A 338,058-nucleotide genomic window follows, 5' to 3' on the forward strand; every position below is an offset into this window, starting at 1 on the left:
AATCGGGATCGAACACCTCATCCTTTTCCACCTCGCTACCAACCCCATCGGGGATCCAGCTGGCGTGAACGCCAAGGCCATCCCGTTGCGCCAGGTAGGCGATGCGATAGAGATCGCCGATCCCCTGGGTACGGATCAGGCTGTCGATGGTTTTGCCGGCGATGGCGCCGATCTTGGGGTCCACCGGCTTGTAGCTCGGTGACAGGTGGGCATTTCGGATCAGGAAAAGCTGGGGCTGACCGACTACGCCGAGGCGCCGCTCCAGCGCACGCCAATCCACCTGCGACGGATAGAAGAACAGCTGCGCGGTGGCCCCGCCGTCCACGTGCATCTCGTCAAAGCGCTGGTCGTCGCCTGCGGTGACCGGCACATAGACCGGTGGAAACAGTCCCGGCAGCGAGGCTGAAGCCAGGAACAGCTGACGGATAAGCTGGGGTGCTTGCGGGTGTTCGGTCGCGGCGATGCGGGTGATATTCCACATCACAGGTCGTGCTGCGTCCAGGTTGGTGGTGCCAATCAGCAGGGTGCGGCCCTGGTAGTAAGCCTCAGCCAGGGCCTGGATCATCTCATCGTCCAGGTAGGATTCAATCAGCGCAGCCAGCGGCGTGGAATCGGCCAGCGCATCGCTGCCCAGCATCGAAAACAGCCCTTTTTGCCGGAAGATGTCGTCGCTGCCCATGGTGGTATAGAGCTCTTTCAGAGCCGGGTTGTACGCCTCCCCTAAAAAAGCAAAGGGGGCAATCAGGGCACCGGTGCTGATCCCCGTCACCATGGTGAAACGGGGCCGGTCGCCGCGGGCACTCCAGCCCAGCAACAAGCCGGCACCATAGGCACCGTTGTCGCCACCACCAGAGAGGATCAGGTAGTTGTGTGACTGGTTGCGGATCCCCTCCAGCCGCTGCTCCGCCTCGGCCTTGGCCATCAGTTGCTCCCAGTTATCCTGCTCAAGCTGATCCGCCCAGTGGCGCAGGTCGTCCCGGCCTAGAACCTGGGCTTCAGTCTGGTACTGCGGCGGCAACGGGGTGCGGGACACGGCGTTGCACCCCACAAGAATCCACACCAGCGCCAAACTCAGCCATCGCACCATCGTCCCTGTCTCCTTGGTAGCCCTGGCATTGAGTGTAATCAGCCCTGCCCACTTCGCCACTGTGGCTATTGATATCAGCTCACCAGTGGCATCGTGACTTAGGGTGACAGGATGAGCATTTAGCCGGCTCGAATATTAAGCCAGGTGAAATAACGCTTCGTAGATAATTACCCGGATGCGGTCGAAAGATATTAAGCGGGCTTGATCTATTCCGGCTCAGCCAACTTTATTCCATCAAATAATCGATCCTTTTTAGCCCGAAAGGATCGAAAACGAAAAAAAGGATCCCGAAGGGATCCTTTTTGTGATCTTGATAAGCTATTGATTAGATTATCTAGTTAGCAGCTTATGCGGCGACAACCCGGGCTTGCGATCGTTTTGCGATCGGAATAAGACGATCGTTCATCACCTTGATCAGATCAAATTGATCCATGGATCGCTTGTTCGACAAGCTGCAATCGGGGCCGAGCAGCATCAGCAGGCTGGACTGATCGCCCGCTTCCACCACCACGAAGCTCTGTCGCTGAGTGTCGGTGCACAACTCCACCACGGTGCCACTGCGGCCGTAGGCGATGCGGTCACTGGATTTGAAGTGCCAAGACTTTGGCATCATCGGCAGAGCGAAGAAGTGAGCGGCGGTCAGGTTAAGGGCAATCTGCACTAGCGCCGCCTCGCTGACCGACAGGTAACGACTCAGTTCCTGCAGTACCGATTGGTAGTAATCGGCGTGGCTGGCGGTAAATCCCTGGCCATCGAGGCTGTCCGGCGTCAGTTGTTTTGGCCCATAGGGTGTGACAAACACCAGCTCCTGCCCCAAGGCAATGGCCAGCTTTTGCTCTTCCTGATGATAAAACCAATTCCAACTTTGTTCTGGCATTAAGCACATAACAGCGTCCCCTTCCCTGATGCCGTTAATGCTAGAACAAATATCGGACAATTTGCAATTAAATTAGTCAATTATTTGACGAGAGAAGAATAAAAGCCAAAAACAAAAAAGGGCCAATTTGGCCCTTTTTATGATCCCTTACCCGAGACGATCTTATTTGCGTTTAATAAACTCTTCGGTGATCGACTTGATCAATTCCGGACCGTTATAGATAAAGCCGGTGTAGATCTGCACCATCTTGGCGCCCACCTCGATCTTCTCCATGGCGTCGGCACCGGAGTCGATACCGCCGCAGCCCAGGATCGGGATGCGGGTGTCCAGGTGCTGATGCAGCTTCTTGATCACCTCGGTGGCGCGCTCACGCAGCGGCACACCGGACAGGCCACCGGCCTCACCGTGCTCAGGCAGGTGCTCTACCCCTTCGCGGCTCAGGGTGGTGTTGGTGGCGATCACGCCATCGAAGTTGTGGCGCAGCAGCGCATCACAGACCGATTTGATCTCTTCGTCGCTCAGATCCGGTGCCACCTTCAGGGCCACCGGTACGTACTTGCCGTGCTTCTCCGCCAGCTCCGCCTGCTTGGCCTTGAGTGAGCCGAGCAGATCGTCCAGCATCTCACCGTACTGCAGGGTCCGCAGACCCGGGGTGTTGGGAGAGGAGATGTTCACCGCAATGTAGCCAGACACCTCGTACACCTTCTCCATGCAGATCAGGTAGTCGTTCTTGCCCTCTTCCAGCGGGGTGTCCTTGTTCTTACCGATGTTGACACCGATAACGCAATCACCCGGGTTGGCGGCCTTGATGTTGGCTACCAGGTTGTCCACGCCCTTGTTGTTAAAGCCCATGCGGTTGATAATGGCGCGCGCCGGCTTAAGGCGGAAGGCACGGGGCTTGTCGTTGCCCGGCTGCGGACGCGGGGTCACGGTACCGACCTCAACGTGGCCAAAGCCCATCTCGGCAAAGCCGTTGATCGCTTCGCCGTCCTTATCCATACCTGCCGCCAGACCCACCGGGTTGGGGAAGGTCACGCCCATGAACTCTACCGGTGCGTGCGGCACCTTCTGGCGGTAGAAACAGGACAGCGGGGTGTGGCTGGTGGCACGGATCCCGGTCATGGCGATGGCGTGGGCCACCTCGGGGTTGGTTTGGAACAGTACTTTCTGGGCAAGGCGGTAAAACATCATCTCTCCTGTTCTAAAAAAAGCCTCGGTGGGGACCGAGGCTTCGCACGCTTTCGACGTTGGCGCTGAGGTTACGACTCGGTGGCCGTGTCACAACGCATGATCAGCAGGTTCAGCTCCCGCAGGGCCACAGAGAACTTGGCGAACTCGTGACTCTTGGAGGTGCGGAACTCCGCCATCATGTGCAACCAACGATCCAAGGTGGCTTCGTTCTCGTTGACCCATTGTTCGATAATGGAATCGGCATCGCATTCACTCTGGCAGTTGCGCAAGACTACCATGGTCAGCCGGCGCTGCAACCAGTCCAGCTCCTCACGGAAGGCCGCTCGTGCCATCGCCTGCCAGTGGTTGGAGACCACCTGGCGGTTGATCTGGTCGAGGAACCAGTGCAACTCGATGCGGGCCCCAAGCCGGAAGTAGGTCTGTGCCACCAGCGGTACGCCGTGATCCTGGCTCTCGGCGATCTCTGCCACATCCAGCGCAGAGAACAGGGTGCTCAGGCGGGCAATGTGCTGGGCCAGGGAATCCGGGACCCCCTGCTCCTGCCACTGCTGAGCATCAGCACCAAGCTGTTGGTTCTCCTCGGCGGAGAGCAACTGTTCGAACTGGCTCTGCAGCTGCGCCAGAACCGGGGCAAAGCCCTCCACCAGGCTGGCGATCTCCAGCTGGCCGCTGCGATGGCGCAGGAACCAACGGGTCGCCCGACGCACGGTGCGCTGCAGCTCGTACAGCATCTCGTACTGACACTGGCTACTGACCTTGCCGTCCAGGGCAATGATTTCAGACTTAACTGATTCCAAACCGAAAATTTGGGCGGCGGTAGTGTAACCGATGGCAACCTCAGAGACTGAGGCACCGGTCTCATCCCGCATACGCTGGATAAAGTTGAGTCCCATGTCGTTGATGATGCCGTTGGCCAGATCGGTGGCGATGATCTCGCCCCGCAGCGGGTGTTGCGGCATCCAGTCGCTGAACCGCTCCTGCAGACGTTGGGGGAAGTAGCCCACCAGGCTCTGGGCAAAGAAGGGATTGTCGGTGATGGCCGGATCCAGCAGCTGCTCCTTGAGCACCATCTTGGCGTAGGCCACCAGTACCGACAGCTCCGGACGGGTCAGACCCTGGCCGGCGGCCATCCGCTCGGACATCTCATCGTCGCTGGGCAGGAACTCCAGCGGACGATCCAGCTTGCCCTCTTTCTCCAGGTGGTGGATAAAGCGGATCTGCTCCTTGAGCTGATCGCCATTGCGGGTCTCGGTGACGGAGATGGAGAGAGTCTGGTTACGGCAGTCCTCCAGCACAATCTCGGTCACCTCGTCGGTCATCTCCACCAGCAGGGCGTTGCGCTGCTTGATGGTCAGCTCGCCCTCCGCCACCAGGCGGTTGAGCAGGATCTTGATGTTGACCTCGTTGTCAGAGCAATCCACCCCGCCGACGTTGTCGACGAAGTCGGTATTGATGCGACCGCCGGTCTGGGCGTATTCGATGCGACCGAGCTGGGTCAGACCCAGGTTACCGCCCTCGCCCACCACCTTGGCCTTGAGCTCAGCACCGTCGATGCGCACCGCGTCGTTGGCACGGTCGCCCACATCCACATGGGTCTCCGACTCGCCCTTGACGTAGGTGCCGATGCCGCCGTTCCACAGCAGGTCGACCTCCATCTTCAGCAGTGCGTTGATCAGCTCGTTGGGGGTCATCTGGGTCCGCTTGGTGCCCAGCATGCTCTTCATCTGGCTGGTCAGCTTGATCGACTTGGCGCTGCGCAGGAACACGCCGCCCCCTTCGGAGATCAGGCTGGTGTCGTAATCTTCCCAGCTGGAGCGTGGCAGCTGGAACAGGCGCTCCCGCTCCACATAGCTGCTGGCCGCATCCGGGTTGGGATCGATGAAGATGTGCATGTGGTTAAACGCCGCCTGCAGGCAGATATGACGACTGAGCAGCATGCCATTACCAAACACGTCGCCGCCCATGTCCCCCACCGCCAGCACGGTGAAGTCGGTGGTCTGGCAATCGACGCCGAGTTCACGGAAGTGGCGCTTGACCGATTCCCAGGCACCGCGGGCGGTGATCCCCATCTTCTTATGGTCATAGCCGTACTGACCACCGGAGGCAAAGGCATCGCCGAGCCAGAAGTCGTACTCCTCGGAGATGGCGTTGGCGATGTCGGAGAAGGTGGCGGTGCCCTTGTCCGCCGCCACCACCAGGTAGGGATCCGGCTCATCCAGGCAGGTGACGCCCTGGGGCGGGGTTACCTCTCCCTGGACGATGTTGTCGGTCAGATCCAGCAGGCCGCGGATAAAGGTGCGGTAGCACTCCTGCCCTTCCGCCAGCATCCCTTCGCGGTCCGCCGGCAGTTGTTTACAGACAAAGCCACCCTTGGCGCCACTGGGCACGATCACCGTGTTTTTCACCTGCTGGGCTTTAACCAGGCCCAGCACCTCGGTACGGAAATCCTCCCGACGATCGGACCAGCGCAGGCCACCCCGGGCCACCTTGCCACCGCGCAGGTGAACGCCCTCCACCCGCGCGGAATAAACGAAGATCTCGTTCTTCGGCACCGGCTTGGGAAACTCGGGGATCAGCTCAGGCTCGAACTTAAAGGAGAGGTAGGGCTTGGGTGCCCCCTGTGCGTCCATCTGGTAGAAGTTGGTCCGCAGGGTGGCGAAGATCAGCTCCAGGTAGCGACGGATAATACGGTCGTCATCCAGGTTGGCCACCTCATCGAGCAGGGTGATCACCTTGTCCTGGATCTTGTCGGCGCTCTTACGGCTCTTTGGTCCAAAGCGCAGTCGGAACGCCTCCATCAGCAGCTGGGTGATCTCCGGGTAGCGGTCCAGGGTATCGGCGATGTACTGCTCGGAGAAGGTGGTGCCGATCTGGCGCATGTACTTGGCGTAGGCGCGCAGTACCGTGACCTCCAGCCCGGTCAGGCCGGCGGACAGCACCAGGTGGTTGAAGGCATCGTCTTCGAACTGGCCGCGCCAGGTGGTGGCCAGGGCCTCCTCAAAGCGCTTCTGGTAGGCGGAGATCGGCTCGTCGCTCTGACCGCTCAGGGTCATAACGAAATCGAGGATCCAGAACTCCACCCCATCGGCGGAGACCAGCTTATAGGGGCGTTCACCGATCACCCGCAGGCCGAAGTTTTCCAGCATCGGTAGGATGTCGGACAGCGGGATCGGCTCATGCTTGTGGTAGAGCTTGAGATTGACCTGGTTGGGGTGGCCCAGCTCCTGGGGCTGGTAGAACTGCATCCCCAGGCTGTGGCTGTCATCCAGCGCCAGCATCTGGTCGATATCTTCCAGCGCGGAGTTGGGCAGCACGTCCTCTTTGTAGCTGCGCGGGAAGGCTTCAACAAAGCGACGGTACAGCGCCTTGCCACGGGCCTCGCCGTGACACTCCAGCAGCGCCGCATCCAGTTTGTCTTCCCAGGTTTTTGCCAGTTCCACCAGGTTGGTTTCCAGCTCGGTGCGATCGATCTCCATCTCGTTGTCTTCAACCTTGACCAGATAGTGGGTCCGAGCCAGGGTGGACTCAGAGAAATAGGTGGTGAACTCCACCGGATCCTTGGTTTGGAAATAGTCCGCCAGCAACGCTTGGGTGCGTACCCGCAGGTGGGTGTTGTAGCGGTCTTTGGTGGTGTAAACCAGGGCGGAGACGAAGCGGCCAAACAGGTCGCGACGCAGGAACAGCTTGACCCGGTCCCGGTCCTGCATGTGCAGGATCCCCATGGTGGCGTCGTGCAGCTGCTTCTCGGTGGCTTGCACCAGTTCATCCCGGGGGAAGGTCTCAAGGATGTGCAGCAGTGCCTTGTGATCATGGCTGCGCGGCGGCAAGCCGCTGAGCTCCATCACCCGCTGCAGCTTCTGACGGATGCGGGGGATCTGGCTGGGGCTCTGGTTATACATGGTGGAGGCGTACAGGCCAATAAAGCGGTGCTCGCCCACCACCTGGCCCTGGTCATTGAATCGCTTCACACCGATATAGTCGATGTAGGCGGGCCGGTGTACCCGGCTCTTGGCATTGGTCTTGGTCAGGATCAGGTAATCCGGACCCAGCGCGTGTTTGCGCGCCGCTTCCGGCAGCTGCGACAGCAGCATACGTTGGTGCTGGCTGGGACGAATGGCCAGGGTGCCCAGGCTGGTTTCCGCCACCGGCTCCAGCGCCATGTCGCCCTCCACCTTCTCCAGGTTGTAGTAGCGGTAACCCAGGAAGGTGAAATGGTGATCGGAGATAAAATTCAGAAACGCCAGGCTTTCCTCGCGATCGGCGTCATGGCCGACCTTGGGCCCCTGCTCCACCTCTTTGATCACCGTGGCCAGCTGCTTCTGCATGGTGCGCCAATCCTTGACCGAGGCACGCACGTCCTCCAGTACCGAGCCCAGCTCCTTGGAGAGAGCCTTGCGGCGCACTTCACGCTCCTGGTTGTCGATCTCCACCAGGAATACCGACAGACGCTCGTCGTCAGGCTCGGCGTCCATCACCGCCCGCACCTCGATGATCTTGCCGGACTCATCCCGGGCGATCGCCACCGGGGTGTGGATCATCAGATGGCTCTCAATGCCGTAGCGGTTCAGTGCCATGGAGACCGAGGTCACCAGGAATGGGATATCCGGTTGCACCATCTCGATGATGGTATGGGGGGAGGACCAACCGTGGGTGCTCTGGGCCGGGTTGAACACCTTGTTGATGCTCTGGTTGGCCGAGGTGTTCTGCATGCTGTGCCAAAGGCTCAGGGTGGCGCCGTAAAGTTCGGCATCCTTGCGTTGGTTCAGCTCCTCTTTCGAGAGCGTGCCGAGAAAGATACGGGCAAAACGCTCCAGCAAGGGTGCTTCCTGCTCTGAGTTCTTCTTGTGGATCAAGGCCACAACGTTTTCAAGCAGGACTGAGGGGGTGGATTGTGCTGTCGCCATAGGGGGAATTCCTTCGCACGGGCTTATTCATTTTTATTGTCGCTATCGGTGGGACACCGAACCTGCGCTGCGAAGTGTATCACCCTTTTTCTCTCTATGTGAGCCAAAACACACCACTGTAAATACCTTGTTGTGTCAGCATTTTAGTGTGTTGAAAAAACAAGCGCATGGGGTGTGTGACTATGCAGTTTGCCGGCCCTTTAGGGGCTGACTATGCAGCCTCTTATTGACTGTTCAGAGCAGTTCCACAACCAGCCGCCCCCCGGGCTTCGCTACACCGACTTACCGTCGGCGAAGCCCTGCCACCCCCACTTTATCGCTCCTTTTCTCGATCCCGATCACAAAACAACCAGCCCAATACACCTATTCGTTGCCTTTAGAAGCTTTAAAGCACAACATTCACGCCATCGAATGACTTCACGCCGCTTTTAGACCCCCATTCGTCTTATTGGTAAGCCTGAAGATCAATACAAACGGACGCCACGCCGAGTGGCACCAGGAACCAGGAGAACGCCATGAGCAGCAAAGACAACGAATCCAACAAGCGCACCCCGCCGGTTCAGGACCTGCTGCTAGGTCTGGTTCTGGTGCTGTTTTTCATCTTTCTGTCTGCCTGAAAGCCTGAGTTCGAACCGTCAGAGGAGCGCACAGCATGCCCATCTTCACCTGTGACCAGACCGGGATCCAGATCCCCTTCCTGCCCAGCCGTAAACGAAGCCTGCAGTTTCGTCAGTTGCAGACGCTGGCTAGCCAGTTGGCGACTCATCCGCAACTGGGCCCCTCTCGCTCAGCCTTGCTGAGCCCGGGAGTGAAATCTATCCGGGTTCAGTGCCGACACTGTCAGCAAGAGGGACAGGTGGCGTTCCGCCAGCTCAAAAGTGGTAAGGGCAGCGTGGGATGTGACTGCCAACAAGAGGAGTGCGTGGCATGAAGCGTGCAGACAAACCGCCGGCGCCAACCTGGGCCAACCTGACCCTGCTACTGGCCTGCCTGGTCTGTGCCGGCATCACCCTGGCGATGAAACAGGGGGTGATTAAAGGACTTGAGACGGTACCGCCGATCAGCACCCAGGAGGAGTTTATCTCCGTTTACGGCGCGTTAGAGGGACAGTCTCGATACCAGGAGTACCGGGGGATCACACGGTGACCACCATCGTCAGAGAGGATTGCCGCCTGCAACAGGCACTGAAGGCGCTGAGAAAAGCCAACAACCATCTGGTGGTTAGCCATGGGCTGGAGGGCAATGCCCGGGAGTCCAGCGTCTTTCAGGCACTGACCCTTGCGAGCCACGCCCAACGCTTGCTGACCGAGTGGCTGGCGGTGGGCGAGCAGGAGTACAGCATGGACGAGGAACTTATCTGGTGGGAGCCATCAGAAACGGGCCAGGCCCAAACGTCATTGCAAGAGACGCCCTTACTGGCTCCGCCAAAGGCGGTACAACCCAAGCGATAGCGCAACGACAGCTAACACATTACGCAACTGGGTCAGACACACCAACGTGGCCTCGAAGTAACAGACAGGTTGGAAGCGACCCCTTAAACCCTTAGGCGCCTGACGTCAGGGCGCACCCATTGAAACCGCACGGCAGCGCTTGCCCCTGATGGGCAGGCCGGGATTGCTGCGCGCAAAATTTGAGAGAACGACCGATGAAACTGAACGCTGTTATGACCCTGGCCATGGTATCCACCCTGTCTGTACCGGCACTGGCCAGCAACGATTCCCGCTGGCATGGCGAACTGATCCTGGCCACCGGCTACCTGTCCACCAACTCTAACCTGAGCACCGAAGGGGACCGCCATCTGACGGATCTCGATGGCAAGGGCAGCCACACTAACGATTTTATCGTCATGCCGCTGGGCAGCCTCAACTACGAGCTGAACGACCAGCGTAACCAGCGCCTCTACCTGGGTACCTCCCGGGATGACCTGGCGGTGGGCGATCTGGCCTTTGAGGTGGGCTACCAGTATGACTTCGCCAACGGTACCCAGTTGGACTTTGCCATCCTGCCCACCGTGGTGCGCGGTGAGGTCTGGGCCAACCCCTATGACACCGACAATCGTCGTCGCAAGGAAGACGTCGAGGGGATGGCCTACCGGTTCAAGGTCAACAACCTGATGAACTCCGGCTTCTCCCTGGACATGGGCTTTGCCACCATGGAGGTGGACAACGAAGGGATCGAGCCGCAGAGCCTGCACCGGGATGCGGACACCTACTACCTCAAAGGCAGCTATCGGTCGATGTTCAGCGCCACCTCGGGCCTGATCACCGCCTTTGCCTATACCCATCATGACGCTGAGGGCGACGCCGCCAGCTTTGACCAGTACAAGGGGGAACTGACCTACTTCCGCCACAGCAATGGTCACAGCCTGGCACTGACCGGCAGCTACGCCTATCGCGAGTACGATGCCATTAACCCGATCTTCGATACGCGACGCAACGACGACCGTTACCGCCTGTTCCTGGCCTACGAGCAGGCCAACTTCCTGGGTTGGCAGAACTGGAGCCTGGTGTCCTTTAACGGCGTCCAGTTCAACACCTCCAGCATCGGCTTCTACGAGAACGAGGAGTACCTGACCTCGCTGGGTTTGAGCTACCGCTTCTGACCCGGCTGACGTAGCAGCCGGCCAAGCCAACCCCCATCTGAGCCCACGGCATTGACCGTTGGGCTCCTTCCCCCACCGCTGCAGTAAAGCTCCTCCGGTTGACGGCAGGAGCCAGCACCCCGGGCCCGAGATAGGAACAGATCATGAAACGCGTCACGCTGTCATTGTCACTTTGCCTGGCCTGCGGCTTGGCTTCGCCCTGGGTTCAGGCCGAGCCGTCCGAGTTTGAGATCTATCAGACTGAGACGGTTGAAGCTGAGCTCGATACCGTGGTGATCCCCATCGTCGGGGCGATGAGCAGCACCGGGCTTATCGGCGGTGCGGTGGCGTCGGTCACCGGGCTCGGCCAGCCCCACGCACAACTGGTGGGGTTCGGTGCCTATTCGGTCAATGACAGCTACATCAGCTTCCTGGGCTACTACAACTACGCTTTGACCGAGCGTTGGGCGATGGACCTGTCTGCCCTGCAGGCGGAATTCACCGACAGCACCCTCTACCTGGATCCCAGCGCCAATCCCCAAACCGCTGCGCCTGCCACTACCGGCATAGACGCGGCCTACCTGCAGAGGGACCTGGCTCTGACCCTGCGCTACCGCCTGTACGAAGACACTGCGGCGGCCTCCCGGGTAAAGCTGGAGCAGGGTTTACCGGTAGGTTCTGAGTCCATCAACCGGGTTCTGTTTGAGATAGAGCCGTTCTATCAAACCCGGGATCTGCGCACCGTAGAGAGCGACAACATTGAGGGCCGAACCTACGGCGTCAGCACGACGTTGGAGTTCGATAGCCGTGATTTCTGGCCCACCCCCAGCATTGGCCAGCACAGCTACGCCACCGTTTTGCGGGACTGGGGCGGCAGCGACCGTGCCGCCTATACCCGCTGGGAAGCTCAACACAGCCGCTACCTTGACCTGGGCAGCAGCGGCTGGAGCCGCCAGCAGACCCTGGCATTGACCGGCTACCTGTCCGACATCCCCACCTGGGACAACACCGATCCCTCCAGCCAACCCGACTGGTTCGCCCAATCGGTGCTGGGCGGTTCAGAGCGGCTTCGCGGCTACGGCAATGATCGATTCAGTAATCGCAGCGCGCTGTTTTACGCGGCGGAGTATCGCGTCATCCCTAATTGGCAACCGCAACAACAGATCCCACTGCTGAACCGCTACGACTTTCCCTGGTGGCAGGCCGCGCTGTTTGCTGAGTTGGGCAAGACAGAGGACCGGCTCAGCCTCAGTGCACTGCACCGTGACATGGAGTGGAGTGCCGGATTCGGCCTGCGTTTCTTTATCGAGAGGATGGTGGCCCGGGCAGATTTTGGCTTTAGCGATGAGGAGAGCCTGTTCCATTTCACCGTCAACCAGGCTTTTTAATCCCAGCCAAGGGCACCCTGAGCCGGGCCGCCGCGTGACCCAGATCACACACCACAAAACACGAAGCCAAAAATCAACCTTTAGTATTGTTTAGACTCCTATTCGTCCGTATTATCACCACAACTTTAGCCCAGTCGCCTCCGATTGGGTTTACCCAGACCCAACAAGAGAGACGCTGAAATGAAACTGACTCCCGTCACCTGTGCATTGGCCCTGACCTTGCCCTCCCTGCTGATGGGCTGCAGCGAGGCACCGCAACTGACCCAGAGCCAAGCCCCTATCCGCCCGGCCCTGGTAGAGACCGTGAATGCCGAGGTGAGTGCCAGCCATCAGTTCTACGGTGCCGTACGCGCCGCCCACCGTGCCGACCTGGCGTTTCAGACCGGCGGTCGCCTGATCGCCGTCAAGGTAGACAAAGGCGATCGTGTGGTCGCTGGCCAGGTACTGGCCCAGCTGGATGCCAAAGAGGTAGAGCTGGCGCTGGCTTCGGCACAGGCCGAACTCAACCGTATCCGGGCGGATTATCAGCGTGCCCTGGCCATCTTTGAGAAAAGCCAGGCCATCTCCCTGGCAGACCTGGAAACCATCAGCACCAAGCTGGAGCTGGCTGGCCTGCGGGTGATGGAAGCCCAGCGTGCCGTGAAGGACACCACCCTGACCGCCCCGTTCGACGGCATCATCGGCGATCGCCTGGTGGACAACCACACCCAGGTCCCCGCCAATCAGACCGCCTTTGTTATCCACGACCTGGAGCAACTGGAGGTGGCCATCGACGTACCGGATCGGATCGTGGCTGCCGGCGGTTACCAGGTAAACGGCGTGGCGGAGATCAATGCCCTGCCCGGCCGCCAGTTTGATGTGGCGATGACCAGCTACAGCACCACCGCCAACGAAGCCAGCCCCACCTACCAGGTGATCTTCAGCTTCTCTGGCCTGGACGATGCCGTGGTACTGCCGGGTATGGCGGCCAAGGTGATCCCCTTTGCCGATGATTCGCAAAAGGCGGTAACCGTGCCGCTGACCGCGCTGGTGCCGGACAACCTGGGCAGTCACTTTGTCTGGGTAGTGGACAGCGACAACACCGTTCACCAGCGCAATGTGCAGGTGGGAGAGATCAGCCACAACCGGGTGGTGGTTTCACCGCTGGATAACGGCGAGCGGGTCGTTACCGCCGGTGTCTCCGCCCTGGCCGAAGGCCAGACCATCCAACCGACCGAGCAGATCTGAATCCACTGCTCACCTGATTGCAGATATGGCGTTGTTTTTTGGCGCCAAAATGAATTACCCCACTGAGGCAACCCAATGAACATCGCACAATCAGCCATTGCCAAGCGCACCACCACCTGGGTACTGGTGCTCCTAGTCCTGTTAGGCGGGTGGATCAGCTACGAAAAGCTGGGCCGCTTTGAAGACCCGGAATTTGTTATCCGCCAAGCGGTGGTCGCTACCCAGTATCCCGGGGCGACCGCCCAGGAGGTGGATAATGAGATCACCGACGTCATTGTGGGTGCCCTGATGGGGATGCAGGAGGTGCATGAGATCACCTCCACCTCCAAGCCCGGCGTGTCCGAGGTGATCGTCGAGATGGACCGTGCCTTCACCTCCGGTGAGGCGGAGATCCAGCAGGTCTGGGACAAGCTGCGCCGCAAGGTAGCGGACGCCGCCATGGCGCTGCCTCCCGGTGCTGGTCAGCCCTACGTCAACGACGACTTTGGTGACGTTTACGCCATGTACTACGCCGTGACTGGCGAGGGCTACAGCTTCAAGCAGATCCAGGACTACGTGGACATGCTGGCACGGGAGCTGTCACTGGTACCCGGTGTGGCCACTGTAGCTACCCAGGCCGAGCAGGCGGAACAGATCTTTGTCGAGGTCGACAGCGCCCGTGCCAAGGCACTGGGGATCTCCCTGGACCAGGTGTACGACGTACTGGCCAAGCAGAACAGCGTCACCATGGCCGGCACCCTGCAAACCGGCAGCATGAACGTCAACGTCATTCCGGTGGCCAGTGTCAGCGACTTCGATGACCTCAAGCAGCTGCAGATCGCCTTGAACGACTCCGTCGTTCGCCTCGGTGACATCGCCACCGTAACCCGCGGCTACGCCGACATGACCGAGCTGGTGCGCTTCAATGGCCAGCCGGCCATCGGCCTGGGCATCTCCAACGTCTCTGGCGGTAACGTAGTGGTGATGGGCGACGCGGTTCAGGCTCGCCTGGCCGAGTTGGATGATCGTCGTCCCGTGGGGATGACCCTCAACCCCATCTCGCTGCAATCGGTTAGCGTGGCCGAGGCGGTGGATGCCTTTGTGCTGAATCTGATCGCCGCCGTGGTGATCGTCTTTACCGTGCTGTTCTTCTTCCTGGGCTTGCGCTCCAGTGTCATCATCGGCGGCGTGCTGGTATTGACCGTGGCCGGCACCCTGATCGTGATGCTGATCGATGACATCGCCATGCAGCGGATCTCGCTGGGTGCGCTGATCATCGCCCTGGGTATGCTGGTGGACAACGCCATCGTGGTCACCGACGGGGTACTGACCCGCCTGCAGAAGGACCCAAGCGCCGACCGCAAACAGGTGATCGGTGAGGTGGTGAAGGCGACCCAATGGCCGCTGCTGGGCGGTACCGTAGTGGGGATCCTGGCGTTCAGCGCCATCGGCCTGTCCCCCTCCAACATGGGGGAATACGCCGGCTCACTGTTCTGGGTGATCCTCTACTCCATGATGCTGTCCTGGATCTTTGCTATCACCGTGGTACCGCTGCTGTGCCACGACTTCCTGACCGTGAAGGCAGACCAGGCCCAGAAGCCCAGCCGCATCCTCAATGCCTACAAGGCGTTCCTGGTCTGGGTCCTGCACAACCGTAAGAAATCCCTGGCCACCATCCTGACCGTGATGGTACTGGGTGTGCTGTCACTGCAGTTCGTTCCGCCGGGCTTTATGCCGGAGTCTGAGCGTCCCCAGTTCGTGGTGGACATCAACCTGCCCCAGGGTTCGGACTTCCAGCGCACCGCCGAGCTGGTGGCCCAAATTGAGCAGGACGTGTTGGCCGAAGAAGGGGTCAGCGGAGTGACCAGCTTCATCGGTGCCGGTGGCCTGCGCTTTATGCTCATCTACAGCCCGGAGCCGGCCAACACCGCCTACGCCCAACTGCTGGTGGACGTAGACGAGTTTGAGCGCATCACTCCGCTGATTGAGCAGCTGAATCAACAGCTGTCCGCCCGCTACCCGGATGCCGCCATCATGGCCTGGAAGTTTATGTTGGGCCCCGGCGGGGGTAAGAAGATCGAGGCTGCCTTCTCCGGTCCAGACGCCGCCGTGTTGCGCCAGCTGTCAGAGCAGGCCAAGAGCATCATGGCCAGCAACCCGATGTTGATGGCAGTGCAGGACGACTGGCGTGACCAGGTACCCACCCTGCGCCCGGTCTACGATGCCCAGTCGGCCCAACGTTTGGGCCTGACCACTCAGGAGATCAACGCCGCCATCGCCCAGACCCTTAATGGTCGTGAGGTGGGGGTCTACCGGGAAGGCAATGACCTGATCCCGATCCTGGCCCGTGCCCCGGAGGCGGAGCGTCAGCATCAGCGTGCGGTAGAAAACACCGAGGTGTTCAGCCCGTCACTGGGCAGCCACGTCCAGGTGGCGCAGCTGGTGGAGTCGGTCAACGTCACTTTCGAGGATGGTCTGATCAAGCGTATTGACCGGGTTCCCACCATCAAGGCCCAGGCAGACCCCGCCAACGGCGTGCTCTCCTTTGAAGCCTTTGAGTCTATCCGTGCCCAGCTGGAGTCCGAGCTGACCCTGCCTGCCGGCTACAGCCTGCAATGGCATGGCGAGTACAAGGATGCCAAGGAGGGTAATGAAGGTCTGGCCATCAGTGCTCCCTACGGCTTCGCGGCGATGGTGCTGGCGGTGGTCTTTATGTTCAACGGGATCCGCCAGGCCCTGGTGATCTGGCTGACCGTACCGCTGGCCCTGGTGGGGGTTTCCGCCGGCCTGGTGCTGTTCCAGACCCCGTTCGAGTTTATGGCCACCCTGGGGACCCTGTCGCTGGTGGGCATGATGGTGAAAAACGCCATTGTGCTGGTGGACCAGGCCGACCAGGACGTCAAAGCGGGCATCACCCCCTATGACGCCATTATCGGTGCTGCCCTGAGCCGGGCCCGCCCGGTGGTACTGGGTGCCACCACCACCATCCTGGGGGTGGCACCGCTGGTAGGCGATGCCTTCTTCAAGTCGATGTCGGCGGTGATCATGGTGGGCCTGCTGGTCGCCACCGTGCTGACCCTGGTGGTGATCCCGCTTTACTACAGCCTGATCTTCCGTGTGAAGAACCCGGCATAAGCACAGTTTGGCGTGGCCGTGGCCACGCCCCTGGACAGGCTCTTGGTCTGACAGGTTGAGAGTAATGAAGAGGCCAAGATGACCCGTACGCACCGCTACGCCACCACAGAAGAGGCGCAGATCCTCAAGCAGATCCAACAGGACACCGGCATGACCACCGCCCAGATCGCCGCGCTGGTCTGCACCACGCCGGAAACGGTTCGGCGTTGGCGGCGCGGCGCCATGCGCGCTCGCGGGCCCGCACTGGGGCTGTTGCGGGTGCTTGGCATGAACAGCGACGGCGGCGTCGGTGATGCCCTGCTGATCGGCCAGTTCAACCTGGCCCACCCCAAAGCGATCGATCATCCCAATGTGATTGAGATCCTGTCAAAGGTAAAACGACAGCAGTAAGCCACTGACAGGGAGAGCAATCCCGCCTCCGTCACCGCACTTTGGCTCATCAGGACGTGATCAAGGGCTGACATTTTAAGGGCGTAACGTTGTATAATTGCGCCTAAAAGACCTAAGAGAGAAACCCAATGGCCAGAAACCCTGCGTTCGCCGATACCGAAGAAGCCCAGATCCTTAAGCACATTCGGGACAACACCGGCATGGACACCGCCCAGATCGCTGCCTTTCTCTGCACCACCCCGGAAACCGTGCGCCGTTGGCAACGTGGCACCATGCGCGCCCGCGGCCCGGCGCTGGGCTTTCTGCGTATCCTCGGCATGAACACCAACTGGTCGGTACGCAACGCCATTAAGATCGGCAACTTTAACCTGGCCCACCCCAAGGCCGTGGACACCCCGGACGCCATGGACAAGCTGGCTGAGCTGGGCGAGTCGATGGAAGAGGCCTGGTCTTCCCGCCGCTAATAGCGAGTTGCGACACAAAGAAAAAGCCCCGGTATCCCGGGGCTTTTTGCGTTTTAGTCTGCTTAGGCTGCCTTATCGGTGCCCGATGGCAGGTCGACCTTGGGCTCCGGGCTTTGCTGTTGCTTGGCCCGTGACCAGAACAGGTTGACCAGTGCCGGTAGCACTACCACCGCCGCGATCATGTTCACCAGGAACATGAAGGTCAGCAGCACGCCCATGTCCATCTGGAACTTGAGGCTGGAGAACACCCAGGTGGAAACCCCCACCGCCAGGGTGATGCCGGTGAAGATCACCGCGTTACCCCGCTCGCACAGCGCCTGCAGGTAGGCCTCCTGTACCGGAACCCCCTTACGCAGCAGCGGCGACATGGTGGAGAGGATATAGATGCCGTAGTCGACACCGATCCCCACCCCCAGCGCAATCACCGGTAAGGTGCTCACGGTCAGGCCGATCTGCAGTTGCGTCATCAGCGCCTGGGCCAGGGTCGATACCACGTACAGCGGCAGGATCACCGCCAGGGTGGCTCGCAGGGAGCGGAAGCTGATCAAACAGAGCAGGAACACCGCGCCGTAGACATAGAGCATCATCGGCGTCTGCGCTGCGGCCACCGCTTCGTTGGTGGCGGCCATCACGCCGGCCGGGCCCGAGGCCAGGCGGAAGGTGACGTCGTCGTTGTTAAAGCGCTCGGCTTCCGCCTTAACCGCCGCGACCACGGTATCCAGGGTTTCCGCCTTGTGATCCTGCAGGAACAGGTACACCGGCATCACCGAACAGTTGCCGTTGAGCAGGCCGGACGAGGTGGGGATCCGCGAGGTGGCCTGCACCAGGGTGGCGGTGGTACGGGGCAGCACCCGCCACTTGGGGTTGCCCTCGTTGTAGCCGCCATTAACCATCTTCGACACCGAGCTCAATGAGGCTGAGGATTGCACCCCCGCCACGTTGGTCATGCGCCACTGGAACTGGTCAATCCGATCCATCACCCGGTGGTAGGTACAGGCCTCCGGGAAGGTCTCGACGATCACCGTCAGCACATCGGTGGTGATGGAGAAGTTGTCGGTGATGAAAAAGGTGTCCTGGTTGTAGACCGAGCTCTCTTTCAGCGACGGTGCACCGGCGTGCAGATCGCCGATCTTCATGGTCTGGGCCTGCATCGCCCCCAACACAAACAGCACCGCGGTCACCGCCAGCACCACCCGGGCGGTCTTGGCGGAGGCAAAGCCGGAGACCTTGCGCCAGATCGGCATGGTACGGGCGTGGCTGCTGCGCAGCTTGTCCAGATAGCCCTCGCTAAAGTGGGCGTAGGAGAGCAGCACCGGCAGCAGTACCAGGTTGGTGAGGATGATTACCGCGACACCCAGTGAGGCGGTGATCGCCAGCTCACGGATGATGCCGATGTCGATGGCCAGCAGGGTCATAAAGCCCACGGTATCGGACAGCAAGGCCACGCCACCGGGGATCAACAGGGCCCGGAATGCCGCCTCTGCTGCCACCTTGGCACTGACTCCTTCCGCCACCTTGTGACCGATGGCGTTGATCATCTGCACGCCGTGGCTGACGCCGATGGCAAACACCAAAAACGGCACCAGGATCGACATGGGATCCAGGCCAAAGCCCAGCACCGTCAAGCCACCCAGTTGCCACACCACCGCCACCAGCGAGCAGGCCAGCGGCAGCAGGGTCATCAATACACTGCGACAGAAGGCGTATACCATCACCGCAGTGATGGCGATCGCCACCAGGAAGAACAGCAGCACATCACGGGCGCCGTCGGCCACATCGCCGGCCATTTTGGCAAAGCCGATGATGTGGATCTGGATATCCTCATCCTGGTATTGAGTGCGGATCTCCTGCTCCAATTGACTGGCGAAGCCCAGCACGTCCATCGGCCGTGTGGTGGGGCCGCCTTCGACCTGCTCCTCGTCCGGTACCGGCACCCAGTCCAGCAGCTGCGCAGTGACCATGGCGGCGTTGAAATCGTCGGAGACCAGCCGGCCAATGATGCCTGCCTTCTCTACGTTGGCCCGCACCTGGGCTAACCCCTGGGCATCGGCCCGGAAGTCTGCCGGGATTACCGGGCCACCGCGGAAGCCATCCTCTACCACCTCGGTAAAGCGGGTGGAGGGAGAATAGAGCGATTTCACCTGGGTGCGATCTACGCCAGGGATAAAGAACAGCTGGTCATGCACCTGCCGCAGCACCTCGAAGAACTTGGGATCAAAGATGTCGCCGTTCTTGTGCTGCACCGCCACCATGATGCTGTTGGCGCCACCGAACTGTTCGCGGTGCTCCATGTAGGTCTGCATATAGGGGTGGTTGAGGGGAATGTTCTTGGTAAAGGCTGCGTCCATCCGCAGCGACGTGGCACTGTAACCCAGCGCCACCGTGGCCAGCGCAAACAGCGCCAGCACCACGGGCCGGTGGCGGAACAGCGCCACCTGAATAGCTTGAATCCATTTCTCTAACATACTGCGTTCCTGTTATGGCAAGGCGATCCGCTGGATCCCTTCGCTGGTGGCCAGGGTCAATCCGCCCCCCTGCCCTTCAGACAGGGTCACCAGATCCACACCCTTGGCCAGGATCTCGGCTTCGAAGCTGCGGCCGTTGTCTTTACTCACCAGCAGGTAACCGCCATTGGCGGTAAGCACCACGGTGCCATCCTGCAGTTGGGTACCGGCATTGATGGTGGACTCCACCGGTGAGTCCAGCTCCTGCCATTGGTTACCATCCTCACTGAGGAACAGGTGACCACGCAGCCCCATCGCCAGCAAACTGCCATCGGACAGCTCAATCAGATCGTACAGTGAACCGAAATAGAACGGCTCCAGTGCCTGCCAGTGTCGGCCCTGGTCTTCAGAGACGGCGACAAAGCCCATCTCGCCCACCATGTAGAGGCGACCGTCGGCCAGCTGGGTGATGCGGTTGAAGTGAGGCAGAATGGCACTGCGCTCATCCAGGTAAAGCGCCTCGTCTTCCGCTTTCAGCTCCAGCAGGTAGTCCCGATCTTCCGGGAACAGCAGTTCATCATGGAACTCCTCCTGCCAGCTCTGGCCGCCATCCTCGCTGCGGAACATCAGGCCGTAGGCGCCCACCGCCAGCAGGTGTTTGTCGTTCAGGGCAATCACATCCAGCAGGGGCTTGTCCCGCTCAGGCAGGGAGAGGGTCTGGCTCCAGCTGGCGCCATTGTCATGGCTGGTCAGGATGGTGGCATCGTGGCCCACCGCCCAGACACCGCCATTGTGGCCGGTCACCGCCGTCAGCATCACCCGGGACGGCACCTGCATCTGACGCCAGCTGTCGCCTTCGGCGCGCAGCACATGACCGCGGTCGCCCACCGCCAAAACAGCGCCGTTGTGCTGGGTCAAATCCAGCACCGGGGCGTCCAGTGCCTTGTCGGCAATAAAACTCTGCTCCGCGAACGCGGAGCTGTGAAGGGTGGCCAACAGGCCAATAATCAATCGATACCGCATAGTAGAATCCAACAGGGCGCCCTGGGGCGCCCTTTTTCTATCTCAATGACTTAGCGTCGACCGGACCGGCGCAGCGCTTGCGGGGTGAAGTCGCTGGTCTTCAACTCGGCGTCGAAGTTGGCGACCTTACCTTGGTTATCCAAGCCCATCGCGATGTAGCGACGCGAGTTTAGATCGTAGAACACCTCGAGGGTGGTCCACACCAGCGGCATGTCATAGTAGTTGATGGCGTGAGCCATACCGACGCGGTACATCTCGTCCCGGTTGTCGTACAGGTCGACCAGGGCGATCTGCCAGCTGTCCTCGTCCAGGTAGAAGGTTCGGGTCTTGTACAGGTGACGTACGCCGGACTTGAGTTTGGCCTCCACTACCCATACGCGGTGCTTCTCCCAACGAACCAGGTCCATGTTGATGTGGCCCGGCTTGAGGATCTCGTCGTACTGCAGCTTATCGCTGTGCAGCTCGTAGTCGTTGTAAGGGATGTAGATCTCTTTCTTACCCACCAGGGTCCAGTCGTAGCGCTCCGGAGAGCCGTTGTAGAGATCGAAATCATCGGTGGTACGCATGCCATCGGACGCGGTGCCGGGGGTGTCGAACGCCACGTTGGGGGCACGACGCACCCGGCGCTGACCGGTGTTGTAGGTCCAGGCCTGACGGGGCTGCTTGCTCTGATCCATGGTTTCATGCACCAGCAGAGCGGTACCGGCCAGACGAGACGGCGCGGTCACCACCTGCTTGAAGTAGAACAGCAGATTTTCTTTGGCCAGCACCGCCGCATCGGCCTCCGGGGTACCGTAACGGAACATGATCTGCTCGTTGGTCTCCACCAGGGTGTACTTGCCGGACGGGGTCGGGGCCGCCTGGTTACGCTGGATCTCAGCGTTATTGCCGCGGTAACGCAGGATGTGGTTCCAGATCGCCTCCAGGCCATTGGCCGGGATCGGGAATGGGACGCCCTGGGCGGCGCCAATAAGACCGTTACCGCCATCCACCAGCTCGGCGCTGGTGGCATTGCGCTTGGTGGCGTCGTAGTAGAACTGCGGGTAGGCCGCGCTACGACGGGTCGGGTAGATCTTCATCTTGAAGCTGTCCGGGTAGCTGGCGAACATCTCCTTGACCCCGGGGGTCAGGAAGGCTTCGTGCTCAGACAGGTTGGCACCGGTGACGGTGGCCAGCACAGGATCATCGGCATAGGGGTTGGGATGGAACTGGCCCTTGCTGTAGCCCGCCGGCGGTGTGGTGATGCCGCCATCCCAGGCCGGGATGCTGCCGTCAGCATTGCCGGCCATCTCTGCGCCGAGGGGGGTCAGATCCTGGCCCAGTCGGGCTGCTTCTTCCGGACTCACTTTGGCCCAGGCGCCGGCCGATAAGGCCAGGGTCAGTGCCGTTGCGATCAAGGTCTTTGTTTTCATTGTGTACGACTCCGGCTTAGATAGAGAACTTAACGTTAAAGGAGACAAAGTCTTTGTCTTCCAAGGAGTTGGTAGAGCCTTTGCCGCCCCAGAAGGCGTTGTAGCTCAGATCCCATGACCAGGTGTTGAGGTAATCCGCCGACAGGGTAACCGCCGCAGACTGACGATCCTCAACAAACAGGAACAGCGGATCCGGCGTGGTGCCGCTGACGTCGTGGGAGAACACCACCCGCGGCGACAGGTTCCAGCCAAACAGTGCGTTGGTGTAATCCGCCTTGGCCACCAGACGGTAACCCCAGGCGTTATCGGTGGGGAAGGCATCCTCTTCTGGCCCGTTGTGCAGCAACTGCAGCACACCGGCGCTGTCTTCACGGCCTTCCAGCCCTGCCCGCTCGGTACCCGGGCCATTGAGGCGCAGCACGGCTTGATCCGGCATATCGTGGATCCAGACACCCCCCACCTCTGCCAGGAAGGTCAGGTTATCGGAGCCCAGGGTCGGGCCGAAGATGTGGGTGAAGGTCACCTGGGCCTGGCTGGTGTCAGACAGCACGAATCCCGGTGCGTACTCCCCCGGGCCCAGACGGGAGCCGTCGGGTCGGGTGTACTGGGACAGGTTCTCAAACACGCTGTAGGTGACAGGATCGGCGTTGTAGAGCTGCTCCGGCATGGCGGCGAACAGCAGTTCCACGTCGTCGATCTGCAGCGGCTCATCCTGGCGGAAGGCAAACTCACCGGCCACCGAGGTGGTGCCGATGTTGGTGTTGAAGGAGGCACCATAGAGCTTGATGTCTTCCGGGTACTCTACCGTCGCCTTGGAGAAGCTTTGCAGATCCAGCAGGTCGTTACGGGTCACCTGGCCGCCGGCCTGGGCGATCGCCCCCAGGGTCATCAGATCCGCACCGATGGCTTCAGCGGTGAAGTTGGCGGTGGTACCGGAGATGAACGGACGCTTTGAGTGGTAGTTGAGGTAGTACAGGCCAAACTCGGTGTCGTTCAGCGCCGGAGCAAAGTAGCTCAGCTTGATACCGTACTGGCCCTGGTCGTCCGGCTCAGCCTGGTGATCGATCAGGGTGGTCTTGGTGGGGTACGCCAGCGCCAGCGGCGCCAGTTGACCCAGCGCAGCGCCAAGCTGCTCCGGCGGAACACTGCCGGAGACCGCACCGGCGGTCATCGCCAGCTTGTTGTACTCGTTGAGCAGGTGATTGAGGGTGATGTCCGGGTTGGCGGTAAAGCCCAGCTGAGCGTTGTTGACGTAACCACCGGCGCCGGCAAAGTCGTTGCTGGAGAAGTAGGTGCCAGTGACCGGCAGACGGGTCTCCTCCCAGCGGTACTGGTAGTAGGCCTCAATACCGATGTTGTCGGTAATGCCCAGGCTGGCCCATACCATCCCCACCGGGATGAAGGCTTCCTTGAGCTCGGAACCCGGCGCCTGCAAGCGAGCCAGATCCACCGGGTTGATGCTGTTGATGCCGTGGCTGATCAGGGTGCTTTCACCCCAGCTCACCACCTGCTCACCGACACGGATGGAGAACGGCATGTTGCCCAAGTCCCAGTCGGCAAAGAAGTAGGCGTCCAGCAGACGGATATCGGAGCAGGCGTACTTGGCCGCTTCGCTGTCGGCGCAGACATCAAACTCTTCGCCGGTCATCGGGTTGCGGTAGCTGAAGCTGCCGTTTTCCAATTTGTTATCGTAGAAGTAGAAGCCGCGAACGAACACACCCATGTTCTTATAGAGCAGTTCCAGCTCGTGCAGGCCCTTGAAGATCTCCGAGAAGGTATCACCCTTGTCGTAGAGCATGTTGGCCAGGTCGCCGTTGTTGGAGTAGGACCCGGGCATGGCGAATATCTGGCTGCCTTCCAGGCCGCCGTCATTAAAGCCGCCCACCAGGCCATTTTCGCCGGTAACAAAACCGTACTCAGGCCATTGGAAGCGGTTGCTCTTACCGATGTTGTCCAGGTTGCGGTCGGATACACGCCAGGCAGCGCCGACGGTCCAGGTGGAGTCAAAGCTCCCCTCAATCTCTCCCCAGTTGAATGACACGGCCTGCACGGGTGCAGCCAGAACGGCGGCTACACTGACCGCCAATGCGGATCTGCGAAAGCACGATGCGGATGCGCTCATTATCGCTTCTCTCCCTGAATTATTGTGATTGTTCCATCCCCTTTTCACAGGGGTTACACAATTGTTATCCCATACGCCTGCGAGTATCAACCTATTTACGGGCGAAATGGTCTTAAATTTAAGGAGTTAGCGAGAAATTCAAACGACCATTTAAAGTCGGGGATTTGAATGGGCAGGTAAAGGGCCGGTTTAACAGCGGAAGAAGAGGATTAGTTCTATGAAAAATAAAGGATTTTGGATTTTCACACCGACTGACGGCCTGGTTAAAATACCGAAATCCGTTTGAAGTTAATGCTCTATTCTGACTCTTTGCGAAGTTCGACAAACTGACCCTGTGAGTTCAAGCGCAGCAGGAACCAGCCATTGACACCGTCGCGGGTCAGGTGGGGTCGAAAGTAGCGTGGATGAATGTGCATCACCCGGCCCTGGGTATCCTGGCACACCACCACCTCGGCCTGGCCCTGGTAGTAACGGGCCATGGCTTGCCAGGGGATACTGAGGTGAAATCGGTACTCTTGCATCGGAAAACGGGGGAGCGCGACTGCCCTCCCCCTGTTCAGTTAGCCCAGCGACTTGCTGACCTTCTCATACAGGTCACGGCTGAGGTCCGGCAGATCCGCCAGACGCTGCAGCTGTGCCTTCATCAGCCCCTGTCGGGTCTCATCCAGCTCGCGCCAGCCCATCAGCGGCGTCATGATCCGTGCCGCACACTGGGGGTTGATGCCGTTGAGTTCGATCAGGCAATCGGTGAGGAAGCGATAGCCGCTGCCATCGATGGCGTGGAAGGCGTTGCGGTTGCCGGAGGCAAAGGCCCCCACCAGCGCCCGCACCCGGTTGGGGTTGGCCATATCAAACGCCGAGTGGCCCATGGCAGCGCGGATGGCATCGAGCACATCGGAGCGCGGCGCCATCGCCAGCTGGCTGAACCACTTGTCCATCACCAGCGCGGAGTCCTGCCAGCGTTGCTCAAACTGGGCCATCAGCTGCGCCGCGACGGGCAGGCGTCCCTGGTTGACGGCGTTGAGCGCCGCCAGGGTGTCGGTCATGTTGTCGGCAGCGTCGAACTGGCGCTGGCACAGGGCCTGGGCATCCGCCTTGCCGCCCAATGCCAGCAGGAACAGACAGCGGTTCTTCAGTGCCCGCTCGCCAATGGCCTTGCCGTCGTTGCGGTAAGCCTGGTTGGCGTACTGCTGGTAGCGCGCCTGCAGTTCGTCCTCCAGGGCCAGGCCAATCTGGCTCATTACCGCACGGCGAGCCAGGTGCAGCTCCTCCACATCCAGACCGGCAACCTCCTGGGCCAGGGCCTGCTCCGGCGGCAATGCCAGCATCTCTGCCACCAGGGCAGGATCCAGACCCGGCTCCAGCAACACCGGCCGCAGGGCATCCAGCACGGTCAGCGGCAGCTGTTCCAGCTCGCCATTGACCAGGGCAACCACCTGCTTGGCCAGCAGTCGCTGGGCGGCATCCCAACGGACAAAATCGTTGTCGGCGCTGGTCATCAGCAGCGCCAGCTGCGCATCACTGAGGCTTTGCTCCAGCTTCACCGGGGCGGAAAAGTCCTCAAACAGAGAGGCCACCACCGGCTCAGAGACCTGTTCAAACTCCCAGCTTTGCTCGGCCTGCTGCAGGTTGAGCACGTTATTGGCTGGCTCGCCGTTGATCACCAGCGGCACATTGTTGCCCTCGCCGTCGAGCAGCTGCAGCTTCACCGGGATATGCAGCGGCTGCTTATCGGCTTGATCCGCAGTGGCCGGGGTGTGTTGGCTCAGGGTCAAACGATAGCGCTGGCTGGCGGGATCGTACTGCTCCTGCACCGACACCACCGGGGTGCCTGATTGGCTGTACCACAGACGGAACTGGCCCAGGTCGACGCCGCTGGCGTCCTCCATGGCGGCGACGAAGTCATCGCAGGTGACGGCCTGTCCATCGTGACGCTCGAAGTAGAGCGCCATGCCCTGCTGGAAGCGCTGCTCACCCAGCAAGGTGTGCATCATCCGGATCACCTCTGCGCCCTTGTCGTAGACGGTAACGGTGTAGAAGTTGTTCATCTCGATCACCGAATCCGGGCGGATCGGGTGCGCCATCGGGCCGGCGTCTTCGGCGAACTGGTGGCTGCGGATGGTCTTCACCGCCAGGATGCGGTTAACCACCGGTGAGCCCATGTCGGCGGAGAACTCCTGGTCACGGAACACCGTCAGGCCCTCTTTCAGCGACAGCTGGAACCAGTCGCGGCAGGTCACCCGGTTGCCGGTCCAGTTGTGGAAATACTCGTGGCCGATGATGGATTCGATGCGATGGTACTCGTCGTCGGTGGCGGTGGTGGGATCCGCCAGTACCGCCTTGGAGTTGAAGATGTTCAGCCCCTTATTTTCCATCGCGCCCATGTTGAAGAAATCCACTGCGACGATCATGTAGATGTCCAGATCGTACTCCAGGTTGAAGCGCTGCTCGTCCCAGGCCATGGAGTGCTTGAGCGAGGCCATGGCGTGTTCAGCCCGGCCCAGGTTGCCCTTATCCACGAACAGCTCCAGCGCCACCTCGCGGCCGGAGCGGGTGACGAAGGTATCCCGCAGGCAATCGAAGTCCCCGGCCACCAGGGCGAACAGGTAACTGGGCTTGGGAAAGGGATCCTGCCACTCGGCGAAGTGGCGACCGCCCTCCAGCTCCCCTTCCGCCACCTTGTTGCCGTTGGACAGTAGGAAGGGGAAACGGGCTTTGTCCGCCTCGATGCGGGTGTGGTAGCGGGCCAGCACATCGGGTCGGTCGAGGAAATAGGTGATGCGACGGAAGCCTTCCGCCTCACACTGGGTACAGAAGGCGCCACCGGATTGGTACAGCCCTTCCAGGGTGGTGTTGTTGGCGGGATCGATCTCGGTGACCAGTTCCAGCTCAAAGGCATCAAGGTCAGCAGGAATATGCAGTTGGCCCTCAGCCAGGCGGTATTGCTCCTGGCCCAGGCTCTTGCCGTCGATGGCGACCGATTGCAGGGTCAGCGCTTCCCCGTCCAGCACCAGGGTGTCGGCTCCGGGGCGTTGACGACGCACACTGGAACGGGCGGTAACCCGGGTGTGGTGATCGTCCAGTTCAAACACCAAAGACAGGGTATCGATGGTGTAATCGGACGGTTGGTAATCCAACCGTTGTTTAGCTTGCATTGCCTGCATGAGCGGCAGCCTCCTTACTACGTCTGGCCCGAGTGACGGGCGCCTTGGCGGCAGTATAACAAGCCAAGGCGGCCCAGCCCCATGCGGTTTTACCGATTGGGTAGTAAGTGAACAGCCGCGTCGCTACAGGGTCATCAGCCCGGACAGCTGCAGGAACACCAGGGTGATCGCCACCGGGGCCACATAGCGTACCGACACACGCCAGATACGGAAGATCACCGGGTGGGTGTCGATCATCCGATGGGCGATCGCCTTATCGACGAAATAGCCGGTAAACAGCGCGGTGATAAAGCCGCCGATGGGCAGCATTAGGTTGGAGGTCAGGTAGTCGATGGCATCGAACAGGTGGAAGCTGCTTTCGCCCCACTGGAACTGGGTCCAGCTGGCACCGGACTGGGAGAAGATGGTAAGCAGGCTAAGCAGGCCGATGCCGGTCCCGGCGGTCATCGCCGCCCCCATCCGGGTAAAGCCACGGCGCTCCACCAGCCAGGCCACCGAGGACTCGATCAGCGCCAACGCCGAGGTGAACGCCGCCACCACCAGCATCAGGAAGAACAGGCCACCGAACAACTGGCCCAGCGGCATGGTGCCGAAGGCGATGGGCAGGGTCAGGAAGATCAGGCCCGGTCCGGCCCCCGGCTCCAGGCCGTTGGCAAACACGATGGGGTAGATCGCCAGACCTGCCAGCATCGCCACCACGGTGTCCATCACCGCGATCCAGACCGAGGTCTTCACCAGCGAGGTGTTGTCCGGCAGGTAGGCGCCGTACATGGTCATGATGCCGCTGGCCAGTGACAGGGTGAAGAAGCTGTGGCCCAGCGCCACCAGCACCCCGCTCCAGCTCAGGGCGGAGAAATCGGCGTTGAACATAAAGCTGACCGCCGCACCGAAGTCACCGCGATTGGCGGCGTAGAGCACCATCACCACCAGCAGCACAAACAGCGCCGGCATCATCCAGTTCACCGCCCGCTCCAGACCGTGGCGTACGCCCTTCCCCACCACCAGGATGGTGATGGCCAGCAGGGCAAAACTCCAGCCCATCGCCTGGGGCGCACTGGCGTTGAGATCGGAGAACAGGGTGTTGAAATCCGAAGCTGAGCGACCATCAAACACCCCGGTAAAGCCATAGAAGGTGTAGGCCAAGGCCCAGCCGGCGATAACGATGTAGAAGGAAAGGATCAAAAAGCCGGTGAGCACACCAAACCACCCCACCACCGCCCAGCGCGGGCTGCTGCCGGAGGCCTCGGCCAACAGCTTGGCGGATTTGGCCGGGGCCTGGCGGCCAAACTTGCCGATCACCACCTCGGACATCATCACCGGGATACCGATGAAGAAGATGCAGAACAGGTAAACCAGGACGAAGGCGCCACCGCCGTTCTCGCCCATGATGTAGGGGAACTTCCAGATATTGCCAAGTCCCACGGCTGCCCCGGTCGCTGCCAGCACATAGGTAAAGCGGCTGGACCAACGCGCGTGGGTCACATTCTCTCGGCTCATATCACATCCTTGATGTTATTATTTTGTAATCCCTCACATTTTTTACACGTTGGCCGCCCCTTGGGCAAGCGCTCATAAAAAAACGCCACCCGAGGGTGGCGTTTTTCAATGACATTCATATCACTGGTTCTTGGACTGTTTGGCGGTCAGGGTCCAGTCCACCATATCCAGGGTGATGGCCCCGGCTTCGTCCAGCAGGAAGTCCGGCACCTCGATGTCGTCATCGGCGTCGGCCAGGTCTTCCACCGGATCCATGCCGTGCAGACCGCGGCGCAGGTTGAGGCGGTCCAGCTGGCGCTGGTCATCTTCCGCCTCTTCCGCTTCCCGCTCAGCACGGACCAGGGTAATCCAGCCCTTGTCCTTGTTCTTGCGGTAGCGCTGGATGTCGTCTTTGAGCAGGTCAAACTCCTGTTCCTCAACGATGCGTGAGTCGTGACGCTGGGCCAGGTAGCTCACCATGTCGCCGGGCACCCGATCGACGGTACCGTAGCGGGCCTTAGGCACAGAGTCCCAGGGCAAGGCATTGGTCTCCTGGGATTCACCAAACTCACCGTCCACCACGAAGCTGGGGAAGGACAGGTCCGGCATCACACCTTTGAGCTGGGTACTGCCGCCGTTGATGCGGTAGAACTTGGCAATGGTGTAGGTGACGTTACCCATCGGCTTATCGTACAGATCGTAGATCCGACCCAGCTGGCGGTGCTGCTGCACCGTGCCTTTACCAAAGGTTTGCTCACCCACCACCAGGGCACGACCGTAGTCCTGCATCGCCGCGGCGAAGATCTCGGAGGCGGAGGCACTGTAGCGGTCCACCATCACGGTGAGCGGGCCGTCATAGGCCACCCGACCGTCGTTATCGCCGTTGACCGAGATACGGCCACGCTGATCGCGGATCTGCACCACCGGCCCCTGGGGGATGAACAGCCCGGTCAGCAAGCTGGCTTCGCTCAGGGCGCCGCCACCGTTGCCACGCAGGTCGATGATCACCCCTTCCACGTTCTGCTCTTCCAGTTTGGCCAACTCAGTGGCGACATCCTGGCTGATGTTCATGTAGAAGCTGGGGATGTCGATCACGCCCAGGCGGCGAGCCTGACCGTTGCCCTGATCCACTTCGAGTACCTCGGACTTCACTGCCCGGTCCTCGAGGCGCACCTTGTCGCGGACGATCTGGATCTGCTTGGCCCGGGCATTGTTGCCGTCTTTGGCCGCCAGCACCTCCAAGGTGACCACGGAGTCCTTGGGACCCTTGATCAGGTCCACCACGTCATCCAGGCGCCAGCCGATCACATCAACGATCTCTTCGTCGTCCTGACCGACACCGATGATGCGGTCATCCGGCTTGAGGTCGCCCTGCAGATCCGCCGGACCACCGGTCACCAGGGAGCGGATCACGGTGTAGTCGTCGGTCATCATCAGCACCGCACCGATCCCCTCCAGCGAGAGATTCATCTCGGTCTGGAAGCGATCTGCATTGCGGGGAGAGAGGTAGCTGGTGTGGGGCTCAACCGTGTAGGCAAAGGCGTTCATCACGCTCTGGAACACGTCTTCGCTCTGGGTTTGGGTCAGACGCTTGATGGCGTTGTTGTAACGCTTGCCCAGCATCTCCTGGATCTCCGGCCACTCCTTGCCGGTCATCGCCAGATTCAGGGCATCGTACTTGACCCGTTGACGCCAAAGCTCGTCCAGTTCCGCGGTGGTCTTGGGCCAGTCGGCGTCTTCCCGGTCGAAGTGGTACTTGTCATCCGCGACGTCGAACTTGATCTCCTCATCCAGCAGCGACAAGGCGTAGGAGAGGCGCTCGTAGCGACGCTGCAGCGACAACTGATAAAGGGCATAGGCCTGGCCCAGCTCGCCCTTGGTAACCTCGGAGGCAAAGCGCTCTTCCAGGCCATCAAACTTGGCGATGTCGGACGCCAGCAGGATGCTGCGATTGAAATCCAGCTGCTGCAGGTAGCGCTCGTAGGCCTGCTCGGAGAACTCGCCATCAAACGCCACCTGGCGGTAGTGGGAGCGAGTGAACAGATCGGCCACGCGCTTGCTGGCCACCTTGTGTTGTGACTCCTGCTGCAGCTCCGGCAGCTGATCCGCACCCAGGGTGGGGGTCAGCGCCAGGGCGTGGGCACTGAGTAGCGCGCCGGCAACAAAGGCTGAGAGGGTTCTTTTGATCATCAACTCGCTACTCCTTGTGACACATCCCTAAAGATTACTTGCGAATGTGTTCAGCTTTGACCTTAACGGTAAGACCTGACTCTAAACGCACCATGACATCATCCCGGTTCAGATCGACGATAACGCCTTTGGCCGGGGTACGGCCCAGCTTCACCATCACGGTCTGGTCAACGCGCAGTTCTTCTGCTGAGACTTTCTCAAGTGGCGGCAGGTTCCGCGGTTGTTCGGATTTTTGTTTAAGCTTAGCCGGTTTTGCCTGGGCGGCACGCTCTGCACGGGCGCTCGGACGACGGGGCTTGGCCTTGGCTTTGGGATCCTTGGCCTGCTTCTCCTGACGGGCCTGACGGGCCTTCTCCTGGCTCTCCTTCAGGGCTTGCTGAGCGTGTTCAATGTGTTCCGCTTCCAGCTCACCGCAGTCGTTACCATCCAGGTCGACACGAACCGCGCCGGGCTTAACCGCACGCAGGTAGCGCCAGCTGTTGGTGTAGCGACGTACCGCTTGGCGCAGTTGAGTCTTGCTGACCTTTGAATCCCCTTCCAAACGCTCAGCCAGCTCCTGGAACAGGCCGATCTTCAGCGGCTTTGCATCACCCTCAACGGAGAAGCACTGGGGAAAGCGTTCTGCCAGATAGGCGATCACTTCCTTCACGTCCTTCAGTTTCTCTGGGTTTTCCGGGGTGTTGTTTTGTTCAGTGGTCATCAAAAATCTTCCTGGCCCTGTTTGGGGTCAAAATGGGTAAATAGTGCTTCGACGAAGGCATCAAGCATATCGTCGTCCAGCTCTAGCAGCTGGGGATTGAACTGCCACGTAGGCCACACCGACTCCAGCATCTGCTCCAGCAGGGCGACGTCGATGTCATTATCGGCCATATCGTATACCGCGTGGTAAAGGCGGTTGATGTTTTCTGCGGCCAACGCTTCTTGCCCTTCCCACTCACCGACCTCGTAAGGCTCCATCAGGTAAGTGTGAACGGCGACAAACTCTTTCAACTGTGTTGCTCCAAATGGGTTTCCAACACCGACACCAGGGCCTGAATGCCATTGGCGTCCGCTTCACTGAAGCGGTTTTGGATCGGGCTGTCGATGTCCAGTACACCGATGATGCGACCGTTTTGCCGGATCGGCACCACCAGCTCGGATTCGCTGGCAGCGTCACAGGCGATGTGGCCCGGGAAGGCATGCACATCGTCGATGCGCTGCACTTCACCGCTGGCCACGGCGGTGCCGCACACCCCTTTGCCCACCGGAATGCGAACACAGGCGACCTGGCCCTGGAACGGACCCAGCACCAGGGTGTCGGCGTCGTCCAGCAGGTAAAAGCCGGCCCAGTTCACTTGCTCCATGGCGTGATAGATCAGGGCAGAGAGATTGGACAGGTTGGCAATCAGGTTGGGCTCGCCGGCCATCAGGCCTTGCGCCTGTTGTGCCAGCAACGCGTAATCTTGGGATTGAGGCGACAGCATGTTGGAAATTTACAGTAATTATCAGCCTGCCATTAACCCAGTTTCCACCCCAAGAGTCAAGCCGCGAACCGCATGGGAAGCCCAGAGTGCGCACTCCGTCGCCAAGTGGGCGTTCTGCCGGGGAGATGGTAAGATAAGTGTCTTATTCAGAAGCAAATAGAGTCACTGACGTCTTGGCCATTGCCCCCATCCTCTGCCCCACCTGTGATGCCCAGGTTCGGCACCGCGCCCTGCCGGTCGGTTTGAAGGCGGATTGCCCCCGCTGTGGTAGCCGATTGTACGACCGCCCCTTTTGCGATCTGGGCGGACTGGCGGCCCTGACGCTCTCGGCCCTGATGATCTACTTCCCAGCCAACCTGATGCCGATCATCGAGATCAACCTGGTGGGCAATCTGCGGGCCACCACGGTGCTGCATGGCGCCCTGACGGTGATTGAGCAGGGCTATTACCTGGTGGGGCTGGCGGTGATCCTGGCCGGGATCGTCGCGCCACTGCTACTGCTGTTGTCGGTACTGGCGCAGTTGGTGCTGTTGGAGCTGCGCATCGGCCAGGGCCTGCTTAAGCAGCTGCTGCTGCACCACCCTACCCTCAATGAGCTGAGCATGGTGGAGATCTACATGATCAGCATGCTGGTTTCTGTATTCAAGCTGACCGACATTGCCGACCTGACTTTTGGGTGGGGAACGCTATGTTATATATTGTTGTTTATTATGATTTTCTACGTGCAGTACGAATATAACCCGCAGCGGATGTGGCACCATTATGAGCAACGCTTCTCCTGAGGCGCCCAGCTGGGTGCGCTGCGGCGGTTGCGGCCTGACCTGCACCAGCGCCAGCCATTGCCCCCGTTGCGGCAGTGCCCTGCACCTGCGCAAACCCAACAGCCTGCAATACAGCTGGGCGCTGCTGATCACCGCCGCCTTCTTGCTGTTCCCCGCCAATGTGCTGCCCATTACCCAGTTGACCAACCAAGGGGTCACCACCTACGACACCATCTACAGTGGCATCCTCTCACTGGTGGAGAACGAGATGCCCGCCATCGCGGTGATCGTTTTTACCGCCTCGGTGGCGGTGCCGGTGGCCAAGGTAGTGGGCCTGCTGGTGGTACTGACCACCATTACCCTTAGGCTGTCGCTGCCACGACGGCGCCTGACCGCCTACTTCCACATTATTGAGTTTATTGGCCGCTGGTCGATGCTCGACCTGTTTGTTATCTCCATCATGGCCAGCCTGATCAACATGGGGCAGCTGCTTTACGCCAAGCCAGCCCCGGCGGCCACCTATTTCGCCCTGGTGATCCTGTTCACCCAACTCTCTGCCAAGGTGCTGGATACGCGCCTGCTCTGGGACCTGGAAAAAGACACTGATGAGCTCTGATTTTCAACAGCCGACCATTCACGGCAAACGCACCCTGTCACCCATTTGGGTTTTGCCTGTGCTGGCCTTCGCCCTCGGCCTCTGGCTGCTGTACAGCTACATCCAGGAACGTGGCACCACCATCGAGGTGCGCTTCCCCACCGCCAACGGCATCGAAGCCAACAAGACGCTGGTGCGCTACCAGGGCCTGGTGGTGGGTCAGGTCACCAAGGTCAACCTGGCACCGGATCATCAGTCGGTGGATGTGGTGATCAACATGCAGCATACCGTCGACAGCCTGCTGCGCGAGCAGACCCAGTTCTGGGTGGTGGCGCCCAAGGCGTCACTGACCGGGATCCAGGGCCTCGACGCGCTGTTTACCGGCAACTACATCGCCATGGAGCCGGGCCCGGGTCCACGACGCACCAATTTTACCGGTTCGCTGGAGATGCCGGTCTCTGCCCAGGACCGCGAAGGCCTGCAACTGCAGCTGGCCGCGCCCAAGCGGGGCTCGCTGAGCATCGGCAGTGGCGTCTACTTCCAGCAGGTACAAGTGGGTGAAGTGGTGGACTTTGCCCTGCAGCCAGATCAGCAACAGGTGCTGTTTGATGTGGTCATCGAGCCGCGCTACCGCTCGCTGGTGCGCCAGGAGAGCCGGTTCTGGAACACCTCCGGAGCGGAGCTCAGTGCCAGCCGCCAGGGCATCAAGGTGGAGCTGGAGAGCCTGGCCAGCCTGCTGGCCGGTGGCATCACCTTCTCCTCACCGGAGGAGAGCGCCGCGGCCATCGACGGTACCGAGTTCGCCCTGTTCAACAGCGCCGATGACGCCAATCCCGTGGTCCCCATCCATCTGCGTGCCGACGACGCCGAGGGGCTCAATGTGGGTACCGCCATCCTTTACCGTGGCCTCGAGCTTGGCCAGGTAACCCAGATCGCCCTGACTGAACAGGGGGTGGAGATCGATGCCCAGATCCTCGCCACCTACCAGCACCTGCTGCGTCAGGACAGTCAGTTCAGCCGGGTTGGCGCTAAGCTGGGGCTGGACGGCGTCGCCCACCTGGATACCCTGATCTTCGGTGACTTCATACGGCTATGGCCCGGTGACGGCGAGCCCGCCGCCCATTTTGTCCTGCACAACGACATCCCCGATGGCCTGCAGGAGGGTCGCTACTTTACTTTGAGCCACCCCCACCTGGCCGGGATCGCCCCCGGCGCCCCGATCCGCTACCTGGGGGTCACCGTGGGCGAGGTTGCTGACGTGGCCCTGGCGGCGGACGGGGTCGAGCTGACAGCCTGGATCGACGCACCACACCACCAACTGGTGACCGAGCAGAGCAAATTCTGGCGCAATGCACCGGTGGACGTGCAGGCCGACCTGTCCAATCTGCGCGTGCAGGCCCAACCGCTGGACCTGCTTACCGGCGGCATCGCCTTTAGCAGTGCCGAGGGCAACCCCGCCAGTGCTGGCCACCGCTTTGCCCTGGCCGCGGATGAGGCCAGCGCCCACGCGGGTACCCCGCTGCGCTTTGAGCTGACCAGCCCGCACCTGTCCGGGTTAAGCGAAGGCGCCCCGGTGCATTTTCGTGAGCTGGCGGTGGGCCGGATCGAAGCAATTCGTCTGGTCGAGGGCAGTATGGCAATCACCGTGGCCATCGATGCCGAGCATCAGCAATTGGTCAACCAGAGTTCTCGCTTCTGGCATCACAGCGGGGTCAAGGTGAAAGGCTCCCTGGCCGGGGTTGAGGTGGACACCGCCCCGTTGGCAGCGATGCTGCGTGGCGGCCTGAGCTTCGACAACAGTGATACCGAGCTGGCCCCGGGTCTACCCAGCGATCGTCGTATTCATCCGGACGCGGACAGCGCCCGTCACGACAGCCATAGCCTGACCCTCTACCTGCCGGCCCGCGCAACCATCAATGTCGGTGCGCCGATCCGCTACCAGGGCCACGACATTGGCCGAATTGAAGGCATTGAGCTGGAACAGAGTCTTAAGCACCAGGTGCTTAACGCCCGACTGCATGGCCGCTGGGCCGATGCCTTCCGCATCGAAGACGCCCGTTTTCACCTGGTGCAGCCGGAGATCGGCCTGTCCGGGATCCGTAACCCCGGTGCCCTGCTCACCGGCAACTTTATCCAGGCTCAACCCGGTCAAAGCGCGGCACCACGCCAGTCCTTCTATGTGTCCGAGCAGCCGCCCCGGCACCAGCCCTACGACGGCGGTCTGACCCTGGTGCTGAACCAGAACCGCCTGGGTTCGCTGAAGATTGGCAGCCCGGTGCTGTTCCGCCAAATCAAGATTGGTGAGGTGATCGCCACCGAGCTGGCCGCCGACGGCGACGGCGTCGACATCCATGTGGCCATTCATCCGGAGCGGCAGCACCTGGTCAATCAGTCCAGTCGTTTCTGGAACGCCTCCGGCTTGCACGTGGACATCGGCATCTTTACCGGTACCGAGATCAACACCGAGTCGCTGGAAACCCTGATCGCCGGCGGCATCGCCGTGGCCACCGAGCAGCCCACCACAGACCAGAACCGGCTGGCTGAGGGGGCACGGTTACCACTGAAGGCCAACGTCGACAAACGCTGGCTGGAGTGGCAGCCGAAGCTGTAACCGCTATCGCGCCTAACCGAAGAACCAGTAGGTGACGGCGATGGCCGCCAGGATCCCCGCCAGATCGGCGGCCAGGCCACAGGGGATGGCATGGCGGGTACGGCGGATCCCCACCGCCCCGAAATAGACCGCCAGCACATAGAAGGTGGTCTCGGTGGACCCCTGGAACACCGAGGCCAGGCGGCCAGCAAAGGAGTCCGCTCCCTCCGCCGCCATGGTCTCCAGCATCATCGCCCGGGCGCCGGAGCCGCTGAAGGGCTTCATCAAGGCGGTGGGCATCGCCTCAACGAAGCGGGTATCGCCGTTAAACGCCAGCACCATAGACTCGATCAGCCATAACACGCCGTCCAGCACCCCAGAAGCACGCAGCGAGCCGATCGCCAGCAACATCGCCAGCAGGTATGGCAGCAGCTTGACCGTGGTGTGCAGCCCCTCCTTCGCCCCCTCGACGAACTCATCAAACACCGCCACCTTGCGCCAACTGCCCGCTATCAGGATCAGCATGATCAGGGCGAACAGCGCCAGGTTGCTCCACAGCACCGAGAAGGCCTGCAACTGGCTGGCACTGTAAGCTGACAGATTCAGCAGCAGCGCCAGCAGAAGCGCCAATGCGCCCCCGAACCAGGCCAGCAGCACGCCATCGCGCCAGTTGATCCGCTGCACCAGGCACACCGTCAGCAGGCCCACCAAGGTGGAGGCACTGGTGGCCAACAGGATAGGGATAAACACGTCGGTGGGATTGGCCGCCCCTTGCTGAGCGCGGTACAGCAGGACCGCGATGGGGAACAGGGTGACCGAGGAGGTATTGAGCACCAGAAACAGGATCTGGGCGTTACTGGCCCGCTCCGGGGTAGGATTGAGGCCCTGCAGTTGCTGCATCGCCTTGATCCCCATCGGGGTGGCGGCGTTGTCCAGTCCCAGCACGTTGGCCGACAGGTTCATGGTAACGCTGCCCAGGGCCGGATGACCGCTGGGCACCTCTGGCATTAGCCGACGAAACAGCGGCGACAGGGCCCGGGCCAGTGCCTCGATCAGCCCTGAGCGCTCGCCGATCTTCATCAGCCCCATCCACATCGCCATCACCCCGGCCAGGCCGATGCCGATCTCCACCGCCAGCTTGGCCATCTCGAACAACCGCTCCAGCCAACGGGCAAAGACCTCGGGGTCGCCCATCATCCACTGGGCCAGACAGCCCAGGGCAGACAAAAAGAAAAAGCCTGCCCAAACCCGATTTAACACCCGCAATGCTCCCTGCTTAAATGCGCCAAGTCCGCGCCATCAGTGCATGCCTTAGCGCGGCACTGTGCTATAGTTGCCGCCGCTTTTTTTGTCCCTCAGGAACCGAACTATGGTCCAGTTTCCGCAGGAGTTTCTTGAACGTATTCAAGCCATCTTACCTGCCCACCTCAACCTTGACGACTTTGTTCGCATCAGCGGCGAGCCACTGCGTCCTGCCATCCGGGTTAACACCCTGAAGATCCCCGTGACGGACTTTGTTGCGCTGATGGCGCCCAAGGGCTGGCGACTGGACCCTATCCCCTGGTGTGCCGAGGGGTTCTGGCTGGAGCGGGAAGACAGTGAGGGGCAGTTGGGCAACACGCCGGAACACCTAGCGGGGCTGTTCTACATCCAGGAGGCGTCTTCGATGATGCCGCCCCAGGCCCTGTTCCATCTCTGCGCTGTACCAGACAGGGTGCTGGATGTGGCCTCAGCCCCCGGCTCCAAGACCACCCAGATTGCGGCGCGGATGGGCAACCAGGGCCTGCTGATAGCCAACGAATACTCCTCCAGCCGGCTGCGTGGCCTGCACGCTAATCTGCAGCGGATGGGCGTGCACAACACCGCCCTGACCCACTTCGATGGTCGTCAGTTGGGGCCGGTGTTGATCGAACAGTTCGATGCCATCCTGCTGGACGCCCCCTGCTCCGGCGAAGGCACCATCCGCAAGGATCCCGATGCGATGAAAAACTGGAGCATGGCCTCGATCGAGGCCATCGCCGAGGTGCAAAAGGGCCTGATCGAGTCTGCCTTTGCCGCCCTTAAGCCCGGTGGCGTGCTGGTCTACTCAACCTGTACCCTGCTGGGCGAGGAGAACCAGGCGGTGTGTCACCATCTCAAGCAGCAGTATCCGGACCAGGTCGCGTTTGAGTCGCTGGCTGAACTGTTTGACGGGGCGGAACAGGCGCTGACCGAAGAGGGTTTCCTGCATATCTGGCCGCAGATCTACGATTCGGAAGGGTTCTTTGTGGCAGCGCTGCGCAAAACCGGTTCTGTGCAAACCGAGATAAGCCCTAGCCGCAAGGCACGCTTTCCCTTTGTCCCCTGCCCTCGTTCGCTCGCGTCAGAGGTCGAAGCCTACCTGGCCGATACCCTGGGGCTGACACTGCCGCAAGGCGGCAGTTTGATGCAAAGAGATAAAGAGATCTGGTGGTTCCCCAACGGCTTAACCGAGCTCACCGACAAGGTGCGGTTCAACCGCTTGGGCACCAAGTTGGTGGAACAGCACAAGCACGGCTTCAAGCCCCAGCATCAGGCCGCCGTCACCCTGCCACTGAGCCTGTCCCGCGCCGTGGCGCTGGATCGCGAGCAAGCCCGGCACTACCTGATGGGTCGAGATGTGGCGATGAACAACCCCGGTGCCAAAGGTGAAGTGGTGGTTTATTGGCAGGATCAAGCGCTGGGATTGGCAAAATGGGTAGGAAATAAGCTTAAAAATTCGTTACCTAGGGATCTCGTGAGAGATAACGTCGGAAAATAACCAAACAAGGCGTCGTTTCTTTTCCCGCGACGCCTTTTTCTGGTCTAAGCTTTGGCGTAATCGCCTCATCACGGCGAATACGCTTCCCCTAAGCCTGTGACACCGGAATGGTTGCGGGCTTTTTTTTGTCCGCTCGAAAAAATTAAGCTAAAGAAAACAGTTTCTTATAGTTTTCACCCGTGGCCTGAGCCAGGGCTTCGTAACGCACACCCTTCAGATCCGCGACAAACTGCGCTACCTCCCGAACATAAGCCGGCTGGTTGGTTTTGCCCCGGTAGGGTACCGGCGCCAGGTAGGGGCTGTCGGTCTCCACCAGCAGTCGATCCAGTGGGATCTTACGTACCACGTCACGCAGCGCTTCCGCATTACGGAAGGTCACGATGCCGGAGATGGAGATGTGCAGACCCAGATCCAACGCCGCTTTGGCCATTGCCCAGTTCTCGGTAAAGCAGTGCAACACGCCCTGCTCTGCCTGGCCGTCGCGCAACATGGCGATGGTGTCCTCCCGCGCATCCCGGGTGTGGATGATCAGCGGCTTATTCAACCGACGGGACAGCTCAATGTGGCTGGCAAACGCCTGCTGCTGCAGGTCAATGGTGTCCTTGTTGTAGTAGTAATCCAACCCGGTCTCACCGATGGCCACCACGTGGTACTGGGCCGCCTTGTCCGCCAGCCAATCGGGATCAAAGCCATCCTGCACGTCCAGCGGATGAATGCCGCAGGAGATCACCACATCCTGGTGGGGCGCCGCCAGGGCCTCCATCCGTTCAAACCCCGCCTGACTGACGGAGACACAGAGAAACTGTTCAACCCCGCGGTCGCGTGCTTGATCAAGGATGGGGGCAAGGGCTTGGGGGTCATCGCCTTCGACCAGGCGGTCGAGGTGACAGTGGGAATCGATTAACACTATGGGATCCATGGATTGCAGTTCAGCGGCACAGGATACCAGCTATCGTCGGTGCACTGAACTGGCGGCTATCTCTGGGTGTAAAGCCTACATGGTGGAGGTCAGTTGATCCGAGCCCAGCTCACCGGCCAGCAGGGTCTCAATGGCGGGCTTGAACGGGTTGTCCTGCTGAAGAAATGCCAGCCCTACGCCGGGTGGACGGCCGCCCTGGGAACCCAGCGGGTTTATCCAGACCACCTGCCCCTCGAACTCGTGCCAATGGGCGGATTCCGGCAGGCGAAACCGCGCCGTTAACCGCTCACCCAACTGGTGCTCACTGGTGGTCATAAAAAACAGCCCACCGTAACGGATAAACGGCATGTAGGCCCGGTACAGCTGAGCGCTGGTTTCAAATTCCGTTTGCAGAATCACGATAAACTTCCTTGTATTCGCGCAGGATCGGCGGCCTAGGCTCCGCCGTGCTGACGTGGGATCTTGGCCAGCAGTTGCTGACACAGCGGTGTCAGGTTAAAGCCAGACTGCCGCTCTAGCAGTGCCGCGGTGTCCTGAAGCTCCGACAGCAGCGGGGCAAACAGCACCGCCCGCTCCGGCCGCTTTTTGGCCGCGTCCAGCAGTTCGAAGTAGAGCACCTTGAGCATCACCGCGCCCTGCTCCGGAGCGACACTGCCTAGCTCCGGTTCCAGTAAACCATGTTTTAGTGAGGTGCGCCACGCCTGGCGCCACTGCAGGATCTTTGGCGTCATCCCCTCCTCTACCCACTGGGCCAACACCCGTGGACCGCCGAGCAGGCGTTGCCAATAGGGCCATTCGGACAGGGCGTCAGCATCCATCCCCAGGTACTGCTGTACCTCGGCGGCAGTGGGGTCCGGTACCACCAAGCGCTGGCAGCGGCTACTAATGGTGGGCAGCAACACGCTGGGCTGATCTACCAGCAGCAACAGGTAAACCCCGGGCATCGGCTCCTCCAGGGTTTTCAACAGCGCATTGGCCGCGGCGGTATTCATCCGCTGAGCCTGGTGCAGCACCACCACCCGGGCACCGCCCTGGTGCGCGGTCCCCTCCAGTTGCCCAATCAGCTGACGCACGCCGTCTACCTTGATCTGCTGGCCATCGGGCTTGAGGTCGAAGCGATCCGGGTGGCTGCCGTTGGCCAGCAGTTGGCAGGCCTTACAGTGGCCGCAGCCCTCGCCGGTCTGACACAGCAGACGGGCGGCGATCTGCTCCGCCAGCTCCGCCTTGCCCACCCCGGCACGCCCCATCACCATCAGGGCGTGACCGAGGCGGCCCGCTTGCCGGCGCTGTTGCCATTGCGACAGCACCGGGGTCAGCCAGGGCATCGCCCTCACAGTCGCGACTCCAGCGCGGTGACGATCGCCTGGTGCACCGCTGCCATCGGCTGCGACGCGTCGATCTCAAGGATATTATCGTCTTCGGCAGCGGCGCTTTGGTAGCACTGGCGAGCCCGCTGGAAGAAGTCCAGCTGCTCCTGTTCAATCCGGTCCAACTCACCGCGCTGTCGGGCCCGTTCCAGGCCAATGGCAGGGTCGATGTCCAGGTAGAGGGTCAGGTCCGGTTTGAAGGTGCCCAGGGTGATGCCGGACAGCGCCGATACCGGCTCCGCCAGGCCGCGACCGCCGCCCTGGTAGGCCAGGGAGCTGAGGTCGTGGCGATCGCCTAACACCACCGCGCCGCGGGCCAGGGCCGGCTTGATCACCGTTTCCACCAGCTGAGCGCGGCAGGCGTACACCATCAGCAGCTCGGTCATGGGCGCCATCGGCTCCTCACGGGGGGCCTTCCAGATGGCGCGGATCTCCTCCGCCAACGGGGTGCCGCCGGGTTCGCGGGTGTTGACCAGTTCCCGCCCGGGGAAGCGCTGCTCAAGCCACTGCTGGATGACGCTCAACGCGGTGCTTTTACCAGCGCCTTCCAGTCCTTCGATAACGATAAACAGGCCGTCGTGTTTCATGGTGTCCGATTTCTGATGTAGCGGTTCACTGCGTTGTTGTGCTCACGCAGGGTTCGCGAAAATTGGTGGCTACCGTCGCCCTTGGAGACGAAGTAGAGGTAGTCGCTCTGGTCCGGGTGCGCCGCCGCCTCCAAACTCGCCAGCGAGGGGTTGGCGATGGGGGTCGGGGTCAGGCCATTGATGCGGTAGGTGTTGTAAGGCGTCCAGGTATCCAGGTGCTTGCGGGTGATCCGCCCCTGGTAGTCCTCCGCGCCGTAGATCACCGTCGGGTCCGTCTGCAGCCGCATCCCCAGGTTCAAGCGGTTAACGAATACTGAGCTGACCAGCGGGCGCTCCTCCGGGGTGCCGGTCTCCTTCTCGATGATGGAGGCCAGGATCAGCAACTCGTAGGCGTTTTTCAGCGGGATCGAAGTGTCGCGCTCCTGCCATACCCGTTCCAGCTCTGTGGTCATGCGGCGGTATGCGCGCAGCAGGATCGCCCGGTCTTCGGTGTCCGCGGTAAAGGCGTAGGTGTCCGGGAACAGCCAACCCTCAGGGTTGCTCTGCTCAGTGGCCAGCAGCGCCTGCAGTTGGTCAACGTCCTCAATGGTGGTGGTGACCCGGGGGTGCTGGTGCAGCTGCTCCAGCCACTGCGTCACCGTGCCCCCTTCCACCAGGGTGATCTGAAACTGCAGCTCATCGCCGGCAACCAGGTGGGTCAGTGCATCACGCAGACTCATCTGCGCGTCCAGGCCGTAGGTGCCGGCCTTGATCGCGGTCAGTTCCGGCTCCAGCCGCAGCGCCAGGCGCGCCCACCAGGCGGAGTCGATCACCCCGGCCTGTTCCCATTGGTTGAGCAGACTGCTCAGGCTCTGCCCCGGTGCCAGGGTCAGCTCGGTGGTCTGGCCCAGCGCCAGTGGGCGCTCCAGGGTCTGCTGGGTTTGGTAATAGAGATAGCCACTGCCAGCAAGGGCAGCGGTGATAGCCAGGCTTCCTGCCCAAACGGCTCCTTTTATCCAAGGCTTCAACGCCATAAGGTTCCCGCTTCGGTAATAGTTTGAATCGTTGGGTGAATAGGGAGGGGTCGACCGTCCAGCTCAATCAGCGGTACCAGCCCCATCAGGCAGTTGCTGATAAAGGCTGCCTGACAGTCCTTCAGCTGCGCGACGGACAGTGGTGCCACCCGCACCGGCAGGCCGAGACTTGGCAGCAAGCTCAGCAGGTGCTGGCGCATTACCCCGGCGATGCCGCAATGACTCAACGCCGGCGTGTGCCACTGACCGTCCAGCCAGACAAACAGGTTGCCGGCGGTGGCCTCGATCACCTCTCCCTGCTGGGATAAGACGACCAGTTCCGGCAGTTGCCGAAGCTGGGCCTCACGCTTGAGCAGCACCTGCTCGGTCCGCCCCAGGGTCTTGTGTCCCACCAGTGCGCCACCTTGGGCAAGACGCTGATGGGCCACCGCGGCCCGGATCCCATCCCGCTGCCAACTTGCGTAATGGCTGGGATACTCACTCAGGGCCAGCACCCGCCGTGGGGTCACACCGAACTGGCCCTGGTAACCGCGGCCGGCACTGCCCCGGGTCAGGGTCAGGCGCAGACAGCCCTGGGCCACCTCGGCACAAGCGGCCTTTAGCTCCGCTTCAACCTGCGCCCAGTCCGGCTGGGCCAGGCCCAGCAGGCGATTGGTTTGAGTCAGTCGTTGCCGATGCAGAGGCCAGAGGCAGACCTGCCCCTGCGCTACCCGCATGGTGGTGAAGTGGCCATCCGCCAGGGTCAGGCCGCGGTCATCCGCCGCCAGTGTCCCCTGCGGCTGACCATCTACCCAGAGCTTCATCAGCTGTCTTGACTGATGCGGCTGGCCACCGCGCCAGACTGGCCCTTGTACTTGGCGTTGGCTCGCTTGCTGTAGGGGCGCGCACAATCGCGACTGAGCAGTTCAAAGTTCAGCGCCCCGATGGGCATACCCGGTCGCAGTGCCAGCGGCAGCTTACCGGAGTTGAAGAACTCCAATACGATGTTGCCGGACCAACCCGGATCGATGCGGTGGGCGGTCACGTGCACCATCAGCCCCAGCCGTGCCAGTGAGGAGCGGCCATCCAGCCAGCCCACCACGTTGGCTGGCAGGGTCACCGACTCCAGGGTGATCCCCAACGCCAGCTCACCGGGGTGCAGGAAGAACGCCTGGTCCTCCGCCAGCACCAGCTCGTCGCTCATCACCGTCTCCAGCGCCGCCTGCACCTCCTCACGAGGGCCAGACAGGTCGATGAAGGGGGCGGTGTGATCCTGGAACACCCGGAACTTGTTGCCCAGGCGCACGTCAACACTGACGCCGCTGATCTTGCTGGTGTCCGGGCGAGGATCCATCTGGATCTTGCCGCTGTTCAGAAACTCTTCAATCTCGATGTCGGTCAGGCGCATCCCTATCCCCTGTTCTCTCGTTGTTATGTGTGCAGCAATCGATGGATGTTGTCTTTGAGGATATCGATGGCGATACGGTTCTTGCCCCCACGCGGCACGATGATGTCGGCGTATTGCTTGGAGGGCTCAATAAACTGCAGGAACATCGGCCGCACGGTTTGCTGGTACTGCTGGATCACAGATTCCATTGAGCGGCCACGCTCCTCCACATCCCGGGTCAGACGACGGATAAAGCAGATGTCCAGCGGGGTGTCCATGAACACCGAGGCGTGCATCTGTTCCCGCAGCGCCGGATCGGTCAGCAGCAGGATCCCCTCCAGGATGATCACCTTCTTCGGCGACACCGGCACGGTTTCCGCCATGCGGGTGTGCTCGACGTAGCTGTAGGTCGGCACCTGGACGGTTTGCCCCGCCTTGAGCGCCTTGAGGTGCTCACACAGCAGGGTATGGTCCAACGCCTGGGGGTGGTCGTAGTTGGTCTTGACCCGCTCCTCCATGGTCAGGTGGGACTGATCCTTGTAGTACGCGTCTTCATTGATCACCTCGATCTGGTCGGTGCCCAGGTCACGCCTCAGCTCCTTGTAGATGGTTCGGGCGATCAAGCTCTTGCCGGAGGCGGACGCGCCGGCAATGCCAATAATGACGCATTTCTGTTTGGAGGTCATACGCTTAGGGGTCTCGTTGTACGTTGTTTCAATCTCGGGGTCAGGCCCCTACTCCATGGTGATCTCAATGGCCAGATCCTGTGGCTCTGAGCGGTGCAGCAGGCTGGCTGCTGTCTTGCGGGCAATGGCCCGGTAGGCGGCGCTGATGTCACCATCGGGCTCGGCCACCACGCTGGGGTTGCCACTGTCGACGTGCTCGCGCACGGCCACGTTCAGGGGCAACTCCCCCAATAGCGGCACATTGTAGCGATTGGCCGTCGCCAGTCCACCGCCGGTGCCAAAGGGGTGCTCCTTGGAGCCGCACTGGCTGCAGAGGTGGTAGCTCATGTTCTCGACAATACCCAGTACCGGGATATTGACCTTGTTGAACATGGTGATCCCCTTACGGGCATCGGCGGTGGCGATCTCCTGCGGGGTGGTCACCACCACCGCGCCACTGACCGGGATCTTCTGTGACAGGGTCAGCTGGATATCACCGGTGCCCGGCGGCATGTCCACCACCAGGTAGTCCAGCTCCGGCCAGCGGGTCTCGTTAACCAGCTGAACCAGGGCGCCGGCAGCCATCGGGCCACGCCAGACGGTAGCGTTGTCTTCGGTCACCATAAAGCCCATGGACATGGCGGCGATGCCGTGGGCATAGGCCGGCTCCATGGTCTTGCCATCGGTGCTGGTGGGACGGAAATCGGTACAGCCGAGCATGATCGGTACGGAGGGGCCGTAGATATCGGCATCCAGCACGCCCACCCGGGCGCCTTCGGCGGCCAGGGCCAGGGCCAGGTTGACCGCGGTGGTGGACTTGCCGACCCCACCCTTGCCGGAGCTGACGGCGATAACATTGCGGATGTTGGGGATCGGCGCCAGGCTGCCCGCTTGGATGCTGGGTACCGCCAGGCCAATCTCGCACTCCACTTCGTCGATCTCGGGCAGATCGGAGAGGCGATTGGTGAGGGTCATCACCAGGTCACGGTACTGGCTTTGACAGGGATAGGGGGTCAACAGGCCAACCTGCAGGCAGCGCCCATCCAGCGCCAGGGCGCGGACCATACCGGCACTGACCAGGCCCTGTTCCAACTCCGGGTCAACCAACCCTTCCAAACGTTCCAATACCTGGCTGGACAACGGCTCACTCAGGCTGTTGCGGATCTCTATCTCGCTCACTCAAAAGCTCCATCTAGGGGAATTGGGCCAAGTGTACCAGAACCGGTTGAAAAAGATGGTGGCAAAGCGTGCAAGGGGCCGCCGGATGGATGAAAAACCCCCTTGTATCCGTTAGACTTGCGCTTTACTCCGCAGCCCCCCTGGCTGCCAACCTCAATAAGACGTTTCGAGACACGATGGCAACCGATAGCAGAAAAATGTTGGTGACCTGTGCATTGCCCTACGCAAACGGGTCGATTCACCTGGGTCATATGCTGGAACACATTCAGGCGGATATCTGGGTTCGCTTCCAGAAGTTGCGTGGCAACCACTGCACCTTCGTCTGTGCCGATGACACCCACGGCACCCCGATCATGCTCTCCGCCCAGAAGATGGGCATCACCCCCGAGCAGATGATCGCCCAGGTTGCCGAGGAACATAAGGCGGACTTTGCCGACTTCCTCATCGATTTCGACAACTACCACTCTACCCACTCCGACGAGAACCGCGAGCTGGCGTCCGAGGTGTACTCCCGTCTCAAAGACAACGGCTACATCCAGTCCCGCACCATCGAGCAGTTGTACGACCCGGAGAAGGGGATGTTCCTGCCGGATCGCTTCGTCAAAGGCACCTGCCCCAAGTGCAAAACCGAAGACCAGTACGGTGACAACTGCGAGAACTGCGGCAGCACCTACAGCCCGGCGGATCTGATCGATCCCAAGTCGGTGATCACCGGTGCCACCCCGGTACTGAAAGAGTCCGAGCACTACTTCTTCGACCTGCCCCAGTTCAAGACCGTACTGGAGGAGTGGACCCGCTCCGGTGCCCTGCAGTCCGAAATGGCCAACAAGCTGGCGGAGTGGTTTGAGCAGGGCCTGCAGCAGTGGGATATCTCCCGCGACAAGCCCTACTTCGGCTTTGAGATCCCCGGCACCAACGGCGAGAAGTTCTTCTACGTCTGGCTGGACGCCCCCATCGGCTACATGGGCAGCTTTAAGAACCTGTGTGACCGTCGCGATGACCTGAACTTCGACGAGTACTGGCAAGCTGACTCCAGCGCCGAGCTGTACCACTTTATCGGCAAGGACATCATCTACTTCCACAGCCTGTTCTGGCCGGCGATGCTGCACGGTGCCAACCTGCGCAAGCCCACCAACGTGTTTGCCCACGGCTACGTCACCGTCAACGGTGAGAAGATGTCTAAGTCCCGCGGTACCTTTATCAAGGCCCGTACCTACCTGGACAACCTGCACCCGGAATACCTGCGTTACTACTACGCCGCCAAGCTGAACGATCGCATCGACGATCTCGACCTCAACCTGGAAGATTTCGCCCAGCGGGTGAACTCCGACATGGTGGGCAAGCTGGTCAACATCGCCTCCCGCACCGCCGGCTTCATCGCCAAGCGCTTTGACGGCACCCTGGCCGAGGGGATCGACAACCCGGAGCTGCTGGCTGAGTTCCAAAACGCCAAGGGCAGCATTGCGGCCCTGTACGAAGGCCGTGAGTTTGGTAAGGCGATCCGCGAGATCATGGCACTGGCCGACAAAGCCAACGCCTACATCGCTGAGCAGGCGCCCTGGGCCCTGGCCAAGCAGGAAGGGATGGAGCAGAAGACCCACGAGGTGTGCTCCATGGGCATCCACCTGTTCAAGGTGCTGATGACCTACCTCAAGCCGGTGCTGCCGAAGATGGCCGCCGATGTCGAGGCCTTCCTCAATACCGAGCTGACCTGGGACAGCCTGGACGACGTGCTGACCGGCCATGGCATCAACAAGTTCAAGGCGCTGATCCAGCGCATCGAGCCGGCCAAGATCGAAGCCATCGTCGAGCAGACCAAGGCCGAGGTGGCCGCCGAGCAAGCCGCTTCTGCCCCGGCCCTGGAGCTGGAGCAGAACGACGAACTGGAGAAGGATCCCATCGCCGAGACCATCAGCTTCGATGACTTCGCCAAGGTCGACCTGCGTGTTGTTCGTATCGCCAAGGCCGAGCACGTCGACGGCGCCAAGAAGCTGCTGCAGCTGACCCTGGACCTGGGCGGTGAGACCCGCAACGTGTTCGCCGGCATCAAGTCCGCTTACCAACCGGAAGATCTGGAAGGCAAGCTGACCGTGATGGTGGCCAACCTGGCCCCGCGCAAGATGAAGTTCGGCATGTCCGAAGGGATGGTGCTGGCAGCGGGCCCGGGCGGTGAGGATATCCACATCCTCAACCCGGACGACGGCGCCAAGCCGGGCCAACGCATCATGTAAGGCCAACGCCTGAGTCAAAAAACCGGAGCAAAAAGCTCCGGTTTTTTTGTGTGGTGTTGCCGGGTTGCCGGCAGCAAATAATTGGGGCTGCACCCAAACAGCAACGACGCCCATCACCCCCTAGCTAGAATCGGCGCATCCTCAAGCGGGCATCGGCACTAGAGCGCCAATTACCGTATTGATGCTCAGCGAAACAGTGCCTTACCAAAGTCGTCCACGGTTGGAGAGCAGGTAAAGAGCACCAGGTAATGCAGCCCTTCGGCCACCGGGCCGTCGACCTTGCCGCTACGATTCAGATTAGGCAGGACGAAACCGGAGGCCAGGTCATCCTCGGCCACCCCATACTTGTCGCCGATCGCCTCGTACAGCTCCTCATACTCCTCTTTATCCAGGGTACGTCCATCGCAGGGCAGCCAGCCCCGCAGTTGCAGGCGCCGTTCGTTCTCCTCGGTCAGATCCCCCGCCCAAAGGATCACCCTTCCGACCAATCGGGACATCGCTGCCTCCTTATCCTTGTGTAAACCCTGTCACTACAACTCTAGTCAAAGGAGACTAGTTGGTAACCGGGCGCTTGGCGATCCGAGTTGGCCTGCCAGGGTCGGATTTTATCCCCTCGACACCGCCAATTTTGAGCTAGCTTTCAATCATCTTCAGCCAAAAACCGGAGTCGCCCCTGCCCTACTCCAGCGTGATGATGCTGTGCCTGATCGGCCTGCTCTCCCTGCTCTGCCAATGGCTGGCGTTTCGGGCCCGGCTACCGGCGATCCTGCCACTGCTGTTGATGGGCCTGCTACTTGGGCCAGGCACGGGTGTTTTAAATCCGGACGCCCTGCTGGGGGATCTGCTGTTTCCCATTGTCTCCCTGGCGGTGGCGGTGATCCTGTTCGAGGGCAGCCTGACCCTGGACCTGGCCCGACTTCGCGGCCAAAGCCGTATGGTCCGTAACCTGGTGCTGCCCGGCATGCTGGTTACCTTTGTCATTGCCGGGGTCTCTGCCCATTGGCTGCTGGGGCTGGAACCGGGGATCGCCGCCTTGCTTGGTGCCCTGGTGGTGGTCACTGGCCCCACGGTGATCGCACCGCTGCTGCGTACCCTGCCGATCCCGCAGCGCCTCGGTACCCTGCTGCATTGGGAGGGGATCCTGATCGACCCCATCGGCGCCCTGCTGGTGGTGCTGGTGTACGAATACCTGATGCTGGGCCAAAGCGCCGCCTGGCAGATCTTCGCCCTCACCCTGGCCACCGGCATGGCCACCGGCGCCCTGGCCGGGTTGGCGATGGCCTGGCTGCTCAAGCACCGGGTATTCCCCCGTCGGCTTGAAACCGTGGCCACTCTGCTGCTGATGCTGGGCGCCTTTGGCATCAGCAATGAGCTGATGCTGGAGTCCGGCCTACTTACCGTCACCGTGATGGGGATCTGGCTGGCCAACACCAAGGGGTTGGATCTGGAGCCGATCATCGAGTTCAAGGAGACCCTCAGCGTGCTGCTGATCTCGGCGCTGTTTCTGCTGCTGGCGGCACGCCTGAACCGGGCCGATCTGGCTCACCTTGATGGTGCGGCCTGGGCCTGGCTGCTGGTTCTGTTGTTGGTGGCACGGCCGGTGGCAGTGGCGCTCTGCGCCCTGGGCAGCGATCTGAGCCTGAAGGAGCGCTGGCTGGTGGGCTGGATAGCGCCCCGTGGCATCGTCGCGGCGGCGATCTCCTCGCTGTTCGCGCTGAAGCTGAGTAAGGAGGGGATTGAAGGGGCGGAACCCTTGGTGGCACTGGTGTTTATGGTGATCATCGTTACCGTGATCCTGCAAAGCACCCTGACCAAGCCGCTGCTGCACCTGCTTGGCCTGGCTGCGCCACCGCGCAACGGCTATCTCATCTTCGGTGCCAGCGAGTTTGCCGTGGCCCTGGGCCAGGCGCTGCAGAAGTGGTCGGTGCCGGTGCTGCTCAGTGATACCCACTGGGGCAACCTCAGTCAGGCCCGGATGGCGGGCCTGCCGGTGTACTATGGCAACCCGGTGTCGGAGCACGGTCAGGAGACCATGGATCTGTCGCAGATCCGCCGGGTGCTGATCCTCTCCCCCTACCGGCAGTGGAACACCGAGGTGGCCTACCACTACCAGGACCGGCTGGGCCCGGACCGGGTGTTTGCCCTGGCGGAGGCCGGCAAACCACCGCGGCCGCGCTACCAGAGCGTACAGCAGCTGCAGCCACTGTTTGCCGATGGCGTCAATTACGGCACCCTGCAGCGCCGTCTTAGCCAGGGGGAACAGATCCGACAAACCAAGCTATCGGAGGCCTACCCCTGGAGTCAGTTCCAGACGGATAACCCCGACGCCCTGCTGCTGATCGCCCGGGATGAGCAGCAGCGGCTGCATACCCTCACCGCTGGCCAGTCACCTCAACCCGCCGCCGGCTGGCAATTGCTCTACCTGGCGCCCCCATCCGAGGCCAACGGCTCAGACCGGGTTGGGGGTGTCGACGAAGTGGACCTCTAGGCCAAACTGTTGCGCCAGGTGTTCCCCCAGGGCCAGTACACCGCCCCGCTCGGTGGCATGGTGACCGCAGGCAAAGTAATCGATGCCCTGCTCTACCGCGCTGTGGTAGGTACGCTCTGACACCTCGCCGGAAAGGAAGGCATCGATCCCAGCCGCCGCCACCTGGTCGATGTAATCCTGGGCGCCTCCGGTACACCAGGCCAGTGTCTGGATCGGCCGGTCATGGCCGGCGATGTGCAGCGGCGGACGCTTCAGCTGCTGGTGAATATGCTGGCTCAGCTCATGACCGCTCAGCGGCTGGCTCAATCGGCCCTTGAGGACCAAGCAGGTGTCGTTACCCGCCTCCAGCGGCTCTACCGCCTCCAGCCCCAGCAGTTGTGCCAACTGCGCGTTGTTGCCCAGTGCCGGGTGGATATCCAGCGGCAGGTGGTAGCCAATCAGGTTGATGTCGTGACGCAGCAAGGCCTGCAGACGGCGCTTCTTCATCCCGGTGATCACCGCCGGCTCGTTCTTCCAGAAGTAGCCGTGATGCACCAGCAGGCAATCCGCGCCGGCTTCCACCGCGGCGTCTACCGCAAACTGGTCAGCGGTAACGGCGGTGATCACCTTGTGGATCTCATCCTTACCCTCCACCTGAAGCCCGTTGGGGGCGTAGTCTTTCACCAGGTGGGGTTGCAGTAGGGTGTCTAGGTGCGCCAACAGCTCCTGTCGCTTCATCGTCTCTCGTTCTCTTTCTTGGTTAAAACAGCTCGTTACCGGTCTTGTCGCCGGCAAAGTGGGCATCCAGATTGGCCAGGGTGGTCTGGGCGATCTCGGTCAGCGCCTCACGGGTGAAGTAGCCCTGGTGGCCGGTAACCAGCACATTGGGGTAGCTCAGCAGCAGCGCAAACACGTCGTCGTGCATGACCTGATCCGACAGATCGCGGAAGAACAGATCCCCTTCCAGTTCATACACATCCAATCCAAGGTATCCGATTCTACCCTGTTTCATCCCATCCAGGGCATCTTGTGCGTTCACCAACGCGCCGCGGGAGGTGTTGATGATCATCACCCCGGGCTTCATCTTGGCCAGGCTTTGTTGATTGATCAGGTGATAGCTCTCCTCGGTGAGCGGGCAATGCAGGCTGATCACATCGCTGCGTCGGTACAACTCATCCAGCGGCACGTACTCCCCCAGCGCCCTGCCGGCATCGCTGGGATAGGGGTCATGACACAACAGCTCGCAGCCAAAGCCTTTAAGGGCCCGCAGGGTGGCCAGGCCGATCTTGCCAGTACCGATGATCCCCACCGTTGCCTGGGACAGGTTAAATCCCATCAGCCCCTCCAGGTCGAAGTTGTGCTCCTTGACCCGGTTGTACGCCTTGGTGATCTTGCGGTTGAGCGTCAGCATCATCGCCACCGCGTGCTCCGCCACCGACTCCGGTGAATAGTTCGGTACCCGCGCCACCTGGATCCCCAATCGCTGGGCGGTTTCCAGATCGACGTTGTTAAAGCCGGCACAGCGCAACGCAATGATCCCGACCCCCTCCGCCAGCAGTGCCTCCAGCACCGACTGGTCCACCTTGTCGTTGACGAAACAGGAGACACCATCGTAGCCCTCCACCAGCTTGAGGGTCTCCGGCCTTAGCCGGGTTTCAAAGTAATCCAACTGGTAGCGTGGCGGCGTGTTGGCCTCATCAAGAAAGGTACGGTCGTAGCTCTTGGTAGAAAAAACAGCGATTTTCTTCATAGCTAATTTCCAGTAATTCAGTCTTTTACGGTACGAATGTGCACAATTCCAAGGACGGAAAGTAAAAACTGACTGCACCCTCCGTATCTTTCAAACTTCCTAACGATCAAAAGGCCCGGTTTTGCTCTCCACCAGCGCCAACACCGGTCACACCTTGAGGGCCCGCCGGTTGAACCCAACCCTGGGAATGGGTATTATTGCGCGCTGATAAATCAAGCAATCACAGTCTATCCTATGTCAAAACTGAACAAGGAAGAGGTGATCGCGCAGTTCACTGCCGCGTACCTCGCCAAAAACGGTAAAGAGCCGCAAATCGAACAAAAAGGCAGCTGGTTCAAGGTCGACGGTGGCAAATCCGTTCGCCTGGGCGAGCTGGCCGAGATGATCAACGAACTGGGCGGCGCCGAAGCCTCTGCACCAGCCAAGCAACCGGAAGCGGCCAAACCCGCTGACAAGCCGGTCGCCAAAAAGGCTGCTGCAAAGCAAAAACCGGCTAAGAAAAAGGCCGTGGCCACCAGCGGTAACGGCGGCCTGACCGCCAAACAGCTCTGGGCTCAGAAAGTGGGCCAAGGCAACCGCCTGCCGCGCGGCTGCTGAGCAAAAGGACCGACCCCCTGGGGTCGGTTTTTTTATGCCTATCCCCCTGCGCCACCCCATCCTTCGCGATCTTCACTGGATCCTGACCCAGCCCCCCATGGTGGACCAGGCCCCCACCTTCTTCGACCACGGCTTTCTCAAACGCTTTGCCCAACCGCTGCTCCCTCGCCTGCACCGTATCGAACAGGAGTGCCTGTCGGTGCTGGTACGCTTTAAACGCCATGGCCGGCTGGGCTTCTACTATGAGCAATTGTGGCAGCTGGCACTGGATCTTCACCCCGACTACCAGGTTTTGGCCCGGGACTGGCCGGTCAAGCGCGACAAGCAAACCCTGGGCGCACTGGATCTGCTGGTGCGGCATCGGCCCAGCGGCTCGATAGAGCATTGGGAGCTGGCGGTGAAGTTCTTCTTGGGGGTGGGCGATCTGCGCGATCCCCATCGCTGGATAGGCCCAGGTCAGAAGGACCGGCTCGGCGACAAGCTGACGCGGCTGATATCCCACCAACTGCCGCTGGTGCGGCGCGATGAGGCCCAGATAGAACTAGCAAAACAGGGCTGGACGGTCAGCCACAGCCGTGCCCTGGTGCAGGGACGGTTGTACGCCCCGGCTGGAGCCAGCACAGTGCCCCAACAGATCCATCCCCACGCCCTGCAGGGACACTGGTACCCCCAGTCAGCGCTGCCGCAACGGCCCTGGCGAGTGCTGTCGCGCTTTGATTGGCTGGCGGGACGTCCTTGGCAGGTGCTGCCCCGCTTTGCCCCGCCTGATCCCATCACCTGGCCTGTGCACCTGTGGGACCCCAGCGGCGCGGGTCATGCCTTTGTGGTGCCGGAGCAATGGGCCGCCAACGCTGGCGAGCAGGCATGAAAAAGGGGAACCCAAATGGGTTCCCCTCTCTCCGGATAACTAAGCGTAATGCTTACTTAGCCAGGGCGTCTTTCGCCTTTTCAACCAGAGCGGCAAATACCACTTTGTCGAATACAGCGATGTCGGCCAGGATCTTGCGATCGATCTCAACAGAAGCCTTCTTCAGACCGTTGATGAAACGGCTGTAAGACATGCCATTCTGACGAGCAGCAGCGTTGATACGGGCGATCCACAGCTGACGGAACACGCGCTTTTTCTGGCGACGGTCACGGTAAGCGTATTGACCAGCCTTGGTAACGGCTTGGAATGCTACACGATAGATACGGCTGCGGGCACCGTAGTAACCCTTAGCTTGCTTGAGAACTTTCTTGTGACGGGCACGAGCGGTTACACCGCGCTTTACACGAGCCATGATTTATCTCCTAACTAATGAATTAAGCGTACGGCATGCAGCGGCGTACGGACGCCACGTCAACCTTGGCAACCATCTCGCCTTTACGGAGATGACGCTTACGCTTGGTGGATTTCTTAGTCAGGATGTGGCGCAGGTGAGATTGCTTGCGCTTGAAGCCACCAGAGGCGGTCTTCTTAAAGCGCTTCGCAGCGCCCTTGTTGGTTTTCATCTTCGGCATGAAGAAAAACTCCGCATTGTTAAATTAAACGAACTGCAAGGCGAACAAAAAACAGCCGAGGCAAGCCCCGGCTGGCTTGTTACTTGTAGGGCCTTACTGTTTCTTTTTCGGTGCGAGGACCATAATGGCCTGACGCCCTTCCATTTTCGGGAAGGATTCCACCTGGGCCAGCTCTACCGTGTCGTCTTTAATACGATTCAGCAGATCAAAACCCAGCTGTTGGTGCGCCATTTCGCGACCACGGAAACGCAGTGTAACTTTCACTTTGTCACCGTTTTCCAAGAAGCCACTCAGGTTGCGTAGTTTTACCTGATAGTCGCCTACATCAGTTCCAGGACGGAATTTAACTTCCTTAACCTGGATCTGTTTGGTTTTCTTGCGCTGCTCGTTAGCAGCCTTACTCTTTTCGTACAAGAACTTACCGTAGTCCATGATACGGCATACCGGCGGCTCAGCATTGGGGCTAATCTCCACCAAGTCCAAGTCTGCCTGTGATGCCATACGCATCGCGTCATCCAGTGTTTGAATACCGGCCTGTTCGCCTTCGGCGTCGATCAGGCGCACTTCACGTGCGCGGATTTCGCCGTTGATACGGTTGCGGTCCTTATTAATCGGACCCTGCTTCTTTCCGCCTTTTATAGCTTATTCCTCCAGCATATTAAGACTGCGGCTGTTGATCTCTTTGGACACCGCATCGGCAAATTGCTCGATGCTCATCTTGCCCAGGTCAACGCCGTTTCTTGTACGAATCGCGATCTCGCCATTTTCCATCTCCTGGTCACCACAGACCAGCAGATACGGCACGCGCTTCAAAGTGTGTTCGCGGATTTTAAAGCCAATCTTCTCGTTTCTCAAGTCGGCTTTGGCGCGAACGCCTCGGTCGTTCAACATTTCCACAACCTGACGGACGTAATCCGCTTGGTTATCCGTGATGTTCATGACCTGAACCTGGGTCGGACAGAGCCAGGTCGGCAGTTTACCGGCGAACTCCTCAATCAGGATACCGATGAAGCGCTCAAGGGAGCCAAGGATAGCACGGTGGATCATCACCGGCACCTTGCGGCTGTTGTCTTCCGCGACGTAGCTCACATCCAGACGCTCCGGTTGCGGCATGGAGAAGTCCAGCTGGATGGTGCCACACTGCCAGGCGCGATCCAGGCAATCGTGCAAAGTGAACTCGATCTTCGGACCGTAGAACGCGCCCTCGCCCGGCTGCAGCTCGTAGCTCAGGCCGTTGGCTTCCAGCGCATCCGCCAGCGCCTGCTCGGACTTGTCCCAGATCTCATCGGAGCCGATGCGCTGCTCCGGACGGGTAGACAGCTTCACCGCAATCTCTTCGAAGCCGAAGGTCTTGTAGGTGTCGTACACCATCTTGATGCAGCTGGTCACCTCATCGAGGATCTGCTCATCGGTACAGAACACGTGGGCGTCGTCCTGGGTAAAGGAGCGAACCCGCATCAGACCGTGCAGAGAGCCGGAAGGCTCATTACGGTGCACCAGACCGAACTCCGCCATGCGGTACGGCAGGTCTCGGTAGGACTTCAGGCCCTGCTTGAAGATCTGCAGGTGACCCGGGCAGTTCATCGGCTTCACCGCGTAGGTGCGCTTCTCAGACTCGGTGGCGAAGATATTTTCCGCGTACTTGTCCCAGTGACCGGAGCGCTCCCACATGGTGCGGTCCATCACCAGCGGGGTGCGCACTTCCTCGTACTGGTACTTGCGCAGCTGTTGGCGCATGTAGTTTTCCAGCTCCTGGTACAGGGTCCAGCCGTCGTTGTGCCAGAACACCATGCCCGGGGCTTCTTCCTGCCAGTGGAACAGGTCCAGCGCCTTACCGATCTTACGGTGGTCACGCTTGGCGGCCTCTTCCAGGCGCACCAGGTGCGCCTTAAGCTGTTTCTTGTCGGCCCAGGCGGTACCGTAGATGCGCTGCAGCATCTTATTGTCGGAGTTACCGCGCCAGTAGGCACCGGCCACGCTCATCAGCTTGAAGTGATGGCAGTGGCGCATGTTCGGCACGTGCGGGCCACGGCACATGTCGATGTATTCTTCGTGGTGGTACAGGCCGGGACGGTCATCCTTGCTGATGTTCTCGTCCAGGATCTCCACCTTGTAGCTCTCACCACGGGCCTCGAAGGTGTCCCGTGCTTCCTGCCAGCTGACGGTCTTCTTGATGACGTCGTAGTTCTTCTTGGCCAGTTCCAGCATGCGCTTTTGCAGGGTCACCAGGTCCTCATCGGTGAGGCGGTGCTCCAGATCAACGTCGTAGTAGAAGCCGTTGTCGATCACCGGACCGATGGCCATCTTGGTCTCGGGCCAAAGCTGCTTGATCGCGTGCCCCAACAGGTGAGCGCAGGAGTGACGGATAAACTCCAGCCCCTCTTCGTCACGGGTGGTGATGATCGCCAGTTCCGCGTCCTGCTCAATCAGTTCGCAGGCATCCACCAGTTCACCGTTGACTCGGCCGGCCAGACAGGCCTTGGCCAGGCCCGGACCGATGTCCATGGCCACGTCCATTACGGACACTGGGTTATCAAAGTGACGTTGACTGCCGTCGGGGAGGGTAATAGTTGGCATGCTGTACTCCATCAGTGGTGATCCACACCAAGGATCACATGAGTGTCGTTAAGAAATAGGGAAAATCCATTGTGGCGCTTGGCGTTACCAGGGCTAAGTCAGCCACAAGGGAAGCCAAAGTGTATCGAGACACCGGCTAAGGCTCAAGGGCTCTCTGCCCTATCGGCCGCCGTTACGACCACTTTATTCACCCGGTGCGAAAGCCGTCGGGACTGGCGCGGAGATCCAGTAACCCGCTGGGCTACGTTATGAGCCGCGAAAGCGCGTCCCTTAACGGGTTCAGATCAATCCGGGGTGCAACCGGACTTGGCAAGCCAGGGTACTGAAGTAATATAAAGTTTGAGGACTGTCAGGGGGAGATCGGTCATGTGGAACGCCATCAGCCAGCAGCTATCGGACGCCTTGGGGCGGGAGTTCAAGATCCAGCAGCGTGAGAGCATCACCGGGGGGGACATCCACCGGGCCTTTAAGGTCGCCGATCACCACTGCAGCCTGTTTGTGAAGGTCAATGAGCGCGATAAGCTCGAGCTGTTCCAGACCGAAGCGTTGGGCCTCAACCTGCTCAATCGCAGCGAGCTGATTGTGCCGGAGGTAGTGGCCATGGGCACCACCTCAGACCAGGCCTTCCTGGCGCTGCAATACCTGGATCTGGGCAACGCCACCAACGCCCAGTGGTACCAGTTCGGCCAGGCCCTGGCTCGACTGCACCGGGACAACGCCCAATCCCAGTACGGCTTCGACGAGGACAACTTCATCGGCCGCACCCCACAACCCAATCGCTGGCAGAGTAACTGGTCGCAGTTTTTCGCCGAACAGCGTATCGGCTGGCAGTTGAAGCTGGCCCAGGACAAGGGCCACCAGTTTGGCAACATCGATCGCTGGATCGAGGCCTGTGCCCAGACCCTGCGTCACCATCAACCTCAGCCCAGCCTGCTGCACGGCGATCTGTGGCGTGGCAACCTGGGCTTTGTCGAGGGCCAGGGGGCGCTGTTTGACCCTGCCAGCTACTACGGCGACCGGGAAACCGATCTGGCCATGACCGAGCTGTTCTCCCCCCTGCCTCAGGACTTCTACCGCGGCTACGACGCCGAGTGGCCCATCGACAAGGGCTATGCCAAACGCAAACCGATCTACCAGCTGTACCACCTGTTAAATCACCTCAACCTATTTGGCGGCAGTTACCTGCAGCAGTGCCAGATGCAGATGCAGGAGCTTTTCTGTGATGCCCACTAAGGTCGCTCTCACCACCGGCAGTGCCCGCCGTATCGGTGCAGCCATCAACCAGATGCTGCACCAGCGCGGCTTTAACCTGGTGATCCACTGCAACAGCTCGGCGGCCGAAGCCCAGGCGCTGGCCGAACAGTTCAACGCACTGCGGCCCGATTCGGCGGTGGTGATCCAGGGCAGTCTGAGCGATCCCCAGGGGATCCCGGGGCTGGCCGAACAGACGCTGGCGCCCTGGGGACGGCTGGACCTGCTGGTCAATAACGCCTCGGCCTTCTTCCCTACCCCCATTGGACAGATCGACGACGCCGCTTGGCACTCGCTGGTGGGCTCCAATATGCAGGGGCCACTGCTGCTCAGCCAGGCGCTGGCACCGGCACTGACCCAGACCCAGGGCGGCATCGTTAACCTGCTGGATGTGCACGCTCAATCGCCGCTAAAAGGGCATACACTGTACTGCATGGCCAAGGCGGCGCTGTCGATGATGACCCGTTCGCTGGCATTGGAACTGGCCCCGGAAGTCCGCGTTAATGCCGTGGCCCCCGGTGCCATCCTATGGCCTGAAACCGGCGGTGATGCCGCAGCTCAGCAAGGGGTGTTGGACCAGGTTCCCCTTGGCAGGCTGGGAACCCCTGAGGACATCGCCCAGGCTGTTGGCTTCCTGGCCCTGGACGCCCACTACATCACCGGCCAGATCCTGGCGGTGGACGGTGGCCGTTCAATCGCCCCGTTGGAGGGAGCCTGAACCAAGAGAGTTCAGCTATGAAACTAGGCAATAACCAACACACCATTCTCTGCCCGCACTGTGGCTTCCATACCCGCGTCGACGTGGACTCCAGTGGCGGTGACCAGGAGTTCTACCAGGATTGCAGCGCCTGCTGCGCGTCCATCCACCTTCGCCTGCACATCGACGAGCTGCACCAACAGGTGCAGCTGTTCGTTGACGCCGACGACGAGCAGAACTACTGACAGTCAGCTCAGCGGACCTTCCCGCCAAGCCTGCCGCTGGCTTGGCCTGCACAGCCGGTCATTGCGACTCGGCCATATCTTTGCTTCGCCCTTCCATTCACCTGTGATTTTTGTGCTGTGGCGCACAGCGGCGCCCTGTACCCCGCATAGAATGAAAACCACGGACAACCGGATAGGCGCTGCCGTCAACAACAAGAAACCCGATTCTGGGCTGGGATCAGGGCAGGAGTTGCCGGTCTTTGCCACACTCTCCAGTGTGGCTTAACGATCGCCAAATCCACCGGGGTAAACCGGACAAAGTTGTTGGCGAGCCATTGATCAAGCTGGAAAAGTGTTGCGTATCACAAAGTGAGCCGATGGCCGCTGGTCATCGACCGGACAGTCAGACTGGGTTAAGTGGCCTCGGGGCACACTGCCCGGCCTGGTGTGAACAGCAACAGATTGATGCAAGCCAGCATCGATCGGGCTGCCACCGGACATGGCCGTTCGGACTGAGACGCAAGGAGATGAACATGAAGCAACTGAACTTTCACGACGTGCTGCTGATCATCCTGGCGCTGATCATGGTGCTACTGATAACAGTGCCGATCCAGAGCCCACAAGCGATGGTGCCGTCAGAGGCTCAGCCACTGGTCCCGACCCCGGTTACCGCTAAGGCAGAATCAGCCGGTCAGACGGCGCCGATGCCGGCTTCATCCAGCGTATCGGCGCCCTAGCGTCACGCTATCCCCTACCCCTGTTCTCGGGCCGCCAGCACCCGCTCCACCGTGTCCACGATGGTCTGGGTCTGGCTGTCGATCTCGATATTAAGACGGTCACCCACCTGGCGCTCTGACAGGGTGGTTAACTGCAGCGTTTCCGGGATCAGGTGCAGGTTGAAACCGTCATCAAACACCTCCCCCACGGTCAGGCTACAGCCATCCACCGCGACAAAGCCTTTGTGCAGGATGTACTTCATCCACTGCGAGTCCACCTTCAGCCGCAGCCGACAGTTGGTCTCGGTTTCCTCACGCTCGGCGATCATGGCACTGGTGTGAACATGACCGGACACCAGGTGACCACCAATCTCCTTGCCGAAGGTCAACGAGCGCTCCACGTTGACCAGGCTACCCACCTGCAGATCCGCCAGGTTGGTCAGGCGCAGGGTTTCTTCCATCACGTCAAAGAAAACCGTATCATTCTCGACACTTGTCACCGTCAGACAGACCCCGTTGTTGGCCACACTGGCCCCCAACTCCAGATCCTCAGCTAACCCATTGGGCAGCGACACCGCCAAGGTGCGCAGGCCCTTTTGTTCGTGGATCTGTGTGACTGTCGCTGTGCCCTGCACTATGCCTGTAAACATACTGATTTCCGATTTCTCTACCACTTTGGCTGTACAAAATGCATAACCCCGGCTTCCAAGTCAAAAAACTGGTGCAACTGGCCCTGCCCGTGCTGCTGGCACAGGTTGCCCAAACCATGATGGGCTTTATCGACACCGTGATGGCGGGACAGGTCGGTGCCGTGGATATGGCCGCCGTGGCGGTGGGGGCCAGCCTGTGGCTGCCCACCATCTTGCTGTTCTCCGGCATCATCTGGGCGGTACCGCCACTGGTGTCTCATCTGCACGGGGCCAATGAAACCGACAAGGTGCGTCCACTGGTGCACCAGACCGCCTACCTGGCAGCAGGGTGTGCGCTGATCGCCATGCTGCTGCTGGCCCAGGCCAACCTGGTGCTGGAACGGATGGATCTGGAGCCGGAGCTGCAGCACCTGGCCACCGGCTACCTCAATGCGGTGCTTTGGGGCGCCCCCGCCTTTCTGCTGTTCCAGGTATTGCGGGTATTCCCGGAGGGGCTCTCCCACACCTTTACCTCCATGGTGATCAGCTTTGTCGGCCTGGCGATCAACATCCCGGCCAACTACATCTTCATCAATGGCCACTTTGGCATGCCCGCCATGGGCGGTGCGGGTTGCGGGGTGGCCACCGCGCTGGTGTTCTGGGGGATGAGCCTGTGCATGATCGTCTACCTCAAGTGGGGCAAACGCTTTCGTGATTACCAGCTGTTCAGCCAGTTCAAGGCGATCGACTGGACGGTACAGAAGCGGATCTGGGGCCTGGGCCTGCCGGTGGCGCTGGCGGTGTTCTTTGAGGTCACCCTGTTTGCCTTTGTCGCGGTGATGATCGCGCCGCTCGGATCTATCGTGGTGGCGGGTCACCAGGTGGCTGCCAACTTCTCCAGCATCATCTTTATGTTGCCACTGTCCATCGGGGTGGCTGCCACCATTCGCATCGGCTATTACCTGGGCCGGGAACAACCAGAAACCGCCCGCATGGTGGCCAGGCTGGCGATCTGGTTGGGCGTGGCGGTTGCTCTGGCCACCGCGGTACTGACCCTGGTGGCCCGTGGCCCCATCGCCCAGATGTACACCGACGATACCCAGGTGCTCGCCCTGGCCGTGCAACTGATGCTGTTGTGTGCGGTGTACCAGATCTCCGACGCCATCCAGGTCGTATCGACTGCGTGTTTGCGTGGCTACAAGGACACCGTGATGATCCTGTGGATCGCGTTGTTCTCCTACTGGGGGATCGGTATGACCGTTGGCTACGTATTGGGACTGACCGATCTGGCCGTCCCCCGAATGGGCGCTGCCGGCTTTTGGATCGGCTTTATCTCCGGCCTGTCGACGGCCGCGGTGCTGCTCAACTGGCGCTTAAGGATCGTACAGAAACGACATGAGACTGCGATGGCTTAGCCTTACCCTGGTGTTGCCCCTGATGACTGGATGTCAGCGGGGGCCAGAGACTGTGCTGGACGACTACCTCACCCGGCTGGAACGGGTACTGGAGGTGGAGCGCCCCGCTCCACAGCCCCCCGCCCTGCCCAGCCGCCCGGCCCGGGCAGCCCTGCAGCCGCCGGCCAGCAGCCGAGTTGCCCTGCTCGACCCGCTCAGCCTTAAGCCCTGCCAGGTATTGCCTCTCATCGCCGAGCACAACGCCCCCATGGGCAAACTCGCCCTTCCCTCCGGCCAATACCGCTACCAGCGCCAGCTGCTGCATCGCCTGCACCGCTGCGATCCCAGTGAGCTGGAACCCGAGGGTGTGGCCCTGCGCCAGCAGGTGGTGGAGGATCGCACCCCGCAATTGGCCCAACGCTTTGGTCGTATGCTGCTGCTCAGCGAAGAGCTGTGGTACAAGCTCGACAGCAGTGAAGCCCCATGGCAGTGGCAAGGCGACGTGGAGACCGAACAGCTGCTCAGTCAACTGGCCCAGTATCGGACTCAGAGCCTGGCGCTGGATTATCCCCACGACAGCGACGGCCAAGAGCTGGAAGCCCTGCTTAACCAGGTGCGAGCCAGCGCCCAACCGGCCAGCCTGCACCGCAGTATGATCGCGTTGATGACCACGCTGGATCAGGCCAGTGCCATGCTGGCCGCCTCCGGTTTGGACAGCTGCAGCCGACAAGAGGCGGAGATCCTGCCCAACCTGTTGGTCGCCATCTATGGCAAACGGGTTCAGCCGCTGCTCGCCCAGGTTCAACGCAGTGACCAGGCCTTAACCGGCCCGCTTAGGGATCTGCTCCAGCCGGTGCCTGACAAAGCCTTCTTCACTTTTTACTTATCATCAGAAAACAGCAGCTTGCGCGCAAAATATCGTTCGTCGGTGGATCGTCACACCGACCACTGGCAGAGAAAAATTGCCCAGTGCGGAGGCCTTCCCGGTCAACAAAGCGACAATCGCCCGGGCACTTGAACAAAGCGGCAGCAATCAAGCCTGTTTCAGCGAAAATCCCCTTGCCAGCTAGCCGAGGGCTGATTACTATACGCCTCGCTGTTTAGCACAGCACAGTGCGTCCGTAGCTCAGTTGGTTAGAGCACCACCTTGACATGGTGGGGGTCGGTAGTTCGAATCTACTCGGACGCACCAAGATTCTTGATTGAAGCGACACACGCGGTTCAATCATCGATATGGGTTGCCGTGGCAACCGGTATCACAACCTGTTTATGTGCGTCCGTAGCTCAGTTGGTTAGAGCACCACCTTGACATGGTGGGGGTCGGTAGTTCGAATCTACTCGGACGCACCATCTTTTCGATAAACACAACCCTCGGTTTCTGTTTATCGCCGATGTCGCCTTCGAAGCAGCATCACAACAAGTTAATGTGCGTCCGTAGCTCAGTTGGTTAGAGCACCACCTTGACATGGTGGGGGTCGGTAGTTCGAATCTACTCGGACGCACCACATATTAGGGCTGGAGAGCAATCTCCAGCCCTTTTTCGTATCTGTCAATCAGGACCCAGTCTCCTGGTCGCCGTCATATTCGTCACTCTCCCAAGCGACACCACCGTCTCCTCTTCGCAATAAGCGACACTCCGATGCCCGTTGCTGCTCTGAACCAGAGTTGAACCACTTCCGACTTAATCGTCAATTAAGTAACGGTAACCCAAACACTTTCTCTACATTCGAAGCGACAGACACCCCGCCGGTGGAGGGCGATTAGCACACATGCCCTTCCCCGCCGGCGGCCACCATCCTTCACACAATGGGGAGAGTCTCTATGGTTGCGACACAACTGCGTCCACATCGCCGTTGCAGAAACGGCCGCCGCCACTACTCAGCGGGCAATACCCAACTGGGGATCCCAAGGCCATCAGCGTCCATCTCGATGGGTATGGGTTCAGGAGGCAAGTCATGAGGAAACTTTTCTGGATTGTTCTGGGCCTCGGCCTTCCCGTTACAGCCGGTGCCAATACCTTTGGTCTGGTGGTTCAACCTCAAGAAGGCCAATCCGATCACGACATCAATGCCGCCATCTACCACTGCGAGCAGTTGGCTTCGCAGGTCCAGCAGCCGGAGGTGGACGGCGCGCTGCAGGATGGTGTGAAATCCGCCGCCCGTGTGGGCACTGTCGGTGCTGCTGCCGGCGCCATCTCCGGTAACTCGGGCTCTTCCGCCGCTAAAACCGGCGCGGCAGTGGGCGCTTCTGTTGGCTTGTTGCGGGGCAGCGCCAACCGCCGCGGCGCACAAAGACACCATGAGGCAGAGCAAAAACACGTTGTTCGTCAATGCTTGAGCAACGATGGCTACACAGTGCTGAACTGAGGAAACCGTCATGAAAACCAATCAACAGAGGGGTTCGATACGTCGTTGGCTTGCGCTATGTGTTCACCGGCTGCTCATCGCCGCGGGCGCGGCCTTCACCATGGGGATGGTCATGGCATCAGCACAGGCCAGCGAGCGGCTGTCACTGGACCTGAGGGCATCGCAGGTGGTGGAGGAGCGTGGGCTGATGTACTGCTGGTACAGCAACCCGGAGAAAACCGTCAACGAGATGCTGGTGGTCACCTGGGGGCCAGGCAAAGAGTGTCCTATCGGCATCCTGGCGATGCCCTAAGCCCCCATGTTATCGCTGAGGTGGCACCATCGGCTGGCGGATCAGGGTTTTTAATCGCTCCGGGGCGGTACGACGGAAGTCACTGAGATAGATCTCATGGTGCTTGCCACGCAGCTGGCTGCCCTGCTGTTCGATGTAGGCATGCAACCGGGCCACCGTCGGCCCCTCCTCGGCAAAGGGGCCAACATGCAGGGTTTGGGCACACAATCCCTCGCTATAGGGGGCGTAGCGGACCAGAGGCAGTGCCGGCAGGGCTTTCTTGGCCCGAACCTGTGCCATCGCCTGCTCCACCAGGCTCTCGTCCACCAGATCCGGCTGCATGATCATCATGGTCCAGCGCCAGTTATCCCGGTTGCCGTTGACGAAATCGGCCATCTCATCCGCCCACCAAAGCCCCTCCAGCGGCAGCACGCCGTAATCGATGCCCAGCTCGCCCCGCTTCACCAGGAACTTGATGGCGTAGGCCACCGAGAACAGCGCCTCAATCGCCTGCTGGTGGGTTTCACACCCCGGCGCGCCTTGGCCACCCACCATCAGGTAGTGCAGTGTTGGCACCTCCAGGGTAGCCAGCTTGGTCGCACTGCCGTGGTACAGGGGTTTTAGCAGCTTCTTGTAGTCTCGTTTCTCACTGGTACCGGCCATGGTGACTCCTTCTGGCTCATCCAACATGGATTCAGGCTTTACGGTGTGGCTTGGCTTAGTGCCGTAGATCTACAGGTACTTCTCTACTGGCAACAACTGCCACATGCGGGATTTAGCCCGCGACCATCGCCCCATCTCCGGCTCACTGGTCCAACTTGACTCCCCCGACGTCCACCGCAGTTGGCCCTGCTCAAGCTCCAGGTGCCAGCTGTGGGTTTCATCCATCGCCTCCTCCATCTTCGCTGCCAGTTCCGTTGCCAGTTGCTCACTGTCAATGAGCAACACGGACTCGGTGTTGAGATAGATGGAACGAAGGTTCAGGTTGAACGAGCCGATCGCCAGGATCCGGTGGTCGAATACCGCGGATTTACTGTGCAACCCGTAGGCGGCCTGTGGCGCGCATTTGGCCTCGTCCCGGGTGGATTCCGTACACAAGTTGGTATCCGGTTTGAGTTCAAACAGGTCCATGCCGTGGGTCAACATCCCCTTGCGTCGTCCGGCGTAGCCTGAGTGGTTGGGGAGCAGGTCGTTCGACGCCATCGAATTGGTCAGGGCTTTGACCTCAATCCCCCGGTCCGTCAGTCGTTGCAGTTGTTCAAGCTGTCGGTCATCCAACACCAGGTAGGCGGACTCGATCAAGATGGAGTGCTGCGACCCTTGAGCCAGGTCATTGAGCACCCGGGCCGTCTTTTTGGGCTGGTTGCTGTCATTCACATCCGCGGGCACGGGTTGGTCTGCGACATATTCGGTCTTGGCCCAGGTCATCTCATCCATTAACGCCGCCAGGAAGCGTTCCGACGCCACTTGGCCCTGGGGCAGCGCCGCTAGGTTCTGGTAAACCGGTGCCTTTGCCAGGCTCAACTCTGGCAACTCGGGTCGGACGGTACCACCAAGCAGGTCAATGGGGTACGCCCAGGGGCTGCTCCAATACTGGCTATAACCTGCCTCGATATCGTCAACCACCGGGCCCATCACCAGCACATCGAGATCACGGAAATTGATCTGATCGGACAGATCAAAATACTCATCGCCAATATTACGGCCCCCGACGATGGATGCCCGACCATCGACGGTGAAGGTCTTGTTGTGCATACGACGATTCAACCGGGAAAAATCCCCGAGTACCCGGAGCCATTTTGCCACCCCCTGTCGGCTGGGAATGGGATTGAAGATCCGCACCTCGATGTTGGGGTGTTGATCCAGCGTGGCCAGCAGATCCTCCCGCTCATCCACATTGATGTCATCCAACAGCAGTCGGACCTGAATCCCCCGGTCCGCTGCGGCGACCAGCCGACTGAACAGGTAGAGCCCGGAGGCATCGGAGTTCCAGATGTAGTACTGGATATCAATGCTATGCTGAGCCGTCTCGATCAGAGCCAGGCGCTGGGCCAGCGCATCCCAACCGCTCTGCTGCAACACCACCTGGCTCAGGCCAAGGTCATGCTGCGCCTGCCAGTGCTGTTGCGATTCCCAGACCTTGGCCACCGCCGGGTCATCCCGATGTTCAATTTCGGGGGGCAACGAGGCGCATCCGGACAGAAAAACGAGAGCGATGGCGAGGAGCCGACAGCGGTCTAGCACGGGCATGGACTGCATATCCTTGTAGCGAGTGAAGGTGATAATGGGTTGCTGCCAGTCTTGGCGCAGCATGGCCTTGCCGAAGGCTTTGCGCCTACCTGACGCTATCCATGATGCTCGTCCCCGGCTAACCAGCTGTCTGATGGGGCAATACCGTAGCAGCGTCGCAATCCTGCTAGACTCTCGCGAGCGACGCAACAGAGCGGATCACGTTTGTGACCCCCACTATCGACAGCGCGCACTATCTGGGCGGCCTGTCGCCCGAATAAGGGCTCTTACCCTCATAGCAGGCCAACTCCGCAGCTTTGATCTTAACAACAAAAGGCGCTAAGCACTGCGAGGCCCTTAGCCCAGCACCTGCCTGAGGAATGAAGAGATGTCGTCCAGTTGCGCCATGCACAGCTCGTGGGCCATGGCGTAGCTGCGGGTCCTTGGCGCCAGTCCCATCTGGGTCAGGCGCTCAGCCGCCTTGTGCGCCAACTGAGGCGGCACCATGGGGTCCTGGCTGCCATGATGGATCTCCACCGGCAGTTGGCGATTGGCATCGGAGAGCGTCAGGGAGTCCGCTGTCGCCAGGTAGGTTGATAACGCCAGCAGACCCGCCAAAGGCTGCGGATGGCTCAACGCAGTCTGGTAGGCCACAGCACCGCCCTGTGAGAAGCCGATCAGCACGATGCGGCGGCTGTCGATGCCCTGCGCCACCTGCTGCTCAATCATCTGGCCAATGGTCTGCGCAGAAGCCAGCAGATGTTCACTGTCCACCTCCCGCTCCAAACCAAGCGACAGAATGTCGTACCAGGCGGGCATCACCATGCCCTGGTTGATGGTGACCGGACGACTGGGAGCCTGGGGAAACAGGAAGCGGATGTCACCACAGCCCGCCAGGTTCAAATGAGGGATCACCGGGACAAAATCATCGGCGCTGGCCCCCAGTCCGTGCAACCAGATCACCGCAGCTTGTGGCTCAGGGCCCGTTTCTCTGACCAGGGTGTCGCGCATACGCTCTCCTTTACCGCACCGCATTGGTTGGCCGGATAGGGTCCGATTCCGGCCCCGTACCAACCTCTCATTGGAAAGCGCTAGCCTAACCTGCCACCCCACCACCGCGTCAATGGACAACCACAAGCGATCAGCGCTGAACTAAAAACCAAAGTGCCAATGACAAACCAAGCCAGAGAACGGCATTAGAGCAACGATCGGGTGGACCGCCGCAGATCTAGCGCATGCGACGCAGCGCCACCACCTCACCGGCCCGCACCTCGGCCACAAAAGCCTCCTTGCCACCGACGCGAAAGTAGTAACGCGTACTGGCGACTCCGCCTTCGGGGTATTGCAGCGATTCGGTCAGTTGTGGGCGTCCGCACGCCGAGAGCAGCGCGCCGGTAGAGTCGCCAACCTTGATAAGCCCGGTTGCCGTGCATCGCACCGACGGTACCTGCCACTCCACGGCCTGCCCCTGGACACTGATAATCAGAGCGGCGCAGGCTGCCAGGCACAACGTGGTGTTGACTCGATGAGTCCTTGCTTCGTTCATCTTGCCCCCCGTCCGCTTTGCTTAGCCAGTGGGGTGCCTTGTTGGATTCCCACCGTATCCAGATGAGGCTGATAAATGGTCACCCCCTCGGGTAAACTGCCTCGCCAGCGGCGAAGCTGCCGTGCATCGGGCCCGGGGTGCATCCCTTGCCAGTCCAGCAACATGATTGCGAGGACATTGCGGTGCTCTCCGTAGACGGGATCCAGGCTACCCGTAGTGGAGGGGATCATCCCGGCGTCCCGATCAATGGTGGCCTGAAGCGCGCTTTGCAGACGGGCCACCATGGGCTCGGAGTCCAGCCCCGCCAGCAAAAAAGCGATCCCCACCTCGGCCAATACATCGGCCTTGGCCCGGCGGAGGATCTCCCCTTCGTTGGCGCGGAAGTAATCAAAAATCCAGCGGTAGGGCTCAGGCCGCACCGGGTACTGGTAATACTGGGAGGAGGCAAACAGGATATGGGTCAGGCCATACAGCTTGTTGTGATACTGCAACTCGTCCAGAGCGGCGTCCATGTCATCGGGATAGACCTTCCGAAACGCCTCAATAAAAAGCTCCGTCATGTCCCCCTGCCCCAACTGCTTCAGCCAGAACACCTGGTTGGCCAGTTGCGCCGCCCAGGCCTGGATCATCTCCGGCTGGGTCACAAAGCGTTCAAATTGCTGCGCCTCGATGTAGCGACGAAACGCGTCTTCTCCCTGGTGGCGCAAACCATACTCCTGCAGCCGTGCCAGTGATGCGATCAGATCAAATCCCAGGATCAGATATTCCGGCTGCAGGCGAACAGTGTCGTAACGAAGCTGGCCCCTGGGCTGCTTAAAGTGACTGTAACGCTCAACCCGCGCTTCGATGTGCCGGGCCAGACCCGCCGGATCCGACATCAGCGGAAACAATCGATTCAGACGCTGAGCATGAAACTCCAGGTCGTTAAGCACCCAATGGCCATATACCTCCTCGCCGGTTTGCCGGTAGAGTCGCAGGCCATAGTGCCCCTGCTTACGCGGAGGCAACTGCTGCAACGCCTGTTCAAAAGTGTGCCGCAACAGCGCCGCATCCTGCTTTGGCGGTGGCATGGCTTCGGCGGCGTGCAGCAGTGGCGCGCACAGCAAGATGGCAGCTAACCATGGGTGGTTCATGACGTAATCCCTGTACATTGACCCGAGGCAGTGTGGTCAAGTATTAGCCAGTTTGCCGAACGAGTGACTCAATGGTGGGAAATCCAGGGCTCTAACGCTGACTTTTGAGGTCATTGCGCTAAGATGTGGCCACTTTGATTTAGACAGAAGATGACGTCATGAGCGAGAAAACCCCATTGCCCCAAGAGCTGCAGCAGGTACTGAACTACATGGAGGTATCCGAAGAACAGCACGAAGGGCTGCTGAGCATCTACAACGCTGTCGAAGCACCGCTTCGCGCCAGCTGGGATCAGCAACCGCAAAGTGCCCGCAATGTCATGGAGAGCTTTGAGCAGTTCCAGGCGATCGTGACCTACACCCTGGCTGGCCCAACTGCCGAGTTACTGCAAATGGCGCAGCAGAATAACGAGGGTGAAGAGCTCAGCGAAGAGCAGGCTGATGCCATGCTGCAGCAGCTGTTTTCCCAGGGCATCAAGATGATGATCAAGGACCTCAAGTCCGCGCGTCGCGACGCCTCTTTGCGTAACGAGTTCCTGTCACCGTTCCGCGCCTGAGTCTATTTATTGCCCAGCTGGACAAATGGTAATGCCAGCCAGCTCGGACAAAGAAATGCCCCACTTCGTCACTGCGAGGTGGGGCTTTTTTCTGGCATACTGCCATCGGCGCCTCGTTCAAAACCTCAGGCTGTTATCGAACCCTCGACGAGACTCGTCGTTCTGTCGGCTGGGTTCGCTTGATTATCCACTCCGGAACGAACCCGCATTTATTGGACGTCACCACACGTAACCACACCAATAAGCCGCAATTGGCCAGCACCATTACAGTATGCGTTACATCGTGTAATTCACCCGGAAAGGCGCAGATTGGTCAGGTGCTGCTGCCACTGCTGCAGGTTTTGACGGATCTGTTGCTCAGTCAGGGGGTTGAGTTGCGCCTTGTCCAAAGGCAACGCTGCCTCCGCCAGGGCGCTACCCTGCCCCACCAGCCAGTCACGACCGAAACGGCAGATCCGGTCTGCGGTAAATTGGTCTGGTAAAGAGAGATGTTCGCGAACCGCCGCCATCAACTCACTGGGATAGCGATGTGGCATCGGTTTCTCCGGATGCTGCATGGCCGGAAACACCCACACCGATTGACCGCTTTGTCGCCGCTGCAGTTTGAGGATCTCCATCGCCGCCGGTGTCACCGGCACCACCTTCTCCTGCCCCCGTGTTGTCTTGACCTGAACCAGGCCACGTTCCCAATTGACCCCGGCCCAGGTCATCCGGCACAGCACAGAAAACGGCACCAACAGAGAAAGCTGAAGTAACAGCAACGGCTGAACCTGCTCATGCAGTGGCAGCCCCAACAACGCCTTGTGGTAACGGCCAATCTCGCTGGCCATCAATGGCATGCGGTGACTGATCACCTGAGGCAGACGGATCGTTTCACAGGGGTTGGCGAGATTGGGATCCAGCCAGGCCTCGGGCTGAATCGCGATATGGCCCCTGGCCACATCAAACAGGTGACGGAGCGTCGACAGTGCCGCCCCTTTTGCCCTCTGGCCATGACTGCCCCGCTGCTGCGCCCCCTGCTCTACCTGGCGCAACACCGCCTCGATATCGTCCGGGCCAATCTTTGCGGCATCCAATCCCTGCCAAAGCAGCAACGCATGTCGCTCAAGGATCTGCTGCTCCCGGCGCCACTGGCTCCGGTGCTGACGCGCATACGCCAGGTACAGCTCAACCAGGCGTTCCACCGGCATCTCTACCTTGGCCACGACTGACTGGCCCTGCAGCTCCGCCCGAGCTTCAGCCCAGGCCTCCCTGGCCTGGGCAACAGACATCTCGGGAAAGTGACCTAAGGTCCGCTGTTTGGTGGACTTGGCCCCTTTTGGCGTGTAGCGCAGGATCCAGCGCCGCTTGTGCTTGGCGACCTTAAACACCAGGCCAGGGTACTGTGGATCCGAGACGTCTGCGGCCGCCTGCTGGTAAAAGCGTTCGTCATAGCCGCTGCGTCCCTCAATCTCATTTTTCGCCTGCTTGATCACCTCGGCGACCCGTCCACGGATCCCGGTGGCCAAACACTGATCGAGCAAAAGCAGAACCTGTTGCTTTGGTGGGATTTTCGTCATGCGTGTTTCCTTGTTAGCTAACCGGATCCTTTCAGATCCCAAGGCCGATGCAAAGGGGAAAAGATCCCGATTTAACAAACGTTTTTTGGTTTTTCCTTGCGCCCAGGGACGAGTTGAGCAAGGATCCAATCAGCCTTAATGAGGAATCCGAAATGAGCACAATCCAACCCGAAATCCAGCGTTTTGTCGATGCCGTCACCGAGCAGGGCCAGATCTGGGTACTGAGCACCGAAGGCGAGTACGTGGTCTGCGACTCCGTCGAGTTCGAGCAGACCGACGTAATGCCGCTGTTCTCCTCCGAGCAAGCCGCCAAGGCGCTGTGCCAGGAAGATTGGTCTGAGTACGAGGCCAAAGCGGTATCCGTCGACGACTTCTTCGAGCAGTGGCTGCCGAGCCTGGACGAAGACAAGGTGATGGTGGGTCTGGACTGGGATGAAGAGCTTAACGGCGTTGAGTGTGACCCGTTTGAGCTGGCCAAGCTGCTGGCAGACAGCGGGATCTAATCCCCGTCACCACAACGCCTGATTGGAAGCCGACCCCTGGGTCGGCTTTTTGATGCCCGGGCGCCAATAATGTGTTCAAGCCTTGCGCAATGGGGGGTGTCCTGTTCCGTCACTGACAGTAGCCAGGCAAAAGGCACATTGGTGGTGGCATAAACTTTAGTGAGGGACAGGGATGGACCGCTCGCAAGCTCGCTCGCCGCTGCGCGGCGTCACTCCCTACGGTCGTTGCGAACCCTAGCAGGGTTCGGCACCCATTCTCACCGGGTGATATACGCAAAAAGGCCTCCAATTCTGGAGGCCTTTTTGCGTATATGGCGGTGGGACAGGGATTCGAACCCTGGATAGGCTATTAACCTATGCCGGTTTTCAAGACCGGTGCATTCAACCGCTCTGCCATCCCACCGACGCCGGGCATAGTAGGGATTTCCGCAGGCGCTGTAAACCCCCTACTGACCGGACGGGCAGGATTCGAACAAAGCGGTCAGAAATCAGGCCCCGTGGCCATCTTTGCCTTTGTTCGCTCTCAGCCTTTCCTGATCCTTATACAGCCACTGCTGCAGCAAGGTATGTTCCTGTCCCTGGTTAAACCACTGGGGATAGGTGGTTTTGAGCATTTCGTTGTAGCGCTCGCCAACCGGGATCTCCTCCTCTCCCACCAGCAGGCGAAGCCGACCATTGCGCTGCTTACGGGTGGAGGAGACTCGCTCGGGGTTCACCAGGTAGCTGCGGTGAACCCGGCACACCTTGTCCGGCGCAAACATGCTCTCTACCTGGTGCAGGTTGACCCGGAACAGGAAGCACTGGCCGTTGTGATGAAACAGCTCCACGTACTGGTTGGCTGCCTTGATGTACTCGCACTCCTCCAGCAGATCGCGGATGTCTGCCAGTGCCTGAAAGTCCGATTTGTTGATCCGACCGCGGTTGGCGGCGGTGATCAGATCCGCTGCCGCCGACACCCATTGATACATCTGGTGCAGTTTGACCGTGCTGGGTGCACTGCTGGCGTAGATCCGACCGGCAAGGATGTTGGAGCAGCTGAGCTTACCGCACTCCCGCTCCAGAGTTTGGTAGGGAGGCATGGCGCTGCCACGCCAATACCAAACCAGTTGATAGCCTGGCCAGATGGCGGCAAACAGCTGAGACACCTGATAAAGCTGCTCTGAGGTCTGGTGGTGACTGAGAATTGAGCCCATCGACATCACCAGTTGATGGTAGCCCCCCTGGCAGTCGTCCGGATGTTGATGGTTATCGGCTTCGGATGGATGATTGGCAGCCACGACACTTCCCTCTCGTTACGGTGTGCCCACACAAACGAGAAGGAATCAAAAAACGGCTCATTTATTTTCGGCCATCCCGGACGGAGGACTCAGGGCTGGGTCAGTTTTCGAAAACCATCGGAGTGGCGCAGTGGCGCCAACATCGGGTAGCGCTCGATCTGCGCCAGGCTAACCCCCTGCTCCATGGCGGTCTCGATCCAGGCCAGGGCCTGCTGCTCCTCGCCCAACTGATAGCTCAGATCCGCCAGTAAAAAGGCGCTGGAGGCACTGACAGTTCCCAGCGCCAGCAAACGATCGCGAAAGCGCCGGGCATCTTCCCCCTGGCCCAGGTAGGCGTGGTAGATCGCCACCTGCCCCAGCAAGGTACGGTCCGATGGCAGTAAAGAAAGCTCCGCCTGGGCGATGCGCAGGGCGTTTTCCAGCGCCTGGCGTGAACCGTCGTCCTGCTCACCATGCTGCAAACGCAGGCTCAAGCCTAAGCTGGCCCAGGCCGGGTAGCGTGCCGGCGCAAGCTCTGCAGCACGACGATAATGAACCACCGCATCCGGATAGGCCTTCTGATAAAAGTGCAGGGTCGCCAGATTAAAGTGCAGTTCGTAATCCTCGCCGTACTCCAGTGCCTCCTGGTACAGCGCCTGGGCACCTTCCGAGTCCCCTAAATGGGTCAAGGCTGCGGCCAGGTTGGCCAGCACCGCCGGCGCCCGGCCGGACAGCTCAAGCGCTTGCTGGTAGGCATTCAGTGCCTGGTCACGATCGCCCCGGCGCAGGTGGTAGCTGCCCAGGGCATCAAAGGTCTGCCAGCGGTTGGGGTAACGTTCCTGAAGCCTGAGCAGCTCCAGGTAGGCTTCCTGATCACGCTGCAACAGCTCATGGGTACGCGCCAGTTGGCGACGCGCCTCAAAGTGCTCAGGAAAGCGCTCAAGTGCCAGGGTAAAGGCCGCCGCAGCCGCCCCCAACTCTCCCTTGAGCCGGTGGTTGCGGCCCATTTCCACGTAGGCCTCCACCAGCTGGCTGTTTTGCTCCAGGGCCCGATTGAGTTGCTGCTGTGAGGCCTCCAGCCACTGTCCTTGGTGGGTAAGCTGGAAACGGTAGCGTGAAGCTTTGGCCAGGGAGAGTTGATACAGAGCGGTATTCTCCAACGCCAGGGCCGCTTCCAGGCTATCGCTGGCGTCCATCAGCGCATTCCAATGAGTCAGGCTGCGATGAGCCTCAAAGGTCAGCAGCTTGGCCGCCCCCTCCAGGTACAGCTCATAACCGACCGGATCGAGGATCCGCTCCTGCTGGATCAAGGTGGCCTTTGGCGAACTGGGCAGTTTCAGTTGGCTTTGCAGCGCATTGAAGATCGCCACCGGCGCCAGGCTCAGTTGAGACTCGGAGAAGCTCTGCTGCCAAAAGGGCCCATCCTGGCCCAGGTAACTCAGGCGAACAGCCACGCTATCGTCCTGGGCCTCGAGCTCCATGACAACCTCCCGGTTGGCGCCGTGCAGCCGCTGCGGTGCGTTGGTACTGCCCAGGTAGCTAAACTGCTCATCCCCACCGGCCAGGATCCCCAGCTTCTGATCCAGTTGATTGAGCCATACCGTCGAGGCGGGATGTGCTCCGCTGCCCAGTTGCAGCGCCAGCCGTTGTGGCTCCCGCTCGGCAAACTGGCTCCAAAGCCCAGCCGTCACCGCTCCCAACATCATCAGCGCCCCGGTGGCGGTGAGCCAACGACGTCGGCGCGGCCGGCCCAGATCAAAATCCGGTGACTGGATCGCTGCAACCCGTTGTTCACGTTGATCCGGTTTTAGGGCCAGCAAGGCACGCAGCAGCGACTCCGCCGCCTCGGGCATGCGCAATTGATTAATCGCGGGGTTTTGTGCCCAGACAAAAGCATTAACCGGCTGCGACCAGCCCAGGGCGACCGCCAGCTCCAGCATCACCACCCCGAGCGACCAGTAATCCGTCGCACCGGTAAGGGGCTCCGCCCGGATCTGCTCGGGGCTCATATAGGGGGTGGTACCGATGGGGATCCCGGTATGATCGCCATCCTCCTCCAGCCAGGCCGCGGCACCAAAATCCAGTAAACGCACGCTGTCGTCCGGCATCACCATGATGTTGCCCGGCTTGATATCCCGGTGCAGCACGCCTTGTTGGTGGGCATAGCGTAACGCCTCCACCAACTGGCTTATCCAGCGCATCACCGACTGCGGCTGAACCGTTTCAGACTCAATGCGTTTATCCAGGGTTTGACCATCGTAGAAGGCCATCACCATGGCATCCTGGCCCAAGGGGGTCTGGGTCAGCCCATAGAGGGTACCGATAAAGGGGTGCTCAAGCTGACTGGCCATCCGTGCTTCGCGCAGGAATCGCGCTCGTGCCTGCTCAGACAGGAAGTGGCCCGGAGCCAACAGCTTGATCGCCACCGGGCGATCCAGCTTGGGATCCCAGCCCTGGTACACCACGCCCATCCCGCCTTGGCCGATCAATCGAGTGATCTGGTACTCGCCGATCTGCTGGCCAATAAGATCCAGCGGATCCTCGGTCTTTTGCTTGGCGAACAGGGACTGGCCAAAGTCAGAGAAATAGGCCTCGCCGGGCTGATGATGCGACAGCAGCGCCCGCAACTCCTCAGCGGTTTCCGGAGAGAGTGTCGACAGCCACTCGCTGCGGCCAGGCTCAGCCAGGCTGAGGGCCTGTTCAAACAGCGCCTTGATGTCGATGCTGGGTGGGGACTGGGCCAATCCGTAGCTCCTTGCGAACCGTTAGCGAGAGCGGCTGATGCTCTTATGCAACCAGGCCTGGGCGAAGGCCCAATCTCGCTTCACCGTCGCCGGTGAGACTCCCAGCACAGAGGCGGTCTCCGGTACCGTCATGCCGCCGAAGATGCGGTGCACCGCTACCTGGTGTTCGCGGGGATAGCGATGCTCGAAGCGGTTGAGGGCGTGGTCGATCTCCGCCAGTTGCTCCAGCTTCTCTTCCGGAAACCACTGATCGATCCCAAGCCCACTGGCATCGCGCTTATTGGCTTTCTTTTGCCGCAGGTAGTCGATCAACACATGGCGCATGGCGGTACTGGCAGAGGCGAGGAAGTGCTGCTCATCCACGTACTGATGCGGCTTGTCCGCCAGCTTGGCGTACATCTCATGGATCAGGGCACGGGAATCGAGCGTGTGGCATTGAGGCAGGCGCTGTTTTACGCTGCGGGCACGCTGACGCAGTGCCTGGTAAAGCACTGGCAACATCGCTTCCGCGTCCCAAAGCTCGGGATTGGCGGGGGATTGGAGCGCATTGGGTTCCAATATCCTGGCCTTATCTCAGAAAAGTTCTTTTAATTTCAGTGTCATGCACATGCTGTCACAGTTTGGCCGGGCTGTTAAGCCCCCCCCAAGTATGGCGCAGTGCTGGTACGTCAGTGCAATCAAGCCCCGCTGCAGCGGTACGATCCAGCTAACACTCTGGGAAAAAAGGTTGGACAGCTCACTGCCAGATTCGTAGATTGCCGCTTTTCCTGTCCGGTGTTCCACCGGTCTTGCCTATTCCACAGTGTAAAGGACGCTTCATGATCCACGTATTTGGCCACCAGAGCCCCGACAGCGACAGCATCTGCAGTGCCGTATTGGCCGCTCACTGGCTTAATGCCCGCGGTAAAGACGCCCAGGCCTTCCGTCCTGGCGAAGCCAGCCGTGAAACCCAGTACATCTTTGACCAGGCCGGTCTGGAACTGCCTGCACTGCTGGACAAGCCGCTGAAGGACGAGTCCATCTACCTGGTGGACTTCTGTGAAGCAGAACAGGGCCCGGCGGATCTGGATGAAGCACGCCTGGTAGGCCTGGTGGATCACCACCGCATGGGTACCCTGACCAGCCGTGGCCCGCTGGAAGCCTGGATGATGCCGCTGGGCTCCACCGCCTCTGTGCTGTTCGAGCTGTTCCAGATCCACCAGGTGAGCCTGAGCAAGGCCCACGCTACCCTGATGCTGGGTGCCCTGCTGAGCGACACCGTAGGCCTGAAGTCCCCCACCACCACCGAGCGTGACGTCGAGCTGGTCGACCTGCTGGCCCCCATCGCCGAGGTTAACGTGGAAGAGTTCACCGCCGGCTTGCTGGTGGCCAAGACCGATCTGGATGGCATGAGCGTCGATCAGCTGCTGGACAAAGACGTGAAGAGCTTTGAGTTTGGCGGTAAGTCCCTCACCGTGGCTCAGCTGGAACTGGCCGACTTCGCCCAGACCGACGCCTTTGAAGCTGACTTCGTCACCACCCTGGAAGCCCGTGTGGCCGCCAGCGGTATCGACGTTGCGGTACTGATGCTGACCAATATCCGCTCTGAGCAGACCCGCCTGCTGGCCGCTGGCCCGGCCGCGCAGATGCTAAAAGACGCCAAGGGCGGCGAGATGCTGTTCGAGAAATGCCTGAGCCGTAAGAAGCAGATGTTGCCTTGGCTGAACCAGGTGTTCACCGCCTAAGCACGAATCGCTGCAACGTAAAACGGCACCCCATGGGGTGCCGTTTTTTGTATCAGGCTCGGCAGCCTGGCGCTCCCGTTCCGCCTCCTTGCAGAGCTCTGCAGCACACTTTTTCTGCCCTGCCACGAACTTAGCCTCGCTTTTCCTTATTGATTCTATTGCCAACCAAAGACAAACTGGTATGTAGGTATCATTGTGCTTTGTCACCCGTTCAGTCAAGGAGCCCGGATGACCCCTTTAACCCAGCTCGAGCCTTTGTTTGAACAGTGCCAACGGGCACGCAGCCAGTTAATTCAGGCCATCACCGAACAGGGGCCGCGCCAGGCGCAGCTGTATCGGCTGCCGGAGTTTCTGCAAACCCGGCCACTAGAAGCGATCGAACAGATTGAGCCAGAGCTGGTGGAGGGCAGTGAAGCCCATCCCATGGCCGCCAAGGCACTGGGGGATCTGCACCGCAAGAGTGATGATCTGCAGAGCCAGCGGGTGCGGCGTTACCCCGGCCTGCTGCGCTTTGATAAAAGCGGTGAGCTGCCAAAGCTTATCGAGCAGTTGGATCAGCGACTGGTGCGCTTCAAGACGGCCCTGCATGCCCTGACCGACGGCGCTGCCAATGTGCAGGATGCCCGTTTCGAGTTGCTACATGCCCTCTCCCCCAACCTGTTCACCATGCACTTCTACCGCACTCCGGTATGGCTGGGGCAGCGGGTCAGCCGGGTTCGCTTTGGCTGGGTGCCCAAGCGCATCGTGGCCAAGACCGACCGGGCCAGCATCCTCAGTAAACTGAATAATGCGCTGACTAATCCAGGCCAGCCGGTCAATGACATGGATGCCTGGCAGGCGATCGTGCTTCGAGAGATCAAGGCTATCCAGGCTCTACCGGATTCGATACCACTGCGGATCGACCGGCCCGGCGGGCTGCGCCCTACCGCTTTTGTTCAGTTTGAGCAGGGTGGCCGGCGCCAACTGCCAGCCAACCTGCCGTTGCTGCTGGCCCAGCCCACTCCTGTGCGCACCGTTGCCCTGCCCGTCTGGCAGCAAAGTGCCTTCCCGCAGGCCAAGGGCACCTTGCTGATCCCAAGGCTACATCTCTACCGGCTCGACTGATTCCTGCTCACGCTGCTGCAAGCGCCACAGGCGAGCGTAATGGCCATCGCTGGCAAGCAGATCGTCGTGGGTACCCTGTTCAACGATCTGGCCCTTATCCAGCACCAGGATCCGGTCCGCATCCACCACGGTAGAGAGCCGATGGGCGATCACCAGGGTGGTTTGCTCCCGCGAGATCTCTTCCAGCGCTTGCAGGATCGCTTGCTCTGAGCGGCTATCCAGTGACGAGGTCGCCTCGTCAAACACCATGATCGGCGGCCGCTTCAATAGCGCCCGGGCAATCGCCACCCGCTGCTTCTCACCGCCGGACAGCTTCAAGCCGCGCTCGCCCACCTGGGTCTGTACCCCCTCGGGCAACTGCTCGATAAAACCATCCAGGTGAGCCAAGCGGATCGCTTCCATTACCTCGTCGTCGCTGGCCTCCACCTTGCCGTAGCGTACGTTCTCCAGGATGGAGGTGTTAAACAGCACCGTATCCTGGGGCACCACGCCAATGGCACGTCGCAACGAGGTCTGGGTAACCTGGCGGATGTCCTGGCCGTCGATCAGCACCCGCCCCTCCGCCGGGTCAAAGAAGCGCAGCAGCAACTTGGACAGGGTGGATTTGCCGGCACCACTGGCCCCGACGATCGCCACCTTCTGCTTGGGCTCAACGGTGAACTCCACCCCTTTGAGGATCGGCCTCTGTGACTGGTAGTGGAACTTGATCCCCTCGAAATGAATGGCACCGGGGCCGGCCAGCAGCGGCTGGGCATCAGCCTGGTCCGTCACCTGCGGCTTCTCCTTCAGCAGGGCAAACATCTTCTCGATGTTGGCCAGAGAGCCTTTCATCTCACGGTAGACAAAGCCCAGGAAGTTCAGCGGCATGAACACCTGCATCATAAAGGCATTAACCAGCACGAAATCCCCCAGGGTCATCTGACCGCGGGTGACATCGTAAGCGGCCAGCACCAGGGCGCTGGTCATGGCGATGGCAATAATCAGTGCCTGCCCGCCGTTCAGGGCAAACAGCGACAGGCGATTCTTACGCCGGGCCAGCTCCCACTCGGCCAGCCCTTTGTCGTACAGTCGCGCCTCCTCCTTCTCATTGGCAAAGTACTTCACCGTTTCGAAGTTGAGCAGGCTGTCGATGGCGCGGGTGCTGGCCTGGGATTCGGCGGTGTTCATCTGGCGAAGGAAGTGGGTGCGCCACTCAGTGGCTACCACAGAGAAGGTGACGTAACAGACCACCGCCACCCCGACGATCAGGGCGAAGCCGACGTGGTAGTTCCACCACAGCAGCCCCATCACCAGCAACACCTCCAGCAGGGTTGGGCCGATGTTGAACACCATAAAGCGCATCAGGAAGCTGATGCCGGCGTTGCCCCGCTCGATGTCCCGGGACAAACCGCCGGTCTGGCGATTGAGATGAAAATCCAGGTCCAGCGCATGCAGGTGCTCAAACACCTTTAAGCCCACCCGGCGCATCGCCCGCTCGGTCACCCGGCCAAACAGGGTGTCGCGCAACTCGCCAAACAGCACGTTGGCAAAGCGCACTGCGCCGTAGGCGATCAGCAGCCCCAGCGGCATCAACATCAGCGCGTCGTTGCGCTGGGTATCCAGCGAGTCGACCACGTCCTTGAGAATAAAGGGCAGCCCCACACTGGCGATCTTGGCCGCTATCAGGCACAGCAGCGCCAACACCACCCGGGTGCGAAACTCCATAAGGTAGGGGACAAGGCTGGCCAGGGTACGCCAGTTGACCTCATTAAACTTCACTTGCTGATAACTGCGACCGCGCATTCCATGCTTCTTATTGTGGACAGGCCACAACAATTTAACACGAAGGCAGGCCCGCGAGGCGGTGCCAGCTCACAAGCGGCGAAAGATCGGACAATGGGTTGGAGCTGGGTGCTAGGGGCTAGGGGCTAGGGGCTAGGGGCTAGGGGCTAGGGGCTAGGGGCTAGGGGCTAGGGGCTAGGGGCTAGGGGCTAGGGGCTAGGGGCTAGGGGCTAGGGGCTAGGTAGGCCTAGTGTGGCTATTGGGATTAGTAGGGTGCGAAAGCCTTCGTCGTCAAAAAGAAAGCACCGGATGGAGCATTCCTTGTGAGCCGATAGGGCTCGGTACCCTGTCCCGCCGCTGTCTATATACGCAAAGAAGGTACCTTGGTGGCATAAGAGAGTCTGGTGAGGGACAGGGATGGACCGCTCGCAAGCTCGCTCGCCGCTGCGCGGCGTCACTCCCTTCGGTCGTTTCGAACCCAACAGGGTTCGGCACCCTGTCCTATCGCTGTCTATATACGACAAAAGGCACCTTGGTGGTAGCACAAGGTTTCGTGAGGGACAGGGATGATCGCCTGCGGCGTTAGTCGCTGCGCTCCTTGCGAACCGATAGCGTCCGGCACCCTGTTCCGCCGCAGTCTATATACGCAAAAAGGCCTCCATTTCTGGAGGCCTTTTTGCGTATATGGCGGTGGGACAGGGATTCGAACCCTGGATAGGCTATTAACCTATGCCGGTTTTCAAGACCGGTGCATTCAACCGCTCTGCCATCCCACCGACGGATTGGGATAATAGTGATAGACCCCGGAACTGTAAAGGATAAATTCCCCTAAACTCAGCTAACTGGCTGGGTTTTAATCAAAAAGTTGAAGCTGAACCCAAGCTTTCCCAGTGACGTAGAAAAACGGGTGAAACCCTTGCCATTTAAGGTACTCTAAGGCAGTAATTGACTCACTATCCCTACAAGGAGCTTTGTCCCTATGGAAACCCGTCGTTTTGAAACGGCCAGTGCCCATCAAGGTATCGCCATCAATAAGGTGTTGCGTAACACCTACATGCTGCTGGCCATGACTCTGACTTTCGCAGCCGTGGTGGCTGGCACCGCCATGGCCTTTAACCTGCCCCACCCGGGCCTGATCATCACCCTGGTTGGCTTCTACGGCCTGCTGTTCGCCATCCATAAGAAGGCCAACAGCGCCATGGCGATCCCGCTGGTGTTCGCCCTGACCGGCTTTATGGGTTACACCCTCGGTCCCATCCTCAACGCCTACCTGGGCGCTGGCATGGGTGACGTGATTGCCATGGCCTTCGGCGGCACCGCGCTGGTGTTCTTCGGTCTGTCAGCCTACGTGCTGATCACCGGTAAGGATATGTCCTTTATGGGTGGCATGATGCAGGCGGGCTTCTGGGTGATCCTGGCGATGTTCGTTGCCAACATCTTCCTGAACATCCCGGCCCTGTCCATGGCCCTGAGCGCCGTGTTCATCCTGTTCTCCTCCGGTGCGATCCTGATGCAGACCAGTGCCATCGTTCACGGCGGTGAGCGCAACTACGTGCTGGCCACCGTGACCCTGTTTGTGTCTCTGTACAACATCTTCCTCAGCCTGCTGTCGCTGCTGGGTATGAACAACGACTAAGCCAACCGGATCGGATACACTAAGGCCCCATCACGGGGCCTTTTTTCTTTCTCTATGAGCCAATTTCTACTGTTTGTGAACGGCGCCCCCTACGGCAGCCAACACGCCTACAGCGCCCTGCGCTTTGCCGAAGCGGCTTTGGCCGAGGGTCATGCCATTCGCCAGGTGTTCTTCTACCAGGATGGGGTCCACAACGCCTCCCGCCTGCTCTGCCCCGCCAGTGACGAGCTGGACTTGAGCGCACGCTGGCAGGCGCTGCACAGCCAGGGGGTGGAACTGGTCAGCTGCGTTTCCGCCGGCCTGCGCCGCGGAGTGATCGACGCCGAAGCCGCCGAGGATGAGGAGCGCGACAGCACCAACCTGGCCGCCAACTTCCTGCTGGGTGGCTTGGGCGAGTACGTCACCGCCGCCAGCGAAGCGGACCGTGTTATCCAGTTTGGCGGTTAGGAGCCCAGTCATGAGTACCACCATTGTGTTTCGTACCGTGCCCCATGGCGATGCCCGTGGCCGCGAAGGCCTCGATCTGCTGCTGCTGGCCGCCAGTTACGAGGTGCCGCTGACCGCCCTGTTCATCGGCGACGGCGTCTACCAGCTACTGGCCAACCAGCAGCCGGAACTGATCGACAGTAAGGATCACATCAGCACCTTCAAGGCGCTGCCGCTGTATGACGTCGAGGAGATCTGGGTCTGCGCCGACTCCCTGGCCGAACGGGACCTCACCTCGGAGCAGCTGATCCTGCCGGTGCAAACCGCCAGCCCAGACGCCATCCGCCAGCAACTGGCCAACAGCCAACAGGTACTGACGTTTTGACCACACTCAACACCCTTAGCCGTGCCTGCACCAGCCCGGCGGCCCTGGCCGATACCCTGCGCTACCTCAACGATGGTGACACCCTGCTGCTGATCCAGGATGCGGTAGTGATGGCCAGCCAAAGCCGCTTTGCCAGCGAGCTCAAGCGCTTTCGCCTGGTGGTGCTGGCGCCGGATCTGCAAGCCCGCGGCCTGTCTGTCCCTGAACAGACAGAACAGGTAGACTACGCCGGTTTTGTGCAACTGAGCCTGCAACATCAGAACCAGGTGACATGGTAACCACGATGATTTTTAACGGACACGAGATCGAGACCGACAAGCAGGGCTACCTCAAGGACGCCAGCCAATGGCAGCCGGAGATGGCACCGCTGCTGGCCGAGCAGGAGGGGATCACCCTCAGCGACGCCCACTGGGAGGTGGTCAACTTCGTGCGGGAGTTCTACCTGGAGTTCAACACCAGCCCGGCGATCCGGGTACTGGTAAAGGCGATCGGCCAGAAGCTGGGCGAGGACAAAGGCAACAGCAAGTACCTCTACAAACTGTTTCCCAAGGGGCCCGCTAAGCAGGCCACCAAGATCGCCGGGCTGCCTAAGCCTGCCCGCTGCATCTAGTTCGACGATGCCTCAACACCCCCGAATCCCTAACCGGCCTGCTGGCCGGTTTTTTTGTGCCTCCGATTCCCTTCGCGCGATTTTGATGAAATAGTAATAAAATTAACCCTGCGTTAACGTTGGACTGCGCCATGGAATATCAGGTAGCCAGCCTCATCTTGCAAGTGATGCCAGGCTCACAAGACACCGTACATCAATACCTTGACACCATTGAGGGGGCACAGGTTCATGCCCAATCCGCCGATCACCAGATGGTGGTCACCCTCGAGGGCGAAGGTGACGTACTGTCGCCATTGGAGTCCCTCAGCAGCATCCCGGGGGTCCTGTCGGTCTCCCTGGTCAGCCATCACATCGATCACGAATGATCCCTCAAGGAGCAGATTGTGAGCTTGAATCGTCGCGAATTTCTTAAAGCCCAGGCGGTCGCTGCCGCAGCCTCCGTCGCCGGCGTCAGCCTGCCAATGGGGCTGGCCAACGCCGCCCTCGCCCCCAGCAACATCACCTGGCAAAAAGCGCCATGCCGCTTCTGTGGTGTCGGCTGCTCGGTGATGGTGGGCACTCAGGGCAACCAGGTGGTGGCCACCCACGCCGATCCTCACTCCCCGGTGAACGAGGGGCGCAACTGCGTAAAGGGCTACTTCCTGCCCAAGATCATGTACGGCGACGATCGCCTGCAAACCCCGCTGCTGCGGATGAAAAACGGCAAGTTCGACAAATCGGGTGAGCTCACCCCCATCAGTTGGGATCAGGCCTTCGACATCGCCGCCGAAAAATGGAAGGCCGCGCTCAAGGCCAAGGGCCCCAATGGCGTCGGCATGTTCGGCTCTGGCCAGTGGACCATCTGGGAAGGCTACAGCGCCGCCAAACTGATGAAGGCGGGCTTCCGCTCCAACAACATCGAACCCAACGCCCGTCACTGTATGGCCTCCGCCGTGGTCGGCTTTATGCGCGCCTTTGGCATCGACGAGCCGATGGGCTGTTACGACGACTTCGAGCACGCCGATACCTTTGTGTTGTGGGGCTCCAACGCCGCCGAGATGCACCCCGTGCTATGGCAGCGTATGTCCGCCCGCCGCATGAGCCACGAAGGGGCCCAGGTGCACGTGCTCTCCACCTATCAGAACCGCAGCTTCCAGCTGGCCGACAACGCCATGGTGATGAAGCCGCAGTCGGATCTGGTGATCCTTAACTACATCGCCAACCACATCATTCAATCCGGCGCGGTCAATCAGCAGTTCATCAAGGATCACGTCGCCTTCACCAAGGCCGCCGAGGACATCGGTTACGGCCTGCGTCCTGAGCATCCGCTGGAGCAGGCGGCCAAGAACCCGGGCGATGGCAGCATGAGCCCCAGCGACTTCGATGCCTACGCCGAGATGATGAGCGAATACACCCTGGACAAGGCCCACGAGATGTCCGGTGTGCCCAAGGGGCAGCTGGAAGCCCTGGCCAACGCCTACGCCGATCCCAACACCAAGGTGATGAGCCTATGGTGCATGGGGATCAACCAGCACGTGCGGGGGGTGTGGGCCAACAACTCCATCTACAACCTGCACCTCCTCACCGGCAAGATCGCCGAACCCGGCAACTCGCCCTTCTCTCTTACCGGTCAGCCCTCCGCCTGTGGTACCGCCCGCGAGGTGGGTACCTTTGCCCACCGCCTGCCCGCCGACATGGTGGTGGCCAACGACAAGCACCGGGCCAAGGCCGAGGAGATCTGGAAGCTGCCGGAGGGCACCATCAATCCCAAGCCCGGCCCCCACGCGGTGCTGCAAAACCGCATGCTCAAGGACGGTGAGATCAACGTCTACTGGGTGCAGTGCAACAACAACATGCAGGCCGGCCCCAACACCAACGAGGAAGCCCTGCCCGGCTACCTCAACCCCGACAACTTCATCATCGTGTCGGATCCCTACCCCACGGTGACCGCCATGGTGGCGGATCTGGTGCTTCCCACTGCGATGTGGGTAGAGAAGGAAGGGGGCGTCGGCAACGCCGAGCGCCGTACCCATTTCTGGCACCAGATGGTGAAAGCCCCGGGCCAGTCCCGCTCCGATCTGTGGCAGGTATTGGAGTTCTCCAAGCGCTTCACCACCGACGAGGTGTGGGATACCGAGCTGCTGGCCAAGAAGCCGGAGTACAAGGGCAAGACCCTGTACGAGGTGCTGTTTGCCAATGGCACCATCGACAAGTTCCCCCGCGCCGATTGCAGCTCGCCGCTCAATGACGAATCGGATCACTTCGAGTGCTACATCCAGAAGGGGCTGTTTGAGGAGTACGCCCAGTTTGGCCGCGGCCATGGCCACGATCTGGATGACTTTGACGCCTACCACACAAACCGCGGCAAGCGCTGGCCAGTGGTGGACGGCAAGGAAACCCCCTGGCGCTACAACGGCGAGTATGACCCCTACGCCAAGGGAAAGCTCGACTTCTACGGCAAACCCGATGGCAAGGCACTGATCATCGCTAACCCCTACGAGCCACCGGTGGAAGAGCCGGATGACGAGTACGATCTGTGGCTGACCACAGGTCGGGTGCTGGAACACTGGCACACCGCCACCATGACCGGTCGTGTGCCCGAGCTGAAAAAAGCCTACCCCAACGCCAAGGTGTATATGCATGCTAAGGATGCCGAGGCCCGTGGGCTCAAGCATGGCGACGAGATCATCATGGCCAGCCGCCGTGGTGAGGTGCGCTCCCGCGTCGCCACCAAGGGCCGCAACATGTGTCCCGAGGGTCTGGTGTTCATGGCCTTCTTCGACGCCAGCCAGTTAGTGAACAAGCTGCTGATCGACGCGACCGATCCCCTGTCCAGAGAGACCGACTTTAAGAAGTGTGCGGTCAAAGTGAGGAAAGCCTGATGACTTCTCGACTCGCACTTCTGTTGCTCGCGGCAACGGCATTGACCACCGGCTGCAGCCCGGCGGACACCCAGGAAGCGGTGGCGGTGCCCCCGCCGCCGGTGTTCTCCCAGCGTGGCGAGACCCCGGTGGCCGACAACGCCCCGGCACCGGAGATGGCCAGCTACCCCAGTAAGGGCACGGCCATCGCCCGGGACTTTAAGAACCAGCCGCCGCTGATCCCACACAAGCCGGATTACCCCATCACCGCCAAGCGCAACACCTGTCAGGGCTGCCACGCCATCGATGCCAAGATGGACGTGCAGGTGACCCACAGCTCGCACTACCTGGCGGACGGTACCCTCAATGGCGCCTATTACTTCTGTAACGAGTGCCATGTGGCCCAGGCCGATGCGGTGGAGCCTGGCGGCAACCACTTCGCCGCTCCGGGCTATCCGCAGTAAGCTCAGCCGCAGTAAACCCAGTCACTACAGATCCCAAAGGGCCGCAGTCGCGGCCCTTTTTATTGCCCTTCCCCGCCCTGGATTACGCCCAGGGTTACGCACTGCGTTCCCAGAGCACCCTCAGCTCTCATTAAGCCATTTAATGCCTTAACCAACGCCAAGCCCCTGCGCATCTCTCGGTGTGCCCCATCAGCATTTGCCTCTGATTCGGCTCGATAGGTCGCCCTGATCGCAAACCCGGCCAGAGACAAAAAACCCGAAGCCAATTGGCTTCGGGTTTTGCTTTGGGTTGGGAGCTAGGACCGTGTCACCCGGGTCAGTTCACCTCGGAGACCGTCAAGGTCGGGCTGTCCATGCTCGGTCCGGTGACGGTAAAGCGCAGAGTACTTGCCGCCTCCAGGTTCAGGGTCATGTTGGCCCCTTTTACTGCCAGGGGCTTACTGGCGTCCAGGACAACCGCTTCATCACCACCGGCGGCACCGAAGTCCACGGTGTTCCAATCGGCGGTGGCGATCTTGAACTCGTAATCGCCCGCCGCCAGCGCGATATCCACGCTGTAAACCGACATGCCCTGGTAAGCCAGCATGTCTACCTCGCCCCAGCCGTTCATGCTGCCACGGATGTACACCGTGTTGCTGCCGAACATCTCGGCCGGCTGCACCGACAGCAGACGCTCAGAGCGGTCGGAGGCATCGAAGATAAAGGCGTAGGTGGTGTCCATGGTAGCGGTAAAGGTCATGTTGGCCCCACCCACACCCAGCAACTCCTCCTGGCCTTCGGTGACCGCCGGATCCGACTCGGCAGAGCCGTAATCCACGGTGGCCCAATCCTCGGAAGCGACCTTGAACTCGTAGTCACCGGCGGTCAGCGCTACATCGACACGGTAGATCCCACCACCAAGGTAGGCCAACTCGTTATCTGTGCTCCAGCCGTTGAGGCTGCCACGCAGATACACCGGGGTGCCGACGAAGGGCTCTTCGTTGTAAACCACCAATACCGGGTTCTCACTGTCACTGGCATCGAGGGAGAACACGTAGGTAGCATCCATCGCCGGGCTGAAGCGCAGGTTGGCGCCACTGCGGGTCAGGGCCTCATCGGTGCCCTCCTCCACGTCGGCCTCGCCGTCGGACAGGCCACCAAAGTCCACGGTGCTCCAGTCAGCCGAGGCCACCTTGAACTCGTAGTCGCCGGCAGTCAGCGCAATGGCGATGCGATACTCGCCGTCGCCGACGTACTCGAAGCGGTCTACCTCACCCCAATCGTTCATGCCGCCACGAACAAACACCTCGGTGCTGCCGTAAGGAACCACATCCGGCGCACCCACGGTGGCGGTGGCGGCCAGGCCGGTGCCCTGCTCGCCTTGCTGCGGCTTGATGAACACCGCGCTGGTGTAGGCCGGCACGGTAAAGGTGCCCTCGCCTTCGCCGGCACTGAAGCTGCTGCCCTGTACCCGGGTATCCAGCGAAGCGGCCAGGGTGGGATGCAGCACAAAACCTTCGGCAGTGGGGATGGTGTGGGACTGCTCGCTGCCACTGGCGTTGACCATCACCACCAGCGCATCCGCCATGGGATCGAGATCCGCCAGGCCGATGCCATCATCCAGGCTCATTACGATCAAACCTTGGGTCTGGCGCTTGCCCACGTTGTGGAAGCCCAGGCGGGCGATGATCGCTTCCTCGCTGTCCAGACGCAGCAGCGGGGTGTCGCGACGGATGCTGAGCATCTCCTGGAACAGGGTTGCGGCAAAATCGATCTCGCTCATCGACGCTTGGGCACTGGGGTTGAGGGCGATCCCGGCGATGGTCTCCCAGTTATCCTGGTTCTTGTCCGCCGAGGGCAGGCCCACGTTCCAGTTGTTGGTCTCCTTGGTGAAGTCGACGTAGTTGTACCAGTCACCGGCGTCGTAGCTGTCGCGATCCATCGACTTGGAGCGCAGCAGATCGACACCCAGCTGGAAGAAGGGGATCCCTTGGCTGAGCAGCGGCAAGGTAGCGGACAGATGATGGATCCGGACCCGATCCTCCAGGCTGCGGCCCACCGGATGGCTGTACTGCAGTTGATCCCACAGGGTTTCGTTGTCGTGCTTGGAGACGTAGTTGATCGCATCCACCGGGCTTAAGGTGTAACCGGTCGGCTGACCGTTCCAGCTGAAGCTGGCGCCGGTGGCGGAGTTGCCGTTGAAGTCCTTGAGCACGTAGTTTTGCAGGTTGCCGGCCATGGACAGACGCAGGGTGTCCTGATCCTGCAGCCGCTCGTTGGACTCCTCCTCGGCAAACAGACGGCCCTGGCGTACCGCTTCGCGGATCCGATCGTTGAAGGTGCCGATCTCAGAGCCGGCCATGTTGGCCTGGGTTCCTTGCTCGAACAAACGATCGTTCACCACGTCATCGCCGAAGTTCCAGCCTTCACCGTAGAAGAAGTTGTCGGCGTCCACCATCTGTACCGCGTCACGGGCCGCCAGCAGGCTGGGCTTGGGAATGTGGCCCATGATGTCGAAGCGAAAGCCGTCATAGCCATACTGCTGGGCCAGCAGCACCAGCGAGTCGCTCATCAGCTTGTCCATCATGCGGTGCTCGGTGGCGGTGTTCTCGCAGCAGGTGGAACGCCAGATCTCACCACTTTCCTCGTCGTAGCGGTGGTAGTAACCGGGCACCAGCTTATCCAGTACCGAGTTGTCCCATAGCCCGGATGAGGCGGTGTGGTTGTAAACCACGTCCAGAACCACTCGCAGGCCCATCTCGTGCAGCGCCTGGTTCATGGCACGCAGCTCGAGGATCCGCGCCACGCCGTCCGGATCGCTGGCGTAACTGCCTTCAGGGGCGAAGAAGTGCTGCGGATCGTAGCCCCAGTTGAAGCCATCCAGGCCACGCAGTGCGTCCACCAGCGCCTGGGCATCGGCGGAGCCGGGCAGGAAGTCCGCCAGCAGGCTTTCGATGGTGGCACCGTGATCCTCAGTCAGACAGGCCGCCGCGGCGTTGTCGATGCGCTCACACAGCATCCCCAGGGTGTCGGTGATCTCCACCCGCTCGGAACGTTCCTCGTTAACCGTGGCCATGTCGGTGACCGGCAGCACGTGGAAGTGGGTTACCCCAGCCTCCGCCATCGCTTGCAGGTGCATCACCGGCGCGGTGCCGGTTTCGGCAAAGGCCAGGTAGGTACCACGCACCGCCTCCGGCGTGCTTTCGTCACGGATGCTGAAGTCACGAACATGGCCTTCCAGGATCACCGCATCGGCAGTGTTCATCACGGTAGGCACGGCATGGCCATCCCAGCCATCGGGCTTGAGATCGTCATCGTTCAGATTGACAAACTGGCTGTAGCGGCCGTTGGCGGACAAGCTCAGCGAATAGGGATCGGTGGCTTCAATGGTCTCAATCAGGCCGGTGACCGGGTGGAACACCTTGACCTCGAAGCGGTAGAACTGGCGATCCAGGCTGGCATCGCCCTGGTAGCTCCAGATCCCGGTCATCTCATCCAGGGTCATCGCCTGGCTGGAGCTGAGGTTCTTATCCGCATCGTACAGGTTGAGCATCAGCGATTGTGCCGTGGGGGCCCACACCGATACCGACACGCTGTCGCCATCGTACATCACACCCAGTTGCGCCTCGTCGGCGTCCATCTCACCGAAGGTGTAGAGCGCATCCAGCGCCTTGGCGATCTGCACATTGGTGGCTGCCACCGGCACCTCTTCGGCGTTGTAGGCCGCCATCACCAGCTGGCCACGGGCCACCTCTTTGGCCTGCTCGGCGCTCAGGCCGGTGCTGTAGGCGGGCCATTCGGCAAGATGCGGGGCACGTGCCTTCTGCTCGTCGGTCAGCTCGCTGGGGGTCAGTGCCACCACCTCACCGTTGACGATGCGATCAGGCTCCGGCAACACCTCCAGATCCGCCATTTTGGCGTGATGCAGCTTAAACATCGAAACCGCAGTGGGGTCGAGGTTCCACACCAGGGTGTCCGCATCGAGCCAGTGGGCCGCTGCGCCGTCGATCTTCAGCGGCTGAACACCCAGGGTATCGATGGGGTACTCATAAACGGTGGGATGACCGTGGAAGGTAAAGCCCATGCGCTGGGCCCGCTCATCTTCCTGGTTCAGCACCATCTTGGCGTCGAAGTCGCCCAGCGCCTTGCCGGAGCCCTCGGTGCCGATGTGGATGATGAAGTTGGCGCAGTCGCTGTAGCCCTCTTTGAGGTTGAGGATCCAATAGGCGCCGTAGGTAGGGTCGATGCCGTCGTGGATATGGCCATTGGCCCAGTCGGTGGCATCGTGAGGCGGCGCGTAGGCGTCACACTCGTCGTTATTCCAGGTGTGCAGGCGATAACCCTCGTAGCTGGAATCCGGCTCGCCCGGGCGGTTGTAGTAGAGCACCGCCTCCAGCTCGCCCGGGACCGCCACCGGGGTGGGCAAGTCCGGGTTGTAGCCGATGATGCACTGCTCGTTCTTATCATCGGGGAAGCTCGGCGCCGGGCACTGGATCGGCTCCGGTGCCACACACTGGGTACCGGCAGCATTGGGCACATTGGGGGCGTCACAGGTCAGCAGCACGTCGCCGGACTCGGCGCCGTCTCCACAGCCCCAAAGCAGCGCACTGCCCAGCGCGATGGCCGCCAGCTTGGCGGTAGAGGGGAGTCGTGTCATGAATCCATTCTCCAGGTTGTATGGGCGCACGGGCGCAGTGGTGTCGGCGACTTGGGTTCTGGTTTGAGATGTCGTCCAATCACAGCGCATAGGTCACCCCGAGGAAGTATTCCCGGCCAAAGTACTGCAGGGTGCCGGTGCGGCTCTCGTTGCCGAAGTAGCTTTGAGTCGGTTCGTCGGTCAGGTTGTTGACCTGGAACAGCACGCCAAAGTGGTCGTTGATCTGGTAGGAGGTTTGGAAGTCCACCACGGTCTCGCCGTCGAAGTTCACCACCTGCTCGTTCACCGCCACCTGCTCAGACACGAAGTCGTCACGGTAACGGGCACTGACCCGGGCATCGAAGCCGGCGTAGCTGTAGAACAGCGTGGCGGTGGCGACGTTTTCGGACAGACCCGGCAGTGCCTGCGGAATGCTCTCGCCGCCCAGATCGGTTTGGGACTCCACCTCAGACTCGGTGTAGGAGTAGCTGGCATTCAGACCAAAGCCGGACCAGGCCCCCGGCAAGCCGGTGAACACCTGGGTGTAGGCCAGTTCCAGACCGCGAATGTAGCCGCCCTCAGCGTTGTTCACCGCGGTGGTGTAGGTGCCGTTGGTGGTCTCCACCTGCTCGCCACTGACCGGATCGACGATGAAGTCCGGCACGTTGAAGCCGTTGCCCTTAAAGTCGAAGTTTTCGATGGCGATGGTGTCGATAAAGGAGTCGATGTTCTTGTAGAACAGCGCTGCCACGATGGCCCCATCCGGCAGGTAGTACTCGTAGGAGATGTCGTACTGATCGGCGTAGAACGGCTTGAGGAAGGGGTTGTTGGTACTGGAACCGTTGATCTCACCGTCGTCATTCACTGACGCACTGGCGTCACCGGCCAGGCGGTTGATCGGCGGACGGGACATCACCCGAGCCGCGGCAAAGCGGATCTGGCTGTCGTCGGTGATGCGGAAGTTCAGGTTAAGGGACGGCAGGTAGTCGGTGTACTTCTCACCCTTGATGGTGGGTGCGTACAGACCGTTGACGATGCCGATCTCATCAACGATGAACTGGGCCCCCAGGGCGGGATCGCCACCAACGTTCTCCAGCAAGGTGGCGGACTGATCCGTTTCCACCGCACGGATACCGATGTTACCGGTGACCGGCACCGAGCCGATCTCGGCATCGATGTTGAGCATCAGGTAGGCCGCCAGGATCTTCTCGTACACCTCGCCGCTTTGCAGCACCGACCAGGAGTAGTTGGTGGTGTAGCCCTGGGAGTCGAGCACGCCATCGGCGTTACCCCAGGTTTGTACCGGCTGCGGCACCCCACCGGGGAACCAGGCATCCAATGCCTTGTTCAAGTCGATCGCCAGGTAGGACGGGAAGTAGCCAAAATCGCCCTTCCAATCCACCACGTTAACCATGTCTTCGGTCAGGCGCAGCGGCGGCTCGGTGGTGGAGAAGGCGCCATCGTTGCCGTACTCGAACACCGAGCGGTCGTTGGAGTATTCGCGATCGGAGTAGCGCACCCCAAACTCCACTGAGCTGAGGAAGTCGTTGTCCAACGCATAGTTGAAGTCGAGCCGGTAGGCGGTGACCTCATCCTCGTTCACATAGGGGTAGATCCCGTATTTGCTCACCATCACCCGGTTGATGTCGGAGAAGGCGTCAGCCTGGCTGAAGCCCACGTCCGGCAGGTTGAGGCCGTTGAGCAGGTAGTTGATGGAGACGTTCTGATCGAACACCGGGTTGGCTACGGTGGCGTCCTCCGCCACGTTGGCCCACAGCAGGCCGTTGCGGAAGTCACTCTTGGCGGAGGAGAAGGAGACGTCGGCGTTGACGGTGAGGTTGTCGGTCACCTGCCAGTCGGCGTTGATGCCGTAGCTGTCCACTTCGTCGAAGTCGCGGTTATCGTCGTTGACGATCTCCACCCGGGTGTAGCTGTTGCTGGTGCGGGTGAAGTTGCCGCCGATCACGGCATTGCCGTCCAGTACCGGATTGGACACCGCCACGTTGGGGCCGCCCAGCTTAACCCGGTATCCCCGGGCAAAGGCTTCGGAGTCGAAGCGGGAGAGGAAGGCATCGGCCTTGAGCACGAAGCGGTCATTGGGGGCCCACTCGATGGCGCCCATGTAGCCGTTACGGGTCTCGACCCCGCCCAGGTGCTGGATCTCAAAGCCTTCGCTGATGTACTCGTTACCCGGGTTCTCCTCCGGGCCATCCATGTCATCCGCCAGGCCATCCACGTCCTTGCTGTCGTTGTAGTGCAGGCCGATAAACTGGGTGGCCACCGAGGGCTGATCCAGTCGGGCATAGCCCAGGGCCAACCCTAAGGTTTCGTCCAGAAACTTGCCCTGGTAGGAGAAACTGAGGCGGGAGCCGAACTCGTCGGCGCCTTCCACTTCGTCGGCCCGGTCGTTGTACATGCCCCGCACGTTGGCAACAAAGTTGTGAGTCTTGTCTGCGGCCAGCGGACTGGCGGTGGCCAGTTCCACCGTACCGGCCACCCCACCCTCAATCAGCGAGGCCTTGGGGGATTTGTATACCGCGGCAGAGGTGATGAGCTCGGAGGGGTACTGGTCAAATTCGATGCTGCGGCTGCCACTGGTGGAAACCTGCTCGCGCCCGTTCAACGTGGAGAACACAAAACCACCGGACATACCCCGGATATTGATCTCCGCCGCCTGGCCGCCGGTCCGTACTGCCGAGATCCCTGGCAAACGGGTCAGGGCGTCCGCCATGGACACATCCGGCAAGGCGCCGAGATCATCCGCGCTGAGCTGCTCTGACACGGTATCGCCGTAGCGCTTGGCATCCAGCGAGTCGATCAGGCTGCGGCTGTAGCCAGTCACCTCGATACGCTCAATCTCCTCCTCATCGTAACCGGCCTGCTCAGTGGCAGGCTCGGCAACTTGTTCGGCTGGAGGGTCGGTCTCTGGGGTGTCCGCTTCCGCGGCGTGGAGTTGCCAGGGGGCAACGCTGGCACCGATGCCCGCGGCGGCTAACGCCAGGGCGAGGATACTGGGTCTGAATTGTGGCATCTGCTTCCCTTCCGTCTTTGCGACTGTGAGTTGCCCAATGCCCGCTTATACGACCCTGATTAACCTGAACATTAGGCTTATTGTTAAACGCTATGTTAGGCATGGTTAAATTTTGGTAACAACGGCATGCATACGTATTCATTGCAACTTTATGAAAACGGATGAAAACAAAAAAGCCACGCGAATGCGTGGCTTAAAGTGGCTAAGATGCAGCAACGTGCTGGCTTAAGCAGCGAACCGCACAGGTGTTAAGCGGTGGGATTGCAAAGGGACTGGCTGAGGACTCAGACAGACCAATGGCTAATTCTTGAGCAGTGGATTCACAGGCCAGACAGCCAGATGTTAACGAGTCGTAAGGATAACCAGGCGCCCACCAGGGTCAGTACCAGCAGCAACCAGGCCATCAAATGGTACACCGCCCGAACCGTGCGAACCTTGAAACGAGCCCAGCGGCCATCAGAGGCGGAAGGCGTATCAGGGACGAAAGGAAAGGTAACCACCATGGCATACCCCGCCAACGCCCAAATCAGCAATACCACACTGGGGATTAGCCCTGTATCCCCCTCACTGCCCTGCCCCAGCAGCACGGTGTAGCTGAACCAGGCAACAGCACTAACGGCCACCACCAGCGAAACTGGCCGTAACCACAGCGCCTTACGGGACAGGGTCTTTAGTCGGTCAATCATTTCGGCTCAGGCCTTTTTGACGAACTTGGCGGTCACCATCATCTCGCCGGCACCATCTACCTTGCAGTCGAGTTGGTGATCTTTGCCATCGTTGATCCTTCGTACCAGCGCCTTGGTACCGATCTTCAGCACCAGGGAGCTGCCCTTCACCTTGAGATCCTTGGCCAGGGTGACACGGTCGCCCTCTGCCAACAAACTGCCGTTGGCATCCTTAACCACTATCTTCTCCGCTTCCGCCTGCTCCACCGGGTTCCATTCGTAGCCGCACTCGGGACAGATCAGCTGACTCTGATCCTGGTAAACGTACTGGGATTGGCAGGCGGGACAAGGTGGCAAAGACATGGCGAACACTCAAAGCAGAAAACAGAGGGGGCATTGTAAGGGCAAGCGGGGCTAGGCGCGACCAATCAGGCGTTGGATTTGGGCCTCAGCGGGTTTGCAGGTTTAAGCCATCAGCATCAACCGCTTTGGCTGTTTACCTGGCTTTCCTCTTCATGGCACACCAACTCTATATTGTGCCCGTCCGGGCCAATCACATAGGCCGCATAATAGCGTCCGCTATAGTCAGGACGCAGACCGGGGCCGCCATTGTCTTTGGCCCCCGCTTGCAGAGCCAAACGGTGAAAGCTATCCACTTGATCTCGGTGCTTAGCCACAAAAGCGATGTGCAAAGGCGAGGGATTGGCTTGCGGTTGGCGGCGAATGCAAAGGGAACTCTTGCCGTCTGTACTTAACTCGACCCCCATCTCCCCTTCAGAGAGCACCTTGATGCCCAGCGGTGCCAGGGCCGTCAGGTAGAACGCCTTGCTCTGCTCATAGTCAGTGACGCCGAACACGACATGATCAAACATCCACCGCTCCCTGGTTAAGCCGAGTCATCCCCGCACCTTGAGGTACCACCACACCAGCGGGATCATGATGACAATCTCAATACCCACGTTGATCCACTGTTTCATCACCGGCCCATCCAGAGCCATGCCAATTAATCGAGCCACCAGCAAGCCAAACAGCAGTGAGCAACCGGCGGCAGCCAGGGATTGATTCCAGGGCTGAAGTTGATGATGAAACAGCAGCAAGGTTCCAAAGCCGATAAGCAGCCCCCACCAGATCCGCCGCTCCGTAGCTTGGAAAGGGTCTGTCGGTACCGGCTTATTGCTCACCAGCTCCGGATCCCACACCAGTACGAGACCGGCCAGGATAAGCAAAACACCAACGGCTCTGAGTATCAGGCTGAGCTCCATCGCTGGCTCCTCGGGTTAGGGCGAAATCACTTGGCAGGCACCAAGCGTAGGATTTTACCGCTGTCCGTAGAGAAGTAGATGAAACCATCCGGCCCTTGGCGCAGCGAGCGGATCCGCTCTTCAAAGTCTTCCAGCAACCGTTCTTCACCCTGTATCTCGCCCTTGTCATCCACCGCCACACGGTTGATGTGAGTCAGCTTAAGCGCGCCGGAGAACAGGTTTCCTGACCAAGCAGGGAACACCTCACCGGTGTACAACATCAAGGAACTGGGCGCTATCGATGGGGTGTACACCTTCTTTGGCTGCTCCATCCCCTCCTTGTGCGTGCCTTCACCAACGCTTTTCGGCCCCCAATACTCCTTGCCATAGGAGATCACAGGCCAGCCGTAGTTGCGCTTAGGCTCAACCAGGTTGATCTCATCACCCCCCCTGGGGCCATGCTCGTTCACCCAAAGTCGATCGTTGGTGGCATCCCGCGCGATGCCCTGAGGGTTTCGATGGCCATAACTCCAGATCTCAGGCAGTACGTCCTTATTATCGACAAAGGGGTTATCGCTGGGTACGCTGCCATCCAGCTTCACACGCAATACCGAGCCATTGTGTTGCTGCAGATCTTGAGACGATGGCCTGACGCCACGATCACCAATAGTGAAGAACACATGGCCCTGGCCATCGAACTCGATACGGCTGCCATAGTGCCGGCCGGTATCAGAGCGCGACTGGGTGACAACAAGCTCTTCCCAGGACTCCACCTTCCCCTTCGCCAGCTTGGCCCGAGCCAGTACGGTCACGCCTTCGCCATCGATATCCTTTGAGTACGTCAGGTAAATCCAGTCGCCAGCTTTGAAACCTGGCGCTGTCGCCACATCCAGCAAGCCGCCCTGCCCTTCGGCCTTCACTTGCGGAACGCCCTCGATGCGTTGCACCTTGCCCGACGAGATAGACACCACACCCATCTTGCCATCACGCTCAGTGAAGACGATCTCGTCGTCACTCAGAAAGGCCATGCCCCAAACCACACCGAACCCCTCGGCGACAAGCTCAACGGCAACCTCGCCCTGCTCGCTGGTCTCTTGGTAAAGCGCGTCGGCATGACTGACACTGGACAACGACAGCAGAAGCACACTGACTGAGAGATGCAATTTGTTAAATGGCTTAAACACGTTATTCCTCGCAATTGAGTAGGGGTTGCGGCGACTCAGAGACAGGGTAAGCCTAGTCAGAAACCAAGCCCGGCTGTTCTACCCGTTTTGCCGCTAAACAACGGAAACCGAATCGACGCGCTGACGCCCATCAGCCTCCAGGGCGTTGGCTCCTATGCCCAACGCCTTCGTTATTAGAAAACTTCCTGAAGGTACTCAGAAAATCGTTGCCACGACTTCTTGTCCGCCTGCTCATGGTAGCGGGAGGAGCCAATCACCGAAAAGGCGTGTGGCGCACCACTATAAGTCGTCATCTCATGAACTATACCGGCGGTTTCAAGCTCAACCGCCAAGGTAGAAAAATCGCTCATTGGCACGGCCTTGTCAGCGGTACCGTGAAAGACGACTACTTGCCCGGCAGTATCCTGGTAGCTCTGGCCCTCCGGGGTTTTCAGGCCGCCATGAAAGCTGATGAAGCTCTTCAATGGGGTACCGGCTCTTGCCATCTCCAGCGCGACTGCGCCGCCGAAGCAGTAACCTACGACGGCGGCATTCTCTGCGTTGCCACCCAAAGCCACGGCGTGAGAGAGGCTGGCATCCATCAGCTTGCGCATCTTGTCTCTGTCTTGATACAGGCTTTGCGTCATTGCCCGCTTATCTTCTGTACTCTCAGGACGGTTGCCCTTGCCGTAGAGATCAACAGCGAAAACGCTATAGCCTTGCTCTTTGAGCATGGATGCCCGTGTTCTTTCGTAGTGAGTGAGGCCATCCCAATCATGCACAATGATGACAAGCGGCGCCCCGTCCCCTGCAGAGAGATAGTACCCCTCATACATTTCCCCACCGTAGTCATAGTCGGTCGACATGCCTAGAGCACTAAATGAGAGGGTTGCCGCAACAATCGCAATCCATTTTTTCATGTAATGATTCCCCGTTAAAGATAATTAAACCACTTACAGTGGCTGGTCGTTATCAAGCCAAATTTACAAAGCTACTTTTTACTGCCCAGCATAGAGAATAAATGGCCTAATCAATCATCTTCGACCAACATAAAAATCTGTATGACAACAGCAGCCGCAAGAAGTGAAATCCCTACAAAATCAGCCAATATTATTTTGTTAATGCTTTCATTAAAGTCACCAACTAGATAGGATAAAACGACAAAACCAACCATGCTTAGCCCGGCAAAAACCATAGCAACTGTTCTGTACACCGGTTTGAAGGCAGAGTAAATAATAAAGCTTCCCACGATACCAAACAGTAAAGCTCTGTGACGCATTAGAATAATCAGTTCACTAGAGTTAAGCTCAATACCATAGGCGCTTTCTAATCTTACAGTAGAAAGAACACCGAATACTGGTAAGAAATTGATGAGCCCAACCAGGATTAGTAAAACAAAAAGGAGTTTTGACATGAGTAACCCTTGAAGAAACTAGCACCACTAACGCAGCCGATCGTAGCAATGTTATTACCATGATTTCGGCAGGTTTGATTTTCCTTGTTAAGGTTCACCGCCACCTCCTTCGCTAAAGTCACTGACGGCTCTTGCCTCATCAGCGCGGGAGGCACCAACAACATTCACATGCTGTTCTACAACGTAAGCAAAAAACAGCCTATCCCATATCTGGCCCCACAAACTATCCGAGTCAGAGGCCTTTCTATACAGCTCTACCTTGAGAATCGACTGAATCAACAAAGGTCCAACTACGGGAATAAGCCAGGAAATAGCAATTGCAACAACAGATTGCTTTGAATCTAAAGAGTAACTACGCATGACCATATAGGTAATGCGCAATGGCATATAAACAATCACAGCTAATACAGCTATCAACAGATAATTTGGCATCCGTCACCCTCCCTGGGAATCTTAACGCCGCCTGAAGCGGTGAGTGATAGTTTGCTAGATTGTGAAGCGAAGCGGAACCAAGCCAACTGCAACGAATCCGGCTTTAAGGCCTTGTTATACAGCGATTGGAAACACAAACAAAGAACAAATAAGCCAAATCCAACAAGTAAATCTTAAAAATGGTGACATAGCTACTGGCTGCTCTTTACTCTGTTGAATCTTGTTTTTGGTAACCAGATGAATAATACCCATGACAAGAACAATGACAGCCAAATGAAACAACCAGCTTGATATACCGATAAAATTAGAACTTTTGCCTAATCCACAAAGAACAAAGACAACTTGAACATTAACTACAAGAATAAGCGAGACTAGTAATTTAGCCACAAACAAAGAGTCTATATCTAATTTTGAGATATCTTTATCGAACACTTTAATTGCGGTAACTAGTACTCTAATCACTCTATTGCCTCAAAGCTGTATAACGCCAGTAACAGCGGGCCGGGCGTAGCCCGGTCCGGCGAGTGAAACGAGCAGCCTGATTACTCTTGTTAGGCACTATCACGGTGCGCTACCCATAGCTTCAAAAGCATGTTGATAACCAAGGCCCATAACAAGCTATTTATCATCACGTACGGAAGGAACTCCATACTCCTGGCATCCGTGAATCTCTCAATTAGTAGGCTCGAAGGAAATGACAGTACATCCAGAGTAATCTGCAAAATGCGTAACCCTAACCCCGGTATAGTGCCCGCAATAGAATGCCCATGATGCTTACCGGCCAGTAAAATGGTGCTACCAAGCGTAAGCGAGAAATGCGATAACCAGACCAAAAGAACTCTCAGCACAGCCTCACCTTGGTTTGTCTAATGTCCGGTTAATCGCATGAAAATGTAGCGATTGCTTTGTTGAATAGTGGGTTTGCACAAAGATGAATCGTCGCGGAGTTTTGACTTTACTATTAAACAGTTTGCTGGACACTACTTTTTCGCCATGTAACTCACAATAAACTTCCCATTATGAATTGTAATGTAAATATCTTGATTCACGGAAAGTAACTTATACCTTTCTAGATCTTCGAACAATAAAACTGACGAGTCATAAGTTTCATAAGCATTTGGAATGCAATGCGCGATAGCCCTCGACAATGGATTCAGAACATCCGAAGGGTAACCTTTGTGCTTGACGTGCATAAATGAGCTAGTGTTCATGCCACTAATAGCCATATCAAAATTCACCACTTCTGCCTTTTCAATACTTGGAATAGTTAAGCTATCTGAATCAAAATTACAACCATTCGGTATTGGTATTCTCAAAACACCATATTGATTATTAAGTGAGGAATCATGCTGACTGGGAGAACACCCAATCAAAAATGACATAAAAGCAAGATGGATGACTATTTTGATTGTATTCAAATTTTGCTCCCTGCCAGGTATGCCTAACGCCCCCAACAGGGGCCGAGCGTAGCGAGATCCCGCGCACGCAGTGCGCAACTCTGATTGGACTTGTTATGCATCTTGTTGCCCACGTAGTTTGACACTAGATAGAACCAGCATGGCTACAGGAAGCCATAGCAGTATGGCTATGGTGAATGCTCGTAGGCTAGAGCCGGCTAAGAAAGGAAAGAAGACCATCGCTATTGGCCAATTTAACCATGCTGAGATCAGTGAACTCCCGAGAAAGCCCTTACACTCAAAGCCAGGCATCATCGCATCGTAGGCGTAGCACCCAATAAAATCGGCTCCTTGCGGGCCATAATCAACTCCGAAGAACAAGGCACTTGCAGCCACTACAGCCAATAAGAGAGCAGCTAAAAGGAGCAACGAGACTGTTCTAAGTATTTTCCAGTTCATAAAGATGCATAACGCCCCCAACAGGGGCCGAGCGTAGCGAGATCCCGCGCACGCAGTGCGCATTTCTGATTGGGCTTGTTAACTGTCGCTATTTGCAATGCGCTCAACCTCTTTCCAGTTCAACACGGACTTCATAAAGCCCCAGGGCTTTGAAGCAGACTGTAGCCAGCTAAAGTCCTGGATAGTCATACCCAGATAAATCCCTATCAAAAGGACAAAGATGGGCTTGCCGCCCGAGAAATAGAAAAACACAGCGCAGGCTACAACTAGAAACAGGCGAAGCATCATTCGTAGCTTCATAGAAGCAAAGCCACGGGCGATGCTTACACCCTTCTCTCGCTGATTCAGTAAGTGTCTTGCTTCATGTGATTTATTCATGTATCTGTACAGTTAACGCCCCGCTCAGCGGGAGCAGTTTGGCTGGCTAAAGTCTGCGAGGCACGAGCAATAGCCAGCCGAGCGATTGCGATCCGTCTGTAGCGCCTTGTTAGGTGAACAGCTAGCTATCATCATCGATTGGCTTAATGCCTAGCCTCTCACTGACAAGATCGTCAAGAATGAGATAGTTGCTTAGCCCCCATGTACCTACGTGATCAGTGGGGCGCTCTAACTCTACTCCATCTTCATCTAAGAACTTTTTGAATAGAATGTCGTGAAAGCACCACTCTCTCCGTTGGCTTAAACTAGTAAGAGCTACATTACAAACAACTGGCATATAGCCTCTAGAGAACCCTAACCTATTTATGAATAGTGGCTGACACAGCAAGGTACACGAATCCAAGTCGTCGGGTACTTCAGCTAAGGTCGATTCCGCGTTATAAACATAAATCAGAATACAATCTTCAAAACCACCTGCTGAAGCAGAGAGAGACATCACTCGCCCATAGACGAACCTGCTCTCGGGAAACTCAAGTTGGAATACATCGCCTACCTTAAGCCTCTTTCTGTAAGGATCTCGACGAATCATATTGGTTTTCGGAAACGCCATATGTGCACCTAACGCCCCCAACAGGGGCCGAGCGTAGCGAGATCCCGCGCACGCAGTGCGCACTTCTGATTGGGCTTGTTAAGAGGCTTGTTCAACAACAATCTGCCCATCAGAAAACCTCACATTAAATGCCTCTGGCCCTTCATAATCAGACTCATAAAGGCTGATACAAATCTCATGGTTGTTGCATAAGACTAGTTTCAGTGCCACCCCATCAAGGTATTCAACGTCTTCGACACGGCACCCAGCGGTAGGTTGAGAGCCTGGATAAAACGTCGTGCGATTAAAGGATGTTATGACGGCGCCGTCTAGGTGCAAGGATGTTCTACCGTCGTGGGTATCGAACTTAATTAGTCTCATTCCAATGAGACGATGTAGCGCACTCATCATCAGCCTCTTAACAGCTTATTCTGTTGAATTTTCATTTATCCCGCCGTCCAGCATGCCTGAGATGCTCGGCAACTCCCTCTTTTGGAGTAGAAAAGGGTCTGAAAGCGGCATCCTGGTTCTGTTGAAAGCGAGAATGGCGGCGAAAGGGAGCCAAAAGGTAAACGGGCATTTACCCCTAAGCGATTGTTTTTTATGAAAACAATTTCATAACATAAGCATTTACTGGCACTGCTCCGCCCTGGCCTATGCCACGTAACCGCTTGATTGTCTCTGCTCATCATCTATAACTGTATATATATACAGCTACATTGGAGGCGTGATGAGTACCAGTCCCTTTATCGGTCAGGTTCGCGAGGCGCTAAGGGTGCGCCACTATGCCTTGCAAACCGAAAAGACCTATCTTTTCTGGATAAGACAATTCATACGTTTCAACAACTTAAGGCATCCCTCTGAGCTTAGCAACCCGGAGATTGAGGCTTTTTTAACCTACCTGGCCAACGTGCGCCGTGTCAGTGCCTCTACCCAAAACCAGGCGCTTTGTGCGCTGATCTTCATGTATCGGCACGTGCTCAATCAGCCGATTGAGGGATTGCAGTTTGGTATGGCAAAACGGCCAAAGACATTGCCGACGGTGCTGTCGGCCAGTGAGGTAAACCAAATCCTGGCGCAGATGTCCGGCGAGTATTGGTTGATGACGGCGCTGCTGTACGGCAGCGGATTACGCATTCATGAGGTCTTACGGCTTCGGCTTAAGGATGTGGATATCGAGGGGCAATCGCTGTTCGTGTTTCGCAGTAAGCGGCAGAAAGACCGCTACACCCTGTTACCCCAGTGCGCCATCGTTCCAATAGAGGCGCAGATCGCCAAGGTGCAGGCACTCCATCAGGCTGACGTGGCGTCGGGTGATGGGATGTCCTCGGTGCCTCCGTCACTGTTTCGAAAGTACCGTCACAGCCTCAAATCACCCGCCTGGCAGTACCTGTTTCCCTCCAGCACCGTTTGCGTTCACCCCTACGATGGCTATCGCTGTCGTCATCACCGCCATCGCAGTGCCTACACCAAGCAGCTTCGTCAGGCCGTTGTGGCCTCCGGGGTGTGCAAGCGCGTTACCGCCCACACCTTTCGCCACTCCTTCGCCACCCACCTGCTGCAAAACGGTGCGGATATCCGCACCGTGCAGTCACTGCTGGGGCATACCGACCTGCGTACCACCGAGGTGTACACCCACGTGGCGTGCCAACGCCATGCTGGCACCCTCAGTCCCGCCGACCGTGTTCTCAGCCCATAGAGCGCTATGCGCCGGAGTAGGCCCGATCCCAGTCCTTCCACACCGGCTGTAGGCCCCGGGCTTCGATGGCGCTGGCTACCGCTTGCGGTGAGCGGTCATCGTCGATGGAAAACTGCTCCAGATCTTCGCTCGGCTCCGCATAGCCGCCGGGCCTGGTGCTGGAAGCCGCTGAGGCGGTGGTCACCCCCAGGGCAAAGACGTTGTCACGAAACGACACCGACTCCCGGGTCGAAAGCGACAGGTCTACCTCCGGGCCAAACAGACGCAGGGCACAGATCAGTTGCAGCAACTGACGCTCGCCAACCTGTATCTGCGGAGAAACGATGCCCTCGCCCTCCCCTTCACAGGGACGGATGCGCGGGAACGACACCGAGTAGCGAGTTCGCCAGTAGATGCGCTGCAGGTAATCCAAGTGCAGTGCCACCATCGCTGCTTCCACCCGCCAGTTGGCCAATCCCAACAGTGCGCCTATGCCCACCTTGTCGACCCCGGCCTGGCCAAGACGGTCGGCGGTCTCCAAGCGGTAGCGAAAATCGGTCTTTTTGCCACGCAGGTGATGCTTGGCGTAGGTACGTTGATGGTAGGTCTCCTGGTACACCATCACCGCATCCAATCCCAAGCCCTTGAGCTCGGCATATTGGGCCGCCTCCAGTGGCTGTACCTCCATCTGCAGGTAGCTGAACTCTCGCTTGACCCTCGGCAGCATGCGACGGAAATAGTCCATCCCCACCTTGGTTTCGTGCTCACCGGTCACCAGTAGGATGTTGTCAAAGCCCATCCGTTTCAGCGCCGCCAGCTCCGCGTCCAGCTCCTGCTCACCCAGGGTGTGGCGCTTGATGCGGTTGCTCATGGTGAAGCCGCAATAGTCGCATTCGTTGGCGCAGAGGTTGGAGAGATACAGCGGCACGTAGAGGCCGATGTTGTTGCCAAAGCGCTGACGGGTCAGCGCCATCGACTGTTGTGCCAACACTTCGAGGTGTGCGTCCGCCGCGGGAGAAATAAGCGCCAGAAAATCCTGCCAGTCTCGCTTGGGTTTGGCCAGGGCACGCCGCACGTCCACATCGGTTTTGCTGTTAATGGTCAGGGCCAGCGCGTCCCAGTCCTGCTGCTGCCACAGCGCGTAGAAGCTCATCGCGCTTAGCCCAGGAAGCCAGTGAGCGGACTGGTGGCGGTGGCCTGGCTGGATACGGTGCCCAGTCCCGACTCATAAGCGGTCCGACCCGCCTCTACTGCGTATTTAAATGCGCGGCCCATGGCGATGGGATCGCCGGCCACCGCCATAGCAGTATTCACCAGCACGGCATCCGCGCCCAGCTCCATCGCCCAGGCGGCGTGGGAAGGTGCGCCAATGCCGGCATCCACCACCACTGGCACATTCGCCTGCTCGATGATGATCTTCAAAAACGCCTCGGTCTTGAGGCCCTGGTTGGAGCCGATCGGCGCCCCCAGCGGCATCACTGCGGCGCAGCCCACCTCCTCCAGCCGTTTGCATAACACCGGATCGGCGTGGCAGTAGGGCAACACCACGAAACCATCAGCGCATAGCGCTTCGGCGGCCTTGAGGGTTTCAATAGGGTCTGGCAGCAGGTAGCGAGGATCCGGGTGGATCTCCAGCTTGAGCCAATTGGTTCCCAGTGCTTCCCGGGCCAGGTTGGCGGCGTAGATCGCCTCTTCGGCAGTTTTGGCGCCGGAGGTGTTGGGCAGCAGGTTGACGCCAATCTCATTGAGCGGGGTGAAGATGTCGCCCTGGGCCCCGGACAGGTCAACTCGTTTGAGCGCCAGGGTCACCAGCTGGGAGCCGGAGGCGGCGATGGTTTCCTGCATCAGGGCGTTGTTGGCGAACTTGCCGGTGCCGGTGAACAGGCGCGAATCAAAGTGTTTGTCGGCGATGGTTAACATGGCCCTAGCCTCCGGCGATAACAGAAAAGACATCGAGGGTGTCACCCTCCTGGATAGGCGTTGCCGCCCATTGTTTGCGGCTCACCACCGCACCGTTCTTCGCCACCGCCACACCGGGCTTGTCTTGGCCGATCTCGGTGAGCAGCTGGGCCACGGTCTCGGCGCCGACCTGCTTGGCTTGTTGGTTCAAGGTGATGTTCATGGTTTTATTCCTTCTGCCCACACACGGTGCAAGCAGCAACGGGTTCCAGGGCAAAGGCCTGCCATTGCATAGTGAGGCCATCGAAGCGGTGCAGCTGATGATCGCACTCCAGCCCGAGTAACAGCTTCAGTCCCTGCAGCGCCTGCAGGGTGCCAACCGCTCCCACCACCGGGCCGACGACACCGGCCTCCTGGCAGGAGGCGGCTTGGCTGTCGTCGCTATCCGGGTCGCTGAGGCAGGCAAAACAGGCGCTGGTCGGCTGACTGGGGGCAATCACCATAAGCTGACCCTGCCAGCCGATGGCAGCACCACTGACCAAGGGAATGTTGTTACGCACGCAGGCCCGGTTAATGGCGTGGCGTACGGTCAGGTTGTCGGTGCAATCCAGCACCAGATCGATGCCTTCCAGCAGCGTGGGCAGGTTATCGGCACTGGCCATCTGCTCGATGCCTTCTACCGCAATGTCCGGGTTGTGCTGGGTAAGCCAGGCCTTGGCCGCTTTGGCCTTGTTCTGGCCCACATGGCTCGGCGTGAAGAGGGTTTGCCGCGGCAGGTTAGACAGCGACACGGCGTCGCCATCCACCAGGCGCAGCAAGCCTCCTTGGCTATCCCTGCGACCAGCGCTAACAGCGCCAGCGCCAGCGCCCACCCCGGCTCCAGCAAGATATTGCAGCGCCGGGCAGCCCAAACCACCTAAACCGATGATCAACACCCGCTTGCTGGCCAGGGCTTGCTGCCCTGCCTCGCCCCACTGGGGCAGCAGCAGCTGGCGACCAAAGCGCAGGTAGTCCTTGTCCTTAAGCATCGCTGCACTCCCGCTCTTGGGGCTGTGCGGCCAGGGCTGCCGCCGTCGGTAGGGTTGGGGCCGATTCAAAGGCGCATTGCAGCTCGCCCAGTGCCTCAGCCACGTCCTTTGCCTGGGTCACCGCGCGCACCACTGCAATGCTACCCACGCCGGATTTTGCCACCTCGAAGGCACGAGGAATGTCGATACCGCCGATGGCCACCGCCGGACGGTGGGGCTGCACCAGCGCCACGTAGTTGTGCAGGCGCGTAAGCCCCTGGGGGGCAGAGGGCATCTGCTTGGTGGGGGTCGGGAAGATGTGGCCCATGGCGATGTAGCTCGGAGCCAGCGCGTGGGCACGCAGGATCTCAAAGTAGCCATGGGTGGAAAGCCCCAGCTTCAATCCGGCACGCTGAATGGCGGCCAAATCCGCAATGGCCATGTCTTCCTGGCCCAGGTGCACACCATAGGCGCCGTGCTTGATGGCCAGTTGCCAGTAGTCATTAATGAACAGGCGCGCCTCGTAGGCATGGCCCAACTCAATGGCCAGGGCAATGTCCGCCTCCACCGCTTCGGGCGACTGGTCTTTGATCCGCAGTTGCAGGGTTTTTACCCCCAACTGCAGCAGCCGTTTCACCCACTCGACGCTGTCCACCACCGGGTAGACCCCAAGCTCCGCCACCTCACAGGGGGTAAAGGGCGCTTCAGGAAGCTTGGCCTGCTCGCTCTCCGCTTCCAGGCCATAAGCACGATTGAGGGCGCTGCCGGGCAATGGCACTCGAGGGAAGCTGGCCAGCTCGGTGGGCCAGCCAGTACGGGCCAGCGGGCCGGGGCCAGCGCCAAAGCGTTGTGACGCCGTCAAACCGTTGTGCAGGTAGGCACGCACCACCGCCAGGGCATCCTCCATCACATAGTCCTGGGCCAGTACGGTGGCCAAGGCGGAAGAGAGGGTGCAGCCGCTGCCGTGGGTGTTGTCGGTGTCGATGCGCGGGCCATCAAACAGCGCCTTTAGCTCGGCGCTGTAGAGCAGATCCACGCAGCGCGGCCCAGCGGGTTGGCCGTGCAGGGTCTCTGCACCGTCAAAAATCAGATGGCCGCCCTTGGCCAGTACCGCCTTGGCACCGCGTTTAAGCAACTGCTCGCAAGCGCTGACCACGGCTTTGGGGCTGTCTAAAACCACACCGGTCAGTGCCGCCAGCTCATCACCATTGGGGGTGAGGATGTCGATAAAGGGCAGCAGCGGATCGAATTGATCCGAGGCCTCGGTGGTGTTGAGCATTGCACCTGAGCTGGCTACCAATACGGGGTCCAGCACGATGGGCGGCAGCGAGCCCGGCGCTTCGGCTTGGCGCTGGGCCAGCCAGTCCGCCAGCAGTTTCACCTGCTCCGGCCCGGTCAGTAGGCCAATCTTGATCGCCCGCGGCTTGAGATCCGCCCACAGGGTATCGAGCTGGGCAATGAAGCCGGCGTCGGAGATCGGCTCGACGTGGTCCACCGCCACCGAGCTTTGCGCGGTGATGGCGGTGATGGCGGTGCAGCCGTGGCCGCCCAGGTCCTGGATGGTCAGCAGATCTGCCTGGATCCCGGCACCTCCGCCGGAGTCAGAGCCGGCGATGGTCCAGACGATGGGACGGACTTGAGCCTGGGCAGCGGCCTCTGAGGTCGAATCTGCCTGGGGACGCGTTACTGCAGGGCCCACAGCGGTTGGGGTGTCCTTTACGTCGCTGCTCATGATCAAGCCTTCTCGCTTTGCACTTCGGAGTAGAGCTCGGCGCCGCTGTCGCGAAACTCCTGGGCTTTCTGGGCCATGCCGGCGTCCGCATCCAGGGCCGTGCCGTCGGTGACGTCGTTCACTTCAATGAGGCACTCCGGGTTGGCTTTTGCGTAGTCGCGCACCTCCTGGGTGATCTTCATCGAGCAGAACTTGGGGCCGCACATGGAGCAAAAGTGAGCCACCTTGGCGCTCTCCTGAGGCAGGGTCGCATCGTGATAGGCCTTGGCGGTCTCCGGGTCCAGAGACAGGTTGAACTGGTCGTCCCAGCGGAACTCGAAGCGGGCCAGTGACAGCGCGTTGTCGCGGATCTGTGCCCCCGGGTGGCCCTTGGCCACATCGGCAGCATGAGCGGCAATCTTGTAGGCGATCAGGCCCTGTTTCACGTCCTGCTTATCCGGCAGGCCCAGATGCTCCTTGGGGGTGACGTAACAGAGCATGGCGCAGCCGTACCAGCCGATCATCGCCGCGCCAATACCGGAGGTGAAGTGGTCGTAGCCCGGTGCCACGTCGGTGATCTGCGGGCCCAGGGTGTAAAACGGCGCCTCCATGCAGTCTTCCAGCTGCTTTTCCATGTTGATCTTCACCAGGTGCATCGGCACGTGTCCGGGGCCCTCGATGATGGTCTGCACGTCGTATTGCCAGGCCACCTTGGTCAGCTCACCCAGGGTTTCCAGCTCGGCGAACTGGGCCCGATCGTTGGCGTCAACGATGGCGCCGGGGCGCATGCCGTCACCCAGCGACAGTGACACGTCGTACTGGGCGCAGATCTGACAAATCTCGTCAAAGTGCTCGTAGAGGAAGTTTTCCTTGTGGTGGTAGAGGCACCACTTGGCCATGATGGAGCCGCCACGGGAGACGATGCCGGTGACGCGCTCGGCGGTCATCGGCACATAGCGCAGCAGCACCCCGGCGTGGATGGTGAAGTAATCCACCCCCTGCTCCGCCTGCTCAATCAGGGTGTCGCGGAACACCTCCCAGGTCAGGTCTTCGGCGATGCCGTTTACCTTCTCCAACGCCTGGTAGATGGGGACGGTACCGATGGGCACCGGCGAGTTACGGATGATCCACTCGCGGGTCTCATGGATGTGGCGGCCGGTGGACAAGTCCATCACGGTATCTGCGCCCCAGCGGCAGGACCACACCAGCTTCTCCACCTCCTCCTCGATGGAGGAGCTGACCGAGGAGTTTCCGATGTTGGCGTTGACCTTCACCAGGAAGTTGCGGCCGATGATCATCGGCTCCGCTTCCGGGTGGTTGATGTTGGCGGGGATGATGGCACGGCCTCGGGCGATCTCTTCACGGACAAACTCCGGGGTGATCGCTTCCGGCAGGTTGGCACCAAAGCTCTGGCCCGGATGGGCTTGCTTCAAAATCTCATTGCGCACCCGCTCGCGGCCCAGGTTTTCCCGGATCGCCACGTACTCCATCTCCGGAGTCACGATGCCGGCCCGGGCATAGTGCAGCTGGGAGACGTTATTGCCCGGCTTGGCGCGGCGCGGCTTGGGCAGGTGCTCAAAGCGCAGGTGGTCGAAGCCACCGTCCGCCAGCCGCTGCTGGGTAAAGTGGGAGCTGGCGCCATCCAGCTCCTCGGTGTCGGCACGCTCCAGGATCCACTGTTGGCGCAGCGGGCTCAGGCCCTGGCGCACATCGATGTCACTGACGGGATCGCTGTAGGGCCCGGCGGTGTCGTACACCGGGATCGATTCGTTGTCCCGGGTGATGGGGTTGTCCTTGTCGCCGCCAATAACGGAGGGCGTCAGGTGGATCTCCCGCATGCCCACGCGGATATCGTCGCGGGAGCCAGTCAGGTAGAGCTTTTCAGAGTTGGGAAAGGGGTGACCTTTGAGGTTATCCAGGTAGGCCTGGGCCTCGGCGCGTACCTCACGGGCATTGCGCTTGGTGCTAGCTTGGCTGCTGGCATTGATGATGGGGGTGTCAGTCGACATAACAATCTCCGGATGATCCTTTGGGAAATTGCCTGTCGGACGTGAGCCTGGTGGCCAACAAATTCGGCGCCCCGACGGATGAAACCGGCGGTTTTGTTGCTGTCAGGGGCGTTGCTTGTTTTCCTACGCCGGTACTAACCGGTTCAGGTTCCACGGATCCCGCTTTCGCGATCTCAGCCCTCACTCCCCTTTGGGGGTGTTCGGGCACTCCGACAAGACCCGCGCAGTATGGCAAGGCTAGATCGGGATCACAAGAGCCAACCGGTTGGCCACTGCTCCGATCACATATCGTCCAGCGAAGCTGGTAAGCACCGGTCATGGCGCCGGAATTTGACTCTGGCGCCGTTTCGGTCGCCCTGAGGCATTAACCCCAAATGGCCCAGCATCCGTACACCAGGCACCTTGTCATGCACCAAAGCGATCAATACCGACACCTTCTCGCCCAACTTGAGTACGCCATCGAGGCGGCCCAAGACCGCACTGCCCTACTGGCAGTGATCGATCAGGCCAGCCAGTTCAATGGTCCGCTGCAACCAGACAGGGTGATGCCGCAACGCAAGGCGCTGCTGTTGCTGGCCGCCATCCTGCCCTGGAGCTACTTCTGCTGGCCCTTCCTCGGGTTTGGCTGGTTGATGGGGGTGCTGGGGGCCATCACCGGCAGCTACCTGTTGCTGCTAGGGCCGGAGCGGCGCTATCAGCAGTTGCAGCGCCTGTCGGATCGACTGTTTCAAAAAGACACCCTGCTAAACCATGCGTTGACCCCGGAGCCGGTGGATGGGGTGGATGAAGCGGAAGCCCTGGCGGCCCAGTTTAACGAGTTCGATCGAGACCGGGATGCCGGCTCTCTCAGTGGCTGGTTCTCCGGCCATCAGGATACGCCGGAACCTGGGTTTGCCTTCCAGATGTTTCAGCATCACTTCACCGAGCGGGCGCCGGTGGAGGGGGCCGAGGTACCGGAAGACGAAGACGGTGAGTTACTCAACACCATCCTGACCCAGAGCCTGGAGCACTACCGCAACGGCATCCTGGTGCAACTGCCAGAGAACGGCCCCTGTAATGTGCAGATCTGCGCCGACGATAGCCTAACTATGAGTGCGGTGGCCACCCTGCCCGGCCTGGACAGTGACGATCCCTTTGCCCTGCAGTTTCGCCTGGCCGGTGACACCGAATGGCTCGATACCCTGCTGGATTCAAAGACCCGAGAGCGGCTGGTTACCATGCTGGAGCGCCTCGATGGCCTGCATCTGGAGGTCAACAACCAGGGGCGGTTGTGCCTCTCCTTTGCTGATCACACCCCGCTGCCGAGCCAGCGTCAGTATGGCCTGGATAACCCCGAGGCCTTTGCCAAGGAGTTGTGCCAGAGTCAGGGCATGCCCAAGCTGAAGTACGCGTTGGAGCATTTGGAGTCGCTGCTGGCCCATTGGCAAAAGCTCAGCCGCCTCAAGCAGGAGGCCAAAGCCGAACCGGTCGATGAGCCGGCATCACAGCGTGTGGCATTGCCACTCTGAGCGCATTTGCACCGATGCAGTGGCGTTGATATCCTTCGGCGCCCGGCTCAAATGAGCCCTGTTTCTGGAGACGCTGTGTGACCCCCCTGCTAGAGCGCGATATCTACCTGTTTGATCTCGACAATACCCTGTACCGCCCGGAAAACCAGATCATCGAGCAGATCATCCTGCGTTTCCGTGATTACATCTCCGATGCCATGTCTCTGTCTCCGGAAGACGCCGACGCCCTCTGCACCAAGTACTACCTGCAGTACGGCGGCACCCTGCGCGGCATGCAGCTGCACCACCCCGAGATCGATCTGGAAGCGCTCTCCTTTTACGCCCACAACGTCGATCTGACCGGTGTCGATCGCGCCCCGGCGCTGGAGCAGGCCCTGCTGGCTAACAACAAGTCCCGCTTTGTCTTCACCAACTCGCCGCGCCCCTACGCCGAGCGCGTGCTGGAGCACCTGGGACTGCGCCACTGCTTCGATGGCGTATTCAGCGTTGAGCAGACCGACTACAAGATGAAGCCCCACCCCCACGCCTTCAAAACCATCGGCGATCACTTCGGCTTCGAGTGCGATAACGCCGTGCTGTTTGACGACCAGACCAGCAACATCGGTACCGCCCGCGAGATGGGGATGCGCACCGTACTGGTGAACCGCGATGACCTGAGCGAGCACAACGCCTGTTACCGCACCGAGCAGCTGGCCAACTTTGTCGATCACCTCAACCAGATGAACCAGCCCAAGGGCTGATCCCCCAACAAGCGAAGCGGCGGATTTCGCTTATACTCTAGGCAACGCAAACCCGAGTCTTCCGGTCGGTTTTGCTCGCAGTCTGAGCTCAACGCGGCCCTCACTGGGAACGAGGCGTATGGTTCGGCACTACTACCTCAGTAACAGCCTGTGGGAGCTGGAACTGATAGAACGACAGCTGGAGAAGCGTGGGCTCTCTCCGGCTCAAATCCACGTGCTTTCGCAAAAGCCCAATCTGGCTAGCCGCTTTCATCTGCTCCCCCGCTCCGAATTCTGGTTCTATGACCTGCCCCACTGCCTCTGGCGAGGCTTGGCCCTGGGCCTGATCCTGGCCGGCGCGGTGCTGGTGGGGGTGGCCTACTCCGGCTGGGCCGAGGCGATCGGCAGCTGGCTGCCGTTCTGGATGCTGGCGCTGATGTTGCTGGGCTTCTGTACCTGGGAGGGCGGGCTGATTGGGCTGCAATCTCCCCACCATGACCTGGGCCGCTTCCACGACGCCTTCAACCGCGGCCAGCACCTGCTGCTGGTGGATGTGAAGGCCGAGCAGGAAAGCGCCCTGCGCCACGTGATGGCGGCCCACCCCATGCTGACAGACCAGGGCACCAGCTCCGGCGCCTCCAACCTCTATGTGCGCTGCGAAGACTGGTGGCTGCATCTTTGGCGCCACTGAGCCCCGCCCAACAAAAAACCCGGCTTATGCCGGGTTTTGTTTGTCTGGTGTACCGCCAGGGGTGGTGTGACTAAGCGCCGCCGACGAAGTTAGCCAGCCGGTTGAGGAAGGTGTACTGCCCCTCCAGCGCCATCAACAGGATCAACACCAGCAAACACAATGGCGGTATCAAGATGGCGTAGATCAGCGCCAGTCGCTCCCACATCATGTGCATGAACACGGCGATGATCAGGCCCGCCTTGAGCACCATGAAGATCAGGATCAATGACCAGCGCAGCATGCCCTGGACGTGCATGTAATCCACCATGTAGGACAAGGCGGAGAGCAGGAACAGCAGGCCCCAGATCTTGAAGTAGATCCCCAGTGGATGCTGCTGTTCGGAGTCTTGAGTGTGTGCCATGGATGCCCCCTACCAGAGGTAGAAAAACGCGAAGATGAAGACCCAGACCAGGTCCACGAAGTGCCAGTACAAGCCCACGGTTTCGACGATGCTGTAGTCGCCGCTGGCCTCGTAGTCACCCCGTTTGACCTTGATGGCGTAGATCACCAGCAGCAGCACCCCGATCGACACGTGCAGGCCGTGGAAGCCGGTGATCATAAAGAAGCTGGCGCCAAACTGGGCCGCCCCCATGGGGTTACCCCAGGGCCGCACGCCGTCTTCGATCAGTTTGGCCCACTCAAACACCTGCATGCCGACGAAGCTGGCGCCGAGGATGGCGGTCACGATCATCAGCCAGGCTGCCACCTGGCGGTTACGCCGGTAGCCGTAGTTCACCGCCAGCGCCATGGTGCCGCTGGAGGTGATCAGGATGAAGGTCATGATGGCGATGAGCAGCAGGGGGACGGTGTGGCCGGCGATGGTGAGGGCGAACACGTCGGTGGTCAGCGGCCAGGCCTCCACCGCTGACATCCGCACCGTCATGTAGCCCACCAGGAAGGAGCCAAAGATGAAGGTATCCGAGAGCAGGAAGATCCACATCATCGCCTTGCCCCAGTTCACCTTGAAGGCTTCGCGATCGTCAGACCAATCCTGGACAAAACCGGCCATGCCGGTCTTGGCGCCGCTTGGGTCGCTCATTGTGCTGTCCTCCGTTTCGGACTCAGGGCTCGATCTGAACCCCGCACAGGGCCGCCAGGGCCTTGTAGGTTTGCGGTGTGCTGGTCAGTAACGCAAACAACACCAACCACAACAGCAACAGGAAGTGCCAATAGCGCAGCAGCAGCGACAGGCCTTGCCGGGCCTGCTCGGGCGAGCCACGCCATAATTGCCAGCTACTGCGGGGCCAGAAGGCGAGACCAATCGCCAAATGGACGCCGTGCAGACCGGTCAAAAGATAGAAGAAACTGGCGGCCACGGTGCTGCGAACGCCGTAATCCCTCGCCTCGAACAGCTGCCACACCTGCAGCTGGCCATTGAGAAACAGCAAGGCGGTAACCGCACCGGCGATCATCAGCGCTTTAGCCAGCAACTCGGCCCGACCGATGCAGAGCCAGGCTACCTGCAGCAACACACTGCTGGCGATGAGGTAGCTGGTGTTGCGCCACAACACGCTGGTATCAAACAGCGGCTGCCAGGGCTTCTCCGTCAGCGGCTGCCAGTCGCCTAACTGAGTGCGCATGATCAGCGCCACCATGAACAGCAGGAACATGGAGCTGATCACCGCGATCAAAAACCACAGGCCGGTGCCGATGGCCCGCTGCCGTGAAGCCGCCCCGGTCGCGGTTTCGCCGCCGTCGAGCCAGGGCTTATTGGTCAGGGTTGAAAAGGCACTCATGATTTCTCCCCCCCGCCCTGCCAGTCACTGGTTTGCATCACAAAGTCCTGCTTGGCGCCGGGCACCGAGTAGTCATAGGCCCAGCGGTAGACCGTGGGTAGCTTCGGCCCCCAGTTGCCGTGTCCCGGCGGGGTCTCCGGGGTCGACCACTCCAAAGTGGTGGCCTCCCAGGGGTTGGGGCCGGACTCCTTGCCCTTGAGGTAGCTCCAGCCCAGGTTGAACAGGAACAGCAGCTGGGCGGCGGCCACCACCAGCGCCATCACGGTGATGAACTGGTTCAGCGTCACCGCTTCCGGCGGGATGAAGTCGTAGTTTTCGTAGGCGTAGTAGCGACGGGGTACGCCCAGCACGCCCAGGTAATGCATCGGGAAGTAGATGGCCCAGGTGCCGAGGAAGGTGATCCAGAAATGCAGCTGGCCCATGGTGTCGTTGAGCATCCGCCCGGTGATCTTGGGATACCAGTGGTAGATGGCACCGAAGATCACCAGGATGGGGGCCACCCCCATCACCATGTGGAAGTGGGCCACCACGAAGTAGGTGTCCGACAGCGGCAAGTCCACCACCACGTTGCCCAGGAACAGCCCGGTCATGCCGCCAAAGACGAAGGTGAGGATAAAGGCCAGGCAGAACAGCATCGGCACATTGAGGCGGATGTTGCCGCGCCACAGGGTCAGCACCCAGTTGTACACCTTGATGGCGGTGGGTACGGCGATGATCAGGGTAGACACGGCGAAGAAGAAGCCGAAGTAGGGATTCATGCCACTGACGTACATGTGGTGGGCCCAGACCACGAAGCTCAGCGCGCCGATACCGACGATGGCCCACACCATCTGGCGGTAGCCAAAGATGTTCTTGCGGGCGTGCACGCTGATCATGTCGGAGACAATACCAAAGGCGGGCAAGGCGACGATGTACACCTCCGGGTGGCCGAAGAACCAGAACAGGTGCTGGAACAGGATGGGGCTGCCGCCGGAGTACTCCAGGTTTTGTCCCAAGGAGATGATCTCCGGCATAAAGAAGCTGGTGCCCAGCAGCTTATCGAACAGCATCATCACCGCACTGACAAACAGCGCCGGGAAGGCCAGCAGCGCCAGCACGGTGGCGGTGAAGATCCCCCATACCGACAGTGGCATCCGCATCAGGGTCATGCCCCGGGTGCGGGCCTGCAGCACCGTGGTGACGTAGTTCAGGCCGCCCATGGTGGCGGCGACGATGAAGATCGCCAGCGACACCAGCATCAGCACAATGCCGCCATCGATCCCCGGGGTACCCGGCAGGATCGCCTGGGGTGGATAGAGGGTCCAGCCCGCACCGGAGGGGCCACCGGTGACGAAGAAGCTGGCCATCAGCACCACCACCGCCACGAAATAGAACCAGAAGCTGAGCATGTTGAGGAAGGGGAACACCATATCCCGGGCCCCCACCATCAGCGGGATCAGGTAGTTGCCAAAGCCGCCGAGAAACAGCGCCGTCAGCAGGTAGACCACCATGATCATGCCGTGCATGGTCACCGCCTGGTAGTACTCGCTGGGGTCAATCAGGTTGAAGGTATCGGGGAAGCCCAGTTGCAGTCGCATCACCCCGGACAGGAACAGCGCCACCAGGCCTACGGCGATGGCCGTCAGGGTGTACTGGATGGCGATGGTCTTGTGGTCCTGGCTGAAGATGTATTTCTGCCAGAAGCCCAGCTCATTGTGTTCGTGGTGATCATCGGCCATCAGGCCGTCGGCCCCATCCGGGTGGGTTGCGTCCATCTCCACATTGCTCATTGCTCTGCCCCCAGTTCGATCAGGTACTGAACCAGCACCTCCACCTCTTCATCGGTCAGTGGCACCACCGGCATCACCGGCGGATAGCCATGCACCATTTGTTCTGCCGGCGCGACGATGGCCAGTCGCAGGTATTCCGCGTCTGCCACCACCTCGCTGCCGTCTTTCAGTTTTCGGCTCGACCCGGCCAGCCCGCCCCAGGGGGGGCCGATCATCTTGTCGGTGCCGATGCTATGACACGCCAGGCAGCCCTTGGTCTGGGCCACCGTGGCGCCATCCAGTGGCTCTGCCGACACCGCGGCCACCGCCGGTGCTGCCGCCGCCTCGGTAGCGGCACTGTCGTCGCTGGCGCCGTCGTCAGGTGCGGCCTCGCCGCCGCCGGCCTCCTTGATATAGGCGATGATATCGGCGATCTGCTCATCACTGAGCTCGTAGGGGGGCATCACGTTGCCGTAGCCCTCGACGATCTCCGCCGCCGGCTCGCGGATCGCCCGGGCGATGTAGGCTTCATCGGCTGTGATCATCCGTCCGTCGGTCATCCGCTCCTCACGACCGTACAGGCCCTGCCAGCTGGGCCCCAGCGGACTGGCGGCAAAGCCATGACAGGCCAGGCAACCCTGCTCCTGGGACAGCACCTCGCCCCGCTGGGCGGCGGGTGACAGGCTGCTGCCCCCTTCCTGGCTTTCGGCAAAGGTGGGCTGAGAGGCGAGCCAGCTGTCGAACTCCTCGGTGCTGGCCACGGTGAGGCCACCGCGCATGTTGTAGTGCCCTACCCCGCAGTACTCGGCACAGAGGATCTCAAAATCGCCGGTACGTGTTGGGGTGAACCACATGGAGGTGACGATGCCGGGCACCGCATCAATCTTGTTGCGGATCTGCGGCACATAGAAGTCATGCAGCACATCGATGGAGCGCAGCTTGACGTTGATGGGCCGGTCGACCGGCAGGGTAAATTGGTTGGCGTTGATGACCCGGTCATCCAGACTGGCGGGGTCCTTGGGGTCGAGGCCGAAGGGGTTGGCGCTGCTGATCAGGCGGACACTGCTCTTGCCGAGGATGCCGTCGTCGCCGGGGAAGCGAAAGCCCCAGGTCCACTGCTTGGCCAGCACCTCCACCTCCATGGCGTCGTCCGGCACCGACACAATGTCGGAGTAGACCGCCAGGCCCGGTGCCAGCATCGCGATGATGCCCACCGAGGTGAGGCCGGTAAGCCACAGCTCCAGCTTCTTGTTTTCCGGCTCATAACTGGCTTGGCGATCGGGCCGGTAGCGAAACTTCACCACGGCATAAGCGGTGAACAGGATCACCGCGATGAAGACGACGCCGGTGACCACCAGGGTGATGCCGATGGTCAGGTCGATGTCGCCCCAGTTGGAGGCCAGTGCGGGCAGATCCCAAGGCCCGGCAAAGTGAAACCAGATCGAAAGTGCCAGGATCAACACCAGAACGATGGCGATGGTCATAGGCAACGTGTCTCCCACATGATGGGCCCCGTTACCGGGGTCCGTCCCTAAGAGTCATCCTAACCATACCGCTGGGCACACCAGGGAAGGACGGTGTAGATGGCAGGGTATCCCGGCGTATCGTCGTCTCAGGGTTGCTGCGAAGCCTCGGCTACGCGTGCGTGGATCCCATCGCGGTTCCGTCCGAACTGAGGCCCAACAAGGGGTTGGGATCTCATACCGCAGGATGATCAAACGCTTGGTGACGCTGCCATTTCACTACAAACAATAGGAACAGCAGCCAGGAATTGCCAAACCCGGTGGGGTAATAAGAGAAAAAGGCCGACAACAGAGCGTTGTCGGCCTTAATTGGAAGAACTACTGCCAGTGCTTGTTGCTAGCGCTTGCGGGTGTAGAGGGCGAAGGCCGGATGGCCTCGCAACTGATCCATGCTGCCACTGAGGCCAAACGTGTAGCCACACAGGGAGAAATTGCCCCGCATCGCCACATCAAACACCATGTCCGCGGTATCCAGCGGCGAGAAGTAGGCGTAATGCACGCCATCCTTCCACACCTCTACCTTCACCGGGCGGTATTCGGTGCCGTTGTTAAAGCGGGCCACACGGCAGCGACGCTCGCCCTGTGCCGTCAGCAGCGACCACAGCTCCCCTTCCGGCGCCATGTCACCGGGCCAGGCCACAATCAGGCCATCCTGGTTGAGCAGCAGCTCGTAGTTGTCCGGCATCGATACGCTGTGCTCGAAGCTCGGTGCCGCCAAAGGCTCAGCCACCACCGCGCTGTTGGCCTCTACTTCGGCACTGGGCAGGCCGCTGTACCAGCGGATCCCCACCAGGCTCAGCACCAGCACGGCGCTGACCGCAGCCAATGGCCGGGCATAACGAACCAGCAAAGGGCGCAGCTTGGCGGTCCACTGGCCCCAGTCGATCTTGACCGCAGCGCTGGGCTGCCAGTCGTCCTGCTGGGAGTCGTGGCTGTCGTAGGGGGTGTAATCCTGCTCACCGCTTTCGCCATCCAGCGAGGGCTCTACCCGGTAGTTGCGGCGGGGTTGCGCCGGTCGCGACATCGGCCCCTGGTAGCCCCAAACGCCCCCCTCGCGGGTCGACTGTCGGGTTTGGCTGGGCAACATGGAGAAGGCAACGATGCTGGCCATCACCGGGATCAGCAGCCACCAGCTCCAGTTGGCACCACCACTGGCGAACATCGCCAGACTGAACAGGCCCCAGGCAGCGGCGTTGATGGCCGCAGCGGCCACTGGCCGTTGAGCATCCAGCAAGCGGCGGCGACTGGCCAGGAAACCCAGGCCGGCACTGATCAGGCCCGACAGGCCGATCCACAGGCTGGCGCCAGCCATGCCGTGCAGCAGCACCGCCATCAAGAAAACCAGGCCCACCAGGGCCATTTGAATCACGCCATACCGTCCGGGCTTATCCCGCCCCTGGTGGCACAACAAGGAACGTGTCAGCGACACCAGCTACCCCCAAAAATCACACAAAACGTTAGCAGGTTATCCCAAATTCATGGCGAGCGTAATGGGCTTCAGTTCGGTTTCCCCGTCAATCCACCACTATTTGACCGAAGTCCGGATTCGGACTCGATTAAACCCAGCCTTCATCACCCGACAAATCGATAAAGCCCGGTCTGGAACCGGGCTTTGTGGGTTGCCGCGCCGTATCTTTCGAGGGGGCGACCGCAGGGCCAGGCATCTTTACCTGGCCGGGGAATTATTCGCCCGGCGTGGCGGGGCTCACAAACACCGGGGTCGACAGGGTTTGCCGGCTTACCTCGGCACCAATGTGACCCTGCTCATCCAGGGCAAAGCTCACCAGGCTGTCGCTGCGCTCATTGGCCACCACCAGCCAGCGGCCGGAATTGGTCAGGGTGAAGTCCCGCGGCCAGTCTCCTTCGGTGGCGCGGTGCTGAACCAGACGGGCCTGACCATCCTCAGCCAGTTGGAACAGCGCCAGGCTGTTGTGGCCCCGGTTGCTGACGTACAGCTTGTTGCCGGCACGTTTGATCGCCGCCGCCTGGCTGTGCTGGTCAAACTCCGCCGGCAAGGTGTCGAGTCGCTGTTGTGCCTGCAGCTGGCCGGACTCACTGTCCCGCGCCGCCACCACCAGGGTGTTGCTCAGCTCGTTGAGGATATAGAGGGTGTTGCCATCGTCGCTGAACACACCGTGGCGGGGACCATCCCCCGGCTGCAGCTTAAGCGCTTCGCTCACCTCGCCTTTCGGGTCCACCAGCAACACCTGATCAGTGCCCAGATCGATGCTGTAGAGGTGCTGCCCATCCGGACTCCAGCTCACCCAATGGGGGTGCGGCGCTTCCTGGCGGTCCGGGTTCGGCCCCTGCCCCGGATACTGGCTTAATGCCTGGGCCTGCCACTGGCCATTGTGCTGGTGAAACTGGGCGATACCACCGCCATAGTGGGCAAGGGCCAATCGATCGCCGTCGGGGTGCAACGCCAGGTGGCAGCCATAGCGTCCACCACTGTCCAGCTGCTGGGCCAGCGACAACCGCCCCTCCTCCCAACGGAACACACTGAGCTGTCCGGGGGCGGTCTCGTTAGCCGCCAGCACCAGCTCGTTGCCCTGCATCGCCAGGTAAGAGGGGTTGTTGCCCTTGGCCAGCAAACGCGGCTGTGACAGCTCGCCGCTTTGCTCATCCAGGGTCAGCTGGTAAATCCCCTCGCTGCTGCCCTTGGTATAGGTGCCCACCAGCAACGGCTGCTCTAACGCAGCCTGGGCCGCCATCGGGGTTGTCAGGCCTAACATCATGACTGCCCACCATTTACTTGTCATTCATCGCTCCCTGCGAGAAAAGTCGTTATCTATCCAAAGGATAATTCCACACTCTGAGCGCATTTCAACACTGGCATTGCAAAATGTAAACGCTTACATTGTAATCACAACTCATTAACTTGCGCCGTCAAACGACCGCCTGGAGTGTGCATGGACGCCAATCAATCGCGGGCTTGCCAGCCCCTGACCACCGGAGAAAAGCTCGGCTACGCCGCCGGAGATGTTGCCTCCAACATCTACTGGCGGGTGATCGATGTGTTTCTCTTTATCTTCTACACCGACGTGTTTGGCCTGCCCGCCGCCACGGTCGGCACCATGATGCTGGTGACCCGGCTGATCGACGCCTTCTCCGATCCCGCCATGGGCGCCCTGGCGGATCGCACCCGTACCCGCTTTGGCCGCTTCCGCCCCTACCTGGTCTGGGGGATCCTGCCCCTGGCCGGTGCCGGCGTATTGACCTTCACCGTGCCCGATCTTGGCGATGGCGGTAAGGTGCTGTGGGCCTACGGCACCTACATCGCCCTGATGCTGGCCTACACCTTTATCAATGTGCCCTATGGCGCGCTGATGGGGGTGATGTCCGGCGACAGTCAGCAACGCACCACCCTCACCGCCTTCCGCTTTATCGGTGCCTTCTCTGGCGGCTCCGCGGTGGCCTACTTCACCCCGGAGTTGGTGAACTGGTTCGGTCAGGGCGACGAAGCCTATGGCTGGCAAGCCACCCTGATGCTCTACGGTGGCATCGCCGCAGCGCTGTTCCTGGTCAGCTTCTTCACCACCCGGGAGCGGGTGCCGGCACCGCCGCAGTCCGACGCGGTCAGCCAGGATCTGCGGGATCTGCTAGCCAACCGCCCCTGGCTGGTGCTGTTTGCCCTGGCGATGGTGATCATGATGACCATCTCCCTGCGCGCTAGCAGCGGCACCTTTTACCTGAAGTACGTGGTGCAGCGGGAGGACCTGATCGGCAGCTTTACCCTGTGTTACATGCTGTCGCTGGCACTGGGGGCGGCGATCACCCCGCTGCTCACCCGCTTCTTCGACAAGCGCAAGTTGCTGATGGGTCTAATGGGCCTGGTCGCGCTGCTGTGCAGCCTGTTCTACCTGCTGCCGCCAGATGCCCTGGTGGCCACCTTTGTTCTGCACGGCTTGATCGGCCTGGCGTTGGGCCCCAAGTCACCGCTGGTGTTCTCCATGTACGCCGACACCGCTGATTACTCCCACTGGCGCACTGGCCGGCGGGCCACCGCCATGGTGTTCTCCGCCGCCGCCTTTGCCCAGAAACTCGGTGGCGCCGCCGCCGGTGCCACCATCGGTTACCTGCTGGCCAGCCTCGGCTACGAGGCCAACGTGGTGCAGTCCGACGCCTCCAGTGAGGGGATCCGCTGGCTGATGAGCCTGATCCCGGCGCTGTTTGCCGCCCTGTCGGCCTGGATCATCTATTTCTATCCGCTGGACTCCTCCACCCTGGAGCGGATCCAGACCCAACTGTTTCAACGGGAGCCGCAATCATGATCGAGTCGTCGGATCAGGCGGTCACCCTCACCTCCCCCACCGCGCTGCCTAAGGCGGGCAGCTTCCTGTGGAACCGCCGGATGCTGCTGCAGATCACTGCCCGAGGCTACGCCCAGGCCCAGGCGATGTGGCCGGATCCGGTCAAGTTCGCCACAGGCCCGGCCTGGGAGGGCAAAACCTTTATGCAGCCGGAGCAGAACTACTACGCCCACCATCCGGGCCGCTTTTTCTACCTGCAGGACAGGGATCGTGACGCGCTGTGCTCCCTGCCCTACGAGCCGGTGCGTGCCTCCTTTGCCTCGTTTCGCTTTCGCGCCGAGACCGACCGGGTCCAGTGGCAGCTGGGCTGGAAGGGGCTGGAGCTGAACCTGTCGGTGCAACTGCCGGAGGACGATCCGGTGGAGCTGTGGCAGCTGACCCTGCACAACCCCGGTAACGAGACCCGGCGACTCAAGCTGGTGCCTTACATCCCGCTGGGCTACCGCTCCTGGATGGCCCAGTCCGCCCAGTTTGACGAGACACTCAACGGCGTGCTCAGTGAGGCCACGGCGCCCTATCAGCGTTTGCAAGACTACCCGGACAGCCAGGCCCAGCCGGTCTACCGCTACCTGCTTGCAGACCAAGCCCCCAGCAGCTGGAGCGGCTGCCGAGTGGCATTTGAAGGCGAAGGCGGACTGCACAACCCCGATGCCCTGCGCCAGGCCCAGCTGGACAACCAGCCCGCTCGCTATGACGAACCCTTAGCGACGATGCAGTTTGAGCCGGTGCTGCCCCCCGGTGGCCGCGTCACACTGCGTTTTGCCATCGGCATGGCCAAACAGCGCGATGAGATAGAGACCCTCCGCCAGCGCTACCTGATGACGCCGGAAGGCTTTGAGCAAGCTCAAGCCGGGCTGCGTAACTACCTGAGCCCGGGTAAGGGCCGAGTCCAGGCGCAAAGCCCCGATCCCGAACTGGATCGCTTTAGCAACCTGTGGCTGCCGCGCCAGATCCATTACCACGTTGCGCTCAATCGCATGACCGGCGATCCCCAAACCCGCAACTACCTGCAGGACTGGATCGGCGCCAACACATTGACCGGCGGTGCCGATCCCCAGGTGTTGATCAATGCCCTGTCACAACAGCACGCCAGCGGCGAGATGCCCGACGGCATCCGCCTGCACGAGCAGGCCCAGCTGCAATACATCAACCAGGTACCCCACACCGATCACGGCATCTGGCTGCCGCTGGCGCTGAAGGCCTACCTGGATGAAAGCAACGATTACGCCCTGCTGGATCAGGACTGCCCCTTCGCCGATGGCAGCCACGCCACGGTGGCGGAACACCTGGACCGGGCGATGCAGTATCACCTGGCCCAACGAGACGAGCGTGGCCTGTGTTACATCCAACAGGGGGACTGGTGCGATCCGATGAACATGGTGGGCCACAAGGGCAAAGGGGTATCCGGCTGGCTGACCCTGGCACTGGCCTATGCCCTGCGCCAGTGGGCCGAGATCCTGGCGGCCTGGCCGCAGCCGGCCCGGGCTGAGCACTACCAGCACCTGGCCGATCAGCTCAACCAGGTGGCCAATGCCCAGCTGTGGGATGGCCACTGGTACGCCCGCGGCATCAACGATGAGGGCCACGCCTTTGGGGTGGCCAGCAACCATGAAGGTCGGATCTACCTCAACCCGCAAAGCTGGGCACTGCTTAGCGGTGCGCCGGACCCTCACCAGGCCCAGCGCCTGTTGGCCTCGGTGGATGAACAGCTTGGCACCCCCTACGGCGTGCAGATGCTGGCCCCGGCCTACACCGGAATGAACGAGGGGATCGGCCGACTCACCCAGAAGTATCCCGGTACCGGCGAGAACGGCTCCATCTATAACCACGCCGCGATGTTCTGGGTCTACGCCCTGTACCAGCAGCGAATGGGCGATCAGGCGTTTAGCCGACTGCGTGAACTTCTGCCCGGCACCGAGCCCGAAACGGCCCAGCGCCATGGTCAGTTGCCGCTGTTCCTGCCCAACTACTACCGCGGTGCCTTCAGCCAGTACCCGGACAGCGCCGGCCGTTCCAGCGGCCTGTTCCAGACTGGCACCGCCGCCTGGTATGGCCGCATCCTGATGGAGCAGCTCTATGGCCTGCGCGGCGAACGACAGGGCCTGCGCATCGATCCCCAGCTGCCCAGCCACTGGCCGGAAGCCCGGGTAACCCGTGATTTTCGCGGGGCCATCATCGAGGTGCACTACCGCCGCGACCCCCACTGCGAGGCGATGCGGGTTTGCTACCTGGGCCAGGCGCTGCAAGACAACCTGCTGCAGGCGATCCAACCCGGCAGCCACTACCCACTGGAGGTGGTCCTACCCGAGGCGGGTTAACGAACAGTCCCGCGGCTTGCGGCAGAAACAGCAAAGGGGCCAATTGGCCCCTTTGTTTTTCAATCAACGTGCTAAGTGCGACAGTGCTGACGGTCAGCATCGCAACAAAACAGCTAGTCCTCTCTTATCTGCACCGTGAAGGTTGGTACCGGCACCACCACCGACTGCACCGCCTTATGCAACCACACCAGCTCGTGCTTGAAGCTGCCGTCGGGGGAGAAATAGCACAGTTCCAGCTCGAACTGACCATCCTGGTAGCTGCTGGTGACGATCTCCACCGCCACCTCCGGGTGATCGACGTAGGCCCCCAGGGCATGCTCTACCGCATCGACCAGTTGCTCTTCCAGCTCAAAGCTGACATCGATCCGCATCAGCGAAAAGGGGGCGGGCTCCTTGCCCAGGTACTTATCGTTCATCGCAATCAAACGCTCATTCCGGTTTTCCCTAGTGTACTGAAGCCCAGCGATTGGCCAAGGGCAAAACGGACAAAGCCTGAGCATTCGCACCCACTTTTGCCCACATCGGCAGCGAGCGCCGAGAGCCCGCTCCACTGATACAGATTGGACCGACAGCTCAAAACAAGACTTGTAGCCCCTGTCATCAGGAGGCGAGCGTTACCGAGCCTCAATGGCGACAATATGGAAAACAACGGTTAACAACCCCGAACGATAGCGTGATAGAGATCACCACAATTATTCGATGTCGCCGTACAATCAGCTCATCGGCCAGTAACTGATAATCACTACCATGCATGAACATTCGCTAGCGCGCTGGCAGCACCAGCACAATTTTGCCGAGGATCAGCGCCAGAGAAAGCACGAGCGACGAACGCTCTACGCCGTTCTGATCACCGCGACCATGATGATCATTGAGATAACCACGGGTTACCTCACCGGCTCCATGGCGTTATTGGCCGACGGCTGGCACATGGGCACCCATGTTGCGGCATTTGGTTTGACGCTGTTTGCCTACCGCTTTGCCAAGAGGGCGGCAACCAACCCGCTCTACAGCTTCGGCTCCGGTAAGGTCAATATGCTGGCTGGCTTCACCAGTGCCGTGGTGTTGATCCTGGTCGCTCTGCTGATGGCGCTGGAATCAATCTGGCGGCTGGTGGAACCGGTGGCCATCGATTACGACAACGCCTTGATGGTAGCGGTGATCGGCCTGGTAGTGAACCTTGTGTGTGCGGTGTTGCTGCACCAGGGCGATGATCATCACCATCACCACGGGCATGGGCATGGGCATGGGCATGGGCATGGGCATGGGCATGGGCATCACGACCACGGTCATCACAGCCATGACCACAACCTCTACGCCGCCTACCTCCATGTGATTGCCGATGCGCTCACCTCGGTTACCGCCATCATCGCCCTAGTGGCCGCCCGTCACTTCGACTTGCCGGGGCTGGATCCCATCATGGGGATCGTCGGCGCGGTGATCATCACCCGCTGGGGTTGGGGTCTGATCAAGCAGACCTACCCCACCCTGCTGGATCGCTGCCCCGAGGCAGCGCTGGCCCAACAGGTGCAAAGCAAAATCGAGGCGGACAGCGACAACAAGGTGGTGGACCTGCACCTTTGGCAGATCTCTGGTCACCACTGCGCTGCTATCGTCAGCCTGGTCACCCATGAACCCAGAGATCCGGCACACTACAAGCAGCTACTGTCTGACTTGCCCCGCTTGGCTCACATCACCGTGGAAGTGCACCACTGCGACCAGCAACACTTAGATCAGCACGAATATGAGCAAGCACAACTGCCTTCCACCTAGACATTGAACTCACCCATCACAGAGCCCCCAGCCTGGCTGGGGGCTCTTTCTTTTGCCCGGCATTACAGTGCCAACCGGGAGCTTGTCAAGCCAATGACGGCGACATTTTTTCCACTCTTTTGGCCACTTTTTCACCATTGTTGGCTTGACTCCACACCGGCTCAATTTTCACTGGCATCCGGACAGGTGAACCGCTAACATTGCGCGCCGTTTCCGGAGGTCAGTCCGGGCAGTGCGGAACTGAGTGCTTGAGGATAAATAATGAGAAAACAGCAGTTTGAACTCGTTGCGGTAGAAGGCAACATTGGTGTCGGCAAATCCACCCTGGTGCCGAAGCTGGTTGAGCATCTCAACAGCATCGATGAGCGCCCCTGGAAGATGATCCTGGAAGACGTGGACACCAACCCGGAGTTCAAGCGTCTGCTGGCCGAGTTCACTCAGGACCCCACCAAGCGCATCAACTTCCAGCGCTTCATCACCAACCATCGCGCCAGCCTGTGCGCCGATCTGGACCCCAGCTACAACTACGTGCTGGAGCGCTCCCTGTACTCTGATCTGGTGTTCTGCCAGGCCAACCTGCAGGAAGCCTGCCGTCCCGATGGTGAAGACCTGACCTACTACTACGACATCTGGGACAAGCTGGACGCCTACCCCAAGGTCACCTCCGTGCTGTACCTCAAGTCCAGCCCGCAGATCGCCTACCAGCGTATGCTCAGCCGTGCCCGTGCCGCCGAGAACGGCACCCCGTACGAGTACATCAAGCTGATCTCCGACTGTCACGATGCCTTCTTGCCGCACATCTGTAACCGCAAGGACACCATGCTGCTGACCGAGCAGTGGGACAACTTCGGTGACTCCGAGCGTCTGGCACGTCGGGTTAAGCACCGCCTGTAACCAGCGCGCTTAGCATCAGACAGCAAAAAAGGCAGCCCAAGGGCTGCCTTTTTTGATCGCCTCGCTGGCACCAATGCTGAACTCAAAACCTTTGTCGCGTTGGCGACAGCAACCAAAGGGGCGGCTCGCCCCCTTGGAACCCCCTTTGCCTCCAATCGGCGCTTAATTTTCGCTACAACGTTATTGCCTAGTGGCATAGACCAGAGTCGACATCCCTGTCTCCGCTGGTCATTCGGGCCATCCTGGCCCTCAGCCTTGGCAATCCCGCTTCCGCTCAGGCACCTCAAAGTCGGCTTAAAGCTGTTGGGGCATAGAGTCCAGTTAGGATACTTAACTTGCAGTGTCACAAAGGGAGCCTATTGAACAGTGCCAAACTACAAAATTAAGTGCTTTCGCTTGGCTTGATCTTATCAGCGCTGTTGCTGGTAGGCCTGCAGGGTGTTGCGCAACAGGCAGGCGATGGTCATCGGCCCGACCCCACCGGGTACCGGCGTAATCGCTGAGGCGATGCTCGCCACCGCGGCGTAGTCTACATCCCCCACCAGCTTGGCCTTGCCGTCGCGCTCTACCCGGTTAATGCCCACATCCAGCACCACCGCACCGGGCTTGACCCAGTCGGCGCCGACCATCTCGGCACGGCCCACCGCCACGATCAGGATATCGGCCTGACGGCACACCGCTTCGATATCCTGGGTGCGGGAGTGGACGATGGTGACGGTACAGTGCTGCTGCAGAGTCAGCAGCGCCGCCGGTTTACCAACGATGTTGGAGCGCCCGACTACCACCACGTGCTTGCCCTTAAGGCTGTCCCCCAGGGTGTGCTTGAGCATCAACAGGCAACCCAGCGGGGTGCAAGGCACCAGCACGCTCTCATCGCCTGCCAGCAGCCGCCCCATGTTCTCGGGGTGGAAGCCATCGACGTCCTTGGCCGGGTCAATGGCGGCGATCACCTTCTGCTCGTCGATCTGCGCCGGCAGCGGCAGTTGCACCAGGATCCCGTGGATCGCCGGATCGGCGTTCATCTTTGCCAGTAACTCCAGCAGTGTCGCTTCCGAGGTGTCCGCCGCCAAGCGATGCTCGACACTGCGAATGCCGGTGGCCTCACACTGTCGCAATTTGTTGCGCACGTACACCTGACTGGCCGGGTCTTCCCCCACCAGCACCACCGCCAAACAGGGTGTCGCCAGGCCCTGGGCCTGGATCTCGCTCACCGACGCCGTCACCTCGGCCAGTACCTCGGCAGACAGCGCCTTGCCGTCGATCACCTTCGCGTTCATATCCCTGTTTTCTCCTTGCTTCGCTGACCCAAAGGGGCCGTGGTTCGGTTCGGGCGACACGGTGCTGTCGTTGATTACGGCAGCCGGCAGCGCAGCCCCTAACGATAGCGAGCTTCGCCCATCCGTGTCCGCCCGGATCTTTCTGCAGATTACCCGAGCTAAAGGCTAACGTACTGTTTTCATTCACTGTTACACTCTGGAAACGTGACCGAGATCGCGCTGTGCTATTATCGACCTCCGCTTACCCTCAGGAACCCCAATGACGCTGTTTCACCACCTCCGATGGTTCTTCCGGCAACACATCGGTACCTATCTACTGGCCCTGGCAATGCTGTTGATTGTGGCACTGCTCAACATCAGTGTCCCTTATCTGATAGGCCAAGTGATGGATGGGCTGATTGAAGACCCCCAGGCCTTTGGCTGGGACCAGGGCTTCCTGCCGATGCTGCTGGGGATCGGGGTGGCGCTCTACCTGCTGCGCTTTGGCTGGCGGGTGGTGCTGTTTGGTGCCTCCTACCGCCTCGGTGGCGAACTGCGGCTGCGTTTCTATCGACGTCTGACCGGTCAGGGTCAGGCGTTTTTCTCTTCCCACTCCACCGGCGATCTGATGGCCCGTGCCACCAACGACGTCGACGCGGTGGAGATGGCCGCCGGCGAAGGGATCCTGTCCGGCTTCGACGGCCTGCTCACCTTCGCCCTGATCCTGTTGATGATGCTGACCCTGATCGACTGGCGCCTGACCCTGGTGGCACTGCTGCCCTTCCCTTTTATGGGGCTGGCGTTCTACCGCATCTCCCGCCGCCTGCATCGTCACTTTCACCAGTCGCTGGAGCGCTTCTCCGAACTGAATGAAACCACCCAGCAAGCGATTGCCGGGATCCGCCTGGTCAAGGCGATGGGCCGGGAAACGGTCGAGAGCCGCCAGTTTGATCGCATCACCGATCAGGCCGCCGACAAGACCTACCAGGTGGCCAAGAGTGAGGCGATGTACGACCCGGCAATCTTCATCAGTCTGGCTCTGGCCACCGCCCTGACCCTGGGCTTTGGCACCGTGCTGATCCAGGCTGGAGAACTGACCATCGGCCAGCTCACCGCCTTCTCGCTCTACCTGGGCCAGCTGATCTGGCCGATGTTTGCCTTTGGCTGGCTGCTCAACATCGTCGAGCGCGGCAGCGCTGCCATCAAGCGCCTTAACAGTCTGCTGGAGACCCCGGACAGCGTCGCTGACCAGGGCACCCACACCCGCCAGGGCAGCGATCTGGCCCTGCACAACCTGAGCTTCACCTACCCGGAGGACCAGCAACCCGCCCTGTCCGGATTGGACCTGTCCCTGCCCGAGAGCAAGACCATCGGCATCGCCGGGCCCACCGGTGCCGGCAAGACCACCCTGGTCCGCCTGCTGCTGCGCCAATTCGATTGCGGCGACGCCATCACCCTGCAGGGACGGCCGCTGTCCGACTACCCGCTGTCACAGCTGCGCAGTGCCTACGCCCTGGTGCCCCAGGATCCCTTCCTGTTCAGCACCACCATCGCGGAGAACATCGCCCTGGCAGAGCCGGAGGCGGATCAGAGTCGCATCGGCCAGGCCGCAGCATTGGCGGCGGTAGAGCAGGACATCCTGCGCTTTCCCGAGGGCTACCAAACCATGGTGGGGGAACGGGGGGTGACCCTGTCCGGTGGCCAGCGCCAGCGCATCGCCATTGCCCGGGCGCTACTGAGCGAGGCACCGATCCTGATCCTCGACGACGCCCTCTCCGCGGTGGACATGGAGACCGAACGCCAGATCCTCGATGCCCTGGCCAAGCACCGACCGCAGCAAAGCCGGATCATCATCAGCCATCGCTTGAGCGCGCTGAAAGACGCCGATGAGATCCTGGTACTGAACCATGGCCAGATCGCCGAACGGGGTCGCCACGCAGATCTGGTTCAGAGCGATGGCTGGTACAGCCGGATGTGGACCTACCAACAGATGGAAGCGGAGCTTAAGGATGTCAGCTAAGTCCCGGGGAACCTTTAAGATGCTCAGCCGCTACATCGTCGCGGACAAGGCCCTGCTGGCCAAGGCGCTGGCGCTGTTGCTGGTGGGCACCGCGCTGGATGTGGTGGGCCCGCTGCTGGCCAAGATCTACATCGACGATTACCTAATGCAGGGGGTGATGGAGCCAACGCCGCTGATCACCCTGCTGCTGATCTACCTGGCCTGTCAGCTCGGCGCCGCCGGTCTGCGTTTTATCCAGGCGCTAAGCTTCACCGAGATGGCGCTCAACGCGGTGCAGGATATCCGCAAGCGCGCCTTTGCCCGGGTGATCCGCCTGCCGATGAGCTATTTCGACCACGCCCGTACCGGCCAGCTGGTCAGCCGCATCACCAACGACACCGAAGCGATTAAGGATCTCTACGTCCAGTTCCTCTCCAATGTGCTGGGTAACGTGGTGATGCTGGTGGGGATCCTGATCGCCATGGCCCTGCTGGACCCGACCCTGATGCTGATCGCCCTGGGACTGGTGCCCGCGGTGGTGGGGATCATCTACCTCTACCAGAAGCTCAGCGGCCCGGCGGTGGCCCACAGCCGTGAGCTGCGCTCCGACATCAACGCCAACATCAACGAGTCCATCGGCGGCATGGCGGTGATCCAGGCCAGCAACCAGAGCGAGCGATTCCTCGGCAGCTTCGGTGCGGTCAACCAGGAGTATTACCGGGCGCGAATGCGCACCATCCGCGCCAGTGGTGCGCTGCTGCGCCCGGCCATCGATCTGCTCTCCATCCTCACCATCCTGGGTCTGCTCACCCTGTTCGGCCAGCAAGTGGTGGCGGGCGTGGCCGAGGTCGGCGTGCTGTACGCCTTCTTAAGCTACATGGGTCGCTTCACCGAGCCGCTGGCGGAGATCACCCAGCGCTTTAACCTCTACCAGCAGGCGATGGTGGCCGGTGACCGGGTTGCCACCCTGCTGCAGGAGGAGGAACAGCACTACGGCGACAGCCCCCGTCAGCTGGAGGATGGCACCATCCGCCTGAATAAGCTGAGCTTTGCCTACCAGGCCGATAAGCCGGTATTGCACCAGTTGGAGCTGGCGATCCCCGACGGCGGCTTCTACGCCATCGTCGGCCACACTGGCTCCGGTAAAAGTACCCTGCTCTCGCTGTTGCTGGACTTCTACCCGGCCCAGCGCGGCCAGATTGAGCTCGGCGGCAGCGACATCAATGATCTGTGCCAGCAGGCGCTGCGCCAGGGCATTGGCCTGATCCCCCAGGAGCCCTTTATCCTGGCGGACACCGTGTTCAACAACATCGACATGGGACGGGGTCTGAGCCAGGAGCAGGTGGAGCAGGCCGCCCACAAGGCCCACCTGCACCAGGCCATCACCGGCTTGCCCAACGGCTACCAGACCGAGCTGGGGGAAGGCGGGCTGCGTCTCTCCACCGGCCAGCGCCAACAACTGGTGATCGCCCGGGCCCTTGCGGCCCAGCCAAAGATCCTGTTGCTGGATGAGGCCACCGCCAACATCGACAGCGAAACCGAGCAGGTGGTGCAGCAGGCCCTGGCCGAGCTGCAGGGTAAGGTCACCCTGATTGCCGTGGCACACCGGCTCTCCACCATCAAGCAGGCAGATCAGATCGTACTGCTGGCCCAGGGGCGGATCAGCGAGCAGGGCACCCACGCCGAGCTGATGGCACTGGAGGGCGGCACCTACCAGGCGATGTATCGACTGCAGCAGCAAGCGGCCCGGGTCGAGGCACTAGAGGAGCAGTAATCCTGCCCCAAAGGGCTATCACCCTCCAACGAAAACAGGCGCCCTTGGGCGCCTGTTTTTATGGGTCAAACCGAGTTTGTGGGGCGCCTCTTTGCCAGGTGGCCGTGTGCCTCACATCTTGAACTGGTTGATCTCCTGGTTCAGCTGCACCGACAATCGGGAGAGATCTTCGGTCGCAGCGGCGATCTGCTTGGCGGACATGCCGGTCTGCTCCGATTGTGCCTTGATCTCCTCGGTACGCTGACTCACCTCGCCAACCGTCACGCTCTGCTGCTCCGCGGCGGTGGCGATCTGGGTGGTCATCTGGGTGATCTGCTGCACCGAGTCCTTGATCTCCGCCAGGGCGCTTCGCATCGCCATGGTCTCCTCGACGATCAGCGAGGCCTGGCTCTGGCCCGCCTGCATGCTCTGGGCCGACTCCCGGGCACTGCCCTGAACCGACAGGATCATCTTCTCGATCTCGGCGGTGGAGTTCTGGGTATTGTGGGCCAGCGAGCGCACCTCGTCCGCCACCACGGCAAAGCCTCGGCCCTGCTCGCCCGCCCGGGCCGCCTCGATGGCGGCGTTGAGCGCCAACAGGTTGGTTTGGTCAGCGATACCGCGGATCACATCGAGGATGGTGGAGATCCGCTCCGCCTCCTCCGCCAGCGAAACGATGGTGGCGGCGGAGCTGGTCATGGTTTCGGACAGGTCCTGGATGCGGTTGGCGGTGGTCTCCACCTTGGCATTGCCCTGCTCCACCAGCACACTGGCGTTATTGGCATAGGACGCCGCCTCCACCGTGTTGCTGGCCACCTCTTGCGCTGTGGTGCGCAGCTGATCAATCGCCACCGCCACCTGATCGGTGGAGCGGTGTTGCTGGGACACGCTCTGGCTGGTTTGCTCGGCGATGGCCGCCAGCTCCTCCGAGGCGGCCGCCTGCGAGGTGGCCGACTGGGCAGTGCGGGCAATCATCTCCCGCAGCCGCTCCGTCATGTCCCGGGTCGCAGCGTAGATCCCACTGCCACGCTCATCCAGGGCGACGGTGAGATCGCCATCCGCCACCCGGCGGGTGATCTGGGCCAGGGCCACCGGCTCACCGCCCACCTGCTGGCTGATCTGGCGCATGATCAAGCCGCCAAACAGGCTAACAATCAGGACAGAGAGCAGCGCACCACCGATGGAGAACAGTATGGTCTGCCGGGCGATGGACTCCGCCTCCGAGGTGCGCACACCAATCAGCTTGCGCTCCACCTCGATAAACTCGGCGATCTTGACCCGGATGTTGTCCATCTGGTTCTTACCCAGGTAGATGTTAGTGTTGCTGGCAAAGCCATTGAGGCTGATCTGGTCGCCCTGGGCATTACGCCGGGCGGCGATCTTCACCTCCGCCGCCTGCTCAACCCAGCGCTGCTTCAGCAACCCCAAGTCGTTCAGTCGCGCCACCTGGGGCGGGTTGTCACTGACCGTGGTTTTCAGCGCCGACAGGGTCTTATCAAACAGGGCATGACCGGAACAGTAGGGCTCAAGAAAGGCTTCCTCCCCCGCCACCAGGTAACCGCGCATCCCGGTTTCCATATCGATCATGGCGATCTGCAGGTTCCTGCCTTCGCCGATCACCTTATGGGTATGGTCGACCCATTGGTTGGCGGTAAGCAGGGCATTGAGGCTGGTGTATACGGCGAGGGTGATGCTGAGGATGGCGACAACGGGGATGGCAAACCCCAACAGGAGCTTGGTCCTTAACTTCATACTGTTCATGCGTTCTGACTTCCTTGAACTGCCAACAGGCAGGTTAAAAAAACGGTTCCCCGAACCATCGGATGGCACCACCGGGATGCGTTTTATACATCCCGCCATGCGCGCAACACTTGCGTTACACACTCTACATTTTTCAGTCACAAATCACAGGCTTATTTGGAAGCTGCCGGTTTAACTGGCGACAGCGTGTACAACCCGGCGGCAGCGGGCTTTGGCGCGCCACTGAGCGACCCTGTCGATGCGGCCCACTCCCCGTTCGCCGGCACGGCGCTTTGACGCCTTGTTCTGGCGATAACCGGTGCTGGCCTAACCCCTTATCGCTGCCCTGTGCTATCCTCGCCGGCCAAGAATCCCTGTCACTGCCCCTTGCATGTCCCTGATCCATAGACCCATTGACCTGAATGCCCTGCAACTGCCCACGGAACTGCCCTGCGCCCTGGCGCTGTTCGCGCCGCTGGCCGCGCTGCCCTGGTCGATGCTATTGGACTCCGCCGGCGAAGGGGCGGCAGCACCCCACCCGGATGCGGGTTATGACATCCTGGTGGCAGATCCCATCGCCACCCTGGTGACCCGGGGTGAAGAGACCCAGGTGACCCATCAAGGCCAGAGCCAGTACCGCTTTGAGGATCCCCTCGAGCTGTTGGCGCAAACCCAGCAAGCGCTGCTGGGCCCACTGGACAGGGACGGGTCACAGCTGCCCTTCACCGGTGGCGCCATGGGCCATTTCAGCTACGACCTGGGCCGCCGCTTTGAGCGTCTGCCACAGCAGGCGGAGGACGACATCGCCCTGCCGGAGATGGCGGTAGGGCTCTATGACTGGGCGTTGCTGGTGGACCGGCGCAAACAGGGGCAAGCGGACGCGGTATCCCTGCTGGTGCGGGGTGATGAAGCCCAGTGGCAGGCCCGCTGGCAGTGGCTGCAACAGCAGCGTGTCACCGAAGCAGAGCCGTTTCAGCGCCAGGGTCAATGGCAACATCAGCTAACCGAGGCCCAGTACCTCGAACGCTTCGACCGGGTACAGGCCTATCTTCGCAGCGGCGACTGCTACCAGATCAACCTGACCCAACGCTTCTCCAGTGCCTACCAGGGCGACGAGTGGCAGGCCTACCTGGCGCTGCGCTGTGAGAATGCCGCCCCCTTCTCCGCCTTTATCCGCTTGCCGGAGGCAGCCCTGCTGTCGCTGTCGCCGGAGCGCTTTATCCAGGTGAAGGGCCGGCAGGTACAAACCAAGCCGATCAAGGGCACCCGGCCACGCCATGCCGATCCCGCCAAGGACGTTGAAGCCGCCCGGGCGCTGGCCCGCTCCGATAAGGATCGGGCCGAGAACCTGATGATCGTGGATCTGCTGCGCAACGATCTGGGCCGGATGGCGGCCCCCGGCAGCGTGCAGGTGCCGCACCTGTTCGCCATCGAGAGCTTCCCGGCGGTGCATCACCTGGTCTCCACCGTCACCAGTGAGCTGGCCGAGGGCGCTAGCGCCCTGGATCTGCTGCGCGCTGCCTTCCCCGGTGGCTCCATCACCGGCGCCCCGAAGATCCGCGCCATGGAGATCATCGAGGAGCTGGAGCCCCATCGCCGCAGCCTCTACTGCGGCAGCATCGGCTACCTCAGCCAGAACGGCACCATGGACACCTCCATTACCATTCGCACCCTGGTGGCAAAGTCCGGCTGGATCCACTGCTGGGCCGGCGGTGGCATCGTCGCCGACTCCGTCGGTACCGCCGAGTACCAGGAGTGTTTCGACAAGCTCAGCCGCATCCTGCCGCTGCTGTAGCCCCAGCCCTCCACCAAGTTCATCACCGGCCGAAGCCTTTGGTCTGTTTGCCGGTCTGCTTTCGTAGAGAGTCACATCCCGGCCCAAGCCTGATACCATGAACTGGACTGGGCGGGATGCCCATTGACGCGATGAAAGGAGATCCCCGTGCAAAACCCACTGCGTGGCGCCCTGGCCGCCCTGCTGCTCACCCCGCTGATGCTGGCTGCCGAGCCAGCCCCCGATTTCGCCATCACCGAGCTCGACACCACGGTGCATGAGCTGTCCCAAGAGCGGTTGGTATACCTGGATTTCTGGGCCAGCTGGTGCGGTCCGTGCCGACACAGTTTCCCCTTTATGAATGAGCTCAAGGCCAAGTTCGAGGACAAGGGGCTGACCGTGGTGGCGGTGAACGTCGACGTCGAACCGGCGGACGCCGAACCCTTCCTGGCCAAGTACCCGGCGGATTTCACCCTGCACTACGACCCGGAAGGGGCCATTGCCGAGGCTTACGCGGTGCCGGGCATGCCCACCAGCTATCTGATCCGTAACGGTGAGATCCTCGAGCGCCACATCGGCTTTCGCAAAAGCCAAACCCAGGCGCTGTTTGATGAGATTGAGGGCTACCTGCCCTGAAAAGGAGCTGGCCTATGACGATTTGGCGTGCCATCACCCTGTCGGGATTGCTGGTGGTGACTACTGGCTGCAGCAGCTTAGGGGTAGAGCCCTGGGAGCGGGCCAGGCTGTCGGACCCGCGAATGGCGCTGGAGGCGGACGCCCTGGATAAGGGCTTTGATGATCATATCTACTTCAGCAAAGAGGCCAGTACCGGCGGTCGTGGCAGTGCCGGTGGGGGCTGCGGGTGCAACTAAAGCCGCAGCTGGGCAACATCAGTGCGGCACTGGCCGCCGCCAGCTCGGCGCTGGTCAGCCCCGCTGGGCAAGCGGGCTTGTCCGACTGGTTTGAGGATCTGTCCCAATGGCAGGTCAACACCGCCCTGCTCTACTACGGCGAAGATGGTGACCGGGTCACCGCCTGGGAGGGCACGGTGCAGGCCCAGCGCACCAATGGCGACCAGCAAACCCTGAGCCTGGCTGCCACCCTCGACAGCCTCACCGGCGCCTCGGCCACCGGGGCGGTACCGCAAGACCAGGTGCAAACCTTCACCCGTCCCTCCGGCAACGGCGAATACCAGGTGGCACCGGGTCAGACCCCGCTGGATGACACCTTCAAGGACACCCGCTTGCAGCTCAATATCGGCTGGGCCGAGCCCATCAGCATAGAGTGGGAATATGACCTGGGCGGCCATCTCTCCAAGGAGTACGACTACCTCTCCCTCGGCCTGTATGGCGGCGCTACCCGCTATTTTGATCGCAACAACACCGCGCTTCGCTTTGGAGCCAGTGTGTTCTACGACACCATCGAACCCGAGGGCGACATCCCGGTGCCCTTCAGTGCCATGGCGCTGCGGGCGGATTACGACAGCGAAGAGGCGTTTCGCCAGGCCTTTGACCAGACCCGCGGGGCCGGCAGCGACACCAAGACCACCGCGGAGCTAACCCTGGGCCTGACCCAGGTGATCAACCCGGCACTGGTGATGCAACTGAACTACAGCTATGCCCAAGTCTCTGGCTACCAGACCGATCCCTTCAAGTTTGTCAGCGAGATCGACGACACCGGTACCGCCTTGGTGCAGCGCTACGAGCGTCGCCCGGACCGGCGCAGCAAACACGCCCTGTTTGCCCAGGCCAAGGCGCACCTCAGTGAGCGTCTCGGTGGCCCGGTGCTGGATGCCAGCTACCGCTTTATGACCGACGACTGGGGCATCGACTCCCACACCCTGGATCTGCGCTACAACCTGCGCCTGGCCAACGGCCACTTTATCGAGCCGCAACTGCGCCTCTACCGCCAGACCGCCGCCGAGTTTTACCGCCCCTTCCTGCGCCGTGGTGAGCCTTTGCCAGACTACGCCAGCGCCGATTACCGCCTGGCGGACATGGACACCTACACCCTGGGGCTCAAGTACGGCATCCCGTTGAGCCAACAGCGCCAGGCAGATATCCGGGTGGCCTACTATCGCCAGCAGCCCAGTGGCCCCGGCGGGCCGGGCCAGCTCCAGTCACTGGAGCTCTATCCCGCGCTCAGTGCCTGGATTGTTCAGCTCAGCTACCGGTTCTGACATGACAGACAGGATCAGCGCCCTTGTGCTTACCCAGCACGCCAACCACTTCGTCGGCCGCTTCCAGGCGATGGCCAGCCCCTGCGAATTGCTGATGGATACCCGGGATCCGGCGCTGGCCAAATCCCTGTTAACCCTGGCCGCTCAACACACCTGGGCGTTCGAGGCCAAGTTCAGCCGCTACCGCGACGACAGCCTGTGCCAGCAAATCAACCAAAGCCGGGGCCGGCCAGTGGCGATCGATGCCGAAGCCTACCGGCTGCTGAGCTTTGCTGATCGCTGTTACCAGCTCAGTGACGGCCTGTTTGACCTGACCTCCGGCGTGCTGCGCCGAATCTGGCGCTTTGAGCCCGGCGCGATGCCACCAAGCCAAGCCGAGATTTCGAAATGCCTGAGCCGGATCGGCTGGCACAGAGTTCGATTCAACCAGCAACAGGTGGTGCTGCCGGATGGCATGGAGCTGGATTTTGGCGGCATCGGCAAGGAGTACGCGGTGGATCGCTGCGCGGCCCTGCTGGCCCAGCGCTCCCCCACCACCCCGGTGCTGGTTAACTTCGGCGGTGACATCGCCCTATCCCGGCCCCGGGGAAACCCCTGGCAGATCGGCATTGCCGACACTCCGGCAATCACATCAGAGCTGCCCGGCCCCATCGCCTTGGCTCAGGGGGCCCTGGCCACCAGTGGCGACACCCACCGTTGCCTGGTACACAACGGCATCCGCTACAGCCACATCCTCAACCCTAAGACCGGCTGGGCCACCCATGGCGGGCCGCGTCAGCTCACCGTGGCGGGAGACAGCTGCCTGCACGCCGGTCTGCTCGCTACCCTGGCGTTGCTGCACGGCGACCAGGCCGAGGCCTTTATCCGCCAGCAGGACGTGGATTACTGGGTCACTCCCTAGGGCGACAGCGGGATAATGCGCCGGCCTAGCCTCGGTGAAATGGCATAAAAGCCAAAGAACACAAAGTGCTACAATCTAGCCTTGGTGTTCAGCTGGGTGTGGGAGGACAAGGGTTCGGTGTCAAAGGTTGTGGTAAGACAGGAAGAGTCGCTGTCGCTGAAGGTCCTGCACCAGTTGAAGAACGGCGATGATCGCCGGCTTGATCTCTACTTCATGCTACCCAAGGACATGGGGGTCAACCCGCAGAGCCTGGAGGCCGGCGAATATTGCCATAGCTCGGTGGTCGGGCGCCGCTCCTACTACTCCTCGGGGCTGCACCTGCCGCTGGTGCAGGGCCGCTTTGTCAGCCTCAACAAGCGCACGGTTCAGGAGTTTCGCCTCTACCTCAACCTGTTTGCCTACCAGTTTGCCATCGCCATCGAGACCGACAGCAAGGAACTGGCGCAGCAGAAAGATCCGGAACAGTTCTACCCTGCCCTGTCCGAGCTGTGCGACATCGTCACCCAACTGCTGAAGAAGTTCCGCCGTAACGAGCCCAGCGAGCCCAAGTGGAAGCACTACTTCGACAACGCCGACAACTACCTCTCCTGGTTTTGCGAGCAGCGCTTGTTGAAGCTGTTGTCCCATGCACCGCGCAGCAATGAGCATGGCGAGGTGATCGAGCAGACTCTACAGCTGTGCCGGGCCGAAAGCGCCTACCGGGACCAGCGCTCCTACAACTCGGAGCAGACCCAGGGGGATCCCAACCGGATCTCCAACAAGATGTTGCTACTGCGCCGCCTGCTGCAACGAGGCGTGGTGCTTAAGGAGGAGCTCAAGACCCTGGGCGTAGGCTTGAAGAAGTTTGCTACCGGGCTTACCACCGGCCTGATCATGCTGATCGTCTCCTCCCTCATTATTCAGGCCCAGGGGTTCTTAAGTGGCGTGACCCTGGCACTGGTGCTGACCCTGGCGGTGATCTACGCCTTTCGCGAGATCTTCAAGGACGATCTGCGTAACGCCCTGTGGCGCTGGCTGCGCAAGGGTCGACCGCGCTGGAGCCGCATTTTGCGGGACACCACCAGCGGCGCCATCATCGGCCGCCAGCTGATTTGGTCCGATTATCTCCCCAGCAGCGACCTGCCCGATGCCATCAACACCATCCTCCGCCGCCGACATAGCCAGAACCGGGTGGATGCGGAGATCCTCCACTATGGCATCAACACCCAGGTGACCCAACGGGAGTTCCTCGCCGGTTACTCCACCATCCAGGAGCAGATCAACTTCAGCCTGGCGCCCTTTGCCCGCTACCTGGAGCGGGGCCGGTCCAAGATCTACAAGGAGTCCGACGGCAAGGTCAGCAGCGATTCGGTGGAGCGCCGCTACCAGATAAACCTGGTGCTGATGCTGCGGGAGAACCGCCAACCGGCCCAGTTCGCCCGCTACAAGATCACCATGAACCGCTCACAGATCATCGATATCGCCGAGGGCCGACTGCCTGACGGCATTGAGTCCCTCGATACCCCTCCCGAATCGACCAGCGACGCCAAATCCAGCTCGGCAAGCAATACCAGCACCCAAGCTCAGTAACGGCAAAGCCCTGCCCTTATCACCGCAGCCTCAGCCAACGCTGTCCTCACCAGGTTTAAAGCGAGGGACCCCGATCCAGCTCAACAAAGCCAGGGTTTAGGGTGCAGATTCTAACGCCTAGGGTCAGCATAAAGGTGTCCCCAAGCGAAGGAGACACACCTTGACCCTACCTCTGAAGCTGACCTTGCCCGAAGGCACGCCGGTGGTGATCCGCCCGATCCGGCCCAGCGACGCTCCTGCACTGCAACAGGGGATGGCGGCGTTGAGTGCCCACAGCCGCTTCTTGCGCTTTCACGGTCATCGCGGCCTGCTCACTGACAACGAGTTGAGCTTCTTCACCCGGTGCGACCAGGTAGATCACATCGCCCTGGTGATGCACACCGACGCCGAGTCGGAGCAAGGGATCGGAGTATGCCGCTGCATTCGTGACCCCAATTGCCCCAGCCAAGGGGAGATCGCCATCACCGTGGCCGATGCCTGGCAGCACCGTGGTGTTGGCACCCTGCTGGCCAAGCAGCTGCGTAAGACCTGCTTGGAGTTGGGGCTCAGCCACTGGACTGCCTACTACCTGGCGCTCAATCGCAATGTCGCCAAGCTGATGCTGCATGTGGCCAAGCTCACTGCCGTCGAGCTGGTAGGAAACGGTGAGCTCAAGGCGCACTACTCCCTCACGCTCAAGTTCGACGAAGACGCATACCATAAAGCCCCCGCTGTCTCTCAGCGAGGGCTCGATACTCCGGTGGAGTCTTAGCGTTGACGCCCGCCTTCCGGGGCACTGTCCGGCTTGCAGGCCAGTGGTGCGTCACTTTGTTGCTCAGAGGCGGCGCAGCTGCCCGTTACGCTCTCGCCACGACGGCCAGAAAATTCGCAAGTATCCTCAACCTGTTTATCGGCGCAGGCTTCCACCGCCTCTTGCGGCGGCCCGCGGCGCTCTCCGCTTTGTTGGGGACCATTGGCCAGGGCAGCGGCGGACAGCAACAGTGCCAGCATGCCGGCGTAGAGGGCGGGAAGACGTTGGCTATTCATGGAATGTACCTCGCTCGTTGATTGACGAAGCTCAGTATCCAGCCCCATTGCGCAGGCAGGTTGAAGAGAATGTGGAGAAACTCCGCAGATAGTCCCAACTGTTATTCCAGCTTATAGCCAACTCCATAGATGGAGTGTATCCGCTCCTCCCCTGGGATTTGATCTGCAATCTTCCGACGCAGGTTTTTGACGTGACTGTCGATGGTACGATCGCTGACGATGCGATCATCTGGGTAGCAGCGTTGCATCAGTACTTCACGCGAAAATACCCGGCCTGGCTGCTCCATTAAGGTTGCCAGAAGACGAAATTCAACTGGTGTCAGCGGTAACGGTTCATCCCGCACCCGGCATTGGTGATTCTGCTCAGACAGGCTCAATTCGCAGTAGCTCCGTTCGCCGGCCTGGCCCGCTGCCACCGCTCCCACAGATATTCGACGCAGTATCGACTTAACCCGTGCCACTACCTCACGGGGGAGAAACGGTTTACAGACGTAATCATCAGCCCCCAACTCCAGCCCCAGCAATCGGTCTATCTCATCCACTCGTGCGGTCAACATCAGGATCGGAACCTGAGAAAACTGGCGCACCTCACGGCAGATGGCCAAGCCGTCTTTACCGGGCAACATCAGATCGAGGATCACCAGTGCGGGCCGTTCTGTCTGCACAACCTCAACCGCTTCAGTCCCCTCAAGTAGCACACGGCTTCGGAAACCTGCCTGGGCCAGGTAATCAGCCAGAAGGTTAGCGATTTTTTCTTCATCCTCAACGATCAATATTGGACGTTCACTCATGGCTCACCTGATGGGCAAAGAAACAGAGATAGCAAGTCCCCCCAAGGAGGCCGGCTCAGCGCGGATCCAGCCTCGATGAGCGACAACGATATTGTGGCAGATCGCTAAACCCAGGCCCGCGCCACCTGCCCTTCGACTTCGGGAGGGCTCTAGCCGATACAGTGGCTCGAACAATTGCTGACACTCATCCTCAGTGGCGCCTGGCGAACTGTCAGCAAACACCAGCACCGCTTGCTTCGACCGCACGCTCAGGCTGACCTGCAACCGACCAGGCGGGTCGGTGTAGGCTAACGAGTTGCTGATCAGGTTATCGACCAGCTGCTGCAATCGGGTGGCATCACCATGTAATGGCACCGACTCAGGCAAGGTCAGCGCAATAGCGACCCCGGCCTGCTTGGCGGCCTCATCAAAACTGGCTATTCGTTGTTTAACCAGTTCCGCCAGGTCCAGGGGTGCAAACTGATAACGCAGCCCTCCAACATCGGATAAGGACAGCTGATAGAGATCGTCGATCAGACGTCTCAGCCTTGCCACCTCTGCCGCCATGGAATCGATCTGCTCTAGGTCCAACGGGCGTATGCCATCCCGGATAGCCTCCAGTTCGCCGGTCAGAATTGTCGTCGGAGTACGGAGTTCATGGGAGATACTCGCTAACCAGCGCTGACGGGCCGATCTCCCCTGCTCGAGTGTCTCAGCCAAATGATCAAGATCCGCCATCAATGCCCCCAGCTCATCACGCCGAGGCTCTGCCAGCCGATACTGGAACTCGCCCTGAGTCATGGCATGCACGCCGCTGGCCATACGCCTAACCGGCGCCAGCAAACGACGGGTAAGCTGAGTCGACACAAGTAGCGCTAAGCCAAGAGAAAACAGGGCAATCAAAACACTGGTGCTGAATTGCTGACGTGAAAAAGCTGTCTCCTGTGGCGATTCCAAAGCCTGCCGAGGTGCGCTGTTTAGTCGACCGACCTCCTGATCCTGTACCCAGACCCCAGCCGTTATTGGCGCCTTAAGGCTGTCTGTTGGCTGACCAGCCACCAACTGGCCCTGATGATCAATCAACCAGGTTCCCTGTACCTGGTGTTGATGAGGCGGTGGGCCTGCATGGCCAAGGGGGGGATGATCGCCACGAGGAGGGGGAGGCAGCTCCGTAACCGGACCACGCAGCAACCGCGCCAAGACCACCGAGTCAACCTGCTGCCACCCCCCATCCTGCTGGAACCTCTCGGCAAGCTCCTGAGCTACCTGCTCCAACCGACTCTGCTGTACGGCATCGACATACTCAAGAAAGCCCCGCTCGAAACTCCAGCGAGCCAGCAGCAAGGTGGCGCTGAGCACCACCAGTGTGACACCTACGAAGGCAAGAATTAGCTTTGATGCGAGGCTCATAATGTGCGCATTCCTCCCGATAATCATTGCCACTGCTTCCGCCATCGATTGTTGCGCAGTTTGGCCAGGGCCTCATTGAAACGCCCCTTAGGTTGAGGATAGCGACACTACGCTTCAAGGTAGCCAAGGCCCCTACTGATATACCAAGCCCCCTCATCATCTCCTTGTTCCTTGCACACTCTCTGCACAGTGCTGCCAGATAATTGGCCCCATCCTGATTTTCAGAGGGAAATATCATGTCCTTTACCGCAAAGCGCCGTGCCTACCTCCAGCAACCTTACCTGTTACTACTGACCCTGCTGATAAGCGGGTGCAAGATCTCAGACAGCAACCTTGTCGACCAGGACACCGCTGATACCTCGCAGGTATTGGCATACCCTCTGGTAGCAACCGGACAGCAGCATTGCAGCGACATCGATGGCATGACGATTGAGTGCCCGGGTGTGGAGGATCACAACTACGGCCAGGATAGTCAGTTTGGTGGCAATGACTTTGAACTCAAGGACAACGGTGACGGAACCGTCATCGATGCGCTGACCGGCCTGACATGGCAACAGGTTCCCGCGGCCGAGGGGATGAGCTACCAGCAAGCACAAGAGTACGTCGAATCGCTTTCTCTTGGTGGCTATGACGACTGGCGTCTTCCATCCAACAAAGAGCTGTTCTCCATCAGCGATTTTTCACACGGCTGGCCCTACCTGGACTCGGAGGTGTTTGCATTAGCCCAGGAGCATGGGGGTAAGGATGAGCAGTTTTGGACTGAAGAGTACGTCGGCAACACAATGGAAGGCGGCAGCGAAGCCGCGTTTGGCATCAATCACAGTACCGGCCATATCAAGGCCTACCCTGCCGCCATCGAAGGCCCGATGGCTAAGCGGGTGCGCGCCGTGCGGGGCGAAGTCTATGGGGTCAATGACTTCGTCGATAATGGCGACGGCACGGTGACCGACCGTGCTACCGGCTTGATGTGGGCGCAGCAGGACAGCGGTTATGGCATGGACTGGCAGATGGCCTTAATGTTCACAAAGGACTCAGCTCTCGCCGGCCACAATGACTGGCGTCTGCCCAACATCAAGGAGCTACAAAGCATCGTCGACTATCGATATGCCCCCTCAGCCAGCTTTGGCGAAGACCAGGGGCCGGCCATCGATCGCCGCTACTTTACCATCACGGTACTGCCCTCAAACACCACCCTATACCCAGAGGACTACCCCTACTTCTGGTCCAGCACCAGTGCCTATTTCAGCCCGGAGGATCCGGCCTACGCTTATGCTTGGTACGTCGCTTTCGGCACGGCGGTAAACAACGAGGGCGAAGACCTGCACGGTGCCGGGGTGGTCCGCTTCGATACTAAGTACGAGGGAGGGCCAGCGGCGGAAGGCGGCGAGCGCTACTACAACTTCGTTCGCCTGGTGCGGAATACCCCGTAACGCAAAAAGCCCGGCAGGTGCCGGGCTTTGTTATGCCTAATCGGGGGATAGGTATATACGGGGTTACGCGTAGGCGTCTTCCAGGATGGCGCGACTGACCGACAGGTCCAGATCGCCCCGCTCAGACAGCGCCACCATGCCGTGGGCTTCCAGTGCCTGAACCACCTTGTCGATCCCACCACGCTCAACACCGTACTCGGACAGGCGGGTCTTCACCCCCAGCGACTCGAAGAAGTCACGGGTCTTGGCAATAGCCTGGTCGATGCGTTGGTCCTCATCCCCTTCGGTGATGTCCCAGACGCGCTCGGCATACTGCAGCAGCTTCTCGCGCTTCTCGGTCTTGCGCAGCTTCCACACGCTGGGCTGGATGATCGCCAGGCTCTGGCCGTGATCGATACCAAACAGCGCGGTCAGCTCATGGCCAATCATGTGGGTGGTCCAGTCCTGGGGTACACCGACACCGATAAAGCCGTTCAGGGCACAGGTGGCACTCCATACCAGGGTGGCCCGGGCCTCGTAGTTTTCCGGCTCCGCCAGGGTCTGCGGGCCCACCTCAATCAGGGTCTTGAGGATCCCCTCGGCGGTACGATCCTGGATGTGACCGTTGGCCGGGAAGGTCACGTACTGCTCCAGGGTATGAACAAAGGCATCCACCACACCGTTGGCCACCTGCACCTTGGGCAGGGAGAAGGTCAGGCTTGGATCCAGGAAGGAGAACTGCGGGAACAGCAGCGGGTGCATCACCGGGAACTTACCGCCCTGGTAGGACACCACGGCGCCCATGTTCATCTCGGAACCGGTGGCCGGCAAGGTGGCCACGGTGCCCAGCGGCAGCGCACCGTCGATCGGCGGCGGTGCAAAGCCGTGCTTCAGCAGGCTGGCCTCATCGCCCTGGTAAGGCGCTGCGGCGGCGATGAATTTGGTGCCGTCCATGACGGAGCCACCGCCCACGGCCAGCAGGAAGTCGATCTTCTCGGCACGCACCATCTCGACCGCCTTCATCAGGGTGTCGAACTGGGGGTTGGGCTCGATGCCACCGAACTCCACCACCTGGCGCTCGCCCAGACCGGCCAATACCTTGTCCAGGGTGCCGAAACGCTTCACACTGCCGCCGCCATAGAGCACCAGCACCTTGGCATCGGCTGGTACCAGGTTGTTCAGCTCAGCCAGACGATCCTGGCCAAACACGATATGGGTGGGGTTACGATAATCGAAGTTTTGCATGGTGGGTCTCCACATCCGTTGATGGCTATCAATTTACGCTCACCAGAAAATTTAAAAAGGCACATTAACGCCAAAAGCCTGCCTATTTCTCTCACTCTTGCCCAAACCCGCCCAAAGCCTTTGCCTTAGGTTCGGTCGCGGCGGTACCCTGAACCCATTCATCAGTGAGGAAGCAGCATGACCGATACCCTGATCCAGCAGGCTGAGCAGTTGGCCACGCAGGAGGGCTACAACCCCACCCGCTTACCCGGCGTTGGCGTCTATAAAACCAGTGCGGCACAGGCCAAGATCCCTTTGTGCTACAGCCAAGGGGTGATTTTCGTGCTGCAGGGCCGCAAGCGCGTGTTCCTGGAGCAGCAAGCGTTTGACTACCACCCGGACAACTACCTGGTGTTGACCCTGCCGCTGCCGGCGGAGTGCGAAACCCTGGTGACGCCGGGGGAGCCGATGCTCTCATTGATGATCCACTTTGATGCCGGGGTGCTGAATGAGCTGGTGCGGCTGTTTGGCGAGCACCGTCAACTGCCCCAAGGCTCAGGCCAGCTGGGCGAGAGCAAGGCGTTGTACGTCAATACCCTCAACCCGGATCTGCGCACCCTGCTGGAACGGCTGGTCAGCTGCCTGCACTCCCCTTTGCAGGCTGATGCCCTGGGCGATGCGCTGTTGCGGGAGTTGATGTTCCGACTGCTGCAAGCCGATGAGAGCGGTTCGCTGTTTGCCCTGGCGATGCAAAACACCCATCTGGCCCGGATGGAGCGCACCCTCAAACATCTGCACAACCACTTTGAACAGCCGATGGATGTCGACCAACTGGCGCAGATGGCCAACATGAGTGCCTCCAGCTTTCACCGCAACTTTCGCCAACTGACGGCCTCTTCACCGCTGCAGTACCTGAAGAAGCTGCGCCTGACCCGGGCCCGGGAGTTGCTGATAGACCAGGGGGTCAAGGTGAAGCAGGCGGCCGCCCAGGTTGGCTACGAGAGCCCGACCCAGTTCAGCCGGGAGTTCAAGCGCTACTTTGGCCATACCCCACAGCAACTGGGCCGCGAAGCCAGCGCCATTGCGATAGACTGAGCCCTGAATAGCACGAAGAGAGAACGCCATGGCCAAACCTCAACAGGCGCACCCTGCCCCTATGCCGTCACTGCGTGGAGCGCTGGCCTGCCTGGCTCTGCTGGGCCTGCTGGCCAGCCCTGCCCTGGCCAGGGCAGACGTCAGCGCCGATACCAGCACCGACGCCAACAAACAGGAGATCCAGCAGCTGCTGGAATACGTCGAGCGCTCGCCCTGCCAGTTCATCCGCAACGGCAAGGCCTACAAGGGGGAGAAGGCTCGCTCCCACCTGGAGCGCAAGTACAACTACATCCAGGGCAAGGGCCACGAGCTGACCGCCGAGCAGTTTATCGAGCACGCCGGCACCGAGAGCAGCTTTACCGGCCGCGACTACCAGATCCAATGCCCTGATCAGGACAAGGAGCCCAGCGCCGACTGGTTGTTGCGGGAGCTGGCCCGGATCCGCCAGGGCCAGTAGCCTGGCCGGATGGGGTTTTGCCAAGTCAGTACAGCATCAGGACTCTTTAACACAGGTTAATCGAGTGTTAAGTGGATGATTTTCCACCGCACTCGTAACCTAGGCCTCAACCAATACGGTGTTCCCCAACCCCAGGAGGTCTTGATGCGCTTACCCCACTTTCTCGCCATCCTGCTGGTGCTTGCCAGCGGCTCAGCCCTGGCCAGCCCCTATCAGTGTCAGCAGTTGATCGACGATCTGGCGCAGCAGGAGCCGGCCCAGCTGCGTGCCAACCTGGGCGCACTGTATGAGAGGGAGGTAGAGCCGATGCAGTGGGACCTGTACGACACCGCCTTTATCGAAGAGGCCAACCGTGACCAGGTCAAAGAGTCCTTTGTGCGCATGGCGCTGGCCTGCAATCAGCCGATCAATGCCGAGCGCAGCGTGGTTGAGGTGATGCACCGGGCCCAGATGGCGGTCTGGGACAGCTAAGCCGGCCAGTCAAAGCCAACGCGCCGTTGCGGTTATCCGCACGGCGCGTTTTCTTGTTCGATCACAATGGATGCGACACTGACCGCTACAGGACCCTTACCGGGTCAGCTGGCTGCGCAGACCCAGCAGGGTGCGATAGGGCTGGGAGACCGTCACCTGGTTGATCAGCCATGCTGGCAGATGGCCGCCGGGATCGGTCAACACCTGGTAGCGCACCTGGGTTTGCTCCGGGCCCAGCGGGGTCAGCACCCAAAGGCTTTCCAGCCGAGGCACTCGCACCGCCCCGGCCACCTCGGGCAGCGCATCAGGCACGCCTTGCTGCTCCAGCCGCACCACACCACTGGTGGCATCCACCTTGTAGTGGTTGAGCACCACCGCATCCCGGTCGGACACCGGCCAAGGGGCCTCGCTGTAGGTGTAGGTAATGCTTCGGTTGGTATCGAGCTGCTCCACCAGCTGCATCTGCTCGACGTTCTCCACCCACTCCACGCCGATCTCGACGTCTTGCAATACCGTCAGAACCTGGTCCACCGAAGCGGGCAGCACCGCCACCGCCAAAAACTCCTTAAAGGCACTGTCTGCTGCGGGGCGTCGATAGACCTGGATCCCCTTTCGCTCCCGGGCCTTGTGCCAACCCGACTCCAGCGGTTCGCCACTGGCCAGCGACGGCGTCATCATGGCCAGCAGCAGAACGATAACGGTGGCATGCTTCATACATCCTCCAGGGTACGCCCCTTCCAGGTGAACGCCCGCTTGCTGGCCAGGCGAAAGGCGTTGAGGGTGAGCATCCCCTGCAGCGTCAGGCCAAACGGGATCGCCCAGACGTAACGAAGCGGTACCTGCAGCGTGCGCAGCAGCAGACCCCCTGCCACCAGCACCACCAACGCCAAACCCAGGGCAATGATCAGCAAGGCGTTGGCAACGTCATGACCATTCCAGGACAGCCACAGGGCGGCTATCAGCATCAGCGGCGGCGACCAGGCCAACACCAGCGAACGCGTCAACAGCCACACGGCCTGGGTCCGGCATCCACAGCCGATGATGCGGTTCATATTCTTGGAGAAGCCCTGCCAGATCTCACCTGCACTGGAGTACATCCGGGTGCTCATCAACTCATCGGCAAAGGCCCAGAAGATGCGAAAACCGCGCTGCTTCATGGCCCGGGCGAAGGCCAGATCCTCGGAGATCTCGCCGGCCACCACGGTGTGCCCCTCCACTGCCCAGTACGCCTGCTGACGAAACAGCATCGCCTGGCCGTTGGCGATCGCCTCTTCGCTGCGGGGATCGTTGGACTGCTTGAAGCGCATAAAGGAGGCGATCCCCAGGAACAGACCCGGCATCAGCACCTTCTCAGCGACGGACACCATCCGCTGCCTGGGATTGAAGGAGAGCAGATCGATGTCGCGCTCCTCGGCAAACGAAACCACGGCGTTGAGCATCCCCGGCTCACTGACGGTGTCGGCATCGACAAAGAACAGGTAGTCGCCCTGGGCCTGCTCTGCGCCAACCTGACAGGCGTTGCTCTTGCCAAACCAGCCTTTAGGAAGCGGTCGGCCTGGGACGCAGCGGATGTTGGCGGCGGTGGACTCTGCCACCTCCAGGGCCCGCTCGCGGGTGCGGTCTTCAGAGCCGTCGTCCACCACGATCACCTCGAACCGACTGCGCGGGTAGGTTTGTGCCGCCAGCGAACGCAGCAGCCGGCGGATGTTGCGCTCCTCGTTGCGGGCGGGGATCACCACGCTGACAAAGGGCAACGTATCCGGCTCATTGCACCAGGCGCCAAAGGTGGGACGAATATGGACCCGGGATAGCTCCAGTAGCTGCAACCGAAACAGGAAGCCAAGGACAAAGCATGTCAACAGGGCAAAGACAATAAGCACTGAGCTCTCCATTGGTAAAATACTGATCTTATTGGTATCTCATAGACCAACGCTGAATAGGTAGAGTAATAACTCTTGTATTGACGGGGTTTGTGACGTCAAGCGCCATCGCCAGGGATTCACGCTTTCGCATTTGATATCGACATAGTAGAGACGAGGCCGGATCCGCCGGAGTCACTGGGCGTGGGCAAAGCGCACGCTGAACGGCACGGGATGGCATTAGCCCCGCTCCAGCCTCGGCATTTGGCTAACGCTGAGTTGCAGATTACTGACAAATCAATCGGAAACGACTGGATTGTTCAGCTTTGGTTAACCAGCTGTTACGTACACTGGGGCTGTTCTGCTTCCCCGGTGAGCCCATGGCTCAACCTAACCGACCCCTGGAGGTGTTTCATGCGTTTGCCCCATTTCTTGGTACTGATGCTGTTTCTGGCCAGCGGATCCGTGATGGCCGCCCCCTACCAGTGTCACCAGTTGATTGAGGATCTGGCCAACGAGAGCCCGGAGCAGATGCGCTCGACCCTGGGAATGCTGTACGAAAACGAGGTGGAGCCACTGCAGTGGGAGCTGTACGACACCGCCTTTATCGAAGAGGCCAACCGCAATCAGGTCAAGGAGTCGGTGGTGCGTATGGCGGCGGCCTGCAACCAGCCGGTCAACGCCAACCGCAGTGTGTCTGAGGTAATGCATCGGGCCCAGCTGGTGGCCTGGAACCACTGATCTTCCCGACTGGCTCTGTCGCTGGCCATCGGGTTCTGGCAAGCTGAAGGCTGGAACCCAAGCCCGATTGAGCCATGAATCAACAGCAATTCCTCACCCGTTTCCAACTGGCACCGAGTCCCCCGGCCGAGGATCCCCTCGCCCGGGACCTGGGTCAGCACCCGCAACTGCGTGATGCCGCGGTATTGATCGCGCTGGAAGAGGTGGAGGGGCAGCTGCAGCTGCTGTTGACCGAGCGCACCGCCCAGATGCCCACCCACGCCGGCCAGATCGCCTTCCCCGGCGGCAAGGTCGACCGGGACGATGCTTCCCCCTGGCATACCGCACTACGTGAATCCTGGGAGGAGATCGGGCTGCCGCCGGAGCACGTCCAGCGGGTGGGCGAACTGCCGGTGTTTCATACCATTACCCGCTTCCGGGTGTTTCCCCAGGTTGCCCTGATCACCCAGCCCTTTACCCCGGTGTTATCCGAGCGCGAGGTGGCCCGGCTGTTCCGTGCCCCGCTTGCGGACTTCCTGCCCGCCAACCAGCGTTGGCACTACCCGATCCAGCGTCGACACAGCCAGCACGGCGTCTACTTTATGCCCCATCAGGTCTGGGGCGCCACAGCGGCTATGCTAGAACAGTTGGTGCGCCACCTGGGCTTTGCCAAGGCCCCGGCCGGGCCCTGATGGCGTAGCAAACGCCAATGTGGCTTCCAATCCCCTGATAGTGACCCGGAACCGGCCACGCAGCCCTTGTGAAACTGGCATTATGGGTTAAGATGGCGGGTTCCCGGCGAAAGCCAAAAACTGTTTATTTTTCGACTCGTTGGAGATATTTCCGAGTATGACCCTGGCAACCATTGCTGACGTCCTCAAAGGCGATTACGCAGTCGGCTCCGAAGTGACCGTGCGCGGCTGGATCCGCACCCGTCGCGATTCCAAAGCTGGCATCTCTTTCCTGGCCGTGTATGACGGCTCCTGTTTCGATCCGATCCAGGGTGTTGTCCCCAACGAGCTGCCCAATTACAACGACGAAGTGCTGCGCCTGACCGCCGGCTGCTCCGTTGCCATGACCGGCGAAGTGGTCGAATCCCCTGGCAAGGGCCAGGCCTTCGAGATGAAGGTCAGCGCCGTCGAGGTGATCGGCTGGGTAGAGGATCCGGACACCTACCCGATGGCGGCCAAGCGCCACTCCATCGAGTACCTCCGCGAGGTGGCCCACCTGCGCCCGCGCACCAACATCACCGGTGCCGTGATGCGAGTGCGTAACTGCCTGTCCCAGGCGATCCACCGCTTCTACCACGAGCAGGGCTTCATCTGGGTTTCCACCCCGATCCTGACCGCCTCCGATGCCGAGGGTGCCGGTGAGATGTTCCGCGTCTCCACCCTGGACATGAACAACCTGCCGCGGCTGGAGAACGGCGAGGTGGATTACGACCAGGACTTCTTCGGCAAGGAGACCTTCCTGACCGTGTCCGGCCAGCTCAACGCCGAGACCTACGCCTGCGCCATGAGCAAGGTGTACACCTTTGGCCCCACCTTCCGTGCCGAAAACTCCAACACCTCCCGCCACCTGGCGGAGTTCTGGATGGTTGAGCCGGAAGTGGCTTTTGCCGATCTGGAAGACAACGCCAAGCTGGCCGAAGCGATGCTGAAGTACTGCTTCAACGCGGTACTGGAAGAGCGTCGTGATGACCTGGAGTTCTTTGCCCAGCGCGTTGACAAGACCGTGATCCAGCGTCTGGAAGATTTCGTTAAGGCCGATTTCGCCCAGGTGGATTACACCGACGCCATCGAGATCCTGAAAAACTGCGGCAAGACCTTCGAGTTCCCGGTGGAATGGGGTATCGACCTGGCCTCCGAGCACGAGCGCTTCCTGGCAGAGGAGCACTTCAAGGCGCCGGTGGTGGTGAAGAACTACCCGAAAGACATCAAGGCCTTCTACATGCGCCTGAACGATGACGGCAAGACCGTGGCGGCGATGGACGTTCTGGCCCCGGGCATCGGTGAGATCATCGGTGGCTCCCAGCGTGAAGAGCGTCTGGATATCCTCGACCAGCGTATGGAAGAGATGGGCCTGCCCAAGGAAGAGATGTACTGGTACCGCGACCTGCGTCGCTACGGCACCATCCCCCACTCCGGCTTCGGTCTGGGCTTTGAGCGCCTGGTCTCCTACGTCACCGGTGTGGCCAACATCCGCGATGTGATCCCCTTCCCGCGGGCACCGCGCAGCGCCAACTTCTAAGCGCAATACGCCCTATCAACGGCCGCTCAGCAGAGCGGCCGTTTTTATTGGCTAAGGCACTGCCAGGAGCCACAAAAAAGCCCCGCCAAATCGGCGGGGCTTTGTCTTTCTAGCCTACAGGCGGTTCGTCTGTGGCTAACGCACCATGTGCAGGAAGTGGAGGTGCTTCTCGTACTGCTCTACCACATCATTGAGCACCTGCTCCTGGGTCCAGCCCATGATGTCGTAGTCCTGGCCCCCCTCACGCAGGTGCACCTCGGCCCGGTAGTATTCGTCGCTCTCCTCTTCGCCGGCGAAGTCAGGCTGACTGTGGGCCCGTGGCCGTACCTCGTAGTAGAAGTCGATCTCATCGCCGTGTAGCACCTCCAGCCAGACACTGCCCTTGTCCGGGTTGCGCGCCACCCGCGCCTCGATCTGCTCCTCACGCAGCAACCACACCACCTTGCGCATGGCCGGTGCCACTACCTTGTCGACGAACCCTTCGACCTGGCCTTCGTGGCTGAAGCGCACCGCGTTGCGCAACCGGGTGTCCCAGCGCCCCTGTCCGGAGCCACTGGCCATGGTGGCAGACTGACTCAGGGCCTCACGCTTGGTGGCATCCAGCCGCAGGGCCCGCAGCAAACCGTAGGTACAGAGCAGCAGGGCGACAGAGAACGGCAATGCACTGGCGATGGTGGCGGTCTGCAGCGAAGCCAGGCCACCGGCATAGAGCAGCACGCTGGCAATGACGCCGATCAAACCGGCCCAAAACACCCGTTGCCATAACGGGGTCTTGTCCTCCCCGCCACTGGCGAGCATGTTCACCACCATGGCACCGGAGTCGGCGGAGGTGACAAAGAACACCACGATCATCACGATGGCGATGGCGGACAGCAGGCCACTGAATGGGAAGTGCTCGATGAAGGCGAAAAACGCCAGGGCCACGTCCTGCTCTACGACTTCAGCCAACTGCACGCTGTCGCGATTGAGGATCAGATCGATGGCGCTGTTGCCAAACACCGACATCCAGAAGCAGGTGAAGCCCACCGGCACCAGCAGCACCCCGAACACGAACTCGCGGATGGTGCGGCCACGGGAGATACGGGCGATGAACATGCCGACAAACGGCGCCCAGGACAACCACCAGCCCCAGTAGAGCATGGTCCAGCCACCCACCCAGTCATTGGACTCGTACAGGTAGAGGTTGAAGGTCTTATCCACCAGGGTGGCCAGGTAGTTGCCGATGTTATGGACAAAGCCCTCCATCAACCAGGAGGTGGGCCCGAGGAACAGCACCAGCAGCAGCAGTCCCACCGCCAGCAGCATATTGAACTCGGACAGACGACGGATCCCCCGCTCCAGGCCGGTGGCCACAGAGATGGCTGCCAGCGCACTGATCAGCACCACCAGCAACACCTGCATGCCCGGTCCCACCGGCACACCAAACAGGTGATTCAGGCCGGCATTGACCTGCAATACGCCGTAACCCAGCGAGGTGGCGACACCGAACATGGTGCTGACAATGGCGAAGGTGTCCACCGCATGGCCGATAGGGCCGTAGATCCGATCGCCAATCAGGGGATGCAATGCACTGCGCAGGGTCAGTGGCAGGTTATGACGGTAGGCGAAGAACGCCAGCATAAGCGCCACCAGGGCGTAGATCGCCCAGCCGTGGATCCCCCAGTGGAAGAAGGTCAGCACCAGAGCCTCGCGGGCCGCCTCGACGGTACCCGGCTCACCGGTGGGCGGGTTGAGGTAATGCATCACCGGCTCGGAGACGCCGAAGAACAGCAAGCCGATGCCCATGCCGGCGGAAAACAGCATGGCGAACCAGGACACCGAATTAAACTGCGGTTCAGCATGATCCGGCCCCAGCTTGATCTCACCAATGCGGGAGACCCCCAGGTACAGGGTCACCACCAGGATCACCGCCACCGTGGTGACATAAAACCAGCTGGCCTTTTCCAAGATATGGGCCTGTAGCTGGGCAAACTGCTCAGCGGCGCCATCGGGAAAGCTCACCGCCAGCAACACCAATGCCAACAGCATGGCGGTGGCGCTGATAAACACCGGACGGTTCAGGGATTCAGTGTGCTCTGATGGCAGGGCGCACTGGGCTTCGGCAGACATAACTACTCCTCACTACTTTAAGTGGAGCCATAGGGCGTACCGAATGGACAAGGGGCACCGATGAATCGATGCAAAAAGACGAGGGTAAGGGACTCTTTCTATTGGCTTTAACCGACCAACAGCAGGGCTATCTCACCAACCTAAGGCGGTCATACTAGGGATTCGCTTCAGGGGATACAACAAAATCGCTTCATCGACACCACAACGCCTCTAAATCAAAGTCACAACCTGTTGTAATTGGCCTTGTTCCTGCGGCTGACAGCGGCGGCAAACCGGGTCGCATGGCAGCAGAGAGCCAATCGAGACGGGCGCGCAGATCGGACTGGCTGACGGTCGCGGATAGGAACATAGGCGAGCGTGGACGTAGGCGCGGACGTAGGGGCTTAGGCGCAGATGTGGGCGTGATAACGACAACAGGGTCAGGCCAACACGAGTCAAACCGATGGGCCCAGGCCAGAAGGTGGAGGACTAGCGGCGCGGGCATCAGGGGTCGGCCTTGTTGGGGCCGCCTGACCCTGGCGGTTCCACCTCAACAAACAGCCCCTGCACCCGTTGGCCGTGACGCCGGGCGCACCACCACCGATAGAAGGGATAGCCAATCAAGGCATTGAGCACCCCATAGAAGAACCCCGTCAACGGCATCAGCAGCGCCCCGACCAGCTCCTCCATGCCAGATTCGTTGGCGTGCAGCAGCACCATGGCCAACAGGGTGACGGCCCCCACCACCGCGCCGGTACCAAAGCCACACACCCCCAGGATCTTGACCAGACTGGTCAGGTCCAGCTCACTGCGAAAGCTCCTTTTCATCGCCCTACCCCTTTGTCTGATGTCACCGACCGGTTATTCCGGGCAAGGCCGACAGCAACAGGCTCAAAATCCCTTGGCAAACCGGTCTGCCGCCTGGAAGTAGCGCGCCAGGTTGTCCTCGGTCGCCGTTTTTTGATTGGTTTCCGACGACAGGTGTACCGCTTCCACCAACTCCGCTAATTCACGAGCCTCGGCCTGGCGCTCACCCTCACTGTGCGTCACGAAGTACGCCACGCTGCGCTCCAGCGAATAGGTGATCAGGTGGATCTGCTGCAGCTCAGCGGAGTCGAGACGTTGTTTCTGCTTAAGCTCGGCGGTGGTGTCGCGGAAGATGGTCTGGGCTTCGGCCTCGGTGGTTACCTCTGGCAGATCCAGATGCTGTATCGGCTTGTCGTCCCCGGCCAAACCCGGCAGTGCCAGGGCCAGCAAGCACACCAGGGTGATCAACTTCTTCATTACCCTTTCTCCTGTTTCGGCGCCCGGCGATGCCCAGCCTCGGCTGAGCTTGGCAAGCGCGGTCCCTTTCTGGTCATCGTGGCCATCTTATTGAGCTTAGCGAAGATCTCGCCAAGATCCGGATCGCCACCATAACCGAGTTTCAGATCGGGCAGTGCCGACAGGCGGCACCGTGTCGGCCCCTACTCCATCGGTTCCTGCTGCTGCAGCTGATGGGCCGCCGCCAGCATCTCCTCCTGGATCAGCGGCATCATGATCGCCATGTAGTCCCCCATCTTGGCTACCACCGCCTTGCCCACCTCTGAGCCATAGAAATCCGCAAGGGCATTGAGCTCCTCAAGGGTGAAGGTGTGCACCAGGGCTTCCAGGCTGGCCTGCTCCAGCCGGGAGTGATCCAGCTGTTCGGTCATCACCTGGATAAAGCGGGCCCGATGGGCTGGTGGCATCTGTGCCGACATCTTCTCCGCCAATTCATCCAGGGTTTCACTGACGGGGGTGGTGGCCAGGTAGCGCTTTGCGGCCTCCAGCTTGGCACTGTCATCGGCGGCAAACAGGCTGCTGCAGAACAGCAGGCTAAGGAGTATCAGTTTTCTCATCGTGACTCTTCCTTGATATCAAATGAGGGGTGAAAAGAGGTTAAAACGTCATCCGGGATCGCTCAGTGCGCGGCTTGTTGTCGATGCACTGGTGCGAGCTATAGATATGATGCAGTTGCTTGCCGTCGTTGAGGTAGGCGTCCATCTCAACGGAGACCAGGGCCGAGAGCGGCTTGACCTCCAGGGTGCCCAGCTCACCCAGGCGCGCTGACAGCAAGGTTCGTCCCTCCCGGGCCAGCAGGGTGTTATCGCTGTCGATGAGCTCGCCATCGACGAACAGCTTTACCCCCCGGAACCAGGAATTGATGATGGTGATCTGGTGAATGCCAACGGCAAACTCAAAACGTTTCTTCAACACGACCTCCTTGTCGCAATGCGTTGTTTTCTATCGTCCTGACTTCATGATAAGCCCTATGATGCCTTACGAGCGATCACCAGACCATGGTTACTGGCCCCCAGCAGCGATGGCTCGGCGCAGCTGGCCAGGTGATGTGCCAACCAAGCCTGGTATTGGTCCTCATTCAAGGCATTAATCGCCTCCCCCATCAACCGGGCATGGCCATCGGTGGCGATGTGCGCCTCCAGCGTAAAGCCGCTGTCCCTGGCCAGTTGCGCCATCTCTTCGGGGGTGGCGAAATAGCCGATACGAAAAAAGGGATCGACCTTAGGCGAGCTCACCAGCCCGGTTTGATAAAGCTCGGTGAGCAGCGCCGGCGTAAGCTCAGAACCAAGCTGCTTTGCCATCAATCCCGCCACAAAGAAGCGACTGATGTAGGCGATGGCCAATACCCCACCGGGCTTGAGGATCCGTTTTGCCTGCTGCATCACCTTGTTGCGATCGGATTCCCTTTGCAGGTGATACAGCGGGCCCAGCACCAACACCGCATCCTGGGATTGCGCCTCAATGCCGTCCACTGCCATGGCATTGCCTTGCTGGATCACCAGCGGCAATGGCCGACCCTGATCGGCGTGCTGCCGTGCTTTACTGCGCAGTTGCGCCACCAACTCCGGCACCGGCTCCAGCGCCGTGACCTGCAGCCCCTGCTGGGCGTAATAAAGGGCATAGCGGCCGGTAGCGGCACCGAGCTCGGTCAGTGTACCGGCGCCCTCAAGATAAGGAGCAAGGCAGTGTACCGTGGTATCGAACTCCAGCCGGGCGATGTTTTGCCGTACCAGGCGCTGGTCTTCATCGGCACTGGCGTAATAGGCTCGCAGGGCCTGGGACGGGCGACTCATTCGCCGAAGCTCGGGCTGATGATCCGACGGGGGATCACGTTATCGGGCAACGAGTCGGTGCTGAACTGGGCAAACTCGCCCGCCTGTCCAAAGGGCTGGTCGACCACCTGCACCGTCATGCCGCTGTCCACCGCCAGCTGCAGCAGCTGCTTACCCAGGGCGTTGCAGGTGGCTACCCAGCCGCTGGGCAGCTCGGAGGCCACCTTCTTGGGAGTACAGATCAACTCAAAGGTGCCGGCCTGCTGATCGACCTGAACGGCAATCTCGACGAACTCGTTTTGTAAGGGGGCCGCTACCGCGGCGATACTCATCGCCAGCAAAGCCCCGGTAATGCACCGAATCATCTCATCTCCCTATGATGGCGGTCCGGCCCCATCCTAAAGGCCGGCGGTGAGGCTGGCTTGATGCCTTGCCTGACCCGGTGCCAGTTTTCAGCACCAGTGTCTAAGCCACTACTTTACAACGAGTTAGCCACACTGTCCTTGACCAAACAGGGGCTCGAAGACAATCCCGACAGATGCTCGCCGCAAAGCAACAGGGCCGCCCCACTGGGGCGGCCCTGACGACTTGAAGCAGCGTTTTATTGTTCCGCTGGCGCAAGCAGTTCCGGGGGCAGATCCTTAAGCCAGGGCGCTTGCTCCGCCTCCATATCCAGCTGAGCCAGGTAGTCCTGGCCTACCTGCAACTCCAGTTCAAAGTTCAGAGCGCGGCGACACAGATCCTTAAACGCTTGTGGCATCAGGCTGTCGGAGAAGGCGTCCACCGCATCCAGCAGGTCCTGGTGACTGCGGGCCACCTTGCCCGGGGCCAGTACGTCGATAAAACTGGCTACCAGGCCGAAGATGTCCTGCTCGGCCCGGCCCTGGTGGGCCCAGAGTTCCGGATCGGCGTAGTTGCGGGCAAAGCCACTGGCGGCCACATCCAGGCCGACACCGAAGTTAACCAGCACCGCCTTCTCGTCGGTACAGATGATGTTGGCCGGGCAGATGGCGCCATGGTAGATCTCCTGGCTGTGCAGGTATTGCAGCGCCGTCAGCAGCTGACGACACCACATCCGCGGCTGCCCGAGCCGGATCTCGCCCTGACGATCCCGCAACGACGGCCCATCCACCCAGGCGCGGGTGATGTAGAGGGTATCCGCCTCGCCCATCTCGCCAAAGTCCAGCACCTGCTCCACATGGGGGTGGTAGATCCCCTTCAGGCTCTTGTAGGTGGAGGCCAGCTGCGGCCATTGCCTGGCGCCCTCGCGGTAGACTGACAAGGCGCAGCGATACTGGCCCTGCAGGTGCATCGCCTGCCACAGCTGGCTGTTATCGCTTTTCATCACCTCCTGCTCCAGCAGGTAGCGGCCGTCGATGGTACGGCCCGGCGCCAGCTCATCCACCTTGGCTTCCAGCCGGGCGGTTTGCGGCCGCTGCAGCACCAGGGTCAGGTCCAGTCGCAGCGGATCCAGACTGGTCTGGTGGCCCTTGATGGCGTCACGAAACCAGCTGGTGATGCGCGGCTCGTGGGTCTGTTGCGCCAGCTCGGCAAAGGCGGTAGCAAAGTGCTGGATATCGTCGGCTTCGGTCAGGGTGTTGCGGATGTCGATAAACTCCACCTCCCCCTCCTCCGACAGGAAGATGCCGTTCTCACCCCAGCCGGAGACGGTGACGCCACGGCGGTGGATCTGCAGCAGTGCGGTGGAGGCCCGCACCAGCAGCTGCAGTGCCTGCTCGCGATTAAGTCGGCTCAGCTCGAACTGGTGCATGGCGGTGCCACGGGGCATGCGGATCGGCAGCACCAACTGCTCACCATCCTGGATCAGCGGCGCGGTAAAGGGCACGCCACTGCAGCCGGCCAGTTGCTGGAAGCGGTACAGCTCCTCGCGCAACTGCCGCTCCAACTCCTTGGCCTGGTTGCTGTCCTCACACTCCGAGGGCACCAGGATCTTCAACAGCCAGGGGGCCTGCCAGTCACCGGGGTTGTAGTCGGCCTGCCAGATCTCCAGGCCGTGCTTGATGTAGAGGCACTTGCGCTTCTCGAAGTCCTGGATCTTGTTGTTGCGCTGCTCCACCAGGGCCACCTGACCGATGGCATCCAGCACGTGCTGCTTTTGCTGATCGGTCACCGGGTGAATATGGCGGGCGGTCAGGGCCCACTCTTTGGTCAGAGCGTCGACGATGCGCTGGGGGGTAAAGATGGAGAGGCTGTTGTTGGTCTTGTTTAGGCTGATCTCGGAGCCGCGACGGCCGGTGACAAACACCATGCCCTGGCACCAGGGGGCGTACACCCCGATGGGGAACTTGTGCTTGAAGCGTCCCGCCAGCACGCGGGCCACGTAGTTGGCCTTGGCCAGGCTGTTGTCCACATCCCGACCGTCCAGACGCCAGGCGTGCTGCCCCGCCTCCAACTGGCCGATGTAGCCCTTGACGTCCACCACGTAGATCCCCCACTGGCCAATCACCAGGGCATCCACCTCCAGTGCCTGGCCACTTTGGGTCGGGATCTCAATGTTGGTGAGCAGCAGGTAATTCTCCGGCAGCTCCTCCGCCAACATCTTGAAGGCCCATCGTTCGGAATCGTTTACCGCCTCTCCGAAGCGGATCTGCTTGGCCATGGTCACTCCTTGCCCAGGTTACGCCGTGTTGACGCCAGTGTAGGGCAAGGCCTGATTGGTTAAAACCCTGTTAATTCACTCGCCAGGGCGTTTGCTCAGGATCTGTTCACTGCCGATGCGGTGACGGCCGGATTGGGGATCGCGGCCATAGCTCGCCATCGCCTGGGCCAATCGGCTCACCGGCACCGGTTGCCAGCGTTCGCTGCCCGGCAACCAGCGCATAGCATGGGCCAGCTTGGCACCGAGCCCCTCTATCAGCCGCCGCTCATCCCGCTCCCCGGTCAAGACCGAAGGCCGGTAGAGGTAGAGGCTGGGCAGGCCCAGGGTGGAGAGCGACTGCTCCATCTCGCCCTTGGTGCGCAGGTAGAAGCTACGGCTGCTGGGGTCGGCGCCGATGCTGGAGATCACGTGCATCGCTTCAACGCCGTTGGCGGCAGCCCAGCGACCCAGCGCCAGCACCGCCTCCAGATCGACATCGCGAAACGCCTGTTGGCTACCGGCCCGCTTGAGGGTGGTGCCAAGACAGCAATAGATATCGGTGATCGGTTGCTTGGATTTGAGATCGGCGATGCGGGACAGCGGCAGGATGTGCTCCACCACCTTGTCGTTGGCACGCCAATGGGTGGTGCGGCGACTGAGGATATGGACCTCGTCGTAGTGGGCGTCGGACAGCAGGGTGTTGACCAGGGCACTGCCGGTGGCGCCCGTAGCGCCGGCGACCAAAGCGGTTTTCATTGTTTTTAATGTCCCACGGGGAGCGAAAGGGCTAGCTTATCGATGCGCTAACAAGGCGACAAGGCAAGGTCAGCGAATTAAGGCTGACCGTGCATTTTTACCGCATTATTGCGGTTTCAGGATGTGGATCACCTGGTTGCTGCTGCCCCGCCACTTCAGGCTGGGGTCACGCTGTGCCTCTTCATACTTGCCATCCACCAGCACGTCCAGCTGGGCCACCAGGGCCTGCTGCTCGGCGCTGAGGTTGTCCAGGGTGTAACCGGTCCAGGCCCAGATGTCCTTGCCCGGTGCCTCGGCCCGGACCCGTGCAACCAAAGCGGTCACCGCCGCCACATTGGCCGGGTGCAGCGGATCACCGCCGGACAGTGACAGCCCCCGGCGCGGGATACGGGGGTCGTTGAGATCGGCAATCACCTGGTCTGCCATCGCCTGATCGAACGGATGACCGGAGTCGGTGCGCCAGGTGGACTGGTTGTAGCAGCCGCGGCACTGATGTTCGCAACCGGAGACAAACAGGGTCGCCCGGGTGCCCGGGCCATTAACCACATCCACCGGGTAGTACGCATGGTAATTCATTGGCTCTCTCCTCCCTGGTGTGCCCAGGGACGTAAGCCCCGACCGGGTCGGGGCTTTGTATCATTGGCGCGACGCAAGGCTCTTAGCTCCAAGCACCACGTACCTAGAACCCAGCGCCTAGAACCTAGCGCCTAGCTCCTAGCTCCTAGTACCTAGCTCCCAGCGCCTGACGCCTGACGCCTAGCGCCTAGCACCTAGCACCTAGCACCTAGCACCTAGCGCCTGGCGCCTGGCGAAGCTTACAGGTGCTTAACCCGGCGCTTCACCTCTTCCTGCTTGCCCTCGTTGAACGGGCGCGCATCCGGGCTACCCAGGTAGCCACAAACCCGACGGGTCACCGACACCTTGGTGGGCTCTGAGTTGCCGCAACTGGGGCAGACGAAGCCCTTGCTGGTACAGCCAAACTCGCCGGTGAAGCCACACTCGTAGCACTCGTCGATGGGGGTGTTGGTACCGTAGTACGGCACCCGGTCGTAGCTGTAATCCCAGACGTTCTCCAGCGCTTCCAGGTTGTGCTGCATGTTGGGGTATTCGCCGTAGCTGATAAAACCGCCAGAGGTGATGGCCGGGTACGGCATCTCGAAATCGATCTTGTCGTAAGGGTTCACCTTCTTCTCCACATCCAGGTGGAAGGAGTTGGTGTAGTAGCCCTTGTCGGTGACGCCATCGCGCACGCCGAACGACTTGGTGTCGATCTTACAGAAGCGGGTACACAGGTTTTCGCTCGGTGTGCTGTACAGGCTGAAGCCGTAGCCGGTTTCTGCCTTCCACTGCTCCACTGCCTGCTTGAGCCGCTCAACGATCGCCACCGCCTTTTGCGCCATTTGGGCGTCATCGTAGATGTGCTTGGCATCGCCAAACAGCGCGTTCACCGTCTCATGCAGGCCGATGTAGCCCAGGGAGATGGAGGCACGGCCGTTTTTGAAGATCTCGCTGATGTCGTCGTCGGCCTTGAGGCGGACACCACAGGCCCCCTCCATGTAGAGGATCGGGGCAACCCGGGCCTTGACCCCTTCTAGCCGCTCGATGCGGGTCATCAAGGCCTGGCGGGACAGCGCCAGACGCTCTTCCAGGATGCGATCAAACGCCGCTTCGTCACCATTGGCTTCCATGGCGATGCGGGGCAGGTTCAGTGACACCACGCCCAGGTTGTTGCGGCCATCGTGCTGCAGTTGGCCTTCCTGCTCGTACACGCCGAGGAAGGAGCGGCAACCCATCGGGTTTTTGAACGAGCCGGTCACCTCCACTACCTTGTCGAAGTTGAGAATGTCCGGGTACATCCGCTTGCTGGCGCACTCCAGGGCCAGTTGCTTGATGTCGTAATTGACGTCACCGGGCTTGCGGTTGTGGCCTTCCTTGATGGCGAACACCAGCTTGGGGAACACCGCGGTCTTGCGGTTCTTGCCCAGGCCGTGGATGCGGTTTTTCAGGATCGACTGCTGGATCAGGCGCGCCTGCCAGCTGTCGCCGAGGCCAAAGCCGAAGGTAACAAAGGGGGTCTGGCCGTTGGCGGTGTGCAGGGTGTTGACCTCGTACTCCAGCGACTGGAAGGCGTCGTAACACTCCTTCTCGGTGCGGGCTTCGGCGTAGGCTTCCGGTTGCGGGATATCCCACTCCTTGGCCACCGCCAGGTGCTTCTGGTAGCTGGTGGTGACGTAGGGAGCTAGCACCTCATCGATGCGGTTGATGGTGGTACCGCCGTAGATGTGGCTGGCCACCTGGGCGATGATCTGGGCGGTCACCGCGGTGGCGGTGGAGATCGACTTGGGGGTGTCGATCTCAGCGTTGCCCATCTTGAAGCCGCCGGTCAGCATCCCCTTGAGATCGATCAACATGCAGTTGAACATCGGGAAGAAGGGGGCGTAATCCAGATCGTGGTAGTGGATCTCGCCACGCTCGTGGGCTTCCACCACCTCACGGGGCAGGATGTGGCGGCAGGCGTAGTGCTTGGCCACGATCCCCGCCAGCAGATCCCGCTGGGTGGGGATCACCTTGGAGTCCTTGTTGGCGTTCTCGTTGAGCAGATCGGAGTTGCTCTGCTCCACCAGGCCACGGATCTCCTGGTTCAGGCGGCTGGCACGTTCCCGGGCCAGGTCGCGGTCATGGCGGTACTCGATGTAGGCGCGGGCCACCTCTTTTTGCGGGCCGGCCATCAGTACGTTTTCCACCGCGTCCTGGATATCCTGGATCGCCACCTTTTCCTCATTAGCCAGTTGGGCAGCGACGGTATCGGCCACCTGTTGCGCATAACGGGCATCGCCACAGCCTACTGCTGCCGCTGCCTGCAAAACCGCTTGTTTGATGCGTTCACCGTCGAAGGTTGAGCGGCATCCATCCCGCTTAATGACCACTGGCATTCGTGTTTCTCCTATGAATGAGGTTTTTGAGCTGGAACACCATATCTGGTGACCAATAATTGTTCTGACACAATATATAGTGCGCACATTCAACACTGTCTGCCCAGTCACGACCGTGATCCGGATCAACAAAGCAGCGGATGGCTGCCAACGGCTTAGAATGCGAACAGAGATTGGCGACGGAGTAATCGGCCGCTCGAGAAGGCGGCGAACTATAGCCAAAGGCCCCTTCCAGATCACCCCAAAACACCGGATACTTGGGTCCGATCACCCTTGGCAAAGATCAAGCTTGATCTGCCATTTTCTTTTCCCAATGACCAAGACAAAGGAGCGGGTTGCCCGGTGCTGAAGTGGTTCACACGTCGTCCCAGCCAGGATGAAAAAGGCCGTGAACGGCTGTGGCAAAACTATCTGCAAAACCTGCCCATCCTGACCGGCTTGTCGGAGCAGGAGCAGCGGACGCTGATCGCCCTGGCCCAGCGGTTTATGGCGCAAAAGCGATTCGTTGCCGGCCCGGGTGTGGAGCTGGATGAGGCCACCTGCATCTACACCTCTCTGATGGCGGCACTGCCAGTGTTGCACCTGGGGCTGGAGGCCTATGCCACCTTCTACGAGGTCACCCTCTACGGCGATGAGTTCGTGGCACCGGGCGAACGGTTGGACGAGATGGGGTTGGTGCACGACGACGCCCCCATCCTGGCCGGCGAGGCCTGGGAGCAGGGCCCGGTGCTGTTGAACCTGGTGGATCTGCAACACAGCGGAGACTGGAGTGGCTTTAACCTGGTGGTGCATGAACTGGCCCACAAGCTGGACATGGCCAGTGGCGAAGCCAACGGCTGCCCGGCCCTGCCGGACGCGTCGCTCAAGCCGTGGCAACAGGCCCTGGATCAGGCCTATGACGCCTTGGCTGAGGCCTTCGACGCCTGCCAGGAGGATGAGGCGGCGATCGCCGCCCTGCCGATGGACCCCTACGGCCTGGAGAACAAGGTGGAGTTCTTTGCGGTTAGCTCCGAGGCGTTCTTTACCCTGCCCCACCGCCTGGCCGAGGCTTACCCGCAGTGGTACCAGCAGCTGGCCCAGTTCTATCAGCAGGACCCACGACGGCGTGCCCCCACCGAGGCACCGGCCTGAAACAACAAGGGAGCGACCGGCCTGCCGACCCGTCGCTCCCTTGTTTATTCGCTGTCTTTAGGCACCTGGCTGTAAGCGCCTAGCGCCTAGCGCCTAGCGCCTAGCCCCCAGCGCCTAGCTCCCAGCACCTAGCTCCTAACTCCTAGCGCCTAGCTCCTAGCTCCTAGCTCCTAGCTCCTAGCGCCTAGCGCCTAGTACCCAGGCCTCACCGAGCCATCAAGCCCATCAGCTTCTTAGCGATGTCGGTGTTGTCCTGGTAGCCGGCAAACTGCTCTGCGCCAGGGCCGTAGGCCATCACCGTCACATCCACCGCAGTGTGGCCACTGGTGGTCCAGCCGGTGTAGGAGTTGTCTGCCACCGCCTTGGAGATGGCATTGGAGAGCGTATAGCGGCCCTCGCCCGCCACCTGGCGCTCCCTGGCCTCCTCAATCGCCGCCAGTTGCGACTCGGACAGGGTCATCTTGGCGTGGTCCTGCCAGTGGCTGGCCACGCTGCGCTCCGGCTCGGCCAGCATCGCCTCGGCAATGTAGCTGGAGGTACGGGAGACCTGGTTGACCGCGGTGGGTAACCAGGCGTACTCCCCCTGGCTGCCCAGGGTCAGACCACCGGTGGAGTGATCGGCGGTGATCACCAGCAGGGTGTCCGGGTTGTCATCAACGTAGGCCTTGGCCCGCTCTACCGCCTTGGCAAAATCCTGCATCTCGCCCAAGGCGCAGCGGATATCGTTGGCGTGGCCACACCAGTCGATCTGGCTGCCCTCGACCATCAAAAAGAAGCCCTTATCCTGGCCATCCAGCAGCTCCAGTGCCTTGTCGGTCATCAACGACAGTCGCTTGGGCGTGTCGGTATCGATGGCAAACGGCATCCCCCGGTCTGACATCAGCGCCATGGCCGGCAGCGCGTCCAGCTTGGTCATCTCCTCCAGCGACCAGGCCTGTTGGAAGCCCTGCTCCGCCAGCTGTTCGGCCAGCCCGCCCTCCTCCCTCGGGAAGTAGCGCTGACCACCGCCGATCATCAGATCCAGCATGCTTTGGTCGGCAATGCGCTTGTTGACGTACTGCTCGGCGATGATCTCGTACATACGGCGACTGGCCACATTAGCCACAAAGCCCGCCGGGGTGGCGTGGTTCACTTCGGAGGTGGCGACGACCCCGGTGTGCATGCCGGCCTTGCGGGCCTGCTCCAGCATGGTGCGCACCGGCAGCTTGTCGGTATCAACCCCCACCGCGCCGTTGTAGCTCTTAACGCCGGAGGCCAGCGCCGTAGCGGACGCCGCTGAGTCGGTAACCCAGGTGTCCTCGGCAGGATGGGTGGCCGCCATGCCCACCAGCAGTTGGTCGAAGATGGTGGGTTCAACCTGGCGCCCAGGCTCACCGGCCCGGTCGTATCGATGGGCGGTAATGAACGCCGGCCCCATGCCATCGCCGATCATAAAGATGACATTGTTCACCTTCGGTGCCGGGGTTGTGTTCAGACTGCTGCAACCGGACAGTGCCGCGGCAGCCACCAGGGTAGACAGGGCAAGGCGCTTGAACATCACTCGCTTCCTATGTGGCAGATTTATGACAGGCGGCAAGCCTATCGTCTCACCGACAAATTGCAAGACATCGGCGTTTCAGCCCCTGTGTTTTCTTATCTTTGCCGGCAAAAGGAAACTTATTTTATGCCAATTCAACCGGTTGTGAGTTAGCCTTAAGGCTATGAGCGGTTCTCACTTTGCCCAGCTGACCTGCCAGGGACGCGCCTTCTTCGTCGGCGATCTCCATGGCGAATTTGGACAACTGCAGCGCCTGTTGCGCCAGCAGGGGTTCGATCCGTCCGCCGGCGACCGGGTGTTCAGCGTCGGCGATCTGCTCGACCGCGGGCCCGATAACCTCAACTGCCTGCGGCTGTTGCAGGAACCTTGGTTCCATGCGGTTCAGGGTAATCACGAAGCGATGCTGGTGGGGGCCATGGCGGGGGATCACAAGCTGCGGGATCTTTGGCTTACCGCCGGTGGTGACTGGTTTGATGAGCTCACTCCGGAGCAGCAGGATGAGGTGATCAGCCTGACCCAACACAAGGTGAAGGCGCTGCCACTGGTGCTGGAGGTGGCCCTGCCCAGGCTGAACGCCAAAATTGGCGTGCTCCATGCGGAGTCCCCCTGCGACAGCTGGAACGGATTAAAGAAGCAGGCCAAGCGGGGCCTGGACGAGCGTCAGCAGGCGATCTGTCAGTGGTCACGGGAAACCCTGGGTAAGATGGCCCGTGGGGTCTACCCTGACCGTCTGTCCGGCATCGACGCCCTGGTGCTGGGCCACACCCCACAGCCGATTCTGCGCAGTCATGGCAACCGGGTCTGGCTGGATACCGGCGCTGGCTACCCCAAGGGGCACCTGTCGGTGCTCAGTGACGAACAGGTACTGGAGATCCTGCGCTAGCCCTGCCCATCATCCCCTCTTGCTAAGACCCATAAGGAAGCCCCTGCACCATGGAACTGGAGACCGAACGCCTGCGCCTGCGACAGTGGCAACACACCGATTTCGAAGCCTATGCGGCGCTGTGTGCGGATCCCGAGGTGATGCGCTACCTGGGTGGCGACGTGATGAGCCGGGAGGACGCCTGGCGCCACCTGGCGATGATCGCCGGGCACTGGAGCTTACTCGGCTTCGGCCACTGGGCGGTAGAACACAAGGCCAGCGGCCACTGCATCGGTCGGGTTGGCTTTTTGCAACCACAGGGTTGGCCAGGCTTTGAACTGGGCTGGACCATCGCACCGGCCTATCAGCGCCAGGGCTTGGCCTTTGAGGCCGCCAGCGCTGCCTTAAAGTGGGGCTTTGGCCACACCGACCGTCAGCAGATCATCAGCATCATCCACCCGGATAACCGGGCCTCCAAGGCACTGGCAATGAAACTGGGGGAGCACTACCTTCGTAAAGACGTGGTGCGTGGCATCTCGGTGGAGATCTACGGCATCGACCGGGACCAGTACCTTGCCCAGCGGCACTCCCCTGCTGAGCGGTGAAAAACCGAACGGAATATTTTCAGCTAACACTTGTGCGCCGAACTTGGCTACTGCTAGGATGGCGGGGCTTGAACTAAGAACGTAGAAGGAAAGCGCATGTCCACCCAGGCCTACTCTCTCGGCGAAGAGATCGCCAACGCAGTCACCCATGGCCTCGGCGTCGCCGCCGCTATTGTCGGGCTCACCCTGATGCTGACCAAGGCGCTGCCGGTGTTAGACCCGGTGGAGATCGCCGCCATCAGTGTTTACGGCGGCACCATGATCCTGCTGTTTCTCTGCTCCACCCTCTACCACAGCCTGCATCACCCCGGTGCCAAGGCGGTGTTTAAGAAGCTGGATCACTGCGCCATCTACCTGCTGATCGCTGGCAGCTACACCCCCTTTATGATGATCGCCCTGGACAATACCGTGTCCAATGGCCTGCTAATGGTGATCTGGCTGATGGCGTTGGCGGGGGTGATGTTCAAGGCGTTTTTTGTCCACCGCTTTAAAGCGCTGGCGCTGGCCACCTACCTGGTGATGGGCTGGGCCGCCCTGGTGGTGGTGTGGCAGCTTTACCAGGTTCTGCCCCGCCCCGGCTTTTACCTGCTACTGGCCGGCGGTCTGAGCTACAGCCTGGGCACGGTGTTCTATGCAGCCAAACGACTGCCCTACACCCACGCCATCTGGCACCTGTTTGTGCTTGGCGGCGCCGCCTGCCATTGCGTTGCCGTGGCGATGTACGTGATTCCTCCTCACGCCTGACCCTGACGCCATCTCTCATACCATGGGGGCGATGACGCCCCCCAAAAATCCAACCGGTTAAGCCTATATCGCCGCAAAAGTTTTTGTTGGCAAAGACTTATCTCATGTGCGACCCTTGTGACGGCTATTTTTTATGCCATACTTGACGGCGCAACACTTTCTTGCGATGTGCAGGTAATCTCACTCGCTTACGTTGCCGCACCGATTTAAGGAGAGGATATGAAAGCAAAACTGTTGGTCGGTTTGGCCATGAGTGGCCTGCTGTTTGGTTGTGCGAATACTGCAGACCTGGAAGCCCAGGTTTCTGAACTGTCTAACAAGGTGGACGACCTGTCCAACCAGGTTGGTAGCCTGAGCGCTCAGCACTCAGAGATGAATTCCAACATCAATGCCACCAAGAGCGCTGCAATGGAAGCACAGCAAGAAGCTGAGCGCGCCAATGCCCGCATCGACAACATGGCATCTGGCTATCGCAAGAAGTAACTGCGAAGCTGATACGCAAAAAGGCTCCCAAGTGGGAGCCTTTTTTCATGGAGCCTTCTTTGAGGGTGCCGGTTGTCCCGGCAGCCACACGCCTTACTGCAGGCGCTGGGGCAAGCCGGATTGCTTCTGCAACGCCCGCTCCAGTTTGGCCGGGTCCGGGCTCAGGGCCTCAAGCTGCTGCTGAAGCGCCTTGGAGACCACCAGCTCTTTATCGTCCCGATCCAGTTCCACCTGGTCCGACAGCGGCTCGTGCACCTCGATAAACCAACCGTCTGCCTCTTCCGCCAGCTTAATCGGCTCATTGATGATGGTGACCGGCTCACCCACCCGCACCATGTCGTACAGGTGTTCGATGTCCGCCGGACGCAGACGGATACAGCCAGCGGACACCCGCATGCCGATACCGAAGTCCTGGTTGGTGCCGTGGATCAGGTACTCACCGTTGCCAAAGCCCAGTCGCAGCGCCCGGTGACCCAGTGGGTTGTCCGGCCCAGGTGGTACCACCTTGGGCAGTGCTTCACCGTTCTCTTCCAGCCACTTACGTCGGGTGGTGGCGGTCGGCGTCCAGGTCGGGTCCTTGCGCATCTGGCTGATGCGGGTGGTGCCAATGGGCGTTTCCCGCCCTACCACGCCGATGCCAATGGGGTAGACATGAACCCGAGCACGGGCGTTATCGAAGTAGTAAAGCCGCAACTCGGCGATGTTCACCACCACCCCGCTGCGCGGTACGTCCGGCAGCAGCATCTGTGAGGGCAGTTTGATCACACTGCCTGGCGTCGGCAGCAGCGGGTCGACCTCCGGGTTGGCGGCAATCAACGCCAGCAATCCCATGTCGTACTGCTGGGCGATGTCGTCCAGGGATTGCCCCTCTTCGACGCGATGCTCCATGGCAAAACCCAACAAGCGGGTGTCTTCCTGAGGTGCCGAGTAGATGGCCGCGCGCAACGGCAACACACTCAGCATCAAAATAAACAGGGCGTAACGCACTCAGTACTCTCCTAACCTTTGGAAGCGCCAGTCTACCAGCCTGCGGCGCCGAAATCCCACTCCCGCCCGGTCGACCCAGCGAATCGGTTGTAACTCTTTGAATTTCAGTGGCAGGGTTGCCAGAATGGAGGCCAGACCGGGCCAGGATCCTGCCATGATCGAGATCATCACCACCGTTTCCCTGTGGGAGCTGAGCAAGCACGCCGCCAGTTGGCTGGTGAACCTGCGCCGTGCCAAGCAGTCACGCCGGCAGGAGTCCATCGCCGCGCTGCGCCAGGTGATCCTGGCCTCACGCCAGACCCGCATCTGGCTGCAGCAACCCAGCATCTCCCCCGAGCAACAGCAAACCCTGGCCACCCTGTGGACCGAGCTGAGCTTTACCTTGAGCGATCTGGGGGTGGAAAAACTGGCCAAGCGCTGCGACCTGGCCGGGGCCCAGTGGCAGTGGTCACCCAATCAGGCACCGGAGGCGCTGGCACGGACCCAGGCGCAGCTAGCCAAACTGGAGGGGCTGGCCCAGGCCCTGTTGGCACAACTGCAACAGGAGCATCGGCTCAGCGAATCGGCCTAGCGCCTCGGCTACAAGCGCCTATCCGACGACGGTGGGCCCCGTTGCTCCAACCGGCCCGGGGTCTCGGGATCGATAGGGAAACGCAGCACCTCCGCACCCATCGACCGGGCGCCCCCCTGTTGCCACTCGTCACCAATCAGGTCGTCTTCATCCTCCTCGCCCTCCCACTGGTAGCGCGTCTCCTGGGGCATGGGATCCCAACGGCGAAACGCAACGGCACAAGCCAGCCCCACCAGGGCACCGGCCAGATGGCTTTCGTAGGAGATCCCCGGCTCCCGGGGGAAGACGCTGTAGATCATCCCACCGAACATAAAGAAGGCGATCATCATCAGCGCAATGGAGCGCTTATCCCGACGCAGGATGCTGATCAGAAACAGGTAGAAAAACACGCCATGGGTCAGGCCGCTGGCGCCAAAATGGACACTGGGACGGGCAAACAGCCAAACCCCAATACCGCCCAGCAGCCACACCAGGCCGAGCACCCACCAGCGGCTGTTGGGGTAGCCGTACCACAGCGCGGTGCCGAGGATCAGCAGGCCGATGCTGTTGCCGGCCAGGTGCGCGGCAGAGCCATGAACCAGCGGGGCAAACAGCACGCCCACCAGCCCAGACAGGGTTCTTGGCTCAATTCCCAGAGGCGACAGGTCAACGCTCCAGGCCCAGGCCGACGCCCAGATGATCCAGAGCCAGAGCATGAACAGCGAGACCCGACCCAGCGCCTGCGCTAAGGGATTGGTCTGTTTCGATTGGGTCACCATGGGGCCTCCTGCACACGCTGCTCCTTCTGTTAGACCGAGATTTCGGCCAAATTCTCACCGCCATCGGCCGGTTTCTTTTGGATGGGGGCAGGTATCAGAAAAACCAAGTGATTCTTTTAAAACCCAGGGCGTTGTCCCGGGCTGACCGCCCTGCCCTTGAATTTCATCCCCCCCTCCCCCATCTAAGGGGCATGTTCTAACAACTCACGACGGTCCGAATGAGCCAACACCCGATCAACGAGTTCAGTGCCAACTGGCACCTGGATATCGATGGCGACGGCGACAGCACCAGCGAACTGCTGCCCGCCCTGCCGAAAAAGCCGGACGCCCTGCCGATCATGCCGCTGCAAAACCGCCCCTTCTTCCCCGCCCAGGTGATGCCGGTGGCGGTCAAGGGCGGTGCCTGGCAGGCCACCCTGGAAGCGGTGGAGCAAAGCAGCCACAAGATGATGGTGCTGTTTCACACCCTGCAAGAGGACGCCGCAGAGGGTCAGCTTGATCTCGATAAGCTGGCTAAGACCGGCTGCGTGGTGCGGGTTCACCAGATCAATAAAACCGAGGACGGCCAGTACCAGTTTGTCGCTGAAGGGGTGGAGCGGGCTCAGATCCTGCGTTGGCTTAACCACAGCCAGCCCTACATGGCGGAGCTGAGCTACCCCATCGAGGAGCATCCGGAGAGCAAAGAGGTGAAGGCCTACGCCATCGCCCTGATCAGCACCCTGCGTGAGCTGGTGCCGCTCAACCCGCTCTACTCCGAGGAGCTCAAGCACTACCTGGAGCGGTTTGGCCCCAACGAGCCCTCGGCACTGACCGACTTTGGTGCTGCCATCACCACCGCGCCGGTGGCGGATCTGCAGGCGGTGCTGGACACCGTCAGCCTGCTGCCGCGGATGCAGAAGGTACTGGCGCTGCTGAAAAAGGAGCTGGATGCGGCCAAACTGCACTCCGAGATCAGCGAGCAGGTGAACCAGAAGCTGGAGAAGCGCGAGCGGGAGTTCTTCCTGCGCGAGCAGCTCAAGGTGATCCAGCGCGAGCTGGGGGTCTCCAAGGACGACAAGACCGCCGATGCCGACGAGTTCCGCCAGCGGATGAAGGGCAAGACCCTGTCCGAAGCGGTGGAAAAGCGTTTTACCGAGGAGCTGCAAAAGCTGTCGGTGCTGGAAACCGGCTCGCCGGAATACGCCGTCACCCGCAACTACCTGGATTGGCTGACCCAGGTGCCCTGGGGGATCTTCGCCCAGGACAGCCTGGACCTGGCCAAGGCGCGCAAGGTGCTCAACAAGCACCACGACGGCCTGGATGACGTCAAGGATCGGATCCTGGAGTTTCTCGCTGTGGGCAGCTTCAAGGGCGAGATCGGCGGCTCCATTATCCTGCTGGTCGGCCCGCCGGGGGTGGGTAAAACCTCCATCGGCAAGTCCATTGCCGAGTGTCTGGGTCGTCCCTTCTACCGCTTTAGTGTCGGCGGCATGCGTGACGAGGCGGAGATCAAAGGTCACCGCCGCACCTACATCGGCGCCATGCCCGGCAAGCTGGTGCAGGCGCTGAAGGAATCCGAGGTGATGAACCCGGTAATCATGCTCGATGAGATCGACAAGATGGGCAGCAGCTACCAGGGCGATCCCGCCTCGGCACTGCTGGAGACCCTGGATCCGGAGCAGAACGTTGGCTTCCTCGACCACTACCTGGATGAGCGACTGGACCTGTCCAAGGCGCTGTTCGTCTGTACCGCCAACACCCTGGACAGCATCCCCGGTCCGCTGCTGGATCGGATGGACGTGATCCGTCTCTCTGGCTACCTGGCGGAAGAGAAACTGGCCATCGCCAAGCACCACCTGTGGCCGCGGCAGCTGACCAAGGCCGGGCTTAAGCGCAGCCAGCTGCGGATCAGCGATGCGGCCCTACGCAAGGTGATCGACGGCTACGCCCGTGAGGCCGGCGTGCGGGCACTGGATAAGCAACTGGCCAAGCTGGTGCGCAAATCCGTGGTCGGGCTGCTGGAGCGCGGCGAACAGAAAGCCAGCATCGGCCACAAAGAGGTGGAGCCGATGCTGGGCATGCCCCGCTTCAAACCCGACGATCTGATGGCTGGGGTGGGCATTGTCACCGGTCTGGCCTGGACCTCCATGGGCGGCGCCACCCTGCCGGTTGAGGCCCGCCGGGTCCACCAGCAAAGCCGTGGCCTGGTGCTGTCCGGTCAGCTCGGGGAGGTGATGAAGGAGTCCGCCGGTATCGCCCACGACTATGTGGCCGCCGGCATTGCCGAGGGTGGCAGCCTGGCCCGCTATGGCGCCGAGCCGGACTACTTTGCCAAGGCCAACCTGCACCTGCATGTGCCCGATGGCGCCACGCCCAAGGATGGCCCCAGTGCCGGGGTCACCATGGCCACCGCCCTGCTGTCGCTGGCGCTGGATAAAGCGCCACGCAAAGGGGTGGCGATGACCGGCGAGCTCAGCCTGACTGGCCAGGTGATGGCGGTGGGCGGCATTCGTGAGAAGGTGATCAGCGCCAAGCGGCAGAAGATCTTTGAGGTGATCCTGCCGGAGGCCAATCGGGGCGACTTCGAAGAGCTGCCGGACTACGTCAAGGAGGGGATGACCGCCCACTTTGCCAGTCGCTACGAGCAGGTCGCGGCGCTGATGTTCGACTGAACGCGCTGCCATGCCCAAGCAAAAAGCCGCCCCCGAGGCGGCTTTTTTTGTGAGCCAGAATGGCCGAGTCCTTGCGCTGCCCTGCTGTGGTTCACAAAAGCCGACTCCCAGGCTGTTGAGTCATAAGCATCCAACCCAGATCACGGACAGGCTGGTGAATTTATCGACAATACCGCCTCTGAATTTTTCCTTGGAGTCGGTGGGTGTTAGAGCAGGCAAGCACAATCTGGTGGTGGGCGCAGGGGCTGGGGGCCTTCTCGATGCTGGTCGGCTGGTGGGCCAATGCCCAGCGCGACGATCAGCGCCTGCTGCGCGGCAACCTGGTGGCTGCCGGCCTCACCGCTTTGCACCTGGGCCTGTTGGGCAGCCCGTTGGGGATGACCAATCAGCTGGTCAACGCCGGTCGCTTCGCCCTGGCCCAGCACTGGCGCCATTGGAGCCTGGCCTTGGGCTTCGCCGTCGCTGCCCTGGTGCAGGGGGCACTAATGGCAAGCCATTGGAGCGAGTGGTGCGTGGTGGCTGCCGCCGTGCTCTCCAGCGTGCTGCTGTTCCAGGTTCAGGGCCGGGCCCTGCGCTGGGGGTTGCTGCTGTGTAACGCCTTGAACCTGACCCTCTCCGTTACCCTGGGCAGCCTTTCCGGCATCCTCTACCAGTGCGTCACCATGGCGTTGCTGCTACAAAGCCTGTTGGCCACGTCCCAGCCTCAGCCCCAGCGCTCCTAACATTGACCCGCGCTCGCCCAGGCCTGGAGCTGTTACACTGTAACTATGGTGGCATGGAGGCGTTGACGTATGTCCATGCGTTTTTACTTGGTCGATCTGGGCGAGATGCAGTTTGAAGGCATGCTCAGTCAGGACGGCCCCCACATCAAGCAGCTCGGTGGCAGCAGCCTCGCCATCGGCGAAGCGGCGCTGCATTACGGCGACCCGATGGATCCCGGTTGGCGCTTGGTCAGCCCCCACCAGGCGATCCCCTTAACCCCTCTGGACGAATCCCAGGTACTGGAGCTGGCCACCCACTTCGGCCTGCCGATGCGCACCGCCCCCAACGAGCCGGTCAGCGGCGGCGACTTCCTCCACAGCCCGGCGTTCCAGGGTTTGTGCGACTGGGTGCGCCAGCATCCGGGCAAGGCCCAGCGGCTCTATCACCAGCATCATCAGAAGACTCCAGGCTGGCTCGAGGTGGTCGACGCCGCCAATTCCCTGGCAGATGAATCCCACTGATTGGACCAGCTACCGTCCGGTAAGACAGGTTAACACCTGGTTAAATCCCGTTATGGAATGCACAAGTTACAGATAAGTCAGGGTAATTTCTCACATCATTTGCACTCGACTCAGAGACAGTGTGTCAAAACAATGGCATACTCCGCGCCATGCTTCTGACTCGTGAATTTTTACAACAGAACAAAGTCACCGGCCTGACCACGGCGGGGTGTTTGTTGATCCTGACCGCCTCCTGGCAATGCGCCAGCAAAGAGCAGCAACCCGAGCGCCAGACCCTGGCCCTGCCGACTTTTGACGCCAGTGAACAGCGCTTCGATAAAGAGGTGATGGAGTATGCAGCCCGGCTGCAGAGCGCCTACCGCCTGGATGAGACCACGGCGCAGCGCTACAGTGCCTACATCATCGAATCGGCGTCCTACTCCGGCGTGCCCCGTGAGCTGCTGGCCGCATTGATCCACACCGAAAGCCACTTCCGTGACCAGGCGGTGTCTGTGGTGGGTGCCGTCGGCCCGGCCCAGATCATGCCGCGCCTGTGGGAAGAAGCCTGTGGGGATGTGCACGAGCCGCGCACCAATGTGCTGTGTGCCGGCCTGGTGCTGAAGCATTACCAGGAGCAGTTCTGCAGGGATGACAGTGCCCCCTACGCCTGCGCCCTGAGCCACTACAACGTCGGCCCGGGTACCCTGCGACGTCAGCCGGAGCGAGGCCAGGCCGCGGCCAACCGCTACCTCAACAAGATGAACTACGCGTTGTCCGCCTACGACGGTGTGATGGACGAGCTGACCATGGACGAAGAGCGCCTGCTGTTCGCCGATCTGCTTTAATCCCCTTTCCTCAACAAGCTGGGATCGCCCCCTGCCGTTTCAACATCGGCAAAGAACACCGCAATCCAGACCGACTGATGATCCGGATCGGTCCAGACGACCCGATGGCGGCAGTGGGCGGGGATCAGCAGATGATCCCCCGGTGCCAGCCGCACCTCTTGGCCATCATCAAACGCCAGCACCGCTGCCCCTTTGAGTAACAGTACCCACTCGTCCTGGTCCTGATCGTACCAGCCGGACTCCGGGCTGCTCTGGCCCTGGGACAGGATCCGCTCGATCTTCACCTGTCCGGTCTCCAGCAGGGTATCGAACACCTCCTGCTCCAGCGCACTGGGCAGGGCCTGCCACAGGTTGCCCAGTGGGGTTACTGGTCGCTGCTCTCTGGCCATACGGGAACCCCCTGGCACACCAATTGATCCAACGCCTGTTGATACTGGGGCAGCAGCCCTTCGGCCAGTTCCGGCTGAGCCAATACCTCGCTCAACTGTTGGCAGGCCAAGCGGATCGCTTGCGCTTCCTGCTCCGACGCCAGCTGGGTCTTGATCAGGGTGGCCAGATCGACGGCCTGACGCTGCAGTTCCGTCAACGACTCGTAGCTGCGGGCGTTGTCCTGGTCCAGGCGGCGGGCCTGCTGGCTACTGAGCAGGGCCTGGCCGCCATTGGCCATCGCCCGGCTCCAGGCATTGCCCCCCAGCAGGGTGTTGAGGCTAGCAGCGGTGGCACGCTGCTGATGGCCGCGACTGGGCAGATCCACCCCCATAGCCCGGGCCAGGCCGATAAGGCCACCCAACCTGGGGTGCAGCGACAACAGCTCAGGTACCAGGTTGGCCAACTCGGAAAGCAGGTAGCGGGCCTGGCTCTTGGGCGCCTGCAGCAGCGCCGCCACCAGTTGATCGAGAAACAGTGGCAGCGCTTCGGTGGGGTCTTCCGGCAGGATCCCGGTTTCCGCCAACTCCTGGCGCAAAGCGCTCTTGGCGTCATCCAGGTGGGGCTGCATCGGTTTGAGCTCCGGCTTCATCGCGCCGAGCAGGCCCTCCTCCAGCACCCCATCCTCTAACACCTTTTTCAACCACTTACCGCTTAATGCCATCGCTGTTTCTCACTAATGGATACCCCACCAGTATGGCCAAAGCCCGGCCGGGTTTACACGTCAGCGTGTCAGCGTTGGAGCGGGATCACACCCGCCTGGTCATTTCCTGGCCAGTTGAGCCAGCGCCTTACTGGCCCCTTGCCGAGGGAGCGAGTAGGATCGCCAGAGATTCACGGAGACCACCATGCCCCTAACCATCCTCTACCAAGACGCCCACCTTGTCGCCATCAACAAACCGGCAGGGACACTGGTGCACCGGGGGGAGCGGGCCAGCCACGGACGCCACCCCATTCTGCAGCAGCTGCGGGACCAGATCGGCCAAACCCTCTACCCGGTTCACCGACTGGATAAAGCCACCTCCGGGGTGCTGCTGTTTGCCCTGGACAGCGATACCGCCTCCCGGCTGGTCAAGCAGTGGGGTGAGGTGAACAAGCGCTACCTGGCGGTGGTCCGCGGCCATCTGCAGGACACCCTGCTGGATCTGCCGTTGGCACCGCCGCGGGATCGTTTCGATCCCAACTGGACACCGGGCCCGGAGAAGCCGGCCCAAACCCGCTTTACCTGCCTGGCCCAGGCCGAGCTGGCCATCGCCATCGATAAGTACCCCAGCTCACGCTATTCGCTGGTGTGCTGTGAGCCGCTGACAGGGCGCAAACACCAGATCCGCCGGCACCTGCGCCATCTGGGCCATCCTATCCTGTGCGATACCCGCTACGGCAAGAACCGTCACTACCACTACTTTCGCGATCACTTCGGCATCAACCGGATGCTGCTGCATTGTCAGCAACTGCAGTTAACTCACCCGGTTAGCAAGGCCTCGCTGGTCATTGAGGCGCCACTGGATGACCTGTTTCAATCAGCGCTGGCGCGGCTGGATTGGAGTCAGCACCGGCCAGGCTAAAACGGCTCGGTGACCAGCGCCCGGCCCTGTTGCACCATCGCCTTGCCGCCACACCACAACGCCTGCACCGCCAGACTGTCCCGCTCCAGCAACAACAGGTCAGCGCGCAACCCCGGCGCCAACCGGCCGCGATCAGCCAAGCCCAACACGGTAGCAGGATTGCGACTAACACAGGCCAACACCTGCTCAAGCGGCACGCCCAGCTCATGGGCTGCCACTACCGCCTGGTGCAAGCTGGCCACCCGCCCCACCTGCAGACCCTGGTAGCGGCCATCGGCATCAAAACTGGGCAGCGAGGCGTTGCCATCGGAGCTGAGGGTGACCCGCGAAGGCGACACCCCGGCGCTGAGCAGACGCCGCAGCGCCTCGGCCGCCGCCACCTCCCCCTGGGCCAGCAACTCCGGCGTGGTACTGGCAGTGATATCCAGCCAGCCGTCCGCCAGGCCAAACTCAATGGCCGATTGGAACACCGCCTCGGTGCGATTGACGTGGGTGGGATAGAACTGGGACAGCGGCAGGTTGCTCTGCGCCACGCTCTGGCGCAGCCACTCCAGTCCCGTGGGATCGTCGCCCAGATGGATAGAGACCACCCCCGCCTTACCGGAAAGCAGGCCGCCGGTGCGCGCCTGGCTGGCCAGGCGGATCAGCTCCTGGGGAGATGGGTGACTGCTGCGGTGATCCGCGATGGCCACCTCCCCGACACCCAAACAGGGCTCCAGCAGCATCACATCCTCGCTGACGTCCGCCAGCAGGGTGCGTACCGGGACCTGGTAGCCACCGGTGTAGAAGAAGCAGCCCAGCCCCAACTGACGCAGGGCGTAACACTTGGCGATCAGATCCGGCAGGGTGCGGCTGATGGCGTCGGTCCCCAGCGCCCCCACCACGGTACTGACCCCCGCCAGGGTGGCTTCGGTCAGGGCCATGGCCGGAGTGCGGGTATGGAATCCCCCTTCCCCACCGCCCCCGGTGATGTGCACCAGGGAATCGATAAAGCCCGGGCAGGCGATAAGACCGTTGCCCTCCACCGTCTCCAGCGGCACCGAGCCGGTCAATCGGATCTGTGGTGCCATCGCCTCAATCTGGCCATTAGCCAGCAGCAGATCCTGACGCCCCATGGGCTCAGGGGCGAACACCTCAACATTTCGGATCAGGGTCAACATCAGTGGTATCCTCCCAACGCCGCCGCCATCACTACAAGGGTGGCCAGCAGCATCACCAGGCCCATTAGCGGACCAACAAATCTCAACCAAACGCCCCAGGGAATGCGGGCCACGCCCAGACAGCCCACCAGCGAAGCAGAGGTGGGGATCACCACGTTGGTGAGGCCATCCCCCAATTGAAACGCCAGTACCGACAGCTGCCGGCTCAACCCCAGCAGATCCGCCAGCGGCGCCATCAAGGGCATGGTCAGCGCCGCCTGGCCGGAGCCGGAGGAGACCAGCAGGTTAAAGCCGGACTGGAACCAGAACATGGTCGCCGCCGCAGCCGCTGGACTGAGCGGCTCCAAGGCCTGTGCTGCGCTATTGAGCAGGGTATTGAGTACCGAGGGGCTGTCCGGCGCATCGCCCCCCAACAGCAGCACCACCCCTTTGGCCAGGGCCACCACCAGCACCGCCGGCACCAGCGCCGCGGCCCCCTCAACAAAGCGATGAGACAAGGTGTTAAGGCTATCGTAGCGCCCGCCCAGCCGGGCCAGCAGCCCAACCACCATGGCGAGGGCAAAGAACTGGGCGGCGATCTGAGGCAGGTAGTAGCCCTCGGCCATCACCCCCCAGCAAACCCAGGCCAGCCCCGTTAGCACCAGCAACAGGATGGTGCTGTCCAGCCAGGTCACGGGCTCAGACTGTGCCTCCCCGGCCTGATCGCGCCAATAGGCGTCAGCCTGGTAGCTCAAGGATCGCTCGGGCGAGAGCCGAACCCGGCGACCGTGGCGCCAGACGAAGGCCATCCCCAGCAGGGTCAGCCCTAGCCACACGCCGATCCGCAGCGACGCCCCGCTGAGCAGCGGTAGCCCGGCAATACCCTGGGCGATGGCCACGCTGAACGGGTTCATCCAGCTGGCGGCAAAACCCAGTTGGGTGGCCAGGTAACAGCAAGCCACCGCACTGAGACTGTCATAGCCCAGCCGCACCAGGGTGGGAACCAGGATCATGCAAAAGGCGATCGCCTCCTCGCCCATGCCAAACACCGCCCCGGCAAAGGAGAACAAGGCAAACAGCAGCGGCAGCAACAGATCCTGACCACGTCGTCCCCGGGCCACCGCCGCCAGTACCGCGCGATCGATGCTGCCGGTGCCCAGCAGCACCCCAAAGGCGCCGCCCACCACCAACAGAAAGCCCGCCACACCGACGGCACTGCCCCATTTGCTGCCGGACACCAGCCCCTCAAACAGCAGATTGGCCAAGCCGATTTGACCGTCCTCGGCGAACAACGGCATCGGGTTGGGCTGCCCCTGCAGCTGGAAACTCCCCGCCAGCAGCTGGCTACCCTCCGGGCCTAACTCAAACTGGCCCGCCGGCACCACAAAGGTACAGAGCCAGGCCAAGACCCCGATCAAACACAACAGCACGGTGGCATCGGGCATCACCGGCCCGGCACGCTCACTCATCACCCGCTCCTTTCAGGCAGACAAAAGAAGGGGGCCGGTCAGCCCCCATGCTTTGATGCTCCGCACTCAGAAGCGGTAGGTGTAGCTGACGCGGTAGTAGCGGCCCAGGATGTCGTGATTGAACACATCGACGTTCTGGCTGCTGCCGTAGACCACCGGCGCATCACGGTCGAACAGGTTCTCCACCGCCAGGCGCAGGGTGTGGTGTTCACCCAGGTCATAGCCGACCTGGGCATTGACCTTGGTCCAGGAGGGGACTTCGCGATCCGCGCTGATCCCCAGCCGCTCCAGGTCAAAGTCACTGAGGGCGTCCAGATCGTTGTCCTCGTAGCCACTGGTGTAAAGCGCGGTCATCGAGCCAAACCAGTCGTTACGGGCAAAGCGCAGGGTGGCACTGGCCAGGGTCTCCGGGTACTGGTAGCTGCCCGCCAGCTCCTCCTCACCGACGCTGGCGCTCTTCTGCCGCTTGAAGGAGAGCACGTGGGTGATGTCGGACAGCAGGGTCCAATCTACCCCCAGCGCGGTGAAATCCTGGCTGTAGGTCAGGTCCAGGCCGTGGGTCTCCTGGGTGCCCAGGTTTTGCAGCTGCAGGTGCACGTCGCCGTCCACCACCAGCGGCGTCAACGGGTTGCCGCTGTCGTCACAACGCACCGGTACCCCTTGTGGGTTTTGCGCCGGGACGCTGTCGCAAGAGAGCAGGCTGGGATCCGCCAACGCCTGCAGCAGGGTGAACTCCGGATCCACCGCCACCAGCTGCTCGTGCTCGAAGCGCCAGTAGTCCAGGGTCAGGGTGATGTCGTCGGTGGGGCTCAGGGCGAAGCCGGCGTTGTAGGAGTCCGCCTCCTCCGCCTGCAGCTCGGCATTACCGAACTCAATGGTATCGATGGAGAAATCCGAGGCGCCATCGCAGTCGGCGTAGCCCTCGGCGATGCCGGACTTACACTCCACCACGGCGCTGGAGAGCTTCACCCCGGCGCCCACCTGGGCCAGCGAGGGGGCACGGAAGGAGGAGGCCCAGGAGGCCCGCAGCACCAGGCTGTCCAGCGGGCGGTAGCGCAGCCCCACCTTGGGATTGAAGTCGCCGCCGAAATCGCTGTAGTGGTCGTAACGGCCGGCCAGCTGCATATCCAGGCTATCGGCCAGCGGGATCTGGAATTCGCCGTACAGCGCCCAGGTGGTGCGATCCGCCTCCACCCGGGTGGAGCCAAAGCGGATCACCTCCGGCTGGAAGCCGTTCTCAAAGGTGCCCTCCGCCAGCTCCGAGGGGATATCCTCCAGCTCTTCCCGACGTACCTCGCCACCGAAGGCAGCGGAGATGACTCCCGCCTGCCACTGGGCCAGATCGCCGGACAGGTTGAAGTCCCAGCTGTAGAGGCTCGACTCACCGTTGCGCGGTACCTGTTCGTAGATCAGATCCCAGGCGGCGGGGTCATTGACGCCATCGCCGCGACCGGCCCAGGCATCGTAAGGGCTGATCAACAGCCCCTCGCCGGGCTCACAGATAGAGCCGTCGGTGCACAACGCGCCATTAAGCGCCGCCTCCAGCTTGCTGCGGCTGGCGATCCCGGCGCTGCCCAGCTGTTCCGATTCACTGCGGGAGGCCGACAGTGCGGTCTCCCAGATCCAACTGCCCAGATCGCCGCGCAAACCGGTCACCACACGCCAGGACTGGGTTTCATTCTCCACCAGGCGGGTGTCCGGCAGACGGCCGTAGATCTGGAAGCTGTCGTCGATGATGCCGCCGAAGGCGTCCTCGTAGAAGTCCACGAACGCCTGGCCGATCGGGTTGATGCTGCCATCCTCGTTGGTCAGGGCGGGATGGAGCTGATCCGGATTGCGGGGGTCGAAGAACGGCACCTCGATGCCATTCAGTGGCGCCGAGCTGGACTCCCCCTGCCCCTTGGTCTGGGAGAACATCAACTCGGTAAACCATTCGGTGCCGTTATCGAAGCCGTAGTTGTAGGTGGCGCCAGCGCCCCACTGCTCAAAGGCAGGCTCATAGGGGCGGTACTGGTTGCTGTTGTAGGCACAGTACTCGAAGAATCGCTCCGCCGGGTGGTCCGCATCTCGGTCGTCAAAGCGGATATCGTCAGGACAGTTGGGATCCACCTTGTCCTTGGCCAGATCGAAGAACAGGGTATTGTAGCTGGCCCAGGCGTGTTGCTTGCTGGGGAAGAAGCTCTCGGCAGTCTGCTCCCGGTCCCTCAGGTAGGTGGCATTGCGGTCGTAGTAGTCGGCAAACAGGGTCAGGTTGCTGTTGCCAAAGTTCTTGCCCCACACCAGGTTGAGGTTCTTCTTGCTGTCGTCGCTGCTGGCTTCGGAGTCGCCGTAGCTGACGTTGAGCTCAAAGCCCTCGTAATCCTTCTTGAGGATGTAGTTGATCACCCCGGCTACCGCATCGGCACCGTACAGCGCCGACGCCCCGGTAGGCAGGATCTCGATACGATCAATAGCCGCCAGGGGGATGGCGTTAATGTCGACGAAGTTCTCCGAGCCAAAGGCAAAGGAGCTGACCGATACCCGCCGCCCGTTGATCAGGGTCAGGGTGGAAGACGCCCCCAGCCCGCGCAGGGAGCCGGCGGCCTGGCCCGCCGGCGAACTGCCCGACAGGGCGCCAGAGGCGGAGGTGGAGAACGTACCGGTGCCGCCGCGGGTCTGGCCGACCTCACGCAGCAGCTCCGACACCGAGTTGGCGGAGGAGCTTTTGATGTCCTCCGCATCGATGGTGACCAGGGGCTGAGCACCCTCCAGATCGACCCCCTTGATGCGGGAGCCGGTCACCTCGATGCGTTCGGGGGTGGATTCCTCGGCCGCCAAGGCCTGGGCAAGCGGAGACAGAGCGAAGCCGGCGGCAGCCAGCAGCAGCAACGGATTGTTCATGAGTTCTTCCTTGTGAGCCGGTCATCAAGACCGTCGGATCCGGACGCAACAAGGGCGCCGGGGATCCGCTTCCATCAAAATGGGTCTATCAAGGGGGGCATGGTTGACGCCCCCAAGCACGGGCGGACTGAACCTGGGTTCAGCCGATGGGCCTAGCACTTGGGGTTATTCGTCAAACCACTCACTGAGGTAGAAGCTCTCGAAGTAGTAGTTTGACAGTGACGCGGCGTTTTTGAGCATGACGTCCTGTCTTCCTGAAATCCGGTAACGAGGCCGGTCTGGTGACCAGCGCCTATAAACGAATACCTGCTCGTTGACCCTGATGTCAATAGCATGTTACCGACTAGTAATAGATCGATAACCTGTTGTGCATAATGGATTTGTAAGTGAATAATCATTCAAAACTCGGCTCTGCCGTGCTGCTGTCGCTGGCCCTGGTGGCGCCCCTCAGTGCGACCCAGGCTAATACCCTGTTCCTGGTCGGTGGCGGGATGAAAAGCTGCGCCAGCCAAAACCTGGCCGCCTGCAACGCCGCTGCCCTGCCCGTCAATCTCGCCGAGGGGTCACGAACGGGCCTGCGCTTCTCACTCAGCGACGACAATCTGGCCCGTGCCAGTGCCGCCAATCACTGGCACTCGGCTGAGCACGCTAAACAGGCACTTCAGCAGCTGCAAAGGCTCGCCAAGCGGCTGGGAACCGACCCCGTGAGCAAGTCGTCGCTGCAGCAGGCCCTGCGCGAGCAGGACGACAGCAACGACTGGTACCAAAGCCTGTCTGATCAGCAGTGGTACCTGCTGCTTGACCGGCTGGAAGCGCCCCAGCTCGATGACCAGGGCGAACGGCTCAAGGAAAGCACCTGGCTGCAGTACAACCGGGATCCGCACACGCCCCAGCTGGTCGCCCGCTTCACCGAGCTGGCCGCCAAAGCGGGTGACAAAGCCGATGGCGAAGCGCCGCTGCTGCTGGTGATGACCAGCAGCGCCCGCGACCCCTTCGAGGCCCATGACTTCTACCTCAGCCTGTTTGCCAGTGCCGGCGCCCAGGTTCGCTGGTTGCCGCTGGATGCCAGCGTCCAGGCGGCCCGCCGAGACCGCGCCTGCGACCAATTGCCCCGCTACCGAGAGCAGGTCCAGGGCAATGCCGAGCGCCAGCGGATCTACCCAAAGCTGGCCCAGGCTCAACGGGCTCACTGCCAACAGCCGCAGTTAGGCCTGGAGCTGCTGGCCCAGGCGGATGGCCTGTTCATCAATGGCGGCGATCAGTGGCTGACCTGGCAGGCACTGCGCCACCCCGATGGCGGCGATACCCCGGAGCTTGCGCTGATCAAACAGCGAGTGGCCAAGGGCACTCTGGTGGTGGGCGGCACCAGTGCCGGTACCGCGGTGCAAGCCAGTGGCGTGATGATTAGCAATGGCAGCAACCTCAGCGCCCTGCGCGATGGCCCTGTCGATGCACCGCCACCGGCCCGGGATTGCGACGGCGGCCCGGCTTGCGATGGACTGGCCGGCGACCAACTGACCTTTAACCCACAAGGTGGACTGGGCCTGTTCATCCCGGGCCTGACCGACACCCACTTCTCCGAGCGAGGTCGACAGCTGCGCCTGGCCATCCTGGCCAACCAGACACAGGTGCCTATCGCCGTGGGGGTCGACGAAAACACCGCACTGGAGGTGAGCGGCAACCGTTGGCAGGTGTTGGGTCAAGGGGGCGTTTGGATTTGGCAAAGCGCGCTGCAGCGCAGCCACTACCTGCGCCCCGGGGACACGGCTACGTGGCAGGCCGACACCCTGGCCGTCGAGCTGGGTCAGGTCAATTCCGGCCCCCACCCGGGCCCCTCCATCGAGCAATCCGTGCAGCTGGATACCGATCAGATCCATCAACTGGCCCAGCAACTCTGTCAGCAACAAGGCACCCTGGCGCAGGGGCATATCGACCTCGGGGACAGTGCCCTGTTGGTCTCCCTCAAAGCCGATGGGCAAACCCACTTTTCGCCGGATCCCTCCGGCTGCAGCTACCGGGATCTGAGCCTCAGTATCGTGCCTTACCCCATCAGCCAAGAGGATGATTAGTCACCTTAAGTGACTGTTCATTCGAGCACTTTCGCTTGCGTGTCGAGTCTGGCATGTTATGGGTTTGCCCCATTCTGAAGGATTAGAAGATGAAAACTCGCGTTGCGCTGGCCCTGGCGGCCCAGCTGGTTGTGACCGCCCCGGCCTGGGCCCAGCAGACCCTGATCCACGCCGGTAGCCTGATCGACGGCGTTAATGACGCCGCTCGCCAACGGGTCTCGGTGGTGGTGGAAGACAACCGCATCGTCGCCATCGAAAGCGGCTTTGTCGATGCCCAGGCCAGCCAGCAGCTGATCGACCTGTCGGACTACACCCTGATGCCCGGCTTGATGGACATGCACACCCACGTCGATGGGGTCACCAACGCCGAGAGCTACACCGAGGGCTTTTTCAAAGACCCGGCCTATTTTGCCCTGCGTGCCACCACCTACGCCGAGGCCACCCTGATGGCGGGCTTCACCACGGTGCGAAACCTCGGCGGTGACGTCAGCCTGGCGATGCGCGATGCCATCAACGAAGGGCATATCCAGGGTCCGCGGATCTACGCCGCCGGTAAGTCGATCGCCACCACCGGTGGCCATGCCGATCCCACCAACGGCATCAACCGTCACCTGCGCACGCTGGAGGGGGATCCCACCCCGGAACGCGGCGTGATCAACGGCCCCTACCAGGCCCGTCAAGCGGTGCGCCAGCGCTACAAGGAGGGCTCTGACGTGATCAAGTTGACGGTAACCGGCGGGGTGTTGAGCCTGGCCAAGAGTGGCCACAACCCGCAGTTCATGGACGATGAGCTGGAAGGGATCATGGACGCGGCCAAGGACTACGGCTTTGTCGTGGCGGTGCATGCCCACGGAGCCGAGGGGATGAAGCGGGCGGTGAAGGCCGGGGTGCATTCGGTTGAACACGGCACCTTTATGGACGACGAGGTGATGGCGCTGATGAAGCAGCACGGCACCTATTATGTCCCCACCATCACCGCCGGTCGCTGGGTGGCCGAGCATGCCGATCAATACCCCGCCATTGTTCAGCCCAAGGCGCGCCTGGTGGGGCCGCAGATCCAGAAGACCTTCGCCAAGGCTTACGCCGCAGGCGTGCCCATCGCCTTCGGCACCGATGCCGGGGTGTTTCCCCATGGCCTCAATGGCCGCGAGTTCGGCTACATGGTCGAGGCAGGCATGCCCGCCATGGCCGCGATCCAGTCCGCCACTATGGGCGGTGCCCGCTTGCTGCGCATCGACCAGGAGTTGGGCTCGGTGGAGGTGGGTAAGCTGGCAGATCTGGTGGCGGTAAAGGGCAACCCACTGGAGCAGATCAGTCTGATGGAATCGGTCACGTTCGTGATGAAGGATGGCGAGGTGGTCAAAGCTCCCTAGCCCGACCAGGCCTCAGTATCTCAGTAGCAACTGCTTGCGGCAGGCCCACTCGGCCTGCCGCCATTATTTAACCGTGTGCCAACTGCACAAATGCGAACCCCATTCGCGACATCAGCTTCACCGGCTGATAGTCTCCGCCCCATCCTCAGTAAACCCATCGAAGGTACCCTTATCATGCGGATCCGTATCGCTTTTCTACTGGCACTGCTGACCCTGACCGGCTGCAGCAGCCTGGACCAATCCCTCAGAGAGGGACGGACCGGCACCGTAGAGCAGGGCCAAGCCTCCTTCTACGCTGATAAGTACCAGGGCCGAACCACCGCCAATGGTGAGCGCTTTGATCAGCAGGCGATGACCGCCGCCCACAAGACCCTGCCCTTTGGCACCCGGGTCCGGGTCACTAACCTCAACAACGGCAAGCAGATCGTGGTACGGATTAATGACCGCGGTCCCTTTGTTCGCGGCCGCATCATCGATCTTAGCTATCGCGGCTTTAGCCAGCTTGCCAGCCCCAGCGAGGGATTGATCCCGGTTAAGATGGAGGTGCTGCCCTAGCCTGCCAAAACGGGCGGGGTGGCCATGGCGTTTACCGCCATTGCACTCGCGCTACTCCTTAACCCGTGGGGGTCATGTTGCAGCCGCACACGGCGCAATTGGGCAGAAACAGCAAGATGGCCACATCCTGTTCTTCATCCCGTTCCAGAAAACGCAGGGTCATGGTGTGGGTTTCCCCCTGGGCCTGGTTGCGTTGACCAAAGGCGGCCATGTTGCGCATGTGCTGGGGCATCTGGGTTTGTTCCGCCTCCAGGGTCAGTGCGCTTTGCGACAGCGACAGGGCCAGTAGTTTGCCCTGGTGCTGCTCTGACAGGATCTGGCCGCGCATCGACAGCTCCCCCAGTGGATCCCCCTGCTCGCTGAAGTAGCGGTAGAGGATGGAGGCCCGGTCACCCTGCAGCAGGAAGTTGGCCAGTACCTGGAAGCGAGGGCCAGCCTCGCCCTGGTCATCCAGCTCCAGCAACTCGCCACGGCAGGACAGCACCATATCCAAATCCGGCGTCGTCAGCCTGGGCCAGTGCCATAGCCCCCAGGCCAGCAGCACGGCGGCAAGGATCAGCCCCACAACCCCTTTGCTTATCCTATTCACAAAGCTTTACCTCCCGCAGCCATTCGCCCTGGTCAAACCCGGGCTGCAAGCGAAAATCGCTGATCTTCAGATTGCGCAGGGTGGGCAGGCCATCCTCTTCGCCGCGCAGGGTCAGGTTGAGCACCTGGCCATCGTTGGACAGGGCCAGGTAATAGGTGTGCCAAGGTGAGCGTGCGCAGCGGCTGAGGCCCTGGCGCAACTGCTGAGCAATGGGGGCAAGGTGGCGGTCGGTGACATCCGACTGCATCACCTGGATCAGGCTGACACTCTGCTGCGCCAGCTGGACGGTTTCCATCCGCTGTACCTCGGGCAGGGGCGTAGGGCGAACACTGAAATAGAAAACCAGCAACATCAACAGAGCCAGTGCCACGGCCGCCCCACCAAGCCAGCGCGGCCTTGCCCTCGGGGGCGACGACTCAGGCACACTGCTGACGACCTCGCGCACCCAGCAGTAACCCTTACCGGGAACGGTTTGCAGCCGCTCGGCCTCGTTATCGAGGAACTTGCGCAGGGTAAACACCGCCTTAACCACCGCCGAGCCGGACATCACCGGCTTGGCCTCACCGGCGCAACGCAGCCGCTCCTTGCTCAAAGGGATATTGGGGTGATCCAGCAGTTGGGTCAGCACCAGGAACTCCGCCCGTGGCAACTGCCAGCGCTCGTCGCGGCCCTGGTGGTACAGCTCGCCCTGTTGCCGGTCAAAGCGCACCTCACCGAACTGCATCGGCTGCTCCTCGCCTCATCATCACCTCACTGTTGCCTGCTCGACTCTCACTTTTCACCGCCACTATTTACCATCTGATGGGGTAACGGCTACCCCGGGATCGGCACCAACCTTGCGCCAGATCAAAGGGCAAACCCCTTGAGCCAGCGGAATAATCGCAGTAATCGAGATTATTGCCAGTGATGCCTCACAGATACAAGTTTAAGTCACTGAAAAATAACACCCTTGATTAAGCAAATCCGCTCCGTTGCTGCGCCACTGCCATGGCGCCGATTACCGTGATACCGATCACACTTTCCCAGCTCTGCGTCACCAACACTGAACTCAAGCCCCAGCCACGCTGGGTTTGTAAAGCCAACCTAAGGTGACCACTATGGACAGAAGACAAGCCATCACTAAGATCATCGGAATGACCGGCGCCTCCGCAGGTGCCCTGATGCTCAGCCACCCCGCCCTGGCCGTTACCAATGCTGATGGCCAATGGCAGCTTAGCCTGGGTGAATCCCTGGCCTACGCCAAGATCGACCCGATGGTCGCCGCCCGCAACGCCTATGAAGCCGGTAACGGTTGTATGTACCAGGTCTTCCACGGCATCGTCAGCACCCTGGCCCAATCCGACAGCCCCGATGCCGACAAGTTTGCCCAGATCCCTACTGCAATGGCGCAATACGGTTACGGCGGGATCCTCGGTGAAGGCACCATCTGCGGCAACATTAATGCCGCCGGGATGCTTCTTAACTTCCTATCCATCAACGGCGAACCGGCCAAGACCCTGCTGATGCCCATCGGCCGCTTCTATGAAGAGACTGTACTGCCGTTCCGCGATACCGCCTTCCTCGATGGCATCGGTGCCAATACCGAGGAGCTGATTGCCAAGGTGGGCGACCCCACCATTGCCAATAGCCCGCTTTGCCACGCCTCGGTCACCAACTGGGCCAAGGCCAACGGCAAAACCGCCAAGGATAAAGGCGAACGCTGCTCCGAGCTCTCCGCCTCGCTGGCATACCAGATTGCGCTGATGCTGAACCAGGCAATGGACGGTGAAGACGTCGTGGCCATGTACCCCTTCAGCGACACCGTCTCTGAGTGCAAAGCCTGCCACACCCCAGCGGACGACTTCGGTCACAGCGTCGCCAGCAACATGGAGTGCGACACCTGCCATGGTGGCCACTGAGTGACAGATAAGGAGGTCATTATGACTGTTCGCAACGCACTCACCGTACTGGCTATGGCCCTTGTGCTCGGCGCCTGTGGCGGTGACGACAACGACGGCAGCGTTGACAACCCGCCGACACCCACCCCGCCGCCACCGCAGGAGGAGAGCATCGGTATCGATGAGACCACCAGCCTGGCGCTGACCCTGGAGGCCTTTGACGGTCCCAGCGGGGCAGTAACCTTTAGCCTGACCGGCGATGATCAGCTCCCGGTCACCGGAGTCGAGCGTTTCCGGCTGCTGTATCTGGGTTACCCACCCGCTGGGCCCACCTCCGTCAAGTACGCCCTGCCCTGGCACCAGACCGAAGACTATGACTGTCTGGACGCCGAAGCGGACTGCCTGATGGTGCTGGAAGAAACCAGCCTTGGCCAATACGAGGTCCTGCCCACCGAGCTGTACTGGCAGGAACTGATTGAGGACCACAAGGTGATGATAGAGGTGGTGGGCGACCAGGCCCAATCACCCCCGGTCTGGAACTGAGTTCGCACGACCAACACGCTTGCCCCCTTTATGGGGGCTTTTTTTTGTTCCGGGGAGCCAATGGCCACGACAGGTGAAAAAACTTCTCAAACTGGGCAAGCTTAAGCTAATCAATGAGTGTCCACTGTTTAGCAGCTCAAGGAGCGACGATGAATCTGCTGCGTGCCACCTTGCCCCTTATTGCCGCGGCGGGCCTGCTTGTGCAAGCCCCACTGCAGGCGGAAGCCACCACCCCCACCCTGACCGAATGGGAGATCGAATGGGGCGGCCGGCCCCGTGACCCCTTTGTTGCCCCCAATGGCGATGTCTGGTTCTGCGGCCAGGCGGGCAACTACATTGGCCGGCTAACACCGGACTCCGGCCAACTGACCCAGTACGACCTGCCGGACAACACCCATCCCCACAACCTGATCATCGATGCCAAAGGCACCGTCTGGTATGCCGGCAACAAGAACGGCCACATCGGTGCCCTGGACCCCAACAACGGCACCATTACCCAGTTCCCGATGCCGGCATCGGTTAAGGATCCCCACACCCTGATCTTTGACGGTAAGGGCCACATCTGGTTCAGCGCCCAGTGGAGTAATAAGGTGGGCCGACTGGATCCCAAGGATGGCACCGTGGTGGTGATTGACGTACCCACCGAGGATGCCCGCCCCTACGGCATCAAGCAGGCACCGGATGGCAGGATCTGGACGGTGCTGCTGGGCACCAACAAGCTGGCCGTGGTCGACCCCGACAGCCTCAGCCTGACCGAGATCGCCCTGCCCTCGCCCCAGGCGCGGCCGCGACGACTGGAGATCACCGACGACGGCCGCATCTGGTATGTCGACTATTTCGGCGGCGTGCTGGGGGAATACCGCCCCGAGGAGAACAGCTTCGAGCGGCACCTGTTACCCCGCGGGGCGAAAAGTCAGCCCTACGGCACGGCGCTGGACAGCGATGGCATCGTCTGGGTAGCCCAGACGGGGCTGCAACCCAATCAACTGGTGGGCTTTGATACCCAGTCCGGAGAGTTTGGCGAAGAGGTGGCGGTGCCCGCAGGGGGCACGGTACGCCATATGATGTACCACGCCCCCAGCCAGGCAATCTGGTTTGGCGTCGACACCGGCTTCCTCGATCGCCTGGTGGTGGGCAAGGAATAGTAGCTCAACGGGCACGACACGCCGTCGTCGTGCCTCACATCAACCGGCTTTACCGCCGCCCAAGCCAGCCAGGTTATCGACCGTTTTGCTTAACCAGCGGGTTGCGATTTGTCTCAGCGGCGATTCAGCTTGGCTCGCAATAACTTAGCTAACCCACGAGAATCCCAGTCAAAAACCATTTTCTGGCGGTTCAAAGGCACGACAATGCTGGAAAATGCCACACTTAGACGGCGCTCGCCCCATCGCAAAATCCCCATCTGACGCGGACTGAATCCCGGTTTATCCATTTTTTTACGCCAACTTATGGCGTTAAGGTCCGCAAACTTGAGATTGGAGATAACAATGGGACAAAAATCTTGTATACTTGCGCGGAATTTTGGCGCTGATTTTTTATAGAGTGAAAAATGGCTGACTTATCCAAGTACCGTAACATTGGTATCTTCGCACACGTAGATGCCGGTAAAACCACCTCCACTGAGCGTATCCTGAAGCTGACCGGTAAGATCCACAAAACCGGTGAAGTACACGATGGCGCCGCCACCACTGACTTCATGGAGCAGGAAGCTGAGCGTGGTATTACCATTCAGTCTGCTGCGACCACCTGTTTCTGGAACGACCACCGTCTGAACATCATCGATACCCCTGGGCACGTTGACTTCACCGTTGAAGTTTACCGCTCCCTGAAGGTTCTCGATGGTGGTGTAGGCGTATTCTGTGGTTCCGGTGGTGTTGAGCCTCAGTCCGAAACCAACTGGCGCTACGCTAACGAATCCGAAGTTGCTCGTCTGATCTTCGTGAACAAGCTGGACCGTATGGGTGCAGACTTCTACCGCGTTGTTGATCAGGTGAAGAACGTTCTGGGCGCTCGCCCGCTGGTAATGGCCCTGCCGATCGGCATCGAAGACGACTTCAAAGGCGTTGTAGATGTTCTGTCTCAGAAGGCCTACATCTGGGACGATTCCGGCCTGCCGGAAAACTACGAAGTAGTAGACATCCCGGCCGAGATGGTTGACGACGCTGCCGCTTACCGCGAAGAGCTGATCGAAACCGCTCTGGAAGCCGACGAAGACCTGCTGATGGAGTACCTGGAAGAAGGTACCGAGCCGTCCCTGGAAGAGATCAAGCGTTGTATCCGTCAGGGTACCCGTGACCTGATGTTCTTCCCGACCTACTGTGGTTCTGCGTTCAAGAACAAAGGTATCCAGCTGGTTCTGGACGCCGTTGTTGACTACCTGCCGTCCCCGACCGACGTACCGGCTCAGCCTCTGACCGATCCGGAAACCGGTGAGCCGACTGGCGAAGTAGCTACCGTATCCGCTGAAGAGCCGCTGCGTGCTCTGGCGTTCAAGATCATGGACGACCGTTTCGGCGCCCTGACCTTCATCCGTATCTACTCCGGTGTTCTGGAAAAAGGCATGACCATCCTGAACTCCGCTACCGGCAAGACCGAGCGTATCGGCCGTATGGTAGAGATGCACGCTGATGACCGTACCGAGATCACCCGCGCTCAAGCCGGTGACATCATCGCGGTTGTAGGCATGAAGAACGTACAGACCGGTCACACCCTGTGTGATCCGAAGCACGAGTGCACCCTGGAGCCGATGATCTTCCCTGAGCCGGTGATCTCCATCGCCGTTGAGCCGAAGGACAAAGGTTCCACCGAGAAGATGGGCGTTGCCATCGGTAAGATGGTTGCTGAAGATCCGTCCTTCCAGGTTGAGACCGACGAAGAGTCCGGTCAAACCATCCTGAAGGGTATGGGTGAACTGCACCTGGACATCAAGGTAGACATCCTGAAGCGTACCTACGGCGTTGAGCTGGTAGTAGGTCAGCCGCAGGTTGCTTACCGCGAAACCATCACCACCCCGATCGAAGACAGCTACACCCACAAGAAGCAGTCTGGTGGTTCCGGTCAGTTCGGTAAGATCGACTACCGCATCAAGCCGGGCGAGCAAGGTACTGGCTTCAAGTTCACCTCCACTGTTGTGGGCGGTAACGTACCGAAGGAATTCTGGCCTGCCATTGAGAAAGGCTTCGCTGGCATGATGGAAACCGGTCCGATGGCTGGCTTCCCGGTTCTGGACGTTGAAGTTGAGCTGTTCGACGGTGGCTTCCACGCCGTTGACTCCTCCGCTGTTGCGTTCGAAATCGCTGCCAAAGGCGCTTTCCGTCAGTCCATGCCGAAGGCCGGCCCGCAGCTGCTGGAGCCGATCATGAAGGTAGACGTGTTCACTCCGGAAGATCACGTTGGTGATGTTATCGGTGACCTGAACCGTCGTCGTGGCATGATCAAGGACCAGGAAGCTGGCGTTACTGGCGTTCGCATCAAGGCCGACGTACCGCTGTCCGAAATGTTCGGTTACATCGGTCACCTGCGTACCATCACCTCTGGTCGTGGTCAGTTCTCCATGGAGTTCGCCCACTACGCAGCCTGCCCGATGAACGTTGCAGAAGCGGTTATCGCTGAAGCCAAAGAGAAAGCGGCCAACAAGTAAGTTGACCCCTTGCTCTGAGCATTAGGCTCAAACAAAAGCCCCGATGGGAAACCATCGGGGCTTTTTTGTGCCTGTTGCTTCGCTACTGCGTCGATATCAGCGCCTCGAGGTCGCCACCCATCCCCTCATACAGGTTGTACATGGCGTGTTGGTCCACCTGGATAAGGCCGCGCTGGGGCCGATCCAGATCCACGATCAGGGTCACCAGCAGGGAGAACGCCAGCGACAGCGGTACCACCGCACTCAAGCGCCGCCTGCCGGTCATGCCCACCTGGGTACCCAGGGTCATCATGGTCAGGGCGCAGATCACCAACAGCGCTATCCAGACACTGGTGGGGATGCGGTTGTAATAGGAGCCGGTGGCGCGCTGTTCGTGCATGTCGATCAACTCGTTGGTAGCTTGCACCATCAACGCCACGGTGGGGCTGGACTCCTGCTTTGCCACTGACACCACCTGATGCCACAGTGCCTCGTGGATCACCACCGAGCTGCGCTGAATTGCCTCCATCTCCTCGCCAAACACCACCTTATCCTCTGCCGCCCGCAGCCGCGTCTCCACGTAACGTCGCAGCAAGTCCCTCACCTCCCCCGCTGCCGCCTCCGGCAGCAGATCGGTGCGCAGGTAGGCGGTGCCGATGACATTGGCCTCCAGCAACACGTTCTCCTTGCGGGTCTGGTGCTGTCCCGCCGCCATGGAGAAGGAGAACGCCAGGACAAAGCCCAGCATTCCCAGCAGTCCCCCCACCATAGGGCCAAGGGAAGACGAACCATCGCCCTCCTCCTTGTTGCGAAAGCCCAGGTAGCCCAGCTGATAGCCCAGCTCACAGGAAGACAGCATCACCAGGACGATCACCACCCAGACCCAGGCGGTGGGCAACAGCTCGATAAAGTGCATTGGGCCTCCTCCCTGCTTATGCCCATGGATTTGAGGATCTCAAGTGTAGTCAAGGCACAGAATCAGTCAGGGGAAGCGAGAAGGTTGGCCGGGCTCAGGCCATGGAAAACTGCGCACCCCAGTAGGTGCGCATCATTGAGGAAGTTGCGGGGATTAGGGCAGATTCAGATTGGCGCTAGGCCGGTGCGCTGTGCCAGGGCAGCTGGATAGGCGCGGGCCTTGGCCATCTGCATCGCCTGCTGTTCGACCTCGGCGTCGTCACACAGGGGTAACGGCTCTGGGCTGCGCCTGGGCAGCCAGCCCAGCTGCTGCAGCTGGGCCAAGATCGCCTCCGCTACCGGCAGCGCCGAGTTGGCCTTGACGATTTCAGCCCGGGCGTAATGCTCGCCGGCAAAGGAGACCTCGGCGGCACGCAGCGCCGGGTCCTGCCCCGGGATCTGCTGGGCACCAAACAGTGGCTTCGCCGCCGGGTTGGCAGAAGCGAATCGCGGCAGGAAGCGGGCCATGTGCTCAATCGCCCGCTTGCTGCGTTCCTGCACCAGGGTATCCGGCCAGCCAGTGTTGAGCTTGCGTTGAAACTGACTGGCCAGTCTGGGCTGGGCCGAGTCCACCGGACTGGCCACCAGCCCCTGCTTAAACAGAGTGATGTTCTCGGTCATACCGTGCAGTTGTACCAGGCCATCGGCATAGGGGGTAAATTGGGCCATCCCCTGGGGGGAGCCCCGTTGGCCATGGAAGATAAGCTCTGGCCACTCGCCCTGGCGCTCGCCCCATTGGGTCACGTAGGCGGCCTTGAACTCCACCAGGCGCTGCCTCGGCAGCGAGGCCATGTCGTCCAGTGCACCACTGCGGTAGCCGCAGGCGTTGACCAGGTAATCCACCTGCAGCGCACTGCTCTGACCGAAGTGCTTTAGACTCAGCCACCAGCCGCCGTTTTGCCGCTGCAGGTCCACCACCTCGGTGTCCAGCCGCACCTGGCAATTGGCCTGCTGGGCCAGCACCATGGCCGCGTTAGCCGCCAAGCGGAATACCGACAGGCCATATTCCTGCACCAGAATCAGCGGCCACTTGACCTGATCGAAGTCCAGCTCCTTGGCCAGGGGTATCATCCAGTCGTCGTCACACTGGGGCGTTTCAGGCAGCGGGCGGGTCGCCAACTCGGTCAGCGTCGCCCGGTCATAGAGGCGGAAGTAGTTATCCGGAGCCCCCAGCACGGCGTTGGCCGGATCGGTCGCCACCAGCTTGTGGTAATGGGCTTGTACTGTCTCCAGCCTCGGTAACAGGCTGCTAACCTCCCCCGGATCGCGGATCGGTACGGCGATCACCGTCGGGCGGACATTGGCACAATGAGGAAAGAAGCGCAGGGTCTGGATCGACTGCTCCAGCAGGGTCAGGCACTGGTCCTGGGGCAGCTCACGATAGAGATTGCCGCCGGCGTGGAGGTGGCAGATCGGTGGGCCATTCACCAGGCTGGGGCCCTTCTCCAGCAGCACCACCTCGCAATCGGGGTTCTGCGCCAACCGCATGGCAATGGTGGCCCCGGCCACACCCCCTCCCACCACGCCAATACGGGGGCGAGAGCGAGCATCGGATTGCAGTGCTGGCATGGCAGGGGTCATGGCGCTTCCTATTACATCAACGTCGAATTCGGGCTTATTTCACCGTATCTTACCTCGCGGATGCAAGCATACCGCGCAATCGATTACGGCCCGGGCAAGCCTTTGGTTCAGAATCGGTAGGAGAGCGAGGTGGAGACCGCCAAGCCCTGGTTTTCGATCGCCACGGTGAAGGGGTCAACCTGCTGCTGCTTTTCGGCGTAACGCTCGTACATCAGGCTGCCATCCCACTGCCAACGCCCCAACAGGGTTCGGCCTAGCCCCAGGCGCCAGCGGCTGTCCCAACCACCCAGGCGATCCACCGCCTGCTCCTGGCTGTAGCCCATCCGTAGCTCCCATTCGCGCCAGCGATAATCCGCCCCCAGCGCCACACGCCAGCTGTGGTTATGGCCTACCAACAGGCCAAACAGATCGGCGTAATCGCGGAATCGCACGCCCCGATCCTCCCAGGCGGTGTGACTGATGGAGAGGTGGGTTTGCCACTGGTTTCGCAACTGGTAGCTGTGGGAAAGCACGGTCATGGACGGCAGGTCCAGATCGATCTCTTCGTTACCAAACTGGGTCGGGGCACGCCAAAGCACACCGACACGGTGCTGGTCTCCCCGCCAGTGGCCACTGAGATTGAAACTGCTGCCGCTCAAACGGCCGCTTTGCTCCCAGCCCCGACAACCCAGCAGCCAGTGGCAATCGCCGGAGGTCAATTGATAGTCTGCCACCAGCCATTCTCCTCCCACGCCTAAGCTCCAGGCGCCCCAGGAGTGGGACAGTGACGGGGCCACCGACACCACGATGGGTTTAAGGCGGGCTTCCGCCTGGCCCAGGTAGCGGATCTGCGGCACCTGGATGTCCGCGGCGGTGCGGCTGTGGATCCCCAGGCCAAAGGACCACTGATCCTGTCGGTGCACCGCAAACATCGAGGGGATAGGATCCGTGGTCTGGTAGCCCAGCTCCGGCATCAGTGGCAGTTCGTAGTCGGTGGTGACCTGGTAGTTCACCACCGAGGCCAGCACCTGGCTCTCGCCCAGCCCCTGCATCGCCGCCGGCAGCTGGCTGGCCACGGTGGCATCGGTGGCTGCGGCGCCATTGGCGTTAGCCAAGGCTGTGGCGCTGGCCGACCACTCCCAGAAACCCAGCCCGGAGGCCGCCACTGAGGGCACAAACAGGCCGCCGCACAGCAGCAGAGCGTATCGTGATTGCGTCATCGTTATCGTCGTTATTGGTTTTTTAGGCGGCGCAGTATCGCAGAAGTGAAAGTCACCCGCCATCACCCAGCCACCAGACACTTAGACTCGCTGAACGCTGTTTCTCAGTGGATCTGTCGAAAGGTAAAAAGGGCAGCCAATGGCTGCCCTCATAACACTCAGCGGTTGAAGTGCTCGCTGAGCAGCTGTAGAAACCGATCCGGGTCCATCTCCGTGACCCAGTTGATTCGGCTATCGGGATTGGGCGTGACCTCGACGGCATAGCCACGCTGCGGATCCATGGCCTCCAGGTCAATCTGGATGCTGACCGGTTCGCTGGCCAGCACCATGGCGGGATCTCGCATCGCCCCGACCAGAAGCGGATCTGCAGGAGTGAACTGATAACCGGCGTCGTCGCCGATAACCGGCACCAGCGCCGGGATCCGGGCCAGCACATGTTGGTCCCAACTGGCGGTCGCGGTAAAGAAGTCCGCCATGGCTGGGTTAGAATCGGTCACACCCTGCATCTGCTCGAACAGTACCGGGTTGCCGGTACGACTGATGCTGCCCCCCTGGAAGGTCTGCTTAATCAGATCGGAGGAAAACAGTGTCATCGGGATCTGCTCCATCGCCATCAATGCGGCGCTGGCGCTCGGATCCATGTTCCAGTTGTAGGTGGTACGCAACACCCCATCATGCTCGACCCAACCACCCATCACATGGATATGTTCAATGCGACCTTGCAACTCTGGCTGTGCCTGCAGCACCGCTGCCAAGTCCGTCGGTGGCGCCAGCAACAGGATCTCCACCGCTTCGTGCTGTTTGAGCACCCGGCACAGCGCGTGGCGCAAAGCACTGTCTGAACGGGGCTGGTTCAGGTTAAGCTCACGCAGGCTGTCCGGGTCGAGGATCCCCTGCCCCTCCTGCTCGTAAGCCCGTGCCGCGGCGGAGGATTGGATGGCAGGAAAATCCTCTGCCTGTCCACCACTGCCCACCACCACGGGAACCGCCTCCAGGCCGTGACTGGTCATCACCTGCTGTGCCAGTGCCTGCTTGCGGCTAGCGTGCATCACCGTACTGCCTACCAGCACCAGCCGATGCTCGGCATGGCCCATTAGCAGTTCCAGGGCGATGCGATCGTCCGGTTCCATGTCGGTGATCACCACCAACGGCAGCGCTGAGGCCCAGCCTGACACCGCCAGTAGCGCAGCAGCCAGCCAGTAGCGGCTTGAGTCTTTCCCTGTCGACACCCTACAGCTCCTTAATCGCATTAAGAATGCGCTTATCCGAGATGGGGTACTTAGTACCCAGGGTCTGGGCAAAGCAGGAGACCCGGAACTCCTCCAGCATCCAGCGGATCTCTGCCAGGGCATCGGGTACAGCCTGGCCCTTGGGCACCTTGGCCAGGGCCTGACTGTAAGCCTGCTCCACCTTCTGGATCTTCATCAGCTGCAGCTTGTCCCGTTGCGGGTCCACCGGCAGTTTCTCTAGCCGCCGTTCGATCGCCTTGAGATAGCGGGCCAGATCGTCCATCCGATCCCAGCCGGTATCCGCAACAAAGCCCTTGTACACCAGCTTATCCAGGTGGGCCTGGATGTCCGACATGGCAAAGGCCATCTCCAGCGAGATCTTGCCCTTGAGCTTCTTGGCAATGGCGCCGCGGGTGGTCAGCACCTTCTCCACCTTGGTGCCGATGGCCACCACGGTGTCGCCCAACTCGGCCCGCACCTTCTCCCGCGCCGCCACAAAGCTTTGCTCGTTGGAGACCGCCAGGTTGTGGGTGGCCAGGATCTCATCGATGCCGGCGTCAATGCAGTCGGCGATCAACAGGTCGACCCGACCGAAGGGGTTAAAGTACATCGCCAGCTTCGACTTGTTAGGCAGCTTCTGCTGCAGGTACTTCACCGGGTTGGGCACGTTGATCAGCAACAGCTTGCGTAAACCGGCCCGGCTGGCCTGCTTGGCCTTCTGTTCGGTATCGAACAGCTTCACCGCTACGCTGTCGCCCTCATCCACCAGCGCCGGGAACGCCTTGACGCTGTAGGCACCGCGCTTCTGCTCGTAGCTATGCGGCAGGGTACCCAGGGTCCAGTCGGTCAGGCCCGATTGCTCGATGCCAGAATCCGCCACCTTGGCGATCACCTGCTTCACCTTGCCCTTGAGCTGCTCCTTCAGCGCCAGCAGGTCCCGCCCCTGGCCCAGCAGACGGCCTTTGTCGTCCTCGACCTTAAAGTTGAACACCAGGTGCGCCGGCAGATCCGCCAGGTTGAAATCCTCCGGCTTGATGGCGGTACCGGACATGCGCAGGAACTGCTTGCACAGCGCCTCGAGCAGCGGCATCTCGAACGGGGTGATGTTGGCCAGCGCCGCGCTGGCGTAGTTGGGTGCCGGCACAAACTGTCGTCGCAGGTTCTTCGGCAGGGTCTTGATCAGCGCCACCACCAGCTCCTGGCGCAGCCCCGGTACCAGGTAATCAAAGCCCTCGCTCTGGTACTGGTTGAGCAGCGCGATGGGCAGGTGCAGCGATACCCCATCGTCTTCGGCACTGGGCTCAAACTGGTAGGACAGCGGCAGGGTGATGCTGTCCTGGGTCCAGAAATCCGGGAAATCGGTCTCGCCGATGTGGTCAGCATCGCGCTTCATCAGCTCCGACTTGGAGAAATCCAGCAGATCCGGGTTATCCCGCTTGGCCTTGCCCCACCAACCGGAGAACAGCTGACGGGTATAAACCCCCTCGCCCACCCGCTCGTCGTAGAAGGCACGCAGGGTTTCGTCGTCCACCAGGATGTCGCGGCGTCGGGATTTGTGCTCCAGCGACTCCACCTCGTCCAGCAATGCCAGGTTGCGCTTGAGGAACTTCTCCTCCAGCCCAAGCTCGCCATTGACCAGCGCCTCGCGCAGGAAGATCTGGCGCGACTCCACCGCATCAATGGGGCCGTACTGGACCTTGCGTTTGGGTACGATCACCACGCCAAACAGGCTGACCTGCTCAAACGCCAGCACCGAGCCGGGCTTCTTCTCCCAGTGCGGTTCGCTGTGGCTCTTCTTCACCAGGTGGGTTGCCAGTGGCTCCACCCATTCGGGGTTGATCTTGGCCACGGTGCGGGCAAACAGCCGGCTGGTCTCGGTCAGCTCGGCGGCCATCAACCACTTGGGCGGCTTCTTGGCCAGCTTGGAGCCGGGGAACACATAGAACTTGGCGTTGCGCGCCCCCTTGAAGCTGCCATCGGACTCCTTCTGGCCGATGTGGGATAGCAGCCCCGCCAGCAGGGCCTGGTGGATCTCATCGTAACCGGCCCGCTCACCCAGGCTGATGTGGATATCCAGGTCATTCAGGCTCTGGCGCACCTGGGAGTAGAGATCCTGCCACTCCCGCACCCGCAGGTAGTTGAGAAACTCGCTCTTACACAGGCGGCGGAACTGATTCGAAGACAACGCCTTTTGCTGCTCGCGCAGGTACTCCCACAGGTTGAGGAAGGCGATGAAGTCCGAGTCTTTGTCGGCAAAGCGGCTGTGCTTCTCATCCGCTGCCTGCTGGCGCTCGATAGGACGCTCGCGGGGATCCTGGATCGACAGGGCGGTGGCGATCACCATCACCTCGTTGACGCAGCCCTTGGGCTTGGCTTCCAGCACCATCCGGGCCAGACGGGGGTCAATGGGCAAGCGGGCCAGTTGGCGGCCCAGCTTGGTCATCTTCGGCTCACCCCGCGACAGGGTGATGGCCCCCAGCTCCACCAGCAGGTTCATGCCGTCGTTGATATGGCGGCCATCCGGCGGCTGCACGAAGGGAAAGGCACTGATGTCGCCCAGCCCCAGGTTGAGCATCTGCAGGATCACCGAGCCCAGATTAGTGCGCAGGATCTCCGGATCGGTAAACTCCGGCCGGGATAGGAAATCCTCCTCGCTGTAGAGGCGGATGCAGATCCCTTCGGAGACCCGGCCACAACGACCGGCCCGCTGGTTGGCGCTGGCCTGGGACACCGGCTCAATCGGCAGGCGCTGCACCTTGGTGCGGTAGCTGTAGCGGCTGATCCGGGCGGTACCCGGGTCGATCACGTACTTGATCCCCGGCACCGTCAGTGAGGTCTCCGCCACGTTGGTGGAGAGCACGATACGACGGCCGCCGTGGGGGGCGAAGATCCGCGCCTGCTCCGAGTGGGACAAACGGGCGTACAGCGGCAGGATCTCGGTATCCCGCAGGTTGCGCCGGTTCAGCGCGTCTGCGGCGTCGCGGATCTCCCGCTCGCCGTTCATAAAGATCAGGATGTCCCCGGGCCCCTCGGCGCACAGTTCGTCCACCGCGGCGAAGATCCCCTCCATCGGATCCATGTCCGGCCCCTCCTCCCGAACCAGCGGCAGGTAGCGCTGCTCCACCGGGTAGGTACGGCCGGACACCTCGATCACCGGAGCATCGCCGAAGTGACGGGAGAAGCGCTCCACGTCGATGGTGGCAGAGGTAATCACCACCTTGAGATCCGGACGCTTGGGCAGCAGTTGCTTAAGGTAGCCAAGGATAAAATCGATATTGAGGCTACGCTCGTGGGCCTCGTCAATGATGATGGTGTCGTACTGGTCGAGCCAACGATCGTGCTGGATCTCCGCCAGCAGGATGCCGTCGGTCATCAGCTTGACGTAGCTGTCCTGGGAGGTCTGATCGGCAAAGCGGACCTTGAAGCCCACGTGCTGGCCCAGCTCCGACTCCAACTCCTGCGCCACCCGGCCGGCCACGGCGCGGGCAGCCAGTCGCCGTGGCTGGGTATGGCCAATCAGGCCACGGGTGCCACGGCCCAGCTCGAGGCAGATCTTAGGCAACTGAGTGGTCTTACCGGACCCCGTTTCCCCCGCCACGATAACCACCTGATGCTCGGCGATGGCCTTGGCAATCTCCTCCCGCCGCTCCGACAACGGCAGGTCTGGGTAGCGGATGCTGGGCAGATCGATGGTGCGCTGGGCCACCCGTTGTTGGCTTTGATCTTTCAGCGCCAACAACTGCTCCTGCACCGCAGCGCGTTTGTCGGCGTCCTTGATCTTCTTCATACCCGCCAAACGCTTGCGAATTGTCGCTGCGTCGTTGGCCATGCAGTGGATAAGCTCTTGTGGCGAAAAGGGGTTGGTGTTGCTCAAGACGGGTTCCTGGGGAAAAGTCGTTAACCGACCGATCCTAGCAGTGGAAGCGGATCAGGTTAAGGGGTGAACCGGCACTGTCTCCCCATCTGACGCTTTTTTCTTCGTTATTCTCTCGGCAAAGCCGAGAGCCGGTGCTTTGCAGCTACCCTTACCAAGGTTCAACACGGCAAGGAGCAGCGGATGCAGAGCGAGATCGCCAAAGAGCTGGCCCGATTGCGGGCCGAGCTGGCGGAGCTGGAGGCACAACAGGCGGCCCAGCCGGATTCCACATCACAGACAGAGCCTTTTGGGTCAGAGCCACTTGGATCAGAATCTGAGGGCCAGGAGAGTGAAACCCTGGAGCAGCAGCTGGAGGAGCTGGGCGGGTTGCTGCACAAGGAGCTGCGCCAGATCCCGACGGTCACCGCACTGGCAGTGTTTGCCCTGGGGATCCTGCTTGGCCGGGGGCTGCGCTGAACCGCCATGAACATCCTCCTTCTCAAGCTGCAACTGCTGCTCAAAGCCGAACTGGCCCTGGCCAAGGCGGAGGCCCGCCGACGTACCCGCCAGGGGGTGATGATGGCGTTGAGCCTGATCTTCCTCGGTCTCGGCCTGGTCTTTGTCAATATCGGCCTTTACCAGGAGTTTGCCGATGCCATGCTCAACGCCAGGGCGGCCTTCACCGTGGCGGCCATCAACCTGGCCTTTGCCGCAGTGCCGGCACTGCTGGTGCGACTGGACCGCCCCAACCCGGAAGAGCAGGCGATCCAGGCCTTTCGCGATCTGGCCTGGCAGGAGCTGTCCCAGCAGGGTAAGCAATGGCAAGACCAGGCCAAGGGGGTGAGCCAGCTGCTAAGCCTGGCGCAAGGCAAGGGCGGCAACGCCCTGGCCCTGGCGCCGCTGCTGGCCCTGCTCACCCGGCTATTAAAGAAGCGAGCCGGCTAGATGCCCTCGCCGCTGCGCTTCAGCATCGCCCGGGTGGCCCAATGGTCGGTGTTCCTGGCGATCCTGGTGACGGCCCTGGTGGTGGGCAAGGCATTTCTTATCCCCCTGGCACTGGCCCTGCTGCTTTGGGTGTTGTTGGCGGCGGTGCGCAGTGCCATCGACGCGCTGTTTGCCCCCCACTGGCGCCCGCCCCGTGCTCTGGTGTTGCTGCTGGCCATCCTCGCTCTGCTCACCACTCACTGGATCCTCATTACTATCCTTAGCAGTCAGGCCGCCGACATAAGCTCCGCGCTACCCCGCTACCAGGCGGCACTGACCGAGCGCAGTGGCACCCTGCTGGATCAGTATGGTCTGGACGGCCTGCCCTCCCTCAATCACCTGCTCGACAGCCTGGACTTGGCGGCCATTCTGGCCTGGTTCGGTGACGCCGCCGGCTCCTTGATGTCCGATCTGGTGCTGATCCTGCTTTACCTTGGCTTCCTGTTGGCAGAGGAGCGTCGACTGGCTCAGAAACTGTCGCGGCTCACCCACGACCCCGACAAGGCCCATCGACTGCAGCAATTGGCCCAGGAGATCGCCCTGGCGGTGCAGCGCTACCTGGGGATCAAGACCGTTGTCAGCTTGCTCACCGGCCTCAGTTGCTACCTGCTGCTGTGGGCACTGGGGCTGGATTTCGCGCCGTTTTGGGGAGTGCTGATCTTCGCACTCAACTACATCCCCACGGTGGGCTCGCTGTTTGGCGTGCTGCTGCCCACCGGCCTCGCCCTGGTCCAGTTCAGTCAACCGGGCCCGGTGCTGCTGATCCTGCTGGGGCTGGGCGGCATCCAGTTTGTCATCGGCAACCTGATAGAGCCGGCCTTTACCGGCAAGTCGCTGAACATGAGTCCGCTGGGGATCATGCTGTCGCTGTCTTTCTGGGGCCTGGTTTGGGGACTGCCGGGCATGTTCCTGTCGGTGCCACTGATGGTGATCACCGGCCTGATCTGCGCACAATTTGATGGCCTGCGCTGGTTTGCGGTGCTGCTGTCAGAAGATGGCACTTTGATGGGGACACAACCCCAGTCCAGCTCCGCATCGAACTAGAACGGCAACCGACCATTCCGGCACGGTGCGTTTCAGGGGCTAATGCCGACTGGGAAAGTCACTGGTTACAGGTAGCGGCTCCACAACAGCACCACCGAGGCATGTCCCTCGCCATCTCCGCTTCCCTCGACAACGGTGACCGCGTCCTCATCGACGATGATATTGATGTTGCTGTTCATGTAGTGCTGATTATTGTTGCGATTAGACTGGGCGCTGACGATACCCCAGATATTAATGTTACTGTCGAACTCCACCCGATTGCCCGCAATCAGGCTACCGTATGCGTTGATGTTGCTTTTGAAGGTGATATCCCCACCTACCGCGTTGCCCTGGTCATCGTAGCTGCCCGCCAGCAGTGCGAAATTGCCAAGGCCACCCCCAACCTGGTAATCAAAACCCTCGCCTAAGCAGAAGTTACTGGGGTAGCTGCCGTTTACCGTAGTGCAAAGTCCAGGCACTTTGCCTTCCAGGCCGGTGATGTCCTTATCATGGCGATGACCATTGCCATCCTGACCGATGAAGTTTGGGGAGTAGAAGGTGTGGTTGCCATCGACAAAGATATTGCCGGTGGCCAGCCAGGTCGCGTAGTAGTCGCCATTGCCCATAAAATTGAGGTTGCCCTCAACCCAGACCACGCCGCGGTTGAAATTGAAATTCTCTGCATCCTTGATGACGAAGGTATTCCCCTCGCTGTCAAAGCAGGAACGTGAACACAAGGTGGCACTGCCTGCCTCACCATTGAGGGTTCCACCGTCTAGGGTATAGAGGCCATCGGCGATACCACTGACATCTTGCACGTCCACCCAGGTCTTGCCGTCCTGACGATAGATAGCGTAATTGGCCAGCTCCCGGAATGCGTAGGCATCAAAGCCCTCCTCCCCGTGCACCGGCTTGACCGGGGTCAGAGCACTGCTGGCGCTGCAGGCACTGCCGCCGTTCAGCGCCACATTGGAGCAGTCCGGGGCTAACACCTGGTCTGCCGGGCTGGCCAACTCAATCAGATGACTGTTGCTACAAAGCTGACCCTGGTTGGGGTAGCTAACCAGGGAAGTGCCACCGTCACCCTGGGCCTGGACCAAGCCCAGGGTATCGTCAGAGCGCTTGCTGTAGATAGTGTCGTTGGCCAGCATATCGCCACCGTTGAGATAACCCCTGTTGTCACAGATACTGCCCAGAGCACGCAGGGTAAGAGAATCACCGCCCTTGGAGTTAAATCGGTGTTTTACCTGGACGTCACCATTGGCGTGGATCTCCCTAACCCCTTCTAGGGTCAGATCGCTGTGGGTGGCAAAGTCCGTGCCCACCTCCAGCTTGTGGAAGCCTTTAATATCCAGCGTATTAATCCCGACAAAATCTTTTACAAACAGGGTCATTCCCTGCTCAGTCTGGTTCTCAAATACAATGTTGGAGTTGACGTTGAGGTCGCCGTTGAACGACAGCTTATGGGCCAGCAGGCCGCCACTTAATGGGCTTTGCTCCGACAACTGATACACCAACCGCAATGTGCTGGTTGAGGTGGCCGCAGTGCCGGCACCGGTCCGGGCGGTTAAGTCCACCGTGGCGCGTCGCAGTGCACTGTCGTAGGCGATGACCTGAGCCGACAGATTCGGTTGTCCGCTGAACTGGAAATCCAGCGGTCCATCGGCGGATTGCGCCAGCAGCCCTACCATCTCTGCATACTCACCCACCTCCAGGCTAGTCAGCAGATAGCGGCGAACCAATTCCGCACCTCGCCAGGCCTCACCCTGAGATTGAGTCACCCCCTGGAAGGCCAAGCTCTGTGCCTGGTTGGAGCGCACCTTGGACATGACTCCCAAAGCACTGGACATGGCAGCAGCCCCCACCAGCAGCATCAACAGCAAAGTGGCCGCACCACGCTGAAGCGGCCAAACGGGATTACTCATGCGGCACTCCGAAAATTAACCAGGCAAAGTTGCAGATCCGCCGGGGCGGGATTGCCATTGTGTTCGGTGCTCAAACTAGTGCTAACTCGAAAACGACGGGTGCCATGGATCCCATTCTCTGCAGCCTCCAAGCCAAAGGGAGCACAGAGGACAGCTTCAAGTGATAGGCTCAGTTGGCCACCGGTCACCAAGGTTTGGCTCTGCCAGGTCAAGGCCTGCCAATCACTCACTGAGTCGCAGCTTTGCGCCTGCATATATTGCATGCCACTGACACCGGCCAACACGCCTGCGCAAAGGTAGCTGCCTCCATCCTGTTGCCAGCCCCATAGCAGCGCATTGCCCGCCCCCTGCGCTCCGATTTGCTGGGTGCCAGACAAGGTGTTACCGGATAGGTTCGCGGACGTCAGCAGGATCAGGTCCTGATCCGGTGCAGCCGACTCAAGACCATAACCGGCCTGGATCGCCAGCCGGCTGATGCGTGAGAGACCGGTGATCTGCTGTCCGTCGCTCTCGGCATTTTGCGAGGCGTTCATCGTCACTTCGACGGTGTTGCGATACGCGGTCATCAGGCCCAACAAACTGATGCTGGCGATCACCAGCCCGACCATCAGGGCTACCAGGCTGGCTCCACCCTGCGAAAGGGTTCGAGCTTTCATCACCACAACTCCATTACACCGTCACCACCGAGCAGGGCCTCACTGTTCTCATTGGCCATGGTTCTCAGAGAAACGCTGGTGATCTGATCCGGCAGGGTATGGCTCAATTGACTTTGTAAGGACACCGTGACTTCGTTGTTTAGGCATACAACATCGTAACTGAGCGTGTGCCCGACCACCTCATTGGATACCGATGCATTTTGGCACAAGGTGGTCAGTTCACTTTGCTCTTGGGTGGATCGCATCTGCAGGCGGGTGAGGTTATGCCCATTGGCCTCAGCTTGGGTGCGCAAGGTACTCTTCAACGCGCCATGCAGACCCAGGAAGGTGATAGTCATCATTACCGTGGAGAGCAATGCCTCCAGCAGAATGTCCCCCCGCTGGCGTCGCATTAGGCTAGAGGATGTCAATCGAGTCACTGATGTTCCCCTTGGACAAGGTCAATTCGGCCGTTGGCGTGCTGCCATTAGCGGCCATTACCAGACCAAAGCTGTTGAGTTCTAGACTGGTGAGCGCTTGTCCATCACTTTGGATTAACACCCCATTGGGCATGGTGACTTGCCACTCTAGATTGGCCGCCAGGCATTCATCTTGTTCCTGGGTCAAGGTACAGAACCCTAGGGTGGCCCCATCCAATCGCAAGCCCACTGCTGGTGCATCCCCGACCACCCCACCGGGATTTCTCAGAGCCAGAGCTCGGGCCTGATCCAAAGCCGCGTTGAAATTGTCCATGCCCTGTTTCACCCTTACCTGGTCCATCCAGGTTGCGCCGATGGGCGCCGATAGCAGCATCAACAGCATGATCAATGCGATCACGACCATCAGTTCCACCAGGGTCAACCCAGCAGACCCCCTCACCATGAACTGATCCCACAGGAGCTGGTTTGACTGCGCACATTGTCCTGGTTCACGGTCAGGACACAACCGTCCAAGGAGCCGATACCGGTAGCGCTCAGGGTGTAGCCGGAGCTAGTGGCGATCAAACTGTAACGAAAATGCTCGCTCTGGGCTGGCTGCCAGCCGCTGGCGGCAGTTTGTGTCTCCGCCGTGGTGGTGGTGGTCACGGTAGGGTAAGTGAGGGTTCTTTGGCGGGTATTTTCCAAGGTCAACGACAGGGCGATAAGATCCGTGGTTGCCGTCTTGGCACGGGTCTGCATCACGCTATCCTGGTAACTAGGTAAAGCCACCGTAGCTAAGATGGCGACAATGACCACCGTAATAAGAAGCTCCAGTAGGGTCACCCCGCTCTGGGCATGCATGACTTCCCCGTACTTCATCGGCTCATCCTTCTCCGACGTCCATCCCCAATGCGCACATTGCGCCAATAAATTCGGCACCGGATATTCGATGCTCTCTTCAGTCTAAATTAACGTTACATCAACATAATACAAGCCTTTTAGCGTAACTTTTCACCGCTTGAGCGCAGATCTTCACTTCGACCGACGGTATCATCAGGAGAGACGGATCCCCGCGAGGCTTGAGCTATGAAACGTCCCTGCTATCGCCGCTGTTACTATGCCGCCGCCCTTGCTCTGGGGCTGCTGATGGGCTGTCACAGCACGGACTCGCCGCCCTCCAGCCCGGTGCCGCAGACGCTCTATCCCGACATGCTGGCAGCCCTGAATTTTGCCCGCACCGATCCGCAAGGTTACGCCGAACAGGTGCTGATCCCGATGCGCCCCTATTATCGCCAGGGTCGGATCTGGCAGCCTCCCTGGTACGATCCGCAGGATAGCTTGCTCAAGGTGGTCGAAACCGATGAAGGGATCGCGGCGCTGGAGGAGACAATACGTTTCATGCAACAAGCCCAGCCCGTTGCCCCGCTGGCACTGGATGACGGCCTCAGCCGGGTGGCCAGCGACTACCGCCAGGCGCAAGCGCGCAACGGAGGCGTCGGTCATATCGGCGACGATGGCAGTACTTTGGCAGTGCGAATAGAGCGATTGGGCCAGTGGCAGGGCAAGATCGGTGAGAACCTGTTCTACGGCAGCGCCGATCGCCAGGTGGGCGCCTTCGTGGTGATGGCCCTGCTGATCGACGATGGCGTGCCCGACCGGGGCCATCGGCTGCTCATTATGGATCCCGCCTTTCGCCTGGTGGGGCTGGCCTGTGGCCCTCATCGGTCCTACCCCTTGGCCTGTGTACAGAACTTCGCCACCGAATTTACCCCTGATCCAGCCTGGCTTAATCCCTGATTCGGATCACACCCCAGCCACAATCACAACCGAGATCACAGCACCAACCCCTAATGCGGGATCCCGATCACAGAGCCGCGAACGCGGTTCGAAACCGTACTGACGCCCCATTACAATCACCACCGAATTCAAAGATTGGAGAAGCGCCATGCTCTGGTTTCTTTCCTGTGTCGCCCTGCTCATCGGTGGCTACTTTATCTACGGTGCCTTCGTTGAGAAGGTGTTCGGCGTCAAGGAGTCGCGTAAGACCCCGGCTCATACCCAGCAAGACGGCGTCGACTACGTGCCGCTGCCGACCCATAAGGTGTACCTGATCCAGTTGCTCAACATCGCTGGTGTTGGCCCGATCTTCGGCCCGATCATGGGTGCCCTTTATGGCCCGGCGGCGATGCTGTGGATCGTGCTCGGCTGTATTTTTGCCGGTGCGGTACACGACTACTTCTCTGGCATGCTGTCGGTACGCAACAACGGTGCGTCGGTCCCCACCATCGTGGGCAAGTACCTGGGTAACGGTGCCAAGCACTTTATGAACCTGTTCGCCATCGTGCTGTTGCTGCTGGTGGGTGTGGTATTCGTGTCTGCTCCGGCCGGCATGCTGACCAACCTGATCAACGACAACACCGGTCTGGCGGTCGGTATGGGCACCATGGTCGCCCTGGTCTTCGCCTACTACCTGGTTGCCACCATCGTTCCGGTGGACAAGATCATCGGTCGCCTCTACCCCTTCTTCGGCGCCCTGTTGATCTTCATGTCAGTTGGCCTGATCAGTGCCATCGCACTGTCGCCTGAGCACAGCCTGCTGGGGGATTACACCGTCAGCCAGATGTTCACCAACATGAACCCCAACGACATGCCGCTGTGGCCGGCGCTGTTCATCACCATCGCCTGTGGCGCCATCTCCGGCTTCCACGCCACCCAGTCGCCGCTGATGGCACGCTGCGTGGAGAATGAGAAGAACGGCCGCTTCGTGTTTTACGGTGCCATGATCGGTGAAGGTGTTATCGCCCTGATCTGGTGTGCCCTGGCTCTGTCCTACTTCGGCTCTGTTGAGTCCCTGGCCGCCGCGGTCAGCAACGGGGGTCCGGGTGCCGTGGTGTACGAAGCCTCCTTCGGTCTGCTGGGTGTGTTCGGTGGTATCCTCGCCTTCCTGGGTGTGGTTATCCTGCCCATCACCTCCGGTGACACCGCGTTCCGCTCCAGCCGCCTGATCCTGGCTGAGTACTTCGGTGTGGAGCAGAAGAGCATCAAGAAGCGTCTGATGATTGCACTGCCGCTGTTCGCCATCGGTGGGGTACTGACCCAGGTCGACTTCGGCATCATCTGGCGCTACTTTGGCTTTGCCAACCAGTTGACCGCAGTGATGATGTTGTGGACTGCCTCTGCCTACCTGGCCAAAGAGAATAAGTTCCACTGGATCAGCACGGTTCCGGCCCTGTTTATGAGCACCGTGGTGACCACCTTCATCCTCAACGACCCGACCCAGGGCTTCGGTCTGCCGCTGCCGCTGTCTACCGCTGCCGGGGTTATCGTGGCCATCACCGCCGCCTACCTGGTGGTGGGGGTGCTGGGCAAGCAGCCCATCGTCGAAGGCGACGAGGTCAATGCCTAAACCTTAGCCGCAGCAAAAAAGCGCCCCACGGGGCGCTTTTTTCTGTTTGCCTGTCAGCAATAATGATTTCTTCAATTTCGGCTTCGTCGCGTTGGCGACGGCAACCAAAGGGGCGTTCCGCCCCCTTGGAACCCCCGTTGCCTCCAATCGGTGCTGAATCCTCGCACCAGCGACATCGCCTAGCGGCACAACCCAGAGTCGACTTCCCTGTCTCCGCTGGTCACTCGGAGCATCCTGCTCCTCGGCCTTGCCGATGACGCCTTTGTTCAGGCACCTCAAAGTCGGCTTAAAAAGCAGGTGGGGCAACCCACCATTGAGGCCTAGCCAGCTTTTCCTCTTTGATATTTGTCATCGTTGCTGACAAAAGCGAATTCACGGAAGTTTGCAGGGCGCTTTTTTATTACCTGCTCATTCAACCCAGGGCAAATCCATCCACTGACTCCCGCCGTACTGCAGGTATGCCTTTTGCCGGAGAGTCCGCATGCCCATCACCCTGAATCGACTGATCGACCAACCCGAGGTGGAGAAGGTGATCATCCGCTCACTGGACTGCGCCCTATACCAGGCCGTGGTGGTAGATGCCGGAAAGGAACAGCTGATCGTCGACGACAATGGCAAGCCTCTGCGCGGCCACGGCATGTATCAACTGCTTGAGGAGCTGCGTCCCATCGGCGCTAAGTGCTGGGTACTGCAACACAGCAGCGCTTACGATGAGATGATTGGGCAGCCACCCCGCCAGGGCGACAACCGACTCGAGGTGCCATTGTACCCGGGCGAGGTGATCCCTTTCCCGACCCAGAACCGACGGCGCTAACCGCGCGGCTTACCCATCCGGGCCATCGCCTCCGCCGGTGGTGCGTAATGTCGTTGGATATATTCCCGGTTGCCATCGACAAAACCGGTGAACTCCCGCTGCATCTGCAACTGCCAGCAACGATCGGCGATCTCATCCAGCAACTGTTCCCGCTGTTCCTCTCGGGCATTGGGATTTTCATGATAGCGCGCGATGGCCGCTGCCAGCGCCGCCCCTGCCCGTCCCAGGGCACCGCTTTGCTCCTTCATCAGCTCTCGCTCAATGCCCATTTGCTGCTGTTGTCGCAGATGACGTACCGACATGTCGCCTCCTATGGCCTGCTGCCTGCCCTCATTACATCCCAAAACCCACCAATGAGCCAGTCGGTAAAGCAACAAAAAGGGCGCCTCATAGGCGCCCTTCTCGGGTAATGATGCTCAGCACCGTCAGGGTGCCAGGGTGAGCGAATGTTCCACCGCGATGGGTTGGCCACGCCAGGTGGCCGGGATCCAGTTCGGGCTCTCCAACAGCATGGTCTCAACCTGCTCCAGGGCCGACTCCGGTGCCTTCAGCAAGGTAGCGGAGTGCACCCGCCCCTCCGGCCCAATGGACAGCACCGCCTCGATCTCGCCGGGCAGCTGCTCGCCAAAGTGGGTCATCAGGTGGCGGTCCCAGGAGGTGGGCAATGCTGCCTGGGTGTAGATAGCCTGGTAACGGATGCTGCGGCCACCATCAAAGCGCCAGCCGACGACAAAGTCACCCGCATCATACAGCTCTCGGTATTGCACCGTGCCATCGGCGTCGGTCCAGGTCCACTCACCGTCACGCTGGCCCTCAAGGTAATAGCCATCACGCAGCTTGTTGCCCTGCTCGTCCAGCAGCACATAGTGGCCAGTGCCGTCTTTGATCAGTTGGTTGCCCTCAGGCCCCCAGAAGGCCACCATCTCATACTCGGCACGGCGTTCACCTTCGGCATCATAATAAGCATGCCAGCGGCCAATCTCCCGCTGTTTGCCATTGTCGTACCACCACTGCCACTCGCCGGCACGATGGCCCAGCTCGTAATGCTTCTCCGATTCCAGCTCACCGTTGGGGAAGTAGTAGCGATGCAGGCCATCCGCCAGGCCATCCACCATGGCACCCTCACGCACCAGCACGCCATCGAGGCTGTAGTCCTGGCCTACGCCCTCGGCATCCTCGTTACGCAAGTAGATCGCCTCCGCTTCCTCGACAGGCAGGAACTGGGCATCCAGGAACAGGCGTTCATGGCCTTCTGGCAGTGGTAGGGCAAGCGTCGCCTGGGAGGCCACGGCGAATAACAACGAAAACATAGGGCTCAGGGGTTCAAAATCGTGGCGACACAATACGTCACCGGCTCGGTCAGATCTACCTTTTCAGCACACTTTTCCCCACCCCGTTCATTCTCTGGTCACATCCAAACAGCTTTTTGCACACACCCGGTTTGGGCGCCTCAAGACCCACCCTATTGTCGGTCGCTCTGCTATCTTTCAGGCAACGGAAATTGTTAAGAACACGCGATGAAAGGGATTTTGCGACCGTCTTGCCTGTTGACCTGCCTCGCCATGATGACACCTCTCCAGGCCGAACAAGGCGCCCGATTCGGCAGCCCGGAGGCGGTGGACAATCGTCTGGCCCAGGATCAGGAACCAGACCCGGTACCGCTGAAACAGCGCTTGTCCGACCAGGGCGTTAACCTGGCGCTGGATTACTCCATGGTCGCCATGGGCGCCAACACCAGCCTGCCGGGCAAGGACAACAATGCCCTCTCTGGCATGCTGCGCTTTTACGGCAGCTGGGCCCTGACCGGGGCACAAAGCGGCAACACCGGCTCTTTGGTATGGAAACTGGAGCATCGCCATAGCTTTACCGACGTGCCGGTGAAATTCTTTGAGTTCGATGTGGGTGCCCTGGGGCTGGTCACGCCCCCGTTCAGTGACGAAAAGACCCGCCTGACCAACCTCTACTGGAAGCAATCCCTGCGTCAGGGCAAGGCGACGGTGGTGGCGGGCTTTCTCGATGCCACCGACTACTTCGATGTCTATGCCCTGGCCAGTCCCTGGAGCGGCTTTTTAAACTTTGCCTTCAGTACCGGCTCCACCACGGTGGCACTGCCGGGCGACGCGACCCTGGGGATCGCCGGAGCCACCATGCTGGGGGACAACTGGTTTGTGATCGCCGGGGTGACTGACATGAACTCCGATCCCACCGAGCCCTGGAAGGGCTTCGATACCCTGTTTTCCGACGGCAAGCTGTTCAAGAGCATCGAGCTGGGCTGGACTACAGATCAGAGCCAGATCTACGTCAACAACCTGCACCTGAGCTACTGGCACGCCGACGAGAGTGAACAACAAGGCACCTTTGAGGGCCAGGGCATCAACCTCTCCGCTTCATTCCAGTTCGGCCCCTGGCTGCCCTTTCTGCGCGCCGGCTTTTCCGAAGACACCGGTGCACTGACAGAAACCTCGATCAGTGGCGGGGTGGCCTATTTCGGCCTGGGTGGTGAGGCCAACTCCCTGGGACTTGGGGTCAACTGGGCCGAGATCGACGTCGGCTCCAACCAGTACACCACCGAGCTTTACTATCTGATGCGGCTAACGCCCTATTTCGAGCTGACACCGGACCTGCAATACATCCGAAATCCGGCGCTGGACCCAAGCCGATCCCACGCTTGGCTGTTTGGCCTGCGTGGGCGGCTGTTTTTCTAGGGAGAATTGAAGGGCGCGTAAGCGGGCTGCAGTGCCTAACGCATTGCCAAGAACTCGGCGCGGGTGCGGGGATCGGTACGGAAGTTACCTCCCAGCGCCGTGGTGGTGGTGTGGGAGTTACTGTCCATGATGCCCCGGGCCTTCACACAGTAGTGGGTTGCGCGGATCGACACCGCCACATTCTCTGTACCCAGCAATGCCTGCAGTGACACCAGGACTTGTCGAGTCAGACGCTCCTGCACCTGGGGACGCTGGGCAAAGAAACGCACAATCCGGTTGATCTTCGACAGTCCAATCACCTTATCCTTTGGGATGTACGACACCTTAGCACTGCCATCGATGGTAACGAAATGGTGCTCGCAGGTGCTGGTGAGGTCGATGTCACCCACGGTCACCATCTCATCCACGCCCATCTTGTTCTCGATCACCGACATCTTGGGGAACTGGCTGTAATCCAGCCCGGCAAACACCTCGTCGACATACATCTTGGCGATACGGTGGGGAGTGCGATTGAGGCTGTCATCCTCTCTGTCCAGTCCCAAGGTATCCATCACCTCAGACATCAGCGCTTCAATTCGCTGGTACTTCTGGTCCCGATCGAGGCCGTTTTGCACCATAGGCGTTTCCAAACCTGCAGCTTCCAAGGCGCTGCGCACCGTGATGGCGTGTTCGCTAAGCATTGATCTGTCCGTCCGTTTTTATGTCGTTATAGTTACGGCAAGTGTAGTGTCTTGGTTCAAAACAGCCCGAATGGTGCTCAGTCAGTGCGCCAAACAACAACGGCCCCGCATAGCGGAGCCGTTGGCTGTTTAGCTGTTTGGGCAGCCAGGTTACTTGGCCTTATCGTTCTGCCCCAGTGCCCCCAGCATCACCAGACCGATTACCGCCACGCCAAAGATGACGAAGGACCAGCTGCCGTTGCCCTCGGGCTTGGTGGTCATAAAGACACCCAGGCCAACCGCTAAAGTGATCACGATGGCAACGATATCTTTTACATTCATGCCGTCGTTCCCCTTGGCTTCAGATCGTACTTGTGCTTCTGACATAACTCACTTCCTTGCCGAAAAATCCACGCTGTTAGCCGAACGACTCGGTTTTACCGAGTTAGGTGACAAATTTTTCTGAGTTATCACCTTTTGACTCAAAGGTTAGTGATTTGTAACCCTCAAGGCAACCGGCATTTGCATCGGAATTTCTAGGCCTTTCCTGCCGCAGCATTAGATTTTCTTTATTTTTTGCAATGGCTTAGTCGCTTCCGTATGGATCTGCATTCACATTTGCTCACCAATTGAGCAGTTGTCACGATGTCTCGTTTCGATTGCCGGGGTAACGGGGCAGGTTGTCGTCAATGCGAAGCCAGGATGGCGCGCTGTCGGTATGGATGTGGTAACGGGGAGACACCTGCTCCGGCTGATCCAGGCTGGCAATGGTTAATGTCAGGTAGTCAGGGTGGCGGGTATCGCGAAAGCTCATCGCCGCACCGCACTCCGGGCAGAAGCCGCGGCGGACGAACTCGGAAGAGGCGTACTCCTTGGGTTGAGCCCCCAACCACTGCACCGCCTCCAGCTTAAAGTCCATCCAGCAGCCGAATGGCGCACCGACGCTGCGCTGGCACTGCCGGCAATGGCAGTAATCGGCATCAAAGGGAGTACCCTCAACCCGGTATCGGATGGCGCCACACAGACAGCCTCCGGTTAACTCGTTACTGCTCATCCTTGCCTCTTTTAAAGGTTATGCCCAATCCAGCCTAGCGCCGTCTTGTGACCAGAACAAGGCTGTCGCATTAACTCACCCCCTTAGTTAAAACAGCTAATTTGTCTGGATTTTTTACTATTTGACGGGGCTGCAGCTAGGCTTTAGAGGTAACCATACCAGGGACGTTAAGGAGAACTTCCTATGAAACGGCTTTCACATCACCGCGCGCTGCTGATCGGAACCGGCTTATGCATCTGCCTAGCATTCAGCCCTGCGCTGCTGGCAGAGGGAAAAGACAAACTGGGTCTAGGCCCTAACTCAGAGCTAATATCCGGCGGCACCGGTATGGTGACCGCCGGCGTCGGCTTATCATCAACCTTGGGAGACAACCTTCCCGACCCCAACGCCAGCGGCACGCTGGATTTCACCGTACCCCGCAGGGTCACCATTCAGCAGGTTTTTCTTTATTGGAATGGGATCCATCGTGAGAAAAAAGGCGGCGACAACACTATTGTCATCAATGGTATGGAGGTGGTCGGCACCAATATCGGTAAGGGGGGCAGAAAAGGGGATGCCTTCTACAAGGCCAATGGCAATCGGGATGGTAGCGTCGGTAGCGAGAGCAGCAATAACTTCAGCACCACCTACCGGGCCGACATCACCGGGCTTGGTTTGGTCAGCCACGGTGACAACAGCCTGTTAGTGGAAGGGCTCGACTTTGGCGACAACCCAACCGATGGCACCAACAACCTGGCCAACAATGGCGCCGGAATCGTGGTGATCTACGACGATGGCCATGGTAACAGCGACCTCTATCTCAGCGACGGCAATGACATCGCTTACCATAACTGGAAGGGAAAACGACGAAAAACCAAGCTGCTCTCCTATGACTTTGTGCCTAAGTCCTATGACAGACACGGTAAACTGAACCTGTTCTTTGCCAGTGTTAAAGGCGCCATCTCAACCGACAACGATCCCAGTGCAATGCGCCCTTCAGTCATTGAAGTTCGATTCTATCAAGGGGACGTTCTGGTCAAGCAAGAGAACCTGATCAACGAACTGGGCAGTGCCGATGGTGAGGAGTGGGACACCCTGCGTCACCGCACCGTATTGCCCGCCTCAGCGGATAGCATGACCCTTCGCGCCTTCTCTCAGGATCGGCTTGAGACCGGCAACACCCCCGCATCGCTTATTTGGGTGGCTGCCGGCGTTGCCTTTGACAGCCAGGCCAACGGCAGCCACTGCCGTCAAGCCAAACACCACGGCAATCACCAGGCCAAGCTCAAGCCAACGCCCCCTGGCAAGCATCAGAGACGATCCCACAAACGCCACTGAGCCCACCGGGTATAACTAACACGGTTACATCCATCGTTTACCTGTGCAAAGCGCCCACCTACAACGGCGGGCGCTCTTCATCGCATAACTAAGCTGGTGTCATACGCCAACAGGGCGGCTACGTGTTGCTCCATGGGATAGCTGCCCTCACTCCAGCCAAGCCGGACAAAGATCGCCTGGCGGGACGGGATCACCATCACCACCTGTTTTCGATTACCCATCATGGCATAGGCATCCGCTGGCAAAGCGGGCCAGCGCAACTGTTCATCGCCGTGGTTGAGCCACAGCTGGTAACCGTAGGCCCGTTCGTTCTGACTGCCGTTGGGCTGGGTAGCGTGCGCCACCCAGGAGGGCGACAGCAACGGCTCTCCAGCATAGCTCCCGCCATTGAGCAACAGCAGCGCCAACCGCGCCCAATCTCGGCCGGAAGCGTAGACGTAGGAACTGCCCACCGGGACGCCACTGGGGTCGGGCTCCATGTAGGTATGACGCATCCCCAAGGGAGACAGCAGCTGTTGATGCAGGAAGCGCTGGAACGATTCAGGCCCACCCAATCGCTCGCTCAGCCACTGGGCAATCAGGTTCGTGGTACCAGAGGAGTAAGCAAAATGGCTGCCGGAGGGCCTGGCCAACGGCTGTTCCAGCGCTACTGCGGCGGCACTGGGGGCCTCAAACAACATCTTGGCAGCGTCACTGCCCGGCGCATACACCTCCTCAAAGGCCAGCCCCGACACCATCTGCAGCAGATCCTCCATCCGGATCCCCCGTCGTTCATCCTGCTGCCAGGTTTCAAACAATGCACTGTCGCTGCGCTCGCTGTAACCCAGTGCCTCTGCCCGCCCTTGCAACACCGCGGTCAGACTCTTGCCCATGGACCAGCTCATCAGCGGCGTGGTGGCTGTGACACCGGATGCATAGACCTCGGCACGCAGTTGCCCCTGCTGCAGCCAGAGCAATGCCCGGGTGTCGCGCCCGGCGGCACTGTCCTGCGCCATCAGCGATTGCAGTTGCTGTTGCCACAGCGGATCCATCGATTGGGAAGGCGGCCCCTTGGGCCAGGGCTCAGAAGATGGTGAGGTGTGTACCGCGGCGAGGCGATGGCTGGGGCCAGGGGGTGACGGCTCCAGCGTGCAGCCCACGCCGGGGATGTAGCGGGCTGTGCGAGAACTGAGGCCCCACAGGTTGGCCTCTACCCCATCCTCCAGGTAGCGCACCGAGACCCAGGCGTTCACCGGGCTGTAGCTGGCGGCATCCTGGCGATTACGCTCGGCATCAAAGCCGCTGAGAAAGAAACTGGAGCAGGCCAGTTTGGCGGTCAGGGCGGTAGAGACGGACAACGCCGAGCCGACTCGCCACAGCGGAAATCCCAGCAGCGTTGGCGAGGCCGCCCCCAACAGCAACAGCAGCAACATCCCGGCAGCCAGGGCACGGCCCAGCCAGCCAAACGAACCTAAGCGCATCCTCAATGTCTCCAGCGGGTTTCCTTCCCCTGCCCTATCAGACACAATGCTGGCGGGCCCGGATGGGTTGAGGCTTCAGCCCCAACCGATACAGGCTCACGCTGACATAGAGAGTAGGGAGAATCAATGACAGAAGCGCCCATCACTGCCGTGTTGTTCGATATGGATGGACTGATCTTCGACACCGAGCGCAGCTACCGCCAGGCCTGGCACTATGCGGCTAAGGAGCAGGGCTTTGAGCTGGACGATGCCCTGTACCTGTCGATGATTGGCATGCCCCGGACCCAGTCTGAGCCCAAGCTGGCCAGGGCCCTGGGCCCGGGCTTGGATCTGCCCCGCTATCGTCAGCAACGGGACGCGCACTTTCGTCAATTGCAGCGCCAGGGGATCCCCTTCCAAGCCGGCTTTGAGCCGCTGTTTCAGCGCCTGACTGCCTGCCAGATCCCCACCGCACTGGTGACCTCATCGCGGATGGTGGATGTGGAGGAGAACTTCGCCCAGCGCCCCTACTTAAGCCAGTTTGCCACCACGGTAACCTGCGAACAGGTGCAGCGGGGTAAGCCGGATCCGGAACCCTACCAATTGGCCTGCCAGCGACTGCGGCTGGCGCCGGCCCAATGCCTGGTGGTGGAGGACTCCAACAACGGCATTCGCTCGGGCCTGGCGGCCGGATGCCGCACCGCCATGGTGCCGGATCTGCAAGCCCCCGACAGCGATGTGCAGGCTCAAGTTCATCACCTGCTCGATTCCCTCGAGCAGTTGCTCCCCACCCTGGCCGACCAGTTTGAACCGGGTCGGCTGGGTTGAAGCCTGCGGCTAGGCCAGTTCAGTAACGCCAACTGAACGCCAATCGGCCGTAGCGGTTCCAGCTCTCCGCCGACTCCTGGTAGGAACGACTGTCATTAACCAGGGCAAAGCTCAATGCCATCTGGCGATAATGGCCCTCCAGCCCCAGTAGGTAGCTACCCTGCCAGTGTTCCAGGTTCACATCCGGTGCGCTGTCTGGGCGAGGGCCCTGCAGGGTGATGTCGTTGAGCCGGTAGCGCAGCTCCACTCCGGCAAACAGAGCCCAACCCCAGCCCTTCTGCTCCGCCAGCCCCGCCTGGTTCCAGTGGCGTCCTGCCAGGGTACCTCCACGGTGTTGGCCCCAGTACAGGCTGCTGCCCCAGGCCGCTTCGCTCATCAGGTTTCCCGCCAACACGCGGGCATGCTGATAGCCATACCAGCGATAGGCTTCGCCCCCCTCGCCCCAGCGCCGGTTCTGCTCCCAGCCCAGCTGCATCACCGCGGTGTCTTCGATCTGCTCGTCCCAGCCCTGCGGCGCAGTACTGCCGAACCATTTGTGGCTCTGAGTCTGAACCCATTCCGCCCCGGACGACGGCCCCACTATGCCCAGGGTAAGGCGGTAGCGGGTGTCGATCTGTTCGGTCAGGTGGCCAAGGCTGAGGGTGGTGGTCAGGGTACCGGCATAGGGCCGGTCGATGGGGCTTTGCTCGTCTGCCTCCAGCGAGGAGGGGGTCCAGATCTGTTGGGCCAGCTGGGCATGCCAATAGTTGATCTCAGGATTCAGCGCCTGGGCAAAGGGCAGAAGTGGCGCAGGGCCGAGCTGGCTGAAATTGTCACTGGGCGCGACCCGGTCGAGAAAGAAGCCGTTGGTGTAATCGCCGTCGCTGGCCACGACGATGTCGTTGTCCATGGCAAAACGCCAATGGGCTGACCAAGCGGGATGAGCAGCGAGCAGCAGCGCCAGGCCCAAACCAGGGCACACTCCTCGCCAGAGGGACACAACAGGCATACCTCGTTGATATCAAAGCTCAGCGTTGGCCGCAACGCCCTTTCGCCAACGCCGCACTTTGAGTTCAGTGTGTTACTGGTCGAGGAACAGGTCGCGCATCAGCGGCGGCCCCCCCGCCACATGGCGGTATTGCTCGAAATCGGTAACCCCACGCTGCTTCAACAGGGCTTCATCCACCAGGCACTGGCCCGACAAGCTGCCATCGGTGGTGGACAAGATGGCCATCGCCGCGTCGGCCATGATCTGGGGGGTACGAGAGCAAGCCATCAAGGCGGGATCCAGCGCATACTCAATGGCGGCGGTGGCGATGGTGGTTTGTGGCCATAGAGTGGTGCAGCTGATGCCATCGGCCTTGAGCTCCTCCGCCAATCCCAGGGTCAGCAGGGTCATACCGTACTTGCTCATGGTGTAAGGGATGTGAGGGCCCAGCCAGTGGGGTGCCAGGTTAATCGGCGGCGACAGGGTAATGATGTGGCCATTATCGCTCTGACTCAGGTAGGGGATCGCCGCCTGGCTGCACACCAGGCTGCCGCGGGTATTGATGCTGTGGATCAGGTCAAAGCGCTTCACCGGCAGCTGCTTTAGCGGGCTGAGGTTGATCGCACTGGCGTTGTTCACCAGCACATCGATGCCACCAAAGTGGGCGGCGGCTTGTGCCATCGCCGCCTCAACCGCCGCCTCGTCCCGCACATCCAGTTTGATCGCCAAGGCCTGGCCACCGGCCGCCTGCACCTCCTCCGCGACGCTGTGGATGGTGCCCTCGAGCTTGGGGTGGGGAGTATCCGACTTGGCAGCGATCACCACATTGGCTCCCTGCTCTGCCGCCGCCAGGGCGATGGCACGGCCAATCCCTCGGCTGGCGCCGGTGATAAACAGCGTGGTGTCCTTCATGCTCGTCATGGGCAATCTCTCCTTGTTGTCTTGCCAGCTACTGACCTGAACCTAACGGCCTCGGTCGGGCTTGTCCAACCAGTTGAACCGGTCCGAACGCACAAATGATGACCGGGGTTCGTGAATAAACGCTTGGTGAACCCCATTCCTTTCTGTACGTTAGCTTTACCAGTTCGTCTCCAAGCGGTTACCGAACGAATAACAATAACAAAGGACAGGAGGTCCCATGCTGGTTACTGCATTCGTTGTTCTCGCCATTCTCTCCACCCTGATGATCGCCAACGGCGCCCGCCAATGTGCTCAAGGCTGGCTCAACCAGTTCGACCCCAGTTAATGCCAGGATCCGCCCCCGCCCCCATTGCGTACACTCAGCTTTAGGGAAGCGCGAAGACAGCGCTTGGAAGGCGTTAGGGGGCGTTCATTGAGCAAGCCACATCGTGTTGTTAAACCCACACTCTCAGGGTTGGGCTGGCTTGGGCTGTGGATCGGACTGTTAATCCCAGCAGCCTCTACCGAGGTGGAGATCGAGTTTGATCGCAGCATTCCTGTCAGCGATCAGGCCAAACTGCGCAGCTGGATCGATCATGCGGCCAACCAACTCAGCCGTGTAGGCGGGCGCTTTCCCATTGATAACGCCACCATCATCCTGCACAAGACCGACCGGGGACGCGGCCCGGTACCCTGGGCCCGGGTTCAGCGCTACGGTGGCGAAGGGATCCACTTCTACATCAATCCCCATTACAGCGAGCAGGCCTTTGTCGATGACTGGACGGCCCTGCACGAGTTCAGCCACCTGTTGATCCCCTACCCCGGTAACCGGGGGATCTGGTTCAGTGAGGGCCTGGCCAGCTACTACCAGAATCTGCTCCGTGCCCGCGCCGGCGTGGTCAGCCCGGAGAAGGCACTGCAGGATCTTAATGCCGGCTTCGAGCGCGGACGCAAGGATGCCCGTCGCAAGGGTCGTTCACTGGCCGAGCTCAGTCCGCAAATGTGGCAGACCCGCAGCTACATGCGGGTGTACTGGAGTGGTGCCGCCTACTTTCTCAACGTGGATGTTGCCCTGCGTCAGCAGGGGCAATCCCTGGACCAGGTGATTGCGGCCTTCCTAGCCTGCTGTCGCCAGCAGTGGCGTCGCTGGGATGAACAGAGCCTGATTGCCACCTTTGATGAGCTCAGCGGCGACACCCTGTTCCAGCAGCACTACGAGGCGATCATTGAGGCCACCGACTTCCCCTCGGTGCAAGACAGCTACCGCTGGCTTGGGGTACAGACCCAGGGACGGTCTCTTCGACTGGATACAGACGATCAATACCACCAGCGTCGGGCCGCTCTGCTGTCCTGGCAGGAGGAGGACACAACCAAGGGATAGCGACGTGCGCTAAGCTCATAACCAAACGCTCTAAAAGGATCCGTAACCAAACACTCTCCCAGCCTCTCTCTTTTGAGGAACCTCAAACAGGGAGAATCCCCATGAGTCAATCCAAGCCCCTCAGCACCACACTGGCCGGCGTCATGGCCGTCAGCTTCACCCTTGCCTCGGCCCAAGCCCTGGCGGTGCCAGACCAACCCAAGAACTGGGAGAAATGCGCCGGAGTGGCGATGAAAGGGATGAACGACTGCGGCTCGCTGGATGGCAAACACAGCTGCGCCGGTCAGGCCGAGAAGGACAACGACCCCAACGAGTGGGTGTATGTCCCCGAGGGCACCTGCGCCAAGATTGGCGGTACCGTGGCCAAGGTGAAGCCTGCCAAGGACAATGACGCTGGTTAACCCCATGAAGCTCACGTGCGCCAGCATCAGTCTGCGAGAGCCTCACATGGCCGAGTTGCTGGCGCGCGAATTGCCCCTGCCCTATCTGGAGGTCATGGCCGATAACTTCCTCAGCGGCCGTGGCCCGCACTACCATCTGCTTAAACAACTGGCCGAGCGCTACCCCATCGAGCTGCACTGCGTCGGCTTCTCCTTCGGCTCGACTCTCGACCCAGACTATCTCAAGGCAATAGCCCGTTTGGCCGTCGATCTGAACGCCCGTAGCGTCTCTGACCATCTCAGCCTCTCCGCCGTGCCCGGCGGTTTTGTCCACGACCTGCTACCGGTGACCTATCAAGAGAGCAGCCTGCAGGTGTTGTGCGACAACCTTGGCCGCACCCAGGAGGTGCTATCGCAACCCTTGCGCCTGGAAAACCCCTCTCGTTACCTCTCCTACCAGGCTGATTGCCTCACCGAAGGCGAGATGATGACCGAGCTGCACCGACGCTGCGGCATCGAGGTGCTTCTGGACATCAACAACCTCTATGTCACCGGCCACAACCTGGGTATCGAGCCAGAGGCTTTGATGGCCGACTACCCAGCGGCCGCCGTTCGGCAGTACCACCTGGCCGGACACGCCCAGCAGCCGCCCCTGCTGCTGGACAATCACGGCAATACCGTGAGCGAGCCGGTATGGCAGCTGTATCAACAGGCGCTGGAAAGCTTCGGGGTACATCCAACGGTGATCGAATGGGACGACGACCTGCCAGCGCTGGATACCCTGCTGGGTGAAGCCCGGCAGGCGGAGCGCTTTGCTACCCGCCAAGGAGATCGAACTGAAATAGGCGGGATGGATAGAGCGAGTGGGATCGGCTGATGGACCCCCTCAAGGCCTTTGACCAGCGCGGCGAGTCTGCCTTTGCCCAACAGGGCGAGGCACTGCAGCAAGCCCTGGCCATCTATCAGCAGAACCGACAGGGGGTGACCCAGCGGGCGGTGGAGCTTACCTACCCGTTAAGCCAAACCCTGCTAGGACCAGAGCACTTTGGCCCTATGGCCAGGGCCTTTTGCCACCAGGTCGAGGTGCCGCGGGATCTCAATAAAATCGGCGAAACCTTGCTGCCCTGGCTACTCAGCCAGCCCTCGGGCCTTGCGCTATGCCAGGATTTTCCTTTTCTGCCGACCCTGCTGCGCTACGAGTGGGCCTTTCATCGCGCATACTATGCGCCCAACGCCTATCCCCTCTCGCTCGCGGATTGCGATGCCTGGCTACAATCCCCCCAAGGACAGCCCCCCTGGCGTTGCCACCCTAGCTTAAGCCTGCTCACCAGCCGCTACCCCTTGATGGAGATTGTCCAGTGCCTGAAAGCGTTACAGCGGGGGGAGACAGCGGAGTTGGTGATAGATAGGCAACCGCGACAAACCTGGGCGATATGGCCAAGCCTGGATGCGGTGGAGCAAGCGCTGGTGACTCATGAGCAGCGCCAACTGCTTAACTGGCTGCGCCGGCCTAACCCTCAGTCGCTAACCCCTGCACTCTTTGCCCCCATGCCAGAGCTGCTCGCCCGAGGTTGGCTGGCGGCACGGGATAACTAGACTCTAAAAGCTAAACCTTATAGCGGCCTATAACCGACTTACTTCCTTTGTACTGAAGTACGTCCCAATGAGCCAGCACTACAGCTCGAGTACAGTGTGTACCCTCATTACATAGGTTTTAAGCCGTTGATTGCCATAGGTTCACTTGATAGATTGTCTAGTATTAGTACCTAAGACAATTATGCGGCAAGCTTATCCCGCATAAGCGGTAGCTAAACTCAACACCACGGTTAGAAGCCATGAATAGAACATGTCCAAACTGTCTTACTAAATCGCTGAAGCTAAATTTAATTAGTTCGAATGCGAGAATTAGGTGCTCTAATTGCGCGTTTCAATTCGAACACTCAATACTTCAACAATCCTTAGCGCACTGGTTGTCTTGTGCTTTTATTGCTACAGCGCCGATTGCAGGCCTTTTGATGCGGAGCTGGACTGTATTCATAGCCCTAATGGTCGTAGTGCCGTGGATAGTATTTATTATATTTATATTCAACTCTTCTCTTTACCCTGTTGGATTCAGGGCAAAAGTAGCCGAGATTAAGAAAGATGGCTTATAACAAGTCAAGACAGCTCGAACGTCTCGCACCGGAATTGGCTGCAGATAGACCCTGCGGCAGAGTGGTTTGGTTGTAAAGGTCGGTATGCGGCACCATACGAAACAGCGAATGTCACCTTTGGCCTGATTTAATTAATACCACTATTAGCCTTTTAGCTTAGCAGCCATAATCAATCAACCCTGACCTTTTTCTTCCTACCAATCTCTTTATTGCCATAAAAATCGAATCATGCCGCCAATGGGTGGCGGCACTGGAATCGCTTTTAACCGCAACACTTCTTATATTTTTTTCCGCTACCACAGAGACAGGGGTCATTTCGGTTGGGTGTTTTCTCAAACACCGCAGTCTTTGGCTTGTTCAGTAGGGTATCAAGCTCAATGGTGTTTTCTTCCTGCTCTTTATCTACGGTAATATTTGCGCAGATCGAGTGTTCCTCAATAATGGCTTCAATCTCTTCTTTGCGTGCATCGGTAGAGACAACGATAGAGATGGGCGCTTCTTCCGTACCTGCCTTGACGTCGCGGTTCACGTTGTAACCTGACATCACGTAATTTTGTCGAGCATCGATTCGACCTTTGTAAAACATCTTAGACATGCTGGTACTCTTTGCAGTGGGTACGGAAAAGGAGCAGGGATTATACGTGTTGCGCTGAAATGATAAAGCCCTGACTTGGACAATAGCTAACTATAGCGGGACAGCGCTTTGGCGAAGGCTCTTTAGCCTGACACGTCAACATGGCCGCCCACCGTCATTCGGGCTGTACCCGCAGGACTCTCCCTCTCGCGCAGCGCCTAAGAAACGAAAACGCCGCCCCTTTGGGCGGCGTTTTGCTTGAATAGACTGCCGAATCACTCGGAGTCTTCGGCCTTGCTGTCAGCGTCAGTCCAGCGCTGCATCCAGCCCAGTACGTGGCTGTACCACTGCTCCAGGTTGTCTTTGTTGAGGATCCAGTGGTTCTCCTCCTCCCAGACAACCAACTCAGACGGGATGTTCTTGCGCTGCAGCACGGTGTATGCGGCCAGGCCCTGCTCCAGCGGCACCCGGTAATCCTTGGCCCCGTGCAGCACCAGCATCGGCGTGTTCCACTTATCGATGTGGTTAACCGGGTTGAACTGCTCGTAGCGCTCCTGGGCATCCCAGTAGCTGCCACCGAACTCATACTCCGGGAACCACAGCTCTTCGGTCACCATGTAGAAGCTGCGCATATCAAACAGGCCAGCATGGTTCACCAGGCACTTGAAGCCTTCCGGCCACTGCCCGGCAATCCAGTTCATCATGTAGCCGCCGTAGGAGCCACCGGCGGCACAGGCGTTGTTCACATCCAGCCAGGGTTGCTGTTGGCCCACTGCGGCCAGGCCCTTTTGCAGGTCGATAAGCGGCTTGCCACCCCAATCCTTGGAGATGGAGTGAGTGAACTCCTGGCCGTAGCCGGTGGAGCCGTGGAAGTCGATCATCACCACACCAAAGCCGGCGGTTGCCCACAGCTGGGCATTCCAGCGGCCATGCCAGCGATTACCAAAGCTGCCCTGGGGGCCACCGTGCACCAAAAAGGCCACCGGGTAGGTTTCGCCCTCCTGATAACCGGCCGGTTTGATCCAGTAGCCGTAGACGGTCTCATCGTTCCAGCCCTTGAACTGGAACTGGTCAAACTCCCCCAACTCCAGCTTGGCCATCGCCTCGCCATTGATATTGGTCAGCTGACGGGCGTTGCGGCCAGCCAGGTCCATGCTGAACAGTTCGGTGGGCTGGCTCAGATCGTTGCGAGTATAAAGGATGCGATCCCCCGCCACGCCCTTGAGGCTATGGCTGCCCAGCCCAGTGAGGGCGCGCACATCGCCAAAGCGGGTATCGATGGCAAACAGGGTCACCTGGCCCAGGTCCTGGGCGGAGACCAGCAGGGTGTGGGTGTCCGGGGCAAACATCAGGTTGCCGGGGCTGCGGTCCCATCCCGGGGCCACCTCTTTCACCTCACCGCTGAACAGGTCTTTGAGCATGATGCGGAAGCGGTCCGCCTCGTAGCCCGGGGTGCTCATCGCCAGCCAGGCCAGGTAGCGGCCATCGGCTGAAAACACCGGGTGGGCATCCCAGGCGGTGTTATCCGGCGTGAGGTTCTCGGCTTTTCCGCCAGCAACCGGCACCTGCCACAGGTCGTAGTTGGTGTGCCAGGCGTGGTCGCGCCCCGGTGCCTTGGCGGTGAACACCAGGTGCTTACCGTCCGGGGTGAAGGCCACCTCCTCCATGCCGGAGAAAGGCATCGGCGGCACGTCGGTATCCAGCCCGGCGGTCACGTTTAACGGTTCAGACAGGCTCTCGCCTTCAATAGTGGCCACAAACAGCTGGTTGCGCAGGCCATCACCCCAGCTGTCCCAGTGGCGCACCATCAGGCTGTCGTAGTGCTTGCCCTGCCCTACCTGCTCCAGCCTGGCCTCGGCCTTCTCTTCAGCGCAGGTCAGGTTGTCGCAACTGGGGTCGATGCGCAGTTGCAGCGCCACTTGCTGACCTGTGGCATCCAGGCGGTAGTCGGCAATGTCCACCGGCAGATCGGAGACCTGGCGTGCCTCTCCACCGCTCAGCGGCAGGTACCAAAGCTGGGAGCTGCCACTGCGGGCGGAGAGGAAGAACACCCCTTTGCCGTCCGGGTGGTAGCGTACCGCTTGCTCAGTGCCCTTGGCATAGGTCAGGCGCTGAGGCTCGGCATCGCTGGTTAACGACAAACGGTAGAGATCCGATTGGCGGGTGTCGCCATCGAGCTGATTGATGGCGTACACCACCGCATCGCCGCTGGGCGACAGCGCGGTGGAGTGCAGGCTGGCAAGCTGGTTGAGATCCTCCACCGTCATCGGGGCGGCGGAGAGGCCCAGCGGCAACGCCAGGGCCAGAGTGGCAAGTTTCATCTTGACGTCCTTATCGGTGCCCAAGGGCACACATCTTGTTCTTACGCTTGGAAATGGGTTGTTGCGAAGAGGTAACACATTGGTGCCACACTGTTCCACAAGCGCATCGGCAGCACAACCCTCAACCTAGGATGAACATGCCAAGGTCTGTAAACCCTACACTGGCGCAAGAACGCATGCGGACTGAGCAAAAAATGGACAACTCCCGGGTTATGTGTCACCACTTTATGAAGCGCCCGAGTCACTCGACCCGGGACCGTGAGCAAAGGGAGAGCAAAAGATGCAACGACGTGAGTTTATCCGCCTGAGCCTGGTCACCGGTGCGGCGGGGATCCTGCTGCCTCGCCAGGCACTGGCCGACGGTCACGAAGCCAGCATGGCCGGTGGGGTTTACTACACCAAGGACGCCCCGGGCCGCTGGGATCAGAAGGTAGCAGGCCACCTGCCGGTACTGGAGACCGACACCACCAAGGGCCTGGTGCGGATCACCACCGGCCATGAGATGAAAGGCTACGAGCACTACATCGTGAAGCACACGCTGCTCAACAGTAACTTTGAGTTTGTGTCCGAGAAGGTGTTCAATCCGGAGAAAGAGATGGCCCCCATCTCCGAGCACTCTCTCGAAGGCCTCACCGGCACCGTCTACGCCCTGAGCATGTGCAATCTGCACGACGTCTGGCTCAACTCCATCGAGGTTTAATGTGGTTGGCCGCTTCGGCGGCCTGCCCCAAAATATCCCACCTCAAGCTTTCACTTGGGTTTTAAAGTAAGAATCCTTCGCTTTGAACGTGATTTTGTGAGGTCGACCCTGCAAAATCGACAGCTCAGCCTGAAATCGCCCCATACTCTTGATAACGTCTGTGGCAGATACAGATAAGGAGTGTCTCCATGTCATTGGCGATCATCGTCCTGAGCGGCATCTTTTCCTTGCTGGCCGGCTCCACCTTCGCCCTGTTGACCATGATGAAGGAGCGCGGGCTGTTTGAAATCATTATGGGCACCCTGGTCACCATGGCCACCGTGGGTGGCTCTTCCTGGTTGCTGATGTGGAAGCAGATGCTCTGCCTGAGCTGAGCCTGTCCGAACCGGCCCTGACCCAGGCCAGGAAACAAGAAAGCCCCACCGAAGTGGGGCTTTTTTGTATCTGAGCAAGACGGTTACGCCATCTCAGCAATCTGTCCACGCCAGTAGGCTGGGCCGGTCTGGTGGACGTTATTACCACCGGCATCGACCGCCACGGTCACCGGCATATCCTCCACCTCGAACTCGTAGATCGCTTCCATACCCAGGTCTTCAAAGGCCACAACGCGGGCCTGCTTGATCGCCTTTGAAACCAGGTAGGCCGCGCCGCCGACCGCCATCAGGTAGACCGACTGGTGCTTGGCGATGGACTCCACCGTAGCCGGGCCACGCTCCGCCTTGCCGATCATCCCCATCAGGCCGGTTTGCGACAGCATCTGCTCGGTGAACTTGTCCATTCGGGTTGCGGTGGTGGGGCCAGCCGGGCCAACCACCTCGTCACCCACGGCATCCACCGGGCCAACGTAGTAGATAAAGCGCCCTTTGAAGTCGACCCCCTGCGGCAGACCTTCGCCAGAGTCCAACAGATCCTTGATCCGCTTGTGGGCAGCATCACGGCCGGTGAGGATCTTGCCGTTGAGCAACAACACATCGCCAGCCTTCCAGCTGCGCTGCTCCGCCTCGGTCAGGTTATCGAGATCCACCCGCTTAACGTTGTCGCCCACCTCCTGGGTTACCTCAGGCCAGTCGCTCAGGCTCGGTACCGGCAACTCCGCCGGGCCGGTGCCATCCAGGTGGAAGTGCACGTGACGGGTGGCGGCGCAGTTAGGGATCATCACCACCGGCTTGGAGGCCGCGTGAGTGGGGGCAGATTTGATCTTCACATCCAGAACCGTGGTGACGCCGCCCAGGCCCTGGGCACCGATCCCCAGCTTGTTGGCCCGGTCGAAGATCTCCAGGCGCAGTGCCTCTTCGGCGTTGTCGGCACCGCGAGCCTGCAGCTCATGGATGTCGATGTGCTCCATCAGCGCCTCTTTGGCCATCACCGCGGCCTTCTCCGCGGTACCGCCGATACCGATACCCAGCATGCCCGGCGGACACCAGCCGGCGCCCATGGTGGGCAGGGTTTTCTCTACCCAGTCCGCCACGTTGTCAGACGGGTTAAGCATCACCATCTTGGATTTGTTTTCGGAGCCGCCACCCTTGGCGGCGATCATCACCTCGACCTGGTCGCCGGGCACCATCTCCACGTGCAGCACAGACGGGGTGTTGTCCTTGGTGTTCTTCCGGGCACCGGCGGGATCGGCCACGATGGAGGCCCGCAGCGGGTTATCCGGGTTGGTGTAAGCGCGGCGCACCCCTTCATCCACCATCTGCTGAACGGTCAGATCACTGTCCCACTGCACCTGCATACCGATCTTAACGAAGCAGGTGACGATGCCGGTGTCCTGACACAGCGGACGATGACCTTCGGCACTCATGCGGGAGTTAATCAGGATCTGCGCCATCGCGTCCTTGGCCGCTGGATTGAGTTCCTTGGCGTGGGCCTCGGTCAGGGCCTGGATGAAATCCTTGGGGTGGTAATAGGAAATGTATTGCAGCGCATCAGCGACGGAGCTGATGAAATGCTCTTTTTGAATGACAGCCATTGCTTACTCCATGGGGCATCCCGCCCTTCTATGCACAGGCCTGTGTCCGGCCGGTTTGCTGCACATCATACCTTGAGCTTGCAGCAGGCTCCACAGTCTGTGAAGGATGTCACACCCCAGACTCTGGGCACTAACTAACTGATACATAGCGATAACCCTAGCCAGAATGCGGCCATGTTACACTCAAGAGATTGACCCAATCGGAGTTCAGCCCTGCATGCGCGCTGTCGTTGCCCTGTTTTTCCTGCTGTTTGCCCTCTCGGTTCGGGCGGAGTTTCCCCCCATCGCCGGGGGTGAACAGAGCCTGAGCTTGCCCGGCAAGGTGGTGTGGCACGACCTGTTCAGCTCCGATCCCCGCGCCAGTGCCACCTTCTACCAGCGGGTGTTTGGCTGGCAGATCGTCGCCCTGGAAAACGAGCCCTACTGGCTGTTCTACCATGACAACCAGCCTCTGGCTGGCATGGTGATGCGAGAAGAGCCGGACCAATCCCGGGCCGGGGCGATCTGGATCCCTCATTTCTCCAGCTCAAACCTGGATCCGTCCAGTACCCTGGCCAAGCGCAGCCGCTGGCTGATGCCTCCGCGTAAGATGGGGCAGCGGGGTGTCCAGGCGATCGGTCAGGATCCCCAGGGCGGGATCTTCGGGCTGCTTAAATCCGAGGCTGGCGACCCACAAGACAGCGCCGCCGGTCCGGGGGAATTCGGCTGGCACATGCTGTTCACCCCCAAGGCCGATGACGCCAGTGAGTTCTACCAGAAGATGCTGTTGGTGGAGCGAGAGCCGGACAACGACAGCTGGCTGCTCAACTCCGCCGGGGTCTCCCGGGCGGTGATCAGCCCAGCCAAAACCGAGCAAGACGATCGCGGAGCGGTCTGGCTGGCCGCCATTGTCGTACAAGACTTGGATGAGAGTGCCACCCAAGCCCTGGCAGCCGGTGCCAGCTGGCTGGTGGAACCCCAAGATGGTGACAGCATCTACCTGATGATCGACCCTGTCGGTGCCCTGTTTGGCCTGATGGGGGTTACAGAGGAGGTAAGCCCATGAGAGGTTCGCCCTGGCGCGGTGTGCTAACGCTGCTGCTGGCCCTGTTCCTGGTCACCGGCTGCAGCAACCGCACCGCCTACAAGACCACCTGGTACTCCAGCTACTACTACGGCTCCTACTGGTACGATCCCTGGTATTACCCCTACTGGTACTACGATCGCTACTACTGGCGCCCTCGCCCGCCGATCTATCCGCCCAAGCCGCCACCGGTGCGGCCGGATCCACCGGTTCACCTGCCAGAGCCACCGATCGCCCACCGTCCGGTGCAGTTGCCGGGGAATCCCACCCCGCAGCCGCCGGTACAGCTGCCTACCAACCCAGGCAAGCCACCGGTGACCTTGCTGCCCAGCCAGCTGCCCACCCGGCCTGCGACGGGCCCTCGACCGGCCTACGGCTATCGCCCCGAAATCGGCAAACCGGTGGCACCACGTCCGGTGCCAGGATACCGGCCCGACGCCAGCAACCCGGTGGTGCGCCCGGCCCCTGGCTATCGCCCTCACCAGCCCTCGGTGCGGCCACAGCCGGCAGTACGCCCGTCTCATCCGACGGTGCGTCCATCGCAACCGGCCCTGCGCCCCACCCAGCCAGTGGTTCAGCCACGGCCGGTGGCACCGCGTCCATCAATACAGCAACCGCGGCAGATGCGCCCCAGTACCATGCCAGTGCAACGGCCCATGCCCCGTCCAGCCCCACGCCCCAGTGGTGCGCCGGCTCGACGCAACAATTGATGGCAAGGTGAGTCACCACCAGACGCAGCAAAGCAGACCAATACAGGGCACAAAAAAGGCACCCCTCGGGGTGCCTTTCTCATATCTGGCGCTCAGGCCTTGCTGCGATAGTTGCCGTTGACCCAGCACTCCGGCAGTCCTTCGCCGGACGGAAAGGTTAACGCGCGCTTGTCGCACATCTCCGGATCAGCCAAGTCCTGGCCACATTGAAACTGGACGGAAACTCTGTCGGCGAAGGGGTTCACCAGCGCATGGCTGTCGATCACCTCCACCAGATCACCGGAATATCGTTCTCTTAGTAGCATTGCAATGCTCCCTCAATCCTAACTCCTTAAGTGTAGGAAACTCCCGGCAACTCGTGTATTGCCCCTATTCGGAGGCCGTCTCCGGTGAACTCTCCGGTGAAAACTCCGAGCTCGGGCTGCCGGTCCAACCGCCCCCCAGGGCGCGGAACAGATTGATCAGGTTGGCCTGCTGGTTGAGGTTCACCGCGATCAACACCTGCTGGGCGCTGTAGTAGCTGCGCTGGGAATCCAGCACGGTAAAGAAGTTGTCTACGCCCTGGCGGAAGCGCAGCTCCGACAGACGGAAGGTCTCTCCGGTGGCCGCCACCAGCATCTGCTGGGCATCAAACTGCTGATCGAGGAACTGACGCCCAGCCAGCGCATCGGCCACCTCCTGGAAGGCGATCTGGATCGACTGCTCGTACTGGGCCAGGGCGATCTGCTGATCGGCCTTGGCTACCTCAACCCCGGAGCGGATCTCGCCCCAATGGAAGATGGGCAGGCTGATGGAGGGGGTAAAGTTCCAGGTACCGGCATCGCCGCTGAACAGGTCGTCCAGGTCTGAGCTCAACACCCCGGCAGTGGCGGTAAGGCTTATGGTGGGAAAGTAAGCCGCCCGGGCCGCACCTATGCTGGCGTTGGCGGCAATCAGTTCAAACTCCGCCTGCTGAATGTCCGGGCGCTGGGTCAGCAGCAGCGACGGCAGGCCGACCTGGATAGGGGCCAGGCCACCAAGTTCACCGGGACCGTCGGCTTGGGGCAGCAGGGTGTCGTCGATCTGCTCGCCCACCAGTACCGCCAGGGCGTTGATGTCCGCCGCAACGCGGTTGGAGTAATCCGCCACATCCACCCGGGCGGTGGCAACGGTGACCTCTGCCTGGGCCACGTCGAGGCCGGATACCACGCCGTTATCGAAGCTTTGCTGGGTCAGGGCCAGCGAGGCGCGTTGGCTTCGCAAGGTCTCTTCCGCCAGCGCCAGTAGGGCCTTATCCGCCGCCAGGGTGAAGTAGGCGGAGGCGATCTGGCTGATCAGGATGATCTGGGTGTTGCGCCGTCCCTGCTCCGAGGCCAGGTAGGCATACAGGGCCTGGTTCTCCAGGCTGTTAACTCGCCCCCAGAAGTCCAGCTCGTAGCTGAGGATCCCTAGATCCACGTTGTACTGGCGACTGATGGTCTCGGTGCCATTGAGGGCCTCGGGCAGCTTCTGGTTAATGCCGTTGGCCTGCACATCAATATTGGGGAACTGCTCTGAGCGCTGGATGCCATAGAGCGCCTGGGTACGGCGCAGGTTCTGGGTGGCGATGCGCAGATCCCGGTTATGCTCCAGGCCCAGTTCAATCAAGCGCTGCAACCTGGGGTCGACGATAAAGGTGCGCCAATCCTGCAGCGCACTGTTGCCATCGATCACCACCTCGGTGGTGTCGGGCCACATCTCCGGTACCGGCGCTTCGGGGCGCTCGTAATCCGGTGCCATGCTGATACAGCCGGGCAGCAGCAGACAGGGAAGCAGACGGGCAGCAAGCTTCATCAGTGGCCTCCCTCTGTATCCAGTTTTTCACCCTTGAACAGCTCATTGACGAAGACGAAGAACATCGGCACGAAGTAGATACCGATGAAGGTGGCGGTCAGTACGCCGCCCACCACACCGGTGCCCACCGCGTTTTGCGCGCCGGAGCCGGCACCACTTGAGAGCGCCAGCGGCAATACGCCGAAGCCAAAGGCCAGTGAGGTCATTAGGATCGGACGCAGACGCACCCGGGCGGCATGCAGGGCGGCGTTAAGCAGGGTTTCGCCCTGGTCGTGATACTGCTTGGCAAACTCCACAATCATAATGGCGTTCTTGGAGGAGAGGCCCACCGTGGTCAACAGCCCCACCTGGAAGTAGACATCGTTTTCCAATCCGCGCAGACCGGTGGCACTCACTGCCCCAAGCACCCCCAGGGGGATCACCAGGATCACCGCAAAGGGCACACTCCAGCTCTCATACAGTGCCGCCAGACAGAGGAATACGATCAGCACCGACAGGGCATACAGCATCGGAGCCTGGTTACCGGAGACCTTTTCTTCAAACGAAAGGCCGGTCCACTCCATGGAAACGCCGTTGGGCAGCTGCTCCACGATCCCCTCGATGGCATCCATCGCTTCACCGGTACTGATCCCGGCCTTAGGCTCGCCCTGGATCTGCATGGAGGAGATGCCGTTGTAACGCTCCAGTCGTGGCGAGCCGTACTCCCAACGGGTGGTGCCGATCGCCTTGAGCGGCACCATCTCGCCCTGGCTATTGCGGATATACCACTGGTCCAGGCCCTCCGGCGTCATCCGGAATGGCGAGTCAGACTGCACATACACCTGCTTCACCCGGCCCCGGTCGACGAAGTCGTTGACGTAGGAGCTACCAAAGGCGGTGATCAGGGTGGTGTTCACATCGGCGATGGAAACCCCAAGCGCTTCCGCCTTGAGGTTGTCGATCTCAATCACGAACTGTGGGGTGTCCTCAAGACCATTGGGGCGCACGTTTTGCAGCACCGGGCTTTGCGCCGACATCCCAAGCAGCTGGTTACGGGCTTCGGTCAGCGCCTCGTGGCCAAAGGCGGAGCGGTCCTGCAGGTGCATATCAAAGCCGGAGGCGGTGCCCAGCTCGATAATGGCGGGGGGAATAAAGGCGAAGGCCATCGCCTCGTTGATGCTGAACATAAAGCCCTGCAGACGGCCCATCACCGCCTGAACGTGAGCGTCTTTGCCGGTACGCTCCTCCCAGTCCTTCATGTCGAGGAACATCATCCCGGTGTTGGCACCGGAGCCGGCAAAGGAGAAACCCGCCACTGAGAATACCGACTCCACCGTCTCGGTCTCCTCGGTGAGGATGTAGTTCTCAATCTTCTCCAGCACCGCCAGGGTCTGCTCCTGGGTTGCGCCGGCCGGCAGCAGAGTCATCGCCATCATCACGCCCTGGTCCTCGTCCGGCAGGAACGAGCTGGGCAGTCGGGTAAACAGAAAGCCGGCGATGGCAGAGATGACCACAAAGGCGCCCATGGCCAGGCCAATGCGCTTCACCAGCTTGCCCACGCCATTGACGTAGCCTTCGGTGGCGCGATGGAAGGTGCGGTTAAACCAGCCAAAGAAGCCGGTGGTGGTGCCCTCTGCGGTGTGCCCCGGCTTCATCAGCTGGATACAAAGGGTCGGGGTCAGGATCATCGCCACCAGCACCGACAGCGCCACCGCGGTCACGATGGTGACCGAGAACTGTCGGTAGATGATGCCGGTGGTGCCGCCGAAGAATGCCATCGGCACAAACACCGCCGACAGCACCATGCCGATCCCCACCAGGGCACCGGTCAGCTGCTCCATCGATTTTCGGGTGGCTTCCAGCGGTGGCAGGTTTTCCTCCTCCATCACCCGCTCTACCCCTTCCACCACCACGATGGCGTCATCCACCAGCAAGCCGATGGCCAGCACCATGGCAAACATGGTCAGAGTATTGATGCTGTAACCCAGCACAAACAATACGGCGGCAGTCCCCAACACCACCACCGGGATGGCGATGGTGGGGATCAGGGTGGCCCGCACGCTTTGCAGGAACAGGAACATCACCAGGAACACCAACACCACGGCCTCCACTAGGGTGTGGACCACGTTCTCTACGGAGAGACGAATAAAGGGGGTGGTGTCGTAGGGCACGGCAATAGCGATGCCATCGGGGAAATAGGGTTGCAGCTGCGCCAGTTCCGCCTGCACCCGCTCCATGGTGTCCAGTGCGTTGGCACCGGTGGCCAGGCTGATGGCCAGGCCACTGGCAGGCTTGCCGTTGTAGCGGGCTCGGGCGCTGTAGCTGGTGGCACCGAGTTCGACCCGGGCAACATCGCGAATGCGAACCTGGGAGCCATCCTCGTTGACCTTAAGCAGGATCTCCTCAAACTCCTCCACCGTGGTCAGCAGGGACTGGGCCCGGATGGTGGCATTGAGCTGCTGGCCCTTCTCGGCGGGCTCCGAGCCCAACTGGCCGGCAGACACCTGGATGTTCTGGGCAGCAATGGCGTTGTTGACATCACCGGGCACCAGGCCAAAGCCCTCCAGCTTATTGGGGTCCAACCAGATCCGCATGGCATAGGGGGCACCAAACAGCTGCACCGCGCCGACGCCGTTGACCCGGCTCAGTGGGTCCTGCAGGTTACTGGCGATGTAATCAGACAGGTCTTCAAAGGTGCGGCTACCGTCGGTGGAGATCAGCGCCATCACCATCAGGAAGCCGGCACTGGCCTTCTCCACCGTGACCCCTTGGCGCTGCACCGCTTCGGGCAGCTGTGCCGTCGCCGCCGACACCTTGTTCTGCACCTGGACCTGGGCGATGTCTGGATCGGTACCGGCGAGGAAGGTCAGGGTGATGCTGACATTACCAAAGGAGTCGGAGTTGGAGGCGATGTACATCAGGTTGTCCAGGCCAGTGAGCTGCTGCTCAATCACCTGGGTAACGGTTTCTTCCGCGGTCTTGGCGGAGGCACCGGGATAGGTGGCGGTGATCTGGATACTGGGCGGGGCGATCTCGGGGTACTGGGCGATGGGAAGTTGCACCAGGGAGATCAGGCCCCCGAGCATCACCAGGATGGCCAATACCCAGGCGAAGACCGGGCGGTCGATAAAGAACTGCGCCATGCTGCCCTACTCCTGTTCCACTTCGTGAAACTTCGGCACCGGCATGCCCGGACGGACAAACTGCAGCCCCTCAAGGATCACCTGGTCACCGTCATTCAAACCTTCGGTCACCAGCCAGGATTGGCCGATCAGTTCCGACGCCGTTACCAGCCGCAGCTCCGCTTCTCCCTTATCGTTGATCACCATCACCGTGGCCTGCCCCTTGGGATCGCGACTGACCCCCTTGGCCGGTACCAGGATGCCGTTGGGGCGGATCCCCTTGACCAGCTCGGCACGGACAAACATCCCCGGTAGCAGCAAGTTATCGGGGTTGGGGAAGGTGGTACGTATGGTAAAGGTGCTGGTGGAGACATCCACGTTGATGTCAGCAAACTTGAACTCGCCGTAATGTTCGTACTCGGCGCCATCATCAAACAACAGGCGAACCCGGGCGGCTTCCCCTTCCTGACGGATGATCTGGCCGGAGTTCCAGGCCCGGCGTAACCGGTTGAGTTCACGGCTAGACTCGGACACATCCACAAACATGGGATCGAACTGCTGCACCGTCACCAGTGCCTGGGACTGGCTGCTGGTGACCAGGGCCCCAGCGGTGACCGAGGAGCGGCCGGCCAAGCCTGTGATGGGGGCGTATACCCGGGTGTAATCCAGGTTGATCTTGGACTGGGTAACGGCGGCGGTGGCGGTCTCAATCTCCGCCTCGGCCTGCTCATACTGCGCCAGGGCATCGTCGTAGTCCTGACGGGACACCGCATTGGCATCCACCAGGATCTTGTAGCGATCGGCCCGGGCCTTGGCGGTCTTAAGGTTGGCCCGCGCTTTGGACAAATCCGCCCGAGCCCGGTTAAGGTCGGCTTCAAAGGGGGCAGGGTCAATCAGGTAGAGCTGCGCGCCCTTTTCCACCATGGCGCCCTCTTCAAACAGCTGCTCGAGGATGATGCCGGAGATCTGCGGGCGTACCTCCGCCTGCAACGATGCCTTGGTTCGGCCCGGGAGTCGAGTGGTCAAGGTGACAGGTTCAGAGGCGATCTTGATGATGCCGATGTCTACCTGTGGCGGCCCCTGCTGAGGTGGAGGAGCCTCGCCGCAGCCCTGCAGGAAGTAGATCAAGCCGAGCCCCAAAGGGGCAAATCGCCATTTCACCATGCTGTCCTCGTTGTCGACACCGACCACTCAAAGTCGGTACCCAAAACTGTAGCAGAGAATGGTTTTTCGGCTTTTCGAGTTAACTTAGTTCAATGAGGTATTTGCCCCAGCGCCGCAGGGGATCGCAGGGGCTCATGGCATTGTCAGGGCCTCATCAGCGCGACATTGCCCGATACGGAGAGAAAAAAGCACAACAGCCCATCGATTAGCCAGCGGTGTGCTTACTCCACCTCTTTAAACTGCCGTGCCTGCTCCCGGCCCTGGTTGATGGGCAGCAACAGGATCAGCACTGCACCGGCAACAAAGAAGCCCAGGATCACCAGCAAGGCCTGCTGCACCGACACCAGATCCGCCACCAGGGCAAAACAGAAGCTACCGAGGATCGCCGCCACCCGGGCAAACAGGCCCCAGAAACCAAACATCATGGCGCTGTAGCCGGTGGGAGTGAGCAGGCCCACCAGGGTGCGGCTGGCGCTTTGGGTTGAGCCCAACCCGGCACCGGCCACCACGGCGGAAACCATGAACAGCTGGTTCTCCTCCATATTGAGCCAGCGGGCCAGATCACCCAGGTAATAGATGGAGAGCACACCCAGGCTCCACCACACCAGGGTCAGAAACACCGTGGCCTTGGAGCCGATACGGGTCTCCAGCAGGCCAAAGCTGACGGCACCGACAAAGGCGGAGAGCTGCAGGGCCAGGAACACCCCGGTCTTCTCACCGGCGGACAACGTCAGCTCGGCATCGACGTAGATGCCAAAGAACTTGATAACGATGGCCATGCCGGCACTGTAGAGGGTAAACACGCCAAAGAAGCGCAGCAGTACCGGCAGGGCCTGGCTCAGTTGCCAGCAGTGAGAGAGACGTTGCAGGGTATGGAGCCACACCGCTTTGGCGCTGGTATCCGGGGTACCGGCTACCGGGCGATCCCGCAACCACAGCATGGTGGGAATGGAAACCACCACAAAGAATCCCGCCACCACCAGCATCGCCTGCTGATTCTGGGCAATGTAGAGGGCCAAATCGCTGTCAGCATCGGCGGTGATCACCCCAAACAGCACCAAGATCAGACTCAGCAACCCGCCCAGGTAACCGACCCCCCAGCCAATGCCCGAGAGCAGCCCCATGTTGTCCGGAGTGGCCAGATCGGTCAGGAAGGAGGCGCAGAACACCTCGGACAACATCCAGGCGGTGTTGCTGACCACGATCAGGGCTATGGCCCAGCCGATGGCGCCGGGACCAACAAAGAACAACATCGCCGTGGCCGCCGCGCACAGCATCATGTTGCCGAGCAGGAAGCCCTTCTTGCGGCCGGTGAGGTCACACAGCGTCCCCAGGAATGGGGCCAACAGCATTGCCGTCAGGTTGGAGAGGATCATCGCCAGGCCCCAGTAGCTGTTGCCCCACTCCGACCCTTGCGGTACCAGGTGTTGGACAAAGAAGGCGCTGAACACGATGGTGATCACCACGGTGGTATAGGCTGAGTTGGCCACGTCGAACATCGCCCAGCCAAAGATCTCCCGCTTCGTGGTCTGGCCACGAACCCCCAACTCACTCATTGCTGTCATCCAAAAGGGTGTTGAATCTGCAGGTTACCCTATTTCGATGACGAACCGCAGACAGACAAGCCGGTGATTTGTCGACTGATCCGGCAAGGATCATTCGATTGTGGCGATTAAGCCGGTAGAGAATTCCTATCGGCATGGCGGCAATGCAGCAACTAGGGTTTAGGGGAACACTCTAACCCTGTGAGCAGGAGTCTGTTATGTCATTGAAAGGATCAAAGACCGAGCAAAACCTGAAGGATGCCTTCTCGGGCGAATCCCAAGCCAACCGCCGCTATCTCTACTTTGCCGCCAAAGCGGACGTTGAGGGCTACAACGACGTCGCCGCGGTATTCCGCTCCACCGCTGAGGGGGAGACCGGCCACGCCCATGGCCACCTGGAGTACCTGGAGGCGGTCGGCGACCCCGCTACCGGGCTGCCCATCGGCGGCACCGCCAGCAACCTAAAAGCCGCCATCGCCGGGGAAACGCACGAGTACACCGACATGTACCCGGGTATGGCGAAGACCGCCCGGGACGAAGGCTTTGAAGAGATCGCCGACTGGTTTGAAACCCTGGCCAAGGCTGAGCGTTCGCACGCCAATCGGTTCCAGAAAGCCCTGGATAACCTCGACGAGTAACCCGCACGGAGCGCGCCCCATGAGTCGCAAAGAGGGCAGCCTGGAAGCGCCGACGCGCCACCCCATTCGGTGGCGCGACGACGACTACTACGACGCTGCCAAGCTGGAACAAGAGCTGGAACGGGTCTACGACGTCTGTCACGGCTGCCGCCGCTGCGTCAGTCTCTGTCAGTCCTTCCCTACCCTTTTTGATTTGGTGGACGAGTCTGACACCATGGAGGTGGACGGTGTTGATAAAGCGGATTACTGGAAGGTGGTGGATCACTGCTACCTCTGCGATCTCTGCTTTATGACCAAGTGCCCCTACGTGCCTCCCCACGAGTGGGCCATCGACTTCCCCCATCTGATGCTGCAGGCCAAGGCGCAGCGTTATAAGGAACAGGGAGCCCGGTTTCGCGACCGTCTGTTAACCAGCACCGACGCCATGGGCCGCTTCGCATCACTACCCGGTGTACGGCACAGCTACAACGCCATCGCCAACACCCATCTGTTTCGCGCTACCCTGGACAAAACCCTGGGGATCCACCCCGAAGCTAACCTACCCAGCTACCACCGCCCCACCTTGGCTGATCGCCTCGATGGCCAGGTTGACGGCGCAAGCGAAGGAGCGCCTGTGGGCGATACCAGCGGCAAGCTCGCGGTGTTTGCCACCTGTTTTGCCAACTTTACCAGCCCGGAACTGGCGGACGATTTTGCCAAGGTGTTCCAGCACAATGGCATCCAGATCCAATCGGTGAAGGGAGAGAAGTGTTGCGGCATGCCCAAGCTGGAACTGGGTGATATGGAGAGCGTCGACGCCTTCAAGCGCCACAACATCCCGATCCTGGCCAAGCTGGTAGACCAGGGCTGGGACCTGACTGCCCCCATCCCCTCCTGTGTGTTGATGTTCAAGCAGGAGCTGCCCTTGATGTACCCGGAGGATGAAGACGTCGCCAAGGTACAGCGGGCGTTCTTCGACCCCTTTGAGTACCTGTGGCTACGCCATCGCGGCGGCGCCTTTAATACCGAGTTTGCCAATCCACTGGGCAAGGTAAGTTATCAACCGGCGTGCCACCAAAGGGTACAGAACTTCGGCCCCCGCACCCGGGATCTGCTGGCACTGGTGCCCGATACCGAGATCACCCTGATTGAGCGATGCTCCGGCCATGACGGCACCTACGCGGTGAAATCGGAAACCCACTCCCACAGCGTCAAGATCGCCCGGCCGGTAGTGCGCCAGGCCAGTGCCGCTGAACCGGCCCACCACACCAGTGACTGCCCGATGGCGGCCAAGCACGTTGGCGAGTTGGCGGATCCCACCCTCTCAGCCCCGCACCCCATGACCTTGTTGCGTCAGGCCTATGGCCTGTAGGAGAAGCCCATGACTAAGCTAGAGCGCGACGACCTGCTGTCGCTGGAGGAATACGCCCTGCAACGGGCCCGATTTCGTGCCGAGGTGATGCGCCATAAGCAGTCGCTGCAGCTGAACCTGGGGCCGCACCTCCGGCTGCTGTTTGAGGATCGTTTGACGGTGCAGTACCAGATCCAGGAGATGCTGCGCATTGAGCGGCTGTTTGAGCCGGCCCAGATCCAGGAGGAGCTGGACGCTTATAATCCGCTGATCCCCGATGGCGGCAACTGGAAGGCCACCATGATGCTGGAGTATCCAGATGAGCAGGAGCGGCGCCAGGCCTTGGGCAGATTGGTGGGCATTGAGGATCAAATCGCATTGAAGATCGGCGATCTGCCGGAGGTGCTGGCCATTGCCGATGAGGATCTGGAGCGCAGCGAACCGGACAAGACCGCCAGCGTTCACTTCCTGCGTTGGGAACTGACCCCGGCGATGCGCCTGGCCCTGTTGCACGAGCAGGCACCGGTGACCTTCCGCTGTCATCACCCCAACCTGACCAGCCAGGCGCAAGCCCCGCAGGGCACCCGTCAGGCCCTACTGCAGTGCCTTGTTCCACTTAGGGAGCATTAATGCAGCCAGCGGCTCTGCTGGTCCTGCTCACCCTGGTGCAGCCGGCGCTGCAGGAGAGCACCCTGCTGCAGCAATTGCAGGGCCATTGGCGCGGTGAGGTGTGGGTGGTCACCAATGAGGGTCGCAGTGGCCAGCTGTTCAAGGGCGATCAGCGGATCATCGCCCTACCTCACCAGCTGCAGATCAGCCGTCAAGTACACACCTCCGAAGGTGCCCTGCTGTTTGTCGACCAATGGCACTGGCAGCCATCCCACAACTGCACCCCTCAGCGTTTGAGCAAGCTGCAGATCCTGGCACCACAGGCCTGGGTTATGGAGTTTGAGCGGGCTGGCCCGGACGGCCGGCCCCTGCGTCACACCCTGTTTCGTCAGCAAAACACCCTCATCGATCAAGAGCAGTCGCTGGATGCTCAGCAGCGCTGGCGCACCCGGTACCTGGCGCGCTACCAGTTCCAGGGGCCGGCTTCGGCTCAGCAGGAGATCGCTTCAGCGGGGTGTTTGTCGCTGCAGGGCATTCAACCCTAAGGCAAGAGGTGACTGGCGATGTACAACACGGCCAAGGCCCCCGCGACTGCCAGCCACAGGGAGGGGATAGAAAAGCTGGACAGGTGGCCGATGCCCAGCACCTGCCCGATAAACGCCCCGACGAAGCCGCCGGCGGCGCCCAGCGAGATGGTCAGCGGCCAGCTGCCGCAACGGGTTGGCAACGCCCAGCGCACTACTGCGCCGACCCCTGCCCCCATCAACAGCCAACTGAGGAAGCCCATTGGTTAGGCTCCTTATGGTTAAGTATCTAAAATCATAGCCTGAAATTGCGTAACGTCGCGGATACAGCGAGAAAGCCCATTCACTGCGCAAAGTGGCGTCCCCGTTGAGCCAAGTTTGTGATAAAATTCGTGCCCATTAACCCCCCGTATCTCTTTGTCGTAGAAGGTCTTTAATGGACGACTTCAAACGCCCACTCTTTATCCATTACGCAGGCCCGGTTTTGCTAGAGGCCCCGCTGCTCAACAAAGGCTCCGGCTTCACCCTGGACGAGCGTGACAGCTTTAACCTACACGGCTTGTTGCCAGCCACCGTGGAAACCATCGACGAGCAGGCCAAGCGCGCCTACCAGCAGTACCAGTCGTTCACCAATGACATGGACCGCCACGTCTACCTGCGCAACATCCAGGACACCAACGAGACCCTGTTCTACCGCCTGGTGTCTGACCACATCACCGAGATGATGCCAATCATCTACACCCCCACCGTTGGGGCGGCTTGTCAGCAGTTCTCCAACATCTACCGCCGTGCCCGCGGCCTGTTTATCTCCTACGCCGATCGTGACCGCATCGACGAGGTGCTGTACAACGCCGTGGCCCACAACACCAAGGTGATCGTGATTACCGACGGTGAGCGGATCCTGGGTCTAGGCGATCAGGGCATCGGTGGCATGGGGATCCCGATCGGGAAGCTGTCCCTCTACACCGCCTGTGGTGGCATCAGCCCGGCCTACACCCTGCCGATCGTGCTGGATGTGGGCACCGACAACACCCAGCTGCTGGATGACCCGATGTACATGGGTCTGCGTCAGCCGCGGATCACCGGCGAAGAGTATGACGAGTTCGTCGACCAGGTGATGCAGGCGATCAAGGTGCGTTGGCCCCAGGCGCTGGTCCAGTTTGAAGACTTCGCTCAAAAGAATGCGATGCCGCTGCTCAACCGCTACAAGGATGAGTTCTGCTGCTTTAACGACGACATCCAGGGCACCGCTGCCGTTACCGTCGGCTCGCTGCTGGCCGCCTGTAAGGCCCAGGGTTCCGAACTCAAAGACCAGCACGTGGCCTTCCTCGGCGCCGGTTCCGCCGGTTGTGGCATTGCCGAGGCGATCATTGCCGAGATGGTGTCCCAGGGTCTGGATGAGGCCCAGGCCCGCAGCCAGATATACCTGGTAGACCGCTGGGGCCTGCTGCAGGAAGGTATGGTCAACCTGCTGGACTTCCAGCAGAAGCTGGTACAAAGCCAGAAGGCCACCGCCAAGTGGGAAAGCGACAACGACAACGGCGCCTTCGACCTGCTGGACGTCATTAAGAATGCCAAGCCCAGCGTGCTGATTGGTGTTTCCGGTGCCCCTGGCCTGTTCACCGAAGAGGTGATCAGCACCATGGCCGCCAACCACGAGCGTCCCATCGTGTTCCCGCTGTCCAACCCCACCAGCCGGGTGGAAGCGACCCCGGAGAACATCCTGCGTTGGAGCGAGGGCCGCGCCCTGGTTGCCACCGGCAGTCCGTTTGGCGATGTCCACATGGGCGAAGAGGTGTTCCCCATCGCCCAGTGCAACAACAGCTACATCTTCCCTGGCGTGGGTCTGGGTGTGATGGCCTCCGGCGCGAGCCGGGTGACCGACAACATGCTGATGGCCTCCAGCCGCGCCCTGGCGGAGTGTTCGCCGCTGGGTCAAAAAGGCGAAGGTCCGCTGCTGCCGCCGCTGGAGCAGATCCAGGAGGTCTCCAAGCAGATCGCCTTTGCGGTAGGTCGCGCCGCCATGAACGACGGCGTCGCCATCAAGGTGAAGCTGGATGAACTGCGCGCCGCCATCGACCGCGAGTTCTGGCAAGCCGAGTACCGCAGCTACAAGCGCAGCGCCTTCTGATTGCGCCAGCCATAAAAAACGCCACCCCGAGGGGTGGCGTTTTTGTTTGTCTTTGAGAGGCATCTATTGGTGCCGACAGCCATTGAAGCCAGATAACCCGATCGCTCTTGGCCGACTTGGCCGTTACTGTGCATCCCTGCACTCACGGCATTGATGCATCCTGCATGGCAGATCACCCGAGCAAAGAGGCGAATGACAAGGTCGAGGGCCAGGGTGAAAACCGAAGGTTTGAACGCGTAGTCAGGGATGACGTAGCCGGGCTTTGACGTAAAGTAGGGACTGCGCAACGACAAAGGCCCAAGTGGCTCGTGGAGACAGGGGTGAAAACCGCAGGTTTGAACGCGTAGGCAGGGAGGCCGAAGCCGGCCTTTGATGCGAAGCAGGGACTGCGCAGCACCAAAGTCGACTCGAGCCAGAGCCGCATGCATTTGCCACGAGAGCGAGGATGAGCGACGACCGGAGGCCCGGGGGGTTCCAAGGGGGCGAGAGCCCCTTTGGTTGTCGTCGCCAACGCGACAAAGATTAGCTACACCTTCGCTGAAAGTTCAACGTAAGAAAGAAAATACACAACGAGTGCTGAGCACAAAATACCGCGCCGTTAAGGCGCAATCTCACTCAGCATAGCGAACGCTGCCTTCCACCAGGGGCTTGCCCCCTTCGTTGACCAGGCGTACTGCCTCACCGTCCTGCTCCAGGCTGCCGGCGATAGGCAGCAGCGCCGGACGTTTAAACTCAAACTTGGCCTCTTTCAGCGGCAGCGCCACCTCCGCCAGTACCCGCGCCACCATGTACATGCCATGGGCGATGGGGGCATCAAAGCCAAAGGGCTTGGAGGTAAGACGGTGCAGGTGGATCGGGTTGTAGTCGCCGGACACCCGGGCGTAGCCACGGGCATGGACCTCATCCAGGCCGATGTCGGTTACCTTGCTCCACTCGTAGGCCACCTTGGGCTCACGAGCACCACGGCGACGGCGACGACGTTCGGTGCTGGGCATCTTCAGCAGGCACTGGCTGCGGTAGCCGGCCACCTCTTCTTCGCCTTCAAAGAAACGCCCCACCAGCTCGAACTCCAGGCCCTTTTCGGTTTGGCCCTGCTCACCGACGCTCAGCTCAAAGCGGTAGCTCTGCTCCAGGTCCAGCGGCTTATGAGCGTAGAAGCTGACCCCGAGGTGGATCATCCCCAGCGGCTTCACCGGAACGCTGGGATCGGTCAGCAGCATCAACTGCAGCGGCTGGGTGGCGACAAACAGGTAGGAGAGCGACAGGACGTCCTGTTCAAAGCCACAGAACTGGTTGTAGCGACGCAGCTTGAGCAGATCAAAGCGGAACTGGTCCACCTGGATACGGGCCTCCGGCAGCTCGGCGTTGTCACAACGCTTGGTAAACCCTTTCCACAGCAGGGTCAGGTTGGAGGGGATTTGATCCGGGGTGATCGAGTGCTGCATGCGCTTTCCTATCAGTAACATCCTATTGCGGCACTAGGATACTCCCCTTTGTCGGCAACGGAGGACCGACCACGAGCAACAGTGCTGAAAAAAGGCGCAAAGTTGGTGGGGAACTGGCTAGGAATGTGGTTACTTCGGCAGCGAATCCGCGCCAGGCCTCAGCTGAGACAGGCAAAGAGCGACTGATAACGGCGAATTTGGCCGAAGACTCATTGCTGTCGAGTCATCCAGGCCAAGTTCAGTATGTTGTCGGCAAACTGCCGGCTTTTCACTCCGTACTGTCGAACCGCAGCGCCTCTCGCTGGGCCTGACGCTGCGCCAGGCTGTCAGCAGCATGGCCGGAGAGCCAATCAAACATCGCCTTGATGGCCGGCACCTCCCGTCGGTCGGGATGGCAGACGATCTGGTAGCGTTGAGCGGCGCGAACAAAGGCATCGAAGGGCACCACCAGGTTGCCTGCCGCCAGCTGCGGCGCCACCATGTGCCAGCGGCCCATCGCCACCCCCTGTCCGGACATGGCCGCCCGATAGGCCAGATCGGCCCGGTTAAAGACATAGCCCCGCTCCACATCCAGGTGGGTCAGCTTGGCGTCACGCGCCCAGTACACCCACTCGGTGTAGAAGCCGGTGCCCTGCCAGGCGGTCTCATCGTGCAGCAGCAGACAGTCCTGCAGTCCATCGGGGTTGCGCCACAGCTGGTGGCGATCGGCGTACTCCGCGGTGCACACCGGCACCAGGTATTCGTCGAACATCTCCACTTCGTGCAGGTTGTGGCGCTCGGGCAGATCGTAATAGACCGCCACATCCACCTTCTCATGCTGAAAATCGGTAGAGCGGCTCTGGGCGCGTACCTGCAGAGTCAACTTGGGATACTGGCTGTGCAGATCCCCCAGTCGCTCCGCCAGCCAGCAGCGGGCAAAGCTGTGGGGAACGGCGATGCTCAGGGTGGAGGTGAACTCCTGCTGGCGCAGGTCACGGATGGCCGAGTCCAGATCCCCCAGCGAGGATTCCAGCACCGCCAGCAAGCCCTGGCCCTGCTCGGTTAACTGCAGCCGGCGGTTGAATCGCAGAAACAATTTAAAGCCGAGCTGCTCCTCCAGTTTTTTAATGCGATGGCTTACCGCACTCTGGGTCAAATGCAGCTCTTCTGCCGCCTTGGTAAAGCTCAGGTGGCGCGCAGCGCTGGAAAAACAGTACATGGAGGAGAGGATGGTGCTGCTCAGCATAGGACGACTCGCATTAAATCAGCTCATTCGAGAATAATGATATGTCGTTGGTACCCATGTGCAAGCGACTTTATACTGCCGACCATCAACAACGGGATGGGGCTCACACTGCGTGGGTCGTGGCGCAAGTCGAGTTAGCAGTTCAGTTTGCGTCCGTTGTCTGACGTGTCATTTCCTCAGTAAGCAATTTTTGATTTGCCGAATATTCTGCAGCGCATGCTCTCCCCTGAGCATGCGTTTTTTTTTGCCTGTTCTACTGGCCCAGCGGCAGTAGCGACACCTCGGACAGCACCCGTTGATCCTCACCCATGCCGCCCAGCAATACCGCCCCATTGTCCAACCAAAGCAGGCCGCGGTGATCCATGGTCGGTGCCTGAACGCCTTCGCCACTTAGCCACTGGCCGGTGGCAATGTCGTAGCGGTCGATGCGACGGCTTGGCGCAGAAGGCTTGCCGTCATAGCCGATGCCATCGTAGTTGTAGGGGTTGTTGCTGCCACCGACAAACCACAGCTGGCCATTATGGGCAGCGGCGGCACGACGATACAGCGCGACACCAGAGGGGTGGGCCAACTGCTGCCAATGGATCTTCAGACCGTTGTCTGCATCAATTCGCCCAACAAAGCACTCTGGTGACGGCAGGAACTGGCGACGTGGCGTGTCGGCCAAACGGGCCTCGTCGGCATTGGGCACCACCACCTTGACCCCATCACACACCACCAGGGTGTCCTGCCAGATTGCCCCACCTTGGCCAAATACCGCCGGACCAGGGAAGGGGGTCGCCTGAGCCCATTGATCGGTCTGGGTGTCATAACGCTGAACCAGGTTGACGTTGCCATCATTGTGCCAGCCGCTGACCAGGTAGATGTAGCGCTGCTGATAGGACAGCGCGACGCTGTCATCCACCGGCACCGGCATCTCGGCCAAACGCCGGTAGCGCTGGGAAACCGGGTCATAGGCGAAGTTATCCGGCGCCGAGATCTCGCTGTGATCCGCCGCCACGGTGTAGCCGCCAAACACAAAGGCCTCCTGCCCTACCCCAACCGCGGTGGCCGCCAGTCGGCCCTTTAGCGGCAACACGCTGGGCACGGCAGGGCCTGACTGCCAATTGGGCTCGCCCACCCGCCACTGCCACACCTTGTTGTGCACAGCGTTATGGTCTTTATTGGCACCCAGCCCCATAAAGCTGATCAGGTAATCCCCCTGCTCGGTGCTGACCTGCGCCACCGCGTTGTTGCTGACAGGTTCTGGCAAAGAGGGAGGGGTCGCTGCCGACAGAGGTAAGGAGAGCGCCCAAAACAGGCTGGGCCACTTGATTGAGATCGAGTTTGATAGCACGTCAGTTCCTGAGGAGTTGAGTGGGGGAATAAAAGGTTCAGGCCTCGCCCATGGGGCACCAGCGCTGCCCCAGGTTCAAGCCATACTGGTCTTCTCGTTGTTCGCACTGGGGGGCGAGGCGATGGTAGAGGTTACGACCGAGCCGGGCCGCGTTGCCGTGCCACAGGGCGATACTGGGCAGGCCCTGCTGCAGCGACCAGGGATGTTCGTCGCCCAGGCAGACGGTGAGGCCCAATGGGCCGGTCAGCTGCCATGCACCGTCCTGTTCCACCAAATCGGTCAGCACAAAGGGGTGATCCAACACCTGAATTCGCCACTTTTCCACCGGGGTCACCAGGTAGTAGTGGCCATCGCTTTCCCGCCTCAGCACACTGGCAAACAGCCTCACCAGCCGTTCGCGGTGGATGGGCTGACCCAGCGAGTGCCACTGGCCATCCCGGTCGATCTGGATATCGATGTCACCGCACAGTGGTGGGTCCCACTCATCTAGCTTCGGGTGGGGCCCCACCTTGGCGGCAGCAACGCAGTCAGCCTGTTCCAGCTGACCGGCAAATCGGTTGAGATCCAGCGTCATCGCTCCTTCATCTGCTCCAGCAACTCCTGCAACGGGTGGCGCTGGCGATTCTCCGCCACACGACGAGGCTGGCGTTTGGGCGCCGCCGTTTTCGGTGCCCAACGGCGCTTGCAGATCCGGCTCATGGGGTGCTCTCCTTCAGTTGCTGCAACAAGGCCTGCAGCGGATGACGTAAAGGCTTGCCACTCAGGCGCTTGACCTGACTGCGGCAGGAGTAGCCGCTGACCAGCGGCTCCGCTTGTTCCGCCTCGACACTGTCGTGCCAATGCATACGGTACAGCTCGGTGGAGCGCTCCAGGTTCACCACCTCGTGGCCATAGGTACCGGCCATGCCACAGCAGCCCAGGCTCACCAGCTCCAGCTCCAGGCCGAAGTGGGCCATCAATCGCTGCCACTCCTCGCCTCCCTTGGGCCGGACGCTGTTCTCGGTACAGTGGCCCATCAGCCGGTATTGGCCGGTCACTGCTTTGGCCTGGGGCCAACGGCTCAATTGGCCGAGCAGGAACTGCGGCAGCAGTTGTACCTCAAACTGCACCTGTTCGCTGCCCAGCGCCTCGACGTATTCGTCGCTGTAGGTCAGCACCAGGGCCGGATCCAGCCCCACCATAGGCACATCAAAGCGCGCCAGGCTGTTAAGCGCATCGGTGGTGGTCTGGGCGGTACGCTTGAATCGATCCAGGAAGCCTTTGATGTGCTGGGGCTTGCCGTTGGGCAGATAGGGCACCAGCAACGGGGTGAAGCCCAGATTGGAGAGCAGCTCCAACCCCTGGGCCACCACGGCAGCATCGTAGTGGCTGTTGAACGGGTCCTGCACCAGCAACACCATGTCACTGCGCTCGGCCTCGCTGGCCTTGGCCAGGCGCTGCTGCAACTGCGACAGCGTCTGGGGCTGGCGTTGCCCTACCCGCTCACGCAGGGTCGGTACCGACAGTGCTGGGGCATCCACATACCCTAAGGTGTTGCGCATCAGCCAGCGGGCCGGGGCATTTTGGCTCAGCGCATTGATCAGGTTGGGGAAGCGGGCCTGCAGCGGCAGGGTGTCCTCCAGTCCCGCCACCAGGTAATCCTTCATCGGGCGCAGGTAGCGACCGTAGTAGTGGTGCAGAAACTCCGCCCGAAGGGTGGGAATATCGACCTTGACCGGACAGGCGCCGGAGCAGGCCTTGCAGGCCAGACAGCTTTGCATACCGGCATACACCTCGTGGGAGAAGTCCTCGGTATCAGACCGGCTGTTGCGCCAGCGCTGCAACAGTGAGGCCGGCTTGGGGGCACCGTTAGCGCCAAGCTGGGCCATGTCGATCCCTTCCCGGGCCAGCAGCCGCAGCCAGGCACGCATCAGCTCAGCCCGCCCCTTGGGACTTTCCAGCCGGTCGCCGGAGGCCTTGTAGGAGGGGCACATCGGCGTGTTGGCCTGGTAGTTAAAGCACAGGCCGTTGCCGTTACAACGGATAGAGCGCTCGTACTGCTCGCGGCTGAGCGGGCTTATCTGCCGGTTGAAGCTGCCGCGGGTCACGGTATCCAGCGGCAACAGCGTGGCATCGCCTTCTAATGGCGTGCAGATCTTGCCTGGATTGAGGCGATTATGCGGATCAAACCAGCCCTTGATGCGGCGCAACTCGTCAAACAGCGGACCGAACACCTCCGGGCCGTACTTGGAGCGGATCCCGCGACCATGCTCGCCCCACATCAAACCGCCGTACTTGGCGGTGAGCTCCGCCACCTCATCGGACAGACGCAGCAGTAACTGCTCATCGGCAGGGTCGCACAGATCCAGCGCCGGGCGGACGTGCAACACCCCAGCATCGACGTGGCCAAACATGCCGTACTGCAGCCCTTCCCGGTCCAGGATGGCGCGGAACTCGGCGATAAAGTCCGCCAGTGACTCCGGCGGCACCGCGGTGTCTTCGGCAAAGGCCAGCGGTTTGCGTGAGCCCTTGGCGTTGGCCAGCAGCCCCACAGCCTTCTTGCGCATGGCATAGACCCGGCCGATGCTGGCCAGATCGCGACACACCTTGTAACCCAATACGCCCTTGGGGGCTTGTTCCAGGCGGGCCAGCAACCCCACCAGGCGCGCTTCCACCTGCTCCGGTTCGCCGGCGAACTCCACCATATTGATGCCGTCAAAACGCTGCTGATCACTCTCGTCCTGTGGCTCCACCAACTCGGCAACCGTGTGCCAGCTGACGTCCTCTTTCGCTAAGCCCAGTACGGTGGCGTCAATGGTCTCCACCACGTGGGCCTGGGCCGCCACCAGCCCCGGCGCGTCACGCAGGGCGGAGTCAAAGCTGTCGTACTGAATGTTCACCAACACCCGCTGGGTGGGGATCGGGTCCAGATCCAGGGTGGCCTCAAGGATAAAGGCCAGGGTGCCCTCGGAGCCGCACAGCAGCCGGGTCAGATCCAGGGTGTCGTTGTCCGGGTTGTAGGCGTGCTTGAGATCGTACCCGGTGAGGAATCGGTTCAGCGCCGGGAACTGACTCTGGATCTGCGCCTGCTTGTCACGGCACAGGGTCAACACCGACTCGGCCAACTGCTTGGCCCGGCCGGTAAGACCAGCACGGGCCTCGGCGTCCCAGCGGCCGGTGGTCAGCAGGCTGCCGTCATCCAGCATCGCGGTAACCGCCAATACGTGATCCGAGGTTTTGCCGTACACCAACGAGCCGGCGCCGGAAGCGTCGGTGTTGATCATCCCGCCCAGGGTGGCGCGGTTGGAGGTGGAGAGATCCGGTGAGAAGAACAGGCCATGGGGGCGTAGCGCATCGTTCAGCGCATCCTTGATCACCCCACACTGCACCTGCGCGGTGCGCGCGTCGCTGTCCACTGCCAGTACCGCCTGCATATGTCGACTGGTATCGACAATCAGGCCGGTATTGAGGCTCTGGCCATTGGTGCCGGTACCGCCGCCGCGGGCGGAGAAGGTGATGCCACGGTACTCATGGTTTTGCGCCAGGTGCAGGGCAATCTGCAGATCCTGGGTGTCACGAGGGCAAATCGCCCCCTGCGGCAACAGCTGGTAGATGCTGTTGTCGGTGGCGTAGGCCAAACGGTGGCCGTAGCGGGTTTCTATCTCACCGCGAAAGCCGGCGCCCTTGAGCGCCTGCAGGTAAGCCCGGTACTGGGGATCCAATGCCGCTTGCGGATCCAACACTGGCAGCATACTGCGTCCTTGTTCTGGTTATCCAATCTGCCCCTAGGATAAAAAAAAGAAGCCGCTTTGTCGGCGGCTTCTTTAATTTGCTGTTACTGGTTTATGACTCAATTCGTAAAGGCCATAGCACGGCCGGGCAGATAGCAGGCAGCGGCGACGGCCAGAAAACAAAAAAAGCCCGCATCTGCGGGCTTTTTTCAGGCTTAAAGCGGCATTACACCAGCTTCTTACCCAGGTACAGCCAGGTGTCCACCACGGTGTCCGGGTTCAGGGAGACAGAGTCGATCCCCTCTTCCGCCAGCCACTGGGCGAAGTCTTCGTGGTCGGACGGGCCCTGACCACAGATCCCAACGTACTTACCGCGGGCCTTACAGGCCTTGATGGCCATGGACAGCAGCGCCTTCACCGCTTCATCACGCTCATCAAACAGGTGGCTGATGATGCCGGAGTCACGGTCCAGGCCCAGGGTCAGCTGGGTCATGTCGTTGGAGCCGATGGAGAAGCCATCGAAGTGATCCAGGAACTGGTCAGCCAGCAGGGCGTTGGAGGGCAGCTCGCACATCATCTGCACCTGCAGACCGTCCTTGCCACGCTCCAGGCCATTCTTGCCCAGTTCAGCAATCACCGCTTCCGCTTCACCGACGGTGCGGACGAAGGGGATCATGATCTCAACGTTGGTCAGACCCATCTCACCGCGAACACGCTTGATCGCTTCACACTCCAGGGCGAAGCAGTCACGGAAGCTGTCGTCGATGTAGCGGGAAGCACCACGGAAGCCCAGCATCGGGTTTTCCTCTTCCGGCTCGTAGCGCTCGCCGCCCACCAGGTTGGCGTACTCGTTGGACTTAAAGTCAGACAGACGCACGATGATACGCTGCGGGTACACAGAGGCGGCCAGGGTCGCAACACCTTCCGCCAGGCGGGCGATGTAGAACTCACGCGGGTCGCTGTAACCGGCCATCATCTCGGCGATCTCAGCCTTGGTCCCGGCATCCTGGTCGTCCAGGTTCAGCAGCGCCTTGGGGTGCACGCCGATCATGCGGTTGATGATGAATTCCAGACGGGCCAAGCCGATGCCAGCGTTGGGCAGACGACCGAAGTCGAAGGCGCGGTCCGGGTTACCGACGTTCATCATGATCTTCATCGGCAGGGTCGGCAGGGAATCTACGCGGGACTGGGTTACATCGAACTCCAGCTCACCCTGGTAGATAAAGCCGGTGTCACCCTCGGCGCAGGAAACGGTGATGCCGTCGCCGTTGTTGATCTTGCTGGTGGCATCGCCACAACCTACTACCGCCGGGATCCCCAGCTCACGGGCGATGATCGCCGCGTGACAGGTACGACCGCCACGGTTGGTGACGATGGCAGAGGCGCGCTTCATGATCGGCTCCCAGTCGGGGTCGGTCATGTCGGTCACCAGGACGTCGCCGGGCTGGATCTTGTCCATGTCTTCGATGGAGTCCAGTACCTTGGCGGTACCGGCACCGATCTTGTGGCCGATGGCACGGCCTTCGCTCAGCACCTCGGAGCGGCTCTTCAGGTTGAAGCGCTCGATAACCTGGGCGTCTTCGTTGGAGCGCACGGTCTCCGGGCGGGCCTGTACGATGTACAGCTTGCCGTCCAGGCCGTCTTTGGCCCACTCGATGTCCATCGGACGGCCGTAGTGCTGCTCGATGATCACCGCCTGCTTGGCCAGCTCCATCACCTCTTCGTCAGTAACGGAGAAGCGGTTGCGCTGATCCACCGGCACGTCACCGATGGTGACCTGCTTGCCGTGGCTCTGATCGTCGGAGTAGGTCATCTGCACCAGCTTGGAGCCCAGGTTACGACGCACGATGGCGTTGTAGCCCTTGCTCAGGGTCGGCTTGTGCACGTAGAACTCATCCGGGTTAACAGCGCCCTGTACCACCATTTCACCCAGGCCGTAAGCAGAGGTGATAAACACCACGTCTTCGAAGCCGGACTCGGTGTCGATGGAGAACATCACACCGGAGGAGGACTTGTCGGAGCGCACCATGCGCTGTACGCCAGCGGACAGTGCCACACCACGGTGGTCGTAGCCCTGGTGCACACGGTAGGAGATAGCACGGTCGTTAAACAGGGAGGCAAATACGTGGTGGATGGCCAGCTTGACCGCGTCCAGACCACGTACGTTGAGGAAAGTCTCTTGCTGACCGGCGAAAGACGCATCGGGCATGTCTTCGGCAGTAGCGGAGGAGCGAACAGCGAAGGAGGCTTCGTCACCGGCCTCGCTCACCAGCTGACCGTACGCGGTTTCGATCGCCTCGTTCAGGTTGGGAGTGAAGGGGGTGTCGATGATCCACTGGCGGATCTGCTCACCGGCTTCGGCCAAGGCTGACACGTCGTCTACATTCAGGGCATCCAGAACCTTGTAGATCTTTTCGTTCAGACCACTCTGCTCAAGAAATTCGTTAAAGGCATCGGAGGTGGTGGCGAAGCCGCCCGGCACCTGCACACCGGCGTTCGCCAGGTTGCTGATCATCTCACCGAGGGAGGCGTTCTTGCCCCCAACGCGGTTGACATCATGCATGCCAAGTTCCTGGTACCAGAGTACGTATTGGGTCACAGCTCTTTCCTCAAAAATCTGGGGTTTGCGTAGGGGCCCCTTTCCTCAGGGGCGACGACATCTTACACTGCCGCTCACAAGAGCGTAAATCGCTATATCCAATGTAAATTTCTTACGTAAAGGGGCTTCAAATGGGGCGTAAAGTGTTCTTTATTTCGGATGGCACCGCGATCACCGCGGAGGTGTTCGGACACGCAGTTCTGTCTCAATTTCCGATAGATTTTGAGCAAAACACCATCCCATTTGTCGAAACAATCGCCAAAGCGGAAGAGGTCAAAGGCCAGATCAATGACTGTTTTATTACAACAGGTGAGCGGCCTTTGGTGTTTCATTCCATCGTAAATCCGGAAATTCGGGCAATTATCTACTCTTCGGAGGCCTTGGATTACGACTTTTTGAACACTTTTGTGACGCCGCTCGAACAACAGCTGGGGGTCAAGGCGGAGCCGAAGGTGCATCGAACCCACTCCATCGACAACGACGCCTATTCAGATCGTATCGACGCCATCCACTACGCCATGGACAACGACGACGGTATCAGCCTGAAGAACCTGGATGAAGCCGACATCATCCTGGTGGGCGTCTCCCGCTGCGGCAAGACCCCGTCAAGCCTTTACCTGTCGATGCAGTTCGGGGTGAAGGCCGCCAACTACCCCTTTATTGCCGAGGACATGGACAACCTGCGCCTGCCCGCCGAGTTGAAGGCGCGCAAGCACAAGCTGTTTGGCCTCACCATCGAGCCGATGCGCCTGCATGAGATCCGCAACCAGCGCCTGCAGGGCAGCACCTACGCCTCCCCGCGCCAGTGCCGGATGGAGGTGAAAGAGGTGGAGATGATGTACAAGCGCGAGCGGATCCCCTACATCAACACCACCTATCACTCGGTGGAGGAGATCGCCACCAAGATCCTCTCCCTCACCGGTCTGCAGCGTAAGATGTTTTAATCCCTCGCAAACCTGCACCAGCGCCGGACCCTGTTCCGGCGCTCAAGTGCGCAGTTTTACAGCACTTTTCACAACAGTGCACAGAATGTGTCACGCGGTGGGTGCGGAAATTCGGTATACTCTCCCAATTTACCGTCGCACGGCGAATCCGCCCCGATCGAACGCATGACCATTAAGACAGACGAACTAAGAACCACCCTACTCTCCAAGGTGATCACGCCGGCCGAACTGGCCGAGCAGTTTCCCTTGAGCGACGCTGGCGCCGATGCACTGGTGCAGGCCCGTCGCGACGTGGAGGCGATCCTCAGCGGTGAGGATCCGCGCCTGGTGGTGATCATCGGCCCCTGCTCCATCCACGACACCAAGGCCGCCATTGCCTACGCCGAGCGCCTGGCCCAACTGCACCAGGAACTGAAAGACGACCTGCTGATCGTGATGCGGGTGTACTTTGAGAAGCCGCGTACCATCGTCGGCTGGAAGGGCCTGATCTCCGATCCGGACCTGGATGGCAGCTTCAGCGCCAACAAGGGCCTGCGCCTGGCCCGCGAACTGCTGGTCAACATCACCGAACTCAAGCTGCCCATCGCCACCGAGTTTTTGGATATGGTGAACGGTCAGTACATCGCTGATCTGATCACCTGGGGCGCCATCGGTGCCCGTACCACCGAATCCCAGATCCACCGCGAGATGGCCTCCGCCCTCTCCTGCCCAGTGGGTTTCAAGAACGGCACCGACGGCAATATCCAGATCGCCATCGATGCGGTGCGCGCCTCCCGTGAGCCCCACATCTTCTACTCGCCGGACAAAGACGGGCAGATGACGGTGTACCGTACCCACGGTAACCCCTTCGGCCATGTGATCCTGCGTGGCGGCAAGGCGCCCAACTACGAGGCCGAACACGTCATCGCCGCCCACGACAAGCTGTCCAGCTACGGTGTGATCCCCAAGGTGGTGGTAGACTTCAGCCACGGCAACAGCCTCAAGCAGCACAAGCGTCAGCTTGAGGTGTGCAAAGACATCTGCCAGCAGCTCGAAAGCGACCATGGCCACGCCATCGGTGGCATCATGGCAGAGAGCTTCCTGGTGGAAGGCAACCAGAAGGTGGAGCCGGGCAAGGCACTGACCTTCGGCCAGAGCATCACCGACGCCTGCCTCAACTGGGACGATTCGGAGCAGCTATTGAGGATGCTGGCTGCCGCCAGCCGAAAGCGCCGCGAAAAGCAAAGCGCTTGATTTGATTCAGATCTCACCCCGGCAATTCGCCGGGGTGACTTTTATCACACTTCGTTTTCTCTTACAGTAGTGGGACAAGAGCAATAATCAGATCTGAACGATAGCAGGCACAGGATTCCATGGACGCAGCTCAATTACGCATAGTCATCGCCGACGACCACCCGCTGTTTCGCAACGCCCTGAAGCAGGCACTGGCGGGCAAACTCGACGCTCAATGGCTGGAGGCCGACAGTGCGGCCAGCCTGGATGCGTTGCTGAGCGACACCACACCGGACCTGGTGCTGCTGGATCTGGAGATGCCCGGCAGTCACGGCTACTCCACCCTGATCCACCTGCGCAGCCACTACCCTGCCGTCCCCGTGGTGGTGATCTCCGCCCACGAAGACCCGCAAACCGTGGCTAAAACCCTCAACTACGACTGCCAGGGCTTTATCCCCAAGTCGTCCGATCCGGACCAACTGGCTGCCGCCATCGAGATGGTGCTGGAGGGAGAGACCTACCTGCCGGAGTGCGTCGCCGACTTTGCCGACAGCACCCAGGTGGAGAACGACATCGGTACCCGCCTGGCGGATCTCACCCCACAGCAATACCGGGTATTGCAGATGTTCGCCGAGGGGATGCTCAACAAACAGATCGCCTACGATCTGGAGGTGTCCGAGGCCACCATCAAGGCCCACGCCACCGCCATCTTCCGCAAGCTGGGCGTGCGTAACCGCACCCAGGCGGTGATCGCTCTACAGGGACTGGAGATGGAAAAGAAGACCCTGTAGTACCCCAAAAGGAAAAGCTACTTAGCACACGGAGGTGCTATGAAAGCCCGATTTGCCAGCATTTTGCTGCTGATAACCTGCCCCGCAGTCTCGGCGTCTGTCGACGTCCTGGAATTCTTGCCCAATTGCCAGCAAATTGAGCCCATTGTCCTCACCGCCAATCGCAGTGTGGGTAAGGGAAAGATGCCTGAAGATCTGTCGGGCGTGCCAGAGTTTGCTCAGATACTTGAAGAGCTGACCCACCAAGCCGAGCAGCAGGGCCGGGATGCGATTTACCTGACCCAACTCTATATCCGCCAGAGATTCAACGGCCCTCACAGCGGTACTAAGCAGCCCACACTGGTCGGTCAACACCTCCACGTCAGCGTCAATGCCATCCAATACTGCCCCGACGATCGCAGCCTGAGCGAAAAGCCGAGCCCACTCACGGCGCAAGGGAAGCGCCGACTGGTGTATACCCAGCAGATCACCTTGGCCATACCGTCCGAAACCGAGCCGGAAGGGCTGGCAGCATTTCATCCCCATATCCACCCAAATCGCGCCCTTGGCGTCCTCGAGCCTGGCATGTCCGGGCTCGAGATCGTGCGCCTGTTGGGCAAGCCCAGTCTGATGCTGCAAGCCACGCATGACCGCTCCATCTGGAGCTATGGGCGAACCTACTGGCTCTACCTCGAAGATGGACAGCTGAGCGCACTGAGCAACAAAGGTCCCGCGCTCAGTGGCGAATTGCGCAATGAGATCCCGTTATTGAGCCCCTTTGATGACCACGGCTGGGACATTGAGGAGAAAGTGGGGCGTCATGCAACCTGGCAAGAGGTACGCGAAGCCCTTCCTCACTTCGCATTTGACCCTGATCTGCGCCGCGCCAGCGTGGGTGAGCAGTTGCAGCTCATCTTCGAGCCCTTTCATGACCAAGCGAAGTACCTGCCTGTTGATAAACTGACTCAGTTTATCCTGACCAAGCCTGGCGCAGCGGCCCAGCCACTGTTTAACCCGACCCAAGCCTACGACAAGCAGATCAGCCAACAACTGCTCAGCAGCGCACTCAGCGGCCAACTGCAAACCAAGGCACAGCTGGTCCAGGCGTACCCCATGGCGCATTGGCTTGAAAAAGGCAAAGGCCGCAGCAGCATGTTCATCGGCAACCACCTGCAGCTGCGATTCGAGGGGGCAAATCTGCACTCGATTCAATTGCACGACGCCCTGTTCCCGCAAAGTGACACCAATCATTTCGAGCGCCTGCTGGAATCGGTTGCCGTGCCATTGGATAAGGGCGCAATGCTGAGCCAATATCCAGAAGCCGTGGATTTGGCGGACTCGGTCTCTTTAGACCTGGCGCACTACACAACCGAGGTGATCTACGATGGCGAATCAAGCGAAGCCAAGCCCTATCTGGTCAGCTTCATGATTTTCTAATCCTGGCCTATCGAGCGCTCACCAACCCCGCCACCGTGCGGGGTTTTTCATGCTCGGTAAACTCCACCGCAAAGCTCTGTACGCACATGGCGCCGAACACCGGATGAGGCCCGTAGGCCAGGCCAATCAAACGATACTTGGGCTCCATCAGCTCTCTGCGATGGCCTCTGTCCGGTACCCCGTCGTCAATCAACAGCGCCATCACAATCAGCTCCCCAATCCACTGTTCCCCGTTGCCATAAAACAGGTTCTCGCCAATCAGGGCATCCGTCAGGCCAAACATGGCGATGCGCTCAGCGGCGGTGGAGCCGGCTTGGCCCAGATGGCCGATTTGGCCACTGGCTTGCTGCTCCCGTTGATGCAGTTCGGCGGCGCGGTTTAAGCCGGACACCACGGTCAGTGGCCCAATAGGCTGTGCTGAGAGCATATAGGCGATCGCCTCCTCCAGTGCTGCCGCGCCTTCGGTGGTTGCCACCTTCTGGACCCGATCAGGACGCTCCTGGTACCAGGGTGGCGCCACTATCAGCTTGCCCTGGTAGTAAGGCCGCATCGGGATCAGCACCTGCTCGGCGTAGCCTTGGGGATCAGTGCGCGCAAAGTTAACCTGGTGAAACACCGCCCGCTCTATCTCATCCAGCTCCCGGTAGGCCGCAGAGCCGAACAGGCTGCAACTCACCTGCAGCCCTGCCAGAACAATCACCCATGCCACGCGAAAGCCGACTCTCATTACGCCTCCCTCCCAGGCTCAACTAAAAGCCTAGGTGGATCTGTAAGGTTTGGGCGTGTCGCGCAGGCGACCTTGGGTTCAATAAAAAAGCGGCGCCCGAAGACGCCGCTGCTCGCAGTTACCTAGCAAACTGCCATTAACCCAAAGGAATGATCCCCTCCACTTCGACCACCAGGGAGCAGGAACCCACCAGGCTCCAGTCCACCTGGTCAGGTACGATCTCACCAGCGCTGCCACCGTAGATGGGGTTAGCAAAATCCCACATGGCGTTGCCCAGGATAGTGCGCTCCAGATCCACGGTGCCGAGGATACGAGCCCCACGGTTACGGGCATCATCACCCATTCCCACCTTGAGGGATTGGGTCGGATCGTACTCGTAGTAGTTCAGGCGCACGTCACCGTTCATCACCGCGTTATAGCAGGTGTTGTTGTGGTTGATGCTCATGCTGGCGTAGTACTTATCCCCCTCCTTCTTCAGGCCATAGCCGAAGATCGCCACATTCGGAACCTCCACATCCACACCGGTCTCGTCATCGGTGTACTTACTGACGGTGGCGATGGTCTTGCTCCCCAGTTGGTTCTTGAACTGCTTGAGTTCATAGGCCTTGCCATCGTCCGGGAACATGGTTTCGATGTGTTCACGGTTGGCCAGCTGACAAGCCTGCGCCAGGGTGGTTGCACCGCCCTCGCCTTCCACCTCTTTCCATTCGTACTGCTCGGTCATGCCATTGACCCGAGCCAGCAGGTAGTCGGCATTGAGGTAGGAGCCGGCACCGTAGTAGGAGGGACCGGAGGCACCGGTCTTGCCGTCCACCACGCTGCCACCGAAGCCGGGCTGCTCAAAGGTCGGATCGCTGGGGTCGACCGGATCGGTCGGGTTACCCGGGTCTGTGCCGTCCTGTTCAGTGTGGGCATCGAGGTAAGCGGTGCCGTAGTGGGAATCGGGCCCATCAGTGGCATGGCAGCTGTCGCAGGAGGTGTCCGGGTTTCCAAAGGCCCCGTGGGGCGCCTCGGAGCCCATCTTGCCGCCGTTGTCCTCACCCTCGTAGCCGTGGCAGCTGGCACAACTGCCCGGGTCGGGATCGATCACCCCGCTGTTGGCCGCGGCCACCGCAGATTCCGTCGGGGCGTTGGGATCGACATAATCAAAGGGCTGGCCAATCTCGGCACACTGTTGCGGGAAGCTGCTGATGTAGCTCTCCGCCTTAGCCTGAAGGGCACCGTTGCTGGCCTTGAGTGTGGCGTTGTCTGCGGTCAGGGTGGTGTTGTCGCTGGCCAACGCGCTGTTCTGATCCGCCAGCTGGGCATTCTCCTGCTGCAGCTTGGCCAGTTCCGCTTCCAGATCCGCGTTGCCGCTGGAGTCTGAGTCACTGTTACAGCCGGTCACCGCCAGTACCGAGGCACAGACCAGGCTCATCACAAAGGCTTTTTTCATATCGCTACTTCCTCACAACGATGGTGTTTTTTGGGCGCAACTGCCCATCCGTGCTGGCGTTCAGCGCGGGAATGACAAAGAGTTCAATTGGTTAGAGGTAATCGCTCCGGCTAGCCCGGCTCGAGGTAGGGTTTAAAGGCACTGCTGTAGTGGGTGACGATCTTGCCGTGGCGATCCTCCAGCAACATCAAGGGAATGTCGCGCTGCTCCGCCAGCAACAATGCCGGCTTCACCCCCATCACCATAAAGGCGGTAGCCAGGCCATCGGCGGTCATACAGTCGGGGGCCAGTACGGTGGCGGAGACCACGTTGCGCTGTACCGGACGGCCGGTGTGGGGATCCAGGATGTGGGCAAAGCGCTGACCATCCCGTTCGAAATAGTTGCGGTAATCGCCGGAAGTGGCCACCGCGCCTCGGTCGAGGTTGATCACCTGCACCTGGCCATTAGCGATGGCGTAGGGCTTGTCTACTCCGATACGCCAGGGAGCGCCACTATCACGCTGTCCAGCAACACGCAGCTCACCACCAATATCTACCAGGTAGTCTTGGATCCCCTGCTGCTCCAGTAGCTCGGCGATGGCATCCACGCCAAAGCCCTTGGCGATGGCCGACAGATCGACCTGGGTTTGGGGGTGATCTTTGCTCAATTGGCCCTGGTCCAAGTTCAGGTGGGACAGCCCGACCTGCTGGCGCACCGCTGCCAATGCCTGCTCAGAGGGTACCTGACGTGGCCCGGCCTCGGCGCCAAAGCCCCAAAGCGACAACAGCGGCCCGATGGTGACATCCAGTGCGCCTCCGGTGATCTCACCCAGGGCCAGGGCCTGGCCAAGCACCCGATTCAGATCGGTGGAAACCGCTACCGGCTGGGTTGTGGCTTGGTGATTAAATTGACTGAGTTCGGAGTCAGGATCCCAGGTGGACATGGAGGCGTTCACCTCAGCCAGGCGCGATTCAATTTGGGCCCGCAGGGCAAACATCCGTTGCGCAGAGAGTTCTCCCTGACGCCACTGCACCTGGTATTGATTGCCCATGGTGGTGCCACGCAGTTGGTGTAATGAGCGGTTCTCGACCGCAGACGTCGCTGAGTCCGTTGGCTGGCTGACGACTGTGGCAGCGAGAGCAGTGATTGGCGCCAGGCACAGAACCAGGGCGAGGCCCAAGCCTTTTGGCAATCCAACCCTTTCCATAACACCCTCCTAACGACCTTGAGGCATTTGCACTGACATTGGCCAGAACCTTAACAACCGACTCCAATTCGTGGCTGAGATCGGGATCACACTGGTGACGATTGGACTAGCCCGGCCCTACACTCCAAATTAAAGCATTATTAATCAAAAGCTTACCCTGAGGAGGCCGAGTAAATAGCTCTCATTACCCGGTTGCATTTGCTTGACCACAAACAAGGTTTTTTCATACCCCTTTGATTGCAAACAGAAAAACTTGACACAAGCTGGCAATGAAACCATCACCAAAAGCGAACAAGATTGCAGCGGTTGAATCTCACTACCGTGAAAGTTTCCACCGAGGCATCGATTTTTCCTGTCTGTCCCATTCCCATTAATGCCGCACTGCGGTAACGTCCAACCCCATTAAAAACAACATCTGGACAACAGGGATGAGCAACGCGCATACCGACAATGACCTCAGGGAAGTGAAACAACTGGGCCTTTGGGCCTCCATCGCCAGCCTCAGTTACGTGTTCTGGCTGGTGGGGGGCATGGAGCTGATTGAGCGGCTGGCCTACTACGGGGTGAAGAGCTCCGCCGCTCTCTACGCCAAAGCCCCCGCCTCCGCCGGCGGTTTGGGGATCACCATGGGGGACTTCGGTATCATCCTGATGATCTGGGCGATACTGCAGACCTTTGTGCCGGTGTTTACCGGCGGTGTTTCCGACCGCATCGGCTACAAGGAGACCATTTTCCTTTCCACGGTGATCAAGATCGCCGGCTACCTGGTGATGGCCTTCTACCCAAGCTTCTACGGCTTCCTGTTTGGCGCAGTACTACTGGCCATCGGGACCGGGATCTTCAAACCGGGGATCCAGGGCACCCTGGTGCTGGCGACCCGCAAGGACAACAGCTCCATGGCCTGGGGGATCTTCTACCAGACCGTCAATATCGGTGGCTTCCTGGGCCCGTTGATGGCGGTACATCTGCGCCAGTTGGCCTGGGAGAACGTGTTTTTTGCCTGTGCTGCCATCATCTCTCTCAACTTCCTATTGCTGCTGGCCTACAAAGAACCCGGCAAAGCGGAGCGTCTGGAGCGCAACGCCAAGATCAAAAGCGGTGAGATCCAGCAAGAGGCGCTGTGGAAAGACGCCTGGCGCGAGCTGAAAAAGCCCATCGTGTTCTGGTACATGATTGTCTTCTCCGGCTTCTGGTTCCTGTTCAACGCGCTGTTTGACGTGCTGCCGGTGCACATCTCCGAATGGGTGGACACCTCGGTGATCGTGCGCGACCTGTTTGGTCCGGACGGCACCCAAAGCGGCATCGCCCAGTTCTGGCTGGGGCTGGATAACACCGGCACCAAGGTGATGCCCGAGGGGATGCTGAACCTCAACGCCGGCATGATCATGACCAGTTGCTTCCTCATCGCCGCACTGACCGCCAAGTTCCGCATCACCACCGCCATGGTGGCGGGTGCGGTGGCCAGCATCGTTGCCTTCCTGATCATCGGCAGCTCCAACTTTGCCTGGGCCATGGTGTTTGCCATCGCCCTGTTCAGCTTGGGTGAGATGATGATCAGCCCGAAGAAGAACGAGTTCATGGGCAACATCGCCCCGGCAGGCAAGAAGGCGATGTACCTGGGCTTTGTGATGTTGCCGCAGGGGATCGGCTGGGGCCTGGAGGGCTATTTCGGGCCCAAGCTGTACGAGCTCTACGCCTCCAAGGAGCGTTTCTCCCGCCAGATGCTGGCCGATGAAGGGATGAGCCTGGACGCCATCGCTGCTATCCCGGAAGGGGAAGCCTTCATGCGCTTGGTAGAGTTCACCGGTCAGAACGCCCAGTTGCTGACCCAGACCCTGTACGACATGCACAACATCGGCTTTGCCTGGTACCTGATCGCCGCCATTGGCAGCTTCTCCGCCCTGGGGATCCTGCTCTACGGCCGCTGGCTCAAGGGGCTGCAGGCGCAAACTCCGGCAGCATCCATGGCCTAATTGTCGGACAGACAAAAACAAAAAAGCCCCGGGCCATTGCCCGGGGCTTTTGTTCATGCGCTACCAGCCTAGGCTCTTGGCTCCTAGTACCCAGCTCCTAGCTCCTAGCTCCTAGCTCCTAGCTCCTAGCTCCTAGCTCCTAGCTCCTAGCTCCTAGCTCCTAGCTCCTAGCGCCCAGCCCGCTTATTTCTGCTCAAGAAACTCCAGCACCACCGAGGTCAGTGCCACGGTGCCCGACGGGATCGCTTCCGGTTGAACCATAAACTTGGGGTGGTGGTTCAGGTAGCGAGGCAGGATGCCATCGTTGACGAAGTTGTCCCAGCCTTGAGCCGTGCCGGAGCCCACCTCAACAAACACTACCGGCACCTCAGGGTAAGGGAAGGTCAGCATATGGAAGTCTTCAGAGCCCATCACCGGCGGGAAGCCCTGCATCACCTTGTCTTCGCCCAAGGCGTTGACCATCGCCTGACGAGCGATCTCGGTTTGCTCTAGCGGATTGATCACCGGGGTGGAATAGCCCTTCATCTCGTAGGTGGGCATGCGGTCTTCCGGTACGCCGTACATTTGGGCGATGTTGTCGGTCACCCGCTTGATCCCCTCGATCATCATCTCCCGCTCGGCATTGCGGTACCAACGCAGGTTGAGCTTCAACACCGCCTCATCCGGAATGATGTTGTTGCCAGTGCCGGCATTGATGGCCCCCACCGTCAACACGGCAGGCTGGGCCTGGTCCAGGGTGCGGGAGACAATGGTCTGATAGCCCATGATCGCCATAGCCGACATCACCACAGGGTCAATGGCACCGTGGGGCGTAGAGCCGTGGCCCCCTACCCCTTTCAGGGTTACATCCAGCTGGTCGGTGCCCGCCATCCGGCGACCCTCGCTGATGGCCACACTGCCCGCCGGCAGAACCGCATGGGTATGGCCGGCGATCAGCACATCCGGCTTGGGCACCTTGTCGAACAGGCCATCCTTCACCATCGCCGTGGCGCCCATGATCAGCTCCTCCGCTGGCTGCGCGATCAGCACCACGGTGCCCTGCCACTGGTCCTTACGCTCGGCCAGTTGCTTGGCCATACCAATCAGCCAGGTGGTGTGGGCATCATGGCCGCAAGCGTGCATGGCGTAGATCTCCTGGCCAAACAGGTTGCGGGTGGGTGTGACTGCTGCATAGGGCAGATCGGTCTCCTCTTTGACCGGCAGCGCGTCCATGTCAGCCCGGAACATCACCGTGGGGCCCTCGCCGTTGCGCAGCACCGCCGCCACACCGGTACGGCCAATCCCCTCGTGCACCTCAAAGCCCTGGGCACGCAGTTCCCTGGCCACCAATGCCGCGGTCTCAACCTCGGCAAACCCTACCTCGGGATGGGCATGGATGTGCTCGAAGATCCCGGTCAGGCGCTCGGTGTCTGCCTGAACGGACTCGGTCAGGCTGGCAGCGCTCAGTTGTGCCGATAGGCCAATCGCCAACGCAGCGATGGTTTTACGTAACGGAAGAGTCATCATAAATTCCTTATCAATTGCCGCATTCTGCAGCGATATGCATTGGATACTAATGACTCTGCCATGTGGTTCGTAATTGGTTATCGTGGGATAATCCCACGATAGAACCCTGCGCTTGGAGACCATCGCCATGACCATCAGCCTTAACAAGGTGCTCGCCTTTGTCGCCGTGGCCGACACCGGCAACATCACCCTGGCGGCCAAACGCCTGGGCAAAGACCGCTCCACCCTCAGCCAGATGATTGCGGCGATGGAGGACGAACTGGGGGTGGCGCTGTTTGAGCGCAGCGGCAAGTTACCAATCCTCACCAGCGCCGGTGAGCGACTGCTGGGGCGGGCCAAGCGGCTCTGCGCCGAATCCGAGGCCTTTCACGAGTTCGCCTACCAGCTATTGGACGAGGAGAAGAGCACCTTGTCGCTAGCCATCAGTCCACTGATCCCGGCCCAGCTGGTCAGTCAGGCCATGGCGCAACTGCGGCAGCGCTTTGCCAATGTTCAGCTCGAAGTGCTCCAACTGGAAAAGGAGCAGATCCGCGCTGCGTTGCTGGCTCAGACGATTGATGTGGGCCTGACCCTTAACCCCAACCCCACCAGCACAGCGCCCATGGCGGTAAGCTACCTGGCCAACATGTCGATGGAGTTTGTCGCCGGACCGCAGGCGCTGCTACCCGAGCTGCTCGATGCCTCTGCATTGGCCAGCAGCCGTCAGCTGATCCACCAGGAGCTGGCCGACAGCACCCTCGCTCCGCTGTTTCAGGTGGGCCGCTCGCTAGAAGTCATCGGCTCTGTTGAATTGCTGCTGGAGATGGTGGCAGCTAACCAGGGCTGGAGCATCCTGCCGGCGGCCATCGTGGCACCCCACATCGAGCGAGGCACCCTCAGGCGGCTTCAGGTCAAGGAGCTGGTGCAACTGCCGGTGGTGCCCATCACCTTGTGGCTGGCCCCCTCCGTCGCCGATACCTCGGTGGTCCAGGGCTTCGGTGAGGCGTTGATAGCGCAGGCGCAACAGCTGGGTATGGTGAGCTCATAGCCCCAGCACAAGCGCCATATGCTGGCGCTGTTGCCGCGGCGACCATACAAAAAAGCCCCGGGCCATTGCCCGGGGCTTTCTTTAGAGGCTGTGCCTTGCAGCTGATACTCAGTGGTTCACCTGACGGAGGAACTGCTGCAGGCGCGGGTCTTGCGGCCGTTCGAAGATCTCGCTGGGCGTGCCCTGCTCAACGATCTTGCCCCCCGCCATAAAGATCACCCGGTCTGCCACCTCGCGGGCGAACTGCATCTCGTGGGTCACGATCAGCATGGTCTGATGCTGCTGGGCCAGCTGCTTCATCAGGTTGAGCACCTCACCTACCCATTCTGGGTCCAGTGCCGAGGTGGGCTCATCAAACAGCAGAATGTCCGGATTGAGCGCCATCGCCCGGCCTATCCCCACCCGCTGCTGCTGCCCGCCGGACAGCGAAGCCGGGTATTGATCCACCTGATCGGCCAAGCCAATCTCCGACAGGATCGCCTCCGCCTTGTTATAGGCCTCGGCCTTGGGCTGCTTCTGCACGGTGATCAGCCCTTCAGCAATGTTCTGCTTGGCGGTCTGGTGAGCAAACAGGGCGTAGTTCTGGAACACAAAGCCGATATGTCGACGCAGCGCCAGGATCTCTTTCTGACTGGCCTTGGCCGCGTCAACGGCGACCTCACCCACCTGGATGCAGCCCTGTTCGGCCCGCTCTAGGAAGTTGATGCAGCGCAGCAAGGTGGACTTGCCGGTGCCGGAGGAGCCGATGATCACCACGATCTCGCCGGTTTCGATGGTCAAGTCGATGCCATCCAGGATGGTGTTCTCGCCAAAGGACTTCTTCAGCAGGTCAATCTTAATCATGGGATGTCATCACCGTTGGTAGGCGCGGTTAAGGCGGGACTCCGCCCAGCTTTGCAGTTGGGTCAGCACCACCACGATGGCCCAGTAGATCAGCGCCACCGCCAGGAAAGCCTCAAAGAACTTGAAGCTGGAGGAGGCCTCCATCTGCGCTGCGGCCATGATCTCTGCCACCCCAAGGGTGAAGGCCAACGAGGTGGATTTGATCATATCGATGAAGTAGTTCATCAACGAGGGCAAGGCGATACGGCTGGCCTGGGGCAGGATGATGCGACGCATCGCCTGACCCTGGGTCATCCCTACCGACAGGGCCGCTTCCATCTGGTGGCGGTCCACCCCGAGGATAGCGGCGCGAATGCTCTCCGCCTTATAGGCAGCAAAGTGCAGGGTCAGGCCCAGGATCGCCGCGGTAAAGGCATCCATCCCCACCAGGCTGGGAAACACCTGGGGTAAGCCGTAATAAAGCAGGAACAGCTGCACCAGCAGCGGGGTACCTCGGAAGAAGCTGATGTACAGCTGACAAAGCTGATCTAGCACCGGCCAACGGAACACCCGTATCACAGCGATGGCGGTAGCCAGCACCATAGAAAACAGCAGCCCCCACAGGGCCATCTGCAGTGTGGCCCCCAGGTGCCCCATCAGGAAGGGCAGCAGCGAGACCATGTAATCGAAATCAAAGCCCATGAGTGCGCTCTAGTCAGTGGCGTAGCCCCATCGACGGCAAAGCCAGCCGATGGGGCTACGGGGGATTATTCGGTGATGTCGACGTCGAACCACTTCACGGAGATCTTGGCGAGGGTGCCATCGGCGCGCATCGCTGCCAGGGCAGTGTTCACCTCAGTCTTCAGCTGGGCACTGCGCTTGTCCATTCGGAACGGCCAGGCACTCTCAATCTGGGTGAAGGTGTCGCCCGCCAGCTGCAACGGCAGGTTACTCTCCTTGATCAGCTGCTTGGCAGAAAGACGGTCCATCACGAAGGCATCAGCACGACCCAGCGCCACATCCTGCTCGATGCCGGCATCGTAGGTGCGGATGGTGATCTGGTCAGCATTGGGACTGTTGCGCAACAGCTGTTCAAAGTTGGAACCCAGGTTCACCGCCACCACCTTACCGGACAGGTCCTCCAGACCATTGATGCTGTCGTTGCCACGACGCACCACCACCTGGGCACCATCAATCACGTAGGGCTCAGCGAACTGGTAACGGGCCTGACGCTCTTCAGTCACGGTGATCTGATTGGAGATGGTGTCGATGCGGCCGGTCTCCAGCATGCCAAACAGGCCGGAGAAACTAGCGGTAACAAACTCCACCTGGTAGCCGTTGCGCTCACCAATCTCGTTCCACAGGTCCACCTCGAAACCTTTCAGCTCGCCACGCTCACTGAAGGTGAAGGGGAAATAGCGACCCGACATACCCACCTTAACCTGGTTGATCTGAACCGCGCCGTCGGACGCGTGGGCAGCTTGAGCGCCCCCCAGCAAGCTGGTGGCGACCAGCACGAAAGAAGTGAACCATTGCTTCATCATTACTACCTCGAGGCGTTGGCATCTCCGTCTTGGCTAGACGGAAAAAGAGATTGGAATGGGCCGATGCTAGCGAGCCCGCCAATAGCCCATAAATAACTCATGGTTATATCTAATAACCTCAAAAGCATAAGGACATACGACAGGTGAACAGCAATGCACAAGCGTTAACTGCTTAAACTAGACGATAACCGGGCAAGAACTGTCCATTTGGTCAGTAATCGGTGCTCTTGAGGCTGGCAAGCTGAGTGATCAGGCCGCCATTTCCCTTTCCCCACCAAGTTACTCACTGCAGTGATTTCGCCTTTTTGTGACCAGGGTCACGCAAGCCTACGCCGCAAATACGACCCGTGGCGACAGGATCAGGCTGCCAATAGCAAAGGCACCGCCTTGCGACGGTGCCATTGATAACCGATCAAGCTACCCAGTTGGGATCAGCTAGTCAGGGTGCCGGCCTGGTAATCCCGGATGGCCTGCTCGATCTCGCTCTGGCTGTTCATCACAAAGGGGCCCCAGTGCACTACGGGTTCACCAATGGGCTGGCCCGCAAGAAGCAGCAGCCCCATCCCCTCCCCTTGCAGTTGCAGCCGTTCACCGGCACCGAAGAAGAGCATGTTGCCGGCCTCGATGGCTTTGCTCTCCACCATGGCACTGCCTTTGTAGAGGTAGGCCATCACCTTAAAGCTTGGGTCCAGCGGCAGATCCAACTCCCCGGAGCCGATAACGTCCGCTACCAGCATCGGCACCGCGGGCTTGTTCAGCGGCCCGCTGACACCCTCTATCTCGCCACTTACCACGCGAGCCTGTAATTGCTCCGCCAAAGCCACCTGAGGAATGGACTCGGGTTGGAAGTCACGATAGTCCGCCGGTTGCATCTTCTTGGCAGCGGGCAGATTGATCCACAGCTGGAAGCCATGCAAGGCGCCATCGGTGGTGATCGGCAGCTCAGAGTGGATCACACCGCGACCCGCGCTCATCCATTGGGCACCGCCGTCACGCAGCTCACCCACATTGCCCATATGATCCTGGTGGCGAAAATGACCGTTGAGCATCAAGGTCAGGGTTTCAATACCACGGTGGGGATGCGGAGGAAAACCGCCCACGTAATCCTTGGAGTCGTCGGCTTTGAGCTCGTCCAGCATCAGGAAGGGATCCATCTTGTGGCCCTGGAAGCCGGCAATGCGGCGGATCTTCACGCCATCCCCATCAGAGGTGGGGTGAGAGCGCTCAATGTGCTGTAGTTTACGTACTGACATAATGGGTTCCTCATCCGTTGATGCCCTCACTTTAAGCCCAACAAATTCGACATAAAAGCGCAGTAAAACGACCAATCAATTCGACATTAACGAAAGGTTTAACCATGAGCAGCCAGTTGGAACGTCTCTACCGCACCCTGCCCCAAACAGGCCAGTTGCAATGGATTGGCATTCGCTCCGAACGGGGTGAGCCGATGACAGCCGTAAAGCAGGTTAATGTCACGGCTGCGCAGGGTCTTGAGGGGGATCGCTGCCAGCGTGGTAAGCGACAGGTCACCTTGATTCAGCAGGAGCACCTGGCGGTGATCGCGGCTCTATCGGGCTATACCGAGACACTCTCCCCTGCCCTGTTGCGGCGCAACCTGGTGGTTTCCGGCATCAACCTGCTTGCGCTACGCAACCAGCGCTTTTCCATCGGCGAGGTGGTGCTTGAGGGTACGGAGGGCTGCCCGCCCTGCAAAAAGATGGAGATGGCGCTGGGTCCCGGCGGCTTTAACGCCATGCGTGGCCATGGCGGCTTATGCGCCCGGGTGATCAGCGGGGGAGAGATACGACTCAACGATCCCATCCGTCTTGTTCCCGCAGACTAGCCATGGCTGGTTATCGCATTACTGAATCACCAGCTAGCGGCGCTGCCGATCGCCGACCTGCCTGCAGGCAAAGGCTGCTCAGTACTACTGATACTGGACACCCTGCCAACGAAGCACTTAACAAAACCATTTATCAATGGGACTTCACACTACTCATGACAAATTATAATTAATATGCGCCTTACAAACTAATGCCCCCAATCAAATGGTGACTGTATCACCCAAGTCCACTTTCCTGACACAACAATATAAATTGAAAGGCAGATGGTAGAGAATAGTAAAACATTAACCACCTTCTGAATAATTCTAAGGGTACCCATGTCAAACACTTGTTTTTCTCTAAGCATTTCCAATGCGTCACTAAGGACATTAAATAGGCTGAAGCAACCAATGAAGACAATGAGCCCAACGTACTTACTAAGTTCTACATTCGAGAGTAACAAGTTCGACAGACCAAACCAGAGGCACAACACCGACACTGAAAAGTGAAACATCGTAGATTCCACCACCCCTTTTTCACTATAACCAAGGCTCGTTATGGAAATTAATAAAAAAGCACAAATCGCAAACTTATAATAAAAGGCAATAGAGTAATGCGTAATATTGTCCTGATAGTCAAGCACGACAGCATCCATAATTAAGTAAATGACACCAAGCATAACTAGTGCGATTAGCACTTTAAATTCAACACTTTTCACTAAGTTAATCAAAGATGAAATCAAACTACCCTGACCCCTTCGGTTGTGCTTTCCTTAGCCGTTAAACAGAACTAGTTACTCAGCCTCGAAAGGACAGGAGTCCCGATGCGCAGTAATCCAATCACGCAGTTGGGCCCAAGGCCAGAACCCAATCCAAAGAGCGTATACACATCGCCGCTAACTAGCGATGATGAAAAATAACGATGTTACCACTTTCTCTATTATAGATAACACGTGGCTCTTCTTGACTACTTAAGAAGTTATTCAACTCCTCACTAAGATTGGCCTCTGCGCTGAATATACGCCTAGCGCTTGGAGAACATGTATGGATTACCTTATGAAGCTCGTTTACATAGGATATATATTTTTCAGGAGATGAATCTATTAATAACACATGGTTAGCTGCCCTCGCACTTGGCGGTGGTGTAACCATTGAAATAATTCTAGTATCAATACCAGCCACATCTACACTTATGAATGACTTAACTGTATCCAAGCATTCGTCAGATATAGGATAGGCAACCTCCACTGCTTGTACCGGTACAATTGCAATCGATAATAGTATTCCAGCCCATAGTTTATTCATATTAATCAACTTACCATGCTCAATTCCATATTTCACTTTTAATAAAGTTAAGAGTAACAATACGATGATGGCCTAAGAAACACGTCAAACAACAAACACCATTTTTAAAGAGACTAAATAGAAAATCACGAACGAAAACCAAAATGCTAGATGTGCCAGCAGACTGTCATTCTCAACATCACCAATCTCTATTTCTTCACGCTTGACATAGACTCTATCTTCTCCCCCCGCTGCAGCCACCAGAAAGTAAGGTATTATCATTCCAGACAGTATAAACAATATTGTCGTTATTAATACTTCACCCAGCAAAGCAGATCCCACATATGCACTCACAGGAGAAAAAGCAACAGAGAAGAACAAACTGTTCTGGTAGCGAGCTATATCTATACCTCCGGCACCATAGTACTTTTGGATGATGAAATAGTTACCCCTAATTATTCTTATCAGCAAAATAAAAACAATTCTCTTCACTTAACCCTCTATAATAATTAGCCAATCCCAGCATTAATATTAATTTGAAATTAGTGGAAACATCCATAACCATTTGAAAGTTACAAATGTACTTATAAGAAAAAGGCCAATGCAAATAGCATTGGCCTTTCTGGGGGCTTACTTCGACAGGGTCACTGCCGTCTCACTGTCCATCGAGTACTGGAACAGGCGGTTAAAATCGCTGAGCAGCACTTGGCCTTTGCTGGTGGTAACGATGTCCAAGCTAAACTCCAGGAACTCTGGGACGCGACACTCTCCGGTATTCACATCCACTTCAACCGGTGCATCAGAAGCAACCCAGACCAGCTCGTTTACCGGATCAAAGTGAAGATTGGTCATGGTGTCGTCGTCTTGCAAAAGCTCATAACCAACCGGGTTTCGGCAGCTATTGATGACAAAGTGGCGGTCGCCGGTTTGCAGATCCACCTTGTATACCGCGCCTGCGCTTGCGCTGTACACATAGGCCTCGTGCTCCCCCCCCATACTGATCCCTGTAGGACCACTGAGGCTATCTCCCATACCCACCGCATCGCTGGCCAGGACCGTAACGGCACCAGAGCCCAGATCAATCCCAACCAGTTCATTGCGCTTGAAATCCACCATCAACAAGCGCTGGCCATCTTTGTCCATCTCCATGTTGGTGTACTCCCCCTGACCGTACTCATCAAAATGGGGATAAGTAGCAAACAGGGAAATGGAAGAGCCGTCCAGAGGGATCTGGTAGATATCGGAGTTCATGGCGGCGTAGAGCACCTGATTTTCCGCGTCCAGCGCCAGGCCATTGGCTGATGCACGATCCTCAAATTGATGCACTACGCGGCGGTCACCCGTGGTGAGGTCGACGGCGAGAATTCTATCGTCAACATTGCCGCCATCATCGTGCAAATACACAGTCTGATTGGCTTCATCCAAGACCAAGAAGCGGGGCGCTATCAAGTTCGGCCCCTGACCGATGCCATTGTGCAGGAAGATGGAGCGGTCACCGCTTTCAGCGTCCACCGAGATAACCATATCCCGCTGAGAATCGCCCACCAATAGGTTACCCGTGACTGGATCCATCCCGGAGCTGCGGATCTGGGCAAACTTCAGTTCCGAGTCATCAGAATCCAGGGAGAGCGCGCTGGCCTCGCCGGTAACAATGTTGAACTTCGCCACCCCTTCATACCCGGCGGCAAGGGCGTTACTGTTGGCGTCAACGGCCAGGCTGGACAGGGTCAAGTCGCGACTCTCGCTTTGCGGCCCTATCGTGCTGCCGTCGTATGCCAACTCCACTACGCTATCCGCGCCACCAAAGGTGTCATTGAACAGCAGGATGCCCGTATCGGTGAGCGCCATAGCATCACTGTCAAACGTCGTACCATCCTGAGCCCGTCCACTAGCCAGCTCTTCCAAGACAGCCTCTTCGAAGTCGTAGGTGAAGATGACGGTGCGGCTTGGCGCGCTGTTGCTGGCCGGAAAATAGGTGAGTAACAGATACAAGGTGTTATTGGTCTCTCGGTAAGCTATCTGCTGAACATTGGCAAAGCTCCACAGGACCGGCTCCAGTGCCAGATCGTGCTTCTTGATCATGGTCTGGGTCTGTTCCACCAGATCGATGCCCATCAAATGGATCTCTCCATCATAAACTGCCGCGTGGACCAGCCGATCCTGATCCGGTACATAGGCTGGCATCATGACCCAGTTCAAACCTGGGACGGAGAACGCCGTGCTGGTTCCGGTTTCAAGGTCGACAATGCTGACCTCGCCGACGTCGGTCCCCCCCATCAAGCGGTTATTGTGGTTGTCGATGGCGAAGGTGGTAGGAGCCAGCATCGAGGTCAGCGTCAATTCCGAGGCCAGTCCCTGGTTACCGGCTGCATCGCGAGTAGCCACATACACCATCTGCTGCTCGGCTTGCTCCAGTGGAATGGAAGCCGACCACTGAACCTCCGTTGCCTCATCGGTATCGGACGTTGTGAAGTTCGATGATTCAACACCGGCCGATACCGGGGTCAGTGTTGCAGCAACCCCATTAACGAAGACCTCGGCTACCCCGTCTGAGTCGGAAGCGATACCGCTGACTACCAGGGTCTCGCCCTTTACTCGGGCCTGTTGCCAGGGAAACAGCACCTCTGCGGTGGGTGCCTCGGGGTTTGGTTCGGTGGGTAACTCCCCCGGGCCTTCTTCACCAGGGCCTTCCTCGCCAGGCCCCTCCTCTCCCGGACCCTCTTCACCGGGCCCAGCCCCCTGCTCTACCGGCTTGGTTTCCACCGTGATGGTGCAATCAGCGGTCATCTCGCCGGTAGTGAAGGTGCTCCCTTCCAGGGTACCGCCACAGCCGCTGACCGAGACCAGCTCAAAGCCCTCGGCCAGGTTGATCTCAAAGCTGACGGTGCTGCCGCTTTCGATATTGATGGATTCACCGGCCTCAAAGGTGGTGCCATCCAAGCCCAAGGCACTGCCTTCGCCAGCGGCGATAGAGACCTGGTGCTCACTTGGGGGTGGTGGGGGTGTCTGGGTGTTGCCTTGTGAGCCACCGTCATCGCCACCGCCTCCGCCGCAGCCCGCCAATGCCCACACCAAACCGATGCCGATCGTTTTCTTGATAGCCATACGCCTTCCTTGCTGTTTACCGTCAGTCCCTGACGTGTTGATGCCAAGCGCCTTTGCCAGTTCCTTTCTGACAAAAGCCCTCTTGTTACCAGCATGTTACATGCGTATGCGGAGGGATCAAGTGGTCCGACCCTGCTTGACCCATCAGCTCCCATGGCACCTCGGTTTGTTACCGCAGCAGGGGAATAAACGATTTCGTTACATTTCCCCCAACCTATCCGAGTCAAAAGTCGATACCATAGCGAGGACAAATTGCAGATGGACTTGAAAATGATAAAGAAAATTCTGGTTGGCAGCGGCGTGGTGGTGCTCACTGCGGCCGTGGTAGCCGGCGGCTTCGCTGCCCACGAATGGTACGCCGACAAGCCGGTGCGCTTCCGCTCGCTGGTAGACCGTGAGGTGGTCAAGCTGGCCTTCGACAACCCGGAGATGCTCACCACCCTGGGAGTGCTGGAGTCAGTCGGGATCAACCGCTTTAATGCCAAGCTCAACAACAACAGCCCGGAGCACGAAGCTGAAACCCTCGAGCGGGTGCTCGCACTCAAGGCTAAGATTTCGGCCTACGAGGATGAGCAACTCTCCCCCTCCGACCAACTGTCCAAGTCCATCGCCCTCTTCCTGCTGGACCAGGCCGAAGACGCCAAGCGATTCCGGTTGCACAACTACCCGGTTAACCAGCTATTTGGGGTTCAGAACGGCTACCCCAGCTTTATGCAGGCGCAACACCCCATCAATGACCCGCAGGGCGCAGAGCACTACCTGTCACGCCTCACCGCGGTAGGGCTGAAGTTTGACCAGACCCTGGAGGGGTTGGAACTGCGTGAACAGGCTGAGATCCTGCCACCGCGTTTCGTGGTGGATCGCGTGCTCGATGAGATGACCGCCTTCACCGCGACACCAGTGAAGGAGAACATCCTCTACACCACCATGGCGGACAAGATGGCCAACAGCGGTACCATCAGCGACGAGGAACAACAAACGCTGCTGGCCGAAGCCGAGCGGCGGATCCAGTCCGAGGTCTACCCGGCCTACCAGCGTCTGATCGACTACTTCGAGCGGGTGGCGCCGAAAACCGGCAACGACCATGGCCTCTGGCACCTGCCCCAGGGGGATGAGGCTTACCAGGCTTCCCTGCGTTTCTACACCACCACCGACATGAGTGCCGAGAGCATTCACCAACTCGGCCTGAGTGAGGTAGCGCGGATCCAAGCTGAGATCCTCACCATCCTTGAGCAGCAAGGCTTTGATACCGAACAGGGCTTCACCGCGGCCATCGATGCGCTGGCAGCGGATCCCCGCTTCTACTACGAAGACAGCGACGAGGGCCGTGCCCAAATCCTGGCGGACTACCAGACCATCCTGGATGAGATCAATGAAGGGTTAAGCGACGCCTTCCGCATCCGTCCTGATGCTGGCATGGAGGTGGTACGGATCCCCGAGTTTAAGGAAGCCACCGCCCCCGGAGCCTATTACCAGCCTCCATCCCTGGATGGCAGCCGTCCGGGCCGCTTCTTTGCCAACCTGTATGACATCCAAGCGACTCCCACTTACGGCATGCGTACCCTGGCTTACCACGAGGGGATCCCCGGTCACCACTTCCAGATTGCCCTGGGACTGGAGCAGCGTGGCCTGCCCTTCTTCCGCCGCTTCGCCCCCTTTACCGCCTACATCGAGGGCTGGGCGCTGTACAGCGAATACCTGGCCTGGGAGCTGGGCTTCCAGCAAGAGCCGCTGGATAACGTCGGTCGACTGCAGGCCGAGCTGTTCCGTGCCGTCCGCCTGGTGGTGGACACCGGTATCCACGCCAAACGCTGGACCCGCGAGGAGGCGATCGATTACATGCAAGCCAACACCGGCATCGCCCAGAGCGACGTGGTGTCTGAGATTGAGCGCTACATTGTGATGCCCGGCCAGGCCACCTCCTACAAGGTGGGGATGATCAAGATCCTGGCTCTGCGGGAAAAAGCCCAGACCGCACTGGGAGATCGCTTCGACCTGCGAGACTTCCATGACGTAGTGCTGCAAAACGGGGCGGTGCCGCTGACGGTGCTGGAGCAGTTGGTGGACAACTACATCGCTGAGCAGCAGGCCTAATCCCACTGTGACATCAGGCTAATGCCAAGACGAGCCACCGCATTGCGGTGGCTTTTTTGTGCCCCGCCCCAAACCAGCAAACCGGCATCTACGCCCAGTTGGTCTAGGCTGTGCCGAAGGTTTCAGCAAAGGGGCGAACCATGGATCTGCAACAAGTACTGCAAGTGGCAGCACAGCTGTTCAATCAGGGCAACAATGGCCCAAACCAGGACGATAACCAGGTGGCGTCTGCCCTGTCAGAGTTGATGGGCGGGCAAGCGGATGGCAGCGGCATAGATCTGGGCCAGATCGTCAGTAGCCTGGATGGGGCCGGCTTAACTCAGATTGCCCAGTCCTGGCTGGGTGACGGCGCCAACGACCCCATCGATCCGGGCCAGCTCTCCAACGTGTTCGGCCAGGACAAACTGGGTCAGTTCGCCCAGAACCTGGGGATGGAGCAGGCGGATGTCGAGCAGGGCTTATCCCAGGCGCTTCCCGCCATCATCGACAAATCCAGCCAGGGTGGCAGCCTGCTTGAGGCCGTTGGCGGTGTATCCGGCATCATGGGCATGGTAGGCAAGCTGTTCGGCAAGAATTGATTGGCGGCAGCCCAGAAAGAAAAAAGCGCGAGGGTGTCGAGTCCCTCGCGCTTGCTGCAATTACAAACCGGCACTGGCAGTGTTGTGCAGGCTCCGACAGCGAAAACTATGGTGCGCCGAAGCGCGTGGTGTTCAAGCCAGGCATTGCGTCACCGGCTTTAATCCCCAAAAGCAGTGAGGTCGACCGCAGAAATCGGGCGCCTCTAGGTAAAGCATCGTAAATCCCACCCAATAAAAGTAAATCTCTGTAACCCCTCGAAAAGGCTCACTAGAACCAAAGTGTTAACTGGCGCACATTAATGCAGCCACTGGCGACTGCGATCGCTTTCGACCATGCTCTGTTGCGGCGGTTTTGTCAGCACTCCAATCTGGCTGCGAGGCAACTGATCGACAGGGTGATCCCACCGGTCGATCTCGCCATACAGGATCTCAACCTCAACCAACGGACATGCCCTCAGAAATGGACATTCGACCGGAAACCCTGGCCGATGAGGCCCACATTCGCTCCCTGGTGTACAACGCCTTCAAGGGACACCCCTACCATCCGCCCGGTGCAGAGCCGACCGAACACCTGGCCATCGACCGCCTTCGCCATGGCCACGAGTTGCGTCTCTCGCTGGTTGCGGAGCTGGACGGGCGCATCGTCGGCCACATCGCCTTTTCACCGGTTACTATCAATGGCCATGAGCATGCATGGTGGGGCCTGGCACCGCTGTCGGTCGCACCGGAGTGGCAAGGAAAAGGGATCGGTACGGCGTTAGCCAAGGCGGGGATGGCCAAAGCCGAAGGCTCGGGGATCGCCGGCGTGGTGGTACTTGGCGACCCCAACTATTACCAGCGCTTTGGTTTTCGCCACTACGACGGTCTGCACTATCCCGATGTGCCACCGGAGTATTTCCTGGCCTGCCGCTTCGGTGAGGCGACGCCCTCCGGTGCGGTGCACTACTCCAAGGCCTTCGGCAGCTAAAGCGTCAACCAACAAGCCCAGCACCAGACACCAAAAAGCCCTCACGATGAGGGCTTTTTCACGGCATATCTCGGCTTAATCGACCAACCCATCGATAAGGGCCCGGGCCCGTGCCCGGCGCTCCTCGTTGGCCTCGTCCGCCGCATCGCGCAGTACCGCCTCCACCGCCAACCGCTCTTCCCGGCTGTGGTGGCCGTTGTAATGGGGAAACTGGTTGCGGTTCCAGCCCCAGCGCGGGGTGTCATTGTCGGCATCCCACTGGCGGTAAGCTTCCGTCAGTCGGGCCACCTCATGGGGCAGGATGGTGGCCAGGTTGTGCTGCTCCTCCACATCCTCGCTGAGGTGGAACAGTTGCGCCGGCTCACGGTTACGATTGGCGTTTTCCTTGTAGAGCTTCCAGTGCCGGTCCCGCACCGCCCAACCGCGGCTGTTGGCCCAAAAGAGGTAGCGATCCGCCAACTGCATCTGTTCGCCGGTGAGCAGCGGCAGCAGATCCTCCCCTTCCAACTGCCACTGCGGCTGTTGTTCGACCTCGGCCGCCGCCAGCGCCGTGGCGAGGATATCCAGCGCAATCACCGGCTCATCGATCTGCTGCTGGGCCGGGATCTTACCGCGCCAGGTGGCGGTAAAGGGCACCCGGATCCCCCCTTCCCAGAAACTGCCCTTGGTGCCGCGCAGCGGCGTGTTGAGTGAGAAGTTGTCGCTGGGTTTACCGCCGTTGTCCGCCAGGAAGAAGATCAGGGTCTCTTCCATCAAACCCTCCTGCTCCAGCTTGTCGAGGATCTTGCCGATGTTCTCATCCATGTTGAAGTTCATCGCCACCGCCTTACGGCGATCCTCATCCTCGATGTGGGCAAAGCGATCCATGTCGGTCTTGCGTGGCTCCATCGGCGAGTGGATGGCATTGAAGGCGACATAGAGGAAGAAGGGGTCGGCCTTGTGCCGGTCGATGTAATCCACCGCCTCATCGCCAAAGCGGTCGGTGAGGTACTGGTCAAAGTTGTCCACCAGCTCGCCGTTGCGGTAGATCGCCGCCTCCGGCTTGTAGTCGTGCTTGGCCTGGTTCATCGGCCCGACGTAATAGGTGGCCGCGCCGTTGTTAAAGCCAAAGAACTCGTCAAAGCCCCGGTTGTGTGGCCAGTAATCCATGGGCTCAGCGTCGTGCCACTTACCCACCATGCCGGTGCGATAGCCGGCGTCCTGCAGGTAGTTGGCAAAGGTGGGGACGCTCAAGTCCAACCCCAGCGGAGTGTCCGCATCCCGGGAGTACGGCGCGGTGTTGTCGTGGTAACCAAAGCGCTGCTGATAACGACCCGTCATCAGCCCTGCGCGGGAGGGTCCGCACACGGTGCCGGTGACATAGCCTGCGCTGAATACCGCGCCCTCTGCCGCCAGGCGATCCATGTTCGGGGTTTCCACATCCTGGCTGATGCGCTGAAAACCGGTATCGGCGTAGCCCAGATCATCGGCAAACAGCACCAGCACATTGGGCTGACGCGGCGCCTCCTGCTGCGGTGCTGGCTGACAGCCGGTCAGAGCCAGAAGTGAGGTCGCAACCCCAAGAGACGCGGCGAAAGGATACACCGGGAACTGGTGCAGAGAAGCTGGGGGCATGGGTCGCTCTTTATTTTCGTTATCATCGACTTAGCGCATGCCGCTGAGACTGAGACAGGGGCTGACTGCGCATCTGGTCGGCACTATGAGCGCAGCGCCAACCAGATGCAATCAAGCCAGAACAAAGCAGTGCAGAGAAGTGTCAATCTGCGATCGGGCTCGCCTTCGGTGCCTTCAGCGACGCAGAGATCATCGCTCGCAGCGCCGCTGGCCGTACCATCTTGGCCATAAAGCCGTAGCCCTTCTCAGCCACCTCCTCCATCAGCTCCTGTCTGGTATCGGCGGTGATCAGTATGCCCGGCAGATCCTGGCCATAGAGGCCACGCAGCTTGTCCATCGCCTCCAGTCCGGTCTTGCCCTCATCCAGGTGGTAATCCGCCAGCATGATGTCCGGGGCAAAGCCATTGAGCCCCAACTGGATCCGCGCTTCATCGAAGCTCTTGGCCACCACCACCTTGCACTGCCAGCGACTGAGCAGGCTCTCCAGCCCGGCCAGGATCGACTCCTCGTTGTCGATGCAGAGCACCCGTACGTCTTTAAGCGGCTGGGAACGACTGAGTAGCAGGTTCTCCGCCTGTACCTCGCGCCGTGCCAAGGGCACGGTGACGGAGAACATCGAGCCCTGGCCCAGGTTGGAGCGCACCGCCAGCGGATGACCCAGCACCTTGGCGATGCGATCAACGATGGCCAGCCCCAGGCCCAGGCCAACCCGTTCGCCCTCCACATTGAGCTGACGAAACTCCTTGAAGATCTCCTTTACGTCGCTGTCGTCGATGCCGCAGCCGGTGTCGTAGATCTGCAGCTCCAGGTTGTCGCCACGGCGACGGCAGGCCAGCAAAATCCGGCCAGTATCGGTGTAGCGCAGCGCATTGGTCAGGAAGTTCTGTACCACCCGGCGCAGCAGGTTGGGATCGGTATCCACCGTCAGGTTGCGCAGCTTGTGGCTGAACTTCAGCCCCTGGTTGGCGGCCATCGCCTCGAACTCCACCATCAGCGAGCCCAGCACCGTCTGCAGGTTCACCGGCCGCCGGTTCACCGCCATGGTGCCCGCCTCCAGCTTGGAGATGTCGAGCAGATCCGACAGCATCTCACCGGCGCCTTTGAGTGAGCCGGCGATGTGCGACACGGTGTTGCGGTCGCCCTCATTGAGGGTATCGCCCTGCATCAACGAGGCGGTAAACAGCCGCGCTGCGTTAAGAGGCTGCATCAGGTCGTGGCCCACCGCCGCCAGGAACTTGGTCTTGGACTGGTTGGCCACCTCTTCCGCCGCCTTGGCCTCCAGCAGCCGGGCGTTGAGCTGGGCCAGCTCCGAAGTCCGCTCTGCCACACGGGCCTCCAGGTTCTCGTTGGCGTCCTTGAGCGCCTGCTCCTGGGCACGGAAGTCGGTGATGTCGGAGAAGGTCATGACAAAGCCGCCACCGGGCATCGGGTTACCCCGCATCCGGATCACCCGGCCGTCACTGCGGCGCCGCTCCGAGGTGTGGGCGGAGCCGGCCTGCATAAAGGCGACCCGCTTGGCCACGTGGGCAGAGACCGGCCCCGGGCCACAGCGGCCCAAGGCGGCGTTGTAGCGGATGATCTCCGCCACCGGCATACCGGTCTTGAGGAAATCCTCGGGGTAATCAAACAGCTCTTCGTAGCGTCGGTTCCAGGCCACCAGGTTGAGATCCGGGTCGACCACACTGATCCCCTCAAAGGCGTGCTCAATGGCGCCGCGCATCTGGTCCTGGCTGAGCAGGATCTTGGCACTGGCGTCATCCACCAGGGAGAACACCTCATCCAGTGCCAGGTCCCGGCCCTGCATCACGCTCTCCATCACCGTGGCGGCGGAGGAGGCCCCCAGCACGGTGGCGATCAGTCGCTCGGCGTGCTCCACCATGCGCGGCTCAGCCGATTTGTTCCAGGTCTCCCGGGCGATGGCGGTGGGGAAGTAACGGGCAAAGCTGCGGTAGGCGCGGCTGGGGCCAACAAAGCGGCTGGTCATCAACAGCAGGTCTTGCTGGCTAACCATGCCGGAGCGACGCTTCTCGTCCCGTTGGCGACCGGGGATCTGCAAGAATGCGCTGGCCTGGATCCGATCACTGACCGATTGGTGTGACAGCAGTGAGACGATAAAGAAGGTTAAGGCGTTGCCCAGCAGCGACAGCAGGATCTGGCTCATGGCGTCGTCCAGGCCCAGGAACAGCCAGCCCAGATCGCCAATCATCGGCTGCAGCATCACCAGACACCAGCCGCCAAAGCCCACCGCCAGCCCTGCCAGCACGCCATTACGATGACCGTGCTTCCAGTACAGCGCCATCACCAAACCTGGCGCCAACTGGGCAAAGGCGCCGAAGGCCAGCATGCCGATCCGTGCCAGCGACGCGTCGTCGCCAATGGTGGTGTAGGCAGCGAAGCCCAGCAGCAAAAGCATCAGGATGATGGCGCGGCGGGCATTGAGCAGCCGGGCAGCAAACTGATCGAAGTTCTTGCCGCGGATGGAACCGGCCCGCAGCGACAGCGGTACCAGCCATTCATTACTGATCATGATCGACACCGTCACCACCGCCACGATCACCATAGAGCTGGCCGCCGAGATGGTGCCCAGCAGCGCCACCACCGCCAGCCAGTCGGCGCCGATAGCTTGGGGCATGGTGATCATGTAGGTATCCGACGGCACGGTATCGCCCAGCAGCACCCGGCCGGCCATTGCCAGGGGCACCACGAACACCGAGATCAGCACCAGGTAGAGCGGCAGTACCCAGCGAGCCCGGTCTACATGGTTGGTGTCTTCGCACTCCACCACCATGGTGTGGAAGATCCGCGGCAGACAGACAAAGGCGGCCATGGAGATCAGCACCTCCGGCGCGATGTGGGCCAAGTCCAACGTCATATCCGGAGCCACGCTTTCTGCCTGAGCCTGACCAAGCACATCCCAGGGGCCGTTAAACACACCAAACACCAGCACCCCGCCCACCAGCAGGAATGCCACCAGCTTGACCAGGGACTCAAACGCCACCGCCAGGATCATCCCGGGATTGTGCTCGGTGGCATCCAGCTTGCGGGTACCGAACAAGATGGCAAACAGCGCCAGGGTAAGGGTGATCATCAGCGCCATCACCCCCTCGTCCCAGGGCCGCTCGGTGCCGAACAGCCCCAGCACCACCACCGAGGCTTTCAGCTGCAGCGCCATGTAGGGCATCAGTCCGAGGGTGGCGATCAATGTGACCAGGCCCGCCAGCAGCTGCGACTTGCCATAACGGGCGGCGATGAAATCGGCCACCGAGGTGATGTTTTGCGCCTTGGACACCATCACCAGCTTGCGCAGGAAGCCGAAGCCGACGGTAAACAGCAGAATCGGGCCGATATAGATGGGCAGGAAGGCCCAGGGGTCGTAAGCGGCCTGGCCGACGGTGCCAAGGATACTCCAGCTGGAGCAGTACACCGCCAGGGAGAAGCCGTAGATCCAGGGAGCCAATTTGGTCCTCAGCGCGCCAAACCACCGCTCTCCGCTCCAGGCAACGAAGAAGAGCAAGGTGATGTACAACAAGGAGATAGTTAACACGCTGTAGGAAGAGAGCATGGCCGATCACTGGCTGAAAATCCGTTCGGTCAGTGTGCCAGCAAAGCGGGGATCACACAAAACGGCAGTGGCTGGATACCCACCTTGGGCGAATAGACGATGGTCTAATGGTTGGATCTTCAAGCGGCTGGAAGACTTGCAGTACACCATTCGATAGGAGAGGGAAAACCGAATGAGTACGCAGTCTCTCTATCCCGTCAGCCCCGAGCTGGCCGGATCAGCAAAACTGAACGACGAGCAATACCGCAAGATGTACCAGGAATCCATCGTCAACCCGGAAGGGTTCTGGCGGGAGCATGGCCAACGCATTACCTGGTTCAAGGACTACACCAAGATCCATAAGGTTTCCTTCGACGACCACAACCTGTTCATCAAGTGGTTCTACGACGGCACCCTGAATGCCAGCTACAACTGCTTGGATCGTCACCTGGAAACCCGCGGCGATCAGACTGCCATCATCTGGGAGGGGGATGACGCCTCCGAACAACGCACCCTCACCTACGCCGAACTGCACGCTGAAGTATGTAAGTTTGCCAACGCCCTGAAGAGCCAAGGGGTTCGTCGTGGCGATGTGGTGACCATCTACATGCCGATGGTGCCGGAAGCGGCGGTGGCCATGCTGGCCTGTGCCCGCATCGGTGCGGTGCATTCCGTGATCTTCGGTGGCTTCTCGCCGGACTCCATCGCCAGCCGCATCAACGACGGCAGCTCCAAGGTAGTCATCACCGCCGACGAAGGCGTGCGTGGTGGCCGCATCATTCCGCTCAAGGCCAACATCGACGCGGCGCTGGAGCACCCGGATGTCACCACCATCGAGAAGGTGATCGTACTCAAGCGTACCGGCAACGAAGAGGTGAACCATCAGGAGGGCCGCGACATCTGGTGGCACGACCTGATGGCGCTCTCCTCCGAGTACTGTGAGGCCCGTGAGATGGCGGCGGAAGATCCGCTGTTTATCCTCTACACCTCCGGCTCCACCGGCAAGCCCAAGGGTGTGCTGCACACCACCGGTGGCTACATGGTGTACGCCTCCATGACCCACGAGTACGTGTTCGACTACCGAGAGGGCGAGGTCTACTGGTGTACCGCCGATGTGGGCTGGATCACCGGCCACTCCTACATGGTGTATGGCCCGCTGGCCAACGGTGCCACCATGCTGATGCACGAAGGCGTGCCCAACTACCCCTCTCCGGCGCGCCTGGGTGAGATGATCGACCGCCACAAGGTCAACATCCTCTACACCGCTCCGACCCTGATCCGAGCCCTGATGGCCCAGGGTACCGAGCACTTCGACAACATGGACGCCAGCACCCTGCGGGTAATGGGTTCGGTGGGCGAGCCCATCAACCCGGAAGCCTGGCGCTGGTACCACGAGGTGATCGGCCGCGGCAAATGCCCCATCGTCGACACCTGGTGGCAGACCGAAACCGGCGGCTGTTTGATCACGCCGCTGCCCGGGGCCACTGATCTTAAACCTGGCAGTGCCACTCGTCCCTTCTTCGGGGTGCAGCCGGCGCTGGTGGACAACATGGGTAACCTGATTGAAGGGGCCGGCGAAGGCAACCTGGTGCTGCTGGACTCCTGGCCGGGCCAGATGCGCAGCGTCTACGGTGACCACGAGCGCTTCGTGCTGACCTACTTCAAGACCTTCCGCGGCATGTACTTCACCGGTGACGGTGCCAAACGTGACGAGGACGGCTACTACTGGATTACCGGTCGGGTCGATGACGTGATTAACGTTTCCGGTCACCGCCTGGGTACCGCCGAGATCGAATCCGCCCTGGTATCGCATCCGGATGTGGCCGAGGCCGCCGTGGTGGGTTACCCCCACGACATCAAGGGCCAGGGGATCTACGCCTACGTCACCCTCAACCAGGGTGTGGAGGAGACCGAAGAGCTGCGCCAGGCGCTACGCCAGTGGGTGCGCTCTGAGATCGGTGCCCTCGCCTCGCCGGATCTGGTGCAGTGGGCACCGGGCCTGCCCAAGACCCGTTCCGGCAAGATCATGCGTCGCTTCCTGCGTAAGATCGCCGCCGATGAAGTGGGTGCCCTGGGCGACTCCACCACCCTGGCAGACCCGAGCGTGCTGGATAACCTGATCGATTCGCGTCTCAATCGCGCTCAGGATTGATTCTCCCTTCCCAACCTAAGCCCGCCTCGGCGGGCTTTTTTTTGGGTCGGGCCATAATGCGATCGCGAACCCATTTCGAACCCAAATCCGGACACAACTGTTCAGGGATTCGCCACCATCTGGGAGCAAGATCCCATTACGTCGCAATCGGCAGCCGTTATAATTGCAGGCAGTTGACTTGGGGAGAACACGATGGCGTTGGCACAGACCTTACCTCCGCTGGATTGCTTTGAAGCAAGCCGGATCTATCTGAATTGCCAAACCCGCGACGGCACCCCTGTGGTGATCCGCTCCATTCGTCCCGACGACAAGTACGAGATGCGGGATCTCTACCCCGCCCTGTCGCAACGCACCCTCTACATGCGCTTCTTCCGGGTGATGGCCCAGCCGTCACTGGAAGAGGTGTCCCGCTATACCGATGTCGACTTTGATACCCACCTGGCACTGGTACTGATGTACGGCCCGGAGCAGCGCATGGCCGCTGCAGGTCGCTTGATCCGCGCCAACGCCGAGTCCGACGTGGCGGAGCTGTCCTGCCTGGTAATCGATGAGCTTCAGCATCGCGGCCTGGGCAAGCTGCTGGTCGCCCAGCTGATGGAAACTGGCCGACAGTGGGGGATCAGCAAGATTGTCGCGCTGGTGCACGGCGAAAACGGTGCCATGCTGCGCTTGCTGAAGGGGATGGGTTACCCCAGTGAGCTGGTGTATGACGACGGCGAGTACACCGTCACCCTGGATGTCTCCCACGCCCCCTGTAAAGACAACGCCATGCACCACGCTACCGTGACCGCCATGCACCAAGGGGTGGAGCCGGTTTAACCCAGCAGGGTCACCCACCGGCATTACCCGGTAAAGCGCTCGTCCTTGTTTGGCACCACCGCAGAGAAACGCCGGGCATCGGCAAACGCCTTAATGAAGGCAGGCCGCTTGGACAAGCGGCTCAGGTACTGCCGAAACACCTCACTCTGACACAAGCCGTAGCCTCGAGCCCAGGTGACGTTGTGGCCCATCACAATATCAGCCCCACTGAAGCGCTCACCGCAGATAAAGGGGCTTTGCTTCAAGCGCTGCAACAGCTGCGGCTCTACCTCAGAGGCAAACTTGTGGCGATAACGCGCCACGGTACGCTCATCCACTTGCTCGCTGGGCAGCACATGCTCATGGATGCGGATCTGCCACAGCATCATGTCCATCCAGGTGCCGGCAAAGTGCAGCATCTGCAGGTAATCGGCGCGCGATGGTGACAATCCCACCGGCGGTGCCAGTTGCTTGTTCGGGTAGGCATCTATCAACCATTCCACCATCGCCACGCTTTCCAACATCCGGTGTGAGCGGCCGTCCTCGAATTGCACCTCCAGGATCGGCACATTGTGGTTGGGATTGCGTGCCCGGTAGTCGGCCTGGTACTGCTCACCCTGGTAGAGGTGCACCTCCTCTACCTCAAAATGGTCGCCAACGGTTTCATGCAGTGCCCAGCGCACCCGGGCACTTCGGGTGGCGGGAAAGTGGTAAAGCTTAAGCTGCGCGATCGCCACTACGATGGCCTCCTTGATCCTTTGCCGCCACGTCGCCAACGCCTCACTGGAGACAGCCCCAGCCACCAGTGGCGGGTTCGGCAAACACGACGGAGATCCTTAGCCTAGACACAAATGAGCGGCAGGCACGCTATAGTGCCTGCCGCTCAACCTGCAGCTAGCCAGGCTGCTCAAGCTAGCGAGGCTTCGGCAGATAACTGCTTGTAGAAGTAGATGGTGGCATCCAGGTTGCCTTCGGCACTGAGGGCGAAAGCCGGGATCCGACCCGCCTGCTGGTAGCCCAGCTTGAGATAGAGCCGCTGTGCGGTATCGCCCTCGCGGGTATCCAGCACCAACAGCGACAATCCCGCGGTTGAGGCTTCCCGCTCTAAACGCTCAAGCAGACGGCCAGCTATCCCCTGCCCCCGCGCGTCCCGGTGCACCATCAGCTTCTCCACCTCGCCGCGGTGAGCACCGTTGGCCTTAGTGCACAGTGCCAGCTGAACCGCACCCAATACCTGCCCATCCCGCTGTGCCAAAAACAGACGGCGCTCGCCCTGGGCAAGCTCGCTGTTCACCGAGTTCCAATACGCCACCACCTCGCCAGCATCAGCCGGTGGCAGAAAGCCGATGGAGGCGCCACTGTCGACGCTGTCAATCAGCAGCGCCTGCAGGCCTGCCCGTACCTCGTTCAGGCTAACCAGTTCATCAATTTGTAGATCCGTCACGTTCGTCACTCTGTTCATTCCCTGTTAACCGGTCGTTTGTCGGTAAGCTGCTTCCAGACCCACACTGGTATCGGCCGAACGCCCCGATAGATCCCCCAAGCCAGCAGCCCAACAATGGCGGCAAAACCGGTGGGCAGCACCGCACCGAAGGTGAACGTCATCGCTAAGACAAAGCCCAAGACTGCTTCGGGGCGATAGATAGGAAAGAACAGCGCAATGAGCAGCAAGCCGGGCCCCATCAGGGACGAAACACTGTGAAGTCCCAAGGTGAAAGAGAGCGCCAGGGCCGCGCCGTAAAGCAGGCCAGCAACGAACAGCCCGACCGTGTAGGAGGTCAGCCGGTCTTGGTCGCGTCGGATAACCCAGCTTACGCACAGCCAGGTCAGCAGCGGCAGCACCAGTGCGCCCCAGGCATTGGAGATGGCGGGCAGATCGCTGCGGTGCAGCAGATGATGGCTGGGAATACCCCCGTTGAAATGCTGCCAGCCCAGGTGCGCAAGCATGACCAGGGCCACGGTTAAAGTAACGGGAACTCGCCAGGGCTTAAGCGGGCTCATCCATCGCCTCCGATAATGGGCTTTGCAACTTAGCCTGGACACTGGCCAGGCCCAACAGGGCAATCCCCACCACCAGATAGAACAAGTGCTCTGAGGAGATCTGCAGCGCCACCTCGGCATCCTCAATGTGTGAGGTCAGGTTCAAGCCGCTGAGGACAACCACGGCGGCACGGACAAAGGGGTAAAGCACCAAGCAATAGCCAGCTAGCTTGAGCCAGGTCAGCTTACCGGGGCGAAGTAGAAACAGTGACAGGACAATCAGCCCCAGCGCCAACACACCGTTACTCAGCCACAGCAGCGCTGCTGAGCGCTGTACTTGCTCCATGGTGGCCCCTTCACCATAGCTGTAGTGCGCCATCAACTCAGGCGCATAGCTTTGCGGCGACAGCAGCCCCCACAGTGGATAGAGCAACAGCAACACGGCGGTCAGTATCAGCACGCCCACAGCGAATTTCTTCATCTTTCCCTCCTTGGAACGGCATGGCACATGGCAAGCAACCCTGTGCGCCACCCTATCCGTCACTTAGCCAAGCACCATCAACCCTATGTAAACATGACTGTTTTATCATAGAGACTCAGCCTGGGCACCCACAGCGTGGGCTCCATAGCCGCTACGATGATCCATTCGCAGGCTTCGCTACGTATCTTCGTCGGACACTCCATCCCCGGCCAGCCTTGGCCAATATTGCCGACGCCTGTCGGCATTTTTTTGCCTTGAGATTGGCGACAGGTCTACCCGGAAAACCGTGGCTTAACTTGGCTCGGGCATACTCAGCAAGCCGAACAGCAGCAGAGCGTACACCGTCAGCTGAAACGCCCCATTGGCTGAGCCGCTACCCACCTGGTTTTGCCACATTTGGAATAGAGCGCCGCCAAAGGTGCCAAACAACAGCATCCACACCAGAACCGCAACACCCAACCCATTAAGGGCCGGCAAACAGGCGGTACGAAAATCCGAACCGGAAGCCTGCCGGGCTCGCCACATACGCCAGGCGCCTAAGCCGGTTAGCCCGGCACAGGCAAACTCCAGTAACAGCACCGTCAGCAACGCGAACCAGATCAACAGTGGGGAGTGAATGGCAGGGAAGATGGATTCCGGGTAGGCGGCGTGGTCGGCCTGACCAAGGACATAGGCAAAAGAGGCGTACATGCCGCCGCCGAGGTTCGCCACGTTCTGCAGGGCATAAATAAGCGCCATGGCGCTGAAGATCGCCACAAACACCGCTTTCCAGGCTCGAATGGTCATCACGACCCTCCCTGTCTCTCCGTCTTTTCTACTTCCAGTATATGACCGCGGCTATGAAACAAGGGGTTAAGCCCCCTCCGCTTGGTTAGCCAACATCTGGTAACGGCGAGCTCGTGCTAAGAGGCGTCCGGTGTCTGGGCCTGTATCTTGTGCCAGTGCTCAGGAAATTGCACCCATTGGTACTTAGAGCGGTTCCAAACCGACATGGTCGGCTCCGGGAAGTCCGGCTCGGTAAAGCCTCCGATGGGCACGCCGATCATGCCTTTGAACATCGCCGTCTCGACAAACAGGGTTGAGCCACAATCGGGGCAGAAATGGGAAACGACCTTTTGACCACTGTCACCCGTGATGGCGAACTGCCGGGGCTTGCCGGTGCGTTCAATCACATCGGCCAGGTCAAAATAGGCGCCTACACCGAACACCGAACCAGTGCGCCGCTGGCAATTGCGGCAGTTGCAAGCCAGCACCAGTTTAGGCTCACCGCGGGTCCGCAGCCCCAGCGCCCCACACAAACACCTCGCCTCTCGCTCCATCTCCTCCTCCTTTAACAGGGATGGTTCGACGCCCGATGAGGCTGCGCCCCGCCAGTACATCAACTCAATCGTTCTACCCACACAGGTATAGCTGGCGAGCAGCGGCAAGAAGAAATGAACGAGCGCCAGTAGTAGTCATTTTGCGACAAAAGCACACTTTCGAGACCTTGCGAAGAGTTCCCAGCGAAGCAAATTCAATGGCGCGCAGTATACTGTGGCCATCGTTTTTAGACGCCTCTGCCCTTGTTGGTTAAGAACTGCCCTGCACAAAATGATTCAAAAAATTGCCATAACCTCTTCGATGAACCTCGACCCCTTCATTGAAGTGTGCGAGGAGCACGGCGTTGCATGGCGCAATGTTGCCGAGAATCACGGGTTGCCGAGGGATGGCACCGCAGGCATTCGGTGGATACCAACCCAGTTCGCAATGAGCTTTGTCCACGAATTAGCCACTATAACCGGCGAACCTCTTGGTCGCTTGGCCGGTGAGCGCTATGACTTGGCCAAGTTAAATCCTCTTATTGCAGAGGAACTGGCACAAGCCGGGGGGTTAGAGCAGGCCTTTGAGCTGGTGATGAAACACTTCCCCGACTCCAGCAACGACACCTTGCTTTGGCCCGAGAAAGTCGATGGTCAATGGATGCTCTGCTTTCGCGCCATTTACCCTATAACCCTAGCCGGTGCCTCTCATGCAGAGTGGTTTCGACTGATAGTATTAATGTCGCTGTTTCGCCCTTTTCTACCCAAAGGATGGCAACCCAAAGAGTTGTGGCTGTGCAGCCCGCCGCCTAAAAAACCTCTGCCTTCTTACTTGAGCAAGACCAAAGTACGATACAGCGCCCCTCATAGCGCATTCCCACTGCCTTTTGCTGAGGGCTATTGCCCCTTTGTCGCACCAAGCGAGCCAAGCGCCTGGCTAGATAGTCTTTTGGCATTGGCAAGCACCTATGCAGGAATGCCGGAGTTCAGTGTGCACTGGCTGTCACGACTGACCAATACGACACCGCGAACCCTGCAACGACAGCTTAAAAAACACGGTCTGCACTTCAATCAGGTGCGGAATGAAGCCCGCTATAGCCAGGCTAAGGCCCTGCTTTCCTCGACCGAAATGACGGTGATGGAGATTGCTTGGCGCACTGGCTACAGCGACAGTGCCAACTTCAATCGCGCCTTTCGGGCTTGGGCCGGGGTGACCGCTCGACAATATCGCGAGCAACACAGTCGTAGCCGCAAAGCCACTGGCTACCAGAGTCCCTCGGGGCATCAGTGAGCTGACAGAAGCAACGGTCCTTTTGCGACAATCCGCCGCGTTGGTCCCAGCAATTGAGTGCCTGCTCCCCGCAAAACGACCGACGCGCAGTATACTTTGGCCATTGCATTCAGATGCCTCAGCCTCCGCTGGCAAGGAACAGATCCCCAAAAGATGACTCAGAAGATTGCCATCACCTCTTCGATGAACCTGGAACCCTTCATCGAAGTGTGCGAGGAGTACAAGGTACCCTGGCGCACGATCGCCGATAAACACGGACTGCCAATGGATGACGCCGCAGGCAACCAGTGGCTGCCAACCCAGTTCGCCATGCGCTTCGTTCACGACCTGGCGATGCAGACCGGCGAGCCCGTCGGTCGCCTGGCGGGCGAGCGCTTCGACCTGGCAAAGCTGGATCATCCCGCTGCCGAGGTGATGGCGCAGGCCGAAGGACTGGAGCAGGCCTACGAGGTGGTGATGACGTATTTCCGGGACTTCAATAACCACGTATTGCTCTGGCCTGAGCGCATCGAGGGGCAATGGATGCTGTGTCACCGCTGTTTGTTCCCGCCAACCCTGCCTGGTTCCTCCCAGGTGGAGTGGTTTCGGGTGATGCTGATGATGGGCCTGTTCCGCCCCTTCCTGCCCAAGGACTGGAAGCCCGAGGTGTTGTGGCTCTACACGCCATCGCCGAAAAGTGCGCTGCCCCAGGCCCTGGCCAGCACCCAGATGCGCTATAACGCGCCCTATGGCGCCATCCCTCTGCCCTTTGCCGACGATTTTCAGCCCTTCGCCCAGCCCAGCCAGTCAACTGCCTGGCTCGATAGCCTGCTGGCTCTGGCGAGCACCTATGCGGTGCTGCCAGAGTTCAACATTCACTGGCTGGCCCGTCTGACCAACACCTCGCCGCGGACCCTGCAACGGCGACTGAAGGATCATGGCGTGCAGTTTCGTCAGATGCGGGATGAAGCCCGCTATCTTCAGGCCAGGAAGTTGCTGGAATCCACCGAGATGACGGTGGAGGAGATCGCCTGGCGCACCGGCTACAGCGACAGAGCCAACTTTAACCGCGCTTTTCGGGCCTGGTCCGGGGTGACAGCCCCGCAGTTTCGTCGTCAATTATCGGAGCCAGGCTAGCCCCAGCTCCGTCCCCTGTTGCTTGTGCACTGCTAAGCTAGCGCGCTTCGCTTTGCGGCCGGCGGATCGGCTGGCCGGCACGGGATTGGGTGTCCAACACACCGTTGTCGATCACCCGCTCGCCATTCACCACCAGGCTATGCACCCCTACCGCGGTTTGGTTTGGTGCCTGGAACGTGGCTCTGTCAGCGATGGTCTCGGGATCAAACACCACAATATCGGCGTCCATACCCGGCTGAATTCGCCCCTTCTTGCGCATCTGCGGCACGTAATCCATCACCTGGGCCGGCGCCAGGGTCATCTTGGCGACCGCCTCCTCCAGACTCATCAATTGGCGCTCCCGCACGTAGCTGCGCAGCACCTTGGCAAAGGCCCCGGCAGAGCGCGGGTGGGAAAACACATCCGCCGGCAGCGGCCATTCATCGCCGCTGTAGGTTTCAATTCCCCCGTCGGTAAAACGCATCCAGGGCATGGCATCGGATTCGATCAGCACGCTGGGGTGCTTGATGGAGCGGTCCAGCACCGCCAGCTCCTTGGGCTTCTCCTCGTCCAGGAAATGCCACACAACGAAGGTACCCGGCGCCTGCTCTCGAACCGATTCAAACTTCTCCTCCGTCAGACGCTCGTCGCCCAACTGAAAGGCCTCGGCCGAGGACTGCATCCGCGCCCGCCAATCCGGTGAGCGGAACATCGCCGCACCAATGACGGTGGAGGCGGCACCGTAGGGGTAGGCGCCAATGGTCACCGGCGCCCCCTGCTCCAGCGCAGCATCCAGCATCTCGATGATGCTGTCGATGTCCTTCAGCGAGGTGCTGTTAACATGATGCAGATGCATCCGGCTGTTGAGGATCATGGCGTTGGCGATCAGCTCCTGCACCGCTTCAAAGGTGCTCTGCCGCTCAATTACACTGGCGTAGCGGGTGTGAACGAAGGTGCCGACGTCGTTATCCGCCCCCATCTTGGCGATCTGGTAAAACTCTTTGCGTCCGTGGCCCGGGGCATAGCCGGCATTAACGCCGATCCCCAGCGCCCCCTCATCCAGGCCGGTTTGCACCAGCGACAGGATCCGAGCCTGGTGCTCCTCGTCCGCCAGTTGCTCTATCCAGTTGTTGTGCTGCTGGGCCTGCTGGAAATAGGCCACCGTCGGTTCGGGCTCCACCTGCATAAACGCGGCGGAGCGGGCAAAGGTCCAGGCCGCCGCCGCCCCATAGTGAATGGGCAGCGCCTTCTCAGCCTGGATGTCGTACCAACGGCCGATGGGCAGTACCCCAGACTCCATCTCCAGCGCGGTGGTCACCCCTTGCATCGCTTGCATGCGCAGATCGTTCACCTCCATGCCATGGGCGTGCAGATCAATGAAGCCCGGCGTCACCACTAACCCTTTGGCATCGATGCTAGTACTGCCCTGCAGCGGGGTTTCACTGACCGATACAATGGTGCCGTCCTTGATCCCCAAATGACGCACGTCGCTGAGTTCGGTCTCGGGATCGATCACATGGCCGTGGTTGATCACCAGGTCATAAGGCGCGGCCAGGGCCGCCGGGGAGATCATCAAGCTAGCCATCAGCCAAGGCAGGGAGCGGGACATCGTCATCAAACGCCTTCCATCCAGTCATGCCGACGCCCGGTGCGTCAGCCACCGGGGCATGCTAGAGCGTTGCTGGCAGGATAATCGGGTCAGTTTGCGCCAACGGTTCGGCAACCTTGGCTAAGACAGGCGGAGGGCGTCAACGGAGCTAAGACAGCTTAGCGGCGAGCAGGCGAAGGTAGCGCTTGGTCTGCTCAGACTCCCCTCGGCTCAACCACTTGATGCAGTTGAACAGTTCCCAAAGCAGGCCCTGATCACCCAGAGAGTACGGTGTGGCCTCGGAATGCTCGGGGGCTGGCTTGTCATGGTGCTGACGTGCTACCGCTCCGGCCTTATCGAACAGCACAGCGTAGGGAGGGCAAAGGGGAAAGCCAGCGTCCTCATCGATCAGGTGGAGCTCTGCGCTGGTCAGGTCTTCAAACAGGTATTTGCGAAAGCAACTGGCATTGCTGGCCGGAGTGGTAAGCCGATGAAAGATCGCTTTGTCTGCCTCAAAATCAGCAAAGGCTTGGTCGGCCCGGCGGTGAAAGCCGTTGCGAGTGAACAGCAGCAGGTCCAGATCTGAGACCCGGTCGGCACTGCCTTTGGCCACCGAGCCCACCAGAACCGCCGCTACTACATCCAGCTCGGGCTCAAACACCCGCAACGCCTCTTCCAGCAGTGCCTGCTGCAGCGGCAATCCATGTAACTGTTTCATCGCCTTCCGTGGCCTCCGTCTGTCCCTTACCTTAGGGCGCCTTATCTTACTGACCTTATTTTACTGCCCCCTATTTTACTGCCCAATGTCGCAGGGGTGATCCTCGCCGTCCAGAACCGGCACATTGCGCAATATCAGCGGATCGATCCCCTCCAGACAGGCGATGTTAAAGGCATACAGCTTGGGGTTTGAGCGCCGCTGGTGATGGGTGTAGATCCCACAGTGCGAGCAGAAGTAGTGCTTGGCGGTGTGAGTATTGAACTGATAAAGGCTCAAGGACTCCGTCCCTTGCTCGAGAATAAAATCCTCCAGCGCCACCGAGGCCACTACCGCGCCGCGACGCCGGCACATGGAGCAGTTACAGCGCCGAGGGTCGACCAACCCCTGGGGAAGACGAACCCGAAAGCGTACCCGGCCGCAGTGGCATTGACCAGGATGCTCGGCTTGCACCTCAATCTGATCAACCAGCGGTTTCTGGCTGTTGCGGTAGCTGACTGCCATCTTCTCCTCTCCCTCTAATCCGCCCTTGAACTCGCCCTTTAACCCGCCCTTTCACACCCAAGCTATCACCCGGACAAAGGGCCACTGCGCGGCCAGCACTAGAGCGCCGCCATCAGGATCATTCGCAGTGCCAGCAAGGTCAGTAAAGCCTTAATCGCCAGGATCAACTTATCGTTACTGGCCACCATGCGCAGTTTCGAGCCGAGGTAGGAGCCGAGGATGGCACCCACCACCATGTAAGCGATCAGCGAAAGGTTAGCGCCCAGGGCCGAGGTGATCACCGCAAACACCGGGATCTTGGCCAGGTGGCTGATGGTCATGAACATTGAACTGGTGGCGATGATCTCATCCTTGGACTTGAGCTGCTTGGTCAACACCGACAGTGACAGCGGGCCGGTGGCGCCCACCACCAGCCCCAAACCGGTTTGCAGCAAGCCGATCAGGTAATAGCTCTCAAACCGACGAATAGAGCGGGCGAAATGCGGGCTCCAGAGATTGAGCAGGATATAAGCCCCGATCGCCACCGGCACATGGTCGTGGGGCACGCTGAGCAGCACATAACCAAACAGCAGGATCCCCAGTAACGAGCCGACAAAGAACTTGGGAAACAGCGACCACTGCACATGAGACAGGGAAAACGCCATGCGCGACGCGTTGCTGGCGATCTGGGTGATGCCGTGCACCGGGATCACCAGACTGGGGCTGAGAAACGCCGGCAGGATGGCGATCAGCAACATGCCACCGCCAAAGCCGATGACCCCGGCGATGGCGGAGGTGCACAACGCAATCACCCCGAGTAACAGCTCAGTGCTCAAAACTCCCCTTAACGCCTGGGCGCTTTACATTAACGACCGCAACCGCGGGTGTTGGTCGGGATAAGGTCAAATCTCGCCACCTTAATGCTTGTCAGCGCCGCTTGGGGGAAACAGAAACTCCGCTCCCCGGTCATCCCGGGTCAACGGGATCACCGACACCACAGCAGACAGGGGCAGGTTGGCTATCTTGGCGCAGGGTTGGATCCAGGGCTTCTCTTCGGTGGGCTCAAGCCAGACAAGCTCCCCCTGCAGATGGTCGACCGCAATGGCCAGGGCTACCGGCTTGTCACTGGGGTGGAAATACCTGGGGGTCACTACCTTGAGGCTCTCTTGCACGTTCAGGTGAACCCAATCAGCGCGCTGATCCGCACCGCAGCGGGGTACCCAGCCACTTTGCTGAGCCTGACGCCAGCTGTCGGCATCCACCACCCGGTAAAGGATCGCCACCTTGCTGTTAATACTGACCCTCATCCCTGGTTAAAGTTCGTGGGCTGTCTGCTAATAGACAGCGTAAGGCCCTCAGAATACTTGATTAATGTCTCTCAAAACCACAACGCCCCCGAACAAAGATTCGAGGGCGTTGTTGCTAGCGGTCCGCTTATTCGCCGGTGGCACCCAGCTTGGGGGCCTGCGGCGTGTTGCGGTTAGCGGCGATGAGCTCGGTCATCTGGCTCTGGTACTGGTAGACCTGGGCCAGGAAGGCCTGGCGATCCGAGGACGGTACCGAGGTAGCCATCGGGATCCGGGCATTGAGCGAATCCACCGCGCGGCCATTGATATGGAACTCGTAATGCAGGTGAGCGCCGGTCACCCGACCGGTCGCCCCGACGGCACCAATGCGCTGACCGCGGGAGACCGTCTGGCCCCGTTTCACGTCGATGCGGGACATGTGCAGGTAGCGGGTACGGTACTGACCGCCATGCTCCAACACCACGTACTTACCGGCAATGGGGTGGTTCTCTACCCGGGTGACCACACCATCGCCTGCCGCCAGGATGGGCGTACCAGTCGGTGCGGCGTAGTCGGTGCCGTTATGCGGTGAGACCCGCCCGGTCACCGGGTGCAGACGATTGGGGTTGTAGCGGGAGCTGATCCGGTACTCCTTCGGCAGCGGATGGCGCATAAAGGCCCGGGCCAGGCTCTGACCTTCGTCGTCATAGTAGTTGCCGTCATCGTGCAGGTAAGCGGTCTGGGTCCAGTTACGGCCGCTGAACTCCACCGCCAGCAGGCGATCATTGCCGGTGGCCTCGCCGTCGATAAACTGCGACTCGCGCAACACTCGCACGGTATCGCCGGCACGCAACTGACGACGGAAATCCAGCTTATCGTTGAACAGGGTGGTGATCCGCTGGGTCTCTGACACCTTCAGGCCGGCCCGCTGCGCCGACAATGAGAAACTGCCCTGGATGTCGATCTCAGAGGAGGAAGCAACCCAGTCGCCGTCGATCAGCACCTCATTCACCTCGTAGGTGTCTTCGTGCCGGGTGAACACCACCTTGTGGGCGAGGTCGAACACCACCTCCATCCGCTCCAGCGAATTGTCGGCTTCATCAACCCAGAAACGCAGTCCGTCACCGGGACGCAAAGTATCCAGCGCCAGCAGGGCGTAATCCGCCTCCAGCACTTCGTACATTTGGCGTTGGGAGATACTGAATCGATTGAAGATGCCACTGAGGGTGTCGCCTTTGGCAACCGAGTACTCCAGTCGGGGCGGACGCTCCAGCAGCGGCAGCAGATCCTCTTCGTTGACCTGGGTCAGCTCCACCACAGGCTCAGCGTCGAGGATCTCATTGCGATCCTCGATGATTTCACGAACCTTGGCTTGTTCAACACGGCGGGCGATGCTGTCGGCATCCTGTTCGATCTGGGTCAGCATCTCTTCCGGCATCACCAGGGTGGGCTTGCTCTCGCGTTCGGGCCAGTAGCTGACGGTCAGGATCAGGGCAGCACAGCCGGTTCCCACCAGCAGCATCTTGGGGCTGGGTCGCAGCGACTTCAGAGCCTGAGCCAGCGGGCTGGGTTGCCCAATCCGGCGCGCCTGGGGCCGCAGTTCCGGCCGCGCTTGGCGCTTCTTCAGCTGATTTTGCAAGCGGCGATGCTGTCGACGGATCCTGTCCGCATCGTTGCCTCGATTGCCCAAACCGAACACAAACTACCCTCGAAGACGATAAAACGGCGTTCAAGATGCTTCTTTGACGCCGGTCTGTCAAATTTCTAACGAATTTCTTAGATCTAACACTCAGCCCGATAAAACGGACCTTGCAAAAGTCTATATGTATGATTTTTAGCAGTAAACTCGATATCTTGCGTACTAAGACAGCAAACGATTTTCACCGGCAGAACCCAATCACCAGTGCTTGGCAAAGCAATGGTAAGATACACCTTTCCGATTGAACTCGTGCTTTGAAGATAAGGCGGCCATTTGGTGAGAAAACTGCGCCAAATCGTCGTTTCCGCCGCCTAGACAAGACAAGAGATAAAAGCAGGCATCGATCCCATGTCGACACTGAATCGCATCATCCTGATCAACACCCACCTACCCGGTGAGGTGGAGCTGAAGCTCAACGGCCACACCAACATCTGTGGCACCAACGCCTCCGGTAAGACCACGCTGCAGCGACTGGTCCCGGTATTTTATGGCGAATACCCCAGCCGGGTGGTCCCCGCCACCCGGGACAGCTTCGAGCGCTGGTACCTGCCCACCGAGTCCAGTTTCATTATCTACGAGTACCTGCGCCCCAGCGGTGAGCTGGCCCAGGCCCTGCTCTCCTCCGCCGGTGACGGTAAAGGGGTTCAGTTCCGCTTTGTTGGCAAGGGCTTCGAGCTGGAGGACTACATCAAGTCCCGCACCGACGACAACAAGGTGGTGTGCTGGAGTGCCACCGAGCTGCGCCGGGTGTTCCGCGAGCAGGGGGTGCCCTTCTCCAACGCCATTGGCAGCGTCAAGGACTACCGTGCGGTGATCCAGAACGACCGCACCCTGATCGCCAATGCCGCCAACGCCACCGAGCTGCGCCAGCTGGCCGACCAATATGCTCTGTCCGAGCGCGGCACCACCCTGCGCCACATGGAGAAACTGGTGCGGGCGGTGCACTCCAAGGAAGGCAAGATGGAGACCATCCGTCAGATGGTGGCCGCCATCCTTGAGGAGGATGGGGTGGAAACCCCACAGACCCGCCTGAACCCCGCGCGGGTCGAGGAGTGGATCAAAGAGAGCCAATTGGTGGCCCACTTTGAAACCATTCGCCCCCAGTTCACTAAGCTGGAGCAGCGCTTTGATGCTCTGGAGCTGTGCGAACTGCAGCTTAAGGGGCTGGCCGAGGGCTTTGGCAACGACAAGATTGGCCTGCAAGGCAAGCTCGACAGCCTCGGCCGTGAACAGCGCGAGGCTCAGTTCCAACTGACCGAACTGGCGGACAACCACGAGCGCGACACCGCCGATAAGAAGGCTGCCCGCTCTGACGCCAAGGCCGATGCCGACACCCTGGAAAGCCGCCTCGAAACCATCGAGGATGAGCACCAGCGTTGGCTGGAGCTGGATATTGAGCAGGTACAGCGCGACCTGGATGCCCTGCCCCAGTGGCGCGCCGACTTAGGCTCGCTGCGTGAGCGCGCCAAGCTGCTGACCGAGAAGCACTCGGACATCGAGGCCACCTACAACGAGCGCCGCGGTCAGATTGAGATCACCAACAACGCCGCGCTGGAAGCGTTGCGTGAGCGCCAGGACCAGGCCCGCAGTCAGCAGGCGGATCTCAAGACCCAGCAACAAAACCAGATGCGCGAGCTGGAAGAGAGCTTCCGCAATCAGCGCAGTGCCGCTGAGCAGCGCCACCATGGCGAGTCCAAGGCACTGGAGCTGGCCCAGCAGAAACTGCAGCTACAGATCGATCACACCGGTTACAGCGCTGATGAACGCCAGGCCCTGGACGTGCTGGAGGCTCGCATCGACGAGGCGTTCGGCCAGCAACAGCAGGCTGAGCGCGCGCTGGATAAAGCCCGGGAGCAGGAGAACAGCCTGCGCCAGGAGCGCCAGACCCTGCAGGACCAGCTGGCCGGACTGCGCCGCAACGTCAGCCAGTGCCAGGCACGCTTCGATGAGATCGACGCCCTGCGCTTCCCCAAGGATCACAGCCTGCTGAACTTCCTGCGCCAGGAGCGCCCGGACTGGTACCACAGCATCGGCAAGGTGATCCGACCGGAGCTGCTGACCCGCAATGATCTCAAGCCCGCCCTGGGCGAACAGAGCGACAGCCTGTTTGGTGTCAGCCTCGAGCTGGCCAACCTGGAGGCGCCGGAATACGCCCAGGATGAGCAGGCGCTGGAGCAACAGGCAGAGCAAGCTCGCCTGGCGCTGGAGCAGGCCCGCCAGGCTCAGCAGGCACTGGAGGGGGACATCGCCGCCCAGCAGCAGCGTTTGCAGGAGCTGTCCGAGGCGGTGATCCGGGCTCAGACCCACTACCAGAACGCCAAGAGTCAGCACACCCGCCTGATCGACGAGAAGAAGCAGCAGAACGAGCAGTTCCGCGCCGCCATCGCCGAGCGCAAACTGGCCAGCCAGAAGCAGCTTAAGGCGGTTGAGGCCGATCTGGCCAAGCTGCAATCCGACTACCAGGGCTTTGTCGAGCAGCTCAAGGAGCAGCACCTGGAAGCCCGCATGGATAAGGAGGCGTTCTGGCAGGATCGCTTGGGCAGTGTCGAGCACAACCTGCAGCAGATCAGCCAGGACCTGGCCGCCCGTCGTGAGCAAAAGGCCGAGGAGCTGGCCGAGTGCGAGCGCTGGTACCAGAGCGAGCTCAAGGCCCGAGGGGTCGACGACAGCCAGATCGCGGCGTTGAAACAGCAGATCAGCGACAAGGAACAAGCCATTGCCCGGGTCGAGTCGATGCGCGATGAGGTGAAGAACTACGAGATCTGGTTCAAAGGCCCCTTCTCCATCGAACAGCCGCAAAAGCAGGCCCTGCTGGCCAAGGCCCGCCAGGAGATCCTGGAGCTGGACCAAGCCCTCTCCACCCTGGAGCGCAACTTCAAGGCGATCCGCAAGGAGCTCAAGGAAGCCCAAGCCAACGTCGAGCGCGGCCTGACCCAGGGCAACGAGCAGATGCAGCAGCTCAATGAGCTGCTCAGCGAACTGACCAAGCTCAAGCTCAAAGGCCCAGTGGCCAGTGAGCATCTGCCCAGCGGTGAGCTGGACGAGCGTCTGCGCGACGCCCGCGAGAAGCTTAAGCAGCGGGATGGCCATCGCAGCGTCATCCGCGAGCAGATCGACCACTTCGATGGTCAGATTGGTCAGAAAGCCGGTGCCGAGCTGGCGGCCAACTGGGAGCAGTGGCGCAGCGACTGCATCGAAACCAGCGACAGCGGCGTGCCCAAGCTCGACCACATCAAGATGATGTCGCACCTGCGCCACCTGATGAACCACCTGGTGCCCCAGCGGCTGGAAGTTCTGCGCGGCACCGGTCAGAACTTCGGCCTGGACCTGGAAAGCTACTACCACGTACTGGCGGACATCGATAAGCGCATCGGCACCCAGTCCAAGCGCATCACCCGCGAGGTAGGCGACGAGCTGTTCCTCGATGGCGTCTCCGGCTCTGCGGTACAGATCCGCTCCCGCATCAGCGATCTGGAGTTCTGGGACGAGCTGTCCGCCTTTATCCAGGCCCACCAGGCCTGGCGTGAGCAGGACTTTGCCGGCCTGCCGGGCGAGGAGTACGCCCAGCTGCTGCGCCGTGCCCTGGAGGTGATCGGCCGCACTGCGCTGACTGGCTCCGTCGCCAAGTTGCTGGAGATCGAATTGCGCCTGCGTGAGGGCAACTCTGACCTGGTGATCCGCACCGACCGCCAGCTCAACGAGTCTTCCAGCCACGGCATGGCCTACCTGATCCTGTGTAAGTTCCTTTTGGCCTTCACCCGCCTGCTGCGGGGCAACTCGCAGGCGGTGATCCACTGGCCCATCGATGAGTTGGGTACCCTGCACCACGTCAACGTGAAGAAGATCTTCGACGCCTGCGAAAACAACCGCATCGCCGTACTGGGTGCCTTCCCCAACCCGGAATCCGAGGTGCTCAACCTGTTTGAGAACCGCTACATCATCAACAAGCAAACCCGTCAGCTGCAGGTGGTGCAGCCCAAGGTCAGCCCCATCGCAGCGCGTCTGCAGGCTAAGCAGAGCGCCCAGCGCGAGGAGCAACCCGCATGAAAACCGAAACCGGACGCGTGATTGAGGCCCTGCTCAAGGGCGAGTTTATCTGCCGGATAAGCGATGAAGCGGCTTGGGAGCTGCTGCGCAACGAGGACAAGCGGGCAGCAGTGGATCAGCACCTGGCGGTGCTCAACCGCAAGGTGGCGGCCGCCGCCGATGACACCGTGTTCTTCTGCAGCTATCAGGACCTGGGTGACGATGAGCGTAAGGTGATCGGTCAGCAATTTAACGAGCTGGCCGGCTCACTGCAGCCGCTGGTGCACTTTATGGTGCTGGTGCAGGAAGCCGGTGCCGGCGATGAGCCCCTGGCCGAAGGGGTGCGGGTACGTCTCAACGAGCTGCAAAGCACCATTGAGGATGTGCCGGCGCTGTCGGAGCAACTGGGTAAGATCGCCCGCTTCCGTCTGTTCAACTCCACCTCCACCGGCGTAGACGGCCAGCTGAAGCAGGTGTTCAAGCGGTTATGCGAGCTGGGCTACCTGGTCCGCCCCAACAGCGAGAAACAGATCTACCAGGCCACCGGCAAAATCGAGTACCTCTACGAGGTGCTGCGCTTTATCGATGAAACCGAGTCCCTGGCGCTGGAGCAGAAGGCGGAGGCAATGCAGCAGGAGGCGCTGCTGTGAGCCTGCATAAGACCGGCAAGGCCTTCCTCAACCAGCTGGCGCGTAACGCCGATCTGCTGATGGAGACCTACCTCTCCGGCACTGTGGCGGAGACGGAAGAGAACGCCAAGGCGGTGGCCAAGCTGACCGCGGCGGGGGTACTGCGTCGCAGCGAGTCCGATGAGCCGCTGCGTCTCTCTCCCAGCCTGCGCAGCCTGCTGGAGGAGGCGCTCAAGGATGAGAAGGGCCGCCAGGTGGACACCAACATCGGCTCTGCCCTGGCTACCTTGAAGACCCTCGCTCGCCACTACAAAGAGGCGGTGCACCTGCACGACTACCCGGCGGCAGATGCCTACTTAGCCGAGCTGTCCGAGCTGGTGTTCAATCTCAAGGAGAGCCTGCGCCACGCCACTCGCAGCCTGTGGTCTCGAATCAACAACGAGTTTGGCTACGTCGGCACCATGGACGCCAAGATCCGCGAAAACCAGTTGGCGCAGGATCAGGTTTCCGAGCTGCTGGGCAGCCTGGACCTGTTCCGCTTCGACGAGCTGGCGGAGCTGGCCGGTGACGCCCGGGAGCTGCGCCGACTGCTGGTGGTGGGGTTGCAGCACACTATGGTGGAGTGTTCCGGCGAACTGGCAGTGGTGCAGAGCCGACTGCTGGCGCTGCTCGGTCGCTTCCGCGAGATCCAGGGTCGCACCCGCCTGCTCAAGGGCTTCCTGCTGCACTGCGGCCAGCACCCGGATTACCGTCCGGCGGTGCACGTCGACCGGGTCAATGTGCCCGGCCTGTTCAACCAGACCGAGGGGTGCTTGAAGCCCGCGGCAGTGGACGTCAACGACGGCGACGAAGAGCAGACCCTGATCGAGCTGGTTGCCACCCTACGCCCCCGCAACCCGGATGACCAGGCCAGCAACCAGGCCCAGGCGGAAGCCTTTGCCCTGGGTCAGGCCGAGGCCTATCAACTGGCGGATGAGGGCTTGAAGCAGGACGTTGACCGCTTCTTCGTGACGGTGATCGATGAGGCCGCCAGCCTCTCTGCGCTGGAGTTCCTGCAGCAGCAGGAGCTGCCCTGGCCACCGGAAGCCTGGCTCTACCAGGTGATCGGCAACTTCGACAGCCTGCCGCTGGAGCAGCGCGAGTTCTTTGGCCTCTCCCCCAAGCTGCGGGACGATGCCACCTTCTCCGGGGTTAAGTACATCGAGGATGTGCACCTCTGGCTGGAGTAGACTCCGCTCTGCCGTAATAAGGCATACTCAAGGGAGGCTCAAGCCTCCCTTTTTCTTGGTTACCGCTTGTTCGCCAACATGGGAGAGTTGCAAAAAACTGCGGCAACCCCGGTCACACCGAGGTATCCTGTCGCCGAACTTTTGCTCCAGGCTCCTGAAAGACATATGAGATTACTCCCCCTCGCCGCTGCGCTCTCCGCCACCTTCGCCCTTCCTGCCCTGGCAGAGACCGAGGTGAAGCCACTGTTTGAAACCGAGCCCAATGCGGTGATCGATTCGCTGGATCGCTTGCTGTCGGTGTTTGGCGCCGAGGAGGAGTACGACGAGTCTAAGGGGCTCAACTCCAGCTACATCCCCGCGGTGTTCTACACCCCGGAACAGGGCCTCGGCGTCGGTTTGCTCTACGTCGGCCTCTATGGCGATACCCAGGGCGGCACCGAGCAGCCCTCGGCGCTCATTCTTAACCCCTATGTCTCCTCCAACGGCTCCATGGGGATCTCCGGCGACAGCTACCACTTCACCAACGGCGGCGATAACCGTTTCAACCTGGATTTTAAGATCCAGGATGATGCCTCGGTCTACTATGGCGTGGGCTATCAGAACGGCCAGCAGGACGACAACCAGGTGGATTACGCCGAACGCCTGCTGCGGCTCAAACCCAGTTGGCAAAGTCGGGTGGGCGGCAACCTGTTCCTCGGTGCTGGCGCTGATCTGCAGATCGTTGCCCCCACCGACATCGAACCCAGCACTGGCGCTGAGGGCCTGGCCGGTGAGCTTGAGCGCAACACCAGCTACGGTGGCTTCGTCTCGGCGGTGTACGACTCCCGCGACAACGTCATCAGCGCCAGCGAAGGGATGCTGCTGCAGGCGGACATCGGTGCCTACTACGACGACAGCAACAGCGAGGCCTTTGGCCTCTACGACCTGACCGCTTCCCAGTATCTTTCGCTGGACCCGGTACCGGGACTGCTGGCTTGGCAGGTGCAAGGGTCGTTTAGCTCTGGCGAGGTGCCCTGGAACCGACTGCCGGATTTGGGTGGTGACAAGGCGATGCGAGGCTACATCGAGGGACGCTACCGCGATAACCAGATGATGATGGCGCAGATGGAGTACCGCCTGCCCATCTATTGGCGCATCGGCATGGTGTTCTGGGGTGCAGCCGGCACCGTGGCCGACACCCCCTCCGAGCTGTGGGAGGATACCCTCTACAGCTACGGCACCGGCTTTCGGGTGAAGATCAAAGACAAGGTCAACCTGCGTGCCGACATCGGCTTTGGCGAGCACGAAGCCGCCTTCTACTTCCACGTCAACGAGGTGTTCTAGCCTCTTTGTGCTGCCAACAAAAAAGGCCCCGCAATTGCGGGGCCTTTTGTTATCTCAATTCAGAGAATTACTCGCCGAACAGGGAATCCATCTTGGCTGCAATGGCTGCTTCAATACCAGCGCCCTTGATCAGCAAGGTCTGAACCATGGGATGATTTGGCGAGTGAACGGCAATGGCAAAGCTGGTTGGAGTAATCCCAACAAGCTCAACACCCTCTACGCCACCATTCTTGTGCTCTGTTAAGGCATTAAACAGTGCTACCGCGCCATTCAAATCCATGTTGTTCTTGCCAGCAAGGGCAATAAATTCATCGGTCACGTAACGACCGGTTCCCAGCATGGTCCACTTTGCTTTGATATCAAAATCGAAGGTGGCAAAGCGTGAATTCTTATCGCCGTTGTTGATCAGACCAAGATCCACCGCTTCAATCGCATCGGTTGCGCAACTACCGGTAAAGGTGATGCGCTTGGTGGTGGGTCCTGCGGCACCAAACTCAATGGTGTAGCTGGTGTCGGTCAGTCCCGCCAAGCGAGCGTTCTCGATGCCATGAGGGTCATTCCACCCAGAGTCCTCTACCAGGCCGGCAAACAGCCCTTCTACCTCGCGGTTGCCTCGCTGGTCACAATGGATCTTGGAACCACCGGTGATCTCGGCAAACTCCTCGGAGACATTGCGTACCGCGTCACTGCGGCCACCGCCTATCCAGATGTTGCCACTACCGTCAGAGTAAAACTCAGCAAATTGGGACTGGTTGTTTTTGATGTCCACATTGCCACGGGCAACAGAGTTAATGATGCCTTCAACCGCAGCGCCCTGGAAAACCACGGTATCGACAGGCCCCTTCCCGGTGTGCAGCTTCAGTGAAAAACTGTTCGGATTTAAGAAGCCCAGCTCAACGCCCGGCAAGCCATGGATATTGTTCCAGCCACGGCCACCCAGAACTGCAGCCAATAGCGGTTCAATATGACGCTCTTGGAGGTTAAAGCTATCGACGATGTCAGCAAACTCTTGGGAAATGGCGACACGAGATGAACCACTACCACCCAAGTAAAGTTTGGTCACTTTATCGGTATCGTAGATGGCAAATTGGCTTTGTCCATCACCAATGTCCAAGCTATTGGCCATGGCGGGAGAGGCGGCGAGAAGAGCACTCAACAGTACTGCGTATTTCATTGTAAATGTCCTTATTACAATGCAACCCGGCTATCTGCGAGAGACCCGTGGCTTTCCGTCCCCGCCTCGCGACGGGTTTGGCACTACTGTGTTCGCCCGCCACTTTAAAAAGGCTGAAAGGTCACAGCAAGCTGAAGCAAAAAGAGAAAATAGCGTTTAACAAGCACAGGCTTAAACAGGATCCACAGAGCTGAGTTCAGATGGGGATCATCACCAGACCAAACCAAATTCAACAGCGCAAAATTCCAATCTTCCCTGTTTGCCGCATGAATGCTCGTTCGGTCAAAAACCACCCAAAGCCAAATCACCAGTGACTAGTGTCGGTATCTATCACCGCCCGTGCCTATGAGAAATAGAGGATTCCCATGGTGATCCACGACTAAGCCCGGGGAGTTATACCAATGCCCGCGCAAACGTAAGACTTTGCGACAATTTTGATACAAAAAAGCCGGCGTTGATGGATCCGGTTCGGGCCCGGTTCGCGGTATGCTGCAAGCAACAAGGAAGGCCCTGCGCCAAATGATGTGCCAAACAACGGATTGAGAACCATGAGATTCCCACGCTTCAGTGCCCTGCTGCTTGCCAGCCTGGTCGCTGCCCTGCCCCTGTCCGCCAGCGAATCCGGTAAGCCGGTGGAGTACCATACCGTCGCTACCGCGGCCTGGGGTGACCGCCTCAATGCCCTGGCCACCATCTACGCCCGCCGCCAGATCGACATCACCAGCCAGGTGGATGGCTTCATTACCGAGGCGATGATGGCGGATGGCCAATCAGTGGAACAGGGCGCGACCCTGGTGTCGCTGGACAGCCGCTTCCCCGCCGCACAACTGGCAGACGCCAGTGCCCATCTGCAGGAGGAGCAGCGCCGACTGCAGGAGTTAGAGCGGCTGCGCCACAGCAATGCGGTGTCCGAATCCAGCCTGCTGCAGCAACGAGCCGCCGTCGCCCGAGCCACCGCGCAAAAAGACGCCCAGCAGGTCACCCTCTCCTATTACCGCCTCACTGCCCCCTTTACCGGCGTACTGGGGTTTAGCGAGCTCAGCCCCGGCCAGTATGTTCAGCGTGGTGAGGTCCTAGCCCAGCTGACCGATCCCGACAGCCTCTACCTGGATTTCCACCTGCCCAGCCACTACCTGTCGCAACTGGCACTGGGGCAGCCCATCAGCCTGCAGTTGGATGCCTGGCCCGGGGCGCGCTTCGATGCCAACATCAGCAGTATTGAACTGTCGGTCGACCCACAAAGCCGTAATGTCCGGGTACGCGCCAGCCTTCCTAAGGGCGACTCGCGACTGCGCCCTGGCCTGTTGGCCCGCATCACCCTGACCCTGGGCCAAAGCGATGCCCTGGTGGTGCCTACCCGCTCGGTGTTCTACCGCGGCTCCCAAGCTTACGTCTACCGGGTGGACGAACAGCAGCGAGCCCGGCAGGTTCCGGTCAGCCTGGGTGGCAGCCAGGGCGAGTCCACCCAGGTGCTCGATGGACTGAGCCAGGGCGATCAGATCGTTGCCAGCGGCGTCAGCCACCTCAGTGATGGCAGCAAGGTGCAGAACCAGACGGAGATGACGCTATGATCCTGTCCGATCTGGCCATCAAACGCCCGGTGGTCGCCTGCGTGATCAACCTACTGCTGATTGTGTTCGGGGTGCTGGCAATCCAGTCTCTGAGCCTGCGGGAGTACCCAGACGTGGCCTCGCCGGTGGTCTCAGTGCGAGCCAACTACCCCGGCGCTGCAGCAGATATCATCGAGTCCCGGGTTAACAAGGTGATCGAGGATCAGCTCTCCGGCATTGAGGGCCTGCGGGCTATCCAGTCGGTGGCCCGGGAGGGCCGCGCCCGGATGCGCATCGAGTTTGAGCCCAACCGCGATCTCGAGGCGGCGGCCAACGATGTACGAGATGCCGTGGCCAAAGCCCAGCGCAGCCTGCCCCGCAACATGGATCCCCCCACGGTGGAGAAAAGCGACGCCGACGGCGATGGGGTTATCAGCTTCGCTGTCTCCTCTGAACGTCTCAGTGCCGTCGCCCTGACCGACTACATCGAGCGCCAGCTGGTGGAGCCGCTCAGCCTGCTCGATGGTGTCAGCACCGTTGAGCTTCGCGGTGATCGCCCCTACGCCCTGCTGGTGCAACTGGATCCGGTGGCCATGGCCAGTCGCCAGGTCACGGTAACGGACGTCGAAAACGCCCTGCGTAATGAAAACCTGGAAGCCCCGGCGGGTAACCTGTCCGATCCCGCCCGCAGCTACAGCATTAGACTGGAGCGCAGTTACCTGACCGTCGCGGATTACCGCAACCTGATCGTCCGTCGCAACAACGACGGTTCACTGTTGCGCCTGTCCGACATCGCCGAGGTGCGTACCGGTGCCAAGGACGACCAGCGGGTGCTGCGGGTCAACGGCAGCCCCATGGTGATGATGGAGTTCCTCAAGCAGTCCAATGCCAACACCCTGGACGTGGTGGCGGGGATCAAGGCGGAGATCGCCCGTATTGAGCCCTTCCTGCCGGAGGGGATGGCGATCGTGCCGCTGTCGGACAGCTCGGTGTTCATCGAAAGCGCCATCGACGAGGTTTATACCACCCTGGCAATCACTGCTGCGCTGGTGATTGCGGTGATCTACAGCTTCCTTGGCAGCGCCCGGGCCACCTTGATCCCCGCGGTCAGTGTGCCGGTCTCCTTGCTGGCCACCTTTGCCGTGATCGGTCTGTTCGGCTTCTCCATCAACCTGATTACCTTGCTGGCGCTGGTGATGGCGGTAGGTTTGCTGGTGGACGACGCCATCGTGGTGCTGGAGAACATCGTCCGCCGCATCGACATGGGTGAGCCACCGATGCTGGCCGCCTATCGAGGCACCCGTGAAGTCGGCATGGCGGTGATCGCCACCACCCTGGTGCTGTTGGCGGTGTTTATCCCCATCGCCCTGATGGGCGGCACCGCCGGCCTGCTGTTTCGGGAATACGCCATCACCCTGGCCGCCGCCGTCAGCATCTCCACCCTGGTGGCTCTGACCATGGGGCCGGTAATGGGCAGCCGTCTGCTCAGCCTGAATGTCACCCCCAACGGCTTTCACCGCCTGATTGAGCGCGTCTTTGCGGCGCTGGAGCGAGGCTACGACCGTCTGCTCAAGGGGCTGCTCAAACACAGCTACCTGGCGGCCCTGCTGGTGCTGCTCAGCGTCGGCTTTATCGCCAGCAGCTACAGTCTGCTGCCCCAGTCCTTTGTCCCCCGGGAAGACCAGGGCCGACTCTACGTAGTGATGCGTGCCACCGAAGGCACCGGCTTCCACGCGGTTCAGCCGGCGCTGGATGAAGCGGAGCAGCGCCTGGCCTCACTGCAAGCCCCCAACGGACCCATCGCCTCCATGGCACTGCGCAACCCGGGCCGACGGGGTGAGCATGAGATCATCCTCATCGTCGACCTGGTGCCTTGGGGAGAGCGCCAACAGAGCGTGTTCGAGGTGGGCAGTGCCATCCGTAAAGCGCTGAGCCCGATGACCGACTTTCGCGTCATCCCCATCGTGCCCACCAGCTTTGGTGGTCGCGCCGGTAACCCGGTGGAGATCGTCATCGGTGGTGGAAGCTATGAGCAGGTGCATGGCTGGACCGAACAGCTGCTGACCCTGGCCGCCGAGAACCCCAAACTGCTGGATCTGGACAGCGACTACCAACCCACCACCCCGCGGCTTCGCGCCCGCATCAACCAGGCCTACGCCCATGAGCTTGGGGTTTCAGTGGCAGACATCGCCACCACCCTGGAGACGGTACTGGCCGGGCGCAACATCACCACCTACATAGAGAACGGCGAGGAGTACGACGTCCACGTCCGCGCCCCGCGGGAACGCTTCAGCAGCGTGACCGATCTTGCCGACATCTACCTGCGCTCCAACCAGGGCGACATGCTGGTGCGGCTCGATTCCCTGGTGGAGATGGAGGTGGAGGGCCAACCCAGCGAACTGCGCCACTACAACCGCCGCAAGGCGATTACCCTCACCGCCGATCTGGCCGACGGCTACGCCCTGGGTGAGGCGCTGAGTTATCTCGAACACCTGGTCGCGACCGAGCTGCCCAGCAACGCCACCCTGGATTACAAGGGCGAATCGCTGGAGTACAAGCGCTCCGCCAGCTCCATGGGGGTGGTCTTTGCCCTGGCCCTGGTGGTGGTGTTCCTGGTGCTGGCCGCCCAGTTTGAGAGCTTTGTCCACCCGCTGGTGATCGTCCTCACGGTGCCGCTGGCGCTGACTGGCGCCTTCGCCGGCATGTTGCTGACCGGGCTGGAGCTGAACATCTACACCCAGATCGCGCTCATTATGCTGATCGGCCTGGCCACCAAGAACGGCATCCTGATGGTGGAGTTCATCAACCAGCTGCGGGACCGGGGCGAGGCCTTTGATGACGCCATCCGCCACGGTGCCGGACAGCGCTTGCGCCCCATTCTGATGACCGCCATCACCACCCTGGCCGGCAGCATCCCGTTGATGCTGGCCTCCGGTGCCGGCTCGGAATCCCGCGCCGCCATCGGCACGGTGATCTTCGCTGGTGTGCTGGTAGCCACCATCATGACCCTGCTGGTGATCCCCGGGCTGTATCGCTTGCTGGCACGCAACACCGGCTCACCGGGCGAGCAGCAACAGAAGCTGGAGGAGATGGAGCGCCGTCACCCGCCCTGGCGCAAAGCCGCCTAAGCGCCCTGCCCTTGGCATGCGCGTAAAAAGAAACGGGGCCGCAGCATTCGCTGCGGCCCCGTTGTGTTAGTCGGTTTGGCCATTATGTGAGTCGGGCAAGACTAGTGTCCCGCCCCGGGCAGCAAGGCCCGCTGAAAACGCGCCTTCACCGCTCGCCAGTGGGTCTTGGGCTTACGGGGCGCCAGGGTCGCCAGGTGGTCATATTCCTTGTCGGTCAGCCGTACCTCACCGCCGTGGGCCAGGATCACCGAGTGTGGTTCCAGCTCCCGCACCTTGGCCAGCGACTCCCGGTAGCGGTTGGGGTGAAAAATGGGGAACGGCGGCACGTAGCGGCCCTTAACCTTAACCATCAGATCCGCCACATAGATGCGGCGGCTGGGCAGGTGATGCAAAGAGATGTCCCGGTCGGTGTGGCCATGGGTGGTGACGGTCTGCCACTCCTCAAAACCCGGCAGTGGCTGGCCATCACTGAGCACCACGTCCGGGTGTAACTTGGCCGGATACCAGATGTTACGGCGACGACGTTTGAGCCGGGTGGCGACGTACTGGGCCAGGGCAACATCGGTGAGGTGCATTAGCCGCCCGTCCAGGCCACTGTACCAATGCCGCTCTGCCTCGCCGGAGGCGATCTGACAACCGGTCAGCGCCTTGAGCCGCCCTGCCGCGCCGGCGTGATCCGGGTGCATATGGGTAACCACCACCAGTTTGAGGTCAGTAATGGGTCGGCGCAGCTTGTCACGGATAAAGCGCAATACCGTGCCCACGTCCGCTCGGCTACAACCGTCCAGCAGCAGCAGACCGTGGTCGTACTCCGCCAGGTAGATGGTTTGGATGTATCCGCCGAATCGATGAAGCTGCATGCGCTCTCCTTGCCTTACCAGGAGGCTCCAGTATGGGCGCGAATGGAACCCATTCGCAAGGGTGGATAGATCCCGCTTATGGCGTCAGGCCCCTAGCTTTACGCATTTGACCCCGCGCCAAGGTCGATTTGCTAACCGGGCTTGCGCACCAACAGGTGGGTGTAACGACCAAGCTCGCGATACAGCGGCTTGTCGCAGTAGGCCAGCTCCAGTTCAATCAAGCGCTCCAGCTGGCTTTGCTGCAGTGATTTGTCCCGTAGGTAGTCGTGGATAACACGCACTCCGCATTGATGCTCTACCACCAGGCCCAGATCCGATAGCCACTGGATCACCTCAGCATTCTTCAGTGGATTTTGCGGCACCATGCGTACCCGTCGGGTTTTGGCCTGGGTCATCGCCTCACCCAGGTTGTCAAAGTTGCCCGCCACCAGGTTGTGCATCTCCGCCCCCTGGTGATTAAAGAACGCCAAGGACAGCAAACCACCCGGCTTGAGGTGGTCCGCCAGCACCGCCAGCACCGGTTTGGGCTGCTCACACCACTCCAGTACCGCATGGCACAGCACGCCATCAAACTGGCCGAGCTGATGCTCATCCAGCCGCTGGATTGGCCCTTGCAGGAAGCGAACCCGGTCCGACAGCATCTTCTCCCCCGCCCGCTGTTGGGCGATGGCCAGCATCTCTTCGGACAAGTCAGTCAGGATCAGCGGATGCCCTTCGGCAGCCACCCGCAGTCCCATCTGGCCCTGGCCGCCACCGGCATCCAATACCGGCGCGCCGGCAGGCAATTGCGGCAGCAATCGCTGGCTGAGCTGCTGCCAAAGTACCGCCTCGCGGACCTTACCTTTGCTGGTGCCGTAGATGTTGTTGGCGAACTTTTGCGCTTGAGCGCCGTCCCAGGGTTTCGTCATCGATGTGAGCCTTGCGGGTTATGTGGCGGACAGTCATAGCATAACTGGCAAATCCCCGGCAGGGGATGAGGGCGTAACTGGCCAGATTGCCATCACCCTCACCCCCGTCTGGCTAGAGGGTGGACAGGTACTGCTTCACCGCCGCCATCGGCTCGGCAATCTCAATGTTGTCACTGCCCATCTTCAGACGACAAAACGGCGAGTCGACACACTGCTGGGCAAACTCGGCAGCGGCCACACTGCCATCATCCAGCCACAGGGTTTCCTGGTCAGCTTGTCGATGCACCGCCAGCATCGGCTTGGCGTGCTGGGTGTGCAGCCAGGCCTGGCTGGCGCGCTCCCCCTGAGAGGCAACGTAGAGCCGAGGCTGGCCCGGCTGCTGTGCCTCACCGAAGGCCAGACCGATGGCATGGTCCGCGTCTTCGCTTTGCCACAGCAGCACCAGTTCGTCCTGCTCAAGCTCACTGCGGTGAACACGACACTGCGCCGTATCCTGGCGACACAGCGCCTGAGTGGCCTCGGCGTTCAGGCCATACTTTTCAATCAGTTGATCCAACTCGGTGCCCGGACGCAGCGACTCCGGATCGTCCATCACCCACTCATCCTTCAGCTTGATAACGCCCTGGGTGTCGTCGATCTCCAGAATGTAGCGCTGCAGGTGACCCGCCTTGGGGCTGTGATCGGCATAGACGATGCCCTTGTAGGTGGGCACCACCAGCAGGTAAGGCACACTGGACTCCGGAGCATAGAGCCACTGGAATTCCGGCTCCGCTTGCAGCGGTTGATCGTCCAGGGTGGGCAGATCGCTTTGCGCCTCATCGGCCTGCACCGCCACCATACCCCAGCGGCGGTTGTGCATCTCAATCTCGAAAGCGGTGTCGTACTGGCCTACCCGCACCTCGCCTTGCAGGGCGTAGTGGCTGCTAGGCGCCTGTAGCTCCCGGAACTCGGGGTGAGACAAGCTCAGATCGGCGGCCCCGTAGAGGGTCAGCTCGACACCCTGGTTCAGGTTAATCCCCTCGAGGGTGCGTTCGCCCTTAGCGTCAGCGACCTGGAGCTGATAACCGGACAGGATACGGCCCCGGTGGGGCTGGTAATCGGATTGGCTGGCCGCCAGTTCGCTGCCGGTGGCGGTCAGGCGTACCTGGCGGGGCTCAAGTGTTTCAGTCTCAGAACTGCATGCAGTCAGAAGTAACAGGCTCATTGGGAGCCACAAGGTGGTCTTTCTCATTTAACGCTTCGGTCTTTCTTACTGGATAACACGCCAGGCTGTATTCGCCTGGCGATAAGGAACAGCAAACCGCACAACAATGGCTGTTGTTATGGCTTGCATTGCATGGGTGCTGCGCCGAACGGCACAGCACGAAATCAGAGGGATTGCATCAACTTACGAACATGGCCACAGAGGTTTTGCGCCGTCGGTCGATTACTGAACCAGACCGCCACGGCGTCCCGCTCCGGTGAGATATAGAGGCCCTGGCCACCCAAGCCGCCCTTGAACAGATCGCCGTCTGCCCAGATGGCATCGAACTGGTAGCTGGCACCGAGGGCGCACTCTTCGGCAAAAGCGGCAAAGGGCGCCGCGCTGGGGCACACCTGGTACAGCTCAGGGTTGTGCCCCTGCTGGATGCGCTGCACCACTGCGGCGGGTATCACCCGCTCTGAAGCAGTGGCGTGCCAGCTGTCTGTCAGCAGCAGGGCGTAGCGCGCCATATCCTCCAAGGTGGAGCTGAGCAGGCCATGGATCACCTCGTACCCGTCGGGGGTCAGCGCCAGGTTGGCGGTGGTGGACATACCTGCCTTGGACCAGATCCGCTGCTGCAGCACCTGGGTCAGGCTGGCTTGCTCCACCTCGGCGATCAGCAGCCCCAGCATCTGGGTATTGGCGGAGCTGTACTGAAATGCCGTTCCCGCAGGCCGAAGTGGGTTGAGGCCCAACAGGGTATTGAGATAATCCGGCTCGGAACCAAACTCACTTTGCAACAGTCGGCGGATCGGCGCTTCGCCATTGGCCCGGCTGCTGGCATCCTCAACCGCATCGATGCCCGATTGCATATTGAGCACGTCCCTCACCGGAATGGCTCCCCAGGCGGTGCCATCGGTCTGGGGCATATAGCTGGCCATCGGCTGGGCCGGATCGACTCTCCCCTCCTCCACCAGCATCGCCACCAGCACCCCCGCCAGTGACTTGGCGCAGCTCATCCAGACATGGTGGGTTTCCGGTGCCAGGTTGTGCTGTTCAAACACCACCTTGCCGTGCTGCAGGATCATCATGCCGTCCACTTCCGGCTTAAGCCCACCCAAGTGTTCACCTAGGCGGGTGTCACCGCAGCGCACAGACAAGACCGGTCCACGGGGTAACAGCTCTCGCTCCAGCGGCGAAAAGGTGCCCGCGGGTCGAAGTGGCGCACTGGGCAGTACGCAGGCCAGGTTCTGCCAGTACCAACTGGCGCGCTCGCCGGGCTGTACAAAGCTGTCGAGCGAAAACGCCTCAAGGTAGGCGCGATGAGGGTGTTGATGGGAACTCATAGGGGTGAATGCCGTGACAAGCCCGAAACGGGCAGATTAGGGGACTGCAGAGGATACCGGCGCGCCTGGCACCGGTATGTATCACTTTACGACAACCTCAATTGGTCGCGCGCAACACACTGGGGCAGCAGCGGGTCTGGCGTTTCAATGCCCGGCTGAAGTTGGAAGGGTCGCTGTAGCCCAGTTGCTCCGCCACTTGGGCCACGGTCTGGCCGCGGCGCAACATGTTTTGCGCCTCCTCGGCCTTCTTGCCGTTGTGGTAGTCACGAAACCGCACGCCATGGCGAGCCAGCAAACGTTGCACGGTGCGCTCGGACACCCCAAACAGGTGGGCGACGAACTCCAGACTGAACTGGGGATGGCGCCAGTAGGCATTCATTACCGCCATCAATCGCTCAAAGGGTTCGCTGTTTTGCTCAAACTGCAGCGAGGCTTCTTCACTGGCCTGAGACAGCCAGAACCGGATCTGGTTCTGGTCGCTGTCTTCCAACACCTGGCTGCAACCGGTCTGCTGCTGCAGCAGCTCCGGGCTGATACGGCGATCGGCCATGCCGATCTCCATCGGCGTCCACTGATCGGAAAAATAGTGCCGCAACAGGGCCAGCAGCATCGCGGTAGTGAAATTGGTGGCGTGGTCGTGGCCACGGCTGCGCACCGACAAGGCGCTTTGATGAGACAGGGTCACCAGGTTGCCGCTGACGCTCATCTCCAGCCTGGCGTGGGAGCCGAGCAGATGCTGCTGCTCAAGGGTTCGAACCAGACCGGTCAGCACATCGTCGCTTTGGGTAATCGCCTGCCTCATCGGCTGCGGCAGTACCGAAAAGCCCATCACTTCAGCCGCACGAAAGCCCAGGTCAGCTTTGCCGGTCAGCTGTGCCGCTCCTTCCGCTACCAGGCCAATGGCATAGCTGGGCAGATAGCGGCCGCACCCCTCCAGATCCGCCTGTTCAAAGGGGAACATCTGGCGCAGCAGCGCCGGATTGTGGCCGCTTTGCTGCAGATAATGAAGAAACGGCGACGCCAATTTGGCCAGGCCGATGGGCAGGGTTTTCATTCGATACGCTCTTATTCAGGGTCTAACGGTCACCAACGTGGCTGGAGGCGGCACCATCGGGGAAGCGACCTGTGCAGTCAATGGTCACTTTGCGACAGCCGATCATTGCGCACAGGTTTTGACCGTTGGGTTGGGGTTTGCAACAGATTGGGTTCAGCTAGGACCATCCGGTCATTAAAATGCAGAACCAACTGGCGCCTCAAAAGGCGTTTTGCTGGCTCAGCCCATCGACCAAGTTCAATGCCCGCTGGTAAAACGGCGACAGAGCAGCAGCTTAACGGGCGATTTGCGCTTGGCGCACTTGCCTGTTGTGGCCCCGCTGCCTACAATCCGCCCTCTTTCTCATCACCCTGCCGGAAACACCGTCATGACCGCGAAAATCATCCTGAAACGATCTCGAGACAAATCCCTGCTGCGCCGACACCCCTGGGTGTTCTCCAACGGTGTGGCAGATGTGCAGGGCAAGCCTGGGCTGGGTGACACCGTTGAGGTGCTGGCCAGTGATGGCCGCTGGTTGGGCCGCGGCGCCTACTCGCCGGAGTCACAGATCCGGGTGCGGATCTGGACCTTCAACCAGGATGAGAAGATCGACCTGGACTTTTTTGCCGGCAAACTGGCCCGGGCCCAGGCGGGTCGTGACGACCTGATCGCCCGTGATGGCCTGACCGGTTACCGCCTGGTGGCCGGTGAATCCGACGGCCTGCCAGGGATCACCATCGACCGCTTTGCCGATGTGCTGGTGTGCCAGCTGCTCAGTGCCGGCGCGGAAAGTCATCGGGAGCTGCTGGTGGAGGCACTCAAGGCCCAATACCCCGACTGCGCCATCTATGAGCGCAGCGACGTGGATGTGCGCAAGAAGGAGGGGCTGGCGCCGGTGAAAGGCCTGCTGCACGGTACCCTGCCGCCGCAGCCGATGCCGTTTGAGGAGAACGGCCTGAAGCTGCTGGTGAATGTTGAGACCGGCCACAAGACCGGCGCCTACATCGACCAGCGGGACAACCGCCTGGCGGCCAGCCGTTACGTCAAGGGCAAGCGGGTACTCAACTGCTTCAGCTACACCGGTGGCTTCGGCACCTACGCCCTCAAGGCCGGTGCTGAGGAGGTGATCAACGCTGACGTCTCCAAGCCGGCGTTGGCCCTGGCCCAGCAGACCGCCGAACTGAACGGCCTGGATGTGGCGCGCCTGACCAACCTGGATGCGGACGTGTTCAAGCTGCTGCGCCAGTACCGGGATAATGGCGAACAGTTTGACGTGATTGTGCTGGACCCGCCCAAGTTCGCCGACAACAAAGCGCAGCTGCCCGGCGCCTGTCGCGGCTACAAGGACATCAACATGGTGGCGATGCGCTGCCTCAAGCCTGGCGGTATCTTGCTCACCTTCTCCTGCTCTGGTCTGATGGACGCGCCGCTGTTCCAGAAGATCGTGGCCGACGCCGCCCTCGATGCCCATCGTGAAGCCCAGATTGTCGAAAAACTGACGCAGGCGGCAGACCACCCGATCGGCAGTGCTTACCCTGAGGGTTTCTACCTCAAAGGCCTGGTACTGAGAGTCTGGTAAACAATTAATATAATTAATTTTTTTTGACTGGTTTCCGGATCAAAAATGGCGGATTTGGTGGTTGTTGCTATCAACAGCCCCAATCTGTAGTGGTCAGGCTGGATCCGGTTCGACAGATATTTGGCGAATTCGTCCAAGATCATGGAGTTGACATAGCCCAAGGAATGTGAAACTCCAATCGCTGTGTTATATTGCAACAGTCCGCCAAGGACAAGGCAGCGACAATTTGATCTTGAACCTTCCGCTCAACAGTTCCAACCGCAAGGCCTGTGGTCGAGAAGCGCTTCACCCACCGAAGGTGCCTGGAGGCATCACCGGTAGCAAATTGCGTGCAATGTAAACACTATCTCGATTCAGGAGAGGCTATGTCTCAAGCAACAGGCACCGTTAAGTGGTTTAACGACGATAAAGGTTACGGCTTCATCAGCCAGGACAACGGTGGCGGTGACGTATTCGTTCACTTCCGCGCTATCCAAGGCGACGGCTTCAAGTCCCTGGCCGAAGGCCAGGCTGTGAAGTTCGACGTTGAGCAAGGTCCCAAGGGCCCGCAAGCTGCGAACGTTGTGCGTCTGTAATTAACAGCGCGCAATAAAAAACAGGACGCCATGGCGTCCTGTTTTTGTTTGTTCGGCTAACTCACTTCTCTTTGGGCAGCTCTACGTCCACCAAGAAGTCACCCTTGAGCCAGTTACGGCCAATCAGCAGCTTGTAGGTCATCGGGGTGCGGTCTTTCAGGGTCACCAGCACCTCCTTCTCCTGCCCCTTCGGGCCAATGCGCAGCGGTACCACGTAGCGATCCTCGCTGCCCTGGGAATTACGGATGTGGCTGACCTTGGCGATGGGGGCCTCGATGGTCACCGGCTCACCGCTGATGTCCTGGGTGACAAACCGCAACGTTTTGCCGATGTTGTCGTCCCAGTCCTCCAGATTGCCGCCAAGCACCTCCATCTGCTCAGCGTGAATGGAGGTCTTGGAGGCCCCGGTATCGATCCGGGCCATCATCTCCAAATCCGCCTCGATCACGTTCAGTCGGGCTACCGGTCCAATTACCTGTTTGTAATCCGCGGCCACGGCTGACGCTCCCAGAGTCAATGCCAAAACGGCACCGAACACGCTTTTCATAGTGGGCAAACCCTCGGTTTCAATTCTCATTCGAAAGCCTATCAGCTGTCTGCACTGAGCGCGAGTTTCGCTGCGTAACTCCATGATCCGCAGTTAGGATTGGTTAAGCTTCCAGCAAATCAGTGGAGCAAATGCTGGGTTTGTAGCGCTGTCTCATAATTTCGTGCTACCTGCACCGCCAGCGGGGTGCTGGGCAGCGACAGCTCCAGCTTTTCATTGTAGAACTCGAACACCTCGACCATCAGATCCGCCAACGGGATCGACTCCTCTTCGGCCACCTGCACGGCAATACCAAGGTCAAAGGCCACCGCCATATTGCAATCACCCAACTCATCCAGGTAGCGCTGTTCTACCGCCTGCAGCAAGCACAACCACATGGTGGCGACCAGTGCACTGGGCAACTGCTCCTCCATCTCATTGCTGCGATTGTCCCATGGGCCGCTGACGATCTGTTGCGAGGTTTTGCTGTCCATACTGCCTCCCTGGCGTCCAAGTCACGGATGTTAACATTTTGTTTTCATCTTCTTTCACGGTACACCAGTGCCTAGCCCAAGGACAGTGGTTTTTATCCTCGCCCATGACTGCACTGAACAGACCAGCGCGTAGCACTGGCAGCGGTGTGCCCAAGCCAGTAAACTGTCGGCAAATTTGACCCCAACCCCCGCCACTATGCTGTTTGTCTCCGATATTCATGGTTCAATCACTGCGCTTGAACAAGCGCTGCAATGGAAAGAAAAATTGGGCGCGCAAACCCTTGTGTTACTTGGCGATCTGCTCAATCATGGTCCCCGCAACCCGATCCCGGAAGGCTACGATCCCCAGGCAGTAGCGCAACGGCTCAACGCCATGGCGGACCAGATCATTGCAGTTCGAGGCAACTGTGACAGCGAAGTGGACCAGATGCTGTGCCAGTTTCCCCTGTTGGCGGAGTACAACTGGCTGCTGATCGAAGGGCGTCGGTTGTGCCTGACCCACGGCCACACCATGGGCCCGGACAACCTGCCGCCGCTGGCCGAAGGGGATGGCATCGCCTATGGTCACACCCACCTGCCGGTGGCGGAATGGCGAGAGGGTCGCTTTTACTTCAATCCTGGCTCCGTCACCCTGCCCAAGGGTGGCCATCGAGCCAGTTTTGGCCACTTTGATGGAACGACTTTTAAGGTCATGGATTTTGCTGGCGAGCTGCTTGCCAGCGCCAGCTGGAAGCGAGAATGACATACCAAGAATTGATGGACAGCCTGCCCGATTTTGCTCAACGGGTGGGCCAACTGGCGGACCGACTGGGACTGGTTCGTGCCCGCCTGGTGGCAGACCACATCGCCGTGCGCTTCACCGAGCGCAGCGACGCGGATGCGATCCGCGCCAAGCTGCTGGAGAACGGCACCCTGCTGTCGGAGAAAGAGATCAACGGCCGGCCCATCCTGCTTATCCAGCTCAATACCCCCATCCAGGTGGGCCCCTGGGCCATCGATCTGGTGGAGCTGCCCTACCCCGATGGCCGCAAGCGCCCCGATGGCTGGGAGCATGTGGAGCTGGTGCTGCCCAGCGAGGCAGAGAACGAGGAGCAGATGCTGGCCGCGGTGCGCCAGATCCCGGCGGTGATCGCCAAGTGGCCGGTGCTTAATGACGGCACCTTAGGCATCGAGATCAAGACCAGCTGCCCCAAGGGCGACAATGAGCCCTACCCCAATCCCACCGTGGCCTTTAAGCACCAGGGCCTGACGGTGAAGGTACACCCCCGGGACATCCGCGAGGTGCTGGGGCTGCGCTGAAGCGCACTTGTAGCAGCATCCAACAAACAGGGCACCCAATCGGGTGCCCTTTTCTATGCCGCCGCGATGCCCGCCTTAAGCCGCTTTAGCCCCTCCGCCAGGGTAGCCCGGGCACAGCCAAAGTTGATGCGGACATGACCGGGTGCGCCAAACTCGGAGCCATCGGACAACCCCACACCGAAGCGCTCGAAGTGCCGGGCCGGATGATCAAAGCCCAGCGCGCGACAATCCAGCCAGGCCAGGTAGGTGGCATCGGTTCGGTGCAACTGGACTCCCTCAATGCCATCGAGTTGCTCACTCATCAGCGCCCGGTTGCCTCGCAAATACGTCAGCAACGCCTCCAGCCAGGGCTCCCCCTCTCGCCAGGCCGCTTCGGTAGCCGCCATCGCCAGCACGTTGCTGGCCGGTGCGTGGCCCTGTAACACCCGCTTGAGCCCCTGACGCCACTTGGGATCCGCCACGATGGCAAAGGCAAAGGGCAGACCGGCCAGGTTAAAGCTCTTGCCGGCGGAGATCAGGGTGAGGGTTCGCTGGGCCAGTGCCGGGGTCAGCGCCAGGGGCCGGTGGGGCTGGCCATCGAGAATGAGATCACCGTGGATCTCATCGCAGATAAGCCGCGCGTCGTATCGCTCCAGCAGCGCCCCCAGGGCGTTTATCTGCTCAACGGTAAAACGCTGGCCTATCGGGTTTTGCGGCACACTGAGCAGGACGGTGCGTGCCCCTTGCTGTAGGGCCCTCTCCAGTTGGTCCAGATCCCAGCCCTGCTCGGCCGCCACGGCAAAGCGGTGCAGTGGCAGGGTCAGGTTATCGGCAACCTGGGTCAGCGGGCCATACAGCGGCGCCGGTGTGGCCAGCGCCCCGGGGCTCTCCAGCGCGCGCACGGCAAAGTTCACACCGGGCATCACCGCCGGTACCGCCACCAGGTGGCTGGGGGGCACCAGCCAGCCCCAACGGCGAGCCAGCCAGTCGACGCAGGCCTGCTTAAGGCTATCGGGCACCGCCGCGTAGCCAAACACGCCGTGCTGTACCCGCTGCTCCAGCGCCTGCTGGATCGGCTGGGCCACGGCAAAATCCATGTCCGCCACCCAGAACGGCAACACATCCCGGCCGGCATAGCGGCCCCATTTGATGCTGTCACTGCCCTGGCGACTGGGCGGGGTATCGAATCGGGGATCCATCCCTAGCTCCTTAGAATCTGTTGGCCGTCGTTAGGGCATCGGCGGTACCAGCAGCACCGGGTCCAGTCGCTGTTGATGCCAGTTGATGCGCCAATCCAGGTGGGGCCCGGTAGCACGACCGGTAGCGCCGACCTCGGCGATGGCATCGCCTTGGCTTACCTCGGTGCCCGGCTCGACCAGGATCTTACTCAGGTGGATCATGGTGGAGCTGACCCCATAGCCATGATCGATGATCAAGGTGCCGCCGGAGTAGAACATGTCCGGCACCGCCAGGGTCACCACCCCATCTGCCGGCGCCACCACCGGGGTGCCGGTAGGGGCGGCGATGTCGATGCCATAGTGGGGGTTGCGCGGCTCACCATTAAAGATCCGCTGACTGCCATAGACGCCGGTAATGCGGCCAGTCAGTGGCCAGATAAAGTCTTGCTGCCAATCGAGTCGAGGCTCAAACCGTTCCCGAGCCAGGTAGGCCTGTTCGGCATCTTCGGCGGCTCGGGCCTGGGCTTCCGGGCTGGGCTGCATGATGTTGCGGGCAATCCCTTCGATGCGTTGGATGTCGTAATCCCGGGGCTTCAGGGTGAGGGCATGGCTTTCACTCTCACCGTCCCGCAGGATCACCAGTTCATGCTGCAACTCGGCATCACGGCCAAAACCAAACACGAAGGCACCCTGCTCGGTGACCGGCAATGCCTCCCCGTTGAGGCTGACGCTGTCCCCCGGCTGGGTCTGTCCGCGGATCAGGCTGCCCTGGGTCAACTCCCCCTGCAACTCCAGCGCAGCTGTAGAGAAAGGTAAACAGATCAAGGCGAAAAGCGGGGCGAAACGAACCATCAAAAATGCTCCTTAGATGGGCATGGGGTCACAAAAAGTCTATTATAAGCACCGCCCTATCCCCTATCACAAGACGAAGACCCCTATGACAACCACATTGATCTCCAATGCCGAAATCCTCAACGAAGGGATCCGCCAGCAGGGCGACCTGCTGATCAAGAATGGCCGCATCGAGCAGATCGGCGGCCAGATCACTGCGCCAGCCGACGCCAAGGTCGTGGATGCCCAGGGCAAGTTGCTGATCCCCGGCATGATTGACGATCAAGTGCACTTCCGTGAGCCGGGTTTGACCGCCAAGGGGTCAATGGCCACCGAGTCCCGCGCAGCGGTGGCCGGCGGTATCACCTCCTTTATGGAGATGCCCAACGTTAACCCGCAAACCACCAACATCGAGGCGCTGGAAGCCAAGTTTGCCCGCGCCGCCGAGGTGTCCGTGGCCAACCACAGCTTCTACCTGGGTGCGACCAACGACAACCTGGACGTGATCAAGTCGATGGACCCGAGCGCCGCCTGCGGCATCAAAATCTTCATGGGCGCCTCCACCGGCAACATGCTGGTGGACAACCCGGAGACCCTGGCCGGGATCTTTGCCAACGCGCCGGTGCCCATCGCCACCCACTGCGAAGACACCCCGATGATCGCCGCCAACGAAGCGGCGGCCCGTGCCAAGTACGGTGAAGCGGTACCGATGCACCTGCACGGCGAGATCCGCTCCCGCGAGGCCTGCATCAAGTCCACCAAGCTGGCCATCGAGCTGGCCCGCAAGCACGGCGCCCGCCTGCACGTGCTGCACATCTCCACCGCCGACGAGTTGGCCCTGTTTGAGCCCAGCAAGTCCCTGGCCAGCCTGAAGGACGCCAACATCACCGCCGAGGCCTGTGTCCACCACCTGTACTACAGCGACGAGGACTACGCTCGCCTGGGTGCCCAGATCAAGTGCAACCCCTCCATCAAGACCGAGCAGGATCGCCTGGCCATCCTGGACGCGGTGCGCCGCGATGTCATCGACATCATCGCCACCGACCACGCCCCCCACACCTGGGAGGAGAAGCAGGGGACCTACTTCAACGCCCCCTCCGGTGTGCCGCTGGTTCAGCACGCCCTGCTCTCCCTGTTCGAGCACTACCATGCCGGTGCGCTGTCACTGGAGACCATCGTACAGAAGACCAGCCACGCGGTGGCGGAGCGCTTTAACCTGAAGGAGCGCGGTTACCTGCGCGAGGGCTACCACGCCGATCTGGCCCTGGTGGATCTCAATGCGCCCTACACCGTCAGCAAGGACAACCTGCTGTACAAGTGCCAGTGGTCTCCCTGGGAGGGGCAAACCCTGCGCTCGACCATCGCCGGTACCTGGGTCGGTGGCCACCACGTGTTCGACGGCCAGAACGCCAGCCAGCAGCCCGTTGGCCAGCGCCTCAGCTTCAACCGCTAAGCCAAAGCCAGACACAAAAAAACCGCCGAAAGGCGGTTTTTTTATTGCTTGCGACAAGCTCAGATAACGCTGTCCAGGCGGATGGTAACCCGGCGGTTGAGTGCCCGCTCACGCTCGCTGTTGTTACGGGCGATGTGACGCTTCTCACCGTGGCCCTGGGTAACGATCCGCTCGGCGGAGACACCGGCAGCCACCAGGCGATCCTTCAGGTCTTCGGCTTGCTGGCGAGTCAGCGCCATGTTGGTCAGCTCAGAGCGGTAGCTGTCGGTGTAGGCATCCAGCAGCACCAGATCCGCCCGCTCATCCAGCGACAGGAAGGTGACAATGCGCTCCAGCTGACGCAGCGAGTCCCGGGTCAGCTGACCCTCTTTATCGTGGTGCAGCACGGTAAAGGCGATGTCCTCAAAGCCATAGGGCAGCAACCCATCCAGGCAATCGACAAAGGCGTCGTATTCACGGCCAAAATTGGCGGCAGAGAGGCCAACGGACACCGGTGATTGATGGTGCCAGTCGTTGTAGAAAAAGGTGGGCTGCCAGCCCTGCTCCAGCTCTGCCAGCACGTTCCAGGCCCCCTGCTTCTCCAGCTCGCCATCGAAGTGGCTGAAGTAGTTCAGCTCGGCAATGGGTTTGGCCGGGATGCCGGGGCGCCAGGCCGGTGCCACCGAGGCCAGCCGGACGTCGGTGAGGGCCTCGGGCTTGCGCCGCATCTCCAGGGTGAAATGCAGGTTCAGCTCCTTATTGGCACGGCTGACAAACACCGCCTTGCCATACCTTGGGATCTCGTGGCTCAGCACACACTGCAGTGGCGTGGATTGCTCCAGCTGCCACTGGGAGCCCTCAATCGGGGCCAGGTATTGTCGTGCACTGGGCTCTGAGGCGCTGGCCACCATCGGCAGCAGCAGGGCCATCCATCGGATCATTCTCTAACCTCTCTCTCGCTGTCATTGGGGGTATCGGCACCCAAAGCCAGAGCTTTAGCCCGGATCCGCCCCTTTTCATCCGGGCCCCGGCTCTGAGATAATGCACGCCCTTTTTCAGCCCGATGAGTTTCATGAGCCAAGCCAACCCCAACCTGCTGTCCCAACGCTTTCGCGGTTACTACCCGGTAGTCATCGACGTCGAGACCGCGGGTTTCAACGCCCGAACCGACGCCCTGCTGGAGATCGCTGCCGTCACCCTGAAGATGGACGAGGAGGGCTGGCTCAAGCCGGATCAGACCTATCACTTTCATGTGCAGCCCTTTGAGGGGGCCAACCTGGAGCCGGCGGCGCTGGAGTTCAACGGCATCACCGATCCCTTCAGTGCCCTGCGCGGTGCCGTGACCGAGCAGGAGGCGTTGTCGGAGATCTTCAAGGCGGTACGCAAGGGCCAGAAGGCCGCGGACTGCAACCGCTCCATCATCGTTGCCCACAACGCCGCCTTTGATCAGGGCTTTGTCAACGCCGCCGCCGAGCGGGCCAAGCTCAAGCGGGTGCCCTTCCACCCCTTTGCCAGCTTCGATACCGCCGCCCTGTCCGGCCTGGCCCTGGGTCAGACAGTCCTGGCCAAGGCCTGTCGCGCCGCCGGGATCCCCTTTGACAACAAGGAAGCCCACTCCGCGCTGTACGACACCGAGCGCACCGCCGAGCTGTTCTGCCATATCGTCAATCGCTGGAAATCCCTGGGTGGCTGGCCGCCCATTGCACCGCAACCGGCGGATGCCGATGCGCCCTAACTAGGTGCTGGGTGCTAGGTGCTAGGTGCTAGGTGCTAGGTGCTAGGTGCTAGGTGCTAGGTGCTAGGTGCTAGGTGCTAGGTGCTAGGCAGCAACAACAGCCAAGCCATTTTTAGCCAATAAAAAAGCCGCCCAAGGGCGGCTTTTTTGTGTCTGTGGCGAGGCTTACAGGCTCTCAGCGTTCTCAGACAGGAAGCGGGCGACGCCGTCCGGGGAGGCGGCCATACCGGCTTTGCCCTTCTCCCACTGGGCCGGGCACACTTCGCCGTGCTCTTCGTGGAACTGCAGCGCGTCGATCATGCGCAGCATCTCGTCAACGTTACGGCCCAGCGGCAGGTCGTTCACCACCTGGTGACGTACCTGGCCTTCCTTGTCGATCAGGAAGGAGCCTCGGAAGGCTACGCCGGCTTCCGGGTGCTCAACGTCGTAGGCTTGGCAGATCTCGTGCTTCACGTCGGCCACCAGGGTGTAGCGAACCGGACCGATACCGCCCTGCTCTACCGGGGTGTTACGCCAAGCGTTGTGGCTGAACTGGGAATCGATGGAAACACCGATAACCTCAACACCACGCTCACGGAACTCCTCGATGCGGTGATCGAAGGCGATCAGCTCAGAGGGGCACACGAAGGTGAAGTCCAGCGGGTAGAAGAACACCACAGCCGGCTTGCCTTTGATGGCGGAGGCCAGGTTGAAGTTTTCAACGATCTCACCGTTGCCCAGTACGGCAGCAGCGGTAAAGTCCGGGGCTTGGCGGCCTACGAGTACGCTCATGCTAATCTCCAAGTGTTTGAATTGTCATCCAGTAAGTTAACGATGCCGTTAACTGCTGGGCCCATTATAGGGCCTGCCTAAAAGCTGACAAGGCTCACACCCTACGGCATTTTCGATTGCTGGATCAGAAAAAAGCCGGCTTGCCCAACCTACCAATTGTGTTAGGGCGAGGCGGAACGGCCATGGCATTTCGAGATATTCAAGGCATCAAAAAAGCCGCCCGAAGGCGGCTTTTTCTGTCTTGGTAACGACGAGGCTTACAGGCCTTCGGCGTTCTCGGACAGGAAGCGGGCAACGCCGTCCGGGGAGGCGTCCATACCGGCTTTGCCTTTCTCCCACTGAGCCGGGCACACTTCGCCGTGCTCTTCGTGGAACTGCAGCGCGTCGATCATGCGCAGCATCTCGTCAACGTTGCGACCCAGCGGCAGGTCGTTGATTACCTGGTGACGTACCTGGCCTTCCTTGTCGATCAGGAAGGAGCCACGGAAGGCTACGCCGGCTTCCGGGTGCTCAACGTCGTAGGCTTGGCAGATTTCGTGCTTCACGTCGGCTACCAGGGTGTAGCGAACCGGACCGATGCCGCCCTGCTCTACCGGGGTATTACGCCAGGCGTTGTGGCTGAACTGGGAATCGATGGAAACACCGATAACCTCAACACCACGCTCGCGGAACTCCTCGATGCGGTGATCAAAGGCGATCAGCTCAGAGGGGCACACGAAGGTGAAGTCCAGCGGGTAGAAGAACACCACGGCAGGCTTGCCTTTGATGGCAGACGCCAGGTTGAAGTTATCAACGATCTCACCGTTGCCCAGTACGGCAGCAGCGGTGAAGTCCGGGGCTTGACGGCCTACGAGTACGCTCATGGGATTCTCCAATGATTATATTTTTTCGATAGTTAGCAACCTTGCTAACCGATGGGGCCATTATAGGGAGGGAGCCTGACGGCACAAGCGCTAAGCCAAGCGACTTTTTCGATTGTGCCGGCAGGAAAAATGAATCTTGCCGAATCTGGTTTCTTTGACAGATATCTCTGTTTAAAGGTTATTTATGACCGTAATTCACCTTTCTCTGGACTCATCGAGCAGTTTGCTTACTATGAACCGGCCATAGAGCAATCTTCCGATAGAACAAGAAAAGCGAGAACCATCTTTTATTATGAATGCCGTCATTATCGCCGTTGTGCTGATGCTGGCCCTGAGCGTCGCCAGGGTTAACGTGGTGATTGCCCTGATCACCAGTGCCCTGATCGCCGGTCTGACCGCCGGCATGGGGATCAACGACACCATCTCCGCCTTCAACGCTGGCCTGGGGGGCGGTGCTGAGGTGGCATTGGCCTACGCCCTGCTCGGCGCCTTTGCCGTAGCCCTGGCCCACACCGGCATCACCGATCTGCTGTCCCGCGCCATCATCCAGCGCCTGGGTAAGACACCGGATGCCTCCGCGGTGCGCACCGTGCGCACACTGCTGCTGATGGCGATCCTGGCGATGGCCGTGATGTCTCAGAACCTGGTACCGGTACACATCGCCTTTATCCCGATCCTGATCCCGCCGCTGCTGCACGTGATGGAGTCGCTGCGCCTGGACCGCCGCATGGTGGCCTGTATCATCACCTTCGGCCTGGTAACCACCTACATGGCGGTGCCGCTGGGCTTTGGCCTGATCTTCCAGGACGGCCTGCTGCTGCAGAACCTGCTCAACAATGGCCTGCAGGCGCTGGTGGACGACAACAGCATCGCCGCGCTGAGCGTTAATGACGTGGCCGCTGCCATGGTGATCCCCGCCCTGGGCATGCTGGCCGGCCTGCTGGTGGCGATCTTCATCAGCTACCGCAAGCCCCGGGACTACGACGTGGCCCAGACCCTGGCCACCGAGCCGGAGCACACCGAGCTGAACCCGCGCCGTATCCAGGTGGCTCTGCTCTCCATCGTGCTGGCTCTGGCGGTTCAGCTGTGGACCGGCTCCATGATCTTCGGTGCCCTGGTGGGCTTCGTGGTGCTCTCCGTGGCGGGCATCGACAAGGCGGAGATCAGCGCCCAGGACGCCTTTACCCGTGGCGTACACATGATGGCCAACATCGGCTTTATCATGATCGCCGCCAAGGGCTTTGCCGAGGTGGTGAAAGCCACCGGTGAAGTACCCATGCTGGTGGAGTCGGTACAAGGGATCATTGGCGACAACAAGGCGCTGGGTGCCCTGCTGATGCTGGCCGTTGGCCTGATCATCACCATGGGGATCGGTTCCTCCTTCTCCACCATCCCGATCATCGCCACCATCTACGTGCCGCTGGGCCTGGCTTTTGGCTTCTCCGTACCGGCCATCATTGCCCTGGTCGGCACCGCCGCTGCCCTGGGTGACGCCGGTTCTCCGGCCTCGGATTCCACCCTGGGCCCGACCTCCGGTCTTAACGCCGATGGCCAGCACGATCACATCCGCGACACCGTGATCCCCACCTTTATCCACTTCAACCTGCCGCTGCTGGCGTCCGGATGGGTGGCGGCCATGGTGCTGTAAGCCTTAAGCAATTCAGCCCTGAGCAAGAAAGTCCAAAGCCCCGGCCATCCGCCGGGGCTTTTTGTTATGATGGCGCTTTGCAACAGCTTGAATCCCCTATCCTCCTCCGCCATGGCCTACACACTACGTCCCTATCAGCAGGAAGCGGTTGATGCCGTGCTCAGCCACTTTCGCCGTGATCGCAGCCCCGCCGTGGTGGTACTGCCCACCGGTGCCGGCAAAAGCCTGGTGATCGCCGAGCTGGCCCGACTGGCCAAAGGGCGGGTACTGGTACTGACCCACGTGCAGGAGCTGGTGGCGCAAAACCAGGAGAAGTTCGCCGCCTTTGGCGAGCACAGCGCCATCTACTCCGCCGGCCTGGGTCAGAAGGACACCGACGCCAAGGTGGTGTTTGCCTCGGTCCAGTCCCTGGCCCGCATTGCTAAGCAGCTGACCGAGCCCTACTCCATTGTCATTGTCGACGAGTGCCACCGCATCAGCCTGGACACAGACAGCCAATACCAGGCGCTGCTTCAGCAGTTGCAGCGGGTCAACCCCAAGTTGTGCCTGCTGGGGCTCACCGCCACCCCCTATCGACTGGATGGTGGCTGGATCTACCAGCGCCACGTCAATGGCACCCTGCGCAGCCAGGAAGACAAGCCCTTCGCCCAGTGCGTCTACGAGCTGCCCATCAGTCGCTTGATCAAGGACGGCTACCTGACCCCTCCAAACCTGGTGGACGGCGCCGTGGCCAGCTGGCTGCTGCCGGATGACAGCGGCGAGCTGCCGCAGGTCGACCCGGAGTTTCGCGGCCGCGCCACCACCTTAATCTGTCAGCAGATTGTTGAGCAGGCCCAGTCTCGCCAGGGGGTCATCGTCTTTGCCGCCACCGTGCTGCATGGCAAGGAGATCCTGGCCCGCCTGCCCAAGGGTGAGGCGGCGCTGTTGACCGCCGAGACCCCCAAGCCCGAGCGGGCGGAACTGATCGCCCGCTTTAAGGCCCGGGAGCTGAAGTTCTTGGTCAACGTGGCGGTGCTCACCACCGGCTTTGACGCCCCCCATGTGGATCTGATTGCGCTGATGCGACGCACCGACTCAGTGGCGCTGTTCCAGCAGATGGTGGGTCGGGGCCTACGCCTAAGCCCCGGCAAAAGCGATTGCCTGGTGCTGGATTACGCCGGTAACGGCTACTCGCTGTTCTCACCCGAGGTGGGCGAACCACGCCCTCACCCGGATACTGAGCCGGTCTCCGTGCCCTGCCCCAAGTGTGGCCACGACAACGCCTTCTGGGGCCGTAGCGACGACCATGGCCTGGTGCTGGAGCACTTCGGCCGCCGCTGCCAGGGCTGGGACGAGGAAAGCAGCGCCCAGTGCGACTACCGCTTCCGCTTTAAGGAGTGTCCTGATTGCCTGACTGAGAACGACATCGCCGCTCGGCAGTGCCAGGGCTGCGGCAAGCAACTGGTGGATCCGGACGCACGCCTCAAGGAGGTGCTGCGACTGAAGGACTACAAGGTACTGCGCTGCAGCGGCATCCAATTGGAGGCAGACAGCGACAAACAGGGCAAGCCCAGGCTCAAGGTGCGCTGGTTTGACGAAGATGGCGATGAGCTCAATCGGGCTTTTTACTTTGACTCACCCCAGCAAAAAGGGCATTTTTACCATCAATTCGCGCGCAACCACCTGAAGAATCCAGGTCAGCCGCTGCGACTGCAGGACAGAGACCAGGTGCTGGCGCACCAACATCTGTTCCGCCACCCCGATTTTGTGATTGCCCGCCTGGAGAAAAAACGGTTCTGGCGGGTGATCGAATGCGTATTTGATTACAAAGGACGCTTCCGTACCGCAGACAGCGCTTATTGAGCCGCCAACTGTGGTATAACGTCCTCCAGACTTAGACCTTGGAGAAGCCCATGTTTGTTGTTATTTTCGGCCGTCCCGCCTGTCCCTTCTGTGTTCGCGCCAAGCAGATCGCCGAGAGCCTGCAGGAGTCCCGTGACGACTTCAAATTCCGTTACGTCGACATGCACGCCGAGGGTGTGACCAAAGAGGAACTGGAAAAGACCGTGGGCAAGCCGGTTGCTACCGTTCCCCAGATCTTTGTTGATCAGAAGCACGTTGGCGGCTGCGACGACTTCGAAGCCTACGCTAAGGAGCACCTGGGCCTGTACGCCTAAGGACCCCAGACACAAAAAAGGCCGGCATCATGCCGGCCTTTTTTATTGCGTTTGCCTTAGATGGCGTACTTGAACGACAGCATAAAGCGGTTCAGCTCGCCATCGTCGCCGTTGGCACGCTCGTTCAAGGCGTACAACCACTCTACCCCAACGGTCAAAGGCTTAACCGGCGAGAACATCAGGTTGACGTTGCCGCTGTAGGAGGTTTCGTTGGCCGTCGTACCATCCAGGATCCCCGGGTTGTCCGCCTCAAAGCCTGACACGGTGAAGTTGGAGCGCCACTTGTCGCTCCACCAGTGCTGATAGCTGACGAAGCCGGAGATGGAGGAGATGGTATCCGCACCACCGCCGTCACGCAGCACCGCCGCATTGGCGTAGTTCAGTGCGATGTAGCGGCCGGTACCGTCACCGTAGTTGAGCATGAACTTCAGCACGTCACGGTTGAACACCGGCACAACACCGGCGAAGGAGAGGCCGTAGCCCATCTCGCTCTCATCGTAGGTGGTGTCACCGATGGTCTCATCGATGTCCAGCGAGCGCAGCAAACCGGCGATGGAGAAGCTGGCGTCACCGCCCTTGAAGTCATAACGGGCAACCAGGTCCGGGATGTAGCTGGAGTCGGACTCGATGCGACCGCCGGCGGTGCTGGTGAAGGTGGACTTGGGATTCTCAATGGCGACTGAGAAGCCATTGTTGGAGTACTTGATCAGGCCCTGACGGACAAAGGGGGTGCCTTCCGCCGCCCCAACAAAGTCCAGCGCTTCCGGCAGCGCTCCGGGGTTCTGGAAGGTACTCCAGGTCTGACCGGCGGTCCAGTTATCGAAGGTCACGGTGGCGTGACGCAGACGCGGGGCGTAGCTATTGGAAACCCGCTCGTTACCGTCACTGGTGGTGAAGAAGTCCAACTCAACGAAGAACTTCAGGGTGTGACCGTCCATATCGCTGGTAGAGGTAAAGTTGAAACGGGTTTCCCGGGCCTGGAAGTCGGTCACTGTGTTGGCGCGGTTGGGATCGCCGTAGATGGTGCCTGGAACATAGAATTGGCGCGACAGGTTGCTGTCGTCCGGAGCGCCGTTATCGTAGTTGCTGACCATGAAATCAGCTTTCACATAGCCACCGAATTTGAATTCCGTCTCTGCCATTGCTGAGGGCGCAGCCGCCAACATGGCCAGACTCAGAGGGGCTAGAGTTGCCTTGAGCACTTTGGAACTGTTCACCTGTATCACTCCCTGTCATTTTATTGATGCATAGGTACTATCCAGCAGTCACAGGGGACTTCGTATTAGCAAAAAGTCGCAATTCTTGTGACAAAACTCGCGATAGCCATTAACACCATAGTACAGAGCTGAATGTTACTCAGTAGTGACTCGGCCGTCTCAGATTAAAGTCTAATAGGCAGCGATGGCAGTATTACGAAACAAAAGCGGAGACAGAGAGGATCTCTAAAGATCAAACGCAGGTAACAGCGCAGGGTAAAACGTACGGCAAATCGACAGGGAAACAGAGAAGCAGGAGAAGGTGGTGGGTCGTGAAGGATTCGAACCTTCGACCAATTGGTTAAAAGCCAACTGCTCTACCAACTGAGCTAACGACCCA

The 338,058-nt window shown here is 60.4% G+C and carries 304 protein-coding genes, 6 tRNA genes and 2 riboswitches (1 of these 312 only partly in view); of the genes, 133 read left to right on the forward strand and 177 right to left on the reverse strand.

What is annotated here, in order from left to right; all coding sequences use genetic code 11:
• The 4 genes from BUC04_RS02100 to BUC04_RS02115 all read right to left on the reverse strand — a co-directional run.
• Positions 1-1,087: the 5' portion of a patatin-like phospholipase family protein gene (locus tag BUC04_RS02100; RefSeq protein ID WP_067654686.1), read on the reverse strand. The gene continues 101 nt to the left of window position 1, outside the view; the window shows 1,087 of its 1,188 coding nt (coding positions 1-1,087); its start codon is at positions 1,085-1,087; its stop codon lies beyond the left edge, outside the window.
• 346 nt (positions 1,088-1,433) lie between these two features.
• Positions 1,434-1,964, reverse strand: coding sequence for a cell division protein ZapC domain-containing protein (locus tag BUC04_RS02105; RefSeq protein ID WP_067654689.1), 531 nt, complete (start codon positions 1,962-1,964; stop codon positions 1,434-1,436).
• Between the two features lie 162 nt (positions 1,965-2,126).
• Entirely contained in the window at positions 2,127-3,152 is a 1,026-nt protein-coding gene (gene pyrD, locus BUC04_RS02110; RefSeq protein ID WP_067654692.1) for a quinone-dependent dihydroorotate dehydrogenase, read from the reverse strand.
• 71 nt (positions 3,153-3,223) lie between these two features.
• Positions 3,224-8,059 carry an NAD-glutamate dehydrogenase gene (locus BUC04_RS02115; RefSeq protein WP_067654694.1) on the reverse strand — a complete coding sequence of 1,612 codons (4,836 nt, stop codon included), beginning with the start codon at positions 8,057-8,059 and terminating at the stop codon, positions 3,224-3,226.
• Positions 8,060-8,711: 652 nt separating this feature from the next.
• Here BUC04_RS02115 and BUC04_RS02120 point away from each other — a divergent pair.
• From BUC04_RS02120 to BUC04_RS02160, 9 genes are all read left to right on the forward strand, one after another.
• A complete protein-coding gene (locus BUC04_RS02120; protein ID WP_067654696.1) occupies positions 8,712-8,990 on the forward strand; it encodes a hypothetical protein in 279 nt (92 codons plus the stop codon).
• Entirely contained in the window at positions 8,987-9,205 is a 219-nt protein-coding gene (locus tag BUC04_RS02125; protein WP_067654699.1) for a hypothetical protein, read from the forward strand. Before BUC04_RS02120 ends, BUC04_RS02125 begins: the two co-directional genes overlap by 4 nt.
• On the forward strand, positions 9,202-9,510 hold the full coding sequence (locus BUC04_RS02130) for a hypothetical protein (protein ID WP_067654701.1): 309 nt from the start codon (positions 9,202-9,204) through the stop codon (positions 9,508-9,510). Before BUC04_RS02125 ends, BUC04_RS02130 begins: the two co-directional genes overlap by 4 nt.
• A gap of 194 nt (positions 9,511-9,704) precedes the next feature.
• Entirely contained in the window at positions 9,705-10,661 is a 957-nt protein-coding gene (locus BUC04_RS02135) for a DUF2860 family protein (protein ID WP_067654704.1), read from the forward strand.
• Between the two features lie 143 nt (positions 10,662-10,804).
• Positions 10,805-12,028, forward strand: a complete 1,224-nt coding sequence (locus tag BUC04_RS02140; RefSeq protein ID WP_067654706.1) for a BamA/TamA family outer membrane protein — start codon at positions 10,805-10,807, stop codon at positions 12,026-12,028.
• Positions 12,029-12,208: 180 nt separating this feature from the next.
• Positions 12,209-13,255: an efflux RND transporter periplasmic adaptor subunit gene (locus tag BUC04_RS02145; RefSeq protein WP_073325521.1), complete on the forward strand. Its 1,047-nt coding sequence runs from the start codon at positions 12,209-12,211 to the stop codon at positions 13,253-13,255.
• 75 nt (positions 13,256-13,330) lie between these two features.
• Positions 13,331-16,369 (forward strand): efflux RND transporter permease subunit, encoded by a 3,039-nt coding sequence (locus BUC04_RS02150; protein ID WP_067654712.1) that lies wholly within the window; start codon positions 13,331-13,333, stop codon positions 16,367-16,369.
• 78 nt (positions 16,370-16,447) lie between these two features.
• Positions 16,448-16,759, forward strand: coding sequence for a helix-turn-helix domain-containing protein (locus tag BUC04_RS02155; RefSeq protein WP_067654715.1), 312 nt, complete (start codon positions 16,448-16,450; stop codon positions 16,757-16,759).
• A 128-nt stretch (positions 16,760-16,887) separates the two neighbouring features.
• A complete protein-coding gene (locus BUC04_RS02160; protein ID WP_067654718.1) occupies positions 16,888-17,223 on the forward strand; it encodes a helix-turn-helix domain-containing protein in 336 nt (111 codons plus the stop codon).
• Between the two features lie 62 nt (positions 17,224-17,285).
• On the opposite strand, the gene BUC04_RS02165 is transcribed toward BUC04_RS02160, so the two are convergent.
• From BUC04_RS02165 to BUC04_RS02215, 11 genes are all read right to left on the reverse strand, one after another.
• Positions 17,286-19,688, reverse strand: coding sequence for an efflux RND transporter permease subunit (locus BUC04_RS02165; protein ID WP_067654721.1), 2,403 nt, complete (start codon positions 19,686-19,688; stop codon positions 17,286-17,288).
• A gap of 12 nt (positions 19,689-19,700) precedes the next feature.
• Positions 19,701-20,690, reverse strand: coding sequence for a WD40/YVTN/BNR-like repeat-containing protein (locus BUC04_RS02170; protein ID WP_067654724.1), 990 nt, complete (start codon positions 20,688-20,690; stop codon positions 19,701-19,703).
• 50 nt (positions 20,691-20,740) lie between these two features.
• On the reverse strand, positions 20,741-22,102 hold the full coding sequence (locus tag BUC04_RS02175; RefSeq protein ID WP_067654727.1) for a DUF1329 domain-containing protein: 1,362 nt from the start codon (positions 22,100-22,102) through the stop codon (positions 20,741-20,743).
• 16 nt (positions 22,103-22,118) lie between these two features.
• A complete protein-coding gene (locus tag BUC04_RS02180; RefSeq protein ID WP_067654730.1) occupies positions 22,119-24,224 on the reverse strand; it encodes a DUF1302 domain-containing protein in 2,106 nt (701 codons plus the stop codon).
• A 296-nt stretch (positions 24,225-24,520) separates the two neighbouring features.
• The gene (locus BUC04_RS02185; protein ID WP_067654733.1) at positions 24,521-24,745 is read right to left on the reverse strand and encodes a DUF2835 family protein; all 225 of its coding nucleotides are present in this window, start codon (positions 24,743-24,745) and stop codon (positions 24,521-24,523) included.
• A 39-nt stretch (positions 24,746-24,784) separates the two neighbouring features.
• The gene (gene pepN / locus BUC04_RS02190) at positions 24,785-27,388 is read right to left on the reverse strand and encodes an aminopeptidase N (RefSeq protein WP_067654735.1); all 2,604 of its coding nucleotides are present in this window, start codon (positions 27,386-27,388) and stop codon (positions 24,785-24,787) included.
• Positions 27,389-27,511: 123 nt separating this feature from the next.
• Positions 27,512-28,885 (reverse strand): sodium-dependent transporter, encoded by a 1,374-nt coding sequence (locus BUC04_RS02195; RefSeq protein ID WP_067654737.1) that lies wholly within the window; start codon positions 28,883-28,885, stop codon positions 27,512-27,514.
• Positions 28,886-29,005: 120 nt separating this feature from the next.
• Entirely contained in the window at positions 29,006-31,054 is a 2,049-nt protein-coding gene (gene prc, locus BUC04_RS02200; RefSeq protein ID WP_067654739.1) for a carboxy terminal-processing peptidase, read from the reverse strand.
• Between the two features lie 34 nt (positions 31,055-31,088).
• Positions 31,089-31,754, reverse strand: coding sequence for an RNA chaperone ProQ (gene proQ, locus BUC04_RS02205; protein WP_067654742.1), 666 nt, complete (start codon positions 31,752-31,754; stop codon positions 31,089-31,091).
• Positions 31,754-32,044, reverse strand: a complete 291-nt coding sequence (locus BUC04_RS02210; RefSeq protein ID WP_067654745.1) for a hypothetical protein — start codon at positions 32,042-32,044, stop codon at positions 31,754-31,756. The genes proQ and BUC04_RS02210 overlap by 1 nt, the downstream gene beginning before the upstream one ends.
• Positions 32,041-32,517 carry a GAF domain-containing protein gene (locus BUC04_RS02215; RefSeq protein ID WP_067654748.1) on the reverse strand — a complete coding sequence of 159 codons (477 nt, stop codon included), beginning with the start codon at positions 32,515-32,517 and terminating at the stop codon, positions 32,041-32,043. The genes BUC04_RS02210 and BUC04_RS02215 overlap by 4 nt, the downstream gene beginning before the upstream one ends.
• A gap of 173 nt (positions 32,518-32,690) precedes the next feature.
• Here BUC04_RS02215 and BUC04_RS02220 point away from each other — a divergent pair, with 173 nt between their 5' ends.
• The 3 genes from BUC04_RS02220 to BUC04_RS02230 are packed head-to-tail and all read left to right on the forward strand — an operon-like array spanning position 32,691 to position 36,484.
• A complete protein-coding gene (locus tag BUC04_RS02220) occupies positions 32,691-33,299 on the forward strand; it encodes a paraquat-inducible protein A (protein ID WP_067654751.1) in 609 nt (202 codons plus the stop codon).
• Positions 33,280-33,894, forward strand: coding sequence for a paraquat-inducible protein A (locus BUC04_RS02225; RefSeq protein WP_067654754.1), 615 nt, complete (start codon positions 33,280-33,282; stop codon positions 33,892-33,894). Before BUC04_RS02220 ends, BUC04_RS02225 begins: the two co-directional genes overlap by 20 nt.
• Positions 33,884-36,484, forward strand: coding sequence for an MlaD family protein (locus BUC04_RS02230; RefSeq protein WP_067654757.1), 2,601 nt, complete (start codon positions 33,884-33,886; stop codon positions 36,482-36,484). Before BUC04_RS02225 ends, BUC04_RS02230 begins: the two co-directional genes overlap by 11 nt.
• A 12-nt stretch (positions 36,485-36,496) precedes the next feature.
• On the opposite strand, the gene BUC04_RS02235 is transcribed toward BUC04_RS02230, so the two are convergent.
• The gene (locus BUC04_RS02235; protein ID WP_234977320.1) at positions 36,497-37,672 is read right to left on the reverse strand and encodes a nucleoside recognition domain-containing protein; all 1,176 of its coding nucleotides are present in this window, start codon (positions 37,670-37,672) and stop codon (positions 36,497-36,499) included.
• 160 nt (positions 37,673-37,832) lie between these two features.
• Between BUC04_RS02235 and rsmF the strand changes: the two genes are divergently transcribed.
• On the forward strand, positions 37,833-39,242 hold the full coding sequence (rsmF, locus tag BUC04_RS02240) for a 16S rRNA (cytosine(1407)-C(5))-methyltransferase RsmF (protein WP_067654765.1): 1,410 nt from the start codon (positions 37,833-37,835) through the stop codon (positions 39,240-39,242).
• A gap of 142 nt (positions 39,243-39,384) precedes the next feature.
• Here rsmF and BUC04_RS02245 read toward each other — a convergent pair whose 3' ends face one another.
• The 9 genes from BUC04_RS02245 to apbC all read right to left on the reverse strand — a co-directional run bounded on the left by BUC04_RS02245 (position 39,385) and on the right by apbC (position 46,338).
• Entirely contained in the window at positions 39,385-40,149 is a 765-nt protein-coding gene (locus tag BUC04_RS02245) for a TatD family hydrolase (RefSeq protein WP_067654769.1), read from the reverse strand.
• A gap of 87 nt (positions 40,150-40,236) precedes the next feature.
• The gene (locus tag BUC04_RS02250; RefSeq protein WP_067654874.1) at positions 40,237-40,563 is read right to left on the reverse strand and encodes a PilZ domain-containing protein; all 327 of its coding nucleotides are present in this window, start codon (positions 40,561-40,563) and stop codon (positions 40,237-40,239) included.
• Between the two features lie 32 nt (positions 40,564-40,595).
• Positions 40,596-41,486: a DNA polymerase III subunit delta' gene (gene holB, locus BUC04_RS02255; protein WP_067654772.1), complete on the reverse strand. Its 891-nt coding sequence runs from the start codon at positions 41,484-41,486 to the stop codon at positions 40,596-40,598.
• Between the two features lie 5 nt (positions 41,487-41,491).
• Positions 41,492-42,115, reverse strand: coding sequence for a dTMP kinase (tmk, locus tag BUC04_RS02260; protein WP_067654775.1), 624 nt, complete (start codon positions 42,113-42,115; stop codon positions 41,492-41,494).
• Complete coding sequence (gene mltG, locus BUC04_RS02265) at positions 42,112-43,128, reverse strand: endolytic transglycosylase MltG (protein ID WP_082766534.1); 1,017 nt, start codon at positions 43,126-43,128, stop codon at positions 42,112-42,114. The genes tmk and mltG overlap by 4 nt, the downstream gene beginning before the upstream one ends.
• Entirely contained in the window at positions 43,119-43,931 is an 813-nt protein-coding gene (gene pabC, locus BUC04_RS02270) for an aminodeoxychorismate lyase (RefSeq protein WP_067654779.1), read from the reverse strand. Before pabC ends, mltG begins: the two co-directional genes overlap by 10 nt.
• Positions 43,931-44,515, reverse strand: a complete 585-nt coding sequence (dcd, locus tag BUC04_RS02275; RefSeq protein ID WP_067654782.1) for a dCTP deaminase — start codon at positions 44,513-44,515, stop codon at positions 43,931-43,933. The genes pabC and dcd overlap by 1 nt, the downstream gene beginning before the upstream one ends.
• A gap of 23 nt (positions 44,516-44,538) precedes the next feature.
• The gene (udk, locus tag BUC04_RS02280) at positions 44,539-45,180 is read right to left on the reverse strand and encodes a uridine kinase (protein WP_067654786.1); all 642 of its coding nucleotides are present in this window, start codon (positions 45,178-45,180) and stop codon (positions 44,539-44,541) included.
• 48 nt (positions 45,181-45,228) lie between these two features.
• Positions 45,229-46,338 (reverse strand): iron-sulfur cluster carrier protein ApbC, encoded by a 1,110-nt coding sequence (gene apbC / locus BUC04_RS02285; protein ID WP_067654788.1) that lies wholly within the window; start codon positions 46,336-46,338, stop codon positions 45,229-45,231.
• Between the two features lie 197 nt (positions 46,339-46,535).
• Here apbC and metG point away from each other — a divergent pair, with 197 nt between their 5' ends.
• Complete coding sequence (gene metG, locus BUC04_RS02290; RefSeq protein ID WP_373277921.1) at positions 46,536-48,569, forward strand: methionine--tRNA ligase; 2,034 nt, start codon at positions 46,536-46,538, stop codon at positions 48,567-48,569.
• 185 nt (positions 48,570-48,754) lie between these two features.
• Here the strand turns inward: metG and BUC04_RS02295 are convergent, their stop codons facing one another.
• Positions 48,755-49,066 (reverse strand): phage tail protein, encoded by a 312-nt coding sequence (locus tag BUC04_RS02295; RefSeq protein WP_067654794.1) that lies wholly within the window; start codon positions 49,064-49,066, stop codon positions 48,755-48,757.
• 197 nt (positions 49,067-49,263) lie between these two features.
• On the opposite strand from BUC04_RS02295, the gene BUC04_RS02300 reads away from it, so the two are divergent.
• Positions 49,264-51,057 carry a cation:proton antiporter gene (locus tag BUC04_RS02300; protein ID WP_234977304.1) on the forward strand — a complete coding sequence of 598 codons (1,794 nt, stop codon included), beginning with the start codon at positions 49,264-49,266 and terminating at the stop codon, positions 51,055-51,057.
• Here the strand turns inward: BUC04_RS02300 and BUC04_RS02305 are convergent.
• Together BUC04_RS02305 and BUC04_RS02310 are read right to left on the reverse strand one after the other, a co-directional pair.
• Entirely contained in the window at positions 51,019-51,774 is a 756-nt protein-coding gene (locus BUC04_RS02305) for a Nif3-like dinuclear metal center hexameric protein (RefSeq protein ID WP_067654797.1), read from the reverse strand. The genes BUC04_RS02300 and BUC04_RS02305 overlap by 39 nt on opposite strands.
• 22 nt (positions 51,775-51,796) lie before the next feature.
• Positions 51,797-52,786, reverse strand: a complete 990-nt coding sequence (locus BUC04_RS02310) for a 2-hydroxyacid dehydrogenase (RefSeq protein WP_067654800.1) — start codon at positions 52,784-52,786, stop codon at positions 51,797-51,799.
• A 234-nt stretch (positions 52,787-53,020) separates the two neighbouring features.
• Here BUC04_RS02310 and BUC04_RS02315 point away from each other — a divergent pair, with 234 nt between their 5' ends.
• Positions 53,021-53,383: a hypothetical protein gene (locus BUC04_RS02315; protein ID WP_067654803.1), complete on the forward strand. Its 363-nt coding sequence runs from the start codon at positions 53,021-53,023 to the stop codon at positions 53,381-53,383.
• A 34-nt stretch (positions 53,384-53,417) separates the two neighbouring features.
• Positions 53,418-54,251 carry a DUF1853 family protein gene (locus tag BUC04_RS02320; protein WP_067654806.1) on the forward strand — a complete coding sequence of 278 codons (834 nt, stop codon included), beginning with the start codon at positions 53,418-53,420 and terminating at the stop codon, positions 54,249-54,251.
• Positions 54,252-54,303: 52 nt separating this feature from the next.
• On the opposite strand, the gene rplT is transcribed toward BUC04_RS02320, so the two are convergent.
• From rplT to thrS, 4 genes are all read right to left on the reverse strand, one after another.
• Positions 54,304-54,663 (reverse strand): 50S ribosomal protein L20, encoded by a 360-nt coding sequence (gene rplT / locus BUC04_RS02325; RefSeq protein ID WP_067654809.1) that lies wholly within the window; start codon positions 54,661-54,663, stop codon positions 54,304-54,306.
• Between the two features lie 22 nt (positions 54,664-54,685).
• A complete protein-coding gene (gene rpmI / locus BUC04_RS02330; RefSeq protein WP_067654812.1) occupies positions 54,686-54,883 on the reverse strand; it encodes a 50S ribosomal protein L35 in 198 nt (65 codons plus the stop codon).
• A gap of 93 nt (positions 54,884-54,976) precedes the next feature.
• Complete coding sequence (gene infC, locus BUC04_RS02335; protein ID WP_073325524.1) at positions 54,977-55,522, reverse strand: translation initiation factor IF-3; 546 nt, start codon at positions 55,520-55,522, stop codon at positions 54,977-54,979.
• 3 nt (positions 55,523-55,525) lie between these two features.
• Complete coding sequence (gene thrS / locus BUC04_RS02340; protein ID WP_067654818.1) at positions 55,526-57,460, reverse strand: threonine--tRNA ligase; 1,935 nt, start codon at positions 57,458-57,460, stop codon at positions 55,526-55,528.
• A gap of 366 nt (positions 57,461-57,826) precedes the next feature.
• Between thrS and BUC04_RS02345 the strand changes: the two genes are divergently transcribed.
• The 4 genes from BUC04_RS02345 (at position 57,827) to BUC04_RS02360 (ending at position 60,369) form a co-directional block, all read left to right on the forward strand.
• Positions 57,827-58,693, forward strand: a complete 867-nt coding sequence (locus tag BUC04_RS02345; RefSeq protein ID WP_067654821.1) for a fructosamine kinase family protein — start codon at positions 57,827-57,829, stop codon at positions 58,691-58,693.
• Positions 58,683-59,429 (forward strand): pteridine reductase, encoded by a 747-nt coding sequence (locus BUC04_RS02350; protein WP_067654824.1) that lies wholly within the window; start codon positions 58,683-58,685, stop codon positions 59,427-59,429. Before BUC04_RS02345 ends, BUC04_RS02350 begins: the two co-directional genes overlap by 11 nt.
• A gap of 17 nt (positions 59,430-59,446) precedes the next feature.
• A complete protein-coding gene (locus BUC04_RS02355) occupies positions 59,447-59,653 on the forward strand; it encodes a CPXCG motif-containing cysteine-rich protein (protein ID WP_067654827.1) in 207 nt (68 codons plus the stop codon).
• Positions 59,654-60,165: 512 nt separating this feature from the next.
• Positions 60,166-60,369, forward strand: coding sequence for a hypothetical protein (locus tag BUC04_RS02360; RefSeq protein WP_067654830.1), 204 nt, complete (start codon positions 60,166-60,168; stop codon positions 60,367-60,369).
• A gap of 14 nt (positions 60,370-60,383) precedes the next feature.
• Here BUC04_RS02360 and BUC04_RS02365 read toward each other — a convergent pair whose 3' ends face one another.
• Entirely contained in the window at positions 60,384-60,998 is a 615-nt protein-coding gene (locus BUC04_RS02365; RefSeq protein ID WP_067654833.1) for a riboflavin synthase, read from the reverse strand.
• A gap of 38 nt (positions 60,999-61,036) precedes the next feature.
• Between BUC04_RS02365 and BUC04_RS02370 the strand changes: the two genes are divergently transcribed.
• The 7 genes from BUC04_RS02370 (at position 61,037) to BUC04_RS02400 (ending at position 65,029) form a co-directional block, all read left to right on the forward strand.
• On the forward strand, positions 61,037-62,392 hold the full coding sequence (locus tag BUC04_RS02370) for an MATE family efflux transporter (protein WP_067654836.1): 1,356 nt from the start codon (positions 61,037-61,039) through the stop codon (positions 62,390-62,392).
• Positions 62,373-63,389 carry a DUF3080 family protein gene (locus tag BUC04_RS02375; protein WP_082766536.1) on the forward strand — a complete coding sequence of 339 codons (1,017 nt, stop codon included), beginning with the start codon at positions 62,373-62,375 and terminating at the stop codon, positions 63,387-63,389. The genes BUC04_RS02370 and BUC04_RS02375 overlap by 20 nt, the downstream gene beginning before the upstream one ends.
• Before the next feature lie 97 nt (positions 63,390-63,486).
• A tRNA-Val gene (locus tag BUC04_RS02380) sits at positions 63,487-63,563 on the forward strand.
• 81 nt (positions 63,564-63,644) lie between these two features.
• Positions 63,645-63,721 (forward strand) — tRNA-Val (locus tag BUC04_RS02385).
• A 78-nt stretch (positions 63,722-63,799) separates the two neighbouring features.
• A tRNA-Val gene (locus tag BUC04_RS02390) sits at positions 63,800-63,876 on the forward strand.
• Positions 63,877-64,326: 450 nt separating this feature from the next.
• Positions 64,327-64,737 carry a hypothetical protein gene (locus BUC04_RS02395; protein ID WP_067654881.1) on the forward strand — a complete coding sequence of 137 codons (411 nt, stop codon included), beginning with the start codon at positions 64,327-64,329 and terminating at the stop codon, positions 64,735-64,737.
• A 112-nt stretch (positions 64,738-64,849) separates the two neighbouring features.
• On the forward strand, positions 64,850-65,029 hold the full coding sequence (locus BUC04_RS02400) for a hypothetical protein (protein WP_073325525.1): 180 nt from the start codon (positions 64,850-64,852) through the stop codon (positions 65,027-65,029).
• A 9-nt stretch (positions 65,030-65,038) separates the two neighbouring features.
• Here the strand turns inward: BUC04_RS02400 and BUC04_RS02405 are convergent, their stop codons facing one another.
• From BUC04_RS02405 to BUC04_RS02425, 5 genes are all read right to left on the reverse strand, one after another.
• Complete coding sequence (locus BUC04_RS02405) at positions 65,039-65,671, reverse strand: GyrI-like domain-containing protein (protein WP_067654887.1); 633 nt, start codon at positions 65,669-65,671, stop codon at positions 65,039-65,041.
• 69 nt (positions 65,672-65,740) lie between these two features.
• Positions 65,741-67,192 carry a phospholipase D family protein gene (locus BUC04_RS02410; protein WP_234977305.1) on the reverse strand — a complete coding sequence of 484 codons (1,452 nt, stop codon included), beginning with the start codon at positions 67,190-67,192 and terminating at the stop codon, positions 65,741-65,743.
• Positions 67,193-67,594: 402 nt separating this feature from the next.
• Complete coding sequence (locus tag BUC04_RS02415) at positions 67,595-68,248, reverse strand: alpha/beta hydrolase (protein WP_067654890.1); 654 nt, start codon at positions 68,246-68,248, stop codon at positions 67,595-67,597.
• Between the two features lie 217 nt (positions 68,249-68,465).
• Entirely contained in the window at positions 68,466-68,675 is a 210-nt protein-coding gene (locus BUC04_RS02420; protein WP_159437648.1) for a DUF2845 domain-containing protein, read from the reverse strand.
• 104 nt (positions 68,676-68,779) lie between these two features.
• On the reverse strand, positions 68,780-69,916 hold the full coding sequence (locus tag BUC04_RS02425; protein ID WP_067654895.1) for a DUF3541 domain-containing protein: 1,137 nt from the start codon (positions 69,914-69,916) through the stop codon (positions 68,780-68,782).
• 158 nt (positions 69,917-70,074) lie between these two features.
• Between BUC04_RS02425 and BUC04_RS02430 the strand changes: the two genes are divergently transcribed.
• On the forward strand, positions 70,075-70,470 hold the full coding sequence (locus BUC04_RS02430; protein WP_067654898.1) for a DUF3069 domain-containing protein: 396 nt from the start codon (positions 70,075-70,077) through the stop codon (positions 70,468-70,470).
• Positions 70,471-70,760: 290 nt separating this feature from the next.
• Here the strand turns inward: BUC04_RS02430 and BUC04_RS02435 are convergent, their stop codons facing one another.
• The gene (locus tag BUC04_RS02435; protein WP_067654901.1) at positions 70,761-72,029 is read right to left on the reverse strand and encodes an integrase arm-type DNA-binding domain-containing protein; all 1,269 of its coding nucleotides are present in this window, start codon (positions 72,027-72,029) and stop codon (positions 70,761-70,763) included.
• Between the two features lie 152 nt (positions 72,030-72,181).
• Between BUC04_RS02435 and BUC04_RS02440 the strand changes: the two genes are divergently transcribed.
• Entirely contained in the window at positions 72,182-72,532 is a 351-nt protein-coding gene (locus tag BUC04_RS02440; protein ID WP_067654904.1) for a DUF2750 domain-containing protein, read from the forward strand.
• A 312-nt stretch (positions 72,533-72,844) separates the two neighbouring features.
• Here BUC04_RS02440 and BUC04_RS02445 read toward each other — a convergent pair.
• The 4 genes from BUC04_RS02445 to BUC04_RS02460 form a co-directional block, all read right to left on the reverse strand.
• Positions 72,845-72,935 (reverse strand) — tRNA-Ser (locus tag BUC04_RS02445).
• Positions 72,936-73,020: 85 nt separating this feature from the next.
• Positions 73,021-73,809 carry a LytTR family DNA-binding domain-containing protein gene (locus BUC04_RS02450; protein WP_067654907.1) on the reverse strand — a complete coding sequence of 263 codons (789 nt, stop codon included), beginning with the start codon at positions 73,807-73,809 and terminating at the stop codon, positions 73,021-73,023.
• Positions 73,810-73,898: 89 nt separating this feature from the next.
• On the reverse strand, positions 73,899-76,532 hold the full coding sequence (locus BUC04_RS02455; protein ID WP_067654910.1) for a serine/threonine-protein kinase: 2,634 nt from the start codon (positions 76,530-76,532) through the stop codon (positions 73,899-73,901).
• A gap of 21 nt (positions 76,533-76,553) precedes the next feature.
• Positions 76,554-77,033 (reverse strand): ECF-type sigma factor, encoded by a 480-nt coding sequence (locus BUC04_RS02460; RefSeq protein ID WP_143165502.1) that lies wholly within the window; start codon positions 77,031-77,033, stop codon positions 76,554-76,556.
• 317 nt (positions 77,034-77,350) lie between these two features.
• On the opposite strand from BUC04_RS02460, the gene BUC04_RS02465 reads away from it, so the two are divergent.
• Together BUC04_RS02465 and BUC04_RS02470 are read left to right on the forward strand one after the other, a co-directional pair.
• Positions 77,351-78,256 (forward strand): manganese-dependent inorganic pyrophosphatase, encoded by a 906-nt coding sequence (locus BUC04_RS02465; protein WP_067654918.1) that lies wholly within the window; start codon positions 77,351-77,353, stop codon positions 78,254-78,256.
• A 228-nt stretch (positions 78,257-78,484) separates the two neighbouring features.
• Positions 78,485-79,360 (forward strand): DNA replication terminus site-binding protein, encoded by an 876-nt coding sequence (locus BUC04_RS02470; protein WP_067654921.1) that lies wholly within the window; start codon positions 78,485-78,487, stop codon positions 79,358-79,360.
• Here the strand turns inward: BUC04_RS02470 and BUC04_RS02475 are convergent.
• Both BUC04_RS02475 and BUC04_RS02480 read right to left on the reverse strand, forming a co-directional pair.
• Complete coding sequence (locus BUC04_RS02475; protein WP_067654924.1) at positions 79,337-81,142, reverse strand: ABCB family ABC transporter ATP-binding protein/permease; 1,806 nt, start codon at positions 81,140-81,142, stop codon at positions 79,337-79,339. The genes BUC04_RS02470 and BUC04_RS02475 overlap by 24 nt on opposite strands.
• Positions 81,143-81,806: 664 nt before the next feature.
• Positions 81,807-81,897 (reverse strand) — tRNA-Ser (locus BUC04_RS02480).
• A gap of 203 nt (positions 81,898-82,100) precedes the next feature.
• On the opposite strand from BUC04_RS02480, the gene BUC04_RS02485 reads away from it, so the two are divergent.
• The 8 genes from BUC04_RS02485 (at position 82,101) to BUC04_RS24190 (ending at position 87,482) form a co-directional block, all read left to right on the forward strand.
• Positions 82,101-82,757: a Bax inhibitor-1/YccA family protein gene (locus BUC04_RS02485; protein WP_067658186.1), complete on the forward strand. Its 657-nt coding sequence runs from the start codon at positions 82,101-82,103 to the stop codon at positions 82,755-82,757.
• 54 nt (positions 82,758-82,811) lie between these two features.
• The gene (tusD, locus tag BUC04_RS02490; RefSeq protein WP_067658189.1) at positions 82,812-83,204 is read left to right on the forward strand and encodes a sulfurtransferase complex subunit TusD; all 393 of its coding nucleotides are present in this window, start codon (positions 82,812-82,814) and stop codon (positions 83,202-83,204) included.
• Between the two features lie 10 nt (positions 83,205-83,214).
• Positions 83,215-83,568 (forward strand): sulfurtransferase complex subunit TusC, encoded by a 354-nt coding sequence (gene tusC, locus BUC04_RS02495; RefSeq protein ID WP_067658192.1) that lies wholly within the window; start codon positions 83,215-83,217, stop codon positions 83,566-83,568.
• Positions 83,565-83,846 (forward strand): sulfurtransferase complex subunit TusB, encoded by a 282-nt coding sequence (gene tusB, locus BUC04_RS02500; RefSeq protein ID WP_067658195.1) that lies wholly within the window; start codon positions 83,565-83,567, stop codon positions 83,844-83,846. The genes tusC and tusB overlap by 4 nt, the downstream gene beginning before the upstream one ends.
• The gene (locus tag BUC04_RS02505; RefSeq protein WP_082766612.1) at positions 83,840-84,178 is read left to right on the forward strand and encodes a TusE/DsrC/DsvC family sulfur relay protein; all 339 of its coding nucleotides are present in this window, start codon (positions 83,840-83,842) and stop codon (positions 84,176-84,178) included. The genes tusB and BUC04_RS02505 overlap by 7 nt, the downstream gene beginning before the upstream one ends.
• A 131-nt stretch (positions 84,179-84,309) precedes the next feature.
• Entirely contained in the window at positions 84,310-84,543 is a 234-nt protein-coding gene (locus BUC04_RS02510; RefSeq protein ID WP_067658201.1) for a chaperone NapD, read from the forward strand.
• Positions 84,544-84,561: 18 nt separating this feature from the next.
• On the forward strand, positions 84,562-87,039 hold the full coding sequence (napA, locus tag BUC04_RS02515; protein ID WP_067658204.1) for a nitrate reductase catalytic subunit NapA: 2,478 nt from the start codon (positions 84,562-84,564) through the stop codon (positions 87,037-87,039).
• Positions 87,039-87,482 carry a nitrate reductase cytochrome c-type subunit gene (locus tag BUC04_RS24190; protein ID WP_073325541.1) on the forward strand — a complete coding sequence of 148 codons (444 nt, stop codon included), beginning with the start codon at positions 87,039-87,041 and terminating at the stop codon, positions 87,480-87,482. The genes napA and BUC04_RS24190 overlap by 1 nt, the downstream gene beginning before the upstream one ends.
• Before the next feature lie 316 nt (positions 87,483-87,798).
• On the opposite strand, the gene pulA is transcribed toward BUC04_RS24190, so the two are convergent.
• The 14 genes from pulA to BUC04_RS24260 form a co-directional block, all read right to left on the reverse strand.
• Positions 87,799-92,118, reverse strand: coding sequence for a pullulanase-type alpha-1,6-glucosidase (pulA, locus tag BUC04_RS02525; RefSeq protein WP_067658210.1), 4,320 nt, complete (start codon positions 92,116-92,118; stop codon positions 87,799-87,801).
• A gap of 79 nt (positions 92,119-92,197) precedes the next feature.
• Positions 92,198-95,128, reverse strand: coding sequence for a TonB-dependent receptor (locus tag BUC04_RS02530; protein WP_067658213.1), 2,931 nt, complete (start codon positions 95,126-95,128; stop codon positions 92,198-92,200).
• 320 nt (positions 95,129-95,448) lie between these two features.
• Entirely contained in the window at positions 95,449-95,814 is a 366-nt protein-coding gene (locus BUC04_RS02535; protein WP_067658216.1) for a hypothetical protein, read from the reverse strand.
• Between the two features lie 6 nt (positions 95,815-95,820).
• Positions 95,821-96,156 (reverse strand): zinc ribbon domain-containing protein YjdM, encoded by a 336-nt coding sequence (locus BUC04_RS02540; protein WP_067658219.1) that lies wholly within the window; start codon positions 96,154-96,156, stop codon positions 95,821-95,823.
• Positions 96,157-96,272: 116 nt separating this feature from the next.
• Complete coding sequence (locus BUC04_RS02545; RefSeq protein WP_067658222.1) at positions 96,273-96,665, reverse strand: VOC family protein; 393 nt, start codon at positions 96,663-96,665, stop codon at positions 96,273-96,275.
• Positions 96,666-96,689: 24 nt separating this feature from the next.
• Positions 96,690-97,055, reverse strand: coding sequence for a DUF4345 family protein (locus tag BUC04_RS02550; RefSeq protein ID WP_067658225.1), 366 nt, complete (start codon positions 97,053-97,055; stop codon positions 96,690-96,692).
• Positions 97,056-97,081: 26 nt separating this feature from the next.
• Positions 97,082-98,218: a PQQ-dependent sugar dehydrogenase gene (locus BUC04_RS02555; protein ID WP_067658227.1), complete on the reverse strand. Its 1,137-nt coding sequence runs from the start codon at positions 98,216-98,218 to the stop codon at positions 97,082-97,084.
• A 173-nt stretch (positions 98,219-98,391) separates the two neighbouring features.
• Positions 98,392-99,117 (reverse strand): dienelactone hydrolase family protein, encoded by a 726-nt coding sequence (locus BUC04_RS02560; RefSeq protein ID WP_067658229.1) that lies wholly within the window; start codon positions 99,115-99,117, stop codon positions 98,392-98,394.
• Between the two features lie 110 nt (positions 99,118-99,227).
• Positions 99,228-99,611 carry a hypothetical protein gene (locus tag BUC04_RS02565; RefSeq protein ID WP_067658231.1) on the reverse strand — a complete coding sequence of 128 codons (384 nt, stop codon included), beginning with the start codon at positions 99,609-99,611 and terminating at the stop codon, positions 99,228-99,230.
• A gap of 87 nt (positions 99,612-99,698) precedes the next feature.
• Entirely contained in the window at positions 99,699-100,043 is a 345-nt protein-coding gene (locus BUC04_RS02570; protein WP_067658234.1) for a hypothetical protein, read from the reverse strand.
• Positions 100,044-100,157: 114 nt separating this feature from the next.
• Positions 100,158-100,505: a hypothetical protein gene (locus BUC04_RS23520; RefSeq protein ID WP_143165504.1), complete on the reverse strand. Its 348-nt coding sequence runs from the start codon at positions 100,503-100,505 to the stop codon at positions 100,158-100,160.
• Between the two features lie 518 nt (positions 100,506-101,023).
• Complete coding sequence (locus BUC04_RS23525; protein ID WP_143165505.1) at positions 101,024-101,461, reverse strand: hypothetical protein; 438 nt, start codon at positions 101,459-101,461, stop codon at positions 101,024-101,026.
• A gap of 516 nt (positions 101,462-101,977) precedes the next feature.
• Entirely contained in the window at positions 101,978-102,277 is a 300-nt protein-coding gene (locus BUC04_RS02580) for a hypothetical protein (protein WP_143165506.1), read from the reverse strand.
• 121 nt (positions 102,278-102,398) lie between these two features.
• Positions 102,399-102,887, reverse strand: a complete 489-nt coding sequence (locus BUC04_RS24260; RefSeq protein ID WP_073325543.1) for an Imm26 family immunity protein — start codon at positions 102,885-102,887, stop codon at positions 102,399-102,401.
• Positions 102,888-103,596: 709 nt separating this feature from the next.
• On the opposite strand from BUC04_RS24260, the gene BUC04_RS02590 reads away from it, so the two are divergent.
• A complete protein-coding gene (locus BUC04_RS02590; RefSeq protein ID WP_067658243.1) occupies positions 103,597-104,565 on the forward strand; it encodes an integron integrase in 969 nt (322 codons plus the stop codon).
• A 4-nt stretch (positions 104,566-104,569) separates the two neighbouring features.
• On the opposite strand, the gene thiH is transcribed toward BUC04_RS02590, so the two are convergent.
• Genes thiH through thiC form a run of 6 tightly spaced genes read right to left on the reverse strand, consistent with a single transcriptional unit; the run spans position 104,570 to position 111,170 of the window.
• The gene (thiH, locus tag BUC04_RS02595; RefSeq protein ID WP_067658246.1) at positions 104,570-105,697 is read right to left on the reverse strand and encodes a 2-iminoacetate synthase ThiH; all 1,128 of its coding nucleotides are present in this window, start codon (positions 105,695-105,697) and stop codon (positions 104,570-104,572) included.
• Between the two features lie 5 nt (positions 105,698-105,702).
• On the reverse strand, positions 105,703-106,464 hold the full coding sequence (locus tag BUC04_RS02600; RefSeq protein ID WP_067658249.1) for a thiazole synthase: 762 nt from the start codon (positions 106,462-106,464) through the stop codon (positions 105,703-105,705).
• A gap of 4 nt (positions 106,465-106,468) precedes the next feature.
• The gene (gene thiS, locus BUC04_RS02605; RefSeq protein ID WP_067658251.1) at positions 106,469-106,666 is read right to left on the reverse strand and encodes a sulfur carrier protein ThiS; all 198 of its coding nucleotides are present in this window, start codon (positions 106,664-106,666) and stop codon (positions 106,469-106,471) included.
• Between the two features lie 4 nt (positions 106,667-106,670).
• Positions 106,671-107,471, reverse strand: coding sequence for a HesA/MoeB/ThiF family protein (locus tag BUC04_RS02610; protein WP_067658255.1), 801 nt, complete (start codon positions 107,469-107,471; stop codon positions 106,671-106,673).
• Positions 107,464-109,182, reverse strand: coding sequence for a thiamine phosphate synthase (thiE, locus tag BUC04_RS02615; RefSeq protein ID WP_082766613.1), 1,719 nt, complete (start codon positions 109,180-109,182; stop codon positions 107,464-107,466). The genes BUC04_RS02610 and thiE overlap by 8 nt, the downstream gene beginning before the upstream one ends.
• Positions 109,183-109,184: 2 nt before the next feature.
• Positions 109,185-111,170 (reverse strand): phosphomethylpyrimidine synthase ThiC, encoded by a 1,986-nt coding sequence (gene thiC, locus BUC04_RS02620; RefSeq protein ID WP_067658258.1) that lies wholly within the window; start codon positions 111,168-111,170, stop codon positions 109,185-109,187.
• 102 nt (positions 111,171-111,272) lie between these two features.
• Positions 111,273-111,392, reverse strand: a riboswitch (TPP riboswitch).
• 185 nt (positions 111,393-111,577) lie between these two features.
• On the opposite strand from thiC, the gene BUC04_RS02625 reads away from it, so the two are divergent.
• The 3 genes from BUC04_RS02625 (at position 111,578) to BUC04_RS02635 (ending at position 114,088) form a co-directional block, all read left to right on the forward strand.
• A complete protein-coding gene (locus tag BUC04_RS02625; RefSeq protein WP_067658261.1) occupies positions 111,578-112,678 on the forward strand; it encodes a hypothetical protein in 1,101 nt (366 codons plus the stop codon).
• Between the two features lie 77 nt (positions 112,679-112,755).
• Positions 112,756-113,418 (forward strand): pyrimidine 5'-nucleotidase, encoded by a 663-nt coding sequence (locus tag BUC04_RS02630; protein ID WP_067658264.1) that lies wholly within the window; start codon positions 112,756-112,758, stop codon positions 113,416-113,418.
• Positions 113,419-113,536: 118 nt separating this feature from the next.
• Positions 113,537-114,088, forward strand: a complete 552-nt coding sequence (locus BUC04_RS02635) for a hypothetical protein (protein WP_067658267.1) — start codon at positions 113,537-113,539, stop codon at positions 114,086-114,088.
• A gap of 70 nt (positions 114,089-114,158) precedes the next feature.
• Here the strand turns inward: BUC04_RS02635 and BUC04_RS02640 are convergent, their stop codons facing one another.
• The 7 genes from BUC04_RS02640 to BUC04_RS02670 form a co-directional block, all read right to left on the reverse strand.
• Positions 114,159-114,488 (reverse strand): cytochrome C oxidase subunit IV family protein, encoded by a 330-nt coding sequence (locus BUC04_RS02640; protein WP_067658270.1) that lies wholly within the window; start codon positions 114,486-114,488, stop codon positions 114,159-114,161.
• A gap of 9 nt (positions 114,489-114,497) precedes the next feature.
• Positions 114,498-115,166: a heme-copper oxidase subunit III family protein gene (locus tag BUC04_RS02645; RefSeq protein ID WP_067658273.1), complete on the reverse strand. Its 669-nt coding sequence runs from the start codon at positions 115,164-115,166 to the stop codon at positions 114,498-114,500.
• Positions 115,167-115,188: 22 nt separating this feature from the next.
• Entirely contained in the window at positions 115,189-115,863 is a 675-nt protein-coding gene (locus BUC04_RS02650) for a cytochrome c oxidase subunit 3 (RefSeq protein WP_067658276.1), read from the reverse strand.
• The gene (ctaD, locus tag BUC04_RS02655; protein WP_067658799.1) at positions 115,860-117,581 is read right to left on the reverse strand and encodes a cytochrome c oxidase subunit I; all 1,722 of its coding nucleotides are present in this window, start codon (positions 117,579-117,581) and stop codon (positions 115,860-115,862) included. The genes BUC04_RS02650 and ctaD overlap by 4 nt, the downstream gene beginning before the upstream one ends.
• Positions 117,582-117,628: 47 nt before the next feature.
• Complete coding sequence (locus tag BUC04_RS02660) at positions 117,629-119,095, reverse strand: c-type cytochrome (RefSeq protein WP_067658279.1); 1,467 nt, start codon at positions 119,093-119,095, stop codon at positions 117,629-117,631.
• A 376-nt stretch (positions 119,096-119,471) separates the two neighbouring features.
• On the reverse strand, positions 119,472-120,563 hold the full coding sequence (locus tag BUC04_RS02665) for a hypothetical protein (RefSeq protein ID WP_143165507.1): 1,092 nt from the start codon (positions 120,561-120,563) through the stop codon (positions 119,472-119,474).
• A 253-nt stretch (positions 120,564-120,816) separates the two neighbouring features.
• Positions 120,817-121,893 (reverse strand): lactonase family protein, encoded by a 1,077-nt coding sequence (locus BUC04_RS02670; protein ID WP_082766614.1) that lies wholly within the window; start codon positions 121,891-121,893, stop codon positions 120,817-120,819.
• A gap of 150 nt (positions 121,894-122,043) precedes the next feature.
• Here BUC04_RS02670 and BUC04_RS02675 point away from each other — a divergent pair, with 150 nt between their 5' ends.
• Both BUC04_RS02675 and BUC04_RS02680 read left to right on the forward strand, forming a co-directional pair.
• On the forward strand, positions 122,044-123,405 hold the full coding sequence (locus BUC04_RS02675; RefSeq protein WP_067658287.1) for an MFS transporter: 1,362 nt from the start codon (positions 122,044-122,046) through the stop codon (positions 123,403-123,405).
• On the forward strand, positions 123,402-125,762 hold the full coding sequence (locus tag BUC04_RS02680; protein ID WP_067658290.1) for a GH36-type glycosyl hydrolase domain-containing protein: 2,361 nt from the start codon (positions 123,402-123,404) through the stop codon (positions 125,760-125,762). The genes BUC04_RS02675 and BUC04_RS02680 overlap by 4 nt, the downstream gene beginning before the upstream one ends.
• Positions 125,763-125,875: 113 nt before the next feature.
• Here the strand turns inward: BUC04_RS02680 and BUC04_RS02685 are convergent, their stop codons facing one another.
• Positions 125,876-126,178: a hypothetical protein gene (locus BUC04_RS02685; protein WP_067658293.1), complete on the reverse strand. Its 303-nt coding sequence runs from the start codon at positions 126,176-126,178 to the stop codon at positions 125,876-125,878.
• A gap of 331 nt (positions 126,179-126,509) precedes the next feature.
• On the opposite strand from BUC04_RS02685, the gene dmeF reads away from it, so the two are divergent.
• Complete coding sequence (dmeF, locus tag BUC04_RS02690; RefSeq protein WP_067658296.1) at positions 126,510-127,532, forward strand: CDF family Co(II)/Ni(II) efflux transporter DmeF; 1,023 nt, start codon at positions 126,510-126,512, stop codon at positions 127,530-127,532.
• Between the two features lie 261 nt (positions 127,533-127,793).
• A complete protein-coding gene (locus BUC04_RS02695) occupies positions 127,794-128,426 on the forward strand; it encodes a deoxynucleoside kinase (RefSeq protein ID WP_067658299.1) in 633 nt (210 codons plus the stop codon).
• Positions 128,427-128,836: 410 nt separating this feature from the next.
• Here the strand turns inward: BUC04_RS02695 and folD are convergent, their stop codons facing one another.
• Positions 128,837-129,703 carry a bifunctional methylenetetrahydrofolate dehydrogenase/methenyltetrahydrofolate cyclohydrolase FolD gene (gene folD / locus BUC04_RS02700; RefSeq protein ID WP_067658302.1) on the reverse strand — a complete coding sequence of 289 codons (867 nt, stop codon included), beginning with the start codon at positions 129,701-129,703 and terminating at the stop codon, positions 128,837-128,839.
• A 259-nt stretch (positions 129,704-129,962) separates the two neighbouring features.
• Here folD and BUC04_RS02705 point away from each other — a divergent pair, with 259 nt between their 5' ends.
• The gene (locus BUC04_RS02705; RefSeq protein ID WP_067658305.1) at positions 129,963-131,702 is read left to right on the forward strand and encodes an ABC transporter transmembrane domain-containing protein; all 1,740 of its coding nucleotides are present in this window, start codon (positions 129,963-129,965) and stop codon (positions 131,700-131,702) included.
• On the forward strand, positions 131,692-133,455 hold the full coding sequence (locus BUC04_RS02710; protein ID WP_067658308.1) for an ABC transporter ATP-binding protein: 1,764 nt from the start codon (positions 131,692-131,694) through the stop codon (positions 133,453-133,455). Before BUC04_RS02705 ends, BUC04_RS02710 begins: the two co-directional genes overlap by 11 nt.
• A 111-nt stretch (positions 133,456-133,566) precedes the next feature.
• Here BUC04_RS02710 and BUC04_RS02715 read toward each other — a convergent pair whose 3' ends face one another.
• Positions 133,567-135,195 (reverse strand): methyl-accepting chemotaxis protein, encoded by a 1,629-nt coding sequence (locus BUC04_RS02715; protein ID WP_067658310.1) that lies wholly within the window; start codon positions 135,193-135,195, stop codon positions 133,567-133,569.
• Positions 135,196-135,565: 370 nt separating this feature from the next.
• On the opposite strand from BUC04_RS02715, the gene pabB reads away from it, so the two are divergent.
• The 7 genes from pabB (at position 135,566) to BUC04_RS02750 (ending at position 142,348) form a co-directional block, all read left to right on the forward strand.
• Positions 135,566-136,969: an aminodeoxychorismate synthase component I gene (pabB, locus tag BUC04_RS02720; protein WP_082766616.1), complete on the forward strand. Its 1,404-nt coding sequence runs from the start codon at positions 135,566-135,568 to the stop codon at positions 136,967-136,969.
• Positions 136,970-137,116: 147 nt separating this feature from the next.
• The gene (locus BUC04_RS02725; protein WP_067658313.1) at positions 137,117-137,584 is read left to right on the forward strand and encodes a TlpA disulfide reductase family protein; all 468 of its coding nucleotides are present in this window, start codon (positions 137,117-137,119) and stop codon (positions 137,582-137,584) included.
• A gap of 14 nt (positions 137,585-137,598) precedes the next feature.
• Complete coding sequence (locus tag BUC04_RS02730; RefSeq protein WP_082766617.1) at positions 137,599-137,820, forward strand: DUF4266 domain-containing protein; 222 nt, start codon at positions 137,599-137,601, stop codon at positions 137,818-137,820.
• On the forward strand, positions 137,811-139,127 hold the full coding sequence (locus BUC04_RS02735) for a DUF3570 domain-containing protein (protein WP_067658316.1): 1,317 nt from the start codon (positions 137,811-137,813) through the stop codon (positions 139,125-139,127). The genes BUC04_RS02730 and BUC04_RS02735 overlap by 10 nt, the downstream gene beginning before the upstream one ends.
• 1 nt (position 139,128) lies before the next feature.
• Positions 139,129-140,028: an FAD:protein FMN transferase gene (locus BUC04_RS02740; RefSeq protein ID WP_073325545.1), complete on the forward strand. Its 900-nt coding sequence runs from the start codon at positions 139,129-139,131 to the stop codon at positions 140,026-140,028.
• Between the two features lie 117 nt (positions 140,029-140,145).
• Complete coding sequence (locus BUC04_RS02745; protein ID WP_067658811.1) at positions 140,146-141,597, forward strand: hypothetical protein; 1,452 nt, start codon at positions 140,146-140,148, stop codon at positions 141,595-141,597.
• A gap of 160 nt (positions 141,598-141,757) precedes the next feature.
• Positions 141,758-142,348 (forward strand): GNAT family N-acetyltransferase, encoded by a 591-nt coding sequence (locus BUC04_RS02750; RefSeq protein WP_067658319.1) that lies wholly within the window; start codon positions 141,758-141,760, stop codon positions 142,346-142,348.
• Here the strand turns inward: BUC04_RS02750 and BUC04_RS02755 are convergent.
• The 3 genes from BUC04_RS02755 to BUC04_RS02765 all read right to left on the reverse strand — a co-directional run bounded on the left by BUC04_RS02755 (position 142,345) and on the right by BUC04_RS02765 (position 144,848).
• On the reverse strand, positions 142,345-142,623 hold the full coding sequence (locus BUC04_RS02755; RefSeq protein ID WP_143165509.1) for a hypothetical protein: 279 nt from the start codon (positions 142,621-142,623) through the stop codon (positions 142,345-142,347). The genes BUC04_RS02750 and BUC04_RS02755 overlap by 4 nt on opposite strands.
• A gap of 101 nt (positions 142,624-142,724) precedes the next feature.
• Positions 142,725-143,414: a response regulator gene (locus BUC04_RS02760; protein ID WP_067658325.1), complete on the reverse strand. Its 690-nt coding sequence runs from the start codon at positions 143,412-143,414 to the stop codon at positions 142,725-142,727.
• A gap of 3 nt (positions 143,415-143,417) precedes the next feature.
• Entirely contained in the window at positions 143,418-144,848 is a 1,431-nt protein-coding gene (locus tag BUC04_RS02765) for an ATP-binding protein (RefSeq protein WP_082766618.1), read from the reverse strand.
• Positions 144,849-145,039: 191 nt separating this feature from the next.
• Between BUC04_RS02765 and BUC04_RS02770 the strand changes: the two genes are divergently transcribed.
• Positions 145,040-146,233, forward strand: a complete 1,194-nt coding sequence (locus tag BUC04_RS02770; RefSeq protein ID WP_067658328.1) for an Lcl C-terminal domain-containing protein — start codon at positions 145,040-145,042, stop codon at positions 146,231-146,233.
• A 63-nt stretch (positions 146,234-146,296) separates the two neighbouring features.
• Here BUC04_RS02770 and BUC04_RS02775 read toward each other — a convergent pair whose 3' ends face one another.
• On the reverse strand, positions 146,297-147,457 hold the full coding sequence (locus BUC04_RS02775; RefSeq protein WP_067658331.1) for an iron-containing alcohol dehydrogenase: 1,161 nt from the start codon (positions 147,455-147,457) through the stop codon (positions 146,297-146,299).
• Positions 147,458-147,634: 177 nt separating this feature from the next.
• Between BUC04_RS02775 and BUC04_RS02780 the strand changes: the two genes are divergently transcribed.
• The 3 genes from BUC04_RS02780 to BUC04_RS02790 all read left to right on the forward strand — a co-directional run bounded on the left by BUC04_RS02780 (position 147,635) and on the right by BUC04_RS02790 (position 149,459).
• Positions 147,635-148,531 (forward strand): AraC family transcriptional regulator, encoded by an 897-nt coding sequence (locus BUC04_RS02780; RefSeq protein WP_067658334.1) that lies wholly within the window; start codon positions 147,635-147,637, stop codon positions 148,529-148,531.
• A 28-nt stretch (positions 148,532-148,559) separates the two neighbouring features.
• Positions 148,560-148,988, forward strand: a complete 429-nt coding sequence (locus BUC04_RS02785; protein WP_159437649.1) for a YfeK family protein — start codon at positions 148,560-148,562, stop codon at positions 148,986-148,988.
• A gap of 144 nt (positions 148,989-149,132) precedes the next feature.
• The gene (locus tag BUC04_RS02790) at positions 149,133-149,459 is read left to right on the forward strand and encodes a hypothetical protein (protein ID WP_067658337.1); all 327 of its coding nucleotides are present in this window, start codon (positions 149,133-149,135) and stop codon (positions 149,457-149,459) included.
• Between the two features lie 96 nt (positions 149,460-149,555).
• On the opposite strand, the gene BUC04_RS02795 is transcribed toward BUC04_RS02790, so the two are convergent.
• Together BUC04_RS02795 and BUC04_RS02800 are read right to left on the reverse strand one after the other, a co-directional pair.
• Positions 149,556-150,173 (reverse strand): START domain-containing protein, encoded by a 618-nt coding sequence (locus tag BUC04_RS02795; protein ID WP_067658340.1) that lies wholly within the window; start codon positions 150,171-150,173, stop codon positions 149,556-149,558.
• Entirely contained in the window at positions 150,170-151,339 is a 1,170-nt protein-coding gene (locus tag BUC04_RS02800; RefSeq protein ID WP_067658343.1) for a glycosyltransferase family 2 protein, read from the reverse strand. Before BUC04_RS02800 ends, BUC04_RS02795 begins: the two co-directional genes overlap by 4 nt.
• A gap of 393 nt (positions 151,340-151,732) precedes the next feature.
• Between BUC04_RS02800 and BUC04_RS02805 the strand changes: the two genes are divergently transcribed.
• From BUC04_RS02805 to asnS, 3 genes are all read left to right on the forward strand, one after another.
• Positions 151,733-152,059 (forward strand): hypothetical protein, encoded by a 327-nt coding sequence (locus BUC04_RS02805; protein WP_067658346.1) that lies wholly within the window; start codon positions 151,733-151,735, stop codon positions 152,057-152,059.
• Between the two features lie 74 nt (positions 152,060-152,133).
• Positions 152,134-152,730: a CoA pyrophosphatase gene (locus BUC04_RS02810; protein ID WP_067658349.1), complete on the forward strand. Its 597-nt coding sequence runs from the start codon at positions 152,134-152,136 to the stop codon at positions 152,728-152,730.
• 157 nt (positions 152,731-152,887) lie between these two features.
• Positions 152,888-154,288, forward strand: coding sequence for an asparagine--tRNA ligase (gene asnS, locus BUC04_RS02815; protein WP_067658352.1), 1,401 nt, complete (start codon positions 152,888-152,890; stop codon positions 154,286-154,288).
• Between the two features lie 135 nt (positions 154,289-154,423).
• On the opposite strand, the gene BUC04_RS02820 is transcribed toward asnS, so the two are convergent.
• The 11 genes from BUC04_RS02820 to nrdD form a co-directional block, all read right to left on the reverse strand.
• On the reverse strand, positions 154,424-156,397 hold the full coding sequence (locus BUC04_RS02820; RefSeq protein WP_067658355.1) for a BCCT family transporter: 1,974 nt from the start codon (positions 156,395-156,397) through the stop codon (positions 154,424-154,426).
• A 483-nt stretch (positions 156,398-156,880) separates the two neighbouring features.
• Positions 156,881-157,204: a hypothetical protein gene (locus BUC04_RS02825; protein ID WP_067658358.1), complete on the reverse strand. Its 324-nt coding sequence runs from the start codon at positions 157,202-157,204 to the stop codon at positions 156,881-156,883.
• A 63-nt stretch (positions 157,205-157,267) separates the two neighbouring features.
• Positions 157,268-157,660, reverse strand: coding sequence for a DUF6746 family protein (locus BUC04_RS02830; protein ID WP_067658361.1), 393 nt, complete (start codon positions 157,658-157,660; stop codon positions 157,268-157,270).
• Between the two features lie 182 nt (positions 157,661-157,842).
• Positions 157,843-158,256, reverse strand: a complete 414-nt coding sequence (locus tag BUC04_RS02835) for a DUF2059 domain-containing protein (protein WP_067658364.1) — start codon at positions 158,254-158,256, stop codon at positions 157,843-157,845.
• Between the two features lie 40 nt (positions 158,257-158,296).
• Positions 158,297-158,611, reverse strand: coding sequence for a hypothetical protein (locus BUC04_RS02840; protein WP_067658367.1), 315 nt, complete (start codon positions 158,609-158,611; stop codon positions 158,297-158,299).
• A 56-nt stretch (positions 158,612-158,667) separates the two neighbouring features.
• Positions 158,668-159,492 (reverse strand): class I SAM-dependent methyltransferase, encoded by an 825-nt coding sequence (locus tag BUC04_RS02845; protein ID WP_067658370.1) that lies wholly within the window; start codon positions 159,490-159,492, stop codon positions 158,668-158,670.
• A complete protein-coding gene (locus tag BUC04_RS02850; RefSeq protein ID WP_067658372.1) occupies positions 159,489-159,836 on the reverse strand; it encodes a hypothetical protein in 348 nt (115 codons plus the stop codon). Before BUC04_RS02850 ends, BUC04_RS02845 begins: the two co-directional genes overlap by 4 nt.
• A 236-nt stretch (positions 159,837-160,072) precedes the next feature.
• A complete protein-coding gene (locus BUC04_RS02855; protein WP_082766619.1) occupies positions 160,073-162,091 on the reverse strand; it encodes an NERD domain-containing protein kinase family protein in 2,019 nt (672 codons plus the stop codon).
• 75 nt (positions 162,092-162,166) lie between these two features.
• Positions 162,167-162,826, reverse strand: coding sequence for an NAD-dependent epimerase/dehydratase family protein (locus tag BUC04_RS02860; RefSeq protein WP_073325549.1), 660 nt, complete (start codon positions 162,824-162,826; stop codon positions 162,167-162,169).
• A gap of 105 nt (positions 162,827-162,931) precedes the next feature.
• The gene (gene nrdG, locus BUC04_RS02865; RefSeq protein WP_067658378.1) at positions 162,932-163,402 is read right to left on the reverse strand and encodes an anaerobic ribonucleoside-triphosphate reductase-activating protein; all 471 of its coding nucleotides are present in this window, start codon (positions 163,400-163,402) and stop codon (positions 162,932-162,934) included.
• 239 nt (positions 163,403-163,641) lie between these two features.
• On the reverse strand, positions 163,642-165,759 hold the full coding sequence (gene nrdD, locus BUC04_RS02870; RefSeq protein ID WP_067658381.1) for an anaerobic ribonucleoside-triphosphate reductase: 2,118 nt from the start codon (positions 165,757-165,759) through the stop codon (positions 163,642-163,644).
• 342 nt (positions 165,760-166,101) lie between these two features.
• On the opposite strand from nrdD, the gene BUC04_RS02875 reads away from it, so the two are divergent.
• On the forward strand, positions 166,102-166,890 hold the full coding sequence (locus BUC04_RS02875; RefSeq protein WP_067658384.1) for a M90 family metallopeptidase: 789 nt from the start codon (positions 166,102-166,104) through the stop codon (positions 166,888-166,890).
• Positions 166,891-167,095: 205 nt separating this feature from the next.
• Here BUC04_RS02875 and BUC04_RS02880 read toward each other — a convergent pair whose 3' ends face one another.
• Positions 167,096-168,427, reverse strand: a complete 1,332-nt coding sequence (locus BUC04_RS02880) for an alkaline phosphatase (protein WP_067658387.1) — start codon at positions 168,425-168,427, stop codon at positions 167,096-167,098.
• 163 nt (positions 168,428-168,590) lie between these two features.
• Here BUC04_RS02880 and BUC04_RS02885 point away from each other — a divergent pair, with 163 nt between their 5' ends.
• The 4 genes from BUC04_RS02885 to BUC04_RS02900 all read left to right on the forward strand — a co-directional run bounded on the left by BUC04_RS02885 (position 168,591) and on the right by BUC04_RS02900 (position 171,121).
• Positions 168,591-169,310, forward strand: a complete 720-nt coding sequence (locus BUC04_RS02885) for a metallophosphoesterase (RefSeq protein ID WP_067658390.1) — start codon at positions 168,591-168,593, stop codon at positions 169,308-169,310.
• Between the two features lie 50 nt (positions 169,311-169,360).
• Positions 169,361-169,894 (forward strand): GNAT family N-acetyltransferase, encoded by a 534-nt coding sequence (locus BUC04_RS02890; protein WP_067658392.1) that lies wholly within the window; start codon positions 169,361-169,363, stop codon positions 169,892-169,894.
• A gap of 96 nt (positions 169,895-169,990) precedes the next feature.
• Complete coding sequence (gene trhA / locus BUC04_RS02895; RefSeq protein WP_067658395.1) at positions 169,991-170,638, forward strand: PAQR family membrane homeostasis protein TrhA; 648 nt, start codon at positions 169,991-169,993, stop codon at positions 170,636-170,638.
• 219 nt (positions 170,639-170,857) lie between these two features.
• The gene (locus tag BUC04_RS02900; protein ID WP_067658398.1) at positions 170,858-171,121 is read left to right on the forward strand and encodes an Lpp/OprI family alanine-zipper lipoprotein; all 264 of its coding nucleotides are present in this window, start codon (positions 170,858-170,860) and stop codon (positions 171,119-171,121) included.
• A gap of 93 nt (positions 171,122-171,214) precedes the next feature.
• Here the strand turns inward: BUC04_RS02900 and BUC04_RS02905 are convergent, their stop codons facing one another.
• Complete coding sequence (locus tag BUC04_RS02905) at positions 171,215-172,108, reverse strand: L,D-transpeptidase family protein (RefSeq protein WP_234977306.1); 894 nt, start codon at positions 172,106-172,108, stop codon at positions 171,215-171,217.
• Between the two features lie 154 nt (positions 172,109-172,262).
• On the opposite strand from BUC04_RS02905, the gene BUC04_RS02910 reads away from it, so the two are divergent.
• Positions 172,263-172,679, forward strand: coding sequence for a hypothetical protein (locus tag BUC04_RS02910; protein ID WP_067658401.1), 417 nt, complete (start codon positions 172,263-172,265; stop codon positions 172,677-172,679).
• A gap of 8 nt (positions 172,680-172,687) precedes the next feature.
• On the opposite strand, the gene BUC04_RS02915 is transcribed toward BUC04_RS02910, so the two are convergent.
• Positions 172,688-173,437: a rhomboid family intramembrane serine protease gene (locus BUC04_RS02915; protein ID WP_073325551.1), complete on the reverse strand. Its 750-nt coding sequence runs from the start codon at positions 173,435-173,437 to the stop codon at positions 172,688-172,690.
• 218 nt (positions 173,438-173,655) lie between these two features.
• Between BUC04_RS02915 and lon the strand changes: the two genes are divergently transcribed.
• The 4 genes from lon to BUC04_RS02935 all read left to right on the forward strand — a co-directional run bounded on the left by lon (position 173,656) and on the right by BUC04_RS02935 (position 178,135).
• Positions 173,656-176,088: an endopeptidase La gene (lon, locus tag BUC04_RS02920; RefSeq protein WP_067658404.1), complete on the forward strand. Its 2,433-nt coding sequence runs from the start codon at positions 173,656-173,658 to the stop codon at positions 176,086-176,088.
• 203 nt (positions 176,089-176,291) lie between these two features.
• Entirely contained in the window at positions 176,292-176,810 is a 519-nt protein-coding gene (locus BUC04_RS02925; RefSeq protein ID WP_067658407.1) for a YgjV family protein, read from the forward strand.
• 69 nt (positions 176,811-176,879) lie between these two features.
• Complete coding sequence (locus BUC04_RS02930; protein ID WP_067658410.1) at positions 176,880-177,311, forward strand: hypothetical protein; 432 nt, start codon at positions 176,880-176,882, stop codon at positions 177,309-177,311.
• Positions 177,312-177,460: 149 nt separating this feature from the next.
• A complete protein-coding gene (locus BUC04_RS02935) occupies positions 177,461-178,135 on the forward strand; it encodes a transglycosylase SLT domain-containing protein (protein WP_067658413.1) in 675 nt (224 codons plus the stop codon).
• On the opposite strand, the gene BUC04_RS02940 is transcribed toward BUC04_RS02935, so the two are convergent.
• Both BUC04_RS02940 and BUC04_RS02945 read right to left on the reverse strand, forming a co-directional pair.
• Positions 178,132-178,524: a cupin domain-containing protein gene (locus BUC04_RS02940; protein ID WP_067658416.1), complete on the reverse strand. Its 393-nt coding sequence runs from the start codon at positions 178,522-178,524 to the stop codon at positions 178,132-178,134. The genes BUC04_RS02935 and BUC04_RS02940 overlap by 4 nt on opposite strands.
• Positions 178,500-179,204 carry a hypothetical protein gene (locus BUC04_RS02945; RefSeq protein ID WP_143165510.1) on the reverse strand — a complete coding sequence of 235 codons (705 nt, stop codon included), beginning with the start codon at positions 179,202-179,204 and terminating at the stop codon, positions 178,500-178,502. Before BUC04_RS02945 ends, BUC04_RS02940 begins: the two co-directional genes overlap by 25 nt.
• A gap of 205 nt (positions 179,205-179,409) precedes the next feature.
• On the opposite strand from BUC04_RS02945, the gene BUC04_RS02950 reads away from it, so the two are divergent.
• Positions 179,410-180,126, forward strand: coding sequence for a pseudouridine synthase (locus tag BUC04_RS02950; protein ID WP_067658422.1), 717 nt, complete (start codon positions 179,410-179,412; stop codon positions 180,124-180,126).
• On the opposite strand, the gene iadA is transcribed toward BUC04_RS02950, so the two are convergent.
• From iadA to BUC04_RS02965, 3 genes are all read right to left on the reverse strand, one after another.
• Positions 180,123-181,286: a beta-aspartyl-peptidase gene (gene iadA, locus BUC04_RS02955; protein WP_067658425.1), complete on the reverse strand. Its 1,164-nt coding sequence runs from the start codon at positions 181,284-181,286 to the stop codon at positions 180,123-180,125. The two genes, BUC04_RS02950 and iadA, sit on opposite strands and share 4 nt — an antisense overlap.
• Positions 181,286-182,734, reverse strand: a complete 1,449-nt coding sequence (gene yfcC / locus BUC04_RS02960) for a putative basic amino acid antiporter YfcC (RefSeq protein WP_067658428.1) — start codon at positions 182,732-182,734, stop codon at positions 181,286-181,288. Before yfcC ends, iadA begins: the two co-directional genes overlap by 1 nt.
• A gap of 66 nt (positions 182,735-182,800) precedes the next feature.
• Positions 182,801-185,614 carry a TonB-dependent receptor domain-containing protein gene (locus tag BUC04_RS02965; protein WP_067658431.1) on the reverse strand — a complete coding sequence of 938 codons (2,814 nt, stop codon included), beginning with the start codon at positions 185,612-185,614 and terminating at the stop codon, positions 182,801-182,803.
• A gap of 386 nt (positions 185,615-186,000) precedes the next feature.
• On the opposite strand from BUC04_RS02965, the gene BUC04_RS02970 reads away from it, so the two are divergent.
• The 3 genes from BUC04_RS02970 (at position 186,001) to BUC04_RS02980 (ending at position 189,611) form a co-directional block, all read left to right on the forward strand.
• Positions 186,001-187,683: a cyanophycinase gene (locus BUC04_RS02970; protein ID WP_067658434.1), complete on the forward strand. Its 1,683-nt coding sequence runs from the start codon at positions 186,001-186,003 to the stop codon at positions 187,681-187,683.
• A gap of 89 nt (positions 187,684-187,772) precedes the next feature.
• Positions 187,773-189,056 carry a metal-dependent hydrolase family protein gene (locus BUC04_RS02975; RefSeq protein ID WP_067658437.1) on the forward strand — a complete coding sequence of 428 codons (1,284 nt, stop codon included), beginning with the start codon at positions 187,773-187,775 and terminating at the stop codon, positions 189,054-189,056.
• A 174-nt stretch (positions 189,057-189,230) separates the two neighbouring features.
• Complete coding sequence (locus BUC04_RS02980; protein ID WP_067658440.1) at positions 189,231-189,611, forward strand: septal ring lytic transglycosylase RlpA family protein; 381 nt, start codon at positions 189,231-189,233, stop codon at positions 189,609-189,611.
• Positions 189,612-189,669: 58 nt separating this feature from the next.
• Here BUC04_RS02980 and BUC04_RS02985 read toward each other — a convergent pair whose 3' ends face one another.
• Positions 189,670-190,176: a hypothetical protein gene (locus BUC04_RS02985; RefSeq protein ID WP_067658443.1), complete on the reverse strand. Its 507-nt coding sequence runs from the start codon at positions 190,174-190,176 to the stop codon at positions 189,670-189,672.
• 16 nt (positions 190,177-190,192) lie between these two features.
• Positions 190,193-190,924: a winged helix-turn-helix domain-containing protein gene (locus BUC04_RS02990; RefSeq protein ID WP_067658446.1), complete on the reverse strand. Its 732-nt coding sequence runs from the start codon at positions 190,922-190,924 to the stop codon at positions 190,193-190,195.
• 373 nt (positions 190,925-191,297) lie between these two features.
• On the opposite strand from BUC04_RS02990, the gene BUC04_RS02995 reads away from it, so the two are divergent.
• From BUC04_RS02995 to fusA, 4 genes are all read left to right on the forward strand, one after another.
• Positions 191,298-192,098, forward strand: a complete 801-nt coding sequence (locus BUC04_RS02995; RefSeq protein ID WP_067658449.1) for a cytochrome C — start codon at positions 191,298-191,300, stop codon at positions 192,096-192,098.
• Positions 192,099-192,119: 21 nt separating this feature from the next.
• Entirely contained in the window at positions 192,120-192,620 is a 501-nt protein-coding gene (locus tag BUC04_RS03000; protein WP_067658452.1) for a hypothetical protein, read from the forward strand.
• Between the two features lie 149 nt (positions 192,621-192,769).
• Entirely contained in the window at positions 192,770-193,765 is a 996-nt protein-coding gene (locus tag BUC04_RS03005; RefSeq protein ID WP_067658454.1) for a Vgb family protein, read from the forward strand.
• Between the two features lie 404 nt (positions 193,766-194,169).
• The gene (gene fusA / locus BUC04_RS03010) at positions 194,170-196,260 is read left to right on the forward strand and encodes an elongation factor G (RefSeq protein ID WP_067658457.1); all 2,091 of its coding nucleotides are present in this window, start codon (positions 194,170-194,172) and stop codon (positions 196,258-196,260) included.
• Positions 196,261-196,342: 82 nt separating this feature from the next.
• On the opposite strand, the gene BUC04_RS03015 is transcribed toward fusA, so the two are convergent.
• From BUC04_RS03015 to hrpA, 5 genes are all read right to left on the reverse strand, one after another.
• A complete protein-coding gene (locus BUC04_RS03015; RefSeq protein WP_067658460.1) occupies positions 196,343-197,155 on the reverse strand; it encodes a bestrophin-like domain in 813 nt (270 codons plus the stop codon).
• Between the two features lie 164 nt (positions 197,156-197,319).
• Entirely contained in the window at positions 197,320-198,774 is a 1,455-nt protein-coding gene (locus tag BUC04_RS03020; RefSeq protein ID WP_067658463.1) for an FAD-dependent oxidoreductase, read from the reverse strand.
• Positions 198,775-198,881: 107 nt separating this feature from the next.
• Positions 198,882-199,973, reverse strand: coding sequence for an OmpP1/FadL family transporter (locus tag BUC04_RS03025; protein ID WP_067658465.1), 1,092 nt, complete (start codon positions 199,971-199,973; stop codon positions 198,882-198,884).
• 158 nt (positions 199,974-200,131) lie between these two features.
• Complete coding sequence (locus BUC04_RS03030) at positions 200,132-201,202, reverse strand: nucleoside hydrolase (protein WP_067658468.1); 1,071 nt, start codon at positions 201,200-201,202, stop codon at positions 200,132-200,134.
• A 1-nt stretch (position 201,203) separates the two neighbouring features.
• Positions 201,204-205,076, reverse strand: coding sequence for an ATP-dependent RNA helicase HrpA (hrpA, locus tag BUC04_RS03035; protein ID WP_143165513.1), 3,873 nt, complete (start codon positions 205,074-205,076; stop codon positions 201,204-201,206).
• A 183-nt stretch (positions 205,077-205,259) separates the two neighbouring features.
• On the opposite strand from hrpA, the gene BUC04_RS03040 reads away from it, so the two are divergent.
• From BUC04_RS03040 to BUC04_RS03050, 3 genes are read left to right on the forward strand one after another with little or no spacing between them, the layout of a single operon-like run.
• Positions 205,260-205,535: a hypothetical protein gene (locus BUC04_RS03040; protein ID WP_067658471.1), complete on the forward strand. Its 276-nt coding sequence runs from the start codon at positions 205,260-205,262 to the stop codon at positions 205,533-205,535.
• A gap of 6 nt (positions 205,536-205,541) precedes the next feature.
• Complete coding sequence (locus BUC04_RS03045) at positions 205,542-206,003, forward strand: hypothetical protein (RefSeq protein WP_067658474.1); 462 nt, start codon at positions 205,542-205,544, stop codon at positions 206,001-206,003.
• Entirely contained in the window at positions 206,004-207,086 is a 1,083-nt protein-coding gene (locus BUC04_RS03050; RefSeq protein ID WP_067658477.1) for an AI-2E family transporter, read from the forward strand.
• Between the two features lie 65 nt (positions 207,087-207,151).
• On the opposite strand, the gene BUC04_RS03055 is transcribed toward BUC04_RS03050, so the two are convergent.
• The 5 genes from BUC04_RS03055 to BUC04_RS03075 are packed head-to-tail and all read right to left on the reverse strand — an operon-like array spanning position 207,152 to position 210,923.
• Positions 207,152-208,990: a hypothetical protein gene (locus BUC04_RS03055; RefSeq protein WP_067658479.1), complete on the reverse strand. Its 1,839-nt coding sequence runs from the start codon at positions 208,988-208,990 to the stop codon at positions 207,152-207,154.
• The gene (locus BUC04_RS03060; protein WP_156479987.1) at positions 208,987-209,652 is read right to left on the reverse strand and encodes a PilW family protein; all 666 of its coding nucleotides are present in this window, start codon (positions 209,650-209,652) and stop codon (positions 208,987-208,989) included. The genes BUC04_RS03055 and BUC04_RS03060 overlap by 4 nt, the downstream gene beginning before the upstream one ends.
• Positions 209,646-210,065, reverse strand: a complete 420-nt coding sequence (locus BUC04_RS03065) for a hypothetical protein (protein ID WP_143165514.1) — start codon at positions 210,063-210,065, stop codon at positions 209,646-209,648. The genes BUC04_RS03060 and BUC04_RS03065 overlap by 7 nt, the downstream gene beginning before the upstream one ends.
• Positions 210,043-210,507 (reverse strand): pilus assembly FimT family protein, encoded by a 465-nt coding sequence (locus BUC04_RS03070; protein WP_067658488.1) that lies wholly within the window; start codon positions 210,505-210,507, stop codon positions 210,043-210,045. The genes BUC04_RS03065 and BUC04_RS03070 overlap by 23 nt, the downstream gene beginning before the upstream one ends.
• On the reverse strand, positions 210,501-210,923 hold the full coding sequence (locus BUC04_RS03075) for a type IV pilin protein (RefSeq protein ID WP_067658491.1): 423 nt from the start codon (positions 210,921-210,923) through the stop codon (positions 210,501-210,503). The genes BUC04_RS03070 and BUC04_RS03075 overlap by 7 nt, the downstream gene beginning before the upstream one ends.
• 207 nt (positions 210,924-211,130) lie before the next feature.
• Between BUC04_RS03075 and BUC04_RS03080 the strand changes: the two genes are divergently transcribed.
• The 3 genes from BUC04_RS03080 to BUC04_RS03095 all read left to right on the forward strand — a co-directional run bounded on the left by BUC04_RS03080 (position 211,131) and on the right by BUC04_RS03095 (position 214,264).
• Positions 211,131-211,841, forward strand: coding sequence for a CAP domain-containing protein (locus BUC04_RS03080; protein ID WP_067658494.1), 711 nt, complete (start codon positions 211,131-211,133; stop codon positions 211,839-211,841).
• Positions 211,842-211,989: 148 nt separating this feature from the next.
• Complete coding sequence (locus BUC04_RS03085) at positions 211,990-213,450, forward strand: carbon starvation CstA family protein (protein WP_067658497.1); 1,461 nt, start codon at positions 211,990-211,992, stop codon at positions 213,448-213,450.
• Between the two features lie 481 nt (positions 213,451-213,931).
• A complete protein-coding gene (locus tag BUC04_RS03095; RefSeq protein WP_067658503.1) occupies positions 213,932-214,264 on the forward strand; it encodes a DUF6482 family protein in 333 nt (110 codons plus the stop codon).
• On the opposite strand, the gene BUC04_RS03100 is transcribed toward BUC04_RS03095, so the two are convergent.
• Both BUC04_RS03100 and BUC04_RS03105 read right to left on the reverse strand, forming a co-directional pair.
• The gene (locus BUC04_RS03100) at positions 214,261-214,566 is read right to left on the reverse strand and encodes a hypothetical protein (protein WP_067658506.1); all 306 of its coding nucleotides are present in this window, start codon (positions 214,564-214,566) and stop codon (positions 214,261-214,263) included. The genes BUC04_RS03095 and BUC04_RS03100 overlap by 4 nt on opposite strands.
• Before the next feature lie 123 nt (positions 214,567-214,689).
• Entirely contained in the window at positions 214,690-215,574 is an 885-nt protein-coding gene (locus BUC04_RS03105; protein ID WP_067658509.1) for a toxin-antitoxin system YwqK family antitoxin, read from the reverse strand.
• A 252-nt stretch (positions 215,575-215,826) separates the two neighbouring features.
• Here BUC04_RS03105 and BUC04_RS03110 point away from each other — a divergent pair, with 252 nt between their 5' ends.
• Complete coding sequence (locus tag BUC04_RS03110) at positions 215,827-216,969, forward strand: carbohydrate porin (RefSeq protein WP_067658512.1); 1,143 nt, start codon at positions 215,827-215,829, stop codon at positions 216,967-216,969.
• Between the two features lie 35 nt (positions 216,970-217,004).
• Here BUC04_RS03110 and folE read toward each other — a convergent pair whose 3' ends face one another.
• The 3 genes from folE to BUC04_RS03125 form a co-directional block, all read right to left on the reverse strand.
• Positions 217,005-217,649, reverse strand: coding sequence for a GTP cyclohydrolase I FolE (folE, locus tag BUC04_RS03115; protein WP_067658515.1), 645 nt, complete (start codon positions 217,647-217,649; stop codon positions 217,005-217,007).
• A gap of 150 nt (positions 217,650-217,799) precedes the next feature.
• On the reverse strand, positions 217,800-218,015 hold the full coding sequence (locus BUC04_RS03120) for a hypothetical protein (protein WP_067658518.1): 216 nt from the start codon (positions 218,013-218,015) through the stop codon (positions 217,800-217,802).
• 253 nt (positions 218,016-218,268) lie between these two features.
• Positions 218,269-218,682 (reverse strand): GFA family protein, encoded by a 414-nt coding sequence (locus BUC04_RS03125; RefSeq protein ID WP_067658521.1) that lies wholly within the window; start codon positions 218,680-218,682, stop codon positions 218,269-218,271.
• A gap of 183 nt (positions 218,683-218,865) precedes the next feature.
• Here BUC04_RS03125 and BUC04_RS03130 point away from each other — a divergent pair, with 183 nt between their 5' ends.
• Positions 218,866-219,999: a hypothetical protein gene (locus BUC04_RS03130; protein ID WP_067658524.1), complete on the forward strand. Its 1,134-nt coding sequence runs from the start codon at positions 218,866-218,868 to the stop codon at positions 219,997-219,999.
• 77 nt (positions 220,000-220,076) lie between these two features.
• On the opposite strand, the gene BUC04_RS03135 is transcribed toward BUC04_RS03130, so the two are convergent.
• Positions 220,077-221,459, reverse strand: a complete 1,383-nt coding sequence (locus tag BUC04_RS03135; protein WP_067658532.1) for a serine hydrolase domain-containing protein — start codon at positions 221,457-221,459, stop codon at positions 220,077-220,079.
• Between the two features lie 126 nt (positions 221,460-221,585).
• Between BUC04_RS03135 and BUC04_RS03140 the strand changes: the two genes are divergently transcribed.
• A complete protein-coding gene (locus tag BUC04_RS03140; RefSeq protein ID WP_067658535.1) occupies positions 221,586-222,266 on the forward strand; it encodes an HAD family hydrolase in 681 nt (226 codons plus the stop codon).
• A gap of 19 nt (positions 222,267-222,285) precedes the next feature.
• Here BUC04_RS03140 and BUC04_RS03145 read toward each other — a convergent pair whose 3' ends face one another.
• Together BUC04_RS03145 and BUC04_RS03150 are read right to left on the reverse strand one after the other, a co-directional pair.
• A complete protein-coding gene (locus BUC04_RS03145; RefSeq protein WP_159437651.1) occupies positions 222,286-223,245 on the reverse strand; it encodes a lipid A deacylase LpxR family protein in 960 nt (319 codons plus the stop codon).
• An 81-nt stretch (positions 223,246-223,326) separates the two neighbouring features.
• Positions 223,327-224,154 (reverse strand): SDR family oxidoreductase, encoded by an 828-nt coding sequence (locus BUC04_RS03150; RefSeq protein WP_067658541.1) that lies wholly within the window; start codon positions 224,152-224,154, stop codon positions 223,327-223,329.
• A 508-nt stretch (positions 224,155-224,662) separates the two neighbouring features.
• Between BUC04_RS03150 and BUC04_RS03155 the strand changes: the two genes are divergently transcribed.
• The 4 genes from BUC04_RS03155 to BUC04_RS03170 all read left to right on the forward strand — a co-directional run bounded on the left by BUC04_RS03155 (position 224,663) and on the right by BUC04_RS03170 (position 227,490).
• Positions 224,663-225,514 (forward strand): M61 family metallopeptidase, encoded by an 852-nt coding sequence (locus BUC04_RS03155; protein ID WP_067658544.1) that lies wholly within the window; start codon positions 224,663-224,665, stop codon positions 225,512-225,514.
• A gap of 101 nt (positions 225,515-225,615) precedes the next feature.
• A complete protein-coding gene (locus tag BUC04_RS03160; protein ID WP_067658547.1) occupies positions 225,616-225,915 on the forward strand; it encodes a BufA1 family periplasmic bufferin-type metallophore in 300 nt (99 codons plus the stop codon).
• A 4-nt stretch (positions 225,916-225,919) separates the two neighbouring features.
• Positions 225,920-226,771: an MbnB/TglH/ChrH family RiPP precursor modification enzyme gene (locus BUC04_RS03165; RefSeq protein WP_067658550.1), complete on the forward strand. Its 852-nt coding sequence runs from the start codon at positions 225,920-225,922 to the stop codon at positions 226,769-226,771.
• Positions 226,771-227,490, forward strand: a complete 720-nt coding sequence (locus BUC04_RS03170; RefSeq protein ID WP_067658553.1) for an HvfC/BufC family peptide modification chaperone — start codon at positions 226,771-226,773, stop codon at positions 227,488-227,490. Before BUC04_RS03165 ends, BUC04_RS03170 begins: the two co-directional genes overlap by 1 nt.
• 819 nt (positions 227,491-228,309) lie before the next feature.
• On the opposite strand, the gene BUC04_RS03175 is transcribed toward BUC04_RS03170, so the two are convergent.
• Both BUC04_RS03175 and BUC04_RS03180 read right to left on the reverse strand, forming a co-directional pair.
• Entirely contained in the window at positions 228,310-228,642 is a 333-nt protein-coding gene (locus BUC04_RS03175) for a PBPRA1643 family SWIM/SEC-C metal-binding motif protein (protein ID WP_067658556.1), read from the reverse strand.
• Between the two features lie 254 nt (positions 228,643-228,896).
• Positions 228,897-230,942: a S9 family peptidase gene (locus tag BUC04_RS03180; RefSeq protein WP_067658828.1), complete on the reverse strand. Its 2,046-nt coding sequence runs from the start codon at positions 230,940-230,942 to the stop codon at positions 228,897-228,899.
• A gap of 280 nt (positions 230,943-231,222) precedes the next feature.
• Here BUC04_RS03180 and BUC04_RS03185 point away from each other — a divergent pair, with 280 nt between their 5' ends.
• Both BUC04_RS03185 and BUC04_RS03190 read left to right on the forward strand, forming a co-directional pair.
• Positions 231,223-231,642, forward strand: a complete 420-nt coding sequence (locus BUC04_RS03185) for a desulfoferrodoxin family protein (RefSeq protein ID WP_067658559.1) — start codon at positions 231,223-231,225, stop codon at positions 231,640-231,642.
• A gap of 188 nt (positions 231,643-231,830) precedes the next feature.
• Positions 231,831-232,016, forward strand: coding sequence for a hypothetical protein (locus BUC04_RS03190; RefSeq protein ID WP_067658562.1), 186 nt, complete (start codon positions 231,831-231,833; stop codon positions 232,014-232,016).
• Between the two features lie 83 nt (positions 232,017-232,099).
• Here the strand turns inward: BUC04_RS03190 and BUC04_RS03195 are convergent, their stop codons facing one another.
• Entirely contained in the window at positions 232,100-233,611 is a 1,512-nt protein-coding gene (locus BUC04_RS03195) for a fumarate hydratase (RefSeq protein WP_067658565.1), read from the reverse strand.
• Positions 233,612-233,828: 217 nt separating this feature from the next.
• Here BUC04_RS03195 and BUC04_RS03200 point away from each other — a divergent pair, with 217 nt between their 5' ends.
• Together BUC04_RS03200 and BUC04_RS03205 are read left to right on the forward strand one after the other, a co-directional pair.
• A complete protein-coding gene (locus BUC04_RS03200) occupies positions 233,829-234,656 on the forward strand; it encodes a VOC family protein (protein WP_067658567.1) in 828 nt (275 codons plus the stop codon).
• Positions 234,653-235,384 carry a hypothetical protein gene (locus BUC04_RS03205; protein WP_067658569.1) on the forward strand — a complete coding sequence of 244 codons (732 nt, stop codon included), beginning with the start codon at positions 234,653-234,655 and terminating at the stop codon, positions 235,382-235,384. The genes BUC04_RS03200 and BUC04_RS03205 overlap by 4 nt, the downstream gene beginning before the upstream one ends.
• Positions 235,385-235,476: 92 nt before the next feature.
• Here BUC04_RS03205 and BUC04_RS03210 read toward each other — a convergent pair whose 3' ends face one another.
• The 5 genes from BUC04_RS03210 to BUC04_RS03230 all read right to left on the reverse strand — a co-directional run bounded on the left by BUC04_RS03210 (position 235,477) and on the right by BUC04_RS03230 (position 243,017).
• Positions 235,477-235,689, reverse strand: a complete 213-nt coding sequence (locus BUC04_RS03210) for an acetyltransferase (RefSeq protein WP_067658571.1) — start codon at positions 235,687-235,689, stop codon at positions 235,477-235,479.
• Between the two features lie 64 nt (positions 235,690-235,753).
• Entirely contained in the window at positions 235,754-237,196 is a 1,443-nt protein-coding gene (locus BUC04_RS03215; RefSeq protein WP_067658573.1) for an efflux transporter outer membrane subunit, read from the reverse strand.
• The gene (locus BUC04_RS03220) at positions 237,196-240,318 is read right to left on the reverse strand and encodes an efflux RND transporter permease subunit (RefSeq protein WP_067658576.1); all 3,123 of its coding nucleotides are present in this window, start codon (positions 240,316-240,318) and stop codon (positions 237,196-237,198) included. The genes BUC04_RS03215 and BUC04_RS03220 overlap by 1 nt, the downstream gene beginning before the upstream one ends.
• A 6-nt stretch (positions 240,319-240,324) precedes the next feature.
• Positions 240,325-241,461 carry an efflux RND transporter periplasmic adaptor subunit gene (locus BUC04_RS03225; RefSeq protein WP_067658579.1) on the reverse strand — a complete coding sequence of 379 codons (1,137 nt, stop codon included), beginning with the start codon at positions 241,459-241,461 and terminating at the stop codon, positions 240,325-240,327.
• Between the two features lie 221 nt (positions 241,462-241,682).
• On the reverse strand, positions 241,683-243,017 hold the full coding sequence (locus BUC04_RS03230) for an MFS transporter (RefSeq protein ID WP_067658582.1): 1,335 nt from the start codon (positions 243,015-243,017) through the stop codon (positions 241,683-241,685).
• A 206-nt stretch (positions 243,018-243,223) separates the two neighbouring features.
• Here BUC04_RS03230 and BUC04_RS03235 point away from each other — a divergent pair, with 206 nt between their 5' ends.
• From BUC04_RS03235 to BUC04_RS03250, 4 genes are read left to right on the forward strand one after another with little or no spacing between them, the layout of a single operon-like run.
• Positions 243,224-243,643, forward strand: a complete 420-nt coding sequence (locus BUC04_RS03235; RefSeq protein ID WP_067658587.1) for a rubrerythrin family protein — start codon at positions 243,224-243,226, stop codon at positions 243,641-243,643.
• A 19-nt stretch (positions 243,644-243,662) separates the two neighbouring features.
• Positions 243,663-244,994: a heterodisulfide reductase-related iron-sulfur binding cluster gene (locus tag BUC04_RS03240; protein ID WP_067658590.1), complete on the forward strand. Its 1,332-nt coding sequence runs from the start codon at positions 243,663-243,665 to the stop codon at positions 244,992-244,994.
• 9 nt (positions 244,995-245,003) lie between these two features.
• Positions 245,004-245,603 carry a DUF3501 family protein gene (locus tag BUC04_RS03245; protein ID WP_067658592.1) on the forward strand — a complete coding sequence of 200 codons (600 nt, stop codon included), beginning with the start codon at positions 245,004-245,006 and terminating at the stop codon, positions 245,601-245,603.
• Positions 245,603-246,127: a hypothetical protein gene (locus BUC04_RS03250; RefSeq protein WP_067658594.1), complete on the forward strand. Its 525-nt coding sequence runs from the start codon at positions 245,603-245,605 to the stop codon at positions 246,125-246,127. The genes BUC04_RS03245 and BUC04_RS03250 overlap by 1 nt, the downstream gene beginning before the upstream one ends.
• Here BUC04_RS03250 and BUC04_RS03255 read toward each other — a convergent pair.
• The gene (locus tag BUC04_RS03255) at positions 246,124-246,369 is read right to left on the reverse strand and encodes a GlsB/YeaQ/YmgE family stress response membrane protein (RefSeq protein WP_067658597.1); all 246 of its coding nucleotides are present in this window, start codon (positions 246,367-246,369) and stop codon (positions 246,124-246,126) included. The two genes, BUC04_RS03250 and BUC04_RS03255, sit on opposite strands and share 4 nt — an antisense overlap.
• Positions 246,370-246,542: 173 nt before the next feature.
• Here BUC04_RS03255 and BUC04_RS03260 point away from each other — a divergent pair, with 173 nt between their 5' ends.
• A complete protein-coding gene (locus BUC04_RS03260) occupies positions 246,543-248,237 on the forward strand; it encodes an NAD-dependent malic enzyme (RefSeq protein ID WP_067658600.1) in 1,695 nt (564 codons plus the stop codon).
• 611 nt (positions 248,238-248,848) lie between these two features.
• Here BUC04_RS03260 and BUC04_RS03265 read toward each other — a convergent pair.
• From BUC04_RS03265 to ppsA, 7 genes are all read right to left on the reverse strand, one after another.
• Positions 248,849-249,682: a MaoC/PaaZ C-terminal domain-containing protein gene (locus BUC04_RS03265; RefSeq protein WP_067658603.1), complete on the reverse strand. Its 834-nt coding sequence runs from the start codon at positions 249,680-249,682 to the stop codon at positions 248,849-248,851.
• Between the two features lie 268 nt (positions 249,683-249,950).
• On the reverse strand, positions 249,951-250,907 hold the full coding sequence (gene dsdC, locus BUC04_RS03270; protein WP_067658606.1) for a DNA-binding transcriptional regulator DsdC: 957 nt from the start codon (positions 250,905-250,907) through the stop codon (positions 249,951-249,953).
• A 253-nt stretch (positions 250,908-251,160) separates the two neighbouring features.
• The gene (locus BUC04_RS03275; protein WP_234977307.1) at positions 251,161-252,159 is read right to left on the reverse strand and encodes a Kelch repeat-containing protein; all 999 of its coding nucleotides are present in this window, start codon (positions 252,157-252,159) and stop codon (positions 251,161-251,163) included.
• 121 nt (positions 252,160-252,280) lie between these two features.
• A complete protein-coding gene (locus tag BUC04_RS03280; protein ID WP_067658609.1) occupies positions 252,281-252,817 on the reverse strand; it encodes a DUF1285 domain-containing protein in 537 nt (178 codons plus the stop codon).
• Positions 252,814-252,942: a hypothetical protein gene (locus tag BUC04_RS24195; RefSeq protein WP_268762508.1), complete on the reverse strand. Its 129-nt coding sequence runs from the start codon at positions 252,940-252,942 to the stop codon at positions 252,814-252,816. The genes BUC04_RS03280 and BUC04_RS24195 overlap by 4 nt, the downstream gene beginning before the upstream one ends.
• Positions 252,939-255,974: a D-2-hydroxyglutarate dehydrogenase YdiJ gene (gene ydiJ / locus BUC04_RS03285; RefSeq protein ID WP_067658611.1), complete on the reverse strand. Its 3,036-nt coding sequence runs from the start codon at positions 255,972-255,974 to the stop codon at positions 252,939-252,941. The genes BUC04_RS24195 and ydiJ overlap by 4 nt, the downstream gene beginning before the upstream one ends.
• A 205-nt stretch (positions 255,975-256,179) precedes the next feature.
• A complete protein-coding gene (gene ppsA / locus BUC04_RS03290; protein WP_067658615.1) occupies positions 256,180-258,552 on the reverse strand; it encodes a phosphoenolpyruvate synthase in 2,373 nt (790 codons plus the stop codon).
• A 131-nt stretch (positions 258,553-258,683) separates the two neighbouring features.
• Between ppsA and ppsR the strand changes: the two genes are divergently transcribed.
• The 4 genes from ppsR to BUC04_RS03310 all read left to right on the forward strand — a co-directional run bounded on the left by ppsR (position 258,684) and on the right by BUC04_RS03310 (position 262,915).
• Positions 258,684-259,496 (forward strand): posphoenolpyruvate synthetase regulatory kinase/phosphorylase PpsR, encoded by an 813-nt coding sequence (ppsR, locus tag BUC04_RS03295; RefSeq protein ID WP_067658618.1) that lies wholly within the window; start codon positions 258,684-258,686, stop codon positions 259,494-259,496.
• A 165-nt stretch (positions 259,497-259,661) separates the two neighbouring features.
• The gene (locus tag BUC04_RS03300) at positions 259,662-260,729 is read left to right on the forward strand and encodes a 3-deoxy-7-phosphoheptulonate synthase (RefSeq protein WP_067658621.1); all 1,068 of its coding nucleotides are present in this window, start codon (positions 259,662-259,664) and stop codon (positions 260,727-260,729) included.
• A 119-nt stretch (positions 260,730-260,848) separates the two neighbouring features.
• The gene (locus BUC04_RS03305) at positions 260,849-261,499 is read left to right on the forward strand and encodes a response regulator transcription factor (protein ID WP_067658624.1); all 651 of its coding nucleotides are present in this window, start codon (positions 260,849-260,851) and stop codon (positions 261,497-261,499) included.
• Between the two features lie 39 nt (positions 261,500-261,538).
• Entirely contained in the window at positions 261,539-262,915 is a 1,377-nt protein-coding gene (locus tag BUC04_RS03310; protein WP_067658627.1) for a hypothetical protein, read from the forward strand.
• Positions 262,916-262,922: 7 nt separating this feature from the next.
• Here the strand turns inward: BUC04_RS03310 and BUC04_RS03315 are convergent, their stop codons facing one another.
• The 3 genes from BUC04_RS03315 to BUC04_RS03325 form a co-directional block, all read right to left on the reverse strand.
• A complete protein-coding gene (locus BUC04_RS03315; RefSeq protein WP_067658630.1) occupies positions 262,923-263,642 on the reverse strand; it encodes a CAP domain-containing protein in 720 nt (239 codons plus the stop codon).
• Positions 263,643-263,778: 136 nt separating this feature from the next.
• Entirely contained in the window at positions 263,779-265,077 is a 1,299-nt protein-coding gene (locus tag BUC04_RS03320; RefSeq protein WP_067658632.1) for a coiled-coil domain-containing protein, read from the reverse strand.
• Positions 265,078-265,187: 110 nt separating this feature from the next.
• Entirely contained in the window at positions 265,188-266,264 is a 1,077-nt protein-coding gene (locus tag BUC04_RS03325) for an FAD:protein FMN transferase (RefSeq protein WP_082766626.1), read from the reverse strand.
• Positions 266,265-266,692: 428 nt separating this feature from the next.
• Here BUC04_RS03325 and BUC04_RS03330 point away from each other — a divergent pair, with 428 nt between their 5' ends.
• Positions 266,693-268,237 (forward strand): MFS transporter, encoded by a 1,545-nt coding sequence (locus BUC04_RS03330; protein ID WP_067658636.1) that lies wholly within the window; start codon positions 266,693-266,695, stop codon positions 268,235-268,237.
• Between the two features lie 183 nt (positions 268,238-268,420).
• Here BUC04_RS03330 and BUC04_RS03335 read toward each other — a convergent pair whose 3' ends face one another.
• Complete coding sequence (locus BUC04_RS03335) at positions 268,421-269,740, reverse strand: amidohydrolase (protein ID WP_067658639.1); 1,320 nt, start codon at positions 269,738-269,740, stop codon at positions 268,421-268,423.
• 130 nt (positions 269,741-269,870) lie between these two features.
• Between BUC04_RS03335 and BUC04_RS03340 the strand changes: the two genes are divergently transcribed.
• A complete protein-coding gene (locus tag BUC04_RS03340) occupies positions 269,871-270,770 on the forward strand; it encodes a LysR family transcriptional regulator (protein ID WP_143165515.1) in 900 nt (299 codons plus the stop codon).
• Between the two features lie 108 nt (positions 270,771-270,878).
• On the opposite strand, the gene BUC04_RS03345 is transcribed toward BUC04_RS03340, so the two are convergent.
• From BUC04_RS03345 to BUC04_RS03360, 4 genes are all read right to left on the reverse strand, one after another.
• A complete protein-coding gene (locus tag BUC04_RS03345; protein WP_067658645.1) occupies positions 270,879-271,613 on the reverse strand; it encodes an amino acid ABC transporter ATP-binding protein in 735 nt (244 codons plus the stop codon).
• Between the two features lie 9 nt (positions 271,614-271,622).
• Positions 271,623-272,294 carry an amino acid ABC transporter permease gene (locus tag BUC04_RS03350; protein WP_067658649.1) on the reverse strand — a complete coding sequence of 224 codons (672 nt, stop codon included), beginning with the start codon at positions 272,292-272,294 and terminating at the stop codon, positions 271,623-271,625.
• Positions 272,295-272,359: 65 nt separating this feature from the next.
• Positions 272,360-273,136: an amino acid ABC transporter substrate-binding protein gene (locus BUC04_RS03355; RefSeq protein ID WP_234977309.1), complete on the reverse strand. Its 777-nt coding sequence runs from the start codon at positions 273,134-273,136 to the stop codon at positions 272,360-272,362.
• Between the two features lie 431 nt (positions 273,137-273,567).
• Complete coding sequence (locus BUC04_RS03360; protein ID WP_067658651.1) at positions 273,568-274,389, reverse strand: pirin family protein; 822 nt, start codon at positions 274,387-274,389, stop codon at positions 273,568-273,570.
• Positions 274,390-274,493: 104 nt separating this feature from the next.
• Here BUC04_RS03360 and BUC04_RS03365 point away from each other — a divergent pair, with 104 nt between their 5' ends.
• Positions 274,494-274,979 carry an MOSC domain-containing protein gene (locus BUC04_RS03365; RefSeq protein ID WP_067658654.1) on the forward strand — a complete coding sequence of 162 codons (486 nt, stop codon included), beginning with the start codon at positions 274,494-274,496 and terminating at the stop codon, positions 274,977-274,979.
• A 188-nt stretch (positions 274,980-275,167) separates the two neighbouring features.
• On the opposite strand, the gene BUC04_RS03370 is transcribed toward BUC04_RS03365, so the two are convergent.
• The 4 genes from BUC04_RS03370 to BUC04_RS03380 form a co-directional block, all read right to left on the reverse strand.
• Complete coding sequence (locus BUC04_RS03370) at positions 275,168-275,677, reverse strand: hypothetical protein (RefSeq protein WP_143165516.1); 510 nt, start codon at positions 275,675-275,677, stop codon at positions 275,168-275,170.
• Positions 275,678-275,858: 181 nt separating this feature from the next.
• The gene (locus BUC04_RS23530; protein WP_143165517.1) at positions 275,859-276,263 is read right to left on the reverse strand and encodes a hypothetical protein; all 405 of its coding nucleotides are present in this window, start codon (positions 276,261-276,263) and stop codon (positions 275,859-275,861) included.
• A gap of 84 nt (positions 276,264-276,347) precedes the next feature.
• Positions 276,348-276,734 (reverse strand): hypothetical protein, encoded by a 387-nt coding sequence (locus tag BUC04_RS03375; protein ID WP_067658660.1) that lies wholly within the window; start codon positions 276,732-276,734, stop codon positions 276,348-276,350.
• A 138-nt stretch (positions 276,735-276,872) separates the two neighbouring features.
• On the reverse strand, positions 276,873-279,347 hold the full coding sequence (locus BUC04_RS03380; protein WP_067658663.1) for an NHL repeat-containing protein: 2,475 nt from the start codon (positions 279,345-279,347) through the stop codon (positions 276,873-276,875).
• A 270-nt stretch (positions 279,348-279,617) separates the two neighbouring features.
• Between BUC04_RS03380 and BUC04_RS03390 the strand changes: the two genes are divergently transcribed.
• From BUC04_RS03390 to BUC04_RS03400, 3 genes are all read left to right on the forward strand, one after another.
• On the forward strand, positions 279,618-281,441 hold the full coding sequence (locus BUC04_RS03390; RefSeq protein ID WP_143165518.1) for a DUF885 domain-containing protein: 1,824 nt from the start codon (positions 279,618-279,620) through the stop codon (positions 281,439-281,441).
• Between the two features lie 140 nt (positions 281,442-281,581).
• Positions 281,582-282,019 carry a YidB family protein gene (locus tag BUC04_RS03395; RefSeq protein ID WP_067658666.1) on the forward strand — a complete coding sequence of 146 codons (438 nt, stop codon included), beginning with the start codon at positions 281,582-281,584 and terminating at the stop codon, positions 282,017-282,019.
• A 460-nt stretch (positions 282,020-282,479) separates the two neighbouring features.
• The gene (locus tag BUC04_RS03400; protein WP_067658668.1) at positions 282,480-282,986 is read left to right on the forward strand and encodes a GNAT family N-acetyltransferase; all 507 of its coding nucleotides are present in this window, start codon (positions 282,480-282,482) and stop codon (positions 282,984-282,986) included.
• A gap of 75 nt (positions 282,987-283,061) precedes the next feature.
• On the opposite strand, the gene BUC04_RS03405 is transcribed toward BUC04_RS03400, so the two are convergent.
• Together BUC04_RS03405 and BUC04_RS03410 are read right to left on the reverse strand one after the other, a co-directional pair.
• Positions 283,062-284,600, reverse strand: coding sequence for a sulfatase-like hydrolase/transferase (locus BUC04_RS03405; protein ID WP_067658670.1), 1,539 nt, complete (start codon positions 284,598-284,600; stop codon positions 283,062-283,064).
• Positions 284,601-284,742: 142 nt separating this feature from the next.
• Positions 284,743-288,162, reverse strand: a complete 3,420-nt coding sequence (locus BUC04_RS03410; RefSeq protein ID WP_067658672.1) for a PAS domain-containing hybrid sensor histidine kinase/response regulator — start codon at positions 288,160-288,162, stop codon at positions 284,743-284,745.
• A 172-nt stretch (positions 288,163-288,334) separates the two neighbouring features.
• Here BUC04_RS03410 and acs point away from each other — a divergent pair, with 172 nt between their 5' ends.
• Together acs and BUC04_RS03420 are read left to right on the forward strand one after the other, a co-directional pair.
• On the forward strand, positions 288,335-290,293 hold the full coding sequence (gene acs / locus BUC04_RS03415; RefSeq protein WP_067658675.1) for an acetate--CoA ligase: 1,959 nt from the start codon (positions 288,335-288,337) through the stop codon (positions 290,291-290,293).
• 192 nt (positions 290,294-290,485) lie between these two features.
• Complete coding sequence (locus BUC04_RS03420) at positions 290,486-291,112, forward strand: GNAT family N-acetyltransferase (protein ID WP_067658678.1); 627 nt, start codon at positions 290,486-290,488, stop codon at positions 291,110-291,112.
• A gap of 23 nt (positions 291,113-291,135) precedes the next feature.
• Here BUC04_RS03420 and BUC04_RS03425 read toward each other — a convergent pair whose 3' ends face one another.
• From BUC04_RS03425 to BUC04_RS03450, 6 genes are all read right to left on the reverse strand, one after another.
• Positions 291,136-291,828, reverse strand: a complete 693-nt coding sequence (locus BUC04_RS03425; protein ID WP_067658681.1) for a glutathione S-transferase family protein — start codon at positions 291,826-291,828, stop codon at positions 291,136-291,138.
• Positions 291,829-291,998: 170 nt separating this feature from the next.
• Positions 291,999-292,535, reverse strand: a complete 537-nt coding sequence (locus tag BUC04_RS03430; protein WP_234977312.1) for a GNAT family N-acetyltransferase — start codon at positions 292,533-292,535, stop codon at positions 291,999-292,001.
• 14 nt (positions 292,536-292,549) lie between these two features.
• Entirely contained in the window at positions 292,550-293,092 is a 543-nt protein-coding gene (locus BUC04_RS03435; RefSeq protein ID WP_143165519.1) for a hypothetical protein, read from the reverse strand.
• A complete protein-coding gene (locus BUC04_RS03440; RefSeq protein ID WP_067658688.1) occupies positions 293,079-293,552 on the reverse strand; it encodes a hypothetical protein in 474 nt (157 codons plus the stop codon). The genes BUC04_RS03435 and BUC04_RS03440 overlap by 14 nt, the downstream gene beginning before the upstream one ends.
• A gap of 291 nt (positions 293,553-293,843) precedes the next feature.
• Positions 293,844-294,338 (reverse strand): DUF2165 family protein, encoded by a 495-nt coding sequence (locus BUC04_RS03445; protein WP_067658691.1) that lies wholly within the window; start codon positions 294,336-294,338, stop codon positions 293,844-293,846.
• 116 nt (positions 294,339-294,454) lie between these two features.
• Positions 294,455-294,871, reverse strand: coding sequence for a GFA family protein (locus BUC04_RS03450; RefSeq protein WP_073325566.1), 417 nt, complete (start codon positions 294,869-294,871; stop codon positions 294,455-294,457).
• A gap of 271 nt (positions 294,872-295,142) precedes the next feature.
• Here BUC04_RS03450 and BUC04_RS03455 point away from each other — a divergent pair, with 271 nt between their 5' ends.
• Positions 295,143-296,141 carry a helix-turn-helix domain-containing protein gene (locus tag BUC04_RS03455; RefSeq protein WP_067658696.1) on the forward strand — a complete coding sequence of 333 codons (999 nt, stop codon included), beginning with the start codon at positions 295,143-295,145 and terminating at the stop codon, positions 296,139-296,141.
• 153 nt (positions 296,142-296,294) lie between these two features.
• Positions 296,295-297,257 carry a helix-turn-helix domain-containing protein gene (locus tag BUC04_RS03460; protein WP_067658699.1) on the forward strand — a complete coding sequence of 321 codons (963 nt, stop codon included), beginning with the start codon at positions 296,295-296,297 and terminating at the stop codon, positions 297,255-297,257.
• Positions 297,258-297,294: 37 nt separating this feature from the next.
• On the opposite strand, the gene BUC04_RS03465 is transcribed toward BUC04_RS03460, so the two are convergent.
• From BUC04_RS03465 to BUC04_RS03490, 6 genes are all read right to left on the reverse strand, one after another.
• Positions 297,295-298,851, reverse strand: a complete 1,557-nt coding sequence (locus BUC04_RS03465; RefSeq protein WP_143165520.1) for an amidohydrolase family protein — start codon at positions 298,849-298,851, stop codon at positions 297,295-297,297.
• A gap of 142 nt (positions 298,852-298,993) precedes the next feature.
• Positions 298,994-299,542 carry a nucleotidyltransferase domain-containing protein gene (locus BUC04_RS03470; protein WP_073325568.1) on the reverse strand — a complete coding sequence of 183 codons (549 nt, stop codon included), beginning with the start codon at positions 299,540-299,542 and terminating at the stop codon, positions 298,994-298,996.
• A gap of 75 nt (positions 299,543-299,617) precedes the next feature.
• On the reverse strand, positions 299,618-300,043 hold the full coding sequence (locus tag BUC04_RS03475; protein ID WP_067658702.1) for a GFA family protein: 426 nt from the start codon (positions 300,041-300,043) through the stop codon (positions 299,618-299,620).
• A 98-nt stretch (positions 300,044-300,141) separates the two neighbouring features.
• Positions 300,142-300,858 (reverse strand): sulfite exporter TauE/SafE family protein, encoded by a 717-nt coding sequence (locus tag BUC04_RS03480; protein ID WP_067658705.1) that lies wholly within the window; start codon positions 300,856-300,858, stop codon positions 300,142-300,144.
• An 81-nt stretch (positions 300,859-300,939) separates the two neighbouring features.
• Positions 300,940-301,329, reverse strand: a complete 390-nt coding sequence (locus BUC04_RS03485) for a DUF952 domain-containing protein (RefSeq protein WP_067658708.1) — start codon at positions 301,327-301,329, stop codon at positions 300,940-300,942.
• 127 nt (positions 301,330-301,456) lie between these two features.
• Positions 301,457-302,947 (reverse strand): peptidoglycan DD-metalloendopeptidase family protein, encoded by a 1,491-nt coding sequence (locus tag BUC04_RS03490; RefSeq protein WP_067658712.1) that lies wholly within the window; start codon positions 302,945-302,947, stop codon positions 301,457-301,459.
• Positions 302,948-303,355: 408 nt separating this feature from the next.
• On the opposite strand from BUC04_RS03490, the gene BUC04_RS03495 reads away from it, so the two are divergent.
• The 4 genes from BUC04_RS03495 (at position 303,356) to BUC04_RS03510 (ending at position 310,214) form a co-directional block, all read left to right on the forward strand.
• The gene (locus BUC04_RS03495; RefSeq protein ID WP_067658715.1) at positions 303,356-307,054 is read left to right on the forward strand and encodes an ATP-binding protein; all 3,699 of its coding nucleotides are present in this window, start codon (positions 303,356-303,358) and stop codon (positions 307,052-307,054) included.
• Positions 307,051-307,683: a condensin complex protein MksE gene (locus BUC04_RS03500; protein WP_067658718.1), complete on the forward strand. Its 633-nt coding sequence runs from the start codon at positions 307,051-307,053 to the stop codon at positions 307,681-307,683. Before BUC04_RS03495 ends, BUC04_RS03500 begins: the two co-directional genes overlap by 4 nt.
• A complete protein-coding gene (locus tag BUC04_RS03505; protein ID WP_067658721.1) occupies positions 307,680-308,891 on the forward strand; it encodes a phosphoenolpyruvate carboxylase in 1,212 nt (403 codons plus the stop codon). The genes BUC04_RS03500 and BUC04_RS03505 overlap by 4 nt, the downstream gene beginning before the upstream one ends.
• 165 nt (positions 308,892-309,056) lie before the next feature.
• Positions 309,057-310,214, forward strand: a complete 1,158-nt coding sequence (locus BUC04_RS03510) for a BamA/TamA family outer membrane protein (protein WP_067658724.1) — start codon at positions 309,057-309,059, stop codon at positions 310,212-310,214.
• Between the two features lie 67 nt (positions 310,215-310,281).
• Here the strand turns inward: BUC04_RS03510 and BUC04_RS03515 are convergent, their stop codons facing one another.
• The gene (locus tag BUC04_RS03515; RefSeq protein WP_067658727.1) at positions 310,282-311,388 is read right to left on the reverse strand and encodes a hypothetical protein; all 1,107 of its coding nucleotides are present in this window, start codon (positions 311,386-311,388) and stop codon (positions 310,282-310,284) included.
• Positions 311,389-311,405: 17 nt separating this feature from the next.
• A riboswitch (cyclic di-GMP riboswitch) is annotated at positions 311,406-311,480 on the reverse strand.
• A 456-nt stretch (positions 311,481-311,936) separates the two neighbouring features.
• Here BUC04_RS03515 and BUC04_RS03520 point away from each other — a divergent pair.
• Complete coding sequence (locus BUC04_RS03520; protein WP_067658730.1) at positions 311,937-312,959, forward strand: efflux RND transporter periplasmic adaptor subunit; 1,023 nt, start codon at positions 311,937-311,939, stop codon at positions 312,957-312,959.
• Complete coding sequence (locus BUC04_RS03525) at positions 312,956-316,066, forward strand: efflux RND transporter permease subunit (protein WP_067658734.1); 3,111 nt, start codon at positions 312,956-312,958, stop codon at positions 316,064-316,066. Before BUC04_RS03520 ends, BUC04_RS03525 begins: the two co-directional genes overlap by 4 nt.
• Before the next feature lie 101 nt (positions 316,067-316,167).
• Here BUC04_RS03525 and BUC04_RS03530 read toward each other — a convergent pair whose 3' ends face one another.
• The 5 genes from BUC04_RS03530 to BUC04_RS03550 all read right to left on the reverse strand — a co-directional run bounded on the left by BUC04_RS03530 (position 316,168) and on the right by BUC04_RS03550 (position 321,417).
• Positions 316,168-316,926, reverse strand: coding sequence for an MBL fold metallo-hydrolase (locus BUC04_RS03530; RefSeq protein WP_067658737.1), 759 nt, complete (start codon positions 316,924-316,926; stop codon positions 316,168-316,170).
• 131 nt (positions 316,927-317,057) lie between these two features.
• A complete protein-coding gene (locus tag BUC04_RS03535; protein WP_067658740.1) occupies positions 317,058-317,834 on the reverse strand; it encodes a methyltransferase domain-containing protein in 777 nt (258 codons plus the stop codon).
• A 112-nt stretch (positions 317,835-317,946) separates the two neighbouring features.
• Positions 317,947-319,038 carry a hypothetical protein gene (locus tag BUC04_RS03540; protein ID WP_067658743.1) on the reverse strand — a complete coding sequence of 364 codons (1,092 nt, stop codon included), beginning with the start codon at positions 319,036-319,038 and terminating at the stop codon, positions 317,947-317,949.
• A 164-nt stretch (positions 319,039-319,202) separates the two neighbouring features.
• Entirely contained in the window at positions 319,203-320,363 is a 1,161-nt protein-coding gene (locus tag BUC04_RS03545) for a serine hydrolase domain-containing protein (RefSeq protein ID WP_067658746.1), read from the reverse strand.
• A 97-nt stretch (positions 320,364-320,460) separates the two neighbouring features.
• The gene (locus BUC04_RS03550; protein ID WP_067658749.1) at positions 320,461-321,417 is read right to left on the reverse strand and encodes a helix-turn-helix transcriptional regulator; all 957 of its coding nucleotides are present in this window, start codon (positions 321,415-321,417) and stop codon (positions 320,461-320,463) included.
• A gap of 367 nt (positions 321,418-321,784) precedes the next feature.
• Between BUC04_RS03550 and BUC04_RS03555 the strand changes: the two genes are divergently transcribed.
• Together BUC04_RS03555 and cspE are read left to right on the forward strand one after the other, a co-directional pair.
• Complete coding sequence (locus BUC04_RS03555) at positions 321,785-322,975, forward strand: class I SAM-dependent methyltransferase (RefSeq protein WP_067658751.1); 1,191 nt, start codon at positions 321,785-321,787, stop codon at positions 322,973-322,975.
• Between the two features lie 365 nt (positions 322,976-323,340).
• Positions 323,341-323,550, forward strand: a complete 210-nt coding sequence (cspE, locus tag BUC04_RS03560) for a transcription antiterminator/RNA stability regulator CspE (protein ID WP_067658753.1) — start codon at positions 323,341-323,343, stop codon at positions 323,548-323,550.
• A 61-nt stretch (positions 323,551-323,611) separates the two neighbouring features.
• Here the strand turns inward: cspE and BUC04_RS03565 are convergent, their stop codons facing one another.
• Positions 323,612-324,097 (reverse strand): ATP-dependent zinc protease family protein, encoded by a 486-nt coding sequence (locus BUC04_RS03565; protein WP_067658755.1) that lies wholly within the window; start codon positions 324,095-324,097, stop codon positions 323,612-323,614.
• Between the two features lie 119 nt (positions 324,098-324,216).
• Entirely contained in the window at positions 324,217-324,570 is a 354-nt protein-coding gene (locus BUC04_RS03570; protein WP_067658758.1) for a hypothetical protein, read from the reverse strand.
• 196 nt (positions 324,571-324,766) lie between these two features.
• Between BUC04_RS03570 and yfcE the strand changes: the two genes are divergently transcribed.
• Both yfcE and BUC04_RS03580 read left to right on the forward strand, forming a co-directional pair.
• Positions 324,767-325,312: a phosphodiesterase gene (yfcE, locus tag BUC04_RS03575; protein WP_067658761.1), complete on the forward strand. Its 546-nt coding sequence runs from the start codon at positions 324,767-324,769 to the stop codon at positions 325,310-325,312.
• Complete coding sequence (locus BUC04_RS03580) at positions 325,309-325,869, forward strand: VOC family protein (RefSeq protein ID WP_067658764.1); 561 nt, start codon at positions 325,309-325,311, stop codon at positions 325,867-325,869. The genes yfcE and BUC04_RS03580 overlap by 4 nt, the downstream gene beginning before the upstream one ends.
• Positions 325,870-325,922: 53 nt before the next feature.
• Here BUC04_RS03580 and BUC04_RS03585 read toward each other — a convergent pair whose 3' ends face one another.
• Together BUC04_RS03585 and BUC04_RS03590 are read right to left on the reverse strand one after the other, a co-directional pair.
• Positions 325,923-327,047, reverse strand: coding sequence for a MalY/PatB family protein (locus BUC04_RS03585; RefSeq protein WP_067658767.1), 1,125 nt, complete (start codon positions 327,045-327,047; stop codon positions 325,923-325,925).
• Between the two features lie 30 nt (positions 327,048-327,077).
• Positions 327,078-327,878 carry a M23 family metallopeptidase gene (locus tag BUC04_RS03590; protein WP_067658769.1) on the reverse strand — a complete coding sequence of 267 codons (801 nt, stop codon included), beginning with the start codon at positions 327,876-327,878 and terminating at the stop codon, positions 327,078-327,080.
• 85 nt (positions 327,879-327,963) lie between these two features.
• On the opposite strand from BUC04_RS03590, the gene BUC04_RS03595 reads away from it, so the two are divergent.
• On the forward strand, positions 327,964-329,310 hold the full coding sequence (locus BUC04_RS03595; RefSeq protein WP_067658772.1) for a dihydroorotase: 1,347 nt from the start codon (positions 327,964-327,966) through the stop codon (positions 329,308-329,310).
• A gap of 59 nt (positions 329,311-329,369) precedes the next feature.
• Here the strand turns inward: BUC04_RS03595 and BUC04_RS03600 are convergent, their stop codons facing one another.
• Complete coding sequence (locus BUC04_RS03600) at positions 329,370-330,230, reverse strand: flagellar protein MotY (RefSeq protein WP_067658775.1); 861 nt, start codon at positions 330,228-330,230, stop codon at positions 329,370-329,372.
• A 122-nt stretch (positions 330,231-330,352) separates the two neighbouring features.
• Here BUC04_RS03600 and rnt point away from each other — a divergent pair, with 122 nt between their 5' ends.
• Entirely contained in the window at positions 330,353-331,024 is a 672-nt protein-coding gene (gene rnt / locus BUC04_RS03605) for a ribonuclease T (protein WP_143165521.1), read from the forward strand.
• Positions 331,025-331,189: 165 nt separating this feature from the next.
• On the opposite strand, the gene BUC04_RS03610 is transcribed toward rnt, so the two are convergent.
• Together BUC04_RS03610 and BUC04_RS03615 are read right to left on the reverse strand one after the other, a co-directional pair.
• Positions 331,190-331,795, reverse strand: coding sequence for a peroxiredoxin C (locus BUC04_RS03610; RefSeq protein WP_067658781.1), 606 nt, complete (start codon positions 331,793-331,795; stop codon positions 331,190-331,192).
• Between the two features lie 257 nt (positions 331,796-332,052).
• Complete coding sequence (locus BUC04_RS03615) at positions 332,053-332,658, reverse strand: peroxiredoxin C (protein WP_067658784.1); 606 nt, start codon at positions 332,656-332,658, stop codon at positions 332,053-332,055.
• Positions 332,659-332,950: 292 nt separating this feature from the next.
• Between BUC04_RS03615 and BUC04_RS03620 the strand changes: the two genes are divergently transcribed.
• From BUC04_RS03620 to BUC04_RS03630, 3 genes are all read left to right on the forward strand, one after another.
• Positions 332,951-334,306 carry a Na+/H+ antiporter family protein gene (locus BUC04_RS03620; RefSeq protein WP_067658787.1) on the forward strand — a complete coding sequence of 452 codons (1,356 nt, stop codon included), beginning with the start codon at positions 332,951-332,953 and terminating at the stop codon, positions 334,304-334,306.
• 111 nt (positions 334,307-334,417) lie between these two features.
• A complete protein-coding gene (locus tag BUC04_RS03625) occupies positions 334,418-336,148 on the forward strand; it encodes a DNA repair helicase RadD (protein ID WP_067658791.1) in 1,731 nt (576 codons plus the stop codon).
• Positions 336,149-336,198: 50 nt separating this feature from the next.
• Positions 336,199-336,462 carry a GrxA family glutaredoxin gene (locus BUC04_RS03630; protein WP_067658794.1) on the forward strand — a complete coding sequence of 88 codons (264 nt, stop codon included), beginning with the start codon at positions 336,199-336,201 and terminating at the stop codon, positions 336,460-336,462.
• A gap of 56 nt (positions 336,463-336,518) precedes the next feature.
• On the opposite strand, the gene BUC04_RS03635 is transcribed toward BUC04_RS03630, so the two are convergent.
• Positions 336,519-337,628: a DcaP family trimeric outer membrane transporter gene (locus BUC04_RS03635; RefSeq protein WP_073325570.1), complete on the reverse strand. Its 1,110-nt coding sequence runs from the start codon at positions 337,626-337,628 to the stop codon at positions 336,519-336,521.
• Between the two features lie 353 nt (positions 337,629-337,981).
• A tRNA-Lys gene (locus BUC04_RS03640) sits at positions 337,982-338,057 on the reverse strand.
• Position 338,058 lies beyond the last annotated feature (1 nt).

The organism is Ferrimonas marina, from assembly GCF_900129905.1.
Classification (GTDB): domain Bacteria; phylum Pseudomonadota; class Gammaproteobacteria; order Enterobacterales; family Shewanellaceae; genus Ferrimonas; species Ferrimonas marina.

What these genes read in the sequence shown, in the direction of transcription:
- BUC04_RS02105 (WP_067654689.1), bottom strand. Translation starts at nt 1,964, where the DNA reads ATGCCAGAACAAAGTTGGAATTGGTTTTATCATCAGGAAGAGCAAAAG.
- pyrD (WP_067654692.1), bottom strand. Translation starts at nt 3,152, where the DNA reads ATGTTTTACCGCCTTGCCCAGAAAGTACTGTTCCAAACCAACCCCGAG.
- BUC04_RS02115 (WP_067654694.1), bottom strand. Translation starts at nt 8,059, where the DNA reads ATGGCGACAGCACAATCCACCCCCTCAGTCCTGCTTGAAAACGTTGTG.
- BUC04_RS02120 (WP_067654696.1), top strand. Translation starts at nt 8,712, where the DNA reads ATGCCCATCTTCACCTGTGACCAGACCGGGATCCAGATCCCCTTCCTG.
- BUC04_RS02125 (WP_067654699.1), top strand. Translation starts at nt 8,987, where the DNA reads ATGAAGCGTGCAGACAAACCGCCGGCGCCAACCTGGGCCAACCTGACC.
- BUC04_RS02135 (WP_067654704.1), top strand. Translation starts at nt 9,705, where the DNA reads ATGAAACTGAACGCTGTTATGACCCTGGCCATGGTATCCACCCTGTCT.
- BUC04_RS02140 (WP_067654706.1), top strand. Translation starts at nt 10,805, where the DNA reads ATGAAACGCGTCACGCTGTCATTGTCACTTTGCCTGGCCTGCGGCTTG.
- BUC04_RS02145 (WP_073325521.1), top strand. Translation starts at nt 12,209, where the DNA reads ATGAAACTGACTCCCGTCACCTGTGCATTGGCCCTGACCTTGCCCTCC.
- BUC04_RS02150 (WP_067654712.1), top strand. Translation starts at nt 13,331, where the DNA reads ATGAACATCGCACAATCAGCCATTGCCAAGCGCACCACCACCTGGGTA.
- BUC04_RS02155 (WP_067654715.1), top strand. Translation starts at nt 16,448, where the DNA reads ATGACCCGTACGCACCGCTACGCCACCACAGAAGAGGCGCAGATCCTC.
- BUC04_RS02160 (WP_067654718.1), top strand. Translation starts at nt 16,888, where the DNA reads ATGGCCAGAAACCCTGCGTTCGCCGATACCGAAGAAGCCCAGATCCTT.
- BUC04_RS02165 (WP_067654721.1), bottom strand. Translation starts at nt 19,688, where the DNA reads ATGTTAGAGAAATGGATTCAAGCTATTCAGGTGGCGCTGTTCCGCCAC.
- BUC04_RS02170 (WP_067654724.1), bottom strand. Translation starts at nt 20,690, where the DNA reads ATGCGGTATCGATTGATTATTGGCCTGTTGGCCACCCTTCACAGCTCC.
- BUC04_RS02175 (WP_067654727.1), bottom strand. Translation starts at nt 22,102, where the DNA reads ATGAAAACAAAGACCTTGATCGCAACGGCACTGACCCTGGCCTTATCG.
- BUC04_RS02180 (WP_067654730.1), bottom strand. Translation starts at nt 24,224, where the DNA reads ATGAGCGCATCCGCATCGTGCTTTCGCAGATCCGCATTGGCGGTCAGT.
- BUC04_RS02185 (WP_067654733.1), bottom strand. Translation starts at nt 24,745, where the DNA reads ATGCAAGAGTACCGATTTCACCTCAGTATCCCCTGGCAAGCCATGGCC.
- pepN (WP_067654735.1), bottom strand. Translation starts at nt 27,388, where the DNA reads ATGCAGGCAATGCAAGCTAAACAACGGTTGGATTACCAACCGTCCGAT.
- BUC04_RS02195 (WP_067654737.1), bottom strand. Translation starts at nt 28,885, where the DNA reads ATGAGCCGAGAGAATGTGACCCACGCGCGTTGGTCCAGCCGCTTTACC.
- prc (WP_067654739.1), bottom strand. Translation starts at nt 31,054, where the DNA reads ATGATCAAAAGAACCCTCTCAGCCTTTGTTGCCGGCGCGCTACTCAGT.
- proQ (WP_067654742.1), bottom strand. Translation starts at nt 31,754, where the DNA reads ATGACCACTGAACAAAACAACACCCCGGAAAACCCAGAGAAACTGAAG.
- BUC04_RS02215 (WP_067654748.1), bottom strand. Translation starts at nt 32,517, where the DNA reads ATGCTGTCGCCTCAATCCCAAGATTACGCGTTGCTGGCACAACAGGCG.
- BUC04_RS02225 (WP_067654754.1), top strand. Translation starts at nt 33,280, where the DNA reads ATGAGCAACGCTTCTCCTGAGGCGCCCAGCTGGGTGCGCTGCGGCGGT.
- BUC04_RS02230 (WP_067654757.1), top strand. Translation starts at nt 33,884, where the DNA reads ATGAGCTCTGATTTTCAACAGCCGACCATTCACGGCAAACGCACCCTG.
- rsmF (WP_067654765.1), top strand. Translation starts at nt 37,833, where the DNA reads ATGGTCCAGTTTCCGCAGGAGTTTCTTGAACGTATTCAAGCCATCTTA.
- holB (WP_067654772.1), bottom strand. Translation starts at nt 41,486, where the DNA reads ATGCCCTGGCTGACCCCGGTGCTGTCGCAATGGCAACAGCGCCGGCAA.
- tmk (WP_067654775.1), bottom strand. Translation starts at nt 42,115, where the DNA reads ATGAAACACGACGGCCTGTTTATCGTTATCGAAGGACTGGAAGGCGCT.
- mltG (WP_082766534.1), bottom strand. Translation starts at nt 43,128, where the DNA reads ATGGCGTTGAAGCCTTGGATAAAAGGAGCCGTTTGGGCAGGAAGCCTG.
- pabC (WP_067654779.1), bottom strand. Translation starts at nt 43,931, where the DNA reads ATGAAGCTCTGGGTAGATGGTCAGCCGCAGGGGACACTGGCGGCGGAT.
- dcd (WP_067654782.1), bottom strand. Translation starts at nt 44,515, where the DNA reads ATGCGCCTGACCGACATCGAGATTGAAGAGTTTCTGAACAGCGGCAAG.
- udk (WP_067654786.1), bottom strand. Translation starts at nt 45,180, where the DNA reads ATGACCTCCAAACAGAAATGCGTCATTATTGGCATTGCCGGCGCGTCC.
- metG (WP_373277921.1), top strand. Translation starts at nt 46,536, where the DNA reads ATGTTGGTGACCTGTGCATTGCCCTACGCAAACGGGTCGATTCACCTG.
- BUC04_RS02295 (WP_067654794.1), bottom strand. Translation starts at nt 49,066, where the DNA reads ATGTCCCGATTGGTCGGAAGGGTGATCCTTTGGGCGGGGGATCTGACC.
- BUC04_RS02300 (WP_234977304.1), top strand. Translation starts at nt 49,264, where the DNA reads ATGCTGTGCCTGATCGGCCTGCTCTCCCTGCTCTGCCAATGGCTGGCG.
- BUC04_RS02305 (WP_067654797.1), bottom strand. Translation starts at nt 51,774, where the DNA reads ATGAAGCGACAGGAGCTGTTGGCGCACCTAGACACCCTACTGCAACCC.
- BUC04_RS02310 (WP_067654800.1), bottom strand. Translation starts at nt 52,786, where the DNA reads ATGAAGAAAATCGCTGTTTTTTCTACCAAGAGCTACGACCGTACCTTT.
- BUC04_RS02315 (WP_067654803.1), top strand. Translation starts at nt 53,021, where the DNA reads ATGTCAAAACTGAACAAGGAAGAGGTGATCGCGCAGTTCACTGCCGCG.
- BUC04_RS02320 (WP_067654806.1), top strand. Translation starts at nt 53,418, where the DNA reads ATGCCTATCCCCCTGCGCCACCCCATCCTTCGCGATCTTCACTGGATC.
- rplT (WP_067654809.1), bottom strand. Translation starts at nt 54,663, where the DNA reads ATGGCTCGTGTAAAGCGCGGTGTAACCGCTCGTGCCCGTCACAAGAAA.
- rpmI (WP_067654812.1), bottom strand. Translation starts at nt 54,883, where the DNA reads ATGCCGAAGATGAAAACCAACAAGGGCGCTGCGAAGCGCTTTAAGAAG.
- thrS (WP_067654818.1), bottom strand. Translation starts at nt 57,460, where the DNA reads ATGCCAACTATTACCCTCCCCGACGGCAGTCAACGTCACTTTGATAAC.
- BUC04_RS02345 (WP_067654821.1), top strand. Translation starts at nt 57,827, where the DNA reads ATGTGGAACGCCATCAGCCAGCAGCTATCGGACGCCTTGGGGCGGGAG.
- BUC04_RS02350 (WP_067654824.1), top strand. Translation starts at nt 58,683, where the DNA reads ATGCCCACTAAGGTCGCTCTCACCACCGGCAGTGCCCGCCGTATCGGT.
- BUC04_RS02355 (WP_067654827.1), top strand. Translation starts at nt 59,447, where the DNA reads ATGAAACTAGGCAATAACCAACACACCATTCTCTGCCCGCACTGTGGC.
- BUC04_RS02360 (WP_067654830.1), top strand. Translation starts at nt 60,166, where the DNA reads ATGAAGCAACTGAACTTTCACGACGTGCTGCTGATCATCCTGGCGCTG.
- BUC04_RS02365 (WP_067654833.1), bottom strand. Translation starts at nt 60,998, where the DNA reads ATGTTTACAGGCATAGTGCAGGGCACAGCGACAGTCACACAGATCCAC.
- BUC04_RS02370 (WP_067654836.1), top strand. Translation starts at nt 61,037, where the DNA reads ATGCATAACCCCGGCTTCCAAGTCAAAAAACTGGTGCAACTGGCCCTG.
- BUC04_RS02375 (WP_082766536.1), top strand. Translation starts at nt 62,373, where the DNA reads ATGAGACTGCGATGGCTTAGCCTTACCCTGGTGTTGCCCCTGATGACT.
- BUC04_RS02395 (WP_067654881.1), top strand. Translation starts at nt 64,327, where the DNA reads ATGAGGAAACTTTTCTGGATTGTTCTGGGCCTCGGCCTTCCCGTTACA.
- BUC04_RS02400 (WP_073325525.1), top strand. Translation starts at nt 64,850, where the DNA reads ATGGCATCAGCACAGGCCAGCGAGCGGCTGTCACTGGACCTGAGGGCA.
- BUC04_RS02405 (WP_067654887.1), bottom strand. Translation starts at nt 65,671, where the DNA reads ATGGCCGGTACCAGTGAGAAACGAGACTACAAGAAGCTGCTAAAACCC.
- BUC04_RS02415 (WP_067654890.1), bottom strand. Translation starts at nt 68,248, where the DNA reads ATGCGCGACACCCTGGTCAGAGAAACGGGCCCTGAGCCACAAGCTGCG.
- BUC04_RS02425 (WP_067654895.1), bottom strand. Translation starts at nt 69,916, where the DNA reads ATGAACCACCCATGGTTAGCTGCCATCTTGCTGTGCGCGCCACTGCTG.
- BUC04_RS02430 (WP_067654898.1), top strand. Translation starts at nt 70,075, where the DNA reads ATGAGCGAGAAAACCCCATTGCCCCAAGAGCTGCAGCAGGTACTGAAC.
- BUC04_RS02435 (WP_067654901.1), bottom strand. Translation starts at nt 72,029, where the DNA reads ATGACGAAAATCCCACCAAAGCAACAGGTTCTGCTTTTGCTCGATCAG.
- BUC04_RS02440 (WP_067654904.1), top strand. Translation starts at nt 72,182, where the DNA reads ATGAGCACAATCCAACCCGAAATCCAGCGTTTTGTCGATGCCGTCACC.
- BUC04_RS02460 (WP_143165502.1), bottom strand. Translation starts at nt 77,033, where the DNA reads ATGTTGCCAGTGCTTTACCAGGCACTGCGTCAGCGTGCCCGCAGCGTA.
- BUC04_RS02465 (WP_067654918.1), top strand. Translation starts at nt 77,351, where the DNA reads ATGATCCACGTATTTGGCCACCAGAGCCCCGACAGCGACAGCATCTGC.
- BUC04_RS02470 (WP_067654921.1), top strand. Translation starts at nt 78,485, where the DNA reads ATGACCCCTTTAACCCAGCTCGAGCCTTTGTTTGAACAGTGCCAACGG.
- BUC04_RS02475 (WP_067654924.1), bottom strand. Translation starts at nt 81,142, where the DNA reads ATGCGCGGTCGCAGTTATCAGCAAGTGAAGTTTAATGAGGTCAACTGG.
- BUC04_RS02485 (WP_067658186.1), top strand. Translation starts at nt 82,101, where the DNA reads ATGGAAACCCGTCGTTTTGAAACGGCCAGTGCCCATCAAGGTATCGCC.
- tusD (WP_067658189.1), top strand. Translation starts at nt 82,812, where the DNA reads ATGAGCCAATTTCTACTGTTTGTGAACGGCGCCCCCTACGGCAGCCAA.
- tusC (WP_067658192.1), top strand. Translation starts at nt 83,215, where the DNA reads ATGAGTACCACCATTGTGTTTCGTACCGTGCCCCATGGCGATGCCCGT.
- BUC04_RS02505 (WP_082766612.1), top strand. Translation starts at nt 83,840, where the DNA reads ATGGTAACCACGATGATTTTTAACGGACACGAGATCGAGACCGACAAG.
- BUC04_RS02510 (WP_067658201.1), top strand. Translation starts at nt 84,310, where the DNA reads ATGGAATATCAGGTAGCCAGCCTCATCTTGCAAGTGATGCCAGGCTCA.
- BUC04_RS24190 (WP_073325541.1), top strand. Translation starts at nt 87,039, where the DNA reads ATGACTTCTCGACTCGCACTTCTGTTGCTCGCGGCAACGGCATTGACC.
- pulA (WP_067658210.1), bottom strand. Translation starts at nt 92,118, where the DNA reads ATGACACGACTCCCCTCTACCGCCAAGCTGGCGGCCATCGCGCTGGGC.
- BUC04_RS02530 (WP_067658213.1), bottom strand. Translation starts at nt 95,128, where the DNA reads ATGCCACAATTCAGACCCAGTATCCTCGCCCTGGCGTTAGCCGCCGCG.
- BUC04_RS02535 (WP_067658216.1), bottom strand. Translation starts at nt 95,814, where the DNA reads ATGATTGACCGACTAAAGACCCTGTCCCGTAAGGCGCTGTGGTTACGG.
- BUC04_RS02540 (WP_067658219.1), bottom strand. Translation starts at nt 96,156, where the DNA reads ATGTCTTTGCCACCTTGTCCCGCCTGCCAATCCCAGTACGTTTACCAG.
- BUC04_RS02545 (WP_067658222.1), bottom strand. Translation starts at nt 96,665, where the DNA reads ATGTTTGATCATGTCGTGTTCGGCGTCACTGACTATGAGCAGAGCAAG.
- BUC04_RS02550 (WP_067658225.1), bottom strand. Translation starts at nt 97,055, where the DNA reads ATGGAGCTCAGCCTGATACTCAGAGCCGTTGGTGTTTTGCTTATCCTG.
- BUC04_RS02560 (WP_067658229.1), bottom strand. Translation starts at nt 99,117, where the DNA reads ATGAAAAAATGGATTGCGATTGTTGCGGCAACCCTCTCATTTAGTGCT.
- BUC04_RS02565 (WP_067658231.1), bottom strand. Translation starts at nt 99,611, where the DNA reads ATGTCAAAACTCCTTTTTGTTTTACTAATCCTGGTTGGGCTCATCAAT.
- BUC04_RS02570 (WP_067658234.1), bottom strand. Translation starts at nt 100,043, where the DNA reads ATGCCAAATTATCTGTTGATAGCTGTATTAGCTGTGATTGTTTATATG.
- BUC04_RS02580 (WP_143165506.1), bottom strand. Translation starts at nt 102,277, where the DNA reads ATGAATAAATCACATGAAGCAAGACACTTACTGAATCAGCGAGAGAAG.
- BUC04_RS24260 (WP_073325543.1), bottom strand. Translation starts at nt 102,887, where the DNA reads ATGGCGTTTCCGAAAACCAATATGATTCGTCGAGATCCTTACAGAAAG.
- BUC04_RS02590 (WP_067658243.1), top strand. Translation starts at nt 103,597, where the DNA reads ATGAGTACCAGTCCCTTTATCGGTCAGGTTCGCGAGGCGCTAAGGGTG.
- thiH (WP_067658246.1), bottom strand. Translation starts at nt 105,697, where the DNA reads ATGAGCTTCTACGCGCTGTGGCAGCAGCAGGACTGGGACGCGCTGGCC.
- BUC04_RS02600 (WP_067658249.1), bottom strand. Translation starts at nt 106,464, where the DNA reads ATGTTAACCATCGCCGACAAACACTTTGATTCGCGCCTGTTCACCGGC.
- thiS (WP_067658251.1), bottom strand. Translation starts at nt 106,666, where the DNA reads ATGAACATCACCTTGAACCAACAAGCCAAGCAGGTCGGCGCCGAGACC.
- BUC04_RS02610 (WP_067658255.1), bottom strand. Translation starts at nt 107,471, where the DNA reads ATGCTTAAGGACAAGGACTACCTGCGCTTTGGTCGCCAGCTGCTGCTG.
- thiE (WP_082766613.1), bottom strand. Translation starts at nt 109,182, where the DNA reads ATGAGCAGCGACGTAAAGGACACCCCAACCGCTGTGGGCCCTGCAGTA.
- thiC (WP_067658258.1), bottom strand. Translation starts at nt 111,170, where the DNA reads ATGTCGACTGACACCCCCATCATCAATGCCAGCAGCCAAGCTAGCACC.
- BUC04_RS02625 (WP_067658261.1), top strand. Translation starts at nt 111,578, where the DNA reads ATGCACCAAAGCGATCAATACCGACACCTTCTCGCCCAACTTGAGTAC.
- BUC04_RS02635 (WP_067658267.1), top strand. Translation starts at nt 113,537, where the DNA reads ATGGTTCGGCACTACTACCTCAGTAACAGCCTGTGGGAGCTGGAACTG.
- BUC04_RS02640 (WP_067658270.1), bottom strand. Translation starts at nt 114,488, where the DNA reads ATGGCACACACTCAAGACTCCGAACAGCAGCATCCACTGGGGATCTAC.
- BUC04_RS02645 (WP_067658273.1), bottom strand. Translation starts at nt 115,166, where the DNA reads ATGAGCGACCCAAGCGGCGCCAAGACCGGCATGGCCGGTTTTGTCCAG.
- BUC04_RS02650 (WP_067658276.1), bottom strand. Translation starts at nt 115,863, where the DNA reads ATGAGTGCCTTTTCAACCCTGACCAATAAGCCCTGGCTCGACGGCGGC.
- ctaD (WP_067658799.1), bottom strand. Translation starts at nt 117,581, where the DNA reads ATGGCCGATGATCACCACGAACACAATGAGCTGGGCTTCTGGCAGAAA.
- BUC04_RS02660 (WP_067658279.1), bottom strand. Translation starts at nt 119,095, where the DNA reads ATGACCATCGCCATCGTTCTGGTGTTGATCCTGGCACTTTCGATCTGG.
- BUC04_RS02670 (WP_082766614.1), bottom strand. Translation starts at nt 121,893, where the DNA reads ATGACAAGTAAATGGTGGGCAGTCATGATGTTAGGCCTGACAACCCCG.
- BUC04_RS02675 (WP_067658287.1), top strand. Translation starts at nt 122,044, where the DNA reads ATGGACGCCAATCAATCGCGGGCTTGCCAGCCCCTGACCACCGGAGAA.
- BUC04_RS02680 (WP_067658290.1), top strand. Translation starts at nt 123,402, where the DNA reads ATGATCGAGTCGTCGGATCAGGCGGTCACCCTCACCTCCCCCACCGCG.
- BUC04_RS02685 (WP_067658293.1), bottom strand. Translation starts at nt 126,178, where the DNA reads ATGAACGATAAGTACCTGGGCAAGGAGCCCGCCCCCTTTTCGCTGATG.
- dmeF (WP_067658296.1), top strand. Translation starts at nt 126,510, where the DNA reads ATGCATGAACATTCGCTAGCGCGCTGGCAGCACCAGCACAATTTTGCC.
- BUC04_RS02695 (WP_067658299.1), top strand. Translation starts at nt 127,794, where the DNA reads ATGAGAAAACAGCAGTTTGAACTCGTTGCGGTAGAAGGCAACATTGGT.
- folD (WP_067658302.1), bottom strand. Translation starts at nt 129,703, where the DNA reads ATGAACGCGAAGGTGATCGACGGCAAGGCGCTGTCTGCCGAGGTACTG.
- BUC04_RS02705 (WP_067658305.1), top strand. Translation starts at nt 129,963, where the DNA reads ATGACGCTGTTTCACCACCTCCGATGGTTCTTCCGGCAACACATCGGT.
- BUC04_RS02710 (WP_067658308.1), top strand. Translation starts at nt 131,692, where the DNA reads ATGTCAGCTAAGTCCCGGGGAACCTTTAAGATGCTCAGCCGCTACATC.
- BUC04_RS02715 (WP_067658310.1), bottom strand. Translation starts at nt 135,195, where the DNA reads ATGAACAGTATGAAGTTAAGGACCAAGCTCCTGTTGGGGTTTGCCATC.
- pabB (WP_082766616.1), top strand. Translation starts at nt 135,566, where the DNA reads ATGTCCCTGATCCATAGACCCATTGACCTGAATGCCCTGCAACTGCCC.
- BUC04_RS02730 (WP_082766617.1), top strand. Translation starts at nt 137,599, where the DNA reads ATGACGATTTGGCGTGCCATCACCCTGTCGGGATTGCTGGTGGTGACT.
- BUC04_RS02740 (WP_073325545.1), top strand. Translation starts at nt 139,129, where the DNA reads ATGACAGACAGGATCAGCGCCCTTGTGCTTACCCAGCACGCCAACCAC.
- BUC04_RS02755 (WP_143165509.1), bottom strand. Translation starts at nt 142,623, where the DNA reads ATGAATAGCCAACGTCTTCCCGCCCTCTACGCCGGCATGCTGGCACTG.
- BUC04_RS02760 (WP_067658325.1), bottom strand. Translation starts at nt 143,414, where the DNA reads ATGAGTGAACGTCCAATATTGATCGTTGAGGATGAAGAAAAAATCGCT.
- BUC04_RS02765 (WP_082766618.1), bottom strand. Translation starts at nt 144,848, where the DNA reads ATGGCGGAAGCAGTGGCAATGATTATCGGGAGGAATGCGCACATTATG.
- BUC04_RS02770 (WP_067658328.1), top strand. Translation starts at nt 145,040, where the DNA reads ATGTCCTTTACCGCAAAGCGCCGTGCCTACCTCCAGCAACCTTACCTG.
- BUC04_RS02775 (WP_067658331.1), bottom strand. Translation starts at nt 147,457, where the DNA reads ATGCAAAACTTCGATTATCGTAACCCCACCCATATCGTGTTTGGCCAG.
- BUC04_RS02780 (WP_067658334.1), top strand. Translation starts at nt 147,635, where the DNA reads ATGACCGATACCCTGATCCAGCAGGCTGAGCAGTTGGCCACGCAGGAG.
- BUC04_RS02785 (WP_159437649.1), top strand. Translation starts at nt 148,560, where the DNA reads ATGGCCAAACCTCAACAGGCGCACCCTGCCCCTATGCCGTCACTGCGT.
- BUC04_RS02790 (WP_067658337.1), top strand. Translation starts at nt 149,133, where the DNA reads ATGCGCTTACCCCACTTTCTCGCCATCCTGCTGGTGCTTGCCAGCGGC.
- BUC04_RS02795 (WP_067658340.1), bottom strand. Translation starts at nt 150,173, where the DNA reads ATGAAGCATGCCACCGTTATCGTTCTGCTGCTGGCCATGATGACGCCG.
- BUC04_RS02805 (WP_067658346.1), top strand. Translation starts at nt 151,733, where the DNA reads ATGCGTTTGCCCCATTTCTTGGTACTGATGCTGTTTCTGGCCAGCGGA.
- BUC04_RS02810 (WP_067658349.1), top strand. Translation starts at nt 152,134, where the DNA reads ATGAATCAACAGCAATTCCTCACCCGTTTCCAACTGGCACCGAGTCCC.
- asnS (WP_067658352.1), top strand. Translation starts at nt 152,888, where the DNA reads ATGACCCTGGCAACCATTGCTGACGTCCTCAAAGGCGATTACGCAGTC.
- BUC04_RS02820 (WP_067658355.1), bottom strand. Translation starts at nt 156,397, where the DNA reads ATGTCTGCCGAAGCCCAGTGCGCCCTGCCATCAGAGCACACTGAATCC.
- BUC04_RS02825 (WP_067658358.1), bottom strand. Translation starts at nt 157,204, where the DNA reads ATGAAAAGGAGCTTTCGCAGTGAGCTGGACCTGACCAGTCTGGTCAAG.
- BUC04_RS02830 (WP_067658361.1), bottom strand. Translation starts at nt 157,660, where the DNA reads ATGAAGAAGTTGATCACCCTGGTGTGCTTGCTGGCCCTGGCACTGCCG.
- BUC04_RS02835 (WP_067658364.1), bottom strand. Translation starts at nt 158,256, where the DNA reads ATGAGAAAACTGATACTCCTTAGCCTGCTGTTCTGCAGCAGCCTGTTT.
- BUC04_RS02845 (WP_067658370.1), bottom strand. Translation starts at nt 159,492, where the DNA reads ATGAGTCGCCCGTCCCAGGCCCTGCGAGCCTATTACGCCAGTGCCGAT.
- BUC04_RS02850 (WP_067658372.1), bottom strand. Translation starts at nt 159,836, where the DNA reads ATGATTCGGTGCATTACCGGGGCTTTGCTGGCGATGAGTATCGCCGCG.
- BUC04_RS02855 (WP_082766619.1), bottom strand. Translation starts at nt 162,091, where the DNA reads ATGGCCAAGCAGATCCGCTTCGGAGAGGCGGTAAACGATTCCGAACGA.
- BUC04_RS02860 (WP_073325549.1), bottom strand. Translation starts at nt 162,826, where the DNA reads ATGAAAACCGCTTTGGTCGCCGGCGCTACGGGCGCCACCGGCAGTGCC.
- nrdG (WP_067658378.1), bottom strand. Translation starts at nt 163,402, where the DNA reads ATGAATTACCATGCGTACTACCCGGTGGATGTGGTTAATGGCCCGGGC.
- nrdD (WP_067658381.1), bottom strand. Translation starts at nt 165,759, where the DNA reads ATGCCAGTGGTCATTAAGCGGGATGGATGCCGCTCAACCTTCGACGGT.
- BUC04_RS02880 (WP_067658387.1), bottom strand. Translation starts at nt 168,427, where the DNA reads ATGTTCAAGCGCCTTGCCCTGTCTACCCTGGTGGCTGCCGCGGCACTG.
- BUC04_RS02885 (WP_067658390.1), top strand. Translation starts at nt 168,591, where the DNA reads ATGAGCGGTTCTCACTTTGCCCAGCTGACCTGCCAGGGACGCGCCTTC.
- BUC04_RS02890 (WP_067658392.1), top strand. Translation starts at nt 169,361, where the DNA reads ATGGAACTGGAGACCGAACGCCTGCGCCTGCGACAGTGGCAACACACC.
- trhA (WP_067658395.1), top strand. Translation starts at nt 169,991, where the DNA reads ATGTCCACCCAGGCCTACTCTCTCGGCGAAGAGATCGCCAACGCAGTC.
- BUC04_RS02900 (WP_067658398.1), top strand. Translation starts at nt 170,858, where the DNA reads ATGAAAGCAAAACTGTTGGTCGGTTTGGCCATGAGTGGCCTGCTGTTT.
- BUC04_RS02910 (WP_067658401.1), top strand. Translation starts at nt 172,263, where the DNA reads ATGATCGAGATCATCACCACCGTTTCCCTGTGGGAGCTGAGCAAGCAC.
- BUC04_RS02915 (WP_073325551.1), bottom strand. Translation starts at nt 173,437, where the DNA reads ATGGTGACCCAATCGAAACAGACCAATCCCTTAGCGCAGGCGCTGGGT.
- lon (WP_067658404.1), top strand. Translation starts at nt 173,656, where the DNA reads ATGAGCCAACACCCGATCAACGAGTTCAGTGCCAACTGGCACCTGGAT.
- BUC04_RS02930 (WP_067658410.1), top strand. Translation starts at nt 176,880, where the DNA reads ATGTCCATGCGTTTTTACTTGGTCGATCTGGGCGAGATGCAGTTTGAA.
- BUC04_RS02935 (WP_067658413.1), top strand. Translation starts at nt 177,461, where the DNA reads ATGCTTCTGACTCGTGAATTTTTACAACAGAACAAAGTCACCGGCCTG.
- BUC04_RS02940 (WP_067658416.1), bottom strand. Translation starts at nt 178,524, where the DNA reads ATGGCCAGAGAGCAGCGACCAGTAACCCCACTGGGCAACCTGTGGCAG.
- BUC04_RS02950 (WP_067658422.1), top strand. Translation starts at nt 179,410, where the DNA reads ATGCCCCTAACCATCCTCTACCAAGACGCCCACCTTGTCGCCATCAAC.
- iadA (WP_067658425.1), bottom strand. Translation starts at nt 181,286, where the DNA reads ATGTTGACCCTGATCCGAAATGTTGAGGTGTTCGCCCCTGAGCCCATG.
- yfcC (WP_067658428.1), bottom strand. Translation starts at nt 182,734, where the DNA reads ATGAGTGAGCGTGCCGGGCCGGTGATGCCCGATGCCACCGTGCTGTTG.
- BUC04_RS02965 (WP_067658431.1), bottom strand. Translation starts at nt 185,614, where the DNA reads ATGAACAATCCGTTGCTGCTGCTGGCTGCCGCCGGCTTCGCTCTGTCT.
- BUC04_RS02975 (WP_067658437.1), top strand. Translation starts at nt 187,773, where the DNA reads ATGAAAACTCGCGTTGCGCTGGCCCTGGCGGCCCAGCTGGTTGTGACC.
- BUC04_RS02980 (WP_067658440.1), top strand. Translation starts at nt 189,231, where the DNA reads ATGCGGATCCGTATCGCTTTTCTACTGGCACTGCTGACCCTGACCGGC.
- BUC04_RS02990 (WP_067658446.1), bottom strand. Translation starts at nt 190,924, where the DNA reads ATGCAGTTCGGTGAGGTGCGCTTTGACCGGCAACAGGGCGAGCTGTAC.
- BUC04_RS02995 (WP_067658449.1), top strand. Translation starts at nt 191,298, where the DNA reads ATGGACAGAAGACAAGCCATCACTAAGATCATCGGAATGACCGGCGCC.
- BUC04_RS03000 (WP_067658452.1), top strand. Translation starts at nt 192,120, where the DNA reads ATGACTGTTCGCAACGCACTCACCGTACTGGCTATGGCCCTTGTGCTC.
- BUC04_RS03005 (WP_067658454.1), top strand. Translation starts at nt 192,770, where the DNA reads ATGAATCTGCTGCGTGCCACCTTGCCCCTTATTGCCGCGGCGGGCCTG.
- fusA (WP_067658457.1), top strand. Translation starts at nt 194,170, where the DNA reads ATGGCTGACTTATCCAAGTACCGTAACATTGGTATCTTCGCACACGTA.
- BUC04_RS03015 (WP_067658460.1), bottom strand. Translation starts at nt 197,155, where the DNA reads ATGCACTTTATCGAGCTGTTGCCCACCGCCTGGGTCTGGGTGGTGATC.
- BUC04_RS03020 (WP_067658463.1), bottom strand. Translation starts at nt 198,774, where the DNA reads ATGACCCCTGCCATGCCAGCACTGCAATCCGATGCTCGCTCTCGCCCC.
- BUC04_RS03025 (WP_067658465.1), bottom strand. Translation starts at nt 199,973, where the DNA reads ATGACGCAATCACGATACGCTCTGCTGCTGTGCGGCGGCCTGTTTGTG.
- BUC04_RS03040 (WP_067658471.1), top strand. Translation starts at nt 205,260, where the DNA reads ATGCAGAGCGAGATCGCCAAAGAGCTGGCCCGATTGCGGGCCGAGCTG.
- BUC04_RS03045 (WP_067658474.1), top strand. Translation starts at nt 205,542, where the DNA reads ATGAACATCCTCCTTCTCAAGCTGCAACTGCTGCTCAAAGCCGAACTG.
- BUC04_RS03050 (WP_067658477.1), top strand. Translation starts at nt 206,004, where the DNA reads ATGCCCTCGCCGCTGCGCTTCAGCATCGCCCGGGTGGCCCAATGGTCG.
- BUC04_RS03055 (WP_067658479.1), bottom strand. Translation starts at nt 208,990, where the DNA reads ATGAGTAATCCCGTTTGGCCGCTTCAGCGTGGTGCGGCCACTTTGCTG.
- BUC04_RS03070 (WP_067658488.1), bottom strand. Translation starts at nt 210,507, where the DNA reads ATGGTGAGGGGGTCTGCTGGGTTGACCCTGGTGGAACTGATGGTCGTG.
- BUC04_RS03075 (WP_067658491.1), bottom strand. Translation starts at nt 210,923, where the DNA reads ATGAAGTACGGGGAAGTCATGCATGCCCAGAGCGGGGTGACCCTACTG.
- BUC04_RS03080 (WP_067658494.1), top strand. Translation starts at nt 211,131, where the DNA reads ATGAAACGTCCCTGCTATCGCCGCTGTTACTATGCCGCCGCCCTTGCT.
- BUC04_RS03085 (WP_067658497.1), top strand. Translation starts at nt 211,990, where the DNA reads ATGCTCTGGTTTCTTTCCTGTGTCGCCCTGCTCATCGGTGGCTACTTT.
- BUC04_RS03095 (WP_067658503.1), top strand. Translation starts at nt 213,932, where the DNA reads ATGCCCATCACCCTGAATCGACTGATCGACCAACCCGAGGTGGAGAAG.
- BUC04_RS03100 (WP_067658506.1), bottom strand. Translation starts at nt 214,566, where the DNA reads ATGTCGGTACGTCATCTGCGACAACAGCAGCAAATGGGCATTGAGCGA.
- BUC04_RS03105 (WP_067658509.1), bottom strand. Translation starts at nt 215,574, where the DNA reads ATGTTTTCGTTGTTATTCGCCGTGGCCTCCCAGGCGACGCTTGCCCTA.
- BUC04_RS03110 (WP_067658512.1), top strand. Translation starts at nt 215,827, where the DNA reads ATGATGACACCTCTCCAGGCCGAACAAGGCGCCCGATTCGGCAGCCCG.
- folE (WP_067658515.1), bottom strand. Translation starts at nt 217,649, where the DNA reads ATGCTTAGCGAACACGCCATCACGGTGCGCAGCGCCTTGGAAGCTGCA.
- BUC04_RS03120 (WP_067658518.1), bottom strand. Translation starts at nt 218,015, where the DNA reads ATGTCAGAAGCACAAGTACGATCTGAAGCCAAGGGGAACGACGGCATG.
- BUC04_RS03125 (WP_067658521.1), bottom strand. Translation starts at nt 218,682, where the DNA reads ATGAGCAGTAACGAGTTAACCGGAGGCTGTCTGTGTGGCGCCATCCGA.
- BUC04_RS03130 (WP_067658524.1), top strand. Translation starts at nt 218,866, where the DNA reads ATGAAACGGCTTTCACATCACCGCGCGCTGCTGATCGGAACCGGCTTA.
- BUC04_RS03135 (WP_067658532.1), bottom strand. Translation starts at nt 221,459, where the DNA reads ATGCGCTTAGGTTCGTTTGGCTGGCTGGGCCGTGCCCTGGCTGCCGGG.
- BUC04_RS03140 (WP_067658535.1), top strand. Translation starts at nt 221,586, where the DNA reads ATGACAGAAGCGCCCATCACTGCCGTGTTGTTCGATATGGATGGACTG.
- BUC04_RS03150 (WP_067658541.1), bottom strand. Translation starts at nt 224,154, where the DNA reads ATGACGAGCATGAAGGACACCACGCTGTTTATCACCGGCGCCAGCCGA.
- BUC04_RS03160 (WP_067658547.1), top strand. Translation starts at nt 225,616, where the DNA reads ATGAGTCAATCCAAGCCCCTCAGCACCACACTGGCCGGCGTCATGGCC.
- BUC04_RS03165 (WP_067658550.1), top strand. Translation starts at nt 225,920, where the DNA reads ATGAAGCTCACGTGCGCCAGCATCAGTCTGCGAGAGCCTCACATGGCC.
- BUC04_RS03170 (WP_067658553.1), top strand. Translation starts at nt 226,771, where the DNA reads ATGGACCCCCTCAAGGCCTTTGACCAGCGCGGCGAGTCTGCCTTTGCC.
- BUC04_RS03175 (WP_067658556.1), bottom strand. Translation starts at nt 228,642, where the DNA reads ATGTCTAAGATGTTTTACAAAGGTCGAATCGATGCTCGACAAAATTAC.
- BUC04_RS03180 (WP_067658828.1), bottom strand. Translation starts at nt 230,942, where the DNA reads ATGAAACTTGCCACTCTGGCCCTGGCGTTGCCGCTGGGCCTCTCCGCC.
- BUC04_RS03185 (WP_067658559.1), top strand. Translation starts at nt 231,223, where the DNA reads ATGCAACGACGTGAGTTTATCCGCCTGAGCCTGGTCACCGGTGCGGCG.
- BUC04_RS03190 (WP_067658562.1), top strand. Translation starts at nt 231,831, where the DNA reads ATGTCATTGGCGATCATCGTCCTGAGCGGCATCTTTTCCTTGCTGGCC.
- BUC04_RS03195 (WP_067658565.1), bottom strand. Translation starts at nt 233,611, where the DNA reads ATGGCTGTCATTCAAAAAGAGCATTTCATCAGCTCCGTCGCTGATGCG.
- BUC04_RS03200 (WP_067658567.1), top strand. Translation starts at nt 233,829, where the DNA reads ATGCGCGCTGTCGTTGCCCTGTTTTTCCTGCTGTTTGCCCTCTCGGTT.
- BUC04_RS03205 (WP_067658569.1), top strand. Translation starts at nt 234,653, where the DNA reads ATGAGAGGTTCGCCCTGGCGCGGTGTGCTAACGCTGCTGCTGGCCCTG.
- BUC04_RS03210 (WP_067658571.1), bottom strand. Translation starts at nt 235,689, where the DNA reads ATGCTACTAAGAGAACGATATTCCGGTGATCTGGTGGAGGTGATCGAC.
- BUC04_RS03215 (WP_067658573.1), bottom strand. Translation starts at nt 237,196, where the DNA reads ATGAAGCTTGCTGCCCGTCTGCTTCCCTGTCTGCTGCTGCCCGGCTGT.
- BUC04_RS03220 (WP_067658576.1), bottom strand. Translation starts at nt 240,318, where the DNA reads ATGGCGCAGTTCTTTATCGACCGCCCGGTCTTCGCCTGGGTATTGGCC.
- BUC04_RS03225 (WP_067658579.1), bottom strand. Translation starts at nt 241,461, where the DNA reads ATGGTGAAATGGCGATTTGCCCCTTTGGGGCTCGGCTTGATCTACTTC.
- BUC04_RS03230 (WP_067658582.1), bottom strand. Translation starts at nt 243,017, where the DNA reads ATGAGTGAGTTGGGGGTTCGTGGCCAGACCACGAAGCGGGAGATCTTT.
- BUC04_RS03235 (WP_067658587.1), top strand. Translation starts at nt 243,224, where the DNA reads ATGTCATTGAAAGGATCAAAGACCGAGCAAAACCTGAAGGATGCCTTC.
- BUC04_RS03240 (WP_067658590.1), top strand. Translation starts at nt 243,663, where the DNA reads ATGAGTCGCAAAGAGGGCAGCCTGGAAGCGCCGACGCGCCACCCCATT.
- BUC04_RS03245 (WP_067658592.1), top strand. Translation starts at nt 245,004, where the DNA reads ATGACTAAGCTAGAGCGCGACGACCTGCTGTCGCTGGAGGAATACGCC.
- BUC04_RS03250 (WP_067658594.1), top strand. Translation starts at nt 245,603, where the DNA reads ATGCAGCCAGCGGCTCTGCTGGTCCTGCTCACCCTGGTGCAGCCGGCG.
- BUC04_RS03255 (WP_067658597.1), bottom strand. Translation starts at nt 246,369, where the DNA reads ATGGGCTTCCTCAGTTGGCTGTTGATGGGGGCAGGGGTCGGCGCAGTA.
- BUC04_RS03260 (WP_067658600.1), top strand. Translation starts at nt 246,543, where the DNA reads ATGGACGACTTCAAACGCCCACTCTTTATCCATTACGCAGGCCCGGTT.
- BUC04_RS03265 (WP_067658603.1), bottom strand. Translation starts at nt 249,682, where the DNA reads ATGCAGCACTCGATCACCCCGGATCAAATCCCCTCCAACCTGACCCTG.
- dsdC (WP_067658606.1), bottom strand. Translation starts at nt 250,907, where the DNA reads ATGCTGAGCAGCACCATCCTCTCCTCCATGTACTGTTTTTCCAGCGCT.
- BUC04_RS03280 (WP_067658609.1), bottom strand. Translation starts at nt 252,817, where the DNA reads ATGACGCTGGATCTCAACCGATTTGCCGGTCAGCTGGAACAGGCTGAC.
- BUC04_RS24195 (WP_268762508.1), bottom strand. Translation starts at nt 252,942, where the DNA reads ATGAGCCGGATCTGCAAGCGCCGTTGGGCACCGAAAACGGCGGCGCCC.
- ydiJ (WP_067658611.1), bottom strand. Translation starts at nt 255,974, where the DNA reads ATGCTGCCAGTGTTGGATCCGCAAGCGGCATTGGATCCCCAGTACCGG.
- ppsR (WP_067658618.1), top strand. Translation starts at nt 258,684, where the DNA reads ATGGGGCGTAAAGTGTTCTTTATTTCGGATGGCACCGCGATCACCGCG.
- BUC04_RS03300 (WP_067658621.1), top strand. Translation starts at nt 259,662, where the DNA reads ATGACCATTAAGACAGACGAACTAAGAACCACCCTACTCTCCAAGGTG.
- BUC04_RS03305 (WP_067658624.1), top strand. Translation starts at nt 260,849, where the DNA reads ATGGACGCAGCTCAATTACGCATAGTCATCGCCGACGACCACCCGCTG.
- BUC04_RS03310 (WP_067658627.1), top strand. Translation starts at nt 261,539, where the DNA reads ATGAAAGCCCGATTTGCCAGCATTTTGCTGCTGATAACCTGCCCCGCA.
- BUC04_RS03315 (WP_067658630.1), bottom strand. Translation starts at nt 263,642, where the DNA reads ATGAGAGTCGGCTTTCGCGTGGCATGGGTGATTGTTCTGGCAGGGCTG.
- BUC04_RS03320 (WP_067658632.1), bottom strand. Translation starts at nt 265,077, where the DNA reads ATGAAAAAAGCCTTTGTGATGAGCCTGGTCTGTGCCTCGGTACTGGCG.
- BUC04_RS03325 (WP_082766626.1), bottom strand. Translation starts at nt 266,264, where the DNA reads ATGGAAAGGGTTGGATTGCCAAAAGGCTTGGGCCTCGCCCTGGTTCTG.
- BUC04_RS03330 (WP_067658636.1), top strand. Translation starts at nt 266,693, where the DNA reads ATGAGCAACGCGCATACCGACAATGACCTCAGGGAAGTGAAACAACTG.
- BUC04_RS03335 (WP_067658639.1), bottom strand. Translation starts at nt 269,740, where the DNA reads ATGACTCTTCCGTTACGTAAAACCATCGCTGCGTTGGCGATTGGCCTA.
- BUC04_RS03340 (WP_143165515.1), top strand. Translation starts at nt 269,871, where the DNA reads ATGACCATCAGCCTTAACAAGGTGCTCGCCTTTGTCGCCGTGGCCGAC.
- BUC04_RS03345 (WP_067658645.1), bottom strand. Translation starts at nt 271,613, where the DNA reads ATGATTAAGATTGACCTGCTGAAGAAGTCCTTTGGCGAGAACACCATC.
- BUC04_RS03350 (WP_067658649.1), bottom strand. Translation starts at nt 272,294, where the DNA reads ATGGGCTTTGATTTCGATTACATGGTCTCGCTGCTGCCCTTCCTGATG.
- BUC04_RS03355 (WP_234977309.1), bottom strand. Translation starts at nt 273,136, where the DNA reads ATGATGAAGCAATGGTTCACTTCTTTCGTGCTGGTCGCCACCAGCTTG.
- BUC04_RS03360 (WP_067658651.1), bottom strand. Translation starts at nt 274,389, where the DNA reads ATGTCAGTACGTAAACTACAGCACATTGAGCGCTCTCACCCCACCTCT.
- BUC04_RS03365 (WP_067658654.1), top strand. Translation starts at nt 274,494, where the DNA reads ATGAGCAGCCAGTTGGAACGTCTCTACCGCACCCTGCCCCAAACAGGC.
- BUC04_RS23530 (WP_143165517.1), bottom strand. Translation starts at nt 276,263, where the DNA reads ATGAATAAACTATGGGCTGGAATACTATTATCGATTGCAATTGTACCG.
- BUC04_RS03380 (WP_067658663.1), bottom strand. Translation starts at nt 279,347, where the DNA reads ATGGCTATCAAGAAAACGATCGGCATCGGTTTGGTGTGGGCATTGGCG.
- BUC04_RS03390 (WP_143165518.1), top strand. Translation starts at nt 279,618, where the DNA reads ATGATAAAGAAAATTCTGGTTGGCAGCGGCGTGGTGGTGCTCACTGCG.
- BUC04_RS03395 (WP_067658666.1), top strand. Translation starts at nt 281,582, where the DNA reads ATGGATCTGCAACAAGTACTGCAAGTGGCAGCACAGCTGTTCAATCAG.
- BUC04_RS03400 (WP_067658668.1), top strand. Translation starts at nt 282,480, where the DNA reads ATGGACATTCGACCGGAAACCCTGGCCGATGAGGCCCACATTCGCTCC.
- BUC04_RS03405 (WP_067658670.1), bottom strand. Translation starts at nt 284,600, where the DNA reads ATGCCCCCAGCTTCTCTGCACCAGTTCCCGGTGTATCCTTTCGCCGCG.
- BUC04_RS03410 (WP_067658672.1), bottom strand. Translation starts at nt 288,162, where the DNA reads ATGCTCTCTTCCTACAGCGTGTTAACTATCTCCTTGTTGTACATCACC.
- acs (WP_067658675.1), top strand. Translation starts at nt 288,335, where the DNA reads ATGAGTACGCAGTCTCTCTATCCCGTCAGCCCCGAGCTGGCCGGATCA.
- BUC04_RS03420 (WP_067658678.1), top strand. Translation starts at nt 290,486, where the DNA reads ATGGCGTTGGCACAGACCTTACCTCCGCTGGATTGCTTTGAAGCAAGC.
- BUC04_RS03435 (WP_143165519.1), bottom strand. Translation starts at nt 293,092, where the DNA reads ATGAGCCCGCTTAAGCCCTGGCGAGTTCCCGTTACTTTAACCGTGGCC.
- BUC04_RS03440 (WP_067658688.1), bottom strand. Translation starts at nt 293,552, where the DNA reads ATGAAGAAATTCGCTGTGGGCGTGCTGATACTGACCGCCGTGTTGCTG.
- BUC04_RS03445 (WP_067658691.1), bottom strand. Translation starts at nt 294,338, where the DNA reads ATGACCATTCGAGCCTGGAAAGCGGTGTTTGTGGCGATCTTCAGCGCC.
- BUC04_RS03450 (WP_073325566.1), bottom strand. Translation starts at nt 294,871, where the DNA reads ATGGAGCGAGAGGCGAGGTGTTTGTGTGGGGCGCTGGGGCTGCGGACC.
- BUC04_RS03455 (WP_067658696.1), top strand. Translation starts at nt 295,143, where the DNA reads ATGATTCAAAAAATTGCCATAACCTCTTCGATGAACCTCGACCCCTTC.
- BUC04_RS03460 (WP_067658699.1), top strand. Translation starts at nt 296,295, where the DNA reads ATGACTCAGAAGATTGCCATCACCTCTTCGATGAACCTGGAACCCTTC.
- BUC04_RS03465 (WP_143165520.1), bottom strand. Translation starts at nt 298,851, where the DNA reads ATGACGATGTCCCGCTCCCTGCCTTGGCTGATGGCTAGCTTGATGATC.
- BUC04_RS03470 (WP_073325568.1), bottom strand. Translation starts at nt 299,542, where the DNA reads ATGAAACAGTTACATGGATTGCCGCTGCAGCAGGCACTGCTGGAAGAG.
- BUC04_RS03475 (WP_067658702.1), bottom strand. Translation starts at nt 300,043, where the DNA reads ATGGCAGTCAGCTACCGCAACAGCCAGAAACCGCTGGTTGATCAGATT.
- BUC04_RS03485 (WP_067658708.1), bottom strand. Translation starts at nt 301,329, where the DNA reads ATGAGGGTCAGTATTAACAGCAAGGTGGCGATCCTTTACCGGGTGGTG.
- BUC04_RS03495 (WP_067658715.1), top strand. Translation starts at nt 303,356, where the DNA reads ATGTCGACACTGAATCGCATCATCCTGATCAACACCCACCTACCCGGT.
- BUC04_RS03500 (WP_067658718.1), top strand. Translation starts at nt 307,051, where the DNA reads ATGAAAACCGAAACCGGACGCGTGATTGAGGCCCTGCTCAAGGGCGAG.
- BUC04_RS03510 (WP_067658724.1), top strand. Translation starts at nt 309,057, where the DNA reads ATGAGATTACTCCCCCTCGCCGCTGCGCTCTCCGCCACCTTCGCCCTT.
- BUC04_RS03515 (WP_067658727.1), bottom strand. Translation starts at nt 311,388, where the DNA reads ATGAAATACGCAGTACTGTTGAGTGCTCTTCTCGCCGCCTCTCCCGCC.
- BUC04_RS03520 (WP_067658730.1), top strand. Translation starts at nt 311,937, where the DNA reads ATGAGATTCCCACGCTTCAGTGCCCTGCTGCTTGCCAGCCTGGTCGCT.
- BUC04_RS03525 (WP_067658734.1), top strand. Translation starts at nt 312,956, where the DNA reads ATGATCCTGTCCGATCTGGCCATCAAACGCCCGGTGGTCGCCTGCGTG.
- BUC04_RS03530 (WP_067658737.1), bottom strand. Translation starts at nt 316,926, where the DNA reads ATGCAGCTTCATCGATTCGGCGGATACATCCAAACCATCTACCTGGCG.
- BUC04_RS03535 (WP_067658740.1), bottom strand. Translation starts at nt 317,834, where the DNA reads ATGACGAAACCCTGGGACGGCGCTCAAGCGCAAAAGTTCGCCAACAAC.
- BUC04_RS03540 (WP_067658743.1), bottom strand. Translation starts at nt 319,038, where the DNA reads ATGAGCCTGTTACTTCTGACTGCATGCAGTTCTGAGACTGAAACACTT.
- BUC04_RS03545 (WP_067658746.1), bottom strand. Translation starts at nt 320,363, where the DNA reads ATGAGTTCCCATCAACACCCTCATCGCGCCTACCTTGAGGCGTTTTCG.
- BUC04_RS03550 (WP_067658749.1), bottom strand. Translation starts at nt 321,417, where the DNA reads ATGAAAACCCTGCCCATCGGCCTGGCCAAATTGGCGTCGCCGTTTCTT.
- BUC04_RS03555 (WP_067658751.1), top strand. Translation starts at nt 321,785, where the DNA reads ATGACCGCGAAAATCATCCTGAAACGATCTCGAGACAAATCCCTGCTG.
- cspE (WP_067658753.1), top strand. Translation starts at nt 323,341, where the DNA reads ATGTCTCAAGCAACAGGCACCGTTAAGTGGTTTAACGACGATAAAGGT.
- BUC04_RS03565 (WP_067658755.1), bottom strand. Translation starts at nt 324,097, where the DNA reads ATGAAAAGCGTGTTCGGTGCCGTTTTGGCATTGACTCTGGGAGCGTCA.
- BUC04_RS03570 (WP_067658758.1), bottom strand. Translation starts at nt 324,570, where the DNA reads ATGGACAGCAAAACCTCGCAACAGATCGTCAGCGGCCCATGGGACAAT.
- yfcE (WP_067658761.1), top strand. Translation starts at nt 324,767, where the DNA reads ATGCTGTTTGTCTCCGATATTCATGGTTCAATCACTGCGCTTGAACAA.
- BUC04_RS03580 (WP_067658764.1), top strand. Translation starts at nt 325,309, where the DNA reads ATGACATACCAAGAATTGATGGACAGCCTGCCCGATTTTGCTCAACGG.
- BUC04_RS03585 (WP_067658767.1), bottom strand. Translation starts at nt 327,047, where the DNA reads ATGGATCCCCGATTCGATACCCCGCCCAGTCGCCAGGGCAGTGACAGC.
- BUC04_RS03590 (WP_067658769.1), bottom strand. Translation starts at nt 327,878, where the DNA reads ATGGTTCGTTTCGCCCCGCTTTTCGCCTTGATCTGTTTACCTTTCTCT.
- BUC04_RS03595 (WP_067658772.1), top strand. Translation starts at nt 327,964, where the DNA reads ATGACAACCACATTGATCTCCAATGCCGAAATCCTCAACGAAGGGATC.
- BUC04_RS03600 (WP_067658775.1), bottom strand. Translation starts at nt 330,230, where the DNA reads ATGATCCGATGGATGGCCCTGCTGCTGCCGATGGTGGCCAGCGCCTCA.
- rnt (WP_143165521.1), top strand. Translation starts at nt 330,353, where the DNA reads ATGAGTTTCATGAGCCAAGCCAACCCCAACCTGCTGTCCCAACGCTTT.
- BUC04_RS03610 (WP_067658781.1), bottom strand. Translation starts at nt 331,795, where the DNA reads ATGAGCGTACTCGTAGGCCGCCAAGCCCCGGACTTTACCGCTGCTGCC.
- BUC04_RS03615 (WP_067658784.1), bottom strand. Translation starts at nt 332,658, where the DNA reads ATGAGCGTACTCGTAGGCCGTCAAGCCCCGGACTTCACCGCTGCTGCC.
- BUC04_RS03620 (WP_067658787.1), top strand. Translation starts at nt 332,951, where the DNA reads ATGAATGCCGTCATTATCGCCGTTGTGCTGATGCTGGCCCTGAGCGTC.
- BUC04_RS03625 (WP_067658791.1), top strand. Translation starts at nt 334,418, where the DNA reads ATGGCCTACACACTACGTCCCTATCAGCAGGAAGCGGTTGATGCCGTG.
- BUC04_RS03630 (WP_067658794.1), top strand. Translation starts at nt 336,199, where the DNA reads ATGTTTGTTGTTATTTTCGGCCGTCCCGCCTGTCCCTTCTGTGTTCGC.
- BUC04_RS03635 (WP_073325570.1), bottom strand. Translation starts at nt 337,628, where the DNA reads ATGTTGGCGGCTGCGCCCTCAGCAATGGCAGAGACGGAATTCAAATTC.